Source organism: Cryobacterium zongtaii (assembly GCF_002909375.1).
GTDB classification, from domain to species: Bacteria; Actinomycetota; Actinomycetes; order Actinomycetales; family Microbacteriaceae; genus Cryobacterium; species Cryobacterium zongtaii.
In genome coordinates this window covers 1-453,060 of record NZ_PPXD01000026.1, presented here as the reverse complement: position 1 = coordinate 453,060, position 453,060 = coordinate 1, and the positions used below count along the sequence as shown (strand labels likewise).

430 protein-coding genes, 4 tRNA genes, 1 other RNA gene and 8 pseudogenes (1 of these 443 only partly in view) are annotated in these 453,060 nt (G+C 67.2%); 242 read left to right on the top strand and 201 right to left on the bottom strand.

What is annotated here, in order from left to right:
* Positions 1-32, bottom strand: partial view of a hypothetical protein gene (locus C3B61_RS17530; protein WP_133160356.1) — the 5' portion only. 490 nt of this gene lie to the left of the window's left edge; 32 of the gene's 522 nt are visible here — the first part of the coding sequence; it begins with the start codon at positions 30-32; its stop codon lies off the left edge, out of view.
* Between the two features lie 78 nt (positions 33-110).
* Between C3B61_RS17530 and C3B61_RS17525 the strand changes: the two genes are divergently transcribed.
* Together C3B61_RS17525 and C3B61_RS17520 are read left to right on the top strand one after the other, a co-directional pair.
* Positions 111-701, top strand: coding sequence for a MarR family winged helix-turn-helix transcriptional regulator (locus tag C3B61_RS17525; RefSeq protein ID WP_103461764.1), 591 nt, complete (start codon positions 111-113; stop codon positions 699-701).
* The gene (locus C3B61_RS17520; protein WP_103461763.1) at positions 698-1,627 is read left to right on the top strand and encodes an NmrA family NAD(P)-binding protein; all 930 of its coding nucleotides are present in this window, start codon (positions 698-700) and stop codon (positions 1,625-1,627) included. The genes C3B61_RS17525 and C3B61_RS17520 overlap by 4 nt, the downstream gene beginning before the upstream one ends.
* A 68-nt stretch (positions 1,628-1,695) precedes the next feature.
* Here C3B61_RS17520 and C3B61_RS17515 read toward each other — a convergent pair whose 3' ends face one another.
* The 3 genes from C3B61_RS17515 to C3B61_RS17505 all read right to left on the bottom strand — a co-directional run bounded on the left by C3B61_RS17515 (position 1,696) and on the right by C3B61_RS17505 (position 4,030).
* Entirely contained in the window at positions 1,696-2,313 is a 618-nt protein-coding gene (locus tag C3B61_RS17515) for a hypothetical protein (protein WP_103461762.1), read from the bottom strand.
* An 89-nt stretch (positions 2,314-2,402) separates the two neighbouring features.
* The gene (locus C3B61_RS17510) at positions 2,403-3,185 is read right to left on the bottom strand and encodes a DUF4386 family protein (RefSeq protein WP_103461761.1); all 783 of its coding nucleotides are present in this window, start codon (positions 3,183-3,185) and stop codon (positions 2,403-2,405) included.
* A 104-nt stretch (positions 3,186-3,289) separates the two neighbouring features.
* Complete coding sequence (locus C3B61_RS17505) at positions 3,290-4,030, bottom strand: alpha/beta fold hydrolase (protein WP_103461760.1); 741 nt, start codon at positions 4,028-4,030, stop codon at positions 3,290-3,292.
* A 73-nt stretch (positions 4,031-4,103) separates the two neighbouring features.
* On the opposite strand from C3B61_RS17505, the pseudogene C3B61_RS17500 reads away from it, so the two are divergent.
* Positions 4,104-4,796: pseudogene (locus C3B61_RS17500) on the top strand (helix-turn-helix transcriptional regulator); the annotation flags it as partial.
* Positions 4,797-4,888: 92 nt separating this feature from the next.
* Here the strand turns inward: C3B61_RS17500 and C3B61_RS17495 are convergent.
* From C3B61_RS17495 to C3B61_RS17470, 6 genes are all read right to left on the bottom strand, one after another.
* Positions 4,889-5,677, bottom strand: coding sequence for a class I SAM-dependent methyltransferase (locus tag C3B61_RS17495; protein WP_103461758.1), 789 nt, complete (start codon positions 5,675-5,677; stop codon positions 4,889-4,891).
* Positions 5,678-5,686: 9 nt separating this feature from the next.
* Complete coding sequence (locus C3B61_RS17490; RefSeq protein WP_103461757.1) at positions 5,687-7,225, bottom strand: putative bifunctional diguanylate cyclase/phosphodiesterase; 1,539 nt, start codon at positions 7,223-7,225, stop codon at positions 5,687-5,689.
* Positions 7,226-7,264: 39 nt separating this feature from the next.
* A complete protein-coding gene (locus C3B61_RS17485; RefSeq protein WP_103461756.1) occupies positions 7,265-7,636 on the bottom strand; it encodes a DUF7793 family protein in 372 nt (123 codons plus the stop codon).
* Between the two features lie 398 nt (positions 7,637-8,034).
* Entirely contained in the window at positions 8,035-8,403 is a 369-nt protein-coding gene (locus tag C3B61_RS17480) for an HNH endonuclease (RefSeq protein ID WP_103430116.1), read from the bottom strand.
* Positions 8,404-8,517: 114 nt separating this feature from the next.
* Positions 8,518-9,576: a magnesium and cobalt transport protein CorA gene (locus C3B61_RS17475; RefSeq protein ID WP_088456908.1), complete on the bottom strand. Its 1,059-nt coding sequence runs from the start codon at positions 9,574-9,576 to the stop codon at positions 8,518-8,520.
* Between the two features lie 335 nt (positions 9,577-9,911).
* The gene (locus tag C3B61_RS17470) at positions 9,912-10,592 is read right to left on the bottom strand and encodes a TetR/AcrR family transcriptional regulator (protein WP_103461755.1); all 681 of its coding nucleotides are present in this window, start codon (positions 10,590-10,592) and stop codon (positions 9,912-9,914) included.
* A 135-nt stretch (positions 10,593-10,727) separates the two neighbouring features.
* Between C3B61_RS17470 and C3B61_RS17465 the strand changes: the two genes are divergently transcribed.
* Entirely contained in the window at positions 10,728-11,225 is a 498-nt protein-coding gene (locus tag C3B61_RS17465) for a DUF6326 family protein (protein ID WP_103461871.1), read from the top strand.
* A gap of 112 nt (positions 11,226-11,337) precedes the next feature.
* On the opposite strand, the gene C3B61_RS17460 is transcribed toward C3B61_RS17465, so the two are convergent.
* The 3 genes from C3B61_RS17460 to C3B61_RS17445 form a co-directional block, all read right to left on the bottom strand.
* Positions 11,338-11,991: a class I SAM-dependent methyltransferase gene (locus C3B61_RS17460; RefSeq protein WP_103461754.1), complete on the bottom strand. Its 654-nt coding sequence runs from the start codon at positions 11,989-11,991 to the stop codon at positions 11,338-11,340.
* A gap of 95 nt (positions 11,992-12,086) precedes the next feature.
* A complete protein-coding gene (locus tag C3B61_RS17455) occupies positions 12,087-12,887 on the bottom strand; it encodes a hypothetical protein (RefSeq protein WP_103461753.1) in 801 nt (266 codons plus the stop codon).
* A 236-nt stretch (positions 12,888-13,123) separates the two neighbouring features.
* Complete coding sequence (locus tag C3B61_RS17445; RefSeq protein WP_103461751.1) at positions 13,124-13,417, bottom strand: DUF4287 domain-containing protein; 294 nt, start codon at positions 13,415-13,417, stop codon at positions 13,124-13,126.
* A gap of 390 nt (positions 13,418-13,807) precedes the next feature.
* On the opposite strand from C3B61_RS17445, the gene C3B61_RS19580 reads away from it, so the two are divergent.
* Positions 13,808-14,020, top strand: a complete 213-nt coding sequence (locus C3B61_RS19580; protein WP_103478653.1) for a hypothetical protein — start codon at positions 13,808-13,810, stop codon at positions 14,018-14,020.
* A gap of 60 nt (positions 14,021-14,080) precedes the next feature.
* Here the strand turns inward: C3B61_RS19580 and C3B61_RS20120 are convergent, their stop codons facing one another.
* From C3B61_RS20120 to C3B61_RS17400, 8 genes and pseudogenes are all read right to left on the bottom strand, one after another.
* Entirely contained in the window at positions 14,081-14,305 is a 225-nt protein-coding gene (locus tag C3B61_RS20120) for a hypothetical protein (protein WP_244285986.1), read from the bottom strand.
* 165 nt (positions 14,306-14,470) lie between these two features.
* Positions 14,471-14,569, bottom strand: a pseudogene (locus C3B61_RS20355) (DUF2510 domain-containing protein); the annotation flags it as partial.
* Between the two features lie 128 nt (positions 14,570-14,697).
* Positions 14,698-15,990, bottom strand: a complete 1,293-nt coding sequence (locus C3B61_RS17430) for a family 1 glycosylhydrolase (RefSeq protein ID WP_103461748.1) — start codon at positions 15,988-15,990, stop codon at positions 14,698-14,700.
* 44 nt (positions 15,991-16,034) lie between these two features.
* Positions 16,035-16,925, bottom strand: a complete 891-nt coding sequence (locus tag C3B61_RS17425; protein ID WP_103461747.1) for a carbohydrate ABC transporter permease — start codon at positions 16,923-16,925, stop codon at positions 16,035-16,037.
* Entirely contained in the window at positions 16,922-17,875 is a 954-nt protein-coding gene (locus C3B61_RS17420; RefSeq protein WP_103461746.1) for a carbohydrate ABC transporter permease, read from the bottom strand. Before C3B61_RS17420 ends, C3B61_RS17425 begins: the two co-directional genes overlap by 4 nt.
* A gap of 11 nt (positions 17,876-17,886) precedes the next feature.
* Positions 17,887-19,152 carry an ABC transporter substrate-binding protein gene (locus C3B61_RS17415; protein ID WP_103461745.1) on the bottom strand — a complete coding sequence of 422 codons (1,266 nt, stop codon included), beginning with the start codon at positions 19,150-19,152 and terminating at the stop codon, positions 17,887-17,889.
* A 145-nt stretch (positions 19,153-19,297) separates the two neighbouring features.
* Positions 19,298-20,341 (bottom strand): LacI family DNA-binding transcriptional regulator, encoded by a 1,044-nt coding sequence (locus tag C3B61_RS17410; RefSeq protein ID WP_244285985.1) that lies wholly within the window; start codon positions 20,339-20,341, stop codon positions 19,298-19,300.
* Between the two features lie 453 nt (positions 20,342-20,794).
* Entirely contained in the window at positions 20,795-21,505 is a 711-nt protein-coding gene (locus C3B61_RS17400; protein WP_165791212.1) for a GntR family transcriptional regulator, read from the bottom strand.
* A gap of 177 nt (positions 21,506-21,682) precedes the next feature.
* On the opposite strand from C3B61_RS17400, the gene C3B61_RS17395 reads away from it, so the two are divergent.
* The 6 genes from C3B61_RS17395 to C3B61_RS17370 are packed head-to-tail and all read left to right on the top strand — an operon-like array spanning position 21,683 to position 28,885.
* Complete coding sequence (locus tag C3B61_RS17395; RefSeq protein ID WP_165791211.1) at positions 21,683-22,600, top strand: ABC transporter permease; 918 nt, start codon at positions 21,683-21,685, stop codon at positions 22,598-22,600.
* Positions 22,597-23,472, top strand: coding sequence for an ABC transporter permease (locus tag C3B61_RS17390; protein WP_088456896.1), 876 nt, complete (start codon positions 22,597-22,599; stop codon positions 23,470-23,472). The genes C3B61_RS17395 and C3B61_RS17390 overlap by 4 nt, the downstream gene beginning before the upstream one ends.
* Entirely contained in the window at positions 23,469-25,100 is a 1,632-nt protein-coding gene (locus C3B61_RS17385) for a dipeptide ABC transporter ATP-binding protein (RefSeq protein WP_103461740.1), read from the top strand. Before C3B61_RS17390 ends, C3B61_RS17385 begins: the two co-directional genes overlap by 4 nt.
* 52 nt (positions 25,101-25,152) lie before the next feature.
* A complete protein-coding gene (locus tag C3B61_RS17380) occupies positions 25,153-26,697 on the top strand; it encodes an ABC transporter substrate-binding protein (protein ID WP_165791210.1) in 1,545 nt (514 codons plus the stop codon).
* A complete protein-coding gene (locus tag C3B61_RS17375) occupies positions 26,694-27,908 on the top strand; it encodes an amidohydrolase family protein (RefSeq protein ID WP_244285984.1) in 1,215 nt (404 codons plus the stop codon). The genes C3B61_RS17380 and C3B61_RS17375 overlap by 4 nt, the downstream gene beginning before the upstream one ends.
* A complete protein-coding gene (locus C3B61_RS17370) occupies positions 27,905-28,885 on the top strand; it encodes an ornithine cyclodeaminase family protein (RefSeq protein ID WP_103461738.1) in 981 nt (326 codons plus the stop codon). Before C3B61_RS17375 ends, C3B61_RS17370 begins: the two co-directional genes overlap by 4 nt.
* Positions 28,886-28,908: 23 nt before the next feature.
* On the opposite strand, the gene C3B61_RS17365 is transcribed toward C3B61_RS17370, so the two are convergent.
* Together C3B61_RS17365 and C3B61_RS17360 are read right to left on the bottom strand one after the other, a co-directional pair.
* A complete protein-coding gene (locus C3B61_RS17365) occupies positions 28,909-29,340 on the bottom strand; it encodes an anthrone oxygenase family protein (RefSeq protein WP_103461737.1) in 432 nt (143 codons plus the stop codon).
* Positions 29,337-30,143: an SDR family oxidoreductase gene (locus tag C3B61_RS17360; protein WP_103461736.1), complete on the bottom strand. Its 807-nt coding sequence runs from the start codon at positions 30,141-30,143 to the stop codon at positions 29,337-29,339. The genes C3B61_RS17365 and C3B61_RS17360 overlap by 4 nt, the downstream gene beginning before the upstream one ends.
* A gap of 80 nt (positions 30,144-30,223) precedes the next feature.
* On the opposite strand from C3B61_RS17360, the gene C3B61_RS17355 reads away from it, so the two are divergent.
* Positions 30,224-31,150 carry an AraC family transcriptional regulator gene (locus tag C3B61_RS17355; RefSeq protein WP_103461735.1) on the top strand — a complete coding sequence of 309 codons (927 nt, stop codon included), beginning with the start codon at positions 30,224-30,226 and terminating at the stop codon, positions 31,148-31,150.
* Here C3B61_RS17355 and C3B61_RS20255 read toward each other — a convergent pair.
* Positions 31,092-31,667 (bottom strand): hypothetical protein, encoded by a 576-nt coding sequence (locus C3B61_RS20255; RefSeq protein ID WP_133160354.1) that lies wholly within the window; start codon positions 31,665-31,667, stop codon positions 31,092-31,094. The two genes, C3B61_RS17355 and C3B61_RS20255, sit on opposite strands and share 59 nt — an antisense overlap.
* On the opposite strand from C3B61_RS20255, the gene C3B61_RS17345 reads away from it, so the two are divergent.
* From C3B61_RS17345 to C3B61_RS17335, 3 genes are all read left to right on the top strand, one after another.
* Positions 31,661-32,362: a DUF998 domain-containing protein gene (locus C3B61_RS17345; RefSeq protein WP_103461733.1), complete on the top strand. Its 702-nt coding sequence runs from the start codon at positions 31,661-31,663 to the stop codon at positions 32,360-32,362. The two genes, C3B61_RS20255 and C3B61_RS17345, sit on opposite strands and share 7 nt — an antisense overlap.
* A 69-nt stretch (positions 32,363-32,431) precedes the next feature.
* Positions 32,432-32,875, top strand: a complete 444-nt coding sequence (locus C3B61_RS19970) for a hypothetical protein (protein WP_208858848.1) — start codon at positions 32,432-32,434, stop codon at positions 32,873-32,875.
* Positions 32,876-33,052: 177 nt separating this feature from the next.
* Positions 33,053-33,790 carry an HNH endonuclease gene (locus C3B61_RS17335; protein ID WP_133160353.1) on the top strand — a complete coding sequence of 246 codons (738 nt, stop codon included), beginning with the start codon at positions 33,053-33,055 and terminating at the stop codon, positions 33,788-33,790.
* Between the two features lie 210 nt (positions 33,791-34,000).
* On the opposite strand, the gene C3B61_RS17330 is transcribed toward C3B61_RS17335, so the two are convergent.
* Entirely contained in the window at positions 34,001-35,041 is a 1,041-nt protein-coding gene (locus C3B61_RS17330) for a PDDEXK family nuclease (RefSeq protein WP_133160352.1), read from the bottom strand.
* Positions 35,042-35,223: 182 nt separating this feature from the next.
* On the opposite strand from C3B61_RS17330, the gene C3B61_RS17325 reads away from it, so the two are divergent.
* The 6 genes from C3B61_RS17325 (at position 35,224) to C3B61_RS19570 (ending at position 42,406) form a co-directional block, all read left to right on the top strand.
* Entirely contained in the window at positions 35,224-35,544 is a 321-nt protein-coding gene (locus tag C3B61_RS17325; protein WP_103461730.1) for a nucleotide pyrophosphohydrolase, read from the top strand.
* Between the two features lie 76 nt (positions 35,545-35,620).
* Positions 35,621-37,306 carry a DNA/RNA helicase domain-containing protein gene (locus C3B61_RS17320; RefSeq protein ID WP_341866784.1) on the top strand — a complete coding sequence of 562 codons (1,686 nt, stop codon included), beginning with the start codon at positions 35,621-35,623 and terminating at the stop codon, positions 37,304-37,306.
* A 124-nt stretch (positions 37,307-37,430) separates the two neighbouring features.
* Positions 37,431-37,829, top strand: coding sequence for a (deoxy)nucleoside triphosphate pyrophosphohydrolase (locus C3B61_RS17315; RefSeq protein WP_103461728.1), 399 nt, complete (start codon positions 37,431-37,433; stop codon positions 37,827-37,829).
* Positions 37,826-40,783: a DEAD/DEAH box helicase gene (locus C3B61_RS17310; RefSeq protein ID WP_103461727.1), complete on the top strand. Its 2,958-nt coding sequence runs from the start codon at positions 37,826-37,828 to the stop codon at positions 40,781-40,783. Before C3B61_RS17315 ends, C3B61_RS17310 begins: the two co-directional genes overlap by 4 nt.
* Positions 40,784-40,944: 161 nt before the next feature.
* Positions 40,945-41,499 (top strand): hypothetical protein, encoded by a 555-nt coding sequence (locus C3B61_RS19575; protein WP_133160351.1) that lies wholly within the window; start codon positions 40,945-40,947, stop codon positions 41,497-41,499.
* Between the two features lie 454 nt (positions 41,500-41,953).
* A complete protein-coding gene (locus C3B61_RS19570; protein ID WP_133160350.1) occupies positions 41,954-42,406 on the top strand; it encodes a hypothetical protein in 453 nt (150 codons plus the stop codon).
* Here C3B61_RS19570 and C3B61_RS20250 read toward each other — a convergent pair.
* Together C3B61_RS20250 and C3B61_RS20245 are read right to left on the bottom strand one after the other, a co-directional pair.
* Positions 42,346-43,275 (bottom strand): NYN domain-containing protein, encoded by a 930-nt coding sequence (locus tag C3B61_RS20250; protein ID WP_341866783.1) that lies wholly within the window; start codon positions 43,273-43,275, stop codon positions 42,346-42,348. The two genes, C3B61_RS19570 and C3B61_RS20250, sit on opposite strands and share 61 nt — an antisense overlap.
* Entirely contained in the window at positions 43,275-43,613 is a 339-nt protein-coding gene (locus tag C3B61_RS20245; RefSeq protein WP_341866782.1) for a PIN domain-containing protein, read from the bottom strand. Before C3B61_RS20245 ends, C3B61_RS20250 begins: the two co-directional genes overlap by 1 nt.
* A gap of 602 nt (positions 43,614-44,215) precedes the next feature.
* Between C3B61_RS20245 and C3B61_RS17300 the strand changes: the two genes are divergently transcribed.
* Together C3B61_RS17300 and C3B61_RS17295 are read left to right on the top strand one after the other, a co-directional pair.
* The gene (locus tag C3B61_RS17300) at positions 44,216-45,064 is read left to right on the top strand and encodes a HamA C-terminal domain-containing protein (protein WP_103461726.1); all 849 of its coding nucleotides are present in this window, start codon (positions 44,216-44,218) and stop codon (positions 45,062-45,064) included.
* 15 nt (positions 45,065-45,079) lie between these two features.
* Positions 45,080-47,182, top strand: coding sequence for a DEAD/DEAH box helicase (locus C3B61_RS17295; protein WP_133160349.1), 2,103 nt, complete (start codon positions 45,080-45,082; stop codon positions 47,180-47,182).
* Positions 47,183-47,294: 112 nt separating this feature from the next.
* Here C3B61_RS17295 and deoC read toward each other — a convergent pair whose 3' ends face one another.
* Positions 47,295-47,981, bottom strand: coding sequence for a deoxyribose-phosphate aldolase (gene deoC / locus C3B61_RS17290; RefSeq protein WP_103461724.1), 687 nt, complete (start codon positions 47,979-47,981; stop codon positions 47,295-47,297).
* Positions 47,978-50,065, bottom strand: a complete 2,088-nt coding sequence (tkt, locus tag C3B61_RS17285; RefSeq protein ID WP_103461723.1) for a transketolase — start codon at positions 50,063-50,065, stop codon at positions 47,978-47,980. Before tkt ends, deoC begins: the two co-directional genes overlap by 4 nt.
* Before the next feature lie 96 nt (positions 50,066-50,161).
* Here tkt and C3B61_RS17280 point away from each other — a divergent pair, with 96 nt between their 5' ends.
* From C3B61_RS17280 to C3B61_RS17260, 5 genes are all read left to right on the top strand, one after another.
* On the top strand, positions 50,162-51,337 hold the full coding sequence (locus tag C3B61_RS17280; protein ID WP_103461722.1) for an ROK family protein: 1,176 nt from the start codon (positions 50,162-50,164) through the stop codon (positions 51,335-51,337).
* Positions 51,338-51,476: 139 nt separating this feature from the next.
* Positions 51,477-51,938, top strand: coding sequence for a PTS sugar transporter subunit IIA (locus C3B61_RS17275; protein WP_103461721.1), 462 nt, complete (start codon positions 51,477-51,479; stop codon positions 51,936-51,938).
* A 58-nt stretch (positions 51,939-51,996) separates the two neighbouring features.
* Positions 51,997-52,269, top strand: a complete 273-nt coding sequence (locus tag C3B61_RS17270) for a PTS sugar transporter subunit IIB (protein WP_088456877.1) — start codon at positions 51,997-51,999, stop codon at positions 52,267-52,269.
* Positions 52,270-52,311: 42 nt separating this feature from the next.
* On the top strand, positions 52,312-53,838 hold the full coding sequence (locus C3B61_RS17265) for a PTS ascorbate transporter subunit IIC (RefSeq protein ID WP_103461720.1): 1,527 nt from the start codon (positions 52,312-52,314) through the stop codon (positions 53,836-53,838).
* Between the two features lie 211 nt (positions 53,839-54,049).
* Positions 54,050-54,571 (top strand): hypothetical protein, encoded by a 522-nt coding sequence (locus C3B61_RS17260; protein ID WP_103461719.1) that lies wholly within the window; start codon positions 54,050-54,052, stop codon positions 54,569-54,571.
* Between the two features lie 247 nt (positions 54,572-54,818).
* Here the strand turns inward: C3B61_RS17260 and C3B61_RS17255 are convergent, their stop codons facing one another.
* The gene (locus C3B61_RS17255; RefSeq protein WP_103461718.1) at positions 54,819-55,232 is read right to left on the bottom strand and encodes a RidA family protein; all 414 of its coding nucleotides are present in this window, start codon (positions 55,230-55,232) and stop codon (positions 54,819-54,821) included.
* Positions 55,233-55,313: 81 nt separating this feature from the next.
* Here C3B61_RS17255 and C3B61_RS17250 point away from each other — a divergent pair, with 81 nt between their 5' ends.
* The 3 genes from C3B61_RS17250 to C3B61_RS17240 all read left to right on the top strand — a co-directional run bounded on the left by C3B61_RS17250 (position 55,314) and on the right by C3B61_RS17240 (position 57,581).
* Positions 55,314-55,691: a winged helix-turn-helix transcriptional regulator gene (locus C3B61_RS17250; protein WP_103461717.1), complete on the top strand. Its 378-nt coding sequence runs from the start codon at positions 55,314-55,316 to the stop codon at positions 55,689-55,691.
* Between the two features lie 427 nt (positions 55,692-56,118).
* On the top strand, positions 56,119-56,958 hold the full coding sequence (locus C3B61_RS17245) for a hypothetical protein (RefSeq protein ID WP_103461716.1): 840 nt from the start codon (positions 56,119-56,121) through the stop codon (positions 56,956-56,958).
* Between the two features lie 5 nt (positions 56,959-56,963).
* Positions 56,964-57,581, top strand: coding sequence for a hypothetical protein (locus tag C3B61_RS17240; protein ID WP_103461715.1), 618 nt, complete (start codon positions 56,964-56,966; stop codon positions 57,579-57,581).
* 69 nt (positions 57,582-57,650) lie between these two features.
* Here the strand turns inward: C3B61_RS17240 and C3B61_RS17235 are convergent, their stop codons facing one another.
* A complete protein-coding gene (locus tag C3B61_RS17235; RefSeq protein ID WP_244285983.1) occupies positions 57,651-58,124 on the bottom strand; it encodes a winged helix-turn-helix transcriptional regulator in 474 nt (157 codons plus the stop codon).
* Between the two features lie 54 nt (positions 58,125-58,178).
* On the opposite strand from C3B61_RS17235, the gene C3B61_RS17230 reads away from it, so the two are divergent.
* From C3B61_RS17230 to C3B61_RS17195, 8 genes and pseudogenes are all read left to right on the top strand, one after another.
* Positions 58,179-59,396: an MFS transporter gene (locus C3B61_RS17230; protein ID WP_244285982.1), complete on the top strand. Its 1,218-nt coding sequence runs from the start codon at positions 58,179-58,181 to the stop codon at positions 59,394-59,396.
* A 214-nt stretch (positions 59,397-59,610) separates the two neighbouring features.
* Entirely contained in the window at positions 59,611-60,645 is a 1,035-nt protein-coding gene (locus C3B61_RS17225) for a TM2 domain-containing protein (RefSeq protein ID WP_244285981.1), read from the top strand.
* A 97-nt stretch (positions 60,646-60,742) separates the two neighbouring features.
* The gene (locus tag C3B61_RS17220; protein ID WP_103461713.1) at positions 60,743-61,777 is read left to right on the top strand and encodes an NADPH:quinone reductase; all 1,035 of its coding nucleotides are present in this window, start codon (positions 60,743-60,745) and stop codon (positions 61,775-61,777) included.
* Between the two features lie 38 nt (positions 61,778-61,815).
* Positions 61,816-62,217, top strand: a complete 402-nt coding sequence (locus C3B61_RS17215; RefSeq protein WP_103461712.1) for a DUF2256 and DUF3253 domain-containing protein — start codon at positions 61,816-61,818, stop codon at positions 62,215-62,217.
* Positions 62,218-62,334: 117 nt separating this feature from the next.
* Positions 62,335-62,718: pseudogene (locus C3B61_RS17210) on the top strand (PH domain-containing protein).
* Positions 62,719-62,768: 50 nt separating this feature from the next.
* Complete coding sequence (locus C3B61_RS17205) at positions 62,769-64,070, top strand: glycosyltransferase (protein WP_103461711.1); 1,302 nt, start codon at positions 62,769-62,771, stop codon at positions 64,068-64,070.
* Positions 64,071-64,217: 147 nt separating this feature from the next.
* Positions 64,218-65,729 carry a sodium/proline symporter PutP gene (gene putP, locus C3B61_RS17200; RefSeq protein WP_103461710.1) on the top strand — a complete coding sequence of 504 codons (1,512 nt, stop codon included), beginning with the start codon at positions 64,218-64,220 and terminating at the stop codon, positions 65,727-65,729.
* 76 nt (positions 65,730-65,805) lie between these two features.
* Entirely contained in the window at positions 65,806-66,381 is a 576-nt protein-coding gene (locus C3B61_RS17195) for an SOUL family heme-binding protein (RefSeq protein ID WP_103461709.1), read from the top strand.
* 119 nt (positions 66,382-66,500) lie between these two features.
* On the opposite strand, the gene C3B61_RS17190 is transcribed toward C3B61_RS17195, so the two are convergent.
* The 4 genes from C3B61_RS17190 to C3B61_RS17175 form a co-directional block, all read right to left on the bottom strand.
* Positions 66,501-66,860, bottom strand: a complete 360-nt coding sequence (locus tag C3B61_RS17190; RefSeq protein WP_103461708.1) for a hypothetical protein — start codon at positions 66,858-66,860, stop codon at positions 66,501-66,503.
* A gap of 313 nt (positions 66,861-67,173) precedes the next feature.
* Positions 67,174-68,463 (bottom strand): MFS transporter, encoded by a 1,290-nt coding sequence (locus C3B61_RS17185; RefSeq protein ID WP_103461707.1) that lies wholly within the window; start codon positions 68,461-68,463, stop codon positions 67,174-67,176.
* Positions 68,464-68,474: 11 nt separating this feature from the next.
* Entirely contained in the window at positions 68,475-69,062 is a 588-nt protein-coding gene (locus C3B61_RS17180; protein ID WP_103461706.1) for a helix-turn-helix domain-containing protein, read from the bottom strand.
* Between the two features lie 86 nt (positions 69,063-69,148).
* Positions 69,149-69,355, bottom strand: coding sequence for a hypothetical protein (locus C3B61_RS17175; RefSeq protein ID WP_103461705.1), 207 nt, complete (start codon positions 69,353-69,355; stop codon positions 69,149-69,151).
* A gap of 162 nt (positions 69,356-69,517) precedes the next feature.
* Here C3B61_RS17175 and C3B61_RS17170 point away from each other — a divergent pair, with 162 nt between their 5' ends.
* Together C3B61_RS17170 and C3B61_RS17165 are read left to right on the top strand one after the other, a co-directional pair.
* Complete coding sequence (locus tag C3B61_RS17170) at positions 69,518-71,680, top strand: hypothetical protein (RefSeq protein WP_103461704.1); 2,163 nt, start codon at positions 69,518-69,520, stop codon at positions 71,678-71,680.
* A gap of 106 nt (positions 71,681-71,786) precedes the next feature.
* A complete protein-coding gene (locus tag C3B61_RS17165) occupies positions 71,787-73,259 on the top strand; it encodes a peptide MFS transporter (protein WP_088456864.1) in 1,473 nt (490 codons plus the stop codon).
* A gap of 28 nt (positions 73,260-73,287) precedes the next feature.
* Here the strand turns inward: C3B61_RS17165 and C3B61_RS17160 are convergent, their stop codons facing one another.
* Together C3B61_RS17160 and C3B61_RS17155 are read right to left on the bottom strand one after the other, a co-directional pair.
* Positions 73,288-73,761 (bottom strand): DUF1294 domain-containing protein, encoded by a 474-nt coding sequence (locus C3B61_RS17160; RefSeq protein ID WP_103461703.1) that lies wholly within the window; start codon positions 73,759-73,761, stop codon positions 73,288-73,290.
* A gap of 47 nt (positions 73,762-73,808) precedes the next feature.
* Complete coding sequence (locus tag C3B61_RS17155; RefSeq protein WP_103461702.1) at positions 73,809-74,141, bottom strand: DUF7882 family protein; 333 nt, start codon at positions 74,139-74,141, stop codon at positions 73,809-73,811.
* A 176-nt stretch (positions 74,142-74,317) separates the two neighbouring features.
* Between C3B61_RS17155 and C3B61_RS17150 the strand changes: the two genes are divergently transcribed.
* Positions 74,318-76,489 (top strand): elongation factor G-like protein EF-G2, encoded by a 2,172-nt coding sequence (locus C3B61_RS17150; RefSeq protein ID WP_103461701.1) that lies wholly within the window; start codon positions 74,318-74,320, stop codon positions 76,487-76,489.
* 23 nt (positions 76,490-76,512) lie between these two features.
* Positions 76,513-77,106: a dihydrofolate reductase family protein gene (locus tag C3B61_RS17145; RefSeq protein WP_088456859.1), complete on the top strand. Its 594-nt coding sequence runs from the start codon at positions 76,513-76,515 to the stop codon at positions 77,104-77,106.
* Between the two features lie 85 nt (positions 77,107-77,191).
* On the opposite strand, the gene C3B61_RS17140 is transcribed toward C3B61_RS17145, so the two are convergent.
* From C3B61_RS17140 to C3B61_RS17125, 4 genes are all read right to left on the bottom strand, one after another.
* The gene (locus C3B61_RS17140; RefSeq protein ID WP_088456858.1) at positions 77,192-77,476 is read right to left on the bottom strand and encodes a hypothetical protein; all 285 of its coding nucleotides are present in this window, start codon (positions 77,474-77,476) and stop codon (positions 77,192-77,194) included.
* Positions 77,477-77,622: 146 nt separating this feature from the next.
* The gene (locus tag C3B61_RS17135; RefSeq protein ID WP_103461700.1) at positions 77,623-78,033 is read right to left on the bottom strand and encodes a GntR family transcriptional regulator; all 411 of its coding nucleotides are present in this window, start codon (positions 78,031-78,033) and stop codon (positions 77,623-77,625) included.
* On the bottom strand, positions 78,030-79,079 hold the full coding sequence (locus C3B61_RS17130; protein WP_103461699.1) for a hypothetical protein: 1,050 nt from the start codon (positions 79,077-79,079) through the stop codon (positions 78,030-78,032). The genes C3B61_RS17135 and C3B61_RS17130 overlap by 4 nt, the downstream gene beginning before the upstream one ends.
* A gap of 168 nt (positions 79,080-79,247) precedes the next feature.
* Entirely contained in the window at positions 79,248-79,706 is a 459-nt protein-coding gene (locus C3B61_RS17125; protein WP_103461698.1) for a VOC family protein, read from the bottom strand.
* Positions 79,707-80,011: 305 nt separating this feature from the next.
* On the opposite strand from C3B61_RS17125, the gene C3B61_RS17120 reads away from it, so the two are divergent.
* Complete coding sequence (locus tag C3B61_RS17120) at positions 80,012-80,533, top strand: HD domain-containing protein (RefSeq protein ID WP_103461697.1); 522 nt, start codon at positions 80,012-80,014, stop codon at positions 80,531-80,533.
* 41 nt (positions 80,534-80,574) lie between these two features.
* Here the strand turns inward: C3B61_RS17120 and C3B61_RS19565 are convergent, their stop codons facing one another.
* Positions 80,575-80,871: a hypothetical protein gene (locus C3B61_RS19565; RefSeq protein ID WP_103478691.1), complete on the bottom strand. Its 297-nt coding sequence runs from the start codon at positions 80,869-80,871 to the stop codon at positions 80,575-80,577.
* Positions 80,872-80,898: 27 nt separating this feature from the next.
* The gene (locus C3B61_RS17115; protein WP_103430071.1) at positions 80,899-81,105 is read right to left on the bottom strand and encodes a hypothetical protein; all 207 of its coding nucleotides are present in this window, start codon (positions 81,103-81,105) and stop codon (positions 80,899-80,901) included.
* A 196-nt stretch (positions 81,106-81,301) separates the two neighbouring features.
* On the opposite strand from C3B61_RS17115, the gene C3B61_RS17110 reads away from it, so the two are divergent.
* Positions 81,302-82,162 (top strand): PPK2 family polyphosphate kinase, encoded by an 861-nt coding sequence (locus tag C3B61_RS17110; RefSeq protein WP_244285980.1) that lies wholly within the window; start codon positions 81,302-81,304, stop codon positions 82,160-82,162.
* Positions 82,163-82,173: 11 nt separating this feature from the next.
* Positions 82,174-82,659, top strand: coding sequence for an NUDIX hydrolase (locus tag C3B61_RS17105; protein ID WP_103461695.1), 486 nt, complete (start codon positions 82,174-82,176; stop codon positions 82,657-82,659).
* Between the two features lie 189 nt (positions 82,660-82,848).
* Here C3B61_RS17105 and C3B61_RS17100 read toward each other — a convergent pair whose 3' ends face one another.
* The 3 genes from C3B61_RS17100 to C3B61_RS17090 all read right to left on the bottom strand — a co-directional run bounded on the left by C3B61_RS17100 (position 82,849) and on the right by C3B61_RS17090 (position 85,527).
* Positions 82,849-84,267, bottom strand: a complete 1,419-nt coding sequence (locus C3B61_RS17100; RefSeq protein ID WP_103461694.1) for an MFS transporter — start codon at positions 84,265-84,267, stop codon at positions 82,849-82,851.
* 192 nt (positions 84,268-84,459) lie between these two features.
* Complete coding sequence (locus C3B61_RS17095) at positions 84,460-84,924, bottom strand: cytidine deaminase family protein (protein ID WP_208858847.1); 465 nt, start codon at positions 84,922-84,924, stop codon at positions 84,460-84,462.
* A 171-nt stretch (positions 84,925-85,095) separates the two neighbouring features.
* Positions 85,096-85,527 (bottom strand): DUF1801 domain-containing protein, encoded by a 432-nt coding sequence (locus C3B61_RS17090; protein ID WP_103461693.1) that lies wholly within the window; start codon positions 85,525-85,527, stop codon positions 85,096-85,098.
* A gap of 275 nt (positions 85,528-85,802) precedes the next feature.
* Between C3B61_RS17090 and C3B61_RS17085 the strand changes: the two genes are divergently transcribed.
* Entirely contained in the window at positions 85,803-86,501 is a 699-nt protein-coding gene (locus C3B61_RS17085; protein WP_103461692.1) for a hemerythrin domain-containing protein, read from the top strand.
* A 54-nt stretch (positions 86,502-86,555) separates the two neighbouring features.
* Here the strand turns inward: C3B61_RS17085 and C3B61_RS17080 are convergent, their stop codons facing one another.
* On the bottom strand, positions 86,556-86,807 hold the full coding sequence (locus tag C3B61_RS17080) for a hypothetical protein (RefSeq protein WP_103461691.1): 252 nt from the start codon (positions 86,805-86,807) through the stop codon (positions 86,556-86,558).
* 595 nt (positions 86,808-87,402) lie between these two features.
* On the opposite strand from C3B61_RS17080, the gene C3B61_RS17075 reads away from it, so the two are divergent.
* Positions 87,403-87,885, top strand: coding sequence for a hypothetical protein (locus C3B61_RS17075; RefSeq protein WP_103461690.1), 483 nt, complete (start codon positions 87,403-87,405; stop codon positions 87,883-87,885).
* A gap of 66 nt (positions 87,886-87,951) precedes the next feature.
* Here C3B61_RS17075 and C3B61_RS17070 read toward each other — a convergent pair whose 3' ends face one another.
* Positions 87,952-88,221 (bottom strand): glutaredoxin family protein, encoded by a 270-nt coding sequence (locus tag C3B61_RS17070; protein ID WP_103461689.1) that lies wholly within the window; start codon positions 88,219-88,221, stop codon positions 87,952-87,954.
* Positions 88,222-88,367: 146 nt separating this feature from the next.
* Between C3B61_RS17070 and C3B61_RS17065 the strand changes: the two genes are divergently transcribed.
* A complete protein-coding gene (locus C3B61_RS17065; protein WP_103461688.1) occupies positions 88,368-88,625 on the top strand; it encodes a hypothetical protein in 258 nt (85 codons plus the stop codon).
* A 79-nt stretch (positions 88,626-88,704) separates the two neighbouring features.
* Here C3B61_RS17065 and C3B61_RS17060 read toward each other — a convergent pair whose 3' ends face one another.
* Both C3B61_RS17060 and C3B61_RS17055 read right to left on the bottom strand, forming a co-directional pair.
* Complete coding sequence (locus C3B61_RS17060) at positions 88,705-89,997, bottom strand: MFS transporter (RefSeq protein WP_103461687.1); 1,293 nt, start codon at positions 89,995-89,997, stop codon at positions 88,705-88,707.
* A 288-nt stretch (positions 89,998-90,285) separates the two neighbouring features.
* Positions 90,286-90,840, bottom strand: coding sequence for a GNAT family N-acetyltransferase (locus C3B61_RS17055; protein ID WP_103461686.1), 555 nt, complete (start codon positions 90,838-90,840; stop codon positions 90,286-90,288).
* Positions 90,841-91,231: 391 nt separating this feature from the next.
* Here C3B61_RS17055 and C3B61_RS17050 point away from each other — a divergent pair, with 391 nt between their 5' ends.
* Both C3B61_RS17050 and C3B61_RS17045 read left to right on the top strand, forming a co-directional pair.
* On the top strand, positions 91,232-91,831 hold the full coding sequence (locus C3B61_RS17050) for a hypothetical protein (protein ID WP_103461685.1): 600 nt from the start codon (positions 91,232-91,234) through the stop codon (positions 91,829-91,831).
* On the top strand, positions 91,828-93,504 hold the full coding sequence (locus C3B61_RS17045; RefSeq protein ID WP_103461684.1) for an FAD-dependent monooxygenase: 1,677 nt from the start codon (positions 91,828-91,830) through the stop codon (positions 93,502-93,504). The genes C3B61_RS17050 and C3B61_RS17045 overlap by 4 nt, the downstream gene beginning before the upstream one ends.
* 9 nt (positions 93,505-93,513) lie before the next feature.
* On the opposite strand, the gene C3B61_RS19795 is transcribed toward C3B61_RS17045, so the two are convergent.
* Positions 93,514-93,942, bottom strand: coding sequence for a nitroreductase/quinone reductase family protein (locus C3B61_RS19795; protein ID WP_103430060.1), 429 nt, complete (start codon positions 93,940-93,942; stop codon positions 93,514-93,516).
* 280 nt (positions 93,943-94,222) lie between these two features.
* On the opposite strand from C3B61_RS19795, the gene C3B61_RS17035 reads away from it, so the two are divergent.
* On the top strand, positions 94,223-95,173 hold the full coding sequence (locus tag C3B61_RS17035; protein ID WP_165791209.1) for a hypothetical protein: 951 nt from the start codon (positions 94,223-94,225) through the stop codon (positions 95,171-95,173).
* A 40-nt stretch (positions 95,174-95,213) separates the two neighbouring features.
* On the opposite strand, the gene C3B61_RS17030 is transcribed toward C3B61_RS17035, so the two are convergent.
* On the bottom strand, positions 95,214-95,753 hold the full coding sequence (locus C3B61_RS17030) for a winged helix-turn-helix transcriptional regulator (RefSeq protein WP_103461681.1): 540 nt from the start codon (positions 95,751-95,753) through the stop codon (positions 95,214-95,216).
* Between the two features lie 62 nt (positions 95,754-95,815).
* The gene (locus C3B61_RS17025) at positions 95,816-96,220 is read right to left on the bottom strand and encodes a DUF1801 domain-containing protein (protein WP_103461867.1); all 405 of its coding nucleotides are present in this window, start codon (positions 96,218-96,220) and stop codon (positions 95,816-95,818) included.
* Between the two features lie 138 nt (positions 96,221-96,358).
* Between C3B61_RS17025 and C3B61_RS17020 the strand changes: the two genes are divergently transcribed.
* From C3B61_RS17020 to C3B61_RS19965, 4 genes are read left to right on the top strand one after another with little or no spacing between them, the layout of a single operon-like run.
* On the top strand, positions 96,359-96,562 hold the full coding sequence (locus C3B61_RS17020) for a hypothetical protein (RefSeq protein WP_103461680.1): 204 nt from the start codon (positions 96,359-96,361) through the stop codon (positions 96,560-96,562).
* A gap of 30 nt (positions 96,563-96,592) precedes the next feature.
* Complete coding sequence (locus C3B61_RS17015) at positions 96,593-97,570, top strand: aldo/keto reductase (protein ID WP_103461679.1); 978 nt, start codon at positions 96,593-96,595, stop codon at positions 97,568-97,570.
* A gap of 8 nt (positions 97,571-97,578) precedes the next feature.
* Entirely contained in the window at positions 97,579-97,926 is a 348-nt protein-coding gene (locus tag C3B61_RS20350; RefSeq protein ID WP_423739433.1) for a DUF7715 family protein, read from the top strand.
* Positions 97,923-99,896, top strand: a complete 1,974-nt coding sequence (locus tag C3B61_RS19965) for a DUF2207 family protein (RefSeq protein WP_208858846.1) — start codon at positions 97,923-97,925, stop codon at positions 99,894-99,896. The genes C3B61_RS20350 and C3B61_RS19965 overlap by 4 nt, the downstream gene beginning before the upstream one ends.
* Here C3B61_RS19965 and C3B61_RS17005 read toward each other — a convergent pair.
* Positions 99,893-100,402, bottom strand: coding sequence for a GNAT family N-acetyltransferase (locus C3B61_RS17005; protein WP_103430054.1), 510 nt, complete (start codon positions 100,400-100,402; stop codon positions 99,893-99,895). The genes C3B61_RS19965 and C3B61_RS17005 overlap by 4 nt on opposite strands.
* 109 nt (positions 100,403-100,511) lie before the next feature.
* Here C3B61_RS17005 and C3B61_RS17000 point away from each other — a divergent pair, with 109 nt between their 5' ends.
* The 3 genes from C3B61_RS17000 to C3B61_RS16990 are packed head-to-tail and all read left to right on the top strand — an operon-like array spanning position 100,512 to position 102,572.
* Positions 100,512-100,880 (top strand): GntR family transcriptional regulator, encoded by a 369-nt coding sequence (locus C3B61_RS17000; protein WP_103461678.1) that lies wholly within the window; start codon positions 100,512-100,514, stop codon positions 100,878-100,880.
* Positions 100,877-101,791 (top strand): ABC transporter ATP-binding protein, encoded by a 915-nt coding sequence (locus tag C3B61_RS16995; protein ID WP_103461677.1) that lies wholly within the window; start codon positions 100,877-100,879, stop codon positions 101,789-101,791. Before C3B61_RS17000 ends, C3B61_RS16995 begins: the two co-directional genes overlap by 4 nt.
* 10 nt (positions 101,792-101,801) lie before the next feature.
* Entirely contained in the window at positions 101,802-102,572 is a 771-nt protein-coding gene (locus C3B61_RS16990; RefSeq protein ID WP_103461676.1) for a hypothetical protein, read from the top strand.
* Positions 102,573-102,596: 24 nt separating this feature from the next.
* On the opposite strand, the gene C3B61_RS16985 is transcribed toward C3B61_RS16990, so the two are convergent.
* Positions 102,597-103,331, bottom strand: a complete 735-nt coding sequence (locus C3B61_RS16985) for an HAD family hydrolase (RefSeq protein ID WP_103461675.1) — start codon at positions 103,329-103,331, stop codon at positions 102,597-102,599.
* Between the two features lie 189 nt (positions 103,332-103,520).
* On the opposite strand from C3B61_RS16985, the gene C3B61_RS16980 reads away from it, so the two are divergent.
* Positions 103,521-104,540 carry an LLM class flavin-dependent oxidoreductase gene (locus tag C3B61_RS16980; protein ID WP_103461674.1) on the top strand — a complete coding sequence of 340 codons (1,020 nt, stop codon included), beginning with the start codon at positions 103,521-103,523 and terminating at the stop codon, positions 104,538-104,540.
* Positions 104,541-104,808: 268 nt separating this feature from the next.
* Positions 104,809-106,680, top strand: a complete 1,872-nt coding sequence (locus tag C3B61_RS16975; RefSeq protein WP_103461673.1) for a GGDEF domain-containing protein — start codon at positions 104,809-104,811, stop codon at positions 106,678-106,680.
* 30 nt (positions 106,681-106,710) lie between these two features.
* On the opposite strand, the gene C3B61_RS16970 is transcribed toward C3B61_RS16975, so the two are convergent.
* The 3 genes from C3B61_RS16970 to C3B61_RS16960 are packed head-to-tail and all read right to left on the bottom strand — an operon-like array spanning position 106,711 to position 108,956.
* Positions 106,711-107,688 carry an NAD(P)H-quinone oxidoreductase gene (locus C3B61_RS16970; protein WP_103461672.1) on the bottom strand — a complete coding sequence of 326 codons (978 nt, stop codon included), beginning with the start codon at positions 107,686-107,688 and terminating at the stop codon, positions 106,711-106,713.
* 34 nt (positions 107,689-107,722) lie between these two features.
* The gene (locus tag C3B61_RS16965; RefSeq protein ID WP_244285979.1) at positions 107,723-108,724 is read right to left on the bottom strand and encodes a DUF2332 domain-containing protein; all 1,002 of its coding nucleotides are present in this window, start codon (positions 108,722-108,724) and stop codon (positions 107,723-107,725) included.
* On the bottom strand, positions 108,717-108,956 hold the full coding sequence (locus C3B61_RS16960; RefSeq protein ID WP_103461670.1) for a hypothetical protein: 240 nt from the start codon (positions 108,954-108,956) through the stop codon (positions 108,717-108,719). Before C3B61_RS16960 ends, C3B61_RS16965 begins: the two co-directional genes overlap by 8 nt.
* A gap of 264 nt (positions 108,957-109,220) precedes the next feature.
* Between C3B61_RS16960 and C3B61_RS16955 the strand changes: the two genes are divergently transcribed.
* Entirely contained in the window at positions 109,221-110,072 is an 852-nt protein-coding gene (locus C3B61_RS16955) for an aggregation-promoting factor C-terminal-like domain-containing protein (protein ID WP_103461669.1), read from the top strand.
* A gap of 22 nt (positions 110,073-110,094) precedes the next feature.
* Here the strand turns inward: C3B61_RS16955 and C3B61_RS16950 are convergent, their stop codons facing one another.
* The 3 genes from C3B61_RS16950 to C3B61_RS16940 all read right to left on the bottom strand — a co-directional run bounded on the left by C3B61_RS16950 (position 110,095) and on the right by C3B61_RS16940 (position 112,261).
* The gene (locus C3B61_RS16950; protein WP_088456827.1) at positions 110,095-110,427 is read right to left on the bottom strand and encodes a DUF4190 domain-containing protein; all 333 of its coding nucleotides are present in this window, start codon (positions 110,425-110,427) and stop codon (positions 110,095-110,097) included.
* Between the two features lie 14 nt (positions 110,428-110,441).
* Complete coding sequence (locus C3B61_RS16945; protein WP_165791208.1) at positions 110,442-111,167, bottom strand: META domain-containing protein; 726 nt, start codon at positions 111,165-111,167, stop codon at positions 110,442-110,444.
* Positions 111,168-111,280: 113 nt separating this feature from the next.
* Positions 111,281-112,261 carry a helix-turn-helix transcriptional regulator gene (locus tag C3B61_RS16940; RefSeq protein WP_103461667.1) on the bottom strand — a complete coding sequence of 327 codons (981 nt, stop codon included), beginning with the start codon at positions 112,259-112,261 and terminating at the stop codon, positions 111,281-111,283.
* A 238-nt stretch (positions 112,262-112,499) separates the two neighbouring features.
* On the opposite strand from C3B61_RS16940, the gene C3B61_RS16935 reads away from it, so the two are divergent.
* The 6 genes from C3B61_RS16935 (at position 112,500) to C3B61_RS16910 (ending at position 120,249) form a co-directional block, all read left to right on the top strand.
* Positions 112,500-114,191, top strand: a complete 1,692-nt coding sequence (locus C3B61_RS16935; RefSeq protein WP_103461666.1) for an MFS transporter — start codon at positions 112,500-112,502, stop codon at positions 114,189-114,191.
* Positions 114,192-114,200: 9 nt separating this feature from the next.
* Entirely contained in the window at positions 114,201-115,790 is a 1,590-nt protein-coding gene (locus C3B61_RS16930; RefSeq protein ID WP_103461665.1) for an SLC13 family permease, read from the top strand.
* Positions 115,791-115,819: 29 nt separating this feature from the next.
* The gene (locus C3B61_RS16925; protein WP_103461664.1) at positions 115,820-117,373 is read left to right on the top strand and encodes a leucyl aminopeptidase; all 1,554 of its coding nucleotides are present in this window, start codon (positions 115,820-115,822) and stop codon (positions 117,371-117,373) included.
* A gap of 82 nt (positions 117,374-117,455) precedes the next feature.
* A complete protein-coding gene (gene cls, locus C3B61_RS16920) occupies positions 117,456-118,910 on the top strand; it encodes a cardiolipin synthase (RefSeq protein ID WP_103461663.1) in 1,455 nt (484 codons plus the stop codon).
* 22 nt (positions 118,911-118,932) lie between these two features.
* Positions 118,933-119,619 (top strand): GAP family protein, encoded by a 687-nt coding sequence (locus tag C3B61_RS16915; RefSeq protein ID WP_103461662.1) that lies wholly within the window; start codon positions 118,933-118,935, stop codon positions 119,617-119,619.
* Positions 119,620-119,745: 126 nt separating this feature from the next.
* Complete coding sequence (locus C3B61_RS16910; RefSeq protein ID WP_103461661.1) at positions 119,746-120,249, top strand: cupin domain-containing protein; 504 nt, start codon at positions 119,746-119,748, stop codon at positions 120,247-120,249.
* On the opposite strand, the gene C3B61_RS16905 is transcribed toward C3B61_RS16910, so the two are convergent.
* Positions 120,211-120,912 carry a DedA family protein gene (locus C3B61_RS16905; RefSeq protein ID WP_103461660.1) on the bottom strand — a complete coding sequence of 234 codons (702 nt, stop codon included), beginning with the start codon at positions 120,910-120,912 and terminating at the stop codon, positions 120,211-120,213. The genes C3B61_RS16910 and C3B61_RS16905 overlap by 39 nt on opposite strands.
* 265 nt (positions 120,913-121,177) lie before the next feature.
* Between C3B61_RS16905 and C3B61_RS16900 the strand changes: the two genes are divergently transcribed.
* A complete protein-coding gene (locus C3B61_RS16900; RefSeq protein ID WP_103461659.1) occupies positions 121,178-122,044 on the top strand; it encodes a DUF4433 domain-containing protein in 867 nt (288 codons plus the stop codon).
* 92 nt (positions 122,045-122,136) lie between these two features.
* Here C3B61_RS16900 and C3B61_RS16895 read toward each other — a convergent pair whose 3' ends face one another.
* The 3 genes from C3B61_RS16895 to C3B61_RS16885 form a co-directional block, all read right to left on the bottom strand.
* Complete coding sequence (locus C3B61_RS16895; RefSeq protein ID WP_103461658.1) at positions 122,137-122,730, bottom strand: MOSC domain-containing protein; 594 nt, start codon at positions 122,728-122,730, stop codon at positions 122,137-122,139.
* Positions 122,731-122,765: 35 nt separating this feature from the next.
* On the bottom strand, positions 122,766-123,596 hold the full coding sequence (locus C3B61_RS16890; protein WP_103461657.1) for a DUF4097 family beta strand repeat-containing protein: 831 nt from the start codon (positions 123,594-123,596) through the stop codon (positions 122,766-122,768).
* A 105-nt stretch (positions 123,597-123,701) separates the two neighbouring features.
* Entirely contained in the window at positions 123,702-123,911 is a 210-nt protein-coding gene (locus tag C3B61_RS16885; RefSeq protein WP_088456819.1) for a hypothetical protein, read from the bottom strand.
* 148 nt (positions 123,912-124,059) lie between these two features.
* Between C3B61_RS16885 and C3B61_RS16880 the strand changes: the two genes are divergently transcribed.
* Positions 124,060-124,791, top strand: coding sequence for an endonuclease/exonuclease/phosphatase family protein (locus C3B61_RS16880; RefSeq protein WP_088456818.1), 732 nt, complete (start codon positions 124,060-124,062; stop codon positions 124,789-124,791).
* 113 nt (positions 124,792-124,904) lie between these two features.
* Positions 124,905-126,155, top strand: coding sequence for an exonuclease domain-containing protein (locus C3B61_RS16875; protein WP_103461656.1), 1,251 nt, complete (start codon positions 124,905-124,907; stop codon positions 126,153-126,155).
* A gap of 289 nt (positions 126,156-126,444) precedes the next feature.
* Here C3B61_RS16875 and C3B61_RS16870 read toward each other — a convergent pair whose 3' ends face one another.
* A complete protein-coding gene (locus C3B61_RS16870; protein ID WP_103430032.1) occupies positions 126,445-126,735 on the bottom strand; it encodes a GNAT family N-acetyltransferase in 291 nt (96 codons plus the stop codon).
* A gap of 96 nt (positions 126,736-126,831) precedes the next feature.
* On the opposite strand from C3B61_RS16870, the gene C3B61_RS16865 reads away from it, so the two are divergent.
* Entirely contained in the window at positions 126,832-130,344 is a 3,513-nt protein-coding gene (locus tag C3B61_RS16865) for a TM0106 family RecB-like putative nuclease (protein WP_244285978.1), read from the top strand.
* On the opposite strand, the gene C3B61_RS16860 is transcribed toward C3B61_RS16865, so the two are convergent.
* Both C3B61_RS16860 and C3B61_RS16855 read right to left on the bottom strand, forming a co-directional pair.
* Entirely contained in the window at positions 130,341-130,700 is a 360-nt protein-coding gene (locus C3B61_RS16860) for an A1S_2505 family phage non-structural protein (protein ID WP_088456815.1), read from the bottom strand. The genes C3B61_RS16865 and C3B61_RS16860 overlap by 4 nt on opposite strands.
* A 3-nt stretch (positions 130,701-130,703) precedes the next feature.
* A complete protein-coding gene (locus C3B61_RS16855) occupies positions 130,704-131,210 on the bottom strand; it encodes a MarR family winged helix-turn-helix transcriptional regulator (RefSeq protein WP_103461655.1) in 507 nt (168 codons plus the stop codon).
* Between the two features lie 110 nt (positions 131,211-131,320).
* Here C3B61_RS16855 and C3B61_RS16850 point away from each other — a divergent pair, with 110 nt between their 5' ends.
* Positions 131,321-131,953 (top strand): NADPH-dependent F420 reductase, encoded by a 633-nt coding sequence (locus tag C3B61_RS16850; RefSeq protein ID WP_103461654.1) that lies wholly within the window; start codon positions 131,321-131,323, stop codon positions 131,951-131,953.
* Positions 131,954-131,964: 11 nt separating this feature from the next.
* Here C3B61_RS16850 and C3B61_RS16845 read toward each other — a convergent pair whose 3' ends face one another.
* From C3B61_RS16845 to C3B61_RS16830, 4 genes are all read right to left on the bottom strand, one after another.
* Complete coding sequence (locus C3B61_RS16845; protein ID WP_103461653.1) at positions 131,965-134,985, bottom strand: SNF2-related protein; 3,021 nt, start codon at positions 134,983-134,985, stop codon at positions 131,965-131,967.
* Between the two features lie 48 nt (positions 134,986-135,033).
* Entirely contained in the window at positions 135,034-135,489 is a 456-nt protein-coding gene (locus tag C3B61_RS16840; RefSeq protein ID WP_103461652.1) for a GyrI-like domain-containing protein, read from the bottom strand.
* A gap of 66 nt (positions 135,490-135,555) precedes the next feature.
* Positions 135,556-137,850: a putative bifunctional diguanylate cyclase/phosphodiesterase gene (locus C3B61_RS16835; protein ID WP_133160346.1), complete on the bottom strand. Its 2,295-nt coding sequence runs from the start codon at positions 137,848-137,850 to the stop codon at positions 135,556-135,558.
* Positions 137,851-137,965: 115 nt separating this feature from the next.
* On the bottom strand, positions 137,966-140,164 hold the full coding sequence (locus tag C3B61_RS16830) for a S9 family peptidase (RefSeq protein ID WP_103461865.1): 2,199 nt from the start codon (positions 140,162-140,164) through the stop codon (positions 137,966-137,968).
* A 394-nt stretch (positions 140,165-140,558) separates the two neighbouring features.
* Here C3B61_RS16830 and C3B61_RS16825 point away from each other — a divergent pair, with 394 nt between their 5' ends.
* The 3 genes from C3B61_RS16825 to C3B61_RS16815 all read left to right on the top strand — a co-directional run bounded on the left by C3B61_RS16825 (position 140,559) and on the right by C3B61_RS16815 (position 144,967).
* A complete protein-coding gene (locus tag C3B61_RS16825; protein ID WP_103461650.1) occupies positions 140,559-142,346 on the top strand; it encodes an HNH endonuclease signature motif containing protein in 1,788 nt (595 codons plus the stop codon).
* A gap of 134 nt (positions 142,347-142,480) precedes the next feature.
* Complete coding sequence (locus tag C3B61_RS16820) at positions 142,481-143,263, top strand: HAD-IA family hydrolase (RefSeq protein WP_205748675.1); 783 nt, start codon at positions 142,481-142,483, stop codon at positions 143,261-143,263.
* 9 nt (positions 143,264-143,272) lie between these two features.
* Complete coding sequence (locus C3B61_RS16815; RefSeq protein WP_103461649.1) at positions 143,273-144,967, top strand: CYTH and CHAD domain-containing protein; 1,695 nt, start codon at positions 143,273-143,275, stop codon at positions 144,965-144,967.
* Positions 144,968-144,992: 25 nt separating this feature from the next.
* On the opposite strand, the gene C3B61_RS16810 is transcribed toward C3B61_RS16815, so the two are convergent.
* Complete coding sequence (locus C3B61_RS16810) at positions 144,993-145,418, bottom strand: MarR family winged helix-turn-helix transcriptional regulator (RefSeq protein ID WP_240632234.1); 426 nt, start codon at positions 145,416-145,418, stop codon at positions 144,993-144,995.
* A 69-nt stretch (positions 145,419-145,487) separates the two neighbouring features.
* Here C3B61_RS16810 and C3B61_RS16805 point away from each other — a divergent pair, with 69 nt between their 5' ends.
* Positions 145,488-146,297 (top strand): tryptophan-rich sensory protein, encoded by an 810-nt coding sequence (locus C3B61_RS16805; RefSeq protein ID WP_103461648.1) that lies wholly within the window; start codon positions 145,488-145,490, stop codon positions 146,295-146,297.
* On the top strand, positions 146,294-147,895 hold the full coding sequence (locus C3B61_RS16800; protein WP_103461647.1) for an MFS transporter: 1,602 nt from the start codon (positions 146,294-146,296) through the stop codon (positions 147,893-147,895). Before C3B61_RS16805 ends, C3B61_RS16800 begins: the two co-directional genes overlap by 4 nt.
* Here C3B61_RS16800 and C3B61_RS16795 read toward each other — a convergent pair.
* The 7 genes from C3B61_RS16795 to C3B61_RS16765 all read right to left on the bottom strand — a co-directional run bounded on the left by C3B61_RS16795 (position 147,873) and on the right by C3B61_RS16765 (position 155,063).
* The gene (locus C3B61_RS16795) at positions 147,873-148,754 is read right to left on the bottom strand and encodes an FHA domain-containing protein (RefSeq protein ID WP_103461646.1); all 882 of its coding nucleotides are present in this window, start codon (positions 148,752-148,754) and stop codon (positions 147,873-147,875) included. The two genes, C3B61_RS16800 and C3B61_RS16795, sit on opposite strands and share 23 nt — an antisense overlap.
* Positions 148,755-148,758: 4 nt before the next feature.
* Entirely contained in the window at positions 148,759-149,001 is a 243-nt protein-coding gene (locus C3B61_RS16790; RefSeq protein ID WP_088456804.1) for a hypothetical protein, read from the bottom strand.
* Positions 149,002-149,161: 160 nt separating this feature from the next.
* On the bottom strand, positions 149,162-149,440 hold the full coding sequence (locus C3B61_RS16785; protein ID WP_088456803.1) for an HPr family phosphocarrier protein: 279 nt from the start codon (positions 149,438-149,440) through the stop codon (positions 149,162-149,164).
* A gap of 96 nt (positions 149,441-149,536) precedes the next feature.
* A complete protein-coding gene (gene ptsP, locus C3B61_RS16780; protein WP_103461645.1) occupies positions 149,537-151,222 on the bottom strand; it encodes a phosphoenolpyruvate--protein phosphotransferase in 1,686 nt (561 codons plus the stop codon).
* Positions 151,223-151,264: 42 nt separating this feature from the next.
* Positions 151,265-153,310 (bottom strand): PTS fructose transporter subunit IIABC, encoded by a 2,046-nt coding sequence (locus tag C3B61_RS16775; RefSeq protein ID WP_103461644.1) that lies wholly within the window; start codon positions 153,308-153,310, stop codon positions 151,265-151,267.
* Positions 153,307-154,278, bottom strand: coding sequence for a 1-phosphofructokinase family hexose kinase (locus C3B61_RS16770; protein ID WP_103461643.1), 972 nt, complete (start codon positions 154,276-154,278; stop codon positions 153,307-153,309). Before C3B61_RS16770 ends, C3B61_RS16775 begins: the two co-directional genes overlap by 4 nt.
* Positions 154,275-155,063 carry a DeoR/GlpR family DNA-binding transcription regulator gene (locus tag C3B61_RS16765; RefSeq protein ID WP_088456799.1) on the bottom strand — a complete coding sequence of 263 codons (789 nt, stop codon included), beginning with the start codon at positions 155,061-155,063 and terminating at the stop codon, positions 154,275-154,277. The genes C3B61_RS16770 and C3B61_RS16765 overlap by 4 nt, the downstream gene beginning before the upstream one ends.
* A gap of 371 nt (positions 155,064-155,434) precedes the next feature.
* On the opposite strand from C3B61_RS16765, the gene C3B61_RS16760 reads away from it, so the two are divergent.
* A complete protein-coding gene (locus tag C3B61_RS16760; protein WP_103461642.1) occupies positions 155,435-155,638 on the top strand; it encodes a hypothetical protein in 204 nt (67 codons plus the stop codon).
* A gap of 3 nt (positions 155,639-155,641) precedes the next feature.
* On the opposite strand, the gene C3B61_RS16755 is transcribed toward C3B61_RS16760, so the two are convergent.
* Complete coding sequence (locus C3B61_RS16755; protein ID WP_088456797.1) at positions 155,642-156,379, bottom strand: glucose 1-dehydrogenase; 738 nt, start codon at positions 156,377-156,379, stop codon at positions 155,642-155,644.
* 107 nt (positions 156,380-156,486) lie between these two features.
* Between C3B61_RS16755 and C3B61_RS16750 the strand changes: the two genes are divergently transcribed.
* From C3B61_RS16750 to C3B61_RS16740, 3 genes are read left to right on the top strand one after another with little or no spacing between them, the layout of a single operon-like run.
* Positions 156,487-157,632, top strand: coding sequence for an exonuclease SbcCD subunit D (locus tag C3B61_RS16750; RefSeq protein WP_103461641.1), 1,146 nt, complete (start codon positions 156,487-156,489; stop codon positions 157,630-157,632).
* Positions 157,629-160,622, top strand: coding sequence for an AAA family ATPase (locus C3B61_RS16745; RefSeq protein WP_103461640.1), 2,994 nt, complete (start codon positions 157,629-157,631; stop codon positions 160,620-160,622). The genes C3B61_RS16750 and C3B61_RS16745 overlap by 4 nt, the downstream gene beginning before the upstream one ends.
* A gap of 38 nt (positions 160,623-160,660) precedes the next feature.
* The gene (locus C3B61_RS16740; RefSeq protein ID WP_103461864.1) at positions 160,661-161,038 is read left to right on the top strand and encodes a DUF2834 domain-containing protein; all 378 of its coding nucleotides are present in this window, start codon (positions 160,661-160,663) and stop codon (positions 161,036-161,038) included.
* 3 nt (positions 161,039-161,041) lie between these two features.
* Here C3B61_RS16740 and C3B61_RS16735 read toward each other — a convergent pair whose 3' ends face one another.
* From C3B61_RS16735 to C3B61_RS16715, 5 genes are read right to left on the bottom strand one after another with little or no spacing between them, the layout of a single operon-like run.
* On the bottom strand, positions 161,042-161,425 hold the full coding sequence (locus tag C3B61_RS16735; protein ID WP_103461639.1) for a hypothetical protein: 384 nt from the start codon (positions 161,423-161,425) through the stop codon (positions 161,042-161,044).
* Positions 161,426-161,464: 39 nt separating this feature from the next.
* Complete coding sequence (locus C3B61_RS16730) at positions 161,465-162,160, bottom strand: Pr6Pr family membrane protein (RefSeq protein WP_133159786.1); 696 nt, start codon at positions 162,158-162,160, stop codon at positions 161,465-161,467.
* 40 nt (positions 162,161-162,200) lie between these two features.
* Positions 162,201-163,007, bottom strand: coding sequence for an amino acid ABC transporter ATP-binding protein (locus tag C3B61_RS16725; protein ID WP_088456792.1), 807 nt, complete (start codon positions 163,005-163,007; stop codon positions 162,201-162,203).
* Positions 162,994-163,662, bottom strand: coding sequence for an amino acid ABC transporter permease (locus C3B61_RS16720; RefSeq protein ID WP_088456791.1), 669 nt, complete (start codon positions 163,660-163,662; stop codon positions 162,994-162,996). Before C3B61_RS16720 ends, C3B61_RS16725 begins: the two co-directional genes overlap by 14 nt.
* On the bottom strand, positions 163,659-164,492 hold the full coding sequence (locus C3B61_RS16715; protein WP_370289880.1) for an amino acid ABC transporter substrate-binding protein: 834 nt from the start codon (positions 164,490-164,492) through the stop codon (positions 163,659-163,661). The genes C3B61_RS16720 and C3B61_RS16715 overlap by 4 nt, the downstream gene beginning before the upstream one ends.
* Before the next feature lie 185 nt (positions 164,493-164,677).
* Between C3B61_RS16715 and C3B61_RS16710 the strand changes: the two genes are divergently transcribed.
* Positions 164,678-165,688: an ADP-ribosylglycohydrolase family protein gene (locus C3B61_RS16710; protein WP_103461638.1), complete on the top strand. Its 1,011-nt coding sequence runs from the start codon at positions 164,678-164,680 to the stop codon at positions 165,686-165,688.
* Between the two features lie 5 nt (positions 165,689-165,693).
* Here the strand turns inward: C3B61_RS16710 and C3B61_RS16705 are convergent, their stop codons facing one another.
* Genes C3B61_RS16705 through C3B61_RS16695 form a run of 3 tightly spaced genes read right to left on the bottom strand, consistent with a single transcriptional unit; the run spans position 165,694 to position 170,926 of the window.
* Positions 165,694-167,814 carry a RecQ family ATP-dependent DNA helicase gene (locus tag C3B61_RS16705; RefSeq protein ID WP_103461863.1) on the bottom strand — a complete coding sequence of 707 codons (2,121 nt, stop codon included), beginning with the start codon at positions 167,812-167,814 and terminating at the stop codon, positions 165,694-165,696.
* Positions 167,815-167,831: 17 nt separating this feature from the next.
* Positions 167,832-168,311 carry a PPOX class F420-dependent oxidoreductase gene (locus C3B61_RS16700; RefSeq protein WP_103461637.1) on the bottom strand — a complete coding sequence of 160 codons (480 nt, stop codon included), beginning with the start codon at positions 168,309-168,311 and terminating at the stop codon, positions 167,832-167,834.
* Between the two features lie 32 nt (positions 168,312-168,343).
* The gene (locus tag C3B61_RS16695; protein ID WP_244285977.1) at positions 168,344-170,926 is read right to left on the bottom strand and encodes a glycoside hydrolase family 65 protein; all 2,583 of its coding nucleotides are present in this window, start codon (positions 170,924-170,926) and stop codon (positions 168,344-168,346) included.
* Between the two features lie 75 nt (positions 170,927-171,001).
* Between C3B61_RS16695 and C3B61_RS16690 the strand changes: the two genes are divergently transcribed.
* Positions 171,002-172,279, top strand: coding sequence for a M18 family aminopeptidase (locus tag C3B61_RS16690; RefSeq protein ID WP_103461635.1), 1,278 nt, complete (start codon positions 171,002-171,004; stop codon positions 172,277-172,279).
* A 156-nt stretch (positions 172,280-172,435) separates the two neighbouring features.
* On the opposite strand, the gene C3B61_RS16685 is transcribed toward C3B61_RS16690, so the two are convergent.
* Positions 172,436-173,920, bottom strand: coding sequence for a SulP family inorganic anion transporter (locus C3B61_RS16685; protein ID WP_088456784.1), 1,485 nt, complete (start codon positions 173,918-173,920; stop codon positions 172,436-172,438).
* A gap of 87 nt (positions 173,921-174,007) precedes the next feature.
* On the opposite strand from C3B61_RS16685, the gene C3B61_RS16680 reads away from it, so the two are divergent.
* Together C3B61_RS16680 and C3B61_RS16675 are read left to right on the top strand one after the other, a co-directional pair.
* Positions 174,008-174,631: a MerR family transcriptional regulator gene (locus C3B61_RS16680; RefSeq protein WP_088456783.1), complete on the top strand. Its 624-nt coding sequence runs from the start codon at positions 174,008-174,010 to the stop codon at positions 174,629-174,631.
* Between the two features lie 30 nt (positions 174,632-174,661).
* Positions 174,662-175,666, top strand: coding sequence for a hypothetical protein (locus tag C3B61_RS16675; RefSeq protein WP_208858845.1), 1,005 nt, complete (start codon positions 174,662-174,664; stop codon positions 175,664-175,666).
* On the opposite strand, the gene C3B61_RS16670 is transcribed toward C3B61_RS16675, so the two are convergent.
* Positions 175,663-176,568: an oxygenase MpaB family protein gene (locus C3B61_RS16670; RefSeq protein WP_103461634.1), complete on the bottom strand. Its 906-nt coding sequence runs from the start codon at positions 176,566-176,568 to the stop codon at positions 175,663-175,665. The two genes, C3B61_RS16675 and C3B61_RS16670, sit on opposite strands and share 4 nt — an antisense overlap.
* A gap of 94 nt (positions 176,569-176,662) precedes the next feature.
* On the opposite strand from C3B61_RS16670, the gene menC reads away from it, so the two are divergent.
* The 3 genes from menC (at position 176,663) to C3B61_RS16655 (ending at position 178,523) form a co-directional block, all read left to right on the top strand.
* Complete coding sequence (gene menC / locus C3B61_RS16665; RefSeq protein WP_103461633.1) at positions 176,663-177,772, top strand: o-succinylbenzoate synthase; 1,110 nt, start codon at positions 176,663-176,665, stop codon at positions 177,770-177,772.
* A 69-nt stretch (positions 177,773-177,841) separates the two neighbouring features.
* Entirely contained in the window at positions 177,842-178,213 is a 372-nt protein-coding gene (locus C3B61_RS16660; RefSeq protein WP_103461632.1) for a glyoxalase superfamily protein, read from the top strand.
* 19 nt (positions 178,214-178,232) lie between these two features.
* Positions 178,233-178,523, top strand: coding sequence for a hypothetical protein (locus tag C3B61_RS16655; RefSeq protein WP_103461631.1), 291 nt, complete (start codon positions 178,233-178,235; stop codon positions 178,521-178,523).
* Here C3B61_RS16655 and C3B61_RS16650 read toward each other — a convergent pair.
* Positions 178,483-179,379 (bottom strand): DUF429 domain-containing protein, encoded by an 897-nt coding sequence (locus tag C3B61_RS16650; RefSeq protein WP_088456777.1) that lies wholly within the window; start codon positions 179,377-179,379, stop codon positions 178,483-178,485. The genes C3B61_RS16655 and C3B61_RS16650 overlap by 41 nt on opposite strands.
* Before the next feature lie 168 nt (positions 179,380-179,547).
* Here C3B61_RS16650 and C3B61_RS16645 point away from each other — a divergent pair, with 168 nt between their 5' ends.
* Positions 179,548-181,044 (top strand): sugar porter family MFS transporter, encoded by a 1,497-nt coding sequence (locus C3B61_RS16645; RefSeq protein ID WP_103461630.1) that lies wholly within the window; start codon positions 179,548-179,550, stop codon positions 181,042-181,044.
* Positions 181,045-181,162: 118 nt separating this feature from the next.
* Positions 181,163-182,674 (top strand): sugar porter family MFS transporter, encoded by a 1,512-nt coding sequence (locus tag C3B61_RS16640; RefSeq protein ID WP_103461629.1) that lies wholly within the window; start codon positions 181,163-181,165, stop codon positions 182,672-182,674.
* Here the strand turns inward: C3B61_RS16640 and C3B61_RS16635 are convergent, their stop codons facing one another.
* The 10 genes from C3B61_RS16635 to C3B61_RS16595 form a co-directional block, all read right to left on the bottom strand.
* Entirely contained in the window at positions 182,675-183,379 is a 705-nt protein-coding gene (locus C3B61_RS16635; protein ID WP_103461628.1) for an RNase H family protein, read from the bottom strand. It abuts the gene before it with no gap.
* Positions 183,380-183,409: 30 nt separating this feature from the next.
* Positions 183,410-184,810, bottom strand: a complete 1,401-nt coding sequence (locus tag C3B61_RS16630) for a pyridoxal phosphate-dependent decarboxylase family protein (RefSeq protein WP_103461627.1) — start codon at positions 184,808-184,810, stop codon at positions 183,410-183,412.
* Positions 184,811-184,840: 30 nt separating this feature from the next.
* On the bottom strand, positions 184,841-186,019 hold the full coding sequence (locus C3B61_RS16625; RefSeq protein WP_088456772.1) for a MarP family serine protease: 1,179 nt from the start codon (positions 186,017-186,019) through the stop codon (positions 184,841-184,843).
* Positions 186,020-186,098: 79 nt separating this feature from the next.
* Positions 186,099-186,377 carry a DUF6510 family protein gene (locus C3B61_RS16620; protein WP_088456771.1) on the bottom strand — a complete coding sequence of 93 codons (279 nt, stop codon included), beginning with the start codon at positions 186,375-186,377 and terminating at the stop codon, positions 186,099-186,101.
* Positions 186,374-187,087, bottom strand: coding sequence for a ferredoxin reductase (locus tag C3B61_RS16615; RefSeq protein WP_244285976.1), 714 nt, complete (start codon positions 187,085-187,087; stop codon positions 186,374-186,376). Before C3B61_RS16615 ends, C3B61_RS16620 begins: the two co-directional genes overlap by 4 nt.
* A 32-nt stretch (positions 187,088-187,119) precedes the next feature.
* Positions 187,120-187,713, bottom strand: coding sequence for a sulfite oxidase-like oxidoreductase (locus C3B61_RS16610; RefSeq protein WP_103461625.1), 594 nt, complete (start codon positions 187,711-187,713; stop codon positions 187,120-187,122).
* A 96-nt stretch (positions 187,714-187,809) separates the two neighbouring features.
* Complete coding sequence (locus C3B61_RS16605; protein ID WP_088456768.1) at positions 187,810-188,196, bottom strand: nuclear transport factor 2 family protein; 387 nt, start codon at positions 188,194-188,196, stop codon at positions 187,810-187,812.
* A gap of 236 nt (positions 188,197-188,432) precedes the next feature.
* The gene (locus C3B61_RS19790) at positions 188,433-188,597 is read right to left on the bottom strand and encodes a hypothetical protein (protein WP_165787948.1); all 165 of its coding nucleotides are present in this window, start codon (positions 188,595-188,597) and stop codon (positions 188,433-188,435) included.
* 115 nt (positions 188,598-188,712) lie between these two features.
* A complete protein-coding gene (locus tag C3B61_RS16600; protein ID WP_208858844.1) occupies positions 188,713-189,096 on the bottom strand; it encodes a TraR/DksA family transcriptional regulator in 384 nt (127 codons plus the stop codon).
* Entirely contained in the window at positions 189,093-190,637 is a 1,545-nt protein-coding gene (locus tag C3B61_RS16595; protein ID WP_103461624.1) for a molybdopterin-dependent oxidoreductase, read from the bottom strand. Before C3B61_RS16595 ends, C3B61_RS16600 begins: the two co-directional genes overlap by 4 nt.
* A gap of 561 nt (positions 190,638-191,198) precedes the next feature.
* Here C3B61_RS16595 and C3B61_RS16590 point away from each other — a divergent pair.
* The 5 genes from C3B61_RS16590 to C3B61_RS16570 all read left to right on the top strand — a co-directional run bounded on the left by C3B61_RS16590 (position 191,199) and on the right by C3B61_RS16570 (position 199,471).
* On the top strand, positions 191,199-192,848 hold the full coding sequence (locus C3B61_RS16590; protein WP_244285975.1) for a glycosyltransferase: 1,650 nt from the start codon (positions 191,199-191,201) through the stop codon (positions 192,846-192,848).
* Positions 192,848-193,579 (top strand): efflux RND transporter periplasmic adaptor subunit, encoded by a 732-nt coding sequence (locus C3B61_RS16585; RefSeq protein WP_088456764.1) that lies wholly within the window; start codon positions 192,848-192,850, stop codon positions 193,577-193,579. Before C3B61_RS16590 ends, C3B61_RS16585 begins: the two co-directional genes overlap by 1 nt.
* Complete coding sequence (locus tag C3B61_RS16580; RefSeq protein WP_103461622.1) at positions 193,576-195,642, top strand: glycosyl hydrolase; 2,067 nt, start codon at positions 193,576-193,578, stop codon at positions 195,640-195,642. Before C3B61_RS16585 ends, C3B61_RS16580 begins: the two co-directional genes overlap by 4 nt.
* Before the next feature lie 17 nt (positions 195,643-195,659).
* Positions 195,660-198,158, top strand: a complete 2,499-nt coding sequence (locus C3B61_RS16575) for a DEAD/DEAH box helicase (protein WP_103461621.1) — start codon at positions 195,660-195,662, stop codon at positions 198,156-198,158.
* A 143-nt stretch (positions 198,159-198,301) separates the two neighbouring features.
* Positions 198,302-199,471, top strand: a complete 1,170-nt coding sequence (locus tag C3B61_RS16570; protein WP_240632231.1) for a Gfo/Idh/MocA family protein — start codon at positions 198,302-198,304, stop codon at positions 199,469-199,471.
* Between the two features lie 29 nt (positions 199,472-199,500).
* Here the strand turns inward: C3B61_RS16570 and C3B61_RS16565 are convergent, their stop codons facing one another.
* Positions 199,501-199,947 carry a LysM peptidoglycan-binding domain-containing protein gene (locus C3B61_RS16565; protein ID WP_165787947.1) on the bottom strand — a complete coding sequence of 149 codons (447 nt, stop codon included), beginning with the start codon at positions 199,945-199,947 and terminating at the stop codon, positions 199,501-199,503.
* Positions 199,948-200,181: 234 nt separating this feature from the next.
* Between C3B61_RS16565 and C3B61_RS19960 the strand changes: the two genes are divergently transcribed.
* Positions 200,182-202,071, top strand: a complete 1,890-nt coding sequence (locus C3B61_RS19960; protein ID WP_103461618.1) for a DUF2207 domain-containing protein — start codon at positions 200,182-200,184, stop codon at positions 202,069-202,071.
* Positions 202,072-202,091: 20 nt separating this feature from the next.
* Here the strand turns inward: C3B61_RS19960 and C3B61_RS16550 are convergent, their stop codons facing one another.
* The 6 genes from C3B61_RS16550 to C3B61_RS16525 all read right to left on the bottom strand — a co-directional run bounded on the left by C3B61_RS16550 (position 202,092) and on the right by C3B61_RS16525 (position 209,368).
* On the bottom strand, positions 202,092-203,471 hold the full coding sequence (locus C3B61_RS16550) for an L-serine ammonia-lyase (protein ID WP_103461617.1): 1,380 nt from the start codon (positions 203,469-203,471) through the stop codon (positions 202,092-202,094).
* 22 nt (positions 203,472-203,493) lie between these two features.
* Positions 203,494-204,057, bottom strand: coding sequence for a CoA-binding protein (locus tag C3B61_RS16545; protein ID WP_103461616.1), 564 nt, complete (start codon positions 204,055-204,057; stop codon positions 203,494-203,496).
* Entirely contained in the window at positions 204,054-205,352 is a 1,299-nt protein-coding gene (locus C3B61_RS16540; protein ID WP_088456756.1) for an O-acetylhomoserine aminocarboxypropyltransferase/cysteine synthase family protein, read from the bottom strand. The genes C3B61_RS16545 and C3B61_RS16540 overlap by 4 nt, the downstream gene beginning before the upstream one ends.
* A gap of 92 nt (positions 205,353-205,444) precedes the next feature.
* Complete coding sequence (locus C3B61_RS16535; RefSeq protein ID WP_244285974.1) at positions 205,445-206,425, bottom strand: YeiH family protein; 981 nt, start codon at positions 206,423-206,425, stop codon at positions 205,445-205,447.
* 89 nt (positions 206,426-206,514) lie between these two features.
* A complete protein-coding gene (locus tag C3B61_RS16530) occupies positions 206,515-207,615 on the bottom strand; it encodes a fatty acid desaturase family protein (protein ID WP_088456754.1) in 1,101 nt (366 codons plus the stop codon).
* Positions 207,616-207,805: 190 nt separating this feature from the next.
* Positions 207,806-209,368: a dolichyl-phosphate-mannose--protein mannosyltransferase gene (locus C3B61_RS16525; RefSeq protein WP_244285973.1), complete on the bottom strand. Its 1,563-nt coding sequence runs from the start codon at positions 209,366-209,368 to the stop codon at positions 207,806-207,808.
* Positions 209,369-209,412: 44 nt separating this feature from the next.
* Between C3B61_RS16525 and rsmI the strand changes: the two genes are divergently transcribed.
* From rsmI to C3B61_RS16415, 22 genes are all read left to right on the top strand, one after another.
* On the top strand, positions 209,413-210,288 hold the full coding sequence (rsmI, locus tag C3B61_RS16520; protein ID WP_103461613.1) for a 16S rRNA (cytidine(1402)-2'-O)-methyltransferase: 876 nt from the start codon (positions 209,413-209,415) through the stop codon (positions 210,286-210,288).
* A gap of 79 nt (positions 210,289-210,367) precedes the next feature.
* Positions 210,368-211,930: a methionine--tRNA ligase gene (gene metG, locus C3B61_RS16515; RefSeq protein ID WP_103461612.1), complete on the top strand. Its 1,563-nt coding sequence runs from the start codon at positions 210,368-210,370 to the stop codon at positions 211,928-211,930.
* Positions 211,923-212,879, top strand: coding sequence for a TatD family hydrolase (locus C3B61_RS16510; RefSeq protein ID WP_103461611.1), 957 nt, complete (start codon positions 211,923-211,925; stop codon positions 212,877-212,879). Before metG ends, C3B61_RS16510 begins: the two co-directional genes overlap by 8 nt.
* Entirely contained in the window at positions 212,876-213,754 is an 879-nt protein-coding gene (gene rsmA / locus C3B61_RS16505; protein WP_103461610.1) for a 16S rRNA (adenine(1518)-N(6)/adenine(1519)-N(6))-dimethyltransferase RsmA, read from the top strand. Before C3B61_RS16510 ends, rsmA begins: the two co-directional genes overlap by 4 nt.
* A gap of 9 nt (positions 213,755-213,763) precedes the next feature.
* Positions 213,764-214,699 carry a 4-(cytidine 5'-diphospho)-2-C-methyl-D-erythritol kinase gene (locus tag C3B61_RS16500; protein ID WP_103461609.1) on the top strand — a complete coding sequence of 312 codons (936 nt, stop codon included), beginning with the start codon at positions 213,764-213,766 and terminating at the stop codon, positions 214,697-214,699.
* Positions 214,700-214,749: 50 nt separating this feature from the next.
* Positions 214,750-216,555: an ABC-F family ATP-binding cassette domain-containing protein gene (locus C3B61_RS16495; protein WP_103461608.1), complete on the top strand. Its 1,806-nt coding sequence runs from the start codon at positions 214,750-214,752 to the stop codon at positions 216,553-216,555.
* Positions 216,556-216,823: 268 nt separating this feature from the next.
* Positions 216,824-217,714, top strand: coding sequence for a MetQ/NlpA family ABC transporter substrate-binding protein (locus tag C3B61_RS16490; protein WP_425266426.1), 891 nt, complete (start codon positions 216,824-216,826; stop codon positions 217,712-217,714).
* Between the two features lie 70 nt (positions 217,715-217,784).
* Positions 217,785-218,825, top strand: a complete 1,041-nt coding sequence (locus C3B61_RS16485) for a methionine ABC transporter ATP-binding protein (RefSeq protein WP_103461606.1) — start codon at positions 217,785-217,787, stop codon at positions 218,823-218,825.
* A 2-nt stretch (positions 218,826-218,827) separates the two neighbouring features.
* Positions 218,828-219,487 (top strand): methionine ABC transporter permease, encoded by a 660-nt coding sequence (locus C3B61_RS16480; RefSeq protein WP_103461605.1) that lies wholly within the window; start codon positions 218,828-218,830, stop codon positions 219,485-219,487.
* A 168-nt stretch (positions 219,488-219,655) separates the two neighbouring features.
* A complete protein-coding gene (locus tag C3B61_RS19560; RefSeq protein WP_133160345.1) occupies positions 219,656-220,210 on the top strand; it encodes a hypothetical protein in 555 nt (184 codons plus the stop codon).
* Positions 220,207-221,025 carry a lysozyme family protein gene (locus tag C3B61_RS19780; RefSeq protein WP_165791205.1) on the top strand — a complete coding sequence of 273 codons (819 nt, stop codon included), beginning with the start codon at positions 220,207-220,209 and terminating at the stop codon, positions 221,023-221,025. The genes C3B61_RS19560 and C3B61_RS19780 overlap by 4 nt, the downstream gene beginning before the upstream one ends.
* Complete coding sequence (locus tag C3B61_RS16465) at positions 221,022-222,824, top strand: protein kinase domain-containing protein (protein WP_165791204.1); 1,803 nt, start codon at positions 221,022-221,024, stop codon at positions 222,822-222,824. Before C3B61_RS19780 ends, C3B61_RS16465 begins: the two co-directional genes overlap by 4 nt.
* Positions 222,825-222,987: 163 nt before the next feature.
* A complete protein-coding gene (gene pstC / locus C3B61_RS16460; RefSeq protein WP_103461601.1) occupies positions 222,988-224,028 on the top strand; it encodes a phosphate ABC transporter permease subunit PstC in 1,041 nt (346 codons plus the stop codon).
* A 2-nt stretch (positions 224,029-224,030) separates the two neighbouring features.
* Positions 224,031-225,281 carry a phosphate ABC transporter permease PstA gene (gene pstA, locus C3B61_RS16455; protein WP_103461600.1) on the top strand — a complete coding sequence of 417 codons (1,251 nt, stop codon included), beginning with the start codon at positions 224,031-224,033 and terminating at the stop codon, positions 225,279-225,281.
* A complete protein-coding gene (pstS, locus tag C3B61_RS16450) occupies positions 225,278-226,918 on the top strand; it encodes a phosphate ABC transporter substrate-binding protein PstS (protein WP_244285972.1) in 1,641 nt (546 codons plus the stop codon). Before pstA ends, pstS begins: the two co-directional genes overlap by 4 nt.
* The gene (locus tag C3B61_RS16445) at positions 226,915-229,518 is read left to right on the top strand and encodes a hypothetical protein (protein ID WP_133160344.1); all 2,604 of its coding nucleotides are present in this window, start codon (positions 226,915-226,917) and stop codon (positions 229,516-229,518) included. The genes pstS and C3B61_RS16445 overlap by 4 nt, the downstream gene beginning before the upstream one ends.
* A gap of 110 nt (positions 229,519-229,628) precedes the next feature.
* Positions 229,629-230,732, top strand: a complete 1,104-nt coding sequence (locus tag C3B61_RS16440) for a substrate-binding domain-containing protein (RefSeq protein WP_103461598.1) — start codon at positions 229,629-229,631, stop codon at positions 230,730-230,732.
* 34 nt (positions 230,733-230,766) lie between these two features.
* Positions 230,767-231,837 (top strand): hypothetical protein, encoded by a 1,071-nt coding sequence (locus C3B61_RS16435; RefSeq protein ID WP_103479415.1) that lies wholly within the window; start codon positions 230,767-230,769, stop codon positions 231,835-231,837.
* Positions 231,838-231,955: 118 nt separating this feature from the next.
* Positions 231,956-233,029: a WxL protein peptidoglycan domain-containing protein gene (locus C3B61_RS16430; protein ID WP_103461596.1), complete on the top strand. Its 1,074-nt coding sequence runs from the start codon at positions 231,956-231,958 to the stop codon at positions 233,027-233,029.
* A gap of 159 nt (positions 233,030-233,188) precedes the next feature.
* The gene (locus tag C3B61_RS16425; RefSeq protein WP_133160343.1) at positions 233,189-233,935 is read left to right on the top strand and encodes a hypothetical protein; all 747 of its coding nucleotides are present in this window, start codon (positions 233,189-233,191) and stop codon (positions 233,933-233,935) included.
* A gap of 140 nt (positions 233,936-234,075) precedes the next feature.
* Positions 234,076-234,951: a sortase gene (locus C3B61_RS16420; RefSeq protein WP_103461594.1), complete on the top strand. Its 876-nt coding sequence runs from the start codon at positions 234,076-234,078 to the stop codon at positions 234,949-234,951.
* 18 nt (positions 234,952-234,969) lie between these two features.
* Positions 234,970-235,938 (top strand): phosphate ABC transporter ATP-binding protein, encoded by a 969-nt coding sequence (locus C3B61_RS16415; protein ID WP_244285971.1) that lies wholly within the window; start codon positions 234,970-234,972, stop codon positions 235,936-235,938.
* A 12-nt stretch (positions 235,939-235,950) separates the two neighbouring features.
* Here C3B61_RS16415 and C3B61_RS16410 read toward each other — a convergent pair whose 3' ends face one another.
* Positions 235,951-236,442, bottom strand: a complete 492-nt coding sequence (locus C3B61_RS16410) for a MarR family winged helix-turn-helix transcriptional regulator (protein ID WP_103461593.1) — start codon at positions 236,440-236,442, stop codon at positions 235,951-235,953.
* A gap of 104 nt (positions 236,443-236,546) precedes the next feature.
* Here C3B61_RS16410 and C3B61_RS16405 point away from each other — a divergent pair.
* The 3 genes from C3B61_RS16405 (at position 236,547) to C3B61_RS19950 (ending at position 239,057) form a co-directional block, all read left to right on the top strand.
* Positions 236,547-236,618: transfer RNA gene (locus tag C3B61_RS16405), tRNA-Gln, on the top strand.
* Between the two features lie 3 nt (positions 236,619-236,621).
* The gene (gene glmU / locus C3B61_RS19955) at positions 236,622-238,079 is read left to right on the top strand and encodes a bifunctional UDP-N-acetylglucosamine diphosphorylase/glucosamine-1-phosphate N-acetyltransferase GlmU (protein WP_208858843.1); all 1,458 of its coding nucleotides are present in this window, start codon (positions 236,622-236,624) and stop codon (positions 238,077-238,079) included.
* The gene (locus C3B61_RS19950) at positions 238,080-239,057 is read left to right on the top strand and encodes a ribose-phosphate diphosphokinase (protein WP_134479672.1); all 978 of its coding nucleotides are present in this window, start codon (positions 238,080-238,082) and stop codon (positions 239,055-239,057) included. It begins immediately after the preceding gene.
* Positions 239,058-239,118: 61 nt separating this feature from the next.
* Here the strand turns inward: C3B61_RS19950 and C3B61_RS16395 are convergent, their stop codons facing one another.
* Both C3B61_RS16395 and C3B61_RS16390 read right to left on the bottom strand, forming a co-directional pair.
* A complete protein-coding gene (locus tag C3B61_RS16395; protein ID WP_103461592.1) occupies positions 239,119-239,418 on the bottom strand; it encodes a DUF1905 domain-containing protein in 300 nt (99 codons plus the stop codon).
* A gap of 18 nt (positions 239,419-239,436) precedes the next feature.
* Positions 239,437-239,802 (bottom strand): hypothetical protein, encoded by a 366-nt coding sequence (locus C3B61_RS16390; RefSeq protein WP_103461591.1) that lies wholly within the window; start codon positions 239,800-239,802, stop codon positions 239,437-239,439.
* Positions 239,803-239,891: 89 nt separating this feature from the next.
* Here C3B61_RS16390 and C3B61_RS16385 point away from each other — a divergent pair, with 89 nt between their 5' ends.
* Both C3B61_RS16385 and C3B61_RS16380 read left to right on the top strand, forming a co-directional pair.
* Complete coding sequence (locus tag C3B61_RS16385; RefSeq protein ID WP_103461590.1) at positions 239,892-241,175, top strand: APC family permease; 1,284 nt, start codon at positions 239,892-239,894, stop codon at positions 241,173-241,175.
* A 188-nt stretch (positions 241,176-241,363) separates the two neighbouring features.
* Positions 241,364-242,320, top strand: coding sequence for a type IV toxin-antitoxin system AbiEi family antitoxin domain-containing protein (locus C3B61_RS16380; protein ID WP_103461589.1), 957 nt, complete (start codon positions 241,364-241,366; stop codon positions 242,318-242,320).
* 143 nt (positions 242,321-242,463) lie between these two features.
* Here C3B61_RS16380 and gndA read toward each other — a convergent pair whose 3' ends face one another.
* On the bottom strand, positions 242,464-243,867 hold the full coding sequence (gndA, locus tag C3B61_RS16375) for an NADP-dependent phosphogluconate dehydrogenase (protein ID WP_425266428.1): 1,404 nt from the start codon (positions 243,865-243,867) through the stop codon (positions 242,464-242,466).
* Positions 243,868-243,987: 120 nt separating this feature from the next.
* Positions 243,988-244,701: a FadR/GntR family transcriptional regulator gene (locus C3B61_RS16370; protein ID WP_103461858.1), complete on the bottom strand. Its 714-nt coding sequence runs from the start codon at positions 244,699-244,701 to the stop codon at positions 243,988-243,990.
* A gap of 219 nt (positions 244,702-244,920) precedes the next feature.
* On the opposite strand from C3B61_RS16370, the gene C3B61_RS16365 reads away from it, so the two are divergent.
* The 3 genes from C3B61_RS16365 to mfd are packed head-to-tail and all read left to right on the top strand — an operon-like array spanning position 244,921 to position 249,831.
* The gene (locus tag C3B61_RS16365) at positions 244,921-245,538 is read left to right on the top strand and encodes a 50S ribosomal protein L25/general stress protein Ctc (protein WP_103429773.1); all 618 of its coding nucleotides are present in this window, start codon (positions 244,921-244,923) and stop codon (positions 245,536-245,538) included.
* 46 nt (positions 245,539-245,584) lie between these two features.
* On the top strand, positions 245,585-246,172 hold the full coding sequence (pth, locus tag C3B61_RS16360) for an aminoacyl-tRNA hydrolase (RefSeq protein WP_103461587.1): 588 nt from the start codon (positions 245,585-245,587) through the stop codon (positions 246,170-246,172).
* 23 nt (positions 246,173-246,195) lie between these two features.
* A complete protein-coding gene (mfd, locus tag C3B61_RS16355; protein WP_103461586.1) occupies positions 246,196-249,831 on the top strand; it encodes a transcription-repair coupling factor in 3,636 nt (1,211 codons plus the stop codon).
* On the opposite strand, the gene C3B61_RS16350 is transcribed toward mfd, so the two are convergent.
* On the bottom strand, positions 249,758-250,966 hold the full coding sequence (locus C3B61_RS16350) for a Na+/H+ antiporter NhaA (protein ID WP_088456725.1): 1,209 nt from the start codon (positions 250,964-250,966) through the stop codon (positions 249,758-249,760). The two genes, mfd and C3B61_RS16350, sit on opposite strands and share 74 nt — an antisense overlap.
* Before the next feature lie 123 nt (positions 250,967-251,089).
* Here C3B61_RS16350 and C3B61_RS16345 point away from each other — a divergent pair, with 123 nt between their 5' ends.
* The 9 genes from C3B61_RS16345 to C3B61_RS16305 all read left to right on the top strand — a co-directional run bounded on the left by C3B61_RS16345 (position 251,090) and on the right by C3B61_RS16305 (position 259,403).
* Positions 251,090-251,827, top strand: coding sequence for a nucleoside triphosphate pyrophosphohydrolase (locus C3B61_RS16345; RefSeq protein ID WP_103461585.1), 738 nt, complete (start codon positions 251,090-251,092; stop codon positions 251,825-251,827).
* A 32-nt stretch (positions 251,828-251,859) separates the two neighbouring features.
* Positions 251,860-252,393 (top strand): ferritin, encoded by a 534-nt coding sequence (locus C3B61_RS16340; RefSeq protein WP_103461584.1) that lies wholly within the window; start codon positions 251,860-251,862, stop codon positions 252,391-252,393.
* Between the two features lie 43 nt (positions 252,394-252,436).
* On the top strand, positions 252,437-253,690 hold the full coding sequence (gene hisS, locus C3B61_RS16335; RefSeq protein ID WP_103461583.1) for a histidine--tRNA ligase: 1,254 nt from the start codon (positions 252,437-252,439) through the stop codon (positions 253,688-253,690).
* Between the two features lie 176 nt (positions 253,691-253,866).
* Positions 253,867-255,147: a phosphopyruvate hydratase gene (eno, locus tag C3B61_RS16330; RefSeq protein ID WP_088456721.1), complete on the top strand. Its 1,281-nt coding sequence runs from the start codon at positions 253,867-253,869 to the stop codon at positions 255,145-255,147.
* 391 nt (positions 255,148-255,538) lie between these two features.
* Entirely contained in the window at positions 255,539-255,961 is a 423-nt protein-coding gene (locus C3B61_RS16325; protein WP_165787944.1) for a septum formation initiator family protein, read from the top strand.
* On the top strand, positions 255,958-256,494 hold the full coding sequence (locus tag C3B61_RS16320; protein ID WP_103461581.1) for a DUF501 domain-containing protein: 537 nt from the start codon (positions 255,958-255,960) through the stop codon (positions 256,492-256,494). Before C3B61_RS16325 ends, C3B61_RS16320 begins: the two co-directional genes overlap by 4 nt.
* Complete coding sequence (locus C3B61_RS16315; protein WP_370289869.1) at positions 256,443-257,768, top strand: S8 family peptidase; 1,326 nt, start codon at positions 256,443-256,445, stop codon at positions 257,766-257,768. Before C3B61_RS16320 ends, C3B61_RS16315 begins: the two co-directional genes overlap by 52 nt.
* A 39-nt stretch (positions 257,769-257,807) precedes the next feature.
* Positions 257,808-259,262 (top strand): NAD(P)/FAD-dependent oxidoreductase, encoded by a 1,455-nt coding sequence (locus C3B61_RS16310; RefSeq protein ID WP_103461580.1) that lies wholly within the window; start codon positions 257,808-257,810, stop codon positions 259,260-259,262.
* Between the two features lie 64 nt (positions 259,263-259,326).
* Positions 259,327-259,403: transfer RNA gene (locus tag C3B61_RS16305), tRNA-Leu, on the top strand.
* A gap of 23 nt (positions 259,404-259,426) precedes the next feature.
* Here the strand turns inward: C3B61_RS16305 and C3B61_RS16300 are convergent.
* On the bottom strand, positions 259,427-261,574 hold the full coding sequence (locus C3B61_RS16300) for an Ig-like domain-containing protein (protein WP_133160341.1): 2,148 nt from the start codon (positions 261,572-261,574) through the stop codon (positions 259,427-259,429).
* A 263-nt stretch (positions 261,575-261,837) separates the two neighbouring features.
* Here C3B61_RS16300 and C3B61_RS16295 point away from each other — a divergent pair, with 263 nt between their 5' ends.
* The 6 genes from C3B61_RS16295 to C3B61_RS16270 all read left to right on the top strand — a co-directional run bounded on the left by C3B61_RS16295 (position 261,838) and on the right by C3B61_RS16270 (position 268,127).
* On the top strand, positions 261,838-262,458 hold the full coding sequence (locus C3B61_RS16295; protein WP_165787943.1) for a TetR/AcrR family transcriptional regulator: 621 nt from the start codon (positions 261,838-261,840) through the stop codon (positions 262,456-262,458).
* A complete protein-coding gene (locus C3B61_RS16290; protein WP_103461577.1) occupies positions 262,455-263,699 on the top strand; it encodes an alanine racemase in 1,245 nt (414 codons plus the stop codon). The genes C3B61_RS16295 and C3B61_RS16290 overlap by 4 nt, the downstream gene beginning before the upstream one ends.
* Positions 263,696-265,006, top strand: coding sequence for a D-arabinono-1,4-lactone oxidase (locus C3B61_RS16285; protein WP_103461576.1), 1,311 nt, complete (start codon positions 263,696-263,698; stop codon positions 265,004-265,006). Before C3B61_RS16290 ends, C3B61_RS16285 begins: the two co-directional genes overlap by 4 nt.
* Positions 265,003-266,457 (top strand): glycoside hydrolase family 1 protein, encoded by a 1,455-nt coding sequence (locus C3B61_RS16280; RefSeq protein ID WP_103461575.1) that lies wholly within the window; start codon positions 265,003-265,005, stop codon positions 266,455-266,457. Before C3B61_RS16285 ends, C3B61_RS16280 begins: the two co-directional genes overlap by 4 nt.
* A 182-nt stretch (positions 266,458-266,639) precedes the next feature.
* Positions 266,640-267,206: a LemA family protein gene (locus C3B61_RS16275; protein ID WP_103429759.1), complete on the top strand. Its 567-nt coding sequence runs from the start codon at positions 266,640-266,642 to the stop codon at positions 267,204-267,206.
* A gap of 36 nt (positions 267,207-267,242) precedes the next feature.
* A complete protein-coding gene (locus C3B61_RS16270) occupies positions 267,243-268,127 on the top strand; it encodes a M48 family metalloprotease (protein WP_103429758.1) in 885 nt (294 codons plus the stop codon).
* A 31-nt stretch (positions 268,128-268,158) separates the two neighbouring features.
* On the opposite strand, the gene C3B61_RS16265 is transcribed toward C3B61_RS16270, so the two are convergent.
* Positions 268,159-269,361 carry a winged helix-turn-helix domain-containing protein gene (locus C3B61_RS16265; protein WP_103461574.1) on the bottom strand — a complete coding sequence of 401 codons (1,203 nt, stop codon included), beginning with the start codon at positions 269,359-269,361 and terminating at the stop codon, positions 268,159-268,161.
* 141 nt (positions 269,362-269,502) lie between these two features.
* Between C3B61_RS16265 and C3B61_RS16260 the strand changes: the two genes are divergently transcribed.
* The 6 genes from C3B61_RS16260 to ilvA are packed head-to-tail and all read left to right on the top strand — an operon-like array spanning position 269,503 to position 276,045.
* Complete coding sequence (locus C3B61_RS16260; protein ID WP_088456709.1) at positions 269,503-270,642, top strand: ABC transporter substrate-binding protein; 1,140 nt, start codon at positions 269,503-269,505, stop codon at positions 270,640-270,642.
* A gap of 7 nt (positions 270,643-270,649) precedes the next feature.
* Positions 270,650-271,492 (top strand): ABC transporter permease, encoded by an 843-nt coding sequence (locus tag C3B61_RS16255; RefSeq protein ID WP_103461573.1) that lies wholly within the window; start codon positions 270,650-270,652, stop codon positions 271,490-271,492.
* The gene (locus C3B61_RS16250) at positions 271,489-272,364 is read left to right on the top strand and encodes an ABC transporter permease (protein ID WP_103461572.1); all 876 of its coding nucleotides are present in this window, start codon (positions 271,489-271,491) and stop codon (positions 272,362-272,364) included. The genes C3B61_RS16255 and C3B61_RS16250 overlap by 4 nt, the downstream gene beginning before the upstream one ends.
* Positions 272,361-273,491, top strand: a complete 1,131-nt coding sequence (locus C3B61_RS16245) for an ABC transporter ATP-binding protein (protein ID WP_103461571.1) — start codon at positions 272,361-272,363, stop codon at positions 273,489-273,491. The genes C3B61_RS16250 and C3B61_RS16245 overlap by 4 nt, the downstream gene beginning before the upstream one ends.
* Positions 273,488-274,777, top strand: coding sequence for an AI-2E family transporter (locus tag C3B61_RS16240; RefSeq protein WP_240632225.1), 1,290 nt, complete (start codon positions 273,488-273,490; stop codon positions 274,775-274,777). Before C3B61_RS16245 ends, C3B61_RS16240 begins: the two co-directional genes overlap by 4 nt.
* Positions 274,774-276,045 (top strand): threonine ammonia-lyase, encoded by a 1,272-nt coding sequence (gene ilvA / locus C3B61_RS16235; protein WP_088456705.1) that lies wholly within the window; start codon positions 274,774-274,776, stop codon positions 276,043-276,045. The genes C3B61_RS16240 and ilvA overlap by 4 nt, the downstream gene beginning before the upstream one ends.
* A 61-nt stretch (positions 276,046-276,106) precedes the next feature.
* On the opposite strand, the gene greA is transcribed toward ilvA, so the two are convergent.
* Both greA and C3B61_RS16225 read right to left on the bottom strand, forming a co-directional pair.
* Positions 276,107-276,595 (bottom strand): transcription elongation factor GreA, encoded by a 489-nt coding sequence (gene greA / locus C3B61_RS16230; protein ID WP_088456704.1) that lies wholly within the window; start codon positions 276,593-276,595, stop codon positions 276,107-276,109.
* Positions 276,596-276,779: 184 nt separating this feature from the next.
* Entirely contained in the window at positions 276,780-277,175 is a 396-nt protein-coding gene (locus C3B61_RS16225; protein WP_165791203.1) for a DUF4307 domain-containing protein, read from the bottom strand.
* Between the two features lie 76 nt (positions 277,176-277,251).
* On the opposite strand from C3B61_RS16225, the gene mca reads away from it, so the two are divergent.
* On the top strand, positions 277,252-278,115 hold the full coding sequence (mca, locus tag C3B61_RS16220; RefSeq protein WP_174776312.1) for a mycothiol conjugate amidase Mca: 864 nt from the start codon (positions 277,252-277,254) through the stop codon (positions 278,113-278,115).
* 5 nt (positions 278,116-278,120) lie between these two features.
* Positions 278,121-278,375, top strand: a complete 255-nt coding sequence (locus C3B61_RS16215; RefSeq protein WP_088456702.1) for a hypothetical protein — start codon at positions 278,121-278,123, stop codon at positions 278,373-278,375.
* A 16-nt stretch (positions 278,376-278,391) separates the two neighbouring features.
* Here the strand turns inward: C3B61_RS16215 and trhA are convergent, their stop codons facing one another.
* Positions 278,392-279,093: a PAQR family membrane homeostasis protein TrhA gene (gene trhA / locus C3B61_RS16210; RefSeq protein ID WP_088456701.1), complete on the bottom strand. Its 702-nt coding sequence runs from the start codon at positions 279,091-279,093 to the stop codon at positions 278,392-278,394.
* Positions 279,094-279,169: 76 nt separating this feature from the next.
* On the opposite strand from trhA, the gene C3B61_RS16205 reads away from it, so the two are divergent.
* The 3 genes from C3B61_RS16205 to phoH2 all read left to right on the top strand — a co-directional run bounded on the left by C3B61_RS16205 (position 279,170) and on the right by phoH2 (position 282,643).
* A complete protein-coding gene (locus C3B61_RS16205; protein ID WP_103429803.1) occupies positions 279,170-279,949 on the top strand; it encodes an isoprenyl transferase in 780 nt (259 codons plus the stop codon).
* Positions 279,946-281,094: an aminotransferase class V-fold PLP-dependent enzyme gene (locus C3B61_RS16200; protein ID WP_241990328.1), complete on the top strand. Its 1,149-nt coding sequence runs from the start codon at positions 279,946-279,948 to the stop codon at positions 281,092-281,094. The genes C3B61_RS16205 and C3B61_RS16200 overlap by 4 nt, the downstream gene beginning before the upstream one ends.
* Positions 281,095-281,293: 199 nt before the next feature.
* Positions 281,294-282,643, top strand: a complete 1,350-nt coding sequence (gene phoH2, locus C3B61_RS16195) for an RNA 5'-3' helicase PhoH2 (protein WP_370289865.1) — start codon at positions 281,294-281,296, stop codon at positions 282,641-282,643.
* A gap of 71 nt (positions 282,644-282,714) precedes the next feature.
* Here the strand turns inward: phoH2 and C3B61_RS16190 are convergent, their stop codons facing one another.
* From C3B61_RS16190 to xseA, 5 genes are read right to left on the bottom strand one after another with little or no spacing between them, the layout of a single operon-like run.
* On the bottom strand, positions 282,715-284,130 hold the full coding sequence (locus tag C3B61_RS16190) for a class II fumarate hydratase (RefSeq protein WP_174776212.1): 1,416 nt from the start codon (positions 284,128-284,130) through the stop codon (positions 282,715-282,717).
* Between the two features lie 52 nt (positions 284,131-284,182).
* Positions 284,183-284,833, bottom strand: a complete 651-nt coding sequence (locus tag C3B61_RS16185) for a carbonic anhydrase (protein ID WP_103461569.1) — start codon at positions 284,831-284,833, stop codon at positions 284,183-284,185.
* Complete coding sequence (locus tag C3B61_RS16180; protein WP_103461568.1) at positions 284,830-285,492, bottom strand: DUF4245 domain-containing protein; 663 nt, start codon at positions 285,490-285,492, stop codon at positions 284,830-284,832. The genes C3B61_RS16185 and C3B61_RS16180 overlap by 4 nt, the downstream gene beginning before the upstream one ends.
* The gene (locus C3B61_RS16175; protein WP_088458066.1) at positions 285,489-285,737 is read right to left on the bottom strand and encodes an exodeoxyribonuclease VII small subunit; all 249 of its coding nucleotides are present in this window, start codon (positions 285,735-285,737) and stop codon (positions 285,489-285,491) included. The genes C3B61_RS16180 and C3B61_RS16175 overlap by 4 nt, the downstream gene beginning before the upstream one ends.
* Positions 285,738-285,761: 24 nt before the next feature.
* Positions 285,762-286,988, bottom strand: a complete 1,227-nt coding sequence (xseA, locus tag C3B61_RS16170) for an exodeoxyribonuclease VII large subunit (protein ID WP_244285970.1) — start codon at positions 286,986-286,988, stop codon at positions 285,762-285,764.
* A 102-nt stretch (positions 286,989-287,090) separates the two neighbouring features.
* On the opposite strand from xseA, the gene C3B61_RS16165 reads away from it, so the two are divergent.
* Positions 287,091-288,131, top strand: a complete 1,041-nt coding sequence (locus C3B61_RS16165) for a 4-hydroxy-3-methylbut-2-enyl diphosphate reductase (RefSeq protein ID WP_088458064.1) — start codon at positions 287,091-287,093, stop codon at positions 288,129-288,131.
* An 18-nt stretch (positions 288,132-288,149) separates the two neighbouring features.
* Here the strand turns inward: C3B61_RS16165 and C3B61_RS16160 are convergent, their stop codons facing one another.
* Positions 288,150-288,749, bottom strand: a complete 600-nt coding sequence (locus C3B61_RS16160; RefSeq protein ID WP_103461567.1) for a DUF6264 family protein — start codon at positions 288,747-288,749, stop codon at positions 288,150-288,152.
* 18 nt (positions 288,750-288,767) lie between these two features.
* Positions 288,768-289,793, bottom strand: coding sequence for a class II fructose-bisphosphate aldolase (gene fbaA / locus C3B61_RS16155; RefSeq protein ID WP_088456697.1), 1,026 nt, complete (start codon positions 289,791-289,793; stop codon positions 288,768-288,770).
* Between the two features lie 226 nt (positions 289,794-290,019).
* On the opposite strand from fbaA, the gene glpX reads away from it, so the two are divergent.
* Positions 290,020-290,952 carry a class II fructose-bisphosphatase gene (glpX, locus tag C3B61_RS16150; RefSeq protein ID WP_174776216.1) on the top strand — a complete coding sequence of 311 codons (933 nt, stop codon included), beginning with the start codon at positions 290,020-290,022 and terminating at the stop codon, positions 290,950-290,952.
* Positions 290,953-290,964: 12 nt separating this feature from the next.
* On the opposite strand, the gene C3B61_RS16145 is transcribed toward glpX, so the two are convergent.
* The 3 genes from C3B61_RS16145 to C3B61_RS16135 are packed head-to-tail and all read right to left on the bottom strand — an operon-like array spanning position 290,965 to position 293,320.
* The gene (locus C3B61_RS16145) at positions 290,965-291,633 is read right to left on the bottom strand and encodes a pentapeptide repeat-containing protein (protein ID WP_103461566.1); all 669 of its coding nucleotides are present in this window, start codon (positions 291,631-291,633) and stop codon (positions 290,965-290,967) included.
* Positions 291,633-292,082 carry a nitroreductase family deazaflavin-dependent oxidoreductase gene (locus C3B61_RS16140; RefSeq protein WP_103461565.1) on the bottom strand — a complete coding sequence of 150 codons (450 nt, stop codon included), beginning with the start codon at positions 292,080-292,082 and terminating at the stop codon, positions 291,633-291,635. The genes C3B61_RS16145 and C3B61_RS16140 overlap by 1 nt, the downstream gene beginning before the upstream one ends.
* 5 nt (positions 292,083-292,087) lie before the next feature.
* Positions 292,088-293,320 (bottom strand): MFS transporter, encoded by a 1,233-nt coding sequence (locus tag C3B61_RS16135; protein WP_103461564.1) that lies wholly within the window; start codon positions 293,318-293,320, stop codon positions 292,088-292,090.
* A gap of 41 nt (positions 293,321-293,361) precedes the next feature.
* Here C3B61_RS16135 and prfB point away from each other — a divergent pair, with 41 nt between their 5' ends.
* The 4 genes from prfB to smpB all read left to right on the top strand — a co-directional run bounded on the left by prfB (position 293,362) and on the right by smpB (position 297,217).
* Complete coding sequence (gene prfB, locus C3B61_RS16130) at positions 293,362-294,468, top strand: peptide chain release factor 2 (protein WP_088456692.1); 1,107 nt, start codon at positions 293,362-293,364, stop codon at positions 294,466-294,468.
* Between the two features lie 80 nt (positions 294,469-294,548).
* Positions 294,549-295,757 (top strand): cell division ATP-binding protein FtsE, encoded by a 1,209-nt coding sequence (gene ftsE / locus C3B61_RS16125; RefSeq protein ID WP_103461563.1) that lies wholly within the window; start codon positions 294,549-294,551, stop codon positions 295,755-295,757.
* Positions 295,754-296,668, top strand: a complete 915-nt coding sequence (ftsX, locus tag C3B61_RS16120; protein WP_103429741.1) for a permease-like cell division protein FtsX — start codon at positions 295,754-295,756, stop codon at positions 296,666-296,668. Before ftsE ends, ftsX begins: the two co-directional genes overlap by 4 nt.
* Positions 296,669-296,740: 72 nt before the next feature.
* Entirely contained in the window at positions 296,741-297,217 is a 477-nt protein-coding gene (smpB, locus tag C3B61_RS16115) for an SsrA-binding protein SmpB (protein WP_088458063.1), read from the top strand.
* 47 nt (positions 297,218-297,264) lie between these two features.
* Here the strand turns inward: smpB and C3B61_RS20240 are convergent, their stop codons facing one another.
* Positions 297,265-297,558, bottom strand: a complete 294-nt coding sequence (locus tag C3B61_RS20240; RefSeq protein WP_341866786.1) for an HNH endonuclease signature motif containing protein — start codon at positions 297,556-297,558, stop codon at positions 297,265-297,267.
* Positions 297,553-297,846: pseudogene (locus tag C3B61_RS20235) on the bottom strand (DUF222 domain-containing protein); the annotation flags it as partial. The pseudogene C3B61_RS20235 and the gene C3B61_RS20240, both read right to left, overlap by 6 nt.
* 573 nt (positions 297,847-298,419) lie before the next feature.
* On the opposite strand from C3B61_RS20235, the gene ssrA reads away from it, so the two are divergent.
* Positions 298,420-298,805, top strand: a transfer-messenger RNA (tmRNA) gene (gene ssrA, locus C3B61_RS16105).
* A gap of 95 nt (positions 298,806-298,900) precedes the next feature.
* On the opposite strand, the gene C3B61_RS16100 is transcribed toward ssrA, so the two are convergent.
* Positions 298,901-299,692 carry a class II glutamine amidotransferase gene (locus C3B61_RS16100; protein WP_244285969.1) on the bottom strand — a complete coding sequence of 264 codons (792 nt, stop codon included), beginning with the start codon at positions 299,690-299,692 and terminating at the stop codon, positions 298,901-298,903.
* Between the two features lie 230 nt (positions 299,693-299,922).
* On the opposite strand from C3B61_RS16100, the gene C3B61_RS16095 reads away from it, so the two are divergent.
* Positions 299,923-301,071, top strand: a complete 1,149-nt coding sequence (locus C3B61_RS16095; protein WP_165787940.1) for a carboxylate-amine ligase — start codon at positions 299,923-299,925, stop codon at positions 301,069-301,071.
* 15 nt (positions 301,072-301,086) lie between these two features.
* Here C3B61_RS16095 and C3B61_RS16090 read toward each other — a convergent pair whose 3' ends face one another.
* Both C3B61_RS16090 and C3B61_RS16085 read right to left on the bottom strand, forming a co-directional pair.
* Positions 301,087-301,833, bottom strand: coding sequence for a PIG-L family deacetylase (locus tag C3B61_RS16090; RefSeq protein WP_244285968.1), 747 nt, complete (start codon positions 301,831-301,833; stop codon positions 301,087-301,089).
* Positions 301,830-303,059, bottom strand: coding sequence for a glycosyltransferase (locus C3B61_RS16085; RefSeq protein ID WP_103461558.1), 1,230 nt, complete (start codon positions 303,057-303,059; stop codon positions 301,830-301,832). Before C3B61_RS16085 ends, C3B61_RS16090 begins: the two co-directional genes overlap by 4 nt.
* A 103-nt stretch (positions 303,060-303,162) precedes the next feature.
* Here C3B61_RS16085 and C3B61_RS16080 point away from each other — a divergent pair, with 103 nt between their 5' ends.
* Positions 303,163-304,416, top strand: a complete 1,254-nt coding sequence (locus C3B61_RS16080; RefSeq protein WP_103461557.1) for a GAF domain-containing protein — start codon at positions 303,163-303,165, stop codon at positions 304,414-304,416.
* Positions 304,417-304,454: 38 nt separating this feature from the next.
* Here the strand turns inward: C3B61_RS16080 and C3B61_RS16075 are convergent, their stop codons facing one another.
* Entirely contained in the window at positions 304,455-305,270 is an 816-nt protein-coding gene (locus C3B61_RS16075; RefSeq protein ID WP_241990325.1) for an inositol monophosphatase family protein, read from the bottom strand.
* Between the two features lie 127 nt (positions 305,271-305,397).
* Here C3B61_RS16075 and C3B61_RS16070 point away from each other — a divergent pair.
* The 11 genes from C3B61_RS16070 to C3B61_RS16020 all read left to right on the top strand — a co-directional run bounded on the left by C3B61_RS16070 (position 305,398) and on the right by C3B61_RS16020 (position 317,622).
* A tRNA-Lys gene (locus C3B61_RS16070) sits at positions 305,398-305,473 on the top strand.
* A 161-nt stretch (positions 305,474-305,634) separates the two neighbouring features.
* Entirely contained in the window at positions 305,635-306,153 is a 519-nt protein-coding gene (gene msrA, locus C3B61_RS16065; RefSeq protein WP_103429733.1) for a peptide-methionine (S)-S-oxide reductase MsrA, read from the top strand.
* A gap of 25 nt (positions 306,154-306,178) precedes the next feature.
* Positions 306,179-306,844 (top strand): M23 family metallopeptidase, encoded by a 666-nt coding sequence (locus tag C3B61_RS16060; protein WP_244285967.1) that lies wholly within the window; start codon positions 306,179-306,181, stop codon positions 306,842-306,844.
* A gap of 213 nt (positions 306,845-307,057) precedes the next feature.
* Complete coding sequence (locus C3B61_RS16055) at positions 307,058-308,722, top strand: DUF2252 domain-containing protein (protein ID WP_103461555.1); 1,665 nt, start codon at positions 307,058-307,060, stop codon at positions 308,720-308,722.
* Positions 308,723-308,879: 157 nt separating this feature from the next.
* The gene (locus C3B61_RS16050) at positions 308,880-309,965 is read left to right on the top strand and encodes a LacI family DNA-binding transcriptional regulator (protein WP_103461554.1); all 1,086 of its coding nucleotides are present in this window, start codon (positions 308,880-308,882) and stop codon (positions 309,963-309,965) included.
* A 219-nt stretch (positions 309,966-310,184) separates the two neighbouring features.
* Positions 310,185-311,804 (top strand): ABC transporter substrate-binding protein, encoded by a 1,620-nt coding sequence (locus C3B61_RS16045; protein ID WP_241990323.1) that lies wholly within the window; start codon positions 310,185-310,187, stop codon positions 311,802-311,804.
* 94 nt (positions 311,805-311,898) lie between these two features.
* Positions 311,899-312,879 carry an ABC transporter permease gene (locus C3B61_RS16040; protein ID WP_103461851.1) on the top strand — a complete coding sequence of 327 codons (981 nt, stop codon included), beginning with the start codon at positions 311,899-311,901 and terminating at the stop codon, positions 312,877-312,879.
* On the top strand, positions 312,876-313,808 hold the full coding sequence (locus tag C3B61_RS16035; protein ID WP_103461553.1) for an ABC transporter permease: 933 nt from the start codon (positions 312,876-312,878) through the stop codon (positions 313,806-313,808). Before C3B61_RS16040 ends, C3B61_RS16035 begins: the two co-directional genes overlap by 4 nt.
* The gene (locus tag C3B61_RS16030) at positions 313,805-315,535 is read left to right on the top strand and encodes an ABC transporter ATP-binding protein (RefSeq protein WP_103461552.1); all 1,731 of its coding nucleotides are present in this window, start codon (positions 313,805-313,807) and stop codon (positions 315,533-315,535) included. The genes C3B61_RS16035 and C3B61_RS16030 overlap by 4 nt, the downstream gene beginning before the upstream one ends.
* On the top strand, positions 315,532-316,380 hold the full coding sequence (locus C3B61_RS16025; RefSeq protein WP_103461551.1) for an alpha/beta fold hydrolase: 849 nt from the start codon (positions 315,532-315,534) through the stop codon (positions 316,378-316,380). Before C3B61_RS16030 ends, C3B61_RS16025 begins: the two co-directional genes overlap by 4 nt.
* A gap of 45 nt (positions 316,381-316,425) precedes the next feature.
* Complete coding sequence (locus tag C3B61_RS16020) at positions 316,426-317,622, top strand: glycoside hydrolase family 1 protein (protein ID WP_103461550.1); 1,197 nt, start codon at positions 316,426-316,428, stop codon at positions 317,620-317,622.
* 94 nt (positions 317,623-317,716) lie between these two features.
* Here C3B61_RS16020 and C3B61_RS16015 read toward each other — a convergent pair whose 3' ends face one another.
* Positions 317,717-318,379, bottom strand: coding sequence for a DUF7002 family protein (locus C3B61_RS16015; protein WP_103461549.1), 663 nt, complete (start codon positions 318,377-318,379; stop codon positions 317,717-317,719).
* Positions 318,380-318,416: 37 nt separating this feature from the next.
* On the bottom strand, positions 318,417-319,046 hold the full coding sequence (locus tag C3B61_RS16010) for a LysE/ArgO family amino acid transporter (RefSeq protein WP_103461548.1): 630 nt from the start codon (positions 319,044-319,046) through the stop codon (positions 318,417-318,419).
* A 69-nt stretch (positions 319,047-319,115) separates the two neighbouring features.
* Between C3B61_RS16010 and C3B61_RS16005 the strand changes: the two genes are divergently transcribed.
* Complete coding sequence (locus C3B61_RS16005; RefSeq protein WP_103461547.1) at positions 319,116-320,015, top strand: LysR family transcriptional regulator ArgP; 900 nt, start codon at positions 319,116-319,118, stop codon at positions 320,013-320,015.
* A 14-nt stretch (positions 320,016-320,029) separates the two neighbouring features.
* Here the strand turns inward: C3B61_RS16005 and C3B61_RS16000 are convergent, their stop codons facing one another.
* From C3B61_RS16000 to C3B61_RS15985, 4 genes are all read right to left on the bottom strand, one after another.
* Positions 320,030-320,821 (bottom strand): anti-sigma factor family protein, encoded by a 792-nt coding sequence (locus C3B61_RS16000; protein WP_103461546.1) that lies wholly within the window; start codon positions 320,819-320,821, stop codon positions 320,030-320,032.
* Positions 320,818-321,324, bottom strand: coding sequence for a sigma-70 family RNA polymerase sigma factor (locus C3B61_RS15995; RefSeq protein WP_103461849.1), 507 nt, complete (start codon positions 321,322-321,324; stop codon positions 320,818-320,820). Before C3B61_RS15995 ends, C3B61_RS16000 begins: the two co-directional genes overlap by 4 nt.
* Positions 321,325-321,374: 50 nt before the next feature.
* Positions 321,375-322,082, bottom strand: coding sequence for a YceI family protein (locus tag C3B61_RS15990; RefSeq protein WP_103461850.1), 708 nt, complete (start codon positions 322,080-322,082; stop codon positions 321,375-321,377).
* A gap of 112 nt (positions 322,083-322,194) precedes the next feature.
* Positions 322,195-323,007, bottom strand: a complete 813-nt coding sequence (locus C3B61_RS15985; protein WP_241990322.1) for an IclR family transcriptional regulator — start codon at positions 323,005-323,007, stop codon at positions 322,195-322,197.
* A gap of 128 nt (positions 323,008-323,135) precedes the next feature.
* On the opposite strand from C3B61_RS15985, the gene C3B61_RS15980 reads away from it, so the two are divergent.
* Positions 323,136-323,795 carry a class I SAM-dependent methyltransferase gene (locus tag C3B61_RS15980; protein ID WP_103461544.1) on the top strand — a complete coding sequence of 220 codons (660 nt, stop codon included), beginning with the start codon at positions 323,136-323,138 and terminating at the stop codon, positions 323,793-323,795.
* Positions 323,796-323,801: 6 nt separating this feature from the next.
* On the opposite strand, the gene C3B61_RS15975 is transcribed toward C3B61_RS15980, so the two are convergent.
* Entirely contained in the window at positions 323,802-324,704 is a 903-nt protein-coding gene (locus C3B61_RS15975) for a PAS domain-containing protein (protein WP_165791201.1), read from the bottom strand.
* Positions 324,705-325,300: 596 nt separating this feature from the next.
* Here C3B61_RS15975 and C3B61_RS15970 point away from each other — a divergent pair.
* From C3B61_RS15970 to C3B61_RS15960, 3 genes are all read left to right on the top strand, one after another.
* Positions 325,301-326,572: a quaternary amine ABC transporter ATP-binding protein gene (locus tag C3B61_RS15970; RefSeq protein WP_088458059.1), complete on the top strand. Its 1,272-nt coding sequence runs from the start codon at positions 325,301-325,303 to the stop codon at positions 326,570-326,572.
* Positions 326,569-327,537, top strand: a complete 969-nt coding sequence (locus C3B61_RS15965) for an ABC transporter permease (protein ID WP_088456672.1) — start codon at positions 326,569-326,571, stop codon at positions 327,535-327,537. Before C3B61_RS15970 ends, C3B61_RS15965 begins: the two co-directional genes overlap by 4 nt.
* A 72-nt stretch (positions 327,538-327,609) precedes the next feature.
* On the top strand, positions 327,610-328,503 hold the full coding sequence (locus C3B61_RS15960) for a glycine betaine ABC transporter substrate-binding protein (RefSeq protein WP_088456671.1): 894 nt from the start codon (positions 327,610-327,612) through the stop codon (positions 328,501-328,503).
* 57 nt (positions 328,504-328,560) lie between these two features.
* Here C3B61_RS15960 and C3B61_RS15955 read toward each other — a convergent pair whose 3' ends face one another.
* From C3B61_RS15955 to C3B61_RS15935, 5 genes are all read right to left on the bottom strand, one after another.
* Positions 328,561-329,010: a flavodoxin family protein gene (locus C3B61_RS15955; protein WP_103461542.1), complete on the bottom strand. Its 450-nt coding sequence runs from the start codon at positions 329,008-329,010 to the stop codon at positions 328,561-328,563.
* Between the two features lie 105 nt (positions 329,011-329,115).
* Entirely contained in the window at positions 329,116-329,889 is a 774-nt protein-coding gene (locus tag C3B61_RS15950) for an alpha/beta hydrolase (RefSeq protein ID WP_241990321.1), read from the bottom strand.
* Between the two features lie 5 nt (positions 329,890-329,894).
* Positions 329,895-330,503 (bottom strand): energy-coupling factor transporter transmembrane component T family protein, encoded by a 609-nt coding sequence (locus C3B61_RS15945; protein WP_103461541.1) that lies wholly within the window; start codon positions 330,501-330,503, stop codon positions 329,895-329,897.
* Positions 330,504-330,513: 10 nt separating this feature from the next.
* Positions 330,514-331,206, bottom strand: coding sequence for an energy-coupling factor ABC transporter ATP-binding protein (locus tag C3B61_RS15940; protein WP_244285966.1), 693 nt, complete (start codon positions 331,204-331,206; stop codon positions 330,514-330,516).
* On the bottom strand, positions 331,203-331,835 hold the full coding sequence (locus C3B61_RS15935; RefSeq protein WP_103461540.1) for a biotin transporter BioY: 633 nt from the start codon (positions 331,833-331,835) through the stop codon (positions 331,203-331,205). Before C3B61_RS15935 ends, C3B61_RS15940 begins: the two co-directional genes overlap by 4 nt.
* Positions 331,836-332,042: 207 nt before the next feature.
* Here C3B61_RS15935 and C3B61_RS15930 point away from each other — a divergent pair, with 207 nt between their 5' ends.
* Complete coding sequence (locus C3B61_RS15930) at positions 332,043-332,318, top strand: GlsB/YeaQ/YmgE family stress response membrane protein (protein ID WP_088456667.1); 276 nt, start codon at positions 332,043-332,045, stop codon at positions 332,316-332,318.
* A 19-nt stretch (positions 332,319-332,337) separates the two neighbouring features.
* Here the strand turns inward: C3B61_RS15930 and C3B61_RS15925 are convergent, their stop codons facing one another.
* The 3 genes from C3B61_RS15925 to C3B61_RS15915 form a co-directional block, all read right to left on the bottom strand.
* Positions 332,338-332,802: a hypothetical protein gene (locus C3B61_RS15925; RefSeq protein WP_103461539.1), complete on the bottom strand. Its 465-nt coding sequence runs from the start codon at positions 332,800-332,802 to the stop codon at positions 332,338-332,340.
* A gap of 105 nt (positions 332,803-332,907) precedes the next feature.
* A complete protein-coding gene (locus C3B61_RS15920) occupies positions 332,908-333,117 on the bottom strand; it encodes a hypothetical protein (protein ID WP_103429712.1) in 210 nt (69 codons plus the stop codon).
* 71 nt (positions 333,118-333,188) lie between these two features.
* Positions 333,189-333,983, bottom strand: a complete 795-nt coding sequence (locus C3B61_RS15915; RefSeq protein ID WP_103461846.1) for a sugar phosphate isomerase/epimerase family protein — start codon at positions 333,981-333,983, stop codon at positions 333,189-333,191.
* Positions 333,984-334,173: 190 nt separating this feature from the next.
* Between C3B61_RS15915 and C3B61_RS15910 the strand changes: the two genes are divergently transcribed.
* The 5 genes from C3B61_RS15910 to ilvC all read left to right on the top strand — a co-directional run bounded on the left by C3B61_RS15910 (position 334,174) and on the right by ilvC (position 341,604).
* Entirely contained in the window at positions 334,174-336,348 is a 2,175-nt protein-coding gene (locus C3B61_RS15910; protein ID WP_240632216.1) for a bifunctional alpha,alpha-trehalose-phosphate synthase (UDP-forming)/trehalose-phosphatase, read from the top strand.
* 70 nt (positions 336,349-336,418) lie between these two features.
* Positions 336,419-338,113, top strand: a complete 1,695-nt coding sequence (ilvD, locus tag C3B61_RS15905; protein ID WP_103461537.1) for a dihydroxy-acid dehydratase — start codon at positions 336,419-336,421, stop codon at positions 338,111-338,113.
* Between the two features lie 38 nt (positions 338,114-338,151).
* Positions 338,152-339,972 carry an acetolactate synthase large subunit gene (locus tag C3B61_RS15900; RefSeq protein WP_103461536.1) on the top strand — a complete coding sequence of 607 codons (1,821 nt, stop codon included), beginning with the start codon at positions 338,152-338,154 and terminating at the stop codon, positions 339,970-339,972.
* 3 nt (positions 339,973-339,975) lie between these two features.
* Positions 339,976-340,485, top strand: coding sequence for an acetolactate synthase small subunit (gene ilvN / locus C3B61_RS15895; RefSeq protein ID WP_088456661.1), 510 nt, complete (start codon positions 339,976-339,978; stop codon positions 340,483-340,485).
* A gap of 90 nt (positions 340,486-340,575) precedes the next feature.
* On the top strand, positions 340,576-341,604 hold the full coding sequence (gene ilvC / locus C3B61_RS15890) for a ketol-acid reductoisomerase (protein WP_088456660.1): 1,029 nt from the start codon (positions 340,576-340,578) through the stop codon (positions 341,602-341,604).
* 282 nt (positions 341,605-341,886) lie between these two features.
* On the opposite strand, the gene C3B61_RS15885 is transcribed toward ilvC, so the two are convergent.
* Positions 341,887-342,831, bottom strand: a complete 945-nt coding sequence (locus tag C3B61_RS15885; protein ID WP_103461535.1) for an alpha/beta fold hydrolase — start codon at positions 342,829-342,831, stop codon at positions 341,887-341,889.
* Between the two features lie 55 nt (positions 342,832-342,886).
* Here C3B61_RS15885 and C3B61_RS15880 point away from each other — a divergent pair, with 55 nt between their 5' ends.
* Complete coding sequence (locus tag C3B61_RS15880) at positions 342,887-343,561, top strand: DUF998 domain-containing protein (protein WP_241990333.1); 675 nt, start codon at positions 342,887-342,889, stop codon at positions 343,559-343,561.
* 16 nt (positions 343,562-343,577) lie between these two features.
* Here C3B61_RS15880 and C3B61_RS15875 read toward each other — a convergent pair whose 3' ends face one another.
* Positions 343,578-344,411 carry a class I SAM-dependent methyltransferase gene (locus C3B61_RS15875; protein ID WP_103461844.1) on the bottom strand — a complete coding sequence of 278 codons (834 nt, stop codon included), beginning with the start codon at positions 344,409-344,411 and terminating at the stop codon, positions 343,578-343,580.
* Positions 344,412-344,519: 108 nt separating this feature from the next.
* Here C3B61_RS15875 and C3B61_RS15870 point away from each other — a divergent pair, with 108 nt between their 5' ends.
* Genes C3B61_RS15870 through C3B61_RS15860 form a run of 3 tightly spaced genes read left to right on the top strand, consistent with a single transcriptional unit; the run spans position 344,520 to position 346,413 of the window.
* On the top strand, positions 344,520-345,575 hold the full coding sequence (locus C3B61_RS15870) for a zinc-dependent alcohol dehydrogenase family protein (RefSeq protein ID WP_103461534.1): 1,056 nt from the start codon (positions 344,520-344,522) through the stop codon (positions 345,573-345,575).
* 17 nt (positions 345,576-345,592) lie between these two features.
* Positions 345,593-346,060 carry a DNA polymerase III subunit gamma/tau gene (locus C3B61_RS15865; protein WP_103461533.1) on the top strand — a complete coding sequence of 156 codons (468 nt, stop codon included), beginning with the start codon at positions 345,593-345,595 and terminating at the stop codon, positions 346,058-346,060.
* Positions 346,060-346,413 (top strand): bacitracin resistance protein, encoded by a 354-nt coding sequence (locus C3B61_RS15860; RefSeq protein ID WP_088456655.1) that lies wholly within the window; start codon positions 346,060-346,062, stop codon positions 346,411-346,413. Before C3B61_RS15865 ends, C3B61_RS15860 begins: the two co-directional genes overlap by 1 nt.
* 16 nt (positions 346,414-346,429) lie before the next feature.
* Here C3B61_RS15860 and C3B61_RS15855 read toward each other — a convergent pair whose 3' ends face one another.
* Entirely contained in the window at positions 346,430-346,831 is a 402-nt protein-coding gene (locus C3B61_RS15855; protein WP_103461532.1) for a DoxX family protein, read from the bottom strand.
* Positions 346,832-346,928: 97 nt separating this feature from the next.
* Between C3B61_RS15855 and serA the strand changes: the two genes are divergently transcribed.
* Positions 346,929-348,521: a phosphoglycerate dehydrogenase gene (gene serA, locus C3B61_RS15850; RefSeq protein ID WP_088456653.1), complete on the top strand. Its 1,593-nt coding sequence runs from the start codon at positions 346,929-346,931 to the stop codon at positions 348,519-348,521.
* Between the two features lie 90 nt (positions 348,522-348,611).
* Here the strand turns inward: serA and C3B61_RS15845 are convergent, their stop codons facing one another.
* On the bottom strand, positions 348,612-348,863 hold the full coding sequence (locus tag C3B61_RS15845; protein ID WP_103429701.1) for a DUF6458 family protein: 252 nt from the start codon (positions 348,861-348,863) through the stop codon (positions 348,612-348,614).
* A 172-nt stretch (positions 348,864-349,035) separates the two neighbouring features.
* Between C3B61_RS15845 and C3B61_RS15840 the strand changes: the two genes are divergently transcribed.
* Genes C3B61_RS15840 through C3B61_RS15825 form a run of 4 tightly spaced genes read left to right on the top strand, consistent with a single transcriptional unit; the run spans position 349,036 to position 352,367 of the window.
* On the top strand, positions 349,036-350,106 hold the full coding sequence (locus C3B61_RS15840) for a 3-isopropylmalate dehydrogenase (protein ID WP_088456651.1): 1,071 nt from the start codon (positions 349,036-349,038) through the stop codon (positions 350,104-350,106).
* Positions 350,107-350,137: 31 nt separating this feature from the next.
* A complete protein-coding gene (locus tag C3B61_RS15835; RefSeq protein WP_103461531.1) occupies positions 350,138-351,259 on the top strand; it encodes a branched-chain amino acid aminotransferase in 1,122 nt (373 codons plus the stop codon).
* On the top strand, positions 351,256-352,038 hold the full coding sequence (locus tag C3B61_RS15830) for a fumarylacetoacetate hydrolase family protein (protein WP_103461530.1): 783 nt from the start codon (positions 351,256-351,258) through the stop codon (positions 352,036-352,038). The genes C3B61_RS15835 and C3B61_RS15830 overlap by 4 nt, the downstream gene beginning before the upstream one ends.
* Positions 352,039-352,061: 23 nt before the next feature.
* A complete protein-coding gene (locus tag C3B61_RS15825; RefSeq protein ID WP_103461529.1) occupies positions 352,062-352,367 on the top strand; it encodes a hypothetical protein in 306 nt (101 codons plus the stop codon).
* Between the two features lie 69 nt (positions 352,368-352,436).
* On the opposite strand, the gene C3B61_RS15820 is transcribed toward C3B61_RS15825, so the two are convergent.
* Complete coding sequence (locus C3B61_RS15820; protein WP_088456647.1) at positions 352,437-353,015, bottom strand: TetR/AcrR family transcriptional regulator; 579 nt, start codon at positions 353,013-353,015, stop codon at positions 352,437-352,439.
* A gap of 189 nt (positions 353,016-353,204) precedes the next feature.
* Here C3B61_RS15820 and C3B61_RS15815 point away from each other — a divergent pair, with 189 nt between their 5' ends.
* Together C3B61_RS15815 and C3B61_RS15810 are read left to right on the top strand one after the other, a co-directional pair.
* Positions 353,205-354,239 (top strand): NADP-dependent oxidoreductase, encoded by a 1,035-nt coding sequence (locus tag C3B61_RS15815; RefSeq protein ID WP_103461528.1) that lies wholly within the window; start codon positions 353,205-353,207, stop codon positions 354,237-354,239.
* Between the two features lie 46 nt (positions 354,240-354,285).
* Positions 354,286-354,990, top strand: coding sequence for a type 1 glutamine amidotransferase domain-containing protein (locus C3B61_RS15810; protein WP_103461527.1), 705 nt, complete (start codon positions 354,286-354,288; stop codon positions 354,988-354,990).
* Between the two features lie 91 nt (positions 354,991-355,081).
* Here the strand turns inward: C3B61_RS15810 and C3B61_RS15805 are convergent, their stop codons facing one another.
* Complete coding sequence (locus C3B61_RS15805) at positions 355,082-356,167, bottom strand: aminotransferase class V-fold PLP-dependent enzyme (RefSeq protein ID WP_244285965.1); 1,086 nt, start codon at positions 356,165-356,167, stop codon at positions 355,082-355,084.
* Positions 356,168-356,248: 81 nt separating this feature from the next.
* Here C3B61_RS15805 and C3B61_RS15800 point away from each other — a divergent pair, with 81 nt between their 5' ends.
* From C3B61_RS15800 to C3B61_RS15765, 8 genes are all read left to right on the top strand, one after another.
* Positions 356,249-357,241: a LysR family transcriptional regulator gene (locus tag C3B61_RS15800; RefSeq protein WP_103461526.1), complete on the top strand. Its 993-nt coding sequence runs from the start codon at positions 356,249-356,251 to the stop codon at positions 357,239-357,241.
* 12 nt (positions 357,242-357,253) lie between these two features.
* Positions 357,254-358,774 carry a glutamate--tRNA ligase gene (gene gltX, locus C3B61_RS15795; RefSeq protein ID WP_103461525.1) on the top strand — a complete coding sequence of 507 codons (1,521 nt, stop codon included), beginning with the start codon at positions 357,254-357,256 and terminating at the stop codon, positions 358,772-358,774.
* Positions 358,771-359,802: an NAD(P)/FAD-dependent oxidoreductase gene (locus C3B61_RS15790; protein ID WP_103461524.1), complete on the top strand. Its 1,032-nt coding sequence runs from the start codon at positions 358,771-358,773 to the stop codon at positions 359,800-359,802. Before gltX ends, C3B61_RS15790 begins: the two co-directional genes overlap by 4 nt.
* A gap of 35 nt (positions 359,803-359,837) precedes the next feature.
* Positions 359,838-359,909, top strand: a tRNA-Gln gene (locus tag C3B61_RS15785).
* A 196-nt stretch (positions 359,910-360,105) separates the two neighbouring features.
* Entirely contained in the window at positions 360,106-360,300 is a 195-nt protein-coding gene (locus tag C3B61_RS15780) for a helix-turn-helix transcriptional regulator (RefSeq protein WP_103461523.1), read from the top strand.
* Positions 360,293-361,498 (top strand): tyrosine-type recombinase/integrase, encoded by a 1,206-nt coding sequence (locus C3B61_RS15775; RefSeq protein ID WP_103461522.1) that lies wholly within the window; start codon positions 360,293-360,295, stop codon positions 361,496-361,498. Before C3B61_RS15780 ends, C3B61_RS15775 begins: the two co-directional genes overlap by 8 nt.
* Positions 361,499-362,547: 1,049 nt before the next feature.
* Entirely contained in the window at positions 362,548-363,048 is a 501-nt protein-coding gene (locus C3B61_RS19555) for a HEPN domain-containing protein (protein ID WP_133160339.1), read from the top strand.
* A gap of 314 nt (positions 363,049-363,362) precedes the next feature.
* Entirely contained in the window at positions 363,363-364,910 is a 1,548-nt protein-coding gene (locus C3B61_RS15765; protein ID WP_103461520.1) for a DUF4145 domain-containing protein, read from the top strand.
* An 89-nt stretch (positions 364,911-364,999) separates the two neighbouring features.
* On the opposite strand, the gene C3B61_RS15760 is transcribed toward C3B61_RS15765, so the two are convergent.
* The 17 genes and pseudogenes from C3B61_RS15760 to C3B61_RS20225 all read right to left on the bottom strand — a co-directional run.
* The gene (locus tag C3B61_RS15760) at positions 365,000-365,902 is read right to left on the bottom strand and encodes a DNA adenine methylase (RefSeq protein WP_103461519.1); all 903 of its coding nucleotides are present in this window, start codon (positions 365,900-365,902) and stop codon (positions 365,000-365,002) included.
* Positions 365,903-366,123: 221 nt separating this feature from the next.
* Positions 366,124-366,702 carry a hypothetical protein gene (locus C3B61_RS15755; protein ID WP_103461518.1) on the bottom strand — a complete coding sequence of 193 codons (579 nt, stop codon included), beginning with the start codon at positions 366,700-366,702 and terminating at the stop codon, positions 366,124-366,126.
* An 8-nt stretch (positions 366,703-366,710) separates the two neighbouring features.
* Complete coding sequence (locus C3B61_RS15750) at positions 366,711-367,166, bottom strand: single-stranded DNA-binding protein (protein ID WP_103461517.1); 456 nt, start codon at positions 367,164-367,166, stop codon at positions 366,711-366,713.
* A 141-nt stretch (positions 367,167-367,307) separates the two neighbouring features.
* Positions 367,308-369,119, bottom strand: coding sequence for a TraM recognition domain-containing protein (locus C3B61_RS15745; RefSeq protein WP_103461516.1), 1,812 nt, complete (start codon positions 369,117-369,119; stop codon positions 367,308-367,310).
* 28 nt (positions 369,120-369,147) lie between these two features.
* Positions 369,148-370,143, bottom strand: a complete 996-nt coding sequence (gene dprA / locus C3B61_RS15740) for a DNA-processing protein DprA (RefSeq protein ID WP_103461515.1) — start codon at positions 370,141-370,143, stop codon at positions 369,148-369,150.
* A gap of 48 nt (positions 370,144-370,191) precedes the next feature.
* Entirely contained in the window at positions 370,192-371,679 is a 1,488-nt protein-coding gene (locus C3B61_RS15735) for an ATP-binding protein (RefSeq protein WP_103461514.1), read from the bottom strand.
* A complete protein-coding gene (locus C3B61_RS15730) occupies positions 371,676-372,113 on the bottom strand; it encodes a hypothetical protein (protein ID WP_103461513.1) in 438 nt (145 codons plus the stop codon). Before C3B61_RS15730 ends, C3B61_RS15735 begins: the two co-directional genes overlap by 4 nt.
* A gap of 42 nt (positions 372,114-372,155) precedes the next feature.
* Positions 372,156-373,619, bottom strand: a complete 1,464-nt coding sequence (locus C3B61_RS15725) for an SCO6880 family protein (RefSeq protein ID WP_103461512.1) — start codon at positions 373,617-373,619, stop codon at positions 372,156-372,158.
* A 2-nt stretch (positions 373,620-373,621) separates the two neighbouring features.
* Entirely contained in the window at positions 373,622-375,010 is a 1,389-nt protein-coding gene (locus C3B61_RS15720) for a conjugal transfer protein TrbL (RefSeq protein WP_103461511.1), read from the bottom strand.
* A gap of 30 nt (positions 375,011-375,040) precedes the next feature.
* The gene (locus C3B61_RS15715) at positions 375,041-375,310 is read right to left on the bottom strand and encodes a DUF6112 family protein (RefSeq protein ID WP_103432436.1); all 270 of its coding nucleotides are present in this window, start codon (positions 375,308-375,310) and stop codon (positions 375,041-375,043) included.
* Positions 375,311-375,379: 69 nt separating this feature from the next.
* Positions 375,380-375,646: a DUF6112 family protein gene (locus tag C3B61_RS15710; protein ID WP_103461510.1), complete on the bottom strand. Its 267-nt coding sequence runs from the start codon at positions 375,644-375,646 to the stop codon at positions 375,380-375,382.
* Between the two features lies 1 nt (position 375,647).
* Positions 375,648-376,814, bottom strand: a complete 1,167-nt coding sequence (locus C3B61_RS15705; protein WP_103461509.1) for a M23 family metallopeptidase — start codon at positions 376,812-376,814, stop codon at positions 375,648-375,650.
* Positions 376,815-376,821: 7 nt separating this feature from the next.
* Positions 376,822-377,475, bottom strand: a complete 654-nt coding sequence (locus C3B61_RS15700) for a hypothetical protein (protein ID WP_103461508.1) — start codon at positions 377,473-377,475, stop codon at positions 376,822-376,824.
* A gap of 44 nt (positions 377,476-377,519) precedes the next feature.
* A complete protein-coding gene (locus tag C3B61_RS15695; RefSeq protein ID WP_103461507.1) occupies positions 377,520-378,593 on the bottom strand; it encodes a ParB N-terminal domain-containing protein in 1,074 nt (357 codons plus the stop codon).
* A 1,390-nt stretch (positions 378,594-379,983) separates the two neighbouring features.
* A complete protein-coding gene (locus C3B61_RS20345) occupies positions 379,984-380,883 on the bottom strand; it encodes a bifunctional DNA primase/polymerase (protein ID WP_103461506.1) in 900 nt (299 codons plus the stop codon).
* Complete coding sequence (locus tag C3B61_RS20230) at positions 380,883-381,509, bottom strand: hypothetical protein (protein WP_133160338.1); 627 nt, start codon at positions 381,507-381,509, stop codon at positions 380,883-380,885. Before C3B61_RS20230 ends, C3B61_RS20345 begins: the two co-directional genes overlap by 1 nt.
* Before the next feature lie 132 nt (positions 381,510-381,641).
* Positions 381,642-382,007 (bottom strand): annotated as a pseudogene (locus tag C3B61_RS20225) (ArdC-like ssDNA-binding domain-containing protein); the annotation flags it as partial.
* A 185-nt stretch (positions 382,008-382,192) separates the two neighbouring features.
* On the opposite strand from C3B61_RS20225, the gene C3B61_RS15675 reads away from it, so the two are divergent.
* From C3B61_RS15675 to C3B61_RS15620, 11 genes are all read left to right on the top strand, one after another.
* Positions 382,193-382,654: a hypothetical protein gene (locus C3B61_RS15675; protein WP_103461504.1), complete on the top strand. Its 462-nt coding sequence runs from the start codon at positions 382,193-382,195 to the stop codon at positions 382,652-382,654.
* A 28-nt stretch (positions 382,655-382,682) separates the two neighbouring features.
* Positions 382,683-383,147, top strand: coding sequence for an ImmA/IrrE family metallo-endopeptidase (locus C3B61_RS15670; protein ID WP_103461503.1), 465 nt, complete (start codon positions 382,683-382,685; stop codon positions 383,145-383,147).
* A complete protein-coding gene (locus tag C3B61_RS15665; RefSeq protein WP_103461502.1) occupies positions 383,144-384,163 on the top strand; it encodes an MAB_1171c family putative transporter in 1,020 nt (339 codons plus the stop codon). The genes C3B61_RS15670 and C3B61_RS15665 overlap by 4 nt, the downstream gene beginning before the upstream one ends.
* Positions 384,160-385,308 (top strand): alpha/beta hydrolase family protein, encoded by a 1,149-nt coding sequence (locus tag C3B61_RS15660; protein WP_244285963.1) that lies wholly within the window; start codon positions 384,160-384,162, stop codon positions 385,306-385,308. Before C3B61_RS15665 ends, C3B61_RS15660 begins: the two co-directional genes overlap by 4 nt.
* Before the next feature lie 868 nt (positions 385,309-386,176).
* A complete protein-coding gene (gene mobF, locus C3B61_RS15650) occupies positions 386,177-389,665 on the top strand; it encodes a MobF family relaxase (RefSeq protein WP_244285962.1) in 3,489 nt (1,162 codons plus the stop codon).
* Positions 389,666-389,776: 111 nt separating this feature from the next.
* Positions 389,777-390,271 carry a hypothetical protein gene (locus C3B61_RS19945; protein ID WP_208858841.1) on the top strand — a complete coding sequence of 165 codons (495 nt, stop codon included), beginning with the start codon at positions 389,777-389,779 and terminating at the stop codon, positions 390,269-390,271.
* 46 nt (positions 390,272-390,317) lie between these two features.
* A complete protein-coding gene (locus tag C3B61_RS15640) occupies positions 390,318-390,680 on the top strand; it encodes a hypothetical protein (protein WP_103461499.1) in 363 nt (120 codons plus the stop codon).
* 369 nt (positions 390,681-391,049) lie between these two features.
* Positions 391,050-391,691: a GntR family transcriptional regulator gene (locus C3B61_RS15635; protein ID WP_165789134.1), complete on the top strand. Its 642-nt coding sequence runs from the start codon at positions 391,050-391,052 to the stop codon at positions 391,689-391,691.
* On the top strand, positions 391,688-392,158 hold the full coding sequence (locus tag C3B61_RS15630) for an OsmC family protein (protein WP_103461498.1): 471 nt from the start codon (positions 391,688-391,690) through the stop codon (positions 392,156-392,158). The genes C3B61_RS15635 and C3B61_RS15630 overlap by 4 nt, the downstream gene beginning before the upstream one ends.
* Positions 392,159-392,761, top strand: a complete 603-nt coding sequence (locus C3B61_RS15625; RefSeq protein WP_103432392.1) for an HD domain-containing protein — start codon at positions 392,159-392,161, stop codon at positions 392,759-392,761. It abuts the gene before it with no gap.
* Between the two features lie 456 nt (positions 392,762-393,217).
* A complete protein-coding gene (locus C3B61_RS15620) occupies positions 393,218-393,577 on the top strand; it encodes a zinc-binding dehydrogenase (RefSeq protein ID WP_103461497.1) in 360 nt (119 codons plus the stop codon).
* A 161-nt stretch (positions 393,578-393,738) separates the two neighbouring features.
* Here C3B61_RS15620 and C3B61_RS15615 read toward each other — a convergent pair whose 3' ends face one another.
* Positions 393,739-394,356 (bottom strand): CGNR zinc finger domain-containing protein, encoded by a 618-nt coding sequence (locus C3B61_RS15615; RefSeq protein ID WP_103461496.1) that lies wholly within the window; start codon positions 394,354-394,356, stop codon positions 393,739-393,741.
* Positions 394,357-394,465: 109 nt separating this feature from the next.
* Between C3B61_RS15615 and C3B61_RS15610 the strand changes: the two genes are divergently transcribed.
* From C3B61_RS15610 to C3B61_RS15600, 3 genes and pseudogenes are all read left to right on the top strand, one after another.
* On the top strand, positions 394,466-395,014 hold the full coding sequence (locus C3B61_RS15610) for a carboxymuconolactone decarboxylase family protein (protein ID WP_103461495.1): 549 nt from the start codon (positions 394,466-394,468) through the stop codon (positions 395,012-395,014).
* 59 nt (positions 395,015-395,073) lie between these two features.
* Positions 395,074-395,973 (top strand): pyridoxamine 5'-phosphate oxidase family protein, encoded by a 900-nt coding sequence (locus C3B61_RS15605; RefSeq protein ID WP_244285961.1) that lies wholly within the window; start codon positions 395,074-395,076, stop codon positions 395,971-395,973.
* Positions 395,974-396,127: 154 nt separating this feature from the next.
* Positions 396,128-396,448, top strand: a pseudogene (locus tag C3B61_RS15600) (DUF1348 family protein); the annotation flags it as partial.
* 457 nt (positions 396,449-396,905) lie between these two features.
* On the opposite strand, the gene C3B61_RS15595 reads toward C3B61_RS15600, so the two are convergent.
* Entirely contained in the window at positions 396,906-397,424 is a 519-nt protein-coding gene (locus C3B61_RS15595; RefSeq protein WP_133160337.1) for a hypothetical protein, read from the bottom strand.
* 646 nt (positions 397,425-398,070) lie between these two features.
* Positions 398,071-398,316, bottom strand: coding sequence for a hypothetical protein (locus tag C3B61_RS15590; RefSeq protein WP_103461492.1), 246 nt, complete (start codon positions 398,314-398,316; stop codon positions 398,071-398,073).
* A 308-nt stretch (positions 398,317-398,624) separates the two neighbouring features.
* Here C3B61_RS15590 and C3B61_RS15585 point away from each other — a divergent pair, with 308 nt between their 5' ends.
* Positions 398,625-399,338: a GAF and ANTAR domain-containing protein gene (locus tag C3B61_RS15585; RefSeq protein WP_103461491.1), complete on the top strand. Its 714-nt coding sequence runs from the start codon at positions 398,625-398,627 to the stop codon at positions 399,336-399,338.
* A 263-nt stretch (positions 399,339-399,601) separates the two neighbouring features.
* Here the strand turns inward: C3B61_RS15585 and C3B61_RS15580 are convergent, their stop codons facing one another.
* The 6 genes from C3B61_RS15580 to C3B61_RS15555 form a co-directional block, all read right to left on the bottom strand.
* Positions 399,602-401,863, bottom strand: a complete 2,262-nt coding sequence (locus C3B61_RS15580; RefSeq protein ID WP_103461490.1) for an exo-beta-d-1,3/1,6-glucosidase — start codon at positions 401,861-401,863, stop codon at positions 399,602-399,604.
* On the bottom strand, positions 401,860-402,921 hold the full coding sequence (locus C3B61_RS15575) for an ABC transporter permease (RefSeq protein WP_103461489.1): 1,062 nt from the start codon (positions 402,919-402,921) through the stop codon (positions 401,860-401,862). Before C3B61_RS15575 ends, C3B61_RS15580 begins: the two co-directional genes overlap by 4 nt.
* Before the next feature lies 1 nt (position 402,922).
* The gene (locus C3B61_RS15570) at positions 402,923-403,918 is read right to left on the bottom strand and encodes an ABC transporter permease (protein WP_103461488.1); all 996 of its coding nucleotides are present in this window, start codon (positions 403,916-403,918) and stop codon (positions 402,923-402,925) included.
* Positions 403,915-404,727, bottom strand: coding sequence for an ABC transporter ATP-binding protein (locus tag C3B61_RS15565; RefSeq protein WP_103461487.1), 813 nt, complete (start codon positions 404,725-404,727; stop codon positions 403,915-403,917). The genes C3B61_RS15570 and C3B61_RS15565 overlap by 4 nt, the downstream gene beginning before the upstream one ends.
* Positions 404,724-405,548 carry an ABC transporter ATP-binding protein gene (locus tag C3B61_RS15560; protein ID WP_103461486.1) on the bottom strand — a complete coding sequence of 275 codons (825 nt, stop codon included), beginning with the start codon at positions 405,546-405,548 and terminating at the stop codon, positions 404,724-404,726. The genes C3B61_RS15565 and C3B61_RS15560 overlap by 4 nt, the downstream gene beginning before the upstream one ends.
* Before the next feature lie 74 nt (positions 405,549-405,622).
* On the bottom strand, positions 405,623-407,278 hold the full coding sequence (locus C3B61_RS15555) for an ABC transporter substrate-binding protein (protein ID WP_103461485.1): 1,656 nt from the start codon (positions 407,276-407,278) through the stop codon (positions 405,623-405,625).
* A gap of 102 nt (positions 407,279-407,380) precedes the next feature.
* Here C3B61_RS15555 and C3B61_RS15550 point away from each other — a divergent pair, with 102 nt between their 5' ends.
* Positions 407,381-408,079 (top strand): TetR/AcrR family transcriptional regulator, encoded by a 699-nt coding sequence (locus C3B61_RS15550; RefSeq protein ID WP_103461484.1) that lies wholly within the window; start codon positions 407,381-407,383, stop codon positions 408,077-408,079.
* A 74-nt stretch (positions 408,080-408,153) separates the two neighbouring features.
* Here C3B61_RS15550 and C3B61_RS20340 read toward each other — a convergent pair whose 3' ends face one another.
* A complete protein-coding gene (locus C3B61_RS20340; RefSeq protein WP_165791198.1) occupies positions 408,154-408,402 on the bottom strand; it encodes an ANTAR domain-containing protein in 249 nt (82 codons plus the stop codon).
* A gap of 1,113 nt (positions 408,403-409,515) precedes the next feature.
* Between C3B61_RS20340 and C3B61_RS15540 the strand changes: the two genes are divergently transcribed.
* From C3B61_RS15540 to C3B61_RS15515, 7 genes are all read left to right on the top strand, one after another.
* A complete protein-coding gene (locus C3B61_RS15540; RefSeq protein ID WP_103461482.1) occupies positions 409,516-410,694 on the top strand; it encodes an ROK family transcriptional regulator in 1,179 nt (392 codons plus the stop codon).
* A 141-nt stretch (positions 410,695-410,835) separates the two neighbouring features.
* Positions 410,836-412,356, top strand: coding sequence for a multiple monosaccharide ABC transporter ATP-binding protein (mmsA, locus tag C3B61_RS15535; protein ID WP_103461840.1), 1,521 nt, complete (start codon positions 410,836-410,838; stop codon positions 412,354-412,356).
* A gap of 38 nt (positions 412,357-412,394) precedes the next feature.
* A complete protein-coding gene (gene mmsB, locus C3B61_RS15530; protein WP_103461839.1) occupies positions 412,395-413,705 on the top strand; it encodes a multiple monosaccharide ABC transporter permease in 1,311 nt (436 codons plus the stop codon).
* Positions 413,706-413,820: 115 nt separating this feature from the next.
* On the top strand, positions 413,821-414,930 hold the full coding sequence (locus tag C3B61_RS15525) for a substrate-binding domain-containing protein (RefSeq protein ID WP_103461481.1): 1,110 nt from the start codon (positions 413,821-413,823) through the stop codon (positions 414,928-414,930).
* Positions 414,931-415,064: 134 nt separating this feature from the next.
* Positions 415,065-415,985, top strand: coding sequence for a BadF/BadG/BcrA/BcrD ATPase family protein (locus C3B61_RS15520; protein ID WP_165791197.1), 921 nt, complete (start codon positions 415,065-415,067; stop codon positions 415,983-415,985).
* Positions 415,982-416,116: a hypothetical protein gene (locus C3B61_RS20185; RefSeq protein ID WP_279628318.1), complete on the top strand. Its 135-nt coding sequence runs from the start codon at positions 415,982-415,984 to the stop codon at positions 416,114-416,116. Before C3B61_RS15520 ends, C3B61_RS20185 begins: the two co-directional genes overlap by 4 nt.
* A 780-nt stretch (positions 416,117-416,896) precedes the next feature.
* Complete coding sequence (locus tag C3B61_RS15515) at positions 416,897-417,529, top strand: GAF and ANTAR domain-containing protein (protein ID WP_165791196.1); 633 nt, start codon at positions 416,897-416,899, stop codon at positions 417,527-417,529.
* A gap of 667 nt (positions 417,530-418,196) precedes the next feature.
* On the opposite strand, the gene C3B61_RS15505 is transcribed toward C3B61_RS15515, so the two are convergent.
* Positions 418,197-419,183 (bottom strand): sugar-binding transcriptional regulator, encoded by a 987-nt coding sequence (locus C3B61_RS15505; protein WP_103461477.1) that lies wholly within the window; start codon positions 419,181-419,183, stop codon positions 418,197-418,199.
* Between the two features lie 195 nt (positions 419,184-419,378).
* Positions 419,379-420,866 (bottom strand): PTS mannitol transporter subunit IIBC, encoded by a 1,488-nt coding sequence (locus C3B61_RS15500; RefSeq protein ID WP_103461476.1) that lies wholly within the window; start codon positions 420,864-420,866, stop codon positions 419,379-419,381.
* 210 nt (positions 420,867-421,076) lie between these two features.
* Between C3B61_RS15500 and C3B61_RS15495 the strand changes: the two genes are divergently transcribed.
* From C3B61_RS15495 to C3B61_RS15485, 3 genes are read left to right on the top strand one after another with little or no spacing between them, the layout of a single operon-like run.
* Complete coding sequence (locus tag C3B61_RS15495; RefSeq protein ID WP_198416805.1) at positions 421,077-421,781, top strand: ribulose-phosphate 3-epimerase; 705 nt, start codon at positions 421,077-421,079, stop codon at positions 421,779-421,781.
* On the top strand, positions 421,778-422,338 hold the full coding sequence (gene hxlB / locus C3B61_RS15490) for a 6-phospho-3-hexuloisomerase (protein WP_103461475.1): 561 nt from the start codon (positions 421,778-421,780) through the stop codon (positions 422,336-422,338). Before C3B61_RS15495 ends, hxlB begins: the two co-directional genes overlap by 4 nt.
* Positions 422,338-423,483, top strand: coding sequence for a mannitol-1-phosphate 5-dehydrogenase (locus C3B61_RS15485; RefSeq protein ID WP_103461474.1), 1,146 nt, complete (start codon positions 422,338-422,340; stop codon positions 423,481-423,483). The genes hxlB and C3B61_RS15485 overlap by 1 nt, the downstream gene beginning before the upstream one ends.
* Positions 423,484-424,234: 751 nt before the next feature.
* Here C3B61_RS15485 and C3B61_RS15480 read toward each other — a convergent pair.
* Both C3B61_RS15480 and C3B61_RS15475 read right to left on the bottom strand, forming a co-directional pair.
* Entirely contained in the window at positions 424,235-424,537 is a 303-nt protein-coding gene (locus C3B61_RS15480) for a hypothetical protein (protein WP_133160336.1), read from the bottom strand.
* Between the two features lie 8 nt (positions 424,538-424,545).
* Positions 424,546-427,059 (bottom strand): MMPL family transporter, encoded by a 2,514-nt coding sequence (locus tag C3B61_RS15475; RefSeq protein ID WP_103461472.1) that lies wholly within the window; start codon positions 427,057-427,059, stop codon positions 424,546-424,548.
* Between the two features lie 151 nt (positions 427,060-427,210).
* Here C3B61_RS15475 and C3B61_RS15470 point away from each other — a divergent pair, with 151 nt between their 5' ends.
* A complete protein-coding gene (locus C3B61_RS15470; protein ID WP_103461471.1) occupies positions 427,211-427,777 on the top strand; it encodes a TetR/AcrR family transcriptional regulator in 567 nt (188 codons plus the stop codon).
* Positions 427,778-428,277: 500 nt separating this feature from the next.
* Here C3B61_RS15470 and C3B61_RS15465 read toward each other — a convergent pair whose 3' ends face one another.
* The gene (locus tag C3B61_RS15465; RefSeq protein ID WP_103461470.1) at positions 428,278-429,048 is read right to left on the bottom strand and encodes a DeoR/GlpR family DNA-binding transcription regulator; all 771 of its coding nucleotides are present in this window, start codon (positions 429,046-429,048) and stop codon (positions 428,278-428,280) included.
* Positions 429,049-429,078: 30 nt separating this feature from the next.
* Between C3B61_RS15465 and C3B61_RS15460 the strand changes: the two genes are divergently transcribed.
* On the top strand, positions 429,079-430,263 hold the full coding sequence (locus C3B61_RS15460) for an MFS transporter (protein WP_208858840.1): 1,185 nt from the start codon (positions 429,079-429,081) through the stop codon (positions 430,261-430,263).
* 507 nt (positions 430,264-430,770) lie between these two features.
* On the opposite strand, the gene C3B61_RS20335 is transcribed toward C3B61_RS15460, so the two are convergent.
* The 5 genes from C3B61_RS20335 to C3B61_RS15435 all read right to left on the bottom strand — a co-directional run bounded on the left by C3B61_RS20335 (position 430,771) and on the right by C3B61_RS15435 (position 435,421).
* Positions 430,771-431,400: an HAD family hydrolase gene (locus C3B61_RS20335; protein ID WP_425266427.1), complete on the bottom strand. Its 630-nt coding sequence runs from the start codon at positions 431,398-431,400 to the stop codon at positions 430,771-430,773.
* Between the two features lie 248 nt (positions 431,401-431,648).
* On the bottom strand, positions 431,649-432,335 hold the full coding sequence (locus C3B61_RS15450) for an HAD family hydrolase (protein ID WP_103461468.1): 687 nt from the start codon (positions 432,333-432,335) through the stop codon (positions 431,649-431,651).
* Between the two features lie 652 nt (positions 432,336-432,987).
* On the bottom strand, positions 432,988-433,350 hold the full coding sequence (locus tag C3B61_RS15445; RefSeq protein ID WP_103461467.1) for a hypothetical protein: 363 nt from the start codon (positions 433,348-433,350) through the stop codon (positions 432,988-432,990).
* 260 nt (positions 433,351-433,610) lie between these two features.
* On the bottom strand, positions 433,611-434,237 hold the full coding sequence (locus C3B61_RS15440; protein WP_103461466.1) for a response regulator: 627 nt from the start codon (positions 434,235-434,237) through the stop codon (positions 433,611-433,613).
* Positions 434,234-435,421, bottom strand: coding sequence for a sensor histidine kinase (locus tag C3B61_RS15435; RefSeq protein WP_103461465.1), 1,188 nt, complete (start codon positions 435,419-435,421; stop codon positions 434,234-434,236). The genes C3B61_RS15440 and C3B61_RS15435 overlap by 4 nt, the downstream gene beginning before the upstream one ends.
* Before the next feature lie 164 nt (positions 435,422-435,585).
* Here C3B61_RS15435 and C3B61_RS15430 point away from each other — a divergent pair, with 164 nt between their 5' ends.
* The gene (locus C3B61_RS15430) at positions 435,586-436,656 is read left to right on the top strand and encodes an ABC transporter permease (RefSeq protein ID WP_103461464.1); all 1,071 of its coding nucleotides are present in this window, start codon (positions 435,586-435,588) and stop codon (positions 436,654-436,656) included.
* Positions 436,653-437,345, top strand: coding sequence for an ABC transporter ATP-binding protein (locus C3B61_RS15425; protein WP_103461463.1), 693 nt, complete (start codon positions 436,653-436,655; stop codon positions 437,343-437,345). Before C3B61_RS15430 ends, C3B61_RS15425 begins: the two co-directional genes overlap by 4 nt.
* A 502-nt stretch (positions 437,346-437,847) precedes the next feature.
* Here the strand turns inward: C3B61_RS15425 and C3B61_RS15420 are convergent.
* Positions 437,848-438,189 carry a hypothetical protein gene (locus C3B61_RS15420; RefSeq protein WP_133160335.1) on the bottom strand — a complete coding sequence of 114 codons (342 nt, stop codon included), beginning with the start codon at positions 438,187-438,189 and terminating at the stop codon, positions 437,848-437,850.
* A gap of 249 nt (positions 438,190-438,438) precedes the next feature.
* On the opposite strand from C3B61_RS15420, the gene C3B61_RS15415 reads away from it, so the two are divergent.
* Positions 438,439-438,624 (top strand): P-loop NTPase family protein, encoded by a 186-nt coding sequence (locus C3B61_RS15415; RefSeq protein ID WP_103461461.1) that lies wholly within the window; start codon positions 438,439-438,441, stop codon positions 438,622-438,624.
* Between the two features lie 335 nt (positions 438,625-438,959).
* Here the strand turns inward: C3B61_RS15415 and C3B61_RS15405 are convergent, their stop codons facing one another.
* Together C3B61_RS15405 and C3B61_RS15400 are read right to left on the bottom strand one after the other, a co-directional pair.
* A complete protein-coding gene (locus C3B61_RS15405; protein ID WP_103461460.1) occupies positions 438,960-441,284 on the bottom strand; it encodes a putative bifunctional diguanylate cyclase/phosphodiesterase in 2,325 nt (774 codons plus the stop codon).
* Positions 441,285-441,606: 322 nt separating this feature from the next.
* Positions 441,607-442,617, bottom strand: coding sequence for a LacI family DNA-binding transcriptional regulator (locus C3B61_RS15400; protein WP_103461459.1), 1,011 nt, complete (start codon positions 442,615-442,617; stop codon positions 441,607-441,609).
* Between the two features lie 184 nt (positions 442,618-442,801).
* On the opposite strand from C3B61_RS15400, the gene C3B61_RS15395 reads away from it, so the two are divergent.
* The 7 genes from C3B61_RS15395 (at position 442,802) to C3B61_RS15365 (ending at position 449,605) form a co-directional block, all read left to right on the top strand.
* Positions 442,802-443,356 (top strand): hypothetical protein, encoded by a 555-nt coding sequence (locus tag C3B61_RS15395; protein WP_103461458.1) that lies wholly within the window; start codon positions 442,802-442,804, stop codon positions 443,354-443,356.
* Positions 443,353-444,657 (top strand): adenosylhomocysteinase, encoded by a 1,305-nt coding sequence (locus tag C3B61_RS15390; RefSeq protein ID WP_165791195.1) that lies wholly within the window; start codon positions 443,353-443,355, stop codon positions 444,655-444,657. The genes C3B61_RS15395 and C3B61_RS15390 overlap by 4 nt, the downstream gene beginning before the upstream one ends.
* Positions 444,654-446,309, top strand: a complete 1,656-nt coding sequence (locus C3B61_RS15385) for an ABC transporter ATP-binding protein (RefSeq protein WP_103461456.1) — start codon at positions 444,654-444,656, stop codon at positions 446,307-446,309. Before C3B61_RS15390 ends, C3B61_RS15385 begins: the two co-directional genes overlap by 4 nt.
* A gap of 92 nt (positions 446,310-446,401) precedes the next feature.
* Positions 446,402-446,971, top strand: a complete 570-nt coding sequence (locus C3B61_RS15380) for an ECF transporter S component (protein ID WP_103461455.1) — start codon at positions 446,402-446,404, stop codon at positions 446,969-446,971.
* Positions 446,971-447,795 (top strand): energy-coupling factor transporter transmembrane component T family protein, encoded by an 825-nt coding sequence (locus tag C3B61_RS15375; RefSeq protein ID WP_103461454.1) that lies wholly within the window; start codon positions 446,971-446,973, stop codon positions 447,793-447,795. The genes C3B61_RS15380 and C3B61_RS15375 overlap by 1 nt, the downstream gene beginning before the upstream one ends.
* The gene (locus C3B61_RS15370) at positions 447,783-449,120 is read left to right on the top strand and encodes an amidohydrolase family protein (protein WP_103461453.1); all 1,338 of its coding nucleotides are present in this window, start codon (positions 447,783-447,785) and stop codon (positions 449,118-449,120) included. The genes C3B61_RS15375 and C3B61_RS15370 overlap by 13 nt, the downstream gene beginning before the upstream one ends.
* Positions 449,102-449,605, top strand: a complete 504-nt coding sequence (locus tag C3B61_RS15365; protein WP_103461452.1) for a cupin domain-containing protein — start codon at positions 449,102-449,104, stop codon at positions 449,603-449,605. Before C3B61_RS15370 ends, C3B61_RS15365 begins: the two co-directional genes overlap by 19 nt.
* Before the next feature lie 512 nt (positions 449,606-450,117).
* Here C3B61_RS15365 and C3B61_RS20385 read toward each other — a convergent pair.
* Positions 450,118-450,513: a four-helix bundle copper-binding protein gene (locus C3B61_RS20385; protein ID WP_482764186.1), complete on the bottom strand. Its 396-nt coding sequence runs from the start codon at positions 450,511-450,513 to the stop codon at positions 450,118-450,120.
* Positions 450,514-451,049: 536 nt separating this feature from the next.
* Here C3B61_RS20385 and C3B61_RS15360 point away from each other — a divergent pair.
* Positions 451,050-451,544, top strand: a pseudogene (locus tag C3B61_RS15360) (DUF6611 family protein); the annotation flags it as partial.
* Between the two features lie 62 nt (positions 451,545-451,606).
* On the opposite strand, the gene C3B61_RS19940 reads toward C3B61_RS15360, so the two are convergent.
* The 3 genes and pseudogenes from C3B61_RS19940 to C3B61_RS19935 form a co-directional block, all read right to left on the bottom strand.
* The gene (locus tag C3B61_RS19940) at positions 451,607-452,170 is read right to left on the bottom strand and encodes a hypothetical protein (protein ID WP_103461450.1); all 564 of its coding nucleotides are present in this window, start codon (positions 452,168-452,170) and stop codon (positions 451,607-451,609) included.
* A complete protein-coding gene (locus C3B61_RS15350) occupies positions 452,167-452,733 on the bottom strand; it encodes a hypothetical protein (protein WP_103461449.1) in 567 nt (188 codons plus the stop codon). The genes C3B61_RS19940 and C3B61_RS15350 overlap by 4 nt, the downstream gene beginning before the upstream one ends.
* A gap of 49 nt (positions 452,734-452,782) precedes the next feature.
* A pseudogene (locus C3B61_RS19935) lies at positions 452,783-453,060 on the bottom strand (hypothetical protein); the annotation flags it as partial.

The following is a 453,060-nucleotide window of genomic DNA, read 5'->3' as shown; positions in this document are numbered from 1 at the left end:
CCAACCCATCGAAGTCCCCATGTTCGCCCCATGCTGTTCACTCTAGAGGCCCGGTGCCTCCACAGGTACCTTCTGGCTCTGAGATGATCTGAAACTGATACGATCTCTGCATGCACGCATCACTCCCCACCTCGCCCACGGATGCCGCGGCGCAGATCGACTGGACCGCCAACGGCATCGAGACCGAGCTGGGCTGGTCGCTCGCGTTGATGTTTCATGGCTACTCCCGGGCCGGCAGCGTCGCCGTGGCCGATGTGCCCGGCGGTCCCCGCGGCTACCAGGTGCTCGTGGCGATCACCACCGAAGAGCCCACGTCGCAGCTCGCGCTGGCGCACCGGCTCGGCATCGACAAGACCGCGATGACCTACATCATCGATGCGCTCGAGACGGATGCGCTCGTCGAGCGTCGCCCCGATCTGCGCGACCGGCGCATCCGTCAGGTGCACCCCACCGAGGCGGGCCACGCGCTGCTCCGCACGGCCCGCGTGGCTCTCCGCACGGTCGAAGACGCCCTGATGGGCGGCCTGTCCGCCGACGAACAAACCCAACTGCGGCAGCTGCTGGCCAAGGCCGCTCTCGGCACCGGCGCCACCGCGGCTTCCCTCCCCGACACCAACTCCGACCTCAACCTTCCGGTGCCGGCCCCGGAGCGATCCCGCCGCCGCCCCCAGCCCACTACAGAAACCGAGACCCGCCCATGACCACATCCGTTCTCGTCGCCGGCGCCACCGGCGACCTCGGTCAGCGCATCGTGCGCGAACTGCTCACCCACGACACCCGCATCCGCGTGCTCACCCGACCGGGTAGCGCCTCGGCCGCCGGCCTCTACGCCGCCAACGACCGCGTCGACATCGTCACGGCCGAGTACCTCGACCACGCGGCGCTCACCCAAGCCGTCTCCGCCTCCGACGTTGTCGTGTCGGCCGTGAGCGGCACCCGACCGGTGATCGTGGATGCGCAGCGCGCGCTGCTGGCCGCGGCCGTGGCCGCCGACGTGCCCCGGTTCATCCCCTCGGACTACTCGTCGGATTACCGCCAGATCGCGCTGGGCACCAACCGCAACTTCGAGCTGCGCCGCGAGTTCGCCGCCGACCTCGACGCGGCCCCGATCAAGGTCACCTCCGTTCTCAATGGCGCGTTTGCCGACATGCTCACCGGCACCGCGCCGATGATCGCGTTCGGTCGCCGCAAAGTCATGTACTGGTCCTCGGCCGACCAGATCCTTGACTTCACCACCAAAGACGACGTCGCCCGGGTCGTGGCTCTCGTCGCACTCGACCCCGACGCGCCCCGGGTCGTGGAGATCGCCGGCGACCGGGTCACCGCGCGGAGCGTGGCCCAAACGATGTCGGAGCTGACCGGCACCAAATTCACGCTGCAGTGGGCCGGCACCACCGGCACCCTCTCGGCGATGGCCAAGGGCGTGCGGCGCCTGTCGAAGAGCGAGGATGCGACCTTCCCCGCCTGGCAGGGCATGCAGTACTTCGTGAGCATGTTCAGCGGCCAGGCCCAGCTGCACCACGTCGACAACGACCGCTACGGCGTCCATGCCTGGACAACAGTGCGGGACGTGCTCGCCGCGCACCTGGCAAGCCAGCCTGACGTCGCTGCGGCAGCCGGCAAGTAGGTCCGTCCCTTGCACGCAATGCTTCTGTGAACGAGAGCGGGGGAGCGCGCGAGAACACCCCTAACGGATCAGCCCAAGCTTGAACCGCGGGGAGGCGCCGGGCGGCGCGTACGCAGGTTGATGCGGAACTCGGCGTCTGGCGGAATTCCCTCCAGGTCGACCGGAACGACATCGACGTGCCGATCGGACCGTGCCGTCGCGCGTTCCAGCACGCGCTCCTGCACGTCGTCAAGGTCGATTCGCCCGCCGCCTTCCAGTTGCACCACTCGATGAGTGCCCACCACCCGGCCCTCGTCATCAAAGATGGCGAGATCCCGACTGTAGGTCACCTTGGCTTCGCTGCCTGCTCCCGCACTCAGGTCGTGGATCAGGCCGAACGCCGAAGCGGTCACCACGCCGTCGACCTGCAGCTGGAACGTGAGATGGTCCGTCGTGAGCCAGACGTTGTTGTCCGTCTCTTTGTTAGGGTTCGGGATCCCCCAGATTCCGCTGGGAGTATTCACCGTCTCGATATAGGCCAGCGCATATTGCTGACGAAACATTTGGAACCTGTCACCGTCCTGCAGGTGAAGAGAGCTCAATTGGATGTGAGCCAGAATCGGGAGGGTGGGGAACTTCGCCTCGTGCGTGGCCCAACCCAGACCTCCCCGCCGAACCAACCAGACACCGTAGAACACATGGGACATCCGAGGACTCCTTCCGAGGCGTGCCACACCGACACGGCGGAACATAGCGCCGTGGTTTTGTGCGGTCAAGCCCCCCGCTTCGACGTAGCTCACGGCACCGAATCGACAGGTTTCTGCTTGCGGATGGGGCGAGACATGACCAACAGCACCACCCCGAGCGCCAGCCACCACAGCATTGCCAGTGGAATCAGCGCCACCGAGCCAAACCAGAAGATCTCAGGCAAGTCGATACTTGCTGCCGTCAGGATCGGACCAGCGACCACCACCACAAGCCGAAGGCCGGTGACGATTCCCAGGACGCACAGCCAGATCGGCAGGGCACGGGAGCGCGCCCCGGCGACACTGATGCCCACGGTCCAGACACAGAGCGTGAGGAGGCTCGCTTGGGCGAAACCGTGGATTCCCAACGTCTGAATGGTGAGGTAGGCGGACTCACCCCAGCTGCTGTTCATTCCGTCGATGTAAAGCAACGGCCCCACCGACAAACGCAACACCCCGTGCATGAAGAGAAACGCCGCCGACAGGACTCCGACCGCGCTCAGGCTTCGGCGCGTGATGCTGCTGGCGCGGGGTGCGAGCGCATCCGAGACGGCGAAACTCGCCACCACGAATGCGAGAGCCATGGTGACAAGTACGACCCCGGCCAGAGGGTAAAACTGGGGGTACTGGCGCAGGTAGTCGAGGCTCACCGCGGGGTTGTCGGTGTCATCGAAGCCGAGCACCGGTGGCAGCAGCTCGAGGGTGAACCAGACGATTCCGCCGAGCCCGGCAATGACCACCGTGATTCCACCGGCACGCAACGCTGCCCGATTGGTGTTCGCGGCGATCCCTGCAGCCGCGGTCCCGCTGTTGTCTTCGTTGGATGCGCGCACGGTGCGTTTCTCTGGGTGGCTCCGCGCTGGCAGTGCTGGCGAACCGGTCACGGATTAGTGATGCCCGGAATGGTACTCGCGAGGTCGGCCGCGCGCATGCGGGCTCAGTCGATTCGGGATGCCGCCGACTGAATGGCCTTGGCGAGGTCGCAGGGGCGGCTCCACATCGGCCAGTGGCCTGTCGGGAGGTCGACGACGTCGAGGTGCTCGAGGTTCGCGACCTCGGCAAACATCGCATGGCCTGCACGGGCCAGCTCCAGCACCTGCGCGCTCGGGAGCGAGCAGCACACCAGGGTGGTCCGCACCGTGCGACGGGCGTCGTTCGTGAGCTCGACGGGCTGACGAAGCACGGGGCCGGGCTCAGGCACCGCCCGGGCCCGAAAACGCTCGAGGACCTCTGCGCTGAGACCTTCGAGGCTCGCCTGCTGGGCGAGAACGTCGAACGGCGGCAGCGGAAGCTCCTCCATTCCCTCCGGGAGGTCGGGGGCGTAGACGCTTCCCGGCGCCACTGGGCCGGAATCGACCCACACCACCCGATGGACAAGTTCAGGGTGCCGGTCCAGGACGAGGCTGACGGGGGCGTTTGCGCCACTGTGAGCGACGATGACCGCGGGCCAATGGTCAGAGTCATTGAGTCGAGTGATGGCGTCCAGGATCGCGGCGGCCTGATCGTCGAGGGTCTTCGCCGCACGCTCAGGATCGTCCCCGTCGAGACCGGGCAGAGTGAGCGCGATTGCCCGAGAGAGGTCGGTCTTCAGGTGTTCAAGGACTTCATCCCAAGCCCAAGCGCCGAGCCAGTGACCGGCGATGAGAATGATGGTGGGACTGCTCGATGTAGTTGTCATGTCACTACTCTCGTAGGCACTACCGGCAGGTGTGTGTCACTATTTGTGTCATGAATTTGATGCGGGCTGAACGGTGAAGCGAACAGAACGACTTCATGCGTTGACCGAGATGCTACGCCGCAACGGATCGCGGGGTTGCTCCGCCGAGCGGCTGGCGAGAGAGTTCGAAGTGTCCGTGCGCACCGTCAAGAGAGACCTCGCTGCGCTAGAGAACAGCGGCGCGCCTCTCTGGTCGCGCCCAGGTCCGGGCGGCGGCTACGGATTGGCCATAGGCGCGTCCCTCCCGCCGGTCAGCCTGTCCCCAGCGCAGGCCGTGGCGCTCATGGCAGCCGTGTCCGCTGCGTCCGATGCCCCCTACGCCGATCTGGCCGCAGCCGGTATCAAGAAGATCCTGGACGTCCTCGATCCCCGAACCCGAGCACGAGCCGACGAGCTGGCCGGCCGAGTGTGGGTCAACGCGCCGCCCGCCGCTTCACGAGCAATCAGATCGGCACTGGAGGAGGCGATGGCCGAGCAGCGAGTAATCCGTCTTCGTTACACATCGGGAGACGGGACCACGACCACACGCGACGTCGAACCCGTGCTCTTCGCCTGCACGAACGGCCAGTGGTACCTGGTCGGGTGGTGCCGACTGCGTGACGCAATGCGATGGTTCACCGTGTCTCGCATCGAACGGGCCAGCGTAACCAAGACGGCCTGCGGCGGCCATTCGATCCAAGAGGTCGGAGAGCCCCCGGCGAGTGCCAGAGCGGTGCACGAGCGGGGCCGAGCAGAGAAGGAGCCACAGGGCGAAAACGACACCCGCGGAAGGAGTGGAGCGGGGACCATCACCAGCCATAGCCGCTCACGGCGAGGTGTTTAGGCGCCGGCTAATAGAGCGAAATATCCCGGAACATGCTGCGAATGGCCGTTGGCGTTCATAGGAGTCACTTCGATGTGTGCCGGCCCGTCGGCGATCAAGTGCCAGTCCGAGTCCGGGAAGGTGTTGTGCCGTTCCTGCGTGCCAAAATGTCCGGGGCGGGGCAGGTTTTCCAGGGCCCTTTGCAACTGCCGTGGCATGCTTCGCCGGGTGGCGCCCAGCTCTTGCAGGTAGGCGAGACTGCTTCCGGGAAAGTTGGTTTCGGCTAGGAATACCCGGCCGTTGTTCCCGACAACGGTGCGTAGGTTGGTAGCCAGGCTGGCTTGCTGGTCTGGTTTTAGCACATGAAAAACTCCGCGAACAAAAACGTTGGCAGGCCCCACCGACTCCAGCAGGTGCTCTCCAGCACCGGGTTCCGTTGCATCCATAGCCAGGAACTCAACGTTGTGGAGGCCTGCGGCTTCCCGCCTCGCTAGCGCGATGGCGCCGACGGATACATCAATGCCGATAGCCCTCGGGAAAAGACCAGCAAGCCAGCGGGTATTGGTTCCGTTGCCACATCCAATGTCGATGACGGGAAGAGCCGGATTGAAATGGCCCAGGACGGCGTCGGTGTACTGCTCGAGCTCGGTCTGGGATCCGGAGTCCCACAGCACGTCTCCCGAACGGCCGGTGGTGCGGATTCCTCGCCAGTACCCGTCCCACGCCGCTGACGGGTCCTTCGGTGCCCGGGAGGTGAGGCGCACTACCGATGGGACAAGTAGCATTTGCTCCCAAAGCTTTGACATGCTCTCACTCTACTGACGGTGCGCGAGACTCCTGAGCCTCCCCAGAACCATCTCGGGCGGTAGCGGGCGGTCATAGAAATAGCCTTGTCCGTATAGGCAACCCATCGTCTGCAGCAGAATCGCCTGTTCGGCGGTCTCAATGCCTTCGACGATCGCCTTCAGGCCCGCCGAGTAAATCAGTTGGAGAATGGCAGCAACGAATTTTTGCTGCTGTGGGTCCGATGCCATGTCCTGAATCAGGGAACGGTCGACTTTGACCGTGTCTGCTGGAAGGGTTCGGAGATAGCTGATGGACGAATAGCCGGTGCCGAAGTCATCAATTTGCAGCCCCACACCGAGATCTCGCAGCTCGCCCAAGACCTGTTCTTCCGCCGTTCCCTTCGACATCAAGACGGTCTCGGTGATCTCCAGAACCAATCGCGGCGGAGCCACATGATTCCTAGCGAGCGTCTCCCTGACATCTTCCAGCAGGTCACGGCGCAGCAGTTCGGCGGCGGAAAGATTGATGTGTAGGCAGAAGTCTGTGAGCTCAGGCTCGGTTTCGCTCCAGCGTCGCAACTGGGCGACTCCTTCGTGAAGCACCCAACGTCCTAATTCCAGGATCAGGCCGGTTTCTTCCGCGATGGGAATGAAGCTATCCGGCATGATGAGTCCGCGCAACGGATGGTGCCACCGAAGGAGGGCTTCGAAACCTATGACTGTTCCTGAGGCCAATTCAACCACCGGCTGGTAACGCAGCGCCAGCTCGCCGCCGGCGACGGCGTTGCGAAGCTCGGCTGTGATGCGTGAGCGTTCACGGACAGAGTCGAGCATGTCGGGGTGGAACAGCTGGATGTTGTTGCGGCCATGCGCCTTCGCCTGGTACATGGCGATGTCAGCATCCCGAATCAGCGACTCAGCTGGATGGCCCGGCGTGCCGATACGCACCCCGATGCTGGCCATCGCCCAGACGGTTTCGGTTCCAACCTGCACGCTGTCCTGAAGCTGCGCCGACGCCCGGTGCGCAATATTCAGGACTTCCTCTTCCGTCGCTTCGATGATGAGGATGGCGAACTCATCCCCACCCAGACGTGCCACGGTATCGACGGCCCGTACGGCGCGCTTGAGGCGCCGGGCAACCTCGATCAGTACTGCGTCACCGGCCCCATGGCCCAGAGCGTCATTGACGGCTTTGAAGGAATCCACGTCCAGCACCAGCACAGCCGGGGGTTTTCCACTGTCCGTGCTGGCCAGGATTGCCTCGTTGATTTGCTCGTTGAGCAGGGTCCTATTCGCAAGGCCCGTCAAGTCGTCAGTCTTTGCCATCTGTTCCAGCTCGGCCTGAGTTTGCCGCAGCATGGCGGTACGGTCAGAAACCTGCTGTTCCAGATTCGAGTAGATGTAGCTGAGTTCCTCGGCGAGGAGGTTGACGCCGGTGATCACAGCGTCGATGTCATCCCTCAAGTCAGACGGCTCTATCCGCGCGTCCAGGTCGCCGGCAGCCAACCGGACAACCCCCTCCACCAACTGCTGCAAACGAGGGTCATCGGCGTCGTCTCCCGAGCTCATATCACCCAAAGACGCACTCTGCGCAGCGCTTCTGCACGCTTAGACACCGGCAGTAAGCCATTTCATGGCTTCGCTGCGCGAGGTAAAGAATTTGGTCGGACACGGCGGAATGTGCACACCGAGAAAGAAATTCGCCAAGACTCGGTCAACAGGTGATTTGCCCAGAAGAGCAATGCGCGAGGCGCTGCAGGGAATAGACCACACGGACCTGGCCTCTCGGCTCACCGACCCGACCGCTGCCATATCGACGAGCATGCCCCGACGTTCGTTCCCGCATGCGTCGTTAACTTTCGCCATCGCGAGGTGGGCATCTTCGATCTGAATGTGAGCCCCGGGCTGCCAGCGCAGATGGAGAATTCCATCGACCGTTTCGAGAGTCTCTTTTGCGCCGTCTGCAGCGACCGGACCCATTACAACGTCCTCCCCCGGGCACGCAGCCGAACCGTTCAGCCACTCCTCAAAGCTACTCGTGTTCAGGTGCTTATCAAGTCAATCCCCGACCAATATTCACGGCAGTGTCATCGACGGCGAAGACAGCTTCGCATCGGGCACCAGCCGAGCCTGGGTCGCGTGCCGCTGAAAGGTATCAGCCACGGGGTTGCGTCGCCGGGCCAGGCTCCCCGACGGCGGCTTCGGTACCTGCCCGGCCGCAGCGGGCCGGCCCCCGCCCAGCTCCATTCAGCAGGTCTAAGGTGCAAGCCATAGCCGGCAGAGAGCGTCCGCCGATCGTGGCCCCACGAACCCCCGAAGAGGCAACCTATGGCAGAGAGCGCCCGCCCGGGGCCATGCGCCCAAGAGCGTTGGCAGCCCTAACCTGCAGGGAGGAGCGTCGGCAGTATCGTCGCGTAACGGAGCAGGAACGCGCGCTCGTCGAGATGCTTGCGCCGGAGCCACCCGGTGACTTCGTTGTTGTGTTTGCTCGCGTTGCAGGACGGGCAGGCGGGAACCACGTTCTCGAGGGTGTACCGGCCGCCCCGAGAAATCGGCATGATGCAGTCACGCTGCAGGGCCGGGCTCTCTGCTTGGCAATATGCACACCCTCCCCAAGCGGCGAGGAGGTCAGCCCACTGTGACGCGGTGAGGTCGTTGTCGACGCGGGCGAGCCGTCGTTGCCGGCGTTTCGCGTAACGCGCACGCGCTGCGGGTGATACGGCTGAGAACTTGCGGCGAGGGGGCACGACTAAACGGTACTCCGGCCGCGCGCGGTCATCCGTTCGCTAGTTCGCTTCGGAAGGTTGCGCGACGAACCAGCCAAGCCTTCTTCGGCGCCCTGCACGGTTTCGGAGCCAGCCTTACAACCACTTCCGCCGCTTGAAGATCCCCCACAGCCCCAGCCCCATCACTCCCATCGCCGCCACGGCCACCGGGTACCCGAACTGCCAGTGCAACTCTGGCATGTTGTCGAAGTTCATCCCGTAGATCGTGCCTACCAGCGTCGGCGCGAACAGGATCGCCGCCCACGAGGAGATCTTCTTCACTTCCTCGTTCTGTGCCAGGCCCACCTCCGACAACCGCCGGGTCTCCTCATTCTGGGCCAGCCCGGCCTCCGAGAGGCGGCGCATTTCGTCGTTCTGCTGCTGCGTCACCAGGGTGGCGTGCACGGTAAGCGCGTTCTCCAACAGTGCCCGGAATGAGGCGGCGTGCTCGGTGACCCGCAGCACGTGGTCGAGCACGTCCCGGAACGAGCGCTGCAGCTCCACGTCCACCTGGTACTTCTCCGAGCCGCGAAGGAGCGCCTCGAGCATGCCGCGCAGCGGCCCGGTGGCGCGCTGGAAGTCGATGACCTCGCTGAGCAGTTCGTAGATGCGCCGGGACACCGAGGGGTCGCCGCCGAAGAGTTGGTTCTCGATTTCGTCGATGTCGTTCTCCAGGCCGGCGACGACGGGGGAGTAGGCGTCGACGACCTCGTCGAGCACGGCGTGCAGCACTGCTTCGGGTCCGAGCGCGAGCAGCGCCGGGTTCTGCTCCATCCGCCGGCGCACGTTGGCCAGGTCGGGGTTCTCGGCGTGCCGCACCGTCACCACGAAGCCCGGCCCGATGAACACGTTCACCTCGCCGAACTCCACTCGCTCTTCGGCGTCGAGGTACCAGGCGGGCCGCAGCACCACGAAGAGGGTGTCGCCGAACCGCTCCAGCTTGGCCCGCTGGTGGCCCTTGAGCGCGTCTTCCACGGCCAGCGGATGCAGCGAGAACTCGTCGGCAACGCTGCGGATCTCGTCCGCATCGGGCCGGTACAAGCCGATCCACGCCATTCCCTCGCACTCGCGCAACTGGCGGTACGTCTCGTCGAGGCTGTGGGGGCTGGAGGTGCGCTGCCCGGTCACGTAAATGCCGTTGTCGATGAGTGCCATGGTCCTACTCCGTCGTTCGGTCGACGAGAGCACGTGAGCAAGCCGGAGGTGACTAGGCAGACGTCGGGATTCGACCGTGTACCAGAGGTCACCTCGCAATGGAGGTTCAGTTGCGCGCCACTCCCAGCGCGACGCCCGGCCTAGAAGGTCAGAGCGAAAACGACATTCGCCGAGGGAGTGGAGCGCGGACTATCACCAGCCATGGCCGCTCACCTGCCTTCGATCGAAGATTGTCGTGGCCCTGCGTGGGCCTCGGATACCGTAGCACCCCAGGGCATCGAGATTGGAAATCTGACTTGTGACGAGCGCTTATGGGTAGCGCTGACTCAGCCCCATCAGGGATGCGTTACCCGCCCCGGTAGCGCGGGGCTCGCGTCGCCGACCCGACGCCCCAGGCCCTCCAGCAGCAGCTCCAACCCATAGTCGAACTCGTCCGCAAACGCATAACCGCCCCCGCCGAACAGCTCGGCGCGCGAGCGCGCAATGTGCGGATACAGCTCCGCCGGCGCCGCGACCTTGACGGCGAACGCCTCCTCGGCGCCGTCCCCCGGTTCGAAGGGCAGGCTCGTCTCGGTCAGCGCGAACCCATACACGTAGGCGTCGATCGCGGAGAACGCGTGTGTCGCGAGCGCGGCGCTGAAACCCTCGGTCATGAGCACGCCGAGTAGCCGGTCGTGGTGCTGCAGCAGCGCCGGGCCGGGATTGGGGCGCGATTCCATCATCCCCAGCGCCCACGGATGAGCGGTGAGCACCGACCGTGCCGATCGTGCCCGGGCGGTGATCGCCTCCCGCCAGCTATCGCCGATCTCGGTCAATTCGATCCTCGCGAACACCCAGTCGGCCAGGTCGTCGAGCAGCGCCTCCTTGCTCGGCACGTGATGGTAAAGCGACATCGCCTCAACGCCGAGTACCTTCGCGACACTGCGCATACTCACGGCGGCGACCCCCGCGCCATCAGCGACGGTGGCGGCGGCGTTGATGATCCGATCCCTGCTGAGCGGTGTGCGCGATGCCATAGATCCATTCTTGTGCACTTACGGCCGTAAGGCTAGCATGGCTCTCATCCTTACAACCGTAAGGACAGAAAGTGTCCGCGGTCGTCGTCAGCGATCGTGGACCAACCCATCCTCACCACACCAACGGAGGACCTGATGAAAACACGTCAACAAACCACCACCGCTCTGGAAGACCAGCGGATCTCAGTGCAGGCCAAGCTCGCGGCAGCCTGGACCAGCTTCATGTTCCTCGTCATATACATCGACTACTTCCACCTCTACCAGCCCGGCGAAATCGACGAAATCCGGGGCGGCGACATCTTTGCGTTCGAGATCAGCGGGACATTGATTTCAATCTTCTTCGCGCTCATAGCGATCCCGACCCTGATGGTGCTGCTCTCCATGACGCTGCCCGCCCGGGTGAACCGTGCCACGAACCTCGTCGTTGCCGTGCTTTTCATCCCCATCTGCGTGTTCAACGCGGCCGGGGCGTCCTGGGACTGGGCCTTCTACTACGGCTTCACCATCGGAGTCGAGGTGCTGATCCTGGCCTTCATCCTGCGCTCCGCCTGGACCTGGCCCCGCACGGCACCGCCGGCAGAGATGGCGATGAGCCCCGAGATTGGGGTCATTCGCATCAAGCAGCACGGTTGAACGGGGTAGGTAGTGCCCGTGCCGCTTGGAACCATCTGCCGCGGTGCCGCGGTAGGGGCTCCGTGGGTGTGGCACACCGACTACTACTGGGCGGTAGGGGCCTCCACGGCCCCTACCGCCTACTCTCCAACTGACTGGTGTCTGGCAACGATCTCGCGGCATCCGCTCTGGCGGAGAGGCAGGCGCGGAGTGCGCCGTGAGGCCGGTGCCCGGGACCGGTGCGGGCGTGGGTCTCGATGATGTCGTAGCGAGCGGCGCGGAGTTCGTCGCTCAGGGCGGCTACGGGCCATCGATACGCCGTCGTGATGGCGTGTTCGAACGGTTCGACCACCGGGCCCTCGAAGAAGCCGAGCAGAAGCTCGCCGCCCGGGCGCAGCACACGCGCGAACTCGGAGAGCGCACCACGGAGTGAGGTCGGCTCGTGGTGAATGAGCGAGTACCAGGCGAGCACGCCCGCAACCGTGCCGGGTGGTTCCGGCAGCGCACCGATGTCGCCGATCGCGAAAGACACTTCCGGATAGGCCTGTCGGGCGTGGTCGATGAAGCCCGGCACCAGGTCAACACCCCGAATGTTCACCCCACGCGCGGCGAGGTGCCCGGTCCATTGCCCGGGGCCGCAGCCGGCGTCGATTAGTGGCCCGTCGAGCCGCTCGGCCCACCCGGTGACAAGCTGCAGGTCCGCTGGATGCACCGACGTGATCGAGCCCAGGTGCTCCGCATACTCCGCCGCACGGCGGGCATACGCGGCTCTGATCTCGGGTGCCATACCTCTGAGCCTAGGATGCTCCGCGCCCTCTTCACTCAGCACCGGGCGTGCGCCCGGGGGCTCGACCAAGCCGCCGCATCCCGGCTCTTACAGGATTAGAAGCCGATCCAGTCGCCGTTCGAGTCCAGCTCGTAGTCGGCAACGCTCGCCTCAATGATGGTGAGGGTGCCGTTCTTCATGACGGTCATCTCCACAGTTGCGAATGCGTCGATTGTGCCGTCGGTCTCGATGGGGAAGTCGAACTGATCCGAGCTGCCGTCGTCGAGCGGATCGGAGGCGCAAGACTGCACGAATGTCAGGGTCTTGGAATCGTCGGAGACGTACTTGCCCGGCTCGGGGTCGGAGGCGTCGAGATCGTCGATGGGAGTCGCGTCCAGCGCCGACCACGCCGGCTTAGCGGAATACGGCGCCTGCTCCAGGTTGGCAACGATCTCTTCCACCTCCGCGGCGCCGCCCGGGGCGCTCGCCTCGGCTTCCTCCACGGTCTCGACGCCGAACTGCCGCATCAACACACTTTCGAGTTCGGCTTCGCCCTCGGCGGCGTATTCCTCTTTCGTCATCGACGGTCGGCTCAGCGCGTCGAGGCCGTCTCCGCGATAGTCGATTGCCAGGTCGACAGCGCACGACTTGGACGAGTCCAGTTCGCGTGCTTTCGCCGTCACCTCGCCCACTAGCAGCCCGTCGGCATCGGATCCCGCGGCCTCGACGAGGGACTCAGGAATGCGGATGACCAGCTCTCCCTCGGAGCCGTAGGCGGGGGTCTGAAATTCGAAGACCCCGGCCTTGGGGGCTCCATCCGAACTTGCATTACTGTTCACGCCATCGCCGGTCGACGCGGTGGAACAGCCCGCAAGGAGCAGAGCTGTCGCTGCCGCCAACGTGATGGCGGCCAGCATGGATGTCTTGTTCAAAGTCTGCATGTATACCCGCGCCCGGATGCCGGACGCGTTCCCCCTTGTATCCCCCGTGGCGATCCGCCGCTCCACCCGGAACGGCCGCCAGGGTCGATCCTATCGAGAGAGAGTGCCCAGCTTGTGGCTGGGCGAACGGCCTCGACTGACCGCCCAACAGGCCGAGATCAGCGAGACGTCGGTCAGTGTCGGCCGCCGGCAGTGCGTCGGCTCGGCGTGATTCAGCTCTCGCGCTTGGCGAGGCCGTCGAGTCGCAGCGTCGAGGACTCGTCCCGGTGGCTGCCGTCCGAACCCACATGCTTGTCGGGGACCGCGCCGTCTGCGCCGTTCTTCAGGACGCCGTAAAGCGCCATGGCGTGCCCGCGTCCAACGCCGTAGTCATCACGGAGCCAGGCGACCACCTCGCCGGCCTTCGTTGTCGAATCGAAGCCGCGGGCGCTGGCTTCGTCGAGCAACTCTTGGGGCGTCTTGCCCGTCTTCGTTTCGATCGCATCGAGGTAGGCCCGGTATGACATTGCTCTTCCCTTCCGAGCCGTCGGTGCCGTTTTGCTAGAACTCTAGCCGCCGATCCGCCGCCGCTCGAGGAGCCGAGCGGCGGTCGAGTCAGCTGTGACCGGGATGCATCAAGTGGAGCGACTGCACCTACCAATCGTTGCCACCAGCACTGGGGAGTGGACAGTGCACGTGGGTAGGGTGTGTCGCCGCAAGCCAGTCTCATCTCGGACGCGTCCAATGTGGCTCCGGCGACCGCGAACCCGACACCGAAGCCCAAACGCACCGCAACTCCGACCCCCACCCCGACGGCTATCGCCACTGAGGCTGAGGTCCAGGAAGCGACTCGATCAATCGCACGCGAGGAGACCACCGTTCGGCCGGTCGACGAAGTTACCTCAGTCGGCACCCGAGTGCCCGAGCCGGTGGTCGCAGCGGAGCCGGTGCCGGAAAGTAACGGCTGCGACTCCAACTACGCCGACGTCTGCGTGCCGATCGCGTCAGATGTGGACTGCGCCGGTGGCAGCGGCAACGGTCCGGCGTACGTCGACGGTCCTCTCCGCATCGTTGGATCGGACGTCTACGACCTCGACCGTGACGGCGACGGAATCGCCTGCGACGCATAAACGGCGCGAGCGGGGCTCGACTGATCGAGCACGAGTGTGGAGGGTGAGATCGAGCCTCGCCTAGACCAGCGTCGAGATCCGCCACAGAAACCACGCCGTGGACGCGATGCTAACCACGAGTCCGGCGATAGCCGTTCCTCGGCCGGTCAGCTGCCGCCCGGCGCCTTCGAGTTCAGCGGACTTCGCGATGCCAATCGCCGAAAAGACGATTCCCAGCACGCTCGGGATCGCCACCGGATTGATGAGGCATGAGACGAGGGCCAAGACCAGCCCGGTGTACGCCATCGAGTTGTTCCGACGAATCTCTCGGTCCTTCTCCTTGCGCGTTGGCTTCCGTGCAAACGACGTCGCCGCGCTGTGACTCGCCATTGGTACGTATGCCGGCTTTGCGGTTGCGGGCCCGACTGTGTTTCCGTAGACGTAGGCAGGCGGCGGTACCGGCATGGGTTCGGCGGTGCGCCGCTGATCTGACCACTCTGCGCCTGTCCACCAGCGCAGCAGCGCGCCATCTTCAGGGTCTCGGTACCAACCGGCTAAAGGCAGAGTCAAAGGGATTCCCGTCGTGTGGGCGCGCCAACACGACGCAGATTGAAGCGTATGAGCGCACGGGGCGCATCCGCCAACCCCCAGTGTGGGTGCCCACGGCCCTGGTCGAGGTGAGGTATCTGCTGCCGGTGTCAGGCGACGACGTCAGCCGAATCCTCAACCATCGCATCGGGCGCCAGCCGAGCCTGGGTCGCGTGCCGCTGAAAGGTATCAGCCACGGGATTGCGCCGCCGGGCCAGGCTCCCCGACGGTGTTTCCACCAAGTCATGCAGACCCATCGTCAGCAAGTGGTCTGCCCGGGGTGCCTCGGTGTGGCGCCAGGTCCATTCGTACATATCGAACAGCGGCCACCAGGTGTACCCCACAACGTTGACGCCGTCGGCCTTGAGCTCGTGGAGCGCGCCGACCGAGGCATCGAGCCATCGACGCCGTTCATCGACCGTGCCGGTCACGCTCGTCTCTGTGAGCATCACGGGTGCGCCATACCGGTTGGCCCAGGTGGTGAGTACGTCTCTCAGGCCCTCCGTGCCGGTGTCTTCATAGGGGCGAGGATCGGCGAATCCGCCGCCGTGATGGATGCCCGCCTCGAACACCTCGGTGGAGTGCAGCGGGTAGTAATTGACGCCCATGACATCGGGCCGAACCGGATGCGCCCGGAACCAGTCGAGGAGAGAGTCGTCGGCGCCGCCCCGTTCAAGCTGGCCCAGCAGCGGGTGGTCCGGACCGACGGCGCCGGTGACAAGATCCTCGACGAGGAATCCCTGGTGCCGAAGCCGCGTGACGGTGTCCGCGTGCTCGGGGGCATCCAGGGCGCCCGAGTACCGGATGCCCGCATCAACGTGCACAAAGGTGGCCCGGTCACCGAGCACCGACGCAATCGCGTGCTGAGTCTTCACGAACCCCTCAGCGAGGGCGGTGGCGATGCTCACCATGCCGGTCGGGCCCGAGAGATATGGCGGCCAATAGGCGTACTCGCCGGAGAACAGGGCGTGGATGACGGGCTCGTTGACCGGCGTGTAATCGGTGGCGACGTCGCCGTACCGTTCGGCGAACCGCTGGGCGTATTCGGTGACGTGGTCGGGATAGTCCGGGTTGGAGAACTGGCCCTCGAGCCAGAGGGGAGTGCCGTAGTGCAGCAGATCAATCACCGGGCGCAGCCCCAGCTCGGCATACCGCGCCATCACGCCGTCCACCCACGACCAGTCCCATCGGCCCTTTTCGGCGGCCACCCGATGCCACGGCACCCCCCAGCGCACCAGCTCGGCGCCCACATCGCTGGCCAGCTGCAGGTCGCCGGCGTATTGCGCGTAGTGCTCGGTGAGCTCGTATTCATCGATGGCGCGCTCGCCCGGGCGGGCCTGCGGCACGAAGGTGTCCTCGATGCCGACCGCGAAGTGCAGTCGGCCGTCGTCAAACCAGGTCATGTTGCTCGATTCAGTGGTGATGGTGGTCAGTGGATGGCGGCGGGCTATTTCAGGCCGCTGCTCGCGACGCTCTCAATGAAGCGCCGCTGAACCAGCAGGAAGAGGATTGCGAGGGGCAGCACGGCGATGAGGGCGCCGGCCATCATCACGCCCTGGGGGATGATGCCGCCGGGGCCGGTCAATAGGGTCAGGCCCGAGGTGATGGTGCCGTGGTCCGATTCGGTGGTGAACACCAACGGCCAGAGCAGGTCGTTCCAGTTGTTGACGAAGGTGAAGATGCCTAGCGTGAGCAGCGCCGGGATGGCGTTGGGGAGCACCACGCTCCAGAACACCCGAAACTCAGAGGCGCCGTCGATCCGGGCGGCATTGTCGAGGTCCCGCGGAAGGGACAGGAAGAACTGCCGGAGGAAGAAGATACCAAACGCGTCGGCCGCCCGCGGCAGGATCAGCCCAGCAAAGGTGTTCACCCAGCCCAGGTCGGAGACCAGCTGGTAGATCGGGATCAGCGTCGCCTGAAACGGGATCATCAGGCTGGCGATGATGACGATCAACAGCACCTTGCTGCCCCGGAAATCCAGCCGGGCCAACGCGTAGGCGGCGAGCGAGTCGAACACCAGGGCGAACAGGGTGACCCCGCCGGCGAAGACGAAGCTGTTGCCGATCAGCCGCGCGAATGGCAGCTCGGAGAAGATCGCCCGAAAGTTGTCGAGCGTCCACTGGGTCGGGGTGAGCGTGGGTGGGAAGGCGTTAACTTCGGAGGCCGGCTTGAACGCGGTCAACACAATGATGATGACGGGCAGCATGATCGCCGTAGTCACGACTAGGAAGCCGACGAAGTAGAGCGCCCGGGTCAGGCTGATCCGTGGTGGGCGTCGGCGAACGGTGCGGGTGGGTGCCGGGGTCGGGAGCGCCGCCCGGCTGAGGGTGCTGGTCATGAGCTGGTGTCCTCTCCACGCCGACCGAAGAATAGGAACTGCACGAGGCTGAGGAGCAGAGTGGCCACCAGCAGGACGTAGGACAGTGCGGAGGCGAAGCCGAGTTCGAGGTCCTTGAACCCGGACTGGTAGATCTCCATCACGATGGTCTGCGTGCTTCGGTAGGGTCCGCCTCCGGTGAGCACGTAGATCTGGTCGAATGCCTGCAGCGCCGCGATCAGCGCGATCACCACCACGAACGCCATGGTGTTGCTGAGCATCGGGAAGGTCACGTTCGTGAACCGGCGCCATCCGTTCGCGCCGTCGAGCGATGCCGCTTCGTACAGGCTCTTAGGGATGTCTTGCAGGCCGGCCAGGAAGATCACCATGTAGAAGCCGAAACTCTTCCACACGGCCACGAGCACCACGGTCGGCATGGCCAGCGCCGGGTCCTCCAGCACGTTGCCGATCCGAATACCGACGGCCTGCAACCAATAGTTCAACAGCCCGATCTGCGGGTCGAGCAGGTACGACCAGGCGAACGCCGCGACGGCCAGCGACACGATGAACGGAAGGAACAGGGTGGTGCGGAAGAATCCGCGGAACGGCAGCTGCGGACTGTTTACCGCGAGGGCGAGCACCAGCGCCACGATCAGGGCGACGGGCGTGAACAACACGGCGTACAACGCGGTGTTCCCGATCGACTGCAGGATGCTCGGATCGGTGAAGACCCGCGCGTAGTTCTCCAGGCCCACCCAGGTTTCCTGCCCGAAGCCGCTGGCGTCGGTGAAGGAGAGTCGGAGGGCCGAGAACATCGGCCAGCCCACGAAGGCCGTGAGGATGATCAGGGCCGGCGCCAGGAACCCGACGACGACGGCCCGCCGGCGGAAGCCGTCGTTCAGCGGTCGTCTGCCGCCGAGCTGACCGGGCGGGCGCCACGGTCGGCGTCGTTGGAGAGATGAGGTCGTCATCGGATTCCGGCTCAGTTGTCCAGCGCCTGCTGCACGGATGCCTGTGCGGCGGCGAGCAGCTCGGCAGGGTCACCGCCGGCAAGTGCCTTCTGGGTGGCCTCGTCTACGGCGGTCAGCACGTCGGTGCTGTTCACGACGCCGGGCAGAAGCGCCCGGCTGGTGTCGGAGATTTCGGTGAGGGCGGCGACGGTGGCGTTCGCGCTGACGTCTTCCGCGGTCACGTCGGTGCGCAGCGCCGGCCAGCCGGAACCGAGCGACCATGCTGTGGCCACATCCTTCTTGTTGAAGTAAGCCAGGAAGTCCTGCGCGGCGGCTTGTTCGGCGTCCGTCGCCTGAGCGGTGACGGCCATCGAGACGCCAATCGCCGACGCGGCCTGAGCGTCGGGGCCGGCCGGAATGGCCGCGATGCCGTAGTTGATGCCGGCGTCGGTGGCGAGACCCGTCATCCAGGGGCCGCCGATGTGCATGACAGCCTTGCCCGAGGTGAAGAGGGCGTCGGCGTCGATGCCGTCCAGACCGGTGGGGGAGATCAAATCCTGCTGCACGGCGTCGGCCCAGTAGGTGAGGGTGTCGATGTTGGCGGCCGAGTCCACGGTGGCCTCGGTGCCGTCTTCGTTCGTGATCGAGCCGCCGCCGCCCTCGAAGAGGCTCGCCCAGACGCCGTTGCCGACGGTGCCGTGGTCGGGCAGCGCCATGCCGTACTGTTCGGGCGTGCCGTCGCCATCCGCGTCGATGGTGGTGGCCTTCGCGGCGGCGACCCAGTCGTCCCAGGTGGCCGGGAAGGTCGTGACCCCGGCGGCGGCCAGCTTGTCTTTGTCGTAGAAGACCGACAGCGGCACGAAACCGGTCGGCACGCCGTACTTGGATCCCTCGACGGTCTCCATCGCCACGGCCTCCTCGTTCAGCTCCGCCGTGTTGCTCGTGTCATCCGCGTAGAAGTCATCGAGGTTGACCAGGGCCTTCTTGGATGCGTAGACCGGGAGGCGCTCGGCGGGCATTGCGACGATCTGCGGGCCTTCGCCCGACGACAGGGCCGTCAGGAGTGTGTCGTCGATGACCGCCCAGGTCTTGGTCTGGGGGGTGACCACCACGTCGTCCTGCGACGCGTTGAAGTCCTCCACGATGCCGTTGAGCACATCGCCGTCGGCCTCGGTGTAGCCGTGCCAGAAGGTCAGGGCGACGGGCCCCTCACTAGCGGCGGGGGTGGCGGCGGCGCAGCCGGACAGACCGGAAACGACGACGGCGGAAGCCGCAAAGGCGGCCAACAGCTTCTTCACTGGGTACCTGCAATCTGCTTCCCACAACGCTGTCGGGAAGTCACTAGAAACGGGTTTCGACGTAATTTACATCGATGTAAATTTGAAGGTACGGCATGATTTGAGCGCTGTCAACACCGCGGTGCAAACGGGCGCATCGGCCGGCTTAGTCGTGGAGCAGGGGCTCCATGGCGGCGGGGACGGGCTTCGCGGAGAGGCTAACCGTAGACGCGCGAACCTCGAGCGAGTAGCCGACCTCCACGTGCACCGATTCCGCGGCGTCGCCGCCGGCTTCGATGCGCGCGAGCACCCGGTCAACGGCCAGGCGGGCCAGTTCCTCGCGGCCGGGGGAGATGGTGGTGAGTGCCGGGCTGGAAAAACGCGCGTCTTCGATGTCGTCGAAGCCCACCACGGCGACGTCCTCGGGAACGCGCAGGCCGGCAAGCTGCAAGGCGCTCATGGCACCGAGGGCGAGGGCGTCGTTGAAACAGACGACGCCGTCGAACTCCGTGCCGGCGGCCAACAGCTGCGTGACGGCGGCCGCGCCATCGGCGCGGTGCCAGAGCGGCACATCGGCGACCAGCTCGGGCGAGATCACGATGCCCCGAGCGGTGAGTGCGTCCGCATAGCCATTGAACCGGAGGGCGCTGGTGCCGACCGGCCCTTCCGGATGCGCGCCGACGACGGCGATGCGGCAGCGCCCCAGATCGAGCAGGTGTTCGGTGGCGGTGCGGATCGCGGCCGTGTTCGGCAGGGTGATGTGGTCAGCAGGGCTGCCCTCGACCCAGTCGCCCAAAACGACCACGGGGAAGTCCACGGACAGGCCGCTGACGTCGCCGGGGCCCAGCGCGATAGGGCTAAAGATAAGGCCGTCGATGGCGTGGCGGCGCATGGCCGCGACCGTGGCGATCTCGTCATTGTCGGAGCTGGTCTGCTCGATCAGCACGGTGTAGTCGTGAGCCTTCGCGGCCCGGATGACGGCATCCGCAAGTTCGGCGAAGTAAGCCTGGCTGAGTTCTGGGACGGCGAGCCCGATCACCTTGGTGCGCCCCGACCGAAGGTTGCGGGCCGAGATGTTGATCTCGTAGTCCAGCTCGGTCACGGCGCTCATGACCCTGTCGTGCATCCGCGTGCTGACGTGCTCGTAGCCCGAGAGAACGTTGGAGACGGTCTTGACCGAGACCCCGGCGAGGCGGGCGACGTCTTGCATGGTCGCGGGAGAACCGTTGCCTCTCACCGTTGCCCCATTCCCCACGCGCCGTTGTCCGGATCTCACCATGACGGTACCGCACCGGGGCTGCCTCGTTGGGGAGCGATGGCACCCTCGGGTAGTCGTAGATGCCCAGCGTGATCGGCTCCAGAGCTCTTCATCGTTGGCTCTGAATGCGAGGGGTGGGATCCGCTCCCGCGGAAACGCGAGCCAGGATCGCCCCATGGGGCCCCGTCCAATGCCCCGGACCGCAGCCAGCATCGATCACTGGGCCGTCGAGCCGATCGGCCCACCCGGTGACCAGCTGCAGATCCAAGGGATGCACCGACGTCATAGAGCCCAGTTGCTCGGCGTACTCCGTCGCCCGCAGAGCGTACGCTGTCGTGATCTGGAGTGCCATACGTCCGAGCCTAGGATGCCCCGCGCCCGGGAACCGTCGGGCGACGCTGAGTGCTAGCTCGCCTTCCGCCGTCTCCGGAGCGAGGCGGGCGCCGCGGAGGGCAGTAGTTCGGCAAGCAGCGGCATCGACTCGAAGCGTCCCCGCTCCACGTGTGCCGCGGTGAGGAGCTCGGCGACGTCGGCCTGCCCGGCGACGATGGCGTCGACGATTTCGCGGTGTTCAGCCCACATCGCCGTGGTGTCGCGCTGAGGAGTGAGCCGGAAAAGCCAGCGAACGCGCCCACTCATGAGTTTGGTCACGCGCTGCAGCAGGGCGTGATCGGCGAGGGCGATGATCTCCTCGTGCAGGTCGGAATTTCGTGTCGACGGTGGGGCGCCCTCGTCGAGGGTGTCCAGCGCCTTGACCGGAGCGAAAGCGCCACGGGCGGTGCGGAGCGCGGCAAGCATCGGCTCGACGTCGGCGCCCGCGGCGGCCCGTCGTGCGGCGAACGCCGACGCCATCGGTTCGAGTTGACGGCGAAGATCGAAGAGCTCGGCGGCGTCGGTGAGAGTGAGCGCGTGCACGACCGCTCCGCGCCGCGGTTGTGAGCTGATGAAACCCTCGGATTCGAGGATCGGCAGTGCTTCTCGTACGGGAATGCGCGACACCTGCAGTCGCTCGGCGATCTCGCGCTCATTGAGCTTCGACCCCATCTTCAGCTCGCCCGTGATGATCTGCTCGCGCAGAACGTTGGCGATGCGCGCTGGGGTTTGTTCGAGGCTCATGGACACCATTCTGACACGTCCACCACGTCGCCTTTGGAATACCAAAAACGGCATTCCGAGCGAGAAACACCGATTTAGGCGCGTTTTGGTATGCGAGAGTGACGCTGACGTAAGAAGTATGTGACGAGCTTGTTACACCGGCCCGAGCCGGGCAGACGGTCACATAGCGTCAGTGACGTGCTCCTATTCATCGCCCGCCGATTGGCCCTCGCCGTCGCCACAGTGCTCGCCGTGGTGACCATCGCCTTCGTGCTCGGCCGTGCTACCGGTGAACCCGGTGCGCTGCTCCTGCCCGACAACGCGACCCAGGCCGATGTCGAAGCGCTCAATTCCGCGCTCGGCTTCGACCGCCCCCTCCTCCTGCAGTACCTCGACACCCTCGCCGGCCTTGTCACCGGCGATTTCGGCGATTCCTACCGCCTGCGCGAATCCGCACTGGGACTCGTTCTCGAACGAGTACCCGCCACCATCGAGCTCGCGTTCTGGGCTTTCGTGATCGGCCTCGCACTCGCGGTCGTCGCGGCCCTGGCCATCCAGCTCACGGGCAGCCGGGTGTTGCGGGCCATCGTGGGCTGGGCCGGTGCCCTGCGCCAGTCGGTGCCCGACTTCTTCTTCGCCCTGCTGCTGGTGCTGGCGTTCTCGGTTCTGCTCGGCGCCCTCCCGTCGCTGGGTCGCACAAGCTACGCGAGCCTCGTGCTGCCTGTCGTCACCCTGGTCACCGGCCAGTTCGTCATGTACCTGCGACTGCTGGATGCCGCGCTGAGCGAGCAAGCCGGGCAGGACTTCGTTCGCACCGCCATCGCCCAGGGCCAACGCCGCTCGACAGTGCTGTTCACCCGGATGCTGCCGAACGCGATCGTGCCGGTGCTCGGCATGGCCGGCCTCAACCTCGGCGGCCTGCTCGGCGGCACCGTCGTCGTGGAGGTCGTCTTCGCGTGGCCCGGTCTCGGCAAACTCCTCACGGACGCGGTCAGCCAACGCGACTTCCCGATCGTGCAGGCCGGCCTGGTCTTCGTGGCCCTCGCCTTCGTGATCGTCAATACCGCGGTAGACGTACTCGTGCGCCGCATCGACACCAGGACGGCGGCCGCATGACCACCTCACTCACCCTGGCCACGGCCCCCGTCGTGCAACGCTGGCGGCCACGGCCCGGTGCCATCGTCGGCGCTCTGATGCTCGGCACGGTGCTCCTGCTCACCGCCCTCGTGCCGCTGCTGCCCGGCTACGACCCGATGGGCCAAGACCTGCGCGCGGCGCTGCTGCCGCCCTTCACCGACCCGGCGCATCCGCTCGGCACCGATGCGCTCGGCCGTGACCTGCTCAGCCGTCTCGCGCTCGCCTCGGCGGTGACCCTGGGCATGACCGTGCTAATCGTGATCATGAATGCCGTTCTGGGCAGCCTGGTCGGCATTCTCGCCGGGTACTACGGTGGCCGCCTCGAGGCGCTCATCACCCTGGTGAGCAACGTGACCCTGGCAATGCCCGTCGTACTGCTGCTAATCGCCATCTGCGCGGTGCTGCGACCCAGCGCCGGCCTGACCATCCTGGTGCTCGGCTGCACCTGGTGGGTGGGCTACGCCCGGGTCACCCGAAACATCGCCGCGGCGCTCCGCCGACAGGACTTCGTGGTCTCCCCGCTCACCCAGGGCGCCGACTCCGTGTGGGTGCTCACCCGGCACATCGTGCCCAATGTGTGGCCGCACACCCTCATCATCGCGGCGACCGACGTCGCCACGATCGTGCTGATCACGTCGTCGCTCGAGTATCTCGGCCTCGGCGTGCAGCCGCCCGTACCCAGCTGGGGCTCGATGATCTTCGACGGCCAGCGTCACCTGGCCGGTGACCCGTGGCTGGCTCTGCTGCCCGGCCTGATGCTGCTCCTCGCCGTCGGCGGCGTGCAGTTTCTGAGCCAACAATTCACGGCGGAGACCCGCGGCGGCCTGCTGCGAAAGGGAGGAATGCGATGAGCGCCGTTCTGCGTATCGACGATCTGCGCATCGAGACCGACGGTGAGACACCACGCGTTCTCGTCGACGGCGTCTCTCTGCGGGTCGACCGTGGTGAGTCCCTCGGCGTCGTGGGGGAGTCCGGTTCGGGCAAGAGCCTCACCGTGCTCGCCGCACTCGGCCTGCTGCCCGTCGGCACCCGCGTCACCGGGGGCCGCATCGTTCTCGACGACCGCGTGCTCGTCGATGTCGAGGCGGGCGTCTGGGCCGGCGAGCGCGAACTCCGCGCTCTCCGAGGACGCACCGCCGCCATGGTCTTCCAAGACCCGATGTCCTCCCTCGACCCGCTGCGAGCCGTCGGCGCCCAAGTGGCCTCGGCCGTGCGGGTACACGCGCCACGGCTCGGCCGGCGCGCCGCCCGTGAGCGCGCCATCGAACTGCTTTCGTCGGTGGGCGTGCGTCACGCCGCCGAGCGCGCCGCCACCCGCCCGCACCAGTGGTCGGGAGGGATGCGTCAACGCGCGATGATCGCCATGGCCATCGCACACGACCCGCTGCTCCTGATCGCCGACGAGCCCACCACCGCGCTCGACGTGACCGTGCAGGCGCAGGTGATGGACCTCCTCGCCGAGGTGCGGGAGCGCACCGGCTCGGCCCTGGTGCTGATCACCCACGATCTCGGCCTCGTCGCCGAGAACAGCGACCGACTCGCCGTGATGCACCACGGCCGGGTCGTCGAAACCGGCGCCACCCGCGCGGTGCTCGCGGCACCGGCCGAGGACTACACCCGACGCCTCATGGCAGCGATGCCCGCCGAGCAGGAACGGGCGACCCCCGCGGTACGCACCGGCGAAGCGGATGCGCTGGACGCCGAGAACATCGTCGTCGACTACAGGGTGTCCGGCCGCAAAACCCCGGTCCGCGCCGTCGACGGCGTCTCGGTGCGCATCATGGCCGGTGAGACCGTGGCGGTAGTCGGGGAGTCCGGCTGCGGCAAGTCGTCGCTCGCGAAAGCCGTGCTCGGCATCCAGCCCGCCGCAGCGGGAACGGTCGTGGTCGGTGGAGTCCCGCTGCGCTCGGAGCTCGCGGGCCGCACGGCCGCGGAGCGCGAGCTCGCCCAGATCGTCTTCCAAGACCCGTACTCGGCCCTCGACCCGCGGCTGACCGTGCACGAACTCGTGGCCGAACCGTTGCGCATTCGCCGCGTCTACGACCGCGCCACGGTTGGGGCGCTGCTGGCCGATGTCGGCCTCGACGAGTCGTACGCCAAGCGGCTCCCCGGTCAGCTCTCCGGCGGCCAACGGCAGCGGGTCGGCATCGCCCGCGCTCTCGCCCTGCGGCCCAAGCTACTGGTGCTCGACGAACCCGTCTCAGCGCTCGACGTCTCCATCCAAGCCCAGGTGCTCACCCTGCTCGACACCCTGCAACGCGAGCACGGCCTCGGCTACCTCTTCATCTCACACGACCTCGGCGTCGTGCGCAGCATCGCCGACCGGGTGATCGTCATGCAGCACGGCCGTGTCGTGGAAGAGGCGCCGACGGCGCAGATCTTCAGCGACCCGCAGCATCCGTTCACCCGCCAACTGCTCGCCGCGGTACCGCGCCTCGACGGACCGCGCCGCACCGCGCGCACAGCCGCTGCCTCCTAATCTCCCAAGTCACCCTTCACCTCCTGCGTCACCCATCGAAATGAGGATCCCCATGCCCACGTCCACCTTCCGCCGCCAGATGCTCAGCATCGGCGCGCTCGCCGCAACCGGAACCCTGATGCTCTCGGGGTGCGCCGGGGGTTTCGACGACGGCGGTGACGCCGCCTCGGGCGACACCCCAACCCGAATCGTCGCCGCGATCCCGACCGACCCCACGTCGATGGACCCGATCAAGTCGGGCGCCCTCGTGGTGCTGTCGGTGTTCTTCCACACCTTCGACCAGCTCGTTACCATCACCGCGGACGGCGAGCTCGCGCCCAAACTCGCCACCGAGTGGACCGCCAACGACGACCTCACCCAGTGGGACTTCACCCTGCAGGAGGGTGTTACCGCCAGCAACGGCGAGGCCATCACCGCCGAGGATGTGGCCTTCTCCTACCAGACCATCCTCGCCGACCCCACCGGCGAGAACTTCGCCTACCTCAGCTCGGTCGCCTCGGTCGAAGCCGTCGACGATCTCACCGTGCGCTTCACCCTCAAGTCGCCGTTCTCGGCGTTCCCCCGCAACACCTCCCTGATCTCGATCGTGCCCGCCGACACCTACCAGGAGATGGGAGCCGACGCGTTCGCGCAGGCCCCGATCGGCTCGGGCCCCTACCTCTTCGACAAGATCCAGACCGGTGTCTCCTACGACCTCGTGCGCAACGACGGCTACTGGGGCGACGCACCGGCGATCGAGTCGATCTCACTGCAGCCGGTCTCCTCCGATGAGTCCCGGGTCAACGGCGTGCTCTCGGGCAGCCTCGACGTGGCACCCATCGGCCCGACCCAGGTGGAGTCGGTCGAGGGCCAGGATTCCGCCCAGGTGTTCTCCGCGCTCTCCAACGGTGTCGTCTTCCTCGGCGTCAACTCCACCAGCGGGGTGCTGACGGATGCGCGCATCCGCGAAGCCATCGGTCTCGCGATCGACAAGGAGGCCATCACCGAGGGCCTGCTCTCCGGGCTTGCCGAGCCTGCCGCCACGACCCTCGCTCCGGCCGTGGAGGGTTACAGCGAGGACGTGACCGACCCGGCCTACGACCCCGAGCGGGCCCGCGAGCTGCTCGCCGAAGCCGGTTATGCCGGTGAGCCGATCCCGTTCGACTACGCGACCGATGGTCGTATCCCGCTCTCCGCCGATGTGGCCCAGACCATCCAGGCCTCCCTAGAGGAGGTCGGCATCACGATCGACCTGCGCGGCGCCGACCAGCAGGCGCACACCCTCAAGGTGCGCGGCCGGGAGATGGAGGGGATCTACCTGAACACCTGGGCGCCCTCCACCGTCGACGGCGACCTGCCCCTCACCGACCTGTACGAGCCGGCCGGCAACAACAACTACGCGCAGGACCCCCGCACCGCCGAGTTGGCTGCCGAGCAGCGCGGCGTCGAGGGCGCCAGCCGACTCGACGTGTTCGCAGAGCTGCTCAGCTACAGCAACGAGCAGGGCTACTACGTGCCGCTCTACGTGCCGATGAACAACTACGCCGCCGACGCCGACCTCGACTGGACGCCCCGCGCCGACGGCCTGTTCGACTTCACCCAGACGAGCTTCAAGTGAACCGCGCTCTGATCACCGACGCGCGCCCCTGGGGCGGCGCCGCGGCCGATGTTCGAGTTGTCGACGGCGTCATCGCCGAGGTCCTCCCACCCGGCACGGTGCCGCAGGCCGGCGAGACGCTGATCGAGGGCCGGGGCCGCATCCTGCTCCCGTCGTTCGCCGACGTGCACGTGCACCTCGACTCCACCCGCCTCGGGCTGCCGTTCCGGGAGCACACGGGTGCGCCGGGGGTGTGGGGCATGATGCTCAACGACCGGGCCAACTGGCGTGAGGCGGAGGCCTCGATCGCCGAGCGCACCACGGAGACCCTGGGCCGGATGGTCGCCCACGGCACCACCAGCGTGCGCAGCTACGCGCAGGTCGACGTGGATGCCGGCCTCGAACGCTTACACGGCGTGCTCGCGGCCAAGGAGGCACACCAGGATCGCGCCACCGTCGAGGTGATCGCGTTCCCGCAAGCCGGTCTGCTGCGCGAGGAGGGCTCCTTCGACCTGCTCGAAGAGGCCATGCGCCAGGGCGCGGACGTTGTCGGCGGCATCGACCCGTGTTTGCTCGATCGCGACCCCACGAAGCACCTGGACCTGGTCTTCGGGCTGGCCGAACGCTTCGACGCTCCCATCGACATCCACCTGCACGAGCCGGATCAACTGGCGAAGTTCTCGGCCGAGCTGATCGTGGAGCGCACCCGCGCCCACGGCATGACCGGCCGGGTCACCATCTCGCACGGCTACGGCCTCGGCCAGCTGCCCCAGGCGCAACTGGTGCCTCTGCTCGAGCAATTCGCCGAACTCGACATCGCCTGGGCGACCATCGCCCCCGCGACGCCGTTGCCGACGCTGCTGCTCGCCGAACACGGCATCCGGCTGGGCCTCGGTGAGGACGGCCAGCGGGACTACTGGTCGCCGTACGGCAACGCTGACATGCTCGACCGCACCTGGCAGATGGCCTTCACGAACAACTTTCGTCGCGACGAAGACATCGAGCACTGCGTCGCGGTGGCCACCGTCGGCGGGCGCTCGGTGCTCGGCACCGCACCGGCGCTGCGGGGGCACCTCGACCGCCCCGGTGTCGCCGTCGGCGACCCCGCCGACCTGCAACTTGTCACCGGCGAGACCGTCACCAGCGCAGTGATGGACCGGCTGCCCGACCGCACCGTCCTGTTCCGCGGCGCGGTCGTGGCACACAGCCTCGAGCTCACGGCTGCCGCATGATCGTGCTCACAGCGTCCCAACTCGAAGACCTGGTCGACCGGCCGGCCACCGAGCGGGCCGTCGCACAGGTCTTCACCGACATCGCGAGAGGGGCGGCCGACCAGCCGCGGCCCACCTCGATGGGCACGAACGCGGGAACCGGTCGCTACGTGCTCATGGCGGCGCTGTCGGACACCACCGGCACCGCGGCGGTGAAACTGCTCGCCGACGTGCCTGACAACTCCGCTCGTGGCCTGCCCACCCAGCGCTCGATGATCGTGGTGCTCGACCGCGAGGACGGCGCCCCGGTGGCCCTGCTACACGGCGGGGTGCCCACCCGGGTGCGCACCGCCGCGGCCAGCGCGGTCGCGACCCGCGCCCTGGCCCGTGAAGACAGCCGCGTGCTGGGCCTGGTGGGAGCGGGCGGGCTCGCCCGCGAGCACGTTGAGGCGCTGCGGGGGGTGCGGGACTGGAACCGGCTGGTGATCTGGTCGCGCACCCCGGTGCGCGCGCAGGCCCTCGCCGACTCTCTCGAATGGGACGGTGCCATCGAGGTGGTCGAGGAGTGCGCGGCGGTCTTCGCCGAAGCGGATGCGATCTGCACGCTCACCCCCTCCGTCACCCCGATCATCCAGGGCGAGTGGCTGCGACCCGGCCAGCACCTCAACGTCGTCGGCGCCCGCCCGCGGCCGGACGAACGCGAGGTCGACTCCAGGGCGATGGCCCGTTCCTCGGTCTGGGTCGACGATATGGCCACGGCCGAGACCAAATCAGGTGACCTCATGCTGGCAGTGGCGGAGGGCGCACTCACCCTGCACGACGTGGTCGGAACCATCGGCCAGGTCCTCGCGGGCCTGCGCCCGGGCCGCACAAGCGCCGAACAGATCACCCTCTTCGACTCGGTGGGCATCGGCGCGCAAGACCTCGCGATCGCCGATCTGCTCGTGCGCGAGGCGCGTGCACGGGGCGTGGGGGTGGATCTCGATCTGAATGGCTGAATGCGTGCTCGACGGAGTCGGGCTCAGCTGTCGACCCAGTGCGCGCCGGCGGCGATCACCGCAATGGCGGCACAGCCGGCGCGCACCGTGTTCGCCGCCGTCCATCGGCGGCTGTACTCCGGCCAGAACCGAGCACCGTCTCGCTCCAGCCGCCGGTTGAGCGGAACGTTCACGGCCACGGTCACGACGGTGCTCGCCAGCGACGCCCCGGCTATGGCGAGTTCAACGCCCGCTCCCCGCGGCGCCGCCGCCACCGCCAGAGCGGTGGCGGCCACCGCTGCGGATGCGAAGATCACGATGAAGGGTCCACGTTCGGCCTTCCTGTTGATCTGTACCATCGCGGCGGTGGCCTCGTGATGTCCGAGCCGATTCAGTGCGGGCATGACCATCGTCGAAAACGAGGCGTAGACGCCGCTGAGCAGACCTGCGCCCACGACGGCAATGACCTGGATCACGACCAGACTCCAGACGCGGCGGTGCGCCCCGCGTAGGCCTTCAGCGAGGACGGTTGGCGCCCCAGCAGGGCCTGGATGCCGTGCGCGAGCGAGGCGTTACGACCATCCAGAATGTCGGTGAAGAGGTGCGCGAGGGGTGTGGCGTCCTCGGCGGGCACTCCGTCTGCGGCGAGGTCGTCAACGAATGTCGGAACGGCGACCGATTCGAACACGATCCGCCGCGCACAGGCGTCGGTAAGAACCTCGGCCACCTGCGCGAAGGTCAGCAGCTCTGGCCCGGACAACTCGTACGTGGCGTCGAGCGGGTCCGGTCGGGTGAGGGCCAGAACAGCGGCATCCGCGACGTCGCCGAGATCGACGAAGGCTTCGGGCACGTCGGGTGCCGGAAGGCGCAGTCGACCGCGACGAACCGGACCGGCGAGAAAGTGCTCGGAGAAATTCTGTTGAAACCAGGAACAGCGCAAGACCGTGGTCGGAACCCCACCGCTGCGCAGGGCCGCCTCGCTCAATCTTGCGCCCTCCTCGCCGCGACCCGAGAGCAGCACGAGCCGCTCGAGCCCGTGTTGAGCGGCCAGTACGCCCAGTGCGGCCATCTTGTCGGGCGTGCCCGGGAAGGCGAGGTCGGGGGTGAAGCAGACGTACGCCGCCGAGGCGCCGCGGAGAGCGGAAGCCCAGGTCTCGCGGTCTTCCCAGTCGAAGCCGGTGCGGCGGGATGCGGGCCGCGCCGGCAACCCGGAGGCGGCGAAACGGTCGAGGATGCGCGTGCCGGATCGTCCGGCACCACCGAGGATGAGAGTAGTCATGGCTTCAGTACACTGGCATCGGCTTGGACGCGGAATGGGTCACACTGCACAAACCCTTTGTCAGCGTCTAGTCTAGTGGGATGGATCCGTTGACACATTTCCTGGACGGGCCTCGTGCAACCGGCGCTTTTGCTCTCGCCATGCACATGAGCGCCCCGTGGGGCATCTGCGTTCGAGACAACGCCGCCCTCACTGTGCTCGCCGTGACCCGAGGGCAGGCCCGCGTGGACGGAGTGCTGCTCCTGGCCGGTGACGTTGCTCTGATTCGTGGCCCCGAGCCCTATACCGTGACGGATGCCTCCGCCAGCCCGCCGTCGATCGAGATCGGTCCCGGCCAGGTCTGCACCACCCTGGATGGCCGCGATCTGCGGGATGAGCTGCGACACGGCATCCGGCGCTGGGGCAATGCGTTCCCTGGCGAGACCTCGGTTCTGGTCGGCACATACGAACGAACCACTGAGGCCGGCGGCCTCGTCTCCCGCGCCCTGCCTCGACTCGCCATCGTGCCGAACGACCGTGCCGACGGCTCGCTCGTGGGTCTGCTCGAACGCGAGATCGCGAACGATGATCCGGCAGCCCAGGTCGTCGTGGACCGGCTCCTGGACGTGCTGGTGATCAGTACGATCCGGAGTTGGGTCAACGATCCCGACCGCGCGAGAGAGGCAACCTGGCTTACCTGCTCCGACCCTGTGGTGGGGCAGGCTCTCGAGTGTTTGCATGCCGAACCCGCAGCTCCGTGGACAGTGGAGACCCTTGCCCGTCGGGTCAACACCTCACGGGCCTCGCTTGCCGCCCGGTTCAGGACCGGTGTTGGCGAACCGCCGATGAGCTATCTCACCCGCTGGCGCCTCACCCTCGCGGGCGACTTGCTGCATTCCCCCGAACACACCGTCTCAGAAGTCGCTCGCAAGGTCGGCTACACCAACGCCTATGCCTTCAGCACCGCCTTCAAGCGCCAGGTCGGAGCGACACCGTCGGAGTTCCGCCAGCACCGCCCGGCGCTCTGAGGTTCATAGCCGGCGCCCACCGCCACCCCCGGTCGATACCGGCGTGCAGCAGCGGGCCCGAGCGGAACATCGAGATCTCACCGCCGACCATCAGCAGCGCGAAGGCGAGCAGCCCGATTCGCTCGCCCACGCCCAGGCGCATCAGTAGCCGTCGGCCGCGCTTAGCCACCCGACCGGATCTCGGGGCAGGCGTCAGCCCGACCGCGGCCGTGCCGGCACCCGTGCCCGTTGTGACCGGCGGCACCGTCGGCAGCCGGTCGTCGCGCCAGCGCTCCCACCGGTCGATCTTGTCGCTCAGGGCGCCGACTGCATCGAAAAGTTTCTGCCAAGATTCTGGGTCGAGGGTCACCACGTCGCGGCTGCTGACCAACAACAGCCAATCGTCGATGATCTCCACATCGAATCCGCGCACTCGATCGATCAGGCGCGCCATCACATCCGGGGTGAAGAGGTACAGCGCATCCCGCTCGTACTCCTCGGGGCAATACAGGGTGAATGTAGGGTCGTGGGATGACACGACTTCGATGGGGCGCACTGCTCTGGATCGCTGGCCTCGTGACGGTGCCGGCCCAGCTGATCGCGGCCGCGCAGTGGCCGCAGCGGTACTCGTGGACGTCGAACCTGATCAGCGATCTCGGCGTCACCACCTGCGACACCTTCGATGTCGGTACCCGCGTGGAGCGTTACATCTGCTCTCCGGCGCACCTGCTGGTGAACGGATCGTTCATCGTCGTGGGAGCGACGCTCCTGATCGGCTCACTCCTGCTCTGGTCGGCCTGGCCACGGCTGCGCACGGGGCGAGTGGCCATGGCGTTCCTCGCGGCGGGCGGTGTGTTCGTGATGCTGGTTGGTGTGTTCCCCTGGGACACCCATCCCGAAGCGCATAATGTGGTGGCCCTCGCTCAGGCCGTCACTCAGTGGGGCGGCATGATCCTGCTCGCTGTCGCCTCCCGAGGCAACTCTGCTGCGCACTGGATCTCCGCCCTGACGATCGGGAGCCTCCTCGTGTCCGTTCTGGGCTTCGTTCTCTTCGTCGATGTCCTCGGTGGCGGGTCTGTCCAGGCGTTGGGCCGGGGACTTATTGAACGTGTCGCCTTCGATACCCTCACGCTGTGGAGCGCTGTCGTCGGCTTCGTGCTGCTCAAGACGTCTACCCGCACCTCGACCGGCGTTGGCGCGTCGCGCCTGGGGAGGTTACTGCGGTCGAGGTGACGGGTAGCTCGCGGCGCTCGACTACAACCATCCGATCGCAAGATGATCTCACTCTGATGCGATCCGACTATGCCCGCACCAGACCCCACCCCGGCCCCGGATGCCGCCCCCGAGATCGACTGGACCTCCAACGGCATCGAAACAAAGCTGGGCTGGTCCCTCACCGCCATGTACCAGGGCTACTCCCGGGCCGGCAGCGTCGCCGTGGCCGATGTGCCCGGCGGCCCCCGCAGCTACCAGGTGCTCGTGGCGATCACCACCGAGCAGCCCACCTCGCAGCTGGCCCTGGCGCACAGGCTCGGCAAGTGGAGAATATGCCAGAGCCCCTCCTTCATGGCCGGCCTCGGTCTTTGGAGGCACACACAGTCGAAGCGCGAGGCCCCGAACTGGGGCACCAGCTACTGGGGGATGATCGTTTTCCGACAGCCGTGCGCTGCTAACTTGTGGGTGCTGCGCCCTTCCGACCTGTCAGAGACCCATGAACTCGCGGCCCGTGCGCGGGACCATTCATAATCTCGACCGCAAAGGTATCGCTTGCGCACTCTAGGCCATTTGCCCCCGTACGAATCAGAACCCGCGGTTCCTGCGGATAGCCTGACGGCTGGACTAACGTTCGTATTCGTCGCAGTCATTATCGTTCTCGCAGTTGCCCTGGTCTGGGCGCTGGTGACACTTAGACGGCGGCATCTCGTGCGCGGTTCGAGCGACGCCTTGAAGCGGCTCGAGGAGCTGAACTTGCGATCTCAATCACTCGTGCCGAGCACCGCGCCGATTCACCACTCGTACTCTGTGTCCGTTAACACCAAGGCGAAATTTGATCGCTTCGATCTGTCTTCACGGATGAGTGTAAATGTCCTCGAGAGTGAGCTGTGGTACCTGCAAGAGATCGAGACGCGGTTGGTGCCGACGAGGCATTTCAGAACGTACAACCACGACGTCGAAGCCATCGAATTTGGCTCGCTCGGCAGAAGCAGCCATCCCCGCCTCAGCGACGCGAGATTCGCTGCAATCGAAAAGAAGGACTTCAATCGCCGCAAGCTGGCGTATCCAACTCCGACAGCCAAGGTCACCACAACGGTGAAGTACACGAGCCCAAAGGGCCAGAACTCGTATTCACGGCACGTGGACTGGAACTTCGAACAGCTCCAGCAGGGCCTTGACGCCGCGCAGGCGTCTCGTGCACGACAGTCCACGACAGCTGCCCTGCGTCAGCGGGAGCGAAGCCTGATGACCTCAGGTCTCCGTGTGACGATCTTGCGAAGAGATGACTACCGATGCCGGATGTGCGGCGCCTCGGCAGCAGACGGGGCAGTCTTGCACATCGACCACATCACGCCGGTAAGCCGCGATGGCCTGACCGTGCCGGAGAACCTGCAAACGCTCTGTGAGTCGTGCAACCTCGGGAAGAGCAACAGGTTTATCGGCTGACGGTAGGGTGCTTCTTAGGGCCGGGGTAGTTCCATTTTTCATGGTCCTGCGCGGGCGCCGGGTCAAGTCTCGCGGGAGGGCTCCCGCGGCAATCGAACAGGCAGCGGCCCGGCTCAGGGTCAGTGGGCTGACGCGTCTCTCACACGGAGGGTAATAACGCGGCTCCCCACCTGCCGCCCACATGAGCGGACGCGTGTCAGAGCGGTTCACTCAGTTCGGAACCGTCACGTCGGACTCGAACCGGCTCCAAGTTAGTGATGCATGTGCTCCAGCCACCTTCGCGAGGCCGTCCAACATCCCTTCGGTACTGGTGCCGCCGAATCGGGGGGTGACCCAGGTGATTCCATCTTCGATGATGTCGAGGTCGAACCAGAGATGAGCGGGTGTGCGGGCTGGGTGTTCGCGAATGAATGCAGCTTCGACTGATTCATCAGGGGCCGGCTGGACAGCAAGCCACCGCCCAGGCTGCGTGACCGACTGAAGTTCTTGAAGGTGTACGCCGGCGCCATGAAGCTTTTGCAGGGCGAGCTTGACTGCGGCTTGCTTGCTCAGGTTGGGGAAGATCGTGCCTGCTAGCTGGAGGTTGTATCGCGTGAAATCTCGCCCTGCAGAGATCCCGGCAGTGACCGCGGCCCCCTTCTGACGTTGCTGAATCTGGAAGTCTTTTGCTTCGGGGAGGGGGATGATCTGCTGCACATCGAGCAGCACGTCTTTATCCAGTCGGTAAGCGACGAGGCGGAAGCAGGAGATGTCTGTGCTGTAGTTTTCGTTTAGCCATAGGACGGTGCTAGTAATCTCGGTGCTGAAGTCCGCAGCAACGAGGACAATTCGAACGTGATTAGGCAGCTCTTCGATGGGTTCATCTAGCCAGTTGAGGATGGTATCCCTGGCCTCAGCTACTGGGATGTTGCGAGAATCAGCAAGTGTTTGTACCAGGTGGTCCAGGGTCACAGTGGAGACCATTGCTGCATAGCGCAGCGCCTGGAGCTCCATATGCCCACCATCTTCCGTTCGCTTCAACTCCATGACGACCAAGGTGCCAGTGCGATCGATGGCGAGAATGTCAATCCGCCGGCGGGAGTCCTTGAACAAGTTGTACTCCTCGGCGATGACGAGAAGGTCATCGCTGATGATGCTCATCCGCTCAATCAGAAGGCGCTGCAGGTCGTCGCGCTCTCGTATGTGCTCAGCCGCCAGAGTCGTACGCACTAGAGGTTCGATCTTGGAAGTTGAATAGCGGTACAGAGGCATGGGCTCAGTCTGGCGGACTCGAGCAATAAGCGGGTGCATCGTTTTGTTAGTCGTAGTGTGGATCGCGTCCACCGTGAGCAGATCTCGTCACTTCCTCGTTCAGAGCCAGGCACGCAGCGGAGGTCGGTGGTCTCTCAGCCGTCGACGGAATCCGTTGACGCACCAACTGCTAGGTTGGCCGAATGGTCGATCAGACAATCCGGCAGGAGATCGCAGCTTTCGTAGCGGAGCGCGATTGGGCGCAGTTCCACACTCCAGAGAACCTGGCAAAGAGTATCTCCATTGAGGCAAGCGAGCTTCTCGAGTGCTTCCAATGGAACGCTGACGCCGACATGGATCGAGTGCGCGAAGAACTCGCCGATGTCCTCACCTACTGCATCATGCTCGCCGACCGCATCGGGGCAGACCCTGATCAGATCGTTCGCGACAAGCTCGTGACCACGAGAGCGAAATACCCTGCCGACAAGGCTCGGGGGCGCAGTACCAAATATGACGCCCTTTAAGATCGAGCATCTGAAGTTCACTAGCGATTCAATCTCGACTTGGGCCCCCGGCGACCACCGCAATACAAACTGGCCTGTGGTGTACGTCCTGGACGATGTCACTGCCAGTCGCCCGACCATGCGAGGCGGCCGACTCAACGACGTGTACGTGGGTGAGTCCCGAAATGCCGTGGCGCGGATGCGCCAGCATCTGGTTGCCCCGGACAAGAGACACCTCAGTACCGTCAGGGTCATCGTCGACGAGTCCTTCAACAAGTCTGTCTGCCTCGACCTCGAGTCGTACCTTATTAGGATGCTCGCCGGCGATGGTTCGTACCGGGTCCTGAATCGCAACGATGGAATCACCGAATCGGATTACTTCGATCGAGACCGCTATCAAGCCTCGTTTCTGGAGGTGTTTGATCAGCTCAGGCGCGATGGGGTCTTCACGCGGAGTATCCCGGAGATTGAGAACAGCGATCTCTTCAAGCTGTCGCCCTTCAAAGCACTGACCTTGGACCAGGCAGTCGCGGTTGAGGGCATCCTCGAGGGCCTATTCGAGGACCTGGGTTCTGGTGCCACGAGCACTACAGTCGTGCAGGGCGAACCCGGCACTGGTAAGACCGTTGTCGCCATTTACATGTTGAAGCTGCTCGTGGACATTGCCAATTCTGTTCCGACTGAAGATCTTGATAGCGATTCCCTCTTCTCCGAGTTCTTCGGCGGTGAATACAAGAAACGCCTTTCCGGAATCCGAATCGGTCTTGTGGTTCCCCAACAGTCGTTGCGGAACTCGATCAAGAAGGTGTTCAAGAAGACGCCTGGATTGAAGCCCGACATGGTGATGACGGCGTTCGAGGCGGGGGAGTCGGACGAGCACTTTGATCTCCTGATTGTCGACGAATCGCATCGTCTCAACCAGAGAGCCAATCAGCCATCAGGCGTGCAAAACAAGAAGTTCCAGGTGATCACGGAGAAGCTGTTCGGAACCGATGACACAACGAAGACCCAGCTCGATTGGATCCGGGCCAAGAGCACACACCAGATTCTCCTGCTTGACGCCGCACAGAGCGTTCGGCCCGCGGACCTTCCTCCCGAAGTCCTCTCGCAGCTTGTAGAACGTGCGCGCGCGGCCAATCGCAACTACCCCCTCGCCACCCAAATGCGGGTGCGCGCCGGCGCGGACTACGTGGGGTACGTCCGGCGGATACTCAGCCCCGACGTCGGGGCTGACTCGGTACCAATGCGTCCTGAGACGTTTGAAGGATATGACCTTCGCATGTTCGACAGCGTCGCTGACATGCACGCAGAAATCCGTCGCTTGGATGCCGAGGTCGGACTATCGCGGCTGTTGGCCGGATTCGCCTGGGCATGGACGACCAAGACCGACAAAAGCGCCTACGACATCGAGCTTCCGGGCGTTCAGCTTCGTTGGAATGGCACGCAGACTGACTGGGTTGCTTCTGCGACATCGCTTGAAGAGGTCGGGTCTATCCACACCGTGCAGGGGTACGACCTCAACTACGCCGGGGTCATCATCGGCCCCGACCTGAGCTACGACGCTGGCGCTGGGCGGCTTGTCGTCGATCGGTCACAGTACTTCGACAAAAAGGGCAAGGAAAACAACGCGGTCCTTGGCAAGGTCTATACCGACGAAGACCTTTTGCGTTTCATCACCAATATCTACGCGGTCCTGCTGACGCGCGGCATCCGGGGCACCTTCATCTACGTGTGCGATCCAGCTCTTCGTGTGCACTTGCAGCAGTTCATGCCGCACAACTAAGAGACAGCTCCGATACGGGCGGCTGATAGGGGAGGGGACCATCGGGCGCAATGGTGAGCATCCTCCAGCACGTCGCTAGCTAAGCTGACAATACGCATCGACGGCCAAGCAACGGAGTGCACTTGTGAAGAAGAGAATCAATGTCGTCGGTGCTGTTCTCACCCGGGGCCAGACAATTCTTGCGGCACGTCGCAGCTCCACAATGTCGCTGCCTGGCATGTGGGAATTCCCTGGGGGAAAGATCGAGCCGAACGAGTCGCCGGAGCAAGCTTTGCTCCGCGAGCTAGACGAAGAGTTGCTTTGCTCGGCAGAGATCGGCGAGCACGTCGAAACCACGGAGCACGAGTATGACTTCGGGATCGTAATTCTCACCACGTACTACTGCTCGCTAGTTGGGGCTGAACCTCGCCTCACCGAGCATTCAGAGATTCGCTGGGTACAGGCGACCGAGCTGGACCAGCTTGAATGGGCTCCCGCTGACGTACCTGCTGTGGAACGGGTCATGAAAGACTTTCGAGTTTGAGTTCGACCAGCAGGCAGCTAACCCGCGACAACACGTTTGGATTTCTCGATTCACAGGTTGAGGCCGATCAGGTATTTAATCCGACCCTGGTCTCGAACACCGACGGCAATACGATGCTTCGGGCCATTCGCAATGAGCTGAAGCGCTCAGAGCGGTTCGTCTTCTCCGTCGCATTCATCACGCCGAGCGCGATCGCCATGCTCAAACAGGCCCTCCTCGATTTTCGGGGTACCGGAACGATCATCACGTCTACCTACCTCGGATTCAACTCACCCGCCGCGTTCTATGAGCTGCTTAACCTAGAGGGCGTCGACGTCTACGTGCACCCAGATTCGGCTGCAGGCTTCCATGCCAAGGGGTACATCTTCGAGCAAGAATCGAGCACCACAGCCATCGTTGGAAGTTCCAACTTGACAGAACGCGCGCTGCTTCAGAACCACGAGTGGAACCTGCGCTTCTCAGCACTTCCCGACGGTGACATCGTGCAGCAGCTGAAGCGAGCCGCTCAAGCACATGTTGACGCTTCAGCTGCTCTTACCCGGGCCTGGATCGACATGTATGCGTTGACCTGGTCGGCACCGCCTCGCGCTTCTCTGGCCATGCCCGGCGGGACGGAACCGTCTGGTGGTTTTCCGCTGGGCGGAATGATCTTCCCGAACGCAATGCAGGTCGAAGCACTTGCTGAGATTGCTGCGCTGCGGGATGCGGGTGAGCACAAGGCAGTCGTTATTTCTGCAACAGGGACAGGAAAGACAATCCTCTCCGCCCTGGATGTGCGTGCCTATTCACCGGAGCGGATGTTGTTCGTTGTGCACCGCGAACAGATCCTCGACCGTGCCATCGATGAGTTCAAGCGAGTACTGGGTGCCCCGGATAGCGACTTTGGCAAGTTTGTGGGGTCTAAGAAGGAACTCGACCGCCGCTACGTCTTTGCTTCGATCCAATCGCTGTCACGGCCAGAGAATCTCGAAGCGATCCCGCCCGAAGCCTTTGACTATGTCCTGATCGACGAAGTCCACCGTGCCGGTGCCGTCAGCTACCGACGGCTGATCGACTACCTCGAGCCGGACTTCCTCCTCGGAATGACAGCGACTCCGGAGCGTACCGACGATTTCAACGTCTTTGAGCTATTCGACTACAACGTGCCGTACGAGATTCGCCTCCAGAAGGCCCTTGAGGCAGACATGTTGGCGCCGTTTCATTACTACGGCGTGACCGACTTTGTTCAAGCGGACGGCGAGGTCATCGATGAGGTGGCAGACCTCAGTCGGCTTGTGGCCTCTGAGCGGGTGGATCATCTCGTGTCGACGATCGAACGCTACGGCCACGCTGGCGTTCCGGTTCGAGGGCTGATTTTCTGCAGCAAGAACGCTGAGGCGGCCGAGCTCGCCACTCTTCTGAATCGACGGGATGTCCATGGCCACCGGCTGCGCACCCGCGCACTGAGCGGCACAGACTCGGTCGAAGAACGCGAGCTGGTTGTGCAGATGTTGGAGTGCGGCGAGCTTGACTACATCGCGACTGTAGACATCTTCAACGAGGGAATCGACATCCCATCGGTCAATCAAGTGATCATGCTCCGGCAGACGCTCTCCAGCATCGTGTTCACACAGCAATTGGGGCGCGGACTTCGAAAGGCTGCAGGCAAGGACCACCTCGTAGTCATCGACTTCATCGGCAATTACGACAACAACTACCTGATCCCCATTGCGCTGTTCGGCGACAGCACCCTGAACAAGGACTCGATCCGCAAGAAGATCATCGATGCTCAAGAAGCGGGCGCCATCGCGGGGCTATCGAGCGTCAACTTCGACGAGATATCGAGGGAGAGGATTTTCGCGTCCCTCGCGACCACAACCCTCGACAGCATGACCAATCTGAAGAAGTCCTTCCTCGAGCTCATGAACCGGTTGGGGCGTCCGCCGGCGCTACTCGACTTCGCTCGCTTCGATCTGGTTGACCCTGTGGTGATAGCGACGAAGCAGAAGAACTACTGGCGTTTCCTGTGCAAAGTTCGGGCGGCCAACGTCGAGGCCAGCCCTTACGAGAACGCTATTCTGACTTATCTCTCGGGGGAGCTCTTGAACGGCAAGCGCCCCCATGAGCTCCTGCTCCTCGCTGAACTTCTGTCCGCCCGGGACGGAGTGACGGTTGAAGAATTCAAAGCATTGCTGGAGGAGAGCGATCTGTCCAGCGAGCCGGCAACTGTCGATTCAGTGCTCGCTCTGCTGAGCCTGTCATTCTTCACGGAGGCGGATGTCGCAAAGTACGGTTCCTCCCCGATCGTCTCCCTCCGGGACGGGATCTATCGCCTGGGCGACGACTTTTCCGAGGCATGGGACAGAGAATCGATGTTCCGCGATCAGGTGCAGGATGTCCTGGACACCGGGCTATATCTGGCCCGGCACCGCTACAAATGGACGGGACGGCTCGAAGTAGGCCAACGATATTCCCGCAAGGACGTCTGCCGACTCCTCAACTGGAAATCGAATCAGCAAAGCACAATCTACGGCTACAAGGTCGATACCTTCTCGAACAGCTGCCCCATTTTCGTCACGTACCACAAGGGCGCTGAGGTGTCAGAGAGCACGAAGTACGAAGATGCCTTTATCAACCCGTCAACCTTGACTTGGTTCACCCGCAGTCGGCGCACCCTTGTTAGCGGAGAGGTGAAGGCCATTGTGGAGAATCGACTTCCGCTTCACGTGTTCGCGAAGAAGGACGACGCGGAAGGTACCGACTTCTACTACCTCGGCCAAGCAACATCTCAGGACGCCAGACAGACAAAGATGTCCGGGGAGGGAGGAAGCAACCTCGATGTGGTCTCGATGACCCTTGGTCTCGCAAGCCCTATTGAATCAAGTCTCTACGAGTACTTTGCATCAGGTGCCGGTGCCTCGGCTGCGCCTTTAACTCGATACCGCAAGGAGATGAGAGAGCCCGCAAGGCGGTGAAGATAGCCACCCAAATGCAACAACCGGGCTAACCGCCGGGGATAGCCCTATGGGCGCATGCAGAAGCGTGCGCGCTCGTTGCTGCTCTGCCGTCTTCGCCGCCTAGGACCGGAATCGGCCACCTTCGCCAAGGCGCAGGCCGCCGCAGAAGGGTGGTGGCCATGTCGTCAGCGTGGAACACGGGGTTCGATACAGGAAAATCGACCGACGTAGTGCTCGTGGGAGGCCAACTCCGCCGAGGCGGCTGGATCGACGGGGTTCTTCACTCTCACGATAATTCCGGCGACGCCGACCCCAACCGCACCACCACCTTGTCGGGCGAGATACACCATCGCCTTGTTGCCGCGGGTGAGTATCAGACCATCCGTGGATTCGGCACGGCCATCATCGAAGCCGGGGACATAGAAACTCTCTTTGTCGGTAAGGCGACCATAGACGACTACTACGCTCTTAACCCGGCCTTCAATCCAAACAGTAAAGTCGTCGATCTAGCCGCAGACGGACCTATAGGAATCGCCGGCGACGGTGGCGGAGATGGTGCTGAAGTGCAGGATCATCTCAACTTGAGACACCGAATCGACTGGCGCGTGCGCCGATCATGCCTACGGCGTCATCGAAGCTGCTCACGCCACCGGATGCATTCACCTGGGCCGGTTCCCCACGGCCTGCATCATCAGGCGCACGGCGAGCACGGTTGCCCCGCTGGCGGGGTGTAAACCGATGGACGTCTTGACGAAGTCGGCGCTCGCAGCGAGGGCGGCCTAGCAGACGGCGACCATCTCGGCATCCGTTGTCGTGACGCCAGGTCCCGCCTCCAACCGCTGAGTTCCTTCAATAAGGTGGACTTCGATTTGCAGCGTTGTGAAAGTGGAGGGCAGGAGGCGATACGTTCTTCTAGGGGGCACTTCCTGTGGCCAGGTAGCGAGGCATGTGATGCGGATTCAGCCCTTCGAGGTACGAAACTGCAAGGGCGTAGCTCGGGCTGCTGTAGACGGATTGTCTGCTGCTCCGACTGTTGTCATAAGCGGCAGGAATGGCACTGGGACAACGCTGTAGGTAAAAGTGAACGGCCGCCACGGGCTCTGCTGGGCGATGCCGCTATGAAGGGCGACCGAAGCGTCATCCGAATTTCGGTCTCAACAGGAGTTATTGTTCGATAGTGTCATGAACATGTTGGAAAATTTCGGTGTAGTCCTGTCAAGCGTAGCTACTGTCTTCATCGTCTTTCTTGGGCCGAGACTGTTGCCAGTCTCTCGCTGGACGCGCCAGCTCGCGGTCGATGTGGCGATCCTAGGCCAATTGCCCGAAGGCGCAGAAAAAGATCAGTTCGCAGTGCACGTTCGAAGGCAGATTGCGCGGCTGAGCATGTACCGGGCGAAGATGACGGGAACGAACAGGGGCGTTACTTACGCCACCTGGAGCTTGATTGCGGTCTTCACCTTGCTGATCGCGGTTATCAGTCTGATCTCAGTCGCTGGAGGCCTCAACTTCTGGTCAGCGATTGCGGGGACGGAAGGGTTCATAATCCTCGGGGTGACGGCCGCCCTCGGATATGGCGTCTTTCAAGCGCTGGGAGGGATGCTCGTACCAAGTCTGGAAAAGATTGATACTTCCGGGAGGTAGCCTTCGATGAGATGCAGCCGGTTTCCCGCATTGCCAACCGCCTCTTCCGAGTCGCCTGCTTCGATTTTCGCGGAGGTCCATCTGCGCGCCGAGACGGATGCGTGTGTGCGCGTAGCGGCTGAACACCAGGCAGGCGGAGGCGAACGGGCGCCCCGGGCCCGCAGGGCACTGCCGATGAGGATGGCGGCCATGGAGGCCGAATCGGATGAACTCGCTACCGCGAAAGGCATGCCGGCCGCCACGAAGACACAGTGCCGATCGAGCGCACCTGGCGGTGGCGTGCGGCGATTAGACCGAAGGCAGAGTAGAACAGGACCGGTTGGGCTCTTCCTTTCGAGCTCGACGACCGCGTGGCGCGACTTCAGAAACTCCGAGAACTGACGGAATCCCAGAGTCCGTTCCTGAAATGACGGATCCATGCGCCGCACCTGCCTTTTGAGCGCCGACGCGTGTTGCCACTCCTCGTCGTTGTTCGCCAGCAGGTCCATTGCCCGAACCAGCAGGGCTGTCGCGGCCTTGCGCGCGGCCGGGCTGACGGCCGGGTTTGCGGGCGCGCTTGCTTCGGCACCGTCCGGTTCTCCACAGGCCGGCAACACAAAGTCTGACACCGCAGATGCTGCTGCCGGCGCATCCGCTGACTCGACCACGTGTGCGGTGAGTTGTGCCGCGCTCACCACACCGGGGAGGGAATCGTAGTCGGCAAACTCGTGGCAGGCCGCGGCCAGGGAGGTGCTGGTGGCCCCTGACACGCCGATGCCGATGATGTAACGGCCGATCCGCTTGCAGTGTTGGGCGAGCGGGATGTAGTCCGAGTCAGCGGCAACCATGACGATGTGAGTGAGGTCAGCGGAACGGAACGAATCCTCCATCACATCGATGGCCAGTCGGATGTCCGCCCATTCTTGAGCGACGCCACTGTCGGGAACAGCTGGATGAGGTCTACGGCACGGTCGGTGAGCTGCCGTTGGTACCGGGCGTTGACCGCGGCCGACCAGTCGGCGTAGGCACGGCTGATGACGATGGAGCCGAACGATGATGCGTAGTCCAGCATTGCACCGATGTCGATGACTGCGAGTTGGATGCGGGCGGTGACGGCCGGGTCGGACTTGGCATGGCTGTTGGTGTGGTGGCGTGCTTTGTCCTTGGCGAACTGATTGGTGCCGTGCAGCTGGTTGTAGCGAGAGGTGACGATGTTGTCGAAGTCCAAGTAGAGCCCAACCCGATCTTCGGACTGCTCGGCGTTTGTCGGTCGGTACCGGTTACGCGCACCTGTCCCCACCCGTCAGTCTCTCGGTCGTTGTTCGATGGCGCAACTCAGCGTCTTGCGGGCAGGTGGATGTGCGGAGTTGGTGCCGTGGGCTCATCTGGCCGAGCGCCGAAATGCGCCACCGCCGTGGGCAGGGTAGACGCCGACAGCGCCCGGACTGGGGGTGGGCGGTGGACATTAGTCTTCTCCAAGCCTGCCACTCTGAGGGGAGCGCATTTAGCGCAGCTGAGGCGCAGGCAGCCCATCCCGTACCGACTCAAAGTTGAAGACGATAACTAGCCCGGGGAGTGTGCAGCTGAGCTCGTCGACGGCAAGTGGGAATTCGCTCTGATTGGTGGCGTACGTAAAGTCACTCGGATGGGTGCCGCCCAAGTGGCCACTCGGGAGCGCCAATAGGATGTGCCTCAGTGGGGTTCAGCAGGATTAGTACTCGACCTAATCGCAACTCGCGAGGGCGATAGCTTGAAACGAGATGCAAGGGGAATCGTCCATGGCCGACGATATCGAACTAGTGAAGATTGAGGCCTTAACGAGAGGTTCGGATGCCTAGTTCGGTATTGCAAGTTCGTTTTCAAGACGCGGCATTGAGCCCTGCACTTAGCGTGCTTTGCGCGGGCTTCGAACTCGGCGACTGGCGCGCGCAGTCATTGACGGACGACCTGTTTCAGCGACATCTCACTTCCTTCGCATTGAGCTATTCGGAGCACGACGCAATCACAGGTGCAACTGCCGCGCGATCTTTAAAGCGTGCGGCTGAAGTCGTGTACGCAACTAACAAATATCGTCGGCGTGGTGAGTTCGGAGAACTAATCTTGCATGCCGCTCTTGTAGATTTTTTCGGCGCGACGCCCGCTGTTAGCAAGATCTACTACAAGGACAGCGATAACGACACAGTCAAGGGCTTCGACTCTGTTCATTTGGTCGCCGCATCTGACTCAGTGGAGATCTGGCTTGGGGAAGCGAAGTTCTACAAGGATTTGAACAGCGCGATTGACGAAGCTGCGAAATCGATCTCAGATCATCTCACTCGGGACTTTCTCCGGAGGGAATTCGTGGCTATCACCAACAAGCTCGATTCGAATTGGCCCCACGCCGTTGAATTCGCCGACGCTCTAGATGAGGCAACGAGCCTCGATGACATCGCCAAGACAATTGTTATTCCAGTACTCATCACATACGAAAGTGAAGCGTCTGCCGCAGCTGTCGCACACGATAGTGACTACATTGCGGCGATCGAACTGGAGGCTAGGGAAGCGTGGTCAAGGTTCGCCAGGAAAGATCTTGGGACTAAGTTGACCGTCACCCTTCAACTTATCTTGCTTCCTATGCAGAGCAAGGAGCGTTTGCTCAATCTCATGCACCAAAAACTCAATCTTTACAAGCACCTCTAATTGGACGGCGATCTGATGACTGACACGTTTACGGAGCTTCGCGAAATAGCACGACTAAGTAGAAGAGCCGAACATCGGAATTTGGGTCGAGACCGCTTAATTAGGTTTCTCGACACATATTCCACGGCCGGGCCGGAGCTGCCAATCGTTGACTCGCTGTGCGCCAGCTTCGGGCTGTTTCCTTACATGTCGACGTCCGTTGGCGAGGGATCGATTGAGGCGCTCGCAGTCGAATATCACACTCCCCAAGATCTTGCGAAAGAAGGTTTCACCTTTCACGCCAAACAGCAGGAGGTCTACCAGCGACTCATGGATGGAGAGAACGTCATTCTGTCCGCCCCCACCTCCTTTGGAAAATCGGCGATTCTTGACGCACTTGTAGCGAGCAACAAATGGTCCAACATAGTGGTGATTGTTCCGACGATCGCGCTTATTGACGAGACACGCCGTCGCATATCTCGGTTCCGAGACGACTACACCATCATCACCTCAACATCCCAAACCCCTTCCGAACGGTCGATATTCGTACTCACACAGGAGCGATTCCTGGAGCTTCCTAAATTCCCGTCTGTGGACCTGTTCCTGATAGACGAGTTCTACAAGCTTGGTTCCGTGGAGTCATTTGATCAGCGACGATCCCTGCTAAATCTCACTTGGAAGAAACTGAAGGACACCGGAGCTCAGTATTACTTGATCGGCCCCAACATTGACTCGCTTGTGGCCGGCGTCGATCCGGAAGTGCGTGCCAATTTAGTGCGAACTGAATTTACGACGGTAGTCGTTGACGTAATTGATCGTTCGGGAGTCGAAGACCAACTCGCGGACTTGAAGGGTCTGCTGGCTTTGGAGGCAAACGATTCCACCCTGGTCTTCTCTGGATCCCCCGATAAGGCGGAGACGTTGGCAACTGAGCTTCTTGGGTCCGTACCGGTGCCGGATACCGACAGCCGATCAAACTCGGTTGCGGATTGGCTCAGCGAGAATTATGACCCGGCCTGGCGAACTGTAGTCGCGCTAAAGGGTGGGATTTCAGTGCACACCGGCGTGGTGCCGCGTCCTGTTCAACGGATGATGGTTCGGCTGTTCAACGCTGGCAATGTGCCAGCCATGGTTTGCACCTCTACGCTTATTGAGGGTGTAAACACTTCGGCAAAGAACGTCGTTATTTACGACCACAAGATCGATAACGAACTCCTCAGCTTCTTCACCTTTAGCAACATCCGAGGTCGCGCGGGGCGGATGTTCAGGCATTTCGTAGGCAAGGTCTACACCTATTCGGCGCCGCCCGTTGATGAGGCGACCGAGGTCGATATCCCGATTGAATCCCAATCGGAACTAGCTTCGCTAGCGACATTGGCACAACTCGAATACGCGGATCTTCAAGGGCCGGCACGGGAACGTGCGAAACACATTTTTGAGCAAGACGTCCTCGGCTTGTCGACCATTCGCTCGAACCGGGGTTTAGATCCCGATCTGCAGATTCAGTTAGCCACGCGCTTTCTCTCAAACCCTAGCGAAGTGATGTCATTGGGCTGGTCTGGATCCCCAAACTCCAGTCAACTTAGATCTGCACTCAAAATTGCGTTCGACGAGCTGCTGATTCCGAGGCAACGCCGAGGCATAAACTTCGACATGCTTTGGGGCAAACTTCAAAACGCTCGAATAAATGCCGGCAATTTCTCAGCGATGGTCAGTCAGCAGGAAAAGTACCTTCGCCCGGGTCAGGACCGCGGCGACGCCGTCATGGATGTTCTTAGATTCCAACGTAGTTGGATGGGTTTTACGATCCCCTCCATGTTGCGTGGATTGCAATCAATTCAGTCAGAACTCGGTGAGCGACTTGGCGCGCCGCGAAGCAACTATGAGTTCGTCCTGAGGGAGGTTGAGTCTCTTTACTTGGCTCCTGGACTAGTCGAATTGGAAGAGTATGGGATCCCTATTCCGCTGGGGATCAAGCTGAAGGAGCTCGGCCTACAAGGGGACAACGCGGTCGAACTAATCCTTTCTATCGAACAGGCCTATCGCGCCCCAAGAGTCATACGGCACCTGTCCAGCGTGGAGCAATGGATCCTAGATGACGTAGTTGAGGGCATGGGCGGAGGCCGCGATTCCTCATAGAATGCTCGTAGCGCCTCAGGGCAGCTGCCGGAGTCGACTAACTCCTGGCGGTGACCACTTGGCCGTCCCACCGAACTTGTCAGGCAGGCCCTTGCCAGGTGATCGACGTCGCCTAATAGGTGCCGCCCGGGGCTTTGCCGGCGAGGAGCGCGGCGCTGCCCGAGATGCCTAGGCGTGTCGCACCGGCTTCAATCATTGAGCGCGCGTCATCGAAGGTACGAACGCCGCCCGACGCCTTTACCTGAGCCCGGCGGCCAACGGTCTGCTTCATCAGGCGCACGGCATGCGCGGTTGCACCACCGCTCGGGTGGAAGCCGGTGGAGGTTTTGACGAAGTCGGCACCGGCGGCCACGGCGGCTTCGCAGATGGCGACGATCTCGGCATCCGTCAGCGCCGCGAATTCGATGATCACCTTGAGCACCTTCGGGGCCGGGATGCTGACGCGCACCGCGGCGATGTCGGACTGCACGTCGGCGAAGCGGCCGGCCTTGGCCGCGCCGATGTCGATGACCATGTCGATCTCGTCGGCGCCCTGGGCGATGGCGAGGGCGGCCTCGGTGGCCTTGATGCTGCTGTGGTGCTTGCCGCTGGGGAAGCCGCAGACGACGGCGACCTTGAGGTCGGCGCCGGCGGGGATGGTGAGCGGCAGCATCGAGGGGGAGACGCAGACCGAGTAGGTGCCGAGTTCGATGGCCTCGGCGATGAGGGCGGTCACATCGGCGGCGGTGGCCTCGGGCTTGAGCAGGGTGTGGTCGATCATACGGGCGACGCTGGCGGCGTCGGGGGAGAGGTTGGTCATGACATCAGTCCTGAGTTGGTGATGAGTTCGGGGGTGCCGTGCGGGCCAGCAGGGGTGCCTGCGAGGGTGGCGTGGGCGGCGGCGATGACGGCGTCGAGGTGGATGCCGCGCAGGCGGAGCACCTCGGGGCCTCTGCCCGATTCGCCGAACTCTTCGACCGAGACCACTTGGCCGTCGAGGCCCACCCAGCGGTACCAGGCGTCGCCGCGGCCGGCCTCCACGGCCACCCGGGCGCGCACGGCGGCGGGCAGCACCTGCTCGCGGTAGTCGGCGCTCTGCTCGGCGAACCACTCGACGCAGGGCATCGAGACCACGCGGGCGCTGATGCCGACCGAGGCGAGGTGGGTGGCGGCCTCGATGGCCAGGTGCACCTCGCTGCCGGTAGCCAGGATCGCCAGGTCGGCTCCATCGCTGTGCTGCCATCGCACGTAGCCGCCGGCGGTCACCCCGGCGACGGTGGTGTCGGTGCTGGCCAGCACGGGCAGGTCTTGCCGACTGAGGATGAGCGCGACCGGGCGGTCGGGGGAGGCGAGGATGCGCTGCCAGGCGGCGACGACCTCCACGGAGTCGGCGGGGCGCACCACGTCGAGCCCGGGCACGGTGCGGAGTGACGCGATCTGCTCGACCGGCTGGTGGGTGGGGCCGTCTTCGCCGACGGCCACGGAGTCGTGGGTGTACACGTAGACGGTGCCGAGTCCCATCAGGGCGGCCAGGCGGATGCTCGGGCGCATGTAGTCGCTGAACACCAGGTAGGTGGAGGCGAACGGGCGCCACGGGCCCTGCAGGGCGATGCCGCTGAGGATGGCGGCCATGGCGTGCTCGCGGATGCCGAACCGGATGAACTCGCCGGCCGGGTTGGCGGCGGAGAACCGGTCGCCGTCGACCTCCACGGTGGTGGAGCCGGCCAGGTCGGCGGAGCCGCCCCAGAGCGGGGCCTGGCCCTGCAGGGCGCGCAGCACGGCGCCGTTGGTCTTGCGGGTGGCGATCTGGTCGCCGGGCTCGCCGAGCTTCACGGTGTCGAGGGCGGCGGTGCTGAATTCGCCACCACGGAAGGCCCGCCAGCGCGCTGCAGCCTCGGGCTCGCGGGTGGCCCAGGCGGCGAGGTCGGCCTCCCAGGCGGTATGCATCCTCTCGCCGCGGGCCAGCGCCTCGCGGGTGTGCTCGAGGGTGTCGGGGGCCACGAGGTCGTTCAGCGGGGCGTCGGGCGCGAAGCCCAGGGTGGTCTTCACGAGCGCGAGTTCGTCGGCGCCGAAGCCGCCGGAGTGCGCGGCGGAGGTGCCGCCGAACTTGGCGGAGGGGGCGCCGATGACGGTGCGGAGGGCCACCAGGGTGGGCTTGCCGGTGCGCTCGGCGGCCTCGCGCAGGGTGGCCTCGAGGGCGTCGAGGTCGTTGGGGGTGTCGATCTCGAGCACCCGCCATCCGTAGGCTCGGTACCGGGCGCGCACGTCTTCGGCGAAGGTCGCGTCGGTGTTGGAGTCGATGGTGATGCCGTTGTCGTCCCAGATCAGCACCAGGTTGTCGAGGCCGAGGGTGCCGGCCAGGCTCGACGCCTCACCGGAGACGCCCTCCTGCAAGCAGCCGTCGCCGGCGAGCACCCATGTGGTGTGGTCGAGCAGGGCGGAGCCGGGGGTGAACACGGCGCTCTCGTGCCGGGCGGCCATGGCCATGCCCACGGCGGATGCGACGCCCTGGCCGAGCGGGCCGGTGCTCATCTCCACGCCCACGGTGTGGTGCACCTCGGGGTGGCCGGGGGTCCTGGAGCCCAGGGTGCGGCTCTTGGCGAGGTCGTCGAGGGTGAGCCCGTAGCCGGTGAGGAACAGCTGGGTGTAGAGCAAAAGACTGGCGTGACCGGCGGAAAGAACGAACCGGTCTCGGGCGGGCCAGTCGGGCTGGGCGGGGGAGTGGCGCAGGACCCGGGAGAACAACACGTGGGACACTGGTGCCAATGCCATGGCGGTGCCGCCGTGTCCGTGACCTTTAGCCTGTACCACGTGGGCGGCCAAGGCTTGGGCGCTCGCCACGGCTCGGGCGTCGAGCTCGGTGTGCGTCGTCGTTGACGGGGATTTCTTCGTTTCGGTAGCCATGCGAGACACTTTGGTATACAAATGTACTTAAGTCAACAAGGGGTTTGGCTGCCGTGTCAGCGCGCAGTCCGGTTCTTCGGAAGGAACGGGAATTCGATGGCGCACACTCTCTCCACCGGTTCGGGTGTGGTGCTGGGCTTGATCCGCTCCGGCCGAGCCACCACCCGCAGCGACCTGATCGACCAGCTCGGCTGGTCGCGCATCACCCTGGCCCGGCGGCTCGACGAGTTGTTGCTCGCCGAGATCGTGGTGAGCGTGGGGCAGCTCGATTCCCGCGGCGGCCGCCCGCCGGAGGAGTTCGCGGTGAACCCGAATGCCGGGCTGCTGCTGGCCGTGGACATCGGCGGCTCGCACACCCGCCTGGCCATCACCGACCTGGTCTCCACCATCCTCAGCGAGGACGAGGCCGACATCGGGCTGAGCGAGGGCCCGGCAGAGATCTTCGAGTGGGCCGGCCAGGTCTTCGACCACATGCTCGACAGGCTCGGCAAGACCCGCGCCGACGTGGTGGGTATCGGCGTGGGCGTGCCCGGCCCGGTCGACTTCGTCACCGGCAGGCTCGCCACCCCGCAGGTCTACGCCCAGTGGGAGGGCGTGCTGGTGAAGGACTACTTCGCCGGCCGCTACGAACACGCCGTGTTCGCGGTAGACCGCGACGTGAACATCATGGCGCTCGCCGAGGTGCGGCGCGCGTGGAGCTCCTACCGTGACGTGGCGGTGCTCAAGGCCGGCATCGGCGTGGGGCTCGCGTTTGTGCTCGACGGCTCGATTTACCACGGCTCGCGCGGGGGGGCCGGCGACCTGAGCGCGGTGGGCGCCGGCGGCGCACGGATGCAGCGCCTCGAGACGATCGCCAGCGGCGCGGTGATGCGCCAGGAGCTGCTGGCCCAGGGCCGGAGCGTGCGCACCAGCAACGACATCGTGGGACTCGCGCTGGCCGGCGACGCCGAGGTGCTGCGGCTGCTCGGCGAGACCGGCACCGCCATCGGGCGGAGCCTGGCCCACGTGGTGGGGCTGCTCAACCCGCAGGCCGTGGTGATCGGCGGCAACCTGGCTCAGGCCGGCGAGCCGTTCCTCGGGCCCATCCGGGAGGCCATCTTCGCCGGCGCCCGGGACTTCGCTCTGCAGGGCCTGGTCGTGGAGAAAACCCGGCTCGGACACATTGCCGGGGTCACCGGGGCCTCTCTCATCGCGCAGGACGCCCTGTTCGAGGCCGACCGCATCAGCCGGCTCACCCGCGCCGGCGGCAGCGGCGTGTCGCTCCGCGCGTAGGTACTGATTCCCGAGGGTCGATGACGGCATCTCAATAAACTTTGGTGCACTTGTAGACAAAAGGTCGCCTAGGCTTATACAGTCATCCCAGTCGCTCTCGCAGGTTGAGACGGCTCGCACCCAACAAAGGAGTTCACCCGTGGCATTCAACCTCGCCGAAGCGCTGTCGTCGATTCAGACCCAGGCGGATGCCTCCGACTGGCGCGACGCGATTCGTCTGGCGGGCGCGGGTCTGGTCTCCGGTGGTGCCACCACGGCTGCCTACACCGACGAGATGATCGACGCCGTCGAGAAGCACGGCCCCTACATCGTCATCGCCCCGGGCATTGCCCTGGCGCACTCCCGGCCGTCGCCCGCGGTGCTCACCGGCGGACTCAGCTGGGTGAGCCTGGCCACCCCGGTGGAATTCGGCAACAAGGCCAACGACCCGGTCACCGTCGTGATCGGCCTGGCCGCCGTTGACCACGACGCTCACCTCCAGGTGATGCGAGCCCTGGCCGGGGTGCTCTCTGACGGGCCGGCCATGGAACGGCTGCGCACCGCCACCTCCTCCGACGAGGTGCGCGCCGTGCTCGGCGAACTCGCCGCCGCTGCTGCGTAACGCGGCCCCCACGCATCCCCTTTTCACTCTCTCGTCTCACCCAATCGAAAGGCACCCCATGAAGATCGTCGCCGTCTGTGGAATGGGCATTGGAACGTCAGTGCTCCTGAAAATGAACGCCGAGAAGGTTCTCGCCAAGCTCGGCATCGATGCGGATGTTGAGGCCGCCGACATGGGTGTGGCTCGCGGCGCCGCGCAGACCGCCGAGATCGTGCTCACCTCGGAGGAGCTGGCCGAGGAGCTCGGCGATGTGCCCGCCGAGGTCATCATCATCAAGAACTTCTTCGATCTCGAAGAGATCACCGAGAAGCTCACCGCCGCCGTCGAGTAGTCCCCTTCACCTTCCCTTCTCACAGAATATGGAGCTCCCACAATGGAGTGGCTCGTCGTCGTACTGAACTTCATCGGACAGCAGATCCTCAACGTGCCTGCGTACCTGATCGGCATCATCACCGCCATCGGGCTCATGGCGCTCAAGCGCAACTCCGGGCAGGTGATCGGTGGCGCACTCAAGGCGGCCCTCGGCTTCCTGATCCTCGGTGCCGGCGCCAACGTCGTAGTGGGCTCCCTCGACCCGCTGGGCACCCTGATCCTCGCGGTGACCGGCGCACAGGGCGTCATCCCCACCAACGAGGTCATCACCGCGATCGCGCAGGACGAGTTCGGTGCGCAGAGCGCCTACGTGCTCACCCTCGGGTTCCTGGTGATGCTGGTCCTGGCCAGGTTCACTCCTCTTAAGTACGTGTTCCTCACCGGGCACCACATGGTCTTCATGGCCACCATGCTCACCGTGGTGCTCTCCGTCGGCTTCGGCAATGGGGCCAGCTGGCTCGTCGTTCTCATCGGTGCGCTGCTGCTCGGCGTGATCATGGTGGTCATGCCCGCGTTCGTGCACCCGTGGACCAAGAAGATCACCGGCAACGACACCATCGCCATCGGCCACTTCGGCACCCTCGGCTACATCGCCGCCGGTGCCGCCGGTCAGGCCGTGGGCCGTCGCAGCAAGTCCACCGAAGACATCAAGTTCCCGCAGGGCCTCAAGTTCCTGCGCGACTCGATGGTCGCCACCTCACTGTCGATGGTGCTCATCTACATGGTCTTCGCCATCTGGGGCCTCATCGCCCTGCCGCTGCAGGAAGCCCTGGACATCTTCGGCTCCGCTGACGCGGGTGCGTTCATCATGGCCGCCTTCGCGCAGGCCCTGCAGTTCGGTGTCGGCGTCGCGATCATCCTCTATGGTGTGCGCACCGTCTTGGGTGAACTGGTTCCCGCGTTCCAGGGCATCGCTGAGAAGGTCGTCCCCGGCGCACGTCCGGCGCTCGACATCCCGATCGTGTTCCCGTTCGGCGCCAACGCCGTGCTGATCGGCTTCCTGAGCTCCTTCGCCGGTGGCCTCCTCGCACTCGGCGTGCTGGCGGTCTGGCTGAACCCGGTCTTCGGCCTCGCGCTGATCCTGCCCGGCATGGTGCCGCACTTCTTCACCGGTGGTGGAGCCGGTGTCTACGGCAACGCGACCGGCGGACGCCTCGGCGCGATGATCGGTGGTTTCGTCAACGGCGTGATCATCACCATCCTGCCCGCCATTCTGCTGCTGGTGCTCGGCGACTTCGGCTTTGCCAACAGCACCTTCGGTGACGCCGACTTCGGTTGGTTCGGCACCCTCGTGGGCGTCAGCGTCGGCGTGGGCGGCGGCCTCGCAGTGATTCTCGCGATCCTTATCGCCGTGGTGCTTGTCAGCGTCGCGATCGTCTACCAGATCCGCGTTGTGGACAAGGGCTGGGTGCCCGGGGCCAAGCGTGACGTCTGGATTGCGGAGGAGAAGGCGGCCGAGAAGGCCGTGCTCGACGCCGAGAAGGCTCGTCGCAAGGCGGAGAAGGAGGCGGCGGCCGAGGCCGTTTAACTTCTTTCTGCATCGCCAGAGGGCGGCTCCGCGGTGCGGGGTCGCCCTTCGGCCGTTGTACGTGGGGCGCGCTGCGGCTGGTGTACCTCGCATCCGCGGCCCGGCTCGCGAAGTGTAGCGCCGGTGCGGGGTGCGGGGTCTCCACAATCACGACCGCCGCGGTGTGGCGTGGGCGGGCGCTGCTGCGGACTGGGTGTGTGAGCATCGACTTATGCCTGCAACCACAGACCATCCCGTCGCCGTGCGCGCCACCGGATTCATCGGTGAATCCCGGTGGCGTCGCCGGCCGGTGCGCCGCGTGCGGTATGACGCCTGCTGGGCGGATGGCCGCGTCGAGTCCGACGTGAGCCTCACGGCCGCGATGTACCGGGGGTCGCCGGCCGACTTCGGGCCCATCAGGGACAGCGTGCACGCGAACTGCCCCGAGGTGGGAACCGGCCGGTGGGTCAACGAGTTCGCCGCGGTCGTCGACGGCCCGGAGGTGGAGAACCCGAACCCACCCGGCCCCCGCAGCGGCTGGCCGAGCAGGAGTGGCGTCGCCCGACGAGAGCCCAGTCCCCGGGTGCGCCTGGCGTGGCGGCTGACCCTCGGGGTGGTGGCGCTCGGCGTCGGTATCCTGCTGCTCACCGGGCCAGCCGGCGATGGAGTTCTCGCCGGCGTCAGTGCGCTCTGCGCCCTCGGCGGGCTGGCGACACTGGCCGGCGCGGTGCCGCGCCGGTTCCGCTGGTGGTGAGTAAAGCGGTCCCAGCTGTCACCTCGCGAGAGTGCTTCCGCCGAGGTGACAGTTGCGGCCCGTTGGGGGGCGCTCCGAGGGCTCAAAAGCGACTTCTCGGGAGTTCAGTAGGTGCATCGCACGCCAGTTCCCGCCGACTGGGTGGGTGCCGCGCGGCCGGCCTTCCGAGTTGCGCGGGCAAAGCGCCGCTTCGCGGGTGGCGCGCCTGGTGCGCAACGGCGCCTGACCCGCGAAACGTCGCACTCGCTCAGTCGAGAACGGCGTACGCCTCGAGCTCGACGAGCACGTCGGGTTCGAAGAGGAAGTCCACGCCGATGACGGACACCGGCGGCAGCGGCTGCGGCAGCCCCAGCTCGTCGGCCACCAGTTCGATGCCGGCCATGAAGTCCTCGACCCGGCCTGGTGCGGATGCGTCGGTGAGGAAGAAGCGCAGCCGCACGACATCCGCGAAGGTCGCACCGGCACCGGCCAGGCCGAGCGCGGTGTTGCGCAGCACCTGGGCGACCTGCCCGGTGAGGTCGCCGGTGGCGATGCGGTTGGCGTCGCCGTCGCGGGAGATCTGACCGGCGACGTGTACGTGTCGGGTGCCAGTGCCGATGGCGACGTGATGGTACGGGACGGGCTGGAACATGTTGGCGGGGGACAGGGTCTGGACGCTCATAGGGCTGCTTTCGTCGAGGTTTTCAAGTGGTATCTCCTGTCTACCTAGTGCACGAAGGGAACTTCAACGAGACTAGGTGTCGTGAATGACACCTCTCCGGCCGCATCCGAACTTCTCCAGGTGGATGCGCCGCACCGCGAGCTGCTCGACCAGGTGCTCGATAAGTGGTCGCTGCAGGTGCTCGACGTGCTGTGTGGGAAGGACCTGCGGTTCAACGAGTTGCGCCGAGCCATCCCGGCGATCGGACAGAAGTCACTGACCGCGTCGCTGCGCCGGCTCGAGCGCAACGGCATGATTGAGCGAGTTGTTCTGCAGTCCCGTCCGGTAGCGGTGGAGTACCGGATCGCGCCGGTGGGCAACACGCTCAACGAGCTCGTTGACGCGCTGCTGCGCTGGACCACCGAGAACATGCCCGAGGTGGAGCGGGCGCGGGAGCGGTTCGACGCCGAGGAGGCGTAGCCGCCGCAGCCATTCACGAGGTAACGCGCGTTGATCGCCCTTGGTGGAGATTCCGTCGGAGATTGACGCCGACCAGGGCTGGTGTCGCCCGGTTGGTCCGGCCATTACACTCCGATGAGGTGGAGGTCGGCAGAGGAGGGCACGGGCAACTGTGCCACGTCACCGGCGCCGGCTCAGACAACGGGGGAACACAGCTATGGCCAAAGACATCCGCGACATCCGCAACTCTCTGCACAACAGCTAACGTCACCTACAGGACACCGCGCGCTCGACGGCGCAGTCGGCTCAGAGCAACGCCGCAACGAGCCAGGCCGCACGGAGCGCCGCGTCCGGCGCGTGGGTCGGCGCAGGTTTCCAGGCCGCAACTGCATTCCAGGCAGCTCGCGCGGCCCGGGCAGCGGAGGAGCAGCTTGCGCTGCAGCACGTCATGGCCGAGCGCCAGAATGAGCTGGCCGAGCAGATCACGTGGAATGAGTTCGCGCGCTGGCGGCAGACACCCGAAGGGGTCGCGTTTCTGGCCTGGCGGGAGCCGGCCTTCGCGCTTGCGCAGACACTGCGCGATCGTGATTCTCACTGGCTGCAGGGTTGGGCGCGGGCTATCGGGCAGGCCCAGGCCGAGATCCCCAATGACGAGAAGCAGCGTCTCATGCGGCGCCCGGCAAGTCTGCGTCAATCCGGTCTGAAAGTTGCTTCCATAGTGAGCTTCGCTGTGGCCGGCTTGTTCATGCTCGGCCTGCTGGGTCAGCTTTTCGCGCTGAGCGTCACGGATTCCGCGCCTGCCACGGGCGGGTTCACCTACGAAGAATGTCTGGCGACCCTCGATGACCCATCCAATGCCCTCCTCAGCGAAGCCGATTGCGAGGCCATCAATCCTGGGCCTGCGGGATCGAATATCCCGCAGGCCATACCCCTGACCCTGTTCCTCGGGCTGGGCATCGCGCTCATCGTCGTTCGCCGGAAGAAGCAGCGGGCAGCGCGGCAAGACCAGACCGCTGAGAACGAGTCGAGGGCACGGGTCGAGCGCTGGCGCTTCGATCCCCTTGCAGTGGAGCCTGGCTACACAGGGTTCACCTGGTACGAGTCACCACGCACCGAAGGCTACGCTGATCGGCTCATGCAGCTTGCGCTCTTTGACGGCCACGGGCGGCCCCCGGCGCAGTCGGACCTCATCGCCGTTGAGATGCCAATCGCACGGGCACCGCACTCGACTAACCCTGCGGAATTGAATCAACTACTCGGGGAATTCGGGCAGAAAGCTCAGGCCTGAGCGCGATGCATATGACCATCCACTACGACCCGGCCATGGTGAACCCCGGAATTTGTTACGTGGGACTGGGCTATTTGACGCCTTTCGAGAGCGGCCACACGCTTACGGTGGGTGACCGCAACGGTGGCGACAAGCGCGGGGTGAAGCTGACTCCGGCGTATTACACCTTCATCAGTTCGCTCGACCCCACCGTCGGTGAACGGGAGTTCACGGCGGAAGAGTTGGGTTTGCTCGGATGGTTGGCAGGTCAAGGTTTCATTGCGCTGGTGACAGGCGATGCCGGCCCTGAGAACCTCAAAGTGGTGCCGGTACCGCGGCGGGACATAGCCGTTGTCGAGGACCTGGACGAGGGATATCTCCTCCGTGCCGGCGACGACGCACCCTTCGCTGTCTCGGAGCTTGGTGCGCGCTTTCTGCCGTTCGTCGACGGTGAGCGCACTCTGGGAGAGATCGCCCAAGCTGTAAAGACAGAGGTTCTCGCAGGCCACGAGGGGCGGCTCAGCGTCGAGAAGAACGAAAAAGACCAGGGACGAACGTTCGACTCGGTCCTGGTCGAAGAGGCTCTCGTGCTGATCCGGGATTTCGCCAGGGCGGGCGCGATCACGTTCGAGCCGACGGCATAGCGGCCTGCGCGCCGGTTCCGGTAGCTGCCGGTTGAGTTGCTGGAAGTCGAGATAGCTGGATTCGTGCCGTTACGCCGTCCGCCGGACGTGGGTGTTCTCGCTTGTCAGAACCGTTCCGTCCGTCGCTCTCGGCACGAGTTGCGGGACGCGGGTGTCATCCGCACCGAGCAGCACCGATCGATCTTCGCCGTCGGCGAACGCGTGACGCTCGCCCCACTGCCTTAGAGCGACGATCACCGCAAAGAAGTCTTTGCCCGCGTCGGTGAGTTGATAGAGCTTGCGGGTGCCGGACGGCGCATCTACCTGCGTGAGGAGGCCGTGTGCGGTGAGCTTGCGCAGTCGGTCGGTGAGGATGTTGCGCGCGATGCCTGTGCGCTGAACGAAATCGGTGAAGGTTCGGGCGCCGTCCATCGCGTCCCGGATGACCAGCAGGCTCCAGCGGTCACCGACCAGGTCGGCCGTTCGGGCCACCGGGCAGTTCGGGTCTGTCCACACGACGCGTGCGGGTGGGGCGTCCGGCATCACACCTCCGTTGAGTTGCATTGTGCAACCAGTTTGCCCTAACTTTCGTTGAGTAGCAAATTGCAACTGAATGGGGTGGTTGATATCAACGGATGGACAAGGGTGCTGCTTGCGGTGGTCTGCGGGGTCGCGGTGGCGAGTGTGTATGCGGGGCAGCCGGTCGTGGGCCAGATGGGGCGTGATCTGGGTGTGCCGGTCGACGCGGTGGGATGGTTCGTGGCCGTGGGCCAACTCGGTTACCTGGTCGGGCTGATTCTCCTGGTGCCGCTGGGGGATCTCCTCGACCGCAGGCGCCTGATCCTGGTGCACCTGGTTGTGGTCGCGGCGGGCCTGATGGTGGTGGCGGTCGCCTCGGAAGCGTGGCTGGCGTTTGTCGGACTCGCGATGGCGGGCCTGTTCGCCGTGGTGGTGCAGACCGCGGTCGCCTACGCGACGGCCCTCTCGGCACCGTCCGAGCGCGGCCGCAACATCGGCATCGTCACGTCGGGCGTGTTGATCGGCATCCTCGGTGTGCGCCTGCTTGCTGGGCTCCTGACGGAGGTGTGGGGGTGGCGCAGCATTTACGTGGTGCTCGCCGTGCTCGCGGCGACGCTGGCCGGGTTGGTCCTGCTGCTGCTGCCTGCGGATGACCGGGGGCGCGTCTCCCGGTATGGGTCGCTGCTGAGTTCCTTCGCCGGCATGTTCACGCATCCCGCGTTTCTGGGCCGTGGACTGATCGCGTTCTTCCTGTTCGCGTCCTTCGGTGCACTGTGGAGCGGACTGGCGTTGCCCTTGAGTGCTTCGCCGTGGTACCTCAGCGAGGCGCAGATTGGCCTGTTCGGCCTGGCCGGCCTCGCTGGCGCGGCGGGTGCCGGTCGCGCCGGTCGTTGGGCGGACACGGGGCAGGCCAACCGTGTCGTGGGCATCGCGCTCGTTGCCCTGGTCGTGTCCTGGCTGGCCATCGGACAGCTCGGTTGGTCGCTGATCCTTCTGGTGGCCGGCGTGGTCCTGCTCGACTTCGCGGTGCAGGTCGTGCACGTGAGCAACCAGCACATCCTCACCGCCGCCTATTCCGACCGCATCAGCACCACGATTGGCGCCTACATGGTGTTCTACTCTCTCGGTTCCGCTCTGGGCGCCACGACCACCACCGCCCTCTACGACTCCGCGGGGTGGACCGGCTCGGCCCTGCTCGGCGCGTTCTTCGCGACCGGCGCCCTGCTCACCTGGGCGCTCATCGCGCGAGCTCGGCGAGAGCGTCACGCACGCCGGGCTTGGTCTTTCCGTAGGCGTCCACGGGGTAGTGCGCGTTGATTGCCCGGCCGGCCGGCCGCGTCGACGAGTCGGGGCGGGCGCTTTGCCACATCCGCCGGGGTGCCTTGAGCGCAGCTTGGAAATATGAGCCTGTTTTGTCCGTTGATCAGGGCCAAGGGCCCTATCCTTTAGACACGTGTTCTGGGGGGACACACGCGACGTCGGTCCATGCGGCTGTCGGCTCCCAGAGTTGTCACGCTCACCAAGGAGTCACATGTCCACCCCCACCGTCACCAAAGATCCGATCGTGATGACCACGCCGGTCCACCCGCAGCGGAGCTTCGTCGCCACCTGGCTGTTCGCCTGGCTCCTGGGCGGCTTCGGCGCCGACCGGTTCTACCTCGGCAAGATCGGCACCGGCGTGCTCAAGCTCGTGACCGCCGGCGGCCTCGGTATCTGGTCGCTGATCGACCTGATCATCGTGCTCATCGGTAAGACGAAGGACAAGCAGGGCCAGCCGCTCACCGGCTATGACCAGAAAAAGGTCCTGGCCTGGATTATCACGGGCATCTTCGTTGTGGTTGGTGGCATCGGCGGCGCCGTGGCTGGCGCAACCGCCGCGGCGACTGTGGCAGCGATCTCGCAGTCCGCTCAGGAGCTGGACGACACCGCCGCCGCGCCGGTCGAGGCCGAGACCGAGGCCGAGGCCGTGGCCAAGCCGACCGACCTGGCCGCCTGGGCCGACGAGAAGTACGGCACGTTCGAGGCCATCAGCCAGTCCGGCACCGGTGACTCGGTCGTCACGCTGCCGGCTGATACCGCGGCCGGACTGGTGCGGGCAACCCACGCGGGAACAAGTAACTTCTTCGTAGAGGTGCTGGACGCGCAGAACCAGCCCACTATGTCGGCAATGAGCGTGAATGCCTTCGGTGCCTACACCGGCATCCTTGCCTACGGTCTGTACGGGCTCGATTCCGAGGAGCCTGCTGTCTCGCTCAAGATCACGGCAGATGGCCCCTGGACGATCGACGTTGCGCCTATCTCCTACGCGACCGAGCTCCCGACCGCCGGAACCGGCGAGAACGTGTTCTTCTACAACGGTGACGCGACCAACCTGGTGCTCAGCTCCGAGACTGAAGGCGTCTTCGCCGTGTTCGAGTACACCGACGTCGAATACTCCAACGGCAACTTCAGCGGGGCCAGCCTGGTCAACGGCGCCAGCCCCTACTCGGGCACCGTTCCGATCAGCGCCGGCCCGTCGGTCATCGCCGTCTTCGCCACCGGGACCTGGACCATCGCGCAGGGCTAACCAGCACACGCACGTGAACGGCCCCGCAGCGACCATTGCTGCGGGGCCGTTGTGCTGCCACGGGAACCATTCCGGCGGCGGCTGCGTTACCCCTGATATGAAGACCATTGTGTACAGCCAGACCGGTGACCCGTCCGTGCTTCAGCTCGTGGATCGGCCGGTGACCGAACCCGGCGCGGGCGAGGTGCGGGTGCGCATTGTGGTCAGCGGGGTGAACCCCACCGACTGGAAGTCCCGCGCCGGCTCGGTACCGGGCGAGAAGCTGGCATTCGACGATGTCGTGCCCGGCCAGGACGGTGCCGGCATCGTGGAAGAGGTCGGCGCCGGCGTGCAGCATGTCGCGGTGGGCGACCGGGTCTGGCTGGCGCTCGCCGCGTACCAGCGGGCGAACAGCGGCTCGGCCCAGGAATACGCCGTGCTCCCCGCGGAGCGCGTCTTCGGGCTGCCGGCGAACGCGAGCTTCGACCAGGGCGCAAGCCTTGGGGTGCCGGCGATCACGGCGCATCGCGCGTTGACGGTGGCCGAAGACGGTCCGCGCCGGCTGCAGCCGGGGGCGCTGGCCGGCACAGTCGTACTCGTGGCCGGCGGGGCCGGGGCGGTCGGGCATGCCGCGATCCAGCTGGCCCGGTGGGCCGGGGCATCCGTCATCACGACCGTGAGTTCACCGGCAAAGGCGGCACTGGCCACCGCCGCCGGCGCTCAGCACGTGCTCACCTACACCGACCCGGACATCGTCGGCCAGATCCGGGCGATCGCACCGGAGGGGGTGGACCTGATCGTTGAGGTCGCACCTGCCCAGAATGCGCGGCTAGACCTGGCGGTCATCCGTAACCGTGGGTCGATCGCGGTCTACGCCAACAACGGCGGCGACCAGATGACCCTCGACGTGCGCCAGCACTTCAGCCTCAACGTGCGCTACCAGTTCGTGCTGCTCTACACGGTGGGGATGGACGCGATTCGGGCGGCGGCCGAGGACATCACCGCGGCACTCATCGACGGCGCGCTCGCCGTGGGGGAGGAGGCTGGGCTGCCGTTGCACCGCACCGATCTCGCGCACACCGCGGATGCCCATGCGCTGGTGGAGAGCGGCGTGGTGGGAAAGGTGCTGATCGACGTGGCGGCCGGCCAGTAGGAGAGCGCTCAGGGCAGGAATCCCGCAGGATAGAAGGCATGGCCCACCGTCAACGCACCCCCGCCTCTCCCGATGAACGGGCAGACAAGACCTGCGCCTCGTGTGGACGGCGCATCGAGTGGCGCGCCAAGTGGGCTGACAACTGGGATGCGGTGAAATACTGCTCCGCCGCGTGCCGCTCACACGGCGTCAACTCGACCGACCTCCGGCTGGAGGAGACCATCGTGACGTTGCTGGATGCGCGGGCGCAGGATGCCACGATCTGTCCGTCCGACGCGGCGCGGGCCATCGGCGGCGAGGAGTGGCGCGACCTCATGGAGCCGGCCCGGCGGGCCGCCCGGCGGATGGTCGCCCGCGGAGCACTGCAGATCACGCAGGGTGGTTCCGTGGTGGATCCGTCGACAGCGAAGGGGCCGATCCGGTTGCGGCGACCGCGGTAGGGCGCTTCGGAAGCCCCGCTGTGGGGGTCTGCCGCTGCCCGAGCGCGTGGCCGACGAGCAATAGATTGGCCGTTCCGCATCCGTTCAGACGCGGTGAACCTGACCCAAAGGACTCCCATGGATACCGCTGCAATCACCGCCTGGACATTCGTCTCCGAGGTTCCGATCCCGGCCGACGTTGAACCCATGCTTGTTCCGGGGGAGAAGGCGGTCGCGGCGTACAAGACGTTCCGGGACAGCGCGGTGTTCACGACCAAGCGTCTTATCGTGCGGGATGCTCAGGGGATCACCGGTAAGAAGGTCGAGATGTACTCGCTGCCGTACTCCAGCGTGAACATGTGATCGTCGGAGAACGCCGGCTCGCTCGACATGAACGGGGAAATCGAGTTGTGGACGCGCGCCGGTCACATCAAGATCAAGGTGGGCAAGGCCGTCGACGTGCGAGCGCTGGACCGCCTCATCACCCACGCCGTGCTCGGCGCCGAGCTGGCGGTCGTCTAGAAACCGGCGCGGTCGTCGCCGGAACCGGCAATCGGCGTACTATCAGCGGCATGACCGGCGTCGCGTCGACCTCCGAGACCACCGTCACACCGCGCACCTACCTGTTCGCCCTCACCGACGGCGGTGGCACCGTTCCTCCCGAGCTCGGTGTCGCACGCCGGCTGGTCGACCGGGGGCACCGGGTCACCGTGCTCGCGGACGAGTCGCTGGCGGACCAGGTGCGCAACACCGGCGCGATGTTCGTGCCCTGCCTGTGGAGCCCGGCCGAGGCGTTTCGCGACTATGAGTTGCGCACCCCGACGAGCCTCGCCCGGGGGATCGCCGACTACATGTTCACCGGTCCGGCGCCGGCCCAGGCCCGGGACACGACGGCGGCTCTGGACGCCGTGCGGCCGGACCTGCTGGTCACCTCCTCCTTTGCGCTCGGTGCCATGATCGCCGCCGAGGCCTACGGATGCCCGTTTGATGTGCTGCTCCCCAACTCCTACCCGTTGCCGGCCACGGGCATGCCGCCGTTCGGGTCCGGCCTGTCACCCGTGCACGGACCGCTCGGGCGACTGCGGGATGAGACCATGACCGCCCTGGGCGCCCGGATGATCGACCGGTACGCGCTGGAGAAGATCAACGCGGTGCGGGCCGACTACGGTCTCGGCCCGGTCGCGCACATGTGGGACCAGATCCATCACGCCCGACGTCAGCTCGTGCTCACCTCCCGGGCGTTCGACTTCCCGGCGACGCTGCCGCACAACGCCCGCTATGTGGGGCCGATTCTGGACGATCCGGCCTGGGCGGCCGAGGAGGAATGGGCCGCGCCGGCCGGTGACAATCCGCTGGTCCTGGTCGCGATGTCCTCCACGTTCCAGAACCAGGCGGACTGCCTGCAACGGGTCGTCGACGCGCTCGGCAGCCTGCCCGTGCGGGGGCTGGTGACCACGGGGCCCACGGTTCCCGCCGACGCGCTACGGGCGCCGGCGAATGTCACGGTGGTGGATTCGGCGCCGCACCGCGAGGTGATGCGCCACGCCAGCCTCGTTGTCACCCACGGTGGCCACGGCACCGTCATCAAGGCGCTCGCGGCGGGACTGCCCCTGGTGATCCTGCACCACGGCCGCGACCAGGCCGACAACGCCGCCCGGGTCACGGCTCGCGGCGCCGGAGTGGCGGTGTCGCGGCGCGCACCGGCACAGCGCATCGCCCGGGGTGTGACCACGGTGCTCGGCACCGACGACTACCGAAAGGCCGCCGAGGCGCTGGGCCAGGCGATCCGACACGACGCCGCCGGCACCACCCTGATGGACGAGCTCGAGACCCTGATACCGGCGCCCGGACGGACCACTCCCTCCGGGTCCTAACCGAGCCGGTGAACGACCCCGTGGCGACGCCGTTCGGGCTGTGCGACTTCACAGAAACCCGTTTGTGTGTGAAACTTGACGACTTCTCGTGCCCGCTTGCGGCATCCGAGTGCCCGCAGGCCGGGCATCCGAACAAAAGGAACTCCAATGACGGATCAAACTTTTCAGTTGGCGGCGATTGTGCTGTACTTCGCCGGGATGCTCGCAATCGGCTGGTTTGCCTTTCGGCAAACGAAGGATCTGGACGACTACATGCTCGCCGGCCGCGGCCTGAAGCCCGGCACCGCGGCGCTCAGCGCCGGCGCATCCGACATGTCGGGTTGGCTGCTGCTCGGCCTGCCCGGCGCCATCTACGTGTCCGGTCTGGTGGAGGCGTGGATCGCGATCGGCCTCACCATCGGCGCCTGGCTGAACTGGAAGTTTGTGGCCCCGCGGCTGCGCTCGTACACCCACGTGTCCAACAACTCCATCACCATCCCGAGCTTCTTCGAGAACCGGCTCAAGGACACCTCGCGTCTGCTGCGCGTGGTCTCCGGTGTGATCATCCTGGTGTTCTTCACGTTCTACGTGTCCTCCGGCATGGTCGCCGGCGGGGTGTTCTTCGAGAACTCGTTCGGCTCCACCTTCCTGGCCGGGATGCTCATCGTCGCCGGCGTCACCCTGCTCTACACCCTCTTCGGCGGCTTCCTCGGCGCCACCCTCACCGACGTCGCGCAGGGCCTGCTGATGCTCGCCGCACTGATCGTGGTGCCCGTGGTGGCCCTCTCCGCCACCGGCGGCATCGGCGCCACCATCGACTCCATCCGCGAGGTCAACCCCGACCTGCTCTCGCTCACCGCCGGCGGATCCGTGCTCGGCGTCATCTCCGCCGCCGCGTGGGGCCTGGGCTACGTCGGCCAACCGCACATCCTCGTGCGGTTCATGGCGCTGCGCAGCCCGCAGGACGCCAAGGCCGGCCGCCGGATCGGCATCGGCTGGATGATTCTCACCGCCCTCGGCGCCCTGGCCACGGCGCTGATCGGCATCGCCTACTTCCAGCAGAACCCCGACGTGACCCTGGACAACCCGGAAACCGTGTTCCTGCTGCTCTCGCAGATCCTGTTCCACCCGTTCGTCGCCGGTCTGGTGCTGGCGGCGGTGCTGGCCGCGATCATGAGCACCATCTCGTCGCAGCTGATCGTCTGCTCCTCGGCGCTGGTCGAGGACCTGTACAAGATCGTGGGCAAAAAGGATGCGACGCCCAAGCAGCTGGTCATGCTCGGCCGTCTGGGCGTGCTGCTGGTGGCCCTCGTCGCCGGGCTGATCGCACTGAACCGGGATTCGACCATCCTGGAACTGGTCGGCTTTGCCTGGGCCGGCTTCGGTGCGGCGTTCGGCCCCGTGGTGCTGCTCTCGCTGTATTGGAAGAAGCTCTCCACCTGGGGTGCCCTGGCGGGCATGGTCACCGGTGCTGTGGTCGTGTTCGTCTGGGGCAACTCCGAGCTGAGCGCCACGATGTATGAGATCGTGCCGGGCTTCCTCGCGAGCCTGCTGGTGACAGTGGTGGTCTCGCTGGCCACCTACAAGCCGTCGATGGAGATTGAGGCGGAGTTCGACGAAGCCGTGGCGCAGGCCCACCACAATTACACGAAGCCGGAAGTTGCTCCGGCCGCCGTCTAGTTCTCGGCACTACTTTCGTTCGCACCCCGCCCCGACCGATCATGGTCGCGGGCGGGGTGCGTTGTAGCGTGGGCGTGTGACCGAAAAGCAGCCGTACGACAGTGTGCAGAGCTACGACGACTTCGAGGTGCGCCGCTATCCCGGCCATGTGCTGGCCGAAATCGTGGTCGGTGGGCCGTTCGACGAGGCCGGCAACCGGGCCTTCCGTTCTCTGTTCGCCTACATCAGCGGAGAGAACGTCTCCCGCACCAAGGTGGCGATGACGGCGCCGGTGGTGCAGGATGCCGCCGGATCACGGATTGCTATGACCGCCCCGGTGGTGCAGCAGCCTGTCGCAGCCGAGGATGCCGCGGACGGCGGCTACCGGGTGGCGTTCGTTCTGCCAGCCAGCCTCACCATCGACAGCGCCCCGCGCCCGACCAACCCCGAGGTGCACCTGCGTGCCGTGCCTGAGGCACTCGTGGCCGTCATCCGTTACCGCGGACGCTGGACCCAGGACAGCTACACGCGGCACCTCGACGAACTGCGGCAGGCCATCTCGGCTGCCGGGCTCACCCCGGTTGGTCAGCCGCGATTCGCCCGCTACGATCCACCGTTCAAGCCCGCGTTCCTGCGGCGCAACGAGGTGCTGATCAACGTCAACGCATCCTGAGCCAGCCGGCACCTCCAAAAAAGGAAACAGTGACTTTATTAGGATGCAATCGGGCGCAGCATCCTATTTTGCGACCTATCTCCTCTTAATCGTTCGTCCCTCAGTCTCAGCGGCCCCCGTCAGAAGATGACGAGCAGGATGCCGACCACGAGGCAGACGCCCAGAAGGTAGAGCGTGTTGCGCGCGGTTGAGCGGAACACCGGTTGCCGCTGCCGCCGCGCGAGAAGTGCCACTGGAACCGCCGCCGCCACCAGCACGATCAGCAGACCGACCGCTCCGACGATGGTGGCGAAGACCTCTTCGCCATCGTTCGAATTGGGATCGCCCAGCCACCAGCCGTTGGCGTCGCCGATCGCTTGGAGCCCCAAGCCGAGAACAAGCACCGGCCAGAAGGCGATGGCGACTGCGATCAGGTCGATCAGGACGACCCCGGTGACGAATAGTCGACGGCTGCGTGTCGCCTGGCTGTCGGCGATCACCAGCTCTGGTCCCGGGGCGCGAAGACGGCGTTACTCTGCATGGGCTCAGCCTAGGATGGCCCACCTGGGGGACTGTCGAGGACGTCCGGTCGGCACGAACCCCAGCGCGGCGGCGATCGTGCCGGGGGTCAGGTGGGCTGGGCCGATGCAGATCAACGACGCGGTTGGGCCAACGCGCTAGCTCGGGGACGGCCTGGGCTGGCTCGATGTCGTTGTGCGGGCAAGGCGCCGGTATGCGGGTGGCGCGCCACCCGCATAGCGGCGCTGCACCCGCATAGCGGCGCTGGCGCGACCTCAGGGCGGCCGCGGTGGATCAGGTGACGGTCGTCGGCGCCGGCTGCCGCTCCATCTGGCGCCAGGCGCCACCGGTGAGCGGGCTCAGCGTGACGAGAGTGTAGGCGACGGCGATGATGCCGAAGGATGCCGCGAGGCCGATGGTGTCGGCGGCGATACCGCCGACCAGGGCGCCGAACGGCACGCCCGCCCAGGCGCCGGCGTTGATCATGCCGAACACCCTGCCGCGCATGTGCGGGGGAACACGTTCGAGCTCCACCGTGCCCAGGATCGGGTTGATCGCCCCGGCGGCCAGGCCGGACAGCGCGGTCATGGCGACGAGCACGGGCAGTGGAGCGCCGAGGGCGAAGGCTGCGCTCGAGGGCCCGCCGGCCAGGGCGAAGCACGCCGCAAACGTCAGCCGGCGAGGAACGCGGTGGGCGACGAAACCGAAGACGACGTTGCCGACCAGGGCGCATCCGCCCATGACCGCCACCAGCAGACCCAGCACGGCTGCGCCGCCCAGGCGATCGTTCGCGTAGAGGGGCAGCAGGGTCGCACCGCGGGCCGCGTCGAACAGGTTCGTGATGAGAACCAGGCCCACAATCAGCCGCATCAGCGGGTCGTGGATGACAAACCGGAATCCCTCGGCGAGGTCGGCCCAGTAGCTGGTTCGGGGAGCGTCGGAGCGGTCGACGGCCGTGGGCTTGAGGGAGTCGGCGGGCAGAACGGCCACGAACGCCCAGGTGAGCAGCGCCGAGACCGCGAAGGTGGCGGCGTTGACGAACAGGGCCGCCATCGGCCCCACCAGCGCGACGAGCAGTCCGGCGATGGAGGCACCGATCAGCCTCGCGAAGCGTTCCGAGCCGTCGAGCAGGCCGACGCTCTGCTCGAGGCGTACTCCTGCCCGGGCGGTGAGGCTCGGCAGCATCACCCGCCGGGCGGTCTGCCCGGGGGTGTCCAGCAGGCCGCCGGCGAACACCAATAAGAGGAGTGCCCAGAACGGCAGGCCGACGGTGAGGGCGAGCACCGGGATGGTCAGCACGGTCGCTCCGCTGACCAGGTCGGCGACGATGGCCGCGCGGCGGTGGCCGACCCTGTCGACGGCGACCCCTCCGAGCGCTCCGCCGATCACGACCGGGGCGGTGGCGAAGAACGCGGCGACGCCCACCTCGACCCCGGAGCCGCCGAGGCCGAGCACGTAAAAGGGGATGGCGAACGCGGTCACGACGTTGCCCGTTTGGGAGATGGCGTGTGCGGTGAGCAGCGCGGTGAGGGAACCGGTGGCGCGGCGGTCGCGGGGGCGCGCCTCCGTGGTGGGTGTGGTCATCGGTGGGCCGGTCAGGGGCGGCGGTAGGCCTGGTAAACCAGCACCACGGGTTCGGCGCCGTCGCTGCCGGCGGGGTCGTGGGCGGCCCCGGTCTCGACCCAGCGGTCCACGAGCGCCTCGAGTTCGGCGCGCATGGCGGTGAGCTCCTCGACGGTCAGGCGCAGGCTGCGGTCACCGCTGGCGGCGGCGCCGACCCAGTCGCGGGGGAGGTTCGGTGTTGCGTCGATGTAGTCGGTGTACCGGGCGGCGTAGGCCTGGGCGATCGACTTCTGCAGGCTCGCCGAGGCGGCGAGCTGGTCGGGATCGTCGAGCAGATCGGCGGGCTCCCAGCTGGTGAGCGCGGTGGTGGCCTGCCACCAGTGTTCGCGCTGGTCGCTGCTCTGCGCCTCGGCGGGCTCGATCAACGCGATGGAGGCCAGCTTGCCGAGGTGGTAACTGATGGTGCCGGGGGCTTCGTCCACGATGTCGCCGAGCTGCGCCGCGGTCTGCGGTCCGAGTTCGCGCAGCAGTCCCAGCAGACGCAGGCGGGTCGGATGCGCGAGCACCCGCATCGAGGCGGCCGACGTGAGCGTGGTTCGGCGGGTATCGCGGGGAGTCATGCCCCCGACGATATAAGAACAACGATCATTGCGCAACACTCGTTGTGCATTCCGGCTGGGGACCGCAGCTGCCCCCTGGGGAGCGTCTAGTGGTGCAGCGCCTTGTCGATCTTCTTCGCGTTGTGTTTGGCCAGCTTCTGCAGGTGGGCGCGACCCTTCTTGGCCTCCGGCCCGTTCCAGACTTTCCGGGCGCCACGCTCAACCTTCTCGTATCGACTCCGGCCGGCCTTGGTGCCGAAGGCGTAACCGACGAGGGCGATCAGTGCGGCGATGATGACGAGAACGGCAGTCATGGCGGCCTTCTTTCCGGGTCGATGCCAGTGATACGCGCCAGTCTCGTCCGCCGCGCGCGGGGGCACAACGCCGCGGTTTTCGCAGGTGAAGGCTGGACGGACCTGTGGAGAGAACTGAGGATAACTCTTGACGCGGCGGAACTTAACCGGTTTAGTTGACGAATGACGTACAACGATGTTCGATCAAGCTCCTGTTCATCCGCTCACTCACGGCCGGGCCGTTTCGCCCTGGCCGCCACCCTGTCGGTCGCCCTGGTCGGCACCGGCGCCCTGGCCGCCGTGCCAGCGTCGGCGGCCACCGCCACCACCACAAAAAGCACCCCGGCGGCTCTCCCGGCCGCCGAAGCATCCGCCCCGCTCACCAACCTCAGCCACCTCAACTTCCTGCTCGCCGAGGTGCCCCTGCCGGTGATCGCCGGGCACACCACCTACCAGGCCGCGGAGGACCCGGTGGTGGAGGCACCCTGGACCTATGCCGGTAAGAACGACGACGGCAGTTACAGCCCGATCGGCGGCGGTGTCCTCGACCCGGCCACCGGCTACTACAGCCAGGGCGCGTTCAACGCCGACGACACGTCCCGTGCTGCCGTGGTGTACCTGCGGCATTGGCAACAGACCGGCGACACGACGAGCCGGGACCACGCCTTCCAGACCCTGCGCTCGCTCACCTACTTGCAGACCACCGAGGGACCCAACGCCGGCAACGTGGTGCTCTGGCAGCAGGTGGACGGCACCCTGAACCCCAGCGCCAAGCCCGTCGAGCTGCCCGACCCGAGCGACTCGGACGAGTCCTACTGGCTGGCCCGCACGGTGTGGGCGCTCGGCGAGGGCTACGCCGCGTTCGCCGACGATGACCCGGAGTTCGCCGCGTTCCTCGAGGAGCGGCTCAACCTCAGCCTGGCCGCGCTCAACGCCGGGTCGCTCGGCGACTACCCCAGCTACGACGTCGCCGACGGCGACCCGGTGCCGGCCTGGCTGATCGCCGACGGCGCGGATGCGTCGGCCGAGGCCGTGCTCGGCCTCGCCGCCTACCTGCAGGCCGAGCCCGCCGGCCCCACCGTGGCCGTGGCCGAAACCGCGCTCAGCCAGCTGAGCGAGGGCATCGCGGCGATGTCGACGGATGAGGGCGCCAGCGGCGACTGGCCGTTCGGCGCGATCATGCCGTGGACGAAGTCGCCCAGCCTGTGGCACGCCTGGGGCGGGCTGGCCCCGGTGGCCGTGGCGACGGCATCCGGGGTGCTCGACAACCCGACCCTGCTCGCGGCCGCGGTTCAGGACACCGCACAGTTCACCCCGCAGCTGCTCGCCGCGGGCGGACCTGACAACGCCTGGTCGCCGACCCCCGGCGAGGCGCAGATCGCCTACGGCGTCGATTCCCGGCTGCAGAGCCTGGTGGCCACCGCTGAGGCCGCCGATGCCCCCGGGCTGCTGAACCTCGCCGCGATCACCGCCGGCTGGTACTTCGGCGCGAACCCCAGTGGCCTGCCGGCGTACGACCCGGCCACGGGCACCGCCATCGACGGCATCGAGCCGGACGGCGGGGTGAACCCCAACTCCGGCGCCGAGTCGACCATCCACGCGCTGTTCTCGATGCTCACCCTGGACGCCAACCCCGACCTCAAGGCCGCGGCCCTGGGAATCACCGCCACGGTGGCCACCGACGGGCTCAGTGTGGTGGAGGCCGAGTCCGGGACGATCACCGGCGGCACCGTGACCACCCCGGCCTCGGCCTGGACCGGTGAGGCCAACTGGTCCGGCGGCGCCTACGTGGACCTGGCGGCGGGCGGCACCCTGCGCATCACCGTCCCGACCGACGACCAGGCGCGCCGGGTGCACCCGATCGTGAACCAGGTCGTCGAGCCCGCTGGCACGACGACGTGGACCGTCGGCAGCAAGCGGCCGGGCAAGGGCAAGGCCCCGCTGTTGGGCAGCACAGCCAACGGCGGCGCCGGCGAGCAAGGCGTCACCGAGGCGCCCGGCCAGCTACTGCCGCTGCCACTGGCCAACACCCTGCCGGGCAAGGCCAGCGAGGTCGTCGGCACGACGGATGCTGCGGCGCAGCTGGACGCGCTGCTGATCCAGCCGCTGATCTCCACGGTCGCGGTGACCGGGCCGGACGGCGACTCGACGCTGTTCGTGAGCGCCGACGTCGCTGACACGAAGCGCCGCATCGACGTACCGCGCGGGCAGCAGCTGGTGCAGCAGGCCTTCGACGCCGCCGGCCAGCCGATCCCCGACGCGCACAACGGCAAGGGCGACAAGCGCGGCGGCACGGTGTTTATCGCCGCCGGCGGGTTCACCCAGGTGTGGTTCGAGGCCCGATGACTCGCGAATTCGACCCCACGGATGCCGCGGAGCGCCATAGCCGATGCCGCCCGCGTCAGCCGACCCACGGTATTCGGAGTTCCGCCTCCGTAGTATCGTCGGAACAATGACAAACATTGCGGAGTCAGCTGCAGGCACCCCACAGGACGACCATCGGTTCTTTGGTCAGCCTCGGGCGCTGGCCAGCATTTTCGGTGTCGAGATGTGGGAACGCTTCTCGTTCTACGGGATGCAGGGCATCCTGCTGCTCTATTTGTACTACTCGGCGGCGGAGGGCGGCCTCGATATCCCGCAGGCCACGGCCGCGGGCATCGTCGGGGCGTACGGCGGAGCGGTTTACCTCTCCACCATCCTGGGCGCCTGGATCGCCGACCGGCTGGCCGGCTCCGAACGGGTGCTCTACGTCAGTGCGGTCGTCATCATGGTCGGGCACATCGCTCTGGCCCTGATCCCGGGCGTCGCCGGAGTCATCGTCGGCCTGATCCTGATCGCGCTTGGCAGCGGTGGTCTCAAGGCCAACGCGACCTCCGTGGTCGGCACGCTGTACCGCAAGGACGATCCCCGCCGCGACGCTGGTTTCTCCCTGTTCTACCTCGGCATCAACCTGGGCGCGTTCTTCGGCCCGATCCTCACCGGACTGCTGCAGTCAACCATCGGCTTCCACTACGGATTCGGTCTGGCCGCCGTGGGAATGGCGATCGGTCTGACCCAGTACTCGTTCGGGCGCAAGCGCCTGCCCGACTCCTCCCGCGAGGTGCCCGACCCGCTGCCGCGCAGCAAGTACCTGCCGTACGCGATGATCGCGGCCGCGTTCATCGTGCTCATCGTGGTGCTGGTGCTCATGGGGATCATCACCGCCTCGAACCTGGTGACCATCGTCATCGGCGTGACGATCGTCGCATCCGTGTCGTACTTCGTCGTGATTCTCACCAACCGGAACATCACCACGGTGGAACGGAAGCGCGTGTACGCATTCATCCCGCTGTTCGTGGCGAGTGTGGCGTTCTGGTCGCTCTACCAGCAGCAGTTCACCGTCGTGACGCTCTACTCGGACCTGCGGCTAGACCGCGTGTTCTTCGGCTGGGAGATGCCGGTGTCGTGGGTGCAGTCGATCAACCCGGTCTTCATCATCGTGCTGTCGGGTGTGTTCGCTGCGCTGTGGACCAAGTGGGGCTCGAAGCAGCCGTCCACGCCGGTCAAATTCGCCTTCGGTACAGCGATCATGGGCGTGGGGTTCCTCTTCTTCCTGCCGTTCGCCGGGGGCGCGGCCAACTCGACCCCGTTGCTGGCAATGGTCGGCATCCTGCTGGTCTTCACCGTCGCGGAACTGCTGCTCTCACCCGTCGGGCTGTCCGTCTCCACGAAGCTCGCGCCCGAACTGTTCAAGACCCAGATGGTCGCGCTGTTCTTCCTGTCGGTCGCCCTCGGCACCGCCATTTCCGGTCTGCTGGCCGAGTGGTACGCGGTGGCCCCCGAACACCTGTACTTCGGGGTGCTCGGTGGCATCGCCATTGTGCTCGGGATTATCCTGGCGCTGTTCGCCCGGCCGATCCTGCGGCTGATGGGCGGGGTGCGCTAACCTCGCGCATTCCGGCTGAGACTCGACGCTAGAGGGACAGGGTTCGCTGGGTCCACTCGGCCAGGAGGTCGAACACGGGCGTCGCGAACACCGCGAAGGCAAGCAGGTTCAGAAATACTGTTGCCCAGAAGGCGGACCGGAAGCTGGCCTTCTGGGTCTTGTGCCGCAGCGTCTGCTGGGCGACGATGGCGCCCGGCCAGCCGCCGACGACGCCGAGCAGGAGCAGCGTCTTCTCCGACACCCGCCAGCGCCCCTTAGTGGCCGCAGACTTGTCGGCCGCGTAGACGGCGAAGCAGACGATGCTGGCGACGAGGTAGAGGCCGGCCACCCATACGGGGATCGGCCAGAGCAGGTGCACGACGAGGTAGCCGGCCACCAAGACCAGGATCGGGAGGTACCGTGCGGCGCGGGATGTGCGCCGGGCGGGGGTGCGACGCGACGAGGACGGCATCCGTTGCCCGGTCGGGCGCACCCGCGTGGACTGCTCAGTTCGGGAACCCATGGCTCGAGCGTAACGGGCGCCGAGCCACCATGGCCCCGCTCAGCGTGTCATGGTGCGGCGGGCGGATCCGCAGCCGTGCTGAGCGCGCTCGGTTCGGGCAGGGCGGACATGCCCTCTGGCGTGTCGGCGGAGCGAACGAGCGCTTCGATCCAGCGGGGATTGAGTGTTGGCTTCAGTCGATCGGTGAACCTGTAGAGGATCGAAATGTGGGGGTGGATCCAGATCGAACCTCGACCGCCGTCGCCATCTCTGTCCTGTCGCCAGGAGAACTGGAAACTCTCGTTCGAGTGCAGCTTCACCGCGAAGGCAACCTGAAGATGGGCAAGCATCCGATCGTTGAAGTCGATTCTGAGGCTCGAGTCGTAGACCAGATGTCCCATCAGATGACCTCCCTCACGGTGTGCTTAGCGAGACCCTATGCCTGGCGGGCCGGGATCGCTGGGGGGTTGCGCACAGGGGGTAGCGTGCCGGTCGGCCCTTGCCGTTTGGTGAGGTCTGGGTGTCAATTGGATGCAGCGGTGAGGAAAAGTTGGGACGACGACGTCGGGAGTTGCTCATGTCGGGAAAACAGGATGCGTCGAAGGGGACGGGCCGGGGCGGCGCGGAACAACGCAAGGCCGCGACGTCGTCGGGCCCGCCGGCAGATCGGCCGGAGAAAATCCGCAACGTCGCCCTGGTCGGTCGGTCCGGCGCCGGTAAGACCCTGCTCGCCGAAGCGCTGCTCGCGGCCACCGGTGCCCTCACCCGGATGGGCACGATCGAGGGCGGCAGCACGGTGAGCGACTCGGACCCGTCCGAGATCCACCAGCAACGATCCGTGGCGCTGTCGGTGCTGCCGCTGACGGTCGGCGAGGTGAAGGTGAACCTGCTCGACACCCCGGGCTACGCCGATTTTGTCGGCGACCTGCGTGCCGGGCTGCGGGCCGCGGATGCGGCGCTGTTCGTGGTCTCGGCCGTTGACGGTGTCGACGCAGCCACCACCGCTCTCTGGGCGGAGTGCGAGCGCATCGGGATGCCCCGGGCGGTGGTGATCAACCGGATCGATCACCCGCGGGCGGCGTACGAGGCGGTGCTCGCGGCGTGCCAGGAGAACTTCGGCGCCGTGTTGCCGCTGGCCGTGCCGATCCGCACCGACGGGAGCATCACCGGGCTGCTGGGGTTGCTCTCCGGCACGGTCAAGGACTCCGGCGCGGGCACCGCCGGGCCCACCCAACGGCCGGCCACCGAGGCCGAACGCGTTGACGCGGAGCCGGCCCGGGCCACCCTGATCGAGGGGATCATCGCCGAGAGCGAAGACGAAACCCTGATGGACCGCTATCTCGGCGGCGCCCAGATCGACCTGCACACCCTCACCGCCGACCTGGAGATCGCCGTGGTGCGCGGCAGCTTCTATCCGGTGCTGGCGACCTCCGCCGAGACCGGGGTAGGCATGACGGAACTGCTGGAGCTGCTGACCGGCGCGTTCCCCTCGCCGATGGAGCGTGCCCTGCCGTCGGTGACGGACCTGGACGGCCGACCGGTGGGGCCGCTGACCTGCGATCCGGACGGGCCGTTGGTGGGCGAGGTCGTGCGCACCACCATCGATTCGTTTCTGGGCCGGGTCTGCCTGGTCCGCATCTTCTCCGGCACGCTGCGGGAGGACACCATCGTGCACATCGGCGGCCATGGCCTCACCGACCGGGGCCATCAGGACCACGACAGTGACGAACGGGTCACCCACCTGCAGTCCCCGCTGGGCGCCATCCTGCGACCGGTGCCATATTGCGTGGCGGGAGACATCTGCGCGCTGACCCGGCTGACCGACGCGGAGACCGGGGACACCGTGTCCGACCGGGAGGCGCCGTTGCTGGTCGAGGCGTGGGAGATGCCGGAGCCGCTGATGCCGGTGGCGGTGCACGGCGCGGCGCGCAGCGATGACGACGCGCTGGCCAAGAACCTCGGCAAGATCGTGGCCGTCGACCCGACCCTGCGGGTGGAGCGCAACGCTGAGACCCACCAGCTGGTGCTGTGGTGCATGGGCGAGGCGCACGCCGAGGTCGTGCTGGACCGGCTGCGCAGCCAGGGCGTGAAGCTGGAGACCGTCGACGTGATCACGCCGCTGCGGGAGACCTTCGCCACGCCGGCCGGCGCCCGGGGGAGGTACGTGAAACAGTCCGGCGGCCACGGCCAATACGCCATCTGCGAGATCGAGGTCGAACCACGGGAGCGCGGGGCGGGGTTCGAGTTCGTGAACAAGATCGTCGGCGGCGTGGTCCCCGGGCACTACATCGGGTCGGTGGAGAAGGGCGTTCGCGCGCAGATGGAGAAGGGCGTCTCGGCCGGATTCCCCGTTGTGGACATCCGGGTGACGCTGGTGGGCGGCAAGACGCACAGCGTCGATTCGTCGGATGCGGCGTTCCAGGCAGCCGGGGCGCTGGCGCTGCGGGAGGCCGCCGCGGAGGCCCGGATCCAGCTGCTCGAACCGGTCTCGGCGGTCACGATCAGGGTGCCCGACGCCTCCGTCGGTGCGGTGATGACCGACCTGTCCACCCGCCGCGGCCACATGACCGGCACCACCTCGGTGGGTGATGAGCGCACCGAGATCAGCGCCGAGATCCCGGATGCCGAGCTACTACGGTATGCCATCGAGCTCCGGGCCTTGACGGCGGGGAGCGGTCTCTTCCGCCGCAGCTACCTGCGGCACGACCCGGTGCCGCACAATGTGGTGCCGGCGACCGTGAGCGCGTGACCGAACGAACGGAGCGATCGACCATGACGCCAGTGACCTGCGATATCACCGTCTCCACCGACGGCTACGCGGCCGGCCCCAACCAGAGCCTGGAGAATCCGCTCGGTGAAGGGGGAATGCGGCTGCACCGCTGGGCGCTCGAGCAGCCTGCCGAGAATGCCGCCCAAATGGCGGCCATCCTGGAGGCGGGTGCATACATCATGGGCCGCAACATGTTCGGTCCCGGCCGAGGGGAGTGGGACGACGAATGGACGGGCTGGTGGGGCGACGAGCCGCCGTACCACGCGCCGGTGTTCGTGCTGACGCACTATCCGCGGGCACCGCTGGTCATGGCGGGAGGCACGACGTTCACGTTTGTCACCGACGGCATCGAATCGGCCTTGGAACAGGCGCGTGCCGCGGCGGGGGAACTGAGCGTGGCCATCGCCGGCGGTGCGTCCACTGTGCGGCAGTACCTCGCGGCCGGGCTGATCGACGAATTGCGGCTGCATATCGCGCAGGTGGTGCAGGGCACCGGCGAGCCCTTGCTGGAGGGACTGGACGACGTGAGGTTGGAACAGGTGAGCTCGGTGGAGAACGAGCTGGTCACCCACGTCGTCTACAGGGTGGTGCACTGAGCCGTGCAACGCCGTGGCGCGCTCGACCCATCCGTTGGTTGAGCCTGTCGAACCCGGCGACCAGTCCCGCTCGAACCGCACTCTCTCAGCGAGGCACCGGCGCCGAGCTGTGCGGGCTGTCGTACTCGCCCAGGGCGTAGCGCAGCTGTTGGTTGAGGTCGTTGAGCGCCTGGCGCACGTTGTAACGAGGGTCGGCGCCCTCGCTCAGTGGCGCGGCGATGCCGTCGCTTGCGAGACGGTGCAGAAGGGTCTGCACCGAATGATCGTCGAGGCCGGCCATCCAGACCAGCCCTTCGAGGTTGGCCAGCACGCCGACGAGAGCGGCAGCATCGCGCTTACTGAGGGGGTGAGGGCAGTTGGTGTCATCCACACGGGCAGTTTCATCCGCAATCGTGATGAGGGCAATCCCCGCAGCGAACTTCTGCGCAGCCCACGATGACGACCTCGATCCGCATGATTCCGGACTCGGGAGCACGGCGAACGGAGGTGGTGTTTGTCGGATGTTGTCTGTGCGGATTACCCAGTGACCGAGCGGCCATCCTCCGGCCGAGGGGATGCGGCGGATGCGGCCTGCCAGATGACGCGCAGCACATCGATGACGTCCTCGGCGTCGGCGCCGACCGATCCGGCCTCGGTGACGAGGTCACGGATGCGTGTGACGACGGATCCGGGCAGCACCGCCGCCGACTCGGCCACCCGGGTGCCGGCCGCGGTGCGGGTCACCACGAGTCCGTCTCGCTCGAGCAGCTTGTAGGCCCGCGCCGCAGTGCCGGGAGCCACGCCCAGGTCGCTTGCGGTCTGACGCACGGTGGGCAGGCGCTCGCCGGCGCCGAGCTGGCCCGAGACAATCAAGCCCCGAAACTGGCGGTAGATGTCGAGGGCGGGGCTGGACTCATCCGTCAGCGGCAGGATCGGCCCAGCGCTCATCGCACGCTCTCCGGCTGGGTGCTGGGCTGCGGGCGTGGGTGCTGGCGCTCCGGAGCCGGTCGGCGTAGCAGCCGGATCGCGACGAGCAACAGAAGTGCGAAACCGGTCACCTCCAGCGCCGGAGCCAGCCCGCCGCCCAATGCTGCGAACTCCGCGTACCGCCAGGTCATGTCATAGGTGATGCCGTGGTCGTCGTTCCCGACCGTCAGTTGAGACATCGAGCCGTATCTGCCGATGAAGCGGAACGCGCCGCCGAGGGCGAGCAGCGTGGCGGCCGTCGCGATAGCAACGGCGCCGGAGGCGACCTGGGTGCGCGCGTTGCGCTCGGCGGCGACGGGCTCGGGGCGGAGGTAAGGCCGCAGAGCGTTTCGGTGCAGTGTCGCCCAGGTCACGAGTACTAGTGCGGCGAGTCCGAGGAGCACCGGCACGCCGAAGTCCCAGCCGTAGAACCAGGGGCGGAGCGGTTCGAGCTGCGTATTCGGCACCGGGATCTCAAGGTAGATGAAGCGCCCACGCTCGTCGGACGACGAGGCCAGGCCGGCCGCGATGGTCGTGGCGAGGAGGGTGACCAGCGCGATGGTGCCGCCGACGAAGCCGGCGCGCGGGCCGAAGCTCAGCCAGGTGCGGCGAGCGGTCGGCACCACCGGCTCGTCGGGTTGGGGGGTGCCCCGGACCACGATCAGCCCCAGGCCGACCGTGAGGCAGAAGACCGCCGCGAAGACCGGCGTTGCATACTGCCACCACTCCACGATGTCGACGAGGTCGAGCAGGTAGCCGCGGATGACATTCTCGACCGCGTAGGCGACGATGACCGCGATCGCGCCGATGCCGAGGGCCCGGTGCTCGGACCGGTAGCGGGCCGGGACCGTCGGCAGCGGGGCACCGCCGCCGGGCGCCGCGCCGCTACCGCGCCGGCGGCGCACCCGCGGTACGACGAGGATGCCGACGACAATGAACCCGGCGAGGACCAGAGAGAACAGCGGCAGCGTGAAGACCGCCGCGGCAAGGTCCATCGGGCCCATAAAGGTGAGGATGCTCTGTGACATGTCCGCTTCTTTCAGATGTTGTGTCACATGTCTAACACAAGTTGTAGCATCCTGCGAGTACAAGTTTCGCTTCTGCTGTCGAACCCGGGCCCTGCTGTCAGCGCGGGTCCGTCTGTGATCAGCCTCACTGCCAATGGCGAGGGGGTCGTGCTCCAGGGCTAGCCGTGACTAGGCCGGGATGTCGCCGTCGCCGGAGGGGTGCTCCCCGGCGTCGAGCTCTTGGAAGAGGGTGATCTGGAGGCCGGCGGGCGCATCCATTCGCGAGTTGATCGAGCGCCACGGGGTTTCGCGGGGCGTGGCGGTGAGAATCGCGCCGGCGTCAACGAGCCGGTCGGTGGTCGCCGCGGTGTCGTCCACCTCGAACGCGACGCGGAGTCGATGGCTGGGCTGGCCGTCGGCCTCGACCCGATCGATCAGCCGCACCTGGGCGGGATTGGACAGCTCGAGGGTGGCGATCCCTGCGCTGAGGATCACGACCCGGGCGTCGCCCTCGCCCTCGTAGGACTCCGACACTGGAAGCCCGAGCACGTCGCGGTAGAAGGCGAGGGCGGCATCGAAGTCCTCGGTCTCGACGACGAGGCGCAGCTGCCGGACCGGGGCCGGGTTGGGGTTCGTGGGTTCGCTCATGCTGTGGATAGTAGCCGCGCTGGGTGGCGGCCGTGCGTAGGTCGACGGGCGTAGGGCCTTGGTGCACGGGTGACGCGTGGCCGCGAAGGCGGCGCGCTGTGCGGGGTGGGCGCCGCTATGCGGGCGGCGCGCCACCCGCATAACGGCGCCTGACCCGCCCCTCCACGAGCACAGCGACGGCACGCCGACGGCGCCTCGACGGCATGCGTACGGTACGTCGAGGAGCACCTCGACGGCACCGCGGGCCGGCACGGGGTGCGCTAGCGTCGAGGTGATTCAGTTTTGATCGCCCCCGAGGAGTTGCCATGACAGACACCACCGCACCGTCCGGCGCCGGTCCCGAGCAGGACGACACCGCCGGGCAGGGCAGCCCGGCGGCCGGTAGCCTGGCGGCCGCCATCGCGCTGGCACAGGCGGCGCACGCCGGGCAGGTCGACAAACTCGGGGTGGCCTACATCGAGCATCCACTGGGCGTGATGAGCCTGGTCAACACCGTGCCCGAGAAGACCGTGGCCGTGCTGCACGACGTGGTGGAGGACACCCCCATCACGCTCGACGACCTGCGCGCGCAGGGCTTTGACGAGCCCGTCGTGCGGGCGGTGGATGCGCTGACCAAGCGGGCCGGCGAACCGCTCGCCGAGTCGATGGCCCGGGTGGCCGCCGACCCGCTGGCGCTGGTCGTGAAGCACGCCGACCTCGCTCACAACGCGAACCCGGTCCGTCAGGCCGCGTTGCCGCCGGAGATGAGCCGGCGGCTCACGGCCAAGTACACGGAATCGGCCCGACTGCTCGGCACCACGCTCGCGGCGGTGCTCGACAGGGGATGACGGCTGCGCTCAGGTAGCGCCCGCGCGGGTCGGCTCCGCGACTACCGGCGCTTGGCGAGCAGGGCGCCGAGACCGGTCACCGCGGCGACGGCGACGGAGCCGAGCGTGAGGACCAGGGTGGGGTTGCGCTTGTAGGCGTCGGAGAGCTTCCCGAACGTGTCGGTCGCGAACTCCCGTGCCGAGGCGATGGCTGCGGTGGTGTCGATGTCGCGCAGGGCCGCGGTGGCGGTGGCGACGGTGTCGTCGACGGCGTGGCGGGCCTGGTCGGCGAGCTCGCCGGCCTTTGCGACGGTGTCCTCGACGAGGTCGTGGGCCTGCTGTGCGGTGTTGTCGGTCATGAGATTCCTTTCGAAGGGGGTGCTGGCTTAGCGGTGAACGGCCTTGGTGATCTTCTTCGTGTTGCGGCGGGCGAGCTTCTTCGTGCCGGCGCGGGCCTTCTTCACGGTCGGGTCGTTCCACGCCTTCTTGGCGTTGCGGCGGATCTGCTTGTACCGGCCTCGGCCGGCCTTGGCGCCGATGAGGTAGAACGCGAAGGCCACGGCGGCGGCGAGGAGAAGACGAAGTGCGGTCATGGTGGCCTGCTTTCTGGTTGGGGACTGAGGTGAGGCGTCCGAGCCCGGGCCGGGTACGGCCGAGCTGACCGGCCACGGTGCCGAGCGGATGTCTCGCCCTACCTATGAGTGGCGTGAAACCGGCAATTCGTCACGGAATCCACCGTTTTCGGCAGCCGTCGGAGCAGAATGGCAGCATCCGACGAAGGGAGCCACTGTGGCCTCGACATCCGCTTCCGCCTGGACGGACGCATCCAGCAACCTGCTCAAGGTCACCCGCGGGTTCGTCCTCGGCACCGTCGATCCCGGCTCAACGCCCGGCTTCAGCGGCAGCAAAACGGATGCCCAGACCGCCGGGGTCGCCGCCGCTGAGGCACTCTCGCACCAGCAGGAGATGCTCTTCGCCAACAGCCGGGAGGGCGACCCGCGCAAGATCCTGCTCATCCTGCAGGGGATGGACACCTCCGGTAAGGGTGGCATCGTGCGCCACGTGGTGGGCGCCGTCGACCCCCAGGGCGTCAGCCACGTGGCGTTCAAGGCGCCCACCCCGGCTGAGCTGCGGCACGACTTTCTCTGGCGCATCCGTCGAGAGCTGCCCACCGCCGGCATGATCGGTGTCTTCGACCGGTCGCACTACGAAGACGTGTTGATCGGCCGGGTCAGGCAGCTCGCGTCGCCAGAGGAGATCGAGGAACGCTACGACCTGATCAATGCCTTCGAGCAGGAGCTCGTCGACGATGACACCACCGTGATCAAGGTGATGTTGCACATCAGCGCCGGCGAGCAGAAGAAGCGCCTGCTCGAGCGGCTCGACCGGCCCGACAAATACTGGAAATTCAACCCGGGTGACATCGACGAGCGTATGCTCTGGCCCGGCTACCAAGCGGCGTACCAGACCGCGCTCGAGCGCACCTCCACGGCGTTCGCGCCCTGGTACGTCGTGCCCGCCGATCGCAAATGGTTCGCCCGCCTCGCGGTGCGGGAGCTGCTGCTCAAGGCGTTGAACGACATGGTGCTCACCTGGCCGCCCGCCGACTTCGACGTGGCTGCCGAGCGGGCCAGGCTGGCCGCGTCCTGAGGGGTGGGTCCATGGTGGTGTTGAGCGCGGGCATCCTGCTCTATCGGTTGACGGATGCGGCGGAGCCCGAGGTGTGGATCGCGCACATGGGTGGCCCGTTCTGGGCGCGCAAGGATGCCGCGGCCTGGTCGATCCCCAAGGGCGAGTACGGGCTCGGGGAAGACCCGTTCGCGGCGGCACGGCGGGAGTTCGAGGAGGAGATCGGGGTGCCGGCACCGGCGGTGGAGTATGTCGAGCTGGGTGAGTTCCGGCAGCCGTCGGGCAAGGTGGTGACAGTGTTCGCGGCGGAGGCCAACCTCGCGGTCGACACTGTGGTGAGCAACACGTTCGAGCTGGAGTGGCCGAAGGGGTCCGGCCGGTTGCAGTCGTTCCCCGAGGTGGACGATGCCCGGTGGGTGGGTCTGGAGCAGGCCCGGGTGCTGCTGGTGCGCGGGCAGGTGCCGGTTCTCGATGCCCTGGTGGAGCTGCTGAGGGGTCGGGGACGGCTGGCTCGGTAGCGGTCCGGCCCCTGGGGCTGGTGTCGGCTCGGCCGCGGGAGGGGTGGTTCGGGTGCCGGATGCCTGCTCCGGGGTGCTGCGCGGGCACGGCGCCGTTATGCGGGTGGCGTGCCACCCGCATAACGGCGCCTACCCCGCATAACGCGAATTCCAGTCGGTGGGGCGCGGAGCATCAGGGACCGTGGGGTTTCAGCGGGCCACCAGCCGGGGCCGCCGGGCGGCGACCTCCGCGCCGGCGTGGGCCGGCATCCGCCAGGCTTCGATCGCGGGCAGCAGGAGCAGCACCGCCAGCACCGCGAACGCCCAGCGGTAGCCGAGCTCGTCCGCGCCGGGGTCCACCAACACCGCGCCGGCCGTGGTGGCCCGCACGATGAGCGCGGCCACGGCGATGCCGAGCCCCACGGCCACCTGCTGCAGGGTGGACGCGAGGGTGTTCGCGCCGGAGGTGAGCGGCGCCGGCACATCCGCGAACTGCACCGAGTTGTAGCCGCTGAAGCCGATCGAGCGGAATACCCCGCTCGCGAAGAGCAGCACCGCGATCACGGCGATGGGGGTGGCCGGGTCGATGAACGCGCACAGCACGAACACCACGGCGCCGCAAAGGTTGCTGCCCACGATCACGATGCGGAAGCCGAACCGGCGAATCAGCGGGCTCGTCGCCGGCTTGATGGCGACGTTGCCCAGGAACACCGCCATCACGAGCAGCCCGGCTTGGGAGGCGCTCCAGCCGAATCCGGTCTGGAACAGCAACACGAACAGGAACGGTGCGGCGCCGATCAGCAGCCGGTAGACCAGCCCGCCGACATTGCCCACCCGGAACGTGGGAATGCTCAGCGCGGTCAGGTCGAGCAGCGGATGCGCCGCCCGCCGCAACCGCAACACCGCACCCGCGCCCACCCCGGCCGCCAGCGCGAGCAGCCCGCCGGCCAGCCACCAGTTCGTCGGGGCCGCCCCGACCTGTTCCATGCCGAGGACCAGCGCCGCCAGGGCCACCCCCACCAGGGTGAAACCGGCCCAGTCCAGCCGGTGCCGGTGCACAGGGTCGTTCGCCGGCACCAGCCGGAGCGCCGCCCCGAACGCGACGACACCGATCGGGATGTTGACGAGGAAGATCCACTGCCAGCCCACGGTGTCGGCGAGCACCCCGCCGAGCACCGGCGCCAGCACCGGCGCTAGCAGGGCCGGCCAGGTGAGGTACGCCATCGCATCCAGCAGGTCACGTTTCTCGATCGCGCGCAGCACCGCGAGGCGCCCGACCGGCACCATCATCGCGCCGCCCACACCCTGCAGCACCCGCATGGCGACGAGCATCGGCAGCGAGGTGCTCAGCGCGCAGAGGGCGGAGGCCACGGTGAAGATCACGATGGCCAGCGCAAAGATGCGCCGGGTGCCGAACCGGTCGGCCAGCCATCCGCTGACCGGAACCCCGACCGCCAGGGTGAGCAGGTACGCGGTCATGGCGATGTTGATGTCGACGGCGTTCACCCCGAGGTCGACGGCCATGGCCGGAGCGGCGGTCTGGATGATGGTGCCGTCGAGGATCTCCATGAAGAGGGTGCCGGCCACGAGAAGGGCGAGGGGCCGGTTGAGGGTCGCCGATCGGGTCATACCGCAATTCTCTCCCGCCGGTCGGGCCATCCGCGGCCACCCTCGGGAGCACCGGCGGGGGCGGATCGGGTGCCGGTGGCCCGCAACCGGACCAACTGTTGCCCGTGCGGACAATTGTGCCCGGCGCACCGGGCGCAATTGTCCGGATCGGCAACAGTTGCCGACGACTCGGGCAGCGGGGACTGCCCGGCGTCAGCGGAAGCGGTCGTCGTCGAACGGCTGCACGCCATCCGCGAGGCTCCACGCCGCGGCGAACGGCATCAGGGTCTCGATCCGGGCCACCCGCACCCCCTCGGCGGTGGGCAGCAACACCCGGATGCCGGGGTGGTAGTCGAAGAGCACCTGGCGGTCCCGCCCGCACGGGCCGACCACGCCGCGACCGTGATTGCCCACGGCAACTATCGTCGTGATTTCCCGCGCACCACCGGCGCGGGCGGTGCCCAGGGCGACGAGCTCGGCGCACGGACCGCCGGTGAAGTGGAACAGGTCCACGCCGGCGAACATACGGCCGTCGGCGGCCCGGACGGCCGCGCCCATGGTGTGGGCGCCGTCCTCGTCGGGGCCTGCATCCGTGTTGGCGTCGATGGTCGCACGAGCGAGCTCGATGAGTTCGCGGTCATCCGCTGACGGGGTTTCGAGTTCGGGGGTTGCAGGCATGGGCTCATCCTACGGAGGGACGGGTCCGGCGGAGGAGCGGCCGGCGTGGCCTTCGGGGCGTTAGGCGGGTCAGGCGCCGTTATGCGGGTGGCGCGCCACCCGCATAACGGCGCCTCGCCCGCATACCTCGGCGGCCACGCCCGGGCCGAGGCGTTGCGGCTACGCGCTGGCTCAGGTGGCGTCGGGCGTGAGCCGCGCGGCATCCTGGAGCAGGGCCCGGAACGCGTCCAGCTCGAGGGCGTCGATCGACGCGAACGTGATCGCGGCGGAGCTGACCTTGACCTTGCCGAGCCGGCCCTTGTACTGCTGCACGAGGGAACCGTTCTCGTCGGCCGCATTCACGTACACGCTGAGGTGGTTCTTCTGCCTGGCCAGTCCCACCACGAACCACTCCACGGTGGGCTTGCCCGGCCGGGCGATCACGGTGTGGCCGTAGCCGATGATCTGCTGCTCGGTGCCGCCCCAGAAGACGCCCTCCCACAGCTCGCGGGTTACCCCGGCGAAGACCTCGGAGATGATGGCGTCGAGGGCCCGCATCGAGTCGACAAAGGGGCCGTCCAGGGTCGCGAGGAACTCGTCGACGTCTCGACCGGTTAGCTCCATGGTGATCTCCTTCGGTGTGGGGTGGGTGCTGTCTCGATCGTAGGGGGCGGCGCTGTCGCCGCGTCAGCGTGCACCACGGCGACTGTCGCGAGTGTGGCACCGATCCGCGGATGCGGGGCCGGGCAGATTCGGCGGATGCGCTAACCCCGCGTAGCTCCCACAAACCCGCGCGGCTCTCCCACATCCACTTGGCGAGTCCGACCGTGGCAACCCCCTTGAAGGGGCACAGCCACGCGGATACGGTTCCAGCGTGCACATCTCACGAAGGAGGCCCCATGCCAGCCACCGCCTTGCCCTCCAGCGGCGACAACCCTGACGACGGCGCCGGTGCCGTCAAGATTTGCGACGGGCGCGGCATGGTCGAGATCCATCGGATGTTTCGGGCCGGGTTCGGTGAGGCCCCGGCGTTGGTCGGTGGGGTGCCCGACAGCGATGCCGAGCAGGCCGACCTCGTCGGCGACTACCTAGCGATGCTCTCCACCGGGCTGCACGCACACCACGAAGGCGAAGACACCATGCTGTGGGGCCGGCTCGAGAGCCGGGCCCCCTCCTGCGCGGCCCACGTGACGCGCATGAAGGAGCAGCACGCGCTGATGCTCGTGCACCTCAACGAACTCGATGCGGCCCTGCCGGCCTGGCGGGCGAGCGGCCGGGCAACGGATGCGGCATCCGTTGCCACAGCCCTGGCCGGCATCAATGCGGCGCTCGCCGTGCACCTGCCCGACGAGGAGACCCACATCGTGCCCGTGATGGAGACCGTCATCACGCCGAGGGAGATCGACGCGCTCTCCGAACACGGTCGGAAGGCCACCCCCAAGGGCAAGATGTTCGTTCAGCTCGGCACGATCCTCGCTGCGCAACCGGACGGCGGCGACGACTGGCAACACGAGCACCTGCCCGCTCCGGTGCGGCTGCTCTGGCGGCTCGTGGGCAGGTCACGGTACGAGCGGTACCGGGCGGCGCTGGTCAAATAGGCGGATGCGCCTGGATGCCGACCGGGTGGGCCCGGGGTCCGGAGTCAGGGGTGGCTACAGGCCCGCCAGCTCCGGGAACAGCATTCCAGGCAGGTACGGCCAGAACAGGGTGAGGGCCAGCACGACCGGGACCAGGATGATCACCAGGACGCCCAGCGCGAAGGAGTAGCTGAGGACCACGGCCATCAGCTGCAATCCCACAAAAGCGACGGGCTCGTCACGCACCTCGTGCACGTCGTCGAAGATCGTCAGCCCGTCGGCCTCCGGCGCGTTCCGCTCTGCGGTGTTGTGCTGTGTCGTGTCCATCTGTACCCCCGGGGGGAAGACTACCGGTGCGTGGAGTGGTGCGGACGTCGTTACGAGTGACCCGGGGCCGGGGGATGCGCGGCGGGTTGGCTTTCAGGTTGCGCTGTCGGCTACCGCTCCATGCGGCAACGGAGGTCAGCCGGCCACGGTCGCGGCCGGGTGCGATGTTGCGTTTACGGTACCCCCGGCAGGGGTGGGGTGCAACGGGGCTGGTGCGCCGGGCAGGTGAGGCGGCGCGCCGGCGCGTGGGGGGCGGATGGGCCGGGTGGTGACGCGGGGCGGGTGCGGGTGTGCGGCGGGGAGATGCGTTACGCGGGTCAGGCGCCGTTATGCGGGTGGCGCGCCACCCGCACAGCGGCGCGCCGCCCGCGCACCTCGGTCGACGGCATCCTGCCCGGCAGGCGTAGCGGGCGCCAGCGGCGCAGGCGTAGCGTGGACCGGGAGGCCTGGCGCAGCGCTAGCCGGGCCGAAGCGCGGGCAAGGCGCGGCGTGGGCGCAGCGGGACGGTGGGATGAAACAGAGCCTCCTCGGGCCGGGCGCGGTTGGTGCCGCTCGGGCACCTCTCGCGGGGGTCGGCGCTCGAGGAGGAACTGAGATGGCCGTCAGGGAGGCCTTCACCGCCGAGGAATGGCAGGCCGTGGGGGCCGCACCGTTTCTCGTGGGACTGTACATGGTGGGGGCGTCGCCCAGGGGGCCGATGGTGGTCGTAACGGAGATGCTGGCCGCGGAGAAGGCCGTGACGCTCGAGGCTCATCACCCGGATGCGCTGCCCATCGTCAAGGAAATCGACGCGGACCTGGTGGCCGAGGTACTCACCCGCGACCTCGGCGTGATCGACGGCGCTGCCGATGACCAGGCCCGGGTGCTGGGCGAGCTGGCCCGGGCGTTGGCCTTGGTCGAGGCGCAGGCGCCGACGATGGACTCGGCCTTCCGGGCCTGGCTGTTCCGGGTGGCCGAGCACGTGGCGCGCACCGCCACGGAGGGTGCGCCGCCGGGTGCCAGAGGCAGGCGGGGAAGCGGCGAGGTGGCCGCGGCACTGAAGACGCTGGCGGGGATGCTCGGGGTGCCTCGACGGTGAGACCACCGGCGTGCTGCCCCGGCGTGCTACCGCCGCGTGCTGCCCGAACGCCCTCCGGCCCGGAGGCTAGACGGTGCCGAGCTCGGTGAGCTTGGCGCGCACGTCGGCGTCGCTGGGCTCGACCATGTGGGTGTCGTCGGAGAACACGATCACGGGGATCTGGGTGCGGCCGCTGATGGCCTTGGCCCGGTCGGCGCCGTCGGCCACGGCCTCCAGGTCGACGTAGTCGTAGACCACACCGAGGCCGTCGAGCAGCTTCTTCGAGCGACGGCAGTCGCGGCACCACTCGGCGCCGAACATGGTGATGGTGGCGGCGGATGCGGTAGGTGCGGTCATCCGTCGAGTTTAGGCGGGTGTCGGCTGAGTGGATGCCGGGTGCCGGGGGTCGCGGAGACCCCGCACGAGTCCCCGTGCGAAATAATACGCTGATCAGAGCGAAACTGTGGTTGACTCAGCTTAGGATCCACCCGAAGGAGTACCCCATGAAGCGCCCGAGCGCCGCCGTGATCGGTCTGGTCGTCAGTGCCGGATTTTGTGTCGGGTTCACCGGGTACCTGATCTACGTGGGCCTCCGACCGGATGCGCCGAGCGGTTTCGCCACGCCGGCCGAGATCTACCTGGGCGGCGGCGGACTGCTCGCCGGGGTGCTGGGCCTGGCGGTGTTCCTCGGTTTGGTGCTGCGGCCCGCTGAGCCGATGCGCGACCAGATGCCGGCCGACGACGAGACACCGCGCGTCTAGCCCGGCCGCGCGCCGCGCTCACCCGCGCGCCGAGCGACCGGCCCCGGCCCCGGCGCCCCGGCGACCGTTCAGAGTGTGCTCAGGGCGCCGTCGTTGCGGGCGCTGCGGTGAGGTCCGGTTCATCCGCTGCGGCGGCATCCGCGCTCCGAGTGCGTACCCGGGTGGCCAGCACCGGTGCGAAGAACACCACGAGCAGGCCCGCCAGCGGCACGAGGAGCAGCCCGTAGCGCAACTGGGAGAGGTCGGCGATGGCGCCGATGATGGGCGGCGAGAACAGGAAACCCAGGCGCAGCAGCCAGGCGACGATCGTGAGTCCGGTGCCGGCGCGGAAGCCGGGCAGCTCGTCTGCGGCGTGCATCGCGGCCGGGATCAGCGTGGCGACGCCGAAGCCGGCCAGGCCGAAGCCCACGACGGTGCCCGGGATCGACGGAAACGCGAGCGCCGTGCCCATACCCAGGAACACGATCGCGCCGCCGGTGCGGGCCACAGCCCGCTGGCCGAACCTGTCGACGAGGCCGTCGCCGAGCAGCCGGCCGATGAACTGCATGCCCTGCAGGGCGATGAAGCCGAGCCCGGCCACCAGGGCGGATGCGCCGAGAGCGTCGGAGAGATAGATGGCCGACCAGGACGCGCCGGCGTCCTCGACGACGGCGCCGGAGGCGGCGATCACCACGAGCGCGCCGAGCACCAGCCACTTGCCCCAGCGGCCGGCCGAGCGGGTGGGTGCGTCGGCGTGCGGTTCCGGGGCGGTGGCTTCGGGTTCGAGGGGCTCGGGGCCGGCAAGGAGGAACCTGTAGCTGTACAGCGCGAACAGGCTGAAGGTGACGGCGGACACGATGAGGTGCTGGCCGCGCGGAATGTCGAGCTGGGCGGCGCCGGCGCCGAGGAGGCCACCGGTGACCGCGCCGATGCTCCACACTGCGTGGAAGGAGTTGAGGATGGAGCGTTTGTAGAGCCGCTGAACGCGCAGGCCGTGCGAGTTCTGGGCCACGTCGGTGATGGAGTCCATTGCTCCGGCCAGGAAGATACCGGCGGCCAAGGCAGCCCAGCTGGGGGCGATTCCGGCCAGGATCAGGCCCACCGCGGTGAGCATCGTCGAGACCACGGCGACCCGCGACGACCGGAACCGGCGGATCAGCATGCCCGCGGCGAGCCCGGCGATGAGGGCGCCGAGCGGGAACGCCGCGACCGCGAAACCGAATTCGGCGTTGCTGAGCCCGAGCTCGGACTTGATCGCGGGATACCGGGGGATCAGGTTGGCGAACAGGGCGCCGTTCGTGAAGAACAGCATGGCAACGGCGAAGCGAGCGCGGCGCACGGCCACGTCGGGGCGGGCAGCGGTGCGTTCTGCGGAGCGGGCGGGAGGCGTCATTGCGTCAGCGGACTTTCTGGTGGCGGTGAGTGGTCGTGCGGGTCCCGTTGGTGAGCGCGAGGCACGGGTTTCAAGCTTGGCACGGATGCCGGTGGCGCCGCACCCGGGTGGCTACGGCGGGCATCCGGCGCGGCGGCAGGTGTTGTGCTTCGTGGCAGGTATTGTTCACGGCGGCACAGGTTAGAGCACGTGCCGCGACAACAAAGGTGTGCCGCGAGAATCAAAGTGTGCCGCGAGAACGAAGGTGTGCCGCGAGAGTGCCTCGAGGCGGTGCCTGGGTGGCCCGGCTCAGCCGAGGGGCAGCTCGAAGATGGTTTCGAGGCCGTCCTCGTCGTCCCATTGCTCGCCCACCTCGACGAAGCCGAACTGGGCGATAAGGGCCCGAGACGGCAGGTTGTCGGGACTGATGGTGGCCCGGACCACCGTGACGGCCGGCTCGATGCGGGCGCGTTCCAGCAGCGCGGTGAGTGCGGCGCGGGCATAGCCCTGCCGCCGGTATGCGGCATCCACGGCGTAGCCCACCTCGACCATGCCGGTGTCGTCCGGCGGGCCGTGGTAGCCGGACTGACCGACGGCGAGCCGCCGGGTGGGGTCGTAGATGACCCTGGTGATCCAGCTGGCGTCGCCCGGCGAGGCGGCGAGCTGCCGGCTGCGGTACCGCCAGGTGTTGGCGCTGGCCGCCTGCACGAAGAAGGGACTCAGCTCCACCGCTGCCTGCTCGTTGGCCAGGTCGAGGTCCTCCTCGGCGAGGGCATCGATGGTGACCTGGCTCAACTGCACGAGGTGCACGTTGGGCGCCACGGTGGATGGCCACGGGTCGTCGAGCGAGGAGGTAGAGATCATGGGTCCTTCGGGGCCGTGCCGGGTGGGACTGATGGTGGACGGGCCACCTGGTGGTTCGGGCGGCGAACGCGGTATCGACGGCGGCCGTGGCCACTCCGAGCACGCGCACCTGAGGCTACCGCTCAGCGCCGGGGTTTCTCGAGGACTTTTCCGGAGTTCGCTCAAGCGTGCACCGACGTCGGCCCCTTGGACGCCTCCGGCCACCCGGACCCACGAAGAGGCGCAACTGTGCAGGCGCATCTGCTTACCCGGCGATTCCAGCGCCACAACCGGTACCCATCCAGGTGCCCCGGCCGGGCCTTCCCCGAAACGGACCGGCTGCCTATGCTGGCACCGTCGGGGGACCGGCCGCCGGCGACGGTGGCCGCCGCTGGTATCGGGAGGAGCGACCATGATGAGCGAGAAACCGCCTCTTCCGCTGGGCCCGGCGGTGCGGGGCCTGGCCGCCTGCGTGGCGCGCACCGGTCTGCTGATCGTGCAGCGGCGCATCCACTTGCCGCGGGGCAACGCCGGCAAGCGACTGTCGTTCGCCGACGGCAGCCGCGCGGTGGTCTACCGCGAAACAGTGGTGGACCGTGCGGCGGCCCGCACCCCCACGGTGTTGGTGGTGGGGTTTCGCCTGCGGCTGCTGCGCGGCCGGGCGCACCGCTGGTTTCGGGTGCAGAGCATCATGAACACCCCGCTGTTCGTCGGCTTTCCCGGCTACGTGTCGAAGCTGTGGCTGACCCACGACATCAACGGGTTGTACCGGGGCATCTACGAGTGGGACGGCCCGGAGCTCGCGGAAACCTACGCCCGCACCCTGTGGCGGGTGCTCGCGCTGGGCAGCGAACCCGGATCGATCCACTACGCGGTACTGCCCGGGGTGCACCGGGACGAGTTCCTGCGCGATCCGTACCGGTTTTCGGCCGGGGCTGTCGGCGTTGCGGGGGACTGGTGGCGTCCGGCCGAGCCGATGTCCGCCAAGCGCCGGGTGCGCGAACCCGCATGACCGATTTCGACACCGATCTTCTGATTGTGGGTGCCGGCACGACCGGCCTCACCCTTGCGCTGCAGGCCGTCGACCACGGCGCCCGGGTGCGTGTCGTCGAACGCCGGCCGGAGGCGTTCCGGCCGTCGCGGGCGATGGTGATGCATCCGCGCACCCTCGAACTCTTACGTCCGCTGGGGGTGACGGATGCCCTGCTCGCGCTCGGCGACTCCGCACCGTCGGTGCGGCTGCACCTGCCCTCGCGGGTGGTGTCGGTGTCGATCGAGAAGCTTGATCTGCCCGGCACCGCGTTCCCGCACCCGCTGCTGGTGCGGCAGTCCGACGTGGAGGCCGTGCTGGCCGCCGCGCTCGCCGAACGCGGCGTGCTGGTGCAGCGCGGTGCGGAGGTGGTGCGGCTGGCGCGGCTGGGTCAGGGCGGCGCCCGGGCCGTGCTGCGCACCGCGGACGATGAGCCGGACGAGGACGTGCTGTGCCGCTACCTGGCCGGCTGTGACGGGCCGGCGAGCCTGGTGCGCCGGTCGGTCGGCGGATTCCTCGGTGGCGACTACGACCAGGAGGTGGTGCTCGCGGACGTGGAGCTGGGCCCCGCCGGCGCCGGATCGCGGGCGGTGGCGCCGGTGATGCTCGAGACCGGGGTCGCGCATGTGGTCGTCGGGCGGCAGGGGCTGGTATTCCTGTTCAACATCGGTGAACGGGCCACCTGGCGGATGCTCGCCACCCGACGGGCCGGCGACGACCGGCAGCCGTTCGGCCAGCCGGGTCCGCCCGTACCGCAGGAGCAACTGCAGCGGCTGGTCGACGAGGCCGGGCTGCCGGCGCAGATCATCGAGGTGGCCTGGTCGGCCCAGGTGCGGCTGCAACACCGGATCGCCAGCCGGTTCAGCCGGGGTCCGCTGTTCGTGGCCGGCGATGCCGCCCACGTGCATTCGCCGGCGGGCGCGCAGGGCATGAACGCCGGCATCCACGACGCCGTGAACCTCGGCTGGAAGCTGGCGTTCGCAGCCGCGGCCGTCCGGCGGCTGCCCGAGACGGCGGACACCCCGGGTGACACGCGGCCGGGCGGCTCCCTGGCCGCCCGGCCCGGTTCGGCGCTGCTGGACTCGTACGCGCTGGAGCGTCGCCCCGCCGACCGGGCCGTGCTGCGGCTGACGCACACCATATATTGGGCCGAGGCGAGTCTGCATCCGCTGGCCCAGCTCGGCCGGGCGGTGCTGGTGCCTGTGGCCGGGCCGGTGCTGCCCTGGCTCGCCCGGCAACGCCGGCTGACCGCGGTGGGCATCCGCACCCTCTCGCAGTTCCGGCTGCGGTACCCGCACAGTCCGCTGTCGATGGACGTGCGCGCGTCACTCACCCCGGTGCGCGGCGGGCTGGCCCGGCGGGTGCTGCGGCCGGGCTCGCGGGTGCCCGACACCCTGGTGCGCTGCGAGGGCCGTCGGGTGCGCCTGCACGCGTTGCTCGCGCGGCCGGGGGTGCACATCCTGTTGCAGGCGAACGCGCGACCGGTGCCCGACCGGATGCTGAGCCCGCTGGTGCACAGTTACCGGCTCGACGACAGGCCCGGCACCGGCATGCTCGTCGTGCGACCGGACGGCTACGTCGGGCTGCGGGCTCCGGTGCTCGACGAACCGCACCTCGCCGCGTGGCTGCGCCTGGTGGGGCTGCCCGTGCGGTGAGCGGCGGGTTTAGCTGCGCACCGGTGCCTCGCAGAGTTCCAGCCTGAAGATCGGATGGTCGACCAGATCCGGCAGCTCGGCCAGGAACGGCCTGGCCCGACGGCCCAGTTTCTCGAGGTAGTCGGCGGCGACCTGGTCGTGTTCGAGGCCCCGCAGCTCGGTGGCCCGGTACGGGTGTCGGCGCCACCGGATGCGTAGCTCGCAGCGACCGGCGACCCGGAGGTTGCGCACCCACTGGGTCTCGCCGCGGCCGGCGATGACATACCGGTCGCCCTCGAACCGGAACGGTGCCACCGGGGTGCTGATCTCCCGGCCGCTGATGCGACCACGCACGATGAGGGTGGGGGTGCCGCAGGCCCGGGCGACCGGGTTGACGACGTGCCGCATGAAGCGGCTGGGCGGCAGGTAACCGCGGCGGCGGGTGGGCGTGCTGCTCAAGGTAGGCCTCCATTCAGTGTCATCGGCGAGGGGCACATCCGCCTCATGCCCGACACGGTACTGCCGCGGCCGGGACCCGGGAAGGGTGCCCGGGAGTTGCGCCCACACCCCCAGCGAAACCACCCGATCGGGGGTATAACTCCTCCAGAGCCATGGGACGGCGGCGAGTCGTCCGCTGAATCCGGGGCGCCACCGGCCGGCCGGAAGAAATAGCAGGAGTTGTGCATCCCGCGGCTGATCGGGGGAGTGTGTTCTGGCCGCGCAGGTCCTACGGTGAGGTATGGACTGGGTGGGCGACGTGGGGCGCGGTGAGTGGCTGCGCGAGCGGCTGGACGTGCGGTGGCGAAACATGCACTCCGCGGTGCCGCATGGTTTCGAAGCGTACGCGCGGGTGTTCCACCCCGTCACGATTGACCGGCCAGCCGGCACCGGCACCTGGTCGGGCCCAAACCGGGGGTTTGCGTCCGGCATCGACTACCGGAGCGTGCCGTGGGCGCGGGTGGCCGAGGTCGGGGGTGCCACCATGCATCCGCTCGCGCAGTTCGGCCGGCTGAACCGCGGGGTGCCCAACGAGTACAACGAACTGGTGGATGCCGACGGCTGGCGGTACTCCGAACCCGCCGTGGGCACCCTCGACGTGGCCGTACTCGCCGCCGTGGCCCTGCACCTGGCCGCCCACACCGGCACCCCGGATGCCGGAATCGCGGCCGTGTGGGAGGGCTGGGGTGGACTCGTCAGCGGTACCGGGGTCTCCGTGATCATGGTGAGCGACGAAGAGGCGGCCGACCGCGCATCCGATCGTGCGACCGATCGTGAGACTGAGGCCGCCGAGGCGAGGCTCCGGCAGGCGGCGCTCGCCGCGATGGTCGAGCCCGATGATTCGAGGGGCCCCGGCCTGCTGCCCGCCGATGTGTCGTCCGGTGCTCGGCTGCGACTGCCCGGGCGGGACTATGTCTTGTTCGACGCGGGCATCCGCCGGTTCGTCGACCCGGCCTGGCTGACGGATGCGCCATGGACCGATTCGACGTGGCCGCAGTCGCCGAACCTGATCTGGCCGGACGACCACGCCTGGGTGCTGGTGAGCGAGATCGACTTCGACTCTACGGTGATCGCCGGCACCCGGGCACTCGTGGACGCGCTGGTCGCCGATCCCACGATCGAGGTCCTGGAGCTGCGCGAAGGCGCCGACCTCACCTCCGAGGGTGACACGGTCAACCTTCCGCCGAACTGACTGCAGCGCCGGCTGCCGGCGGCCCAGCCGAGCCCGGCGATCAGGGGTGCGCGGCGGCGAGGGGGCGGGTGGGGCCGATGTCAGGGTCGTTCTCGCCCGGCCCCGGCACGATGGCGATGTCGGCCAACGGCACCACGACGCCGGCGGCGGTGACGAACGCGACCGAGGTGGGTTCGCTGGTGTCGGCGTACTGGTAGAGCCGGCTGGGGCCGTGACCGGACGGCCGGTAGTCGTCACCCCACTGGGCAAGCGCGCCGAGCACCGGGAGCAGCGCGTCGCCGGCGGCGGTGAGGTGGTAATCGAAACGTTCACGGGCGCCCGGCTCGCGGTAGCCGCGGCGTTCGAACACCCCGGCGGCCACCAGCGAGCACAGCCGGGAGGTGAGGATGTCGGTGGGGATGCCGAGCACCCGTCGGAAGTCGCTGAACCGGGTGTGTCCGCGGAAACCCTCCCGCACGATCAGGATCGTCCACCGGTCGCCGAGCACCTGCATAGTGCGCGCGATGGAGCAACGCAGGTCGTCGCCGGAGCGTTTCGACGAGACGGGGTGCGCACGAGCATCGGAGGGTCCCGTTGACATGTGCGTAGTCTACCTTTGGTTGGATTATCCAACCCAGCCCGTGACGGCACCGGGACCTCCGGTCACGGGGAGTCGGTGCCCTCGGCGAGCCAAGCGCGCACGACTTCGACGGCCGCTGCACGTTTGTGCTCCAGATCGGCGAGATCGGTGACGAGCAGGCTCGCCCGGATATCAGAGTGCCAGGTGAGCAGGCCGTTCGGGTCACCGATGAAAGCGGATGCGGCATCCGGGTTCTCGGCGGTGGTCGCGCCCCGGTGCAGCACCAGCCGCACCCCGTTTTTGCCCTGAGCGCTGATCGTGGCTTGGTCGACCCCGGCGAGTACAAAACTGGGGGAGTTCCACTTGATGTGTTCCTCTGCGGCCGGGTTGGCCTCCAGAACGAGCTGCCGCAGCGCCTGGATCACGGGCAGTCGTTCTGCGGGCTGCGCGGCGAGGTACTCCTCCACTGAGCGATAACGATCGACCATGAACGGAGCGTACCGCGGGAGTGCCGGCACCGGGGGGTCATCCGCGACGGCACAATTGACGCCGGCGCGCTCAGACGGTAGACCTTTGTGAAGGCCCAACCGGCCCGAGTGACCCATCCGCAACGCTTGGAGGACCTAGTGTCCGAAACGTTCAGCCTGATCCTGGGGATCCTCATCCTGGCGGTGGCGATCGCCGTCTCCGTGTTCCTCTACGTGATCTCCCGCCGCCCTCGCTCAGCTCCGCTCTCCGCTCATCAGCGCGCCGAGCACGACTCCCGCAGCGAGACCGAAGCGGCCCAGAGCCCGAAGATTCGGAACACCGGCAGGGGCGCCGGCCTCTAAGCGGCTCGGCTTCGCAACGAAGGGAACGCCATGAAATACGTGCGACTGGGCAGCACCGGACTCGAGGTGTCGGCGATCACGCTGGGCTGTATGAGCTTCGGCAATCCGATGCGCGGCAATCATTCCTGGACGCTGCCGGAGGAGACCAGTCGCCCGCTGATCTGGCAGGCACTGGAAGCCGGCATCACCACCTTCGACACCGCCAACGTGTACTCCGACGGCAGCAGCGAGGAGATCCTCGGCCGGGCGCTGCGGGACTTCAGCTCGCGGGACCGGAACGTGCTCGCCACGAAGGTGCACGGGCGGATGCGGCCGGGCCCCAACGGTGCCGGACTCTCGCGCCGCGCCATCCTGGCCGAGATCGACCACAGTCTCACCAGGCTGGGCACCGACCACGTCGACCTCTATCAGATCCATCGCTGGGACCCGCTGACGCCGATCGAAGAGACCATGGAGGCGCTGCATGACGTGGTCAGGGCCGGAAAGGCCCGGTACATCGGCGCTTCGTCGATGTACGCGTGGCAGTTCGCGAAAGCTCAGTACACCGCCGATCTCCATGGTTTCACCCGCTTCGTGTCGATGCAGGACCAGTACAACCTGCTCAACCGCGAGGAGGAACGCGAGATGCTGCCGTTCTGTCTCGATCAGGGCGTTGGCGTGCTGCCGTGGAGCCCGCTGGCCCGCGGCAAGCTCACCCGCGATTGGCATGAGACCACCGACCGCTCCGAAACCGACACCTTCGGCCAGACCCTGTACAAACAGCAGGAGGAGGGCGACCGCGAGATCGCGCGCGCCGTGGCCCAGGTGGCCGCAGAGCGCGGGGTGCCCCGCGCCCAAGTGGCGCTGGCCTGGGTGCGCCAGCAGCCGGCCGTGTCCTCGCCCATCGTGGGCGTCACCCAGGCGCACCACCTCCTGGATGCCGTCGCGTCCGTGGACCTCACCCTCACCGCCGACGAGCTGGCCCGGTTGGCCGCCCCGTACCGGCCGCACACGCCCGAGGGCTTCTAGGCCCGCGGATGTCGGTGGCTCCGTCTAGCCTGACGTCACCTACTCACTCACCCTCGAGCGAGCGCAACCCGTTCGGAGCGTGCGGGTGCGGACGCTCGTTCTCCGGCCTGAGCTCTACCAGGCACACGACCACAGCGTTGGTGCGGGACATCCCCGGGCTCACTCGGCAGGAGTACCTCGCCGCGTCGATGGCGGGACTCGAGCTCATGGGACGGTGCCCGGACTGCAGCGACTTTCCGGTGGCTGACTTCGTCGATTGGCTGCTAGCCGTGGCCGGGGACCTGCCCGAGGGGACAGTCGTGGAGCGGCATGCCTTCGACCTCAATGTGAGGTGGTCACTAGGCTCGGGGGCGTGACGCGTCTTCTGAAGGTCCTGTCCGCTGTTGTCGTTGCTGCTGTGCTGGCGGTCGGCGCCCCGCTGGCGACGAACGCCACTGCGCTGAGCCCGGTAACGGCGGCATCGGCAGCTCCGGCTGCGCATTCGAACGTGGTCGGGAGCGTGCGCGCGGCTGTGCCCGCCGACACCTCGGACTTCACCTTCGCGCTGTACGCGGGGGAGTACTACCTGGGCCGCGACGATGCCGGGCTCTCCACCCTGCGCACTGTCGAGACCTTCGTGGCCGAGTTCCCCGACTTCGACCAGAACCGCGGCATCATCCGCGCCATCCCCAACGACTATGACGGTGTGCCGCTGAACACGACGGTAGAGTCCGTCACCGATGCTCAGGGCGAGCCGGTGTACTTCGAGACCGAGATCAACGGTGGTTTTACCGAGCTTGCGCTCGGAACCGACGAGTTCGTGCGCGGCACCCAGACGTACGTCATCAGCTACACCCAGCAGAACGTGGTGCGCGCGTTCGCTGACACCAACGACGACGAATTCTACTGGGACACCAACGGCACCGGTTTCGACCAGCAGTTCGGTACCGTCGCCGCCCGGGTGCACGTCGATCCGGTGATCGCCCCCTTCCTGACCGGCAACAACGCCTGCTACACCGGGGCTCAGGGGGAGAGCGGCGATTGCCAGATCGTGCAGGAAGCTGACCCGGATGCCGCCGCCCCGGCCGGCCAGATGTTCACCGCCGAGGCCGCCGATCTGGGCCCGGGCGAGAATCTCACCATTGCCATCGGTTTCACGCTCGGCACCTTCGTGCAGGTGCCCGCCGAGGCGAGGTCCGACGCCGACAACTCGCCCGGCTTCGGTCCCTCGTCCGGCTTCGGCGGGTTCCCGTTCGGGCTGCTGGGCATGGCCATGCTCGGTGGGGTGTTCGTTCTCGCCCGGACCTTCGCGCGCCCCCGCGACCCGAAGGGCGGCACCATCATCGCCCAGTACAGCGTTCCGGACGGCTACAACCTCCTCGAGGCCGCCGACCTCATCGGTCGGCCGAAGTCGGCCATGGCTGCGCAAATCGTGAGCTTTGCGGTGCGCGGTAACGTGCGCATCCTGGACTACCCGGTCAGCGCCGACGGCGGCGACTACACGCTGCAGCTTCTCCGCACCGACGGCGTCGACGACCAGGAGCTCGCCGTGCTCGCCACCTTCTTCCCCGGGCTGCCGGCTGGTGCGGTGTGCGAACTCGGGGTCACCAACGACCCGCTCGCCCGCGGGCTCAAGGCCGCCACAGCAGATGCGACGGTTCGCAACACCGCCCGCGGCTGGCGCGCTCGACCGGCCCTGACCCGGGCAAGGATCCGTCTGCTCGTCGGTCTCGGCGCGCTGGTCGCCCTGGTCGTGGCAGTTCTCGTGATCGGCGACCCGCCCGCGATCTGGTGGTCTCCGTTGTTGCTCCTCGCCGCGTCCGCCGTGATAGTGGGCATCGTCGCGGGGAGTCGGTCGCTGCTGCTCACCGCGGCCGGCCTGGAACGGCGCGACTACCTCGCCGGCATGAAGATGTATCTCGACCTGGCCGAGGCGGACAGGTTCCGCATGCTGCAGAGCCCGGATGGCGCCCTGCGAGTGACCGTGCCCCGTACCGTGCCCGGGATGGAACCCGCCGCATCCACCCTCGACACCGTGGAACTGGTGAAACTCTACGAAAAGCTCCTGCCGTTCGCGGTGCTCTGGGGTGTGGAGAAAGAGTGGGCCGCTGAGCTCGAGGTGCACTACGAGCAGGCCACGACCGCGCCGGACTGGTTCCTCTCGCAGAACGCCTTCAGTGGCATCCACCTGTCCACGGCCCTCGGCGGCATGGTCAACTCGATGAACACCACTCAGACGCCCACGTCCTCGTGGTCGAGCAGCGGTGGCGGCAGCTTCTCCGGCGGATCCGGTGGCGGCGGCTTCTCCGGCGGTGGTGGTGGGGGCGGTGGCGGCGGTGGCCGCTAGAGCGGCTTGACCATCTCGATCTCCATGGCGCTGGAGTCCAGGACGTACTGCACCCGGTGCCCGGTCTCGGTGAATCCCCGGCGCAGGTAGGCGGCGCGGGCGCGGGCATTGTCCTCGTGCACGTGCAGGGTCAGCCGGTCGCCCTCGCCTCGGGCCCATTCCTGGATCGCGACGAGCAGGGCGTCGAAGACCCCGGCATCGCGGCCGCGGTGCTCCGGCGACACATACACGCCCACGAGCAATGCGCCGGTGGTCGCGTCGGGCACGTACCCGCCCATGGTGCCCACCCAGCGACCGGCGGGGTCGATCGCGACCAAAACCGTGCCGTGTTCGGCGGTGCCGCGGGCGGCGCGCATCCGCCATTCACTGTCGGTGTGACCGAGGGCGTCCTGCAGGGTCTCGCCGAACGCGATCGGGGTGTCCTGCAACATCTCCAGGCGCAGCGCGCGCACCTCACGCCAGTCGTCCACCCGTGTGGCGCGGATGCTGAACCCCTCGGTAATCATTCGCCGAGCTTACCCAGTCACGCGCGCTGGTCGCCGCGCCGGGGCCTTGCGCGCGCCGCGGTCCTGTGGTTCATTAGTTAGGTAACTAACCACGGAGGTAATCGTCGTGATGGATGAGGCTCGACCGATCTTCCAGCAGATCGCTGAGCGGGTCGAGAACGACATCCTGTCCGGCGCGCTCAGCGAAGAGGGCCAGGTGCCCTCGACCAATGAATTCGCGATGTTCTACCGCATCAATCCGGCCACCGCCGGCAAGGGAGTGAACCTGCTCGTCGAGCAGGGCATCCTCTACAAACGCCGGGGGATCGGCATGTTCGTGGCCGCCGGTGCCCGGGAGCGCATCACGGCGCGCCGGCGCGAACTTTTCGTGCTGGAGTACATCGCCCCGATGCTCGCCGAAGCCGCCAGCCTGGGCATCAAGCCCGACCAGATCACCCAGCTCATCGAGAACCAGCTCAGCGAAAGGGAGACACGATGAACAGCCAGAACCCGGTCATCCAGGTGGATGGCCTCAGCCGCAGCTACCGGGACGTCGCGGCGCTGTGGGACGTGACGTTCAGCCTCCAACCCAACATGATCTGCGGGCTGCTCGGCCGCAACGGTGCCGGCAAGACCACCCTGATGCGGATGCTGACCGGCCAGGACTTCCCCAGCGCCGGCAGCGTGCGCCTTTTCGGCGAGAATCCGGTGGAAAACAGCACCGTCCTGCAGCAGATCTGCTTCGTGTCGGAGGCGCAGCGCTACCCCGACGGTTTCCAGGCCCGGCACGTTCTAGCCGGGGCCCCGTGGTTCTTCGCCGACTGGGATGCCGCGTTCGCCGATGACCTGGTCGGCAAGTTCCGGCTGCCGCTCAAGCGAGACGTGAAGAAACTCTCCCGCGGCCAACAGTCCGCTCTCGGCGTCATCGTGGGCCTAGCCAGTCGGGCCAGCATCACGATCTTCGACGAGCCCTACCTCGGCCTGGACGCCGTGGCCCGGCACACCTTTTACGACACCCTGCTCGCCGACTACGCCGAGCGGCCCCGCACGATCCTGCTGTCGACCCACCTGATCGATGAGGTGAGCAACCTCCTCGAGCACGTGCTGGTCCTCGACGAGGGCCGCTTGCTGCTCGACCAGAGCGCCGAGAGCCTGCGCGGCAGCGCCGCCGCGGTAGCGGGACGGGCCGGCGACGTCGACAGCTTCGTCGAGGGCCGTCAGATTCTGCATCGCGATACCCTCGGCGGCCTGGCCACCGTGACCATCGCGGGCCGGCTGACCGCCGCCGACCACCGCGCCGCCACCGCTGCGAACCTCGAGATTGCACCGGTGTCCTTCCAACAACTGATCGTCGACCTGAGCACCCGATCGGCGCCGGCGCCCGCCGTCGCGTCGGTCGTCCACGAGTGAGGAGCACATCATGACCGCCATCAGTACCGCACCTCCGGTGCCCCGCCTGGCAAGCCGGCACCGCCTCGTCAAGGTGATGCGGCTGCACCTGGTCAATCGCCTCACCTATGTGGGCATCCCCTGGATCATCACCGGAGTCGCCCTGTTCATCTCGATCGTGGTGGCGCTGTTGATCTCCGCGGCGGTGCCCGAGGCCGGCCGACAAGACGCCCTGCAGGGCATGAGCTACAGCTGGGCGGTGCTCTCGCCGCTCTGGTACCTCGCCGTGGTGGGCGTTCAGGCCGTGAGCGCGGTCTTCCCCTTCGCGCTGGGCTTCAGCATCACCCGCCGGGAATACGCCCTGGGCACGCTGCTCACCTATGTCGTGATCGCGGCCTTCAACGCCACCGGCTGGGCCATCCTCACCGAGATCGAGCGGGCGATCAACGAGTCCGGCGTCGTGTTCCACCACTTCACGGCGCTCTGGCTCGGCGAGGTCGGTGCCGGCGCGGTGTGGCTCTCCCTCTTCGCCCTGCAGATCCTGATCTTCGCCGTCACGTCGGCGTTCGCCGCCGTCTACGCCCGCTGGCGCTCACTGGGAATGCTGGTCCTCTGGGCGGCTGTGGCTCTGCTGGTGCTGGGACTCATCGCCTTCGCGGTCCTCACCGGCACGGCCCCGTCGATCATCGACTGGCTGATGGGGATCAGCACCGTCAGCTTCTTCGCCGCGCTGCTGATTCCCGCCGCGCTGGCCTTCGGCCTCGGCTGGGGCGCCCTCCGTCGCGCCCCGCTGCGCGGGTAGACGCGGCGCCGGGAACCGCTGGAGTTATGCCACCCCGCGGGTGCTGATCGGGCGGGTGCTCGGGTAGCGGAACGAGAGCAGGTCGGGCAGGTCGAGCACCGAGGTGACCCGACGGGTCTCCGGCACCCCGTCGCGCGGGGCGGGCGCCACGAGCACGGCCTCCATGCCGTGCGCCCGCGGGCCGTCGAAGTCTGCATCCCAGGTGTCGCCGACGAAGATCACCCGGGCCGGATCGGCCTCCGCCGTGTCGAGGGCCGCCTGGTAGATCGCCGAATGGGGCTTCCGAAAACCCACCTCGAGCGACGTCACAATGTTGGCGATGAGGTCGGTGGCCCCCATGGCCGCCAGCTGGCGGGGCACGACGGATGCGCTGTGCGTGTTCGAGACGATGGTCAGCGTGAAGCTCTGGCCCAGTTCCCGGAGCGTCTGGGCCATACCGGGGATCAGCACCACCCCGCGCTCCCAGTCCGCCATGTTGCTCGCCGCTCCCGCGGCGATCTCGGTTGCGTCGGGTTCCCGGCCGAGCAGCCGCACGAACGCGCGCCGCGACAGCTCTTCCATGGTGAACTCGCGGTGGTCGACGTCGGACTCGGTGTTGAGCTGGTGGAAGGCATCCAGCCAGGCATCGGCGGTCTCCTGCTCGGTGCCGCGCGCGCCGAAGGCCCGCATGCTCGCGTGCGTGTCGGCGTAGCCCTGGCCCGCGCGGGAGTCCGCGTAGTTGACCAGGGTGCCGAAGAAGTCGAGGAACAGATGCCGCATGTCCTCAGCTTGGCAGGGTGCGGGGCCTCGTCCGGCTAACGACCCGGCGCCGTTCTGCGGGTCACGCGCCGGTATGCGGGTGGCGCGCCACCCGCACACCGGCGCCTACCCCGCACAGCACCGTCCCCGCGGCACAGAACCGCGGATGAGATCGGGAATACGTCACAGCCGGGGAACGCTGCACGAACCATGAAGAAGATCGGGTTCTTGTCCTTCGGCCACTACCAGGCGGTGCCGGGATCGCTCGTGCGGACCGCACGCGATGCCCTCCTGCAGACCGTGGAGCTCGCGGTGGCGGCCGAGGAGCTCGGTGTGGACGGCGCGTCGGTGCGGGTGCACCACTTCGCACGGCAGCTCGCCTCGCCGTTCCCGTTGCTGGCCGCAATGGCCGCCCGCACCAGCCGGATCGAGCTGGGCACCGGCGTGATCGACATGCGCTACGAGAACCCGCTCTACATGGCCGAAGAGGCCGCGATCACCGACCTGATCAGCAACGGACGGCTGCAGCTCGGCCTCAGCCGCGGCTCACCCGAGACCGCCCTGCGCGGCGCCGAGGCGTTCGGGCATGTGCCCGACCCCGGCCACAGCGATGCGGATGACGCCCGCGAGCGCACCGCACAATTCCGCCGCGCCATCCGCGGGGCCGGCATCGCTGCCGCGAACCCGCAGTTCACCGGGCACAGCAACCTGCTTGCCATCGAACCGCAGTCGCCCGGACTGTCCGAGCGCATCTGGTGGGGCTCGGGCAGCCGCGCCACCGCGAAGTGGACGGGCGAACAGGGCATGAACCTAATGAGCTCCACCCTGCTCACCGAGGACACCGGCGCCGACTTCGGCGACCTGCAGGCCGAACAGATCGGAATCTTGCGACGGGCCTGGGCGGACGCCGGGCACCCCGGTACCCCGCGGGTGTCGGTGAGTCGCAGCATCATGCCGCTGGTCACCGAGCAGGACCGCCGCTTCTTCGGTCTGCGCGCGCAGGCCGACAACCGCGACCAGGTCGGCCACCTCGACGGTGGCCTCGCCCGGTTCGGCAAGAGCTACATCGGCGAACCCGACCTGCTCGTCGAGCAGCTGGCGCAGGATGCCGCGGTGGCGGCGGCCGACACCGTGTTGCTGACCGTGCCCAACCAGTTGGGTGTGGACTACAACGCGCAGCTGCTCGATTCTGTGCTGCGCTTCGTGGCCCCCGGCCTGGGCTGGCGGTGACCGGAGCGCGGGACCGGTCCAGGCACCGCCTCGTGTGCCGACATTCGTGAGAGCGCGATCATTTGCGGTGAAATCACCCGCGAACGGGGGCTCAGGACAGCGCGACACAGCCCCGGCGGCCGGTGCGGCGCTGCTAGGTTCGGAGATACGAGCAGTTTGGGGACTGAGCCGTGCAGGCACCTGGCGTACCAACACAGCACTTCCCGCTGAAACGAGCGGGCAGGACGCTCGGCCTGTCTCCAGGTAATGTCCGGGCCTGTGAGTCGTCATGACGACCTTCGATGATCTGGTGGCCCCGCTTCCGGCCGGCGCCACGGTGCCGTCCGAACAGCCGGCATCCGACGCCCTTCTGGCCGCCGTCGATTCGGTGGCCGATGGCATCGCCGACCTGAGTCTGGCCGACGGTGGGCGTGACACGACCCTGCCCGGCGGTTTTGTGGAGCTTGTCGACCTGCCGAACCCGGCATCCGACGATGAGCTGCACCAGACGCTGCGGACGGCCGGTCTGCCGGCCTCGCTCGCCCGTCGGTCCACGATCGAGAGGCTGCTCGCCGAGAGCGCCCAGGCCAATCAGGACGGCCAACACCATGCCGGCGCCGCGCAGGCCGAACAGGTGCTCGCCGACCCGTTCATCACCCCCGGCCAGGAGGCCCGCGCCCGACAGCTGCTCTCTGGCCACCGGCTGCGGTTGGGCGAGTTCGAGGCATCCGTGCGGCACGGTCTGCTCGCCCTGGAGTACCTCACCGCCAGCGGTGACCTGCTCGGCCAGTCGATGGTGCACTGCACCCTCGCGCTCGCGTTCCACGAGACAGCGCTGGAGGAACCAGCGCTCGGCCACGTGCTCGGCGCCCTCGAAGCCGCGCGGCTCTGCGGTAGCCACACGGCGGAGTTCTGGGCGCTGTCGCGTTCGTCGATGGTGCACCAGGCCCTCGGCGACGCCGATCGCAGCATCGAGCTGGGCCGGCAGGCGCTCGCCCTGGCCGACACCCTCGGTGACTCTCAGGCCGAGTTCGCGGCGCGCAACAATCTGGGCGACAGCTATCTGGAAATCGCCCGGGCGCGGCGGGCCAGGGGCGAAGACGCCCAGGTGGCCCTGACCGACGGGATCGCCATCATCCGTGCCGCCGTGGCGCGGGCGGTCGAGCAGGGACACGCGTTCGACGAGACCATCGCGCGCACCAACCTTGTCGGGTTCCTCATGGAGCGCGGCGAATACGCCGAAGCGCGCCGGCAGGCCGGCCGGTCCAAGACCATCGCCGTCACCAATGGCTACCGCAACCTGGCCGTGAACAACGACTCCCAGCTGGCCGAGGTGGCCCAGGCCGAGGGTCGCGTCGACCTGGCCTGCGCCATGATGGACGCCCAGCTCGCCGACCCGTCGGTGGCTGAGGACGCGGCCCTGAACGTGAAGCTGCACAGGTCGCTCTACGAGATGCACCGGGGCGCCGGCCGGTTCGAGCAGGCCCTGCACCATCACGAACGGCTGCACGTGCTGATTCTCGGACTCACTAGGCAGACCGCCGGGTTGCAGTCGCGGATGCTGATCAACTCGCTGGAAATCGAACAGGCCCGCCACGAGGCGCAGCGTTCGCAGCTGGAAGCGGAGATGCAGCGCATCCGTGCCGAGGAGCTTGACCAGCAGGCACACACCGACCCGCTCACCCGGCTGCCCAACCGCCGGGCCCTCGACCGGCAGCTGCCCGAGATGATGCGCCTCGCCGGGGAACGTGCGGAACCACTGTGCGCGGTGATGGTCGACATGGATCACTTCAAGCGGGTCAACGACGATCACGGCCACGCGGCCGGCGACCGGGTGCTCACCACCATGGCCGAGATCCTCGGCGAGTCCACCCGCGACAGTGATCTCGCGGTGCGGGTCGGCGGCGAAGAGTTCCTGCTGGTGCTCGGCGACACCACCCTCGACCAGGCCGCGCAGATTTGTGAGCGCCTGCTCGGCGAGGTGCGCAACCATCCGTGGGGCGCGGTCACCGAGGGGCTTCGCTGCACCGCCAGCGTGGGGGTGGCTCTGCTCAAACAGGGGGAGAGCGTCTCCCGCTGGCTCGGCCGTGCCGATGCCGCCCTGTACGAGGCCAAGGCCGCCGGCCGCAACCGGGTCGAGCTCGCCGCGGCCCGGACCTGACGATGAGCCCCACCCGAACCGGGCGTCGGGTCAGGGCACCAGCACGATCTTGCCCACGTGCGCGGATGCTTCCAGCCGGCGATGCGCCTCCGCCGCGTCGGCGAACGAGAACCTGCTGTCGATCACCGGTTTCAGTGCGCCGGAGTCCAGCCACGGCCACACCCGGCTGAGCAGGTCGGCCATGATGGCCGCCTTCTCCACGGCGGGCCGGGCGCGCAGCGTGGTGCCCCAGTAGCGGCCCCGCTTCTGCATGAGGTGGAACGGGTTGAAGACGGCGTCCTCACCGCTCTGGTTGGCGATCACCATGATGGTGCCGCCCAGGGCGAGCGCCGCCACATTGCGGGCCGCGTACGAGCCGCCCATGATGTCCAGGATCACGTCGGCGCCGTGCCCTCCGGTCGCGGCGAGCACCTCGGCCACGAAGTCCTGCTCGCGGTAGTTGATCAGCACGTCTGCGCCGAGTTGCCCGCACACCGCCAACTTCTCGGCGGAGCCGGCCGTGACCAGGACGCGGACCCCGGCCAGCCGGGCCAGCTGGATCGCGGTGGTGCCGATGCCGCTGGCGCCGCCGTGCACGAGCAGGGTCTGGCCGGCCGTGAGTCGCGCGCTCATGAAGACGTTCGACCACACTGTGGCCAGCGCCTCCGGCAGCGCGGCGGCGTCGATCAGGTCCACGGCGTCGGGAACCGGCAGGGCCAGGTCTTGATGAACCACGGCCTCGGTGGCGTAGCCGCCGCCGGCCAGCAGGGCGCAGACCCTGTCACCCACGGCGAAGCGGGTGACGGCGACTCCGATCTCGGTGACGGTGCCGGAGACCTCCAGACCCGGCCACTGGGGCGCGTCGGCCGGCGACGGGTACAGGCCCATCCGCTGCTGCACATCGGCCCGGTTCACGCCGGCCGCGGCTACCGCGATACGGATGTCGCCGGCGCCGACGACCAGGTCGGGGACGGTATCGAGGGTGAGGGCGTCCGGGCCGCCTGCGGTGTGGACCACGAGTGCACGCATCCAGCCATCTTAGAAGCGCCCCCTGCGGGGAGACCTAGCCGACGAACCAGTCGAGGCTCTGTCCGTGCGCACCGCACCGGGCGAGTGGCCGGCCGTCGAGGGAAACTGTGAAGTCGCCCGGCATCGGCGTCTCGGGCAGCAACGCGTCCACCCGGGGCAGCACCCCGACGCCGTCCAGCGAGATCCAGCGGCCGAAGCCGGTTACGGCATCCGCGAAGGCCGCCCGCTGCTCGGGGGCCAGGTAGACCAGGACCGCGGGACTGACGATGACCAGCGGCACCCCCGCCGGCGCGCGGGCGACCAGCGCCTCGAGGTCGTGGGCGGCGTCCCCGCGCACGAGCAGCGGTGGGTCCCGTCGCACGATCGAGATCGCCGCATCCAGTCGCCGGCGGCGCGCGGCCTGCTCGGGCCAGACGAGTGTGTCGAGCCAGCGCACGTCCTCAGGGTCGTGAACGTCCAGCGGGTTCAGATCGAGGCCGGCGCGCCAGAGTACCTCGGGCGGATGCTCCGGCAACGGCACCGGCCCGGTGGTCTCGGCTGAGAGCAGCACCGGGCTGGGTCCGTCGGCGGGATCCACTCGCCGACCCGAGTAGTCGTAGCTGTACCGGTCCGGATAGAGACAGAGTCCCGCGCTGGCGCCGACCTCGATCAGGGCCACCCGCGGGCCGATCGAGGCGAGGATCGGCATGACCGCGGTGAGGCGGCGGGGCTCGTTGGTCTGGGTGGCGCGCACCAGCGCCTCGGCGGCGACCGCCGGCCACTGCTCGAGAAGCCAGCGGCGGAAGACCGGATAGCCCGCCAGCGGTGCGCCGAGCAGACGTGCGCAGGCGAAGACCAGGTTCGGCTGGCGCTTGGGCCGGGGCAGAGTGATGATCAGCGCCAGAACCTCGGCATCGTCCTCGACCCCGCCGGCCCAGTCGGCGTAGAGCCCGGACTGGCCCGGAGTCTCGAACAGCCGGAAGCGGCGGTACCAGTCGGCGGTCTTCTCCAGGTCGAGGGCGCGCTGCTCGACGGGCGTCCGGGAGAGGTCAGGCACCGGTGCGGATGCGCTCCAGGAGCAGGGCGAACAGCAAGCTGGAGCGCTGCTCATCGTTGATGATGTCGATGAGCTCGAGCACGGCCGCCCGGTCGGGTTCGGGGGAGTTGGCGACGTCGACGTCGTTGATGCTCTCGATTGCCGCGATGAGACGGTCGGCGCTGGTGGGAGGCCCGGTTGGAGCTGCGGAGTGATCGGCGGCGGCCTGCGAAGTGTGGTCTGTGGTGGGCATCTTTTTACGCTACCCCACAGGACAACCTGCGCTCGCCGCAATGCGCGGTGCGAATAACCGTCTGGCCGGGCATTCTGGTCGCCACATGGGCACCTTCACATGGCGGTGTGGCGCCCGTTCACATGGCTTTGGCAGGAAAAACTGAGGTTCCGTTCAGGGAGTTTAGGCAGGCTAGGCCGCTTGCCCGCGCCGATTCTGCGCGCGTGGGCCCACCCATCAGTGAGCGTGCCCGATGGAGCGCACCCCGACACGACCTGGAAGTCTATGCGCCCCGAAAACACCCAGAACGCCACGCCCGAAATTCCCAGCACCACCAGCACCCGCGCTGAGCGCAAGAACCGCCGCTCGCGCAGCAAGCGCCTCACCCTCCTCGCCGGAGGCCTCGTGCTCGCCGGGGTGGTGACCGGCACCGGTTTCACCGTGCAGTCCGCCGTCGCCGACCAGCAGCAGCAGGCCCAGCAGGAGCGCGACGACCGTGCCGCCGCCAAGGCCGCGGCCATCAGCAAGACGCACCTCGCCGCATCCGTGGCCCTCGTCGACGCCGACACCGCGCTCGAAGCCGCCGCGAACAAGGTGGATGCGTCGGCCCTATCGGCCACGTCCAGCACCCTGGCCGGCTACTACTCGATGCCGCTGTCCGAGGTCAGCGAGCTCACCACCCAGGCCAAGGAGCAGACCGCGACAGTGCAGGCCGCCGCCGTGGAAGCCGACCGGGTGGCCGTGGAGGCCGCAGCCGCTCAGGCCGCCGCCGACGCTCAGGCCGCCGCCGAAGCACAGGCCGCCGCCGACGCCGTGGCCGCCGGCAACACCCCCGCCGGTGCGAAGGCCACCGCCGCGAGCCTGGCCTCGTCGCGGTACGGCTGGGGCGAATCCCAGTTCTCCTGCCTGGCTCAGCTGTGGCAGAAGGAATCCGAGTGGAAGTACACGGCCTACAACGACAACGGCGGGGCCACCGGCATCCCGCAGGCGCTGCCCGGCAGCAAGATGGCCTCGGCCGGCTCGGACTGGGCCACGAACGCGAGCACCCAGATCGCCTGGGGACTCGAGTACATCAACGGCTCCTACGGCACCCCGTGCGCAGCCTGGTCGCACTCGCAGGCGATGAACTGGTACTGATCAGCCCGCGCCCCGGCGCCGGTCAAGCCCAGTAGTTGTTCTGGTACAGGAAGATGATCACACCCAGTTCCAGGGCCAGCAACAGGTAGCCCACCCACAGCGCCGCATAGGCGAAGGTGCGCCCGCTGGCCTGGCCGCGCGCGATGCGGGACAGCGTGACATGGCCAAGCACCACCCCGATCACCGGCAGGATCAGCGCCAGGATGAAACTGAGCACGGCCAGGGCGCCCGTCGCATCCGGGTCCGGGTCGACGGCGGCCGCGGCGGCGTTCTGGCGGATGCCGAACCGCAGCAGGAAGACCAGCGCGATCGCGACTCCCACGATGAGCACGATGGTGAGCGGATAGGTGCCCATACGCTGCCTCTTCCCTAGCGGGCCGTCAGTTGGCCGAGCACGGTGCCGTCGGCGGCTTGCAGGGTCATCACGCCGGCCTGCACCCGGCCCTGGGCGGCTTGGTTCAGCCACTGATCCACGCCCTCGCAGGCCATCAGCGTGGTAACGCCGCCGGTGAAGAGGATCGCCTCGTCATCGGCCTGCTCCCACGATCCGGTGAGCACGTTGCAACCGTCGTTGCCGGAGTAAGTGCCGTCGGCCTCGATCGACAGGAACGGCGCTGTCGGAGTGTTCGACTCCACCCAATAGCCGATCGGGAGACCCTGCGGGCCGACGGTGCTGTCGGTGGACCGCACCAGGGTTGTCGCCGTCGAGTCGAACGAACTGTGGATGACCAGGGTGTCACCGTCGACCTCCACCCGGGTGCCGCGGGTGACCGCCAGCGGCAGCTGCGCGCCGGGGCAGGCCATCATGGTCTGCGGGCCGGAGGTCGTCGTGAGGGTGCCGTCGGAGTCGACCTCCCAGGTGCCCTGCACCCGGTTGCAGCCGTCGGAGGCGCTCCAGGTGTTGTCCTGCACGAAGGAGATGTACGGCTGTTCGGGGCTGTCGAAGGTCTCCTCGAGAACCCAGGTGCCCACGAGGGCGCCGGCCTGAACGGTGCCCGAGCTGGAGGCCGAGTTCGGCGTTTGGATGCTGCAGCCGGCGAGGACGAGGAGCAGGGTCGCGGCCGCCAGAATCCGGGCGGAAGGATGGGGTGCCATGTCGTGACCTCTCGGCTGGGGAGCTTGCACGCTGCGTGCGTGCCGGTGGAGCATGTTGCTGTGCTGCTCACTATGGAGGCAGCGGGACCTCGGCAGGGGATGCTGACGCGGAATCACGCACCCCGAGGCGCGGAATTGCGCTCGACGCCAGGAACCAGTCGGTGGCTCCGATACTCCGAGGGAAGCATGGCATACCGGGCCCTAAATCCGGCCCGTAGCTCGAAAGTCGAGCTGTACCCGGCCCTAGCCGCCACATCCGCAATCGTCAGGCCGGTGGAATGCGGCATGGTCAGCAACATTGCGGCCGATTCGGCGCGTGCCCTAGCGATCTCATGCGCCACGGTTTCGCCGCTGCCTTCGAAGGCCCGCTGCAGGTGCCGCAACGAGACGCCGAGCTGCGCGGCCAGGGTCGCCGGTGTGAGGTCGGGGTCCCGGTGCCGCGCATCGATCTGGGTGCGAGCCCGTAGCCGCAGGCCCGTCCGCAGGTCCTCGCTGTCCATCGCATACCCGTCACCCTCCAGCAGCAGGCCCACCACGAGGTCCTCGAGGGTGCGCTCCACCATCAGAGTGCCCACGCCGCTGGGCGACCAGGCGCTGTCGACGATCGACAGAGCGAACAACCGCAACGGCAGGCCGAGCGAGCCGGAATCATCGATCGGCTGGTGGTCGCTGCGCACGCGCACTCCGCGTTCGGCGAGCCGAGACTGCGGCAACTGGATGGCGAGACCGCGGGTCATTTCGGTGCTCTCCAGAGTCACGTCGTCCCAACCCGGCACCGTGTAACCACTTATTGGTCTCAGGTTGCGTACCGGGCCGCCGCCGATCCGGATGCCCATCCGCCCGTTGAGCAGGAACACCACGTGCAGGAGCCCCGGGGTCAGGTCGGTGCTGCCGTCGAACCTGAATGGCGACTGCGTGGTGAGGGTCACCGAGGTCTGCCCGACCAGGCGCCTCTTCGCGGAGAAGTGGAACACCGTGGACTCCGGCACGAAGAACCGCCGGGCCAGCGCGGTCACCACCCGGTCGGGCAACGGCACCGGACCGGCCTGGGCAATGATGTGCTGCATGGCGCCGACGGGAATCGGTACCCACATGGTGCCCCCCCGGTTGGTCTGAGCGGCGCCGCGAGCAGCGGCCCCGGGCCTGGCGTGAATTCACGCAGCACGGTACTGCGAGACACCGGTCCCGGCAACGTCGGTTGCCGAGATAGAGCAATTTTGCGCCAGCGTCTGGGCAGACTCGCGACAGATCCCCTGCGGGCCGGATTCCCGGTCTTAGGGTGACTTCCATACAGACCGGGTGAGTGACCGGCGAGCGAGGGGATCATCAGCCATGGCCGCACACACCCTGCCGGAGAGCCCACCGGCACCCCCAACGACGACCTCCTGGCTGCCACTGGTCGTAGTGGTGCTCACTCAGATCCAGGCGTCGTTCGCCGTGAACGCCCTCACCGTGTCGATGCAGGGCATCACCACCGAACTGGACACGCCCGCCACGAGCGTGGGCACGGCCATCACTGCCGGCACCTTCGCGATGGCGGCGTTCATCCTGCTCGGCGCCAAGGTCGGGGCGAAGTTCGGCTCCCGACGGGTGTTCCAGATCGCCGTGGTCATCCACGGCCTGGCGATGGCCGCCGTGGCACTGAGCGTGTCCCCGGCCATGCTCTTCGTGGCCCAGGCCGCCTCCGGAGCGGTGATCGCCCTGATCGCCCCGGCGCTGGTGGTGTTCATCGCCGCGAACTTCCACGGCGAACAGCAGGCCAAGGCGATCGGGTACCTGGCCGCCGCCATCCCGGCTGCCGGAGTGCTCGCCCTGCTCATCGCCGGCACCTTCGCCTCGACCATCGGCTGGCGGTACTCCTTCGCCCTCATAGTGGTGCTCGCCGGGGTGAACCTGCTGCTCAGCTTCCGGCTCAAGGTGGTGCCACCGCAGCCGGGGGTCACCATCGACTGGGTGGGGGCACTGCTGGCGGCCGGGTCGATCATCCTGCTCAGCTTCGGCTTCAGCGGGCTCAACACCTGGGGCGTCGTTCTGGCCAGCGACGCGGCCCCGTTCAACATCCTCGGCGTCTCGCCGGCGCCCGTGCTGATCATCTTCGGGGCCATCATCGGTCAGGCCTTCTTCGTCTGGCTGCGCCGGCAGAAGGCCGCGCACCGGGCGCAGATCTTCGACCTCGAGGTTCTCAAATCGGGGTCCGAGAAGGCGACGACATTCGCGATGGCGGCGATGCTTTTCGTCGGCACGGCCGCGAACTTCTTGATCCCGCTCTACATCCAGATCGTGCAGGGTAGGTCAAGCTTCCAAACGTCGATCGCGATCATCCCGTACACCCTGTCGATCTTCGTCGCCAGCACCCTCGTCGCCACCCTGTACCGCCGGTACCCGCCGCACACCATCGCCCGGGTCGGCTTCGTGGTGGTGGCCTTCGGCCTGACGCTGCTCGCCTTCACCATCCGCAACGAGTGGGAACAGCTCGTTGTCGTCCTCGGCCTCATCATCCTGGGCCTGGGCCAGGGCGCGATCGTGGCCCTGGTCTTCAATACCCTGCTCTCGGCCGCGCCCAAACGGCTCGCGGGCGACGTCGGTGCCTGGCGGGGCCTGGTGCACAACATCTCCGGCAGCGTCGGCATCGCCGTGGCCAGCGTCTTCGCGGTGGGCCTGCTCAGTGCCCTGATCACTACGAGTGTGGCCGAGAGCCCCACCCTGCCGGCGGAACTCACGGCGCAGGTGCCGCTGGACAGTGTTAACTTCGTCACCAACGATCGGCTGGAGGAGGTGCTAAGCGACACCACCGCCACCCAGGAGCAGGTCGACGAGGCCGTGCTCATCAATGCGGATGCCCGACTGCGGGCGCTGCAGATCTCCCTGCTCGGCCTGGCCGGCATCGCACTGCTCGCCATCATCCCCGCCGGTCGGATGCCCGACTACCGGCCGGGCGACATCCCGCCGGTGCTCTCCAGCGGTGCGGAACCCGACCCGGCAGAGTCCGCCGGTACCGGGCCCTACCGCGCCGCAGGGGAGTAGGCCGGCCCCGTGGACCCGATCGCGGTGACCCTGGTGGTGCTGGCCGCCGCCGTGGTGCTCTTCGTCTGGAACCGGCTACCGGTGGAGATCGTGGCGGTCGGGGTGGCGCTGGCCCTCTTCGCCACAGGAGTGCTGACCTTCGAGCAGACCCTGGCTGGTTTCGGCGACCCGGTGATCGTCTTCATCGCCGCACTGTTCGTGGTCAGCGAGGCGCTCGACGCCACCGGCGTAACTACCTGGGCCGGCCAGCGGCTGGTCTCCAGCGCCGGCACCAGCCGGCGACGGCTGCTGGTGCTGGTGATGCTGCTTGTGGCTGTGGTTACCGCACTGATCAGCGTGAACGGTGCCGTCGCCGCCCTGCTGCCGATGGTGGTGGTGCTGGCCATGCGCATCCGCGAGCCACCGTCACGGATGCTGATGCCCCTCGCGTTCGGCGCCCACGCGGGCTCCCTGCTGGCGCTGACCGGGACTCCGGTCAACGTGCTCGTCTCCGAGTTGGCGGTGGACAGCGGCGAGCGGGCGTTCGGCTTCTTCGAGTTCGGCCTGGTGGGCCTGCCGCTGGTGACCGGCACGATCCTGATCACGGTGCTGTTCGGCGGCCGATTGCTGCCCGCTCGCACCGCTGCCTCGGCCCCGCGTGACCTCAGCTCGCACGCTCAGACCCTCGCGGACCAGTATCGGCTCGCCGCCGACGGCCCGCCGGGCGGGCTGCTCAACCGGGAAGTCGGCCTCACCGAGGTGCTGGTGCCGCCGCGGTCGCCTTTCGTGGGTGAACACGTGTTCACCGGTATGGTCACCGACAGCGGCCAGCTCGTGGTGGTGGCCATCCAGCGCAGCGGTGACGACCTCACCGACACGGTGCTGGCGCCGGGCGACCTGCTGCTGCTGCGCGGCACCTGGGACGCGTTGGAGACCACCTCCGGCGACCCCAACGTCGTCGTGGTCGACGAGCCAGCCAGTATCCGCCGCCAGGCCGTGCCGATGGGGCCGCGGGCCCGGCCGGCTCTGGTCGTGCTAGCCGGCATGGTGATCTTGCTGGCCACCGGGCTGGTGCCGCCTGCGGTTGCGGCGCTGCTCGCCGCGTGCGCGATGGTGCTGCTGCGGGTGCTCACGGTGCCGCAGGCGCACCGGTCGATGGCCTGGACCACCCTGATCCTGGTGGGCGGCATGATCCCGTTGTCCACCGCGATCCAGGTCAGCGGCGCGGCCGATCTCCTGGCCGCCGGCCTTGTCGACGTGGTGGGCCGGATCGGCCCGGCGGGGGAGCCGAGCCCGGTGCTGCTGCTGTTCGGCATCGCCGTGGTCACCGTGATCCTCGGCCAGCTGATCAGCAACATGGCCACCGCCCTGATCGTGGCGCCCATTGCGATCGCCATCGCGGCCGAAACGGGTATCTCGGCGCTGCCGCTGCTGATGGGCGTCGCCGTCGCCGCGGCCGCGTCGTTCCTCACCCCGGTGGCCACCCCCGCCAACACCATGGTGCTCGGTCCCGGCGCGTACCACTTCGGCGATTACTGGAAGCTCGGCCTGCCCCTGGTGGCGCTCTTCCTCGCGGTCGCGACCCTGCTGGTGCCCGTCTTCTGGCCCTTCCACCCATGACCATCCGGCCCAACCCCTAGGAGCCCCGCATGTCCCTCGGATCGCACAAGCTCATTCCAGAGTCGTTCAGCGCGACACCCTCCCTCGACCCGGCCAACGCGGTGGGCGTCCTGGTCGTCAGCGACGTGTCGGTGGGTCTGGACGCCGTCGGCTTCCTCGTCGGGCCCACCGGGGACCTGCCCGACGCTGTCACGGTGCCCCGCGAGGCGCTCGCCGGTCTTGGCTTCGACGCCGAACCCGGGCAGTCGCTGCTGGTGCCGCAGCAGTCCGGCCCGCAGCTCTACCTGGTGGGCACAGGCCCCGCCGACGAGATCACCGACGCAATCCTGCGGGATGCCGCTGCCACCTTCGCCCGGGCCGCGCACCGGCACCCCCGGGTCGGTTTGCACCCGGGCGTGGTGCCCCTGCCTGCCGAACGCGTCGGGCAACTGATCACCGAGGGCGTGTTGCTCGCGCGCTACCGGTACACCGCGGTGAAGCCGTCCAGCCGCCATGTGCCCCTGATCTCGCTCGACATCGTGGTCGAGCCGGAGCAGGCCGGCGCGGTGGCCGCCGGCGCCCACCGAGGTGAGATCCTGGCCCGCGCCACCAACCTGGCCCGCGACCTGGCGAACACCCCGCCGAGCCATCTCACCGCCACCGACCTCGCCGACCTCGCGGTGCGGCTCGGCGCCAACCGAGACCTGGAGTCGACGATCTTCGACAAAGCACAGATCATCGAGCTGGGTTGCGGCGGCCTGCTCGGCGTCAACGCGGGCAGCGTCGAGGAGCCGCGCATCATCAAGCTGGTCTACCGGCCCGACCCTGCCCTGGCGGCGTCGCAGGCCCGGCCGGCCCGGCTGGCTTTCGTGGGCAAAGGCATCATGTATGACTCCGGCGGCATCTCCCTCAAACCCTCCGACCCCATGCACCTGGCGATGAAGATGGACATGGCCGGTGCCGCGGCGGTGCTCGGTGCCCTGGCGGCACTGAAGGACCTGGGCTGCACCAGCCAGGTCACCGCGTTCCTCATGTGCACTGACAACATGCCATCTGGCTCGGCGATGAAACTCGGCGACGTGTTGCATATCCGAGGCGGCACCACCGTCGAGGTCAAGAACACCGATGCAGAGGGCCGGCTGGTGATGTCGGATGCGCTGGTTTTGGCCGGGGAGGAAGCGCCTGACGCGATCGTGGACATTGCCACCCTCACCGGGGCGGCGCTGATGGCGCTGGGCCAGCACACCGCCGCCGTGTTCGGCACCAGCCAGCCGCTCGTTGACCAGGCCGTGGCCGCCGGGCGGGAGTCCGACGAATCGCTCTGGCAGCTGCCGCTCGAGAAGCGCTATCGGGTGCAACTGGACTCCGAGGTGGCCGACCTGTCGAACATGGGCGGCAAGTACGCCGGGGCCACGACGGCCGCGCTGTTCCTCGCCGAGTTCGTGGGCGACATCCCGTGGGCGCACCTCGACATCGCCGGGACCATGCAGGCGGACAAGGACGAGTCCTGGCGGAGCCAGGGGGCGACAGGGTTCGGCACCCGGCTGTTGCTCGAGCTCGCCCTGCGGTTCACGCCGGCGGACCCCGGGCCCCCGACGGCGTGATGCTGGTGTACGTTCACGTCGAGTCCACCCTGGTGACCTCGCGCATCACACAGCACCGCACCACATGGCACTAGGAGGAACGATGGTGGATTTTCAGCTCGGTGCCTGGCTACTGGTGGCGCTGCACGCCCTTCTCGTGCTCATCGCCACGGTGTACGTCTCCGCCAACCGGCGGCCATCCGCGGCCATCGCCTGGGTGCTGGCGATCATCTTCATCCCCTACCTCGGCGTGCTGATCTTCCTGTTGGTGGGTGTGGGGCGGCTGCCGCGGCGGAGGCGGGAGAAGCAACGCGAGGTGAACGAGCTGATCCTGGCCCGCACCGAGGGCCTGCACCTGGTGAGCCACCGCGACGAGTGGCCGCCCTGGCTCGGCTCGGCCGTGCAGCTGAACCGCAACCTCGGGGCGCTGCCCATGGTGGGCGGCAACCGGGTGGAGCTGCTGCCGGACTATGAGGGCTCGATCGAGCGGATGGTGGAGGCCGTCGACGAGGCCACCGAGTTCGTGCACGTGCAGTTCTACATCCTGGTGCTAGATACCGTCACGCAGCCGTTCTTCGACGCCCTGGCCCGGGCCATCCAGCGCGGCGTGCAGGTCAGGGTGCTCTCGGACTACCTCGCCTGCCTGATGCTGCCGCGCCGCAAGGAGACCATCGCGGCGTTTGCGTCGATGGGCGCCGAGTGGCATGCGCTGCTGCCGCTGCGGTTCTGGAAGGGCCAGTGGCGCCGGCCCGACATGCGCAACCACCGCAAACTCCTCGTCGTCGACGGGCGGCTGGGCTTCAGCGGCTCGCAGAACATGATCGACGCCACCTACCTCAAGCCCGGCAACCTCAAGCGCGGACTGCGCTGGCACGAGCTGATGATGCGCATCGAGGGGCCAGCGGTGCGCGAGCTGAACGCCGTATTCCTCGCCGACTGGTTCAGCGAGACCGACGAGATGCTGCCCTTCGACACGTCGCCCATCGTGCTCGACCCCGCCCCGGATCTGCTCGACGCCCAGGTGCTGCCGAGCGGTCCGAGCTTCGAGAATGACAACAACCTCAAGCTCTACGCGATGCTCATTCAGAAGGCCGAGCGCCGGGTGAGCATCACCAGCCCCTATTTTGTGCCGGAGGAATCGACGATGCTGGCCATCGTCACGGCGGCATCGCGCGGGGTGGAGGTGGAGCTGTTCGCCTCGCACATCGGCGATCAGGCGCTGGTCTACCACGCGCAGCGGTCCTACTACGAGGAGCTGCTGAGGGCGGGAGTGTCGATCTACCTCTACGCGGAGCCCACGGTGCTGCACGCGAAGCACTTCACCATCGACGACGACGTGTCGGTGGTGGGGTCGAGCAATATGGACATCCGCTCGTTCAGCCTGAACATGGAGGTCTCGGTTCTGGTGCACGGCGCCGAATTCGTGAAGCGGATGCGGGTGGTGCAGGACGGCTACCGGGCCAACAGCAGCAAGGTCGAGCTGGCCGACTGGCTCCACCGGCCGGCCGGCGCCAAGGTGCTCGACAACCTGGCCCGGCTGACCTCGTCACTGCAATAGCTGGAGTAGGGGAGGAGCGCGGGTGAACGAGTGGGGACAGCTCTTGCCGCTGGCGTTGACCATCGCGCTCAGCCCGCTGCCGCTGGCGGGGCTGCTGCTGATCCTGCTCGCCCCCGACGGGTTCAAGGCGGCTGCGGGGTTCAGCATCGGCTGGTTTCTCGGGGTGCTGTTCTCGGCCACCCTGCTGGCGCTGCTGTCATCGCTGCTGCCGCACGACAGGTCGGCCGGCACCCGCACCCTGCAGGTGGCGGTGCCGCTGCTGCTCGGTATCGCCCTGATCGTGCTGGGCCTGGTGCAGTGGCACGACCGCCCGCGGCCCGACGCGGAGGTACCGCTGCCGCGCTGGCTGAGCGCGCTGGACCGGCTGACCCCGGCACGGGCGACCATCATCGGGGTCGGTTACGCCGCGTTCCGGCCGAAGAACCTGGTCATGGCGGCCGCCGCCGGGGTGGTGATCCTGGGCGCCCACAGCGACCCCACCGGCATCGTGGTCTCGGTGGCCCTGTTCACCGCGCTGGCGTCCATCACCATGCTCGGCCCGGTGCTGGCGTACGCGTTCGGTGGCCCTGCGGTGCGGGAGAAGCTGGTGCGCCTGCGCGGCTGGTTGGTGCGCAACATGCCGGTGATCACGGTGATCACGGTGTTGCTGCTGGGCGTGTTCCTGGTGCTGGCCGGACTCAGCGAGTATGCCGGCCAGCTGCTGCGCTGAGCATAACTCCTGCTGGATTCCAGGCGCCGACCCGGCATCAGTGGACTGACGCGGCGGACGTCGGCGGGCGGGGAGAATTGCAGGAGTTATGCATCCTCCGCACCCTCGACACCAGGGAGACTTCTGATGGCCGCACAGGACCGAAATAGCCGACTTGCCACCCGCCGCACGGCCGCCGGGGAGTTCATCGAACGTCTGGAGCGTCCGGCGCTGGCGATCGAACTTGGTCTGGAACCACATCCGGAGGGCGGCTGGTACCGGCGTACCTGGACGTCGCCGGTGCCGGTGACGCTCACGGATGCCGACGGCTCCGAACGGGTGCGGCCGGCGGCCACGCTCATCCACTTTCTCCTGCCGGCCGGGGAGTTCTCCGCTTGGCACCGCCTGTCCTCCAGCGAAATCTGGATCTGGAACGGTCAGGGCGCCGTGCAGCTGGAACTCGGCGGCGACGGCGATGAGCCGGATACCGAGTCGAGCCCGGTCCTGGGCGGCCGGCTGCTGCGCGGCGAACACAGCCAGGTGATCATCCCGGCGGATGTCTGGCAGCGCACAGTGCCGAGCGAGGAGGACGCCCTGGTGAGTTGCCTGGTGTCACCCGGCTTCGACTTCGCCGACTTCTCGATGGAGTAGCTCTCGATGTGGTGTCGGCGCCGGCGTTCCCCCGCTGCGGATGCCGGCCCGCCGGTCGGTGCGCCGACGCACGATCCGCAGCACGATGGCGTCGATGACAACGCCCAGAAGCAGGGCGGCGGCCACGGCCAGCAGTGCTCCCAACAGCGGGTTGTGCCGCAGCCAGGCTCCGGCGATCATTCCGACCAGCACCGAGTATGTGGCCCAGCAGAGCCCGCCGAGAGCCGCGAACGAGACGAACCGGCGCGGCGGAAAGCCCGTGGCGCCCGCGGTCATGTTCACGGCGACCCGGCCGACCGGGATGTACCGGGCCGTGAGCAGCAGCGATGCCGGTCGGCTCAGCAGGGCCGCGCGCGCCCTGTCGGCGATCCGCGCCGCGCCGGGACGGCGCTGCCAGCCGAAGCGGGTCAGGCCGATCCGGCGGCCGATCAGGTAGGCAATGCTGTCACCGAGCACCGCGCCCACCATGGCCACGCCGATGAGCCCGACGGGGTGCGGTGTGCCGGTGGAGACGGCCAGGGCGCCGAGCGCCACGACCACCGTCTCGCTGGGAAGCGGGGGGAAGAAGCCGTCGATGACCACAAAGACGAACACGACAGGGTAGACCCAAGCCGACCCGGCGAGGGTGAGGACCAGGTCGTTGAGGGCATCAAAAACAGGCATGTCCTCACGGTAGGGAGAGCCCGATCCCGCTCGCGTCGGTCGGAGGGACGATTCCCTGCACCGGTGGGATGATCCGGGCCGGCACAGCCGTTCTGCGGCCTCGTCAGGGCGTCAGTGACCCGATTGGTTCCGGATCGACACCGGATCACCCCCGGATAGCCCTTGATGTGTCACCGAGACCGCCGAAATGACCGTAACTTAGATAGGTAGGCACATGTCCGTCGAACCCGACGTGGTCGAGCCTGCGCACACGAAAGGTTGAGTTGTGAACGAGGAATGCATCCACGGACTGGACGGGGAGCTGTGCGCCCTGTGTTTCCCACCCGCCGCCCCCGTCGCACCGACCGTGCCCGCTGCCCGCGCCCCGCGTGCCAGCCGAGCCCGCACCCCCGAAGCGCCGACGGCGTTGCGTACCATCGTCGCCCCGATCACCACGGGCACCGCTCGCACCAAGCGCCACGACGACAAGGTCGGTGAGCAGCGGATCTACCACCTCACCCACATCCGCAACCTGCCCGGTATTCTCGCCACCGGCCGGCTGCTGGCCGACACCAGTGCCGACTGGACCGACCGTCCCGTCGTCGACATCTCGTCGCCGGAAAACCGCAGTGCCCGACGCGACGTCCGCGTCTCCGGCGCCGACAGCCTCGCCGTTGCCGACCACGTGCCCTTCTTCCTGTCGCCCAACGCCCTGGTCTGGGAGAACATCCGCGCGCAGTCGCTCGACCCGCGCCTGTCCGACGACGCCCACGACGCCGCCGCGTACGACTTCGTGATCCTGGTCTCGACGGTCAAGAAGGTGCTCGACGCGCAGATCGACGCCGCGGCCGACCCGACCGCCAGCCACTTCGCCGTGACGGATGGCGACGCCGCGTTCACCGCCACCCGCTTCGGTGCCACGGCCGAGTCGGCCGACCGGATGCTGCAGATGCTCCGCGCCGACCTCGACTCCGACGCGATCCTCAAGGCCGAGCTGCTCGTGCCCGGCGAGGTCCCGTTCGGCCTGATCACGCTGATCGGCGTGGCCAACGACCGCGTGCGCGATGCGGTCAAGCCGATCCTGGCCACCCTGAGTCACAAGCCCAAGGTTGCCGTGTACCCGCCGTGGTTCCACCCCACCGAAGAGCTCTAGCCGCCCGGGGTTCCCTCGTGAGTTGCCGCACATCGCCCTTTCGGGAGCGGTGAACGGCACTCTCCGGCAACTCAGCGCGCGGGGAACCGGCGCTAGACGACGCCCAGGGGAAGCGGCTCGCCGGCCGGCAGCTCCACGCGCAGCTCGTCACCGGCAGCCACGGTGCCGTCGGCGACAACGACGGCCATGATTCCGGCTCTGCGCAGGATCCGGCCCGCTTCATCCGTGTGCTTGAGCGTCTTCTTGAGGCCCGACTGGAACTTGTCGATCATCGAGCAGGGGTCGCGCATGCCGGTGACCTCGACCGCGGCGTCGGAGCCGAGGTACAGGCGGGTGCCCAACGGCAGCGCCAGCAGATCGATGCCGGCGGTGGTGACGTTCTCGCCGAGCTGGCCGGGGGAGACGTCGAACCCCTCGGCGGCGAGCTCGGCGAACAGCTCTGAGCGCACCAGGTGCACCTGGGTGAGATTGGGCCGCGTCGGGTCGGTGCGGATCAGGTACCGGTGCTGGGTGGTGGCCCCGGCGTGCGAGTCTCCCTCGATGCCGTAGCCGGCCACCAGACGGATGCTGGGCACCACCGGCTTGCTGAACCGGTGCCTGTCATCCCGGCTCACCGCGACAATCGTGCCGGTCTGCTGCTCGCTCGTGCCGCCATCCCGCTGGGCCGTGCCCGCCTGCTCGCTCATGCCGCCATCCTGCCAGATCCGGCCCGGCGACCGCACTAGCGGGTGCCCTCGACGGTGATGCTGCCGTTGGTGGTCCGCGCGGTGATGGAGCGCCGCGAGGTGCTGTCGGTGGGAACGGTGTCGTCGGTCACGGTGCCGTTGGTGGTCTGCGCGGTGACTCGGTAGGTGACTCCGCCGACGGGAACCAACACGGTGATCTCCCCGTTTGTGCTGCCGGCCTCGACCGACTCCGGGGCATCGACGAACTGCAGCGAGACCGATCCGTTGGTGGTGGCGGCGGCCACGGACTTGGAGACGGCATCCGTCACCCGGATGTCGCCGTTGGTGCTCTGCAGATCGACCGGCCCCACGGTGCCGTCGGTCTCGATGTCACCGTTGGTCGTGGTCAGCGTGACCCGGCCGGTGAGCCCGGATGCCGCGATGCGGCCGTTCTCACCCGCTACGGTGACCGGCAGCGCCGTGGGCAGTTGCACGGTCACGGTCACGGAGCATCTGGAGAAGAACTGGGCGCGGCAGCCGCCGCGCACCTCGGTCACGCCGCCGTCGGTGCGAGCGGAGAGGGTGGGCTCGTTGCCGAAGTAGGACCCCGTCATGCGCACGTGCACCTCGTCGTCGGTGCTCGGTTCGAGGACGATCACGGCGTTGGGCAACTCCACGCTCAGGCTGGTGCCCGCTTCGAGGTCGGCGCTCTGGTCGACCGGACCGCTGCGGCCCCACAGGGCTGCCACGAACGCCGCGATAAGCAGCAGCGCCCCCACGATCGGGATCAGGATGTACAGCAGGGTGCGCCACCGGGGAGTCGGGCTCTTCCCGGCCGGTGGCGGTGGCGTCGGCGGTGGCGTCGGCGCTGCTGAGGTATCGGTCATGGCAGGCTCCCCGGGTCAACGGCGCCGGGCGCGCCGAACGGCCGCGCGAGGCATCCGTGCTCGGGACGGTAGCAGGGTTGCGGGCGCCTCGATATGGCCGCAGAGTCAGCGCTTGGTGATGTCCCTGCCGCGGTAGCGGAGCACGCGGGCCCGAACCGAGAGGATGCCGCCGAGCACGAGCGCACCGATCGCCACGGGAAGCAGCGTCGTCAGCATGGTGTTGCCGGTGGCGGCGTTGACGATCATGAGGGCTACGGCGAAACCGCTGCACGCGAACGCGGCGACCGTATAGGTGGTGAACGACCAGGATTTCATGGGTAAGTCCATTCTGTGGCGGTCGGAGTTTCGGGCGCCGGCCTGACTACACGGTAGCAGCGTGCCCCAGCACGGTCGCTCGATGCGGTAATCGCCGCCGAGCGAAAGTAGGCTGGATGTCTACCACCGATTCAGAGATAGGTCTGACGTGAAGGTCATCAGCTACAACCTGCGCAAGAACAGTGCCAGCGGGGAACTCATCGCCCTGGCCGAAGAGTACGACCCCGACCTGCTGTGTCTGCAGGAGTGCGACACCTTGGCCCTGCCGGCAGAGGTCGGGCTGCTGCACCTGGCGGATTCCACCACCCGCAACCGGCTGGGACTGGCCGTGTATTACCGGCGGGACCGGTTCACCGCCCAGAAGACGCAGACCTTTGCGCTCAAGAAGTCGCTGCACGACCTGGTGCTCACGCCGGCGCACGAACGCCTGATCGGCACGCGCCTGTTCGACATGGCCGCGCAGCGGGAGCTCGTCGTGGCGTCATTCCACGCCGCACCGCTGACGGCGCTGAACTCGCTGCGGCGCAACCAGATCCGCTCGGCACACGAGGAACTGGCGGTGCTCGGCCCCAACCTGCCGACCCTGATGGTGGGCGACTACAACTACCCGATCTTCAAGAAGCACCTCAGCAGAGAGGTCAAGGAGTCCGGCTACGACCTCACCCTGAGCGACAGCCGTACCTACACGCGGTACAAGTTCTTCCGCGGCCACTTCGACCTGGCCACCTCGGTGGGACTCACCATCGACAACGTGGAGACCCTGCCCCGCGGCACCTCCGACCACATGCCGATCCTGGTCACCTCGTCGTACTCCAACGAACCGACCGAGCGTTCACAGGAGGCCACCGTGGCCCCCGTCGACGGCGAGTTCTCGATCTAACCGGCACCCGCCACACCCCGTCCGGTCACCGGTCGGTCCACTGCCGCGCATCCGCGGCGCACTCGACCCTGCCCGCGGGCTAGAGTCAGGCATACAGATTGCGAAGGAGCCCCATGGCCGGTCCTGGTTTCGCCGTGATCGATTTCGAAACCACCGGCCTCTTTCCCGCTCACCACGACAGGGTCATCGAGCTCGCCGTGGTGCACGTCAGCGACCGGGGCCGCATCGAGGGCCGCTGGGAGACGCTGGTCAATCCGGGCCGGGACCTCGGCCGGCAGGACATCCACGGCATCCGCGCGGCCGACGTGCTCGACGCCCCCTCCTTCGCCGAGATCGCCCCGCGGCTCATCGAGCTGCTGCGCGGCCGCGTGCTCGTGGCGCACAACGCGAGCTTCGACATCCGGTTTCTGCTGGCCGAGCTGAGCCGCGCCGGCCATGGCGCGCCCGCCGAGATCGTCAGCCTGTGCACCATGCAGTTGGCCCGTGACTTCCTTCCCGGCGCGGGGCGCTCCCTCGCCGATTGCTGTGCGGCCCTCGACATTGATCTTTTTGGCGCCCACCGGGCCTCCGTCGACGCTCTCGCCACCGCCCGGCTGCTCGCCGCGTACATCGAGGCGGCGGATGCGCCGGAGTTCTGGTTCGCGCACCTCGCCGCTGCCGCCGCTGCGGCCTGGCCGGCCGGCGTGGTGTCGTCCACGGCGTGGTGCGCCCGCACTGTCTCGTCGCACCCGATGACCGCGGACTCCTTCCTCGAGCGCATCACCACCCGGTTGCCGGATGTGGCCGGCCCGGCCGAATACGTCGACTATCTGGCCCTGCTCGATCGGTGCCTGCTCGACCGGGCGCTGTCGGTGCACGAGGCCCAGTCGCTGGTGCGGCTGGCCGGCGAGCTCGGCCTGAACCGGGCCACCTGCGAGGGGCTGCACCGGCAGTACTTCGCCGCGCTGACCGCGCTCGCCTGGTCGGACGGCATCCTCACCGGCGCCGAGCTCGCCGACCTGGTGAGCGTGGGAATGCTCCTCGCGATTCCCACCGCGACCATCGCCGCGGCGCTCGACGAGACCCGACAGCAGACCCCGGCTCCGGCCGTCGCGGTGCCGGCCGGCGCCGAGTTCGTGCTGGTGGCCGGCGATCTGGTCGTGTTGACGGGCGAGATGAGCCGCACTCGCAGCGAACTGGAGCGGGAGCTGCGCGAGCTCGGCCTGGTGCCGTGGCGGGCGGTGACCAAGAAGGTCAAGCTGCTCGTGGCGGCCGACGCCGATTCACTCTCCGGCAAGGCCCGCAAGGCCCGCGACTACGGCATTCCCATCGTCGACGAGGCCACCCTCGCCCGGCTGTCCAGTGCCCGCTTCGCCGGGGCCTGATCCGCTCGACTGCGCGCCGGCCGCGCCGGTTTCGGCGGTGCGGGCCGGGTCTCGCGGCACGGTTTGGTGCCGGCGGCACAGGCTAGTTCCGGCGGCACACGTTGTTCCCGGCGGCACAGATTAGTCCCGGCGGCACAGGTTGTTTCCTGTGCCGCGAGGCACAAGGCGTGCCGCGACGCATAAGGTGTGCCGCGAGACGCACGGATGCGCCTGAAGCGCGGCAGCGCGACGGCGGCAGCGCGGTGACGACGCCGACCAGTCCGCTAGCTGTACGGCCCAGGCAGGTCAGTTAGCCGCGCACTCGCAGCAAGTTCGCCCGCTCCGGATGCTTCGCGAACCACTTGCCCACGTACCAGCAGTCCGGGGACACAGCCCGGGTGCTCGTCGCCTCCACGTCGTCCATCGCGAACGCCACAACCTGCCCGGCCAGCCCCTGCCCGCGGCGGCGAGGATCGGTGAAAGTGTGGTTGAACGACACGGTGTCGCCCCGCACGAGGTAGTCGGCCAGGGCGGCGAGCTCGCCGTCGATGTAGAGAGCGTAGCGGGAGGCATCCGGTTCGTGCACGAGAACTGTGGTCACCAGATAAGCGTAGACCGGCGGGCGCGCTGCGGGGTGCGGGCCGGTGTCGGTGGCCTCCGGTAACCTGACCAGATCCCAGCAGGTGGAGGCGCACCAGTGTTCTTGCTCGATTCGACGCTCGACAAAACAGTCATCTTCAGTGCGAGCGACCTCGGCGCCGCCGCGGGCTGCGAGTGGGCGCTGATGCGCAAGCTCGACGGCAAACTCGGCCGCATCGACACCGTGCCCGACGAGGGTGACGCCATGCTGCGCCGTGCCGGCGCGCTCGGCGACGCACACGAGCTGCGCTACCTGGAACGGCTGCGGCAAAGCCGCGACGTGGTCGAGTTCGCCCGCCCGTCGATGAGGGAACTGCCGAAGGCGGCCGCCGTCACGGCCGACGCGTTCCGGGCCGGGTCCGACGTGCTCTTTCAGGCCACCTTCTTCGACGGCCGCTTCGTCGGGTTCGCCGACTTCATCATGCGCACAGACGACGGCGCCTACGAGGTCTACGACACCAAGCTGGCGCGCTCCGCGAAGATCACCGCGCTGCTGCAGGTGGCCGCGTACAGCGACCAGCTGGACAGGCTCGGCATCCGCACCGGCGAGCAGGTGCACCTGCTGCTCGGCGACGGACGCACGAGCTCGCACCGGCTGCGCGACATCCTGCCGGTGTACCGCAAGCGCCGTGCGCGGCTCGAACGCCTCATCGACGAACGGATCGCCGACCCGGAGCCCACCCCGTGGGGTGACCCGCGCTACACGGCCTGCGGGCGCTGCGCGGCCTGCTCCGTGGAGGTGGAGGCGCACCGGGACGTGCTGCTCGTAGCCGGCATGCGGCTCACCCAGCGCCGGCACCTGCAGGAGGCCGGCCTGACCACGATCGAGGCCCTGGCGGCGAGCACCGGGCCGGTCGACGGACTGGTCGACGCCACCGTGGCGGCTCTGCGCGCCCAGGCCCGGCTGCAGCTGCAGTCCCGCCAGCTCGCCACCGGGCAGCCCGGCCACGCCGACGCCCCCGCGGTCGAGGTCTACAACCCGGTGGCGCTCGGCGCCCTGCCGGAGCCCGACCCCGGCGACATCTTTTTCGACTTCGAGGGTGACCCGCTCTACAGCGAGACCGCCGCGGGCACCGACAGCCCGGATTGGGGCCTGGACTACCTCTTCGGCCTAATCGAGACCGACGGCACCTTCCGTGCGTTCTGGGCGCACGACTATGCCGAGGAACGCCAGGCCCTGATGGACTTCCTGGCCTACGTGACCGAGCGCCGCGTCCAGCACCCGGCCCTGCACATCTACCACTACGCCGCCTACGAACGTACCCACCTGCTCGCCCTGGCCGCCCGGCACGGGGTCGGCGAAGACGCCGTCGACGATCTGCTCCAGAGCAATGTGCTCGTGGACCTCTACCCCGTGGTCAAGAAGAGCCTGCGGGTGGGCTCCCGCAGCTATTCGATCAAGAAGCTCGAACCGCTCTACATGGGTGACGACCACCGCGAGGGCGTCGACAACGCCGCCGACTCGATCACCGAATACGCCGACTCCCGCGACCTGTTCCGGGCCGGACAGACGGATGCCGCCCAGACCAAGCTCGACGCCATCGCCGACTACAACGAATACGACTGCCTCTCCACGCTGCGCCTGCGCGACTGGCTGCTCGCCCGCGCCGACGAGGCCGGCATCCCTCGCGCCGCCGCCCGCGACCTGGAGCTGGCCATCCCGGTGCGGGAGCCCAGCCCGGTTTACCTGGCGCTGGCGGCCGAGGTGGCGGATGCTCGGCCCGGCGACCGCACGGCCGACCAGACCGCGATCGCCCTGGCCTCCGCCGCCATCGACTACCACCGCCGGGAGGGCAAGAAGTTCTGGCAGGAGCACTTCGACAGGCTGCGCAACCCCGTCGACGAGTGGTCGGCCACCCGCGACGTGTTGATCGTGGCGCAGGTCACGGTCGAGCGTGACTGGGCGCTGGTGGGCCGTGACCGCAACCTGTCCAGGGTGCTGCGCATCGAGGGCGAGCCGGCGCCGGGCAGTTCGCTCAAGCTCGGCCAGAAACCGTTCCTGCTCTACGACGCGCCCTACCCGCCGCTCGCGCAGACCGGCGAGCCCGGCTCCCGGCTGGCGCACGAGCGCACCGAGATCACCGGCCTGGTCGACGAGGCCACCGGTGAAGAGGTGCTCTACGTCACCGAGAAGCTCGGCCGCGGCGTCGACGCCTACGACCAGCTGCCGATGGCGCTGTCCCCGGCCACGCCGCCACCGCCCGGCACGCAGGTGCCGGCGATCGCCGAGTGGGGGCAGCGGGTGCTCGACGCCCTGCCGGCCATGCTGCCGGATGCGGCGCTGGACGTTCTGCGGAGGGTGCCGCCGCGGCGCTCGGTCTACTTCGACAGGCTCAGCACGGCGTCGACAAGCTCGACCAACGAATCGCTTCCACCGGTGAACGGCGACATCACCACCGCCATCCGCGACAGCCTGCTCAGCATCGACAGGTCCTACCTGGCGGTGCAGGGCCCGCCCGGCACCGGCAAGACCTACACAGGCTCTCGGGTGATCGCCGAGCTCGTGCGCGATCACGGCTGGAAGATCGGCGTGGTCGCCCAGTCGCACGCGACAGTGGAGAACATGCTCAGCGCCGTCCTCAAGGCCGGGCTCGCATCCGGGCACGTGGGAAAGAAGGCCAAGGCGGGGGAGGAACCGCGGGAGAATGGCTGGACCGCGCTCGCACCCACCGGCTTCGCCGAGTTCACCGGTCAGGCCGGCGGCTTCGTGCTCGGCGGCACCGCCTGGGACTTCAGCAACGCCGCCCGCATCGAACCGGGCTCGCTCGACCTGCTCGTGATCGACGAGGCAGGCCAGTTCTCGCTGGCCAGCACCATCGCCTCCGCGGTGTCTGCGCGGCGCCTGCTGCTGCTCGGCGACCCTCAGCAGCTGCCGCAGGTGAGCCAGGGTTCGCATCCGGAGCCCGTCGACGTATCCGCGCTCGGCTGGCTCACCGACGGGCACGATGTGCTGCCGGCCGAGTTCGGCTACTTCCTGGCCAAGAGCTGGCGCATGCACCCCGCGGTGTGTGCGCCCGTTTCCAGGCTTTCCTACGAGGGCAAGCTCGAGTCCCGGGCCGCCGCCCGGCACCTCGACGGCGTCGAGCCCGGCCTGCATCCGCTGCCCGTGCCGCACACCCTCAATTCCACCTCGTCACCCGAAGAGGCCGACGCCGTGGCCGAGCTGATCGGCTCGCTGCTGGGCCGCCCCTGGACCGTGAACGGTGAGAGCACCCCGCTCGGCCAGCACGACCTCATCGTCGTCGCCCCGTACAACGCGCAGGTCGAGGTGATCCGGCAGCGGCTGGCCAGGGACGGCTGGCACGAGGTCAGCGTGGGCACCGTCGACAAGTTCCAGGGCCGGGAGGCGGCCGTGGCCATCGTGTCGCTCGCCGCATCCAGCGCCGAGGAGGTGCCGCGCGGGCTCGAGTTCCTGCTCCTGGCCAACCGGCTCAACGTGGCCATCTCCCGCGCGCAGTGGGCGGCGTACCTGCTCTATTCGCCCGCGCTCACGGATGCCCTGCCCCACAACGCGGGCACTCTCGCGCAGCTGAGCGCCTTCATCGACCTCGTCGAGGGGCCCGCCGTCTAGCGCTCGAGCTCAGCCGCGAACCGCTCCGGCAGCACGACATTGGCGCCGACCCCCGCGAAAAACGGGGCGACCTCGGTGGGCGTGTAGCCGGCGATGCCGCAGCCGATCTCGGTCACCAGAAACCTGAGCTCCGGATGCTCGGCCGCGAACCGAACGAACCCGGTCACCTCGTGCTGCAGTACCGCCAACCCGCTCATGCTGTCGATCGCATACGACTGACCGTGCAGCCCGTGGCCCTGGCCCCAAACCGCGCCGAACCTCTCGTGCGCAAGGGCGGCGGCACCGGCCGCGTGCAGCCCGGTCGCGTTGGACCCGAAGACGAAGACCTCGCCGGGTTCGAGTCGGGTGATCCGCATGGCTCAGACTCCCTTCGGGGCCCCGGGGTTGAGACGGTTGGTGGGGTCGAGCTTCATCAGCAGCTGGTTCGAGATCGCGTCCAGCTGCGCCACCTGCTCGTCGGTGAGCGGGTCGATCACGTTCTCCCGCACCGTGCGCACGTGCCCGGGCGCCGCGGCCTGCACGACGGCCCAGCCCTCCTCGGTGAGACTGGCGTTCGTCGCGCGCCGGTCGCTCGGACACGGTGTGCGCTTGACCAGGCCACGGTCTTCGAGCCGGCGCACCACGTGCGAGAGCCGGGGCAGGCTGGAATTGGTCATCGAGGAAAGCCCGGTCATCCGCAGGGTGTGGTCGGGCGCTTCGGAGAGCATCGCGAGCACGTAGTACTCGAAGTGGCTCAGGTCGGAGTCGCGCTGCAACTGGGAGTCGAGCAGCCCGGGCACCAGCTCCACCACCGCAACGAAGCGCAGCCAGGCGTGCAGCTGGGCCTGGTTGAGTCCCTGCACGGCGGGCGTTTCGTTCGTGTCCATGGGGATAGCTTATCAAGCAGGTCCCGCTTTGGTTGACGCGACAACTAAAAGCCGATACGTTACTTGTACCAACAACTAATTATCCGCCGCAAGGCGAGAGGGAGTATGTCATGACGAGCATCAGCATCATCGGAGCCGGCAACATGGGAACCGCCATCGCGACGATCGCGGCGAAGGGCGGCGCTTCGGTGCAGCTACTGGCACAGGACGCCGAGAAGACCGCGGCGGCGGCGGCTCTGGCCGGCGAATCCGTCACGTCGGGAGTCGCCGGTGATGCCCTCACCGGTGAGATCATCGTTCTGGCCCTGCCGTACCCGGCGGTCGCCGGGGTGCTGGCACAGTACGCCGGCCAGCTGGACGGCAAGATCCTGGTCGACATCAGCAACCCGCTGGACTTCGCCACCTTCGACTCGCTCGTCGTGCCGGCGGATGGCTCGGCCGCGCAGGTGATCGCCGAGACCGTTCCCGGCGCCCGGGTGCTCAAGGCCTTCAACACCACCTTCGCCGCCACCCTGGCCACAAATGGTGTCAACGGCGTCGCCCCCACCACGGTGCTCGTCGCCGGCGACGACGCATCCGCCAAGGACGCCCTGATCGCCCTGCTGATCGCCGGTGGTGTACTCGCCCTCGACGCCGGCGCCCTCAAGCGCGCCCGTGAGCTCGAAGCCCTTGGCTTCCTGCAGCTGACCCTCGCGGCCGGCTCCTCCATCGGCTGGACCGGCGGCTTCGCCCTCGTCAAGTAACCCCGAGGACCCTATTCGAGTAAGCCCCGGATGTCTTCGGGGGTGAGGGACTGTGCGAAGACCGCGTCGTCGTCGAGGACCGCCTCGACCAGCTTGGCCTTGAACTCCTTGAGCGCCATCACCTTCTCCTCGATGGTGTCGGCGGCCACCAGCCGGTAGACCATCACGTTGCGGGTCTGGCCGATGCGGTGGGTGCGGTCGATGGCCTGGTTCTCGCTGGCCGGGTTCCACCAGGGGTCGAGCAGGAACACGTAGTCGGCCTCGGTGAGGTTCAGACCGAAGCCGCCGGCCTTGAGGCTGATCAGGAACACCGGTGCGTCCCCGGCCTTGAACTGGTCGATGACGCCGGGCCGGTCGGCGGTCGATCCGTCGAGGTAGCTGTACCGCACCCCGCGGGCGTCCAGACGGGCGGCCGCCAGGGCGAGGTAAGAGGTGAACTGGCTGAAGATCAGGGCCCGGTGCCCCTCGGCGATCACCTCGTCGAGCTGCTCGAACAGCGCGTCGAGCTTGCTTGAGGGCACTCCGGCGTACTGGTCGTCGACCAGCGAGGCATCCAGGCTCAGCATCCGGAGCAGGGTGATCGAGCGGAACACGATGAACCGGTTGGCCTCGAGGTCGTCCATCAGTCCCAGCAGCTTCTGCCGCTCCCGCTGCAGGAAGGTGTCGTAGATCTCGCGGTGTTCGGGGTCGAGGTCGATGCGCAGCACCTGTTCCTGCTTGGCCGGCAGGTCCCTGGCCACGACATCCTTGGTGCGCCGCAGCATCAGCGGGCGGATGCGCCGCCGCAGCCGGTCGATCAGCTCGCGCTGGGAGCGCACTTTGCGTTCGGCCGGGCGCAGGTACTCCTCGGTGAAGCGGCGGGCCGAGGGGAACAGGCCCGGCGCCACGATGGCGAACTGCGCCCAGAGTTCGAGCAGGTTGTTCTCCAGGGGTGTGCCGGTGACGGCCAGCTTGAAGGGCACGTTCAGATCGCGGGCCGCGCGGTGCAGCTGAGAGGTGCGGTTCTTCACGAACTGGGCCTCGTCGAGGATCAGCCCCGACCAACCGTGCGCCTGGTAGGCGTCGAAGTCGAGGCGGAGCAGCGCGTAGGAGGTGACGAGAACGTCGACGCCCTCGGCCTGGTCGGCCAGGCTGCGGCCGCTGGTGGCCTGGGTGCTGGTCACCGAGCGCACGCGGAGGCCCGGCGTGAACCGGGCCGCTTCGGCGAGCCAGTTGGAGACCACGGAGGTGGGCGCCACGACCAGGAACGGCCGGCGGGGCTCCGCAGTCTCCGCAGGCTCGTCGGCCGGGGTCTGCACGGCGTGGCTGAGCAGCGCCAGCACCTGCAGGGTCTTGCCCAGCCCCATGTCGTCGGCAAGGATGCCGCCCAGGCCGTGCTCCCAGAGGAAGACCAGCCACTCGAATCCGGCCAGCTGGTACGGGCGCAAGGTGGCGGTCAGCCCGGCCGGCAGCGGCGTGGCCCTGGGCAGGGCCGCGGCATCCGCGGCACCGCGGTCGAGGGCAAGCAGCCCGCCCACAGCGGCCCGCCATGACACGGCTTGCTCGGTCTCGTCGGCGAGGTCCTCGAAGTCCGACCACAGGCTGGCCTGGTGCCGATTGATGCGCAGCCCGGTTTCCCATTCCGACAGCGCCCTGGCCTCCTCGATGAGCTCCCGCAGCCTGTCGAACACCGGCTGGGTGAGCGAGAGGTAACTGTTGTCCACCAGGAGCAGTTTTTTGCGCCCCTTCGCGAGCGCCGTGAAGATCGGGTTGAACGGGATGCTGCGGCCGTCGATCCGCACGATCACGCCGAGGTCGAACCAGTCGCGCTTCTCGGTCTCCACCGTCGTCACGATCAGCTGCGGGGCTCCGGTGAGCTCGCGGTAGTCCGGCTTGTCGCCCACCAGCTGCACTCGCACCCCCGCGATCGTCTCGAGCCTGGGCAGGGTTCGGTCGGTGTACTCAGCGGCGGGGAGGCCCTTGAGGGTCACGGTTGGTGCGTCAGGATCGGCCGGCGCCGACAGTTCGGGCACGGCGGTCGTCACCCGGTCCAGCACCTCGGTCTCGGCCTGCTCGTCGCGGTCGCCCTGCCACTGCCAATCCAGCCGCACCGCCTGCTTCGGCTCGAAGCTCACGGTGTGCACGAGCACCGGCGGGGGCGGCGGCGGGAACTCGATGGAGGCATCCGTGCTGACGATCGGCAGGCTGCGGCGCAGGGTGGGGTAATACTCGCGCAAGAACTCGTCGACCTCGCCGGCCGGCACCACCAGGCCGGGCCGGACCGGGGCCCGGTCGCCGGTGCCGCCGAGGAGCCGGCGCTGTTCGGCGCTGAGCGGCTCGAGGCTCGGGGCCAGCACGATGGCGGGGTCGGCGCCGAGCCTGTACGCGTAGACGCCGTGGTCGCCGAGCGCGCCGGCGTCGCCGACCGGATGCCGGTGCCCGTCGATGCTGAGCACGGGGGAGAGGGTGAGGGCCTCAGTAGTCTGCACCGCATCGAGCAGCACACTCGCCGTGGCGGCCACCGTCACGGCGGCGTCCTTGTGGCTGCCGGTCAGGCCGATGCCGAGCCGCTGGGCCTCGGCGAGCAGGTGCCAGAGCAGGGGGCTCTCGAACTCGTCGAGGTAGAGCCACTCGGTGTCCTGGCCGTTGTAGACCGGCCGGTCGACCCTGTGCAGCGGCACGAACTGGCAGAACCAGCGGTGCTGCGCCACGTTGAGGTTCTGCCGATTGAGCTGGTAGCCCACGTTGCTCCAGGTGATCGTGGACTTCACCCACTTGCCGGAGTCGCTGCGGAGGACCGGACGCACGCCGAGCCGGATGGCGCCGGTCCTGGCCCGGCCGGCCGAGGCACGCACGGCGGTGGCCCCGCGCCAGCGGTCGTTGCTGCGCGGGGTCTGCTCGCGCAACTCGAAGAGCAGGCCCATGGCCGTGCGGGCGCCGTCGCCGGGCTCGGTGACGGGCGGCAGGGTCGGCTCCGCCGCGGCCGGGCCGGTCAGGGCCTCAACGGCCGACTTCCAGTCGGCGGCGCCTGGCGACGGCGGGGTGGGCGGCATGGCTCAATGGTCTCACGCACCCGCCGACAGCCGGGCCGGGGCATCCGCTCAGGTCAGCGGAAAAACGATCCGGGTCTGCCAGGTCGCGGGGTCGGGATTCGTCTCGGGATCGCTGAGGTATTCCTCCCACATGTCCATGCCGGGGGTGAGGTTCTGCTCCCGCAGCCAGGCGGCGATCTCGTCGTAGGTGCGGGTCATCCCGTCGTACGGCCCCGTGTAGACGCTCGCGATGGCTGATCCGGCCGGCAGCTCGGTCACGACGACATCGGCCGTGCCGTGGGCGGGCCCGGCGATGGGGAAGCCCGCCGTGACGTCGACGGTGTCGGTGGGCATGCCGTGATACAGCGCCAGCGGCGGCCCGGCGGGCGTCAGCCCCTGGGCGGCCATGGCCGCGGCGGACACCTCGAAGGCCCGCCCGAAGTACTCGGTGAGGTCAGCCATCTTCACGTTCTCGTGTACCCCCAGCAGGGTGCGCGGTTCCAGTTCGACCCTGTCGATCTGCATGGTGTGCTCCTTCGCTCGGGGTCACTCTATTCCCACTCGCGCGCCGGGCACACCCGCAGCGGCCGGCTACCGGATGGCCCGCATCCCGGCAGGCAGCGCCGTGCGAGCGTCGAGCCAGCGTTCCAGCTCCGCCGCGGGAATCGGGCGGGACAGCTGATAGCCCTGGGCCACGTCACAGCCGAAGCGTTCCAGTTGCTGGAGCACCTCCGCGGTCTCCACGCCCTCGGCCACGATGCGCATGCCCAGGCTGTGGCCGAGGTGGATCGAGGATGCGACCAACGCCGACGCCCTGTCGTCGTCGAGCATCGGGATGACGAAGGACTGGTCGAGCTTGAGTTCGTCGATCGGCAAGTCCCGCAGGTAGGCGAGCGAGCTGTAGCCGGTGCCGAAGTCGTCGACGGCGATCAGTACGCCGGCGTTCCGCAGGCGCAGCAGGATGTTGCGGGCGCGGTCGCGGTCCACCAGCAGGAATTCCTCGGTGACCTCGAGCATGAGGGCGGAGCCGGGCAGCCCCCGGTCGGTGAGCATCGAGGTGACCACCCCGGCGAGCTGGTAGTCGGCCAGCGACCGCGACGACAGGTTCACGGCCACTGTCACCGTGCGCCCCTGGGCCTGCCAGAGCATGGCCTGGTCGAGGGCGAGTTCGAGGACCACCCGGGTGAGGGTGCGCATCAGGCCACCGTTTTCGGCCACATCCAGGAACGCGGCGGGGTACAACAGTCCCCGCGTGGGGTGGTTCCAGCGCACCAGTGCCTCGACGCCCGGCACGGTGTCGGTGGCCAGGTGCACCTTGGGTTGGTAGTGCAGCACGAGCTGGTTCTCGGCCAGCGCGATGCGCAGTTCGTGCAGGGTGCGCAGGCGGGCCTCGTCGTTGCTGTCGTCGCCGGGGGAGTAGACGTGCTGGCCTACCCGGCTGGACTTCGCCGTGTACATGGCCATGTCGGCCTTGCGCATCAGCCCGCTCAGGTCTGAACCGTGCTCAGGTGCCAGAGCGATGCCGATGCTCAGCCCGACCTCGAGGCTGAGGCCGCCGATGACGATGGGCCGTGCGGTCACCAGGCGTAACCGGCGAGCCATGGCCGTGGCGCGTTTGCGGTCGGCGTGGTGCAGGTGAACAGCGAATTCGTCGCCGCCGAGCCTGGCGAGCAGATCACCGGCCTGGAGGGCGTCGGACAGCCGGGCGCCGATCCGGCCGAGCAGCTGGTCGCCCGCTTCGTGGCCGAGGCTGTCGTTCACCTCCTTGAACCTGTCCAGGTCCAGCACCAGCAGGGCGCTCGGCCGGGCGTCGATGTCGCGCAGCCGGGCGGCGACATCCACCGCCAGGGCGCGGCGGTTGGGCAGGCCGGTCAGGTCGTCGGTACGCGAGAGCGAGTGCAGCTGGCGCTGCCTGAAGGCCAGCGGGATCGCAGCCAGTGCCAGAGTGCCGCCGGCGAGGCCGACGGCCAGCACCGAGACGTGGGTCTGGCTGGCCAGCAGCAGCACGGTCAGGGCGGCGGCCGTGGCCGACATCGGGGCCGCCACCGAGGTGGCGGTGTAGACGGTGCCGTCGGCGACGGCGGTGATCGACGAGTGCTCCGGCACGGTACGGCGGCGCACCGCGGCGAGCACCCACGCTGTGATGAGAGCGAAGCCGATCGCCCATACGCCGGTAAGGGCCGATCCGATGAGCACCGACTCGACCTGCGCCTGCCCGGCGTAGACGGTGTCGGCCCCCGCGAAGAGCAGCAGACCGGCGGTCAGCAGTAGCCCGGAGCGACCTAACACCCGGCCCGGGATCGCAGCGACGCCGGCGAGGGCCGCGATGAGCAGCAGGTCCAGCACCGGGAACGCCATGCTGAGGAAGACGGTCACCGAAAACGGGCCGCCGGTTTCCAGGGCGGGGGAGAGCAGCACGGCGAGCACCGAGGCGGCGCCCAACGCGCCGACGGCGCTGTCAAGGAGCACCGGCCAGCCCTGCGCACGCAACCCACGGTGGGCGATCACGGCGAGCACGCCCACCATGAAGACGTAGAACATCAGATAGCAGGTGTCCGCGAGCGAGGGTATGAGTTCGGCGCCGGCATCGTCGGGCAGCAGCCTGTACGCGGTGTCACCCACGGCCAGTGCGGTCACCGCTGCCGCGGCGAGGAGGATGTCGGGCCGGGTGAGGCGTACCCGGTTGACGGCCAGCCAGACCAGAACCACGGCTGCCCAGTTGCTGAGCACGGCCAACCAGCCGTCAACGAGCGGGTTGAACCCGACGCCGTGGAAAACCAAGCCGATGAGGTTGACGAGCAGCACCACGCCGATGCCACCGAACACGACGTAATCGGCACGCGACAGCCGCGGTCGAGGACGCGGGATGGCCGACACAGACGTCACTGTCGAGTCCCCCCTCCGAGACCAAGTACCTTGCGGACACACTGCCGCGACCTGCTCACTTTACTGGGTCACACACCGTCGCCGACCAGGTTCCCCCCATTCGGCCATCGGCAGGCTATGCAGTACCGCCGTCTGCGCCGCTGAGGGAGGCGAATTCGCCCTCACCAGACGGATGCGCCCCGGCCGCGTCAATCAGCCAGGCGTAGTCGAAGGCCCGCTCGCGCCAGCCGGCGTAGCGACCCGAGACGCCGCCGTGGCCGGCCGACATCTCGGTCTTCAGCAGCGCATCCGCCCCCACCTCGCGGAGTCTCGCCACCCACTTGGCCGGCTCCACGTAGAGCACCCGGGTGTCGTTGAGGCTGGTGACGGCGAGGATCCGCGGGTAGTGCGTCTGGTGCACGTTCTCCAGCGGTGAGTAGGTCTTCATGTAGGCGTACACCTCGGCGTCGTGCAGCGGGTCGCCCCACTCGTCCCACTCGATCACGGTGAGCGGCAGGCTCGGGTCGAGGATCGAGGTGAGCGGATCGACGAACGGCACCCCGGCGAGGATGCCGGAGAACAGTGACGGCGCCATGTTCGCCACGGCGCCCATCAGTAGTCCGCCGGCGCTGCGGCCCTCGGCGACGAGCTTGTCCGGCGAGGTGTAGCCGCAGTCGATGAGGTGCTCGGCGCAGGCGACGAAGTCGGTGAACGAGTTGCGCTTCTGGTGGGTCTTGCCGTTTTCGTACCAGAGCCGGCCGAGCTCGCCGCCGCCGCGCACGTGGGCGACCGCGAAGATCATGCCGCGGTCAAGCAGGCTGAGCCTGGAGATGCTGAAGGACGGGTCGATGCTGATCTCGTAGGAGCCGTAGCCGTAGAGCAGGGTGGGGGCCGGGACGCCGGGCTCGACGAGGTCGGAACGGTAGACGATGGAGATGGGTACCCGGGTGCCGTCGGCGGCAACGGCCCATTCGCGGCGCTGTTCGAACAGGGTCGGGTCGTAGTGGCCGAGCACCGGCTGCTGCTTGAGCAGGCGCAGCTCGCCGGTGGCGACCACGTAGTCGTAGACCGTCGAAGGGGTCACAAAGCTTGTGTAGCCCAGACGGATAGTCGGCTGGTTCCATTCGGGGTTGCCGCCGGTGCCCACCGAGAAGAGTTCCTCGTCAAAGGTGATCTCGGTGAGGCCGCCGCCGCGTTTGGTGGCGTAGGCCACCCGGGTGAGGCCGTCTTTGCGGTATTCGACCACCACGAAGTCGCGGAACGCGTCGACGCTTTCCAGGCGGATGCGCTCGCTGTGCGGCAGCACCACCCGGCCCGGGTCCTTCGGATCGGCGGCCGGCACGCTGACGAGCTCGAAGTTCACGGCGTTGTGGTTGTGCACGATCAGCAGGCGGTCTTCGCCGTCGATGACGGCGTGCTCCACGTCGTACTCCACGTTGTCGCGCCGCGGCCAGACCACCGTGAACTCGCCGGTGGGGTCGGCGGCGTCAAGAAGGAAGGTCTCGCTGGTGACGCTGGAGCCGGCCTCGATCATGAGGTATCGGTTGCTGCGCGAACGGCCGACGCCCACCCAGAAACGCTCGTCGGGCTCGGTGAACACCGTCACGTCAGCCTCGACGGAGGTGCCGACCTCGTGGCGCCAGACCGTATCGGGGCGCCAGGCGTCATCGACGGTCGTGTAGAACACGTATCGGCCGCTCGGGTCGAAGAGCGCGCCGGCGCTGGTGTTCGGGATTTCGTCGGCCAGGTTCTCGCCCGTGGCGATGGTGCGTATCCGCACCGTATAGCGCTCGTCGCCCTCGATATCGACGGCGTAGAGCAGGGTGCTGCCGTCGTCGCTCACGTCGAAGCTGCCGAGGGAGTAGAAGTCGTGGCCCGCGGCCTCGGCGTTGTCGTCAAGCAGCACCTGCTCGCCGGGCAGGCCGGGGGCGGTGTCGCCCGCGTGTGCGCCGGTCGAGTCGGTGCCGGTCGAGTCGGTGCCGGTCGCCGGTTCGATGACCGGGGGAGTCCAGTCATCCGGACCCGAGATGGGCGCGCGGCAGTGGATGCCGTATTCCTGTCCCTCCACCGAGCGGGTGTAGTGCCACCACTGCCCACGGCGCACCGGAACGCTGAGGTCGGTCTCCTGGGTGCGGTCCTTGATCTCTTCGAAGATCTGCTCCTGCAGCAGCTCAAGATGGCTGGTGCGGGCATCCGTGTATGCGTTCTCGGCAGTGAGGTGCGCGATGACCTCCGGGGCGTCCTTGTCGCGCATCCACTCGTAATTGTCGACGAACACATCGTTGTGGTGGATACGCCGCGTGGGCTTCCGGGCGGCGACGGGAGGAAGGTTCATGAACTCAGCGTAGCCATCTCGTCCGACCATGTCCCGTGGAACTCCGCAGCAGCCGCCGCGCGCGCGGGATTGCTGTTCGGGGGGTGCCCTGAACCGCCTTCGACGCCGTGCTGGCCTCGTCGGACCAGCCCCGCACCCCGTCCCCGACAACGCGCCTATCCCGTCGGTCGAGCTTGTCGAGACCCTCGCAACCCGTCCTCGACAGGGCGCCCATCCCGTCGGGCGACCCCGTCGAGACCCCGCAACCCGTTCTCGGCAACGCGCCCGTCCCGTCGGTCGAGCCTGTCGGGACCCCGCGAGTCATCCTCTGCAGTGCGGAAATGTTTTCGATATCCGTTCCGGAATTTGCTGACGTTTCCTCGCATATAGGTGCGATTCGTGAGAGAATGGGGGTATGGACGACGAGCTGGATAGTGGCTCCACCGCACCGACGGGAACGACTCCCACCGGGTCGAACCTGCACGACTGGAACACCGGCCTGTCCGGTCCAGATCCCCTCACGGCACCGGATGCCCACAGCTTGAGCGGCACCTCCGACACGAAGGCCGCCGCTGCAGGCGACACTGCGGCCGGCCCCGCGACGGGCTCGAGCCGGGCCGGCCGGGCCAGTCGGGGCCGCTCTAAGCCACGGCCTGAGTGGAGAGACCCGGCCGAGCTGCCCGGGGTGCAGGGCGCGCATACCGGCGCTTTCGGTCAGAAGCTCCAGGCGTTGGATGACGCGGCGCGGACGGTGATGGCGGTGATGGACTCCATCGACGTGAACGCGTTGAGTGACCCGGAGGTGGTCGCGTTGACGCAGATGGTCGAGCGGACCGGTCGGCCGGTGGATGCGGCCCGGGTGGCCACGGCGACCGTGGTGGGTTACCGGTCTCGTACGGGGTTGGGTTCCGAGTCGTTGGCGTGGCGGTTGGGCGCCTCGCACCCCACGGATTTGCTGATTCGGTTGACGGGCATGTCGGGTCCGGAGATGAAACGGCGGGTGGCCCTGGGTGAGAAGGTCGCACCGCGGATGTTGGGCGGCCTGGTGCTGGAGCCCGAGTTCCCGTTCGTGGCCGCAGCCTTGGCGGCCGGGGAGATCGGTCTTGATGCGGCGGAGAACATCGTGAAGGGTTTGGCCGACTACAAGGTGCACGGCCGCTTCGACGCAGACCAGGCCAACGTTGACGGTGGTGAGGCCGCGCTGGTGGAGTCCGCGACCGGGTCCGTGTTCGCCCGCACCCCCGGACCCGGCGACACAGCCGACGACGCCGTCTGCGCGGGGCCGGTCCGGCGTCTGGGTGCGTCGGCGGGGTTCACCTTCCCGGCGGACCGGATTCGGGAGATGGCGGCGACGTGGCAGGCGGTGTTGAACCCGGACGGTGCCGCGCCCACCGCGGAGATCCTCGAAGCCAAATCCACGTTCTCGTTCGGCAAACTCAGCCAAGGCCTGCACCCGCTGCGCGGTGGGGTGACCCCGGAGCTCAAGGGCATCATGCAGAACCTGTTCAACACGTTCCAGTCCGCGCGCAGCGCACCCGCGTTCCCGTCCGCGGACGAACAAAAGCGCATCGAGGCCGGCGAACTCGTTCCCGGCGAGATCCTCGATGAACGCGACGGCGGTCAGAAACGCGCCGATATTCTCCGCGGCATCCTCGTCCAGGTCGCCCAAGACCCCCGCACCCCGACCATGGGCGGGATGCCGCCGACGGTGATGGTGCACGTGAACGCAACCGACCTGATCAACGGGGTCGGGGTCGGTTGGATCGACGGCGTCGAGGGCCCCGTCTCGATGAAAACGATCAACCAGATGGTCGACAACGGCGGCTTCCGGCCGATCTTCTTCGGCGGCACCGGCGCCGTCCTCGCCCTCGGCGACAAAGTCCGCTGCTTCACCCCGCTGCAACGCAAAGCGATCACCGCCCGAGACGGCGGCTGCATCATCCCGGGCTGCACCTGCCCACCGCAATGGACCGAAGTCCACCACGTGACACCGTGGCAAAACGGCGGCCCCACCAACGTCTCGAACGGGGTTTTGCTGTGTTGGTATCACCACCACAACATCGACACCTCCGGATGGCACATCCGCATGGTCCTGGGCATGCCCGAAGTCAAAGCCCCACGCTGGATCGACCCCACCGCCACCTGGCGAAAACCACCCCAACACCGCGCCCACGACCCGAAGACCCGACGACAGGACGAGTAGCCACCGCCCGAGGGTCCGCCGGTCGCGTGAGCCTGTCGGCACGCGTGCAATTACCGCCCGCCAACCGGCCTTCGTTAGGGTCGAAGGAGAAGCATGACTGTGACCACGAAGGTGCTTCGGAAAATGGAATCACCATGACGACCTCCGAAAACTCGGCCGGCACCATCGGCGAAAGGATGGCCGGCGCTGATATCGAGGCCGATCTCCAGAGCATTTTGCAGGCGGTTCCGGAGCCTGCTGCCGAGAGTGAGGCGCACGCCGTGCTCGGACGGGTCTTTCAGGGCGTACTTTTCGACATGGACGGCACCCTGGTCGACTCGACCAAGGCCGTGAACCGGTCCTGGCAGCAGTGGGCCGACGAAATGGGTCTTGGTGCGCTCTTCGCCGGCGTGCAGCATGGCCGTCCGGGCCGCGAAATGATCGCCGATCTGGTCCCGGCTCACCAGGTCGAGACGTCGTTCGCCCGGGTCAATGAGCTCGAACTCAGCGACACCGACGACATCACCATCCTGCCCGGAGCTGCTGAGCTGATGGCCGTCATCCCCGAAGAACGCCGAGCGATCGTGACGTCCTGTCCTCGGGAGCTGTGCCACACCCGTCTCGCATCCGCCGGATTCACGGCCCCGGCCACGGTGGTGACCGTCGAAGACACCGTCAAGGGAAAGCCGGCGCCCGACCCGTTCCTCGAGGCCGCCGACAGGCTCGGCCTCGACGCCCGCCAGTGCGTGGTCGTCGAAGACGCTCCCGCCGGACTCGCCGCGGGTCGCGCAGCCGGCTGCGCAACGATCGGCGTTGTCGGCACTCATTCGGCCGACGAGCTGGACGCCGACCTCGTTGTGTCCAGCCTCGACCGCCTGAGCATCGAACTGCACGATCACGGCGTGGTCTTTGTTCTCCAGACCCAGCCGAGGGAGTAGACAGGACACATGACAGGGCGAGAGCAGACCGAGATCGAGCGTAAGTACGACGTCGAGGGGCTGCGGCCCGTTCCGTCGCTGCAGGGGCTCGACGGCATCACCGCCGACCCGGCCGAGGTGCCTTGTGTGCTCACGGCCGTGTACTACGACACTGCCGATCATGACCTGGCCCGCCACCGCATCGTTCTGCGCCGCCGTGAGGGTGGCGGCGATGCCGGCTGGCACCTCAAGATGCCGGCTGTCGAGGGGCGCACGGAGGTGCACTGGCCACTGGACATCGGCGACGCTGACGGTTCTGAACACATCCCCGCCGAGGTGCTTGAGCCGGTGCGCGCGATTGTGCGCGACCGGCCGCTCACCCCGCTGGCCCGGGTCAGCACTGTGCGCACCACGGTGCGACTCACCGACACCGATGGCCACGCCCTCGCCGAGATCGCCGACGACCTCGTCTCCGCCTCCGATGTGCGCGGTGGAACGTACCGCAAGTGGCGCGAATGGGAGCTCGAGCTTCTGGATGGCGCCCCCGACACCCGCAAGAAGCGCACCAGACTGCTCGATTCCGTCGAACAGGTGTTGCTCACCGCCGGAGCCACCCCGTCCACGAGTGCGGCCAAGATCGCTCGTGCCGTGGGCGTGGAGTCCCTGACCGAGCTCGACGGCGCCGAGGTGCTGCCGGGACTGCTCCCCGCCCCCGCCCTGCAGCAGCCGGACTCCGCTGGTGCCGTCGTTGTCGGAGCGCTCCGCGACCTGACCGCGACCCTCGTCGACGCCGATCCCCGGGCGCGAGCGGATGCCCCGGACGCGATCCATCACATGCGCACCACGGTGCGCCGCCTGCGCAGCGTCCTCGCGGTCTACGCGAGATTGTTTGAAAAGGCCCCGGTGAAGGAGCTGCGCTTCGAGCTCAAGCACCTCGGAGTCGAGCTGGGCCGAGCCCGCGACGCCGAAGTGCGCGCCGCCCGGTTGGTCGAAGAACTCGCCGGCGTCGCCGAATACCCCACCGAGGATGCGCGAACCCGGCTCGTCGGTGGAGCCCGCCGGGACTACGCGGAGGGCCTCGCAGCGGTGCGCGAGTATCTCCTGAGTACGCGTTACTACCGGCTTCTTGATGCCCTCGAGAGCTTCACGGCCTGGCCGCCGATCACCCCGAAGGCGGACCGTCCCGCCGCCGCCGAGATCAAGCGGGACCTCGGCAGGGCCGTCGCCGCGCTGGAGCAGCTCACCGCCACGGTGTCCGACGCGGATGAGCCGGAGCCGGCGTTGCACGAGGTGCGCAAGGCCGCCCGACGGCTGCGCTACGCCGCTGCCGCCGTGGCGTCAGCCGACCCCGTGGCCGAGGCGACGGCGACGAAGCCACCCACAAAGAAGTCGGCCGCCAAGAAGTCGGCCAGGACGGCAGCGAAGAAAACGGCCGCGAAGCGCGCCCACACTGCCGCCCGATTCGCGAAGCTCCGTCGGCGCTACGCGCACGTCGCCCGGGCGGCCAAACCGCTGGTGAAGCGGCTCGGCGACCGGCACGACAGGCTGCTCTACATCGAGGAGCTCGGCCAGGCCGCGGAGGCGGCCCACGAAAGCGGTGAGAATACCCTGGTCTACGGCATGCTCGTCGCCCGGGCCGAGCGCAGCGACGCCACGGTCCCCGTTGTCCTCGACGACACCGCCCGATCGGTGCAGCAGCTCAAGCGACTCGTCGGCGGGCTCTGAGCCAGCAGGGACAGAGCGAGCCGGATTACCAGCGCTCCGCCGAGGACGCTGTGATGATCTGCAGCAGGGCTGCGCGCAGCTCGTCGGCGTTCTCGAGCGGGGGAAACACGTCGGCCTCGAGGGTGCGGGCCTGTTGCCACGCGGCGGTGCCCGCGTCGGTGCGGGTCACCAGGTGGCGCCGGGCGTCGCGCTCGTCCCGGATGCGTGCCACCAGACCCTCCCGCTCCAGCCTGTCCAGGGTGCGCGACATGGTCTGAGTCTGCACCCGTGCCTGCCGGGCCAGTTCGGTCTGACTGCGGGCTCCGTCGCCGAGCAGGTGCAACACAATCAGGCCGGCATGGGTGAGGCCGAGGGAAGCGAGGGCTTCGACCCAGGCATGCTCCACCAGCCGGGCAGCCGTGGAAAGCAGTCGACCGTTCGGCCACTGGGCCATGGCATCGGGAGTGGTCACCCCCTCAATGTACTGCTACCGTGGGTTAGTCAGCTAGCTGACCAATTCGCCGCGACGGAGGAGAACCCCATGTCCACATCTCGCGATCTGCTCCGCCAGAGCACCGTCCTGATCAGTGCGATCCTCGCCCTCGTCGGATCGTTCATCGGCTCGGGCGCCGCGGGCGGCACGCCCATCCAGAACGCCTCCGGGGGAGCGCTGGCCGCCGATGCCACTCCGATCGCCCCGGGCGGACCGGCCTTCGCCATCTGGACGCCGATCTACGCCGGGCTGGTGCTCTACGCCATCTGGCAGTTCCTGCCGAGGCAGAAGACCGACCCCCGCCAGCGCCGCCTCGGCTACCCAGTGGCCGCCTCGCTGCTGCTGAACGCGGCCTGGATCCTCAGCGTGCAGTTCGACCTGCTCTGGCTGAGCGTTCCGGTGATAGTCCTGCTTCTGGCCGTGCTGGTCTGGGCGTTCCTCATCATCCTTGACACCCGCCCGCGGTCCCTGCTGGAGACCGTTCTGGTCGACGGCACCATGGGCCTCTACCTCGGTTGGGTCTGCGTGGCCACCGCCGCCAACATCACGGCAGCCCTCGTCGCCGCCGGCTTCGACGGGTTCGGCCTGGCCGCCGATGCCTGGGGTGTCCTGATCATCGCGGTGGCCGGGCTCGTCGGCGTGCTCCTGGCCGTGGTCGGCCGCGGCAGGCTCACCCCCACCCTCGCCCTCTGTTGGGGCCTTGGCTGGGTGGCGTTCGCGAGGCTCACCGGCGACCTGCTCTCCACTCCCACCGCGATCACCGCGATCGTGGCGGTCGTCGTGGTGCTCGTCGTCACGCTGTTCCTCCGCATCCGCGCGCCGCGCCGGCTGAACACCACCGCATCGGCCACCGCATGACCGGGGCACGCCGCCGCTGGTTGGGCCTGGTCTTCATCAGCATCGCCGTCGCGCTGATCATCGTCGATTCCACCATCGTCAACGTCGCGATCCCCTCGATCATCGACGACCTCGACATCACCTCCACCCAGGTGCAGTGGGTGCAGGAGAGCTACACCCTCGTATTCGCCGCCCTCCTGCTGGTCTTCGGCACCCTCGCCGACCGCTACGGGCGCCGGCGCATCCTTCTCACCGGAGTAGTGATCTTCGCCCTGGCGTCGGTGCTGGCCGCGATGGCCCAGACCGGCGACCTGCTCATCGCCGCCAGGCTGGTGCAGGGCATCGGCGGCGCCATGGTGCTGCCCACCACCCTGTCGCTGATCAACGCCACCTTCCGCGGTCGGGACCGCGGCATCGCCTTCGCCATCTGGGGCTCCACGATCGGCGGTATGGTCGCCGTCGGCCCGCTGCTGGGCGGTTGGCTCACCACCTACTTCTCCTGGCGCTGGGCGTTCGGCATCAACGTGCCGCTGGGCATCCTCATCGTTGCCGGGATCCTGGTCTTCGTATCCGAATCGCGCGACGCCGGCGAACCACGCCGGATCGACGGTGTCGGCGCGGTTCTCTCGGTGATCACCAGCGCCACCCTGGTGTTCGGCCTCATCGAGGGCCGCACGTACGGCTGGTGGCTCACCGAGACGGCACCGACCCTGGGCGATTGGACCTGGCCGTTCAACCTGTCGATCATCCCGGTTGCCTTCCTCGTCACCCTGGTGTCAGGCACCGCCTTCATCCGGTGGGGCCTCCGACGGCAACGGCAGGGCAAATCCACCCTGCTGGCGTTCTCGCTCTTCCGCATCCCGTCGTTCCGCAACGGCAACATCGCCGCGCTGATCGTGTCGCTCGGCGAATTCGGCATCATCCTCTCACTGCCGCTCTGGCTGCAGAACGTGCTCGGCTACGACGCCCTGCAGACCGGGTTCGTACTGCTGGCCCTGGCCATCGGATCGTTCGTGGCCAGCGGCGTCGCTGGGGCCTTGGGCAACCGGGTCTCGCCGCTCACCATCGTGCGGGTGGGCATCGTCGCCGAGATCCTCGGGGTGGCGGGCCTCGGCACCGTCATCACGGTGGATGCGACGTGGCTGTCGATCGTGCCGTTCCTGTTCGTCTACGGCATGGGCGTCGGCCTGGCCACGGCCCAACTCACCGGCGTCGTGCTCGGCGACGTGCCGGTCGACCAGAGCGGCCAAGGCTCCGGAACCTCGAGCACGGCCAGGCAGATCGGCTCGGCGCTGGGCATCGCCGTGCTCGGCACCGTGCTGTTCACCTCGGTCGGGCTGTCCCTGGACGCCAGGCTCGCCGAACTCGAGGTGCCGGCGGCGACGAGCGCGCAGATCGTCGATGTCGTCGTCGACAGCGCGGGAGCAGCCATCCCGTCGCTGGATGCCCAGAGCCCGGCAGTGGCCGACGCGGCCCGCGAGGCATTCAGCGAAGGCACCCGCTACTCGGCGTACGCGGCCGCCGGGTTCCTGGTTGTGGGGCTTCTCGCCAGCCTGCGGCTGACGGGCAGGCCCCTCGAACGCGAAGAACTGCCGGTCACGGCGGAGGTCGCCGGGTAGTCCGGTCCCGGGGCGGCTGCGGTTTCTGTACCGAGAGCTCCCCGCCGAGTCGGCCACCGAACGGCCGGCCGTGGTCGGCGTATTCCTCCCGGAAGAACCCCATGCGCCAGCTACCCATCTCGAGGCGGGCGCCGGTGCGCAGAATCTGGCCCGACGACGGGTCATCCGTCCGGGCACCGCCGCCCACTGGGCCGAGTGCCACGAGGAGATACTCGTCGTTCTCGTCGTGCCGGATCTCGGCGTGCAACGCGTCCAGCCCCTCCAGACGCAGGTCTGCGTCTTCAGCGCTGCCGATCCGGGTCACGCCGGGCAAAAGGTCGAATTCCCGCGGCGGCTGGCCATTCCAGTACTCCGACCCCACCACGAAGATCAGGCGCGGCCGGCCGGCTCCGGGGGCGTAGTGCGTGGTTGTGACACGCCGCCGGATGCGCCGGGCCAGGGTGGGCACCAGCGGGAACGGGGTCGGGGGAGGCAGCGGCAGTGTCCGCTCCGGTGCGGCGGGCTGCCGCCAGCGCCGCAGCAACGGGCTTACCGCGGCGGTGCTGCCCACTACGAGGTGCGGAGACTTCGTGACCAGACGCTGGGCAAGCGGCGCCTGCACGGCGCCCATCCGCGCGATCACCCCGTCGGGCCCGCTCACCGAGACCACGAGTCCGCGTTCGGCCAGATCGGCGGCGAGGGTGCGGAGGGCCGGCAGCGACGACATCCGAGCACGCACGAATCGTTCGGGATCGCTGAGGAACACCTCGATCTCCAGGCCGTTCGCACGGATGGTGCCGTGGGCCTGGTCCTCGGCCGGTTCACCGTCGGCCGGGTCGATCGAGAAGACCAGATCGATATCGAGCCGGGTGCTGCCCATGGGTCTAGTCGGCCGGATTCTCGCTCGTGGTCACCCTCAGGGTGCCATTGAGCTTCCAGATTGCCCGTGGCGCGTCTGGCCCGATATCGCGGGGAACCTCGACCGTCATGTCGATGAAGCTGTAGTCGATGACGGCACTCTTACCGGTCAGGTACGACCACATTTCCTTGCCCAGGTCGGTCCAGTCCTGGATGCTGTGTGCGTCTGGTCCAGAGGCCGGCGCGGGGTCATTCTGCAGATCGGTCATGAGGCAGGTCCTATTCGCTCGTCGTTGAGGATAGGGGAAACGATAGCCGGGGCCGGCGGCGCGTAACTGGGTATCTGCCTAAATCACGGCGCACCTGGCAGCACATGTGAAAACAGCCCGCCCGCCGGAGGCGAGCGAGCTGTTTTCGGTGACGCGGGTTCTACTCGGCGTCGAGGTCAGTCTCGAGGATCTTGACGAGGCCTTCGAGGGCCTCATCCGCTCCGTCGCCCTCTGCGCGCAGCACGACGACCTGGCCGTTTGCGGCACCCAGGCTCATGAGCGACAGGATGCTCGACGCGTCCATGGCGTCGTCGGCCGGGTCGCCCTCGAGCGCGATGGTGACCTCGATCGGCAGTGCGCCGACGGCCTCAGCGAAGATCGCTGCGGGACGGGCGTGCAGGCCGACGCGGCTGGCGATGGTGGCGGTACGTTCTGACATGGTTCCTCCTGAAACTGTACGGATTACAACTGTATTGCCCGCGCGATGTGCACACGCCATGAGGCGGCAGCACATCGCGCGGTTGACGCGTGGGGCTTAGAGCCCCAGTTCGTCGAGAATGGGCAGCTCGGCGCGAACCCGGGCACGCGCCTCGAGGGCGCTCGGGGCAGCCAGGGCGATGCCGGCGAGGCGCTGGGCCTCTTCGACGGTGACCTTCGCCAGCACTGCAGCGACAGCGGCGAGGGCGCGAGCGGTCATCGACAGGGTGTTCACGCCCAGGCCGACGAGCACCACGGCCAGAGCAGGGTCGGCCGCGGCCTCGCCGCAGACACCGACGGGCTTGTTGTTGCCCTCGGCGACGGAGCCGGCCACGGTGAGCTGGATCAGGCGCAGCACGGCGGGCTGCCACGGCGTGTTCAGCGCGGCGAGCGGGCCGAGCTGGCGGTCGGCGGCCATGGCGTACTGGGTGAGGTCGTTGGTGCCGAGGCTCGCGAAGTTCACCTCGCCGAGGATGGTCTCGGCCGTCAACGCGGCGGAGGGAACCTCGACCATGACACCCGGGTTCTTGAGCCCGGCCTCGCCGCACATGCGGGCGAAGTCTGCGGCCTCTTCGGCGGTGGAGATCATCGGGGCCATGACCCAGACATCCGCTTCGGTGCCCTCTGCGGCGGTCGCCACGGCGGCCAGCTGGCGCTTGAGCACGCCGGGCGAGGTGAAGTCGGTGCGGTAGCCGCGCACGCCGAGAGCCGGGTTCGGCTCGGATGCGTCGGTGAGGAAGGGGAGCGGCTTGTCGGCGCCGGCGTCGAGCGTGCGTACGACGACCTTCTTGCCGGGGAACGCGTCGAAGACGCCGCGGTACGCGGTGACCTGCTCGTCGAGGGTGGGTTCTTCGTCGCGGTCGAGGAAGCAGAACTCGGTGCGCAGCAGGCCAACGCCCTGGGCGCCGGCGGCGGCGGCCTTGACGGCATCCGCTGCCCCGCCAACGTTGGCAAGCAGCGGCACGAGGTGACCGTCGGCCATGACGCCCTCGCCGGAGAACACCGCGAGGGTGGCGGCGTTGGCGGCCCAAGCCGTGGCGGCCTCGAGCTGGTCGGCGTCGGGGTCGACGCTGATGCTGCCGGCGGCGCCGTCGACGTAGACCTGGGTGCCGTCAGCGATGGCTTCCACACCGACCGCGGCGACGACGGCCGGCAGGCCGAGGGCGCGGGCGATGATCGCGGTGTGCGACTGCGGTCCGCCGCCGGAGGTGACCAAGGCCAGCACGACGGCCGGGTTCAGCGTGGCCGTGTCGGCCGGCGCCAGGTCGTCGGCGACGAGGATGAATGGTTCGTCGGAGGCGGGGATGCCCGGTGCGGGCACCCCACGCAGTTCCGCGACGATCCGGGAGCGCACGTCGAGGACGTCCGTGGCCCGCTCGGCCATGTAGCCGCCGAGGTTGTGCAGCATTTCGGCCACGGATGCCGCGGACTCCCAGATCGCCCGCTCAGCGGAGGTGCCGGTGTTGATCAACTTCACGGCGCCCTTGATGAGCATGGGGTCCGCGGCCATCAGTGCCGTGGCCTCGAGAACCGACTTACCCGCTCCGGTGGCGCTGACCGAGCGCTGCTTGAGCTCGGCCTGCACCGCCTTCGCGGCTGCGCGCAGTGTGACGGCGGCATCCTCTGCCGTCGTCGACGAGGCCAGCTGTTCTCCTGCTGGCGGCTCGCTCACGGCTTTGGGCATCTGCCGGACGGATCCTACGATTCGTCCGGGGCTGACCCCTACTCCTGTGAAACTCTGCACGGAACTTCCTCTATTCTTCGGCGTTAATGGTGCCCACTAATGTTAGGCGGTCACCAGGGTGTTGTTCTGCTGGATGGACCCCGAAGTCGGGGTCTTTCGGACGTAGCGCTTGAGCACGATTACCGCTATGGCCGAGATGACGGTGCCGATCAGGATCGCCAGGATGAAGCCCAAAACGTTCTCGATGGCGAAGAACACGAAGATTCCACCGTGCGGCGCCTTCGACGTGACACCCCAGGCCATGGTCAGCGCACCGGTGGTGGCCGCGCCGAGCATGCTCGCCGGGATCACACGCAGCGGGTCGGCCGCGGCGAACGGGATCGCGCCCTCGGAGATGAACGACGCACCCAGCAGCCAGGCTGCCTTGCCGTTGTCGCGTTCGACCGGGCTGAACAGTTTGCGGTCGAGCACGGTGGCCAGGGCCATCGCGAGCGGCGGCACCATGCCGGCGGCCATGACCGCGGCCATGATCTGCCACGGCGCCTGGTTGGCCAGCGTTGCGGCACCCAGGCCGGCGACGGCGAAGGAGTAGGCCACCTTGTTGACCGGGCCACCGAGGTCGAACGCCATCATCAGGCCGAGGATCATGCCGAGGATGACAACCGACGCGCCGGTCATGCCGCTGAGCCAGTCGTTCAGGGCGACGGTCAGCCAGGCGATCGGTCCACCGAGCACCAGGAACATCAGTCCGGAGGCGAAGATCGAGGCCAGCAGCGGGATGATCACGACGGGCATCAGGCTACGGAGCCAGCGCGGCACGTCGAACGAGCCGATCCAGGCCGCAGCGATACCGGCGAGCAGGCCACCGACGATGCCGCCGAGGAAGCCGGCACCCATGAAGCCCGAGACCGCACCGGCGACGAAGCCGGGAGCGATGCCGGGGCGGTCGGCGATGCCGTAGGCGATGTATCCGGCCAGGGCCGGAACCAGGAAGCCCATTGACAGGGCACCGATCTTGAAGAAGACCGCGCCCAGGTAGATGGCCAGGCCTCCCTCGGGCAGGTTCCACAGGCTGTTCTGCAGCACCACGTCGTCGGCGACGTCGGTGACGTCGTAGCCGCCGAGCAGGAAGCCCAGGGCGATGAGCAGGCCTCCACCGGCGACGAACGGGATCATGTAGCTGACACCGGTGAGCAGGGCACGCTTGATCTTCTGGCCCATGTGCTCGTTCTCGGACACCGAGTCGGATGCCGCGGCGCCGCCACCGCTGACGCGGCGGGCGTTCGGGTTGTCCACGGCGGCGAGAGCCTCCTGGATCATCTTCTTCGGGTCGTCGATGGCGCGCTTGACGGGGGACTGCACGAGGGGCTTGCCGGCGAACCGGCCCTTGTCGCGCACATCGACGTCAACGGCGAAGATGACGGCGTCGGCGGAGTCGATGACCGAGGCGGCCAGCGGGGTCGCTCCGGCGGAACCCTGGGTCTCGACCTGCAGGTCGATGCCCATCTCCTTGGCGGCCGCGACGAGCGCGTCCGCTGCCATGTAGGTGTGGGCGATGCCGGTGGGGCAGGCGGTGACGGCGACGAGACGGCGGGCCCCGTTGGCCGGGGTGCCCTCGGTGCCGGCTCCGGTGGGCGCCGCGGTGACGCGCGGGGCGGCGGAGGTGGAGTGCGCTCCGGCTGTGGTCGCCGCGGTGACCGGTGCGACGATGTCGGTGACCAGGGTCACGATCTCCTCGGGGGTCTTCGCGGCGCGGAGGGCTGCGGTGAAGTCGGCCTTCATCAGCGACCGGGCCAGCTTCGACAGGATCTTCAGGTGGTCCTGGTCGGCGCCTTCGGGGGCGGCGATCATGAAGATCAGGTCGGCGGGTCCGTCGGCCGACCCGAAGTCGACCGGCTGGGACAGACGGGCAACGGCCAGCGTCGGCTCGGTGACCGCGCTCGAACGGCAGTGCGGGATGGCGAGTCCGCCGGGGATGCCGGTGGAGGTCTTGGCTTCGCGGGCGAGGGCGTCGGCGTACAGCCCGTCGATCTCGGTGGCTCGGCCGGCTCCGACGACGAGCTCGGCGAGGTGCCGAATCACGGTCGCCGGCGCGGCACCGAGGTTCTGGTCCAAAGCAACGAGCTCTGGGGTAATCAGTGCACTCACTGGTCATCCTCCTTTGGATGTGTAGCAAATGCCGTCACTGTGACGGCGCTGGGGTCGGTTTGGGTCACGGCCGGCACGGTTGAGCCGGGCAGGGATGCGGCAGCGGCGCCGTGGGCGACGGCCTGACGCAGGCAGTCCGGGGCGGATGCTCCGGCCAAGTCGCTGAGCAGGAAACCTGCCAGCGAAGAATCTCCGGCGCCGACGGTCGAAACCGCGACGATCGGGGGACGAGTGGCAAGCCAGTAGCCCTCCGCGGTGACCAGCAGGGCGCCCTGGGAACCGAGGGTGGCCAGCACGGCGCCGACTCCCGCGGTGATCAGGGTCTGCGCGGCGCGTGCGGCCAGGTGCGGGTCGGCCTCGAGGCTGTCCGGGTCTGAGATGCCGGTGAGCTCGGCGAGTTCGTCGGCGTTGGGCTTGAGCAGGTCGGGGCCGGCGCTGATGGCCGCGGCCAGGGGGGCACCTGAGGAGTCGATGGCGACTTTGGGAGCCGCGGCGCCGAAGCGGGTCTTGAGCTCCCGGGTGAGGTCGGCGTAGAAGGTGTCCGGCACCCCGGGTGGCAGCGAACCGGCCAGCACCAGCCAGCTGGCGCCCTCGGCCTTCTCGAGGACGAGCTCCACCAGGGCGGACTGCTGCTCGTTGGTCAACACCGGACCGGGTTCGTTCACCTTGGTGGTGGTGCCGTCCGGTTCGGTGATCGCGATGTTGCTTCGCAGGGTCGCGCCGATCGGCAGGCCGAGGTGCGGGATGCCCTGAGCGGTCAGCGCGAGCAGCACCGGGTCATCCGCGTCGCCGGGCAGGATCGCGAGGCTCTCGATGCCCGAGGCTGCCAGGGCGCGGCAGATGTTGACACCCTTGCCGCCGGGTTCCTGATGGGCGTCCAGGGCGCGCTGTACGTCGCCGCGCGCGAGCGGGCCGGCGAGTTCGATGGTGCGGTCCAGGCTGGGGTTGGGGGTGAGTGTGACGATCATGCGATTACGACCTCGACATCCGCCGCGGCCAGGGCTGCGGCAAGTTCAGCGGAAGGGGGAGCATCGGTGATGAGCGCGTCGATGTCGCTCAGAGCAGCGAACCTGACCAGGGTTTCCTGGTCGAGCTTTGAGGAGTCGGCCAGCGCGACAACGCGGCGGGCGGAACGCACGATCGCGGTCTTCACGGCGGCCTCGACCGAGTCGGGGGTGCTGAAGCCGAAGTCGGCGGCCACGCCGTTGGCGCCGACGAAGGCGATGTCGGGGCGCATGGCGTCGAGCATCTGGGTGGTGCGGGTGCCCACGATGGCCCGGGTGAGGCCGCGCACCCGGCCGCCGAGGATCTGCAGCGAGATGGCCTCGTTGCCCGCCAGCTTGTAGGCGATGGGGAGGGCGTTGGTGATCACCAGGAGCTGGTCGCCGGGGTTGGCCGGCGTCCACTCGAGAAGCCGGTCGGCCAGCAGTTCGGTGGTGGTGCCGGAGTCCAGGATGATCGACCCCGTTGTGCTCGCGGGGATCATGGCCAGGGCGGCATCGGCGATGCGGGCCTTCTCGTCGTGGCGCTGGGTCTGGCGCTCTTCGAGGCTGGCCTCGGACATGCTCAGCCGGTCGATGGCCACGGCGCCACCGTGCACGCGGCGCAGGTGCCGGCTCAGTTCGAGGGCGGAGAGGTCGCGGCGTACGGTCTCCGGGGTGATGTCGAAGCGCACGGCCAGTTCGTTCACGGTGACCCGGCTGCGGTCGGACACCATCTCGGCGATCATCGACTGACGCTCTTCGGCGAACATCGGGCCTCCTCGACGGTGAGAACGCGGCCCGGGGGGAGTCGCGCAAAAGTTTGTATTCCTGACTTTAGACCCGTTTGTTTTTGCTTGTCAACACAAACACAGATAAACAAAGATCCCTGAATGCAAGCCGACAGTTCCCGGGGTGAGTTGCGGACTTCCCGCCTTCGCAGACGAAATGAAGGCGGGATGTCCGTGCCGTCCTCGACCGGCCGTTCTGGGGCATCGGCTCAGGCTCGCGCCGGACGACCTCGTCGAGCGCGGTGTACTGGTTCTCGGCTGCGTTGGAGTGCTATTCGGGTCGCAGGGGGTTGCAGCGCGCCAGAGCCGCACTCCCGCTCCTTCGCACGCGTTCGGAATCGCCGCGGGAATCGATGCTCCGGGTGATCATCGTGCTCGCCGGGCTTCCGGAACCCGAATGCAATGACAACGTGTTCGACGAGAACGGCCGGTTCCTGGCCAGGGGTGACCTGGTCTACCCCGAGTACACGCTGTTGCAGTTCACCGACGACGACCTGCTGGACCCGGCCGCCCTGGCGGCGCGGATCACGCGGCGGTTGCGGGCCCGGGGATGGTGAGACTTATTGGTAGTGCGACAGGCCGCTCAGCTCGCCGCCGTCGGTGAGGAACTCGGCTCCGGTGGAGAAGCTCGACTCGTCACTGGCCAGGAACAGCACCAGGTTCGCCACCTCGGTGGCCTGGCCGATGCGGTGCAGCGCCACGTGGTTCTGCGGCACATCGAGCCCGGCGGTCATCGGGGTGGCGATGGCGCCCGGATGCACCGAGTTGACCCGCACGTTGTACTTGCCGAGGTCCAGCGCGACGGACTTGGTGAGCCCGCGCACCCCGAACTTCGCCGCCACGTAGCCGGGGAGCGCCTCGTAGCCCTGCAGGCCGGCGGTCGAGGACACGTTGATGATCGAGCCCGCCTTCGACCGGATGATCATCGGCACCGCCGCCTTGATGCCGAGGAACACTCCGGTGAGGTTGACCGCGATGATGGTGTTCCAGGACTCCAGGGTGTACTCCTCGATGGGACCGAAGTTCACGATCCCGGCGTTGTTCACGAGCACGTCGAGCCCGCCGAAGTCGTCCACCGCGACGGCGACGGCGGCGTCCCAGTGCTGGGCGCGGGTCACGTCGAGGTGCACGTACCGGCAGGCCTCGCCCAGTTCGGCGACGAGGGCCTTGCCGTCCTCATCGAGCAGATCCCCGATAACCACTTGCGCGCCCTCCTCGACGAGGCGACGGGCCATCGCGGCACCGAGTCCCCGCGCTCCACCACTGATGAGTGCGACCTTGCCGCTGACACGTGCCATGGTGTTTCCTCCATTCGAGTCGACCCTCGACAAACGAGTTCGACGGGGAATGTACACGCGCGGGGCTCTGGCCAGTACTGTCGGTGGCCGACGGTAGCGTGAGTGATATGAAGATCCTGCACACGAGTGACTGGCACATCGGGCGCACCTTCCACACCCACTCGACCCTTGACCACTTGGCGCTCGTGCTCGACGCCCTCGTGGACATCGTGTGCGAACGCGGGGTCGACGTGGTCGCCGTGGCCGGTGACATCTTCGATTCGGCCACACCGTCCGCCGACAGTTACACCCTGCTCAGCGGCACCCTGGCGCGCCTGCACGCCACCGGCGCCCGGGTGGTGATGACCAGCGGCAACCACGACTCGGCCACCCGGCTCGGCTTCCAGTCGGAGTGGGCGGGGCTCGCCGGCATCCACGTGGTCACCGGGTTCGACCAGTACCGCACCCCGATCTCGATCGACGACGAACACGGCCCCGTGCACTTCTACGGCATCCCCTTCCTCGAACCCGCCCTGGTGCGCCACCACTACCCCGACGAGCTCCTCAAGACCCACGAACAGGTGCTGGGCCTGGCCATGCGGCAGGTGCGCGCCGACCTCGCCGACCGCGGCGGCCGCTCGGTGGTGCTCGCGCACTGCTTCGCAGCGGGAGTCGCCGCCAGCGATGTGGAGCGCGACATCAGCGCCGGCGGCCTGGACCTCGTTCCGGTGAACGTCTTCGACGGCCCCGACTACGTCGCGCTGGGCCACATCCACGGTCGCGCGCAGATCACCGACAGGGTGCGCTACTCGGGAGCCCCGCTGCACTACTCCTTCGCCGAGGCCGACAAGCCCCGCGGCGGCTGGCTCGTCGATCTCGATGCGAACGGACTGGCCGAGACCGAGTGGGTCGACCTGCCGATTCCCCGGCGCCTGCGGGTGGTCACGGGGGAGCTCGAGTCCCTTGCTCACGACGACGCCTTCACCTCGTTCGAGAACGACTGGATCGCCGCGGTGCTGACGGACCGGGTGCGGCCGCTGGACGGCATGCGCACCCTGCAAAAGCGCTTTCCGCACTGTGTGGCCCTCGAGCACCGCCCGACCATCACGCAGGCGACCGAGGAATCCACCTATTCCGACCGGGTCAAGCACAAGAGCGACCCCGAAATCGTGGCCGGCTTCCTGGAGTTCGTGCGCAACGGTGTGGGCCTGAGCGCCTTCGAGCGTGAGCTGGTCGCCGAGGTCCTGGGCGATACCACCGAGGCCACCGTATGAAGATCACCCGGCTGCGCATCGCCGGCTTCGGCCCGTACAAGACCGAGCAGGAGGTGGACTTCACCCGCTTCGACGCCGACGGAATCTTCCTGATCACCGGCAAGACCGGCGCGGGCAAGTCCAGCATCCTGGACGCCATCTGCTTCGCCCTGTACGGCTCGGTGCCCCGGTTCGACGGCAGCGAACTGCGGCTGCGCAGCGACCACTGCGACCCGGCCGACCCGAGCTTCGTCGAGCTCGAGTTCACCCTCAAGGGCGACACCTACAGGGTCTACCGCACCCCGCGCTTTGAGAAGGCCAAGAAGCGTGGCGTGGGCACCACCACGGCGCAGCCGGATGCGCGCCTCGAGCGGCTCAGCGCCGGCACCGACGGCACCGGCGACTGGGTGGGCATCGCCGCCCGCCCGGTGGATGTGGGCACCGAGCTCAGCCGGATCCTGCCGTTGAAGCAAGACCAGTTCCTGCAGGTGATCCTGCTGGCCCAGAACCGGTTCCAGCGCTTCCTGCTGGCCAAGACCGACGACAGACTCACCGTGCTCCGCACCCTGTTCGGCACCCTTCGGTTCCAGCAGCTGGAGACCGAGCTGCTCACCCGGCGCAAGGTGCTCGACGACGAGCTGACGCTGGTGCGGCATGAGATCGACGGGATCGTGGCCGCGACCCTGCGCCAGCTGTGGCGCGACGACGACGAAGACACCCGACCCGAGTCCCCGGCCGACCCTGACCTCGGCTGGTTCGACGCGGCGCTCGACACCCTCGATTGCCGGCTGGCGGCCGCGACCCGGCACGCCGAAACCGCCTCCGCGGCCCTGACAGCGGCCACCGCCGAGTACCAGGCCGCCGAGGACCGGCGCCGACGCCAGGACCGCCGGGATGCGGCGGCCCGCACGCTGACCGCTCTCGAGGAGCGCGGGGACGAGATGCTCGGCAGCCGGGAAGCCCTGCGCCTGGCCGAGCACGCCGCCAGGGTCTGGCCGCAGGTGCGCGCCCGCATCGATGCCGACGCCTCGGTCGGCACGGCCGAGGCCACAGCGACCGCCGCCCGGGCCGCCTGGAAGCGGCTTGTCGCCGACGACGACGACGCAGACTCAGCAGATGCCGCCGGCCTCAGCACCCTGATCGACGACAGGCTGCGCCAGCTCGGCAGCCTCGACGACCTGCTCGTCGAGGAACGCAGGCTGCCCGCCCTCGACGAGCAGATCACCGAACTCGAGCGCCGCACGGCCGCCCAGATCGAGGCGCTCGACGCCGCCAGGCTGCTGCTGCTCGCGCTGCCCGAGCGCATCGACGCGGCAACGGATGCCCTCGCCGCGGCGACCCTCGGCGCCGCCCGCGCCCCGGAGGCCGAAGCGACACTGGCCCGGGCCGAGGCTGCACTGGCCGCGGCCGACGACGTGCGCCGGCTGGAAACCGAACTGGTGGGGGTACACCGCGCCGAACGGGAGGCCGTGGCGGAGAACACCGCGGCCGCCCTGCACTATCAGCAGCTCGTGGACGCCCGGCTCGGCGGTTTTGCCGTTGAGCTCGCCGCCGGTCTCGTCGACGGCGAGCCCTGCGCGGTCTGCGGGGCCACCGAACACCCGGCGCCCATGACCGGCGACGCCGCACCCGTCACCGACGACGACCTCGACGACGCCCGCGACCTGATGAGTCGCCGTCAGGGGGCCGTCGACGCCGCCCGCACTCAGTCCCTGCACGTCGATACCCTGCTCACCACCGCCCGCACCCGCTCCGGCGACGATGATTCCGACACGCTCGATGCGGCACTCCGGCAGGCAGAGGATGCCCTCGCCGTGGCTGCCGACCACCGCGCCAGGCTGCCCGCCCTCGAGGCCGAGCTGGCCCGCCTGCGCGCCGACCAGGCCGAGGCCCAGGCCGCCCTGGCCCCGCTGCAGCTGGCGCGCGACGAAGCCACCGTGCACCTGGCGGAACGCCGGACCGAGCGCGACGGCATCGCCGGCCGCGTCCAGGCCCAGCGGGCCGGGTTCGACAGCGTCACCGAGCGGGCCGGCCGGCTGCACAGCGAGCTCGACGCCGCCCGCGCACTGGCCGACGCGCTGGCCACCTCCGCGTCGGCCCGGCGGGCGGTCGAGGCACGCACCGAGGCGCTGGCGGCGCAGCTGCACGAGGAGGGCTTCGCCGACGAGGCCGCCGCCGGACTCGCCCGGCTCAGCCCGGCCGAGATGCAGGCTGGTCAGGCCGCCATCCGCGCCTACGACGACGACCTCGCCGGCGCCCGCGGGGTGCTGGCCGAGGCCGACCTGGCCGGGCTGCCCGAGAACCCCATCGACCTCGACCCGACCCGGCTCGCCCTTCAGGCCGCCGGCGCCGCCCGCGACGACGCCCTGGCCCGCCGGGAATCGCTGCGTGAACGTGCCACCGCGCTCACCGCCCTGGTGGGGGATGCCCGGGCCCGGTTCGCCCTCGCCGCGGACCTGCTCACCACCCAGGCCCAGGTGCGTCAGCTCGCCGCCGTGGTGCACGGCGACGACCCGAACACCAAGCGCATGAAGCTGGAGACCTACGTGCTGGCCGCGCAGCTCGAGGAGATCATCGCCGCGGCGAACAACCGGCTGCGCACCATGACCGGCGGCCGGTACGCGCTCGAACACGACGACGCCCTGCAATACCGTGGCAGCCAGGCCGGACTCGGGCTGGCGATCCGGGACGAGCACACCGGCCGGGCGCGGGCGACTCACTCGCTGTCCGGCGGCGAGACCTTCCTCGCGTCGCTCGCCCTGGCACTCGGGCTCGCCGAGGTGGTCTCCAACCAGGCCGGCGGCATCGCGCTGGACACCCTCTTCGTGGACGAGGGATTCGGGTCGCTGGATGCCGAGACCCTCGAGACGGCCATGAGTACCCTCGACAGCCTGCGGGCCGGCGGCCGCACCATCGGCCTGATCAGCCACGTCGAGTCGATGAAGGAGCAGATCCCGGCGAAGCTCGCGATCAGGGTGACCGCGCAGGGCTACAGCGAAATAATCCCGTAGGCACGCCGCGATCGAGCGGATCGCGGCACACTGTGTTCATGAGCCGCACACCTTCCGAGCCCGCCGCGCAACCCGCCTCCTCGTCCGCCGCCGCGGGCTGGACGACCCTGACGTTCGTCTACCTGGCCCTGGCCATCGTGGGACTGATCGGCACCTGGACCTGGAACATCCAGGCGATCATGCAGGCCAGCGACTTCATCGGCGACTGGACCATGAGCGGACCGGCGGTGTCGTCGCTGACCACCGACCTGCTCGTGGCGGCGATCGCCGGCAGCGTCTTCATCATCGTGGAGGCCCGCCGGCTCGGCATGCGCGCAGGCTGGGCCTACGTCGTATTCGGGTTGGTCACGGCGTTCGCGTTCACGTTCCCGTTGTTCCTGGCCATGCGGCAGCGCCGGCTGGTGATGACGACCTGAGCTTCAGCTCACATCGCCGGCCGCGAGGCCGGCGTCGTCACCCGCGAACCGTTCCCGCAGGGCGTGGAAGTGCGACACGGTCAGTCCGTGCCGGAGTAGGTACGGTTCGGCACCGCCGAGAGCGTCGATGGTGGCCAGGGCAGCCCGCAGGGCGTCCGGCTGCGGCTCGGCGAGCAGCGCGGCGGCCACGGCCTCGTCGTGCGGCAGTCCCGCGGCGAGCAGGGTCAACGCGAGAACCAGGCCGGCCGGATGTTCACCGCCGGGGCCGTGCGCCACGAGCGGCCCGTCGCCCGCAGCGAGAACGGCCACGGCATCCGTCAGCTCACGGCCGCCATGGGCGACCAGGTCGGTGTAGTCCTGTACTCGCTGCGTGACGGGATTAGTCATGCTGCAGTCTCCGTCGCCGAGGTGAACGGCAGGTGACGCTCAGGCCAATCCCGGCTCCAGATCCGGCGAGGTGCGCCGACCCAGCCGGCTCAGCCCGATCGCGATGGCCGAGATGCCCGCGATGACGACGGCGATCACCAGGACGTAGAGGAACACCGACGGCCAGCCACCCGGCTCGTCGGGGTTGAGGAACGGGTAGGTCCACCAGTCGGTGAACGTGCCGCGCAACAACGCATAGGCCAGCCACACCAGCGGGTAGATCAGCGCGAACCAGATCCGCTTCCAGGCCAGCGCCGGGCGGCCCGGTGCCAGCAGCCAGTCGAGCAGGATCAGGGCCGGCGCCCACACGTGCAGGACCTCGTTGGGCCAGGTCAGCCCCTCGAAGGTGCCGTCGGCGGGCTGGTTGCGCAGCAAAAGGTTGTAGACCACCCCGGTGATCACGGCGTACGCGAGCGTCGACATCCGCACCCGCGCCAGCAGCTCGGGTTCGGCAGCCAGGCGCAGCGCGAGGACACCGCCGACGAAGAGCACCACCACGTTCATCAGGCTGGACTGAATCGTGAAGAAACCGAAGTACGCGGCAGGGTCGAACGCGTCGTTCAGGAGTTGGTCGGTGATCTGGGTCACGATAGCGGCCAGCACGAGCGCGGCCAGCAAGATGCGCAGCACCCCCACGGCGCGTCGGAAAGGGGTCGGGGAGTCGTCGAGCCCGGCGGGCACAGCAGCGGAATTCACCTGATCAGGTTAGTGCAGGGCCCAAAAATGCACGTGCAGATCAGAACGGGAACAGCAGCCGATGCAGGAACTGGCGGGTGCGCTCGTGCTGGGGGTTCCGCAGCATCTCCTTCGGATCGCCGTGCTCCACGATGGTGCCGCCGTCGACGAAAGCCACCTCGGTGGCCACCTCCCGGGCGAATTCGAGCTCGTGGGTGACGATCACCATCGTCCAGCCCTCTGCGGCGAGCTCCTTGATCAGGCGCAGCACGTCGCCGACAAGCTCGGGGTCCAGGGCGCTGGTCGGCTCGTCAAAGAGCAGCAGGGTAGGTCGGAGGGCCAGGGCCCGGACGATGCCCACCCGCTGCTGTTGCCCACCGGACAGTTCGAACGGGTAGCTGTCGCGCTTCTCACCGAGGCCGACCCTCTCCAGCAGCGCCAGGGCCTCGGTCTCTACCTCGGCTCGGGGGCGCCGCTGCACGACGACGGGTCCTTCCATCACATTTTCGAGCACGGTCTTGTGCGGAAAGAGGTTGTAGTGCTGAAAGACCATCGCCGAGCGGTCCCGCAATGTGCCGAGGGTCTTCTTCGGAACGCCGGCGCGGGATCCGTGGGCAGCGGCGAAGTCGATGGTCACGGGTGCGTGAGTCGCGTCATCCGCTCCGATGATCTCGATGGTGCCGCCGTCGGCGATCTCCAGGCCGTTCAGGCAGCGGAGCACGGTGGTCTTGCCCGAGCCTGACGGCCCGATCAGCGCGAGCACCTCGCCGCGCGCGACGGTGAGGTCGATGGATTTCAGGACCTGGTTGTCCCCGAAGCTCTTCTGCAGGCCTCGAACCGTGAGCAGCTTCTGGTCAGTGGGCGACATAGCGGTCCAATCGCTTTTCGAGCACGCCCTGGCCGCTGGAGAGCACCAGGCAGATGACCCAGTAGAGCAGGGCGGCCTCGAGGTACAGGGCCATGAACTGCTGGCTGAAGGCTGCCACCTGCTGGGCCTCGCGGAACAGCTCGGTGACCAGGATCAGCGAGGCCAGGGAGGTGTCCTTGACCAGGCTGATGAAGGTGTTGGAGAGCGGCGGCACCGACACCCGGGCCGCCTGCGGCAGGATGATGCGGGTGAGGGCACGCCGGTGCGACATGCCGATCATGTACGCGGCCTCCCACTGGCCCTTGGGCACCGAGAGGATGGCGGCGCGGATCACCTCGGCCGCGTAGCCGCCGACGTTGATCGAGAACGCGACGATGGCGCTGGGCCACGGGTCGATGACGATGCCCAGCGAGGGCAGGCCGTAGAAAATCACGAACAACTGCACCAGCAGCGGGGTGCCACGCACGATGGAGATGTAGACCTGTGCGATCGAGGACAGCCACCGGCGCTTCGACAGGCGCATCAACGCCAGGCCCAGGGCCAGCACGAGTCCGATCGCGAATGACGCCAGGGCCAACGGGATCGTTCCGGTGATGGCACCGTGGATCAGGGGCCACAGCGAATCAAGCAGGAGTTGCCAGGTGGACTCGCTCACTGCGAGACGTCAGCTCCGAAGTAGGTGTCGGAAATGGCGGCCAGGGTACCGTCCTCGCTGAGCGTGGCGAGGGCATCCGACACGGCCTCGGCCAGAGCGGTGCCCTCGGGGGCGAAGGCGAAGGCACTCTCGGAGCGCTCCTCGGTTTCCGCGGCGATCTTCAGGCCCGCGGCGCCGGTCTGCTTCTTGTAGTCGAGGTAGGTCAGCTTGTCGTTGACGGTGGCGTCGACGCGGCCCTGCTCGACGAGGGCGACGGACTGGGCCCAGCCCTCAACGGACTGCACGGTGGCGCCGCTCTCGGTGGCCAGCGTGTACCAGTTGCTGGTGAGCGACTGGGCGGTGGTCTTGCCGGCCAGGTCGGCGAACGACGCGATGGAGGTGTTGTCCTCCGGTACCACGATGACGCCGGTGGAGTAGGTGTACGGGGTGGAGAACGTGTAAGCCTCCACGCGCTCCGGGGTGATCGACACCTGGTTGGCGATGGTGTCGAAACGGCCGGCTTCGAGGCCGGCGAAGATCGCGTCCCACTGGGTCTCTTCGAATTCGGCCTCAACGCCCAGCTGGTCGGCGACGGCGCGGGCCACCTCGACGTCATAGCCGGTGAGCTCGCCGGAACCGTCGGCGTGGTACGAGAACGGCCGGTAGGTGCCCTCGGTGCCGATGGTCAGGGTGCCGGATTCGAGGACCGAACTCAGCGACTCGTCGGTGCCGGCCGCGGCGCCGTCGCTGCCGGAATCACCGGCGGAGGCGCTGCACCCGGTCAGGGCCACCGCGGCGGCAATGGTGAGGACGGTGGCGGAGACGAGGTGGCGCTTCATGTATGTGTTCATCCAATGTGCTGATCAAGATGCGGGCGTTACGTACCAGGTTAACAAGCCCGGCCCGGTTCTGAATATTCCGATGACGCCGGATGACGATGTGACGACTCCCGTGCCCCCCCCCCGTTCGAGAACCTGTCGGCTCCGGGGCTTTCGGCATATGCTGCCGCCGTCGCACTCAACCCGAAGGAGTACGCATGAAATTGTCGTCGGCTCAGCACGATCGTTCGGCCGCTGTTTTACTCGGCATGGCCTGTGGGGATGCCCTGGGTGCCGGATACGCCTACGCGGGTCCGCTGCCGCCCACCGCGGTGGTGGGGATGCGCGGCGGAGCCGGCACGACCTGGGCCCGAGGGGAGTGGACCGACTACACGGCCCTGGCCGTCCCGGTGGCGCGCGCCGTGGCCGACGGACTCGATCTGCGCCAGGAGTCCACTCTCGACCTCATCACCGCGGAGTGGGTGGACTGGGCCGACACCGCGCCGTACGCCGGCAACCAGCTCGACGCCGCGTTGTCCGGACCGGACCGGACGGCCGCCGCCGTCCGGGCCGCCGCCCGCGCTCGGCACGACAGAGTGGGCCGAAGCGCCGGCAACGGTTGCCTGCTCCGCACCGCCCCGGTGGCCTTGGCGTTCCTGCACGATCCCGACGGCCTGGCCGACGCCGCACGCCGGCTGAGCGAGCTCACCCACTGCGAGACCGACGCCGGGGACGCCTGCGTGCTCTGGGGGCTGGCCATCCGCCACACCGTCCTGACCGGAGAACTCGACCTGCGGGTGGGTCTGGGCACCCTGTCGCCGGGCCGGCGTGAACTCTGGTCGGCGCGCATCAACCACGCCGAACGCCGCCAGCCCCGCGATTTCACGCGCAACGGCTGGGTCGTGCAGGCGGTGCAGGGTGCCTGGTCGGCCATCGTGCACACCCGTGACGAGCCCGGCGCGACAGCGGATGCCGGCCAGTACCGTCTGGGCATCGAGGCGGCCGTGCGCGGCGGCGGCAACACCGACGCTGTGGCCGGCATAGCCGGTGCGCTGCTCGCCGCCCAGTGGGGCCTGGCCGCGGTGCCCAGCGAATGGCGCCGACTGGTGCAGGGCTGGCCCGGCCTGCGCGGAGCCGACCTGGTGCGTCTGTCGGTGCTCGCCGCGCACAGCCAGGACACCAACGAGGCCGGCGAGCGGGAGAGTTTTCGGCTCCACGCCGTGAAGTAGCTCGGCTACGACCGCAGCGCCAGCGTGAACGGCAGCACGCCCGGCGCGCCCGCGCGGCGGAGCAGCCGGCCGGCGACGGTGAGGGTCCACCGGCTGTCGCCGAGGTCGTCGACCAGCAGCACCGGCCCGTCGGCTCCGGCCAGGTTCGCGGCCAGCTCCGGGCCGACCTCGAAGGCGCCCCAGACGCTGGAGAGCCGATAGGCGCTGTTGCCGCCGGATTCGCCGGTGGGCCCCGCGCCCACCAGGCTCAGCGTGCCCAGTTGCGGCAGCCGCCCCACCCGGCTGAGTTCGGCGGCCACCGAGGCCACCAGCAGCGGATGCCGGCGGGACGGCATGGCCACCACGCCCACGGGCCGTTCGGCCCAGCCCCACTCGGCGAGCACCCGCACGCAGGCGGCCAGCAGCGCCGGCGAGGCGGGCGCATCCGGGGTGTTGGGCGCGAAAGTATCGCGCAGGGTGTTGCCCCAGCCCAGGTCGGTGAGTCGGGCCAGAGCGCGACCGGGCAGCACCCTGTCGCCGGCGTCGATGCGGCCCTTGGCGCTCACGCCGAGCCTGTCGGCGCCGGTGGGCCACTGGGCGCGGGGTTCCAGGGCCACGCCCACCCGGTCCAGGGCCGAGGCCGCGGTGCCCGCCGCATCGGCCTGAACGTCGGTGGGGTACCAGGGGGCCGTGCAGTTGTCGCAGCGGCCGCAGGGCACGGCGGTGTCGTCGTCGAGAGCGCGCTGGAGGAACTCCATCCGGCAGCCGGAGATGCGTTCGTAGTCGAGCATGGCGTTCTGCTCGGCCACCCTTGCCGCGCCGATGCGCTCGTAGCGATCGCTGTCGTAGACCCAGGGCTGTCCGGTGGCCAGCCAGCCGCCGGTCACCCGGTGCACGGCGCCGTCGACGTCGAGCACCTTGAGCAGCAGTTCCAGCGGGGAACGCCGGAGGTCGACCCGGGACTCCAGGGCGGGCGTGGACAGCGGGGCGCCACCGTTGGCGTGTAGCGCCTGCAGCACGGCCTCGGCCTTGTGCTGGCTGGGCATCGACGAGGTGGCGAAGTACTGCCAGATGGCCTCGTCTTCAACACCCGGCAGCAGCAACACGTCGGCATTCTCGGTGGCGCGGCCGGCACGGCCGACCTGCTGATAGTAGGCGACCGGGCTGCTGGGGGCGCCGAGATGCAGCACAAAGCCCAGGTCGGGCTTGTCGAAGCCCATGCCCAGGGCGCTGGTGGCCACGAGGGCCTTCACCTGGTTGGCCTTGAGTAGCCCCTCGGACTCCTCGCGTTCGGTGGTGTCGGTCTGGCCGGTGTACGCGCGGACGGCGTGGCCGGCATCCCGCAGCAGCCGGGCGGTGTCCTCGGCGGCCGAGACCGTGAGGGTGTAGATGATGCCGCTGCCGGGCAAGTCGGCGAGGTGGCTGAGCAGCCAGGCCAACCGCGCGCGGGAGTCCGGCAGGCGCAACACGCCCAGGCGCAGTGACGCGCGGGCGAGCGGACCGCGGACGGTGACGACGTCACTGCCCCCGACCGATACCTGCTCCGCCACATCCGTCACCACCCGGCTGTTGGCCGTGGCCGTGGTGGCCAGCACCGGCACTCCGGCCGGCATCGCCGCGATCAGGTCCCGCAGGCGCCGGTAGTCCGGCCGGAAGTCGTGGCCCCAGTCCGAGATGCAGTGCGCCTCGTCGACCACGAGCAGCCCCACCCGCTCGAGCAGCGCGGGCAGCTGCTCGTCGCGGAAGGACGGGTTATTCAGGCGTTCCGGGGAGACCAGCAGAACGTCGACCTCGTCCGCGCGGAGCGCAGCGAGCACGTCGGTCCACTCGTGGGCGTTGGCAGAGTTGATCGACACGGCCCGCACGCCGGCGCGGGCAGCGGCGGCCACCTGGTCACGCATCAGGGCCAGCAGCGGGGACACCAGGATGGTGGGGCCGGCACCCTGGCGGCGCAGCAGCAGGGTCGCGACGAAGTAGACCGCCGACTTGCCCCAGCCGGTGCGCTGCACCACGAGGGCCCGGCGGCGCTGGTCGACGAGGGTTTCGATGGCCTCATACTGGCCCTCGTGGAAGTCGGCGTCGGGCCGGCCCACGAGGGTGCGCAGGATCTCGAGGGCGGCCTCGCGGGTGTCGGTCACGTCGTCCATGGTCACGGCGTCTGACGTCACTGCGCGTCGAGCCTGGCGGCCACATCGGCGGGGAACCCGCCGGTCGCGATCGGGCTCCACCGGGTGGGCGTGATCCGGATCAAGGACTTGTCCTGCAGGGCCATGGCCCGGCGGTACTCCGCCCAGTTCGGGTGTTCGCCGGCGATGCAGCGGTAGTAATCGACCAGCCCGTCGCCGGCGGCCGGCATGTGCAGAATCTCGGCGGTGCCGTCGACCTGCACCCAGGCGCCGTCCCACTCGTCCGAGAGCACGAGCACCGACGTCTGCGGGTCGCGTTCGGCGTTTCGGGTCTTCGCCCGCGACGGGTAGGAGGAGACCACCAGGCGGCCCGCATCGTCGACGCCGCCGGAGACCGGCGACATCTGCGGCCGGCCGTCGCTGCGGGTGGTGGCGAGCAGCATCCGGTGCCGCGGCCGCACAAAATCGAGCAGGTCGGGCAGGGAGACGGTGGTGCTGGTTGCGACGTTTCTGGCCATTCCCTCAGGCTAACGGGACCCCCTGACACGGTTCACGCCGTGCCGAGCACAAAATCGTGGGTCTGCCCCGGATACAGCTGCGCCTCCCGCCCCTCGACGCGCACCCGGATGGGCGTGGCCCCGCCGCTGGGCAGCTGAAGCCTGAGGGTGGTCGGCGTGACCTCGACGTGCACCGATTGGTCTCGGTAGTTGATGCTGAAGGCGATCTTCTCGAGCCGGGCCGGCAGCACGGGGTGCAGCCAGAGCATGTCGTCGCGGATCTCCAGGCCGGTGTAGCAGCGCACGACCATGTCGACGGACCCCGCCATCGCGCCCAGGTGGATGCCCTCGTGGGTGGTGCCGCCCCGGCCGTTGTCGAGGTCGCTGGTCAGCGCCCGGCAGAGCGAGTCCCAGGAGCGTTCGCGGTCGGCGCGGGCATCCACCCAGGAATGCACCACATTGCTCAGCGTCGAGCCGTGCGTCGACCTGGTGCGATAGAACTCGACCGTGCGCCGGATCTGGTCGGGGGAGAGCGAGTAGCCCAGCTCCTCGACCAGGTCGCGCAGCTCCTCGGCCGAGAACAGGTAGAGCAGCATCAGTACGTCGGCCTGCTTGGCGACCCTGTAGTTGTTGCTGCTGTCACCCTCGGCATTGAGGATCAGGTCCAGGCGGCCCAACGAACGGTCAGTGCTGCCGTAGGTGTCCCGGTAGTGCGCCCAGTCCAGCTCGGGCAGGGCCTCGTACCCGTCGAATTGGCTGATCACCCCGTCGGCATGGAAGGCCAGCCGCAGGCGCCGGCCGATCCTTTCCCAGGTGTCCACCTCGTCGGGCCCGAGCCGCAGCCGGTTCCACAACGGCCGGCAGGCCCGGCCCTCGAGCACGGCGACGGTGTCGACGGCGCGGCGCATCAGCCAGGCGACCATCACATTGGTGTACGCGTTGGTGCGCACACCCCCGCCGGGGTGGCCGGGGAGCCCGTCGTGGAACTCGTCGGGCCCCATCGTCCCGCCGATGTCGAACCTGTCGAACACGTCGTCGTAGTCGGTGAGGGACGCGAAGAACCTGGCGATCTCCAGCAGCAGCTCGGCGCCCTGCTCGATCAGGTACTCGACATCTCCGGTGGCCTGGTAGTAGCCCCACACGCTGTAGGCGATCGCCAGGCCCACGTGGTGCTGCAGGCCCGAGTGGTCCGGCATCCACCGGTTGGTGCGCGGGTTGAAGAGCTCGGTGGGGGTGACCTCGCGGCCATCGATGCCGCTCTGCCAGGGAAACCTGGCGCCCTCGTGGCCGGCCGCAGTCGCGGCGGCCCTGGCTTCGCCCAACCGACGGTACCGGTAGCCCAGCAGGATGCGGCTGAGGTCGGGCCGGCGCAGGGTGAGCACCGGGTAGACGAACATCTCATCCCAGAAGACGTGGCCGCGGTACCCCTCACCGTGCAGTCCGCGGGCGGGCACACCGGCGTCGAGGTCGGCATCCACAGCGGCCACGGTTTGCAGAACGTGGAAGGTGTTGACGTTGAGCGCGAGCGACTGCCGCGAACCATCGTGCAGGTGCACCGCGAATTCGTCCCAGAGAATCTCCCATTCCCGCTCGTGCGCGGCGAGGAGCTCGGCGGTCTCCGGAAGCCGGCCGAGCCAGGTGGCCACCGCCATCGAGGGGGAGAGGATCGCACGGTCCCTGGAGGTGCTCACGACGACGACCTTCTCAACCCGGAGGGGGACACCGCTCTCGAGGGTGAGGTCGAACTCGTGGGCGACCCAGCGGCTGGAGTCGGTGAGAAATCGTCTCTCGGGTTCGAGCAGGGTGTCGCCGGAATAGGCGCGGGTGCGGGCGGCCATGGCGATGTGGATGCCCGACCGGGTGGTCTCCACCTCGAGCAGCACCGCGTCCCCCCTCAGCTCCCGCGTGGTGCGAGGCATCAGGTGCAGGTGGGCGAGCAGCCTGTCGGTGGCCACGTTGCGGTTGGCCACCCGGCCATCGATGGCCGAACGCACGGTCAGAGGCCCCGACCAGTCTTCGGCGACGAAGGTGGTCTCGAGCACCGCAACGTGAGGCGACGCCTGGGACACGAACCGCCGGCTCTGCACCCGGGTGACACGGCCGCGCGCGTCACGGAACCGCATCAGCCGGGTGAGCAGACCACGGCGCAGGTCGAGTTCCTGGTTGTAGTCGAGCAGGTCCGCGGTCTCCGGATGGAACCAGCCGGTGTCGGGGGCGGTGAAGTCGCCCACTCTGCTGCTGCCGCTGCCGGTGCGGAACCAGAGGGAGAGCCAGTTGGGGGCATTCACCAGGTGTTCGTCGTCGCGCACGTGCTCACCGGGAACCCCCGCCGTCGGCGCGCCGGGCGCGGGCTCGAACGGGGTGCGGATACCGGGCTCGCCGGCGGCCACGGTCTCACCGATGGCTTCGCCCACGTGTACCTCGGTGCTCAACGGGTTGTAGACCCCGGCGAGGTAGGTGCCCGGGTAGTGCACGGCATCCGTGCGCGCCTCCGGAGCGGCGCCGCGGGTGCCCCAGTAGCCGTTTCCGAGGGTGCACAGCGCTTCGCGGTAGCCCTCCGCCTCCGGGTCGAACCCGTCGAAGCGCAGCAGCCACGGGTCGACCGGGTTGTCGTTCTCGTTCTCGGTCTCGGTCACGGTGGCCTCCTCGTCTGGTCCCGAGAGTCGCACCGCTGGCCGCGCTTGTCGAGGTGCGGGTGGTTGGATGGAGTCATGACTTCACTCTCGGCATACATCGACGACTTCGCCAGCTTCATCACCGCGTCGCCGTCGTCGTACCACGCGGCAGCCGAGGCCGCCCGGCGGCTCGACGACGCCGGATTCGAGCGCCGCGACGAGGCGGATGACTGGACGGCCGGCACGAGCGCCGGCCGCTTCTACGTCGTGCGGGACGGCGCCATCGTCGCGTGGGTGCAACCGGCCGGGGCCACGCCGACCACTCCGTTCCGGATCCTCGGGTCGCACACCGACTCACCGGGCTTCAAGCTCAAGCCCAAGCCCACCACCGGGTCCTACGGCTGGCTGCAGGCCGGCGTCGAGGTGTACGGCGGTCCGCTGGCCAACTCCTGGCTCGACCGTGAGCTCGAGCTCGCCGGCCGGCTGGTCAGCACCGACGGGGTGGCCCACCTGGTGCGCACCGGCCCGTTCCTGCGCATCCCGCAGCTGGCCGTGCACCTGGACCGCACCGCCAACGAGGCGCTCAGCCTCGACCGGCAGCGGCACCTCAACCCGGTGTTCGGGGTGGGCGACCTCCGCCAGGCCGACCTGGTCGGGCATCTGGCCGCGCTCGCCGGGGTGGCGCCTGAGGACGTCGCCGGCTACGACATCCTCACCGCCGACACCAACCCGCCGGCCCGGTTCGGCCTGCACAACGAGCTCTTCGCCGCGGGCCGGATGGACAACCTTTCCTCGGTGCACGCCGGCCTGGTGGCGCTGATCCGGTCCTCGGGCAGCGAGGAGACCATCAACGTGCTCGCCGCGTTCGACCACGAGGAGCTGGGGTCGCAGTCCAGGTCGGGGGCGAGCGGGCCGATGCTCGACGACATCCTCAGCCGCATCGGCGATGACCTCGGTGCCACGATGTCGGAGCGGAAGCGCGCCTACGCCGACTCCTGGTGCGTCTCGGCCGACGCCGGCCATTCCGTGCACCCGAACTACCCGGAGCGGCACGACCCGGCCAACGTGCCGTTGGCCGGCCGGGGCCCGCTGCTCAAGATCAACGGTAACCAGCGCTACGCGACGGATGCGGCCGGTGCGGCCCTGTGGGCGCGCTGCAGTGCCGCCGCCGGCGTGCCGTTTCAGGAGTTCGTGTCGAACAACACGGTGCCCTGCGGCTCTACGATCGGGCCGCTCACGGCCACCCGGCTGGGCATCCGCACCGTGGATGTGGGCATCCCGCTGCTGTCGATGCACTCCGCGCGGGAGCTTGCCCATGTGAACGACCCGTTCTCGCTGTCCGCCGCGATCGGCGCGTTCTTCGCCGGGGCGTAGGGGCGGCTCGCGGCACGCGTTGGCTCCCGCGGCACACCTTAGTTCCGGCGGCACGCGCTAGAACATGTGCCGCCGCGCACAACGTGTGCCGCGACGCACAACACGTGCCGCCGCGCACGTCACATGCCACGAGCGGGTGGCGGCACCCTGGCCGGGCTACAACTGCCCGGTGAGTCGCCCGTGCATGGCCCGGCTACGCTCGTCCAGGCCGTGGAAGGTGACCGTGGCGCCGTGCTGGCGGTACTTCGTTTCGACGGAGTCGAGCACCGCGACGGTGGACGCATCCCAGATCTGCGCTTGGGACAGGTCCACGTCGATGACGGCGGGGTCGACCCCGTAGGAGAACTGCTCGACGAGGTCGTTGCTGCTGCCGAAGAACAGCGGTCCGCTCACCGCGTAGCGCACCGACTGGCCGTCGTCGGCGAGTACCCGGTCCACACGCACCACGTGCGCCACCCGCCGCGCGAACAGCACCATGGCCAGCACGACGCCGGCGCCGATGCCAATGGCCAGGTTGTGGGTGGCCACGACCACGGCGACCGTGGTGAGCATCACGACGGTCTCGGGCACGGGCATCCGGCGCAGCGTGCCCGGACGCACACTGTGCCAGTTGACGGTGGTGATGGCCACGACCATCATCACGGCGGCCAGGGCCACCATGGGGATCTGCTCCATCAGGCCGCTGAGCGCGGTGACCAGCAACAGCAGGAAGGCCCCGGCCACGAAGGTGGAGATGCGGGTGCGGGCCCGGCCGAGCTTCACGTTCACGACGGTCTGGCCGATCATCGCGCAGCCGGCGATGCCGCCGTAGAGGCCCGCGAGCATGTTCGCGATCCCCAGCGCCCACGCCTCGCGGCCCTTGGGGGAGCGGGTGTCGGTGATGTCGTCGACGAGCTTGGCGGTGAGCAGGGTCTCCACGAGCCCCACGAAGGCCACGCTCAGCGCGGTGGGCCAGATGATCTGCAGGGTCTCCAGGTTCAGCGGTACGAGCAGCGGGGTGATGCCGGGCAGGCCGCCGGACACGTCGCCCTGGTCGCCGACGGTGGGCACGGCCAGGTGCCAGGTCATGGCGATCGCGGTGACCACCACGATGGCCACCAGCGGGGCGGGCACCACCCTGGTGAATCGGGGCAGCCCGAGCACGATGAGGATAGTTAGGGCGAAAAGCGGGTAGACCAGCCACGGAACATCCAGAAGGTGCGGCACCTGGGCGACGAAGATCAGGATGCCCAGCGCGTTGACGAAGCCGATCATCACCGACCGCGGGATGAACCGCATCAGCCGGGCCAGGCCCGTGACACCGAAGAGGATCTGCACGATCCCGGCCAACAACACCGCGGGCAGCAGGTATTCCACCCCGTGGTCCTTCACGAGCGGCGCCACCACCAGGGCCACGGCGCCCGCGGCTGCGGTGATCATGGCGGAGCGGCCGCCGAGGAACGACATCGAGATGGCCAGAACCACGGAGGCGATCAGGCTCACCTTCGGGTCGACACCGGCGATGATCGAGAACGAGATCACCTCGGGGATCAGCGCCAGGGTGGTGACCACACCGGCGAGCACCTCGACGCTGAGGGCCTTCGGCCGACGTAGGGTGGCGCGCACGGTCGGCGGGATGGGGATGGCGGGGCGTTGGGACACTGTGCAACTGTAATCGCGGTGTAACTGTGATCGCGCCGCAGCTCCCGGGTATAGACAGTGTCACTATCCGATAGCTAAACTATCTGCATGAGGATGGCGCAGCTGAGCACGACCAGTGGGATCCCGGTGGCGACGATCAAGTACTACCTGCGGGAGGGCCTGCTGCCGGCGGGGGAGCGGCAGGGTCCGAACCAGTCGTTGTACGGGCCGGAGCACCTGCGCCGGCTGCGCGTCATCCGTGGCCTGCTGGAGGTGGGCGGACTCAGCATCGCCGCCGCCCACCAGGTGATCGATGCCATCGACTCGGACCTGGGCCTGTCCCACACATTCGACATCGCCCAGCGCACGGTCTCGCCCCAGATCGACGGTGCGGCCCTGTCGCCCGAGGCCGTGGCCCAGGTCGATGCGGTGCTGAGCGGATGGCACGTATCGCCGGACAATCCCGGCCGCCTGGCCGCGGCCCGGGTACTGCAGACCTTCGCCGAGCTCGGCCAACCCGACCTCAGCGGTTGGGTGCCCGGCTACGCGGCCGCGGCGCTCGCCGTGGCCGAGGCCGACCTCGACGAGATCGACGCCCGCACCGACCGCGAATCCAAGACGGAGATGGTGGTCGTGGGCACAGTGCTCGGCGATGCCCTCTTTGCCGCCCTCCGCCGAGCGGCGCAGGAGCACGTCTCCGCCCGCCGGTATCCAGCACCGCCCAACCCGTAAGTCCCCCCATCCCGTCAGGAGTCCGTCATCATGGCCAGTACTCGCACCGGAACCAGAACCGCGTTTCGCAGCACCCTGCTCACCGGCCCCGCGTCCGGCGCCCCGCCCACCATCAGGTGGCACCGACCGCTGCTCTGGCTCGCTCTCGCGATGGCCGTGGTCACCGCCGGCGCTCTGGTGGGCCTCGCTGTCGATCCCCGCACCGTCACCGGGGCGCCCCTCTGGGCCAAGCCGCTCAAGTTCGCCATCTCGGTGGGCGTCTACGCCGTGACCCTGTCCTGGCTGATCGGGCTGTTGCCAGCGGCTAAGGCTCGGTCTCGTCGGCTGGCCTGGTGGGCCGGCACCGTCGCGGCCGTGTTCCTGGTCGTGGAGATGGTGATCATCGTGGGAGCGGCCGCGGCCGGCCTGACCAGTCACTTCAACGTGTCGACGGGGTTCCACGCTGCCCTCTGGTCGGTCATGGCGGCATCCATCGTCACGGTCTGGGTCGCTGCCGTGCCCATCGCCATCCTGTTGCTCCGCGCCGACCTCGGCGACCCGGGCCGGGCCCTCGCGATCCGCTCCGGGTTGCTCATCGCCCTGGTTGGCATGGGCCTGGCGTTCCTGATGACCGGACCCACCGCGGCCCAGCTCGACGACTATCAGGGCATCGTGGGCGCGCACACCGTCGGAGTCGCCGACGGCGGTCCGAGCCTGCCGTTGCTGGGCTGGAGCACCGTGGCCGGCGACCTGCGCATCCCGCACTTCGTGGGTATGCACGCCCTGCAGGTGCTACCGCTGGCGGCCCTGCTGCTCGAAGCCCTCGCCCGACGGATGCCCGCCCTCGCCCGTCCGCTCGCGCGCCGCGGCATTCTGCGCGCCCTGGTCGGCCTCTACCTGGGCGTGCTGGCCCTGGTGACCGGCCAGGCCCTCGCCGGCCAGTCGATCGTGCAGCCGAGTGCGCTGGTCCTGGCCATCGCGGCGGCGCTGGTCGCCGTCACCTTCGGAGCCATCACCCGCACCCTCCTCAGAGAGTCCCGCCGGGCGCGCGGCTAGGACACGGCGAGGCGGGCGATACGGGCCCGGGCCGCGTCCTCCGAGGTGGAGGAGGCGCCGAGCAGCAGCCGCACCAGGCCGAGCACAGCGCCGGTGGCCCAGACCACGGGTAGGGGGCTGCGGCGAAGGCCCAGCATCCGTCGGTATTCGACCGGGATCGATGCCACGGCGCCGGCGAACATGATGCGGTAGAACGGCAGCATGCCGCGCCGGAGCGGCGGGTGCCTGATGAACCGCACGGCCTCCGCGACCCGGTCGCCGCCCATCAGCACACCCGCGTCGGAAAACGCCCGCAGTTGCGAAGCGAGCTCGGCGTCCGACCGGGGCGGGTCCTGCACGCCGACGAGTTCGCCGGCCTTGGCCCACTCCCGCACGTACCTGTCGGCGCCGCCGGGGATCGGGCCGCCCCAGAGCCTGTGGCTGGCCAGGAAGGCATCCGTGAACACCACGTGCACCCAGGACAGCAGCTCGGGGTCGCCGGCAGAGTAGGGCCGCTGAACACCCTGCGCGTCGACGTAGCTACCCACGACCCGCTCGTGGAACCGGCCCACCCGGCCCGACTCACGCTCGGCCTGTTCCGTGGCGGCGAACGTCACCGTGACCAGCCACTGGATGGTGCCGCTGAGCCGGCCGAGCGGATCCTCCCGGTACCTGGACCAGTCGTGCACGCCGGCCATCGCGCCAGGGTGCAGGGTCTGCATGAGCAGCGCCCGGATGCCCGCGACCATGGTGGCCATGCCGCCGTGCACCGCCCAGGACGCCGAACCCGGCCCGAAGAAGCCGGCGTCGTCGCCCAGCTCCATGGTGCCGACCCAGGCCGGCCGACCCTCGTCGTTGCCCGAGAGGGTGACAAGCAGGTGCGAACGCCAACTGCTCACGAATCCATCCACGAGGCTGCTCATTCTTCGAACCCTAATCGACGATCCCGTGCGGATGGCTGGGCATGCGCCCCGAAATCCGGTGTGGCTAGACTCCGTTCATGAAGAGCGCCGGCGCATGAGAATCGAGAATATCGAGCTGCGCCGGGTGAGCCTGCCGCTGGTGCGGCCGTTCCGCACCTCGTTCGGCACCATCACCGAACGGGAAATCACCCTGGTGCACGTGTCGACCGCCCACGCCGAGGGCTGGGCGGAGTGCGCCGCCGAGGTGCGGCCGCTGTACAGCTCGGAGTTCATCGATGCCAGCGACCTGGTGATCCGCGACCACCTCATCCCGCGGCTGCAGGCCCTCGGCGACGACCTCACCGCCGAGCGAGTGGGCTCCGCCCTCGCCCCGGTCAAGGGCCACCAGATGTCTAAGGCCGTGTTGGAGGCGGCAATCCTCGACGCCCAGCTGCGCCAGAGCGGCCAATCCTTCGGCGGCTACCTCGGCGCCGTGCACGACACAGTGCCGGCCGGCGTCTCGGTGGGCATCATGGACACCGTCGACGAGCTGCTCGAGGCCGTGGCCGGCTACCTCGCCCAGGGCTACCTGCGTATCAAGCTCAAGATCGAACCGGGCTGGGACCTCGCCCCGGTGCGTGCCGTTCGCGAGAGGTTCGGCCCCGACCTGCTGCTGCAGGTCGATGCGAACACCGCATACACGCTGGCGGATGCCCGGCACCTCGCCCGGCTCGACCCGTTCGACCTGCTCCTGATCGAGCAGCCGCTGGGCGAGCGGGACCTGCTCGGGCACGCGGCGCTGGCCCGGCTGATTGGCACCGCGGTGTGCTTGGACGAGTCGATCGAGTCGGCGCAGGACGCCGCCGCGGCGATCAGCCTTGGCGCGTGCAGCATCATCAACGTCAAACCGTCGCGGGTGGGCGGCTACCTCGAGGCCCGCCGCATCCACGACGTCGCCGCCGCGCACGGGGTGCCGGTCTGGTGCGGCGGGATGCTCGAGACGGGCATCGGCCGGGCCGCCAATGTGGCCCTCGCCGGCCTGCCCAACTTCGTGCTGCCGGGGGACACCTCGGCCTCTGACCGCTACTACGCCCAGGACCTCACCGCCCCGTTCGTACTCGAGGACGGGCACCTGCGGGTGCCGACCGGCCCGGGCACCGGGGTGCAGGTGCTGCCCGACGTGCTGGCCGAGGTCACCCGGTCGCGCCGCGACATCCGCTTCTAGCGGCAGCACCCGCTCCGTCGTAGGCTGGCGCCGTTCGAGTGACACTCAGCCCATAACCGGAGGTTCGCCATGGACATGAAGATCGAACTCGTCAGTATCCCGGTCACCGACGTCGACAGGGCCAAGGCGTTCTACGTCGACCAGGTCGGCTTCAACGCCGACTACGACCAGAGGGTCAACGAGGCCATGCGGTTCGTGCAACTGACCCCGCCGGGATCCGCGTGCTCGATCGTGCTCGGCGAGGGCATGACCGATATGCCGCCCGGCTCGCAGCGGGGCGTGCAGATGGTCGTCGCCGACGCGGATGCCGCGAGGGCCCAGCTGGTGGCCGCGGGCGTGGAGGCCAGCGAGGTGGACGAGCAGGACTGGGGTCGATTCGTGTACTTTTCCGACCCCGACGGCAACACCTGGTCGTTGCAGCAGCTGCCGCCGCCTGAGTGAGGCCCCGTACTCTGGGGCAATGCCGTCCTACCGCGTGATCATGTCTATCGGCGCCCTGCAGCCTGGGGTGCGACCGGAGGCCGTACTGCCCGCCGCCGCCGGCGCCGCCGCGGAGCTCACCACCGTGGAGGCCTCCGACCTGGCCGTGGTGGCCGGGTCGGCCCGCGCCACGGTGCGTTTCACCGCCGACGACGGCACCGCCGCATTGGCCATCGGCGACCACGTCGTTGCGAAGACCGGGCAGGTCGCCGCCCCGGTGAGCTGGCTGGTCACCGAACGAGTGAAGGGGCGCTGGCTGCCGGTGCGCTGAACGCGGCGGCAGCGAGTGCGGCGGCCCGGACACGGTCGTCGCCGCGGCGCTGCTCAAGACGGGCCGGCGCGATGATGGTGCCCCGGCGACCGTCCACGACCAGCGGGTCAGCGGCACCGAGGACCTGGCTGCGTGCGGTGCCGTAGCGGTGCCAGAGCGACGCCGTCCAGGCACAGAGCAGCGCGTCGATGAGATCCTCGCGGTGCTTGTAGGCGGCGTCGGCCAACGGTGTCGGCTCGGTGACCAGGCTGTCGGAGGCCGCGTGGGTGGCCAGGTCCAGTGGCGGCGAGGCCGCGTGCAGTCGCCACATCCGCTCGATGAGGTCGTCGCAGACCAGAGCACGCTCGGCGCGACGTTCGAGGATCGGGAGGGCAGACCCCATCCGCTTGTATCGGGGCCGTTTGTCGTCGTAGCCGAACTCCGGCGCGCCAACCAGGGTGGTGTAGGGGTAGCACTCCAGGAAACTGCACATCTGTGCACCGACGGGGGCAAGGCCATCGGTGTAGGCCCAGCCGAGCTGCTCCAGCCGGCCGCGCAGGGTGACCCCGCCGAGACGCGGCAGGGCCTGATTCGAGGCGTTGGCCGCCACGTGCCAGCGACCGTAGCGAGACCCGGTTTCCCGTTCGCACTCCCGCATTCCGGTGGGGTTGTTCACCACGAGCGGTGCGTCGATGGCGAGTACCGCGCCCGGCTCGCCTAGCCGCTGGATCCAGTCGACGACCTCGTCGATGCCGCGGGCCCACCCTGCCTCGATCACCCGGCCGGTCTCGTCGATGCAGGCGAGCCCGCTCTCATTGGCCGGTTTCGCGGCCGTGCCTTCTGCCCAAGCCAGATCCACCCCGAGGAATCGCGTCATGGGCCATACCTACCACGCTCGGTGCGCCCGCGAAAGATGACCGAATATAGCGGCTCGCGCAACATTTAGGACGTTGGACTCCATCTCTTGGTCCCCCCGAGTGCGGGCCAGGCGTAGTCTTCACGGATTGCCCAGACGGCGATGACCAGCGAAAACGAGGAAGTTTCTATGCAAGCCACGACGGAATTGACGAGAGAAGCGACACCGACGGTCACGCCGGCGACAAATCGTAAGGTCATCGCGCTGGCCATCGCCGGGGCGTTCGGAGGGTTCCTTTTCGGGTTCGACTCCTCCGTGATCAACGGGGCGGTCGAGGCCATTCAGGGTCAATTCGGCCTCTCCGAAGCCATCACGGGGTTCGCTGTCGCCAGCGCCCTGCTCGGAGCTGCGACGGGCGCCTACCTCGGCGGCGGTTTCGCGGACAAGTTCGGCCGCATCCCGGTCATGCTCGTCGGCGCGATCATCTTCTTCGCCAGCTCTATCGGATCCGGGCTCGCCTTCGGCGTCGTCGACCTCATCCTCTGGCGGGTCGTCGGCGGTATCGGCATCGGGCTCGCTTCGGTCGTGGCGCCCGCGTACATCGCCGAGATCTCGCCACGGCAGATGCGTGGCCGGTTGGGCTCGCTGCAGCAGCTCTCCATCACCATCGGTATCTTCGCCGCATTGCTCTCGGACGCCATCTTCGCCGCTACCGCCGGCGGCGCCGGCCAGATGTTCTGGTGGGGCCTGGAGGCCTGGCGCTGGATGTTCCTGGTCAGCGCGGTACCGGCCCTCATCTACGGAGTCGTCGCTCTGCTGCTACCCGAGTCGCCGCGCTATCTGGTGCTGCACGACAAGGAGCGCAAGGCCCGCGAGGTGCTCGAACGGGTGCTGCCGCACGGAGATGTCGACCGCGAGATGCGCGAGATGAAGGCCTCGATCCAGGACGATGTGCGGGCCAGGCGCACCGGCTCGCTCCGTGGCCCGGTCTTCGGCCTCAAGCCCATCGTGTGGGTGGGCATTCTGCTGTCGGTGTTCCAGCAGTTCGTGGGCATCAACGTGATCTTCTACTACTCGACCACGCTGTGGAGCGCGGTGGGCTTCGAGGAGTCCAGCTCGCTGACCATCTCGGTGGTCACGTCGGTGACGAACATCCTGGTCACCCTGGTGGCGATCGCCCTGGTCGACCGGATCGGCCGCCGCCCCATCCTGCTGGCCGGATCCATCGGCATGACGGTGTCGCTGGCCACCATGGCGATGGCGTTCAGCCGGTCGGTCATGATCGACGGCGAACTCGCCCTGCAGGGCGCCTGGGGACCGATCGCCCTCGTCGCGGCGAACGTCTTCGTCATGTCGTTCGGTGCCTCCTGGGGACCGGTGGTCTGGGTTCTGCTCGGGGAGATCTTCCCGAACACCATCCGTGCCAAGGCCCTCGGCCTGGCTGCCGCCGCCCAGTGGGTCGCGAACTTCCTCGTCACCGTGACCTTCCCGCCGATGGCAGGGCTGTCACTGCCGCTCACCTACGGTGTGTACGCCCTGTTCGCAGGGCTGTCGTTCGTGTTCGTGCTCACGAAGGTGCCCGAGACCAACGGGATGTCTCTGGACGAGGCAAACACTCTGCTGCCGAACAAGAACTCCGCAAAGCCGAAGGCAGCGACGAAGGCGGAGCCGGTGCTGCGGCGTTAGTCGGGTGATCGTCGGAACGGCGGCATCCCGCTGTGTGTCATCCGCTGGTGCGAGGCAGGCGTAGGATTTTCGGGTTGCCCAGACGGCGAAGACACCAGCGAATGCGGGGGAAGTGGCGATGACTAACAGGACAGAACCGAAGAAGGACCGGACGCCGGCCGGCACATCGGCTGGCACATCGGCTGGCCGGGATGGCAAACCAGCGACAAATCGTAAGGTCATCGCGCTGGCCATCGCCGGCGCGTTCGGAGGGTTCCTCTTCGGGTTCGACTCTTCGGTGATCAACGGGGCGGTCGAGGCCATCCAGGGGCAGTTCGGCCTCACCGAGGCCATCACCGGGTTCGCCGTGGCCAGTGCCCTGCTCGGCGCGGCCACCGGCGCCTTCCTCGGCGGACGGTTCGCGGACAAGTTCGGGCGCATCCCGGTGATGCTCGTGGGCGCGATCGTGTTCTTCGCCAGCTCGATCGGCTCCGGACTCGCGTTCGGGGTGGTCGATCTGATCGTCTGGCGCGTCGTCGGGGGTATCGGTATCGGGCTCGCCTCGGTGGTCGCCCCCGCCTACATCGCCGAGATCTCGCCACGGCAGATGCGTGGCCGGTTGGGCTCCCTGCAGCAGCTCTCGATCACCATCGGTATTTTCGCCGCCCTGCTCTCCGACGCCGTGTTCGCGTCGACGGCCGGCGGCGCCAGCGAGATGTTCTGGTGGGGGCTGGAGGCCTGGCGCTGGATGTTCCTGGTCGCGGCCATCCCCGCGGTCGTGTACGGCGTGATCGCGCTGCTGCTGCCCGAATCGCCGCGCTTTCTGGTGCTGCACGACAAGGAGGAGAAGGCGCGCGAGGTGCTGCACAAGGTGTGGCCGCACGGCGACGTGGACCGTGAGCTGCGCGACATGAAGGCCTCGATCGAGGACGACACCCGCGCCAAGCGCACCGGGTCGCTGCGCGGCCCGATGCTCGGTCTCAAGCCCATCGTCTGGGTGGGCATCATCCTGTCGGTGTTCCAGCAGTTCGTGGGCATCAACGTGATCTTCTACTACTCGACGACGCTCTGGAGCGCGGTGGGCTTCGAAGAGTCCAGTTCGCTGGCCATCTCGGTCGCGACGTCCGTGACGAACATTTTGGTCACTCTGGTGGCGATAGCGCTGGTCGACCGGGTCGGCCGCCGGCCCATCCTGCTGACCGGTTCCATCGGCATGACGGTGTCGCTGGCGACTATGGCCGTGGCGTTCAGCCAGTCGGTCATGGTCGATGGCGAGCTCGCGCTGCAGGGTGCGTGGGGACCGATCGCTCTCGTGGCTGCGAACGTCTTCGTGATCTCCTTCGGTGCCTCCTGGGGACCGGTGGTCTGGGTGCTGCTCGGGGAGATCTTCCCGAACACCATCCGCGCCAAGGCTCTCGGCCTGGCCGCGGCCGCGCAGTGGATCGCGAACTTCCTCATCACCGTGACGTTCCCGCCGATGTCGGCCTGGTCGCTGCCGCTCACCTACGGCATGTACGCCCTGTTCGCCGGCCTGTCCTTCCTATTCGTGCTCACCAAGGTGCCGGAGACCAACGGGATGTCGCTGGACGAGGCCAATACGCTGCTGCCGAACAAGAACGCCGCGAAGCCGAAGGTCAAGCCGCGGCGCTAGTCAGATCAGGTCGCGGAGCAGCTCTTCCGGGCTGACTCCGCGCCCGCTCGCCCGGCGCTTGAGCCGGCCGAGTTCCTCGGCGCTGAGCGAGACCTGCACGGTGTGCGGGCGCTCGACCTCGAAGTCGAACAGGCCGAGGTCGGCGGATGCGCGTGGTGCGGCGATTTTCGCCGGCGCGGTCTTCGCAGCCGGGGTCGTTGCTGCCGCCGTCTTCACAACCGCGGCAGCCGGCACCGGCCCGCCGGCCACGAAGCCCGGCCCGGTGGGGATCGTGGCGTTCCGTTGGTACGCCTCGGAGACGGCGCGGGCGCGGGAGTCGGCGGCCTCGTTGAGCGGGTGGTTCGCGTGGCCCTTGACCCACTCGAACCGGTATTTGCGGCCCACCAGGGCCTCGTCGAGCTCCTGCAACAGGTCGAGGTTCATCACGGGTTTGCCGTCGGCCTTTCGCCAGCCCTTGGCCTTCCAGCCGCGCATCCACTTGGTGATGGCGTTGATGACGTACTGGCTGTCGCAGAGCACGAGCAGGTCGTCGTCCACGTGCGCGGTGGCGCGGAACAGTTCGAGGACGGCCTTGAGCTCGCCTTGATTGTTGGTGGCGTGCTTCCAGCCGCCGGCGGCCCAGTTGTTGTCGTCGATGTACCAGGCCCAGCCGGCCGGTCCGGGGTTGCCAAGGGCCGAGCCGTCTGCGGCGGCGGTGATAGTCATGGATTCAGTCTGCCAGCTGCGCGAGTGGGGTCACCCCCGGTCGGCGGTGGTGACCGTGGCCAGGGCGCGCGCGACGGCGTCGACGGCCACAGCCACATCGGCGGCATCCGTGGACCAGTTGCTGACCGAGATGCGCAACACCGCCCGCCCCGACCAGACCGACCCGGACATCCAGACCGCCCCGTCCGCGATGAGGGCCTGCGTCACCCGGACCGTGCGGTCATCGGTGCCGAACGAGACCGACACCTGGGTGAAGACCACGTCGTTGAGCACCTCGACACCGGGCAGCGCCGCCAACCCTGTGGCGAGGGCGCTGGCGTTGTCGGCGAGTCCCTCGACGAGGGCCACCGTGCCGCTGCGACCGAGGGAGCGCATCGCCGCCCACACCGGAACGCCGCGCGCGCGTCGGGACAGCTCCGGCACCAGATCCATCGGGTCGGCGGTGCCGGCGTCGTCCCGCACGAAGTAGCTGGTGTGTGCCGCGAACGCGGACCGCGCGGCGGTCGGGTCGGCGACGATGGCGATGCCGCAATCGTAGGGAACGTTGAGGGTCTTATGGGCATCCGTCGCCCACGAATCGGCGGTGTCCAGTCCGGCCAGGGCGGGAGCCCAGCGGGGGCTCACTGCCGCCCACAGCCCGAAGGCGCCGTCGACGTGCACCCAGGCCCCGGCATCGTGGGCCAACCGAATCGACTCGCGCATCGGGTCGAAGCTGCCCGAGTGCAGATTGCCGGCCTGAAGGACGACCAGGCTGGGACCGGTGACCGTCGCCAGTGCGTCCGCCAGGGCGTCGGGACGGATGCACCCCTGCGGGTCGGCGGCGACGAGGGTCGGTTCGCCCAAGCCCAGGTAGCGCAGGGCGAGGATCACCGAGCTGTGCACCTCGGCGCCGGCCAGTACGCTCACCCGTGGTGCGCCGGTCAGGCCATCACGGTTGACGTCCCAGCCGACCGCGCGGAGCACCGCGCCTCGGCCGGCGGCCAAGCCGACGAAGTTAGCCATCGTGCCGCCGGTGGTGAAGCCCACTGCGCTCGAGGCTGGCAGATGCAGCAGGTCGAGAATCCAGGCACCGGCTCGTTCCTCGATCGCCGCGGTCGCCGGTGTCGCATAGCGCAGTCCGCCGTTCTGGTCCCACGCGCTCACCAGCCAGTCCGCCGACAGGGCCGCGGGCAGGGTGCCGCCCATCACCCAGCCGAAGAAGCGGCCGGAGCCGATGGCCATCAGTCCGGGTTCGGCCAGCGTGGCCAGCTCGGCCACCACCGCGGCGGGATCGGCAGGTTCCTCTGGAAGGGCGCGGGCGAAGGCCGCCGCCAGCTGGTCGACCGGCGCCGCCGGTTTCACGGGCCGGGACGGCAGCGAATCCAACCACTCGGCGGCGGACCGAACCGCCTGCTCGAGTGGGGCCCGGTAGTCCTCTGGCCGAAAAGTCATGCGGTCACCATACCCCCGCTTCCGGCGGACCTAGCCCTGGATGCAGGTACCGGAACTGACCATAGCGGAGAGGCCGTCGGCCTGGTCGACGACCGGGGCGACCTCGGACATCGCCAGGGCGTAGCCCACGTTGGCGGTGTTGGCCGCCTTGGCGAAGATCACGCCGGCCACCCGGCCGTCGGCGCTGAGCAGCGGCCCGCCCGACTCGCCCTGCTGCACGTCCGCGGCGAGCGTGTACACGGCCCGGGCGGTGGGGGACTGGCCGTAGATGTCGGCGACGAGCACCGAACCCACCGACATGACCCTCGCCGGATCGGAGTCGAACGGCCCGCCGAACGGGTAGCCCAGGCTGACGCCCTCGCTGTCGACGGCCAGGTCACCCTGCAGGGTCAGCGGTGCGGCGGCCAGACCGGGTACGGCAATGATCGCGAGGTCGTCGACGGGGTCGAAGTAGACGATCTCGCCGGTCAAGGCGCCGGCTCCCGGCACCTCCACGACGGCTTCGGTGACCCCGGCCACAACGTGGGCGTTGGTCATCACGCGTTCGGGGGCGATCACGAAGCCCGACCCGGACTGACTCTGGCCGCAGGCGACGGCGTTGCCGGTGATACGCAGCACGGATGCCGCGGCAGTGTCGAGCGCGGCGCTGTCGAGCTGGGCCTCTGGCAGGGTCGGGCTCTGGCCGCCGAAGGCATCCGCGATCAGGGGCAGGCCGTCGTCGACGACGGTGGAACGCAGCTGTGCGAGGAAGCTCTTCACTGGATCGGGGGTGACCGAGTCGATGGTGCGCACGACCCCCGACGAGGCGATGGCGGAGGTGAGCGGGGGAATGCCCAGGGCGCCGACGCTGAACGCGACCATCGACATCACGGCAGCGGCGGCGGCCACGCCGATCACGGCGCCGAAGAGCCTGTCGACGCCGCGCAGCTTGCGCGGGGTGCGGCGGCGGAGGGCCAGACCGATCGACTCACCGATGGTGAGCCCGGCAATCACCAGCAGCAGCGCCGCGGCGATGGAGGCCGGCGTGCGCCACTCGGCGGCGGACACCCAGGTGGGCACCAGCGGCACCACGAAGTACGCCGCGACGGCGCCGGCGACGAGGCCCAGCACGCCGCTCAGGCTGCCGATCAGGCCGCTGCGGTAGCCGGCGCCCAGACTGGCGACGAGCAGCACGACCAGAATGACGTCGAGAATGACCGATCCCTGCATGCACACTCCAGCTCGAAGGGCGGAGGAACCGCCGACCTCAGCCTAAGCGGGTGGAAGCGGGTATTAGCTGGGAAGCGCGTCAGCCGCGGCGCAGCTCGATGAAGCTCAGGCCGTGCAGGTCGAGGCAGACGCTGTCGCCGGTGTCGACGAGCCGCATCAGGATCTCGGCGCAGCCTGGGCAGCGCAACAGCAGTCCGTGGGAGTTGGGGTACAACCGGGCGGTGGCCAGGGCATCGATGCGGCCGCAGGAGGCGCAGCGGCCGCGGGCGCTGACGACGTCGATGGCGAAGAACTCGCTGAGCGGACCGGCGGCGGCGTTGCCGTCCAGGTAGTCGAGGTCGTCGAGGTTGTCGGTCACGGTCTGGTCCCGGTGCCGCCGTAGCGTTCGGTTTTGATCCGATCGGGGGAATGGCCGGCCTGCACGAGCCAGTCGGCGACGCTTTCGACGAAGGCGGTGGCGCCGCAGACGAACACGGCGGGGTTGTCGGCGGCCGGTAGCACGCTCTCCACCAGGGTCGCCGCATCCAGGCGCCGGGGTGGCCGGCCACTGCCGGCCGGTGCCTGGCGGGTGTACACGACGGAGACATCCGCGAGCGGAGAGCGGGCCAGGTCATCGAGTTCGCCACCGTAGTAGACGGCGTCGGGTGCGCGCACCGAGTAGAGCAGGCGGAACGGGGCGGCGGCGCCGGGGGAGGCGGGGTCGGCGGCCGCGTGGGCGCGGAGCATGGCCATCAGCGGCACCACTCCGGAGCCGCCGGCGATGAGTTGCACGGGCGAGGGATCGGCTGGGTCCCAGACGAACCAGCCGCCGACCGGGCCGCGCACCTCCAGCTGGTCGCCCACGGCAACCTGGTGCACAAGATAGGGCGACACCTCACCGTCGGCCAGCTCCTCCACCGTGAGGTCGAATTCGTCCCCGGGCAACGCCGACGCGACCGAGTAGGAGCGCACGGCGGTGTACCCGTCTGGGGCGGTGAGGCGCACGTCGACATGCTGGCCGGCGCGGTGCCCGGTCAGGCCGGGCAAGCGCAGGCGCAGGGTGCGGGCGGTCCGGGTCTCCGGGGTCACGCCGATCACCTCCGCCACTCTCCAGCCGGTTCTCACCAGTAGCGCTCTTCGCGCCAGGGGTCGCCGTACATGTGGTAGCCGTTGCTCTCCCAGAAACCGGGTTCGTCCTGCCGGAGCATCTCGAGTCCGCGCACCCACTTGGCGCTTTTCCAGAAGTACAGGTGCGGAACCAGCAGGCGGGCCGGGCCGCCGTGGGCCGGTTCGAGTGCCTCACCGTCGAACTCGTGCGCGATCCAGGCCTTGCCGTCGAGCAGGTCGTCGAGCGGAACGTTGGTCGTGTAACCGCCGTAGGAGTGCGCCATGGTGAATTCGCAGTCGGACTCGACCGATTCGAAGAGGGTGTCGAGCGAGACGCCGCGCCAGCTGGTGCCGAGCTTCGACCAACTGGTGACGCAGTGGATGTCGCGGCTCACGTCATCCTGCTGGAGCGCGAGGAACTCCGTCCAACTCCAGCGGTGCACCTGGCCGGTCTCGGTGGTGATGGTGAACTCCCACTCCTCCGGAGTGATCCGCGGGGTGGGGCCGGCCGAAAGCACCGGGAACCCGTCGGTGAGGTGCTGGCCGGGTGGGAGAGCCGGGTCGTCGCGGCGGCCGCGGCCGAAAAAGCCTGAGGAGACGATTCCCATGATGGTGTCCTTTCTGCGGCGGGTTCCTGTGTCACCCCTGTTGTAGCGTGTGCCGGGACGATTCACCAGTGTCACGACTCCAGTCGGGCGTGGCCCTCAGCTGTCTTCGGTCGGCCGGGCCTGGTCCATCCACCACTCGATGAACTCCCGGGCCCGGCCGTCTGGAGCGAAGCGGATCACCCAGAGGTTGCTGTAGACCGGACCGGCCGCGTAGCGCGTGACGCCGTCGATGATGGACATCTCGGGGGTGATCATCAGCGGCGACCACTCGAAGGTGAAACTGTCGGGCTCGTCGGCGTGATCCAGCCACCCGGCGACAATCGCGGGGCGTCCGCGCCGTGGTTCCCCGAACGGGTCGGTGTAGTACTCGGCATCTTCGGTGAAGAGTGCGTTGATGTGATCGGGATCATTCGAGGACCAGGCCTTGAGGTACCCCTGCATCCATCGGGTGGTGGCGTCCGGGGTATCAACGGGCTCGTTCATGCCCTAGTTGTAGCGCGTGCACCGGAATCCGGCCAGAGGCGGCGGTCAAAACGGGGGAGGGTCATCGATTCCGAGTCGCGGTGTGCGGCTGTCGTAGTTGGCGGTGACGTAGCCGGCGGGGTCGTAGGTGGTGGGGTCGGTGTTGGCTGGTGCTGAGGTGTAAGTTTTGCCGCTTGGGGTGGTCCAGGTGAGGGCGCCGCCGGGGCCTTGGCGGGTGGTGAAGCTGGATTGGTGTTTCAGGCGTAGCCGGCCGCGATCACTTTCTCGTTCAAGATCAGCGGGTCGATGACCGCGCTGATCGCCGCCGCGACAGGATCCACCGCAGCACTGACCGCGGGGTCCGAAGCGGCATCGCGGGTGTTTTCGGGGGTGTGATCGGGAGTGGCAGCTGAGGTGGCCATAGGGTCAGTGAAGCACCCACCACCGACACTCCCCGGCCCAGAAACCAAGCTGTGGAGAGGGTCGAAAAGGACCGCCCTGTGGAGGAGGGGTGAGCCATCCATGCCAGCGAATCGGTCACGCCTCCCGAGCACAGTCGATACACAGCTCCGCAGCCGGGCGGGCCTCGAGCCGCTCGCGGCCGATCGGCTCACCCCCGCGCAGGCACCGGCCGTAGCTGCCGTCCTCGACGCGCACCAGGGCCGCGTCAATGGCAGCCAGGGAGGCGGCCAGTTCGGCGTGCACCCCCGCCCGAAGCGACCACTCGTCGGAGAGGGTCGGGCCTTCGGGATCGTGCTCGTCGTCGGCGTCCCCGCCGCTGCGCGCCGCGCGCACGGCGTTCAGGGTGTCGCCCTGCCGGCCCAGCTCCCGCTCGAGATCGAACCGTTGACCGCGCAGTAGACCCTCGAAATGGGCGATGTTGCTCGGGCTCAACCCGGGCACCTGCTTCGACGTGGTCACGAAATCGACACGCGGATTTCGTGCAGGCCGGTGGCGCCGTCCGGCGCGACATCGGCGAGCTTGCTGGTCTGCACCAAGCCGTCGGCATCTGTGGCGCGCACCCGCAGGGTGTGCGAGCCGCTCGGGGCGTCCCAATCCCAGCGCCACTGCCGCCAGGTGTCGACGGAGATCGCGTCGGCCAGGGTGGCGGGGTTCCAGTCGCCGTCGTCCACCTGCACGTCGACGGCCGAGATGCCCACGTGTTGGCTCCACGCGACGCCGGCGACCGTCACCGTTCCGGCGTCAACGCTCGCATTCTCGCGGGGCACGTCCACGCGCGAGGACAGCTTCACCGGACCCTTCTGGGACCAGCCGCGGGTGGACCAATACGCCGTCTCCTGGTCGAACCGGGTGACCACCAGCTCGGTGACCCACTTCGTGGCCGACACGTACCCGTAGAGGCCTGGCACCACCATCCGCACCGGGTAGCCGTGTTCGAGAGGCAGCGGCTCGCCGTTCATGCCCACGGCGAGGATCGAGTCGCGGTCGTCGGTGAGGGCCTCGAGCGGGGTGCTGGCGGTCCAGCCGTCCTGGCTGCGCGACAGCACCATGTCGGCGTCGGCGAGCGGCTTCGCCCTGGCGAGCAGGTCACGGATCGGGTAGCCGAGCCAGACGGCGTTGCCGATCAGGTCGCCGCCCACGTAGTTCGACACGCAGGCCAACGTGGTGGTGCTTTCCGCCAGTGGCAGGGCCAGCAGCTCGGCGAAATCGATCTCCACCTCGTTCTCGACCAGCCCGGTGATCCTCAAGGTCCAGGTCGACGGGTCGATGCGCGGCACCGAGAGGGCGGTGTCGATGCGGTAGAACTCCGCGTTGGGGGTGATGATCGGCGTGAGACCATCGATGTCGAACGATGCTCCGGCGGGAAGCGGGGTGCCCGGCGTGGAAGGTGCCGGCAGGGGGAACAGTGCCCTGGCCGCATCCGCTGCCCGGCTGCCGGCCGTGAGCAGCTGGCCGCCGATGGCCGCGAGCACGCCGGCACCGGCGCTGATGCCGGTGTAAACGAGAAACCGGCGACGGTCCAGCTCGGCCGTCGCCGCCGTGGGGGCCCGGCGGACGCGCAGCCTGTTGATCAGCATCGTGAGCACCAGGGCGGCCACCACCATTGCCAGCACCGGAGGCACGGCGTCGAACGGGGATGCCCCGGCGCGGGTGAGCGCCGCGGCGAGCGCGACCAGGCCGGCGGCCACGATCACGAACCGGCCGAACGGGGCACGCCGGTATTCGAGGATGCCGGCCAGTGCGGCCAGGACCGCCGCGACCAGGGCGATGAAGACGACCAGCGCCACCTTATCGGCAGTGCCGAAGAGCGAGATCACCAGTTCCTTGGCCCAGACCGGCGCCAGATCGATCAGCAGAGCACCGACCACCAGCACCGGGCTGGCACCGGGCGCGATGAGCCCGGCGACAAGTTCGGCGAGACCGAATCCGGCCAGGACCGCGGCCAGGCCGGCCAAGGCGGGCAGCGCGCGAGCCGGTGTCGGGGAGGCGGGGCTGGACATGGGATCAGCTTAGATTTACCGCCTGTGAGACGGGCGCACCCGCCCTTACGAATCCCTTACGAGACTGGGGGTGAGAGCGGGGCCGAGCACCGGGTTACAGCCGTGTTACGAACACGAGAACGTTGAGGGAACCGATAGTCAGAACTCTCGCCACGGACCTATGGTGAACCTACCCGCCACGACGAACGGTCGCACCCGACCTCCCCTGTTCCGTCGTCTTCGCCGCACCCTACGGCACCTCGTCGCTCCATCCGCATCCCGATCCCTCACGGATCCCGATCCCTCACGGATCCCGATCCCGATAGATCCCGCGAACCCGGACGACGATGCCCACACTCTCCGGTCGGCCGACACCCAGGCCAGACCCGGTCGGTGTTGCCGCGTGTTTCAGGGCCCTGTCGAACCCGCTCATGCTCGCGCTCAGAACCAGCACGCGAACCTCGCCCGAGATCCCGTTCGCGAACCCCGGACCCGAATCCGGTACCGAAAGAGAGACGGATGACCTCCCTTCATCCCAGCCTTGGCATACCCGCTACACCCGAATCCTCGGTGGATTCAGTAGTGCCGCCCGAGGCTATGCACCGGATCCCCACCCACCAACTGGCGATCGACGATCACCCGGTTCGACCCAAGTCGACGGGGCACGCGCACTCGCCGTCCCTCGTCATGCTGGTTCTGATCGCAACGGTAGGAATCCTGGCCTACGCTCACTTCCTGCTCAATCCGGCCAGCCGCGGCGACTGGCTGCCATACTCGCTCGTGATCATGGCCGAGTCGATCCTGATCTTCCAGGCGCTGCTGTCGATGTGGACGATCCTGTCCGGGTCTACAGATACTCGGGATTTCGACTTTCACCGTACCCAGGCAACTCTGGTACGCGGCAGATCAATAGCGCGGGACGGCTTGAAGGACCAGCCCGAGCGGTGGCCCCTGCACCTGGGGGACCACCCGGCCACCATCGACGTGTTCATCACCACGTATGGTGAGGACATCGACGTGATCCGGGAGACCGTCACCGCGGTGCGGGCGATGCACGGTGAGCACCTCACCTGGGTGTTGGACGACGGCCGTTCCGACGAGGTGCGTGATCTGGCCGCCGAGCTGGGCGTGCGCTACCTGCGCCGGCTGAGCTCGAACGGCGCCAAGGCGGGCAACGTCAATCACGCGCTCACGGCGAGCACTGCGGAGTACTTCGTGATCTTCGACGCCGACTTCGTGCCCAAGCGGGAGTTCCTCATCGAGACCCTGCCGTTTTTCATCGACGACAAGGTCGCCTTCGTGCAGACCCCCCAGGCCTACCGCAACCTGCACAACGTCATCTCCCGCGGCGCCGGATACATGCAGGCGGTCTTCTACAGGTTCATCCAACCCGGTCGCAACCGATTCAACGCCGCTTTCTGCGTGGGCACCAACGTGATCTTCCGGCGAGATGCGATCAACGACATCGGCGGCATGTACACCGACTCCAAGTCCGAAGACGTCTGGACGTCGCTGAAGCTGCACGAGGCGGGCTGGAAAACCATCTACATCCCCACCGTGCTGGCAACCGGACACGCGCCGGACACCGTGGAGGCGTACACGAAACAGCAACTGCGCTGGGCCACGGGCGGCTTCGAGATCCTGCTGCACAGCAACCCGCTCAGCCCTCGGCGCCGTCTCACCTTCGATCAGCGTCTGCAGTACCTGGTGACGGCATCCTTCTACCTCACCGGGATCGCGCCGCTGCTGCTGTTGTTGGTGCCACCGCTGGAAATCTACCTCGACCTGCGCCCGATGAACCTCTCCACCACGGTGGTGACCTGGCTGCTGTACTACGCGGGTTTCTACCTGATGCAGGTGCTTCTGGCGTTCTACACGATGGGTTCGTTCCGCTGGGAGACCCTGATGCTCGCCACGGCGTCGTTCCCCATCTACGTGGCCGCGCTGATGAACGTCCTGGTCGGCAAGGAACAGCACTGGAGCGCCACGGGCAACCGCTCCCGGGTGAGATCGCCGTTCAACTTCATGATCCCGCAGGTGCTCTTCTTCGTATTCCTCCTGCTCACCTCGGTGGTGGCGGTGTGGCGTGACCTCTCGATCGGCACCCTCACCCTGGCCACGGCCTGGAATGTGACCAACACTCTCATCCTGGGCACTTTTGTCGGCACGGCAATGCACGAGGCGCACCTGGCACGACGCACCCGCGCCCTGACCCGAAGGATGGTGTCCTGATGACCTGGGCCAACCGGTTCAAGCTCTTCTTCGGACTCGTCGTCGTCGTCGGCGTCGTCGCGGTCCTCACGCTCGTCTTCAACCAGCGGCAGGCCCAGGTGATGAGCGCCTCCGCCTCAATTCAGGCGGCGGAGTATCCAGTGGGCTCCGACTATGGCGGAACCGTCATGGAGCGACTCGTCGAGGACGGCGACCAGGTGCGGGCGGGTCAGGCGCTGTTCACCCTGCAGAGCCCCACCCTGCAGGCCGACCTTGCCGAAGGCCTGGTCACCGTCGACAGCGTGGCCTACTCGGTGGCCGAGGACGGCGTGCTCACCCTGACCGCCGCCGTCGACGGCACCCTCACCGACGTCAGCACCGAGCGCGGCTCCTTCGTGCAGGCCGGGCAGGTGCTCGCCGTCATCGACCAGGCCGGGTCCCTGTTCGTGTCGGCCGATTTCGTCCTCACCAGCGGCGACTACGCGCGGATCGAACCCGGCGCCGCCGTCGACATCGTGCTGCCGAACCAGACCCGGGTGGCCGGGACCATGGACACCCTGGACGTGCAGACGGCGAACGGCCATGCCGAGACCACGGCCAGGGTCCTGAGCCCGGACCTGGTCGACGGCGCCGCGAACGGGCTCATCGCCCCCGGCACCCCGGTCACGGCGACGATAGAACTGCGCGACGACGGCCTCCTCGCCGGCGCCAGCGACGGCCTGTTCGGGTTCCTCCGGACGATCGGGCTGTGATCGTGCAGAGAACACCGCGCACCCTCGCCGTCGCCACCTGCCTGGTGATCGCCGCCGCGCTCACCGCGTGCACCACGACGGATGCCGTTGAACCGGTCGACACCGAGGCCTCGACCCCTGGCGCGGCCATCTTCCCCGGCAACGAGGTCGCGCCGCTGGTCGACGCCCTTCCGCAGCAGAGTCTGAAAGCCCTGCCGACAGCGCGCCTATCCGACGGGCTCATCCCGCCGACCAACCGGTGGTTCTCCGGTCTGGTGTTCGGCGAGGAATCGATGCCGGTGTTCCCTCTGCCCCTCTCATTCCAACTGAGCGACTCCGGCTTCGCCTTCGGGCTGCCGGAGGTGGCGGCGGACACCAACGTGATCAGGGGCGGCTTCGCCGGGCAGATCGGCGTGCAGGTCGGCGACGGCGACGGGCTGGAGCAGGCGGTGACCGCCTACGACGAAGCATCCGTCACGATCGGCCAGTCCATCGACGGCGCCACGGTCGGCAGCACGGTGATCGCCGAGGGGTCGCCGTTCGTGTCCTTCACTGCCGCTGCGGACGTCGCCCTCACCATGCCGACAGCCTTCAACGAAGCCGAAAAGGGCGTGTGGAGTGTCGACGTGGCCGGCAGCACCTACGGCCTGGTCAGTGCGGCAACTCTTTCGTCCGGCACCGACCTGTCCCTCGCGGCCGGCCAATCCGTGACCTGGTTCGCACTGCCGGACGGCGGCACGCTCACGGCCTTCGCCGAAGCGGCCCGGCACCCGGTCATCGGCACCAGCGTCGAGTACGGCGCCGGCACGGATACGGCCACCACGACCATCCACTACGACACCAGCGACGGCGGCGACACCCTGATCGCCGCGCTGCCGCACCAGGCACAGGGTCTCGCCGACGGTGCGTCGTGCACCGCGGGGGAGTACCCGAGCATCTACGGTGCGCTCACGGTGTGCGAGGGCCGGCAGCTGAGCTGGTCGGTGCCCGCGGTCACTCCCAGCGGCGCCCTGGACCTCTCGGCTCTCGGTGACGAGGACCGCGCCGCGCTGGCCGACCAGGTGCGAGCTGATGTGGCGGCCACCACGACCTTCGCCGCCGACACCTACTTCGGCGGCAAGTCCCTCTACCGGGCCGCGAACCTGCTCGAGGTGGCCCGGCAGGTGGGTGCCGATGATGCGGTGGCCACGCTCACCGACCGGCTCAGCACCGCCCTCGACGACTGGATGGACCCCGACGCCTGTGCCCAGCGCACCGAACGGTGCTTCGTCTACGACCCGGACGCGAAGGGGATCGTGGGCCTGGCCACGTCGTTCGGCTCCGAGGAGTTCAACGACCACCATTTCCACTACGGCTACTTCTTCTATGCCGCGGCGGTGGTCGCGGCCGACGATCCCGACGCCGCACAGCGCTGGGCGCCGGTGCTGAATCTGCTCGCCGCCGACCTCGCCACCAGCGGCGGCAGCGAATACTTCCCGGACCGAAGGGTGTTCGACGCTTACGCGGGCCACTCCTGGGCCAGCGGCACCTCGCCGTTCGGCGACGGGAACAACCAGGAATCCAGTTCAGAGGCCGTGACCGCGTGGAACGGATTGGCGCTCTGGGCCGCCGCCAGCGACCAGGCCGACCTCGCGGCCGAGGCCGAGTGGATGCTCTCCAGTGAGGCGGCCTCGTCCCGTGCCTATTGGACCGACTTCGACCTCGACGATCCGGTCTATGCGGGCTTCGACCACACCGTCACGTCGCTGGTCTGGGGCGGTAAGCGCGACTACGCCACCTGGTTCAGCGCCGAGCCCAGCGCCATGCTGGGCATCCTGGTGCTGCCGATGAGCCCGGTTGCCGGCTACCTCGGCGGCGACCCCGACAGGGTGAGCGCCAACCTCGCCGACGCCCTGCCGGGAGGCAACTATGACGTGATGTTCGGCGACTACCTATTGATGTACGCCGGCCTGCGCGGCCCGGAGGCCGCATCCGACGCCCTGACCGCGGCGGCGAGCCTGCCGGAGGAGCGGATCGACGACGGCAACAGCCGCGCCTACCTGATGGCCTGGCTGATGCGGTGGAGGACTCCTCCGGCCGGATAGGGGAGGATTGGGGGATCATGGCAACCCTCACCGCCCTCCCGCACAACACCGATCCCGACCAGCTTTTCGAGGCCTTCGAAGCGTGGGCAGCGGATGCGGGCCTCCGGCTCTACCCGGCGCAGGAGGAAGCTGTCATCGAGATCGTGTCGGGCGCGAACCTGATCCTGTCCACCCCCACCGGCACCGGCAAGTCCCTGGTGGCGATCGGGGCGCACTTCGCCGCCCTCTCGGCCGGCAAGCGCACCTTCTACACCGCCCCGATCAAGGCGCTGGTGAGCGAGAAGTTCTTCGCCCTGGTGGAGATCTTCGGCGCCGAGAACGTGGGCATGATGACCGGCGACTCGTCGGTCAACTCCGACGCCCCGATCATCTGCTGCACCGCCGAGATCCTGGCCAACCTGGCGCTCCGGAACGGCGAGGACACCCCGGTCGACCAGGTCGTGATGGACGAGTTCCACTTCTACTCCGACCCCGACCGCGGCTGGGCCTGGCAGGTGCCATTGCTGCTCTTGCCGCGGGTGCAGTTCATCCTGATGTCGGCCACCCTCGGCGACGTCACCGACATCGCCGCCGACCTGTCCCGCCGCACCAACCGGGACACCGCCGTGGTCACCGGTGTGGAGCGCCCGGTGCCGCTGCACTACTTCTACGAGACCACGCCCGTGCACGAGACCGTGGAGGACCTGATCAAGACCGGCCAGGCGCCGGTGTACATCGTGCACTTCGCCCAGGCGGCCGCCCTGGAACGCGCCCAGGCGCTCTCCAGCGTGAAGGTGGTCACCAAGGAGCAGAAGGAGGCCATCGCCGAACTCATCGGCGAGTTCAGGTTCACCACCAGCTTCGGCAAGACCCTCTCCAGGCTGATCAGGATGGGCATCGGCGTGCACCACGCCGGCATGCTGCCCAAGTACCGCCGGCTGGTGGAGCAGCTCGCCCAGCGCGGCCTGCTGCGGGTGATCTGCGGCACCGACACCCTCGGCGTGGGCATCAACGTGCCGATCCGCAGCGTGCTGTTCACCGCCCTGACCAAGTACGACGGCGTCAAAATGCGCCAGCTCAACGCCCGCGAGTTCCACCAGATCGCCGGGCGGGCCGGCCGGGCCGGCTTCGACACCGCCGGCACCGTGATGATCCAGGCGCCCGACCACGAGACCGAGAACCTCAAGGCCATCCAGAAGGCCGGTGACGACCCGAAGAAGAAGCGCAAGATCATCCGCAAGCGCGCCCCGGAGGGGTTCGTATCCTGGGGCGAGCCGTCGTTCAGGCGCCTCGTCGACGCCGAGCCGGAGACCCTCACCTCGAGCATGCAGATGACCAGCGCCATGCTGATCAACGTGATCGCCCGCGGCGGCGACGCTTTCGCGAACGTGTACTCGCTGGTGTTCGACAACCACGAGCCGTGGAAACGTCAGCTCGCCCACGCCCGCCGGGCCCTCGGGATCTACAAGACCCTGCGTGCGGCCGGGATCGTGGAGCAGGGTGCGGACGGCAGCATCCGTTTGACCGTCGATTTGCAGGCGAACTTCGCGCTCAACCAGCCGCTGTCGCCGTTCGCGCTTGCCGCGTTCGACCTGCTCGACATCGAGGCGCCCACCTACGCCCTCGACATGATCTCGGTGCTGGAGTCCACCCTCGACGACCCGCGGCCGGTGCTGATGGGTCAGCAGTTCGCCGCCCGCGGTGAGGCCGTGAACGCGATGAAGCAGGAGGGCATCGAGTACGACCAGCGGATGGAGCTGCTCGAGGAGATCACCTGGCCCAAGCCCCTGGACGAGCTGCTCAGCTACGCGTTCGAGACCTACAAGCAGTCCCAGCCCTGGATCGCCGACTTCCCGCTGCGGCCCAAGACCGTGGTGCGTGACATGTACGAGCGGGCCATGTCGTTCGGCGAGTTCGTGGCCTACTACAAGCTCGCACGCAGCGAGGGTGTGGTGCTGCGTTACCTCTCGGATGCCTACCGGGCCGCCCGGCAGACCATCCCCGACGAGGCCAAGACCGAAGACCTTCTCGACCTGATCGAGTGGCTCGGCGAGCTCGTGCGGCAGGTGGACTCCAGTCTGCTCGACGAGTGGGAGGAACTCATCCACCCCGACCTGGCCGCGCACGAGTCGACGGCGCACGCCGTGGTGCCGCCCGCGCCGCACCGGCTCACCACCAACACCCGGGCATTCCGGATCCTGGTGCGGAACGAACTTTTCCGCCGGGTGCAGCTGGCCGCGCTGGAGAATTACGACGCCCTCGGCGACCTCGACCGCGACAGCGGTTTCGGGGCAGATGCCTGGGCCGACGCCATGGACGGCTACTACGCCGATCATGACGAACTGCTGGCCGGGGCGAATGCCCGCGGCGCCGGACTGCTCATCCTCGACGAGGGTGCCACCGTGTGGACCGCCCGGCAGATCTTCGACGACCCGGCCGGCGACCACGACTGGGGCATCAGCGCCATGATCGACCTCGCCGAGTCCGACGAACTGGGAGTGCCGGCGTTGACGGTGACCGGGATCAACCGGCTCTAGCCGCCGGTCCCGCTCCTCGCCCGCTCCTCACCGCGCCCAACTGTTCCCGAAGCGGACAAGTGCGCCCGGTGTGCCGGGTGCAATTGCCCGGAACGGGAACAGTTGTGGGCGGGAGGGCGCCCGAACCGGCGTAACCTCGGGCCATGGCCACTTCAGACAACCAGCCGGAAACCCCGATCATGACGCCGAAGCCGGCACCCAAGCCGGGCCCGCGGCCCGGTCCGGGACCGCAGCACGGCGCCCAGCCGAATTCGGCGGCCACCGGGGGAACGCCTACCCCGCGGACCGGCCCGATCCGCGCGGCCGTGATCGGCTTCGGGCTCTCCGGCCGGGTCTTCCACGCACCGTTCCTCGCGGCCAACCCCGACTTCTCGCTCGAGGCCATCGTGACCGGCGACCCCGATCGGGGCGCCAAGGCCATCGAGAGCTACCCGGGGGTGCGGATCGTACCCACCGCCGAGGCGCTGTTCGCTCAGGCGGCCGACCTCGACCTCGTGATCATCGGCACCCCGCCGGACACCCATGTGGCGCTGGCCAACGCCGCCCTCGATGCGGGCCTCGCCGTGGTCATCGACAAGCCGTTCGCAGTGGATTCCGAGCAGGGCTGGGCGCTGCTGAACCGGGCCGAGAGCCTGGGGCTTCCGCTCACGGTGTTCCAGAACCGGCGCTGGGACGGTGACTTCCTCACCCTGCAAGCGCTCCTGGCCGATGGCGCCCTCGGCGACGTCTACAGATTCGAGTCCAGGTTCGAGTTCTTCAAGCCCGGCACCCCGCGCAGCTGGAAGGCCGGGGCGACCCCGGCCGCGGGCGGCGGCGTGCTCTATGACCTCGGCGCGCACCTGATCGACCAGGCCGTGCTGCTCTTCGGCCCGGTCGATGACTTCACCGCCGAACTGTCCACCCGCCGGCCGGGCGGCGCCGCCGACGACGATTCGTTCGTGTCGCTGCACCACGGCTCCGGGGTGCGTTCGCACCTCTGGGTGAGCTCGTTCGCGGCCCAGACCGGCCCACGGTTCAGGGTGCTCGGCTCGGCCGCGGGGTACACCAAATGGGGAGTGGACGGCCAGGAGGCCGCCATCCAGGCCGGCAACCTGCCCAGCGACGCCGACTTCGGCCTCGAACCGGAAGCCACCTGGGGCCGGCTCGGCGCCGACGGCGCCAGCCAGGTCGTGCCGACCCAGCGCGGCCAGTACACGGCCTTCTACGAGGGCCTGGCGAATGCGCTGTTGCGCGGAGCGCCATTGCCGGTGAACGCTGTCGACTCGGCACACACCATCGAGCTGATCGAACGCATTCACGCGTCCGTGCGCTGACCCGCGCTTGTCGCCGCCGGCCCGCGGGCTCAGCCGGTCTTGGTCCAGTCGAGGTTGATGACCTGGCGGAGGTAGATGTCCTCGCCGAGCCCGGCGACCTTCGGGTTCATGCGGAGGAGCTGCTGCATCGGCAGGTCGAAGCGCTGGGCGATATCGAAGAACGAATCACCCTCGATGACCGTGTAGCTGATCGGGTTGCCGGCGCCGTCGTATTCCGGCGCGGCCTGGGCGCCGGGAATCGCGCCGAGGTCAACGGCGGGGCCCTCCGGAATGGGCTCGGCCGGCACCTCGGGGTTTCCGGTGAGCTCCGGCGCGGGCGCCTCGGCCACCGGCGTCGGCGTGGGGGTCGGTGTGGGCGTGGGCGTCGGCGTGGGGGTCGGTGTTTGGGTGACCACGACAGTCGCCGTCACCACCGGTGCGGGCGCGGCGGCGCAGCCGGCCAAGGCCAGGCCACCGACCAGCATCACCGAAAGCACGACGGCCCGTCGGGTCGGCCGGGTCTGGGCAGTGCGACGCGGTGCAGCTGGGCGCGGAACAGAGAGGCGCGGCGCGGCCGACTGCGGTGAACTGGTGAGATCGTTGATGGTGTACCCCCGAGAAGACAGTTTAGGTCAGGATTCTCCCGGCGCAGCCGGCGTGCTGTGCCTAATACGGGGGACACCGGGCCGTGTCGCCAGGCACCCGCTGGATATCATTGAGCCGGGGGAACCATGACACACCGACAGATTCTGCCGCGCCGGCGTGCACTGGCCGCGGCCCTGGCCACGGCATTGACCCTGGCCGCGAGCCTGGCCCTGGCCGGGGCATCCGCCGCCTCGGCAGCCGCACCGGCGGCATCCGTACCCGCCGGTGCGAACGACTTCACCTTCGACTCGTTCACGGTCGACTACGATCTGGGCCGGGATGCCGACGGCCGCGCCACCCTGCGCACGGTCGAGACCATCGTGGCCGACTTCCCGGCAGCCGACCAGAACCGCGGCATCGTCCGGGCCATCCCGGATTCCTACCGGTACGTCGACATGGATGTGCAGGTCATCAGCGTCACCGACGAGACCGGCGCCCCGGTGCCCTACGAGACAAGCAGCAGGGACGACTTCACCGAACTCGCCCTCGGCACCGACGACTTCGTGCACGGACGCACCACCTACGTCCTCGAATACACCCAGCGCGACGTGATCGGTGATTTCGCCGATACCGCCGCCGAGGAGTTCTACTGGGACGTGAACGGCACCGGCTGGGCGCAGCCGTTTGGGTCGGTGACAGCACGCCTGCACCTCGACGAAGACCTCACCGCGGCCCTCACCGGCGAGGCAGCCTGCTACGTCGGATACTACGGCGGTGACGCCACCTGCGCCGTTGAGACCAGCACGGATGCTGCCGGCAGCGTGCTGACCTCGACGAGCCAGAACCTGGTCTCCGGACAGAACATGTCGGTGGCGATCGGCTTCGCCCCCGGCACCTTCACCCAGCCGCCCGGCCCGGAGGAATCGTGGATCGTCACCGTGGCTCCCTGGCTCATTCTGGGTTTCGCGGCCTTCTTCGTGCTCATGCTGCTGGGCCTGCGCACCTTCGTCTGGCGCGACGCCAGGGGTCGCGGAACCATCGTGGTGCAGTACACCCCGCCGGAGGAGCTATCGGTCATGCTGGCCGCCGCGATGCTGGGAAAAGAGAAGGTGGGCCTGCCCGCGCAGGTGATCAGTTTCGCCGTCACCCGGGCCGCCCGCCTGGTGGAGTCGCCCAGCGAACCGGCCAGCCGACGATACGCGCTCGAGGTGGTGGACACGCACCGGTTGAGCAGCGCCGATCGGCAGATCCTCGCTGCGCTGATGCCCAAACTGAAGGGCGGAGCCAGGCTGCGGCTGGATACCGCTGACCCCAAGCTCGGTGACCGGCTTGTGCGGTTGCGCGGCAGCATCTCCGACGAGGTGACCTCGTCCGGATACCGCGCCAGGGGCAAGAGTCGCATTCCCAGCTATCTGGCGCTCGCTGGTGCGCTGCTGCTCGCTCCCGCCTGGCTGGTGACCCGGTGGGCCGGCCAGAACGAGGTCAGCAGCACCCTGGTCGGCTGGCTCATGCCTGGCACCATCCTGGCCCTGGTGCTGCTGGGTGTGATGTATCAGATGCCACATCGCTTGACCGAGAAGGGCGCTGCGAACCGCGACTACCTCCTGGGCCTGCGCGACTATCTGGCGTTGGCCGAAGCCGACCGCATCCGGGTGCTGCAGAGTCCGGAGGGCGCGGAGCGGGTCGCCGCCACGATTGACACCGACCTGATCGTGAAGCTTCACGAGAAGCTGCTGCCGTGGGCGATGCTGTGGGGCGTCGAGCGGGAGTGGGCGCGCGAGCTCGGCAACTACTACGACACGACGGATGCGTCGCCGGACTGGTTCTCCGGTGCCGGCGGCGCCGCAGTGTTCAGCCAGAACTTCACCGGCTTCGCTCGGTCGATCGGCACGGGCTCCTTCGCCACCACCCCCTCGGAGAGTTCGAGTTCGGGGTCGTCCTGGTCGGGCTCCGGCGGCAGCAGTTCCTCCGGAGGATCCTCAGGTGGCGGCTTCTCCGGCGGTGGTGGCGGCGGCGGTGGCGGCGGCGGTCGCTGACCCGCCGAACGGCCGGGCGCTCAGCACTCGATGACGTTGACCGCGAGGCCGCCCTCGCTGGTTTCCTTGTACTTGGTCATCATGTCCAGGCCGGTCTGCCGCATGGTCTCGATGACGGTGTCGAGCGAGACCAGATGGGTGCCGTCGCCGTGTAGGGCCAGCCGGGCCGCCGACACCGCCGTCGACGCGGCGATGGCGTTGCGTTCGATGCAGGGCACCTGAACGAGTCCGCCGACAGGGTCGCAGGTCAGGCCGAGGTGGTGCTCCATCGCGATCTCCGCCGCGTTCTCCACCTGGCGGGGCGTGCCGCCGAGCACCGCGCAGAGCGCCCCCGCGGCCATGGCGCAGGCCGAGCCGACCTCGGCCTGGCAGCCGCCCTCGGCGCCGGAGATGGAGGCATTCGCCTTGACCAGCGAGCCGATCGCCACCGCGGTGAGCAGAAACCGACGGATGCCGGCCGCGCTCGCGCCGGGCACAAAACGCAGGTAGTAGTGGGCGACGGCGGGGATGATGCCCGCGGCGCCGTTGGTGGGCGCCGTCACGACGCGGCCGCCGGACGCGTTCTCCTCGTTGACCGCGAGGGCGAAGGCGTGCAGCCACTCGGTCGAGGTGTCCCGCTCGCGTTGCTGCAGACCGTCGTATTCCTCCAGCTGCATACGGATGGCGGAGGCGCGGCGTTTGACGCCGAGGCCGCCGGGCAGCGTGCCGTCCACGCGCAGGCCCGCCTCGACGCAGGCGTGCATGGCGGCCCAGATCGCGTCCAACCCGGCATCCAACCCGTCGGCGCCGTGGATGGCTTCCTCGTTGGCGCGCGCGACATCGCAGATGCCGATGCCGTGGCTGTCGCAGAGCGCGAGCAGGGCGGCACTCGAGGCGTACGGCATCGGCTGGACCACCGTGGCTGCGGGCCGGACCGGGTCGCCGTCGCGGCGGATGAAGCCGCCGCCGATGGAGTAGTAGGTCTCCTCGAGCAGCGCGGTGCCGCTCGAGTCGTCCCCCCAGGCCGACAGCGTCATCGCGTTGGGGTGTCCGGGCAGTCGGGTGCGCGGTTCGAAGACGACGTCGCTCTTCTGCACAGCAACCGGGTGGCTGCCGTTCAGGCGCAGGGTGGACCCGTCGGTGAGATTGACCCAGCTGTTGCGCACCTCGGCGGGGTCGCAGGTCTCCGGGGTGAGGCCCGCCAGGCCCGCCAGAATCGCGTCGGGCGTGCCGTGGCCCAGACCGGTCGAGCCGAGCGAGCCGAACAGCGAGCAGCGGATGCGGCGCACCTCGGGCAGCCGCCCACTCTCGGCGAGGTGCTGGGCGAAGGCCAGGGCGGCCCGCATCGGGCCGACAGTGTGGGAACTGGATGGACCGATTCCGATGGAGAAGAGGTCGAGAGCCGATACGTACGCAGTCACCCGCTCTATCGTACGCGGGCGGCTACCTGATGGTCTTGCGCGCCGTGATCTGCCCGGTGTCGAAACCGAGCAGGTGCAGGCCGCCGTGGAAGCGGGCGTGCTCGATCTTGATGCAGCGGTCCATCACAATGGTGAGCCCCTTCGCCTCGCCGTACTCCGCGGCCTCCTGGTTCCAGATGCCCAGCTGCACCCACACCGTCGTGGCGCCCACGGCGAGGGCGTCGTCGATCACGGCGGGGATGTCGGAGGCCTTGCGGAAGACATCGACGATGTCGGGTACCTCGGGCAGCGACGCCAGGTCGGGGTAGGCCTTCTGGCCCAGGATGGTGTCGGCACGCGGATTGACGAAGTAGACCCTGTAGTCGCTCGACTGTTGCAGGTAGGTGCCCACGAAGTAGCTGGACCGGGCCGGGTTGGGGGAGGCACCCACGATGGCGATCGACTGTGCCCGCCGCAGGATGCCCAGGCGCGCCTTGGCGTCCGGGCCCTCCCAGGTGCGCTGGGTGCGCAGCAGCTTGGCCAGCGGCGAATTTGTGGGAACGCTGCAGCTCAAACCGTTGGTGAGCTGGACTGTCTCGGTGCTCATGAGCGTCCCCCCGCTGCGGCCTGGCTGAGCGCCTGGTCGAGGTCGTAGATGATGTCGTCGACATCCTCGATGCCCACGCTGATGCGCACCAGGCCGGCCAGAACCCCGGCATCGGCGAGCTGCTGCTCGCTGAGCTGGGCGTGGGTGGTGGAGGCCGGGTGGATGACGAGGGTCTTGGCGTCGCCGATGTTGGCCAGGTGGCTGGCCAGGTCGACGGACTCGATGAAGGTGCGACCGGCGTCGCGGCCGCCTTTGACGCCGAAGCTGAATACCGAGCCGGGGCCCTTGGGCAGGTATTTGAGGCCGCGCTCGTAGTGCGGGTGGCTGGGCAACCCGGCCCAGTTGACGAAGTCCACGCGCGGGTCGGCGTCCAGCCACTCGGCCACGATGCGGGCGTTGTTCACGTGAGCCTGCAGCCGGTAGGGCAGCGTCTCGACACCCTGGGCGAGCAGGAACGCGGAGTGCGGCGCGAGAACCGGCCCGATGTCGCGCAGCTGTTCGGCGCGGAGGCGCGTGAGGAAGGCGTACTCACCGAAGTTACCCGACCACTCCAGGCCGCCGTAGCTGGACACCGGCTCGGTGAAGAGCGGGAACTTGTCGCTGTGCCAGTTGAACCGGCCGCTCTCCACGACCACGCCGCCGAGTGTGGTGCCGTGGCCGCCGAGGAACTTGGTGGCGGAGTGGATGACGATGTCGGCGCCCCACTCGATGGGCCGGCAGAGGTACGGCGTGGCGATGGTGGAGTCGATGATCAGCGGGATTCCGGCGGCGTGCGCCACCGCGGCGAGGCCCTCGATGTCGGCGACCTCACCGGACGGGTTGGCGACGGTCTCGGCGAAGATCAGCTTGGTCTTGTCGGTGATCGCGGCGGCGTAGTCGGCCGGGTCGGCGGATTGCACGAAGGTGGTCTCCACGCCGAAGCGGCGCAGGGTCACGTCGAGCTGGGTGATCGAACCGCCGTAGAGGTTGGCGCTGGAGACGATGTGGTCGCCGGCCCCGGCCAGGCTGGCGAAGGTGATGTACTGCGCGGCCAGGCCGGATGCCGTGGCGACGGCGCCCAGGCCCCCCTCGAGGCTCGCGATGCGCTCCTCGAACGCCGCCACGGTGGGGTTCGACAGCCGGGAGTAGACGTTGCCGTACTTCTGCAGCGCGAACCGGGCCGCGGCATCCGCGGTGTCGTCGAACACGAACGCGCTGGTCTGGTAGATGGGCAGGGCCCGGGCCCCGGTCACTGCGTCGGGGATGTTCCCGGCGTGGATTGCCCTGGTGGTGAAGCCGTACTCGCGATCTGCCATGCGGTTACGCTACCGGCCCGGCGCGGGACCGCGGGCGGAGTGGCGTAACAGTGCGCCACATGACCTCCGCCCGGCCTGCACAGCAGCGACCGTCAGCTGATGAGGACGGCGGCCAGAGCGAGCAGGGCGATCAGCAGCCAGGAGGCCAGGCCCACGCCGAGGGCCTTGCCGCCGGTGCGCAGGAGCTCGGACAGGCGCACCGCGGTGCCCAGGCCGAACAGCGCCATGGCCAGCAGCACCGTCTGTACCAGATCGATGGACTCGAGCACGGTGGCGGGCAGCGGAACGAAGGTGCGCACCAGCACCATGGCCAGGAACCCCGCGACGAACAGGGGAACCACCGGCGGCCGCCGGACCGTGCGATCGACGGTGCCCGCCCGCCGCCGCTCGTACACCGCCACGCCGGCCACGAGTGGCGCCAGCATCAGCACCCGGGTGAGCTTGACGACCACGGCCACGGCGAGGGCCGCCGACCCGGCGATCTGCGCCGTGGCGACCACCTGGCCCACATCGTGCACACCGGCGCCGACCCAGTGGCCGAACTGGAGGTCGGTCAGGCCCAGCGGATGCCAGAGCAACGGCAGCACGCCGATCGCGAGGGTGCCGCACAGGGTCACCAACGCCACCGGGGTGGCGGTCTCCCGGTCCTTGGCCTTGACCACGCCGCTCATCGCTCCGATCGCAGACGCGCCGCAGACGGCGAAGCCCGTGGCGATGAGCAACGGCTGGTGTCCGGGTAGGCCGACGCGGCGGCCGAGCCACAGGGTGCCGAAGAAGGTGAGCACCACGATGAGGACCGTGCTGGTGATGGTGACCCAGCCCAGACCGAGGATGTCGACCAGGCTGAGCTTGAGGCCCAGCAACACCACGCCCAGGCGCATCAGCCGGTGGGACGCCAGGGTCAGGCCGGGCGCGAGCATCCCGGTGACCGCCGGACGCAGCACGGGCAGCTGCCCCACCACGATGCCGAGCAGCACGGCCGCGGTCAGCAGCGGTACCGCGGGAAGCGCGGAGTGCACGCCCCACGCGACCAGCGCGGCCACCCCGGCCGCACCCACTCCCCAGATCCACATTGGGTCAACTTTACCCATCGCCCGTGAAGCGTGAGAAAAGCCCCAAGAATCGAGGATTCTCGGGGCTTCTCTCTCAGTCGAGAGGAGGGTCAGCGGTGGTGGAAGCGCTGCACCATCGGGCAGTCGAACGGGTCACGGGCGGCCAGGCCCACCTTGTTGAGATAGGCGACCACGATGCCGTAGGACTCGAACAGTCCGGTCTCGGTGTAGAGGATCTTGTTGGACTGGCAATATTCCTTGGTGATCTCCTGCGCCTTCTTCAGGTGCGGGCGGGCCATGTTCGGGAACAGGTGGTGCTCGACCTGGTAGTTCAGGCCGCCCATGAAGGTGTCCATGAGGGTGCCGCCTCGGATGTTGCGCGACGTGAGCACCTGGCGGCGCAGGAAGTCGACCTTGCTCTCGTGTGGCAGCTGCGGCATGCCCTTGTGGTTGGGGGCGAAGGAGGCGCCCATGTAGACGCCGAACACGGCCATCTGCACGCCGACGAAGGCGAACGCCATGCCCAGCGGCAGGAAGTAGAAGATGACGGCGAGGTAGATCACGATGCGGCTGGTGAGCATGCTGATCTCGAGCCAACGCTTGTCGACCTTGCCCTTGCCGAAGACCGTCTTGAAGCCCTGGATGTGCAGGTTGATGCCCTCGAGGGTGAGCATCGGGAAGAACAGGTACCCCTGCTTGCGGGTCATGAACGAGGTGATCCAGTTGACCTTCGCGGCGTCTTCCTCGCGGAACACAATGAAGTCGGGGTCGATGTCGGGGTCCTTGCCGACCACGTTCGGGTTGGCGTGGTGGCGGCTGTGCTTGGTCATCCACCAGGCGTAGCTGATGCCGACGAAGAGGTTGGCGAGGACACGGCCGGCCCTGTCGTTGGCGGGGCCGGACTGGAAGACCTGGCGGTGCGACGCCTCGTGGGCGAGGAACGCGAACTGGGTGAGGATGATGCCGAGCACGCCGGCGATGATCAGCTGGTACCAGGAGTCGCCGAGCAGCACGAAGCCGACGCCGAGGCCGACGGTGATCAGGACCAGGGCGGCGAAGACGCCCCAGTAGAAGCCGGTGCGGCGGCCGAGCAGACCGAGATTCCGCACGGTGTGCAGCAGGGAGGAGTACTCGGTGGTGGGGTTCTGGGAGTCGCCACCCTTGCGGGTGCGGACAATACGCACCGTGGGTGCGGCAGATGCTTCCGACATGAGGCCTTTGGTTTGTATCTGGACTTCTCAGTCGGTTGTAGAGCAATCACTCGTCAAGCAGATAACGGCCATCCTACGGGTTCGAGACCCGAAAATAGCGTGAATTCACACGCCTTTAACAGGGGATGTATTCCAATTTTGGCATATGTTCGAGGCTGGGAATGTGTTGCAATCACAGCGTTAATGCTGGTCAGCGCCAGCTCGGCAGCCAGATGTGCGCCTGCCAGAAAGCGAACGGAACCTGGGCACCGGTCCAGAGCGGGAAGTAGTAGGCGCTCACTATCGTGGCCAGGGCCAGGAACACCGCCACGATCGCCCGACCGGATCCATTCTTGATCAGCAGAGATATCACCAGGGTCAGCCCGAGGATCAAGTACGGCTCGAACGCGATCGTATAGAACTGGAACACCGTGCGGTTCAGGTACATCAGCCAGGGCAGGTAACCGGCGACCATGCCCATCAGGATCAGGCCGACGCGCCACTCCCGGTACCGCACCAACCTGTAGACCAAATAGAGGATCGCGGCCGTCGCCGCCCACCAGATCAGCGGGTTGGCGATGCCGGTGATGGCCTCGGAGCAGGTGGCATAACCACAGCCGTTCTCGCCCAGGGACGAGCCCTGGTAGTACATGCTCGTCGGCCGGCTCATCAGCAGCCAGGTAAGCGGGTTCGCCTGGTACGGATGCGGGGTCACCAGGCCAACGTGGTAGCCGTAGGCGGCCGATTGGTAGTGCCAGAAGCTCTGCAGGCTGTGCGGAACCCAGGCCAGAGACCCGGTCCAGGCTTGTCCGGCCTGATCGGCCCAGTCCCGGTAGTAGCCGCCGCGGGTGACGAACCAGCCGGTCCAGGAGGCCAGGAAGGTCAGCACCGCCACGGGAACCAGGAGCAGGAAGGTCACCGGCCCCTGCTTGAGGATCGCTCCGCTGGCCCAGAACGGCAGCCCGGCCCGGCGGCGGGCGAGCGCGTCGACCACCACCAGGTAGATGCCGAAGGCGGCCAGGAAATAGGCCCCAGACCACTTCACCGAACAGGCCAGCCCGAAGGCCAGGCCCGCGGCCAGCACCCACGGCCGCCACCAGAGCGCGGGGCCCCAGGTGGGGTCGACCTCGTTGTCCCGTTTCTCGTTCAGCCACGCCCCGAGCCTGGCCCGGTGGTGGTCCCGGTCCATCAGTACCGCGCCGAAGCCGAGGAGGGCGAAGAACATCACGTAGTTGTCGAGCAGGGCGACCCGGCTCATCACGATCGCGTTGCCGTCGATGGCGAAGAGGAAACCGGCGATCGTACTCAGCAACACCGAGCCGAACAGCTTCTGGGCGATGAGCATGAGCAGCACGACGGCGAGCACCCCGACCAGCGCCGTGACGACCCGCCAACCGAACGGGTTATCGGTGCCGAAGACCGCCATCCCCAGGGCGATGAGCCATTTGCCGAGCGGCGGATGCACCACGAACGACGGGGCGGTACCGAAGATATTGCTCTGCCCCGCCGCGAACAGGGCGTCGGCGCCATCCGGCCAGGTGGACTCGTAACCGTTGTTGAACAGGCTCCAGGCGTCCTTCACATAGAAGGTCTCGTCGAACACCAGGGTGCCGGGGTGGCCGAGGTTCCAGAACCGTAAGCCCGCGGCCAGCAGAACCACCAGTGCCGGCCCGGCCAGGCGAACCCACCGATTGCCCCACAGGGCACTCCAACGCTCGGTCACACGGGCGGTCGCAACGGGGGTGAGGAGCACCTGACCATCGTAGTGAGCCACTGCTGCGTGACTGTGCTGCAAGACTGTGCTGCGAGACTGGGACCATGATCATTCTGGCTGCCACGCCCATCGGAAACCTCGGGGACGCCTCGACCCGCCTGATCGAGGCGCTGCGTACCAGCACCGTCATCGCCGCCGAGGACACCCGGGTGACGGTGCACCTGCTCAAGGCCCTCGGCGTGGAGAACCGGCCCCGTCTGATCGCCCTGCACGACCACAACGAACGGGGCAAGGCCGCCGAACTCGTCGAACTCGCCCGCGACACCGACCTGCTCGTGCTCAGCGACGCGGGCATGCCCACGGTCTCCGACCCCGGCTTCCACCTGGTGGATGCCGCGATCGCCGCCGGTGTGACCGTCACCGCGCTGCCCGGACCGTCGGCCGTGCTCACCGCGCTGGCCGTCTCCGGCCTGCCCACCGACAGGTTCACCTTCGAGGGCTTCCTGCCCCGCAAACACGGTGAGCGGATGCAGGCGCTGCGCGAGGTGGCCACCGAACGCCGCACCATGGTCTTCTTCGAATCACCCAACCGGCTTGCCGCGTCGCTCACCGACCTCGCCGTCGCGCTCGGCGGCGACCGCCGCGTGGTGGTATGCCGGGAGCTGACCAAGTTCTACGAAGAGGTCAAGCGGGGCACCGCCGCCGAGCTGGCCGAGTGGGCCGCGGCGGGCGTCCGAGGCGAAATCTGCATCGTCGTCGCCGGGGCGACGCCGCGGGTGCTCGACCTGGCCACCGGCGTCGAGGAGGTTCTGGCGCTGGTCGCGGCCGGGGCTCGCCTGAAGGACGCAGCTGCCGACGTGTCAGCCGCATCCGGGCTCGGCAAGCGCGACCTGTACGAGGCCGCGCTCACCGGCAAGGCCGCCGGGACCGCCGCGCCGCGCCAGAAAGCCGCCCCGCAGCCCGAATTGCCGCTGGACTGAGCAATGGGCTGAGCCGGGCCGAGCTGCCGCGCGGCGTAACAGGGTCTGACGCCTACGCAGGCCCCCATAAGATATGAGCATGTCCGACGGCTCATCTTTTTACATCACCACGCCTATTTTCTATGTGAATGATGTCCCGCACATCGGGCACGCCTACACGGAGGTGGCCGCGGATGTGCTTGCCCGCTGGCACCGCCAGCGGGGGGAGGACACCTGGCTGCTCACCGGCACTGACGAGCACGGCCAGAAGATCCTGCGCACCGCCACCGCCAACGGCGTCACCCCCAAGGAGTGGGCCGACCGGCTGGTCGAGACCGCGTGGAAGCCGCTGCTGAAGACCGTCGATATCCGAAACGACGATTTCATCCGCACCACCGACGTCCGCCACGAGGAGAACGCGCAGAAGTTCCTGCAGCACCTCTTCGACGCCGGCCACATCTACACTGGCGAGTACGAGGGCTTCTACTGTGTGGGCTGTGAGGAGTACAAGCAGCCCGGCGACCTCGTGGCCGGCGCCGGCGAATACACCGGCCAGCAGGTCTGCGCCATCCACTCCATCCCCGTCGAGCTGCTCCACGAGAAGAACTACTTCTTCCGGATGAGCACCTTCACCGACCAGCTGTTGGCCATGTACGAGGCCAACCCCACCTTCATCCAGCCCGAATCGGCCCGCAACGAGGTCATCTCCTTCGTCAAGCAGGGCCTGAGCGACCTGTCGATCTCGCGGTCCAGCTTCGACTGGGGCATCAAGGTGCCGTGGGACGACAGCCACGTCGTCTACGTCTGGTTCGACGCCCTGCTCAACTACATCACCGCCGCCGGCTACGGCCAGGACGATGAGAAGTTCAGCCGGCTCTGGCCCGCCACGCACATCGTCGGCAAGGACATCCTGCGCTTCCACGCCGTCATCTGGCCCGCCATGCTGCTGGCCGCCGGGCTGCCGGTGCCCACCCAGGTCTTCGGTCACGGCTGGTTGCTCGTCGGCGGCGAGAAGATGAGCAAGTCCAAGCTCACCGGCATCGCCCCGAACCAGATCACCGACGTCTTCGGCTCCGACACGTTCCGGTACTACTTCATGCGCGCCATCAGCTTCGGCCAGGACGGCTCGTTCTCGTGGGAGGACCTGTCCGCGCGTTACCAGTCCGAGCTCGCCAATGGCTTCGGCAACCTGGCATCCCGCGTCATCGCCATGGTCGTGCGCTACTGCGACGGCGAGATCCCGGCCGGCGGTACGCCGCGTGACGCGGATACCGCCATCCGCGACACCGAAATTCGGGTTACCAAGACCGCCGACGCGGCCATCGACAGGCTCGCCCTGCACGAGGCCCTCGCCGCGGTGTGGGAGCTCGTCGACGAGCTCAACGGGTACATCACCACCCAGGAACCGTGGGCGCTGGCCAAGAACCCTGACGACCGCGAACGCCTCGAAACCGTGCTGCACACCGTGGTCCGCGGCCTCGGCACCCTCGCCGTGCTGCTCTCCCCGGTGACCCCGCAGGCCACCGCGACGCTGTGGGCCGCCCTCGGCGGCACCGGCGACGTGCAGGACGCGCAGATCGACCGGGCCTGGGAATGGACCGGCGGCAGCCACGTCTCGCCGCTGGCCGCCCTGTTCCCGCGCATCGAGGCCGCTGTTGGCTAACGGTTCGGCCGACAGCACCCACATCCGCTCGCGCGAGGCCACCGCCGGCCGCGACCTGGTCTACCCGCCGGCGCCGGTGCCGCTGGTCGTTGGCGTCTACGACAACCACACCCACCTCGAAATCTCGGACGGCATCACGCCGCTCTCGGTGGCCGAACACCTCGACCTGGCCTCCAGCGTGGGCGTCCGCGGCGTCATCCAGGTGGGCACCGACGTGGCCACCTCCCGCTGGTCCGCCGAGATGGCGGCCCGTGAACCACGGATGCTCGCCGCCGTCGCCATCCACCCCAACGACACACCGGAGTTGGAGACGGCCGGAACCCTCGACGAAGCCCTCGCGGTGATCGACGAGCTCGCCGCCCGCCCCCGGGTGGTCGCCATCGGCGAAACCGGGCTGGACTTCTACCGCACCGGCCCCGACGGCCGGGCGGCCCAGTTCCGGTCTTTCGAGGCGCACATCGAGATCGCCAAACGACACGGTCTCGCCCTGCAGATCCATGACCGGGACGCCCACGACGAGGTCGTCGAGACCCTGCTGCGGGTGGGAGCCCCCGAGCGCACGGTCTTCCATTGCTTCTCCGGCGACGCCGAACTGGCCAGGCTGTGCGCCGACCATGGCTGGTACATGTCTTTCGCCGGACCGGTGAGCTTCAAAAACGCCGCCACGCTGCGGGAGGCACTCGACGTCGCCCCTCGCGCCCTGCTGCTGGTGGAAACCGACGCGCCCTACCTCACGCCCACCCCGCACCGCGGTCGTCCCAACGCGCCGTACCTGCTGCCGCACACCCTTCGCGCCATGGCAGAGCACCTGCAGACGGATGTCGCGGTGCTCGCCGCCCAGATCACCTCGAACACCGAACTCGTCTACGGCCGCTGGGACGCGGAACCCGTGGTGTTGACCGACACCCCCCGAGACCCCCGCATCAGCCCGGCCGGAGGCCTCGCATGACCGACTCTGCCCACAACTCAGCCAAAGAACCGACCGCGCCCACCCTGCTCGGGCCGGCCGAGATCCGCGACCTCGCCGAGATGCTCGGGGTGAACCCGACCAAGAAGCTCGGCCAGAACTTCGTCATCGACGGCAACACCGTGCGGCGGATCGTCAAGGTCGCCGCCGTGAAGCCCGGCGAAACCGTGGTGGAGGTGGGTCCGGGCCTGGGCTCGCTCACCCTGGGTATCCTCGAGGTGGGAGCCGCCGTCGTGGCCGTGGAGATCGACGACCGCCTCGCCGAGCAGCTGCCGCTGACCGTGCAGCTGATGCAGCCGGGCGCCGCGCTCACCGTCATCCGTGCCGACGCTCTGAAGATCGCCGAGCTGCCCGGCGACCCCACCCGCCTGGTGGCGAACCTGCCCTACAACGTGTCGGTGCCGGTGCTGCTGCACCTGCTCGAGCACTTCGCCTCCATCCGCGCCGGCGTGGTGATGGTGCAGGCCGAGGTGGGCGAGCGCCTCGCCGCCGCGCCGGGCTCGAAGATCTACGGCAGTCCCAGCGTCAAGGCCGCCTGGTACGGCCAGTTCCGCACCGCCGGCAAGGTGAGCCGGCAGGTCTTCTGGCCGGTCCCCAACGTCGATTCGATCCTCATCGCCTTCGAACGAAGTGCAGAGGAACTCGCATCCGAGGAACTGCGCCTGGCAACGTTTGCGCTGGTCGACGGCGCATTCCAGCAGCGCCGCAAGATGCTGCGCCAGTCGCTGTCCGGCGTGCTCGGCGACTCGGCCCAGGCGACGGAGGTGCTCAGCAAGGCGGGCATCGACCCCACCGAGCGCGGCGAGCAGCTCACCGTCCACGACTTCCTGGCGATCGCCCGGGCCTGGCTGGCCTAGGTTAGGAACATGACCAACACGGCGACCTCACCGGTTGTGCATGCGCGGGCACCGGGCAAAATCAATGTATTCCTCAAAGTGGGAGCCGTGATGGACGACGGCTACCACGATCTCGCCACGGCGTTCCAGGCCGTCTCCCTCTACGAAGACGTGCGTGCCTCGGCCTCCGACGACTTCAGCGTCGAGTTCACCGGCTCCATCGACACGTCGAATCTGAGCGTGGACGGCAGCAACCTGGCGATCAAGGCCGCCCGTGCGTTGGCCAGGGCCACCGGCTACACCGGCGGGGTGCACCTCGAAATCGACAAGAACGTGCCCATCGCCGGCGGCATGGGCGGCGGTTCTGCGGATGCCGCGGCCACGCTGCTCGCCTGCGACACGCTCTGGGGCACCGAGCTGAGCCGCGACGAGCTGCTGAAGATCGCGGCCACCCTCGGCGCGGATGTGCCGTTCGCGTTCACCGGCGGCACCGCCATCGGCACCGGCCGTGGTGACCAGCTCAGCCCCGCCCTGGCCAAGGGCACCTTCCACTGGGTGCTCGCCCTGGCCGAGTTCGGCATGTCGACACCCTCGGTCTACAACGAGCTCGACCGGCACCGCACCCGGCACGCCCAGGACATCTTCCCCGCCTCACAGCAGCCCACCGTGGATGCCGACGTGCTGCAGGCCCTGCGCGCGGGGGACCCGGCCATGCTCGCCGACACCATGCACAACGACCTGCAGGCCCCGGCGCTGCAGCTGGCGCCGGGTCTGGGCCGGGTGCTCGAGCTCGGCGAGGCCAACGGCGCGCTGGCCGGCATCCTCTCTGGGTCAGGTCCCACCGTGGCGTTCCTCGTGCCGGACCTGGACGCCGGCCTCGAACTGACGGTGGCGCTGAGCGCCGCCCGCCTGAACGTGGTGCGCGCCACCGGCCCCGTGCACGGCGCCCGAATCCTCACCTCCTAGCCCGCCCGCGCGGTACTGGCGCTCAGCTGCGGGGGATAGGCTCGAACCCTATGGCACATTTGCTCGGGGCCGAGTCCCTGCACCTTGAATTTCCCACCCGCGTCATCTTCGACAGCGTCACCGCCGGACTGAACGAGGGTGACCGCATTGGCATCGTCGGCCGTAACGGCGACGGCAAGTCCACCCTCCTGCGCCTGCTCGCCGGTCGTATGGAGCCCGATTCCGGCCGGGTGACCCGCCGACGCGGCGTCACCATCGGCGTCCTCGACCAGTCCGACGACCTCGTCAACGGCCAGACCGTGGGGCACACCATCGTCGGCGGCATCGACGAGCACGTCTGGGCGGGCGACTCGAAGGTGCGCGACGTGATCGCGGGCCTCGTGCGCGACATCCCCTGGGACACCCTCGTCGACGACCTCTCCGGTGGCCAGCGCCGCCGGGTGGCCCTCGCCCAGGTCCTCATCGGCGACCACGACGTGGTCTTCCTCGATGAGCCCACCAACCACCTCGACGTCGAAGGCATCGCCTGGCTGGCCGGCCACCTTAAAAACCGATGGGCCCAGAACTCCGGCGGCCTCGTGGTCGTCACCCACGACAGGTGGTTCCTCGACGAGGTCTGCAACATGACCTGGGAGGTGCACGACCGCCTGATCGAACCGTTCGAGGGTGGTTACGCCGCCTACATCCTGCAGCGCGTCGAACGCGACCGGATGAGCGCCGTGATGGAGGGCAAGCGCCAGAACCTGATGAAGAAGGAACTGGCCTGGCTCCGCCGCGGCGCTCCCGCCCGCACCGCCAAGCCCAAGTTCCGCATCGACGCCGCCAACGAACTGATCGAGAACGAGCCGCCGCCCCGCGACACCGTGTCGATGCAGTCGATGGCCATGCAGCGCCTCGGCAAGGACGTCGTCGACCTCGTCGATGTCTCCGTCACCTTCGGTGAGAAGACCGTGCTCAACAACATCACCTGGCTGATCGCGCCGGGTGAGCGCACCGGCATCCTCGGTGTCAACGGCGCCGGCAAGTCGACCCTGCTCAACCTCGTGGCCGGCACCCTCACGCCCGACAGCGGCAAGGTCAAGCGCGGCAAGACCATCAAGGTCGCCGTGCTCACCCAGCAGCTGTTCGAACTTGATGACATCCGCAATGACCGGGTCAGCGACGTCATCGCCCGCCAGCGCACCTCGTACATGGCCGGTGGCAAAGAGATCACGCCCGGCCAGATGCTCGAGCGGATGGGCTTCATGAGTGCGCAGCTCTCCACCCAGGTCAAGGACCTCTCCGGTGGCCAGAAGCGTCGCCTGCAGCTGCTGCTGATCGTGTTGGACGAGCCGAACGTGCTGATCCTCGACGAGCCCACCAACGACCTGGACACCGACATGCTCGCGGCCATGGAAGACCTGCTCGACTCCTTCCCCGGCACCCTGCTGGTGGTCTCGCACGACAGGTACCTGATCGAGCGCGTCACCGACAACCAGTACGCGGTCTCCGACGGCGGCTTCCACCACCTGCCCGGCGGTGTGGACCAGTACCTCGAGCTGCGCAAGCGCCAGGTCGCCGGCGGCTCCTTCACGGCAGATGCGGCGTCTCCGACGTCCGCCACCGCCAAGGGTTCCGGTAAGCCGGCGCTCGGCGGCGCCGAGCTGCGCAACGCCCAGAAGGAACTCGCGTCCATCGACCGCAAGGTCGCCAAGCAGCAGGCCAAGATCAAGGAACTCCACAACGCCCTCGCCGCGCACGACCAGAGCGACTACACGGGCCTGGGCACACTGCAGGCCGAGGTTGCCGCGGCCGAAGACGCCGTCGCCGGCTTCGAAACCCGGTGGGTCGAACTCTCGGTGCTGCTCGAAAAATAGGTCACCGCCCTCACCACCGGCACCCCCGGTTGCTCGACCCGCCGCCCAGCTCGCAGATTCTGTGACTGGGCGGCTTTCGTCGAAGTTCCTGTGACGTTTCGTGTCCGAGCGGCCCACGGCTCGACCGAGCTGCGGCTACCGTAGAAGAGTGCCACCCGACGCTGCGGCACAGAACCCCCACGCGATGACTCCGTGGTTGCGCTGTGCCTGTGAACGCATCGTCGTGCGCGGGCGCACACACAGCGAACGAAACGTGGAGAACATCAGAGTGAAGAACATCACAACGAAGAAGAGCATCCTGGCAGCCCTGGCGCTCGGCGCCAGCGTGACCCTGCTCGCCGGCTGCGCCGGTGGCGCCGGCGGCAACGACAAGACCGTGAAAATCGGTGTTGTCGGGGCCAGCGACCCATACTGGGCCGACTACACCGAGGCCGCCGCCGAAGAGGGCATCACCGTAGAGGTCGTCGACTTCGCCGACTACAACCAGCCCAACCCGGCGCTGACCAACGGGGACATCGATATGAACCAGTTCCAGCACCTGGTCTACCTGGCCGATTACAACGTCTCCAGCGGCGAAGACCTCACGCCCATCGGCGCGACGGCCATTTACCCGCTCGGCCTGTACTCCACCAAGGTCACCGACGTGGCCGACCTGGGCAAGGGCGACACCGTCGCCGTGCCCAACGACGCCAGCAACCTGGCCCGCGCGCTGCTCGTGCTGCAGAGCGCCGACCTGCTGACCCTCAAGGACGGCGGCACGATCTTCTCCACTCTCGACGACGTCGACACCGAGAAGTCCCTCGTCACCGTCACCGCGCTCGAGCCGTCCCTCACCGCGACGTCGCTGCCCGACGTGGATGCCGCGATCATCAACAACGACTTCGTGGAGAAGGCCGGCCTCAAGTTCGAGGACGCCCTCGTCAAGGACGATCCCTCCGACGAGTCCGCACTGCCCTACGTGAACGTGTTCGCCGTGCGCGCCGACGACAAGGACAACGAGACCTACGCCAAGCTCGTCGAGCTGTTCCAGACCACGACGACCGTCACCGACGGCCTGCTCGAGGTCTCCGGCAACTCCGCGGTCCTGGCCACCACGTCGCCCGCCGACCTGCAGGCCGCCCTGGCCACGGTCGAGAAGGACACCGCAGCACAGAAGTAGGCAGTCCCGGCCGGTCGCCCCTCCCCGTGAGGCGCGGCCGGCCTTTCCCCGTTCCAACCGAAGGATCTGCATGACCGTTTCAACCCCACTCGTCGAATTGCGCAACGTCAGCAAGGTGTACCCGGCCACCGTCAAGGGAGCCCCGGATGTGACGGCGATCGACGACGTGAGCATCAGCATCGACGCCGGCGACGTCTACGGCATCATCGGCTACTCGGGCGCCGGCAAGAGCACCTTGGTGCGCTTGGTGAATGTGCTCGAGCGGTCAACCGCGGGCCAGATCCTCATCGACGGTCGGGACGTCGCCCAGCTGCCCGAACGCGAACTGCGGCCGGTCCGGTTGGGTATCGGCATGATCTTCCAGCAGTTCAACCTGCTGAACTCCCGCACCGTGGCCCGCAATGTGGCGTATCCGCTCGAAGTGGCCGGTCGAGAGAAGGCCGAGCGCACCAAACGGGTCGCCGAGATGCTCGACTTCGTGGGACTGGCCGACAAGGCCGGCGCCTATCCCGACCAGCTCTCCGGCGGACAGAAGCAGCGGGTGGGCATCGCCCGTGCCCTCGCCTCGTCGCCCGCGCTGCTGCTGGCCGATGAGGCCACCAGCGCCCTCGACCCCGAGACCACCCACGAGGTCCTCGAACTGCTCAAGCGGGTCAACCGCGAGTTCGGCGTCACCATCATCGTCATCACCCACGAGATGGATGTCATCCAGACGCTGGCCACCAAGGTTGCCGTCATGGACCAGGGTCGCATCATCGAACGCGGCGACGTGTTCGACGTGTTCTCGAACCCGCAGCAGGCCGCATCCGCTCGTTTCGTCTCAACGGTGGTGAAGGGGCTGCCGTCCAAGCCCGAGCTGGAGGTGCTCCGCGCCAGGCACACCGGCCGCATCGTGACCCTCGCGTTCCGCAGCGACACCGTCGACCAGACCCAGGTGTTCGGCGAACTGTCCCGCGACGGTATCGCCTTCCAGGTCGTGTACGGCGGCATCAACGAAATCCAGGGGCGCCCGTTCGGGCACCTCACCCTCGCGCTGACCGGCGACGACACGACCATCGACGCCGCACTCGACAGGGTGCGCGCGCTCACGACAGTCACCGAGGTGCGCTGACCATGGACGGACTCATCGATCTTCTGCCCCAGCTGTGGGTAGCCGCGTGGGAGACCCTGTACATCGTGGGCCTCACCCTGCTCCTGGGCGGGTTCGGCGGCCTGCTAGTGGGCCTCGGCCTCTACCTCACCCGGGCGGGCAGCATCCTGTCCAATCGGGCGGTGTTCGGCGTCCTCAACGTTCTGGTCAACACCATCAGGCCCATCCCGTTCATCATCTTCCTTGCCGCCGTGCAACCGCTCACCCGCGCCGTTGTGGGCACCGGGATCGGCAACAACGCGATGATCTTCACGATCGCCCTCGCGGCCATGTTCGCGATGGCCCGCATCGTGGAGCAGAACCTGCTCACCGTGACGCCCGGCGTGATCGAAGCGGCCCGCAGCGTGGGCGCGGGCCCCGTGCGGATCATCTTCACGGTGCTGCTGCCTGAGGCTCTGGGCCCGCTGATCTTGGGCTACACGTTCATCTTCGTCGCGCTCGTGGACATGTCAGCGGTAGCCGGCTACGTCGGCGGCGGCGGACTGGGTGCGTTCGCGTTGCTCTACGGCTGGCGCCAGTTCGACCCCGTCGTCACCTGGGCCGCGGTGCTATTGATCGTCATCTTCGTGCAGGTTGTGCAGTTCCTCGGCAACCGACTGGCCCGCAAGGCGCTGCGCCGATAGCACAGCGTTCGGTCAGGGAGCGTACACCGCTCGTTCAGTCAACTGACCGGCTACGGTCACCTCGCCCCACGAATGTTCTCGCTGAGGCCGGCCACGTCAGCGTTGTCATCACCGACACCCGTTGGGTTTGTCCTCGTACCGAGTCAATCCAGGGTTTCGAGGAGCAGCGTGTCAACGAGCGCCAGCGTGATCTTTTGCGCCTTCAGCTCGGCCGCTGACCCCCGATTGCAGGGTTGGCTGTCGTTTAGGGAACACTTGCAATCGGGCGAGGTCGGGCTTGCCCGCATCGTGCCGGTTCCACGCCGCGGCGGCGCGCGCGGCACGTCAGCCACCGACGGGTCCTGGTCGGCACACTCCGGGATCTGGCGTCTCCTCGCGTCGAACAGCCGGGAGTTGGGGCGCAGTTCCTCGGTGTATTCGTCCTTCGCCACGGCTCGGGCGCACGTGCTCGCGTTGCAGCTTGGGGTCGACCGGATGGCCATGCGCGCCGTGACCGGGCCGGTATCCGGAACCCACGGCTGGGTTGTCACCGTCGACAACGTCGCCGTGATGACGAGTGGACGGTGGTACGGAACGACGTCGGCCAGCCGGGATGCCTGCGCGGGCGCCCTGGCCGCCTTGCGCAGCGCGGTGGTGACGGCCGATCCTCGGCGCATGGTCGAGCCCGGAGCCCGCCGTTCCCGCCGGCCCCGTGGCGACGCCGAACTGGCCGGCGTCTGGTGAGCGCCCGCGAGCGTTGGGCCGACTGGGTACCCCTCGGCCTGTTCCTGGTCCTGACGGCCTGGCTGGTCGGGGGAGCCCTGCTGCAATCGGTGGGAGGGCCAGGGGAGTACAGGACGGCCTGGTCGAGCAGTGCGGGCGAGTCGAGCAGTGCCGCTGCGCCGGCAGTGTTGCTGCCTGCCCCGGCGCCAACGGCATCCGTCAGCCAGTCAGGGAACGTGGCCGTCGGCACTTCCGTCCTGGTCGGAGTCCCCGCTGCCGGCCTGGTGTCGGCGGACTGGGCCAGGGCGGCGGCATCGGCCACCGGCATCCCGCACAGAGCTCTGCTCGGGTACGCGGGCGCAGCACTGCGGCTGGCTAGCGAACAGCCCGGCTGTCGCCTGGGCTGGACTACCCTCGCGGCGCTGGGATCGATCGAATCCGACCACGGCAGCCACGACGGCTCAGCGATCGGCGCCGACGGCGTCGCGGCGCCGGGGATCTACGGGCCGCTGCTGGATGGGTCCGAATACGACGTCTTCGTCGACACCGACGCCGGCCGCTGGGACGGCAATACCGAGTTCGACCGTGCCGTCGGCCCGCTCCAATTCATCCCGGCCACCTGGGACCGGTGGGGTGCGGACGGCAATGGCGACGGAACCGCCGACCCCCAACAGATCGACGACGCCGCGCTGGCGACCGGCCGGTACCTCTGCGACACGGGCGACCTCTCGGCCGCGACGGCCTGGCGGGCGGCCGTCTACTCGTACAACCACGTCGAGAGCTACGTCGATTCCGTCGCCGTGGCGGCGAACGGCTACGCAGCGCGGATGCCGTGAACCGGCTGTCCGGCCCGGTCGCCGGCCTGATCTCCGAGCGCTACCGGCTGGGTGCGCTGCTCGGCACGGGTGGATCCGCGTCGGTTTTCGCCGCCGTCGACACCCGTTCCGGCGAAACCATCGCGCTCAAGATCCTGCATCCGGTGTTGTCCAGCTCCCCGAGGCTCCGGGAGGCGTTTTTCCGGGAGGCCCGTGCGGCGGCCGGGGTCCGGCACCCGAACATCGTGGCCGTCCTCGACGTGGGTGTGCACGACGATGCCGCCGAGCCGCTCGCCTGGATCGCCCTGGATCTCGCCCCGGGCGAGAGCCTCGCCGAGCACGTCGGCCGCACCGGCCCGCTTCCGGTCCCGGATGCCCTCACGGTCGCTCTCGCAGTGCTGCAGGCGCTGGCCGCCGCCCACGCCGCCGGGCTGATCCACCGCGACGTGTCACCGGCGAACATCATGATCGCCCCCGGCGGCGACGGCCGACTCGATATAGCTGGCGTCCGACTGCTCGACTTCGGCCTGGCGGATGCGGCCGGCCGGGCGGCGGTCGGGTCGGACGTGCTGGGCAGCGAACCGGCAGACGGCCACGATCCGGATGCCGATGAGGACCGGCCCGTCGGCGTGCTGGGCAGTGTCAACTACCTCTCACCCGAGCAGGCCGCCGGTGTTCCCGTCGACGAGCGCGGTGACCTCTACCAGCTGGGCGGGGTGTTGTACTTCGCGCTGACCGGGGAGGCGCCCTATGTCCGCGACACCGTGGCCGCAGTGATGCGCGCCCACGCGCTCGCACCGCCACCGGTTCCGTCGGTGGCACGGGCCGGCATCCCTCGGGGCGTCGACCGGATCGTGGTGCGGGCGCTGCTCAAGCACCGGGAGGACAGGTTCACCTCCGCGGCTGAGATGCGGAACGCCATTCTGGCCCTGACGCCGCCCGCGCCGGCCGATACCGGTATCGGCGACGACCGCACTCGCCGGTTCGACCGCCTGGTTGACGGGCTGCCACACGCCGTCACCGACCCCGGCCCCACCACCGTGCTGCCGCGCACCGCGCAACGTCCGCCGGGTGGGGCGACGGCCGGGTCGGCCACAGGTTCGGCGGCCGGATCGCCCTCCGTGCCTCGGCCCGGACGCCAGCGGCCGGGCGGAGGGCGGGCGGCCGGCTGGGTCGCCTTGGTGCTCGTTGCGGGGGTGATCGCGGCCGGCTGGGTGGCGGCCGCCGGTGGCTCTGCCCGGTCGTTCGTGGCCGTGAGCAGCACGCCATCGGCGACCGCTGCGGAGGTCAGCACCGACATGTCGACGGCACCCCCAGCACCGGTCGAGGCCCCATCCCCATCGGTCCAGGTGCCCGAGCTCACCATCATGCCGCTCGGCGAGGCCCGCGCTGCCCTCGAGGCCGCAGGTCTCCGTCTGGGCAGCCTGACACCGGCGGATTCGGTGCGGACCGGCGACACCGTTCTCGCCCTTGAGCCGGGGCCAGGATCGTGGCTGAACGCGGGGGACACCGTCGACCTGGTGGTGGCGTCCGGCTCGAACAGCGTTCCCGCCACCGTCGGGCTTGCCTCGGCTGAGGCTGTGGCCGCCCTGCAGAACGCGGGATTCGTCGCTGTCGTCGAGACCCGCATCGACGGGGCTACGGTGCCTGGCACGGTGCTCGCGAGCCATCCGGACCCGGCAGCGGTGCTGCGCCTCGGAACGAGCGTGACGATCACCGTGGCCGCCGCGGCCCCGGTCCATCCGACGGCCACGCCGTCGTCGTCGCCGGGCCCGAGCACCACGCCCACGAACAGCGCACCGCCGGCTCCGTCGCCCTGAGCGTCGACCGGCGCCAAGTCAACACACCGTGTCCATGGCTCGGTAGCGAAACCGACTCCGCGAATTCACCCGGCAACCCAAACATATGTTTCGGACGTGCGGCCGCTTACCCGGCCCGCACGGCCCTGCCCCGTTCCCCCCCCTGTCGCTCCCGAGGACACCCATGCCACGCACGATCAATGCTTCTCTGTCTACGCGCCCCGCGCCGGACACCGAAGCGTTCCCCTTCGAGAAGGAACGTCGGCGCACGCTGGTGTCCCGGCCGTCGGTGTCGGACTCCGTGTTCCGTTCGGTGGCGTTCGCCGCCGGTGGTATCACCGTCGCGATCATGCTCGCCGTGGGGGTCTTCCTCTCGATCCGGGCCTCTGACGCCCTCGGCGTCGCGGGCTTCTCGTTCCTCACCGAACAGGAATGGTCACCGGAGTCCCAGTCCTTCGGCATCGCCTCTGTGCTCTTCGGCACCATCACGATCGCCCTCATCGCCATGTGTGTCGCGGTGCCGCTCGCGCTGGGCACCGCGCTGCTCATCTCCGAGGTCGCCCAGGGCCGCTTGCGGTCCACCCTGGTCACCCTCGTCGACCTGATGGCCGCCGTGCCGAGCGTGGTCTTCGGGCTCTGGGGAGTGTTCTTCCTGCAAGCCAACGTCATCCCGGTGGCCAGCTGGATCTCGACCTACTTCGGCTGGATCCCGTTCTTCAGGGTCTCGGATGCGTCCGGCGATGCCCTCACCGACGCCAGCGCTTTCACCTCCTCGGCGTTCATCGCCGGCATCGTTGTCGGGCTGATGGTGGTGCCCACCCAGACTTCGGTCATGCGCGAGGCCTTCTCCCAGGCCCCGATCGGGGAACGCGAGGCGGCGTTCGCCCTCGGGTCGACCCGCTGGGGCATGATCCAGGCCGTCGTCCTTCCCTTTGGACGCGGCGGAATTATCGGCGGCACCATGCTCGGCCTCGGCCGGGCCCTGGGCGAGACCATCGCCGTCTACATGATCATCTCGCCGATCTTCACCATCAACTGGCAGCTGCTCAAGACCGGTAGCAATTCGGTGTCGGCGCTTATCGCCCTGCGCTACGGCGAATCGAGCGCCTTCGGCCTCTCCGCGCTGATGGCGGCCGGTCTGGTGCTGTTCCTGCTGACCCTGGTCATCAACTTCACGGCCTCCTCCATTGTGGCCAGGTCCCGCTCAGGGGCAGAGAGCGACTGACCATGACACTGACAGAGACCACCCTCACGCCGGCTGCGCGCAGCACCCACATCCCGTCACCCGACGGAATCGCGATCGGTCCACGCCGCCGGGTGCGCTCGGCGCGGGTGGGCGACCGCTTCAACGTGTTGGGCGCCGCCGCCGCGGCCATGGCCCTGGCCACCCTGATCTTTGGTTGGGTCACGCCGCTGTCCGGCGGCATCGGATGGACGATTGTCGCCTTCCTCTCCTTCATCGGCTTCTACGCGCTGCTGGTGAGCTTCACGGCTGACTTCCAGGAGGTGAAGGACCGGGTGATGGCCGTGTTGCTCTCCAGCGCCGGTGTAGTGCTCTTCGGCGCCCTGGTCTTCGTCGTGGCCTTCACCCTGGTGCGCGGGCAGGAGGCGCTGCCCCACCTCAACTTCTTCACCGAGAGCATGGAGATGGCTGGGCCCCTCGACGGACTCGACGTCGGTGGCATCCTGCACGCCATCGTCGGCACCCTGATGCAGATCGGCATGGCGCTGATCATCACGGTTCCGCTGGGCATCCTCACCGCGCTCTTCCTCAACGAGGTCGGCGGCCGGTTCGCCCGGTTCGTGCGCACGATTTCGGATGCCATGACCGCGCTGCCCTCGATCGTGGCCGGCCTCTTCGTCTACTCGGCGATCATCGTACTGATCACCCACCAGCGGTCGGGTTTCGCCGCAGCGATGGCGATCACGGTGATGATGCTGCCCATCGTCATCCGGGCCTCCGACATCGTGCTGCGCCTGGTGGCCGGCAACCTGCGCGAGGCCGCATATGCCCTGGGCTCAACCCGGTGGCGCACCATCTGGCACGTAGTGCTGCCCACTGCCCGGCCAGGGCTGGCCACGGCCGTGATCCTGGGCACCGCACGGGGGATCGGTGAGACCAGCCCGGTCCTGCTCACCAGCGGCGTGACTGCGGTCGTCAACCTCAATCCGTTCGAGGGCCCGATGATCTCGCTGTCGCTTCAGGTGTTCGACTTCGTCAAGTCACCTGAGCCCAACATGATCGCCCGCGGCTTCGGGGCGGCGGCGGTGCTGATCCTGCTGGTGCTCGCCCTGTTCGCCATCGCCAGGCTGATCGGTGGGCGCGGCCCGGGCGACCTGTCGCGCCGCCAGCAGCAGCGGGTGGTGGCGGCCTCGTTGCGTGACCTGCAGCGCATCACGATCCGGGGCGACCTCCGCCATCCGCACCAGCCTGCCCCGCTCCCGCCTGCCCCAAAGAAGAAGGAGTCGTCCTCGTGACGCCGAAAACCCGGTGGATTCGTGCAATCCACGCCCTGTTCGCACTCAGCGCCGTCGTGATCGTTAGCCTGACCGGCGCCCTGCCGGCGCAGGCTGTCAGCTACGACCCGATCTCGGGCAGCGGCTCGACCTGGTCGCAGAACGCCCTCGACCAGTGGCGCACCAACGTGGCGTCGAACTACGGGATGACCGTGAACTACAACGGCGGCGGTTCTTCGACCGGTCGCAGTGACTTCATCGCCGGCGTCGTCCACTTCGCCGTGAGCGAGGTCCCCTTCCAGCTCGCCCCGGAAAACGGTACGGCACCAGAAGTACCTACCAGGGGATACGCGTACATGCCCATCGTGGCTGGAGGCACCTCCTTCATGTACAACCTCAAGATCAACGGGGTGCGAGTATCCAACCTGCGGCTGAGCGGCGAGGTCGTCACCAAGATCTTCACCGGCGTCATCACCAACTGGAACGACCCGGCCATCCAGGCTGACAACCCCGGCCTGGCCATGCCAGACAAGGGCATCGTGCCGGTTGTCCGCTCCGACGGCTCCGGCTCCACCGCCCAGTTCACCCTCTGGATGTCCAAGCAGCACCCCGACCTTTGGAACGCATTCTGTACCTCGGTCAACCGTCCAACACCCTGCGGGCTGACCTCCCAGTACCCCACCTTCGGCAATGCCAAGGCCCAGAGCCTGTCCTCAGGGGTGGCCGGCTACGTTAGCCAGGACTACGGCGAAGGCGCCATCACCTACGTCGAGTACTCGTACGCCCTCGAGTCCGGCTTTCCCGTGGCCAAGGTGCTCAACCAGGCCGGCTACTACGTCGAGCCCACGGCCTCTTCGGTGGCCGTTGCCCTGACGACAGCCCAAATCGACCAGACCCCCGGTCCGAACTACCTCACCCAGATCCTGGACGGGGTGTACAACAGCGCCGACGCAAGAACCTACCCGCTGTCGAGCTACTCGTACATGATCGTTCCCACTGAGGTCGGCGGGGTCTTCACGGCCGGCAAGGGTTTCACCCTCGGCGCATTCGCGAATTACATGCTCTGCGAGGGCCAGCAGCAGGCCGCCGATTTGGGCTACTCGCCGCTTCCCATGAACCTGGTGCTGGCCGGATTCGACCAGATCAAGCGCATCCCGGGGGCGGACACGACGGGTGTGGACATCAATAAGTGCAACAACCCCACATTTAAACCCGGGGATTCACCGTCGAGCAACCAGCTCGCCCTCACGGCTGCTCAACCGCAGGACTGCGACAAGGTGGGTCCCAATCAGTGCACCACCGGGACCGCCGGCGCCCCGGCGGAGACCCCGGTCTCCGGCTCGGGAACCGGGGGTAGCGCCACCGGTGGAACCACGGAGACCGCCGCCGCGGCGGCCGCGGCGACCGGCGGCGCTGCCGCCTCGACGGGTACCGCGGCAGTGTACGACGCAAACGGGGCCCTGATCTCCGGCGGGGCAGCCGGGTCGACCCTGGCCGGTGCTGCCGTGGCGACGCCCTTCGCGCTGGCCGACGAAGGCTGGGGGATACAGCAATCCTTGATGCTCCTGGCCGCGACCTTCCTGGTGGCGGCGGCAGTGCTGCCGCCGGTCTTCTGGCGACGCCTGGCTCCGCGCGGTGGCAGGGACGGCCTCAAATGAGCCGCCATGCAACGGTGAAAACCTCGCTCTGGACCCGGGCGGGTGCCGGCGGCATCGTCGTGGGCCTTCTGGTCGGCGTCGGCGTTGCCGCGCTCACCTCACTGGCCCCTATCCCCGCCGTGGCCGACAACTCAAGTGCCGTCACCGTGACCGCCGCTGACTACGAGCTCGACCCGGCCGGGGCACCGTTTCCCGATCTCTCGGTGACGGTCTCCAAAACCACCGACCTCGTGTCCGAGGGCATCCTGGTGAGCTGGACCGGCGGCAAGAAGTCTGTGCGGCCACAGGGCAACGTCGGCGGCGAGAACTTCCTGCAGATCGCGCAGTGCTGGGGCGATGATCCGGATCATCCAGGGCACCCTGACCGCACGACCTGCCAGTACGGTGCTTTCCCGAATGCCGGCCGCGACTCCAACGTCGAGGCGAACGTCGAGGTCGATCCCAACGAACCCGACACCGGCCTGGCGCCGAACATCGCTCCAGAGGACGAGCAGTACACGTCCGCGGGCTCCGGATTCGCGAACCCGCCATACACCTCCATACCGTTCACCTCCCTCAACGGCGGCACCGTTGCCTCCGTGGTGCCCAATGCGGAGGGCGTCCTCGTGCACGACACGGGCGTCGACGTCAACAGCAATGAGTTCTTCACCCAGTACACCTCTAACGAGGTGAAGTGGGCCGGTTCCGACGACACCGGCGCCGGCTCGATCAAGTTCGAGGTACAGACAACCATGCAGTCTCCCGGTCTCGGCTGTGGCCAGCCCGTCGTAGTTGCCGGCCAGGACACCACCGGCAGGTCCTGCTGGCTGGTCGTCATCCCCCGGGGAACGGGTGACTCCGGCGTGAGCCAGATCATCCGGCCCGGCCTGTTCTGGGATGCCTGGCAACACCATGTCGCCGTGAAGCTTCATTTCAAGCCCGTCGGCGTGCGCTGCGAGATCGGCAGCGCCGAATCCCAGCTCGGCGGCAGTGAACTCATCGCCGGAGCTATCTCCTCCTGGCAGCCGAATCTCTGCGCGGGCACGACAGGGTCGGCGTTCGTGCTGAGCACCGGCAACGAATCCGACGTCCTGGCCAAAGCCGCCGGTACAGTCCCCAGTCCGCTCGCTTTCACCTCGTTTCCCGCCAGCACCACCACAGCGGACCCCCTGCAATACGCCCCGGTCGGGATGTCCGGCGTCACCGTCTCCTTCGCGATCGACCGGCGGGTGAAGCCCATCGGCGGCATCGACCAGGACTACATCGACCGGGAAACGCAGGCATTCACATCTGTCAATCTCACCCCGCGCCTGATCGCGAAGCTGCTCACCGCGTCCTACGTATCGGCACTGCCTCCGGGAGCCGACCTCACCCACATCAACTACGTCGATTTCGAACACCCCGGAGACAACGCGCGCAACATCACCACCGATCCCGACTTCCTCGAGATCAACGACCCTGAATGGGCCGCCCAGGACCTCAACAGCGTCTCGCTGTCTGATGCCCTGAGCCCGTCGGGCCGCTCCGACCTCGCCACCCAGCTGTGGCGCTATGTGATGGCGGATGCCGACGCCGTGGCCTTCCTGGACGGCACCCCCGACGAGTGGGGCATGATCGTGAACCCCTGGTACTCCACCAATGCCGCGATCAACCCCACTGGAGCGGCGTTCGCACTGCCCCGTGACAACTTCCCCAAGGCCGACCCCGTCGAGACGGAAGCGACGGAGGGTTCGAACTACGTGGGGCCGGTGAACCTGGTCACCTGGCGGCCGTACACCTCCGACTTCGAGAACGGCGCCTATCTCACCCTGCGCGGCGACGGGCTGCAGCTCGGCGGCTGGGACTCCACGAGCACCCCGCCGAAGTACCTCAAGAGTACCCGAGCCCTGGTCGGCGAGCAGGGCGTCATCGGACTCAGCACGGCCGCGGCCGCGTCGCGCTACCAGAACGTCACGGCCTCCCTGCTCAATCCGGCCGGCGCATACGTGTCGCCCGATTCCGACTCGATGCTCGCCGCAGCCGCGGCAATGACGCCAACGGCGCAACAGCCCAAGGTGCTGGAATTCGACCCGGCCTCCAGCGCGACCCGGGCCGCCCTCACGGCGTATCCGCTGACGATGCCGGTCTATGCCGCGCTCAATCCCCTGCAGACCGACGCCACGCAGCGCGCCAAGTTCGCAAACCTGATCCGCTACGCGGCCACGACGGGCCAGGAGCCCGGCACCGAACTCGGCCAGCTGCCGGCCGGGTACGCCCCCATGCCGCAGAGCTGGATCGACCAGGCGCTGGTCGCGGCCACGGCCATCGAGCAGGGCATCAGCCCCACTGCGAAACCGCCTGCCACCTCCGCACCCGTTGCGGCGACAGTTCCGGTGACCCCCACCCGCGCGGCGGTGACGGCAAGCGGATCCGGCGCCGTCGCCACGGCAGCAGTAACTGTCGCTGCAGCCACCGCACCCACGGCGACCGGCGCTGCGGCCGGTCCACTCCTCGGAGCGGCGACACCTGACGACCCCATGGTTGGACCGGTGGCCCTCGCCGTACCGGCCGGGCTGCTCTCGGGCCTCGCGGCCGCCGGGGCGGTCCCGATGATCTCGCGCATCAGAAGAAAACAGCTCTGATGCGCCATAGCTTGACGGTTCCGCCCAAGGCATTGACCACGGGAGAGCACGTCGGGACAAGCGGGTCCGTCCGGATTCCGTTCCTTGCACCACACCCGAAAGGCATCACAGTGATTTCGAAGAAGGCTATTGCGTTCTGCGCGACTGTCGGCGTCACCCTCTCTGGCATTGCCCTCGCTGCTCCGGCTCACGCCGATCCCGTCTCGAACAGCTACTCCATCGTGGGCTCTGACACCCTCGAAGATGTCGTCAGCGCCCTCGCCAACGGCACGAGCATCACGAGCTCCGCCATCCGTTCCACGGTCAACGGTGCTTCCATCGGGTCGTTCGACGCGACCGGATCCCCCTACATCACCACCAAGTCCAGCGGCGTGCGCTTTGGCCGTCCCAACGGCTCGGGCGACGGCGTCAAGGCGCTCAGCCGTTCCATCGACGGCGCAGCGTACACTTCCGGTACCGCAGGCAGCCCGGTCAACGTCGTCATCACAGGCCAGGTCGACATCGCGCGTTCGTCCAGCGCAGGCACCGCCAACGCCAACGGCGAACTCATGTACGTTCCGTTCGGCCGTGACGCCATCGCCTACGCCTACAACGGCACGGCGACGGACATCTCCTCACTCTCCGGCTCGGAGATGAAGAGCCTCTACGAGTGCTCGGTCACCACCGTGAATGGGGTCACGGTCACCCCGATTATTCCCCAGAACGGTTCGGGCACCCGCAAGGACTGGCTCGGAAAGATCGGCTCCTCTGAGACCGCAATGCGCACGGTCGCTGAAGGCGGCTGCGTCGTTGAGGGCCAGGAGCACGACGCCACGACCCTCACGACCAACTCGGTCATGCCCATGGCCGTGTCCCGCTGGATCGCAATGAACACCGGTGCCAGCTACGACAAGCGTGGTACCGGCACCCTCGGCTCGATGGTCGCCGGCACCTCCCCGGTCACCGGCACCGGAACCGCGATGGTTCCCAACGCCACCTATTACTCGGACACCACCTGGGGCCGCGACACCTACCTCGTGGTCGAATACGCCCGCGTCAACTCGGCCTCCGCCAAGTACGACGTCAACCTCGCCAAGCTCCTTGACGCCGCGCAGGGTAACAGCCTGACGAACTCGCAGACGCTGATCACGAAGGCCGGCGCGGTCAAGAAGAAGTTCGGCTTCCTTGCGCCCACGACCGGCGTCGTCGCGTACCGCGTCGCCAAGACCGCCTAGCCCACCCGTACCTTCAACTCGAAAAGGATATGAAGTGAAACTCAACAGTAAATTACGCATCGCTGCCGTAGGCGTGGTGTCCCTGGCCCTGATGGCCGGTGCCACGAGCGCGTCCGCCGCAGTCCAACCGCAGAAGAACGGCTCCGATGGCGGGCTGTACATCTACGACACCAACGGTGAGTTCGTGACCGACGGCTCCACGGTCTTCGGCTGGGAGACAGACGCCTACGGCGCCTCAGACGAGCTCGGCTACACGAACCCGACGTATTGCCCGGCAGAGTCCACCGAGGGCTGGACGTTCATGTCTGCTCCCGGCGACGAGCGCACCGCCGCCGCCTGGCAGGCATTCAGGGTCAACGGATTCAACCCCGGCACCGTCGAGATCGTCGCTGCCACCCTGAACCCGATTCAGTTGATCCTGGGCCTGCCCGGCCAGTCCGGCATCAAGGCTGCAGGCGGAACCTACAGCCTCGGGGTGGCCTGCACGATCAACAACGGTGTGACCGTCGTTGGCGCCTTCTACCGCACGGTCACCGTGACCGCCGGTACCGGCGACTACGTCTTCAGTCCCATCGAGGCCGCGGGTGTGCCCGAGGTCCCGGCCGAGGAATCCGAGACGGTTCAGAACATCGCGCTGGCCCCGACCATCCTCGCCCCGGAAAACGGTGTACTCAGCCTCGAGGTTCCGACGGGCGCCGCGGCGACCTTCGCCACTCCGACGCTGGTGAACAACGTCTCCACCACCACCGGCACCCTGGGTGCCGTCACGGTGAACGACGGTCGTTTCCTCACCAAGGAAGGCTGGGACCTGACGGCGAACGTTGTTGACTTCACCAACAGCGCCGACCCGACCAGCACCATCGGCAAGTCCCAGCTGGGCATCGCACCGTCCGTCACGGCGGCCGGAACCGTGGCGACGGGCGTCACCGCTGCCGCACCCCAGGTTGCCGGTTCCGCCACCTACCCGGCGGCGTTCGCCTCGGGTGCCGCGGCCAACACCACGGGCCTGAGCGTACTGAACGCCGACCTGACCTTCGTCGCCCCGCAGGCGAAGGCTGCCGGCACCTACAACTCGACGCTGACCCTCACGGTCGTCTCGAAGTAGCAGTCGCCCAAACCGGGGAAGGGGCGGCGTTCAGCGTCGTCCCTTCCCTCCCGCCCCGACCCACCCTTGCGTGATTCCCGCCGCGTCTCGGTACTACCCGCCCCTCACCACCTGAGAAATGAGATCGCCGATCGTGATCATCCGTCGCACCACCTCCCGCCGCTCCGCCCTCGCTATTACAGGTGTGCTCGTCACCCTGGGCATGACCCTGGGCCTGGGTGCCGCTGGCGCCTGGGCGGATGATTCGGACGGTATCGCCGCCGCGCCCGCAGCCAACGGCAGTGTTGACCAGTCCCGGTCCCGGTTCAGCTACCAGGTGGAGCCCGGCCAGCAGATCTCGGACGAATACCTGGTGCGCAACTCCGGGACGACGGCGCAGTCCGTCACCGTATACGCCACCGATGCCTTCAACGCAGAAGACGGCAGCTATTCGCTGCTGGAAGGCGACGCGGAACCCGTCGACGCCGGCAACTGGGTGGCATTCGACGGCGGGGTTGACACCGTACAGGTTGACCTGGCGCCCGGTGCCTCCCAAATCATCCCTTTCACCGTCACCGTTCCCGCCGACGCCGTTCCCGGCGACCACGCGGGCGGCATCATCGTCTCCGCGCTCTCGCCGGCCGGCCAGGTATCGGTGGACCGCCGGGTGGCCATCCGGCTTTACGCGCGGGTGAAGGGAGAGCTGCAACCCGGCCTCACCATCAGCAGCATCGTCTCGTCCTACCGCGGCGAGCTCAATCCACTCGCCGGCGAAACCTCCCTCACCATCAGCCTGCAGAACACCGGCAACGTGTCCTTGGGCGCCAATACCGTCGCCCAGGTGCGCGGCATCTTCGGCATCCCCCTCTCCGGCCTGACGAAGATCAAGATCCCCGAGATGCTTCCCGGCAGCTCCCGCACCGTGACGCTCGTTGTACCCGGGGTGGGGCCTTGGGTGTACCTCAACCCGCAGGTCTCCCTCGCCGCCACGGTCGACCCGGATGCCCTGGAGGCGGGGGTCCTGCCCACCGCGGAGCGCAGCAGTGACATGTTCGTGGTGCCCTGGGCATTCGTGATCCTTCTTGTCCTCATCGGCTTCACCCTGCTTGTTGTGCGGCTCGGCCGGTCCAGGGACTCGGCGCGAGCCACGGCCTGGATCGCTTACACCGAGGCGGAAGCCCGGCGCCAAGCCCGCGACGAAGCGACCGCCTGAGCGCGGACGCTCCGCCCCACTGGATACCACTCCCCGTCCATTCATCCCGATAAAGTCCTCCCGAGGTCGGTCATCCGCGCGGGCAACGCCAGTTCTTTCCGGCGCGTTCGCCTGTCGTTTGCCTGTGCTTTGGCCCAGAGAAAACCGGAACAGACTAACTTGACTGTGCTCACCTCCCGCCCCACGCGGCGCCTCCTGATCGTCGTGTTCTGCGCACTGGTTCCCGCGCTCGGCTTGATGGGGCTCTCCGGGAGCGCCTCGGCGAACGAAGATCCGGACGGAGTGGGCCTCACTGTCAGCGTCCTCGGCTCCACGGCATCGCCCAGCCCGGCAGCGACCAACCGGGCGAGCAGCGCTTCCACCACACCGGTCATCCCGGCAACAACCCAGGTGACCACGGTGGGCGCTGCGGCCACGGCAGCCCTCGGAGCGGATCCCGTCGTGCTGGCCGGCGTCCTCGCCGTGAGCGGGCTCACCGCGACCGCACACCCGACCGCGGGTCCCGACGGCGGGGACATCGTGCTCACGTTCACGGTGAAAAACCTCACCGACAATCCGATCAGCTCGTCCCTCCGGTTCTGGGTGGACAACGCCGTCGGCCTAGAAATCCGTGCCGCGGATGACGCCTCGCTCACCGACCTGCCCGGTGGTGAAACCCGCACCGTCACCACGACCTTCACCGATGTGAGCCAGTGGAGCGTCTTCAACAGCCACGTGACCCTGACCCCGCCGGACAGTGTCGACGGCACCGCGCTGACTCCGGTCACCCGGGACGCACTGCTTCTGGTTCCGCCGTACTTCGTACTGCTGGTAGCCGCTCTGGTCGTCGGCCTGTCCGTTGCCGCTCGCTATGCGCTCCTCACCAAGAGGCTCTTTCCCGTCAGCGTCGCGGAAACCGCATCGTGACCCTGACCAGGCCGCCGCGCGGCTGGAAGCCAGGCCGGGCTCCTGAGCCGTCATACGAACAGCCTGACGCTCCAACGCCCGTCGGATCACAGCCGCCCAGGGGATGGCGCCCGCGCCAGCCGCCGAAACCGCCGCGCCGCATGCCGGCACCGCCGACCGTGCTTGTCCTCACCCCGGCCGACCTGCTGCTGCGCACCATCCTGGCGATCGTCGCCGCGTTGATCTTCGGCTTCCTCGCCAACCTCACGGTGTTGGGAAACCTGCAGCACCTCGTCTCCCAGCAGCAGCTCACCGACACGCTGCGGGTGGAACTGGCCCAGGGAACGGCGCCGGTGAGTGAGGGAACCGTTGACAAGGTGCTCCTGGCGGACGGCGCCCCGCTCGCGATCATCGACATCCCCTCGCTCGGTGTGCACGAGGTTATTGTCGAGGGCTCCGATTCCGGGACCACCCGCCTGGGTCCCGGGCACCGCCGCGACACTGTGCTGCCCGGCCAGGCCGGCATCAGCGTGGTCATGGGCCGGGCCGCCGCGTACGGCGGGCCGTTCGCGCGAATCCAGGAACTGGCGCCCGGCCAGGTGTTCACCGTGCTCACCGGCCAGGGCGAGCAGACTTTCGAAGTGATCGGGGTGCGCTACGCCGGAGATCCGGCACCGACCCCGCTGGCCGCGGGGGAGAGCCGTCTGATCCTCGAGACCGCGCGAGGGGCGGCCTTCGTGCCGGGCGGCGTGGCCAGGGTGGATGCCGTTCTGACGAGCGAGACACAGCCGGCGGGCATCCGCCAGACCAGCTATGTCACCCTGCCGGCATCGCACAAGGAACTGGCAACCGACACCACGACGGTGTGGGCGCTGGCCTTCGCTCTCCAATTCTTCCTCCTGATTGAACTGGCGATGATCTGGTCCTTCCGCCGCGTCGGCCTGCAGAAGGCCTGGACGGTTTTTATCCCGGTCGTGGCAGTCGGTGGGCTTTTCGTCGCCGACCAGGCTGTTCGGCTCCTCCCCAACCTGCTCTAGCGAACGAAACGAGTCCTCATGACCCAGTCCACCCAGGATGCCGAGCTGACGCAGGTGCTGCCGGCCGTGACGACGGCCCCTCGCCCCGCTCACCCGGCCGACCGGGCTCAGCCAGACCGTCGGGCGCGGCGGTCCCGCGGTTTCGCCTTTCCGGCCCGCATGGGCACACGAACCCCGACCGTCGGGCTGCCCATCGCGGTGGAGCCGCGACCGCTGGCCACCCTGGAGGGGCGCAACGTGTCGGCCTGGTTCGGCGAGCGGCAGGTGCTCGACAGGGTGAACCTGACCATGCCGGCGGGCGTCATCACCTCCCTGATCGGCCCATCCGGCTGCGGAAAGTCGACATTCCTGCGCATCCTGAACCGGATGCACGAGCTCGTGCCGGCAGCCAGCCTGGCCGGCGAGGTACTGCTCGACGGAGAGGACATTTACGATCCGGAACGCAAACTCGTCGACGCCCGCAAGCACATCGGCATGGTTTTCCAGAAGCCCAACCCGTTCCCGGCCATGTCGATCTACGACAACGTCATTGCCGGGCTCACCCTCACCGGCGTCCGTGCCTCGAACGACGAGAAGGACTATCTGGTCGAGAGCTGCTTGACCAAGGCCGGGCTGTGGACCGAGGTTCGGGACCGGTTGCGTGCCCCCGGCGGCGGGCTGTCCGGCGGGCAGCAGCAGCGCCTGTGTATTGCCAGGTCCCTCGCGGTGACGCCTCGGATCCTGCTGATGGACGAACCGTGCTCGGCCCTGGACCCCACGTCGACCCGGGTGATCGAGGAGACCATGCTCGAGCTGGCCCACGAGGTCACGATCGTCATCGTCACCCACAACATGCAGCAGGCCCAGCGGGTCTCCCAGAACTGCGCGTTCTTCCTCGCCGCCCAGGGCACCCCCGGCGGGATCGTCGAGCACGGGCCGACCGACCTGATGTTCGGCGACCCGATCGACAGCCGCACGGCGGACTACGTCAACGGCCGGTTCGGATAGCCGGCGCGACGCTCAGTCGAAGTCGAGGCTGAGCTTGCGCAGGAGGGCGGCGAGGCGCTCCTGGTCGGCTGAGGGCAGGCTGGCCAGAAGGGCGGCCTCGGCGTCTACCAGACGGGTGATCGCGGCATCCACCCGGGTCAATCCGCCGGCGGTCATGCTTACAAAGATGCCGCGGCCATCGTTGGGGTCGGTGCGGCGGGTGACCAGGCCCCGTTCGACCAGCCTGTCGATACGGTTGGTCATGGTTCCGCTGGACACCAGGGTCTGCTGCAGCAGCAGCTTCGGGCTCAGCTCGAACGGGGCGCCGGCCCGGCGGAGCGCCGACAGCACGTCGAATTCCCAGGAGTCCAGCTCCGACCGCGAGAACGCAGTGCGGCGGGCACGGTCCAGATGCTTGCTCAGCCGGGCGACGCGGGAGAACACCTGAAGGGGCGCGAAATCCAGGTCGGGGCGCTCCCGCAACCAGGCATCAACGATCCGGTCGACTTCGTCATGAGCAGGCATCCGTCCATTATCCGGTTTTCATCGACCCCGGAAACCGCGGATGACGCGGGGCGTCCGCGCATCTGGCAGACTTGACTCCGTTGCCCGGCCCCGAGCCGATGCAATCCGCCGTGGTGTAATGGCAGCACGACAGCCTTTGGAGCTGTTAGGTCTAGGTTCGAGTCCTGGCGGCGGAGCTCATGTGTGAGAGCACAGTTGAGAGGACCACAGTGACCGATTCCCGCCTCGCTATCATCGTGCTGGCCGCCGGCCAGGGCACCCGCATGAAGTCCAGCCTGCCCAAGCTCATGCATCCGCTCGCCGGACTGCCGATCATCAGCCATGTGCTGGCCACGGCCCGTGCCCTCGATGCCGCGCACGTGATCACGGTGCTCCGGCACGAGCGTGAGCGCCTGGCCGAGCTCGTCGCCCTCGACCTACCGGAGAGCCTGCTCGTCGACCAGGACGAGATCCCCGGAACCGGTCGCGCCGTGGAGCAGGCCGTCGCAGCGCTGCCCGCCGACTTCGACGGTGACGTGCTCGTGATCAGCGGTGACGTGCCGCTGCTGAACGCCGCGACCCTGGCGAACTTCATCGAGGCGCACCGCGAACGCGCGGAGGTGTCCGCCACCGTGCTGTCGGCGTTCCCGACCGACGTCACCGGCTACGGCCGCATCATCCGCAGCGACGACGGCGGCTTCGACCGGATCGTGGAACACAAGGACGCCAACGACGACGAACGCGTCGTCGACGAGATCAACGCCGGCGTGTACATCTTCGGCCTGTCCGAACTGCGCGACCAGCTGGCCAGACTCACCACCGACAACGTGCAGGGCGAGAAGTACCTCACCGACGTGATCGGTCTGCTGCGCGCCGCCGGGTCAGAGGTGCGCGCCGTGCCGGTGGCGGATGCCTGGCTCGTTGCAGGTATCAACGACAGGGCCCAGCTCAGCGACACCGCCGCCAAGCTCAACGCCGTCATCGTGCGGGGATGGCAGCTGGCCGGTGTGACCGTGCAGGACCCGGCCACCACCTGGATCGACCTCAAGGCCACGCTCGCGAACGACGTGACCCTGCTGCCGGGCACCCAGATCCTCGGTTCCACCACGGTGGCCACCGGAGCGATCGTCGGCCCGGACACCACCCTGCTCGACTGCGAGATCGGCGAAGGGGCCACGGTCAAGCGCACCGACGGCACTCTCGCGGTGATCGGCGCCGGCGCCACCGTCGGCCCGTTCGCCTACCTGCGGCCGGGCACCTGGCTCGGCGCCGACGGCAAGATCGGCACCTTCGTGGAGACCAAGAACGCCGTCATCGGCGAGGGCAGCAAAGTGCCGCACCTCAGCTACGTGGGCGACGCCACGGTCGGGGTGCACTCCAACATCGGTGCCGGCACGATCTTTGCGAACTACGACGGCGTGACCAAGAACCCGTCGGTGATCGGGTCCCATGTGCGCACCGGGTCGCACAACGTGTTCGTCGCGCCGATTAGAATCGGTGACGGAGCCTACACGGGCGCCGGAACTGTGGTCCGTAAGGACGTGCAGGCCGGGGCGCTCGCGATCAACGTGGCTCCGCAACGCAATATGGTCGGTTGGGTAGAGACCAACCGGCCGGGAACAGATGCGGCGACAGCCGCGTCACAGAGCGGAGACTAGGTGCCTGGAATCAAGAGCAGCGGCGAGAAGAAATTGGTGCTCATCTCGGGGCGAGCACACCCACAACTCGCGATCGACATCGCCGCAGAACTTGGTTCGGAGCTGATCCCCACCGACGCGCGTACCTTCGCCAACGGCGAGATCTACGCCAGGTTCGACGAGAGTGTGCGCGGTGCGGACGCGTTCGTCATCCAGTCGCACACCAACCCCATCAACGAGTGGTTGATGGAACAGCTGATCATGGTGGATGCGCTCAAGCGTGCGTCGGCCAAGCGGATCACCGTGGTCGCGCCGTTCTACCCGTACGCCCGTCAGGACAAGAAGGGTCGCGGCCGCGAGCCGATCTCAGCCCGCCTCGTCGCCGACCTGTTCAAGGTGGCCGGCGCCGACCGCATCATGTCGGTCGACCTGCACGCCGCCCAGATCCAGGGCTTCTTCGACGGCCCCGTCGACCACCTCTTCGCCATGCCGGTGCTGCTCGAGCACTTCCGGGCCAAGCTGGACCCGTCCACCCTCACGATCGTGTCGCCGGACATGGGCCGTGTGCGCGTCGCCGACATCTGGAGCGACAAGCTCGGCGCCCCGCTGGCCATCATCCACAAGCGCCGCGACCCCCTGGTGCCCAACCAGATCACCGTTCACGAGATCGTCGGAGAGGTCAAGGGTCGGGTCTGCCTGATCGTCGACGACCTGATCGACACCGGCCGCACCATCGTGCAGGCCGCGGAGGCGCTCATGGCCGCCGGCGCCATCGGTGTCGTCGTCGCCGCCACGCACGCCGTCTTCAGCCCGCCCGCGCTCGAGCTGCTGCAGAACGACGCCATCCAGGAAGTCGTCGTCACCGACACCCTGCCGATCCCCGAGGACAAGCGTTTCCCGACGCTGACCGTGCTGCCGATCGCGCCCCTGCTGGCGCGCGCCATCCACGAGGTCTTCGACGAGGGATCCGTCACATCGATGTTCGAGGGCGCCGCGTAAGGCTCGCACTCAGCACTTTCGCGGTTGGCCGGTCCCGTTTCGGGGCCGGCCTTTTCGCGTTTCAGAGCACGAGTTCGACGGTGACCGTCGCTGTGTCGCCCACGCCGATCTTCTCGGCCTCGCGGATGGCCTTCTTCACCGGCAGAACAAACCGGCCCGTGGCGCTCTCGGGGAAGATCGAGGTGGCCCACCTGGAGCCGTTGATAGCCACCCGCACTCGCTGTGAGCCGAAGCCGACCCGCAGTCCGTCGGTGAGCTCCCTAATCTCGTCGGACTGGTCGGCGGGCAGCGAGACGAACACCCACGCGTTCATGCTCTCGGCGTTCCACAGTGCCGTCGTGAAGGTGAAGGTGGGTCCCATCGGGCGCCTTTCGTCGGACTAGGTCGTGACGCCGGCGGCCGGCGGGCGGAACGGGCCCGGGATGATGCCCAGCGGCATGACGAAGGTCTGGCGTTCGTTCTGGTCGATTGCGTAACACTGCCAGCCGAAGCCGCCCGCCCCGACCAGCTCGAACCTGGCGTCGATGCCCTCGGAGAGCGGGTAGTAGCGCGTCACGGCCGCGGCGCAGGCCCTGGCGGCGGTGGCCGAGGCGATGCTCATGGTGGTGAGCACGCCGGGCACGAGCAGGGCCACGAGGCCGAGGATCACGGTGATGCGCATGAGCAGCACCATCCGCCGGCCGCGGAGGGGCCGGGAGGAGTCCGTCGGTTCGTAACCGGAGAGTTCGGGGTGAAAATCGCTCATGAGTGCCCTCCAGTAAATCAGATCGCGCCGGCTTGAGGGCGCCCGATCGCGGATGCCTGCGGTTCACCTTGCGGCCGTATCCTTGCCGCATGCACGCTACGGATCGGCGGGAGGGCCAGGGTGCCCTCCAGCGGCACCTCGGTACCGTCGGGGCGATGGTGCTGGGCCTGGCCGCGATGATCGGCGCCGGGGTGTTCTACGTGTGGGTGCCCGCGGCCGCCGCCGCCGGCTCCGGTCTGCTGATCGGGCTGGTTCTGGCGGGGCTGGTCGCCTCGCTCAATGCCCTGAGCTCGGCGCAGCTGTCGATGAGCCATCCGGTGTCCGGGGGAGTCTATGTGTTCGGGCGGGCGACCCTCGGCCCGTGGTGGGGGTTCTCCGCCGGCTGGTTGTTCCTGGCCGGCAAGACCGCTTCGGCCGCGGCCATCGCCTCGATCCTGGGCGGCTACCTGTGGCCGGAGCAGGCCCGGCCGGTGGCCGTGTTGGCGATCCTGGTGCTCGGAGCCGTCAACCTGGCGGGTGTGCGCAGCACCGCCAGGCTCAGCGCCGCGGTGGTGTTCCTGGTGCTCGGCGGGCTGCTCGTGCTGGTGGTCGTGGTGGCTGCCGGGCTTGCCGGCGGGTCGCTCACGGCCTCGTTCGACACCGGGTCGCTGCTGGCCGGCGGCGGGGCGGGCATCCTGCAGTCGGCCGGCCTGCTCTTCTTCGCGTTCGCCGGCTACGCCCGCATGGCCACGCTGGGGGAGGAGGTGCGGGACCCCCGCCGCACCCTGCCCCGCGCGATCGTGGCCGCCCTCGGCGTCACCCTGGTGGTCTACGCGGTGATCGGAGTGCTCTGCGTGCTCGTGCTCGGACCGGCGGGCCTGGCGGACTCAGTCTCGCCGCTGGCCGACCTCGTCGGCGGTGCGGAGCCGTGGACCGTCATCGTCCGGGTGCTGGCGGCCATCGCCTGCCTGGGCTCGTTGGCGGGCATCCTGGCCGGACTCAGCCGCACCGGGCTGGCGATGGCGAGGGAAGGCGACCTGCCGGGCGCACTCAGCCGCGTGTCGCCGACCCTGAACACCCCGGTGTCGGCGGAGGTGGCCATGGGCCTGGTCGCGGTGCTTGGCGTGCTGCTGCTGGATGCCGCCCGGCTGGTGGGCTTCTCGGCCTCCGCGGTGCTGGTCTACTACGCAATCGCGCATCTGGCCGCGCTGCGGCAGCCGGGCGAGCAGCGCTGGCTGCCGCGCTGGGTGCAGTACCTGGGCGTGGCCGGCTGCCTGCTCCTGGCCCTGACCCTGCCCTGGCCGGGGGTCGTCGCCGCGTTCGGCTGGCTGGCGCTGGGCCTCGTCGGCCGCGCCCTGCGCCTGTCCCGCTCCGCCCGCCGCCCCCGCCCCTGACCCGCCCCGCCCCGCCCCAAATGGTCCCGGTGCGGACATATGGCCCCGGCACGCGGGGTGCACATGTCCGCAGGGGTAACAGAAGCGAGTTGGCGGCACCGTCCCTCCCCAGTCGGGGCACCGGGTCAGGAGTGCACAGGTGGGTGGGTGCCGGGTATCGCTGACACGGTGGTTGAGAGTCTCGCCACATGACTGATGACCGGCTGGACCCACGAACGGGCCTGTTCCTTGTCAAGAACATCGGTGTGACCGACACGGATGCCCGGCAGTTTCGACGATCTGTCGATCGGGGGCAGGGCACCCGCTTGCGCCGCGGGGTCTTCACGACGATGGACCGCTGGGGCGGCTTGGCGTCACGGGACCGATACGTCGACCACATCCGTGCCGTTGTGGCGACCAGGCGGCACGACCCCGTCGTCAGCCACCAGTCCGCCGCGGCGCTGTGGGGTATCCCGCTGGGTGGCGCTTGGCCAGAAGCCGTGCATGTCCTGGCGGTGCCGGCGGCACGGGTGCGCAGCAAGAACGGCGTATTCGTGCATCGCACCGCGTTCGACTGGGCCGAGGTCGTCGAACTCGACGGCGTGCTCGTGACCAGCCCGGCTCGCACCCTGCTCGACTTGGCCAGAACGGCAAGCTTCGAAGATGCCGTTGTCGCACTCGACCACGGCATCAATCCTCGGCGGGCCACCCCGGAGGTGCTCGTCTATTCGGACGACCTGTCCGAAATGCTCGCCCGGTGTGGGTCATTGCGTGGCAGTACCAAAGCGCAGCGGGCCATAGCCTTCGCGCGTCCAAACGCTGACAATCCGGGGGAGTCGATAAGCCGCGTCGCGATTTTCTCGCTGGGCTTCCCCGATCCCGAGTTGCAGTGCCGGCACCCGAATCCGCGAGGCGGGTGGTACTACACCGACTTCGAGTGGCCGCGTTTTCGGCTGATCGGGGAGTTCGACGGACGGGGCAAGTACCTCAAGGACGAGTACCTACGTGGGCGCGCACCGGGTGATGTCGTCTACGCCGAGAAGGTGCGCGAGGACCACCTGCGCGCCGACGGATTCCGGGTGGTGCGGTGGGGCCCTGGCGAGCTCGCCGACCGGGGTTCGCTGAGTCGCCTTCTGGTCGCTGCCGGGTTGTCCGGGACCCGATGAGTGCCGCTCGCCAGGCAGCCCAACGACCAAACAACTGTTGCCCGTACGGACAACTGGACCCGGCGTGCCGGGCGCAAATGTCCGCACGGGCAACAGTTGCCGGGCGGGTGCTGCGGGAGCGAGGAACTCCGGGGGAGGAGCCTCTAGTGCGAGGAGCCCTCGGTGACGATCTCGGTACGGTCGCCGGACCACAGGGTGTGGAAGGTGCCTTCCTTGTCGACGCGCTTGTAGGTGTGCGCCCCGAAGAAGTCGCGCTGGCCCTGGGTGAGGGCAGCGGGAAGGCGGTCAGCACGCAGGCTGTCGTAGTACGCCAGCGACGACGCGAAAACCGGCGCGGGGATGCCGGCGTGGGCGGCGTCGGCGACGACGTTGCGCCAGGAGTCCTGGGCCGTGGCAACGACATCGGTGAAGAACGGGGCGGTCACGAGCGAGACGAGTCCCGGGTTCTCGGTGTACGCCTCGGTGATGCGGTTGAGGAAGCGGGCGCGGATGATGCAGCCACCGCGCCAGATCTTCGCGATATCGCCCTTCTTGATGTCCCAGTTGTACTGCTCTGCACCGGCGACGATGGCGTCGAAGCCCTGCGAGTAGGCGATGACCTTGGACGCGTAGAGCGCCTGACGGACACCCTCGATGAAGCCATCCACGTCTTCGACGGGGTTGATGCTCGGACCGGGGAGAGCTGCGGCAGCGGCACGCTGCGCGGGCTTGGAGGAGACGGAGCGGGCGAATACGGCCTCGGCGATACCGGACACGGGGATGCCCAGGTCGAGCGCGGTCTGCACGGTCCACACGCCGGTGCCCTTGCTGCCGGCCTGGTCGAGGATGACGTCGACGAGCGGCTTGCCGGTCTCCGCGTCGACCTGCTTGAGGACCTCCGCGGTGATCTCGATGAGGTAGCTCTCGAGGTCGCCCTTGTTCCACTTGGTGAAGATCTCGGAGATCTCGGCCGGGGTCTTGCCGGTTCCGCGACGGATGAGGTCGTACGCCTCGCCGATGAGCTGCATGTCGGCGTACTCGATGCCGTTGTGGATCATCTTGACGAAGTGGCCGGCGCCGTCGGTGCCGACGTGGGTGACGCAGGGCTCACCGTCGACGACAGCGGCGATGGACTCGAGGATCGGGCCGAGGGTGACGTACGCCTCAGCGGAGCCGCCGGGCATGATGCTGGGACCCTTGAGGGCGCCTTCCTCACCACCGGAGATGCCGGCGCCGACGAAGTTGATACCGGTCTCGCGCACGGCCTTCTCGCGGCGGAGGGTGTCGGTGAACAGGGCGTTGCCGCCGTCGACGATGATGTCGCCGGGCTCGAACAGCTCGGTCAGCTGGCTGATGACGGCGTCGGTGCCCTTACCGGCCTGCACCATGATGATCGCGGTGCGGGGGGTCTTGAGCGAGGCGACGAATGCCTCGATGGTCTCGGAGGCGACAAAACCGGCCTCGGGGTGCTCATCCATGAGCAGCCGGGTGCGTTCGGGCGAACGGTTGTACACGGCCACGGTGTTGCCTTCGCGGCTGGCGAGGTTACGGGCGAGGTTGGAGCCCATCACCGCCAGTCCGACAACGCCGATATTTGCTGAACCGGTTTCTGACACGTGTTCTCCCTTAGATCTGTGAGTTGTGATCATGTTCAAGATTAGTGGCTTACATAGCCCATGTAATCATATTTATAGCGCGGAGGTCGGATCGGCGGCCCAGGTGGGCTGCACCTCGGCGTAGGTGCGGCGCATGATCCGCTCCATCGCCTCCCGAGCCTTCTGCGGTCGTGCGCCCGAAATCGCCTCGGCGACCTCGGCATGCAACTGCAGGGTGTTCTCGTGCGGGCGGTCCGGCTGCAGGCCCAGGTCGGTGCGGCCGGACAGGACCGCGGCGACGGCTCCGTCGAGTTTGGCGAACATCTCATTGCCCGAGCCCCGCAGCACCAGCCGGTGAAACCGGATGTCGAGCTCCAGGAACGAGGACAGGTCACCCGAGTCACCCGCGGCCCGCATCAGGTCGGCCACGTCCATCAGCTCGGCCGCGACCGAGGCCGCCGCGTGCCGAGCGGCCAGTTCCGCAGCCATCGGTTCCACCGCGGAGCGCAATTCGGTGAGTGAGCGCAGCTGTTCGCCCTTGCCGGGGCCGAGCAGGCGCCAACGGATGATGGTCGGGTCGTAGGCGTTCCAGCTGGACGGTGGCAGAACCCTGATGCCGACCCGTTTGACGGACTCGACGAGGCCCATCGACCCCAGCACCCGGATGGCCTCCCGGATGACCGACCGGCTCACCCCCTGCCGGCGCTCGATCTCGTCGGAGAGCAGGACGGTTCCCGCTGGAACCGTCCCATCGACGATGGACCGTCCGACGTCTTCGGTCACTCGGGTGTGCAAGCTGGGCGGCATGGTCGTCACTTTATCGCCTAGACTGTTGAGTTGAACTTCGGCGAGGGATTCGCGCCAGCCGGGAAACCGGTGCCTGCGAAATCCGTAATCGACGCGGCGAAAAGTCCTCTCAGGCCTTTCCTCACGCTGACATGCGTTCGAGTTGAACCAGCATCCGTACTGCGGGCCCCGTGCCCGCAACACCAATACGGGCACACGAGGCCCGCAAGGAGACACATCATGGCCGAGGCCAAGAACAGCAACAACAAGATTTCCGCAGACGCACGCAACAGCTTCGGCAAGGGCGCGGCCCGCAAGCTGCGCGTGCTGGGCAAGATCCCCGCCGTCATCTACGGCCACGGCACCGAGCCCGTGCACGTGGCCCTGCCGGCTCACGAGATCGGCCTGCTGCTGCGTCGCGCGAACGCCGTGCTCGAGCTCGACGTCGAAGGAACCACCCACCTGACCCTGGTCAAGGACGTGCAGAAGGACCCGGTTCGCCAGATCATCGAGCACCTCGACCTCATCGTCATCCGCAAGGGTGAGAAGGTCCAGGTTGAGGTCGCCGTGCACGTCATCGGTGAGACCGCCCCCGGCACCACGGCCGACCTCGACGCCAAGACCCTGCTGCTCGAGGTCGAAGCCACCAACATCCCGCAGAGCGTGAGCGTCGACGTCGAGGGCCTCGAAGACGGCACCCTCATCCACGCCAGCGAGATCACCCTGCCCGACGGCGCGTCGCTCATCTCCGACCCCGAGATGGTCGTCGTCGGCGTGCACCTGCCGGCCGAGGAAGAAGAGGAAGAGGAGACCGTCGAGGGCGAAGAAGCTCCCGCCGAGGAAGCTGCCGCCGAGTAGTCTTCCCCCTCCAACGCCGGACAGAAACTTTTTGTAAAGGAACCCCCTGGACGAGAATCTCTGGCTCGTAGTCGGGCTCGGTAACCCCGGGCCCGGCTACGCCGGTAACCGCCACAACGTCGGCCACATGGTCACGGCCGTGCTCGCCGACCGGATGCGCGCGAATTTCAAGAACCACAAGGCGAATTCCGCCGTCGCCGAGGGGCGCAGTTTCCCCGGCGGTCCCAAGCTGATCCTGGCCAAGCCGAACAGCTTCATGAATCTTTCCGGCGGACCCGTCGCGGCCTTGCTCCGGTTCTACTCCCTGGACGTCTCCCGCCTCATCGTCGTGCACGACGAGCTGGACCTGCCCTTCGACACCCTCAAGATCAAGGTGGGCGGCGGCCACGGCGGTCACAACGGGGTGCGCGACATCATCGCGGCCACCGGCAGCAACGAGTTCACCCGCATCCGGATGGGCATCGGCCGCCCGCCCGGCCGGCAGAACGCCGCCGACTTCGTGCTGCACGACTTCTCCAGTACCGAACGCACCACCCTGGGGATCATGCTCGAGGACGCTGCGGATGCGATCGAGATGATCGCCGCAGAGGGTGTCACCGCCGCCCAGCAGAAGTTCCACGCCCCACCCGCGTAGAAAACTACCCGTAGACTTGTGCGGTGATTCTTCAGGGCTTGATTCCGGCGCTTTCGCGTGCCTCCACGTTCGATGCCGCCCTCGCCTTTGCGGCCCGTGACGCCGACTTCTCGCTTACCGAGGGCCTCCGCGCCCCGCTGCTGGCCGCGCTGCTCGAGCAGCGCGACAGGTTGGACAAGGGCCGGGCGCTGTTGATCATCACCGCCACCGGCCGTGAGTCCGAGGCGCTGCGGGAGAACTTGGGCTGCTTCTCCGACGACGCCGAGATCGTCGAGTTCCCCGCCTGGGAGACCCTGCCGCACGAGAGGCTCAGCCCCAGCGCCGAGATCGTGGGCCGCCGCCTCTACGCCCTGAGGCGGATGCGCGACTGGGAGGCCACGGACGCCGCCACCCGGCGTCCCCTCATCGTGGTGGCCTCGGTGCGCGCCGCCCTGCAGCCTGTGGCCGACAACCTCACCGACTACGACCCGCTCGAGCTCACCGCCGGCGGCCGCGGCCACGACCTCGCCGCCATCGCCGTCGACCTCGTCAACGTGGCGTACGCCCGAGTGGACATGGTCACCCGGCGCGGCGAGTTCGCCGTGCGCGGCGGCATCCTCGACGTGTTCCCGCCGATGGCCGCGCACCCGTACCGCATCGAGTTCTTCGGTGACGAGGTCGAGCAGATCCGCGCCTTCGCGGTCGCCGACCAGCGCTCGATGCCCGAACCCATCGAGTCGGTGACCCTGCCGCCCAGCCGCGAACTGCTGCTCAGCCCCGCCGTGCGCCAGCGCGCCCGGGAGATGCAACACGAGTTCCCCAGCCTGGCGGGTCTGCTCGCCAAGGTGGCCGAGGGCATCCCCGTCGAGGGCATGGAGAGCCTCGCGCCCGCCCTCGTCGACAGGCTGGTGCCCGTCACGCACTACCTGCCCCGCCAGGCCGCGGTCGCCGTGATCTCGCCGGAACGGGTCGCCTCCCGCGCCATCAGCCTCGCCGAGACCAACCGGGAGTTCCTCTCCGCCGCCTGGAACGCCGCCACCGCCGGCGCCGAGGCCCCCATCGACCTCGCCAGCGGTGACTTCCTCACCCTGGGCACCCTGCGCGACGCCGTGCGGTACTCGGCCCCCGGCGCCGGGGCCAGCGAACGGGTCTGGTGGACGTTGAGCTCCTTCCAGGCCGCGCCCACCGACATCCCGGTGCTGCCCGAACACCGCGAGATCGACGAACTGCTCACCATCCGCATCGAGGGCGACGCCGTGCCGAGCTTCGCCGGCAGCGTCGAGGGCGCCGTCGGGCACCTCTCCACGCGCCTCAAGGACGGTTGGACCGTCGCCGTGGTCGCGCAGGGCGCCGGCCTCGTCGACCGCGCCGCCGACGTCCTCTCCGGCGCCGAACTGCCCGCCCGCATCGTGGAGGAGTTCCCGGCGAACCCGGAACCGGGCATCGCCTACCTGATCAAGGCCTCTATCACTCACGGGTTCGAGATCCCGGAGACCAAGCTCACCCTGGTCAGCGAGAGCGAGTTCTACGGCCGCACCGTCGGTTACGACGCCCGCCAGATCAAGAAGCTCGCCAGTCGGCGCAAGAACGTCGTCGATCCGTTGCAGCTCAAGACCGGCGACCACGTCGTGCACCAAACCCACGGCATCGGCAAGTTCCTCGAACTCACCCAGCGTGAGGTCTCCAGCGGCGGCCGCAACCCGGTCAAGACCACCCGCGAATACCTGGTGCTCGAGTACGCGCCGTCCAAGCGCGGTCACGGCGGCGACAAGCTCTACGTGCCCACCGACCAGCTCGACCTGGTCTCCCGCTACGTCGGCGGCGAGGCACCCGCGCTGTCCAAGATGGGCGGCAGCGACTGGTCGGCCGCCAAGACAAAGGCCCGGCGGGCGGTGCGCGACATCGCCGTCGAACTCGTCAAGCTCTACTCGGCACGGATGGCCAGCAAGGGTCACGCCTTCGGCCCTGACACCCCCTGGCAGCGTGAGCTCGAGGAGGCGTTCCCGTTCGCGGAGACGCCCGACCAGCTCACCACCATCGAGGAGGTCAAGGCCGACATGGAGCGGCCCATCCCGATGGACCGGTTGCTGTCCGGTGACGTGGGCTTCGGCAAGACCGAGGTCGCCGTGCGCGCAGCGTTCAAGGCCATCCAGGACGGCAAGCAGGTGGCCATGCTCGTGCCGACCACCCTGCTCGTGCGCCAGCACATGGAGACCTTCCAGGAGCGCTTCGCCGGGTTCCCCATCCACCTGCGGGCGCTCAGCCGGTTCCAGACCGACAAGGAATCCCGCGAGACCGTGGCCGGCATGCTCGACGGCACCGTCGACATGGTCATCGGCACCCACCGGCTGTTGTCGGAGAACACGATCTTCAAGGACCTCGGCCTGGTCATCATCGACGAGGAACAGCGTTTCGGTGTCGAGCACAAGGACGCTCTCAAGAAGCTCAAGACCAACGTCGACATCCTCGCCATGAGCGCCACGCCCATCCCGCGCACCCTGGAGATGGCCGTCACGGGCATCCGGGAGATGTCCACCCTGGCCACCCCGCCGGAGGACCGGCACCCGATCCTCACCTTCGTCGGGCCGTACTCCGACCGCCAGGTGGCCGCCGCCATCCGCCGCGAACTGCTTCGCGAGGGCCAGATCTTCTTCGTGCATAACCGCGTCTCCAGCATCAACCGGGTGGCCGCGCAGCTGGCCGAACTGGTGCCGGAAGCCCGCGTCGCCGTGGCGCACGGGCAGCTGCCGGAGGCGCAGCTGGAGCAGGTGGTGGTGGACTTCTGGGAGAACAAGTTCGACATCCTGGTCTCCACGACCATCATCGAGACCGGCCTGGACATCGCCAACGCGAACACCATCATCATCGACAGGGCCGACAAGTACGGGCTCAGCCAGCTGCACCAGCTGCGCGGCCGGGTCGGCCGTGCCCGGGAGCGTGCATACGCCTACTTCCTCTACGACGAGAACAAGCCGCTCTCCGAGATCGCGCACGACAGGCTGGCCACCATCGCGGCCAACAACGAACTCGGCGCCGGCATGCAGGTGGCGCTGAAGGACCTCGAGATCCGCGGTGCGGGCAACCTGCTCGGCGGCGAGCAGGCCGGTCACATCGCCGGGGTCGGCTTCGACCTCTACCTGCGCATGATCGGCGAGGCCGTGTCGACCTTCCGCGGTGACGTGGCCGAGGGCCAGACGGAGCTGCGGCTGGAGCTGCCCGTGGACGCGCACATCCCCGAGGAGTACGTGGACAGCGAGCGGCTGCGCCTGGAGGCGTATCAGAAGCTCTCCGGCGCCAGCGGGCTCGCGGCCGCCGACGACCAGATCGGGCTCGTGCTCGAGGAGCTCACCGACCGCTACGGCGAACCGCCCGAAGCCGTCACCAACCTCATCGCCGTGTCCAGGCTGCGCAGGCACGCGCAACAGGCCGGCCTCGGTGAGGTCGTCGCGATGGGCTCCAACCTGCGGGTGGCGCCGGTCGACCTGGCCGACTCCATGCAGGTTCGGGTGCAGCGGATGTACCCGGGTGCCAAGTATTCGGCCGCGGCCGGGTCGATGATCGTGCCGCTGCCGCGCCTGAACGGCGAGCCGCTGGCCGACGCCGCCCTTATAGCGTGGACGGGCTCGCTGCTGGACGCGGTGTTTCCGCGGCCCGTCGATACTGCCGTGCCCGCGCACTGACCACGACGGCCGAGACCAGGATCGCGAAGCCCGAGCCCAGCAGCACGGCGAGGGTGGCCTCGTCGACCACCTCGACGCTGCCGGCGAAGGCGAGCGCGCCCATCAGCAGTGACACCGTGAAGCCGATGCCGCCCAGGCACGCGACCATCACGATGTCGATGAACTTGAGCCCGGACCTGGACCCGTTGGGGCGCCGGGAGATCAGGCTACCCAGGCTCCCGGCCAGGGTGATGCCGATCAGCTTGCCCACCGGCAAGGCCACCAGAATGCCCCAAAACGCCGGGCTGAGCTCGGCCAGGCTCACCTGCGGGATGGCCACGAGGGCCGCCGAGAACGCGAACAGCGGCAGGATCACCGCGTTGGAGTACGGCTCGAGCACGTGGTGGGTGCGGCCACCGGGCACCCGGGCCATCACCAGGCCGAGGATCACGCCGGCGATGGTGGCGTGCACGCCGGAGAGATAGGTGAAGTACCAGGTGGCCACGCCGAGGACGATCAGCAGGACGATGATCGGCCAGACCGGCTTCCGGCCCAGCACCCACGGCGAACGCGGCTTGAGCAGCCGGCTGGTGACCCCGAAGAGGGTGGCCGTGATCGCCGCGAAGCCGATGTACTGCAGCTCGGGGTCCTGGGTGAAGAAAAACGCAATGATCAGGATCGCCACGAGGTCGTCGAGCACCGCCAGGGCCAGCAGGAACACCCGCACCCGGGTCGGGATCCCGCGGCCGAACACCGCCAGCACCCCCAGCGCGAACGCGATGTCAGTGGCCGTGGGCACCGGCCAGCCCGCGGCCAGCCCCGAGCCCTGGGTGAGCAGCAGGTAGATGCCGGCGGGAACCGCGACCCCACCGAGCGCGGCGAGGGCGGGCAGCGCCGCCTTGCCGAAGCTGTTCAGGTCGCCGATCACCAGTTCGCGTTTGAGCTCGATGGCGATGAGGAAGAAGAAGATCGACAGCAGTCCGTCGCTGATCCAGTGCTTGGCCGACAGGTCCAGCCCGAACAGGCCGGTGTGAAGATGTTCGTTGGCCGCGTCGATCAGCGCCGGACCGAAGGCGAGGTTGGCCATGATCAGGCCGAGCACACCGGCGAGAAGCAGGAACCCGGCGGCGTAGCGTTCGGAACGGATGAAAGTCATGGAGATCCTGTCCACCCACGGTCAAAGCGGGTCGGTCGTACGTCGTGAGCGAAACACTTCGCCCGCCGACCAGACTTCCCGGCACACCAGCGTTCAGTTTAGTCCCGCCGCCTACGATGGAGTGTGACCGAATACGCCCAGCCCACGCCATCCGCTTTCGACGAGCTCGTCGCCACGGTCGCCCGCCTGCGTGCGCCGGGCGGTTGCCCGTGGGACGCCGAGCAGACCCACGCGTCGCTCGTGCAGTACCTCACCGAGGAGACTCACGAGCTGATCGAGGCGATCGAGAGCGGCAGCCGCGACGACCTGCTGGAAGAGCTCGGTGACGTGCTCTACCAGGTGGTCTTCCACGCGAGCATCGCCGCCGAGACACCGGGGGAGGACTTCGACATCCAGGAGGTGGCCGCCCGGATGACTCGCAAGATGGTCGGCCGGCACCCGCACGTCTTCGCCGAGAGCGGCGCTCAGAAGACCACCGACGAGGTCATCGCCGGCTGGGACGACGTGAAGGCCGCCGAGAAGCCGCACCGCACCAGCGTGCTCGACGGCATACCGCAGGGCATGCCGGCGCTGGCGCTGGCCGACAAGGTGCTCGGCCGGGCCCAGAAGATCGGCCTGCTCGAGACGGATGCGCCCGCCCTGCTGCCCATCGACAGCGAGGCCGAGCTGGGCCCGATCCTGCTTGCCATCGTGTCCGCGGCCAAGGCCCAGGGGCTGGACTCCGAGCGGGCGCTGCGCACCGCGCTCCGCGACCTGCAGGACGAGATCCGCGCGGCGGAGCAGGAGATAGGCGACGGGTCCTTCGGCTTGGCCGACGGCGACCCGGCCGACGCCGGCGTTATCGCGTTCCCCACCGCATAGCGCCAGGCGGTGCGGCCCGCTAACGTCGCAGCATGACCGAAACGACCTTCAACGCGCTTCTCACCCAGCAAATCGGCAACGAGTTCGCCGCGTCCCAGCAGTACATCGCCATCGCCACCTGGTTCGACAGCCAGGACCTGCCCCAGCTGGCCGCGCACTTCTACCGGCAGTCCGTAGAAGAGCGCAACCACGCGATGATGCTCGTGCAGTACCGGCTCGACCGGGGCCTGGAGGTCGTGATCCCCGGGATCCCCGCCGTGATCAACGGTTTCGCTGACATCGTCGAACCGATCGCGCTGGCCCTCGCGCAGGAACAGCAGGTCACCGCTCAGATCGAGGCGCTCTTCAAGGCCGCCCGCACCGACGGCGACGCCCTCGGCGAGCAGGCCATGCTCTGGTTCCTCAAGGAGCAGGTCGAGGAGGTCGCCTCCATGTCGACCCTGTTGACCATCGCCAAGCGCGCCAAGGACAACCTGTTCGACATCGAGAACTTCATCGCCCGCGAGCAGGTCGGTGACGCCGGCGGCGACGCCGGCGCGCCCGGAGCCGCCGGCGGCGCGATCTAGCGCCGCGGCGGGGTCGGGCCGGGCGACCTGACAGAATTGGGGCATGGCAACAGCAGTGACCCCTCCCCGCGGCATGCGCGACTTCCTCCCGGCCGACAAGGCCACCCGCGAACGGGCTCTGGGCATCATCCGCTCCAGCTTCGCCGCGCACGGTTTCGACGAGATCGAAACGCCCGTGATGGAGGACACCATCAGGCTTCACTCCGGCCTCGGCGGCGACAACGAGAAGCTCGGCTTCGCAGTCCTCAAGCGCGGAATCGGCCCGGCCGACCTTGTGACGGCCGCCGAGGCCGACGACCTGCTCTCCCTGGCCGACCTGGGCCTGCGCTTCGACCTCACGGTGCCGCTGGCCCGGTTCTACGCCAGCCACCGCGCCGAGCTTCCCACGGTGTTCCGCTCCATCCAGATCGCCCCGGTCTGGCGCGCCGAACGCCCGCAGAAGGGCCGCTACCGCCAGTTCGTGCAGTGCGACATCGACATCATCGGCGAGGCCGGCCCGCTTGCCGAGATCGAACTGATCACCGCCACCGTCGCAGCCCTGGACAACCTGGGCCTGACCGGCTGCTCGATCCGCATCAACGATCGCCGCATCCTCACCGCCATGCTCAGCACCTGGGGCGTGGCCGGCAACCTCACCGAACGCGCCCTGATCACCCTCGACAAGCTCGACAAGATCGGTGTGGACGGCGTCGTCACCGAGCTCGGCGGCCTCGGAATCGACACCACCGGCCTGGCCGACACCCTCGCCGGGTTCAGCGACGCCGGCTGGCCCGACCCGCAGGATGCGCCGGCCTGGCTGGACGCCGCCGCGTACGCCGACCTTTCCGCGCTGCGGGCCGCGCTGCCCGGAGTTGCGCTCGAGTTCGACCCCACCCTGGTGCGCGGGATGGGCTACTACACCGGAACCATCTTCGAGATCAAGCACCCCGACCTGGGCTACTCGCTGGGCGGCGGCGGCCGTTACGACGGCATGATCGGCCGGTTCCTCGGCACCGATGTGCCCGCCTGCGGCTTCTCGATCGGGTTCGAACGCATCGTCGACCTGCTCGCCGGCTCCGACGACGACACCGAGTCCGCCGTCCTGCTCGTTCACGAGAAGGATGCCGACCCGGCCGCCCTCGTCGCGCTCAAGACCGCCCTCGTGGCAGAGGGCCTCCGGGTGCGGCTGGACAAGCGCACCAAGAACCTCAAGGCTCTACTCGAACGGGCCGGTGCCGCGGGTTACGGCCGGTTCGCGTTCGTGACCGATGACTCCGTCGAGCCCGACGACCTGGTCTTCAAGCCGCTGGCCGGCTGAACCGAGCACCCGCTGAACGGTTGATGTTCCGGCGGTGAACGGGACTTCAGTCCTGAGCGGGCCGGCGAACCGGTCACTAGACTGTTCTACGGACTGGAACACAGCGGCGTCTTCCTCAAAATCCACACGGACTTAGAATCCAAAAATCGATACACAGACAGACACAGGAGATAGTTGTGGCTCTTATTGACGCAGTTGTTGCACGCGAAATCCTCGACTCTCGGGGCAACCCGACCGTCGAGGTCGAGGTTCTGCTCGAGGACGGCACGCTGAGCCGTGCCGCCGTACCCTCAGGCGCCTCGACCGGCGCCTTCGAGGCCTACGAGCTGCACGACGGTGACAAGAAGCGTTACCTGGGCAAGGGCGTGCTCAAGGCCGTCGGCTCCGTCACCGACGAGCTCGGCCCGGCCGTCGAGGACCTCGACGCCGCCGACCAGCGCATCATCGACATGGTCCTCAACGAGACCGATGGCACCGTCAACAAGGAGCGCGTCGGCGCCAACGCCATCCTCGGCGTGAGCCTGGCCGTCGCCAAGGCCGCCGCCAGCTCGGCCGACCTGCCCCTCTTCCGCTACCTCGGCGGCCCGAACGCGCACACCCTGCCCGTTCCCATGATGAACATCATCAACGGTGGCTCGCACGCCGACAACGACGTCGACATCCAGGAATTCATGGTTGTCCCGCTCGGCGCCCCCACCTTCAGCGAGGGCCTGCGCTGGGGCGTTGAGGTCTACCACGCCCTCAAGGGCCTGCTGAAGAGCAAGGGCCTCGCGACCGGCCTCGGCGACGAGGGTGGCTTCGCCCCCAACCTGCCCAGCAACCGTGCGGCGCTCGACCTCATCGTCGAAGCCATCACGCTGGCCGGCTACACGCCCGGGACCGACATCGGCCTGGCGCTCGACTGCGCAGCCACCGAGTTCTTCAAGGACGGCGTCTACCACTTCGAGGGCAAGGAACTGACCTCCACCGAGATCGTCGCTTACTACGCCGAACTCCTCGAGGCGTACCCGCTCGTCTCCATCGAAGACCCGCTCGAGGAAGAGGACTGGGAAGGCTACGTCCACCTCACCGCTCAGCTCGGCGACAAGGTTCAGATCGTCGGAGACGACCTGTTCGTCACCAACCCGATCCGCCTGGCCAAGGGCCTCGAGATCAAGGCAGCGAACTCCATCCTCATCAAGGTCAACCAGATCGGCACCCTGACCGAGACGATGGACGCCGTCGCCCTCGCCCAGCGCGCCGGCTACACGACCGTCATCTCGCACCGCTCCGGTGAGACCGAAGACACCTTCATCGCCGACCTCGCGGTCGCCACGGATGCCGGCCAGATCAAGACCGGCGCCCCGGCCCGCAGCGAGCGCGTTGCCAAGTACAACCAGCTCCTGCGCATCGAAGAAGAACTCGGCGAGGCCGCGGTCTACGCCGGCCGTTCCGCGTTCCCGCGTTTCAAGGGCTAATCCCCTCTGAACCACCAGGGCTCCCCGCTCATCGGACATCGTCCGGGGCGGGGAGCCTTTTTTTTGGGGCGTGCGCCACCGCCAGGCTGCGGGTTTGCACAGGATCCGGGTTCGCGGGCCGTGGCGAACGGTGCGGGCCGAAAGATCTGGCACTCTAGAACCGGGGCATTTCTGTGTGCCCCGGCGAGCATCACCCACCGAGCACCCGACGGGAGTCACCGTGACCTTCACCGGTTCTGGCATGACCCCACCGCGCCTGCCCAAACCGCGCCGGGCGAAGCCGCACAGTACCGAGTCCCGCGGAACCGAGCCTCGCGGAACCGAGCCCCGCCGGACCGAGCCCCGCAGGACGGAGCAGAGGGCGGTCAAACTCGCCACAGACGAGACAGCGGTGCGCAGCTGGCTCCGTGGCCTGCGGCTGAGCGGATTCTCCTTCGTGATGATGGGTCTTCTGGTGCTCGCTGTCGTCGTGCTCGCGCCCAGTGTGCGCACCTATGCCGAACAGCGCAAACAGATCGACCAGCTGAGCGACACCGTCGCAGCGCAACAGGATTCGGTCGACGACCTCAAGGCGGAGCGGGAACGGTGGAACGACCGCACCTTCGTGACCACCCAGGCGCGGGACCGGCTCTCCTACGTGCTGCCCGGTGACATCAGTTTTCTCGTGATCAACGACAGCGGAGCCAGCGTCGACGACGCCGCCGACACCGCACCCATCAGTACCGCCATCCAGGACACCGAAGTCGACTGGGTCGACTCCGTCTTCCGATCGGTGATGACATCCGCACTGGCCCCCCAGGAGGCAGCACAATGACCCGACCGCCCTTCGACCCCGCCTCCGAGGCCGACATTGCCACGGTCTCCGCGCAGCTCGGTCGCCCCGCCCGCAACGTGATCGGCATCGCCGCCCGCTGCGCCTGCGGCGCGCCCACCGTCGTGGCCACGGCGCCGCGGCTGGAGGACGGCACCCCGTTCCCCACCCTGTACTACCTATCGCACCCTGCCGCCACGGCCGCGCTGTCGTTCCTGGAAGCCACCCAGGTGATGAACGAGTACAACCAGATGCTCGCCGACGACGAGGACCTGCGCGCCCACTACCGGGCCGCGCACGAAAGCTTCCTGGCCGATCGCGAGATGATCGGCGTGGTCCCCGAGCTCGCCGGCGTCTCCTCCGGCGGGATGCCGGTGCGGGTCAAGTGCCTGCACGCCCTGGCCGCGCACGCCCTGGCGGCCGGTCCCGGCGTCAACCCGATCGGCGACCTGGCCCTGCTGCGGGCCGCCTGGTCGCCCCAGGTGTGCGAGTGCCTGGACTACGCTCCGCCGGCGGTCCCGCCGGCCGACGCGTGACCGGCGCCGCGCGCCGCATCCTCACCGGCGTCGCGATCACCCTCGCGGCAGCCGTCGCGGTCGTGGGCGTCGTCGGCGACACCTCCGTCGCCCGCGCCGACCAGGTACGCGACCTCGAATACTGGCTGAATGACTACGGCTTCAGCCAAGCCTGGACCACCACCAAGGGAGCCGGCGTCACCGTCGCCGTCATCGACACCGGTGTCGACGGCAGCATCACCGAGCTCAACGGCGCCGTCGTCGGAGGCACCGACGTCTCCGGCGTCGGCTCGTCGAACGGCCAGACCCCGGTCGGCGCCGAGAACGAACACGGCACACTGGTGGCATCCCTCCTCGCCGGCCGTGGCACGCCAACCGGCGGCGGCCTGATCGGCGTGGCGCCAGAGGCGTCCATCCTCGCCGTCTCGGTGGCGTTCGGCACCAGTGACGCCGTGCTCAGCAATGACGACCAGATCGCCGCGGGCATCCGGTGGGCCGTCGACAACGGCGCCGACGTGATCAACATGTCACTCACCCGCAACACTCTCGACTGGCCGACCAGTTGGGATGACGCGTTCATGTACGCGTTCGAAAACGACGTCGTGGTTGTCGCTGCGGCCGGCAACAGGGGCAGCGGAACGACCGAGGTCGGCGCCCCCGCCACCATTCCCGGCGTACTCACCGTCGCCGGTGTCGACCAGTCCAAGGAGGCCAGCTTCGACGCCTCCTCGCAGGGCATCACCATCGCCGTTGCCGCGCCCAGCGAGAAGCTCGTCGGTGTCGCGCCCGGCGGCGGCTACATGGAGTGGAACGGCACCAGCGCGGCCGCGCCGATAGTCTCCGGGCTGGTGGCCCTGGTGCGCTCGGCCTACCCGAAGCTGGATGCCACCGAGGTGATGAACCGGATCATCGAGACCGCGAACCCGAACGGGCACACGGTACCGAGCCCGATCTACGGCAACGGCCTGATCGACGCCGCCGCCGCGGTCTCCGCGTACGTGCCGAAGTCCACCTCCGCCACGCCCGCCGAGCTCCTGCAGGAGTGGATCACCCTGCACCGCCGCGCCGACGCCGCGCCGATGACGCCCGCCACACCGGGAACTCCGGTGCCCGTTGTCCCGGATGCCGACCCGCCCCTGCCGGAGCAGAACAGCGCCGCCGGCTGGCTGCCCAGCCCACTCACCCTCACCTATGTCAGCGTGCCGCTCGCCGTCCTGGTGGGTTTTGCTATCCTAGTAACGCTGTTCGGCATTGGGGCCACGCGGCATTTCAAGCGAATTCGTTCTCATCTCTAAACTTTCGCGTATCCAATCCCTGTAGGAGGCCTTCTAATCGTGCCCAAAATTCTCATCGTCGGTGGCGGCTACGCGGGTTTTTATACCGCCTGGAAGCTTGAGAAGTGGTTGCGTCCCGGCGAGGCCGAGGTCACCATGGTCGATCCGCTGCCGTACATGACCTACCAGCCGTTCCTCCCCGAGGTGGCCGCCGGATCCATCGATCCGCGTCACTCGGTCGTGGCCCACCGTCGCCACCTCAAGAAGACCAATGTGCTCACCGCCAAGGTCACCAACGTGAACCACGCGGAAAAGAAGGCCACGATCACGCCGCCGGTCGGCGAACCGTGGGTCTTCGACTACGACATCATCGTGGTCACCGCCGGCGCCGTGTCGCGCACCTTCCCGATTCCCGGGGTCGCGGACCAGGCCATCGGCCTGAAGACCATCGAGGAAGCCGTCGCGATCCGCGACACCGTCCTCACCAACTTCGACAAGGCAGCCCAGCTGCCCGCCGGCCCCGAGCGCGACCGCTTGCTGACCTTCGTGGTCATCGGTGGCGGCTTTGCCGGCATCGAGGTGTTCGCCGAGCTGCGCTCCTTCGCCAGCTCGCTGCTCACCAAGTACCCGCAGATCGCCTTCGAGGACACGCACTTCCACCTCATCGAGGCAATGGGTCGCATCATGCCGGAGGTGAGCGAAACCACCGCGCTGTGGGTCATCAAGAACCTCGCCGAGCGTGGTGCAGAGGTGCACCTGAACACCCAGCTCACCTCTGCCGTCGACGGCAAGATCGAGCTCTCCACCGGGGAGTCCTTCGAGACCGACCTGATCGTCTGGACCGCCGGCGTCATGGCGAACCCCGGCATCGTGCGCAACACCGACCTCCCGGTCGAAGAGCGCGGCCGGTTGCGCGTGCGCGCCGACCTGCGTGTCGGCACCGAGGACGAGATCGTCGTCGACGCCTGGGCCGCCGGTGACATCACCGCGGTTCCCGACCTCTCCGGCGGCGGCGTCGGCGGCTTCTGCGTGCCGAACGCCCAGCACGCCGTGCGCCAGGGCAAGCTCATGGCCAAGAACATCGTCGCGGTCCTCCGCGGTGAGGGCCCCGCGGACTACAACCACAAGAACCTCGGAGCCGTGGCCGGCCTCGGCGTCGGCGTCGGCGCATTCCAGTCCGGCAAATTCGCCCTCAAGGGTTTCCCGGCCTGGATCGCCCACCGCGGCTACCACGGCCTGGCCATGCCGAGCTGGGAGCGCAAGATCCGCGTCGTCGGAGGTTGGGTCCTGAACTTCTTCCTGGGCCGCGACATCGTGTCGCTCGAGGCCGTGCAGACGCCTCGCGCCGTGTTCCAGGAGTTCGCGTCCCGTCCGAAGCCGCCGGCAGCCGCACCCGCGGTCGTCGCCCCGGCCGCGGTGAAGGCCCCGCGAGCACCGCGCAAGGCCCCGGTGAAGAAGCCCGTCGTCGAGGTCGCCGCTGCCGAATCAGGCACGGAGACCATCGCAGCACCGTAAAGTCACCGGTGGATGCCGCACCCCGGTGCGGCATCCGCTCGTGCTGCCCGGCTAGACCGGGCGTGCCCCCGTAGCCCAACCGGCAGAGGCAGGCGACTTAAAATCGTCACAGTCTGGGTTCGAATCCCAGCGGGGGCACCAGGAATCACCCGGCGCGGCGCGTCTCAGCGTCGGCCTGGCAGTACGAAGCGCTGCCACGCCCAGGCGGCCACGCTGACCACGGCGAAGCCCGTCGCCACCACCCAGAGCAGCATCGCGGCGCCGGTGCCCGTCCAACGCGGAAGCATGGGCGAGAGCAGCGTGAACAGAGTGAGGAAGGCCGGCACCGTCAGGGCGGCCCAGATCGGCGGCGACCAGGCCAGGATGCTGCGTCCACTCGTATTCCCGATCGGAATGAGCACGAGCACGGCCGAGCCGATCGAGGCCAGCACGACGGTGTTCGCGACCTCAGCGGCCAGGGTGCTGAGGAAACCGTCGGCCGCCGGTAGGGTGCCGACGACCAGCAGCGAGGCCAGTCCCAGGGCGAACAAACTGCCGGCCCGGATGGCGGCCAGCTGGCCCCGTTGGGCCAGGCCGGGCCCCGCGCCAACGACGACGCTGCCCAGCAGGCCGAAGAGCAGGGCGGGCTGTAGCTCGAACAGCCTGGAGGCGAGCGCGGTGACGGCGACGACCGCGAGGTACCGCGGCAGGATCGTCGTGGTCACCTCGATGTGCAGCGCCCTGGACCCCCACCACCGCGGCACCAGGGCGGCTACGGCGTTCACCACCACGAGGGCGAGAACCACGGCCAGCAGCAGCCGGAGATAGGCCGGCGTGGCGGACACCGGGCCAGACAACAGGACGAACACGGCGGCGGCGACGACGGTGCCGCCGTAGGCCACCCAGCGGTTGACCTGCAGGGTCGGGGCGACCTCGAATTCCTCACCGGCGCGGTTGCGGCCGGCGAGCTGGTGGCCGCGAAAGAGCGGCCGGCCGTCTCGCGCCCGGGTGATGGTGCCGGCCAGCAGCCGGGCCGGAATCACGAGCAGCAGCAGGGCTCCCAGCGTGAGCATCGCCGCCTGCAGCCAAGGGAATTGCGCCACGGTCCAGGGCGGGATCACCGCGGTGCTGAACTGGGTGGGGTCGTTCCAGCCGCCTCCTGGCACGGTCAGCTCGGGCGGTGCGGCGGCGTCGCCGTCGTCGGGGGCGGCGGGTAGCGGGCTGGGCGAACCGCTGCCCGGTGTGGCCGTGGGGGTCGCCAGTGCGGTCGCCGTCGGGGCAGGCACGACGGGCGGGGCGGCGGTCGGTGTCGGGGCCGGTGCGGGCGCCGCGGTCGCGGCACCGAAGGTCACCCGGATCGCCGAGCTGCCGGGGCTCACATTGCCGGCGGCATCTTGCTGCACTGCGCGCAGGTCGTACGAGCCGTTCGCTATGCCGGACCCTGTGCACGACCAGGTGCCACCGGACACGACGGCGCTGCAGACCGAGTAGGCGCCGGCGAAGACCGTGACGGTGGCCCCGTTCTCGCCCCGCCCGGTGAACGGCCCGGCGGCGGAGGTCAGCGTGGCGTCGGCGGCGGGACTCGTCACGACGGGCGCGGCCGGGGCGTCGACGTCGAAGGTCAGGCTGATCGGATCGCTTGCCGGCGACGACTCCGGGGCGCTGAACGAGGTCTGCTGTGAGGCAGTGATCTGCTGCGCCCCGCTCGACACCGCGCCCTCCAGCAGGCAGGCCCACACCCCGGAGGTGTCGACGGTGAACGAGCAGCTCGCTCCCGCGGCGAGAGTGGCGGTGACGGTGGCGCCGGGATAGCCGGTGCCGCGCACCATCCCGCTCGAGGAGGAATGGCCGGTCGAGCCGCCCGTGACCGTCGGGGCCTGCAGCACCCGTACGGTGTGGACCGCCGCGAGGGCGGAGTCCCCGGGCACCTCCGCCCGCAGGTCGACGGCGGGTCCGCTGGGCAGGACCACTCCGGGGCACTGCCAGGTGGACGACCCGTCGGTGGCGACGGTGCACAGCGGAGCGCCGCCGGTGGGGGAGAGCAGCTGAATGTCGTGTGTGGGGTCACGGGTACCGGAGACGGTGACGCTCCCGGCCACGAAGGCGTTGGCGCCGGGGCTGTCGATGGTGGGCGCGGCGGGGGCGGGCGGAGCCGGCGACTCGGACGGCGTCTCCGCTGGTGGCTCTGACGGCGAGTCTGACTCCGACGGCGCCAGCGAGGCGTCGGGAGTCGTGGTTTCGGCGGGTGCCGGTTCGGTCGCGGTGGCAGGCGCCGTCTCGATCGTGACGGCCATGGCCGGTGGGACCGCACCGGCGAGCGGGCCGATCAGCACGGTGCCGACCAGAGCCGCGAGCAGGATCCCGAACGAGGCCGCCCGCGTGCGTGTGGGTCGCCGAAGACCCCGACCGGTTCGTGTGTTCGACCCGTGCGCGCTGAAACGGCGTGACCTCTGCAATGGACTCCCTCAGACCATTCCATGGGCCATGGCCAGGAATGTCAATGTGGCGCGCCCGACCGAGGAGATCCTGCGCCATAATGTGCACTGGGTCAACTGCCCCACTATTCGACGTTAACGACGCAGGACAAGGTGATCAGGTGACACGCATCCCCGCCGCGGACCGGCGCAGCGCCCTGGTGCGTGCCGCGTTACGGGTCGTCGCCGACCGGGGCGTGGCCCAGGCCACCACTCGAGCCATCGTCGCCGAGGCCGGTATGTCGCTGGCAAGCTTCCACTACGCCTTCCAGAGCCGCGACGAGCTGATGGTCGAACTCATCAGGTACGTCGTGGCTGAGGAAGCCACCGCCGTGCTACCTGAGCCGTCCAGCACGGAATCGCAGGGTCAGGACGACATCCAGTCGCTGCGGCAGATCCTGCGCGACGGACTGCAACGCTACGCCGATCACATGAGCCGCGACCCCCTGAGAGAGAAGGCCATGCTCGAACTCACCCAGTACGCCCTCAGGTCCCCGGAGTTGCGCCACCTCGCCGTGGCCCAGTACGAGCGCTACCACGCCCTCGCGGCCGAGGCGCTGGACACCGCGGCCCGGCGGAGCGGCTCGGTCTGGCTGCATCCCGTCGGCGAGGTGGCCCGCCTTCTCGTCTCCCTCACCGACGGCCTCACCATCGCCTGGCTGGTGGATCGGAATGACACCGCCACCGCCACCCTGCTCGATTTCGCCGCGGACTCCGTCGCCGCGCTGGGCCGGCCCGCATGAGCCTCGACCTCTCACCGCGGCCGACCGGTCCGGCTGCCACGCCCTGGCTCGACCCGCAGCAGTACTGGCCGGACCTGACCGAGGCCACCCGGGGCCTGGACACCCCCGTGGGGGCGCTGCACCTCGGGGCCCTGCGGCACAACACCCACGACATGCTCGGCCGCGCCCAGGGCACCCCGATCCGGGTGGCCAGCAAGTCGCTGCGGGTACGCGGCGTGCTCGACGCCGTGCTCGCCCTGCCCGGCTACCGCGGCATTCTCGCCTTCACCCTGGCCGAGGCCCTCTGGCTCGCCCAGACCCACGACGACATCGTGGTCGGCTACCCCAGCGTCGACAGGGCGGCGCTTCACACGCTGGCCCGCTCGGCCGACCTGGCCGCCCGAGTGACCCTGATGGTGGACTCGATCGACCACCTCGACATCGTCGACGCCGTGCTCGCGCCGTCGCAGCGTGAACGCATCCGGGTCTGCCTCGAACTGGACGCGTCCTGGAACGCGCCGGTGCTCGGCCACCTGGGGGTGTGGCGCTCGCCCGTGCACACGCCGGAGGACGCCAGGGCCCTGGCCCTGGCCATCGTCTCCAGGCCCGGCTTCGAGCTGGTCGGGCTGATGGCGTATGAGGCGCAGATCGCCGGTCTCGGCGACAGGCCCCCTGGCCACCCCGTGCAGGGCGGGCTGAACCGGTGGGTGCGCAACAGGTCGATCGTCGACATCACGGCCCGGCGCGCCGCGGCGGTCGCCGCGGTGCGGCAGGTCGCCGACCTGGAATTCGTCAACGGCGGCGGCACCGGCTCGCTGGAGAGCACCCACGCCGACACTTCGGTGACCGACATCGCGGCCGGGAGCGGCTTTTTCGGCGGCCACCTGTTCGACAGCTACTCGGGCTTCCGGCCGGCACCGGCCGCCGCCTTCGCCCTGTCGGTTGTGCGGAAGCCCACCGCGCAGACGGCGGCCTTGCTCGGCGGCGGCTGGATCGCCTCCGGTCCGCCGGGGGCGGATCGCTCACCGCGCCTGGTCTGGCCGGAGGGTCTGAGCCTGGTGCCGCGCGAGATGGCGGGGGAGGTGCAGTCACCGGTCACCGGTTCTGCCGCCGCCGCCCTGCGGGTCGGCGAGCGTGTCTGGCTGCGGCACACCAAGTCCGGCGAACTCAGCGAACATCTCAACGAATTCGCGCTGGTCGAGGACGGTATCGTGGTCGACATGCTGCCGACCTACCGAGGCGAAGGCAAGGCCTTCCTGTGACGGCCAGCGGCGCCCGCTGGCAGAACTGGGCGCGCAGCGAGTCCGTCGTGCCGGTCAGGGTGGAGCGGCCGACCAGCGCGGCCGCCACGCAGCGCGCCGTGCTCGCCGCCGTGAAATCGGGCGTCAGGATCAAGGCCGTCGGTTCCGGACACAGTTTCTCGGGCATCGCGGTCTCGCCCGGCGTGCAACTGGACCTGGCCTGGGGCGGGTTGATCGACGTCGACGAGGCCACGGCCAGGGTGACCATCGCCGCCGGCACCCGCCTGCACCAACTGCCCGCGCTGCTGGCCCCCTACGGGCTCGCCCTGGAGAATATGGGCGACATCGACAGGCAGACCATCGCCGGAGCCACCTCGACCGGCACGCACGGCACCGGCGGCGCCTTCGCCGGCCTCGCCGCCCAGATCGTCGCCGTGACGCTGGTCACCGGCGACGGTTCGGTGCTGCGCGTCACCGAGACCGAGAATCCCGAGCTGCTACCCGCGGTGCGACTGGGGCTCGGCGCCCTGGGCATCCTCGTGGACCTCACCATCCAGTGCGTGCCGGCCTTTCTCCTGCACGCCGTCGACGCACCGGAGCCGTTCGAGGCCGTTCTGGACGGCTACCTCGAGCGCAGCACCTCGGCCGACCACTTCGAGTTCTACTGGTTCCCGCACACCGAGACCGCCCTCACCAAGACCAACACCCGGCTGCCGCCGCGCACCGGCCGGGACCCGCTGGGCCGGCTGAACCGCTGGGTCGACGACGAACTGCTCGGCAACGCGGTGTTCCGCGCCACCTGCGCGGCGGGAGTGGTCCTGCCGCCGCTGGTGCCCAGGGTCAACCGCCTCGTGGAACGGCTCACCGGCCGCCGCGACGTCACCGACCACTCGCATCGGGTTTACGTCACGAACCGCACCGTGCGATTCCACGAGATGGAGTACGCGCTGCCGCGCCAGGCGGTGCCGGACGCGCTCCGCGAGGTGCGCGCCCTCATCCAGAAGCGCGGCTGGCGCATCTCCTTCCCCCTCGAAGTGCGCTCGAGCGCGGCCGACGATATCTGGCTCTCCACCGGCTACGGACGAGACACCGGCTACATCGCCGTGCACAGGTACTTCCGCGAGAACCCGCAGAAGTACTTCGCCGACGTCGAGGCGATTATGCGCGCGCACGACGGTCGCCCACACTGGGGGAAGATGCACAACCTGGACGCGGACACGCTCCGCCAGGTCTACCCGCGCTTCGACGACTTCCTCGCCGTGCGGGACCGGCTCGACCCGGAGCGTCGATTCACCAACCGTTACCTGGAAAGAGTTCTTGGGCCATGAGCAGCAACACCCCGGCGTCCCGCGCCTGGCAGCACCGGGCCGCCGAACTGGGCGATCGGCTCCCCACCGGTTTTCAGATAGGCACGGCCACCTCGGCCTTCCAGATCGAAGGCGGCGCGCGTGACGGCGGCCGCGGCGAATCCCATTGGGATGCCTTCACCCGCGAGCCCGGCCGCATCCTGGACGGCCAGAACGCGTCGGTCGCCGCCGACCACATCGGCAAGCTGACCGAGGACGTCACCCTGCTGCGGGAGTTGGGCGCAGACAGCTATCGGTTCTCCTTCGCCTGGCCGCGCCTGCAACCCGACGGTCGTGGGACGCTGAACCGGTCGGGTCTGGCGTTCTACGACAGGCTGCTCGATCAGCTGCTCGGCAACGGCATCAGCCCGATGGCAACCCTGTCGCACTGGGACACCCCCGCTGCGCTCCGTGGCGGCTGGCTGAACCGTGACACCGCGATGAGATTCGGCGATTACGCCCACGAGATGGGTGCGGTCTTCGGCGACCGCATCGACCGGTGGGTCACCATCGCCGACCCGGCGACGGTGATGTTCAACGGCTACATGATCGGCGTGCACGCCCCGGGCCAGGCCCTCTTGTTCGACGCGTTACCGGCCGGCCACCACCAGCTGCTCGGTCACGGCCTCGCCGTGCAGGGGCTGCGCGCCGCCGACGTGCGCGGCGGGATCGGCCTCGCCAATGTGCACTCGCCGGTGCAGAGCGCCACCGACCGGGAGGCCGACCGCGACGCCGCGGCCCTCTACGACCTGCTGCGCAACCGGCTCTTCGCCGATCCGGTGCTGCTCGGCCGCTACCCAGACCCCGTCGGGGTGTTCGAGAACGAGCTGCGCTACCTGCACGAGATCGAACCCGACGACCTGCGCACGATCCACCAGCCGCTGGACTTCTACGGCGTGGAGTACTTCCAGCCCAGCCGGGTGGCGGCCGGAGCGGCCAAACCGGTACGCGCGCCCGAGGACCGTCCCGCTGAGGAACGCCCGATGAGCAGCCGGTTGCCGTTCCACCTGACCGAGTTCCGCGAGCATCCGGTCACCGGGTTCGGCTGGCCGAACGCACCCGAGTACCTGCCGGTGCTGCTGGCCGAATTGCAGGACCGCTACGGCGAGGCCCTGCCGCCGGTCTACCTCACCGCGGGTGGCGCGAGCTATCCCGACACAGCGGATGTCCGTGGCGCGGTGACCGACCTGGCCCGCATCGACTACCTGGCCGAGCACCTCGTGGCGGCCGTGGACGCCGTCGCGCCCGGCGGACCGGCCGAGGGGGTTGACCTTCGCGGCTACCTGATCTGGTCGCTGCTGGACGGCTTCGAATGGGCGGCCGGCTACACCCAACGCTTCGGCCTGGTCCACGTGGACTTCACCGACCCCGCCCGGAAGCGCACCCCCAAACTCTCCTACCGCTGGCTCCAGGAAGTCCTCAGCGCAAGATAGGTTCGCGAGGTGTGAGACAAGCCCCGAAAACCGGCCCGGATGGGTGCTTTTCTCACACTTCGCGGACCCGGGCGGGATGATTCCTTGGAGTGTGATGGGAAGCACATGGGAGCCCCAGCGGGCTTCGTTATGATGGGGCTCGAACACGTATCGCCCAGGTCAAATCGCAAGGAGACGCTGCCATGGAATGGCTCATCCCGGTCCTCATCGTCGTCGCACTCGTTGCGATCGCGGGTATCTACCTGTGGGCGACCTACAACTCGCTCATCACCCTCAAGGTGCGGGTGGATGAAGCGTGGAGCGACATCACTGTGCAGCTCAAGCGCCGTGCCGACCTCATCCCCAATCTGATCGAAACCGTCAAGGGCTACGCGGCTCACGAGAAGTCGGTTTTCGAGAACGTGACCAAGGCGCGCGCCGAGACTCTCTCCGCGCAGGGCCCGGTGGACGCCGCCGCGGCCGAGAACCACATGCAGACGGCCCTGAAGAGCATCTTCGCGGTCGCCGAGGCGTACCCGCAGCTGCAGGCCAGCCAGAACTACCTGCAGTTGCAGGGCGAGCTGGTCGACACCGAAGACAAGATCCAGGCCTCCCGCCGGTTCTACAACGGTGGCGTGCGCGAGCTGAACACCAAGATCCAGGTCTTCCCGAACCACCTGTTCGCGAAAAACCTCGGCTTCAGCCAGCGCGAGTTCTTCGAGGTCAGCGACTCCGCGGCCATCGCCGAACCGCCTCGCGTGCAGTTCTAGCCGCCACACCTGTAACCGCAGCCCCGAAGAGGACCCATGTACAGCGCGATCGCGCGTAACAAGCGCAACACCGTCTTCATCATTGTGCTGTTCGTGGTGATCATCTCCGGGCTCGGCTGGCTTGCCGGTCTTGCCTACGGCGTACAGGGTCCCGGCGTGCTCATCCTCACCCTGGTGATCGCCGGCGGTTACGCGCTGATCCAGTACTTCGCGGCCGGTCGGCAGTCGATCGCCATGAGCGGGGGCATCCGGGTGAACAGCGTCACCGATCACCCCCGGCTCTGGCGCATCGTGGAGAACCTGTCGATCACCACGGGCACGCCGATGCCCGAGGTGTACATCATCAACGACCCGGCGCCCAACGCCTTCGCCACCGGCCGGGACCCCAAACACGCCATCGTGGCCGCCACCACCGGTCTGCTCGACATCATGGACGACGCCGAACTGGAGGGCGTCATGGCCCACGAGATCGGGCACGTGCGCAACTACGACATCCGCGTCTCGATGATCGTGTTCGGCCTGGTCGTGGCCGTCGGTTTCATCTCCGACATCTTCCTGCGAATGGCGTTCTTCGGCCGCGGTAACAACAACAACGGCAACCCGATCGTGCTGGTGTTCGGCCTGGTCGCCATGATCGTGGCCCCGCTGATTGCCTCGGTCGTGCAACTGGCCGTGTCGCGGCAGCGCGAGTACCTGGCGGATGCCACCGGCGCCCTGACCACCCGTCAGCCGGATGCCCTGGCCAGCGCCCTGGCCAAGCTGGGCGAGTACGGCCGCCCGATGCGCAAGCAGAACACCTCGATGGCGCACCTGTGGATCGCCGACCCGCTCAAACCCGGCGTGATGGACAAGCTCTTCGCCACCCACCCGCCACTGACCGAGCGCATCGAGCGACTGCACGCGATGGGCAGCACCTTCTAAGGCCTAGATCTCAGGCGCTAGATCCCAGGCGCTAGATCTCCGCGGCGAGAGCGGCCGCGAGGTTGCCGCGGGGGACCACCTCGATGTCGGACAGACCCTGCCAGGCCGCGGTGCTCCGCAGCACCTCGGCCAGGCGTGCGGCGGTGTCGGCGGGCGCGGTGGGCTCGGCCCAGCTGGCCTGCACCCGCAGCACCCCGGCCTGCCTGTCGTTCTTGAGGTCGACACGGCCCACGATGGTGTCGCCGAGCAGCACCGGCAGCACGTAGTAGCCGAATTGCCGTTTCTCCTGGGGGGTGTAGATCTCGATGCGGTAGTGGAAGCCGAACAGTCGTAGCGCCCGCGCCCGTTCCCAGACCACAGGGTCGAACGGGCTGAGTACCGCCGCGGCGTCCAGCCGGCGGGGCAGCCGGGCGTCCCGGTGCAACCAGGCGGTGCCGGCGGCCCCGCCCCGGCCCCAACCGGGAACCTCGACCGGAATCAGCTCACCCGCATCCTCGAGCTCGGCGATGGCGGCGCGGGCGGGTTCGGTGCGCAACCGGAAGTAGTCGGCCAGGTCTTTCACAGTGCCGATGCCGTGGGCCCGGGCCGCCTGCGCGATGAGCGCACGGTGCGCGTCGGCGGCCGGCACCTCGCGGTCGAGCAGCGCGGTCGGGAAGACCTGCTCGGGCAACGCGTAGACCCTCTCGAACCGTTGGCGGCCGCCGCTGACCACGTCGCCCCAGCGGAACAGCGTCTCCAGGCCGATCTTCACATCCGACCAGCCCCACCAGGGGCCGCTGCGTTTGTTGGCGTCGTGCTCGATCGCGCTGGCGCGCATGGGGCCGTTGGCGGCCAGCTCGGCCCGCAGCCAGGCCAGCATGGGGGCGTTCTCCTGCGACCAGTGGGTGTCGTCGGCGGCGGCCTTGTCCCTGTACGCCTGCATCCGCCAGCGGAACAGCGGCCAGTCATCCACCGGGATCAGCGACGCCTCGTGCACCCAGTACTCGGTGAGCCGCGGCTTGGCGCCGGTGCTCAACCTGTCGAGCTGGGCCTTGTCGTAGGGGCCGAGACGGCTGAACGCCGGCACGTAGTGGCTGCGTTCGAAGACGTTCACCGAGTCGATCTGCAGCAATCCGAGCCGCTCCACGAGGGCGCCGAGCTGGCGGATGCCTGGAGTGGGCGCGGCCGGGCGGCCGAAGCCCTGCGCGGCGAGGGCGACACGGCGGGCGAGGGCGGGCGAGATCGTCTGGAGCACGCCTCGACCCTACCGGCGGCCGGCGACATCCGACGTTCACGCCGCGTTCAACCCTGCGGTGTGCCTGCGCAACCCGCCGCTTCTAGTCTCGCAGCGACCGGTACAGCCGGTCATCACCCTGCTCTCTCATACGGAGGACCCTTGCTTACCACCCGCACCCTGGCCGCTTCCCTCGCCGCGACAGCCATCGTCGCTCTCACCCTCACGGGCTGCGCGAGCGGCACCGCCGAGGCGACCGGCACCGACGGTTCCGTCGACGCGGCCACCGCCACCAGCATCTCCGCCTTCGGCGACCTGGCCGGCCTCGAGGCCGCCGCCATCGAGGAGGGCGCCCTGAACGTCATCGCCCTCCCGCGGGACTGGGCCAACTACGGCGCTGTTCTGGACCTCTTCGCCGAGAAGTACCCCGAGATCACCATCACCGAGGCCGCCCCTGACGGCTCCAGCGCCGAGGAAATCCAGGCCGCCGAGAACCTGGCCGGCCAGGACACCGCCCCCGACGTCTTCGACCTGGGCCTGGCCGTTGCCCTGGCCAACACCGACCAGTTCGCCCCCTACCAGGTGGCCACCTGGTCCGACATCCCCGACGCGCTGAAGGAAGAGAGCGGCCTGTACGTGGGTGACTACGGCGGATACATGGCTGTGGGCTACGACCCCGACGCCGTTCCCGCACCCGAGTCGTTGGCCGACCTGCTCGGCGCCGACTACAAGGGCAAGGTCGCCATCAACGGCGACCCGACCCAGGCCGGAGCGGCTTTCGCCGCCGTCGGCATGGCCGCCGTCCAGAACGACGGCTCGGTGGACGACTTCCAGGCCGGCATCGACTTCTTCAGTGACCTCAACGCCGCCGGCAACTTCGTGAAGGTCGACCCGACCCCCGCCACCATCGCCTCGGGCGAGACCCCCGTCGTCTTCGACTGGGACTACCTCAACGTCGGCTACGGCGCCCAGCTGGAGGGTGAGCGCAACTGGGAGGTCGTGGTCTTCCCCGGCACCGGCTACGCCGGCTACTACAACCAGGCGATCAACGTGGATGCGCCGCACCCGGCCGCCGCGCGCCTCTGGCAGGAATTCCTCTACAGCGACGAAGCGCAGAACCTCTGGCTCGAAGGAGGCGCCCGCCCGGCGCGCGCCGACGCCATGGCCGCGGAAGGCACCATCGACGCCGACCTGTTCGACGCCCTGCCCGCCGTGCCGGACACCACAGTGGTCCCGACCGCCGCGCAGAGCGAAGCCGCGGCAACGCTGCTCGGCGAAAAGTGGGCCGCGGCTGTCCAGTAGGTTCCGTGTGCCGGCAGCAGCCTTCGGGCTGCTGCCGTTCGCGGTTTATGTGCTGCTCTTCCTGGCCCTGCCGACCCTGATCGCCGTCGGCACCGGCTTCATCGGCAACGACGGCGGTTTCACCCTCGACACCGTTGCCGCGCTCGGCGACCCCGTGGTGCTGGCCGCCTTCGGCAGCTCGATCTGGTTGTCGGCGCTGACCGCGATCATCGGCGCCGTCGTGGGCGCCCTGGTCTGTTACGCCCTGCTCGGCGCCCGCCCGGACGGGGCGTTGCGCTCCACCGTCGATTCCCTCAGCAGCGTCATCGCCCAGTTCGGCGGCGCCATGCTCGCCTTCGCGTTCACCGCGACCATCGGCATCCAGGGCATGGTCACCCTGCTGCTGCAGGAGCGTCTGGGCATCGACATCTTCGCCGACGGGGTCTGGCTCTACGAACTGCCCGGCCTGGTGCTGCCGTACATCTACTTTCAAGTGCCCCTGATGATCATCACCTTCATGCCGGCGCTCGCGTCGCTCAAGTCGACCTGGGCGGAAGCCAACGCCACCCTCGGCGGCAGCACGCGCACCTACTGGCTGCGCATCGGGCTGCCGGTGCTGGCGCCGTCATTCCTGGGCGGCCTGCTGCTCCTGTTCGCCAACGCGTTCTCCTCGTACGCCACCGCCGCTACCCTCACCAGCCAGGGCGCGCAGATCGTGCCGCTGCAGATCCGGTCGGCGCTGACCAGCGAGACCATGCTCGGCCGGGAGAACCTCGCCGGCGCGCTGGCGCTGGGCATGATCCTGGTGATGACCGTCGTGATGTTCGGCTACTCCAAGCTGGCGTCCCGCGCCGCGAGGTGGCAGCGATGACGGCGGGTCTCCGGTCGGTGCGCGGCGTCGCGCACGCGCCCGGTCGGCTCACCCGGCTGCTGATCCTCGGCGGGGTCGGCCTGGTCTTCGCGGTGCCGATCCTCGCGATGATCGAGTTCACCCTGCGGCGCGGCCTGGTCGGCGGCTACGACTTCCAGCGATGGATCGAGCTGTTCCAGAACGGGCTGACCGGCGAGTACGCCCCGGTTCTGGTCGCCCTCGGCAACTCGGTGGGTCTGGCCGTCGGCACCGTCGTGATCGTGCTGGTGCTGCTGGTGCCGACGATGTTGCTCGTGCACATCCGGTTTCCCCGGCTGCGCCGCACGCTGGAGATCGTGTGCATCCTGCCCATCTCCATCCCCGCGATCGTGCTCGTGGTGGGCCTGGCCCCGGTGTTCAGCGTGCTGGCCCGGTTCGCGGGCAGCGGCGTCTGGACGCTGGCATTCGCGTACGGTATCACCGTGCTGCCGTTCGCCTACCGGGCGATCCACGCCAACCTCGATGGTGTGGACGTGCGCACGCTCAGCGAGGCGGCGCGCACCCTCGGTGCCGGCTGGGCCAGTGTGCTGGTGCGGGTGCTCGTGCCGAACCTCCGCCGCGGCATCCTGGCCGGCGCGTTCATCGCCGTGGCCGTGGTGCTGGGCGAGTTCACCATCGCGTCGCTACTGAGCCGGGTCAACCTGCAGACCGCGCTCGTCGTGGTCAGCAAGAACGACCCGTACAGCGCCGTGATCCTCTCGCTGCTTGCACTGTTCGCGGCGTTCCTGCTGTTGCTGGCCATCGGCCGGCTCGGCACCGAACGTCGCCGGCCGGCCCGCACCCCGACCACCCTCACCCCGACCACCCCGACCTCCGGCGGAGACCAGTCATGAGTCACATCCAAACGCCCCCAGTTCAGCAGAAGACCGTCGTCGAGTTCGCCGGCGTGGCCAAGCGCTACGGCAGCCACCTGGCGCTGACCGAGTTCGACCTCACCCTGCAGCCCGGCGAACTCGTGGCCCTGCTCGGCCCCAGCGGCAGCGGCAAGACCACGGCGCTGCGGGTGCTGGCTGGCCTGGAGAGCTGCGACGACGGACGCATCCTGATCAACGGCGACGACGTCTCCGGGCTGCCGACCAGCCGCCGCGACATGGGCATGGTGTTCCAGTCCTACTCGCTGTTCCCGCACCTGAGCGCCGGCGAGAACGTCGAATTCGGACTGCGAATGCGCCGGGTGCCGGCCGCGGAGCGCCGCGAACGGGCGGCGGCGGCCCTGGCCCTGGTCGGCCTGGACGCCCACTACGGCCGGTTCGCGCACGAACTCTCCGGCGGCCAGCAGCAGCGGGTGGCCCTGGCCAGGGCGCTGGTCACCCGGCCCCGGGTGCTGCTGCTCGACGAACCGCTCTCGGCGCTGGACGCCAAGGTGCGGGTGCAGCTGCGCGATGAGATCCGGCGCATCCAGACCGAACTGGGCATCACCACCCTCTTCGTGACGCACGACCAGGACGAGGCCCTCGCCGTCGCCGACAGGGTCGCGGTGATGCGGGACGGCCGGATCGAGCAGGTGGGCACGCCGGAGGAGCTCTACACCAGGCCGGCGACGCCGTTCATCGCGGATTTCGTGGGGCTGAGCAACCGGCTGCCCGGAGCGGTGCGGCACGGCTTCGCCGAGGTGCACGGGGTGGTCCTGCCGCTGCTGGACCCGTCCCACGCGGATGGGCCGGTGCGGGTTTTCGTGCGTCCAGAGGACCTGACGCTGGTCACGGCCGGGACGCCAGGCGATGCTCCGGCAGGCATGAGCCTGGCCGGCATCGTGCTGGTCTCCAGCTTCCTCGGCTCGTTGCGCCGCACCAGCGTGCAACTCGAGCAGGGCGGCACCGTCGTGGTGCAACACGACGTCCGCGACCGCCATCAGGTGGGCGAGAGCGTGCTGGTGCGCTTTGCCGGCGCACCCGTCCCGGTGGAAGCTGTGCAGGACCTCGCCGCCGCGCTCCCACGCCGTCCTAGACTGGTTCGGTGAGCACACCCACGGGAAGTCCCGGCTGGTTCGGCCGCCGGCGTAAACTCCGAACGACCCCCTCGACCGCGCCTATCACGGCGGTCCTCACGCCGGTGCAGCCGGAGACCAACGGCGTGGACGAGAACATCCCGGCGGGCATCCGCCTGGCCGGCGCGTGGGCGTGGCGTCTTCTCGTGATCGCCGCCGTGATCGCCGTGCTGCTGTACCTCATCGTGCAGCTGCGCTTCATCGTGATCCCGCTGCTCGTGGCGGTGCTGGTGTCCGCCCTGCTCGTACCGCTGGTCGGCTTCCTCACCCGGCATCACTGGCCCAAGGGGCTCGCCGTCGCGGCGGCTCTGGTCGGCACCCTCGCGGTGATCGCCGGTCTCGTGACGCTGGCCGTCACGCAGATCGCCGCCGGCTCGGTGGGGCTGAGCGCCCGGTTCGCGGCGTCGTACGCGAACCTCAAGGAGGTCCTGGCGGCGTCGCCGTTGCAGCTGAGCAACGCCGAGATCAATGGCTATCTCAGCCAGGCCGTCGACGCCCTCCAGGCCGACAGCCAGATCTTCATCAGCGGCGCCCTGTCGCTGGGGTCGTCGCTGGGGCACCTGGCCACGGGTGCGCTCCTCACCCTGTTCAGTCTGCTGTTCATCCTCATCGACGGTAAGGGCATCTGGAACTGGATCGTCCGGATCTTCCCCCGCCGGGCGCGACCTGCCGTCGCCGGAGCCGGCGCGGCCGGCTGGACGACCCTGGGCAACTTCGCCAGGGTGCAGATCCTGGTCGCCACGATCGACGCGATCGGCATCGGCGCCGGAGCCGCGATCCTGGGAGTGCCGATGGCCATCCCGATCGGCGTGCTGGTGTTCCTGGGCTCGTTCGTCCCGATCGTCGGCGCCGTGGCCACGGGCGCCGTGGCCGTGCTGATTGCGCTGATCTTCAACGACTGGTTCGTGGCCCTGCTGATGCTCGGGGTGGTGCTGCTCGTGCAGCAGATCGAAGGCCATGTGCTGCAGCCGTTGATCATGGGCACCGCCGTCAAGGTGCATCCGCTCGGCGTGGTGCTGGTCGTGGCGGCCGGTGCGCTGCTGGCCGGCATCCCCGGCGCCCTGTTCGCGGTTCCCGTCGCTGCCGTGCTGAACGTTATGATCAGCTACATCCATAGCGGTGCCTGGCGCGGGGGAGTGCCGCCGGCCGGCGCTGCACCCGGCTCCATTCTGTGGCAGACGATTCCGCAGCGGCCGGGCTTCCGGCCGCAGCGCACAGTCGCCGTCACCGAGAGCAGAGTAAGAGAGACCCGTCCATGACAGACACCCCCGCAGTTCTCGCCGGCGCAGCCCGTGCCGACACAACCTTGGCCGGCCCCACCCTCGACGACTTCGAGACCGCCCGCACCGTGGTGTCGCGGGTGGCCGATGTCACGCCGATGGAAAGCTCCCGCTACCTCTCGGCGATCCTCGGTGCACCGGTCTTCCTCAAGTGCGAGAACCTGCAGCGCACCGGATCGTACAAGATCCGCGGCGCGTACCACCGGCTGTCCAAGCTCACCGACGAGGAGAAGGCTCGCGGCGTCGTCGCCGCCTCCGCCGGCAACCACGCCCAGGGGGTGGCGTTCGCCGCCAGAGAGCTCGGCATCGAGGCGACCATCTTCATGCCCGTCGGCGTCGCGCTGCCCAAGCTGCAGGCCACTCGCGACTACGGCGCCCAGGTGATCCTGCGCGGGCACACGGTCGCGGAGCCGCTCCTGGCCGCTGCCGAGTACGCCCGCGAGACCGGCGCGGTCCTGATTCCCCCGTTCGACCACCCGGATGTGGTGGCCGGCGCCGGCACCCTCGGCCTCGAGGTCCTCGACCAGATGCCCGACCTCGAGACCGTGATCGTGCCGATCGGCGGCGGCGGGCTCACCTCCGGCATGGCCAGTGTGCTCAAGCAGTACTCGGCACGGCACAACCGTCGGATCCGGGTCATCGGGGTGCAGTCAGAGAACGCGGCGGCGTATCCGCCGTCCATCGCCGCGGGGGAGGCCCTCGCCATCGACATCACCCCGACCATGGCCGACGGCATCGCCGTGGCCAAGCCGGGCCTGCTGAACTTCGCCATCATCCGCGACGCCGTCGACGAGATCGTCACCGTCAGCGAGGACGACATGGCCAGGGCGATCCTGGTGCTCCTCGAGCGGGCCAAGCTCGTCGTCGAGCCGGCCGGAGCCGTCTCGGTCGCCGCCATCCTGGCCGGCAAGATCACGAACACCGGCCGCACCGTTGCGGTGCTCTCGGGCGGCAACATCGACCCGTTGCTCATGCAGCGCGTGATCAGCCACGGCCTGGCTGCATCCGGCCGGTACCTCAAGCTGCGGATCATGCTGCCCGACCGTCCCGGCCAGCTCGCCCGGATCTCCGAGCTGCTCGCGGAGGCGCACGCCAACGTCATCGAGGTCCTGCACACCCGCCACGGCGCCGGCCTGCAGATCAGCGAGGTCGAGCTGGACATCAGCGTCGAGACCCGCGGCCCCGAACACCGCCAGCACGTCGTCGACACCCTGCGCGCCGCCGGGTACGATCCCCGCACCGACTAGACCGGGCACACAAAAACGGCCGGCTGGGTGAGCAGCCGGCCGTTCGTGTCAACAGGGGCAGTTAGCCGGTGAAAGTCTCCACGAGGTGGATCTCCACGGCGATCTGCTTGCCGTTGGGGGTCTCATAGCTCGTCTTCGCGCCGACCTTGAGCCCGATGATGGCTTCGCCCAGGGGGCTCTTCTCGCTGTACACGTCCAGGTCGCTGTCGCCGGCGATCTCCCGGCTGCCGATGAGGAACCGGCTCTCGTCACCGGCGATGGTGGCGGTGATGACGGTTCCGGGCTCGACGACGCCCTTGCTCTCGGGGGCGTGGCCCACCTCTGCGGTGCGCAGCAGCAGGGTGAGGGTGCGGATGCGCGCCTCCATCTTGCCCTGCTCCTCCTTGGCCGCGTGGTAGCCGGCGTTCTCCTTGAGGTCGCCCTCCGACCGCGCGGACTCGATCTTGTTGGCGATGTCCACCCGAGCAACAGTGCTGAGAGTGTCCAGCTCCGCAGCGAGGCGGTCATAGGCCTCCTGGGTTAGCCAGGTGACCGAGGTTTCGGTAGTCATGGTTCTCTCCTTCTCGTGCTGATCGGTGGTGCGCCGGCAGATAGTGCGCCGATGGTGCCGCAGGAAGCGGCCGTTCGTCGCTGGGCAGGTCACGGCCTGACACGTCACGTCCTAGAACATCGCGGCCTAGTACGTCACGACATACAGCGGACGCCCCGACTTCTGTCAGGGCGAATACATCATTCTAGGTCAACCAGCAGCGGTAAATCAATCCGGTGTTGCTCAACTCGGTCGTCTTCACGATCTCGGTGAACGAGCGGGTGTAGTCGGCGGACGGCGCCAGATCGATGACCTTCCAGCCCACCACGGTGAACGACTCGTTGAGCGCTTGCACAGCGCAGCTGGCGGCGTTCTCCGGGGGCAGCGACACCTCGAAGGTCACGCTGATGCTGTTGTCGTCGATGATCTGGTGCCTGGTGTCCCTGGCTTCGATCTCCGGGCCCGCGCCGTCCAGGCCGGCCCAGACGACCCATCCGGTGAGGATCAGGGCGAAGAGGCCGGCAACGACCCACAGCACCCGGCGGTCGCGGCGGGTGCTTCCGGGGGTTCGCCCATAGCGTTCGTCGAGGTTGCTGCTCACGGCCACTCAGACTCCACACTCACGGTTCAACGATTAGGCTTGTACCTTAGGTTAGCTGGCATTTCTGAGGAGTTTCATGACCCTGCGGCTCTTGGCAGTGCACGCCCATCCCGACGACGAGTCGAGCAAGGGCGCCGCGACGTACGCGTACTACCGAAGCCTCGGCGCCGAGGTTCTCATCGTGAGCTGCACGGGCGGTGAACGCGGCAGCATCCTCAACGAGGACCTGGCCGACGTGGCCATGGCCGAGCGCGACCTCGCCGGCCTCCGCCGCCTGGAGATGGCGGCGGCCCAGCAGACGATGGGCATCCAACACCTGTGGCTGGGCTACCAGGACTCCGGCATGGCCGACGACGGCGGGGTGCCCAAGAACTCCTTCGCCGACGTGCCGCTGGAGTACTCGGCCGAACCACTGGTGCGCATCATCCGCGATTTCCGTCCCCAGGTGCTCATCACCTACGACGAGAACGGCGGCTACCCGCACCCCGATCACATTCGCTGCCACCAGGTCTCTGTCGAGGCGTTCCGCGCCGCGGCCGACGCCGACCGGTATCCCGATGCCGGCGCGCCGTGGCAGATCGACAAGCTGTACTACGACCGCATCTTCAACCTCGAGCGCATGGACGCCATGTACCTCGAGCTCAGCATCACCGAACCGGACTCCGATCTGCTCGAACCGCTGGCCAGCGCCAGGGAACGGATGAGCGAGTACCCGAACCTGGCCACGACGCACGTGCCGATCGGGGACTTCCTGGAGGTGCGCGATGATGCCTTGCGGTCACACGCCAGCCAGGTGTCGCCGACGAGCAGTTTCTTTTTCTGGCCCAACGACATGGTGCGCAAGGCCTGGCCCTACGAGGACTTCCAACTCGTCGAATCGAAAGTTGACACGAACATGCCCGAATCCGATCTTTTCAGTGGTGTGAGGGACGACGCGTGAGCGGGATGTACTCTCCCGTGGTCAGCTTCATCCTGTCCAACACCCCGGCGCCCGAGTTCAACCCCGACACCGTCACGCCGGGCCCGTGGGGCTTCTTCGCGATCTTCTTCGTCGCGGCCGTGACCCTGCTGCTGGGCATGGACCTGGCCCGCCGCATCCGCCGCACCACGTACCGTGCGGAGATGCAGGAACGGCTGCAGGCCGAGGTCGCCGAACGCGACGCGCTGGCCGCCCAGAAGAAGGACACGCCGGAAGCCTGAGTTCGTGGGTACCCGCCTACGGGTACAGCGGATGCGTGGCGATGATCAGGATCGCGAACCAGTGGCAGAGGAACGCCACCACGGTCAGCGAGTGGAAGATCTCGTGGAAGCCGAACACCCCGGGAATCGGGTTGGGCTTCTTGAGACCGTAGACGACGGCGCCGACCGAGTAGCAGAGTCCGCCGACCATGATCAGGGTCATCATCAGGGCATCGGCCTGGAAGAAGTCGACGATGAACATCAGCGCGCCCCAGCCCAGCGCGAGGTAGAGCGGCACGTACAGCCAGCGCGGGGCGTTGATCCAGAACACCCTGAACGCGATGCCGAGGATCGCGCCGCCCCAGACCAGGGTCAGCAGCAGCACTGCCTTGTCCGGCGGCAGCGCCAGCACCGTGATGGGCGTGTACGATCCGGCGATCAGCAGGAAGATGTTGGCGTGGTCGATGCGCTTGAGCACCATGCGGGTGCGCGGTTGCCAGTTGAAGCGGTGGTAGAGCGCCGAGTTGCCGAACAGGAGCATCGAACTGGCCACGAAGACCGCCGAACTCCATTTAGCAGCCGGGCCGTCCGCCGCGAGCAGCAGGATGATGCCGGCGACGATGGTGACCGGGAACGTGCCGGCGTGGATCCAGCCCCGCCAGGTGGGCTTTTCGGGAACCGGATGCTCGATCTCGTCTTCGAGGAGGGGGAGATTCGGGATGTCATCCGTAGCGGCCATGCTGTCAGGATACGGCAGCCTCGGCGGCGCCGCGGCGCGAACGCGGGCCGGATTGAGCTAGCGTAACTGTGTGCAGATGCGGCAATTCTCCCTCGGACGCGGACTCCTCTACAGGGTCTACCAGCGTCGGCTGCGTCGCGGGCTGACCGCGGCGGTCCTGCCGCGGCACGTGGCCATGATCATCGACGGCAACCGCCGGTGGGCCAAACAGCTCGGCTACGACTCCGCCGCCCACGGCCACCGGGCCGGGGCCGCGAAGATGCGCGAATTCCTGGAGTGGTGCGACGATCTCGGCATCTCCGTCGTCACGCTGTACCTGCTCTCGGCCGACAATCTCACCCAGCGTCCGACCGAGGAACTCGACGCCCTTTTCGAGATCATCGCCGACCTCGCCGAGGACCTGTCGCACTACCGCGACTGGAAGGTGCAGCAGGTCGGGTCGAAGAAGTGCCTGCCCGGGCCCCTGGAGGGCGCCCTGTCCGCCGCGGAGGCCCGCACGCACGCCAACACGGGCCTGCACGTGAACCTCGCCGTCGGCTACGGCGGCCGCACCGAGATCACCGACGCGATGCGCAGCATTGTCGCCACCCACCATGCCCACGGCGGCACTCTCGAGGACCTCGCCGAGACCCTCACCCCCGAACTCATCGGCCAGCACCTGTACACGGGCGGCCAGCCCGACCCCGACCTCGTCATCCGCACCTCGGGCGAGCAGCGACTCAGCGACTTCATGCTCTGGCAGAGCGCGCACAGCGAGTTCTATTTCGTCGAGGCCCTCGGCCCCGACCTCCGCCAGGTCGACTTCCTGCGGGCCCTGCGCGACTTCGCCAAACGGCACCGCAGGTTCGGCGGGTGAGCGCGGTCGAGACGCCCCTCGCCGCCTACCTGAACGGCTTCACCGAAGACCCCGGCTACCTGGACTACGGCCGTATCGGCCCCATGTCCAGCGCCGTCGTCGCCGAAACGCGCGGCCAGACCGAGATCCTGGCCAGGGCCCGACACGGCAGCCTCGGCCACTTCGGCGAGCAAGATCAACGGATGCGCACCGCCGTGGCCGCGGGCCTGGGGTTCAGGGCCGACCAGATCGTGTCCCAACCCAACACCAGCATGGGCCTCATGCACGCCATGTTCGGCCTGACCGGTGACGTGCTGCTGTCACCGGCGGACTTTCCGAGCCTGCCGTTCGCGGCCAGCCGTGCCGCGGAGGCCCTGCACGTGGCGACGCCGCAGTGGCTCACGACCGACGGCGGCGAGAACAGCGCCGGAGCGGTCACTCCCGGGCAGGTGCGGGACCAGCTGACACCGACCACCGTCGCGGTCGCCGTCAGCCTCGTCGATTCCCGCACGGGCTTCAGGGCCGACCTGGAAGGCATCCGGCAGGTCATCGGTGACAGGCTGCTCATCGTCGACGCCATCCAGGGCTTCGGGGTCGTGGATGCCGCCTACGAGGCGGCCGATGTCGTCGCCTCCGGCGGCCAGAAGTGGGTCAGGGCCGGCTGGGGCACCGGCTTCCTCGCCCTGAGCGACCGCGCCGTGGAACGGCTCACCCCGGTTGTCTCCGGATTCACCGGCACCGAGGTCACCGAGCCGTGGGACCAGGTGCCGCCGCCGGCACACGCGGCGTCGGCGTTCGGGGTGACTAACGGGGACGGCATCGCCCAGGCCCGGTTCGCGACGGCGCTGGAGGAGATCCAGGCCGCGGGCCTGCCCGCCATCGAGGCCCTGGTGTGCGCCAACGTCGAGCGACTGATCGACCTGGCCGACCAGTTCGGCATTCCGGTGCTCTCCGCCAGGGACGCCAGGGAACGGGCCGGCCTGGTGGTACTCGTACCGCCCGCGGAACGTCTCACCGCGCTCGGTGCCGCGCTGCACAACCATGGCGTGACGGTCACGACCCGGGGCGGCACGGTGCGGCTCAGCGTGCACGCGCACCTCGCCGACGAGACCGTCGACATGCTGCGCGGCGCCTTCACGGCGTACGCCGCCGCCGCCGGATACTGACCTAGCCGGCACCCGTCCGACGAACGTTAACGTCTCGTGACGTTGGGCGTGTCGCTTTTCCAATTCCCAGCCACTCGACGTACGTTCATCTCATCAGGTATGGCACCTGATCGAGACGGCCACATAAGTACGGCTCGAGAAAAAGCTTGTGGCCGCTCGCCAACAAATCCGCACCCCCGGGTGCGGGGTGGGAGTGGTTGTGACCGCTAATCGAACCGACTACCTGAACGCAGAACACACATCGTCAGGGGTCGACCAAACCGAGCGCACCTTCGTGCTGGACACCTCGGTTCTCCTGTCCGATCCGAAGGCGATCTTCCGGTTCGCCGAACACTCCGTCGTACTGCCGGTGGTGGTGATCACCGAACTGGAGTCCAAGCGCAACGACCCGGAGATCGGTTACTTCGCCCGGCAGGCGCTGCGTTACCTCGACGAACTGCGGGTCAAGCACGAACGACTCGACTTCGCCATCCCGGTGGGGGAGGGCGGCAGCCTGCGGGTCGAGCTGAACCACTCGAACATGTCGGTGCTGCCCTCCGGGTTGCAGCTGGGCGACAACGACTCGCGCATCCTCGCGGTGGCCATGAACCTGGCCAACGACGGACTCGCCGTCACCGTGGTGTCCAAGGACCTGCCGTTGCGGGTGAAGGCCGCCTCGATCGGACTGACCGCAGACGAGTACCGGCACGAGCTGGCTGTGGACTCCGGCTGGACGGGCATGGACGAGATCACCCTGAGCGCCGAGCAGGTCAACGACCTCTACGACAAGGAGTCCCTGCAGACCCGCCTGGTGCAGGACATGCCGGTCAACACGGGCCTGGTGATCCACTCCGACCGCGGCTCGGCCCTCGGCCGGGTCACCGGGCGGGGCGAGCTGCGCCTGGTGCGCGGGGACCGCGACCTGTTCGGCCTGCACGGCCGTTCGGCCGAGCAACGCCTGGCGATCGACCTGTTGCTGGACCCGGAGATCGGCATCCTGTCGTTGGGAGGTCGAGCGGGGACGGGGAAGTCGGCGCTCGCCCTCTGCGCCGGCCTGGAAGCCGTGCTGGAACGGCAGCAGCACCGCAAGATCATGGTGTTCCGGCCGCTGTACGCGGTGGGCGGCCAGGAGCTCGGCTACCTGCCCGGTGACGCGCAGGAGAAGATGGGTCCCTGGGGCCAGGCGGTGTTCGACACCCTCGGGGCACTGGTGAGCGAGAACGTACTGGAGGAGGTCGTCGAGCGCGGCATCCTTGAGGTGCTGCCGCTGACCCACATCCGTGGTCGGAGCCTGCACGACGCCTTCGTGATCGTCGACGAGGCGCAGTCGCTGGAGCGGAACGTGCTCCTGACGGTGCTCAGCCGGATCGGACAGAACTCCAGGGTGGTGCTCACCCACGATGTGGCCCAGCGCGACAACCTGCGCGTGGGTCGCTTCGACGGTGTCGCGAGTGTGATCGAAACGCTGAAGGGCCACCCCTTGTTCGCCCACATGACCCTCACCCGGTCCGAGCGCAGCGCCATCGCCGCCCTGGTCACCGAGATGCTGGAGGGAAACGAGCTGGCATAGGGCCACGAAAGCGGCGAACCGGTTGCCTCAGCGAAGCTGAAGCAACCGGTTCGCCGCTTTCGCGGTACGGGTTAGCGCGCCTGGGGCGGCCGGGTCATGCTCAGGACGTCCAGGGCCGTGTCGAGCTGCTCGAGGGTGACCTCGCCGCGTTCCACGAAGCCCAGGTCGATGACCGACTCGCGCACCGTGAGGCCCTGCGCCACGGAGTGCTTGGCCACCTTGGCGGCGGCTTCGTAGCCGATCACCCGGTTGAGCGGGGTGACGATCGACGGCGATGATTCGGCCAGAGCGCGGGCACGGTCGAGGTTGGCCTCGAGGCCGTCGACGGTCTTGTCGGCGAGCACCCGGGCGCCGTTGGTGAGCAGCCGAATCGACTCGAGCAGCGCGGTGCCCATCACCGGGATGGCCACGTTGAGTTCGAACGCGCCGGAGGCGCCGGACCAGGCGATGGTGGCGTCGTTGCCGATCACGCGGGAGCAGACCATGAGCACGGCCTCCGGGATGACCGGGTTGACCTTGCCGGGCATGATCGACGAGCCCGGCTGCAGGTCGGGGATGCTCAGCTCACCGATGCCGGTGTTGGGGCCGGAGCCCATCCAGCGCAGGTCGTTGCAGATCTTGGTGAGGCCAACCGCGATGGTGCGCAGAGCACCGGAGGCGTCGACCAGGCCGTCACGGTTGGCCTGGGCCTCGAAGTGGTCGATGGCCTCGGTGATCGGCAGCTCGGTCTCGTCGCAGAGCAGCTCGATGACGAGCTGCGGGAAACCGGCCGGCGTGTTGATGCCGGTGCCGACGGCGGTGCCGCCCAGCGGCACCTCGGCGACGCGGGGGAGCGCGGTGCGCACCCGTTCGATGCCCAGGCGCATCTGGCGGGCGTAGCCGCCGAATTCCTGGCCGAGGGTGACCGGGGTGGCGTCCATCAGGTGGGTGCGGCCGGCCTTGACCGCGGTCGCCCACAGTTCGGCCTTGGCCTCGAACGCGACCGCGAGGTGATCCAGGGCCGGGATGAGGTCGTCGATGAGGGCGCTGGTCACGGCGATGTGCACCGAGGTGGGGAAGACGTCGTTGGAGGACTGCGACGCGTTCACGTGGTCGTTGGGGTGCACCGGGCTGCCCAGGCGGCGGGTGGCGAGGGTGGCGAGCACCTCGTTCATGTTCATGTTCGACGAGGTTCCGCTGCCGGTCTGGTACACGTCGATGGGGAACTGGGCGTCGTATCGACCGGTGATGACCTCGTCGGCGGCTGCCGCGATGGCGTCGGCGATGTTCGAGTCGAGCACGCCGAGACGGGCATTGGCGAGGGCCGCCGACTTCTTGATGCGGGCCAGGGCCGCGATCTGGGCGGACTCGAGCACGGATCCGGAGATCGGGAAGTTCTCGACCGCCCGCTGCGTCTGCGCACCGTAGAGCGCGTCGGCGGGAACCCGGACCTCGCCCATCGTGTCGTGTTCGATCCGGAATTCTGTTTCAGCTGAAATGTCCACCACGGTGTGTCATACCTTTCGATTCATGCGGGTTGCCGGTCGGTGTCGAGAGTTCCTAGACGACGCCGACGACGAGGTCAGGATCTGCGCGGCCCTCGAGGAGCCTGTAGTTCGCACCGACGATAGCCAATGTACCTTCTGCGATCGCGGCGCTGATCATCTCGGAGCGCTGCACGAGCTCCGCCACGGTGTCGCGCAGGTGTTCCCGGCCCACGGCGGATGCGTCCACATCGTCGGGGTCGAGCGGACCGGTTTCGGGTCCATTGACGCGGCGCACCGCCGGCACGATCTTCTCGATGATGCTGTTGATGTGCGGCGGCAGGGCCTCGGCGTCTTCGGCTTGCGAGTCGATGGCGGCTCGTACCGCGCCGCACCTGTCGTGGCCGAGCACCAGGATCAAAGGCACCTTGAGCACCGCAACGGCGTACTCGAGTGAGCCGAGCACCGAATCGGAGATGACCTGGCCGGCGTTCCGCACGACGAACAGGTCTCCCAGGCCCTTGTCGAAGATGATCTCGGCGGCGAGCCTGGAGTCGCTGCAGCCGAACAGGGCGGCCATGGGGTTCTGCACGAACGCGGTCTCGGCGCGACGGTCGACGTCCTGCCGGGGATGTTGCGGTGTGCCCGCCACGAAGCGTTCGTTGCCCGCGGCGAGGTCGTTCCAGACCTGGGCCGGTGTCGGAGTCGGAGTCGGTGTGTCGGTCATTCGCTGGAGCCGTTCTGTTCGGTGCTGATCTGCTCGGCCACGGCGGCGGCGAGCACGGTCAGCTCTTCGTCGGTGGCGGTGCCGATCAGGAGATAGCTGCTGTCGCCGGCCTCGGTGACGAGGGCGGATTCGAAGTTGCCCCGGTCGGCGGCCGGCGCGGGATTGCGGTAGACAGCCCAGTCCAGACCGGCGATGGTGATGGTGTCGGTCGGCTCGACGTCTTCGAGCTGGTCGGCGAGCCAGGTGGGGTTGGCGTCGACGGCCTGGGTGAGCCCGATGAACTCATTCTCGGGGGTGAGCAGGCCGAGGTACCAGCTCGAGACACCGTCGTTGCCGCCCTGGCGCCACTGGGCGGCGTTGGCACTCCAGCCGGGTGGGAGCACGGGCACGACGAGCGGTTCCTCGACGCCGGACTGCGCCTGTTCGGCGACGCTCGTGTAGTCGACCTCGCGATTGATCGGGGTGTCGCTGCGGGGCACGATCAGCACCAGCACGATGACCGCGCCGAGGGTCGCCAACAGCGAGTAGACGAGGTTGTTGATGGTCTTGCGGGACCGGTAGTTCTTGGAGTTGGTTGCCAGCCGCCTAGCGCGTTCCTCGGCGGTCTCCGGGCGGCCGAGCTCCGCGACGACGCGCGGTGGGCGGGGACTGCGGCTCATTCCGCGGTGGCCGCGCCGCGGGCGGCATCCAGGCGTGCTTTGGCGCCGATCAGCCATTCCTCACAGCGGGTGGCGAGGGCCTCGCCCCGCTCCCAGAGCGCCAGGGATTCCTCGAGCGTGGACGCACCCTGCTCGAGCACTGAGACGACACGGATCAGTTCGTCCCTGGCCTGCTCGTAGCTGAGCGAGTCGACCGCCGGGACGGTGCCGGCGGTGGTCGGAGTCGGGGCTGCGGACGAAGTCATGTCATCCATCCTATTTCTTTCCATCTATTTCGAGACCGCGGGCACGGTGCCAACGCCCACGGTGATGCGCAGCTCGGTGCCGGCCGGGGCCTGGTCGCTGGAGCGCAGCACGTGGCCGTCCGGCAGCTGCACGATGGCGTAGCCGCGGTCGAGGGTGCCCTGGGGGGAGAGGGCGCGCAGCTGGGAGCGCAACTCGACCACGCTGGAACCGGCGCGTTCGAGAGTACGGTGCATCAGCTCGGTGCCGCGCGCCACGTACCGGGTGAGGTCCTGCGAACGACTGTCGATGATCCAGTCCGCGCCGGCGAGCACCGGTCGGCTGCGCAACTGGCCGAGCCTGTCGACTTCGGTGGCGAGGATACCGGTGAGCCGGCTGCTCAGCCGCGCCCGTGCCTGCTGCACCCTGTTGAGTTCGTCGGAGACGTCGGGCACCACCCGCTTCGCCGCGTCGGTGGGAGTCGAGGCGCGGAGGTCGGCGACATCGTCGAGCAGCGGCCGGTCGGCCTCGTGGCCGATGGCGCTGACCACCGGGGTGGTGCAGGCCGCGACGGCGCGCACGAGTGACTCGTCGCTGAAGCCGAGCAGGTTCTGGAAGTCGCCGCCGCCGCGGGCGACGATGATGACGTCCACCTCGGGGTCGGCATCCAGCGCCCTGATGGCCGCGGTGACCTCACCGACCATCCGGTCGCCCTGCACGGCGGCGTGCACCACCCTGAAGTCGACGGCCGGCCAGCGCAGCTGGGCGTTGCGGAGCACGTCTTTCTCGGCGTCGGAGTCCTTGCCGGTGACCAGCCCGATGCGGTGCGGCAGGAACGGCAGCGATCGTTTGCGGGACGCGTCGAAGATGCCCTCGGCCTTGAGCTGCGCGCGCAGGCGTTCGAGCCGTTCCAGCAGGTCGCCGAGCCCCACGTGGCGCAGCTCGAAGACCTGCATCGTGAGGGAGCCGCCCTTGACCCAGTAGTTGGGCTTGACGAGGGCGATGACCCTGTCGCCCTGCTTGAAGTCACCGGTCAGGCGGGCCTTCACCGACGACCAGACCGTGAAGCTCACCGTCGCATCCACGGAGAGGTCCTTGAGCTTGCCGTAGACGTTGCCGCCGCTGGTGCCCCACTGCACGATCTCGCCCTCCACCCAGGCGGTGCCGAGCCGTTCGATGTAGCCGCGGATCTTGTTGGAGAGCACGGCGACGGGCCAGGGGGCGTCGACAGTGGGCGGCTCGTCGCCCGCGGCGGGCATCGTGACTGCGTTCATGGGTCTCCTGGTCTGCTGAGGGCTCGCACGGTCCGTTCAGACATGCCCGCTTAGACTGTTCGGGTGAGTACCAGTACTAATGCGCCCGTGATCGGCCTTGGCATGCCCAGAATTCCCAGCCTGCGCAACAGGCTCAAGGATACCCCGGTGGTCGGGCCGAAAAAGGTGCTGCTCGCGGCCCCGCGCGGCTACTGCGCCGGCGTGGACCGGGCCGTCATCGCGGTGGAGAAGGCCCTCGAACTGTACGGGGCGCCCGTCTACGTGCGCAAGCAGATCGTGCACAACACCCACGTGGTGAGCGAACTCGAGAAGAAGGGCGCCATCTTCGTCGAAGAAGTGGATGAGGTCCCCACCGGTTCGCATATCGTCTTCAGCGCGCATGGCGTGTCGCCGGCGGTGGTCAACGCCGCTGCCGCCCGCGGCCTGTCGGCCATCGACGCCACCTGCCCGCTCGTCACCAAGGTGCACCGCGAGGCTGTGCGCTTCGCCCGCGACGACTTCGAGATCTTGCTGATCGGCCACGAAGGCCACGAAGAGGTCGAGGGCACCGCCGGCGAGGCGCCGGAGCACACGACGCTCGTCGGCAGCCCGGACGAGGCCGACACTATCGTCGTGCGCGACCCGGACAAGGTGGTCTGGCTGTCGCAGACCACGCTGAGCGTTGACGAGACCATGGAGACGGTGCGCCGGCTGCGGGCCCGGTTCCCGAACCTGCAGGACCCGCCCAGCGACGACATCTGCTACGCCACCCAGAACCGTCAGGTGGCCATCAAGAAGGTCGCCCGCGACTCCGATTTGGTGATCGTGGTGGGGTCGGCGAACTCGTCCAACTCGGTACGCCTGGTGGAGGTGGCGCTGGAGTACGGCGCGAAGGCCGCCTACCGGGTGGACTACGCCAACGAAGTGAAGCAGGAGTGGCTCGACGGCGTGAACACCGTGGGCGTCACGAGCGGAGCATCCGTGCCCGAGGAACTCGTCGAGGAACTGCTGCGCGACCTGGCCGGCGCCGGCTACGGCGACGTGGAGCAGATCAAGACCGCCGAGGAAGACCTGCTCTTCTCGCTGCCCAAGGAGCTGCGCAAAGACCTGCAGGGCAAGACCGACGCGCGTGCGCTCGGGGGCAGGGTCAGTCGACCGGAGTAGTCGGCGGCTGGCCGGGCCTTATGGCTGGCTGAGGTACTCGAGCAACGCCGGGTCGCCGGCCAGCACGACGGCCACGGCCGCGACCAGCAGGACAAACGCGACGACGCCGCCGATGATCGGAACGTAGAACGCGCGTCGTCCGCGCAGCAGCAGCAGGATCGACGAGACGGCCGCGGCCACCCAGACGACGGCCTGGCCGATGCTGCCGCCGGTGATGATCGCGTTGACGGAGTCCGTCACGGTGTACTCACCCAGCTCGGCCTGCGAATAGAGCATCGCCAGGGCCTGCGGCAGGCTGCCGAGAATCGAGATGGTGAAGTAGGCGCCGAGCAGCCCGAAGACCAGCAGGCTGATGGTGAGGGGTCGGTCCCAGGCAGGCGCCGTTCCCGGCACCGCACCTGGCGCCGCGGAGGCCGGCCGTTCGGCCGATCCCCGCGTCGCCCGGGCCGGCGTCACCGTGGTGGATGCGGCGGCAGAGGCCGCAGGAACGGGTTCGTCCTGCGGCGGCGTCCAGGTCCAGCCCTCCGGAGCCAGCTCGCCGTAGCGGGGCTGGGGGCGGTAGTCCACCGGCGGGGTGACCGCCGGGGTCTGGTCTGAAGCGTTCTCTGCCATCGTCATCCGGTGTTTTCTGTTGAACTAGCTGTTGGAGTGCCCGGCGGAACCGAGCTGGCGGGTGGCCTGGGCAACGCGAGCGGCCATGGCCGTCTCGGCAACCTTGCCCCAGGCGCGCGGGTCGTACAGCTTCTTGTTTCCGACTTCACCGTCGACCTTGAGCACGCCGTCGTAGTTCTTCAGCATGTAGTCGGCGATGGCGCGGGTGAACGCGTACTGGGTGTCGGTGTCGACGTTCATCTTCACGACACCGTTGGCGACGGCTTCGGCGATCTCGGCATCGGTCGATCCCGAGCCACCGTGGAAGACGAGGTCGAGGGGCAGTGCGCTGGTGCCGTACTTGGCGGCGACGCTGGCCTGGATCTCCGCAAGGAGCTCCGGACGCAGCTTGACGTTGCCGGGCTTGTAGACGCCGTGCACGTTGCCGAAGGTGAGGGCGGCCATGTAGCGGCCCTGTTCGCCGAGGCCGAGGGCCTCGATCATCTTGACGGTGTCGTCGAAGGTCGTGTACAGGTTGTCGTTGATGTCGCCCTCAACGCCGTCTTCTTCGCCGCCGACGGCGCCGATCTCGACCTCGAGGATGGCGTTGATCGCCTTGGTGCGGGTGATGATGCCCTTGGCGATCTCGAGGTTCTCGTCGAGCGCGATGGCCGAGCCGTCCCACATGTGCGACTGGAAGATCGGGTTGAAGCCGTCGGCGACGGCGGTCTCGGAGGCCGAGATGAGGGGCAGTACGAAGTCGTCCAGCGCACCCTTGGGGCAGTGGTCGGTGTGCAGGGCCACGGTGACGGGGTAGTTGTCAGCAACGGCGTGCGCGAACTTGGCGAACGCGAGGGCGCCGGCGGCACGGTTCTTGACCGTGTGACCGGCGAAGTAGTCGGCGCCACCGGTGGTGACCTGGATGATGCCGTCAGAGCCGGCTTCGGTCAGGCCCTGGAGAACGGCGTTGATGGACTGCGAGGAGGAGACGTTGAATGCGGGGTACGCGAACCCCTTCGACTTGGCCTTGTTCAGCATTTCGGCGTATTGGTCTGGGGTTGCGATGGGCATTGCTTCTCCTCGAAATCGAGCGGGGGTGTCCGTCAAGTCTAGCGAGGGCTTCTGTGTGAGCGCTCGGGGTACAAGGTCCCGCTCTAGGCACGCTGGGTATGCTGGCCCCGTACCGGCGTAGTTCCGGCGCGTCCCTCAGCAACCCACATACGACCTCGAAGGACACCAATACACAGTGACTACTGAACACGATTCTCTCTACCTCCACCCCGACCGCAGCCTCGGCATGGAGCTGGTGCGGGCCACCGAAGCCGCCGCCATCCGCGCTGTGCCGTTCATCGGCCGCGGCGACAAGAACGCCGCAGACGGTGCCGCCGTCGACGCGATGCGCAAATTCCTCGGCACTGTCGATTTCGACGGCGTCGTCGTCATCGGCGAGGGCGAGAAGGATGACGCGCCGATGCTCTACAACGGCGAGCACGTCGGCAGCGGGCGCGGGCCCTCCTGCGACATCGCGGTGGACCCCATCGACGGCACCTCACTCACCGCCAACGGGCGCCAGAACGCACTGAGCATGATCGCGGTCGCCGACCGGGGCAGCATGTACGACCCCAGTGCCGTGTTCTACATGGACAAGATCGTCACCGGATGGGAGGGCCACAACGTCGTGGACCTGCGCCAGCCGATCGGCGAGAACATTCGCGCCTTGGCCAAGGCCAAGGGCAAGGATGTGTCCGACATGACCATCGCCATCCTCGACCGGCCGCGGCACGCCGGCCTGATCGAAGAGGTGCGCGCGGCGGGCGCCGGCACCCGGTTGATGCTCGACGGCGACGTGGCCGGCGGCATCAACGCGGCCATCACCGAGACCCGGATCGACATGTGCGTCGGCATCGGCGGCACCCCGGAGGGCATCATCACCGCCTGCGCGTTGAAGGCGTTGGGCGGTTTCATCCAGGCGAAGCTGCACCCCAAGGACGACGACGAGGCACAGCGGGCCATCGACGCCGGCCACGACCTTGACCGCATCCTGGGCGTGAACGACCTCGTCACCAGCGACAACACCTATTTCGTCGCCACCGGCGTCACCGACGGCCAGCTGGTCGGCGGGGTGCGCAAGATGGGGCCGAAGATCCGCACCGAGAGCATCGTGTTGCGCGGCAGTACCGGCACCATCCGCCGGGTCGTGGCGGAGCACCTTGCCGAGAAGTGGCTCTAGAGAGCCCTACTTTTATTCAACGAGGATGCCCAGCTGCGCCGCGAGCAACGGAGCGAGCAGCGCGAGCTGGGCGTCGTCGATGGTGGCGCCCCTGAGCCCTTCCAGGCTGTGGATGGCCGAGAAGTCGCTGGAGCGCAGGTCCACGTCGGTCAGCCGTGCGCCGGCCACGTCGAGGGTGCCGATCCGGCAGTCGCGGAGTTCCAGCCGTTGCACGGTGGCCCCGGAGAGGTCGAGCTCGTCGATGATGCAGTTGGAGATGAGCACGTCGGTGAGGGTGGCGTTGCGCAGGTTGATGAAGTCCAGCTTCGACCCGTCCAGCTGAACGCTGCGCAGGCCGGAGTCGTAGAGCTCGACCGAGCCGAGCCTGGAGTGCTCGATGCGCACGTCCCGCCAGCTCGATCGTGGCGCGCTGAACACGGCCGCGTGCAGTTCGGTGGCGACGCACTCGTTCCAGGTGCTGCCGCGCAGCACCGTGGTATTCAGGTCGACGCCGTGGAACTCACACTCCGCGAACCGGGTGCCGGTGAAGTCCCGGCCGGAGAAGTCCACCCGGCTGTAGCGTTCGGCCTCACGGTCGTCACCGCGGCCCACCAGCGCGCCGTCGTTGTCGAGCAGGTTCTCGAGCAGGATCCGGTCCAGCTGGGGTCCGCGCCGCTTCGACCGGGCCGGTGGCTTGGCCACTAGGAGGCCGGCTCGGCGACGGGTTCGAGCAGGAACACCGGAATGACCCGGTCGGTCTTGACCTGGTAATCGGCGTAGTCGGGGTACGCCAGAACGGCCCGCTCCCACCAAAGGGCCTTCTCGTCGCCGGTGATCTCCCGGGCGAGCATGTCGCGTCGCACCGGACCGTCCTGCACCTCGACGAGCGGATGCGCGAGCACGTTGGCGTACCAGACCGGGTTCTTCGGGCTGCCGCCGAGCGACGCCACGGCGGCGTAACGGCCGTCGTGTTCGACGCGCATGAGCGGAGCCTTGCGGATCTTGCCGGATTTGGCGCCGAGGGTGCTCAGGACGATCACGGGCATCCCGCGCATGGTGGTGCCCTTGGTGCCGGCGGAGGTCTCGTACAGTTCGACCTGGTCGCGGACCCACTTCTCGGGGCTGGGCTCGTACTCTCCGAGCAGGGGCATGCTGGCTATCTTTCTCTCGGGGGAAAACGGGGGTGGCGCGGGGCGTACCGCGGAATGTAGCGCCAGAGCACGCCGGCTCCCACCAGGCCCACCACTCCCATCACAGCACTGGCCACCGACAGCGACAACAGTGCGATCATGGCGGCGACGGCCAGGGGAGCGGCGGCGCTGCCGAAGTCGGCGGTGAACCGCCAGGCGCCCAGGAACGGGGCCGGGCCGCCGGCCGGCGCCAGGTCGGCGCCGAGGGTCATCAGCAATCCGCTGCCGATACCGTTGGCCACGGACAGGAACATCGCCACGGCGATGAACCACGCCACGTTCTCGGGCAGATCGTGGGTGAACGCGAGGGCGAGCATGCCGACCCCCAGTCCGATCATCGACGGGATCGCGGTCCACATGCGCCCGAAGCGGTCCATGATCTGGCCGCTGGCATAGAAGAGCGCGAAGTCGATGCCGCCGGCGATGCCGATGATGAGGGCGGTGTCGGGTTCGTTGATGCCGATGCTGACCGCCCAGAGCGGCAGCAGCACCGTGCGGGTGGCCCGCATCGCACCGACCAGTCCCGCGCCGGTGCCCAGCCGCAGCAGCACACCCCGGTAGCGCCAGATGGTGCTGAACAGTCCCGCGGTCTCCACGGCGGCGACGGGAGCAGGCTTCGCGAAGGTAATCGTCGGATCCGGCAGCAGCATCAGCACGACGGCGGCGGCCACGCAACAGACGATGAACACCCAGAAGACGGCGGTGGTGCTGCCGGTGAGGTGGATGACCCCGGCGGCCAGGAACGGTCCGACGAACCAGCCGGCGCGGAAGACGCCGCCGAGGGTCGACAGCGCCCTGGCCCGGTAGGCCACGGGCACGTAGCTGGTCATGAAGGCGTGCCGGGCCAGAGCGAACACGGCCGTGGCCAGGCCGATCAGGAAGATGCCCACCAGCAGCACGACCGGGTTGGGGGCGACGATGCAGACCAGCACGGCGATGATCGCCAGCAGCGACGCCCCGATCATCGAGTTGCGTTCGCCGATGCGGGACACTATCGCGCCGCTGGGGATGTCGCCGACGAGTTCACCGACCATGACCATGGCCGCGATGAAGCCGGCGAAGGCCAGCGACGCGCCGAGGCCGTCCGCCACCAAGGGGATGAGCGGGATCATCGCACCCTCGCCGATGGAGAAGAGCAGCGTGGGTAGAAACGCGGCCAGAGCCACTCCCCGGAGGCTGAAGGGGCGCTCGGTGCTCATCCGTTCGATGTTACCTCTCGCCCGGTAGGCTGGATTCCACAATGATTGAGCTGGATTTCTCTGAGCAGATCGCCGCGCTGCGGGCCACGTTTGACGACATCCGGTCGGTGATCGACATCGACAGGCTGAAGCTGGACATTGCCGAGTTGAGCGACCAGGCGGGTGCCCCCGACCTGTGGAACGACTCCGAGCACGCCCAAAAGGTGACCAGCGAGCTCAGCCACCGCCAGAGCGAGCTCAAACGCATCGACAGCATCGAGTCCCGCCTCGACGACCTCGAGGTGCTCGTGGAGCTGGCCAACGCCGAGGGCGACCAGGAATCGGCCGATGAGGCCACGGCCGAACTGCGCAGCGTGCAGAAGGTCCTCGGCGACCTCGAGGTGCACACCCTGCTCAACGGTGAGTTCGACCCGAACCCTGCCGTGATCACTATCCGGGCCGGGGCCGGTGGCGTGGACGCCGCCGACTTCGCCGAGATGCTGTTGCGCATGTACCTGAGGTGGGCCGAGCAGCACGATTACACCACCAACGTTCTCGACGTGAGCTACGCCGAAGAGGCCGGCATCAAGTCCGCCACGTTCGAGGTGAACGCGCCGTACGCGTTCGGCACCCTCAGCGTCGAAGCCGGCACGCACCGCCTGGTCCGGATGAGCCCGTTCAACTCCGCGGGCAAGCGCCAGACCTCCTTCGCCGCCGTCGAGGTGGTCCCGCTGATCGCCCAGGCCGAGGCCGTGGAGATTCCCGACAACGACATCCGCGTCGATGTGTTCCGCTCCAGCGGCCCCGGCGGGCAGTCGGTGAACACCACAGACTCCGCCGTGCGCATCACTCACCTGCCCACCGGACTGGTGGTGAGCTGCCAGAACGAAAAGAGCCAGATCCAGAACCGCGCGGCGGCGATGCGGGTGCTGGCGTCCAGGCTGCTGTTGCTGCAGCGTGAGCAGGAGGCGGCCACCAAGAAGGAGTTCGCCGGAATCATCACGGCGAGCTGGGGCGACCAGATGCGCAGCTACGTGCTCGCGCCGTATCAAATGGTCAAGGACCTGCGCACCGAGTACGAGGTCAACAACCCGTCCAACGTGTTCGACGGTGACCTGGACGGATTCATCGCCGCCGGCATCCGCTGGCGCAAGACCCCCACCGACTAGGCGTGTCAACCTTTGGACTTGCTGCTTGAGGCATGTCGCAAGTAGGTAAATCCCGGATGGCTGCCTAGGCTCGAAACGCCATGATCCGATTTGATCACATCACCAAGAAATATCCCGGTACGAACCGACCGGCCCTGAACTCAATCGACGTCGAAATTCTTCGCGGCGAGTTTGTCTTCCTGGTCGGGGCTTCGGGCTCGGGAAAGTCGAGCTGCCTTCGCCTGATGTTGAAGGAGGAGAAGCCGTCCAGCGGTAGCATTCACGTGCTCGGCCAGGACCTGCGCTCCATCTCCAACCGCAAGGTGCCCTACTTCCGTCGCAACCTCGGGGTGGTCTTCCAGGACTTCCGTCTGCTGCCGAACAAGACCGTCTACGACAACGTCGCGTTCAGCCTGCAGGTCATCGGTAAGTCCCGTGGGTACATCCAGGAAGCCGTGCCCGACACCCTGCAGATGGTGGGCCTGGCTGAAAAGGCGCAGCGTCTGCCACACGAACTCTCCGGTGGTGAGCAGCAGCGCGTGGCCATCGCCCGAGCGATCGTGAACAAACCGCAGATCGTTCTCGCCGACGAACCGACCGGAAACCTCGACCCCACCACCAGTGCGGAGATCATGTCGCTGCTGGCCCGGATCAACGCCGGCGGCACCACTGTGATCATGGCCACGCACGAGGCCGGCATCGTCGACAAGATGAAGCGCCGCGTGATCGAACTCTCCGCGGGCCAGATCGTGCGCGACGAGCGTCAGGGCGGCTACGCCACGGCGGCCATCCCGATGGTGCTGCCCCCCGGCGAGCGGGCCGCGTCGAGGTCCTCGCGGATGCCGGCCACGGGCGCCGCCCCGGCCACGCCGCTGACTCACCCCGCGCCGGAGGTGCTGCCCCAGGAGGTGGCATCGGCCGAGGTCGAGGCCGCCGCCGTTGCGGTGAGCACCGCGCTGCCGGTGGAGCCGACGCCCGAACCGGCACCGGTGATCGAACGGGCCGAGCCCCTGTCGGTCGTGGCTTCCACCCCGCCGGTCCCTGTCGTGGCGCCCATCCCGCCGGTTCCGGTCATGGCCGAGCAGCCCGCAGCGGTTGACCGTCAGCCGGAAACCCCTCAGCCGGAACCCGACCAGCAGGCCGCTGCGCCGCCGGTCGAGCAGCCGACCTCCACGATGTCCAGGCCGGTGCTCCCGGTCACCCAGCATGACGAACCAGAACAGCTCACCCTGGCCGAGAAGCTCGGCCTGCGGGCTCCGGGCGAAAAAGCCGATCCCACCAGTGAGCAGAACGTAGGACCCACCCGATGAGACTCGGACTTGTGCTTTCCGAAGCATCCAACGGCCTGCGCCGCAACGCCTCCATGGTCGTCTCGGTCGTGCTGGTCACCTTCATCTCGCTCACCTTCGTGGGCGCGGCGATCCTGATGCAGATGCAGATCGGCCAGATGAAGAACTTCTGGTACGACCGCGCTCAGGTGGGCATTTACATGTGCACCGCCATCTCGCCGGGGGAGACCTGCACCGCAGGCGAAGCCTCCCAGGAGCAGATCGACTCGGTGGAGGCGCAGCTGGAGTCCCCGACCCTGGCAACCTTCATCGACAAGTACTACTTCGAGACGCACGAGCAGGCGTTCGAGAACTTCAAGACGCAGTTCGCGGGCAACCCCGTGGCCGACTACGTGACAGCCGAACAGCTCAACCAGACCTTCTGGGTCAACCTCAACAACCCCGAGGACTCCGAGGTGCTGGTCGAGAGCCTGTCCGGCGTCGCCGGGGTCGAGAATGTCGCCGATCAACGCAAGTACCTCGATCAGATTTTCTCGGTGCTGAACGTGGCCAGCTATACAGCCATCGGCATCGCATCGTTGATGCTCGTGGCGGCGGCCCTGCTGATTGCCACGACGATCCGGCTGTCGGCGTTCTCCAGGCGCAAGGAGTTGGGCATCATGCGACTGGTGGGTGCGTCGAACCGGTTCATCCAAACGCCGTTCATCCTTGAGGGTGTCTTCGCGGCGCTGCTGGGTTCACTGCTGGCCGGTGGGGCGATCGTGGCGATCGTGCACTACTTCGTGCAGGGCTACCTGGGTGCCAGTCTCACCGGCTTCGCCCTGGTCGGCCTCGATGACGCGTTCACCGTGGTGCCGATCCTGCTGGTGCTCGGTGCGGCGCTGGCCGCGGCGTCGGCCAACTTCGCGATCACCCGCTATCTGAAGGTCTGATCAGAACCACTAGACTAATGGGCTGCCCGGCGGATGCCTGGCCGCTTCACTGAACCGATCGAGGAGAATGCCGTGCCCAGGGAAAAAGGCGAGAAGGTCGTCGCGACCAATCGCAAGGCGCGCCACGACTACCTCATCGAGGATACGTACGAGGCCGGAATGGTGCTCAGCGGCACCGAGGTGAAGTCCCTCCGCGCCGGACGGGCGTCCCTCGTCGACGGCTACGCGTTCATCGAGTCCGGGGAGGCCTGGCTGGATGCCGTGCACATTCCGGAGTACACCGCCGGCACCTGGACGAACCACCCGCCCCGTCGCAAGCGCAAGCTGCTGCTGCACAAGGCGGAGATCGTCAAGATCAGCCACAAGACCAAAGAGGGTGGCTACACCCTGATTCCGCTGAAGATCTACTTCAGCGACGGCAAGGCCAAGGTCGAGATCGCGGTGGCCAAGGGTAAGAAGGAATACGACAAGCGGCAGACCCTGCGCGAACGCCAGGACAAGCGCGAGTCCGACCGAGCCATCTCCGCCCGCCGCAACCTCGGCGACTAGCCCCGACCCGACCCGACCCGCCCCGAGTCGCCCGCTCAATCTGGCCGCTACTCGTCTTGTGGTCGGGTCTTCGGGTCGTGCGCCCGGTGCTGCTCGGGTGTGCGCCATGTCCCGGGCGGGTCGATCCAGTGCGGGGCCTTCACTTGTGGCTTCCCGCCGACCATCCGGATTCTCCACCCGCCGCTGTCGATGGTGTGGTGGTGGTACCAGCACAGCAGTACCCCGTTGGAAGCATGGGTTTTCCCACCGACCTGCCACGGCACCACATGGTGTACCTCGGTCCACTGGGGTGGGCAGTCGCAGCCCGGGATGATGCAGCCGCCGTCTCGGGCGGTGATCATTTTGCGTTGCATCGGGGAGAAACAACGGGCCTTGGAGCCCAGGCCGAGGACGGCACCGGCGCTGCCGAAGAAGACGGGCTGGAAGGCGCCGTTCTCGATCATCTGCGTAATGGTCTTCATCGAGACCGGCCCGTCGACGCCGTCGATCCAACCGACGCCGGCGTCCTTGAGGAGGTCGGCCGCGTTCGCATGCACCATCACCGTCGGTGGCATGCCGCCCATGGTCGGGGTGCGGGGGTCTTGGGCGACCTGCACCAGGATGCCGCGGAGAATATCGGCGCGCTTCTCCCCGCCGGTGCGTTAGCACCCTCTGGGCCACCTTCTCACCCAGCGCCAGGCGCCGTTTCATCTCCTGCCGAGACGCCAAGGTGAGGCGGGTGAGCAGGTCGCTTTGATGCGACGCCCCCAACCGCCACGCCATCGAATCCCGGCCCAACCCGGGGCGGGACCGGTATCCGACAACGGTCGCCGCGCCAATCCGGGCCGCGTCCACGGGCCGGCCGGCATTCTCGACCGTCTGGGTGAACGCCACCACCTCCGCGTCACTGAGCGCGTCGAGGTCGGTCGACTCCAGAACGGCCTGCACCATCCCCGCGGCATCCGCGAGGACCCGGAGCTTTTCACCGAAGGCGCCGGTGAACGCGCGCTGCACCCCCGGGATCTCCGACGGATCGCGTTGTCGAGGACGGCCTGCGGCATCCGTCGCTACCGGGGTGGCGCGAAAGTGTTGTATCCTGAAAGGCCGTGGTGGTGAGCTGCAATGTTCGCCACTGCGGTTCTGGAAACAGGATTGGTAACTCAACAGCGTGTGACAACAACCGCGTTCTGCGCAACTCATTCGAGTCGGCAGCACGTGAACATGGGGATGATCGGTTTCGACATTGCCTGCGTAACTGTGAGAAGCGGGTCGAGGATGCAGGGTTATCTCGTAAACGATCTCTGCAAAACAATAAGTGCCAATTCAAACCGCACTGTCTCGCGTTCCGCTTTCGCCCTCGCGGCCTAAGTAGAACCACATTGAGACCGTCAGACCGGGAATGCTCTCTACTCGGATCCTGACGTCATTTAGAGAGATTGCTCCTATCCTGAGCCTCGGGGTATAGGGGGACTTAAACGAGGGCTGGGCTCGTCGGATCAGCTGCCAGTGGCAAGTTCCGGAGCCGAGTAGAACGCCTTCACTGGATACACCCGTAGAAGAAACATGACCACAGCAATGGACCGGGGTTCAATTCCCCGCATCTCCACCATTGGGTTGTTGCCACACGCTGTTGACCACCAACATGCAAAACGCCACCTCTCGAGGTGGCGTTTTGTGTATTCAGGAGCGGCCGGCCCGACGTGGTCAGTCGACCAGGAAGGGCTGATGCCGATACCCGTCCATTTCGAGAATGAGTGCGGACGATTCCGGTACCTCGACGAAGGCGCCGGGCAGGTCGTTGAGCGGCTCGGAGACCACGACCTTCGCATGATCACCGAAGGCGGCCAGCCGCTCCTGGTCGGGGTACATCTGGCGGAGCGTGCGGATGTCCGCCGAATGAAACAACGTGCGCGTGCGTCCCTGGGTCGAGTAACGGAAGGCCCACAAGGTGGAGCCGTCGGAGACGGCGACGGTGCCCTGCCAGGGAAAACGCACATCGTGATCGTGGCCGACAGACTCGACGGTGCGAATGGCGCGCCCGATGGCATCGATCGGGTCATCACGGAGCCCGTAGGTCAGCGCGAGGTGAAAGAGCACCTCTGAGTCCGTCGTGCCGAGCACGTTCGGGTACAGCGACGGGTCGATCGCCAACGTCAGGTCGCGTCTGAGCTCGCGCCACCCAGCAATGGCGCCGTTGTGCATGAACATCCAGTTCTGATAGCGATACGGATGGCAGTTCGTCTGCTGGATCGGCGGTGCGGTTGCCGCGCGAACATGGGTGAAGAAGAGGGGACTGGTGAGAGCCCTGGTGAGCTCGCTCAGGTTCGCGTCGTTCCACGCGGGTTCGATGCTGTGGAAAAGCGCCGGTGCGGTGCCCATCGGGGCTCCCGTGGGGTACCAGCCGAAGCCGAAGCCATCCCCGTTCACCGTCTCGGCTCCCAGCGGGGAGTTCAGCGATTGCGCGACTATCGAGTGCTTAGCGTCGAGCACGATCATTGAGGGTTGCAGGGGTTCCCCGAGGTACGCCAGCCATCTGCACATCCGTCCATCTCCCATCCGGCACCGCCGCGGTGGCGCGCACGCGACCATTGTGCACCCGTCCACCGAGGGCGGTCCGGTTCCCCCAGCAGGGTGATGCAAGACCCTTGACCGCTATCCGGCTACAGGTCACACTCATCGCAGACGGTTCACACTGTCGTGATCCGACGGCGACGGAAGAGGTCAACGTGGCTACGTTTGGCATCGAAGAGGAGTTCCAATTCCTCGATCCTGACACCCTGTTCCCCGTGGATGTGGGCGCCCAGGCCTTCGAGCACCTGTCGACGATGCCCGAGTGGCAGGGCGTGACGCACCGGGAGTTCCTGGCCTCCCAGATCGAGCACGCTTCGGCGGTGTTCGAAAAGATGGAGGACGCTCACGCGGCCATGACGGGCTTTCGACGCGCGGTCGCCGACCAGGCGGCCGAACTCGGTGTGATCGTGGCGAGTATCGGCACCCCGCCCGACACGACGGCGTTCCCCACGATCACCGACACCGAGCGCTACCAACGCATCGTACGCACCATGGACGCCGTGATCGCCGACCATCAGGTGAGTGGTCTGCACGTGCACGTCGGCATCCCGAGCCGGGAGGCCGGGGTGATCGTCCTGAATGCGGTGCGGCCCTGGTTGCCGCTCTTCACGGCCATCGCCGCGAACTCTCCGCTGTGGCGGGGGCAGGACACCGGGCACGACAGCTGGCGCACGGTATTGCTGCGCCGGTGGACGACCTCGGGCTGCCCGCCGGCCTTCCTCGACGCCGCGGACTACGACCGACGCATCGCACGACTGCTGGGCATCGGCGGCACCGTCGACCTGGGCGTGATCATGTGGGACGTGCGGCTCTCGGAGCACCTGCCCACGATCGAGTTCCGGGTGGCAGACGCACAGCTCGACGCGCAGACCACGCTGTTCATCACCGCGCTGTGCCGGGCGTTCGTGGCGCATTCACTCGGGGTGCCGGCCGCGCAGGCCGCCGCCGCGAGCGCATCCGCCCAGATGCCCTCCGAACTCCTCTCCGCTGCCCTGCTGCACTCGGCCCATCACGGAATGGACCGGCAGGTCTTCGATCCGCTGCGCGGCGGGCTGGCCCCGGCTCACGGCTGCCTCCGCCGATTCGTGCGGATGCTCGAGCCCGAGCTCGTAGAACTGGGCGACGTCGAACTGGTGCGAGAGGCGGTGGCCCGGCTCAGAGTCGACGGCACCGGTGCGGCACAGCAGCGTGCCGCCTTCAGCCGGGGCGGCCGGCCCGAGCTGCGCCGGCTGCTCACCAGGACGATGACCCCGGCTCGGCGCGCCGAGAGGGTGACGGTGGCCGCTGGAGCGATCCTCGGCTGAGAGCGCCCGTCACGGTCAGACGGCGGGGTGTGGGTGTAGCCGCAGGCCGGCCGAGGTGCCGATCGCCTCACGCTGACCGCCGGAGTGCACGATCTCGGTGCCGTGCACGGTGAGCTGGCTTGCGTGCGCGCGCAACGCATCCGTCACCACCGCGAGGTGCTGGGGCAGATCGAACCATTCTTCGTCACCCGCGGGTGCCTCGAGCACCTCTGCGAAGGCGGTGCCGGTAGCCGTGGTCGCGGCGCGGGCGGCATCGTGGGCGCGCACGTGGTCGGGATGCCCGTAACCGCCGCCGTCGTCGTAACTGATCACCAGGGACGGTCGCAGCCGCACAATCAGGGCCGCGATGTCGGCCGTGACCTCGGCCAGCGGCGCCACCGAGAGGGCGTCGTCGGCGGCGTCGTCCGCCGGCCCGGCCAGGCCGGGGCGAATCCAGACCATGCCGGAGTCGCGGTAGCGGCGGGGCTCGAGGCCGTCGACCCTGGCGGGCGGCTCACCGAGCCAGAACCGTTCGGTGATGCCCAGGATGCCGGTGGCCCGTTCGAGCTCCAGTTCCCGTTCGCGCGCCAGCTCCTCGGTGCCGGCCAGGGCCGTGAGCGGACCGTCGACGACCTCGCCGCGTTCGCCCCGTGAGCAGGTGAGCAGGAACACCCGGCTGTCCCTGGCGACGAACTCGGCGATAAGTGCGCCGGTGGAGATGGTCTCATCGTCGGGATGGGCGTGCACGAACAGCACCGACCGCTGGCCGTCGAGCAGGCTCACGCGCAGACCGATACCGGCAGCAGGGCGCAGTAAACGTCGAGCAGGGACGCGGCGGAGCGCGACCAGTCGAAGGTCTCGGCGCGCGCGCGGGCCGCCAGCGACAGGCGCCGCGCCAGGGCGGGGTCGGCGAGCACGTCGGTGAGCGCATCCGCCCAGACCTGCGGGTCGCGCGACTCGATGAGCAGACCGGTGTCGCCGTCGAGCACAGCTTCGCGCAGTCCGCCCGTGCCCTGGGCGACGACGGGAACACCGCTGGCCGCGGCCTCCAGCGCCACCAGGCCGAAGGTCTCGGAGTGTGAGGGAACCAGCACCACCCGGGCGCCGCGGAGCAGGGCCGCCAGGTCGACGCGGGACCGCGGACCGACGAAGCGCACCCCGTTCTCAATGCCGTGCCGGGCCGCGAGCCGGTTGAGCTCATCGATGTAGCCGTCGTAGTCGGCCGAGGCGTCACCCGCGATCACGAGCTCCGGCCTCAGGTGAGCCGGCACGGCGGCGATGGCCTCGATGGCCAGGTCGAGGCCCTTGAGTGGCTGGAGGCGCCCGGCGACCACCGCGTAACCGCGGTCCGTTGGCGTGGCCCGGTCCGCTCCGGCTGCAGCGGGCGCGACGGGATGGAAGAGGGACCCGTCCACGCCGGGCGGGACTATCGCGATGCGGTCCATCGACCCGCCGAGCCGACGCACGACGGTGTCGGCCTCGGCGGCGCTCACGGCCACGATCAGGTCCGACTCCCGGGCCAGCCAGGCTTCGCCGGCCATCCGCCCGCCGGATTCGGGCCGCTCGCCCGCCGACAGCGGGGTGGCCTCGTCGGCCGCGATGGAGTGGAAGCTCTGTACGTGCGGCACGCCCAGCTCGCGGGCCAGTGGCAGCATCGCCATGCCGGAGAACCAGTGATGCGAGTGGATGACGTCCCACGGACCCAGCGCGGCGGCCTGCGCGCGGAATTCGTCGATGAACCCCTCGTGGTCGCCCTTGGGCACCGAGCGGAGCGGTCCGGCGTCGAGGTAACGCAGGGTGACGCCGGCGCCCAGGCTCCGGGCGGCGGGCATCTCGGGGGAGGACCGTCGGGTCAGGATCTCCACTTGGTGGCCCAGCGCGGCCATGGCCTCGGCCTGGTGCCGCACCACGACATTCATGCCGCCGGCGTCCCCCGAACCGGGCTCGGCACCGGGGGAGGTGTGCAGGGAAACCAGGGCGATACGCAGGGGATCTGTAACAGGGGACACTACAGAATCTTATGACACCGGCGGATGCGTATGATGAGACCCAGTTGTATGCAATGTACGCCTACGACCGTCCAGTACCAACAACTTCGAGTTGGAGGGTCACGTGCGCGAAGCCCTGCGGTGCGCGATGGTCCCCGTGATGCTCGCCTGGCTGGCTACTCTCGAGCGCAAGTTCCGCGGCATCCCGGTGCCGGACGATGCTCCCCAGGCGCACTCGCCGGGAATCGACAGTGACCGCATCCTCATCGTCGGCGGCGGACCGGCCATCGGCTGGGGTGTGCTCAGCCACACCCTCGCACTGCCGGGCGCTCTGGCCAGGGCGCTAACGGCCCGCACCGGTCGCGGCGTGGATGTCGACGTGATCGCCCGGTCGAACATGACGCCGCGCAACGCGCCAGAGCACATCGACTTCGCCAACCTGTGGCGATACGACGCCGTGGTGCTCACCCTCGGCCTGTTCGACGCGGGCCGGCTCACGTCCACACGGGCCTGGCGCCGGGACCTCGCCAGCCTGGTTGAGCAGATCCAGCACTCGAGCTCCCTCGGCACCGAGGTCTTCGTCGCCGGGATCGCCCCGGTGGCGCTGATTCCGGCCTTCAGCGGCCCCTTCGGCGCACTGGCCGGCCGGCAGGCGCTGGAGCTCAACGCTGTGAGCGAAGACGTCTGTGCCGCTGTCGACCGGCTGACCTTCGTGAGGCTGCCCGGCACGCCGGTCGCCAGGTCCGGCCGGTTCCGGTCCGCGAGCGACTACGACCTCTGGGCAGAGGTGCTGGCCGAGCCGATGGCCGGCCCGCTGGAGCCCCTGCGACGCACCGATGGGGTGCCGGCACCCGAGGTGCAGGGCCGCACACCCGAGGAGATCGAACAGGCCAGGCACCGGGCGCTGATGGCGTTGAACCTGCTCGACACCGCACCGGAGGCGCGGTTTGACCGGATTGTTGCGCTGGCCCGCTCGTCGCTGGGCACCAGCGCGGCCGCGTTCACGGTGATCGACGGTGACAGGCAGTGGCACAAGGCGACGGTGGGCCTCGCGGTGTTCGACATTCCCCGCAGCGAGTCGTTCTGCACCGTCACGGTGCTCGAGTCGGCGGCTCTGGTTGTTCCCGATGCGCGGCTTGACCCGAGATTCCGGGACAATCCCCTGGTCGTCTCCGGTCCCCGGTTGCGCTTTTACGCCGGTTTTCCGATCGAATCGCCCTCGGGCGAACGCATCGGCGCGCTCTGCGTATACGACCAGAACCCCCGATCCCAGGAGGACGTTGACCTGGTGTTGTTGCGCGAGTTGGCGCTGTTGCTGCAGTACGAGCTCTGGCAGTCGGCCGGCGCCGTCGACCGAGCCGACACCCTGGGGCCGTAGGTCCGGGCTCTTGGCGCCGTCTGCCCAGTGGGGTCGGCTCAGCGAATCGGTGGGGCGATGGCGTCCAGCGCCGGCTGGTGCAGCAGGCCGTTGGTGGCCAGGGCGCTGCCGTGCCACGGGCCGGCCGCGCCATCGGCCGAGGTGAACACGCCACCGGCCTCCTGCACAATAGGCACCAGGGCCGCCATGTCGTACGGCTGCAGGTCGAATTCGCCGGCGATGTCAAGGTGTCCCTCGGCGAGCAGCATGTACGACCACATGTCGCCGTAGGCCCGGGTGCGCCAGACCTGCCGGGTCAGCGACACGAGCCCGTCGAGCCGGCCGGCCGCATCCCACTGCTGGATACTGCCGTAGCTGAGGGACGCGTCCGCGAGGGTTTCGACGCCGGAGACGTGCAGACGGGTGGGCGCGGCCGCGGGACGGCGGGCATCGGTCGACCAGGCGCCGCCGCCGGTCGCGGCCCACCACCGCTTACCCAAGGCGGGGGAGCTGACCACACCGAGCACCGGAACCCCGTCGATCGCGAGGGCGATCAGGGTTCCCCAGATGCTGATGCCCCGCAAAAAGCCGGCGGTGCCGTCGATCGGGTCGATGATCCACTGCCGGGTCGTCGACCCCGCCGTGCCGAATTCCTCACCGAGGATTCCGTCGCCGGGGCGCCGTTCGGCCAGGAGAGCCCGGATGGCGCGCTCGACCGCCTGGTCGGCATCCGTCACCGGGGTGCGGTCCGGCTTGGTGGTGACAACAAGGTCGAGGGCTTCGAATCGGGCCATCGAGATCGCGTCGGCCGCATCGGCCAGCTCGAGGGCCAGCGTGAGATCATCGGCGAGGGTGGGCGGCAGGGTCTCGGTCACGCTCCCCAGAATAGTGACTGGGGCGCGACACGCCGATGTCAGCTCTCGATTGGCGCGAGCGCAGAAACTGATGGTAATGTCTCATGTCGGCGGGGATGCCCCGCCTGAACGATATGCACAAAAATACGCACCTCTAGCTCAATTGGCAGAGCAGCTGACTCTTAATCAGCGGGTTCCCGGTTCAAGTCCGGGGGGGTGCACCACACGAAAGACAAGCCCGGCCGCGAGTGTGCGGCCGGGCTTTTCTGTACCCTCAAACGACCGCTTAAGCTGTGAGCGGGCTGTGTGTGACGGGAGCGCCGGAACAGGCCGGTACGCCGACACGTTGTGCCCAGAGAATGTCCACGACACGAGGAGAGACACTATGAGCACAACCACTGAGAAGGCGACACTGGCCGGCGGCTGTTTCTGGGGCGTCGAGGAACTGGTGCGGAAGCGCGAGGGCGTTCTCTCCACCCGGGTGGGCTACACCGGTGGCGACACTCCCAACGCCACCTACCGCAACCACGGCGACCACGCCGAGGCGATCGAGATCACCTTCGACCCCGAGCGCACCAGCTTCCGGGAACTGCTGGAGTTCTTCTTCCAGATCCACGACCCGTCGACGAAGGACCGCCAGGGCAACGACCGTGGCCGCAGCTACCGTTCGGCGATCTTCTTCGCGGATGCCGAGCAGGAGCGCGTCGCCCGCGACACCATCGCGGATGTCGACGCATCCGGTATCTGGCCGGGCCCCGTCGTAACCGAGGTGGAACCTGTCGGCGACTTCTGGTTGGCCGAGCCCGAGCACCAGGACTACCTGCAGAACTACCCCAACGGCTACACCTGCCACTTCGTGCGGCCGGGCTGGGTCCTGCCGCGCCGTGAGCAGGCCGCCAGCTAACCAGCCCCCGGCGCGCGGCCCGGTCGTGCTCGCACTGCCGTTCGCGGGCCGGTGGCTGGCGGGCAACAGCCCGGCCCGACGCGTGCCGAGCCATGGCACCGACCTGCTCGGCGAGCGCTACGCGATCGACTTCACCGGGGTGGACGATCGCGGGCGCACGGCCGCCCACCGCGACTGGGTCACCTACGTCGGCACCGAACCACCGGAGCGGTTCTTCGCCTACGGGCGGGCGATCCTGGCACCGGCCGCCGGCGTCGTCGTCGAGGCGTTCGATGGCGAGGTCGACCACCCCGCTCGGCGATCTCAGCTGGCGCTCGTGCCATACGCCCTGGGCCAGGCGGCGCGGCTCCGGGCCGGAGTGGGAGCCATCGCGGGCAATCACATCGTCATCGAACTCGTCGGGGGTGCCGGGTTTCTGGCTCTCGTGCATCTGCGGGCCGGTTCCATTCGCGTTCGTCAGGGAGACACCGTAAACCCGGGGCAACCTCTGGCCGAATGCGGGAATTCCGGCAACTCGACCCAGCCGCACCTGCATCTGCAGGTGATGGACAGCCCGGACCTGTCTATCGCGCGAGGTCTGCCACTGGCCTTTCGGCGCTACCGGGAGTGGCCGGCCGGCGCGAAGCATCCAGTACTGCGGGACGTCGGTATCCCTAGCGAGGGCGCCACCGTCGAGCCCCTGCCGTCATAGTGGCGAGGCCTCGAGTTGGGCATCGACGGACTCGACGTCCAGGCTCAACGCGTGGTGTCCTGGCACCCCACCGGCTGAACACCTTTCGCCTCGGCGGGCATTGACAGCCGCCGACCCCCGGGCAATCGTGGACCCTTCACAGGGTCTTTCCGCCCGCCGGTGGGTTTCGCCGCTCGCGAGGGCTCCAGCGTCGTCCACAGAGGAGCCGCCATCATGGCAAATAATGCGACCGCGAAGAAAGCGCCTGCGAAGAAAGCGCCCGCGAAGAAAGCGCCCGTCAAGGCAGCGCTCGCGAAGAAACCGACCGCGAAGAAAGCGCCCGTCAGGAAAGCGACCGCGAAGACAGCGCCCGTCAAGAAAGCACCCGTTAAGAAAACGCCCGCGAAGAAGGCCCCCGCCAAGAAGCCGTCCACCACGCGGTCGAGCACCGAGCGTCGGACCAGCGCGCCCCACATCGTCGAGCACCCGAACGTGGTCGCGCGCGCCGCTCGAGGCAAGGCGGCGCGAGCAGAGACCCCCCGCGCCAGCCACAACGGGTGGGAGCCGGCCGCAGACCGCCCCGACCCCGTCGCTCTGATCGAGGAGCAGAATCGCACCCGGGTGCCCGATCTGGTGCCGGTGCGGCACGGGCGGATGATGGTCTCGCCGTTCACCTTCTACCGCGGCGCCGCCAAGATCATGGCGACCGACCTCAAAGACACCCCGCGCGCCGGACTCATCGTCCAGCTCTGCGGTGACGCCCATCTTTCCAACTTCGGCGTGTTCGCGTCGCCGGAGCGCAACCTGCTCTTCGACCTCAACGACTTCGATGAGACCCTGCCCGGTCCCTTCGAATACGACGTGCTGCGCATGACGGCGAGCTTCACGATCGCGGCCCGCAACAACGGGTTCAATGCCGCGGACATCCGGAGTGTGACGCTTGAAGCCGTGCGCTCGTATCGGGAGGGGATGGCTCAGTTCGCCGCGATGCGCACCATGGACATCTGGTATGCCCGGATGACCGAGCAGGAGATGCTCAAGGCCATGGACATGGCCAGGGCCACCCAGAAGGACAAGGCGGCGCGGAAGGCGGCCAAGGGGCTGGAGAAGACCGCGCTGAAGAACGCCGCGAAGGCACGCTCCCGCGACAGCATGCAGGCACTGTCCAAGCTCGCCGAACTCGTCGACGGCCAGTACCGGATCATCAGCCAACCGCCGATCGTCATACCGGTCCGCGACCTCGCGGAGTCCCTCGGCCTGTCGTCCGACGATGTGCAGGCGGCGGTCCTGGAACAGCTGAGGTCCTACCGCGAGAGCCTGCAGGACGACAGGCGCCGGCTGCTCGAACGCTTCGAGGTAGTGGATGTGGCCCACAAGGTGGTGGGTGTCGGCAGCGTCGGCAACCGGGCGTTTATCGCCCTGCTGCAGGGCCGCGACGAGCAGGACCCGTTGTTCCTGCAAGTGAAGGAGGCCACGGCATCCGTGCTCGAGGACCACCTGCCCAAGAGCGTCTACGAGCAGCCGGGGGAGCGGGTGGTGCAGGGGCAGCGGATGATGCAGGCCGCCAGCGACATCTTCCTGGGCTGGACCAAGGGAGTGCAGGCCGACCGGTACCTGTACTGGCGTCAGCTGCGTGACATGAAGGGCTCGGCGATCGTGGAGGCGATGGTGCCGATGGGGATGACTTTCTACGCGCACGCCTGCGGCTGGACCCTGGCCCGGGCCCACGCCAGGTCGGGCGACCCCGTCGCGATCGCGGCGTACCTCGGAAAGAGCGACACGTTCGACCGCGCGGTCACCGACTTCTCCAACCGGTATGCCGACCAGAACGAGAAGGACTACGAGGCCTTCCTCGAGGCCGTGCACACCGGCTGGCTGGAGGCCCGGGAGGGCGTCTGAGCCGCCTCCGCGGCTGCAACTGTTGCCCAAGCGGACAATTGTGCCCGGTGCGCCGGGCGCAATTGTTGCGCAACGGGAACAATAGCCGCCGTACGATGGCAGGACGCCCCGCAGCAGCGGCGGCACCGCAGCGGTACGGACGCGAGGAGACGACGACGTGGCGAAAGCACCCACCGTCTACGACGTCGCCGAACGCTCCGGCGTCTCCATCGCGACGGTGTCCCGCGTGCTGCGCTCGCCGGCTGCGGTGCGCGAGCACACCAGGGAGCGCGTGCTCGCCGCCGTGACGGAACTCGGCTACGTGCCCAGCGCCGCGGCCAGGGGCCTCGCCGCCCGGCGTACCAACGTGATCGGACTGTTCTTCCCCGGACATGACGAGACCGTGCCGGACCAGCCCGTCGACTCGGCGCGCGGAGACACCGTGCCGATCGTCGACGACGACTCCGACACCGCCTCCGACACCGAGAACCTCTACTTCGACGAGGTGCTCCGCGGCGCCGAGATCGAGGCCTGGCGCCGCGGCTTCGCCCTGATGGTGGCCGCAGGGCGCGGCTCGAGCCGTGAAGCCCTGGTCACCGACATCGCCGGCCGGGTGGACGGCCTCGCCGTGCTCGCCCGTACCGTGCCCGACGAGCTGCTCGCCTACGTGGCCCGCCGCATCCCCGTGGTGATCCTGGCCGGAGCCCAGCGCGCCGATGACTTCGACCACGTGAGCGCCAGCAACGGCCCCGGTATGCGAACCCTGGCCAATTACGTGCTGCAGGACCATGGCGTGCACGACGTGGTCTACATCGCCGGACCCACCGATTCCCCCGACGACGCGGAACGGCTGACCGGGTTCCGCAACGCCCTCGCCGACTCCGGGGTCGCCGAACGCAACGTTCGTATCCTGCGCAGCGACTTCACCCGGGATGGCGGCCGGGCCACGGCCGCGCGGATCCTCGCTGCGGAACGGCCCCGCGCGATCCTCTGCTCCAATGACGAAACCGCCCTGGGCGTGCTCGACGTGCTCGAACAGCGCGGCATCAGGGTGCCGGAGGATGTGCTGGTCACGGGCTTTGACGGCATCACGGCCGGCCGGCATTCCCGGCCGAAGCTGACCACGGTGCACCAGCCGATGGTGGAGCTGGGCCGTGCCGCCGTGCATGCCATCACGGCCAGGCTCGACGACCCGAATCTGGAACCGCAGGCGTTCACCCTGCCGGTCGAGGTCGTGCTGCGGGAGAGTTGCCCTCGCGTCTGACCGGGCCGTGGCGCCCCCGCGACAAAAAAAGGTGCTTGCTTTCCCACAATGTATGCGCATACACTCGAGTCAGATCTCGCGCCTCCCCGACGCGATCAGCTCAACGATGACTGAGGAAACCCGGTAGTAATGATGCAACCCACTCGATCTCGGCCCCGATCAGGGCCTCTCCGTCACTCCCCGGCGCGGCGGACGCTGGCACGGCGCACAGTGGCCGCCGTGGCCCTGGCCGTCGTCGCCTCCACCCTCGCCGCCTGCAGTATCCAGATCCAGAGTGCGCCGGACCCGTCCATCCCCGACGACACCATGCTCGTCGCGGCCGACAACGGTTCACCGCTTTTCGAGAAGAACTTCAACCCGTTCATGATCAACAAGCGGGTCGCGGCGTTCTACATGTACGAGCCGCTGATCGTGCTCGACAACCTCAACGCCGAAGAGCACCCGTGGCTCTCCACCGGTTACACCCAGCCGGACCCGTCCACGATCGTCTTCGACATCCGCCAGGGCGTGACCTGGTCCGACGGGAAGGCTTTCACCGCCGCCGACGTGGGCTTCACCTTCCAGCTGCTCAAGGACAACCCGTCCCTGGACCTGCAGGGTATCTGGAGCTACATCGACACCTTCGAGGTCGGCGCCGACACCGTGACCGTGCACCTCACCGCACCGGATGTGCCCGCCGCCCAGCTGATCGCCTCGACCACCCTGATCGTGCCCGAGCACATCTGGGCGAAGGTGGAGGACCCCACCACCTGGCGGAACCCCGACCCCGTCGGCACCGGCCCGTACACGCTGGGCAACTTCGCGCCGCAGCAGTACACCGTGGACAAGAACCAGGAGTACTGGCAGGCCGACACCGTCGCGGCCGAGCACCTGATCCTGCCGGCCACGAACACCCAGCTCGATGTGGCCACGAAGGGCTATGACTGGGCCTACTCCTTCATCAGCGATGTCGAGGGCGCCTGGGTGGATGCCGGCAACCAGAACACCTACTGGTTCCCGCCGGGCGGCACCATCGCCCTGTTCCCCAACCTCACCAAGGCGCCGTTCAACGACGTCAACGTGCGCCAGGGGTTGTCCACGGCGCTGGACCGCGGCATGGTCGGTGACGCCGCCGCCGAGGGCTACATGGACCCGGCCGGCCAGACCAACATCCTGCTGCCCAACCAGGAAGATGTTCTCAACCCCGACATCCCCGACTCCGGCTTGATCACCCAGGACACCGCCAAGGCACTGGAGTATTTCGCCGCCGCCGGTTACACCCAGCAGGGCGGCAAGCTGCTCGATGGATCCGGCGTCCAGCTCAGCCTGACCATCACCACCGCGGCCGGCTACAACGACTGGCTCAAGGGTGTGCAGGAGGTGCAGAAGCAGTGGGGCGCGATCGGCGTCGACGTCAAGGTCGAATCCCCGCAGCCCGCCGCCTACACCCTGGCTCTCCGAAACGGCGAGTACGACTTCGCCATGGGCGCCACCGGCGGCACCGGCAACACCTTCCGCGACTTCAACAACCTGCTCTCCAGCGAGTGGGTCAAGCCCGTCGGCGAGGAGGCCAGCAACAACTTCGAGCGCTTCAGCGACCCGGCAGTCGACGAGATCCTCGCCGACTACAAGGTTGCGCTGGACCCCGTGGTGCAGGCCGACCTGGCCAACCAGCTGCAGCAGGTCGTCTACGACCAGATCCCCTCCATCAGCCTCTACTACGGCGGCTCCTGGGGCCTGTTCAGCGACGCGAAATTCACCGGTTGGCCCAGTGCCGCGGAACCGTACGCCTCGCCCAAGACCTACGAGTCCACTCCGCTTCTCGTTCTCACAAATCTGAAGAAGGTCAATGATGACTAGCACCACGGCGGCGCCCCGCGGCGCCGAGAGCCGCCCTCCAACGAGGCCAGGCCCCACGGATGCGGCGCACGCGCCGAGCCCGATCGCCACGTCCCTGGGCTACGTCGCCCGCAAGCTCGGCCTGTTCGCTCTCACCCTGTGGGCGGCCGTCACGGTCAACTTCCTGTTGCCGCGGCTGATGCCCGGCACGCCGGCGGATGCCGCGCTGGCCAAGCTCGCCCAGAACGGCCCCGTCTCTGAGGCCACCAAGGCCGCCATCGAGGCCCAGCTCGGTGTGCCCACCGGCAACATCTTCGAGCAGTACCTGGCCTACCTGCACCAGGTGGTCACGCTGGACTTCGGTATCTCGTACACCTTCTACCCGCAGAGCGTCGGGGAGCTGGTCTCGGCCGCGCTGCCGTACACCCTCGTGCTGGTGGGCCTGGTGACCGTGGTCGCGTTCGTCCTCGGCACCCTTCTCGGCGTGCTGGCGGCGTGGAAGCGCGGCACCTGGCTCGACAGCGTGCCCACCCTGGTGGGGTCGTTCATGAGCGCCTTCCCGTACTTCTGGACGGCGCTGCTGCTGCTCTTCTTTGCCGGCTACGTGCTGAGGCTCTTCCCCACATCCGGCGCTTACGGGCCCACGGCCGAGCCGAACCTTTCGTTCGAGTTCTTCGGCGACGCGCTCTACCACGGGGTGCTGCCGGCGCTGACGATCCTGATCACCTCACTCGGCGGCTGGATCCTGGGAATGCGCAACACCATGATCTCCACCCTCGGCGACGACTACGTGACCTTCGCGGAGGCGAACGGGCTCAAGCCCCGCACCATCGCCCTCCGCTACGCAGCGCGAAACGCCATCCTGCCCAACCTCACCTCCTTCGGCCTGGCCCTCGGCGGTGTCGTTGGCGGCTCGATCCTGGTGGAACAGGTCTTCGGCTACCCCGGTATCGGCTACCTGCTCTTCAACGCCGTCACCAACCAGGACTACCCGCTCATGCAGGCACTCTTCCTGATGATCACCGTGAGCGTGCTCATCGCCAACTTCCTCGTCGACATTTTGTACGGCGTGCTGGACCCGAGGACCCGACGATGACAACCTCATTGCCCCCCACAACCGCTGCCATTCGCGCACCCATCACGGCGATCGGCGAGGCACCCTCAGCCTGGAAGGTCGTCGTCCGTGTCGCCTCCACGGTGTGGAGCAACGGCAAGGCCCGCATCGGCCTCGTCATGCTCGCCCTGTTCGTGCTGCTCGCGATCTTCGCCCCGCTGATCGCGCCGTACGGCGCCAGCGAGACGGGCTTCGAGCGCAGCGCAGACGGCAGCGCCGCACACTGGCTGGGCACCACCGCCGCCGGTGAAGACGTGCTGAGCCAGCTGCTCTACGGCGCCCAGGTGAGTATCTTCGTCGGCCTCGTCGCCGGGCTGCTTTCCACCATCATCGCCGTGCTGATCGGGCTCAGCTGGGGCTACGTGCGCGGGTTCGGCGCCGACGTGATCAACTTCATCGTCAATCTGTTTCTCGTCATCCCCGGCCTGCCGCTGATGATCGTCATCGCCGCCTACCTCTCCGGCGGCGGCATCGGCATGATCATCGTGGTCGTCGTGATCACCGGCTGGGCGTGGGGCGCCCGGGTGCTGCGCAGCCAGACCCAGTCGCTGCGTTCCCGCGACTTCGTCACGGCGGCCGTGTTCAGCGGCGAACGGCCGTTCCGCATCGTGTTCCGGGAGATCCTGCCGAACATGACCTCACTCATCGTGGGCAACTTCTTCGGCGCCGCCACCGCGGCGATCCTCGCCGAAGCCGGCCTCGAATTCCTCGGCCTGGGCGACTCCACGGTGGTGAGCTGGGGCACGATGCTCTTCTGGGCCCAGAACTCCAACGCCCTGCTCACCGGCCAGTGGGCACTGCTGTTCGCCCCCGGCCTCTGCATCGCGCTGCTGGCCACCTCCCTCACCCTCATCAACTTCGGCGTCGACGGCATCAGCAATCCGCGCCTCCGGGAAGGAACCAAGCGATGACCCCCGCACCGTACGCACAGACCCCGCCCGCCGCCAACACGACCCTGCTCGAGGTGCACGACCTGTCGGTGCACTACGGCTACGGTGCCGGCGCCACCAAGGCCGTGCAGAACGTGTCCTTCCGCCTGGCCCACGGCGAGTTCGTCGGCCTGGTGGGGGAGTCCGGCTCGGGCAAGTCCACCCTCGGCTTCGCGCTCACCGGGCTGAGCAAGCCCCCGGCGCACATTGAGAAGGGCCGTATCCTCTTCGGCGGCAAGGACATCGCCAGCCTCGACGCCGAACAGCTGCGCGAGCAGCGCCACGGCGGCATCGCGATGGTGCTGCAGTCCGGCATGAACGCGTTGAACCCGGTGCGCAGCATCCGCAACCACTTCGTCGACATCTTCCGCGCCCACGGGCACGTCGACCGCTCCCGCTGGACCGCCCGGGCCACCGAGCTGATCGGCAAGGTCGAACTGACCCCGCAGGTGCTCGACAGGTTCCCTGGCGAGCTCTCCGGCGGCATGCGTCAGCGGGTCTCCATCGCCCTGGCGCTCTCGCTCGAACCCGAGCTGATGGTCTTCGACGAGCCCACCACGGCGCTGGACGTCCTGGTGCAGCACGCCGTGATGAACACCATCATCGAGCTGCAGAAGTCCGAGAACTTCACTGCCATCCTGATCAGCCACGACTTGGGCATCGTCCTCGAATCCGCCCAGCGGGTGATGGTGATGCACGAGGGCCGCATCGTCGAGGATGCCCCGGCCCGACAGATCCTGGAGAACCCGCAAGCCGACTACACCCGGATGCTGCTCTCGCACTACGCCGACCCGCGGGCCGAGGTGGTGGAGCTGCCCGGTTTCGCCGACCGGCAGCAGCGCAAGGCCGAGGGGGCTTCGCGCACAGAGGCGGCCACCCACACGCCCACGGTCTCGCCGCGCACCCTTCGCGCCGACCAGCACGCCATGATCGTCGAGAACGTCTCGAAGATCTACCCGGCCCCTCGCCGCGGCGAGGCGCCGGTGCGCGCCGTGGACAACGTGTCGTTCACCCTCGAACCCGGTGCCGCGCTGGCGCTGGTGGGGGCCTCCGGCTCGGGCAAGTCCACCATCGCCAAGCTCATCACGGCGGTGGAGAAGCCCACCAGCGGTCGCATCCGTTTCGGTGACCTCGACGTGGGTTCGCTGAACCGGCGGCACTTCCGCCGGTTGCACCGCGACGTGCAGATGGTGTTCCAGGACCCGTACTCCGCGCTGAACCCGCTGCACACCGTGGAGTATGCGCTCACCCGGCCGGTGATCAACTTCACCGGGCTGCACGGCACCGACGCCCGCCGCCGGGTGCTGGAACTGCTCGACATCGTGGGCCTGAACCCGGTGGAGGAGTTCGCGGCCAAGCTGCCGCACCAGCTCTCCGGCGGGCAGCGCCAGCGTGTGGTCATCGCCAGGGCGCTGGCCAGCGACCCGCAGGTGATCATCGCCGACGAGCCCGTCTCGATGCTCGACGTGTCGCTGCGCGCCGGCGTGCTCGCCCTGCTCGAGGACCTGCGCGAACAGTGGGGGGTGAGTCTGCTCTACATCACCCACGACCTGCTCTCGGCCCGGGTGGTCACCGACAACATCATGGTGCTCAACGGGGGAGCGGTGGTCGAGACCGGCAACACAGCCGACGTGCTGCGCAACCCCCAGGATGACTACACGATCCGGCTGCTGGACGCGATCCCCAACCCCCGTAAGGTCGTCGCGTGACCGCGCCGTTCGGCGGCCTCGCCCTGGCCCCAGAGCTCGAGCACTTCACCGTCGACACCGCGGCCGGGCCGCTCACCGCGTTCCGGGTGCTGCCCGCGGGCCCGCGCCGCGGTGTGGCCCTGCTGGTGCCCGGCTTCACCGGCTCCAAGGAAGACTTCAGGCTGCTGCTGCCGCTGATCGCGGCGCACGGCTGGGAGGCCGTGAGCTACAGCCAGCGCGGCCAGGCCGACTCGGCCGCCCCGGTGGGCATCGAGAACTACCGGCTCGAGGACTTCGCGGCGGATGCCATCACCGTCGCCCGGTTCGTCGGCGACGGCGGCCCCGTACACCTGGTCGGCCACAGCCTGGGCGGCCTCGTCGCCCGGGCCGCGCTTCTGCACAGCATCTCCCAGGCGCAGAGCCTGGCCCTGTTCACCGACCTGACCATGCTCTGCTCCGGTCCCGGCGGCCGGGCCGGAGTACATGCGGCGAATGCCGCCCTGGTGGCCGAGCAGGGCACCCTGGCGGTCTGGGCGCTCGACCACCCGGAGGGCAGCCCGCTCACCGCGGACGACGTCTTCGTGCGCGACCGCCTGATCGCCTCCTCGGTCGACAACATCCTCGGCGGTGCCCGCATCCTGGACAGCACCCCCGACACCACCGACGCCGTGCGGGCCAGCACGGTGCCCACCCTGGTCGCGCACGGCGACGCCGACGACGCCTGGCCGATTCCGTCGCAGCGGCTGATGGCCGAGCAACTCGGCGCCCAGTACCGGGTGATCCCGCAGGCCGGGCACCTGCCCAACCTCGACAATCCCGGCTTCACCGCCGCGATGCTCGACGATTTCTGGGCATCCACCAGCTGATTCTTCATCTTTACACCGCACCACCGCTACCCAAGGAGATCCTCCATGCTCACTTTCCCCCAAGGCTTCCTCTGGGGCGCCGCGACCGCCGCCCACCAGATCGAGGGCAACAACGTCAACAGCAACTGGTGGCCCAAGGAACACGCCGAGGGCACCACCATGGTCGAACCGTCCGGTGACGCCGCCGACAGCTTCCACCGCTACCGCGAGGACATCAAGCTGCTCGCCGACCTGGGCCTGGATTCCTACCGGTTCAGCATCGAGTGGTCCCGCATCGAGCCGGAGCGCGGTTTCGCGTCCCGATCGGCCGTGGACCACTACCGCCGGATGGTCGATACCTGCCACGAGTTCGGCATCGAGCCGGTCGTGACCCTGATGCACTTCACGGTGCCGCGCTGGTTCGAGAACGACGGCTTCTGGCGGGCTCCCGATGCCGCCGACCTGTTCGCCCGGTACACCGAGCTCGCCCTGCCCGTCGTGGCCGAGGGCGTCAACTACGTCTGCACCATCAACGAGCCCAATATCGCCGCGATGCTCGCCGGCGGAGAGGACGCCGCCAACCTGGTGGCGCACGGCCTCGCCAACCCTGACCTGCAGGTGGCGGATGCCCTGCTGCTCTCGCACCAGCGCTCCCGCGAGGTGCTCAGCCAGGTACCGCACCTCAAGACGGGCTGGACCGTCGCCACCCAGGCCTTCGTGGCCGTGGACGAGGAGGGCGCAGCGGAGAAGCTCGTGGAGTACGGCCACCCGCGCGAGGACTGGTACCTGGAGAACGTGAAGGGTGACGACTTCGTGGGCGTGCAGGCGTACACCCGCACCTTCATCGGACCCGAGGGTCCCCGGCCCGTCGCCCAGGGCGTGGAAACCACCCTCACCGGCTGGGAGTTCTTCCCGCCGGCCGCCGGTATCGGGGTGCGCGCCGCCTGGGAGCTGACCGACCACGTTCCCGTGATGGTCACCGAGAACGGCATCGCCACCCAGGACGACAGCCGCCGCATTGCCTACACGCAGGGCGCCCTCGAGGGGCTGCACTCCTGCATCGAGGACGGCATCGACCTGCTCGGCTACCTGCACTGGTCAGCGCTGGACAACTACGAGTGGGCCTCCGGCTTCGCACCGACCTTCGGCCTGATCGGCTGGGACAAGCAGACCTTCGCGCGTACCCCCAAGCCCAGCGCCAGCTGGCTCGGCGAGGTCGCCCGCCGCAACGGCCTGGAGCCGTCGGTCGCCCCCGCCGCCTGACCTGCCCTGCAACTGTTGCCGATGCGGACAATTGTGCCCGGTGCGCCGGGTGCAATTGTCCGGAACGGGAACAGCTAGGCGGGATGCCGCGCGGCTAGACGAAGCGCTCGAGCACCGTGCCCTCGCGCATGCGCTCGACGCGCTTCACGTGCTTGGTGATGTCGCGCACCCCGCGATACACCGCGAGTTCGGCAACATCCACCACCTTGGTCGAAGCGTGCGACCGGGTCGGATGCGCGAACTCCTCGATCGACTGGAAGCTGTCCCGTCCGCGCGGCTCGGCGCTGAATCGCTGCGCGAAGCCGGTGTTCACGCTGGTGAGCTCGATGTCGGCCTCGTGCGCGGTGACCAGGCTGCGGGTGTCCACCGTGATCACGGTGTGGGCGTCGTCCCGGTAGGAGCGCGCGGCGAGCAGCTCGTTCAGCCGCGGCTTCTGCAGGAAGAAGAACACCCGGTCGTTGAGCATCGTGTACCACCCGCTGGGGGAGAGGTCCTCCAGCGCGGCCGCCAGCGATGACTCGTGAATCGCCTTCTGGTGCCGGATGACGGCGGTGCCGTAGTCCGGATGTTCCAACTCCAGCGACTCACCACGCCGCTTGGTGAGGATCGCGGCCTGCGGTGCCCCCTGCCGCACGCCCCATCGGGTGACCAGTGCGGCCGTGCTGAGCAGTCCGTGCCGCTCGATCGACGGCCACGACCCATCCGCTGCCACGTGGTACAGCTCGGGGTAGAGGCGGATCAGGTCCTTGGAAAGCACGGGGCAAGCGTACCGCGGCTCCGCCGGCCGACCGGGGTCAGAGGTCGAACGCGAGCCGGGCGCCGAGGGCGAGCATGAGCACAGCGATAGCGCCGTCGAGCACCCGCCAGGCACCGGGGCGCGCGAAGATCGGGCGCAGCAGACGAGCCCCGAAGCCGAGGCCGGTGAACCACAGGATGCTAGCCGTGATGGCGCCGCCGGCCCACCACCAGCGCTCGGCGGGGTCCTGTTGGCTGGCCACGGCGCCGAGGAACACCACGGTGTCCAGGTAAACGTGCGGGTTGAGCCAGGTGAGGGCGAGAACCGTGCCCACGGCGACCCGCATCCCGGTGCTGCCCGAGGACCCGGTCACCAGAAGCGCGCCCGGACGGATGGCCCGCCGCGCCGCCCACAGGCCGTAACCGACCAGGAAAGCGGCCCCGACCAGTCGCACGACCACCATGACCGCCGGTGCCGCCGCCACCAGGGCACCCATTCCCAGCACGCCAGCGAGGATGAGAGCCGCATCGGACAGAGCGGCAATGGCCACCACCGGCGCGATCACCCGGGTGCGGCCTTCGATGCCCAGCCGCAACACGAACGCGTTCTGGGCGCCGATGGCGATGATGAGGGACAGACCCGTGACCAGGCCCAACAGCGCGGGGAGGAGGGTTGTCGCAGGTGTCATGCCTCCAACGCTAGGGAGTCGCGGTGATTCAGTCCAGCTACGTTTTCTTAGGATGAGTAAGCTGGTCTTATGCAACGCTTCACCCTCGACCAGCTGGAGACCCTGCGCGCCCTGGTACAGGACGGCACCTTCGAGAAGGCCGCCCGCCGGCTGCACGTCACGGCGTCGGCGGTCTCGCAGCGGGTCAAGGCCATGGAGCAGTCCTGCGGCCGGGTCCTCGTGCAGCGCACCACCCCGGTCTGCCTCACGGCCGCCGGTGCGGTGGTGCTGCGCTACGCGCGCCAGGTCGAACTCCTGGAGGCCGACACCGAGCGAGCGCTGCGCGAGGACGGGTCCGCCGAACGGTCCGTGCAGATCTCCCTCGCCGTGAACGCGGACAGCCTGGCCACCTGGTTCCTCGGCGCGCTCGCCGGGGTGGCCGACGAACTCGACATCACCTTCGACCTGCACCGCGAGGACCAGGAGCACACGATCTCGCTGCTGCGCTCCGGCGCCGTGATGGCAGCGGTCACCTCCGACCGCGAATCGATCCAGGGCTGTGTCACCGAGCCGCTGGGCCGGATGCGCTACCGAGCAGTCGCCACGCCGGCCTTCGTGACCCGCTGGCTCGCCCACGGACTCGCCGCGTTGCCGGAGGCGCCCGTGGTCACCTTCGACCGCAACGACGACCTGCAGGACGCCTTCCTGCGGGCGCACGCCGGCGGGCCCGGTGCCCCACCCCGTCACGTCATCCCCACCTCCCACGATTTCGCCCGCGCAGTGCTGCTGGGCATGGGCTGGGGAGTGCTGCCCGAGCAGCAGTGTCTGGACGAGATCGCCGACGGCCGTCTGGTGGAGCTGGCGGCGGCGCATCCGGTGGACGTGCCGCTCTACTGGCAGCGCTGGAACCTGTCGTCGCCGCTGCTCGACGCGGTTTCGACCGCGGTGCGCGTTCAGGCTGAGCGGACGTTGCGGCCGCTCACGGTCTGACCCTCCGAACGGCCCTACAGGTCCGTGTGCGCCAGCGGCAGGCCGCTGAGGCTGGCCCGGATCTCGACGCTCCGAATCTGGTCGAGGGTCACATCGGTCGACGCGGCGAGGTTCTCGGTGCTCGGGCTCGTCGCCGTCCAGGTCGCGAGCACCGTCGCGGTGCCGTCCTGATCGGTCATCACCATGTCGTAGTCCTGGGGCCCGTTGTCCTTCCAGAGCTGATTGAGGTACACGCACGACCAGTCGAACCGGGTGCCCCAGTCGGTGTCGGTGATGGTGAGGGCCGCGGTGAGGGCGTCGGCCTCCACTGGCTCCATGGCAACGACCATCGTCGGGGCCGGGTCGGCGGGTGTGGGCGGTGCGGTGGCGGACGGTGCGGATGAGGGCGGTGCGGCCTCGAGAGTCGCCGGCGTGCCCAGGGTGGCGCCGAGGAACCCGCCGCCCAGGGCGAGGCCGGCAGCGACGGCCGTGCCGGCCACGGCCAGACGCAGCCGGTTGCGCCGCGTGCGGGCGACGGCCGCCCCCGCGAGCCGCTGCACAGCTCCGGGCTGGTGCGGTGCGGCGCGCAGATGCGCGTCACTCAGGGGTGCAGAGGCGGCGATCTCGGTGGGCGTGGTTTCGGTGAGCGCCACGGCCTCCGCCGCGGGCAGGGCCGCCAGGATGCCGGGCAGCCCGGCGAGTTCGGCGACGGCGCCGGCGCAGGCGGGGCAGGTCGGCAGGTGGCGTTCGAAGGCGTGCCGGTCTTCGGGGCTGAGCGCGCCGAGCAGGTAGGCGGCGTCCCACTCGCGGAAGCGGTCGGAGGTCATTCGGTGACCCCTCTTTCCTGTAGGGCGAGCCGCATTGCTCGCAGGGCGTAGTGCAGGCGGGACTTCACGGTGCCCTCCGGCACCTGTTGGTGGAGGGCTATTTCCGCGATCGACTGCCCGAGGTAGTAGGCGCTCACCAGCACGGTGCGGTGCTCGGGAGTGAGCGCGGTGAGGGCATCCGTGAGCAGCCAGCGATCCAGGATGGCCTCGGTGGCGTCGGTCGACGACCTCTCCGGCAGGTCATCGGTCGCGATCTCACGGGCGTACCGAGCGCTCCGCCTGTCGTCGATGACGAGGTTGCGGGCCACCGTGAACAGCCAGGCGCGAGCGGCGTCGTCATCCCGGTTCAGCAACGCCGGCCGCGTCCAGGCGCGCAACAGGGTCTCCTGCACCACGTCCTGCGCGAACCCGTAATCCCCGGTCAAACGCACCACGTACCGAAACAGTGCCGGCCCGTGGGCGTCGTGCAGCGCCCGCAGGAGCTCCGCGTGTGGCTCTGCCACGGTCACCTCCCGGTCTGCCCGATGCCCACAATGAACACGGCTCTGCTGGACTAATTCTGCGCGACGAAGAGCTCGAACTCGACGGAGCCGGCATCTTCGACCGAGACGAAGCCGAGGTCGGGGGCGTCGACGCCGTAGTCACTGAAGGTGATCGGGATGCTGCCGACAACCTGGCCGCCGGCCTCGGTGAGCGCGGCCTGCAGCTCCACCGTGACCGGCTGGGTGACGCCGTGCAGGGTGAGTTCGCCGGTGGCGCTCAGGGTCTGCGCGACACCGGCCACGGGGGCCTCGAGGGTGACCGGTGCGGTAAGCGTGAAGGTGGCGGTCGGGAAGTCGTCGGCTTCCATCGCGGAGTCCCGGAAGTAGGCATCCCTGGCGCCTTCGTCGGTGGCGATGCTCGCCACGTCCACCGTGATCGTGGCGGCGGTGAGCGAGAGGTTGTCGACGGTGAGCTCACCGGAAACGTCGGTCGTGCGACCGGTCACGGTCACGTCGTTGCCCTGCAGCACCTCGTCGACCCGGTAGCCCGCGAAGGAGTCCGCGGCCACGCTCCAGGTGCCGGAGAGGTCGTCCGCGTTGACCTCGGTGGCCGCGCCGGCATCCGTCGGGCCGGGGGTGCCCGCGGCGATGGTGGGGGCCGCCTCGACGGTGCTGTTGGCGTAGTCGGCATAGACCGCAGGCCCGAAGGCCAGGGCGGCACCGCCGATGACGACAACTCCGCCCGCAATCCACAGCCCGATCTTCGTCTTTTTCTGCATGTCACCCTCGTTCATGGTCTTCGCGTGTAATTGGCGAGCGGATGGTGGTCATCCACTCTGTACAACGAGACGGCAGGCCAAAAGGTTCAGACCGGTTCACTTTTTCGAAAAACTAGCCGGTTCGACCGCTGATGCGGCGGCCCAACTCGGCCGCGGCGTGCTCCACGGCGGCGGCGAGCTCCGGCCAGCGTTCCGGCGGCACGCTGGACCGGGCGAAGGTCACGGCGATGCCGGCGGCGGGCCAGCCGCTGTGGTCGCGAACGGCCACCGCGACGGATGCGAGACCCAGGGTGACGTCGCCGTCCTCCGCCGCGTAGCCCTGCGCGCGCACCTCGGACAGGAGCCGGCTCAGCTCGCGATAGCTACTCACGCCGCCCGGCGCCGGGGTGTCGCCGCCGTCGCGCTGCACGAAGGCGGACGGGTCGGGGAACAGGGCCCGCACCTGCGCGACCGGCAGCGTCGCGAGCAGCGCCCGGCCGCTGGCCGTGAGGTGGCTGGGCAGGCGCACACCGACATCCGTCACCAGGGCGGGGCGGCGGGGAGCGCGCTCCTCCACGAGGTAGATCACATCGCGACCGTGCAGCACGGCCAAATGCGCGCTCTCGCCGATGGTGTCGACGAGCGCGGCCAGGATCGGCCGGCCCAGCCGGGCCAGGGGCTCCTGCCGGGCAAAGCCGCTGCTCAGCTCGAAGGCGGCCAGGCCGATGCCGTACCGACGGGCCTCGGGAAAGTGCAGCACGAAGCCGAGCTCGGTGAGCACGCCGAGCAGCCTGTAGACGGTGGACCGGGGGAGCCCGAGCGTCTGCGCGACGGTCGACGCCGGTACCGGCCCGCGTTGGGCGGCCAGGTGGGTGAGTATCTGCAGGGTGTGGCGGGCGGCGGGCACATCGGCCTTCGTGGGCGCCGCCCGGCTCTCAGCAGGCACGTCCACGGCGCCCCGGCTCAGCTGTCATGCGACGAGGCTATCGTTTCGACGAGCCCCCGGGGCGCAGGCCGGTTGCCGGTTCGGCAAGCCAGTTTGTCGCCGTGCCGCCGACGAGGGAGGATGCAGTCATGCACACCAACGACACCGCCCGTGAACCCCAGGAGCCCGACGCAATAGGAGACTTCTGGGATCAGCGCTACGCCGGAAATGAGACCCTGTGGAGCGGCCGGCCCAACGCCGCGCTGGTCAGCGAGACGCACCACCTGCGGCCGGGGCGGGCCCTCGACGTCGGCTGCGGCGAGGGCGCCGATGCCCTCTGGCTGGCGGCACAGGGCTGGGACGTGACGGCGCTGGATGTCTCCCGAGTGGCACTCGAGCGCGCCGCCCGCCAGGCCGACCTCGTGCGAGCCGACCTGGTCGGCGGCACGGTGCGCTGGCTGCACGCCGGACTCGTCGAGGCGGCCCTGCCGGCGGCGAGCTTCGACCTGGTCTCCGCGCAGTACCCCGCCCTGTTGCGCACGGACGAGAATATCGCGGAGCGCGCCCTGCTGGATGCCGTCGCGCCCGGGGGTGTGCTGCTCATAGTGCACCACCCCACGCCCACCGCCGCTGAGGCCGCCGCGCACGGTTTTGATCCCGACCTGTACGTGAGCCCGGCCCAGGTCGCGGCCCTGCTGGACGACACCTGGCGGATCGAGGTCGACGAAACCCGGCCCCGCCACGTGGCCACCGGTGCCGGTGCCCACCACACCGAAGACGTCGTGGTGCGGGCGCGGCGCCTGCACTGACCGGGCTCAGCGTTCCCTGAGCGTCGCCACGGTTCCCACCGGCGCCGCCCGCGTACCCAGCCGGCTGGGGGTGGGCTCTGCCGGGTTCTGGCTCACCACCAGCACCCGGGACCCGCACAGGTGGATCTCGTCTACCACGGTGCGGCCGCTCCGCAACAGGTCGGCGAGGCTGGGCGGCAGGTCCAGGTCGTCGATGCCCGGCGAGAAGGCGCCCGCGGCGCGGGAAGCGGGCCGCGGCGGCAGCCCGAGCAGCTCTGCGGCTCGATCGTTGTAGAGCACCAGATCGCCGGCGCCGTCCACGAGAATCAGCCCCTCTGGCACCGAGTTGACCACGGAGTCGTTATGGACGAACAGTCGGGCGAGTTCTTCCGGCCCCCAGCCCAGGGTGACCCGGCGCAGGTAACGTCGCAGAACCCAGGTGGCCAGCGAACCCGCCAGGAGCAGGGTGAGCGTTATCGCCAGGATGGCGGGCAGCCGGGCGTCGAGGGCGATCTGCAGGTTGCTGGTTCTCACGCCGGCGGCCACCATGCCCACCACTTCGCCATCGGAGTCGAGGATCGGCACCACGGCGCGCACCGACGGGCCGGGGGTGCCCGGCGTGACGTCGGTGAACGACATTCCGGCCGTGGCGGGGCCCGTGCGGCCGACATACTGCCGGCCGATTTCGGCGGGGTCCGGGTGCGTCCAACTGACCCCCGCCGGGCTCATGATCGTGATGAAGTCCAGCGCGGCGTCCCGGTTGACCTCGAGCGTGTACGGCTGCAGCGCCGCCGTCGGATCCGGCGATGTCGCCGCCGTCACCACGAACGGGCTGTCGGCGATCGCGGCCGCTACCGCGAGCAGCCGGTCGGCCCTTTCGGAGTAGCCGCGGTCCCGGGCGTCGACGAAGGCGGCAGTGCTCACGAACACGGCCAAAGACACTATGAACACAGAGTGAGCGACGAACAGCCGGCGTGTAATGCTCCACCCGTGCATCGTTCGCACCCATCCTTCCCGGCCGCACCACTGGGCCACGTCGTCGTGACCATCCTGACCTCTAGGGAGAACGTACGCCCAGACCGCCGCGCCGGGGCCGGTGCCCCTGGCGTGCTGATCTGAGTCGGGGCGCTTTATCCCTGCTGACCAGCACTTGAGAGTGCACGTTGTGGTCGGCGAGTCGGGGGTCCAGGGGTCTGGAGCGCCCCACCGTGGTAGGCTCGGTGACGGTCTTCCGACCCTTCACCAGGACGCGAACGCGTAGCCCCCAGCTCGACTGGGACGGCCGCGTACGTACGGTGAGGCCCAGACGGACGCGATCCCATGGTCGCTCCAGCCCACGCCGTTTCTCGGTGTCGAGGCCGGTCTCGGCCTACCCGTCCGACACAGCGAGCCCCGTGTTGTCGACCGCTCAGGCGGTCTATTCGGCGTGCTCCGGAGAATCCGTGACCGAAATCATCGCCGTCAAGGCAGAAGTACCCGCCAGCGAGGCGGAGCAGACAGAAACTGCAGCAGCAGTAGCACCGGGAATCGCCGTGAAGGCGGACAGGCTCTACAAGGCCTTCGGCCGCAAACCGCACGACATCGTCAAGAAACTCCAGAGCGGCGCGAGCCGTGACGAGCTCGCGCACCTGGGAACGGCCGCCGTCATCGACGCTTCCTTCGAGGTACAGCGTGGTGAGATCTTCGTGGTGATGGGCCTCTCCGGCTCGGGCAAGTCCACCCTCATCCGCATGCTCAACGGCCTGCTCGAGGCCACCAGCGGCACTGTCACCGTCGGAGACACCCCGATCACCGGCATCCCGGCGGCCAAGCTGCGGGACGTGCGCCGTCAAAGCATCTCGATGGTCTTCCAGCACTTCGCCCTGCTGCCCCACCGCACGGTGATCGATAACGTCGCCTACGGCCTCGAGGTGCAGGGCATGCCCCGTGAGGAGCGCCTCGCCAAGGCGCGCACCATCATCCGCCTGGTGGGACTGGACGGATGGGCCGACAATCTGCCCTCCGAACTCTCCGGTGGCATGCAGCAGCGCGTCGGCCTCGGCCGGGCCCTGGCCGCCGACACCGACGTTCTCCTGATGGATGAGGCGTTCTCCGCCCTGGACCCTCTGATCCGCCGCGAAATGCAGGAACAGCTGATCGAGCTGCAGGCCGAACTCGGCAAGACCATCATCTTCATCACCCACGACCTCAACGAGGCCATGTTCCTCGGCGACCGCATCGCCGTGATGCGCGACGGCCGGATCGTGCAGATCGGCACGCCCGAAGAGATCCTCACCGACCCGGCCAACGATTACGTCGCCCAGTTCGTGCAGGATGTCGACAGGGCGCGGGTGCTCACCGCCGGCAGCGTCATGGAGCCGGCGCGTTCGGTGGTCACCGTCACCGCCGGCCCGCGTGCGGCTCTCCGCACCATGCGCGACCTGCAGACCTCGGCCACTTTCGTTTTGCGCCGTGACCGCAGCTTCGCGGGGGTCGTGCGCGACCGGGACGTGCTCAAACAGGTCAAGGCCGGCGACGGCGACCTGCGGGCCATCATCCTGGACGCCACCGCGGTGGCCGCCGACACCGCCTTGGTCGACCTCGTCGAACTGGCCGTGGAGAGCGACCTGCCCATCGCCGTGGTCGACGATCGCAACCGTTTGCTCGGCGTGATCCCCCGGGTGACCCTGCTCGCGGCTCTCGGCAATGTCAGTCCGACGACCGGTGAGCTGCCGGTGATGGAACCGCCGGCCACCATCTCGATGAGCATCATCACCGAAACCCTGCGCGAAACCGCGTCGGAAGGAGTACAGCCGTGAACGACTTCCGGATTCCCCTCGGCTCCTGGGCCGATACCTTCATCGACTTCATCACCGACACCTTCGGGTTCTTCTTCGACTTCGTGCGCGCCATCTTCAGCGGCGCCTACGACCTCGTCGACCTCATTCTGGCCACACCGCCGTTCTGGGTGATCATCCTCGTGGCCGCGGCGCTGGCACTGATGATCCGCGGCTGGAAGTTCGCCGTGGGCACCGTCGTCGGCCTCGTTGTCATCGTGGGTGTCGACCAGTGGGAGAACGCGATGGACTCGCTCGCCCTGGTGCTCGTCGCGAGCGTTCTGGCGATCCTGTTCAGCGTGCCGCTTGGCATCCTCTCGGCCAAGTCCGGCGTGGCGTCCAGCATCATCCGCCCGATCCTCGACTTCATGCAGACCATGCCGGCCTTCGTGTACCTGATCCCCGCGCTGATCCTGTTCCGCGTCGGTGTTGTTCCCGGCATCGTGGCGACGATCATCTTCGCCATGGCTCCCGGGGTTCGGCTCACCGAACTCGGCATCCGCAGCGTCGACAGTGAGGTGGTCGAAGCCGGCCAGGCCTTCGGTGCGTCACCGTGGCGCATCCTGCGTCAGATTCAGCTGCCCCTGGCGATGCCCACCATCATGGCCGGAATCAACCAGGTGATCATGCTCTCGCTCTCGATGGTCGTCATCGCCGGCATGGTCGGCGCCGGCGGTCTCGGCCAGCAGGTCGTGGCCAGCCTGAACCGCATCGACGTGTCGCTCGGCTTCGAGGCCGGCCTCTCCGTGGTGATCCTCGCGATCTTCCTGGACCGGCTCACCGCGGCTCTCGGCAACGGGAACACCCCGATCAGCAGGGTGCTCGCCGCTCGCAAGCGCCGCGCCCACCCGGTCCACGCTCCGGCCGCGGCCGTCGCCGTGGAACCGACCGTGGCCCCGGCCGTGACACCGACGCAGGCCGCCGAGCGCGAGCCGTCCCGCGTCTAGCTCCACCCGTAGCTTCAACCCCCGCAGCTTCAACCCCGGTCACCACCAGCAGGTGACACGAAAGGCAGACACATGAAGAACCGTTCACTCAAGATCCTCGCCACCGGTGCCATCGGCATGCTCGCCCTGGCCGGCTGCACCGCGGCCGAAGCCGAGACCGTCGGCGACGGCAACTCGGACAACAAGGACCTCACCATCGCCGTGTTCAACGGCTGGGACGAGGGCATCGCGGCATCAGAGCTGTGGAAGGCCATCCTCGACGAGAAGGGCTACAACGTCGAACTCGAGTACGCCGACGTTGCACCGGTCTACGCCGGGCTCTCCACCGGTGACTACGACCTCAACCTCGACGTCTGGCTGCCGAACACCCACAAGTCCTACCTCGAGGAGTACGGCGACGACATCACCGAACTCGGGGCCTGGAACGACGAGGCCAAGAACACCATCGCCGTGAACGCCGATGCACCGATCGACACCCTCGCCGAGCTGGCCGATAACGCCGACCTGTTCGACAACCGTCTCGTGGGCATCGAGCCCGGCGCCGGTCTCACCGAGGCCGTGACCGACAACACCATCCCCACCTACGGCCTCGAGGACATGGACTACCAGACCTCCTCGACCGCAGCGATGCTCACCGAGTTGACCGCTGCGGAGAAGTCCGGCGAGAACATCGCCGTCACCCTGTGGGCGCCGCACTGGGCCTACGACACCTTCGACCTGAAGAACCTCGAAGACCCCGAAGGCACCCTCGGCGCTTCGGAGACCATCCACGCCTACGGCAAGAAGGACTTCTCCACCGACTTCCCGCAGGCCACCAAGTGGATCGCTGACTACACCATGGACCTCGACAAGCTCCAGTCGCTCGAAGCCGCCATGTTCGTTGACTACGACGGCCAGGACTACGGCCCCATCGTCGCGAAGTGGATCGAAGACAACCAGGAGTACGTGGACTCGCTCACCGCGTAGTCGACTGCCCCGTCTATGAACGGCCCGTGCCTCGGCACGGGCCGTTTCTGTGTCGTCTCAGGCGCTGGCGCGCAGTTCGGCGCCGATGTACGCCGCCCAGGCACCGGCCTTGCCGGTCTCTCCGGCGGCCAGCGGCCCCTCGGTGCCGTCGACAACGAAGCCGTGTGGTTTGGCCACGATAGTGGCGCCGGCGGCGTGCAGGGCGTGCGAGATCTTGGCCGCCGCATCCCCGTGGATGAATAACTTGATGCGGGTGTCGAACGCGGCGGCCCGCACACCGGCGAGGGAGCCCGGTGCGAGGGTGCGCAGGAACCGGCGCATCCGATCGGTCGGCTTCCAGCCGTTGATCGGGCATCCCACCACCAGGACGTCGACGCCGTCGAGGCTTGCCTCGGTGATGTCGGACACGCTGAGGGTGGTGGTTCCCCGGCCCAACTCGGTGGCGATCACCTCGGCGATGGTGCGGGTGCTGCCATAGTTCGTGTCATAGACGACGAGTGCGTGCATGAGTCCTCCCGGGTCGTGGCGACGTTGGCCGACACGAGTCATAGTGGCCCCGGCCCCGACGACCGACAAGAGCAGCAGGTCCCGCGGGTCACCGCGACTGCCGGGTCACTCCGACTGCGGAGCTCGCAGCGCGATGAAGCTCGACAGCGCCTCGGTGATGGCCCGCTCCGATGCCGCCCGGGTCAGCGTGGCCTCGCCGTCGCCGGGCTGAGCCCCGTACGCTCCGAAGGAGGCGTGGTTGGCGCCCTCGATCCGCACAAAGGTCGTATCGGCGGGCAGCAAGGCGGCGGTGTCCTCGATCTTGGCCGGGGTGCTCAAGCCGTCCTCGCTCCCGCTGAGGCTCAGCACCGGCAGCTCGTCGTCGACGGCCGAGGCGCAGTAGCTGCCGAACAGCACGAGGCCGGCGACCTCGTTGTCCTCGGCGTACATGCAGGCCCGCACGCCGCCGAGCGAGTGGCCGCCCACGAACCACGCCGCCACATCGGGCGCGGTGGCCGTGAAGGTGTCCAGCGGACGCTGGTCGAAGAAGGCGAGGTTCAGAACCGGTTTGGTGATGACCACGGTCATCCCCGTCTCCGCCACGGTGGGAGCCAGGGTGGCGAGGTACGCGTACGGGTCGACCTTGGCGCCGGGAATGAAGACCAGGCCGGCGACCGAGCGTTCCTCGGCCGGGGCGATCACGACGGAGACGTCGGTGTCGGTCACCGTGACGGCGGGGTCGTCGAACACGGCCTGGGCGGCCGTGCGGTCGGCGGGCATCACGAGCTGCGTCCAGAACAGGACGGCCACGATCCCGAGGGCCAGCGCGGTGAGCGCGGTCCAGCCGGCGAATCTGACGCGGGTGCGCAGAACGGTTCGAGGGGTGCTGTCAGTCGTCAATTCGATCAGTCGTCCAATCCGCGTGCGGCGAGGGCCTCTCCGATCGCATCGGCGGCGTACAACGAGCGTACGACGACGGGGACGGCCAGGGCGATGATCGACCCTTGTGCGCCGCGCGCCCTCCGGGCGTCGAGCACCTCCCGCACGATCTCCGCCACCAATGGGATGCACCGGATGGTCAGGGCCACGAGCAGCCCCACCCTGTCGGCATCCACCCAGCGCCGGAACGGCCGCAACAGCAGCTGGAACGCCTCGAGCACCGCGGTGACCGTGGTGGTGAGGGTGAAAAGGGCGGCGAGGGCCACGGCCACCAGCAGCCGGCCGGCCATCAGACCGGCCGTGGTCCAGCCCTCCGCCGAACCATTGGCGACCAGCACCTGCACCGGCACGGCGAAGAGCAGGATCCACAGGATCGGACCGATCTGCGGCCAGGCCGCCGTGGGCGGGATGCCGGCCAGCGCGTACAGGGCGACCACGGCCACGAATTCCCCCGCGAGCACCAGCGGATCGGCCGCCAGGCCGACCAGCACCATGGCGACGGCGAGCACGGCCAGCTTGAGCACCGACGGCGCGCGGTGTAGCAGCGAGGTCCCCGGCCGGTACAGCCCGATCATGCCGGCCCGGTCATGACAGCATGCTCAGGTACGCGGTGAGAGCGGTGGAGGGCACGTCGTCGGCGACGACCCGGCCCTCGTCGATCACGATCACCCTGTCGAACCCGTCCAGCACCTCCAGGTCGTGGGTCACCACGATCACCTGCTGGGTCAGCGACACCAGCAGCCCGGTGATCAGACGGGTGTTGCGGGCATCCAGCAGCGTGGTCGGTTCGTCGGCCACCACGATGCTGGGCCCGGCCACCAGCACCGCCGCGAGGGCCAGCAGCTGCTTCTGACCGCCGGACAGACGGTGCGCGGGGCGCTCGGCGAGAGCGGTGAGACCGAACCTATCGAGCGCCTCTGCCGTGCGCGCCGTGATTTCGTCGGCGGCCAGGCCCCGGCGCCGCAGGGTGAAGGCCACATCCTCCTGCACGGTCGGCATCACGATCTGGTTGTCGGGATTGGTGAAGATGAAGCCCACCTCGCGCCGCACGAGCTTGGCTTGCCGGCGCACGTCCAGGCCGTTCACCGTGACGGTGCCGCTAGTGGGGGTGACCAGGCCGTTGATCATGCGCGCCAGCGTCGACTTGCCGCTGCCGTTGGCGCCGACGATGCCGATCCGGCGTTCGGTGAGGTGCAGGTCGATGCCGCGCAGCACGGGCTGGTCGTCGAAGCCGTGCGAGACGTCCTCGAAACGGATGCCGGCGGCGCTCACGCTCACGCCCGGGCGTCGACGGGCGCGGAGACCGGAACCGTGCGGCGCGGGGTGATCAGGCCCGGGTATGCCCGGTGCACCTGCTTGGCGACGAGGACCGTCACGACCACCTTCACCAGGTCGCCGGGCAGGAACTTCGCACTGTCGACGGCGGCGGCCCACAGCGGCAGGCCCAGGTTGACGGCGGTGACGGGCACCCCGATCAGGTAGACGACCACGATGCCGCCGAGAACGGTGGCGCCCAGTGCCGGCCAGAACGGGTAGCGCGGCAGCAGCCACGCGGTGAGGGCGCCGATCACGACGACGCCCAGCAGCCATCCGTATGGGTAGCCGGCGGAGGGGGAGGTGGTGAACCAGACCAGGCCGCCGCGCCCACCCGAGAGCAGGGGCAGCCCGGCCGCGGCGAGGACCAGCAACAGCAGCACGGCCAAGAAACCCTTGCGCGCTCCGAGGATCGCGCCGGCCAGCATCACGCCGAGGGTCTGGAACGTGATCGGCACGGTGCTGGCGCCCAGGGAAAGCGCGCCGGGGAACCCGAGGGCGGCGATGAGGGCGGCGAAAATGGCGATCTGGGCCAGGTCGCGCACGCTGAGGCGGGCCGTGACTCTACGGGCGGGAACGGTGGGGGCTGTCATGGTTTTCAATCTAGATTTCCCCGGCAGGGCGCCGCAGTGGAATACCTACAAAGAATCCGGCGGAACGCTGGTCACGGGTCCCGGTCGAGGCCTCCGGTCCGGTTTCCCGCTGCCATCGGCACGCCTATCCGTCGGACCTGTGCGGTTTTATGATCGTCGCAGCCGGACGGAGAGTTCACCGATGCCGGGACACGGAAGGCAGTTCTCATGGGTTTCTTCGGATTTCTCCTGCTCGGCCTCTTGGCCGGCGCCCTGGCCAAGCTGATCCTCCCCGGAACGCAGGGTGGCGGCTGGTTCGTGACCCTGCTGCTCGGTGTGGTCGGCGCGTTGCTGGGCGGCTGGCTGGCCGGCCTGATCTTCGGGGTCGACATGGGATCGTTCTTCGACCTGCGCACCTGGGTGATCGCCATTCTCGGGTCGATCATCGTGCTGCTCATCTACGGCGCGGCCACCCGCAACCGCGGGAGTAGCAGCTCGACCTGATCTGCAGCGCGGGTGGTGCTTAGGCGACGAGGCGACTGATCGTGGCCGATCCGGCGCGGGCGCCGGACGTCGGTTCTGCCCACACCGAGATCGGAGCCGGGTTCCACGGCAGAGCGGTCGGTTCCGCACCAGAGGACACCAGGAGGGCGCCGGTGTTGACGGCTGTGATTCCGTCAACCGGGGTGTCGGTGCGGGGTTCGGCGATGTTGCGGGGCGCTGCCGGGGTGTCGGTGCGCAGGCGCATGGTCTCGGCAGCCAGGAGCTCGGTGAGGGTCTCGGCGATCTGGTGGGCCTTGAGCCCGTGGAAGATCACGTCGGTGTCATCGGAGCGGCGGGGGACCAGGGTCCAGGCTCCCTCGGCGCCGACGAGATCGGCCAGCGCGGCGTGGAGATGTTCAAAGACCTCGGCGCGGCTGAGTTCTGCCGGAGCGGGAGCAACCGGGGCCTGGATGACGGGTGCGGTGCGACGTCGACGACCGAACATCGTGAGCCCCTTCCTACTAACAACGCGAGAAGACCAGTTTCGCCTTCTCCACCCCGAAATCACGGGGGACACGCCGCAGAACGGGGACTGGCGGGGGGATGCCCGCTAATTAACCTTCACGGCAGTGGCGCCCGGCACGGATTTCTCGTCGGCGTCCTTCACCACGTTGCCGACGGCGACCGCGACGCTGAGTCCCCAGCCGATCCAGGTGAGCACCAGGCGCCAGTCCCTCGGACCGTTCTTGGTGGCCTGCAGGATGTGCCAGCCGCCGACGACGACGCTGATCATTGCGGTGTTGAACAAGAACTTTCGCATGGCTACACGCTAGCCGACAACCCGCGAACTGAGAGAAAAGCCCCAAAAAACTCGGGTTTTAGGTGCTTGAGTCACAGCTCGCGGGTGTGGTCGCGGGCGAAGGTGAGGGTTTCGGTGAGCAGGGCCAGGCGCTCCGGCTCGGTGCGGGCGGTCCGGGTGTTCACCTCGGCAACGATGGTGCCGTCCCAGTTCACCGCGGCGAGGTTCCGCAGTACCTCGGCCACCGGCTCGGTGCCGCGGCCGGGCAACAGGTGTTCGTCGAAGACCCGGCCCTCGTCGAGGGAGCCCGTGCCGTCGCAGAGGTGCACGTGGCGCAGACGCTCGCCCAGGGCCGTGGCCATCGCGAGGCTGTCCTGGCCGCTGAGCGCACAGTGCGAGAAATCGAGGGTCACCGCGGCGCAGTCCATCACCGTGGGGTCCCAACCGGGGGAGTACGCCTTGACCCCTCGCCCGCCGATCTTCCACGGGAACATGTTCTCGACGGCGATCTGAAGGCCGGTGCCCGCGCCGAGCTCGCGCACGATGTCGAGAAAGTCCTCCGCATAACCGGCCTGCCAGCGAAACGGCGGATGCACCACCACCGTCGATGCGCCGACCAGCCCGGCGAGCTCGGCGGACCGCTCCAACTTCACCCGGGGGTCCCGGCCCCAGACGAAGTGGGTGAGCAACAGAACCGGTGCGTGGATCGAGAAGATCGGCAGGCTGTACCGCTCGGATAGCGCGGTCAGCGCCGCCGCATCCTGGGTGGCTTCGTCACGGGTGACCATGATCTCAACGCCGTCGAACCCGGCCTGCTTCGCCAACCTGAAAGAGTCTTCCAACCCCAGCGGGTACACGCAGGTGGAGCTCATGCCGATGCGAATCACGGCGTCAGCATAGCCTTCGCTGGTAACCTCGAGGTGCAGCCAGGTGCGCCGCACAGGCGGGCACCGGAATGGATGAGTCATCGAAATCGCAGCAGACACCACCGCATCAGTCAGCGCACCCGACACAACCGGAGAGGCCGGCGCAGAGCCCGGCCCCGATTCGGTCGCGCCCGGTCACTTCGACCTGGTCGTGGTCTCCAACCGGCTTCCGGTCGACTACGAAGTAGCCGAGGACGGCACCGAAAGCTGGCGCACCTCGCCCGGCGGCCTGGTCACCGCCCTCGAACCGATGATGCGCGCCTCCGACGGCGCCTGGGTGGGCTGGCCCGGCGTGGCCGACCGCGAATTCGAGCCCTTCGAAAACGACGGCATCTCGATCGTGCCCGTACGCCTGAGCACCGAAGATCTCGAGCTCTACTACGAGGGCTTCTCCAACGACACCCTCTGGCCGCTCTACCACGACGTGATCGCCTCACCCAGCTACCACCGCGAATGGTGGGACGCCTACGTGCAGGTCAACCGCCGGTTCGCCACCGCGGCCGCGGCATCCGCAGCGCCCGGCGCCACGGTCTGGGTGCACGACTACCAGCTGCAGCTGGTGCCGCGGATGCTCCGCGACGCCCGCCCCGACCTGGTGATCGGCTTTTTCAACCACATCCCGTTTCCGCCGTACGGCATCTTCGCCCAGCTGCCCTGGCGCAAGCAGATCCTTGACGGCCTGCTCGGCGCCGACCTGATCGGCTTCCAGCGGCTGGCGGATGCCGGCAACTTCTCCCGCGCCGTGCGCCGCCTGTTCGGCTACGCCACCCGCGGTGTCGCCGTGGACGTGCCCAGCCAGAACGGCCAGCACCGCCGGGTCATCGCCAAGCACTTCCCGATCTCGATCGACGCCGAAGCCTACGAGGAAATGGCCAAGCGACCGGAGATTCAGGAACGCGCCCGCCAGATCCGCGAGGACCTCGGCAATCCCAAGACGATCATGCTCGGCGTCGACCGCCTGGACTACACCAAGGGCATCGGTCACCGTATCAAGGCCTTCGGTGAGCTGCTCGCCGACGGCACGCTGAGCGTCGAGGACGTCACGCTCGTGCAGGTGGCCAGCCCGTCCCGCGAGCGCGTGGCCACCTACATGCAGTTGCGCGACGAGATCGAACTCGCCGTCGGCCGCGTCAACGGCGACTACTCCACCATCAGCCACACCGCCATCAGCTACCACCACCATGGCTACCCGCGGGAAGAGATGGTGGCGCTCTACCTGGCCGCCGACGTGATGCTCGTCACGGCCCTCCGCGACGGCATGAACCTCGTCGCCAAGGAATACGTCGCGGTGCGCTACGACGGCGACGGCGTGCTCGTGCTCAGCGAATTCGCCGGTGCTGCCGACGAGCTCAAGCAGGCCGTGCTGATCAACCCGCACGACATCGACGGCATGAAGGCGTCGATCATGAAGGCCGTCACCATGCCCAAGCGCGAACGCACCCGGCGGATGCGGGCCCTCCGCCGCAAGGTCTTCGACAACGACGTGGCCACCTGGTCCGCCTCGTTCCTGCAGACCCTCACCGGCGGGGCCGCCGTGCCCAGCGGCGTGCCGGAGAACCTCGTGTCGGCGCTGAAGGACATCAGCTCGGCCGAGACCATCCTGGTGGCCCTCGACTTCGACGGCACCCTGGCGCCGCACGTGGACGAACCCGAGGACGCCCGCGCGGTCGACGGCACCCACGACGTGGTGCAGCGGCTGCTCGACCTGCCCGGCGTGCGTGTCGCGTTCGTCTCCGGCCGCGCCCTGGTGAGCCTCAAGCATGTGGCCGAACCGCAGAGCGAGGTTTTGCTCACCGGATCGCACGGTATCGAGGTGCAGCTGGACGCAAACGGCATCGAGCTGGGTCTGGTACCCGAAGAGGTCGAGAAGCTCGACACCCTCACCCGGGTGCTTGAGCGCATCTCCGGCCCGGTGTTCGGCACCTGGATCGAGCAGAAGCCGGCCGGCCTGGCGCTGCACACCCGCCTGGCCACCGCGCAGGACGGCCAGGCCGTGCAGCGCGAGGCCCGCGACCAGCTGGCCGAGCTGCTGCCGGCCCTCACCGTGCGCGAGGGCAAGAACGTGCTCGAGTTCTCGGTGCGCTCCAGCACCAAGGGCGACGCCCTCGAACGCCTGCGCGCGCACACCGGTGCCGACAGGGTGCTCTATGCCGGTGACGATGTCACCGACGAAGACGCCTTCACGGTGCTGGGCGAGGGCGACCTGGGCCTCAAGATCGGCCCGGGCGCTACCCAGGCCGGCTATCGGGTGCGGGGCCCGAAGGAGGTCACCCAGGTGCTGGCGCTCCTGGCCGACTTCCGCGCCGCCGCCACGCAGCAGCAGTAGGTCCCGCGTCGCGGGCGTGCCACCGGTCGTCATGACGGGTGTGCCGCCCGCGACGTTCTAGACTCGGTGCATGTCTGAGTTCGATATGAAGCCCCGTAGCCGCGACGTTACCGATGGCATCGAGGCCACCACCTCCCGCGGCATGCTCCGAGCGGTTGGAATGGGCGACGCGGACTGGGAGAAGCCCCAGATCGGCATCGCCAGCTCCTGGAACGAGATCACCCCGTGCAATCTGTCCCTGGACCGCCTCGCGCAGGCGTCCAAGGAGGGTGTGCACTCCGGCGGCGGCTACCCGCTGCAGTTCGGAACCATCTCGGTCTCCGACGGCATCTCGATGGGCCACGAGGGCATGCACTTCTCCCTGGTCTCCCGTGAGGTCATCGCCGACTCCGTCGAGGTCGTCATGCAGGCCGAACGCCTCGACGGTTCGGTGCTGCTGGCCGGCTGCGACAAGTCGCTGCCCGGGATGCTCATGGCCGCCGCGCGACTGGACCTCGCCAGCGTCTTCCTCTACGCCGGGTCGATCGCACCCGGCTGGGTGAAGCTGAGCGACGGCACCGAGAAGGACATCACCATCATCGACTCGTTCGAAGCCGTCGGCGCCGTCAAGGCCGGCCGCATGAGCGTGGAAGACGCCAAGCGCATCGAGTGCGCCTTCGCCCCCGGCGAGGGTGCCTGCGGCGGCATGTACACCGCCAACACCATGGCCAGCGTCGCCGAGGCCCTGGGCATGAGCCTTCCCGGCTCCGCGTCGCCCGCCTCCGCCGACCGCCGCCGCGACTACTACGCGCACCGCTCCGGCGAGGCCGTGGTCAACCTGCTGCGCTTAGGCATCACGGCCCGCGACATCCTCACCAAGAAGGCGTTCGAGAACGCCATCGCCGTGGCCATGGCCTTCGGCGGTTCCACCAACGTGGTGCTGCACCTGCTCGCCATCGCGCAGGAGGCCGAGGTCGAGCTCACCCTCGACGACTTCAACCGCATCGGCGATACCGTGCCGCACATCGGTGACCTCAAGCCCTTCGGCAAGTACGTCATGAACGACGTCGACCGTCACGGCGGCGTGCCCGCCGTGATGCGCGCCCTGCTCGAGGCCGGTCTCATCCACGGCGACGCGCTCACCGTCACGGGCAAGACCGTGGCGGAGAACCTCGCCGAGATCGACCCGCCCGAGCTCGACGGCAAGGTCCTGCGCACCCTGGACAACCCGATCCACGCCTCCGGCGGCATCACCATCCTCAAGGGCTCCATCGCCCCCGAGGGCGCCGTCGTCAAGACCGCCGGCTTCGACAGCGACATCTTCGAGGGCCCCGCCCGGGTCTTCGAGCGTGAGCGCGCGGCCATGGACGCCCTCACCGCGGGGGAGATCCTCAAGGGCGACGTCGTCGTCATCCGCTACGAAGGCCCCAAGGGCGGCCCGGGCATGCGCGAGATGCTCTCGATCACCGCGGCCATCAAGGGCGCTGGGCTCGGAGCCGATGTACTACTATTGACTGATGGTCGATTCTCAGGCGGCACAACCGGACTGTGTATCGGCCATATAGCACCCGAAGCGGTGGACGCAGGTCCGATCGCCTTCGTGCGCGATGGTGATCTGATACGGGTCGATATCGCAGCTCGCTCGCTTGACCTACTGGTCGACCCCGCAGAGCTGGCCGCCCGCCGAGAAGGCTGGGCTCCACTTCCTCCCCGTTACACCCGTGGCGTTCTCGCCAAGTACTCCAAGCTCGTGCAGTCCGCGGCCCTGGGTGCGACCACGGGATAATCGACACCATCCGTCATTCGAATTAGGGATTTGCTCTCATGACCACGGAACCTTTGCCCGTGCCATCCGCCCCGACCCCCAGCGCGCCGTCCGCCGACGCCGTGTCCGGAACGCCTGAAATTCTCACCGGTTCCGGCGCAATTCTGCGCAGCCTCAAGATGCTCGGCGTCACCGACGTCTTCGGGCTGCCCGGCGGCGCCGTCATCCCGCTCTACGACGAGCTGATGAACCAGGACGACATCCGCCACATCCTGGTTCGCCACGAACAGGGCGCCGGCCATGCCGCCGAGGGCTACGCGTCCTCGAGCAACCGGGTCGGGGTGGCCATCGCCACCTCCGGCCCCGGCGCGACCAACCTGGTCACGGCCATCGCCGACGCCTACATGGACTCGGTGCCGCTGCTGGCGATCACCGGCCAGGTCTTCTCCACGCTGATGGGCACGGATGCGTTCCAGGAGGCCGACATCGTCGGCATCACCATGCCTATCACCAAGCACTCGTTCCTGGTGAAGCGGCCCGAAGACATCCCCGCCGCCATCGCCTCGGCGTTCCTGATCTGCAACACCGGCCGTCCCGGCCCGGTGCTGGTGGACATCACCAAGGACGCCCAGCAGATGAAGGCACCGTTCATCTGGCCGCCCAAGCTCGACCTGCCCGGCTACCGGCCGATCACCAAGGCGCACGGCAAGCAGGTTCAGGCCGCGGCGGCGCTGCTGGCCGGCGCCGCGAAGCCCGTCTTCTACGTCGGCGGCGGCGTCATCCGCGCCCAGGCGTCACCCGAACTGCTCGAGCTGGCCGAACTGACCGGTACCCCCGTCGTCACCACCCTGATGGCCCGCGGAGCGTTTCCCGACTCGCACGACCAGCACCTGGGCATGCCCGGCATGCACGGAACCGTCGCTGCCGTGCTGGCACTGCAGGAATCCGACCTCATCATCGCTCTCGGCGCCCGTTTCGACGACAGGGTCACCGGCAAGGCCTCCGAATTCGCGCCCAATGCCACCATCGTGCACGTGGACGTGGACCCGGCCGAGATCGGCAAGATCCGCGCCGCCGACGTGCCCATCGTGGGTGACGCCAAGGACGTCATCGCCGACCTCACCGTGGCCTACCGCGAGGCGATCAGCACGACGACCCCCGACATCTCCGAGTGGTGGACCTACCTCAAGGGCCTCCGGGAGAAGTTCCCGTTGGGCTACAGCGAACCGGCCGACGGCCTGCTCGCCCCGCAGTACGTGATCAAGCGCATCGGCGAGCTCACCGGACCCGAGGGCGTCTACGCCGCCGGCGTCGGCCAGCACCAGATGTGGGCCGCACAGTTCATCAAGTACGAGCGGCCGAACTCCTGGCTCAACTCCGGCGGGGCCGGCACCATGGGTTACTCGGTGCCCGCGGCCATGGGCGCCAAGGTCGCCGAACCCGACCGCACGGTCTGGTCCATCGACGGCGACGGCTGCTTCCAGATGACCAACCAGGAACTCGCCACCTGCACGATCAACAACATCCCGATCAAGGTGGCGATCATCAACAATTCGTCGCTCGGCATGGTGCGTCAGTGGCAGTCGCTGTTCTATGACGGCCGGCACTCCTTCACCGACCTCAACACCGGTCACGGCACCGCGATGGTGCCCGACTTCGTGAAGATGGCCGATGCGTACGGTGCCCTGGGAATCCGGGTCACCCGCGCCGACCAGGTCGACGACGCGATCAAGCTCGCGTTGGCCACCAACGACCGGCCCGTGGTGATCGACTTCATCGTCAGCCGCGACGCCATGGTGTGGCCGATGGTGCCGCAGGGCGTCAGCAACAGCTTCGTGCAGTACGCCAAGGACCACGCCCCCACCTGGGAAGAGGAGTAACCGATGAGTACCCACGTTCTCAGCCTCCTCGTCGAGGACAAGCCCGGACTGCTGACCCGCGTCGCGGGCCTGTTCGCCCGGCGCGGCTTCAACATCGAGAGCCTCGCCGTCGGCCACAGCGAAATCCCCGGCCTGTCGCGCATCACGATCCTCGTCGACGTCGAGGACGCCCCGCTGGAACAGGTGACCAAGCAGCTCAACAAGCTGATCAACGTCATCAAGATCGTCGAGCTCGACCCGAGCCAGTCGGTCCAGCGTGAGCACCTGCTCGTCAAGGTGCGGGCGGACAACACCACCCGGTCCCAGGTCCTCGAAGCGGTCACCCTGTTCCGTGCCCGGGTCGTCGACGTGTCCACGGATGCCGTCGTGATCGAGGTGACCGGCGACTCCGGCAAGACCCAGGCGTTCCTGCGGGTGCTCGAGCCATACGGCATCAAGGAAATCGCCCAGTCGGGCCTCCTCGCCATCGGTCGGGGATCCAAGTCGATCACCGAACGCGTCTTCAAAAACTAGGTTCTCGACAAGCTCGACCAGCGCACCTTCTCGACAAGAACGCCAAACAAAATTTTCCCGACAAATACACAAACCAAGGAGAACACCACATTGTCTGAAATCTTCTACGACAAAGACGCCGACCTGTCCCTGATCCAGGGCAAGAAGGTCGCCGTCATCGGCTATGGCTCGCAGGGCCACGCCCACGCGCAGAACCTGCGCGACTCCGGCGTCGAGGTTGTCATCGGACTCAAGGAGGGCTCGAAGTCACGTGCCAAGGCCGAAGAGGTCGGCTTCACCGTCCTCAGCGCCGCCGAGGCATCCGCCTGGGCCGACGTGATCGTGGTCCTCGCTCCCGACCAGGTGCAGCGTCACCTGTACAAGGACGACATCCTCCCCAACCTCGCCGACGGTAAGGCCCTGGTCTTCGGCCACGGCTTCAACATCCGCTTCGGTTACATCGAGGCGCCCGCGGGCGTCGACGTGGTCATGGTCGCCCCCAAGGGCCCGGGCCACACCGTGCGCCGCGAATTCGAAGCCGGCCGTGGCGTTCCCGTCATCGTCGCCGTCGAGAAGGACGCGTCCGGCAACGCCTGGCCGCTGACCCTCAGCTACGCCAAGGCGATCGGTGGCCTGCGTGCCGCCGGCATCAAGACCACCTTCACCGAAGAGACCGAGACCGACCTGTTCGGTGAGCAGGCCGTTCTCTGCGGTGGCGCGTCGCAGCTGATCCAGTACGGCTTCGAGGTTCTCACCGAGGCCGGCTACCAGCCGCAGGTTGCCTACTTCGAGGTGCTGCACGAGCTCAAGCTCATCGTCGACCTGATGTGGGAGGGCGGCATCGCCAAGCAGCGTTGGAGCGTCTCCGACACCGCCGAGTACGGCGACTACGTCTCCGGCCCGCGCGTCATCGACCCGAGCGTCAAGGAGAACATGAAGGCCGTTCTCGCCGACATCCAGAACGGCGCATTCGCCGAGCGCTTCATCAACGACCAGGATGCCGGAGCGCCCGAGTTCCTGGCCCTGCGCAAGAAGGGCGAAGAGCACCCGATCGAGGCCACCGGCCGCGAGCTGCGGAAGCTCTTCGCCTGGAACGCCTCGAACGACGACGACTACGTCGACGGCGAAGCTGCCCGCTAACTCCGTACCCGTTTCACCCGAAGGGGCCAGTCGAATCGACTGGCCCCTTCGGCGTGTGCCGGCGCCGCTAACAAGGTGAATGCGCCGTCAGTTGCCAGTTGAAGCCCCTTCGGACGCCATGACGGGGCGCCAACTGGCAAGTCACCGACCGGCCTCTTGACGCCACTTCGCGCGCTCTCAGGGGGCACGAACTGGCAACTCACGGAAACGGCCTCGCGTCGAGTTGCGGCATCCTTCCCCCCGCAGAGCCCCCGAAGGGGGTGTTTGCGGCGACTCGGCGAGCTAGTCGACCTCTTCCTCGGGCAGGCACCGTGCGCGGATGTAGCGTGCGATCGGGTCCGGGGTGAGATAAACGAGGTGGGCGGCTGCATTGATCGCGTCCGGCAGGTGCGGATCTGCGCCGGTGCGTTGGCGGGCGCGGGTGAGCGTCTCGGCGATCTCCCGGAACACCGGGGCGGAGTCGGTGCCGAACGCGAAACGGATGTCGCTGCCGGTTGCGCGCAGGAGGGCGGGGTCGACGGTCTCCCCGGTGCGCGGCAGGTCGTCCCGAATGAAGTTCTCGGCCAGGGCCGCCCCGCGCTCGGTGTACCACTCGAGCCCGGGCGGGGCGTCGAGCGGACCCCGGCCTGCGGTGTCGTCGGGGCTGTTCGGCCGGGCGGCCGGGTCCCGCCCCGCCATGCGCGCCACCACGGCGAGGGCGCCGGCCCAGTCGTCGGTGCGCTCCCGCAGGTGCTTTCGCACGGCGTCGGTGGTGCGGGCCAGCAGCGCGGTGCCCGAATCCGTGCTGCGGAAGAAGCCCGGTTCGTAAACGAGAACCTGTCGCACCAGGTCCGGATGCCGCACGGCGAGCCGCATCGCCACGATCCCACCGGCGCTGGCGCCGAAGATCGCGGCGGGAACGAGCCCGAGGTCCTGGAGCAGCGCGGCGGCATCGTCGGCGTGGGTATACGAATCGCATGGCCAGCCCGCCCTAGTGCTCCGTCGGGTGCCGCGGGGATCCCAGGTCACAACGGTGAACCCGGCGACGCCGGTGAGCCCGGCCAGCCGCTCGGCGATCGGCCGGAACATCTCGGCGTCGTCGCTGGCGGCGCCGATGATCAGCAGCGGCGGGCCGGCGCCGCGCACCTCGGCGTACAGGCGGCATCCGTTCACGTGGTGCCGGCCCACGGTCGGGGCCGGAGCACCAGGGATGGCGAAGGGGACGCCGGGGGACTCGTCTCGAGCCATGGCGGAAGTCTACGAGCGTCCCAGGCAAACCGATAGGCTTCCGCAGGTGAACGCTATGAATGCCGGAGGCGAGAGCTCGGTCACGGCTCGGTTCGCCGGCCGGCCCGGGACCCGGCTGCTGGCGACCGTCGCCCTCGTTGGCGCGGTGCTCTACGTTCTGGTAGACGTGGTGTTGCAGCTGCTACCGCCGCACTACAGCGTGATCTCGGAGGCCGAGAGCAACCTCGCGGTGGGGCCGTACGGGTGGATCATGAACCTGAACTTCCTGGCCAGGGGAGTGGTGACGCTCTGCGCCGTCGCCGCGCTCTCCTCGTTCGGCCCGCGGTCACTGCTGCGGCAGGCCGGCCTGGTCCTGATGCTGTTCGCCGGGGTGTGCTCCGCCGCGCTGGCATTTCTGCCCACCGACATCCCACCCGCCGATGCGCCGGGGCTCGCCCCGACCACCGCGCCGGGCGCCGCGCACCTGATCGTCGCGGCCGCGGGCTTCGTCGCCGCGCTGGTGGCGTTCGCCCTGCTGACGAGGTGGCTCCGCGGCAGCGAGCTGGCCGGCGCCTACCCGGCCGCCGCGTGGCTCACCGGGGTCGCCGCCGTCGGCCTGGTGTCGCTGGGCATCACCGCCGCGATCGCCCCCGGCCTGCTGGGCCTGGCCGAGCGGGTCTGCCTGGCCGGGGTGCTGGGTTGGGTCATCGCGGTGAGCATCGCAGTGGTCAAGGCCGTGCGGCACCGCTGAGTCGCCGCGGTGCCCGTCAGCCGAGCGGCTTCAGGGCCTGGATCGTGTAGCTGAGCGGTGCGACCCCGGCTCGCTCACCGAGCGCGAACTCGCCGTCGGGTCGCTCGATCATCTGGCCGGGCAGGGCCTCCCACGGCACACTGTCGTGTTCGACGAGCATCGTCAGGGTGAGGCCGGCGTTCAAGAGCGCCGTGACGATCTCGCCGATCCCGTGGTTCCACTCGTAGGTCTTCGTGTTGGTGATCGGCCGATCCGTCACGACGTAGCTGGAATCGTCGTCCCACTCCAACGGTTCCTGCTGCTCGAAGTAGGGGAATCGCAGGTGCAGGTCATCGGCGAGTCGCTCGTCCATGGTCCACAGGATCGGGTGACCCTCACGAATGAACAGGCGACCGCCCGGTACGAGCAGGCCGGCGACGACGGCCGCCCATCGGTCGATGCTCGGCAGCCAGCACAGGGCACCGATGCCCGTGTAGACCAAGTCGAAGCCGGCCTGCGGAAGAACGGCGAGGGCCGCGTACACATCGGACTCGACGAACTCGACGGCGTCCCCGGTTTCGGCGACCAGGGCGCGGGCCTCGGCAAGAGCCACCGACGAGAAGTCCAGCCCGGTGACCCGGGCGCCCAACCGGGCCAGCGAGAGCGTGTCGGTTCCGATGTGGCATTGCAGGTGCACCGTCGTCAGCCCGGCGATATCTCCTAGCCGCTCGCGGTCGAAGCGGACGACATCCGACAGAAGCGCGGGATCGTCGACGTACCGCTGCACTCCGTAACCGAACCCGGTGCGCACCGCGTGGGCCGCGGCCCGATCGTCCCAGTTCGCGCGGTTGGTATCGAGATGGTGTTGCATGATCAACCTGTTTTCGCCCGGGGTCGAACGAGCCCACCAGACTACCCCGCGAGTACTATGGCGCGCATCACCGGGGGCAGCGCACAACTGACTCGAAGGAGCGTCATCGTGAAAGCACTCGTTTATGGCGGCCCTGGCGTGAAATCCTGGACCGACGTGCCGGACCCGCAGATCGTGCGGTCGACCGACGCGATCGTGCGCATCGACACCACCACGATCTGCGGCACCGACCTGCACATCCTCAAGGGCGACGTGCCCGCCGTGACGCCCGGGCGCATCCTGGGGCACGAAGGTGTCGGCACCGTCGTCGCGGTGGGGGAGTCGGTGGAATCCATCATCGTGGGCCAGCGGGTGCTGATCTCCTGCATCAAGTCCTGCGGGCACTGCGCGAACTGCAAGACGGGCCTCTACTCGCACTGTCTCGGCGACGAGGGCCGCTCGGGCATCGGCTGGGTTTTCGGCCATCTCATCGACGGCACCCAGGCCGAACTGGTGCGGGTGCCCTACGCCGACAACTCGCTTTACCCGCTGCCCGACTCCGTCACCGACGCCGAGGCCGTGATGCTTTCGGACATCCTGCCCACCGGGTTCGAGATCGGTGTGCAGTACGGCCAGGTGGCACCCGGCGACGTCGTCGCCGTGATCGGCGCCGGTCCGGTCGGCCTGGCCGCCATCGCCACCGCGGGACTCTACGGCGCCGGGTCGATCGTGGCCGTCGACATCGACGAGAACCGGCTCGAACAGGCCAAGACCTTCGGGGCCACCCACACCGTGCGCTCCGGACGACCGGAGTGGCGAGACGAGGTGCTCGCCGCCACCGACGGCGCCGGCGTCGACGTGGCGATCGAGGCCGTCGGCATCCCGGAGACCTTCACCATGGCCACCGAGATCGTGCGGCCCGGCGGACACCTGGCCAATGTGGGTGTGCACGGCAAGCCCGTGCCGCTGCACGTTGAAAACCTGTGGATCCAGAACATCAGCATCAGCATGGGCCTGGTGAACACCAACACCACGCCGATGTTGCTGAAGCTGGTGGTCCAGCACAAGATCCCCGCAGACCGGTTGGCCACCCACACCTTCGACTTCGGCCACGTGGAAGACGCCTACGACACGTTCTCCCGCGCCGCCGAAACCCATGCGCTCAAGGTGCTGATCAGCCACTGAACTAATAGGCTGAGCGCATGACTTCTTCCCGGGATGACGACGCGCTCGGCTGGGCCGGCGACGACGATCCCACCCTCGTGTCCGGCAGCACCAACCCACCCGAGCCCGCGGATGGGCCTGCTGCCGACCTCCCCGAGGGCTGGGCCGTCACCGGATCACCGGGTGGCTACGTCGATGCTCCCGCGGGCAAGGCGGCTCTGTCATCGCCGGCCCTCGTTGGCCTGGGCATCCTCGCGGGCGTCTACCTGCTCTACACGATCGGTTGGTTCATCGGAGTGGGGCGCATCGAGAACCCGCTGACCGACCCGCTGTCGCAGTTCATGTTCTCGCTGGGCACCTGGCTGGCCGTGGCCGCACCGCTCGTCTGGTTCGCCGCTTCGTACTGGCTCACCCGCGGCATGCCGCGTCTGCGCTGGACCTGGCTCATCCTGGGCGTCGTGCTGCTGGCCCCACTGCCCTTCATTGCCGGAACCGGGGGACTCTGATGAGCACTGCACCCACCGCACCCCAGCGCACCCGTCGCACGCCGGCGTGGCTCTCCGCGACCATCGCCATCCTGTTCGGGCTGTTCTACGCGTACAGCGCGTGGTCGGGCCTGGGCAACCTGCTGGGCCTCAACAGCGCCGCCCAGTCGCTCGACACCACCCTGAGCGGCTTCGGCTGGGGCCTGCTGTTGGCGGGTGTGCTCGTCCCGATCGTGGTCTTCGGGATCGCGTTCTGGCTCGGTCGCCGCCGGGAAGCCGGTCCGCAGGCGCTTCTGCTGCTGGCCGGGCTGGCCCTGGTCTCGGCGATCTCCCTCGACATCTTCGTGTTCGGCCTCGGCAGCCTGATCGTCTAGGGCCTAGGCGGCTGGCTCAGCCGGCCAGACCAGCCACGAGCACCAGACCGATCAGCACCAGCTGGCCGAGCAGCCGCGGAACCAACGGCATCGCGACAGCGCCGAACCGGTCCTTGTGCCGCGCCGCGTAAGCGTTGGCGGGAAAGACGGCCACGAGGAACACGGCCAAAGCGACACCGGACGTAACACGGGTGGATTCGAGAAGCAGCCCGATGCCGCCGGCAATCTCGCACAGACCGGTGAAAATCACGAGGTTCCGCGGGGCCAACAGGCCCCGCACGCGCAGTCGTGGCGGGATCATGGCCGACATCGTGCGCTGAACCGCGGGCACGAAATGACTGATCCCGGCGACGACGAACACCACCGCCAGGACGATTCTCAGCACGGTTAGGACGTAGGTCACTGACTCGGGGCTCATGGCTCCATTGTGGTGCCAGTAAGGTGTTGTGGTATCTGGCGCCCCACCGTCGAGGCGCGAGCTTCCCTCGCCCGACGCTTTCTAAGGATCTGTTTTCGTGTCGAAGCCCGTCGTATTAATCGCCGAAGAACTCTCGCCTGCCACTGTCGATGCCCTCGGGCCCGACTTCGACGTTGTCAACGTCGACGGCACTGACCGTGCCGCACTGCTCTCCGCCCTGGCTTCCGCCAACGCCATCCTGGTCCGCTCCGCGACCAAGGTCGACGCCGAGGCCCTCGCCGCCGCACCGAACTTGAAGGTCATCGCCCGTGCCGGTGTCGGCCTCGACAACGTCGACATCAAGGCCGCGACCGCGGCCGGTGTCATGGTCGTCAACGCCCCTACCTCCAACATCATCTCCGCCGCCGAACTCACCGTCGGCCACATCCTCAGCCTGGCCCGCCACATCCCGCCGGCCCACGGCGCCCTCGCGCAGGGTCAGTGGAAGCGCTCCAAGTACACCGGCATCGAGCTGTACGAAAAGACCGTCGGCATCATCGGCCTCGGCCGCATCGGCGCCCTGGTGGCCGCTCGCCTGCAGGCCTTCGGCGTGAACATCATCGCGTTCGACCCGTACATCACCTCGGCACGCGCGCAGCAGCTGGGCGTGCACCCGGTGAGCCTGGACGAACTGCTCGCGCAGTCCGACTTCGTCACCATCCACATGCCGAAGACCCCCGAGACCACGGGCATGATCAGCGCCCCGCAGCTCAAGCTGATGAAGCCCACCGCGTACGTCGTCAACGTCGCCCGCGGCGGACTCATCGACGAAGCCGACCTGTACACGGCCCTCGTCGACGGGACCATCGCCGGTGCCGGTCTCGACGTCTTCGTCAACGAGCCGCCGACCGGATCACCGCTGCTCGGCCTCGACAACCTGATCAGCACCCCGCACCTGGGCGCGTCCACCGACGAAGCTCAGGAAAAGGCCGGCGTCTCGGTCGCCAAGTCGGTGCGGCTCGCGCTGTCGGGCGAACTCGTGCCCGACGCCGTCAACGTCGCCGGTGGCATCATCGACCCGACGGTCCGCCCCGGCATCCCGCTGGTCGAGAAGCTCGGCCAGGTGTTCTCCGGACTCGCCGCGCACAGCCCGCTCACCAGCGTCGACATCGAGGTGCGTGGTGAGATCGTCGAGTTCGACGTCTCGGTGCTCAAGCTCGCCGCGCTCAAGGGCATCTTCACCAATGTGGTCAGCGAAACCGTCTCCTACGTGAACGCGCCCCTGCTCGCCGAGCAGCGCGGTGTCGCGGTGCGCCTGATCACCGAGGCCGAGTCACCCGAGTACCGCAACCTGATCACCCTCCGTGGCGCCCTCGCCGACGGTTCGCAGGTCTCGGTGTCCGGCACCTTGGTGGGCCCCAAGCAGATCGAGAAGATCGTCGAGGTGAACGGCTACGACGTGGAGGTGCCGTTCGCCGAGCACCTCATCGTCATGCTGTACACCGACCGTCCCGGCATCGTCGCGGTCTACGGCCGTGAGTTCGGCGACGCCGAGATCAACATCGCCGGCATGCAGATCGCGCGGCACGAGGCCGGCGGCCCCGCGCTGAGCGTGCTGACCGTCGACTCGCCGGTGCCGGCCAGTCTGCTCGCCTCGGTGCGTGAAGCCATCACTGCCGACGTGATGGTCGCCATCGACATCACCGAATAGGACATCGCTGCCTCACAGGCCGCACACACAAGAAAGCCCCGGATGCGAATCCGGGGCTTTCTTGTGGATGGAGCGTTGGTGAAGCGAGGGTTACACGTCGTCGATCGAGCGCTCCCGCTGCACGACGCGCTCTCCGCTGACCGGGTCGACGGCGCTGCGAGTGGTACTGATGCTGCTGCGGCGGCGGGTGAGCAACACCAGACCGAGCACGAAGATGAGGGCGCCGGCCCCCATCAGGATGTAGCCGACCAGGTCGAGGTCGACCCAGTCGACCTGGATGTTCAGGGCCCACACGAGGATGGCGCCGACGACGAAGAGGAAGATTCCCAATCCGATACTCATAGGTAGCTGCTTTCTTCTTCAGTGGCACATGCACGTCGGCGACGCGCACGGTCAGGGTTCTCAAGCATAGACAGCCAAATGAGCACAGTAGGGTTGATTTGCAGGGTATCTCCAAGCCAATATCGCGCCAATATCGCCAGCCCACCGGCTGCCTCACCGTAATCGGAGCCGCATGTCCCGCTCAGTCAAGCTCGCAGTAATCGCCGGAGACGGCATCGGCCCGGAGGTCGTCGCCGAAGCGCTGAAGGTGCTCGACGCCGTGACCCACGCCGACCCCGTCGAGTTCGAGCTCACCCACTTCTCACTCGGTGCCACCCGGTTCCTCGCGACCGGCGACGTGCTCACCGACGATGACCTGGCCGCGATCAGCGCCCACGACGCCATCCTGCTCGGCGCCGTCGGCGGTCTGCCTGGCGACCCGCGGCTGAAGAACGCCAACATCGAGCGCGGGCTGCTGCTCAAACTGCGTTTCTCCCTCGACCACTACGTGAACCTGCGCCCCAGCGTCCTCTTCCCCGGTGTGCCCAGCCCGCTCGGCGACCCCGGCGACGTCGACTTCGTCGTCGTGCGCGAAGGCACCGAGGGTCCCTACGTCGGCAACGGCGGCGCCATCCGTCAGGGCACACCGAACGAGGTCGCCAACGAGGTCTCGGTCAACACGGCGTTCGGCGTGGAACGGGTCGTGCGCTACGCCTTCGAAGCGGCCCAGAACCGCCCGCGAAAGAAGCTCACCCTGGTGCACAAGACCAACGTTCTCGTCTTCGCGGGCAGCCTGTGGCAGCGCATCGTCACCGAGGTCGCCGCCGAATACCCTGACGTGACCGTGGATTACCTGCACGTGGACGCGGCAACGATTTTCCTGGTCACGAATCCGAGTAGATTTGACGTCATCGTCACGGACAACCTCTTCGGCGATATTCTCACTGACCTGGCAGCGGCAATCAGCGGCGGCATCGGCCTGGCGGCATCCGGAAATATCAATCCGGAAGGTCGCTTCCCCAGCATGTTCGAACCCGTGCACGGTTCGGCACCCGACATCGCGGGCCGGCAGTTGGCCGATCCCACGGCGGCGATCCTCTCTGTCGCGCTCCTCCTGAACCACCTCGGTCTGGCGGATGCGTCGGCCAGGGTGAGCGCGGCCGTCACGGCCGACATCATCGCCCGCAGCGTCGCAGCGGAGCCACGATCCACCAGCGCCGTCGGCGATGCGATCGTGTCCCGCCTGACCGGCACTCCCGCCTAACCGCACTCCCGTCTAAACACAAGGGACTCCCATGAGCCAGCAGACCACATCTTTCCCGCTCGAGTTCGAGCGCACGCCGTCACAGACCGCCCGCAGCATCGCTGAGCGCGAAACGATCCTCGCCGACCCCGGCTTCGGCAAGTACTTCACCGACCACATGGTCACCATCGACTGGACCATCGAGAAGGGCTGGCACGATGCCAGGGTCACGCCATACGGGCCGTTGCTGCTCGACCCCGCCTCCTCGGTGCTGCACTACGGCCAGGAGATCTTCGAGGGCATGAAGGCGTACCGCCATGCCGATGGCTCCATCTGGACGTTCCGGCCGGAGAAGAACGCCGAACGCCTGCAGAGCTCCGCCCGCCGACTGGCGCTGCCCGAACTCGCAGTGGCCGATTTCCTCGAATCCGTCAAGCAGATGATCGCCGTCGACGGCTCCTGGGTGCCCGACGCCCCGGAGACCAGCCTGTACCTGCGCCCGTTCATGATCGCCAACGAGAGCTTCCTCGGCGTGCGGGCCGCGCACAAGGTGGGCTACTACGTGATCGCCAGCCCCGCCGGCGCCTACTTCACCGACGGCGTCGCCCCGGTGAAGATCTGGCTGTCCACCGAGTACTCCCGCGCCGGTCGCGGCGGCACCGGAGCCGCCAAGTGCGGTGGCAACTACGCGGCCTCCCTGCTGCCCCAGCAGGAGGCCTACGACAACGGCTGCGCCCAGGTGCTCTTCCTCGACGGGGAGACCGGCACCCACATCGACGAACTCGGCGGCATGAACGTGTTCTTCGTGCACGGCACCGACACCCTCGTCACCCCCCGCCTCACCGGCACCATCCTCGAGGGCGTCACCCGCGACAGCATCATCCAGCTCGCCCGTGACCGCGGCATGACCGTGATCGAGCGCGACGTGACGGTGGACGAGTGGCGCGACGGCGTGGCATCCGGTGAGATCACCGAGGTGTTCGCCTGCGGCACCGCCGCCGTGGTCACCCCGATCGCCCAGCTCAAGGCCGTCGGTTTCACCATCGGCGACGCCGACGCTGCCGCGGGGGAGATCACCCTGGCGCTCCGTCAGGAGCTCACCGACATCCAGTACGGCCGTCTGCCCGACCGGCACGGCTGGTTGATGCGTCTGGACGCGGAGGTGACAGCGTGAAGATCGCCAGGTTCAGCCACGCCGGAACCATCGCGTTCGGCATCATCGACGACGATGAACTGGTCGTCCTGACCGGCGACCCGATGTTCGCCGGCTACAACCCCACCGGCGCGCGCCTGCCGCTGGTGGATGTGGCGCTGCTCGCGCCGGTGATTCCGCGCTCCAAGGTCGTCGGCCTGGCCGGCGCCTATTTCGCGGATGCCGCGGAGAAGGCCGCGGCGCTTGCCGCGCCGGGGCAGCCCGTCGAGCCACGCTTCTTCCTCAAGCCCAACACCACCGTCGTAGGCCCCAACGACCCTATCGTGCTGCCCGCGGCCTCCGACGATGTGCGCGTCGAGGGTGAGCTGGCCATCGTGATCGGCCGGGTCGCCAAGAATCTCAGCGTCGCCGACGCTCCCGGGGCCATCTTCGGCTACACGATTGCCAACGACGTCACCGCCGTCGACCTGGCCGAGGGCAGTGGCCACGGCGCCAGGGCCAAGAGTTTCGACTCGTTCTGCCCGCTCGGCCCGGTCATCGACACCGAGTTCGACCCCACGGACGGCCGCGTGCTCGGCCGGGTCAACGACGTGGAGTTCCAGAGCGGAGAGGTGTCGCTGCTGGCCTTCTCGATGGCGGAAATCGTCTCGTTCCTCTCGCACTCGTTCACCCTGTTGCCCGGCGATGTGATCCTCACCGGCTCGTCCAGCGCCGCACGGCGAGTGTCGCACGGCGATACCGCGAGCATCGAGATCCCGGGCCTCGGCGTGCTCACCAACCCGGTTCGCCGCCCGGCCTGACCGACCGGACCGACGGGGGACCGATGAACGCTGCCGAGCTGTACACGGCCGACCTGGAACCGCGGGAGGTCACCATGGCCCGGCGGGCAGGGATGCTCGCCGGCACCGTGGCATCGCTGGCGGTCAGCCTGCTCGGCATGGGAGACACCCCGATAGGACCGGCGGTCGCCGACCTCGTCATCCGGGTCAGGGCCGATGGGCGCGAGGTCTACCGCTCCGGGCAGAACGACTCGCAGCTGGCCGACTCCATGCTGGAGACGGTGCGCCGCGAGCTGAACGAATTCACGCCAGAGGTCTTCGCGGCGGAGTGGGGAATCGCCCGCTCCTAGGCAGCGGCTGTTGCCCAAGCGGACAATTGTGCCCGGCGCACCGGGACTAATTGTCCGGACGGGAAACAGTTAGAGCGGGAACCAGGCGCGGACCTGGTCGGCGGCCGTGGAGAGAAGCGCGGCCGACTCGGCGGCATTGACCCTCGCGAGCAGCATCGCGCTCATCGAGAGCGACGCGAGGGTTCGCACCCGCTCGTCGGTGTTTTCGGCTGGTCCGCCGGCGAGGGCATTGCGAAGTGCGGCGGCCAACTCGGTTCGGTACGCCTCGACCACTTCCCGGGCGGGTTCGTCGTGCGTGGCCAGACCCGTGGCGCAGTTGACCAGGAGGCAGCCCCGTCGGGGGGAGTCCAGTGGCAGCGTCGCCACGGCCTCCCGCAGTTCGTCGAAGTAGGCCAGCAGCTCCTGGCGGCCGGCGCCATCCGCTTGCAGGCCGCGCAGGCGCGGCCGGATGACGGTGTCGCGGTAATCGGCGACGGCGGCGTCGAAGAGCCCGCGTTTGCTGCCGAACGCGTGGTACAGGCTCGACCGGTTTACACCCGTCGCTGTCTCGAGGTCGGCCAGGGATGCGCCGTCGTAGCCGCGGTCCCAGAAGACGTCGCGGGCGGATTGCACGACCGTGGTGCTGTCGAACGTCTGGAGCCGTCCCATGAGCTGTCTGCCTTCCGTCCGCGGACGTCTGGTCCGTGGGTGTTACGAGCGGTGTTGCTGTGAATGTTCTGTACCGCTCGTTTCAATATAAACGATAGCCCAGCTATAGTAAAACGATCGGTGCAGAAAACCATCCGTTGAGAACAGGGACGCCCCCGGCACCGATCGCGAACAGTAAGGACTCTTTTCATGACGACAGCCACCAGCACCCAGATTCAGCTCGCCGCCCGGCCCACCGGTTGGCCCACCGCAACGGACTTCATCACCGCGGTCATCGACCTGCCCGACCTGGCGGCGGGCCAGGTGCGCGTCGTTAATGACTTCATCTCCGTCGACCCCTACATGCGTGGCCGCATGAACGACGTGAAGTCCTACATTCCGCCGTTCGTGCTCGGGGAGACCATGGGCGGCGGCGCCGTCGGCCACGTGGTCGAGTCGGCCGCGGAGTCCGTGCCCGTCGGCAGCCTCGTTGTGCACCAGTACGGCTGGCGCGATGTCGTACAGGAGGATGCCGCGGGCTTCCGCGTCGTTCCCGAGATTCCCAATGTGCCGTCGTCGGCGTACCTGGGCGTGCTGGGCATGACCGCTCTCACCGCCTACGTGGGCCTGCTCGAGGTGGCCAAGTTCAAGGCAGGCGACACCGTCTTCGTCTCCGGCGCAGCCGGTGCCGTGGGCAGCATGGTCGGCCAGATTGCTCGCCTCAAGGGTGCCGCTCGCGTGATCGGCTCCGCCGGCACCGACGAGAAGGTGGCCCTGCTCACCGAGAAGTACGGCTTCGACGCGGCCTTCAACTACAAGACCGGCGACCTCGCCACCCAGCTGGCCGAAGCCGCCCCCGAGGGCATCGACGTGTACTTCGACAACGTCGGCGGCGACCACCTGAGCGCCGCACTCGGTGCCTTCAAGGATGGCGGCCGGGCCGCACTCTGCGGCGCCATCTCGCAGATGAACCGCACCGATGGCCCCACCGGCGTGCAGAACATGGTCAACATCGTCACCCGCGGGCTCACCCTCACGGGATTCACCGTGGGCAACTTCCTGCAGCACTTCCCGGCCTTCACCGAGCAGATGGGCGCCTGGTTCACGGCCGGCGACATCGTCTTCGACGAGACCGTCGTTGTGGGCATCGAGAACTCGGTCGATGCGTTCCTGGGCATGCTTCGTGGAGAGAACACCGGCAAGATGGTGGTCAAGACCTCTGACTCCGCCGCGGCCGGGCACTAATCCGCAACCGCCGCAACCGATTCACTGAATTCGATCTAGGAGAAACATGACTTCCGTACTTTTTGTCGTCAGCGCCGCTGACCACTGGACCCTCAACGACGGCACCCTGCACCCCACCGGGTACTGGGCCGAGGAACTCGCCGAGCCGCACCGGCTCTTCACCGAGGCCGGCTGGTCGATCACCATCGCCACCCCGAAGGGCGTCGCGCCCACCGTCGACGAGGGCAGCCTGGCCGCCGGGGCCACCGGAGGCGAAGAACGCTCCACCGAACTCCGCAGCTATCTCGACTCGATCCCCGCGCTGAAGAGCCCGGCCTCGATCGACGACGTCACTGCCGCCGACTACGACGTGGTCTTCTACCCCGGTGGACACGGCCCCATGGAGGACCTCGCGGTCGATACGACCAGCGGCCAGATCATGGCGGACACCATCGCATCCGGCCGGATTCTCGGTGTGCTCTGCCACGCCCCTGCCGCACTTCTGGCCGCCACGGCCGCTGACGGCACCTGGCCGTTCCTGGCCTACCGCATGACCGGCTTCACGGACGCCGAGGAGGCCCTGGGCGGACTTGCCCCGAAGGCCAAGTGGCTCGTGCAGGCGCGCCTGGTCGAGCTCGGCGCCGACTTCGTCGAGGGTGCCTCGTTCGCCGAGCACATCGAGATCGACCGCAACCTCTACACCGGCCAGAACCCGGCCTCCTCGGTGAAGCTCGCCAGTGCAATCATCGACGCGGTGGCCGCGCAGAAGTAGCAGCGCTTAGCCGTACCAGGCAGTTTCGCGAAAGCGGTCCTATGGTCGCCTCACCATCCCGAGGCGACCACAGGGCCGCTTTCGTGCGAGGCTAGCGCCCCAGGGCGGCCAGAACGGCAGCCACGTCGGTGGGGTCGTTCCAGAGGTGGAAGGCCACGCGGGCACGGCCGGCCCGGCCGGACGCGGTAATGCCGGCGGCGGTGAGTCGGGCCAGGTCGGTTCCGGCGGGATCGGCCCAGGTGACGATGGCCTGATTGTTCTCTGGCAGCCCCAGCCCGGCGCAGAGGGCATTGCCCAGACCGGTGTCGTGGGCGTACACGGCGGCCGAGTCGAGTGAGCTGAAGAACTCGAGAGCCACCCGCGTGCCCACCCAGGCCGGCCAGGCCGGTGACACGTCGAAGCGTCGGGCGTCCGTCGCCAGGGTCATGGTCGGGCCGTAGCAGGATGCCCACGGGTCGTCGCCCGCGAACCAACCTGCCTGCACCGGGCGCAGCACCTCGGCCAGCGCGGGCAGCACGGTGAGGAAGGCCGCGCCCCGCGGTGCACCCAACCACTTGTAGGCGTGGCAGATGGTGGCATCGAAGTCGCCGGCGTTTACGGGCAGCCAGCCGGTGGCCTGTGTTGTGTCGCAGAGGGTGAATGCACCCACCGCGGCTGCGGCCGCGCGGATGGCCGGCGCATCCGCGATCACACCGGTGCCGGACTGCACCAGCGAGAAGGCGACCAGCCAGGTGCGCTCGGTGAGCGAGGCGGCGAGCTGGGCCACCGGAACGTGGCGTACCGTGATCCCGCGGTGCTCCTGCTGCAGGAACGGGAAGACCATCGACGTGAAGTCCCCGTCGACGCAGACGACCTCGCGCCCCTCTGGCACGGATGCGGCCAGCACGGCTGCCATCACCGACGCCTGCGACCCGATCGCCACCCGGTCGGTACCCACCCCGACCAGCCCGGCGTAGAGAGCCCGGGCCCGGTCGATTTCGGCCTGGTAGTGCGCGGGGGAGGCCAGGCCGCTGCCCCACATGTCGGCGTCCTCGCGGAGCGCCCGCACCGTGTCCAGGGTGGGCAGTCCCGAGGTGCACGCGGCCAGGTAGCGCGTGCTCGTGGGGGCGTAGGCGGCCCGCACCTGGGGCATGGTCGGGGCGGGAGCGGGGGCTACGGACGAAACAGTGGATCGCATCCATCCAGCGTTGCCCCGTTCGATCCATTCGGCAACGCCCAGTCCTCGATCAATCCGATAACCAGTGGTTATGATTTGGGCATGCCCGAAAATCTTCACCGTGCACTCGACGTAGATTCCCACGCGCTGCGCATCGTGCACCGCATCAACGAGCTGGGCTCGATCACCGCGGCGGCCCGGTCGCTCGGCTACAGCCAGCCGGCCGTGAGCCAGCACCTCAAACGGCTCGAGGCCCGCCTGGGCATGCCGTTGGTGGCCAAGGCCGGCCGCGGCGTGCGGCTCACCGAGGCCGGCCGCATCCTGGCCCGGCACGCCGCCACCGTGACCCAGGCGCTGGATGCCGCGGCGGGCGAACTCAGCGACCTGGCCGGCCTGCGGAGCGGCCGGGTGACCCTCGCCGCCTTCCCCTCCGCCTCGGCCACGGTCATCCCCACGGTGCTGCGCGGCCTCTCCCAGCGGCACCCCGGTGTGCAGCTGAACTACCTCGAGGCCGAACCGCCGGAGGCCGTGCGGGCCGTGCGCGACCAGGCCGCCGACCTCGCGATCACCTTCAGCTACACGGGCGACCAGGCCGACCCGCACCGGCAGAGCGCCCAGGGCCTCACCGTCGTGCCGCTCTGGCGCGACGAGATGCTCGTGGTTGTGCCCCGCGAGCACCCCCTGGCCGGCCGCGACCGGATCGACCTGGCCCTGCTGGCCGATGACCAGTGGATCGGCGGCTGCCCGCGCTGCCGGGCGCACCTGCTCGACCTCGCCACCCGCAGCGGCTTCAGCCCCAGCATCTCCTACGAGACCGACAACGTCGTGGCGGTGTTCGGCATGGTCGCGGCGGGCCTGGGGGTGGCGCTGGTGCCCGCCCTGGCCATCGCCGCGTCGCCGTTGCCGGCCGGGATCGTCGCCCGGCCGACCGCGGGCGGCGACTTCCGCACGATTCACCTGGTGGGAACGGAGGGCGCGGAGTCGATTCCGGCCGTGGCTGCCACCATCCGGGCCATCGGCGAGATCGACGCGGCGCCCTGGTCACTCGTGGGGGCAGACCGTGAACACCCCCCGGGCGCGGCGCTCGCTCGGTAGGATGAATGTCGTATGTCTACTACAACAGCGCACCCGTTCTCGACCGCAACCGGCACTGATGTGCGCGTGCGGTTCTGCCCCTCGCCCACCGGAACGCCGCACGTCGGCCTGATCCGTACGGCCCTGTTCAACTGGGCCTACGCCCGGCACAACGGGGGCAAGTTCATCTTCCGCGTTGAGGACACCGACGCCGCCCGCGACAGCGAGGAGAGCTTCACCCAGCTCCTGGACGCCATGCGCTGGCTGCGCCTGGACTGGGACGAGGGCGTGGAGGCCGGCGGGCCCCACGAGCCGTACCGCCAGTCTCAGCGCTACGACATCTACCGTGACGTGATCGCCAAGCTCATCGAATCCGGCCACATTTACGAGAGCTTCGCCACCGGCGAGGAGATCGCCGAGCGCAACATCAAGCTCGGCCGGGACGCCAAGCTCGGCTATGACAACTACGAGCGCGACCTCACCGACGAGCAGAAGGCCGCCTTCCGCGCCGAGGGTCGCGAGCCCGCGCTCCGCCTCAAGGTGCCGGACACCGAGCTCTCCTTCGACGACCTGGTCCGCGGTGAGATCACCTTCCCGGCCGGCTCGTTCAGCGACTTCGTCGTGGTGCGCCCCAACGGCCATCCGCTCTACCCGTTCGTGAACCCCGTCGACGACGCCCTGATGGGTGTCACCCACGTGCTGCGCGGCGAAGACCTGCTCTCGTCCACGCCCCGCCAGATCGCGCTGTATCACGCGCTGATCGACATCGGCCTGACCACCTTCGTGCCGCGTTTCGGCCACCTGCCCTACGTGATGGGTGACAAGAACAAGAAGCTCTCCAAGCGCGACCCGGAGTCGAACCTGTTCCTGCACCGCGAACGGGGCTTCATCCCCGAGGGCCTGGTGAACTATCTGTCCCTGCTGGGCTGGTCGCTCACCCACGACCGCGACGTGTTCTCCATCGAAGAGATGATCGCCGCATTCGACGTGGTCGACGTGAACCCGAACCCGGCCCGCTTCGACCTCAAGAAGGCCGAATCGCTCAACGGCGACCACATCCGTCTGCTCGAGCCGGCCGACTTCGCCGCCCGCGTGGTTCCCTACCTGGTGAACGCAGGCGTGCTCACTGAGCCGCTCAGCGACACCGAGCAGTCCATCCTCGCCGCCGCCGCCCCGCTGGTTCAGGAGCGCATCGCCCTGCTCGGTGAGACGCCGGACATGCTCGGATTCCTCTTCGAGAGCGCCGACAAGCTCGAGCACCAGCCGGATGCGCTCGCCTCGCTCCCGCAGAACGCCGCCGAGATCCTCACGGCCGCCACAGCTGCGCTGCGCGACATTCCCGAAGCGGAGTGGACCCACGAACTCGTGCACAGCACCCTCACCGACACCCTGATCGGTGGCCTCGGCCTCAAGCCGCGGGTCGCGTTCGGCCCGCTGCGTGTCGCCGTCTCCGGTCGCAAGATCTCGCCGCCGCTGTTCGAGTCGATGGAGATCCTCGGCCGTGCCGACTCGCTGGCTCGCCTGGATCGGCTCTCGGCGACCCTGGTGTCATGAGCTCGGACGGTCTGCTGAGCGCCGGTGCCGGCAGCGATTCCGCTGCCGGTACCGCTGAGGCGCCGTATGACGTCGTCATCATCGGAGCCGGCCCGGCGGGCCTGGCCGCGGGGCTCAACCTCGTGCGCGCCCGCCGCCGCACCCTGATGATCGACAGCAACCGGCCCCGGCACTCCGCCACCCTGCGTTCGCACGGCTTCATCACCCGCGACGGCGTGCCGCCGCTGGAGCTGCGCCGCATCGGCCGCGAGGAGTACGAGGCCTACCCGGCCGCCGAGTTCCACATGGGTCTGGTGCGTTCCGTCGAGCAGTTGCCCGACGCCGCCGCCGCCCGCTTCACCGTGTCCACCAAGGGCATGCGGGGCGAGAAGAACCGCGTGGTCACCGCGCGCACCGTGCTCATCGCCACGGGCCTGGCCGAGACGCTGCCGGCGCTGCCGAGCATTCGCGCCTGGTACGGCACCAACCTGCACAGTTGTATTGCCTGCGACGGTTACGAAGAGGCCGACCGGGCCCTGGCCTTGATCGGCGAGACCGACGACCTCGCCGAACACGCTCTGCTCATCTCGCAGTGGACCGACGACCTGATCGTCTTCACCAACGGTGTCGGCCAGGTCACCGACCCCGACGAGGCCGCACTGGCCGCGCGCGGCATCCGCGTCGACCGCCGCCCGCTCACCGACGTGGTGGGGGAGCGGGGAGCCATGACCGGCATCCAGGTCGCCGACGGCGAGTTCGTGGCCAGAGAGGGTGGGTTCGTGCGCCCCAAGTACGAGGCCGCCGCCACGTTCGCTGCGTCGCTGACCCCGACAACGGATGCCGCCGGCCTGCTCGTCGTCGATGCCCAGGGCCGTACCTCGGTGCCCGGACTCTACGCCGCGGGGGACACCACCCCGCCCGGCCCGGAGCAACTGCTGGTCTCGGCCGGAGAGGGAGCTCGCGCCGCGGTGGCGATAAACCGGGAACTTCTCGGCCCGCTCGCGACACACCCACCGCTCAATTTGGCTGGTCGCCCCGGAGTGGGATAGAGTTACTTTTCGGCGCGGTCCTCGGACATCGCCATTGGGGTATGGTGTAATTGGCAACACGGATGATTCTGGTTCATTTGTTCTTGGTTCGAGTCCAGGTACCCCAGCAATAACAGGCGCAGGATTCCGCGGCGAAACAGCCCATCGCCCCTCCTCCCGACCAGGCCCAAATTGGCCGCTGTGACCAGAAATGGACCAGAAACCCCTTTGCAGGGTTACTGTGACCACTTATCGCCCGGACTGATACGGACCCGTCCCGGCATAGTCGGAACTGTCACGACAAGGCGCGCACACCTTCTGGGTATGGACGCGACGACACAAATCACCCCGACGTTCCTCACCCAGCGTGAACTCGCCGAGCTACTCCGGCTACCCGAGCGCACCCTGGAAGACTGGCGACTGACCCACACGGGGCCGCCCTACCTCAAGCTAGGCCGTCACGTCCGTTACGACGTTCAGGACGTGCTCGCCTGGGCTCAGGAGCACCGGCATGGCTAGGCCACAGATCGCTGCCGGCGAGCTGGGCGCCATAACTGTGGGAGTCCTGCCGAACGGCCGGTACCGAGCCCGCGCTTCCCTCCGAGACGACGGCGGAGTCCTGCATCGTCTGTCCGCGGTTGCTCACACTGACGAGAACGCGCGCGCAGACGTTCGACGGCAGGCAGCGGTGCTCGGTACCGGCGGCACCGGCGCTCTCTCGTCCAAGAACACCGTTAACCAAGTGGTGGAACTCTGGCTCTCTCAAATAGCCGCCCGCGCGAAGACGGGCAGCCTGACGTACTCCACCTACGAATCGTATGAGACAACTGCGCGCCTCATCATTTTGCCCCGCTGCGGAGGGATCAAGCTCGACCGACTCACTGTCGGTCGGTGTGACCGCATCCTCCAAAAAATACTCGAGGAAGAATCCATCTCCAAAGCACGCCACGCCCGCGCCGTGTTGAGCCTTATCTGCGGCTACGCCGTGCGCGACGACGCGCTGCCTAGCAACCCAGTGCGTGACGTGCAACGGCTACCGACAACCCCTAAGAAGGAGTCCACGCTCACCACGGAGCAAATCAACACAATTCGTGAGCTCATGCAAGGCTGGCGAATCACCCGAGCTGATGGGCCTAGACCCAACTACCGCATTCTAATCGACGGCATGGAAATCATGCTGGGCACATCAATTCGCGTCGGCGAATGTCTCGGCCTGCGCCGCTGTGACGTGGACATGACCACCAGGCCACCAACCCTCGTCGTCAATGGCACCATCGTCAGCACAAAGGCGGAAGGCATTCATCGGAAGGACACACCCAAGCGCTCCCGACAGCGACGCAGCATCGCTCTGCCATCGATGGCAGCAGCGGCGGTGCGCCGACGGCTGGCGCTCGCTGAACCCGACCCTGAGGCGTCACTATTCCCAACTAAGACCGGCCGCGCACTGAGTGTCAGTAACTACGAGCGCCTGTTGCGATCATTCATCGCCGACGAGCGCGCGAACCTGATCAAGCTAGGAGTCGACGTTGACGAGTACACCACGCACATCTACCGGCGCACGGCCGCGACACTCGTCGAGCGGGCGGCGGGTATAACGCTGGCGTCGCGACTCCTCGGACATGCGAATGAGCAGACCACTCGAAACAGCTACGTTGTGACAGCTGACCAAGTCGACCCGGTGACGGCCGAGATCCTCGACGAGGTACTTGGGTTTTAGGTCAATTCAGCGGGAACAGAGATCGGCGGGGTTCTCAGCCTTGTGCACCTTGCTCGTGGCCTCCTACATGTCGGGCGGTACGCACGCTTGTAGGCTCCACTTATGATCGCCCCCCCCTGGAACATATGCGGCTAGCTGGACGCGGAAGAACAAAACTGGAATCGTCGAGACAGTTGGCGGGTGGCTCGAAGTTCGAGATGAAAGCCCCACTCACCTCATTCACCTCAGCGGCGTCTTCGCGGAGGATTTTGACGAGCTCTCGTTCCTAACTGGGGCGGCCGATGCCGAGGTCTACCCGATCATTCACGGCACAACTGCGAATGGCGGATACACGGCCATCGATAGCCGTGAATATCGGAGCAAAAGGCGATGGGGAGGGGGAGCCCTGTCCGACATAGTGCTGAGGCCTTATCTCACGGTGAAGGGACCTCCATGAACACGAGCTTGAGGTCACGGAGGTGAAGCTCCGATTTTGGGACCAGAATGAGTGGGCAGAATGGCATTCGTGGGATATTCAGGGCGGCACCACGCAGGAGCCCTCCGTGACTAAAGGCAATACCTGGATTGAGCGTGCGAGTCGGCAACGCGAGCATCTCGATAGAGGACAATTCTCAGCGCCGCTACTCTTCGACCGAAGGGACGCTGACTCTTTAGCAGAATTCTGTCTTCAACTTCACCTTCGATGAGCCAGTGTCCCTCAAAGAGTTCATGACTCGGTGGATGCGGCCTATGAGTGCTTGGGTCTCGTCGGGAACTCGGCGAACGTCCGGAATTGAATGGATGTCGATTACCAATTCGCACTGGGAATCTGACGTCGATGGCTCGCCCCTTGACACCTGGTTGAGCGTGATTCCCAGGAACCCAGTGCGCAAGGTAGAGGATTCCCGAGGGATCATGTTCCTACATAAACTCCGCCACTTCGATTTCGCGAAGCAAGTACCCTTGTCATGGCAAGCATCAACGACCACGAGACTGCCATCTAACAGTTCTTGGACTATGTGCACGCGGCGCCAGCGACGCCGATGGTGAGGCTAATCACCTTGGCGCAGATGGTGGAGACCTTCGACCGGTCACTAAACCCGGACGCTGCGCCGCCTTCTGATCAGAAGGAAGCAGTTCTGCAAGTTAAAGCGCTCATGGCAGACCACCCGGCACTGAAAAAGTTCTCCTCAAAGGCTGTTGCAGGAGTGTCGGAAGCGCACCGCCCTACACTTGCTAGTCGACTTTCACGCCTCGACAAGCAGACCGGCGCATTTTTGCGAACGGAGCTCACTCTTCACGCGGATTGGAAAACGGACATCGCTTCGGTCCGAAACTCAGTTGTGCATGGGTTGCCCTCGTCTGCATTCTTCTTGAAAAACGTCATTCCCCTGCAGATAAGTTTTGACATCTTGATGATTTTGTTCGAGGCACGCTTGCTTGTGGCGTTTGGTTTTGACCAGCCAACCGTTAGAGAAATCATGACTAAGAACCCCCACTGGTGGGGTCAGTCGAATCACATCTCCAAGCATGTCAAGACGTTTGAGGACTTCAGCGAGTTCGTTCCTTGAATCCGGATGTTCCTGCCGAGACCCGGAAGAGCCATTCTCTTTGAGGATCAAAACTGCCGCCATTGCTGGCAAGAGTGCTTGAGTGGGTCCGGCCAAAACAGGTGAGTACGTAGACCTTCTTCCAAGGATCGCCTCGCCATCGGGCCCCAACATCACCGAACATCAATTCAGGGTCCGCCATTGACCGATCGGGATTCGTGAATCTGGCAGCCACGGCAGGGCCTATTCTGAAGGAGAATGATCCGGTCGCGACTGGTTTTGTTCGGCACAGCGTTGTTTCAGCACAGTCGCCCCGAGTCCCAAGGAATCAGCAAATGGCGTATGCCGAGTACCCGATCGAGCACATGGACATTCGCTCACTGCATCTTGACGTCAGCAACTATCGGTTTGCTGCGGATCAGCCGTCCGAAATGGCCGCACTGAACTACCTTTGGGCTGAACAGCAGGTCTCGGAAGTTGCGGAGCTCATCCTTCGCGACGGATACGTAGACATCGAGCAGCCCTTGATCGTTAACGAAAACGGTCGCTACATTGTGCTCGAAGGCAACAGGCGAGTGTCGGCGTTGATGGCACTCAATGATCCGTCACTGGCGCCGGCGCATCAGGCCGACATTGAGCGATTGCTTCGGAGGTTCGCTCTTGAGGCAGAAGATATTCCACAGTCGATCAGGGTGATGGTGCTGCCCAGCCGCGCGGCTGCTGCTTCTATTCTTGCCCGCCTTCACATTGGCGTGTCCAAGAAGCGATGGGACCTAGACGAACAGGCCAAATTCGTCATCGCGCAGCTTGGCGAGGATATGACAGTTGAGCAGCTCAGTGCGATGCTGCCCGGAATCGAGAGTGTCCCGCGCGTGGTGCGGATGGGACGTATTCGTGAAGCGCTACGAGCGACCAAGTACACGGACGAGTCACTCGCACGATACGCACGCGGCTCACGCCTGAAGATGTCATCGTTCGAGTATGCATACCGGCAGACCGCGATTCAGGATCTGATTGGTCTAAAGTTCGATGGTCAAGCCCAGGTGATTTCTTGGGCCCACACGCCAACACAGTTGTTTGCTCTGGAACGGTTGCTCAATGGATTCAAGTCTGGAGAGTTGAACACCCGCCGTGGACTTAAGCCGGACACGACAGCGTACAAGCTATTGCTCGCAGAAATGCTCAAAACTGACCAAGAGGTCGCGATTCCGGTAAATGGACACAAACCCGCCGTCGCGTCGAACGTCGCCGGTGTCGACCAATCCGACTCTCCCGCGGTTGGGGCATCGAGTTTGGGCATCACGCCCGGTACTGTGACACCACCCTCGTCCGCGCCGGACAGCGAGACCGTGCCGGGCACGGGGTCAGATGCCCACCAAAGTTCTACAAAGTCCGATGCCGAGGACGCTACCGGTTCGAAACTGCGGGGACCGAACGACCCCCTTCTGAGAGCAAACCTGACGCTAACTGGGATTGATGAACCGGCCCACCCACTCACCATGCAACGAAGACTTCGCGAACTGCGTCGTATCAACGTCGTTGAGTTCCCGTCTGCGGCGGCCATGCTCATGCGTTCAGTCCTCGAGGCCTCGGTTAAAGAGCATTACGGCCAGTCAAACGGCATTGATGCGGTCGGAGAGCTGGGGGCTGTCATGAGACAGGTCAAGACTGACTACGGCCGGAACGGTCAGCTCTCCAACGCAATCAACAACATCACTCGATTCGGCAACGACGCAACCCACGTGCCGGGTACAGGTCGATGGTTCAACATGATCACTCACAGCGTGAACGTAGATGTCAACGGCCAGCATGTGCAGCAAGCTTGGCTAGTCGTTTTGCCGCTCGTGCGATTCTTGTTGAACGAACCGCCCAGATCGGCATAACGCGCGGCGCTGCTCAGCCGCCACTCAGGATTTGTTACGGACTCGTTTGTGGCGAGTCCCCGCCGGGCCAGTGCCTGCGGCTATGCGGCTTAGGAGGCGCTCTCGACAGGGCGGACTGCGCTGGACCGCGCCAAGGCAGCTTCGACGCTCCGGGACGTGATCATCAGTTCGGAGGCTCGACCAGGATGGCGTGCCGAGTAATTGAGTTCGTACTGCTGCATGTAGAAGCCGCGGTACAGGTGTTCGATGAGTGGGTCGACATCGTAAGTCATTAGCCAATGCGCGCTAATAACATTCCTGACGACCACTGAAAGGTTGGTGTGGTCACGCGCGTCAAAGGCATTGAGGTAGAGCTGAGATCCTGCTTGGACGTAGGGCGGGTCGATATACATGAATACGTTCGGGTCGCCCGCGTAATCACGGATAGCGGTCCGACCATCGTCTCCTCGGACAGTAATCTGTGCGCCGAGAGTGCCGAGAGCCGCCACTCGACTCCGGAGAGTCTCCTTGTTATATCTGGCGTCGATCTTGTACGTCCCTGTCTGCTGTAGCCCACCGATGACGCCGCCGGTCAGCACGCCGGAACGGTTCGTACGGTTCAGATAGAAAAACGCGAACCCGAGAGCCAGTAAGTCGCTGGTGTTCCGTTCTCGATAGATTTCTCGCTGCCGTCTCCACTCTGGGACGGTCACAGGTGTCATTTCGATTAGGCGCAGCAGCTCTGCGTTCTGCTCTACGACACTGTGCCAGAATGCGTGCACAGCTGGGTCGAAGTCATTAATGACGAGTTCATCGACAATTCCTTCACGCAGTAGAGCAACACCTGCGCCTGCACCGCCAGCATATGGCTCAACGTAGGTGGCGCCCTCGAGTCCAAGTTCGAGAATTACGTCAGCAAATAGCCCAGCGAGCGCCGCCTTGCCGCCCGGGTAACGAAGCGGGGAGAGGGTTCCATACCGACGGGTGGCGAGGATTGCCAGGGGTGTCTCCACGGTTCTTGAATCCCTTCATGGGGCGCATGCCAATGCGATGCATGCTAACTCTACGGGTCCAGCAAGCGCCCATCCTCCTCAGCGCCGGGCTGGTGCCCGTCGTCCACGCGGTGTGGGATGCGAGTCGCGACGGTACCCGTGTTCGAAGTTGCAAGTCAAAAGTCAATTGTTCCAGCGGTAGTGCGCAGATCCGCATGAAAGTGCTGGCCCGTCCTAGGCTTTCAGTTGTGAGGCGGAGAAGGCTCCGACCGAAGAATGAACTCGGCCTCGGCTGACCGGCGCTTGACGATGTCAGTAGAGACGAATATTGCAAAGTCTTCGTCGCGGTCATTGATCAGAATGTCATCGACTTGATGTGCGGGTGGCTCGCCCGGCCAGGCAGTCTGTCGCGTCGGTCGATCGCGATCGAGGCGAGTCCCCGAGGTCGCAACCCAATCGTGGAGACGCTGACGGGCGTCGGCGAAGTCACGATGCCAGCCGAAGGGTGCCGAGCCGTGTTGATCGGGGTCGTAGGCACAGAGCCAATGTAAGTGCAGCGCGGAGAGCTCCCAGACAAGTTCCGGGTGGCGGTGCCAGAGAGGCGGTACGACGGAGGCTGGGAGTCCGTACGTACGACGTAGCCAATTCACCCACCGGTTGAGCTCGATCCATTCGACCTCGGCCTCGTCGGCGGTGAGTAGATTCCAGTTGATGGGATGTGGAGGCTCTGCCGTGAGCGGGCCATCAAGATCTTCGAATGAGTCCTCGGCGAACGCGGCGTGTTGATCCTCGGGGACCCACTCGTCCAGTGAAGCTGACATGGTCGCCTTCACGTCCCGAGCGCGGCCGAGTGAGCCTGGGGGAGCAGTGGCGCTCGCCGCATGACCATGTGTGCAGCGGGTGCGTTCAACTCCTCTGAGGGCGCCGAGCGGCGGGCACGGTCGACCTCGTAGTTCGTGCGGGCGAGGTCGTGGCCGATCTTCTTCGCGACGAACTCCTCCCGCTCAACGACTTTGCCTTCGCGCTCCACTTGGAAGGTGCGAACGTAGCCTTCGGCGACGAAGCTGTCGCCCTTCGCGAACCGAGTGAGTGCCCGTTCGGCGGTGGCCCGGTAGGCGACGAGGTCATGGAAGCTTGGCTCGAGTGGGGTGAAGCCTCCTCCTTCGCGACGGAAGTGGGGTTGGCCGACGCGCACGTAGAAACGTGTGTCGCCGTTCTCTGTGACCGACTGTTGCGGGTCCGAGGCGATGAAACCTGACAGCGACTGCTGCGTGTGAAATGTCATGGGACTTGACCTCCTGTAACAGGGCGGACCATATTGATCCGCGCTCACAACTAGGTATGCCGTCGCCTACACAACGAGGGCGATTGAGAAAGAACTTCTACCGCGGCACCCTCGTCAATGAAGCTGTGTGGGACGGCGCTGTCACTCCGGTTGGCTGTCCGACGGTTGCGTGGGTTCCGCGAGGGGAGGCCTGCGCATCAACGCTTCGATGTCTGCCCGGTTCGCGAGCAGAGTTTTCGCCTCGGGACGCCCGGTCCACATCTGCAAGCTTGCGATGACGGGTGGGGCCGCGCGGAGCATGATGAGACCGGTTCCGAATGGGAGAGTGCGGATGGTGTCGGGCGGCATGATCGGGACGCGGCGGATGGACCGCTGCGCTGATCGTGAACCCCGATCGCCGACGGTGGTCGAGTCAGTCGGCTCGTCGCGCTCTCCGATTAGTGTCGAGAGATCGTGCAGGTCTCGGGAGTTAGATGCTCCGCCGAGAACGACCTTGACGATCGACGAGTCCCAGATGGTGCCGGCTGCGTTCTCGCTCCACTTCGTTCGTGCCTGCGCGAGTGACTGCAGCACAGGCATGGTGGTGATGCCCGTGCCGCCGCCCTCCGCCATCAGGTTGGGGAGCGAGGGGAGGGGCGCCAGGTTGCCGATCTCGTCGAGCGCGAGTAGCAGGGGCGGGTCGAGTCGCGCGCCCGCGCTGCGCGCGGCTAAGCGACGGGCGGTCTCGACGAGGTCCTCAACGAAAGCAGAGACAAGCGCGGCGGAGTTGTTGGAGCCCGCACCTGTTGCGAGCAAGTACAGGGTGCTGTTGCTGCGCAGAAAACCCTCCGGGTCGAAGCTCTCTCCCTCTCCCGGTGAGACGGCATCCAGCACGCGTGGGTCGGCGAGGGCTCCTAACGAGAGGGAAACGCCCTGCCAGATTGAGTCGCGTGTTCGTGGGTCGGCTTCCAGCATTGCTTGCAGGGAGTCACCCCATCCTGTGGCGGCTGCGGGAGTGCTGAGCAGGATGGCGACCGCGTCGTGGGCCGCGGCTGGGTCGAGGGTCCAGCGGAAGAGCTCGGACGGCATCCGGTGGTCGAGTGCCGCCGCGTGCAGCAACGCCTGTAGGGCCGTGCGTGTCTTTGCCTCCCAGAACCCGCCCCCGTCGACGCCGCCGGCCGCGAGTCCGGTGCCGGCTGCCAATCCCGTTGCGCGGATCATCGCTGTGAGCGGGTCTTCGCAGCCGCGGATCGGCGACCAGCGCAGGCCCGCGGGCACGCCGAGGGCGAGCTGCTGAGGATCGAACACCGCGACCTGACCGTTCCGTTGGCGTGCTCGGAGTGTGGCCGTGAGGTTGTCAGGACGGGTGGACGTGGTCACGACTGGCCCGGGGGAGTCGAGGATGGCGTTGATGACGATGTGTGCGCCCTTCCCGGAGCGCGGTGGTCCGATGACGAGAATGGAGTCCTCGACGCTGGCCCAGACATCGGTACCTCGTGATCGTCCGATGCGGTAGCCAACGTCCGTAGGTTTCGCTTTCGATAGGGCTGGACGGAGATGCGCAGCACGACGCATGAGCGCTTTGCTGGATGCCGCTCGCAGTACATCGTTCCGTGTCGCGATTCCGGGGATGCGGTATGGATCGATCTGTGCTGCTCGTTGCGGATCGTGAAGCATCCGCCACAGCCAGGTCCCGGCTGCGCCAACGACAACGACCATGATGCTGGCCGTCAGCCAGTAGGCAAGCGGGTGGAGCCCGGGAGCCTGCATGGCGGCTGATGGGTTGCCCGGGTCAAGAAGGACGGAGAGGCCGGTTTCGGGCCCGCCAGCCGGTTGCGCGATACCTGTCGCCCAGGCTGCGATGGTTCCCGACAGGCGGAGGAGTAGCGCAAGTACTGCTGAGCACATCAGGAGTCCGATGCCGAGGTTTGCGAGCTCGTCGCCGAGCGAGCCCTGAGTTCGGGGTGTGCTCACCGGCGCTCTCCGTTCATCTAGAGATCGCCTAGAGGCGGAGACCAATATCAGTTCGACTGAATCGTCGCGTGGGGGAGTAGGTGAACGTTCGATCTCCTGAGAAGCCGGCTGAGGCATCCAGCAGGTCCGTCACGTCTTGTGCGTCGACCACGAGGCTTGCGACCCCTTCCTGAATCAGCCGGTGGCAGCCTGCGCTCGCCGGGCTAGTGACGGGTCCAGGGACGGCGCCGACCGGTCGACCCAGGGAATGGGCTTGCGCAGCCACGTTCAACGAACCAGATCGATGCCCAGCCTCAACGACGACAGTCGCGCCCGAGAGGGCTGCGAGGATCCGATTCCGTTGGAGGAAGCGCCACCGAGTCGGGGCGGAGCCAGGTGGAAGTTCGCTCAGGAGCAGACCGCCGCTTTGCTCGATGCGCTCAAAGAGTTGCTCGTGGCCCGCTGGGTAGAGTCGGTCGAGCCCGCCGGCCAGTACGGCGACCGTGGACCCGGGATAGGACACCGTGGCTGCTCGATGGGCTGATCCATCGATGCCGTACGCACCGCCAGAAAGGATCACTCTGCCCTGCGAAGCGAGCTCCGAAGCGAGCTCGGTTGCCACTTGGCTGCCGTACGCCGTTGCGGCACGAGAGCCTACGATGGTGACGCGGCCGGGCAGGGGAGCCGAGAGCTGACTCGGGTCGCCTTTGAGCCACAGAGCGATGGGCGCGGTAGCGCCGAGCTGCTGCAGCTCGCCGGGCCAGTCGACATCCTCCGGAGTCAGAAGCCGAATGTCGTGGTGCTCCATGTCGACGCTAATGCGGTCGATCTGACCGGGGTCGATACGGGGAGCCAGCCGCCGTCGCCAAAGTTCGCCTTCGGCGGGTTCGACGCCATTCGGAAGCCGATCGCCGGAAGTGATGAGCTGGAGCGTTGCAGCGGCGCCCAGACGGGCGACCAGGGCCCCCGTGATGACATCACTCGGCTCGGAAAGCGCCGCAAGTAACATCCTCGCTTCTCGCTCTTCACTCACATTCTTAACCATCGGAATGACTCCTTGTTCTGGGCGGAAGGTCCGCTGAGGGATGCACGGTTACCGCCCCGCGGACATCCGAGCGGTTGTGTCGAATGCCTCAAGCTCGTTGGGGTGCAGCTGGTGCTGCACCACGAAGCTGCGGTCTTTGACGCGCCAGAGTCCTTGGCCCGTCCCGAGCGCGGGGAGCAGCTGCTGTTCTGTTCCGCTGAGCCCGAGTGCGCTCGCCGTGGACCCGAGCTGGTCCGGTTCCTGGCGGTAGACAATGCGAGTCTCGGCGTTCGCCAGCAGCGACGAAGCGAGCGCGCGCATCGCGGACCCGGAGTCGCCGACGTTGTCGAGATCGCTGAGTTTGTGGAAGACGAGCATGTTCGCGATCCCGAAGTGCCGGGCCAGGCGCCACTGGGCGTCCATGCGACGCAGGAGGGATGGGTAGGCCATGAGGCGCCAGGCCTCGTCGTAAATGACCCATCGTTGGCCGCCGGCCGGATCGGCAAGTGCGGCTTCCATCCATGCGGATGAGCAGGTCATGAGCACCGAGATGAGTGTCGAGTTCTCGGCCACCCGTGAAAGGTCGAGCGAGACCATCGGCAGTGAAGGGTCGAAGCGCACGGTGGAGGGTCCGTCGAAAAGCCCGGCGAGGTCGCCCGCGACGAGCCGACGCAGTGCATGGCCGACGAGGCGTCCATCTTCTGCGAGACGGCCCTCGTCGTCTTCCGGGTTTGGGGCGAGGATGCGATCCACGACCATCGGAAGGATCGGTACCTCGGCGCTTCGAACGGCATCGGCCAGGGCGAGGTCGATGGCGGTGTGCTCAAGTGGACTCAGCACTCGATCGAGTACCGTCTCCGCGAGCGCACCGATGAGCTCGCGGCGCCGGGACGCAAGCTGTGCCGCCCACTCGGCGTCCGTAGCGGATGCCGCCCGGTGACCTTCGTCGAGCGGGTTCAGCCGGTTGCGCAGCCCGTGGCCGAGAATGATCGCTTTGCCGCCGACGGCCTCGGCCACGACGGTGTGCTCACCCTTCGGGTCACCTGGCACGTAGACCCGGCGTCCGAATGGGAGGGAGCGAGTGTAGAGCGACTTCGCCAGTGATGACTTGCCCGACCCGACGATGCCGGCGAGGACGATGTTCGGGGCGGTGATCATTCCACGCTGGTAGAGCACCCATGGGTCGTAGACGAAGGAGCCACCCGAATAGAGGTCCTGCCCAACGAAGACACCTGCCGAGCCCAGTCCGGCCTCGGCGAGGAAAGGGTAGTGGCCCGACAGAGTGGCGGAGGTGTCCTGGTGCTTGGGGAGCCGGAGTCGTCCGGGCATTCGTAATTGGGCTCGGCCTGGTTCGCCGCCGGCGGCAAGGTATTCGGCTGATCGTGCCTCGTCCCGTTCTGCCTGCCATTGCGTGCGCGCTTCGAGGTGCTTCACCCGCCGTGCAGTAGCCACGATCTGTGCTGTTGAGCGCTTGCGCGCCTGGCGCTCGCGCCGGATTTCGCCGTGCGGCTCAAGCAGGTGACTTGCGTGCAGGTGTTCGTCCGTTGAGTTCTTCACAGCGAGACCGCCTGCCCCGCATTGGCGCTCGATTGGACTCGAGTACTGGCCCAGGTTGCGGCGGGCTGGCGGGATTGGGCCGGCTGAGGGGATGTCACCCTTGACGTCCGGACGAGGTTCGGTTCAGGTTCTTCGGGATATCGGCGCAAGAGCGACACATAGCTGAACGGTTTGCTGTAGGTCAGTGCGTAGGGTGATCCGTCGTCTTCGATAATCCGATCCGTCCGCCCGGCCGGGATGCGGTCGTAGACATATCCGTTGGTGAGTGCAGCGTCAATCGTCTCGTCTCCGTAGTCCCACTGTTGTAGGTGCTCGATCGCCGCGATGGCGCCCTTGAGGTCGATCATGCCGAGCACTGCGTGGGCCTCATCTCCCTGTAAGAAGACGACACTGATCCAACGAGGTTCGGCTGTCCTCAGTCCTTCGTCAAACATCTCAACTCCAATCGAATGCTTTACAGGACAGGTGCGCACCGCTCACACGCTTCGGCAGAGGGGCAGCCCTGCGGCGGTGAACGCCTGTGCCTGTTGACCGACGAGAAGGCGCGTCTCGCACGAGCTCTGGATGGCTGCCTGTTCGATTGACGCCACCGCGGCGTCGAGCTCGTCGGCAGTGGATGCGGTCACGCACACGAGCCCGGTTGCGCGAACAATGCCGTGGCCGGCGGTGAGCTCTGCCTCCTGCTGAAGCACGTCTTCGTACTCCGCGGTTGAACTGGCATCCTCGATCTGGCCGATGCGCCTGCGTTGGTGGGCGTCGCTGATGAGCTCGGTCTTCTTCTTGCGGAGGTCGCGGGCGGCCTGATCCGCACGAACGGGGAGATAGTGCAGCGAAAGCGTGCGGAGAACACCGTTGGTGAAGACGAGGGGCGACAGGAAGCCGGGGAATACTTGTGATCGGGGCCATTCGCTGATCCACAACACCGCGTGGAAGGCACTGTCTGTGCGCAGACGATCCCAGCTTTCGGTGACGGCGACCGGACCGGCAGTGGCGAGCGATCGCCCCACATCAGGATGCCGTTCCAGGTCGACGGCCACGGCGGGGTCGTAAGCGGTTCGCAGTATCCTGGCGAGTTCGTCGGCGGTGAGCCAGCTTCCGACGGAGAGGTCCGCGGACCGCAGGGCTCCCGTCAAGGCCGTCATCTCTTGGCGGAGTACAGCTGCTGCACCGCGCATGCCGCCGCCCTGAGTTCGGACTTGGCGCGTCGCGGAAGCAAGGTCGACAGAGAGGCTAATCGTGGTCGCGTGACGTTCGCCGGCCGGACCGGCCCTTCCGATGAGATCCCGGTACGTGACCGCAGCCCACCCACCGTCATCGATGCCATGTTGTTCCCACCACTCGGCGAGTCCGGTGCCTGAATCAGGCAGTGTGCGTTCCGACACTTGCAGACGAGCGATGCGTCCTGATCTGCACGCACCCGCGAGTACACGCCCCCACCCGGTCACCCTCCGGTGCTGCTCACCGGGGTCGAGCAGGGCGAATGCCGGGTGCGACACGGCCACCACCGCGGTGAGGGTTTTGGCGTGTGGATCGTGGATCATGACCGCCCCGGTCTCGGGATCGTTCCATTCGCGAAGGGCGGCCGCGTCGCCGGGAAGGGACAGCGTTCCAACGGGGCGCGGCCGGATGATGCGACGCCGGTACGTCAGCTGGCGGTAAGCGACGCGCCACATCCACCGTGTGCCGACCGGCACCCACTCGACGAGCTTGCGACCGCGGATCGAGACACCCGCGATCACCGCGGTGGTCACCCAGACGGGACTTGTCCACGCGAGGCCGGAGGCGCCAGCTGTGTACAGCGCTGTCACGAGAGTGAGCATCCCGATCGACAGTGCAATTAACTGCGGCAGCGACAGGCTCAGGACGATGCCGCGTTTGGTGAGCCGGGAGAACTGAACGGGGGATAGCTGGTATTTGGCGCGGTTCTCGTCGGCGTCCATAACTAAACGTCCTTACGGCCGAGTCCGGATGCCGGGGCGGGTGCCTCGGCTAGGGGCGTGGGAGTTCTTGGCTGAATGGGTTCTGGTTTCGGCGTAGGTGCGATCGGTCCGGCGACGTCACCGACTGCCTGTGTGTGAGTGTCAGCAGTCTGTCCGAGCGCGTTGCCGAGTCCTGGTCCGGCCTCGGCGGCGGCGCCGGCGACTGCTGCTCCAACCAGGATTCCTGCGCTGCCCACCCCGGCTGCTGCTCCCGCACCGCCAGCTCCGGCTCCAGCACTGGTGCCTGATAATGCAGGGCTGGACGCTCCGGGAGTGGAGCCCGGGCTCCCGGTCGGCGCGGCGGTGGTGGGTCCTGGCCCAGATGGAGAAGTGCTCGCTGTCTGACCGGTTGGAGCCGTCGCCCCCTTCTCGTCGCCTCCGCTCGGCCCAAGAATCTTCTTGGCGCTGTCTGCCATTGGTGCGGCAGGCACGGGCACTGGACGGTTCAGGGCCGACTTCGCTTCCTGCTCACTCGACATGGCGTGGTACATGTCGAACCCGACGAAGCTGATGAACTTGTAGGTGATGTATGGCGCGAACGCGGCGACGAACATCAACACGATCCCCGCGATCGGATCGCTGATGGAGGCCAGATCGGCGTTGATCGGCGCCGAGACCTGCGCGACCGCAACGAGGAAGATCACGACGAGCACGAGCTTCGACAGGATAAGCGCGATCACAAAGGCGACCCATCTCGCGAACCATCCCTTGGCGGCGTCCCAGGTCGCGCCGGCGAGGGCAATCGGCCCGAAGACGATCGCAACCAGCAGTAGCGCCTTGCGGATAAGGAGTGAGAACCAGACGATCGCCGCGGCGCTGATCGCAAGGGCAGACAGGAAAATCGTCAAGATCGCGCCGACGCCCGGAGCAGCGATATTGACCGCTGTGAGGCCGGCCGGGAGCAGCGCAATGCGGTCGCCCATCCCTTCCATGGTGTTCCCGCTCGCCTGAACGATCCCGATCGTCAGTTGATCAGTGATCTCGAGCAGCAACGCTGTGATGGTGATGAGAACGAAAGCACCGAGCACTGACTTCGCGAGGCCGGTGGCGGCGCGGGCAAGCGCGGTCGGGTCGCGATGGATAAGCCCAGTGATGAGTTGCAGGCAAAAGAGCACGAGGGTGACGAAGATCGCGACGCCGAAGAGCACGTTATAGACGTCGATGTAGCCAGGGTCGGTGACGTCGACGAGTGTGGTCGTGTCGAAGGCCGCCCACACTGACTCGAACAGCCAGGCGGCGGCAGAGCCCATCGCGTTTGCGAGCCAATCGAACGGTGCCGCGACCAGAGAGGCGGTTCCTTCGCCGACAGCGTCGCACACGCTCGCGATCACCGGTACATCGCACACGCTCATTGGCTCGCCCCGATCATGTCGGAATCACGGTCAGACGGCTTGGCCGACGCCCCAGAAGAAGTTGACCAGCGTCACAGCGGCGCCGCAGATGATGGCCGCACCACAGGACACGAGCACACCGGTCTTTCCGCGCGAAGCGAGGTGGGGGTTGGACGAGTTTGCTCCGAAGCCCCAGACAATTGCTGCGACGATCAAGGCGAGCACGCTCAGGACCAGGCCGATGGTCATGACCGCGCCCACAATGGTGCGCAGCTGGTCGATGCCGGGTAGGCCCGTCCCATTTGGATCAATGTCGATCACGATCAGCTCCCTCGGTCGATGGACGTACGACAGACAGGAGCGCACTGCGTCCCGTGAGAGCTGCGGTCGCTACAAAGTTGAACCGACGCCGATCAAGAAGTTGACCCAAGCGACACCGGCGCCAGCTAGGGCAGTTGCACCGCACGCGACCCAGAGCCCGGTGCGGGCGCGGACAGCTGTTTGGAAGTTGCCGCTCGCGGAGGCGAGCGCCCAGGTGACGCCAGTGATGATCATCATGAGCACCGAGATGATGAGCACAAAGGTGAGCAGAGCTCCGACGATGTTCTGCAATTCTTCGGCGCCACCGACGGCTCCGAAGTCGGGGAAGACATCCATTTCATACCGCCCTTTCTGGTGTGCATCCTGCTGTGGTGACCGCCGCACCGGCGACACCTGCGGCGCGGTGTTCGGCGAGCCACTGCTCCGCATTGACAGCAGGTTGGTCTACTCCGCCCGGGTGGATTTCGAGGTGTAAGTGGGGACCGGTCGATTTGCCCGCTGAGCCGACATCACCGATGTGCTGGCCGGCTGCAACGCTGTCACCCTCAGCCACCAGGATGCCCGCATCGTACATGTGGGCGTAGTACGAGGCGACGCGCTCGCCGCCGACAGTGTGGTCGACGACGATCAGCCCTCCGTAGGTACCGCGTTGCCCGGCGAAGCTGACGATGCCGTCGGCGACCGCGAGGATGGGCGTGCCTGCGGGCGCAGCGAGGTCACTTCCGGCGTGGAACTTAGATTCACCGCTGTAGGGGTCCGTCCGCATTCCGAAGGTGTCTGTCTTTGTATACGTGCCGTCGGGGAGCGGGAACGCCACCTGTGATGTCTCGGGAACTATCTGGTCGAAACTTGCGGCGCTCGCCGACTGCGGTCGAGTCAACGCGGCGAGGATCGACTCTGCGACGGGCTGGAAGTTTTGGTAGCGGTCCGGATAGGCGCTGACTTCGACGGCCTGCGCGGCCTGTCCCGGATCGAGCAATTGCCAACCCGGGATGTCAAGCAGTCCGCGAGGTGACCCGGCATTTGGCCCTGAGAGCCCACCAAAGAATGCCCGCGCCTGGTAGTCCGGATCCATAAGCTCGGCCACGGTTCCCCAACCTGACACAGATCGCATCTGAAACAGGCCGAGGGAATCATGATCGGAGCCGAGTCCGTCATTTTGATAATTCCCTGACTCCGGATAGGCGCTGGTGTTCGCGAGCATCCGGAGCGTTGACTCCGTGAGCGCGGCCATCAACGCGACGAGGGCGCCCTCTCGGCCGACGCCGGGTGTTTGTGCCCCTACCGTGGCGATTGTCGCGGCATGGGTGAGCTGGTTCTTGTTCAGAGTGATCGATCGGCCATCGCGTGTCTGGGCTGTCAGCGAGTCGGGCACGCTGCCGACGGCGAGGGATCCCGAACCGCATGAAATCGCCGCCGGGTTCATCAGGGTGGCCACGCTCAACAGCCCGATGGAGGGGCCAACGAGCATGAGTACCACGATGAGGACTATGAGCTTTTTCATCGCTCAATCACTTCAAAGGACGGTCGAGCTGCGAAAGCCGAAGGAGTACACACGGTTGTCCTTCCTTGCACGCAACGAAAATCGTGAACGCTAACGGACGCTCTGTACGGATGACCTCGGTATTCCACGTACCCACTCGGTGACTGGTTCCCGTGATCGTTAGTGCCGCTGCACCGGGTGGAAGCTGTCCCGCTGTGGCTTGGTCCCGTGCTGTGGACCACAACTTGGGAATAGCGATTGACTCCACGTCAAGCCGTTGTCGGGTCCCGTAAGCGCTCAGGCGCACCCACATCTCAGGGCTGGGCAGATAGCCGCGAACGTCGGATGCCAGGGCTGGCGCCTCTTCAGCGTCGGCGACGTCGAGTAGAACCTGCGCCCATTCGGCAGGGCCACCCTCGTGCCGGGTGTCCCAGTTGAACAGAGCACGAGCCACGCTGCGGGCGAAGTGCTCGGCGTTTGACGTCACGAGTACCGGCCGAGGTTCACCGGCGCGTTCAGGCGAGACCGTCGGGGCGGATGTCTCGACCGCGGGCCGGTCCGGGTCACTCGCCTTCTCGGGGCCTCGGATCAGGCCGTACACGCCGATCGCCATGAGCAGAATCAGCGTGAGGCCGCCGCAGATGACCGCAATGATGAAGCGGCGCTGGTGAACGAGGGGCATTCCAGGCCCTCAGGTCCGGGTGACGGAGTGCGTCTTGTGCCGGATCATCGGCTTGCCGATAGCTGACTTGAGCCGAGGGAAACGTCGCGCATCCGGCGTAGCTGCTCAGCGAAAGCGATGGTGCCTGCAAGCGTCTCTTCGATGTGGTCCCATTGCTCATCCGTGAGCTGGGCCGCAATCTCCGCGACGTCGTAGCGCAGCCACCATCCGCCCAGGTCGTGCCAAAGGAAGACGAACGAACGAACGGGCAGTTTCGCGTCGGCGGTGGCAGTCGATCGGATCTTCTTAGACTTGGTTGCGATTTTGGCGCGTGCGAGCGCTTCTTGAGCCAGGCGTTCGAGGTCGGCATCCGTCGCTGTGGGGGCAGCGGCGTGAACCCGTGTCGCACCCATTGACGAGGCTTCTCGGATGCCCGCGGGCTCTGTTGGGTCGGCGGCCATCCGCTCAAGTTCGGAGACTGCAACCTGAGTGTTCATTCGTCGGAGTGCAGAAGTAACCGATCCTCCGTTGTGAATCAAGTCAAGTTCAACAGCCGCGCGATTACGCAGCGACTCGTCGACACTCTCGTCAGCCGCGATCCGTTGCAGCTCTCCGATACGTTCAAGCGTTGTATACGAGCGTCGACCGGTTACGAGAAGAGCCGCTTGTTCACGGGTGCGGCCATCTGTGGCGGACACCGGTGGGGCCACGGTGGCCCAACCGTCCGACCGGGGTTTTTCTTGCTCCGAGCCGAATCGTGAAGCTTCGCGGCGGCGCTTCGCGTCCTCGGCCAAAAGCACCTTGACCTCGCGATACAGGGTGGCCGCCTCAGCTGGGCTCAGCGACTTGTGTAGAGCGTTGTCGTCCTGCTCCGCAAGCAGTTGCGTGAGCCGCTCTGAGATTCCGGAGCGAACCCAGACGTTGAGCTTGCGCACCCCCAACTGCCGAAGTGCGGCGAGCCGGCGCGCTCCGCACACGAGCGTGCCGTCAGGTGTGACCGTGATGGGCTGTAGGAGACCATGCCGCTCGATAGAGGCCGCGAGCAGGTCGATGTCGCCGAGGTCGGTGCGATGCCGCGATCCAATCCGGATCGAGTCGATCGACCGTTCCAGCTCGATGTGGCCTGGGGTGTTGGTCATACCCGCACTCCGGGTGCGTTCGCCGCGATGTCGGAAACGAGGTCGTCGTCGCGAAGGAGAGTACGAAGAGGCTCACCGATAAGTAACCGAAGCAGGATGCCGCGGCTGGCCGCCGTGTGTGCTTGCAGCGGATCGCAGTTCCCTAAAAGGGCTCGAAGCATGGACATCCACGCCCGTTGTGGAACGTCCAGGTGCGCTCGGGCGGAGTAGTCGCGGCGCAGAGACTCGAAGGCAGAGGGTCGGGATTGGGAGTCGGCAAGCCGGCTACAGATGTACTCAACGCAGCTTCGTGCTCGGTCAGACTCCCAGCCCAGCAATGTGAAGAGCATGATTGCATCCTCGACAGCCGGTTCTACTTCGGGTCGCGGCGATGCATCAGTATGCGGGTCGGCCGACTCCGTGCGGAATGCCGGGTGATACTCCGGTAGAGGGTGCTCCCGATCACTGAAGCGCTCGGCATCGTGGTACCCCGAGATCTTGCGTCGGCGTGCCTGGTGCACCGAGCACAGCAGACCCTGAGCGCGTTCCTCCGCAATACAGGTCACCTGCACTGCTCTCGTCACGATTGCCCAGGGATCGTCGGCGCGCAACGCCGACGGTGCTCGCATGGCGTCGTACGCCGCGGCGGCTGCCTCCCAGGGATCCAGTCCGTGTCGGTGCGCCAGGGCTGCGTAACGTTTGGCGGCGTATCGCATGAGCTCGGATGCCTCGGGGTCAGTTCGCCAGCCCAGACCACCGTCAGCCTGCAGCCGGGTGAGCACCGTTCGCAGTCCCTCGGAGTCGTGGAACGCCCTCGAATCTGCTCCTCGGTGTGTGGTCCATTCCATCACGGCACCTCCCTTCGGATCGGTGTGCGTCGTCGCACTGGCTGCCGTTCAGATCAGGGTCGACCGAGCCCGGGGCGTGAGACCTGGGGCTGGTCGTTCCGCTGCCCAAATTCGGAGAGCGGGGGAAGCTTGCTCGCGCGGTCGCGTATTGCGCGGCGGGCAGTGGCCGGGGTCCTGCGCATCCGGCGTGCGAGCTCCGCCTCGAAGTCGATACCGCGACCGGCCATACGCCCAGTTTTGCTGCTGAGTAGCTCCGAAGCGCGAACCCAGTTGACGTCGCCACCTGGGGAGCGCCTTCCCTTGCCGGTGAAGAGTGATCGTCTGTCCGCTCCTTCGTGTGAAGCCGCTACATCAGAGCGACCGGGATCCTCCGCGGGCAATGGAAGCTGCGCCTGTTTTGCGTCGAGGGTCTCGAGAGTTGATGGTTCGCCCACCTCGTCGAACTCATTCCTAGCCATGGCTTTGGTACTCCCTCATTTCGATGGTTTGAACTACAGGAGTGACGGCACTTACCTGGAAGTCAACGCGCCGAGGAATGCCAGACGGCGCCGCGAACGCGCATGTCAACCAAGGCATGGCGCGTCACCTCGCCCGCGTATCGGAGTCGTCGGGTCATACCATTGCTCACTCCGAGCGCCGGACGCATGTGGGGCGGCCTGCCGGCTCGCTGACCGAATAGTCGCTGTAATTTCCGCAGTCGGCAGCCCCGCGGACTCTGCGGCCGGAGCCAGCGCTGCGTCAATGTCCGCGGGCACTAACCCAGCCTCCACAAGTCGGCAGGCCGCCCAGAACAATCCTCTGTTTCGTTCGCCCTCGGCGAGGTTGCTGACCCACTCCGCCAGTCGCTGAGGCTCAGCCGAAGCGAGCACCTCCGGCCTCGATACCGCCCGAGGCGGTCTGGGTGCCAAGAACTCCCGGAGGGCGATGGCGTCGACCGGCTTCGAGCCTGCCGCTGATAGCGAGTCGAGGCGGTAGCTGAATTGGCCGTTGGGTGTCGCCAGTCTCGAGGGAGGCACAATGACGTAGCCGCCGTCGCCACGAAAGTCGATGTGCGCAGCTGCAGCTTGCCAGCAGCGTTGAGGGCGGCTCATCAGCGCGGGGAAGTAGACGTGCATTCCGCGGGAGGGGGTACGCACCCGGGCCAGTTCACTGTCGACGAGCCCGGCGGTACTCGCACGCGCGTAAGGGACGAAACCCGAACTCGTGACCGTGACGTCGATATCGACCACATCGAAACCGGACGGGCTGCCCGTCGGCATCCCGATATTTGCAGAGGGCCAGCGGACCCACCAAGCCCGCACTTGGTCTAAGTCAGAGCTTGCGTCGTGAAAACCGGCATGAGTGAGCGGACGTTTGCCCCCACTGGCGCACGGGAAGATCGGGATGGCTGCCCGGGCGAACGAGAGAGCCGCGTTTCCCAGCGAAGATTGTCTCGTGTCGAGCAGCACGTCGACGATATCCATCAGAGTGTCCTGACTCCGAGCCGCTCCGACCGGTGATTCAGGGTATTCGGCACTGTGACTTTTGAATGCCCGACCGGTTGAGACAGGCCTGACGCAGAAGGATCGCCGGCCCCAATATGGTCGGTCGAAAGCTGGTCAAGGATCGCCACGGCCGCCCGACGCACGCGCTCGCCCGTCTCCTGAATAACCTCAATCTCCGTCTTGCCGGGCACGGAGCTGGCCCAGGCGGACACGTACGGAACTGTGTAGTCGCGGGTATCCATCCCGTGTGCCGCGCCGATCATTAGCGCGACCGACTCCGCTTCTACTTCACCCACCCCGCGGTGCGACAGCAGGCCAGCGTCGAGATTGTGCATTCTGATATGCGCCAGCTCGTGGCCTAGGGTCTTCGCCCCAGCCGCAGGATCCATGTCCGCTCGCACCGAGACGATTCGGTGCTCGAAGTCGGTCAGGCCGTTTGCGTCATTGATCGCGGCGGCATCCGGTACCACCACGACAGCGAAGTCCGACTCTTGAATGAGCGCACGGAGGCCATCCCAGAGCCCCTTGGGCGCCTCGCCGCGGAGCAGCATTGGCGTGGGTCGTTCAGGAATCGGCGTCCCTTCGGTCTGGGAGATATCCCACACGTATGCGGGTCGAGCTCCGACCATTCGCTGGCGTACGACTTCACCGGCTCGAGGTCGCTCGTTTCGGCTAAGCCGTCGCCACGAACTCATGTCGACGGGGGAGGGGCTTGCGAAACGCGCGGTGAGGGGCGCGAAGATCATGTAGCCCTTTTGCCCGGAGACCACGTGTCGCCCCAACGTTTGCCAGTGTCTGAACCCGGCCACGTAGCTCGGGAGTGCAGTCGGGACTAATCCACGTTCGTGCGCAGCGGAATGTTGCGCCCAGATCAACAGTGAGTTGTTGAAAGACCGGGATCGAAAGCGAACGGAGAACTCAAGGGCGCGGCGCCACTCATTTCCATTGACGAGCTCCTCAACCGAGGTAACCAGGCGTTCGTGAAGGCTCGCGAGCTTCGCATCCCAGTCTTGTCGCGCTTGCGGTTCCGTTGACACGTCAATCACCTTCCCGAGTGGCTGCCAACACTGGTGTGTGGCTGACACAGAGGTGCGCCTCGCCATGCCAGCGCCCTTAGCGAGTCGTCTCCGTTGAGCATGCTCAATTGGTTTCAGGTTCGTTTTAGCACCACATTTGAGCATGCGCAACCATTGCGTTGGCCATGCTCAAAGACTAAATTGAGCACTCCAAGGCCTCGAGTGACCGCCGACAACGACCGGGCCAGGCCGCAGGGCGAGAGGGTCTGTCTATGACCGATGAAGATGACCAAACAGCCGCCGAGAATCTCGCAAAACGCCTCCGGCTGCTGCTCGACGTTGCGACCGCGGAGACGGGGAGCGAGCCGACCTTCGCCCAGATCGCCGCGTACCTCGAAGAGCGCGGCACGAACCTCTCGCGGTCGCGATGGACGTACATGGTAAACGGTCACCGGTATGTACAAGACCTTCCACTATTCGACGGCCTGGCCGCATTCTTCGCCGTCGATCCCGCGTTCATCACGGGTGCCGCCGACGCTGACATTCCCGCAAAGGTGAGCGCTCAACTCGACCTCGTTCGCGCAATGCGAGCCGCCAGGATCAAGACCTACGCGGCACGCACCCTAGGAGACATTTCTCCTGGAGCGCTGCAAGCGATCAGCAGGTTCTTGGATGCGGAGATCTCTCCGAAATCTCCAGAAGCGTACGAGCATCGTGCCGGAGATGAGCCCTAGATAGCCCATGAATTGAGGTGAAGACGCAGTGAACAAGGACGTGAGCGTGTCGACGGCTGTTGACGAACTCGATCTTGGGGACAACTTCACATTCGATCAACTCGTCGGCGCCGTGCAGAGGAGCCGGCGCCGTCGACTGCGAATCGTTGAACTCGCGGACCTTGGCGATCAGGACGGCTTGTGTGCGGTTTGGCTCGTGGCGGACGGGGAAGACTTGATCCTTCACGCCAGCAGTGACTCGGCGCTGCATCGGCAGCAGTTCGTGCTTCACGAATTGGCGCACATGATTCTCGGTCACGATGCCAACCATGATCCCGAAGCCCCGGACTTCCTATTGCCTGACATCCCGCCTCAGATTCGGGCCCGGCTACTCAGGCGCCAGGATCTAGACACCGCCGAGGAGGTCATTGCGGAGACGCTTGCCGACCGCCTCGCCGCGGCAATCCGTGGGTCGGCGATGCACAACTCTCGGTATTTGGAGACCTTCGGATGACTGTCGTCCTCGTTGCCGCAGCCATGTGGTTACTCGCTGCGAGTCTACTTATCCTGCGGCGTGGTCGTGCCGAACGGAACATTACCTACGCTGCGCTGACGATTGCAGTCGCAATGACGCTAAACACCGACCCTGTCTATCGGCTTCTCGACAAACTGGCCGGCGGCGATAACCTTGTGACCCTGGTGGCAGACGTTGCGTTGATGATCGGTGTCTTCTTCTTAGGTCGCGGAGTGATGAAAGCATCCGAGCGCCAACCGAAGGCGGTCAGGCTCGCGCTCGGGCGGGTCGCCCTGGTAACCGCAATTCTGGGTGCGGTCGTCGCCTTCACTCTCATCGACCTTGGCGGGACCACCACGAACTTCATGCTCGAACTCGGTGAGCAACCCGCGGCTGCTGTCTACTCAATGATCCAATTCGTTTACTACGGGATCGTCCTCGCCGCGATGGCAGTTCTCGCTGCCCGGCAGTTCCGCAACATCGAGGGTGTCCAGAAGTTGCCTCCAGCTTCTCTATTCATCGGAAGCATCCTTGGGGTGATTCTGAGCGTCGTCGTCATCGCCATGGACCTCGCCCACGTTTCCGGCGAGCTGGACCTGATGGCGGAGATCGCCGTCACATACGAACCGCTACGACTTCTGGCATTTCTATTTCTCTGTCTCGGCTTCGCTGGCCAACCGGCTGCTCGCACTTTGCAGGCCCGTTCTCGCGAACGACGGACCCGGGAGCTGGTCGACGATCTCAGGCCGATCTGGGCAGAGGCGACTAAGGCGCGCCCAGGAATCAGCCAAAACCAGCAGGTCGCGGTCCCTGTGGACGAACCCGACACTGTGCTCCACCGTCAGGTCGTCGAGATCCGTGACGCGATGATCGATACCCGGGTGAACTTTGCAGTCAGCGAGCCCGAGAGAGAGCTGATCGAGCGCGCCGAGCTCCACCTTGTTGGGGCGGGGCCGGCCATCTCATCAGCCGCCACTTCACCCACGACAACCGGAGATGAAAAGTTGGGGCGATGAAAGCCGGCTGGGCGATGGCCAGCGCGGCGGCCGCTGTTGGTGGAACGCTCGCCTGGCTTGGACTCGTAATCGCGAGGAACCTGACCGCGCCCGCGGGCGATCGAACGTTTGACCTCACCGTCCGCGGGGTCGAGAAAACGGGGGAGCGGACCATCGTCGTTCTCGATCGGACGACTCACACCGGCGCATCCGGCATCTATTGCCTCATTCTCGAGAACGGCGGCTGGGTTCGGCTGTCGAAGGGCATAGTGGACCGTGGGACAGGGCGCGTCGGCCGCGTGGTGGAAGACCTGAGCGGAGAGCTAAGAGCAGGCGACAAAGCCTCCTGGAGCGGAATCTTCTTCTCGAGCCCCGCGGATGCCGGTTTGACGGCGATGGACGTCTGGGTGCCGACCGATGTTGGGCCCGCGCCAGCGTGGCTCATCCGCCCGCCAGCCGGCCCATCGACGACGTGGGCCATCCATATCCACGGTCTCGGGAGCCCGCGCGCTGGAACGCTTCGTGGGGTGCAAGTCGCCGCGGAAGCGGGTTTGACCTCGCTTGTCGTGACGTACCGCAATGACGGCGGAGGCCCCACTGTAGGAGCTGGACGATCCGAGCTCGGTGCTGCCGAAACGGATGACGTCCGCGCTGCTGTGCGGTTCGCCCGCGAGAACGGCGCACGCAGCGTCATCCTGTTCGGATGGTCTATGGGCGCTGGCATCGCACTCCAGCTTGCTAAGGACCCAGAGCTTGGGGTGGTAGTGAATGGCCTCGTGCTTGAGTCACCTGTCCTCGATTGGGTGTCGACGATCAGAGCGAACTGCTCACGGGCCAGCCTGCCTGAATGGGCCGGAGCCTTCGCTCTGCCTTGGCTCAACTCCTGGCCATTGGCTCGCTTGATTGGTCTCCCTAATCCCGTCCCGCTGCGAAGATTTGACTGGATTGCGCGAGCTGACGAGCTGACCGTGCTGACACTCATCCTGCACGGCACCCACGACAGCTCATCGCCGTTCGAAGTCTCGAGTCGACTCAGAGAACTGCGCCCTGACATCGTTCGTCTCGAGGAATTCGAGGCTGACCACACGATGAGCTGGAACTCAGATCGCGAGCGTTGGAGGACAGCAGTCCGCGGCTGGCTGACGTCGCTGGGTGCACTCGGCTGAGCCATCTCAAGTAAGACCCGCTCATGTGGACGGCGCGTAGCGCGGCCGCACCCCTTCGCGTGCGAGGCAGCATTACGGCCCCCGCACGTCAACTCGGGTGGCAGCGAGGGTGTCGAGAACCTCAAGGCTCCCGGTGAGGCTCTTGCCACAGGCGTTCGTGGGCCATTGGACTCGGATGGCCTGGTCGAGTTCATCCACGAGCCAAAGAACAGGAACTATCTCCATGTTTGCCGCACACAATTCCTCACCGTTCTCGCTGACTCCATCCGCATCCTGTGAGTTCGGAGTGACAAGGACCTGCAACAACGCGGACAAGTCCCCGACCAAGTGCTCTGCGACGATGCCTCCCTTAGGCAGTGATTCAGTAGGTGTCAGCTCAATGGTGCACCGGTACACCCCGACGGGCTTGAACTCCGCAGGAAGGCGAATGGGTGCAGGCGCGTTTGGGGAACCGCTGACCGCGTCAGAGGACAAGCCCAACTCCTCCCCGATATTGGGAGCGGTGCAGTCATAGCTCTGGGCCGTCGGCGATACAGGTGTTCGCGGCCCGCTAGAGGAATCGTTCTTAACAGCGGCTCCGCTGCAGCCCGACAGTACGACAGAGCATGCCATGGCAGCGACAACTGCGATGCGGGCGGACGTTGCTGATGTGTGCATACGTTAGATCGTCTCTTGTCAGCTCGTCAAAGCCAACCGCGAGCCCTGCTGACATGCATCACAAGATGGAATCCACGAGCAACCGCGCGTGCGGACGACCACCGATACAAAGTTCTACGCCCTCGCGAACCGATCCCGAATTGCCACGCCTCTTGCAGATCGAGGCGGCGCACCTCTCTCCCGGAGGCGGTGTGTTTCAATGACGGTGTCTATGCGGGTGATGAGCGCTGGTGAGGGTTACAAGTACCTGCTCCGCACCATCGCTGCTGGCGACGGCGATCGGTCGTTGTCAACGCCATTGACCCGGTACTACAGCGCGAAGGGCACCCCGCCAGGACGATGGATGGGCAGCGGCATCCCAAGCCTCGGGATGGGGCGCATTGTCGAAGGCGCCGAAGTCACAGAGGCGGAATTACAGCTGTTGGTTGGTAGGGGGAGGGACCCGGTCACTGGCGCACCATTGGGACGCGCGTATCCCGTCTATCAAACCTCGGTCGCGTCGGACGTGACCCCGGCGGGAAGCGACCAGGTAGCACGTCGGCGGCGCGCAGTCGCCGGGTACGACTTCACATTTTCAATCCCCAAGTCGGCGAGCATCCTCTGGGGTGTCGCAGACGCAGCGACCCAAGCGCAGATCGTGGATGCGCATCATGCGGCGGTCGCCGAGGTTGTCGCGTACATGGAGCGCGAGGTTGCCGTCACGAGGACCGGCGTAGCGGTCCACGACGGCGCCGTTGCCCAGGTAGGCGTGAGCGGCTTAATCGCGACCGCCTTCGATCATTTCGACAGTAGGGCGGGTGATCCGCACCTGCACACGCACGTTGTAATCAGCAACAAGGTGCAAGCCGTGCTGGATGGAAAGTGGCGTTCCCTCGACGGCCGACCGATGCATGCGGCTGTCGTGGCCCTATCCGAATTGCACGAGACCTTGTTTGCGGACGCCCTTACGCGCTCGATTGGCGTGAGGTGGGAAACGCGCGAGCGAGGCAGAGACCGTCACCCAGCCTGGGCAATTAGCTCAGTTCCCGAGGTGCTCGTTTCGGAGTTCTCCACGAGGTCCCGACACATAGATCTCGAGACGGACCGGTTGATCGAGGCGTATGTGGGTAATCACGGTCAGCGTCCCAACCCGGTCACAATCACCAGGCTTCGCGCGCAGGCCACGCTGTCCACTCGGCCTGCTAAAACGGTGCGGTCTCTGGCTGAACTCACCGCAGAGTGGCGTGAACGCGCCCAGCGTGTATTGGGGCATAAGGCCGTGCCCCAGGCGAGTGCAGCGGAGGTGGGGTCGTCACCGGTGGTCCTTCACGCGACCGACGTGCCCCTTGACACCATCGGCGCACTCGGGTTGAAGGTGGTGCGTGCGGTCGGCGAAAGGCGTGCGACCTGGCGCCACTGGAATCTCCTGGCCGAAGCCGCCCGCCAGACCATGCAGTACCGTTTCGCATCGGCATCCGATCGAGAAACTGTTGTCGGCCTGGTGGTGGATGCCGCCGAGTTCGCGTCATTGCAGATCACGCCTCCGGAAATGGCGTCGAGCCCAGCACCATTCCAACGGGGTGACGGCACGACTGTCTTCCGTCCCAAACACTCCGCGGTCTTCACTTCCACGGAGTTGCTGGACGCCGAGAGTCGGTTGCTCAACCGGGCTCGTGATACGACTGGCCCACGGATACCAGCGACCACACTCCGATCTTCTGAGCGACGGGTTCTGCCCACTGGCGGGGTACTTGCCGCCGATCAGATGGAGGCGCTGACCGCGATTGTTGAATCCGGGCGGGTACTCGACGTCCTGGTGGGGCCGGCTGGCGCGGGTAAGACGACAGCGATGAACACGCTCCGGCGGGCATGGGAATCGGCGCACGGTGCGGGTTGCGTGGTCGGGCTGGCACCCTCTGCTTCCGCCGCTCAGGTGCTCGCGGATGACTTGGGCATTACGACCGAAAATCTGGCGAAGTGGTGGAAGAACCATCTCGAGCACGGAGCGACATTCCGCGCTGGCCAGCTGGTGATCATTGACGAGGCATCGTTGGCGGGGACCTTGCCGTTGGACCGGGTTACCGCGCTCGCCGCGGGCGCTGGCGCGAAAGTTCTCCTCGTGGGCGACTACGCCCAGCTCCAGTCGGTCGATGCGGGAGGGGCGTTGTCCCTGCTGGTTCACGATCGAGCGGATGCGCCTGAACTTCTTGACGTTCACCGCTTCGTCCATGAATGGGAGAAGTCGGCATCACTCGGCCTGCGTCACGGTGACCCGGAGTCGATCGACCTCTACGTCGGGCACGATCGCGTGCGTGAGGGCAACACCGAGTCAATGGCAGATGCTGCGTTTGAGGCCTGGCGCACCGATGCTCGAGCCGGCAAGACCACGGTGCTCATTAGTGACTCGCTCGAGGCAGTTGCCACGTTGAATGTCCGCGCCCGGACTGAACTAATCCTGGAGGGGCGCGTGGATGCGCTTCGGGAAATAACCCTGCATAACGGAACCCGCGCGGCGGTCGGTGACACGGTAATCACGCGCCGGAATGAACGGCGTCTTTGCGCGGCAAGATCTTGGGTGCGCAACGGCGACAGGTGGACCGTGATCAGTGTGCACCGAAATGGCTCCGCTGAGGTCCGACGGCACGGCCGACGGTGGGGGAGCACGGTTCTCCTCCCTGCCGAGTACACCATGCGACACCTGGAACTCGGCTACGCGGTCACCTCTCATCGGGCCCAAGGCATGACGACGGACACCGCTCATACTGTTGTTGCGTCGGGCATGACGAGGGAGAACTTCTATGTGGCGATGACGCGTGGCCGGAAGGCGAATACCGCGTATGTGGCCGTGGATCGACCCGATGATGCTCACGTCGGACCTCGACCTGGCGATAACCCCGAAGCCACGGCGCAAAGCATCCTCTATGGTGTTCTGCAGCACGTGGGTGCTGAACTGTCTGCACATGAGACGATCGCGGGGGAGCAGGATTCGTGGGGATCGATCGCCCAGCTTGCTGCAGAGTACGAGACCATCGCGGCGGCCGCTCAGCACGACAGGTGGGTGTCTATGGTGCGCGAGAGTGGGCTACCGCAGGTGCACGCCGATAGCGTTGTCGCCTCGGATGCGTTCGGCCCGCTGACCGCCGAACTCCGTCGCGCCGAGGCACACCACTTCGACATCGAGCGCCTAATCAAGCACGTCGTCGCGGTTCGCGGTGTCGAGGATGCTCAAGACATTGCTGCCGTTCTTCGGGCCCGAGTGTCGTCGGTGACCGCCCGTGAAACCGGGGCGGGTCGCTCGAGCAAAACGCCGCGACTAATCGCCGGGCTCATTCCGCGAGCCTCCGGGCCGATGCGCGCTGACCTTCACCGAGCACTCACCGAGCGCAGCGACCTGATGGAGGCCCGAGCAGCGGCATGCCTGGCAGCCTCGCTGGTCGCGACGGAGGCGTGGACGAAACACCTTGGGGCGGCACCACGGGAATCCGAGGATGGCGCTTGGCGCCAGTTCGGACGCACCGTCGCGGCCTACCGGGACCGATACGAGATCGTCAGCGCGAGTGCTCTTGGCCCGCCACCGCAATCGACTGCCCAACAGCTCGACAGGGATCGCGCTCACGCAGCGCTCAGACGAGCTCAGCGCCTCGCGGATCGGCTCCCGGCCTCCGATGCACCTCATCAGCGCGTCAGCTTGGGGCTTCCGACATCAGGCATCCAGTTCTAAACTCGAATCAAGCGACCTCATGTGCGCCGCCACTTGCAGTGACGGCACGACGATCCCTCCAATAGGCAGTCCTTCCAGGTTCTCGTCGCCGAACATCACGAAGGCTCAAGCATGTTCGGACTTATCCTGGGCGTAACGGCCCGCGCCTACTACGTCGTGCGGCGGTTCATGCCGACCAACATCGCGCTCGCTGCCATCCACACTCGCCGCGGTCTGAAGTGGGGCCTGCCTGCGACACTTCTTGCGGTCCCATACACATTCGCGATGGTGTTGTGTGCTGGTCTGGCTGACAATAGCGGCGCGGGCTGGCTGAACCTCTTTGCGTTGCTGTTTGCGTGGAACTCGCTGAAGTTCCTCGTTGCAGGCCCCGCAACCTTGATCACACTGGTTCGCGTGCGCGGTCGGGAAGAGCGATGTCGGGCGACTACTGCCGGACACTTCAATGGCGGCGAGCAGGAGCGACTCGAGGAGCCTGTGTTTTTCTCAGAGTCGCGGCTGAGCTTTCGCAGTTCCTCGGTGTCGACACCGCGCGAACAATACACCGAACCTCGGCACGCATCCATAACTCACGAACCACGACCGACAGGCCAGGAGATGCCACCGTAGTCAATGAAGAGGCCCACAAACCGAGCTCGCAGACGAGCTACTCGCTATGACGCAAAAGCTTGCACACTCCATTCGTACCGTTCTGCGCCCATCCGACTCCTACGACCTGTTGTGCTACCTCCAAGCCGCCCAAGACGCGCTCGCGCAGGTGTTCGAGCAGTTGGCCGCCTGGCACGTGGAAGCGATTGACGGCACGCCTTACAAAGGCAAAGACGGCACGGGTGCGCCTGGTCTTCACGCCGTGGGCCCGGCAGGACAGGTAGCCGGACTGCTCGAAATGGCGGCGGAGTCCACCGCCCTCGTCCCACGAGCTCAAACCGCTAACGGCGTCGTGCGTTGGTTCGATGGCGTCAAGGGCGCTGAGTCCGCGCTCACCATCGACAAGGCTTTGGCTGCTGTAGAGCGATGAGTCCGCTGCGCGCCAAGTGCCATGTCTTCGTACCGCGCAAGGAGAGGATGTCGCCGCCTCCATGCCGATAGCTGAGCAGTCGTAGCCGCATTGGGCCTCGCAAGATGGTGTCTCATAACCAAAGACGAGTACCGAAATTTCTGCCGGAGGATATGCGATGTAGTTACGAGACTCGCCGGGTCTCGAGATTACCCAAGAAATGCGAAAGACCAGGTCTAGGCCGTGAGACGTCCTATATCCCTAGGGTTGCGAGACAGTTGAGCATGTTGGCTTCCATTGGCCGGTGCGGGTTAGCAGTTCAAGATCGCGGCGCGGAGGGATGCAAGGGCGGATTGCATGCACTATGTGTTACTGCATACAATAATCGGTATGACAATCTATTCGGAGTTACATCGGTTAGTGGTGTCGGGACAACTAGATCCAAAAGTTCGCATTGCCGAAGCAGACCTGGCCACACGTCTGGGTGTGAGTCGCACGCCGATACGAGAGGCGCTGCACCGGCTTGAGGGCGACGGCTTAGTGATCGCCCAGGGTCGAGGGGTAAGAGTCAAGGTCATGGCGATCCCGGAACTTGCCGACTTGCTATCCGCACGTGCAGGGCTTGAGGGGTGGGCTGTCTTCCAAGCAGCTCAACGAGTGAGCGCGGGAGAACTTCCGCCCGCAGCTCTTGCCGAGCTGGCGCAGCTTGCCGACAGCGCCGCCTCGCACACTCGGGCCGGAGACCTCGAGCAGGGCGTTGACTTCAATCGACTGTTCCACGAGCGATCAGCCGCTCTCGCGAGCAACGCAGCGATAAGTGCGACGTTGGCGCTTTGGTGGGATCGCATCACCGTCAGCACGAAACACACTCTCCACACACCTGAGCGGGTGGAGCAGGTCGATCGCGAGCATCGGGTGATTATCGACGCCGTGCTCGGAGGCGACGCCGCGGCCGCGCGCGATGCTGTCGAAAAGCACATCCTCAATACCCGCGAAACACTTCTTGCACTGAATGAGGGACCCCAACAATGACCGACCACAACTACGCGCTGTCCATCACTTGGACTGGCAATACCGGAGAGGGGACGAAGACCCTTCGCTCCTACTCCCGAAATCACGAGGTAACGGGTGAGGGCTTGGCCACGATTGCTGGTTCTTCCGACCCATCGTTTCGAGGCGACCCCACACGCTGGAATCCTGAGCAGCTCTACCTAGCGTCCATCGCCCAATGTCACATGCTCTGGTACCTCGCTCTAGCCGCAAAGGAGGGTGTCACCGTCCTCAACTATGAGGATCGTGCCACCGGCCACATGATCGAAGAAGACAATGGCGCTGGACAGTTCGAGAGCGTCACGTTGCACCCGGAAGTCACCATCAGTTCAGACAGCGACGCTCTACTCGCCGAGGAGCTGCATACGCGCGTTGGCGACTACTGCTTCATCGCCAGGTCGATCCAAACGCCGATCTACCACCGTGCAACCATCGAGCGGGCATCCTAAATGGGAATCACACCCACAATCGATCCCCCGAGCCGGGTAAGTGCATTGGCTCTGGAAGTTGCGCGACAGTACCTCACCCCCGCACTCCTCAACCACAGCATCCGCTCGTATGCCTGGGCGGTGGATCATGCGGACCGCAACCGCATCGCATTTGACGCTGAGCTGCTCTACGTGTCTGCTCTGCTTCACGACCTGGGACTGGTACCGGAATTCGACAGCGAAAACGTCGCCTTTGAAAAAGCGGGCGGGCATGTCGCTTGGGCCTTCGCGGCAGGCGCTGACTGGACGATCGAACGACGCAACGAGCTGTATAAGATCATCGTTTCTCACATGACCGACGACGAGGTTGAGCCAGGTTCGGAGAGCGAGTTGCTCAGGGTTGCGACCTCACTCGACATATCAGGACGAAATGCACACCACTGGAACCCTGAGACCGTGAATGACGTGCTCGGCAAAGTGCCCCGCCTGGATTTAGGCGCGCAATTCATCCGATGCTTCGAGGCGCAAAGTCGGCGAAAACCAACTAGCGCCGCAGCTTCAGCGATGAGGAGTGGCATCGTCGATCTGATTCGTGCCAACCCATTGGACGATCAGCACTCATGAGAACTCCGCAAATGACTGAGCCCGGCGGTCCCGAAGTGCTTCGGTACACAAACATTTCGGTGCCGGAGTTGGAGCCCGGCCAGGTCCTGATCCAGGTCGAGTATGCGGGGCTGAACTTTACCGATGCGCTTGCTCGACGGGGCGCCCCTGGCTACGCCTCTGGGTGACCCTTCGTCCGCGGTATGGAGCAACCGCATCAAGCATCCCCTTGACGTGGGCAACGGCTAGTGGCCTCGTGCGCCGCTCCACACCCGGGCTGGGAAGCAACGTCCTCACCACAAGTGCCGCCGGCGGAGTGGGGTATGCGTTAGCAGCGCTCCTTCGCCGGTATCGGGTCGATCACATCGTTGGGGGACTCGGTTCAGCTTCCAAAGCGGGAGGTCTCGCGGACGGGGTCATTGGGGTCGAGCGCGGCACTAATTTCTTCGCTCGAGCGAAGGACGCCGCGGGCGGTCAATGTTTGACATCATCCTGGAATCGATCGGGGGCGATGTGCTGGCTAACTCCCTTACAGAAGTCGCGTCCGGCGGCACTGTCATCAGCTATGGAGCTGCGGCCGCCCAAAAGGACGCCGTCACGCCGACTCCGGGCGAACTGCGAACCCGGAACGTTTCGCTCGCCGGGTCTAGCATCATCAACCTCAGCCGCACAGTTCCGACCGCAACCCGCAATCTCATCGAGAGCGTACTCGCACTCACCGAGGAGGACCTCGTTACCCCCGTTCCCAGGATCGTCCCTTGGGAAGACGCAATCACGGCACACGTCGAACAGGCGAATGGTCACGGGACCCGAAAGACAGTGGTCCGGATCAACTGAGTCCACAGAGCCAGGCGTAGCCCAAGCGACACGTTGGCTTCGTTTCAGCCCATCGAAGCCCGAGGTTACGAGACGTAGGAGACGGACCCGAGAAACTCAGGCATCCGACTCTGCAGGACTGTTGAGCGATGCAGGCGAACTGTAACAAGCGTCTGAGTGCTTTAGCGCTCAGTGTGCTCTCGAGCGCCGCGCGCGGACCTCACTAATTGGTAGTGCCGTGCGGCACGGGCGCGGTTGCCGCAGGTGACCGAGCACCATTCCCGCCGCGGGTGCGTCTTGGTGAAGTAGAGCACGCACCCTGGTGCGTGACACGCCCGCAACTGGGAGGGGTCCCCGCTCAGCAACTGCTGGGCTTCACAAGCGACGTCGGCCAGGCCTGCAACTACTGAAGACGCCGCAGCATCGGCGCCGAGCACGAGGCGGGCGTCATCCAGACGGAGCTGGGCAATCGGACGCCAGCTGGCAGCGGCATTGACGGTTCGGGCGGCGTCGTCCACGGTGGTCACGGGTGAGGCGGCACCCGGGCGTTTGTCGCCCGTGACGTGGGCGGCCAGCTTGCGCACCGAATCCCGTAGCGCCCGTGCGCGCAGGGACTCCTCCTGCGTCGCACCCACGCCGTTCAGCTGAACGCCCACGGAACCCAGCCAGGCGTCTAGGTCCGCCGGGGCGGCTAAGTCATCGTGCAGACCATCCGCGTCCGCCCAGATCGTCGCCATGAGTCGAACGGGGATCGGTTCCTCCGGGAGTACCCACGTGCGGTCCGAACTCTCATTTCCCATACGGACAAACTATCACGGAAGATCTGCCTTGCATCCGTTAGAACAACCGTGCTAATACTTATCACGGATGAACGAGTGTTCATGCATTAGAAATCGAGGAGACAAAACCATGATCGTCACCACCGCCACCATCGTCCCCATTCAGCCTGAAACAGCCACGGGCGTTGCTAAGGATCTGCTCGACCAGGTCCAGAAGGGACTGGGTCTCGTGCCGAACATGACCAAGGTGATGGCAAACAGCCCCGCCTTGCTGAAGGGATACCTCGCGCTTTCCGCCGCGGTCGGGTCGGGCAGTCTTCCCGCTGCAGTGCGTGAGCGCCTCGCGATCTCGACCGCACAGCTGAACGGCTGCGAGTACTGCCTTTCCGCCCACACCTACATCGGCAGCAATATCGCCAAGGTGGATGCCGTCGAACTCGACGCCGCGCGCCGCGCGGAGTCGAGCGACCCGCATGTTGCCGCGCTGCTGAGGCTCTCCAACGCGATCGCCGAAAACGCCGGTGACGTTGGCGACGACGCGATCGGCGCAGCCCGCGCCGCTGGCGTGACCGACACAGAGATCGGTGAGGTCGTCGCCAACCTCGCGCTGAACATCCTGACCAACTACTTCAACGTGCTCGCCAACGTGGAGAACGACTGGCCCGTCGTCGGGCTGTAATCCTCTTTCAGTCTCTCAAGGAGATCGTGACGATGAACGGAACACACCAGCTCGCCGACGTGGGCTTCCACGCCGGCGAGCTCGCTGTGCAGCGCAGGGCCGGGGTCGAGCAGAACGCGGCCCGTTTGTCTTGCATGCTCGACCCCGCGGCCCTGACCGGCGGTATCGCCGGATTCCTCAGCGACCGAACATTTCTCGTCATCTCCGGAAGGGATCGTGCAAGCCGCCTCTGGACGTCCGCGCTGACCGGTCCTCCCGGGTTCCTCAAGGCGCAGTCCGACACTACCGTTGCGGTTCGTGCCGTGTTCCCCGCAGGGGACCCGCTCCACAGGCTTCCCACCGGTCAGAAGATCGGAATAGTAACTATCGAATTCGCCACACGGCGTCGGGTGCGCATTAACGGCACCCTCAGTGTCAGCGACGTTCTTCTCATAGAGGTTGAGCAGGCCTACGCCAACTGCCCGCAGTATATTCAGCAACGCCTTCTCGCACGCGACAGATCCGGCGCGCTCGGCAGCGTTCGCGTCCGACACGGCAGCACACTCTCCGCGGATGACCGTGGGCTGATCCGTGCTGCCGACACGTTCTTCCTCGGGACCGCAAACCCCGAGCGGGGAGTGGACGCGTCCCATCGCGGCGGTCCTTCTGGGTTCGTCCGCGTCGATGAGCGAGGGCTGTGGTGGCCTGACTACAAGGGCAACAACCTGTTCAACAGTTTCGGCAACATCGCCGTCAACCCCGAAGCCTCCCTATTGTTCCTTGATTTCGCGACCGGCCAGACACTGCATCTGTCCGGCACGACCGAGATCGAATGGGGGGAACGTGGCCGATTCGGAGACGACGGACACACTGGTCGCATCGCCCGGTTCACCCTGCAGCGGTCGGTAGCCGGTCGTCTCCTCCCGGCCCGGGAGACCGCTCACAACCCCTATCCGCGCAACCCCGCGCTGACCGATTGACAAGGACATTCCCGATGACAGAATTTCGACCCCCCTTCCCTCCATTCGACCAATCGTTGGCCCTGCAGAAAGTGCAGGCGGCTGAGGACGGGGGAACAGCCGCGACCCTGAGAAGGTCGCCCTCGCCTACACACCGGACTCGGTCTGGCGGAACCGGGACCTGCACGTCATCGGCCGTCCCGCCATCATCGACCTCCTTACCGCGAAATGGCAGCGTGAGCAGGACTACGCACTTCGAAAGGAACTGTGGGGCTTCCGCGGCAACCGCATCGCCGTCCGATTCCAATACGAGTGGCACGACGACCACGGCCAGTGGTGGCGCAGCTACGGCAACGAACTGTGGGAGTTCGAATCCAACGGTCTCATGGGCCGCCGCGAGGCATCCATCAACGACCACCGCATCATCGAGGCTGAGCGGCGCATTTTCGGACCACGCGCGAAATCCGAACACGGCGTCGACTTCCCGGTCTGGTGACTCACATGAACCTGCAACAGCCCAAGTGCACCCCCTGCGCAAGTGGCCTGAAGGCACGACGGTTATCCGAGAATCGCACTCCCTCGGCCGCGACCCACCCTTCCGCGAACTGGGCAACATCTGGACCTAATTGGCGGACACTGTCCCAGCAAGCCAAGTAAGAGAGAGAGGGTCCGCCGAACGATCGGCTATCGGGCGCCAGTGCGGTAGTGCGGTAGTCCCTGTTCGTTCCGGTGTCTCGTAACCCAGTTGTCTTGAAACCCATGAGATACGAGACGCTGAGCTGTCGCGCCGTCCGGTTTAGCTGCCTAGACCATTGGTGCTCACCCCATACGGCCACGGCCACTTGCGAGGTTCGGCGCACCCAGTCGAAACTGGGCAACCGCCAGTACCGCTGCGCCCACCGCCGGGATGTTGACGCTCGCTATCCGTTACCAGGTCGGCCTATGAATTCGACTTAGCTCGCGATCTGAAAAGCCAGTCCCACGATATACAAGGCGACGTGCACTATCAGGGTTACGGTCAGCAGAATCTGCAGCCAGGCGTACTGCTCGACGATGATCGAAAAACCGCTGAGTAAGGCTGTGACGGGAACCCCCCAGAAGAGATAGACCATAATTCCAAAGACTCCTGCTCCTGAGCTGTCGAGGGGAAGGACAATTGTGGCCACTACCCCGACGGCGAGCAGCAGGACGCAGAGGTCGCCGAGCACGACTCCGGAAGTCGAATCGCGCGTACGAAGGACCGAGCTGCTCAGGATTCTGCAGACCGCGCCAAGGGCGAGAAACGCAAGCACGTGCGCAGAGCCGAGGTAGAAGTAATTGTCGGGGACACGGCTCCCGCCCCCGACTGCGGGAATCCTGATGAGAAAGATCACGAACGCGCCAAAATTGTACGCCAGCGCCGCACACACGACGCTGAAATACCACGATGAAGTGGCGCCGCCGATTAGTTCGCTGTGCAGTCTTCCGCTCACACCGCAAGCCTCCCACAGCGACGCACGCGCCGCACTGTGCCAAGCCGGGGCAGCCGCGGTGACCCGTGGATCAGAATTACACCCTGCCCGGCTGACGAGGAAAAGTATGTGGTTGGCCGTCGCATTGGCCACGGCAGGGCGTCTCGAAACCTAAGTGCCTCATATCCCATGGGTTACGAGACGTGCAAGTTCGCCTGCTCACGCGACGAGCGGCAGGTGTCTTGTCTCATATCTGGACCTGTCCCGCATCCGTAGGGATACGAGACAACAGGATGCCGTGCCCGACGTCGTATGTCTGATTCCCACAATGCCGCCGTGGCTGGCGGCATTTTTTGAGAAGGTTGCCAGCGGAACCAGAGGCAACACGACGAAACACTGCCGAGCCGGCCCAGTCAGATGGCTACAGCATCCCTGTTGGCTGCTCCAAAGGCGCAGTCGTTCCCCGACGAATTGGGGTTACCAGAGTTCGAGGAAGCCTATACGGTGCTCCCGAATGCGTCGATGAGCTGCTTCGTCTGGGCGCTCCTGGGTGCCTCATAACCAATAATGCGTAATCACCGTTCACCCAGGAGGTCTGCGACGTAGAGGCATCTCGACCTCAGAAGCGCACGGCATCACTACGGTGAATCTGGCTAGCCTCAATGGATCAGACGCGGCGTCGCGGGTCACCGGGACCACCCCTCGTGCCCTTGTGTGCCTCCTCGATAATCCGGACGTTATCCACAACGGCAGTTTCGGTCATGAGCAGATCGAGCGACGTGACGAACAGTCGGGCGATTTCTTCTTGGCTCACATCAGGGCCGGGCACGTCGTCACGAAACCCCTGGGCCTGAAGACCGCCCTCGTTCGAGAAGATGATCTCTGCGTCGAAAACGGCACGATATTCGGTCATCTGGCAACTAACGAGATGCCGTCGATGAACACGCTGCACCGTGGTACCAACGCGGCGATCACGCGACGCAACAGATCACCATCGCGCATCAAGCCATCATTTGATCAGCCTTCGACCGGGTGGGCGAGACGCCTCGCAACCCACGGGTTACAAGACGCTGACTACCCGTACCGGAAGCGTAGCGGCCCCCTCATTCCGGGTGTGTTGCCGGGCTGGGGGAGTGGCCAGTAGACGAGCCCCTATCGGACACGCATGACGGTGTGCAACCCCTTTGCGGCCGGTGTGATCGCGCTCTATTCTCTGGGTGCATGGTGTCCTCTCAACGTGAAGTTGATCTTGCAGACGTTTTTGTGCTCCTCGCCGACTCACTTAGTGCGGGCCGCGACGTCGTCGACACCATGGACATCCTCGTCCAGGCCAGCACCGAATTTACAGCGGCGACAGACGCCGGAATTCTTCTGGCCGATAGCGGTGGTGTTCTTCACATTGTGGCGTCTTCCAACGAGCGTACGAGCGAGGTCGAAGAGGCCCAGCTTGGTCACGATCAAGGCCCGTGTCTGGACTGCTTCGCTTCCGGGGAACCTGTAGAGATTTCTAATCTCTCCGAAGTATCCGGACGGTGGCCTCAGTTTGTTGCGATTGCCCTCTCGCGAGGATTCGATGCCGTGCATTCTTTCCCATTGTGCCTGCGTGGTCACACTTTTGGGAGTATGAACCTTTTTAGTTCCGTCCGCGAACCGTTCAGCGACCAGGACGCAGCTCTGGCGCTGGCCTTTGCTCAAGTGGCAACGATCAGCCTCGTCCAGTACCAAATCATCCACAATCAAGGCACAGCGAACGGACAATTACAGCAAGCGCTGAAGAGCAGGATACTCATCGAGCAAGCTAAGGGTGTTTTGGCGCAGCGCCACGGGGCGCCCATTGATGCCGCCTTCTCCTTGCTCCGCACCTACGCCCGCACAAGTAGTTCAAAGCTGCACGACATCGCTGATGATGTCGTGCATCACGGGCTCTCGTTTTAGGTGGAACGATTGAGACGTCCGCTTGAACGCCCTCGCCTGGAATAGAAGTCCAGGGCTGCTTACCTTGCGGCCGGCACGTCAGTCGGACGGGGGATCGCTCAGCGGCCACCCCCCCGGTTGAGCAAAACGCGTGGGGTGACGTGGGCGCGGGCTGACCGATAGAGCCGTCCGTATGGCCTGGACCCGTGTTCACTCTCCGGGGTCAAGGCCACCGGTGGTAGTCGGTGCACTCGAGCGGGCGACTTTATTGGCTGCCCCGCCCGCTACTCTTCTGTCACCGTAAACCCCGCCCCGAGCAACGCGGTGTCTCGTGACGACGGACCGACCAAAAGCTCGAACTCGCCCGGTTCCACGACTCGTCGTTCTTTGGCATCCACGATGGTGCACTCGGCGACGGGCAATTCCAACCGCACGCGAACGGTCTCGCCGGGTACCAACTCGATCTGACGGAAGGCCTTGAGTTCCTTGTCGGTCCAGCTCACCGAGGTGACGACATCCCGCACGTACACCTGCACTGTCTCCAGTGCCGGGCGGGCGCCGGTGTTGCGCACCGTGATGTGCGCCACGATCGTCTCGGATGCTGTCAGCGCCGTCGCCTCCAGTACGAGGTCCTCGTACTGGACGGTGGTGTAGCTCTGCCCTTCACCGAAGGCCCAGGCGGGTGACTGGGTGAGGTCGGCGTAGCGGTCGCCGTGCTGGCCGCGGATCTGGTTGTAGTACGCCGGCTGCTGCCCGACGTGCCGCACAAAGGAGATCGGCAGGCGCCCGGACGGTTGTACCTCACCGAGGAGAATCTCGGCGAGTGCGCGCCCGCCCTGCATGCCCGGATTCGCCGTCCAAAGAACAGCTGCGGCCCGCTGAACGGAGATCGGCAGCACGAGCGGTTTGGAGGCGAGCAGCACGACGACCACCCGCTTCCCCGTCGCGATTAGCGCGTCTAGAAGGGCGTTCTGTCCACCCATGAGCTCGAGCGTCGCCGTCGACCGCCCCTCACCGACGAGTTCGATCCTGTCGCCGACGACGACCACCACGACATCCGCCTTGTTCGCCGCGGAGACGGCCTCGGCGATAAGTTTCGGGTCGGGGTCGCACGCCAGGACGTGCGGCGGGCGGGGCTGTCCATCCGGGAATGTCGCGCCGATGGGATCCGGCTGCAGAGTAAGGATGTCGGCGCCGCGCGCATAGGTGACTGCCCAGTCATCGGGCGCGATCCGCCGGATGCCGTCGAGCACGGTGGTGATCATTTCGCGCGGCTGCCCGGCGAGCCAACCGACCTGACCCGATCCGCCGGCCCAGTCGCCCAGCTGAGTCTGAGCATCGTCGGCCAGCGGCCCCACAACGGCGACCCGGGTCGGGCGCGCAGCCGACAACGGCAGCACTCCGTCGTTCTCCAGCAACACAATCGATCGTCGAGCCACCTCCAGGTTTAGCTGAGCGTGTGCGGCGTTACCGACGATCTCGTCCAGGTCAGCGCGCGGCAACCGGGGGTTCTCGAACAATCCGAGCTCGAACTTGAGGGTGAGGATCCGGGCGACGGCCGGGTCGAACGCGTTCGGGTCGAGGAGACCCTGGTCGACGGCATCCAGCGCGCCTTGGAAGAACTGGGGGGTCGTCATGATCATGTCGTTGCCGGCCCGCACGGCAGCGGCGGCCGCGTGCGCATAGTCGGGCTGCACACGCTGTTCCCAGACCATCCGGCCGACATTGTCCCAGTCGGTGATGAGGGTGCCGGTATAGCCCCATTCGCCCCGGAGGACCTTGCTCAGAAGCCAGTCGTTAATGGTGATGGGCACGCCGTCCATGCTTTGGTAGCCGAGCATGAAGGACCGGCAGCCCGCCTTGGCCACCCGCTCGAACGGCGGCAGGAACCACGAGCGGAGCTTGCGACGAGAGATGTCTGCCTCGCTGGCATCACGCCCTCCCTGCGTCTCTGAGTACCCGGCGAAGTGCTTGGCGGTTGCGAGGATCGCCGTCGGGTCGGCCAGACCGTGTCCCTGATAGCCCCGCACCATCGCCGAGGCCAGCTCGCCGATGAGAAACGGATCCTCGCCGAAAGTCTCGTTCACCCGCCCCCAGCGCAGGTCGCGAGCGATGCACAGCACGGGTGAGAAGGTCCAGTGCACGCCCGTGGCAGCCACCTCGATCGCTGTCGCCCGGGCGACCCGCTCCAGGAGGTCGGCGTTCCAGGACGCCGCCATACCCAGCTGCGTCGGGTAGATCGTCGCGCCCTCCCAGAACGAGTGACCGTGGATGCAGTCCTCAGCGACAAGCAGCGGTATGCGCAGCCGCGTGTCGGCGGCGAGTTCGTTCGCACGCACGATCAGCTCCGGCGAGGTGTGCAGTACCGATCCGACATACTTCGTAAGCACGTGGTCGTCGAGGCCCTGACGGGCGTCGAGTTGGAGCATCTGCCCCACTTTCTCCTCCAGCGACATGCGTGCGAGGAGGTCGGCGACGCGTTCGGGGATCGCGCGTGCGGGATCCTGGTACACGCGGGAAGCGGTGAATGTTTCGGAGATGGTCATTTCGGGCCCTCTTGCTTACTCGGTGTCGAAGTCTTGGTCATGGTGCGCACGATGGTCATCGTCTCGTTGATGTCGAGACCCTTCTTTTTCATCGCCCGGGCACGCTCGCCTGCCGAACGCAGGCGTGGGTTGACGTACTCATCGATGCCGAAGTTGATCAGTGACAGTGCGACGCCGAGGATGGCGATGCAGAGTCCAGCCGGGATGTACCACCACCAGAAGTCCGGGAAGGCGCCGTTCTGCTGAGCCCAGAACAGGATCGTTCCCCAGTTCAGGTTGGTGATGGGGATCACGCCGATGAAGGCGAGAGTGGTGAGGCCCAGCACCGCTGCAGTGACGGTGCCGACGAAGCTCGAGGCGATGATCGCCATGAGGTTCGGCAGCATTTCCACGAGGATGATGCGATGCAGCGGCTCACCGTTCGCGCGAGCGGCCTGGATGAAGTCGCGGTTGCGCAGCGACATCGTCTGCGCCCGAAGGACGCGGGCGCCCCAGGCCCAGCCGGTTGCCGCCAGCACGGCGGCGATGAGGATGAGCGGTGGGTTCTCGAACTGGGACGCGACAATAATGATCAGCGGCAGCCCTGGTATGACGAGGAACACGTTCGTGATCGCGGACAGCGACTCGCTGCGCCAGCCCCGGGTGTACCCGGCGACGACGCCCATGACCACGGCGATCGCCGTGCCGATGATACCGGCCAGGAACCCAACGATGAGCACACCGCGGGTGCCGTAGATAATTTGGCTAAGGATGTCCTCTCCCATGTGCGTCGTGCCGAGCAGGTGGGCCCAGGACGGTGCCTGACGTAGCGCCGTGAAGTCCTTCTCCAGCGCGCCGTACGGAGCTAGGACGTCGCCGAGGAGCGCAACCGCGACGAAGACGCCCAGGATGACGAGTCCAGTCAGCGACTTTGGGTTGCGGAACATTGCGAACGACGACGCGAGCTGCGACAGGAACGTCTTTTCCTTGGGCGGAATGCTCGCTGCCGGCGAACGCAATGTCGCCGTTTCGGGGCTGCCGGCGCTTGCCGGTCTGGTGAGGTTTAGCGGGGTTGTCATCTCAGGCCTCCGTCTGGCGTGTGCGGGGATCGAGGATGGCGTAGGCGACGTCTGCGAGGATGTTCGCGCACAGCACCGCCATCGTGATGATGAGGAACACGCCTTGCATTAGCGGGTAGTCCTTCGCGGTGGTCGCGTCCAGCAGCAGCTTGCCGATGCCGGGATAAGAGAACACCATCTCCATCACAATCGTGCCGCCGACGATAAATCCGATGGATAACGCGAAGCTGGACAGCTGCGGCAGCATCGCATTGCGGGCTGCATAGTTCCAGAGCACGCGACGGTTCGGCATGCCCTTAGCCTGTGCCACGGTGATGTAGTCCTCGTCGAGCACGGTAAGCATCATGTTGCGCATGCCGAGGATCCATCCTCCGAGCGACGCGATGACGATCGTGATCGCCGGCAATGCGCCGTGGGCGATAACTTGGCCAATGAAGTCGGCCGTGAACTCGGGCGACGAGCCTTTGTCGTAAGCGTGCGAGGCGGGAAACCAACCGAGGGTGGACGAGAAGACCGCGATCGCGATCAGTCCGAGCCAGAAGTACGGCACCGTGCTAAAAAAGGTCGAAATCGGGACGATCACGTCTGCCTTGCTTCCCCGACGCCAGCCGATCAGGGCGCCAGTTGCGGTGCCGAGCACGAATGACACGATCGTGGCGATCCCGACAAGCCCGAGCGTCCATGGCAGAGCTGAGGAGATGACGTCACCGACGGGGGCGAGGCCGTTGGAGAAGGAGCGTCCGAGGTCGCCGCTGAACAACAGTTGCCAGTAGTCCGAGTACTGCTCCCAGACGCTGCTGTCCTGGTCGAGGCCAAAGAGGATGCGCAGCGACCGCTCGGCTTCCGGGGTGATCTGCCCGGCGTTCCGCTGCATGTACGCGGTGACGGGGTCACCCGCCATCATGCGCGGCAGGAAGAAATTGATGGTGATCGCCGCGAACGCCGTGAACAGGTAGAACGCGGAACGGCTGGCGATGAAGCGGACTGGGATCTTCATGCGACACCGCCCTGGGGGTGGGCCGATGTCGTCGCGAAGTGCTTCTCCGGGTCGGGCGACGCCGATCGGAGCTCCCGGGTGTATTCGTGCTGGGGGTTCAGGATAACGTCGTCGGCTGAACCGTGCTCGACCACGCGACCGTGGTGCAGCACCATAATCTGGTCGCTGAAGTGCCGCGCGGTGGCGAGGTCGTGGGTGATGTAGAGCACACCCAGGCCCTCTTCTCTCTGCAGGTCGGCGAGAAGGTTCAGCACACCGAGGCGGATCGACACGTCCAGCATCGACACCGGTTCATCGGCCACGAGCAGCGACGGCCGGGACGCAAGCGCTCGGGCGATCGCGACTCGTTGGCGTTGTCCGCCGGAAAGCTCGTGCGGGCGGCGGTCGATGACCGAATCCGCGTCCAGGCGTACCCGCTCCAGGAGACGTCTGACCTCTCTCTCGGTTTCGGCTTTGGGGACGACGTTGTCCAGCCGCAGTGGGCGTTCGATGTGGTAGCGGATTGAGTGGTACGGGTTGAGCGAAGCGAAGGGATCCTGGAAGATCATCCGCAACGTCTGGCGGTAGCTGCGGAGGCCTCGTCCGTGGCGCGGGATCGGCTTGCCGTTCAACAGAACCTCGCCGCTGGTCGGTGTCTCCAGCTGGGTCAGGATCTTCGCGATGGTCGACTTGCCGCTGCCGGACTGGCCGACCAGGGCAATGGTCTCGCGGTCGTGCAGGGTGAAACTGACGTCGTCGAGGGCGAGCATCGACGGTGCTCCGCGCACCCGGTAGCGTTTGGAAACGTTCACAAACTCGAGTGTGGTCATCGGACCAACACTCCCCTCTCGCCGGTTAGGCGGGGAAACGACGCCAGCAGCGTCTTGGTGTACTCATGTTGCGGTTGCTCCCAGAGCTCGCGCGCGGGTGCGAGTTCGATGATCTCTCCGTTGCGCATTACCGCGATGCGGTCGCTGATCTCCAGCAGCAGAGGGAGGTCGTGGGTGATGAAGATCACCGAGAAGCCGAACTCGTGGCGCAGCTGCGAGATCTGGCGCAGGATTTCGCGTTGCACGAGTACATCCAGTGCCGTGGTCGGCTCGTCCATGACCATGAGCTGAGGGCGCAGAGCGAGCGCCATCGCGATCATCACGCGTTGGCGCATGCCGCCGGAGAGCTCGTGCGGATAGGAACGGATGCGCTCGCGCCCCACGGCGACGAGCTCGAGCAGCTCCTCGCACGCGGCGCGGCGTTCGCGCCGGTTGAGGTCGGGACGGTGAACCTGGAACACGTCGTCGAGTTGTGCGCCGATCGTGGTGACAGGGTTGAGCGCGTTCATCGCCCCCTGGAACACCATAGAGATTTTGTCCCAACGGAAGCGTCGCATCTCTTCGATGTCGAGCGCGTTGACGTCGATGTCAACACCGGAGGCGTCGTGGAAGGTAACGCTTCCGCTGGTGATAACCGCGGGTGCACGCAGCAGGCGCTGCAGGCCGTAGGCAAGGGTGGTCTTGCCGCATCCGCTCTCGCCGGCGAGTCCGAGGATCTCGCCGCGCTGCAGTTCGAGGGTGACGTTCTTCACTGCCTCGACGGGCGGATCGACGTCGTACACGATGGAGAAGTCGTGCACGCTGAGCAGGGGGTCTGGCATGGGTTTCGTCGCTTTCGTGAGGGTCGGCGCAGGAGGGTCGGATGCTGTCGCATCCGCCCCTCCTTCGATTCGAACTACTCGGCCGGTGTCAGCTTCGTGAGGATCAGCGGGACGGTGACCTGCACAGGGTCAGCTGTCGCGTACTGATCCTCCTCACTTGGCCAGCCCACGTAATTGCGGGTGTTGTACTCACCCAGCACCGGGTGAGTGCCGACCGGGATTACCGGCACGTCCTCGACGAACACCTTCTGGATCTCTTCAAGCGCTGCGGTGCGCTCCTCGTCGGTTGCCGCGGTCGCGTACGTGTTCAGCAGCTCGGTGGCACGAGGGTTGTCGTAGCGACCGAAGTTGTAGTCCACGTTCTCGCCCGTCAGCAACCAGCGTCCGTCCATTGTGTCGGAGTAGAGGTCGTACGGCGTCGTGCCGCTGTCGGTCCAGTGCATGATGGCGTCGAAGTTTCCCGAGCGCTTGTTCGCCCACCATGTGTCGGCGTCCGGCGTGTTCACCTTCGCGTCGGCGCCGAGGGTCTTCGTGACCTGGTCGGCGATGAGGCTAATGCCGGTGACGTAGTCGTTCCAGCCCTGCGGGACCTCGAGGGTGAACGAAACAGGCTCGCCATCGGGGTCGATCAGGGCGTCCTTGGCCCAGGTGTATCCCGCGTCGGTGAGAATCTCGCGAGCGGCCTCGACATCCATGGCGAGTTCTTCGCCCTGGTACTCGGGAGCGATGTACTGCTCGCCGACGGGAGTCGGCAGGCCGGTAACCGACGATAGTTCGGGGCCGGCCTTCTCTCGGGCGATCTCGGTGTGCGCAGCACGGTCGATGACGATGTTGACCGCCTGGCGGAAGGCGAGATCGTTGAACGGCTTCTGCTGGTGGTTGAGGAAGAGGACGTCGGGCGCCATGACGTTCGCGGCCCAGAATTTGTTGTGCTCAGGGTCCTTGTCTACAAACGCGCTCTGCACGTTGGGGATGAACGCCTGCGCCCAGTCGGCATCGCCCTTCGCGAGTGCTGTGGTCAGCGCCGTGTTGTCGTTGTACGAGACGTAGTACAGAGTCGGCACGGCGAGCTCGCCGCCCCAGTAGTCGTCACGGGCCTGCAACGTGACTGACTGGCTGCTGAAGCTGTCCAGCGTGTACGGACCGGTACCGACGGGTTCGGGGTTGGTCTCCGTAGTGGGGTCGGCGATGTCGGCCCAAACGTGCTCAGGGACCATCGGGATGTGCAACACCTGCGCCTGCTTGACGAACTTCGACTCAGCGAAGGTGAGGACCACGTTCTCGCCGTCCTTCACAACGTCAGTCAGCTGCAAGTTGCCCGTGTCCAGCGCGGGAGTGTTTCGGATTAGGTTGAAGGAGAAGACGATGTCATCGGCGGTGAACTCCTCACCGTCGCTCCAGGTCACCCCGGTGCGCGGGGTAACGGTGAGCTGGGTGTAGTCGTCATTCCATTCGACTTTTTCTGCCAGCCAGGGGGTGGTCTCGTTCTCGCCGACGAGGTTCACCATGGCGAGGGGTTCAAAGATGACGTTTTTATAGCCAAGCTTGTTCGCGGACGAATCACCGACCCAGGGGTTATTCGACTCCGTGGCGATGGCGCCGTCTGGCTTCGCGATGGTCAGTGCTGCCCCGGCCTCAGGCTGTGGGCTGGGGGCGGCGCCTCCGGTGCAGCCGGTGAGGGCGAGAGCCGCCACCAGTCCAGCGCCGATAAAGGTTGTTCTAAGCCTCATTGCTTCTCCTTTGTGATGCAGCACCGTCATCGGTGCGCTCTTCGCAATTACTTACTTGCTGGTAAGTGATCTTCTGCGTAGGCTACCAACAGGTAGGTAATAATGACAAGTAACAATTCAGACTTCATCGTCGCCGCTGAAGGGGGCACCGTGACACACGACGTCCAGAGCATCTCGCCGCGCACTCGCCCAGCGACGCTGCGTAAGCGCAAGAGGATCCTCGACGCTGCCATCGACATCTTCGGCAATAAGGGCTACGCGAACGGCACCCTTGCCGACATAGCCGACCAGGTGGATCTAACCCACGCCGGAGTGCTTCATCACTTCGGGTCCAAGCAAAATTTGCTGCTTGAGATGCTCACCTACCGCGACCACACAGACGTCGCCGATCTCGACGAGCAGCACATCCCAGGAGGGCCGGACCTGTTCTTGCACCTGGTGCGCACGGCCCTCGTGAACTCGCGCCGCGCTGGTGTGGTGCAGGTCTACACAGTACTTTCGGCCGAGTCCGTCACCGATGATCACCCGGCACGCCCCTACTTCGAGAGTCGGTATTCGACGCTACGAGGCCAAGTCGCCGACGCCTTTCAAGTGTTGTGCTTGCAGGAGGGCGTCACGGAGACTGCGATGATTGGTCCTGCCTCAGCCAGTATTCTGGCCGTAATGGACGGGTTACAACTGCAATGGCTCCTGCACCCGCAGGAGATCGAGCTCGCCGAGGCCAGTGAGTTCGCTATCCGTGCTGTCGTCAACGCGGTGCTTCATCCGGGACCGGAGCTCTCCCAATATTCTCGAGGCTAATTGCCCGGCGAGCGAGATGGCCGATGCAAGCCGTGCGAGGTCCGTTAGACCCTACGGCGGAGAATGCCCATGAGTCAGTTCTTGTCGTCATCAGGGACACAACCATTTCGCCGTGCAGGATTCTGACGTGTGAGCCGGCTTCGCCTTTCGGCCCGATGCTGCGGTCGATAACCGCGGTGGCCACGGTGATGAGGGTGAGCCTGTGGTGGCGCGCATGTTTTCCGCAAAGCCACGAATGCTTCGTCCATGGCTGGCTCAGCGCTTTCTACTACAACGCCCTTCGCGTGCTCGATCAGAATTCGGGAGTTAAGGGCGTGTTGCAACTGTGCCGCGATGAGTCCCTTCTCTCTGCTCCTCGCTCCTGCAGTAGCCCAATGGTGCCAACGTCGGCCAAGGTCTGTGCATCAGCGACATCGGTGGGGGCCAGGTCACCCACGTGGATGCTGAACATGTTCAAGGCCCCAAGTTGAGCAGATGCCTACTCGCTGTAGAACTCCCGGAGCACCGCGGCGATCTCTTCGCCCTAAGCGGCCATCGCCCATATTTCCACGTACAGGCGCACGACGGTGGGATCGGTTTGCTGTTGCATGATGGCGGCGTCGAGCCTGTTACTGGCAGTGTGTGACACGGGCCATTGCTGCCGGCGTCCAGGTCAATCCCGGTGGTTTCCCGCATTCACGCCAAGGATCGGTGAAGCACGCGCTTTAGCACGGCCTGCAGGAGGTCCGAGCGGGCGGGAAAATAGTGCTGGAGATGGTCGAATGCTTACATGCGCCGCTGCGGCGAGAATTCGCGTCGTTGCTCCAATATTGCAGGATGAACGCAAATCAGGTTCCGCAAGAATGCGTTGATTGATCCCCAAGGCAAGATTCTCCTGGCGCTGAATGGCCGCAAGCAGCACTTTTCAGGGAAGGAGTAGCCGTCCGCGAGGGGATCCCTACCGGACTTATCTATCGTCGGGTGCGGCCTGCCCCATGGCACCCCAGGCGAACGGGGTGCGTTTGGGCTCGTACATAGTCCAGTCGGACTCATTCAGTGCACGAGTCTCGCCACTCGAATCGAGGTGCCAGACCCCGTCCGCGTGTTTGACAACGACGCCCGCCACCATCTCCGGCACGCAAGCCTCGCCGATTTGGGTCCAGCGAATCAGACCGATCCGCCTGCCAATATCCCCTAACCTTCTCCGCCCCATGGGCTTGTATCAGCGAGGCGAGATTGGTGAACTTCCGGGCCGAGGCCGTAGAAGCGCCGGATGTTCATGATCAGAGGTCGCCACAGGTTGGGGTCGATCCGGTTTCCCGTACCGGCAGGCGGATCCGGTCGGCGAATGGGTGCCGCTCAGCTCGCGCCAGTGGCTTCGTGGACACGGCTTCGTTGGACCGCTTGTTTGTATTCAATTGTTGACGGCGTGATTGCTTTGCGCCACTCTTGAATACATGCCGGTGCGCGAACGAAGCAAGCCAGGGTCGCAGAGCGCCCTGAGGCTCTCCAACCAGCGACGAATTCTCTCCACGGTGTCCGGAGGGCCAACGACGCAGGCCGATATTGCGCGCACCACCGGTCTTTCTACCGCGACAGTCTCAAACATTGTCAAGGTGCTCGTTGAGCTCGGTCTGGTCGCGACCTCGCCGACAACCAGCTCAGGACGGCGCGCACAACTGGTGAGCCTGTCATCGACCGACGGCGCGGTCTCGGTGGGCATCGATTTCGGGCGCCGCCACGTACGCATCATCGTGGCCACGCTCGACTACCGGGTGATCGCCGAAAAAGAGGTCGAGATCCCGGCCGGGTATACGGCCGCCGAAGCGCTCGACATTGCGGCCAACCTGCTCACCTCGACCCTGAACCACGCGAGGGTGCCGCGTTCGTCGGTGCTCGGCGTCGGCGTCGGCGTGCCCGGTCCCATCGACCGGCGCACCGGGACCGTGGTCGACGGCGCTATCCTGCCCGAATGGGTGGGCGTGACGGTGGGCATGGTCGAGGAGATCTTCGAACTGCCGGTGTACCTGGAGAACGATGCGAACCTTGGCGTGCTCGCCGAGGTCACCTGGGGCTCGCACGCCGGAACCCCCACCGTCGTCTTCGTCAAGGTGGGCACCGGAATCGGTGCCGGGCTCATCCTCAATGGCGTGCCCTACTCCGGAAATATCGGGCTGACCGGGGAAATCGGTCACACTCCCATTTACGAACATGGACTGCTGTGCCGCTGCGGAAACCGTGGTTGCCTTGAGACCGTGGCGTCCACCACGATCATGATCGAACTGCTCTCACGCACCCTCGACCGTCCGGTTCGCACCCGGGATATCGTGCGGATGGCCCTCGAGGGCGACGAGCGGGCTATCCGCGTGGTCGAAGAGGCCGGCCTGGCCGTCGGTCGATCGATAGCGGCGATCACCAACCTCATCAACCCGCACACCATCATCGTGGGCGGGCCGCTGACGGGGTTGGGTGAAATGCTGCTCGGTCCGATCCGCAGCGCGCTCAAGCGCTACGCCGTGCCGATGATCATGGAGACCACCGATCTGGTGATGTCATCCTTGGGGGAGCGGGCCGAAGCCCTCGGCGGGGCGGCTCTCGTGCTGCAGCAAGCGGGGATCAAAACCGCCGTTAGCTGATCGTTGCCAAATTCTTGCGTTAACAAGTTGACGATAAGGGATTGGAGGTCTACCGTCAGACCAGGGTCGCCAAGCCGGCCCAGTTAGACGAGGAGGTCAGACGTGGAGACGGCTCACAGCGCGCACCCCACCATCCTGGAGATGCAGTCCATCACCAAGGAGTTCCCGGGCGTCAAAGCGCTCGACAAGGTGTCACTCACCGTACGAGCCGAGGAGATCCACGCGATCTGCGGCGAGAACGGTGCCGGCAAGTCCACCCTGATGAAAGTGCTCTCGGGCGTCTACCCCTTCGGCACATATGACGGCGACATCGTCTACGAGGGCTCCGTGGTGCGCTTCCGCGACATCAAGCAGAGCGAGGCCGCCGGCATCGTCATCATCCACCAGGAACTCGCACTCATCCCCGAGCTCTCGATCACCGAGAACATCTTCCTCGGCAACGAGCCAGGCCGCCGCGGGATCATCAACTGGGTGGACGCGCAGCGCCGGGCGATCGAATTGCTCGCTCGGGTCGGGCTTGACGACGACCCGGACACCCAGGTGAAGAACATCGGTGTGGGCAAGCAGCAGCTGGTGGAGATCGCCAAGGCGCTGAACAAGAACGTGAAGCTGCTCATCTTGGACGAACCCACCGCCGCCCTCAACGAGAGCGACTCGCAGCACCTGCTCGACCTGATCCGCGGCCTCAAGGGCAAGGGCATCTCGTCGATCATGATCTCGCACAAGCTCAACGAGATCGAGCAGATCGCCGACCAGATCACCATCATCCGCGATGGCAAGTCGATCGAAACCCTCGACGTGGTAGCTGACGGGGTCGACGAAGACCGCATCATCCGCGGCATGGTCGGCCGAACGCTCGGTAACCGCTTTCCGGAGCACACCGCCACGATCGGCGAGGTCTTCTTCGAGGTGCGCGACTGGACCGTGCAGCACCCGCTCACGGCCGAGCGCCAGGTGGTGAAGAACTCAAGCTTCACCGTGCGCCGCGGTGAGGTGGTCGGATTCGCCGGCCTGATGGGCGCCGGCCGCACCGAACTGGCGATGAGCCTCTTCGGTCGGTCCTACGGCAAGTTCATCTCCGGCCAGGTCTTCAAGGACGGCGAAGAGATCAAGCTCCGCACTGTCGCCGAAGCGATCGGCCACGGCATCGCCTACGTCAGTGAAGACCGCAAGTCGCTGGGCCTCAACCTGCTCGACACCATCAAACGGTCCATCGTGTCGGCCAAGCTCGGCAAGATCTCCCGCGGCATTGTCGTGAACGAACTCGAAGAGGCACAGATCTCCGAGCAGTACCGCACCAGCCTCCGCATCAAGACCCCCACCGTGGAGGAGGGCGTGACCAAGCTGTCCGGGGGAAACCAGCAAAAAGTCGTGCTGGCCAAGTGGATGTTCACCGATCCCGACCTGCTGATCCTGGACGAACCGACCCGCGGCATCGACGTGGGCGCCAAGGCCGAGGTCTACCAGATCATCCGCGACCTCGCCGCGCGGGGCACCGGAATCATCATGATCTCATCGGAGCTGCCTGAGCTGCTCGGTGTCTCCGATCGCATCTACACGATCTTCGAAGGCAAGATCACCAACGAGCTCCCTGTCGCCCAGGCCGATCCTGAAACCCTCATGCGGAGCATGACCTCCTCCTCACAGAAAGTAGTCGCGTAATGAGCGCACCCGGTATAGACAAGCGCGGCGGATTCGACATCCGTGACCTGAAGAGCCTGTTCGGCGGCGGCGGTTCGCTCAAGCAGTTCGGCATCCTCGGCGCCCTCGTCGCGATCATCATTATCTTCCAGATCTGGACCGGCGGTAAGACCCTCCAGCCCGGCAACATCATCAACATCGTGCAGCAGTACTCCTACATCCTGATCCTGGCGATCGGCATGGTGATGGTGATCATCGCCGGCCACATCGACCTCTCGGTCGGCTCGGTCGCAGCCTTCACCGGCATCATCGTGGCCCTCGCCATGAAGGACTGGAACTTCCCGTGGTGGGCCGCCATAATCCTCGGCCTCATCGTCGGCGGGCTCATCGGCGCCTGGCAGGGCTTCTGGGTCGCCTATATCGGGGTCCCCGCCTTCATCGTGACGTTGGCCGGAATGCTCATCTGGCGCGGTGGCAACCAATTCATCGGCGACTCGGCCACCGTGCCGGTCGGAGCCGGTTTCCAGGTGATCGGCAAGGGCTACCTGCCCGAGTTCGGCCCGAACCTGGGCGTGAACAACCTCACCATGCTCCTCGGCATCGTCGTCGTGCTGATCCTCATCGGTCTCGAGGTGCGTGGACGCCGCACCCGCGCGGTGATGGGTGCGGCATCCGCACCGGCCTGGACCAGTATCCTGCGGGTCATCGTGCTCGGCGGAGTGGTCCTGGTGGCCGCCTACCTGTTCGCAACCGGCCGCGTCGGCACCAGCTTCCCGGTCTCGGGCATCATCCTCGCCTTGCTCGTCGTGGCGTACTCGTTCCTCACGAACCGCACCACCGTCGGCCGCCATATCTACGCGGTCGGCGGCAACAAGCACGCCGCGGAGCTCTCCGGCGTCAACTCGAAGCGGGTCAACTTCTTCGTGATGATGAACATGTCGGTGCTGGCCGCGCTGGCCGGCATGATCTTCGTCGCCCGATCGCAGGCGTCCGGCCCGTTCGACGGCACCGGCTGGGAGCTCGACGCGATCGCCGCCGTATTCATCGGCGGAGCGGCGGTCTCGGGCGGTATCGGCACCGTCGCCGGCTCCATCATCGGCGGACTCGTGATGGCCGTGCTCTCCAACGGCCTGGCGCTTAAGGGCATTTCGTCCGACCTCGTGCAGATCATCAAGGGCCTCGTGCTCCTGATTGCCGTGGGCGTCGACGTCTTCAACAAGTCGCAGGGACGCCCGTCGATCATCGGACTGATGACCCGCAACAAGGGCGGTGGCGGCGGCCAGATTCTGGCCGAAGAGCGCACAACGTCCCAGGTCACCCCGGGCGGCGGAACCCCGGACACCGCGGTTCCGGCCGATCTCAAGAACTAGCGTCCGCGCTGAATCATTTCCACGCTGAACTGCCGCGCCGAGTCACTCGGCGGGCACTCAGCACCACCCCGCAGCACCACTCACAGCACCACACACAGAAAAGAAAGAGATCCCAATGAAGAAGATCCTTTTTGCCACGACCGCCATCATGGCAGTCGCGGCACTCGGCCTCACCGGCTGTTCCTCCGACACCGGGCGCGGTGCCGCGGCCGGCACGGAGGAAGCCGCCAGCGGCTTCGACGCCGGTTCGCTCATCGGTGTCGCCCTGCCCGACAAGACCAGTGAGAACTGGGTTCTGGCCGGCAGCCTGTTCGAAGAGGGGCTCGCCGACGCTGGATTCGAGGGCGACGTGCAGTACGCCGGGGCCAGCAACGCTGTCGCCGACCAGCAGCAGCAGATCTCGACCATGGTCACCAACGGCGCCAAGGTCATCATCGTGGGCGCGAAGGACGGCGCGCAGCTCGGCACCCAGGTGGCAGAGGCCAAGGCCGCCGGTGCGATCGTCATCGCCTACGACCGTCTCATCCTGAACACCGACGACGTTGACTACTACGTCGCCTTCGACAACTTCAAGGTCGGCCAGCTTCAGGGCCAGGCCCTCCTCGACGGCATGGCGGCGAAGTTCCCGGACAAGACCGCCTACAACGTGGAACTCTTCTCCGGCTCCGCCGACGACTCCAACTCCGCGGTCTTCTTCGACGGAGCAATGGACATCCTGCAGCCGAAGATCGACGATGGCACCCTGAAGATCGTCTCCGGCCAGACCGACATCGCCCAGACGGCCACTGACGGCTGGAAGCCGGAGAACGCTCAGCGCCGCATGGACACCCTGATGCAGGGCACCTACCAGGCCGAAGCGGTCGATGGCGTCCTGTCGCCGAACGACACCCTCGCCCGCGCCATCATCACCTCGGTGAAGGATGCCGGACAGGCCGTCCTCCCCGTCGTGACCGGTCAGGACTCCGAAGCCGCATCGATCCCGCTGATCATGTCCGGCGAGCAGTACTCGACCATTTACAAGGACACCCGTGCCCTGGTCAAGGAAGCCATCGCCATGGCCACCGCTCTCCAGGCCGGTGACGAGCCCACCGTCAACGACACCGAGTCCTACGACAACGGCAACAAGATCGTGCCGGCCGACCTGCTGACCCCGGTGATTGTGACCAAGGACAACGCTGCAGAGGCGTACGCCGAGAACCCCGACCTGTCCGCGCTCACTAAGTAGCGAACCGAAGGTCCCCCTGAAAACCGGCCGGCCCTGCGGGGTCGGCCGGTTTTCGCGTCAGTACACCTAACCGTGACTCCCGCACGGTTTCTGCTTCAACGAACGATCCACGAGACGATAGGTGTATGCCCCTCATGAGCAGTATTCTCGCCATCGATGCCGGCCAGTCGGGCATCAAGGTTCGCCACGTCGCGGGCGGCACCATGCGCCACTGGGCGGAACCCGGCATCCGCACCGACCTGCCGCTGATGCCGCAGCTTTCGGCGGTGCTCGCCGAGGCGGCGCGGCGCGGCGGCGCGGCCACCACGATCGGCATCGGTGTCTCCGGACTCACCGACGGGGCTTCGGATGCGCAATCGCTCCTCGCCGACGCGGCTCCGCTCGGCGCCCACTCGGTGACTCTGGCGCACGATTCCATCACGGCCTATCTCGGCGCCCTCAACGACGGGTGCGGCGTGGTCGTCGCATCCGGTACCGGGGTCGTCTCGCTCGCCGTGGGCGAGCACGACGTTGCGCGCATCGACGGCTGGGGCCATCTCATGGGCGATGCCGGCAGCGGATACTGGATCGGACGAGCCGCCCTCGAGGCGGTGATGCGCGCCTATGACGGACGCGGGCCGGACACCGAACTCGTGCAGGTGGTGCTCGCCGACTTCCCGGCGCTCGAAGACGCCTACATCGAACTGCAAGCCGACGACGAACGGGTGCGGCGGATAGCCCGATACGCGGCCGGCGTGGCAGAGCTCGCCGCGACCGACGCCGTGGCGGCGGGGATCATCGCCGCGGCCGCCGAAGAACTCGCCCACGCTGCCCTGACCGGGCTGCGCAGAGTAGGTCAGGACACCGTCGAGGCGCCGCAAGTGCGGGGAATAGGCGGGGTGTTCCGGTCCACCGCGCTGGCGCGCGCCTTCGAGCAGCGTGTGCACGCCGAGCTGCCCGCTGCCCAGGTGGGGATCGGCAGCTCCGATCCGCTCGACGGCGCGGCCCGGCTCCCCGCGGTCGGCGAGCACAGTGCCCTGCGCCGGCGGATCACCAGGGCGGAGCTCGAGCCGTGACGAAGACAGCCACGGTCAACGCCTCCGACACCTGCCAGACCCGGCGCGCCTCGTCTTCGCTGCGCAGCCGCGAGTGCAGCTTCTGCTCCGCCGGTGCACCGCTGGTACGGCCGTACCCCTTCGGCCCCTAGAAGCGGCTGGCCTGGGTATTGCCCGAGGTAGCGGCGAAGAGCGTTGACAGCGCCGCGGTGTCGGGGTGTCGACTAGGATCCCGAGGTCGGACAGCCACCGGATCAGTCGCACGCTCTGGGTGTCACCGACGTGGACGGTGCCATCCGACGATCCGGTTTGCGTCAATCAAGCAGGTGATATAGCACCGCTTCCGAACTGAGCCTCGACGCCTTCCGCCCGATCCAAGCACCGCGCCGAGCTCACTACCATGAAGCGCAGGTCGCCGTAGCGCTCCAGCTTCGGCCGCTGGCCGGACTGCTACAGATGCAAACCCAGGTAGAGCGAGATTAGTCCTTCGGGCTCCGGCCCTCAGACGATGGAGACCTCGGACCGGCTCGTCAACCCAGGGCAGACAGTGGTCATAGTCGAATGACGACCGGGGTGCGACGACTTTCCGAGACGTTCGGCCGTCCCGGAATTGTGGGGGAGTGAGCGGCGAGTTTCAGACGAGCCTGGTGTCTTGGAAAGCTGTAGATTTCCGAGACATGACACTTACGGAATTTTTCGCACGAATCAACTTCGTGGCGTCGAGGTTGCCGGCGCCGCACAACGATGGGGGTGTGGCGACGAGCTGCGTCCACTGCCTGGGAGGCGGGCGCACGACGAGCAAGGTTGGGTGAACTGGGAGGTGCGCGAATGGGGAAGCGCGTTGTAGCTTGTAGAGATGTTCGCAAATGAGGGGGGAGAGCTTCGTTGAAGTGCTCGTAGCTATTGCGGACACCATGCAAACGAGCCATGACGTGATCGACACGATGGACGTGTTGGTTCGGGGGTGCACAACGTTCACGGCTGCTATTGCCGCGGGTATCCTCCTGTCCGATAGCAGTGAAGTCCTTCATGTTGCTGCGTCCAGCAGTGAGCGGGCCGCCGATGCGGAAGAGGAACAGCTCGGCGCCCACGAGGGTCCTTGCCTGGACGCATACCGGCCGGGAACCACGATCGAAGTTCCTGACATCGCCGACGCTCGAGGCACCTGGCCGGCCTTCAGCGCTATCGCGGAGGCCCGCGGTTATCGGGCTGTTCACTCTGTTCCCATCCGATTTGGCTCGCAGAGGTTGGGCGCGTTGAATCTGTTCTTGGCAGAGCCCGGCGGGTTGAGTGGCCGAGATGCGGACCTGGCAGAGGCGATGGCCCTGTATGCCGCTAACAGTGTTGAGCGGCACAGGAAGCTCCAAAGGCACGCCACCGTTCGCGACCAGATGCAAGTGATGCTTGAGGATCGAGTGCTTATCGAGCAAGCCAAAGGCGTCCTCGCCCAGCGCTACGGTGTGCCCATGGATCAGGCGTTTGGTCCTGCTGCGGGCCGAGGCTCGCAAGATGCATACGAGCCTGCGCGTTACCGCAGCAAAAATCGCCGTCCGGCCATTCGGTGATGGCCAGCAAAAGATGATCAGTTAGCCCTGGTCCTCAGGATGCGCTTGGGCGGGCTCGGCGTGGTTTGGGGTCTTTTCGGCGTCTATTCGTCTTCGTTGGGCGGATTGTTAAATCGCACCGGAAGGCGGGATGCGTAGAACGCTTCCCAGGGTAAATAGGGTGTCAGCAAGCTGAACCCCGACATGGTCAGCAATTACCTAGTCGAATGTCCCATACGAATCGCTAAGAAGTATTTCATTGTGAGTCCTGGGTGTCTGTGTTGAATCGTAGCCGTCGTCCAGCGAGCCGAGGACGTCACTCTCTTCCTCTGCGGACATGACCGGGTGACGTTTCTGAGCGTTCCGCGTGTACTCGATAGCTTCGGCGTTGTCTGGTTCAGGCAACGTCGCGTTTGTGGTCTCCGCCATCATCGGCGCCCCTGGACCCAGCAGAAAGGTGGCAAGAACTTCATCGCCATGGGAGCCAATCGCGTCGCGTGGCGCTGAGCCCCGGACCACTCAGGGTGCAGCACGCAACCGCGCTCTTCGCCGGCCACGGCTTCACCGTCCTACGAGTGATTACCGACAACGGTTCCTGTAACCGCTTGAAAGCAGTTCAAAGCCCAGGGCTCAAGCACAAAATCACCCGCCTTTCAACCGTGGATCGCCGCCGATTCATGCCGCTACCTTACGCGGAGTGCTCGAGGGGAGAGTTGTTAGCGGGCCGGGTGTGTGCGGTTATCTTCGGAAGCAGGAGGAGCTCACGCGCGGCTGCTTCATCCGTGACGAGCATGGTGAGTATCCCCGACGAGGCGACAGCGTGTATCGCGGGTACTTTCGCGACCGAACCAGCGGCAGCGATGACCCGGGGTGTGGAACGTAACTGTTCGACCTCGATGGCAATTCGTCGTTGATTGAACGGTAGATCAATGATTCGCCCGTCCGCGTCGAGAAAACTCGCGACGACTTCCGCGACAGCGTGTTCAGCGTCGAGGGCGACGAGCTCCTCGGGATCGAGAAGCGGCTTGATCTGAGTGATCGGAGGATTCCAGGAGCCGATCGCGAGGACGGCCGTGGTCAGCCGGTCGTAGGTCGCGAGTGCGTCGGCAATGCTCTTTTCTGAGCGCAGAACCTGGGCGGCGATGGGGGTCGTGGTGAAAAGGGGCGCGAAAATTCCGATTGTCGACAGCGGGTGCCTGGCAGCGATGCGGTGGAGAACCACCATGGGCGACTGGGAGACGTCGTTGCCGACCGTTCCCGTCAACTGGACGACAGTGCAGGGGGGGAGGTCCTGAAGGTACTCGGTGAGCGCATATACGGTGCGTCCCCACGAGACACCGATCGTGTCGTTAGGCCGGGTGATTCGGGAGAGGTATCGGGCGGACTCGAAAGCGATGCGTTGGCGGTCTGCGTCGTCCGAGTCGCCATTCGGGACGACAAGGACCTCATCGAGTCCGAGATGGGTCGCGAGCCGTTCCCCGAGGGAGCGCCGCTGGTCGTCACGGTTGTGAATTTCGATCGTAACAACGCCGGACTCGCGCGCGATCTGAAGAATCCGTGCGATCTTAAAGCGGGACATCCCGTATTCGGCAGCGAGCTCCACCTTTGAGACGTCTTCGAGATAGAAACGACGAGCGACGGTAGCCAACGTGTCGCGGCTGAATTCTTCGACCATCTCTCGTCCTTGCTTCGCGGAGTTCGTGGGCTTTATGGTTTCGGCCCGGAAACCGAGCGGCACAAGCAGCCTAGCTGTGATCCTATGCGCGTTCCGAGCGCGAAGACCCGGCGGCGTCGGCGCATATGCGTAGGTAACGAAAGCCGGACAGGACGTGAGTGCGTGCTTCACGTCCTGCCCGGGGTCACCGCTAGGTCAGCCGTTCAGAGTATCCTGCGAAGCCTCAGGCGCGGGGGTGCCCGCGAGCTTCTCCTGCAGTTCGTCGAGGGCAGGGTCGCCGAGATAGTTGGCGATCGGGATGATCGTGAGGTGCGGGTGCACTCGCCGTGCTCTCTCGACGAGGTTTTGCTGGATGACCGCTAGACCTGTGTCGATAGGAATGTTTTCGATTGCTGCGTGAGTTACCGCGATACCGGTGATGCCCGCTTTGGTGAGTCGCTTACGGAATACCGAGGCACCCATCGCGCTGCTTCCCATGCCGGCGTCGCACGCGAACACGATGGAGGTGGGGCGTGCGTCGGTCTGAGTGAGGGCGCCGGCGAGAAGGCTCCGACCCTCCGCCTTCATCGAAGAACTCTTGTTCTGGGCTGCTTCGAGGCCTTCGTCCTCCTCGTCCAGTGTCGAGCCACTACGAAACCGATCGAACTTCAGAATCGCGGCCGTCACGACGAACGTCACGATCGCAGCGACGAGTACGCCCGTCAAAACGCCGAGGTAGTTGCCACGGGGGGTCAACAGCAGATAGGAAACGATCGACCCCGGGCTCGGCCCAGCAACGAGTCCGACGTCAAAGAGCGAGAACGTTGCGATCCCGGACGCGGCACCTGCGATCATCCCGACGATCGTAAGCGGCTTCATCAAGACGTACGGGAAGTAGATCTCGTGGATACCGCCGATGAAGTGGATCAGGATCGCGCTGGGTGTGCTGCGGCGGATCAACTTCGATTTGCTGAAGAAGAGGAAGGCCGTGAGGAGCCCTAGTCCGGGACCAGGGTTGGAGGCGACCATGAAGAAGATGGACTTGCCCTGGGTTGCGGCTTGCTGAAGGCCGAGTGGGTAGTAGACGCCCTGGTCGATGACGTTGTTGAGGAAGAGAACTTTCGCCGGCTCGTTGAGGAGTGCGAGCAACGGCAAGACGCCTGTTGCAACAAGCGCGTTGATTCCTGCCAACAGCAACTTGTTGAGCTCTTCGATTCCGGGTCCGATCGCGGCGAAGGAGAGCAGGCACAGCCCGAAGCCCAGGATGCCGAGGCTGAAGTTGTTCACAAGCATCTCAAGGCCGGCGCGCATGCGGGGCTCCAAGAACCTGTCGACCCGCTTAAGCAGGTAGGCGCTCAGCGGGCCCATGATCATCGCGCCAAGGAACATCGGAATGCCGGCGCCGACGATGAGGCCGATGGTACCGACTGCGCCGATCACGCCGCCGCGGGCGCCGTGGACGAGACGCCCTCCCGTGAACGCAATGAGCAGCGGCAACATGTAGCTGATCATCGGGCCGACGAGCTGCGCGAATTCTTCATTCGGCATCCAGCCCGTCGGGATGAACAAGGCGGTAACAAAGCCCCAGGCGATGAAGGCGCCGACGTTAGGGATCACCATGGCGGTGAGGAAGCCGCCGAAGGCCTGGATGCGTGCGCGGACCCCGCCTCCCAAGGGCTTCGTGGTAGTCGGGGTGGCGCTCATCGGCGAGCGCCTTGCCGCACATCGGCAGCGCGTTCTGCTACCGGATCACTGGCCGTATTCATCGAGACTCCTTCGTCTGTGCTGCTTCATCTTCTCAGTTTTCTCATATGAGCGACTGCGCTCATGTGATAGTCTCCCGATCAATAGTCGTTCTGTCAACCCGACGAATTGAATCGAAGTGGCGGACGACCCCTATTGAAGGGAGCGCTCATGAGCGTTCAATATTCGGCATCCGTCATGACTGGCGATCTGGCAAATCTCGAATCAACCATTCAAGGCGTAGAAGCAGCCGGGGTTACCACGCTGCACGTCGACATCCTCGACGGACGGTTCAGCCCGAGCATGCCCATTGGCTTGGAGACGGCCAAACGCATCCGCGAGGTCACGAGCATGACCCTGGACGCCCACGTTATGTCGACCGACAACGACTACTTCGTGCAAGAGATGCTCAGCATCGGGATGGATTCGGTGACGTTTCATTTTGAGAGCACCCGGCATGTAGACCGCCTCTTGCGCGTGATCCGGCGCTCCGGCGCCAAGGCGGGCATCGCGCTGAACCCGGCGACGCCGCTCAACGTCCTCGACTGGGTCCTGCCGGAAGTCGACAAGGTGTGCCTGATGCTCATCAATCCTGGTTATGCGACGGATGCGAGCGAGGCGCAGGTGCCATACGCCTTGAAGAAGATCACCGCGCTCCGCGCGCTCCTTGATACGACAGGTTCCGAGGCCGTCCTGCAGGTCGACGGCCGGGTCTCGCTGGAGTCCGTGCCGGGCCTGGTGGCCGCGGGCGCGAGAGACCTCGTGCTGGGGAGCACGAGCCTGTTCCGAAAGGGTGCGACGCTCGCGGAAAACAAGCGGTTGCTCGACCTTGCCGTCCGTGAGGGCCTCGACCGCGCTGTGCGGGTGGCGGCATGAGCGCGTTCGGACAGGCCCAGCAGGGCATCACGGTCGAAATTTCCGCGACGATGGCTGCTATCGATGCCGCCGACGTCGACACGTTGCTGAAAGAAGTTCGCATGGCCGACCGAGTGTACTTCGTCGGGGTAGGGCGTGTTCTCCTTTCGCTGCAGGCGATCGCAAAGCGACTTGCGCACTTCGGCGTCGACACGGTCGTTGTCGGGCAAATCACGGAGCCGGCGATCACTGATCGCGACGTGCTGATCGTGGGTTCTGGGAGCGGCGAAAGCGCGATCCCGATCGCGATCGCTGCGCGGGCCAAGCAGCACGGAGCGAGGGTCGTACACATTGGCTCCAACTCGCAGAGCTCGATGCGCGATTACGCCGATCACTTCGTCCGCATCCCCGTGCAGACCAAGCTCAACCTCGCCCACGAGATCCCCTCGATCCAACCCATGACGAGCCTGTTCGAGCAATGCCTCCTGCTGCTCGGCGACACCGTGGCGCTCATGATCGTCCGCGAAGACAAACTCGACATGCCCTCGCTGTGGCGCAACCACGCGAACCTCGAATAATGCGTGCCGTCCATTTCGGAGCCGGCAACATCGGCCGCGGCTTCATCGCACTCGCCCTGCAGCGTGCTGGCTACGACGTCACCTTTGTCGACGTGTCAGCCGAACTTATTGACGCGATCAACGCGGCGTCGAAATACGTGGTCCGCGAGATCGGTCCGAACGGCGTTGTTCACCTCGTCGAGGGCATTTCCGGGATCAATTCACAGACCGATCCGGACGCGGCAGCACGAGCCGTCGCTAAAGCCGACATCGTCACCTGTGCGGTAGGCGCAACCGTGTTGCCCTTTATCGCGCCGATCCTTCATGCGGGAATCTTGGCGCGAGCATCGGATGCTCCGAAACTCGCGGTCCTCGCTTGCGAAAACGCGATGGGTGCTTCCGATACGCTGCGCGAGCACCTCACCGACGGGGGGATCGACACATCGCTTCTCTTCGACAGGGCGGTGTTCGCGAACACCGCAGTCGACCGCATCGTCCCTGGCCAGGCATCGGACGGGATTGACGTCGTCGTCGGCGAATACTTCGAGTGGATCATCGACCGCACACCCTTCGCGGGTGCAGAGCCGAGGATTCCCGATGCTCATTACGTCGACAACCTCACGCCTTTCATCGAGCGCAAGCTTTTCGCGGTGAACACCACCCACGCCACGACGGCCTACCACGGCTTCCTCGCCGGGGCCGAGAGCATCGCGGACGCACTCGCACTTCCCTCAGTGCGCGCCGAGGTCGACGCGGTAGTCGCAGCGAACTCCGGGCTGCTCGTGGACAGCCACGGCTTCGATCGGGAGGAACTGGCGGCGTACATCGCACGAGTGATCAAGCGATTCGAGGATCCGGATCTTCCAGACACCTGTATACGCATCGGCCGGCAACCGTTACGCAAGATCTCACGCACCGAGCGTTTCATCGCTCCCGCCGCGCGAATCGCCGAGTCCGGGGGTGATCCCGCTGCCCTCGTCCGGGCTTACGGTGCAGCACTTCGATTCGACGTGCTCGATGACGCGCAGTCGGTTGAGCTCCAGTCGCTTCTCGCAAGCGAAGCGCCGGCTACCTTTGTGACCCGGGTGACTGGGATCGAGGCCAGTCACCCGCTCTTCGTTGCCCTGCTGGCCGAGACCGCGTCGGTGGAGCCGTCGTTGGTGTAGCCGCTGCTGCAATTCCCCAGGACACCTGAACGGCGTGGCGAGAGTTAGGAGGGCGGAGCTCCGGTACCGAAGTGGGTCCGTCAGCAGATGAAACTCTCGACGTGACGGGGTGCCCACCAAGTTCAAACACCGTCGCGATTGCGGGGAGTCGAACTCGACTCCCCGGTTGCGGCACCCGTAAACGCCACCGGTCGCGTTGCAACACACTCCTCGGCCTCATCGCAGGCACAAGTAAAATCCCAGACGGTCAATGCGACTACTCGTTGGTAGTTCGAGGAAGCTCCCGCCAATTAGCGACGCCTTAACACAGAACGCGACAGCAGCACCATCCTCGCGTGCAAGCGCGGACCTTCACCGTGCCAACAAGCAAGAGTCGACCAGGTTGGTTAAAGAGGCAAACCTACGTGCCTCGTATCTCTTGGAATTGGTCAGCGTGTGTACTGTGCCTGGCGATGTCCTGTTCGCATCCTTTCGACGGGCGCCGGGGCCCGACGAGCTCAGCGCTATGCAGGGACGTTGCGAAGAACCAAGAAGAGGCCAACCAGCCTAGAAAAGATGCCGCGCACAGCGCTAACTGTCACAAGACAGGCTCACCTGCTCACAATATTCTGGTGTGGTGATCGGGCGCCGTTATGAAGAAAGCAGCCACACCAGCGCGACGGTGTCGGCCAGGGCAGTGAAAGCAGGTCCATAAGTCTTGATTTGGTCGGACTCAGACCCGAAATCACTGCATCGAACGATTGAACCGCGATCATGGCCATAGCAGCAGCGGCGGGAAATCCAGGGGAGCCGCTGAATATGGCACCCGCAGCCACGACCACGAGAGCGGCGCTACCGCGAGCGCGTACTGCGACGGAATACGGGATGCGGCGGTAGAGGACTGCAATCCTGTCAGGGCGTAGCCAAGGCTCGCCAGGGAGCTGACTTGAGTGAGGTTAGCGTGGTTCCACGCCTGCGCCCGCGCGGTCATGACGATGACGATGACTTGGCCGATGTTTGCCGTCTGGTGGAACACCATCATTCCTAGGGCGAGACCAATTGCAGCCGTCGACATCGGGATCTTTAGAGTCGGGAGGCTGGGTGGGGTGGTTTTGGGCCTGTGATCACAAGGCGCTGGAGCGACACGCCCTCCACATCGATGTTCGGCAAGAGTCGGTCGAGCCGTTTTGGGATCCACCAGGCGGCGTCGCCGAGGAGGTGCATGGCGGCGGGGATTAGGAGCATCCGCACGATAAAGGCATCGAGGAGAACGCCGAATGCCAAACCGAACCCGATCGGTCGGATCGTCGCTGACTCCGAGAAGATGAACCCGGCAAAGACGGCGATCATGATGAGTGCTGCGGCGGTGACTACAGGCCGGCCCAGGCGGAGGCCGCGTTGCACCGCTTCCTGTGCTGAGGAGCCGTGCACGTATGCTTCTCTCATCCCGGATACCAGGAACAGCTGGTAGTCCATAGCTAGGCCGAAGAGCACGCCGATTTCGAGTATCGGTAGGAAGCTGAGGATCGGGGCGGGGTCGTGGACTCCAAAGAGCGCGCTGAGCCACCCGAACTGGTACACGGCCGTGAGGGCGCCGAGAGTGGCTACGAGCGAGAGCACGAAGCCGGCGGTCGCGATGATGGGAACGAGAATCGAGCGGAAGACGAAGATAAGGATGATCAGGGACAGCGCTAGGACCACGGCGAGGTAGATCGGGAGGACCTCGCTCAGTTTCTCGGAGATGTCGATCTGTGCGCTGGCGGTACCTGCAACGCCGAGGGTAACTGCGCCATCCTTCGTCTCAACGGGGGAGAGGTAGCGAAGGTCGTGAATGAGATCTTCAGTGGCGACGCTCGATGGGCCGCCGGTGGAGATGATTTGGAAGGCGATAGCGGTGCCGTTTGGCGATGTGGCGATGGGAGCGACGGCACTCACGTTGTTCTGGGCCGCGATCTTTGTGGCGATGGCAACCTGCTGCTGGAGCAAGGCAGAGCCCGTGGCTGCTTCCGGGAGATCAGCGACGACAACCAGTGGGCCGTTCTGGCCGACCCCGAACTTGTCGGCGATGGTGGCGAAGGACTTGTAAGGGCTGGAGGATGTCGCTTCTGATGATCCATCGGGGAGGCCAAGCCGCATCGTCAGCGCGGGGAGGGCGACGACTCCGAGAAGCGCGACTCCCGCGACGATGGTGAGCACCGCGCGCCGTGTCGACATGGGAGCGGCCTTGATGGTGGTGGCATCTCTTATTTGCTTTCGCTCCGTCTTGCGAAGGATGCGTATGCCGGCCAGTGACAGCATCGCGGGAGTGAGGCTGATAGCGACGAGGATAGCGACCGCGACGGAGACAGCGCCCACCGTGCCCATGAGGCCCAGAAACGGAATGCCGGTGATGTTCAGGGCCAGGAGCGCGACGATGACAGTTGTCCCGGCGAAGACGACGGCGTTGCCAGACGTACCGTTGGCCAATCCGATGGACTCGGCTAGCGGTATTCCCCGGTTGAGCTGGGACCTGTGTCTGTTGATGATGAAAAGGGAGTAGTCGATACCCACCGCAAGGCCCAGCATGACGGCGAGGAGTGGGGTGATCGAAGTGAACTCGACGAGCCCCGAGAACGATAGACCGGCAAGGAGTGCGACACCGAGTCCGACCATCGCGCTGATGAGCGGAAGCGCTGCCCCCAATACCGTTCCCAGCAGCACAAGCAGCACTATGGCCGCGATGACGATCCCAACGGCCTCACCCGGACCGACGAGGTTGGGTGTGCCTTGAACCAGCTCGTTGGATATCGTGACCTTAACACCTGGGATGCGGGCATCGGAGGCCGCGGCAACGACCTGGGCCTTCAGCTCAGGCGGTACGACGAAGGCATTCTCGGTGAATTGCACTGTCGCAAGTGCCGCCGTGCCGTCCTCTGAGACAAAACGAATGTTCTTTGACATTCCGAGAAGTGAGGATCCGAGATCGAGTTTTATACCAGGCTCTGTCAAGGACTCAACGGCAGAGTCGAGGTCAGCCTGCTGCGCAGTCAGGAGCGTCCTCCGGGCGTCGAGGAGTTGCTGTTGTTGCGCGAATTGCGCCTGAGCGTCGGCGGAATCGTCCGCTTGGGAGCGTGCCGCGTCGAGTTGCGCTTGCGCGCCGGCGAGCTGCTGCACGCCAACATCAAGCTGGCCCTGCGCCGCGTCGAGCTCGGCTCTTCCGGCAACGAGCTGTGCACGCCCGTCCATGATCTGCTGGCGATGATCGGCCAGTTCCGTCTCGATCGCGAAAGGATTCGTTGCGGCCTTGATGCCCGAGAATTTAGCAATATCGGTAAGCAGGGCGTGGGCTTGTGCCTTCTGCGTCTCGGTGAAGGGTTGACCACCGGTGGTGGAGAAGACGAGGCTTCCAGTCCCTCCACTTACCGCTGGGAACTGCTCCTCAAGCTGTTCGCTCACCTTCGCCGTCGGGGTATCCGGAATCGTGATCGAGGACGAGATCGCGCCCGCGAACAGCGCATAATTGGCACCGGACAGCGCGAAAATGACGATCCAGGCAGTGATGACGCTCCACCGCCGCCGTGCGGCGTATCGTCCGAGACGATAGAGAAGACCAGCCATGTGGAGAACCCGTTCTGTTGGGAGGAAGTCGTGAGATCACGAACCATTTTCGTTATACACACTGTATAGTCAATTACCATACAGGGTGTCGGTTTGTGCTGTACGAGCTGTAAAGTAACTAAGACCATCTAGGAATTAGGGAGCATTCACCGTGGCACGAGTCGCCCGCACCACTCGTTCCGAGCAAACCGCTCAGGCCAAACAGCGCATTCTCGAGGTTGCCGGCACGATGTTCGCCGAGCACGGCTATGACGGGACTTCCATGCAGGACGTGGCAACGGAACTCGGGCTGACTCGAGCCGCGCTGTACTATCACTATTCGTCGAAGGCCGACATCCTGAGCGAGATCATTGAGGCCGAGACGTCACAGTTCCTCGCGACGCTAGAAACCATTAGCGCTATCAAATCCCGAACCGCTCGAATGGATGCGACAATAACGGCACTGGTGGCCGCTGGGCTCAATCAGAGACTGCGGATCGTGTTTCTCGTCTCCGATCCCGCTGTAAGCGCCCTTCCGAGTCCCGCCAACGGTCGGCCAGACGTCTTCGATCGCGTCGCCAAGGTGATCTACAGCGAAACGCCAACCCCGGAACAGGTGTTCGCAGTAACTGCCGCATTCATGTCGTTTGCGGCAATATCGACCTTCCCGCACCTCACGGATGAGCAGCTCTCGCCCATCATGACGCGTGCACTGCACCGCCTACTCCGGGTTCGTTAGGTTCCCGGACCCACACCGCTCGCCGCACGCCGGCCAACGTTGCAACCGGAGGAGACATATTGAGTCACAACAACACATGCGTGAAGTCGACTTCGATGTGCTCGCCCCCTGGTCGACACAACACCAGGACAAAAAAGCTCGGATATAGGCAGGAACATCCGGCCAATCGCCTCGCCCACAGTGCGTCGTAAGAGCCACCTTCTGTGCATCCGGCGGAGGGGCAGTAGCCCAATGCCGGTATTTGGCGTGTGCGGCGCTGTGCCGCCCGCCGCTCTCGACGCCATCGATAACACCTCACTCTGACGATGTTGCTACGACCCCTCGAAGCCGCCCATGGGATACGAGACAGCGCGAAGCGAGTGCGGCTTGGGCAGTTATCCCGTGGTAGCCCCCCCTCGTGCACTGCCTCTGGGATCGCTTCGATCCGCCTCGCACCACTCGGGCGAGAAGTGATCCCGGCCTTAGCCGCCGCCGGGAGAACTACCAGTTACCTGCTCGCGCTACGCGAGCTCTTCGGATGCCACGATTACGGTGGCCCCTGCTTCCCTTGCGTCGAATATGACTTCAGCGGGCACGTCGCGGGTGGTGACAATCGTGTCGAGGTCTTTCAGGCTGCCAAATCGGTGAGCGGCTGTGCGTTCGAACTTGTCGGGGGTGGCGACCAGCACGACGCGCCGGGCGCATTCGATGGCGGCCCGCTTAACTTGAGCGTCTCCCCATCCGGCTACCGTTAGGCCGGTTTCCGGGTCGGCTGCGCACGCTCCGAGAATAGCGAAGTCAAACCTCATTGCCCGAACCGCTTCCGCTGCACCCGGTCCCGTGAAAGCCAGGTCGTCGGGTCCGACCACACCCCCCGGCACGATCACTTCATTTCCCGGCGTCCGGGCCAGCGCGGCGGCGGCATGTAGAGACAGCGCCATTACAGTGATGCCAAGGCCGGACAGTCCTTCCGCAACAGCCAGCGCCGTCGTGCCGTTGTCAATGAGCACGGAATCGCCGGGCGAAATGAGGCCGGCGACCGTTCGAGCCAGCATCATCTTCTCGGCTGCGTCAGCACTACGGCGAATCTCGAATGGATACCGCGCTCCACGGCTAAGCGAGGGTGCGGCACCACCCCGAATACGTCTCAGGGCGCCTTGCTCGGACAATTCCACGAGATCGCGCCGGATGCTTACGGCAGAGGCGCCCGTGAGGGTAACCAGATCGTCGACGGTACGAACACCGGAATCAACAGAGCGAATGATCAATCGGTGGCGTTCTGATCGTTGCACGTGATCATTCTAGATCGTACAGTGCTCGATATGACGAAGACAGGCAAAGTATCAAGAGCGGCTCCAGCGGGTGTGGGAATCATGTTCGCGAGCAACGGGGCCGTCTTCGCAGCGCTGCTCCCGTGGTACCCGCTGCTCTCTCAGCGGCTGGGCCTCGGCGCAGCAGAGTTCGGCTTGATCGTGGCAGCTTTCGCTGTCGGCGCGATTGCCTCATCGGCTCTGCCGACTCCGCTCATAGCTCGCTTCGGGGCGATACCCGTAGCCGTGCTCGGCACGGCACTCGTGGGCGCCTCGGTTGCCGCAGCGGCCTGGGCTACCTCTGGCTGGATGCTCGCGGGGACCATTTTTCTCATCGGCTTCTTCGACGCCATCGTGGACGTAGCTCAGAACATTGCGGGGATCAGAGTTCAGGATCTGGCCGGGCGATCAATTCTTTCGTCGATGCACGCGCTGTGGAGCCTCGGCGGAGTTGCCAGCGGCGCCGTCGCCACCCTGGCCGCAGCCGGAGGGGTAGACGTGCGAGTCTTCCTCGCGGTGGTTGCAGCACTTTGCTTCCTGCTCGTCATCGCGGGTGGTTGGTTGGTCGGGCCAGCCGCGCAGGCGCCCGTGGCGTCGGCCGCGGATGCCGCCCGGCCGCGTGGGGGCCTGCGGCTCGCATTCGTGGCCGCATTGCCGCTTATCGCAATTGCGATCTGCGGGACGATGCTGGAAGACGTCGCGAACAACTGGGCAGCTATGTCAGCGGTCCAGATCGGAGGAATGCCGGTAGCCCTCGCCGGCCTCGCGTTCACCGTCACCATCGGCAGCCAGTGCGTAGGTCGATTCTCAGGCGATCTGCTCATCAACCGTTTCGGGCGGACTGCAGTCGCACGCTTGGGCGGCCTCCTTATCGCGACGGGTGCGCTGCTTGTCGTCAGCACGCATGACCAGGTCGTAACCCTGCTGCTCGGCCTCGCGATGGCCGGCTATGGCTCCGCCACGCTCGTCCCCAGCGCACTGACGGCCGCCGCCGCACTTCCTGGAATCAGCGCGGGGGCCGGGGTCACTCTGGTCAGTTGGCTCATGCGGATCGGATTCCTCGTCACCAGCCCCCTCGTTGGCGGCCTAACGGAAGCCACAGATCTCAGATGGGGCCTCTGTGTGCTGATCGTGGTCGGTGTAGTGGTTATTCTTCTCGCGCCAAGTCTCTCGCGCTCGAGGAAAACGATGGCCTAGACGCTCATTGCCCTACCGCACACCGTCAACATGATTGATTCGCCCACGCATAAGGAGTACGAAAAAATGAAACTGGAACTTGCACCGAGCACCGGTCGACTGGCACGACGAACGCCGCTCTCTCAATTTTTCGCACGCACTGGCGTTGCAATCAGTAGCGCGACCGCCACCGTCACTTCTATCTGGTCGGGGGCAGCTGAGACGGCTTCTACTGCTTGGTTTGCAGCCCAGTCTGATGACTTCCGCCTCGAGGAGCGATCATGGCCTGGATCATCCTGATGATCATTGCTGCAGATCCAATCAAGGATCTTTGCCGCCTCACGTGAATGTATGTAGCGCCCCGTAAGCCGGACCGTCGGTGGGACGGCGAGCGGGACCTGGTTAGTACTCAGGGGCTCTTTGGCTTGCGCGGCTCATCGGTGCCGAGATCGGAGATGGGCGGAGAGCTTTTGCCCAGCTACAGAAGGACCCAAGTCACGCGTCGACGAACGTACGATAGACGATCCCTCAGCGGGACACGTGTGGGTGAGAGGCAGCGACCGTGTTGTGTCCGATCAGGGAGAGAGCATCTTCAGGTCGTCGGAGCGTGACGGTGGCCGGCGCCTTTGGGTCGTATAGGTGTCCCCAAGCGGCCGCAGCTCCCGCTGCTCCAGCCGATTGCGCTGCCTGAAGATCAGCGGGAGCGTCGCCGATATAGATCACGTTGGCCAGTGAGGCCCCTGCGTCCTGTGCTGCACGAATTACGCCGTCTGGTGCGGGCTTGGGGTGCTGAACGTGATCACCGCCGATAAGGAGGTCGACGTCAATTCCTGCGGCATCAAACAGGATGCGAGCAGCCCGGGAACTGGCTCCTGTGAAGACCACGACCTGTTGTCCTAGCCGCCGAACTTCAGCGAGAGTCTCAATGATTCCAGCGTAGGGCTCGATGTGCTGGCCTCGAAGACACTCATAGTAGAGGCTCATTTCCGGGTCGGTAACCGGTCGGCCGACAAGGTGTGGAAGTATCACCTCCGGTACGCCACGAGAGTATGCCGCGACGACCTGATCGCGATCGATATCGTGCGCTCCAAGCCGATGAGCGACAGTCACGAATGCCTCGGGCACTACGTGCGTAGAGTCCAGTAGCGTCCCATCCATATCCCAAATCAACTGAGCCATAAAAGCACCGTAGCCCGAATGCAAAGCTCGGCGACAATCACGGCATGGAGATGCACTCTTCAACAGCGCAGTGATAGCCCGTCGGTCGGTCTTTCACCTTGCCGAGGCGACGTCGATGGGCGGGCTGATGCTCAAGGTGCTGGCCACGTCCGTATAGAGTGCGAGCACGAGTTAATTGTCGAGCGGATCAGCCCAAACATCACAGTCGCCAAGCAAAGCGGACGCGGCTAGAACATTCCGGGTGCAGTGACGCCACGTCGGGAACTAAATAGGTGTAACACGTCTTTTACGGTTCTTCCGTGGAGTGTGTCCCAAAGCGCGTGATCTCTTCCTTCCTCGAGCGCGACGTCGTTGGGTACCCCTAACGCGACCGCGCCAGAAGCGATCGCAGCCCGAAGCCCCGTGATCGAATCTTCGATTGCCAGACAATCAGCGATATCGACGCTAAGGCGGGCCGCCGCAGTCAAATAGGGTTCTGGGTGAGGTTTCCCGTGCGCAACGTCGTCGCCGCTCACGACGGTGGAAAAGGTTAGGTCGGCTTCAAGCGCCCGCACGACGACATCGACGAGGCTCGTCGAAGACGTGGTCACAATCGCCTGGCGGATGCCCGCGTGGCCGAGGCTCCGGAGAAGTTCGCGGGCCCCGGGCCTCCAGACAATTTCCTCGCGGAGGGAGTTGATGACCGCGGTCTCCAATGCGTGAGCGATCGCGTCATCATCTAGGTCCACCCCCGCCGACCGCAGAGCCGTTACCGTCTGTTCCATTGTTGAACCTATTAGTGCAGTGACGTCGGCATCCGTCCAACGACCGCCGTATTGTGCCACCAATCGGTGTTGAGCTTCTCCCCAGACTGACTCCGAGTCGATGATCGTCCCGTCCATGTCCCAAAGCACCGCCGCCATCTCAGCGTTCATGAGTGACCGCCAACAAGGGAGCGGTGCCACGACGCATTCGAGGGCCTACAAGAGTGGTGTCCACAAGTCATACTTCCGTTCAGTCGATGAGTGGATCGGCCCACTCGCGGCTAGGTTATTCCAAATCGGCGTGGATCATCGCCAGCATGGCGGCTGCCGGAATCCGACAACCAACGCACCGTAGCGGTGGAAGAAGGGACTTTTCCTTCGGCCAAGCCTCACAAAGCGCTCGTGAGCCCTGAAAGTGTCCCGCAACCCAAGCGCCTCATATCCCATGGGATACAAGAAGCTGGCTACTCGCTTTGAGCCGACTCGAGTAACCAGCTCGATGCGCCAAATAGCGATCACAGAACGGCGCCGCAAAGGGCCGACAGGCACAACCGGACGCGCCGCGGCCGCGTCATTCCGGGCGTGTTGCCCAGGCGGGGGAGTGGCCGGTAGACGATCCCCAAACGGACACGATGGAAGACGGTGAGGGCCAGAGCCCGAAGAGAAAAGCGGCGGCTGCAGGCGCGTCCGAGGCGGCCGGCACAATTCGGCGTACACCGGGGCCATGAGGCCCGGATCGGCCCTCAGTTTTTGGTACCGAGACGGAGAATGCCCCGCCCGAGAGGGGCGGGGCATCGTCTACTGTTTACTCTTTGCCAGGACCTTATTCCAGCGTTTTGGCAAGCTCCGTGACGTCGGAATCGTTCGATCCAACAACCACCCAACGGTCTCCGTAGACGACAGAGCTTTGCGCCTCTGAGCCGCCTGAAGTGAAGGCCCCTTCGCTGGCTCTGAGCGCTGCGCCGTCATCAAAAGTGACGAGCAAAACGCGATCGTCAGTCGCCTGGCAGGTGACCATTTCTCTTACTGCTTCGTCGGAAGGAACGGTGTCAGTGCAGTTGAATCCGTGGTCTTCGGCGGCATCAGTGAACGTGTTGGCTAGCTCGAGCTGACCTGTACAGCCGGCAAGGCCAAAGACCAGAGCACCCGCTACAAGCGCCGCTAACGCAATTCGCTTGACCACCATTTTTGGAATCTATCCTTCCGGCGCGGGAAGCACGATGCGTGGGTGCTCCGGCTTTAGTTACTTGGTGATCGCGGGTGAGTTCGGCGTACCCGTATCAACAGTGAGCGGATCACTCGCACGATCTCGTCATACGCTCGCTCAAGAGATGGCGTACTGGGGCTAGCCAGTTAACGGCCAATCGGAACTGTCCGCTAATACTGGCCTTGAGCCCGGAGAGTGGACACGGGTTGGGCGAGGAGTTGGACAGATAGGGAGCACGGTCAGCGCAAGATTCCGCGGTCTCGGGCGGCGGATACTGCGGCGGTCCGGGAACCGACGTTCAGTTTCGAGAAGATATGCGCGAGGTGCGACTTGACAGTCGTTTCGGTGAGGAAGAGATCAGCTGCGACCCCGGTGTTGGACTTGCCGCGGGCGACGAGCTCAAGCACTTCCATTTCACGGGCGCTGAGGCTGACCTGGGGGGCGCGCATCCGACTCAATAGTCGAGAGGCGATCACGGGTGCGAGGGCGCTCTCCCCGGCGGCCGCGGCGCGGACGGCCGCAATCAGCTGGTGCGGTGGCGCGTCTTTGAGGAGATAGCCGCTCGCCCCCGCCTCGACGGCGCCGAGGATGTCAGCATCCGAGTCGTAGTTCGTCAGTACCAGCACATACGGGGCCGCATCAAGAACCCGGATGCGTCGGGTGGCGTCAGCGCCGGTGGAAGCCTCACCGGCACCGAATTGAAGGTCCATCAGCACGACATCCGGATTCTCGCGCTCGGCGGCCTGCACGGCCTCGTCCGGGGTGGCCGCTTCGGCGACGACGTCGAAGTCCTCCTCGAGGCTAAACAGTGCGTTAAGTCCGGCACGGACGATGGGGTGATCATCCGCGATCACGAGTCTGATCATGGGGTCTCCGTGCGGGATAGGTTGACGGCCAGGGTAGTTCCGCGGCCTGGTGCGGTGTCGATGGTGAGGGTTCCGCCGAGCTGTTGCACACGCTCTTGAGTGGCCTGCAGGCCGAATGAATCCGTCTTTTCGGGCGTATTCCTCGTGGGGAGAAGCGGGTCGAATCCGGTCCCGTCGTCAACGATGGTGAAGCACAGCTCGTCCCGGTCGATGGCGAGGGTGATGGTCGCGGTGGTGGCGTGGGCGTGTTGGATGACGTTCGCGATTGCGCCCTGTGCGATTCGGAGAAGCGCAGTCTGTAGATGCATCGGCAGCGCGACGCTGTCGGAAACCCGAACGTTCACGTCGAGACCCCGTGTCGACCACTGGGTATGAGCGAGCCTGCGGAGTGCACCGCCGAGACCTTGGTCGTCGAGTTGCGGTGGGGTGAGCTCGCGGATGAACCGGCGGGCGTCGGCGAGGTTCGCTGCGGCCGTTTCGCGTGCCAGCCGGATGTGCTCGACGCCGGGCCGGTCGGGGTCGGTGCGTTCGGCGGCGTGCAGCAGCATCTGGATGCTGGAGAGCCCCTGAGCCAGCGTGTCGTGGATCTCTCGGGCGAGGCGGGCGCGCTCTGCCAGAACGCCGGCTTCACGTTCGGTCGCCGCGAGTTGTCCCCGGGTATTGATCAGGTCCCTCATGAGGGCCTCGCGCTGTTCTGCCTCGCGGGCCAGCGCTTGGTAGGCGAGGCCGATCAGGAGTGCGACACCGGCGCCGATAAAGGGGCCCACCACCCCGCCGACGGTCCATCCGCCATGCACCCCGAGGGTGCAGATCGCCACGATCGTTGAAACCAAGATCGCGGCGGACCCCCGCCATCGGCCGAGGAGATGGAGGTAGAGAAAGAACAGGGGAAAGACCAGGTATGCGGCCTCCGGGATCAGCCACAGCAGGGCCACCCACTCGAAGGTGAGCACAGCCAACCAGCTCTGCCTCGGAAAGCGAGAGCGGAATCGACCAGGACGGCCGATGACCGCCCCGAGGCCGTATGTCACCAGGAGGGCCACCGATAGGACGAAGACAATGACGCTCGCGTCGGTTGGGGCGACCACCGCACGGACGATGACGAGAATTGTCAAGGCGACGAACAATGCGTGCAGGCCAGTTCGCAGTCCCACGAAGACCGGGGTCAGAGCAGTGTGGACCATGGCCTGAGTTTACGTGTCCACCGTCTGAGGATCATCGTTCGAAAGTACGACGGGCGAGTACACACTCCGGGTGCGAAACGGTGTTCGGGCGGCCGATGACGGAACCGGCGCGAAACGGGAAAGTGGGAACTGTCATCACATTCGGTGGCAGGAAAGGCACACACATGTTCGTCGCGTTACGCGATCTTCGCTTCGCCAAAGGCCGGTTCGTCCTCATCGGCTCCGTCGTCGGCCTCATCACCGTTCTCGTCGGTTTTCTCAGCGGGCTGACGGGAGGGCTCGCAACCCAGAACATCTCGGCCGTGCTCGCACTTCCAGGTGAACGCATCGTCTTCTCTGCCCCTGCTGCAGGGGAATCCAGTGCCACCTTCTCCGACTCCACCATCACTGAGCAGCAGGCGAGGGATTGGGCTTCAACCGATGCGGTCACCGCCGCGGAACCCATCGGGATCAGCCAGACCCGCGGCGAAGCCGGCACCACCCGCGCCGCGATCGCCGTCTTCGGTGTGCAACCTGGATTCAACCAGGCCGCACCCACCCGCGACGGCCGCCTGGGCCTGTCCGATCCCGCGGCGACAGACCTCGGCGTCACAACCGGCGATGACGTCACGATCGCCGGCACCACCTATACCGTCGAGACCATCGACGGAGACGGCTGGTACAGCCACACACCCGTCGTGCAGATGACCCTCCACGACTGGCAGGCCTACTCCGCCGCCACCGGGAACCCGGACGCCTATGCCACAGTCCTTGCCGTCGCCGGAAACCCTGACTGGGATGCCGCCGACTCGGCGAACGCGACAGTGTCCGAGAACACCCTGGGTTCCCTAATGGCGCTCAGCGCGTTCCGCTCCGAGATCGGATCGCTGCTGCTCATGGTCACCATGTTGTTCGGCATCTCCGGCCTGGTAATCGGCGCGTTCTTCACGGTCTGGACCATGCAGCGAAAGGGCGACATCGCCGTTCTCAAAGCCCTCGGAGCCAGCACCAGATCACTTGTTCGTGACGCTCTCGGCCAAGCACTCATCGTGTTGCTCGTCGGCATCGGATCCGGCTTAGGACTCGTCGCCGTCCTGGGAACTCTCGCCGGCACTGCACTGCCCTTCCTGCTCAGCCCGGTCACGACGATTCTGCCCGGCGTGATCATGATCACGCTCGGCCTCGCGGGCGCCGCCTTCGCGCTGCGCTCCGTCACCTCCGCCGACCCCCTCACCGCACTTGGGAGCAACCGATGATCCGCCTGAACAACATCACCCTCACCTTCCCCGATGGCGACAGCCGCGTCACCGCCGTCGACCACGTCACCCTCACCGCCCACCCCGGAACCGTCACCGGCATCACCGGACCCAGCGGTTCAGGAAAATCGAGCCTCCTCGCTGTCGCGGCAACCCTCATCCGGCCAGACGCAGGCCAGGTCCTCATCGACGACATCGATGCCACCGGACTGACCCCCGGCGAAGCGACCGAACTGCGCCGCAGCAAGATCGGAATCGTCTTCCAACAGTCCAACCTCATCCCCTCCCTTACCGTGCGGGAGCAATTGACCGTCATGAACGAGCTCGGTGCCCGGCGCAGCCGGCGGAACCGCCCAAAAGCCGCCACACGGGCCGATGCGCTCCTCGACGCGGTCGGCCTCGCCGACCAACGCGACAAACGTCCGCACCAGCTCTCCGGCGGTCAGCGCCAGCGCGTCAACATCGCGCGGGCACTCATGAACGACCCCAGCGTCCTTCTCGTCGATGAACCCACCAGCGCACTGGACCAAGAACGCGGCGCCAGCATCATCGACCTTATTCTGCGCCTCACCGATGAGTTGAGCACGTCAACCCTGCTCGTCACCCACGACCTCGTCCACCTCCCTCGCATGCATGGAGTTGTGCACCTCGTCGACGGCAAACTTGTCGACGCGCTTCCCGCCACCTAAGCCCACACTCGACCGCTACAGAACTCTTCTAAGGACCCACGTCATTGCCCTGGCCCTGACTCCAGCGAGTGGGCACAGCACAAGAGAGAATGTGCACCGCGCCCGGGAACTCGAAGTCAACGAGGCCCTACGGGGATGCTGGGCCCGTGGCGATCCCTACCGAAACGGGTGCGCTTCACAGAGTAGATCGCCTCGTTGCCAGCTTCGGACCTACCCGACCCGGAGGGAGGCGGGAACCCCGGCAATGACTGGCTGTTTGTGGGGCGGGTGAATTCACAGAAATTGATGGACAAGACTATGGCGATCGCTGCTCAATGCTGCGGCCGCTACCGAGGCCGTGTTGGCGGCGTTTATGGCGGCCGCACGACGGGCTTCGGCTCGTGCCCCGAGACGGTGGAGTCACGGTCCTAGCTAGGCCTTCCGTTCTGAAGGGCCCAACGAGGTGGAACTGAAGACGGATGCCCGCATCGGTTGAGACGCGCGGCCGAAACGCGGGTGCACATCAGCCGATGCTAGCAACCGTCACTTTGATGGTGTCGATTGGCACCGGCGAGTGGGCAGCTAGGACCGTGGCGATCGAGTCAAATACGAGCCGGCACACTTCAGTGGCGGGCTCCGAGCCGACGACACGAACGGCGGCAAACACGTTCAGCCCAGCTTCGCCCATTGTGATGGTGACCAGGTCAGATGCCGCTTCTCTCTGTGTAAACCCACTGACAATGGCACCGACAATTCTCGCCACGAGGGGAGCGGTCGGATACAGGGTGTTCACACCAGGTACTCCTCGCACTACCGATTCCAATTCTGTGGCGAGTTCGCATTCGAAATTAGCGGTAACGGTCATGGAGCTTCCTGTCTGCGATCAAGGGGGGCAGAAGGTATACGCATCGATTCATCGCCTTCCTGCGGCGGATGAGCCGCATCGACCGGTCTTTGGCCAGCACCGGACGGTGCAATATTGGCAGCATGCGCTAAACCGTGATGAACGTTTCTGGCCCGCGCCGTCGCCAATATTAGAGTCAACATGTGATTCTCGCAATCCAAGGTCACCGGGCTGACCCGATGGGTGGGGCTGCCTTCTCCGAACGCGGATTTGAGCCGCATCAATTCGCTCGACGAGCGCTGTCTGAACGGGCCGTTGCTGACTCAGCTCGGCACTGACTCGTTCGTGACCCGGCAACAGAACGTGGTCTTCCAGAGGTTCACCGGATTGGGAGAATCGAATTTGGGCGGCACGATCGCGAAACCCGCCTGCGAGCATGGCATCCGCGCCCACTAGGTCCGCATGCCCGCCGTCGAGAAAGCCTGGGTCGCCGCCCAAGGACCCCCCCCTCTCGGCGGCGGCAAGTTCCTCCAGATACGCCGCGTACACGCTGCTCGTCATTGACGAATGGTTGCTGGACTGGCCGTCGGCATCGATGCGCTGCATGCTGCTGGAGCTGAGGGGGTACTCACAGAAGGACTGGCACCAGCACCTCGGCTCCGGTGTTCACGCGAACGCGATCATGGACGGCATCATCCACAGCACGATCCGAGTCGAGACGGGCACCGACAACATGAGGGACCACACAGGTTTTTGGGTGGGGAACGGTGGATGGCTCGATTATTAGCGGCTTACGAAGCGCTCTGAGTTTCGAGCCACTCGAGGAATTGTTCCACTGGTAGGCCACGGCAGTAAAGGTAGCCTTGGGCTGCGTCGGCGCCCATCTGCGCGAGGAGCTGTTGCTGGTCGGGTGTTTCAACGCCTTCGGCGATGGTCTTGATGCCCAGCTTGGTACTCATGTGCACGGTCGATTCCACGACGATGTAATCCACGGGGTTGCGCAGTGCCCCGGCTACGAAACTCGCGTCAAGCTTCACCACGGAGATGGGTAGCGATCGCAGGGCCACCAGGGACGAGTATCCGGTGCCGAAGTCATCGAGGGCAATGCGGATGCCGTGCGCGGCGAGCGTCTCTAATCGATCCATTGCCGCGCCTGATTCCAGCACGACTGACTCGGTGAGTTCGAGTACCAGGCACGTCGGAGACAGACCGCTGTCTTTGAGGGACATGAGGACTGAGTCGACGAAGTGCTCGTTTTCCAGTTCTCGGGCGGAGACATTTACCTCCACCGTCAGCGGTACGCCGCGCCGAGCTTTTGGCCAGGTTGCCGCGTCGGCGCAGGCTTGGCGCAGCACGAACGCGCCCATAGTCAAGATGGTGTTAGAACTTTCTGCCAGGGCTACGAAATCGCCGGGGAACAGGAGTCCCCGCTCCGGGTGCTGCCACCGGACGAGTGCTTCGGCTCCCGTGCAGTGGAGGTCGGTCAGTGACACGATCGGCTGGTAGTGCACCACGAGTTCGCCCCGGCTCGCTGCCTGGCTCAATTGGTGTTCGAAAGAGTCCAGTGACGACTCGCTGTGCAGTAGGCCGGGCGAGAACACTTTCACTTGGCCTTTGCCGCTAACCTTCGCTGCATTCACCGCTACGTCGGCCTGGTGCACGAGGTCGTCGAGGTCGATGCCGGGGCTGGCCGAGACTACGCCCACGCTGGCACCGACCGCCACGGTTTGCCCGTCGACGGTGAATGGCGAAGCCAGGGAGGCGATCATTCGGTGTGCAATAGCCGCTGCGACGTCGTCTGTTGTTCCTGTCAGGACCACCGCGAATTCGTCCCCGTCGAGCCGGGCGAAGATGTCTTGCGGGCGGATGTGGTGCCGGAGCCGCTTTGCGACCTCGGTCAGCACACTGTCGCCAACTCGGTGGCCAAATTGATCGTTGACGTCCTTGAAATCGTCGAGGTCAAGAAACAAAAGATGCAAAGCGTTTGAGGTGCTCTGGTTGAGTTCGGTGGCCAGTTTGCGGGTGAAGGAAGGCCTGTTCTCGAGCCCGGTGAGCGCGTCGTGTTTGGCCTGCGCCAGTAGCTGCCGGTTAGTATCGCTGTTGCGCAATGCCAGATTAACCTGGTTCATTAGACCGCGCACCGACATAGTCATGCTTTCGGACAGGCGCACTGGAGCGCCCACGAGGAGCCAGGCCGCGTTATCTTCCTCGGCCAAGGCCGTGCATGACCACGCGAGGATGCCACCCACGGCCTCGTCGAGTGGACCAACGTCGCCCATGCGTGCCTGCTCTGCGGGGCCTGCGCAGTCGATGACAGCCCCGGGCAGTTCCGCCGGCAGTTCGGAAGAAAAGTGACCAATGCTCGGCCCGACCCGCAAACGTTGGCCGTCGCGAACGACTTTGACGACCCGTAGGCCGGGTGTGATGGAAAGCAGATTGCGCGCCGTATTCCAGCCGAGAACGCGGATGTCTTCCGGGTCGCTGAGGCTGAGCAGCTTCACGCCAGTCTGAGTGAGCACCTGATCGCGTTCGATGGCCCAGTCGTGTGCCCGCAATTCGTCGCGCAGCTTCCCAGCAACCAGGAGGGTGAGCAACGCGATCGACACAACACCGGCGTCCTGTAGTATGCTCGGTCCTGTCGCGTACTCACGCACCAGCGGCGATAGGACGCCGACGGCCAGCAATGTTGCGGTGTACAGAACGCCCCGGGCCGCTGAGCGCCATGGGCAGCCGTAGAGGGTGCGCAGCCAAATGGACGCGAACAGAAGTGGCATCACCGCAACCGGCGAACGGCTCGCAAACGCGAACGCGGCGATAGCGAAGGCGTCGAGCACCTCCAGGCCCAATGGCACCCGCTGGCGCAGGAAGCCATAGACCCAGGAACCCCAGAGGGTGACGGTGGCACCTGCCGCAAGCAGCAACGCCCCCCGATCTCCGCTAGCCAAAGCCACTACGCCGGGCAGGCTGAACAAGAGGGAGAGAAGAGCCAGCCAGGTGAACAGCCATCTGGTGCCTTGCAAAACGCCGGTCGGCCGCCGCACCAGCGTGGGAAAGGCCTCGCGCAATCCGATGTGAGCGACTTCCGGGGTCGTGGACCATGCTCTGACTGCGACCATCTGACTGCGTTCCCCCGTGTGTCGCGCGGCGCAGAAACGACACGGGTGTCGGTGCCGACACGTAGCTAGAGGGTACCAGTGAGCACGTCTCACCGAGTCCCAGTATTTGCCCGGAATCGCTTGCCTGTCCCGTGAGGCAGAAGACGTTAGCGATCCCGGCCTGACGGCTAAATAGATGGCGGCCGCTACCGGGCCTACGCCCGACACGCCTCGCTACTACGAGCGGACCCGGCTGATATTTTCGGTCGCTCGGAACTGGAGTGGCCAACGTGCTGGTCGCCGTTAGCAAGCAGCTTGGCCAGTGGCGGCGGAACCGGTTTGATCAGGCCGGAGGAGAAGGGACGTGACAGCCGCAGGTCTCCCCGTTCACGAGTGTCGGTGGCAGTACAGTGACCGGATGCGGGGCGTCGGGGTTCCAGCGGGCCAGATGGTCGAATGCTCGCTCGGCCATCGCGGCCAGCGACACGGCCACCGTTGTGAGGCGCACGCTGCCCTGCAGGGCCTCCCTGATGCCGTCGAATCCGACCAGCGCGCTCTGTTCCGGAATGCGGATGCCGGCCAGGACGGCGGCCCGCATCACGGCGATGGCGTGTTCGTCGGTGGTGGCGAAGATCGCCGGGGGAGCGCCGGCGGTCAGCAACCCCCGCAGCGCGGACTCGGCTTTGATCCGGTCCATCGGAACCCGGTGCAGCAGGCCGTGGGTGGCCAGGCCTGCTGCATCCATGGCCGCGGCCCAGCCGCGCGCCCGGCGTCCGGTGGGTCCGTAGTCGTCGAGGCTGGTGACGCAGTGGATCTCGGTATGGCCGTGGCCGAGCAGGTGTTCCACCGCGAGCCTGGCCCCCGCCTCGTCGTCGAAGTGCACGCTCGACGTGTTTCCGGTGGCGGGCGCGGAGTGCACGTAGATGCGGGGGGTGTTGTCGACCACCGGCGCATCCGGGTTGATTGTGACCACGAAAATCGCCGCGGCTTGCACGTCGGAGAAGGCACTCTCATAGCCGCGCTCGATCTCTCGGTCGTAGTTGGTGTTTCCGAGCAGGGTGAGATAGCCGCGCGTATGGGCCGCCACTTCCATGTGGCGGGCGAGTTCGCTGAAGAACGCGTTTGACGAGTCCGGCACGAGCAGGCCCACCAGGTTGGTGCGGCCCACACTGAGGGCCCCGGCGAGCGAGTTGCGCCGGTAGCCGAGCCTGGCGATGGCGGCTTCGACCTTGACTTGGGTGGCGGCGGCTACAGCGCGTGGACCGTTGTTGACGACATAGCTGACGACCGCGGTCGACGTGCCGGCCTCCCGCGCAACGTCGGCCAGAGTGGGCCGTTTCGGCGCGTCGCTCATGTCGCCAGCCTACCGGCGCGCCCTTCGCGGGATGGCGACCACCGGGCGCTTGGACCGGACCGCCCCGCCCTGTGACGTCGCACGACGTAACACAGTCGCAATCACAGCTCGAACGTTCGTAACATCACCTCAATAGTGTTTCCGTTCTAAGCGCTTAGATCTGCGCGGAACCGAGGTTCAGAGAATGCCGGACGCCCAGCCCGCCCGCACCGAATGGTCCCAGCGCGCAGTGCGCGTCTTCGCCAGCCAGACCAACCTGCTCGTGGCCAGCAGCCGGGTGCTCGTCGTGGGAGCCGGGCCGCTGGCCGCCGAGCTCGCCTTCTCCCTCGGCATCATGGGGGCCAGGGTCGCCGTCACAAGTACGGACGCCGCAGCGCTGCCAAGCTTCGCGTCCCACGGTCACGACACCTACCCGGCCCGCACCGATGGAGTGCGCATCCCCGCCGAGACCGACCTCGTTTTCGCCACCGGTGAGGAGCAGGCTCCGCTCAGGCCCGGAGCGATCGACGTCGGGGACCTAGACGAAGGCCCCCCGCCGCATCCCCTCGTCATCGTCGACGCCGCACCTGCCGGCGAGACGGCTGCCGTCGATTTGGCCGCGTTCGCCGCGCACCCGGCCGTGCCGGCCCGCGACCGGATCCGCGGCTTCGCCCTCACCAGGGACGTCTTCGTTCTCACCATCAGCGCGGTCGCCGTTGACCGCGTCGTGGATTCCGCCCTGTCGGCGGTGCGATCGTGAACGGCCGCATCCTGGACCCCGGCCTGTGGCAGCAAGGACAGGACAAGATCGACTGGGCCGCCCGGTTCATGCCGGTCACCCGCAGCCTATGCGGTCAACTCGCCGAGAGCGGACTGCTGCGCGGGAAGAAAATCGCCCTGGTACTCGTGCTCGAGCCCAAAACCGCCAACCTGGCCCTCGAGCTGGCAAAGGCGGGCGCCGACGTGTCGGTGATGTGCCACGCCTCGAGCACCCGCGACGACACCGCCGCCGCGCTCGACCGGGCCGGCGTCACGGTGTTCTCCCGCACCGACGCCACTACGGCCATGGACCATGCGTTCGCCCTCGATCTGCTCGACCAGCGCCCTGACATCCTCGTCGACGACGGCTCGAGCATCACCAGGCTCGCCCACACCGACCGTCCCGCCGCACTGGAGACCATGATCGGGGCCACGGAGGAAACCACCAGCGGCCTGCGCCCGCTCCGGGTAATGCAGGCCGCCGGTGAGCTGCGCATCCCCGTGCTCGCCGCCAACGATGCGCTCTGCAAAACCCTGTTCGACAACGGCTACGGCACCGGTCAGTCCACCGTGCTGACCATGCTCGACCTGCTCGGCAGCCCGCTGGCCGGCCGCAACGTGGTCATCGCCGGATACGGCTACGTCGGCCGCGGTGTCGCCAGAGAAGTCGCCGCGCTCGGCGGCCGCGTCACCATCGCCGAAGTCGACCCCGTCAAGGCCCTCGAGGCCGCATTCGCGGGTTTCCGGGTCGATGCCCTCGCGCGCGCAGCTCGCACCGCCGACCTGCTCATCTCGGCCACGGGCATCGCCCACACCATCGACGTCGAACACCTCCTCGCCCTGCCGGAGGGCGCCGCCGTGGCCGTGTCCGGCGGCGTCGACCAGGAGATCGCCCTCGATGCCGTGCTCGCAGCCGGCGCCACCCGGCATCCGGCGGCCGCCCTGGTGGAACGTTTCGCCCTGCCCAACGGGCGCAACATCCTGATTCTCGACGACGGCGGTTGCATCAACTGCACCGCCGGTGAGGGCAACCCGATCGAGATCATGGACCTCGCCTTCGGTGTGCAGACCGCCGCGATCGAGCACCTGCTCACCCACGGAGCCGGACTGGCCAACGCCGTGCATCTCCTGCCCGCCAGCGTCGACGACCGAGTGGCCCGCGCCAAGCTGGCCGCCATGGGCGCACGGCTCGACGTGCCCAGCCGTGCCCAGCAAGAATTCCTGGGCGGCTGGCGGAGCACCAATCCCCGGTTGTCGGCCGAGTCCTCCGTCGCCGCATCGATCACCGGAGCGCGATCATGACCGCCCTTGTGGAGCTGCAGGGGGTCACCGTCACCTACCGGTCTGCCGTCAGGCCCGCGCTGGTCGACGCCACCGTGAGCATTTCCGCCGGCGAGATCGTGCTGGTGGCGGGGCCCTCCGGCTGTGGCAAGAGCACCCTGCTGCGCGTGGTCAACGGACTTGTGCCCCGCTCGTACCGGGCGGAGGTCAGCGGCGACGTCCTGGTCAACGGACAGGACGCGACCGCGGTTTCCTTGCGCGGCATCGCCGACACCGTCGGCACCCTGCTTCAGAACCCGGCCAAGCAGGTGGTCGGCCACTCGGTCCTCGCCGAGCTGGCCTTCGGCCTGGAGAACCGCGGCGTTCGTCCGGCCGAGATCCTGAGCCGCGCCCAGGCCGTTGCTCGCCGACTGGGCATTGAAGATCTGCTCGAGAGCGCCCCGCACGAGCTCTCCGGCGGCCAGCTGCAACTGGTCGCGTTTGCCGGCATCCTCATTCTCGAGCCCGCGCTGATCATCGTCGACGAACCCCTCGCCAATCTCGACCCGGATGCCTCTCACCGGCTGCTCGACGCCGTGCGGGAATACGTGCGCGGCGGCGGCGCCGCCCTCATCGTGGAGCACAGGGTCGACGAGATCGTGGCCCTGGCGCCGGACCTAGTGCTCTACCTCGACCAGGGCGCCACCCGGTACAGCGGCGACCTGGCCGGCTTCCTTGCCGTGGCCTCACCGCAGGCCGTCAAACTGCCGTTCAGAACCCTCGTCGACCGGCACCGCAGCGAACCGGACGGGCTGCCTGTGGTGCCGGAACCCGACTGCGCCACCGCGGGCGCATCCCGGCTGGAATTCGTCGACGCTCACCTCGGCTACGGCCGCACCACAATCCTCTCCGACGTCACCACCCGGCTGCACGCGGGGGAGCGGGTCGCCATCCTCGGCCACAACGGCGCCGGAAAATCGACCCTGCTGCGCGCCGCCGTCGGCCTAGTCGAACCCCTCTCCGGTGAGGTGTTGCTCGACGACGTGCCCGTGGAGACCCTGGGTGCCAAGGACCTCGTCGCCATCTGCGGTTACCTGTTCCAGAATCCCGCCCAGGCGTTGTTCAGTGACACCGTCGCCGCCGAACTCACCTTCGGCCCGAAGAACCTCGGCCGCACCGAGGCAGAGACCTTGGAGATCTCCAGGGTGGCCCTCGAGGCGGTGCTGCTGCACGAGGAACCCGAGATCCTCTCTCGGCCGCCGCGCACCCTCTCCTTCGGCCAGCAGCGTCGGCTCGCCGTGGCACTCGCCCTCACTCTGCAGCCGCGCACCCTGATTCTGGACGAACCCACCGCGGGCCAGGATGAGCGCAGCGCCACCCACTTCCTGGACGCCATCTGGGACCTGCCTGGTATCGACAGCATCTACTTCATCACCCACGACATCGACATGGCGCTGTCCAGGGCCGACCGCGTACTCGTGGTCAGCGACGGATGCATCGTGGCCGACGACACTCCTGCCGCGATCGTGCACGACACGGGCCTGTGGCACACCGTCGTCGGCGGCACCGGTGTGCTGCGAGAGACCGACTATGTGCGGGCCGCCCGTGAACACGGCCCCCGCAGCGGCCGAATGCCCCGCGCCTGGGACCTGGCCCGCCAGGTTGCCGGCGCCCCACCCGTACCCGCTCCCTGACAGCAGCACCCGCACCCGTCTCGCCCGTAGCATCCGCACCGTTTCACCACCGATCGTTCCCTCTGCTTCGCCCCGACCGAAAGGACCCACCCATGAGCACCGCAACAGCCACAGAGCGCCGCAACCGCACCCCCTGGATCGTCAGTTCCCGCACCATCGTGTTCGGCGCCATCGGTGCCGCCCTGTACGGCGCCCTCGGCGTACTCAGCTTCATTATCCCCGGCACGGCCAACGTCGCCATCCGCCCGGCCATCGCGATCATCCCGTTCGTCGGCGCCCGGTTCGGCCCGATCGCGGGCTTCTTCACCGGCGCCGTCGGCAACGCGCTCGTCGACCAGATCCAGGGCTTCGGCTTTCTCACCTACTGGAACTGGAGCCTGGCTAACGGCTTCATCGGCCTCGTGACCGGCCTGATCGCCTTCTACACTCCCGAACCCAAGAAGACCGGCGCGCAGATCCTCCGCGTCGCCCTCATCGCGTTCGTCGCCGTGATCGTCGGCCTGCTGTTCACCGCCACCGACCTGCTGCTGGGCAACACCTTCGAGTACTGGTTCTTCGGCGCGTACATTCCGGCCGTCATCTCCACCTCGATCGCCGTTGTCATAATCGCGCCGGTGCTCGACCAGGCCTGGAAGCCCCTGCAGAACCTCGCCGGGCGCTAGTGGAGGTATCCCCGCGGTATCTCGCCGGCCGGTCGTTCCTCGGCCGGCGGGATCCCCGCGTGCTCATCGGTGTTCCCGCGCTGACCGTGGTCGTCGCCGCGCAGGTTGAAGACCTGCGGGTGATGGCGGCGCTCGTGGTGATCGCCTTCGCCTATTACGCCAGCGCCCGCATCCCCTTACGGGAAGTTCGCTCTAACTGGACCTTCGTGCTGGTCTTCGTGCTGATCATGGCCGGCATCAACGGCATCATCGTCGGCGCCCAGGCGTCGGCCACCTCGGATGACAACGCCACCCTAGCCACCATTCCGCTGATCGGCGTGCCCGTCACCATCGGCAGCATCTCCTACGCCACCAACCTCACCCTGCGGTTTCTGGCGATCGCGGCCACCGGCTTCCCGTTGGCGTTCTCGATCCGCCCCGGCGACCTCGCCGTGGCATTCGCCAGGCTCGGTCTGCCCAGCCGATTCGCCTACGGCATCGACCTCACCTTCAAATTCCTGCCGTCGACCGCCGCGAGCCTGGCGGAGACCATCGCCGCCCAGCGGCTGCGTGGCTACGAGCCGCCGCCCACCCACAATCCGATCAAGAAGGTGCTGCAGTTGCGCCCACTGATGGTGCCGGTCACCGTCAACTCTTTCATCGATGCCGAGGATGTCGTCGATGCCCTCGACCTGCGCGGCTTCGGCACCCAAAAACGCACCTGGCTGCGCCAACTCCGGTTCGGCGCCGTCGACTACCTCGTCGTCGGGTTCTTCCTCCTTCTCGCCCTGCTCGCCACGACCGCCAGTCTCACCGGACGGATGCCCGCACTATGGATTTTCTGAACAGCCTCGGCAGTTCGCCCACCACCACCGATCGGCCTCGCACCCGCCCGCAGCTGCATACGGCCCCCTGGGTGGTGCCCGTCACCCGGGAGCCCATCCGCGACGGCGCCGTGCTCGTGATCGACGGTCGCATCAGCGCCGTCGGACCGGCAACAGAACTCACCAGCGACCTGCGTCGCATCGGAACCGACTGGGGCGAACACGCCTGGGAGGGCGTACTCATGCCCGGCCACGTGAACGCGCACTCGCACCTGCAGTACACCTGCATGGCCGACGTCGGCCGAGGCGTCTACGCCGGCTTCGAAGACTGGTCACGCGCCTTCCAGGTGGTCTACGAAGAGCCGCACGACTGGGGCCAATCCGCCGCAGACGGCCTCGCCATCGCCCTCGCCGCGGGAACGACGGCCATCAGCGACATCGTCACAGACACCGAAGCCCTCGAAGTGCTCAAACACGGCCAGATGCACGGCATCGCCTACTGGGAACTGATGAGCTGGCTCACCGACGAGTGGATGACCAGGGGCCGCACCGAGACCATCACCCGGCTCGGCACCAGACCCCGTGACTTCCTCGGACTCTCCCCGCACGCGCCGTACTCCCTCGACACCGACGTCATCCGTGACCTGTCGACCCTGTCCGAAGAACTCGGCGTGCGCCGTCACATGCACCTAGCCGAGTCCGCCTGGGAAGCCGAATACACCCTCAGCGGCACCGGCCAGCTGGCCGACCAGTGGCGCACCTGGGGCTACGGCGAGTTCGCGCTACTGCGCGGCGGCGGCACCCAGCAACGACCCGTGTCCTACGCCGAATCGATCGGTGCACTCGGCCCCGACTGCCACATCGCGCACGGCATCTACGCCGACGCCGACGACCGCGCCATCCTGCGCCGCACCCACACCGCTGTCGCACTCTGCCCGCGCTCCAACGCCGTGATCGGCCTCGACGAGGCACCCGTCGCCGCGTACCTGCGGGAGGGCAATCTCATCGCCGTCGGCACCGATTCGCTCTCGTCAACGCCGTCGCTCGACCTGATGGGTGACGTCGCGGCGCTGTACACGCTGGCCCGCACCCAGGGTTACGCCGACGCCGACCTGCACAGCAAGCTGCTGCGCGCGGCCACCCTCGGCGGGGCCGTGGCGATGGGAATGGACTCAGGCGAGCATCGGATCGGTAGCCTCGCTTTGGGAGCACTCGCCGATTTCGCGGTGCTTGATACCCTTGCGCCCACTGCCCACGACGTGGTCGCCGCCATCGTCGAAGCGGGCGACGGACACAACCAGGCAACGATTATCTCGGGAGACATCCGATGGCAACGCACGAACTGAACAGCAGGCTCGCCATCCGCCGCACGGCCTCCGGCGATTTCATTGAACGTTTGGAGCGCCCGGCGCTGGCCGTGGAACTCGGTCTCGAACCGCACCCGGAGGGCGGGTGGTACCGGCGCACCTGGACCTCGCCGGTGCCGGTGACGCTCACGGATGCCGACGGGACGGAGCGCATCCGGCCTGCGGCCACCCTCATCCACTTCCTCCTGCCGGCGGGGGAGTTCTCCGCCTGGCACCGGGTGTCGTCGACCGAGATCTGGATCTGGAACGGCCAGGGCACCGTGGAACTCGAGCTCGGCGGCTCCGGCGACGAGCCCGACACCGAGGTGACCGCGATCCTCGGCGGCCGGCTGCTGCGCGGGGAACGCACCCAGGTGATCATCGGCGCCGACGTCTGGCAGCGCACAGTCCCGAGCGAGCACGACGCTCTGGTCAGCTGCCTGGTATCACCCGGCTTCGATTTCGCCGACTTCTCGATGGAGTAGCGGCGGGGCAGCGTCGGCCGTGCCGTGTGAATGCCGGCCGGACAATCGAACATCGCGGGTCACCTACCGCCAGGAGTGACCGGTGAGGATACGCAGCCAAATGGACGAGAACAGAGAAAACACCGCAACCGACGAACTGCCCGCAATCGACGGTGACACCTGCTGCAGGCGCCGGAGCGCGCGGATTTCCGATAGCCACAACCATCACCGGGCAGCAATAGGTCACCTGGTGTGCCGCTGTCAGGTCGGGCCTGTTGAGGCCGGGGATGGCCCGGATGATGCACGTGGTGCATCGAAACGGTCCTAGGCGTAGAGGAACTGCCCGTGCTGAGGATCACGCACGGGCACCTTTGATGGCGCCACCTGTGCCTCGCAACGAGGACCACCCGGTCAACTGCGTACTCTCCCAGAACGGTTCCGGGAACCCAAGTCGTGATATACAAGATCCGTGGGGAGCATCCGCCGTGAAGACGTCGATGGGTCTACCGCTACTGCGCTCGTTCATGGAGGCGTTATCCTTCACTCTCAGCCATGGAGAGGGCGACTTGTAGTTCTGCACAGGCGTTGCTCACGCGGTGACATACATCGGTGCAGAGTTTCCAGCCGCTAAAGAGCTGAGCCATCCGTTCACATGCTACGACTGACTCCATGCAAGCTTCCTCGCACGCTTCCAGAGCGGCGATAGCAGCTGCATGATTAGGGCGCGTCGTCCAAGACAACACTCTCGTTGTCACTATCCCGATTTCCACGCAGTTTAGGTCGGCCGTGAAACACGCGGTGATCTCTTCATCACCGGTCAAGGCTAAGCACTCGGCAGCACAGAGTTCACTCACCGCAATCAGCTCTGCGCACGCGTTCTCGCAGGTACGTATTCGTTCTTGAATTAGGGTGTCCGTGACATCAAGCATGAGATTGACGATATCGACGCAGCGGGACGCGCACCCCCGCCGAAAGTCCCATACCGCCCGTCATCCCAACGGCAGCTGGGAAGAGCCCGACTTCGCGCAGAACGGTGGCGCCAGTTGACAGTGCCATCGTTCGGACCGCCAAACCTGTTCCGCTGGAGAGGGGTCGAGCTGTCGTATTCACACTCAAATGCGAAGATATAGGCTACTTGTTGCCATAATCACGACTATCAGCGACATATCATTTGACATATCTCTTGAATCAGCGGGCGAGTGCTGCGCAGTCATCCGTAACGTAATTCGCTGGGATTGCGTCATGACGAAGGGCTAGGGATTGTCAGGCATTCCGCCGAAATGGAGAGGCCGTCCGTGGCCGTCCGCACGACCTGTAGGGAAGCCGTCAGGATTTCCGTATTCGGTGCGCGGGTTCCGTAGGAGTCGCTAAAGCCACGCGATTCTGGGTCGAGGGTTATGAGGTGAATAGTGCGCGAACGCTTCGTTCGAAAAGCCGGCTTTGCCAATGACTTTCCCCTGTCCTTAAAGGGCAGTGCAGATGGAGAGCCTACACGGTCTCGGTCAGCCGGTATGGCAGCGTGGGCCAACGTCTCGTGTTGTACCCGCCGGGAGTTTCGGCGCCGCAACGTCGCTGGGTTCGCCTGTGGCGTGGCTGGATGGTGTTGGGCGTGGCGGGTGTTCTTGGACTTCTAATTTCGCTCGGTGCGGCTCGTGCGTCGAGGCTGGTGATCATCATGGCCTGTGTCACGTCCTATGTTCTTGGAACTGTCGCCGTGGCCCGATGTGCCGGCCCGGTTCACGGGCAGGTGCTCGAGCTAACGGCGGCGAGATCTAACCTGGTGCCCGATGCCGGGCACGCTCTCGAGTGCCAGTACCTGGCGACGCTGGCCGCGACGATGACCAGTGCTGACGCGGCGCTTGTCAGCGGGGTTTCATCACCCGCGGAGCACGAGGTGGGGTGGTGGGACGTCCTCACGAACGCCCAGGTACATCTCGCTGCGGCCAGCAACGACCGGTAGCCACCAACTCTCTTTCCCCGGGAGCTGGAGGCTCTCGTGGAATCAAGACTGGTGGCTATGGTTTAGCAGTACGCGGCGATAGCCGACTGGTGAATCGGTTGTTCCGCCACGGAACGCCATGGTAGGGCCAGGTAGGGTTCGAGCGGGCTGCGTGAGGCGCGCTGGTCGATACGTTCTGCGAGCAACCCGGGTTGGTCACAATCGGTCACCAACAGTACCGTCACGGTTATATAGGCACCGCAGATACGCTCCAAGTGCGCGTGGGCGTACTCAGCAAACCCGTCTGCAGCTTTGAGCATGACGCTTTCCCGCAAGTGTTTCGGTTCGGCAACGACGAGGATGATGTGTTTGAGGTGGGGCAACCAATCACACAGCCGCTGGCTTGGGAGCAGCTCCCATCGAAGTCGGGACCTCAACCCTCGGACTGTTAGCTCGGGCGATGTCGCATTGATGCCTGTCGCAACGGCTTTAACTGCACGGCGACGGAACGTCCGGCCCGGGATCGGGGGTGTTGCAAGCACGTTCGGCATGTGTGCAAAGGCCCGCAGGGTGTCGATCTCGTCGCCCCGGAGGACGATCGAAGGCGCTGTGATCGGTGGCACCACCAGTTCGGCGTGGAGTCTCATTTCAAGCACGCGCGGGCCAAAGGGAGATCATCATCCGGATCGTCTGAACGCTCCTCTCCGAGCCGGCCCGGATTGCGGCTGTGTCGACGGGCGTCGCTGAGGGGTACGGTTCCCTCGCAGGGAACTGCGATGAGGTCGCCGACGGCCACGTCGGACGGTAGCCACACCCATTGCATGTCGTCCTTCGGTCGAGGACGAAGTTGCATGCGCTTCGTGTGAACCACGCTGCGCCGACCGACAACACGGGCCGCGGACAGAATCGGGCGGCAGCGGTCGAGCTCGGCGTCGACCCAAACGACTAGACGACGGTGCGAATCGGTGAAACCAGTCTCTTCCACCCGGGTGAGCAGCACCGTGATGAATCGTTGCGGTGATGGGGTCTGCTGCGCCCAGAGGCTACCGGCCGGGCCGATGCGAACGGCGGGCGTCTGGTCGCTGCTGGTGCGCACCAGCGAAGCACCGTTGATGATGAGGTCATCTTCGGTATGCACCGTGCCCGCCGGCCAGCACTCGGTCGTCGAGGCCCGATGCGCCAGGGTCCGCCGGGCCATGATGCTGGACATGAGAGTCACGATTCCTCCGTGCTGTGATTCTGTGGTTGCAGTGGTTGATTCATGCGAGTTGTGCCAGCCAGGTCAATTCAGCGGTGTCAAGCTCGGGGGGTGTCACCGTGTCGTCTTCTAATTGCGGCCTCGCGCGGACATCGCGGAGGGCGACAACACCCGTACAGGGGATGGCGAGCAGGTCACCTTCACGGAGATCGTCGGGCAGCTCCACCATGCCGCGACCGAGACTGGGGGTTTCGTGAGATTCGCCGGAGAGCAGAATCGCGGTGGTGCTCTTGACCGTCGAGGCTCGCCCGATGAGTCGGGTTTCCCGCCAAATCGCGT

Excerpts from the sequence above, each read along its gene's own strand:
- C3B61_RS17525 (WP_103461764.1), top strand. The coding sequence starts at position 111 with ATGCACGCATCACTCCCCACCTCGCCCACGGATGCCGCGGCGCAGATC.
- C3B61_RS17520 (WP_103461763.1), top strand. The coding sequence starts at position 698 with ATGACCACATCCGTTCTCGTCGCCGGCGCCACCGGCGACCTCGGTCAG.
- C3B61_RS17515 (WP_103461762.1), bottom strand. The coding sequence starts at position 2,313 with ATGTCCCATGTGTTCTACGGTGTCTGGTTGGTTCGGCGGGGAGGTCTG.
- C3B61_RS17505 (WP_103461760.1), bottom strand. The coding sequence starts at position 4,030 with ATGACAACTACATCGAGCAGTCCCACCATCATTCTCATCGCCGGTCAC.
- C3B61_RS17495 (WP_103461758.1), bottom strand. The coding sequence starts at position 5,677 with ATGTCAAAGCTTTGGGAGCAAATGCTACTTGTCCCATCGGTAGTGCGC.
- C3B61_RS17490 (WP_103461757.1), bottom strand. The coding sequence starts at position 7,225 with ATGAGCTCGGGAGACGACGCCGATGACCCTCGTTTGCAGCAGTTGGTG.
- C3B61_RS17485 (WP_103461756.1), bottom strand. The coding sequence starts at position 7,636 with ATGGGTCCGGTCGCTGCAGACGGCGCAAAAGAGACTCTCGAAACGGTC.
- C3B61_RS17475 (WP_088456908.1), bottom strand. The coding sequence starts at position 9,576 with ATGGCACTCATCGACAACGGCATTTACGTGACCGGGCAGCGCACCTCC.
- C3B61_RS17470 (WP_103461755.1), bottom strand. The coding sequence starts at position 10,592 with ATGGCATCGCGCACACCGCTCAGCAGGGATCGGATCATCAACGCCGCC.
- C3B61_RS17465 (WP_103461871.1), top strand. The coding sequence starts at position 10,728 with ATGAAAACACGTCAACAAACCACCACCGCTCTGGAAGACCAGCGGATC.
- C3B61_RS17460 (WP_103461754.1), bottom strand. The coding sequence starts at position 11,991 with ATGGCACCCGAGATCAGAGCCGCGTATGCCCGCCGTGCGGCGGAGTAT.
- C3B61_RS17455 (WP_103461753.1), bottom strand. The coding sequence starts at position 12,887 with ATGCTGGCCGCCATCACGTTGGCGGCAGCGACAGCTCTGCTCCTTGCG.
- C3B61_RS17445 (WP_103461751.1), bottom strand. The coding sequence starts at position 13,417 with ATGTCATACCGGGCCTACCTCGATGCGATCGAAACGAAGACGGGCAAG.
- C3B61_RS20120 (WP_244285986.1), bottom strand. The coding sequence starts at position 14,305 with ATGGCGTACACCGGGCTGGTCTTGGCCCTCGTCTCATGCCTCATCAAT.
- C3B61_RS17430 (WP_103461748.1), bottom strand. The coding sequence starts at position 15,990 with ATGACCTGGTTTGACGACGGCCGACTGCACTTCGCGGTCGGCATCGAG.
- C3B61_RS17425 (WP_103461747.1), bottom strand. The coding sequence starts at position 16,925 with ATGACCAGCACCCTCAGCCGGGCGGCGCTCCCGACCCCGGCACCCACC.
- C3B61_RS17420 (WP_103461746.1), bottom strand. The coding sequence starts at position 17,875 with ATGACGACCTCATCTCTCCAACGACGCCGACCGTGGCGCCCGCCCGGT.
- C3B61_RS17410 (WP_244285985.1), bottom strand. The coding sequence starts at position 20,341 with ATGCAAGACGTCGCCCGCCTCGCCGGGGTCTCGGTCAAGACCGTCTCC.
- C3B61_RS17400 (WP_165791212.1), bottom strand. The coding sequence starts at position 21,505 with ATGAGCCTCGAACAAACCCCAGCGCGCATCGCCAACGTTCTGCGCGAG.
- C3B61_RS17390 (WP_088456896.1), top strand. The coding sequence starts at position 22,597 with ATGACCACCTCACTCACCCTGGCCACGGCCCCCGTCGTGCAACGCTGG.
- C3B61_RS17385 (WP_103461740.1), top strand. The coding sequence starts at position 23,469 with ATGAGCGCCGTTCTGCGTATCGACGATCTGCGCATCGAGACCGACGGT.
- C3B61_RS17380 (WP_165791210.1), top strand. The coding sequence starts at position 25,153 with ATGCCCACGTCCACCTTCCGCCGCCAGATGCTCAGCATCGGCGCGCTC.
- C3B61_RS17370 (WP_103461738.1), top strand. The coding sequence starts at position 27,905 with ATGATCGTGCTCACAGCGTCCCAACTCGAAGACCTGGTCGACCGGCCG.
- C3B61_RS17360 (WP_103461736.1), bottom strand. The coding sequence starts at position 30,143 with ATGACTACTCTCATCCTCGGTGGTGCCGGACGATCCGGCACGCGCATC.
- C3B61_RS17355 (WP_103461735.1), top strand. The coding sequence starts at position 30,224 with ATGGATCCGTTGACACATTTCCTGGACGGGCCTCGTGCAACCGGCGCT.
- C3B61_RS17345 (WP_103461733.1), top strand. The coding sequence starts at position 31,661 with ATGACACGACTTCGATGGGGCGCACTGCTCTGGATCGCTGGCCTCGTG.
- C3B61_RS19970 (WP_208858848.1), top strand. The coding sequence starts at position 32,432 with ATGCCCGCACCAGACCCCACCCCGGCCCCGGATGCCGCCCCCGAGATC.
- C3B61_RS17330 (WP_133160352.1), bottom strand. The coding sequence starts at position 35,041 with ATGCCTCTGTACCGCTATTCAACTTCCAAGATCGAACCTCTAGTGCGT.
- C3B61_RS17325 (WP_103461730.1), top strand. The coding sequence starts at position 35,224 with ATGGTCGATCAGACAATCCGGCAGGAGATCGCAGCTTTCGTAGCGGAG.
- C3B61_RS19575 (WP_133160351.1), top strand. The coding sequence starts at position 40,945 with ATGTCGTCAGCGTGGAACACGGGGTTCGATACAGGAAAATCGACCGAC.
- C3B61_RS19570 (WP_133160350.1), top strand. The coding sequence starts at position 41,954 with ATGTTGGAAAATTTCGGTGTAGTCCTGTCAAGCGTAGCTACTGTCTTC.
- C3B61_RS20250 (WP_341866783.1), bottom strand. The coding sequence starts at position 43,275 with ATGGAGGATTCGTTCCGTTCCGCTGACCTCACTCACATCGTCATGGTT.
- C3B61_RS17300 (WP_103461726.1), top strand. The coding sequence starts at position 44,216 with ATGCCTAGTTCGGTATTGCAAGTTCGTTTTCAAGACGCGGCATTGAGC.
- C3B61_RS17295 (WP_133160349.1), top strand. The coding sequence starts at position 45,080 with ATGACTGACACGTTTACGGAGCTTCGCGAAATAGCACGACTAAGTAGA.
- deoC (WP_103461724.1), bottom strand. The coding sequence starts at position 47,981 with ATGACCAACCTCTCCCCCGACGCCGCCAGCGTCGCCCGTATGATCGAC.
- tkt (WP_103461723.1), bottom strand. The coding sequence starts at position 50,065 with ATGGCTACCGAAACGAAGAAATCCCCGTCAACGACGACGCACACCGAG.
- C3B61_RS17280 (WP_103461722.1), top strand. The coding sequence starts at position 50,162 with ATGGCGCACACTCTCTCCACCGGTTCGGGTGTGGTGCTGGGCTTGATC.
- C3B61_RS17270 (WP_088456877.1), top strand. The coding sequence starts at position 51,997 with ATGAAGATCGTCGCCGTCTGTGGAATGGGCATTGGAACGTCAGTGCTC.
- C3B61_RS17265 (WP_103461720.1), top strand. The coding sequence starts at position 52,312 with ATGGAGTGGCTCGTCGTCGTACTGAACTTCATCGGACAGCAGATCCTC.
- C3B61_RS17260 (WP_103461719.1), top strand. The coding sequence starts at position 54,050 with ATGCCTGCAACCACAGACCATCCCGTCGCCGTGCGCGCCACCGGATTC.
- C3B61_RS17255 (WP_103461718.1), bottom strand. The coding sequence starts at position 55,232 with ATGAGCGTCCAGACCCTGTCCCCCGCCAACATGTTCCAGCCCGTCCCG.
- C3B61_RS17245 (WP_103461716.1), top strand. The coding sequence starts at position 56,119 with ATGGCCGAGCGCCAGAATGAGCTGGCCGAGCAGATCACGTGGAATGAG.
- C3B61_RS17240 (WP_103461715.1), top strand. The coding sequence starts at position 56,964 with ATGCATATGACCATCCACTACGACCCGGCCATGGTGAACCCCGGAATT.
- C3B61_RS17235 (WP_244285983.1), bottom strand. The coding sequence starts at position 58,124 with ATGCAACTCAACGGAGGTGTGATGCCGGACGCCCCACCCGCACGCGTC.
- C3B61_RS17225 (WP_244285981.1), top strand. The coding sequence starts at position 59,611 with ATGTCCACCCCCACCGTCACCAAAGATCCGATCGTGATGACCACGCCG.
- C3B61_RS17220 (WP_103461713.1), top strand. The coding sequence starts at position 60,743 with ATGAAGACCATTGTGTACAGCCAGACCGGTGACCCGTCCGTGCTTCAG.
- C3B61_RS17215 (WP_103461712.1), top strand. The coding sequence starts at position 61,816 with ATGGCCCACCGTCAACGCACCCCCGCCTCTCCCGATGAACGGGCAGAC.
- C3B61_RS17205 (WP_103461711.1), top strand. The coding sequence starts at position 62,769 with ATGACCGGCGTCGCGTCGACCTCCGAGACCACCGTCACACCGCGCACC.
- putP (WP_103461710.1), top strand. The coding sequence starts at position 64,218 with ATGACGGATCAAACTTTTCAGTTGGCGGCGATTGTGCTGTACTTCGCC.
- C3B61_RS17185 (WP_103461707.1), bottom strand. The coding sequence starts at position 68,463 with ATGACCACACCCACCACGGAGGCGCGCCCCCGCGACCGCCGCGCCACC.
- C3B61_RS17180 (WP_103461706.1), bottom strand. The coding sequence starts at position 69,062 with ATGACTCCCCGCGATACCCGCCGAACCACGCTCACGTCGGCCGCCTCG.
- C3B61_RS17175 (WP_103461705.1), bottom strand. The coding sequence starts at position 69,355 with ATGACTGCCGTTCTCGTCATCATCGCCGCACTGATCGCCCTCGTCGGT.
- C3B61_RS17170 (WP_103461704.1), top strand. The coding sequence starts at position 69,518 with ATGACGTACAACGATGTTCGATCAAGCTCCTGTTCATCCGCTCACTCA.
- C3B61_RS17165 (WP_088456864.1), top strand. The coding sequence starts at position 71,787 with ATGACAAACATTGCGGAGTCAGCTGCAGGCACCCCACAGGACGACCAT.
- C3B61_RS17160 (WP_103461703.1), bottom strand. The coding sequence starts at position 73,761 with ATGGGTTCCCGAACTGAGCAGTCCACGCGGGTGCGCCCGACCGGGCAA.
- C3B61_RS17155 (WP_103461702.1), bottom strand. The coding sequence starts at position 74,141 with ATGGGACATCTGGTCTACGACTCGAGCCTCAGAATCGACTTCAACGAT.
- C3B61_RS17150 (WP_103461701.1), top strand. The coding sequence starts at position 74,318 with ATGTCGGGAAAACAGGATGCGTCGAAGGGGACGGGCCGGGGCGGCGCG.
- C3B61_RS17145 (WP_088456859.1), top strand. The coding sequence starts at position 76,513 with ATGACGCCAGTGACCTGCGATATCACCGTCTCCACCGACGGCTACGCG.
- C3B61_RS17135 (WP_103461700.1), bottom strand. The coding sequence starts at position 78,033 with ATGAGCGCTGGGCCGATCCTGCCGCTGACGGATGAGTCCAGCCCCGCC.
- C3B61_RS17130 (WP_103461699.1), bottom strand. The coding sequence starts at position 79,079 with ATGTCACAGAGCATCCTCACCTTTATGGGCCCGATGGACCTTGCCGCG.
- C3B61_RS17125 (WP_103461698.1), bottom strand. The coding sequence starts at position 79,706 with ATGAGCGAACCCACGAACCCCAACCCGGCCCCGGTCCGGCAGCTGCGC.
- C3B61_RS17120 (WP_103461697.1), top strand. The coding sequence starts at position 80,012 with ATGACAGACACCACCGCACCGTCCGGCGCCGGTCCCGAGCAGGACGAC.
- C3B61_RS19565 (WP_103478691.1), bottom strand. The coding sequence starts at position 80,871 with ATGACCGACAACACCGCACAGCAGGCCCACGACCTCGTCGAGGACACC.
- C3B61_RS17115 (WP_103430071.1), bottom strand. The coding sequence starts at position 81,105 with ATGACCGCACTTCGTCTTCTCCTCGCCGCCGCCGTGGCCTTCGCGTTC.
- C3B61_RS17105 (WP_103461695.1), top strand. The coding sequence starts at position 82,174 with ATGGTGGTGTTGAGCGCGGGCATCCTGCTCTATCGGTTGACGGATGCG.
- C3B61_RS17100 (WP_103461694.1), bottom strand. The coding sequence starts at position 84,267 with ATGACCCGATCGGCGACCCTCAACCGGCCCCTCGCCCTTCTCGTGGCC.
- C3B61_RS17095 (WP_208858847.1), bottom strand. The coding sequence starts at position 84,924 with ATGCCTGCAACCCCCGAACTCGAAACCCCGTCAGCGGATGACCGCGAA.
- C3B61_RS17090 (WP_103461693.1), bottom strand. The coding sequence starts at position 85,527 with ATGGAGCTAACCGGTCGAGACGTCGACGAGTTCCTCGCGACCCTGGAC.
- C3B61_RS17085 (WP_103461692.1), top strand. The coding sequence starts at position 85,803 with ATGCCAGCCACCGCCTTGCCCTCCAGCGGCGACAACCCTGACGACGGC.
- C3B61_RS17080 (WP_103461691.1), bottom strand. The coding sequence starts at position 86,807 with ATGGACACGACACAGCACAACACCGCAGAGCGGAACGCGCCGGAGGCC.
- C3B61_RS17075 (WP_103461690.1), top strand. The coding sequence starts at position 87,403 with ATGGCCGTCAGGGAGGCCTTCACCGCCGAGGAATGGCAGGCCGTGGGG.
- C3B61_RS17070 (WP_103461689.1), bottom strand. The coding sequence starts at position 88,221 with ATGACCGCACCTACCGCATCCGCCGCCACCATCACCATGTTCGGCGCC.
- C3B61_RS17065 (WP_103461688.1), top strand. The coding sequence starts at position 88,368 with ATGAAGCGCCCGAGCGCCGCCGTGATCGGTCTGGTCGTCAGTGCCGGA.
- C3B61_RS17060 (WP_103461687.1), bottom strand. The coding sequence starts at position 89,997 with ATGACGCCTCCCGCCCGCTCCGCAGAACGCACCGCTGCCCGCCCCGAC.
- C3B61_RS17055 (WP_103461686.1), bottom strand. The coding sequence starts at position 90,840 with ATGATCTCTACCTCCTCGCTCGACGACCCGTGGCCATCCACCGTGGCG.
- C3B61_RS17050 (WP_103461685.1), top strand. The coding sequence starts at position 91,232 with ATGATGAGCGAGAAACCGCCTCTTCCGCTGGGCCCGGCGGTGCGGGGC.
- C3B61_RS17045 (WP_103461684.1), top strand. The coding sequence starts at position 91,828 with ATGACCGATTTCGACACCGATCTTCTGATTGTGGGTGCCGGCACGACC.
- C3B61_RS17035 (WP_165791209.1), top strand. The coding sequence starts at position 94,223 with ATGGACTGGGTGGGCGACGTGGGGCGCGGTGAGTGGCTGCGCGAGCGG.
- C3B61_RS17030 (WP_103461681.1), bottom strand. The coding sequence starts at position 95,753 with ATGTCAACGGGACCCTCCGATGCTCGTGCGCACCCCGTCTCGTCGAAA.
- C3B61_RS17025 (WP_103461867.1), bottom strand. The coding sequence starts at position 96,220 with ATGGTCGATCGTTATCGCTCAGTGGAGGAGTACCTCGCCGCGCAGCCC.
- C3B61_RS17015 (WP_103461679.1), top strand. The coding sequence starts at position 96,593 with ATGAAATACGTGCGACTGGGCAGCACCGGACTCGAGGTGTCGGCGATC.
- C3B61_RS20350 (WP_423739433.1), top strand. The coding sequence starts at position 97,579 with ATGTCGGTGGCTCCGTCTAGCCTGACGTCACCTACTCACTCACCCTCG.
- C3B61_RS17005 (WP_103430054.1), bottom strand. The coding sequence starts at position 100,402 with ATGATTACCGAGGGGTTCAGCATCCGCGCCACACGGGTGGACGACTGG.
- C3B61_RS17000 (WP_103461678.1), top strand. The coding sequence starts at position 100,512 with ATGGATGAGGCTCGACCGATCTTCCAGCAGATCGCTGAGCGGGTCGAG.
- C3B61_RS16995 (WP_103461677.1), top strand. The coding sequence starts at position 100,877 with ATGAACAGCCAGAACCCGGTCATCCAGGTGGATGGCCTCAGCCGCAGC.
- C3B61_RS16990 (WP_103461676.1), top strand. The coding sequence starts at position 101,802 with ATGACCGCCATCAGTACCGCACCTCCGGTGCCCCGCCTGGCAAGCCGG.
- C3B61_RS16985 (WP_103461675.1), bottom strand. The coding sequence starts at position 103,331 with ATGCGGCATCTGTTCCTCGACTTCTTCGGCACCCTGGTCAACTACGCG.
- C3B61_RS16980 (WP_103461674.1), top strand. The coding sequence starts at position 103,521 with ATGAAGAAGATCGGGTTCTTGTCCTTCGGCCACTACCAGGCGGTGCCG.
- C3B61_RS16975 (WP_103461673.1), top strand. The coding sequence starts at position 104,809 with ATGACGACCTTCGATGATCTGGTGGCCCCGCTTCCGGCCGGCGCCACG.
- C3B61_RS16970 (WP_103461672.1), bottom strand. The coding sequence starts at position 107,688 with ATGCGTGCACTCGTGGTCCACACCGCAGGCGGCCCGGACGCCCTCACC.
- C3B61_RS16960 (WP_103461670.1), bottom strand. The coding sequence starts at position 108,956 with ATGCCCACCACAGACCACACTTCGCAGGCCGCCGCCGATCACTCCGCA.
- C3B61_RS16955 (WP_103461669.1), top strand. The coding sequence starts at position 109,221 with ATGCGCCCCGAAAACACCCAGAACGCCACGCCCGAAATTCCCAGCACC.
- C3B61_RS16950 (WP_088456827.1), bottom strand. The coding sequence starts at position 110,427 with ATGGGCACCTATCCGCTCACCATCGTGCTCATCGTGGGAGTCGCGATC.
- C3B61_RS16945 (WP_165791208.1), bottom strand. The coding sequence starts at position 111,167 with ATGGCACCCCATCCTTCCGCCCGGATTCTGGCGGCCGCGACCCTGCTC.
- C3B61_RS16940 (WP_103461667.1), bottom strand. The coding sequence starts at position 112,261 with ATGTGGGTACCGATTCCCGTCGGCGCCATGCAGCACATCATTGCCCAG.
- C3B61_RS16935 (WP_103461666.1), top strand. The coding sequence starts at position 112,500 with ATGGCCGCACACACCCTGCCGGAGAGCCCACCGGCACCCCCAACGACG.
- C3B61_RS16925 (WP_103461664.1), top strand. The coding sequence starts at position 115,820 with ATGTCCCTCGGATCGCACAAGCTCATTCCAGAGTCGTTCAGCGCGACA.
- cls (WP_103461663.1), top strand. The coding sequence starts at position 117,456 with ATGGTGGATTTTCAGCTCGGTGCCTGGCTACTGGTGGCGCTGCACGCC.
- C3B61_RS16910 (WP_103461661.1), top strand. The coding sequence starts at position 119,746 with ATGGCCGCACAGGACCGAAATAGCCGACTTGCCACCCGCCGCACGGCC.
- C3B61_RS16905 (WP_103461660.1), bottom strand. The coding sequence starts at position 120,912 with ATGCCTGTTTTTGATGCCCTCAACGACCTGGTCCTCACCCTCGCCGGG.
- C3B61_RS16895 (WP_103461658.1), bottom strand. The coding sequence starts at position 122,730 with ATGAGCGAGCAGGCGGGCACGGCCCAGCGGGATGGCGGCACGAGCGAG.
- C3B61_RS16890 (WP_103461657.1), bottom strand. The coding sequence starts at position 123,596 with ATGACCGATACCTCAGCAGCGCCGACGCCACCGCCGACGCCACCGCCA.
- C3B61_RS16885 (WP_088456819.1), bottom strand. The coding sequence starts at position 123,911 with ATGAAATCCTGGTCGTTCACCACCTATACGGTCGCCGCGTTCGCGTGC.
- C3B61_RS16875 (WP_103461656.1), top strand. The coding sequence starts at position 124,905 with ATGGCCGGTCCTGGTTTCGCCGTGATCGATTTCGAAACCACCGGCCTC.
- C3B61_RS16860 (WP_088456815.1), bottom strand. The coding sequence starts at position 130,700 with ATGCGGATCACCCGACTCGAACCCGGCGAGGTCTTCGTCTTCGGGTCC.
- C3B61_RS16855 (WP_103461655.1), bottom strand. The coding sequence starts at position 131,210 with ATGGACACGAACGAAACGCCCGCCGTGCAGGGACTCAACCAGGCCCAG.
- C3B61_RS16850 (WP_103461654.1), top strand. The coding sequence starts at position 131,321 with ATGACGAGCATCAGCATCATCGGAGCCGGCAACATGGGAACCGCCATC.
- C3B61_RS16845 (WP_103461653.1), bottom strand. The coding sequence starts at position 134,985 with ATGCCGCCCACCCCGCCGTCGCCAGGCGCCGCCGACTGGAAGTCGGCC.
- C3B61_RS16840 (WP_103461652.1), bottom strand. The coding sequence starts at position 135,489 with ATGCAGATCGACAGGGTCGAACTGGAACCGCGCACCCTGCTGGGGGTA.
- C3B61_RS16830 (WP_103461865.1), bottom strand. The coding sequence starts at position 140,164 with ATGAACCTTCCTCCCGTCGCCGCCCGGAAGCCCACGCGGCGTATCCAC.
- C3B61_RS16825 (WP_103461650.1), top strand. The coding sequence starts at position 140,559 with ATGGACGACGAGCTGGATAGTGGCTCCACCGCACCGACGGGAACGACT.
- C3B61_RS16820 (WP_205748675.1), top strand. The coding sequence starts at position 142,481 with ATGACGACCTCCGAAAACTCGGCCGGCACCATCGGCGAAAGGATGGCC.
- C3B61_RS16815 (WP_103461649.1), top strand. The coding sequence starts at position 143,273 with ATGACAGGGCGAGAGCAGACCGAGATCGAGCGTAAGTACGACGTCGAG.
- C3B61_RS16805 (WP_103461648.1), top strand. The coding sequence starts at position 145,488 with ATGTCCACATCTCGCGATCTGCTCCGCCAGAGCACCGTCCTGATCAGT.
- C3B61_RS16800 (WP_103461647.1), top strand. The coding sequence starts at position 146,294 with ATGACCGGGGCACGCCGCCGCTGGTTGGGCCTGGTCTTCATCAGCATC.
- C3B61_RS16795 (WP_103461646.1), bottom strand. The coding sequence starts at position 148,754 with ATGGGCAGCACCCGGCTCGATATCGATCTGGTCTTCTCGATCGACCCG.
- C3B61_RS16790 (WP_088456804.1), bottom strand. The coding sequence starts at position 149,001 with ATGACCGATCTGCAGAATGACCCCGCGCCGGCCTCTGGACCAGACGCA.
- C3B61_RS16785 (WP_088456803.1), bottom strand. The coding sequence starts at position 149,440 with ATGTCAGAACGTACCGCCACCATCGCCAGCCGCGTCGGCCTGCACGCC.
- C3B61_RS16770 (WP_103461643.1), bottom strand. The coding sequence starts at position 154,278 with ATGATCGTCACACTCACCCCCAACCCCAGCCTGGACCGCACCATCGAA.
- C3B61_RS16765 (WP_088456799.1), bottom strand. The coding sequence starts at position 155,063 with ATGTTCGCCGAAGAGCGTCAGTCGATGATCGCCGAGATGGTGTCCGAC.
- C3B61_RS16760 (WP_103461642.1), top strand. The coding sequence starts at position 155,435 with ATGCTCCGGGTGATCATCGTGCTCGCCGGGCTTCCGGAACCCGAATGC.
- C3B61_RS16755 (WP_088456797.1), bottom strand. The coding sequence starts at position 156,379 with ATGGCACGTGTCAGCGGCAAGGTCGCACTCATCAGTGGTGGAGCGCGG.
- C3B61_RS16750 (WP_103461641.1), top strand. The coding sequence starts at position 156,487 with ATGAAGATCCTGCACACGAGTGACTGGCACATCGGGCGCACCTTCCAC.
- C3B61_RS16745 (WP_103461640.1), top strand. The coding sequence starts at position 157,629 with ATGAAGATCACCCGGCTGCGCATCGCCGGCTTCGGCCCGTACAAGACC.
- C3B61_RS16740 (WP_103461864.1), top strand. The coding sequence starts at position 160,661 with ATGAGCCGCACACCTTCCGAGCCCGCCGCGCAACCCGCCTCCTCGTCC.
- C3B61_RS16735 (WP_103461639.1), bottom strand. The coding sequence starts at position 161,425 with ATGACTAATCCCGTCACGCAGCGAGTACAGGACTACACCGACCTGGTC.
- C3B61_RS16725 (WP_088456792.1), bottom strand. The coding sequence starts at position 163,007 with ATGTCGCCCACTGACCAGAAGCTGCTCACGGTTCGAGGCCTGCAGAAG.
- C3B61_RS16715 (WP_370289880.1), bottom strand. The coding sequence starts at position 164,492 with ATGAACACATACATGAAGCGCCACCTCGTCTCCGCCACCGTCCTCACC.
- C3B61_RS16710 (WP_103461638.1), top strand. The coding sequence starts at position 164,678 with ATGAAATTGTCGTCGGCTCAGCACGATCGTTCGGCCGCTGTTTTACTC.
- C3B61_RS16705 (WP_103461863.1), bottom strand. The coding sequence starts at position 167,814 with ATGGACGACGTGACCGACACCCGCGAGGCCGCCCTCGAGATCCTGCGC.
- C3B61_RS16700 (WP_103461637.1), bottom strand. The coding sequence starts at position 168,311 with ATGGCCAGAAACGTCGCAACCAGCACCACCGTCTCCCTGCCCGACCTG.
- C3B61_RS16690 (WP_103461635.1), top strand. The coding sequence starts at position 171,002 with ATGACTTCACTCTCGGCATACATCGACGACTTCGCCAGCTTCATCACC.
- C3B61_RS16680 (WP_088456783.1), top strand. The coding sequence starts at position 174,008 with ATGAGGATGGCGCAGCTGAGCACGACCAGTGGGATCCCGGTGGCGACG.
- C3B61_RS16675 (WP_208858845.1), top strand. The coding sequence starts at position 174,662 with ATGGCCAGTACTCGCACCGGAACCAGAACCGCGTTTCGCAGCACCCTG.
- C3B61_RS16670 (WP_103461634.1), bottom strand. The coding sequence starts at position 176,568 with ATGAGCAGCCTCGTGGATGGATTCGTGAGCAGTTGGCGTTCGCACCTG.
- menC (WP_103461633.1), top strand. The coding sequence starts at position 176,663 with ATGAGAATCGAGAATATCGAGCTGCGCCGGGTGAGCCTGCCGCTGGTG.
- C3B61_RS16660 (WP_103461632.1), top strand. The coding sequence starts at position 177,842 with ATGGACATGAAGATCGAACTCGTCAGTATCCCGGTCACCGACGTCGAC.
- C3B61_RS16655 (WP_103461631.1), top strand. The coding sequence starts at position 178,233 with ATGCCGTCCTACCGCGTGATCATGTCTATCGGCGCCCTGCAGCCTGGG.
- C3B61_RS16650 (WP_088456777.1), bottom strand. The coding sequence starts at position 179,379 with ATGACGCGATTCCTCGGGGTGGATCTGGCTTGGGCAGAAGGCACGGCC.
- C3B61_RS16645 (WP_103461630.1), top strand. The coding sequence starts at position 179,548 with ATGCAAGCCACGACGGAATTGACGAGAGAAGCGACACCGACGGTCACG.
- C3B61_RS16640 (WP_103461629.1), top strand. The coding sequence starts at position 181,163 with ATGACTAACAGGACAGAACCGAAGAAGGACCGGACGCCGGCCGGCACA.
- C3B61_RS16635 (WP_103461628.1), bottom strand. The coding sequence starts at position 183,379 with ATGACTATCACCGCCGCCGCAGACGGCTCGGCCCTTGGCAACCCCGGA.
- C3B61_RS16630 (WP_103461627.1), bottom strand. The coding sequence starts at position 184,810 with ATGACTTTTCGGCCAGAGGACTACCGGGCCCCACTCGAGCAGGCGGTT.
- C3B61_RS16625 (WP_088456772.1), bottom strand. The coding sequence starts at position 186,019 with ATGCAGGGATCGGTCATTCTCGACGTCATTCTGGTCGTGCTGCTCGTC.
- C3B61_RS16610 (WP_103461625.1), bottom strand. The coding sequence starts at position 187,713 with ATGGGAATCGTCTCCTCAGGCTTTTTCGGCCGCGGCCGCCGCGACGAC.
- C3B61_RS16605 (WP_088456768.1), bottom strand. The coding sequence starts at position 188,196 with ATGAACGAGCCCGTTGATACCCCGGACGCCACCACCCGATGGATGCAG.
- C3B61_RS19790 (WP_165787948.1), bottom strand. The coding sequence starts at position 188,597 with ATGGCCACCTCAGCTGCCACTCCCGATCACACCCCCGAAAACACCCGC.
- C3B61_RS16595 (WP_103461624.1), bottom strand. The coding sequence starts at position 190,637 with ATGTCCAGCCCCGCCTCCCCGACACCGGCTCGCGCGCTGCCCGCCTTG.
- C3B61_RS16585 (WP_088456764.1), top strand. The coding sequence starts at position 192,848 with ATGACCTGGGCCAACCGGTTCAAGCTCTTCTTCGGACTCGTCGTCGTC.
- C3B61_RS16575 (WP_103461621.1), top strand. The coding sequence starts at position 195,660 with ATGGCAACCCTCACCGCCCTCCCGCACAACACCGATCCCGACCAGCTT.
- C3B61_RS16570 (WP_240632231.1), top strand. The coding sequence starts at position 198,302 with ATGGCCACTTCAGACAACCAGCCGGAAACCCCGATCATGACGCCGAAG.
- C3B61_RS19960 (WP_103461618.1), top strand. The coding sequence starts at position 200,182 with ATGACACACCGACAGATTCTGCCGCGCCGGCGTGCACTGGCCGCGGCC.
- C3B61_RS16545 (WP_103461616.1), bottom strand. The coding sequence starts at position 204,057 with ATGAGCACCGAGACAGTCCAGCTCACCAACGGTTTGAGCTGCAGCGTT.
- C3B61_RS16540 (WP_088456756.1), bottom strand. The coding sequence starts at position 205,352 with ATGGCAGATCGCGAGTACGGCTTCACCACCAGGGCAATCCACGCCGGG.
- C3B61_RS16535 (WP_244285974.1), bottom strand. The coding sequence starts at position 206,425 with ATGTGGATCTGGGGAGTGGGTGCGGCCGGGGTGGCCGCGCTGGTCGCG.
- C3B61_RS16530 (WP_088456754.1), bottom strand. The coding sequence starts at position 207,615 with ATGTCGGAAGCATCTGCCGCACCCACGGTGCGTATTGTCCGCACCCGC.
- rsmI (WP_103461613.1), top strand. The coding sequence starts at position 209,413 with ATGATCATTCTGGCTGCCACGCCCATCGGAAACCTCGGGGACGCCTCG.
- metG (WP_103461612.1), top strand. The coding sequence starts at position 210,368 with ATGTCCGACGGCTCATCTTTTTACATCACCACGCCTATTTTCTATGTG.
- rsmA (WP_103461610.1), top strand. The coding sequence starts at position 212,876 with ATGACCGACTCTGCCCACAACTCAGCCAAAGAACCGACCGCGCCCACC.
- C3B61_RS16500 (WP_103461609.1), top strand. The coding sequence starts at position 213,764 with ATGACCAACACGGCGACCTCACCGGTTGTGCATGCGCGGGCACCGGGC.
- C3B61_RS16495 (WP_103461608.1), top strand. The coding sequence starts at position 214,750 with ATGGCACATTTGCTCGGGGCCGAGTCCCTGCACCTTGAATTTCCCACC.
- C3B61_RS16485 (WP_103461606.1), top strand. The coding sequence starts at position 217,785 with ATGACCGTTTCAACCCCACTCGTCGAATTGCGCAACGTCAGCAAGGTG.
- C3B61_RS16480 (WP_103461605.1), top strand. The coding sequence starts at position 218,828 with ATGGACGGACTCATCGATCTTCTGCCCCAGCTGTGGGTAGCCGCGTGG.
- pstC (WP_103461601.1), top strand. The coding sequence starts at position 222,988 with ATGCCACGCACGATCAATGCTTCTCTGTCTACGCGCCCCGCGCCGGAC.
- pstA (WP_103461600.1), top strand. The coding sequence starts at position 224,031 with ATGACACTGACAGAGACCACCCTCACGCCGGCTGCGCGCAGCACCCAC.
- C3B61_RS16445 (WP_133160344.1), top strand. The coding sequence starts at position 226,915 with ATGAGCCGCCATGCAACGGTGAAAACCTCGCTCTGGACCCGGGCGGGT.
- C3B61_RS16430 (WP_103461596.1), top strand. The coding sequence starts at position 231,956 with ATGAGATCGCCGATCGTGATCATCCGTCGCACCACCTCCCGCCGCTCC.
- C3B61_RS16420 (WP_103461594.1), top strand. The coding sequence starts at position 234,076 with ATGCCGGCACCGCCGACCGTGCTTGTCCTCACCCCGGCCGACCTGCTG.
- C3B61_RS16415 (WP_244285971.1), top strand. The coding sequence starts at position 234,970 with ATGACCCAGTCCACCCAGGATGCCGAGCTGACGCAGGTGCTGCCGGCC.
- C3B61_RS16410 (WP_103461593.1), bottom strand. The coding sequence starts at position 236,442 with ATGCCTGCTCATGACGAAGTCGACCGGATCGTTGATGCCTGGTTGCGG.
- glmU (WP_208858843.1), top strand. The coding sequence starts at position 236,622 with ATGTGTGAGAGCACAGTTGAGAGGACCACAGTGACCGATTCCCGCCTC.
- C3B61_RS16395 (WP_103461592.1), bottom strand. The coding sequence starts at position 239,418 with ATGGGACCCACCTTCACCTTCACGACGGCACTGTGGAACGCCGAGAGC.
- C3B61_RS16390 (WP_103461591.1), bottom strand. The coding sequence starts at position 239,802 with ATGAGCGATTTTCACCCCGAACTCTCCGGTTACGAACCGACGGACTCC.
- C3B61_RS16385 (WP_103461590.1), top strand. The coding sequence starts at position 239,892 with ATGCACGCTACGGATCGGCGGGAGGGCCAGGGTGCCCTCCAGCGGCAC.
- C3B61_RS16380 (WP_103461589.1), top strand. The coding sequence starts at position 241,364 with ATGACTGATGACCGGCTGGACCCACGAACGGGCCTGTTCCTTGTCAAG.
- gndA (WP_425266428.1), bottom strand. The coding sequence starts at position 243,867 with ATGGGCTCCAACCTCGCCCGTAACCTCGCCAGCCGCGAAGGCAACACC.
- C3B61_RS16370 (WP_103461858.1), bottom strand. The coding sequence starts at position 244,701 with ATGCCGCCCAGCTTGCACACCCGAGTGACCGAAGACGTCGGACGGTCC.
- C3B61_RS16365 (WP_103429773.1), top strand. The coding sequence starts at position 244,921 with ATGGCCGAGGCCAAGAACAGCAACAACAAGATTTCCGCAGACGCACGC.
- C3B61_RS16350 (WP_088456725.1), bottom strand. The coding sequence starts at position 250,966 with ATGACTTTCATCCGTTCCGAACGCTACGCCGCCGGGTTCCTGCTTCTC.
- C3B61_RS16340 (WP_103461584.1), top strand. The coding sequence starts at position 251,860 with ATGACCGAAACGACCTTCAACGCGCTTCTCACCCAGCAAATCGGCAAC.
- hisS (WP_103461583.1), top strand. The coding sequence starts at position 252,437 with ATGGCAACAGCAGTGACCCCTCCCCGCGGCATGCGCGACTTCCTCCCG.
- C3B61_RS16320 (WP_103461581.1), top strand. The coding sequence starts at position 255,958 with ATGACCCGACCGCCCTTCGACCCCGCCTCCGAGGCCGACATTGCCACG.
- C3B61_RS16290 (WP_103461577.1), top strand. The coding sequence starts at position 262,455 with ATGAGCCTCGACCTCTCACCGCGGCCGACCGGTCCGGCTGCCACGCCC.
- C3B61_RS16280 (WP_103461575.1), top strand. The coding sequence starts at position 265,003 with ATGAGCAGCAACACCCCGGCGTCCCGCGCCTGGCAGCACCGGGCCGCC.
- C3B61_RS16275 (WP_103429759.1), top strand. The coding sequence starts at position 266,640 with ATGGAATGGCTCATCCCGGTCCTCATCGTCGTCGCACTCGTTGCGATC.
- C3B61_RS16270 (WP_103429758.1), top strand. The coding sequence starts at position 267,243 with ATGTACAGCGCGATCGCGCGTAACAAGCGCAACACCGTCTTCATCATT.
- C3B61_RS16250 (WP_103461572.1), top strand. The coding sequence starts at position 271,489 with ATGACGGCGGGTCTCCGGTCGGTGCGCGGCGTCGCGCACGCGCCCGGT.
- C3B61_RS16245 (WP_103461571.1), top strand. The coding sequence starts at position 272,361 with ATGAGTCACATCCAAACGCCCCCAGTTCAGCAGAAGACCGTCGTCGAG.
- ilvA (WP_088456705.1), top strand. The coding sequence starts at position 274,774 with ATGACAGACACCCCCGCAGTTCTCGCCGGCGCAGCCCGTGCCGACACA.
- greA (WP_088456704.1), bottom strand. The coding sequence starts at position 276,595 with ATGACTACCGAAACCTCGGTCACCTGGCTAACCCAGGAGGCCTATGAC.
- mca (WP_174776312.1), top strand. The coding sequence starts at position 277,252 with ATGACCCTGCGGCTCTTGGCAGTGCACGCCCATCCCGACGACGAGTCG.
- C3B61_RS16215 (WP_088456702.1), top strand. The coding sequence starts at position 278,121 with ATGTACTCTCCCGTGGTCAGCTTCATCCTGTCCAACACCCCGGCGCCC.
- trhA (WP_088456701.1), bottom strand. The coding sequence starts at position 279,093 with ATGGCCGCTACGGATGACATCCCGAATCTCCCCCTCCTCGAAGACGAG.
- C3B61_RS16205 (WP_103429803.1), top strand. The coding sequence starts at position 279,170 with ATGCGGCAATTCTCCCTCGGACGCGGACTCCTCTACAGGGTCTACCAG.
- C3B61_RS16185 (WP_103461569.1), bottom strand. The coding sequence starts at position 284,833 with ATGACCGACACACCGACTCCGACTCCGACACCGGCCCAGGTCTGGAAC.
- C3B61_RS16180 (WP_103461568.1), bottom strand. The coding sequence starts at position 285,492 with ATGAGCCGCAGTCCCCGCCCACCGCGCGTCGTCGCGGAGCTCGGCCGC.
- C3B61_RS16175 (WP_088458066.1), bottom strand. The coding sequence starts at position 285,737 with ATGACTTCGTCCGCAGCCCCGACTCCGACCACCGCCGGCACCGTCCCG.
- xseA (WP_244285970.1), bottom strand. The coding sequence starts at position 286,988 with ATGAACGCAGTCACGATGCCCGCCGCGGGCGACGAGCCGCCCACTGTC.
- C3B61_RS16165 (WP_088458064.1), top strand. The coding sequence starts at position 287,091 with ATGCCCAGAATTCCCAGCCTGCGCAACAGGCTCAAGGATACCCCGGTG.
- C3B61_RS16160 (WP_103461567.1), bottom strand. The coding sequence starts at position 288,749 with ATGACGATGGCAGAGAACGCTTCAGACCAGACCCCGGCGGTCACCCCG.
- fbaA (WP_088456697.1), bottom strand. The coding sequence starts at position 289,793 with ATGCCCATCGCAACCCCAGACCAATACGCCGAAATGCTGAACAAGGCC.
- glpX (WP_174776216.1), top strand. The coding sequence starts at position 290,020 with ATGGAGCTGGTGCGGGCCACCGAAGCCGCCGCCATCCGCGCTGTGCCG.
- C3B61_RS16140 (WP_103461565.1), bottom strand. The coding sequence starts at position 292,082 with ATGCCCCTGCTCGGAGAGTACGAGCCCAGCCCCGAGAAGTGGGTCCGC.
- C3B61_RS16135 (WP_103461564.1), bottom strand. The coding sequence starts at position 293,320 with ATGAGCACCGAGCGCCCCTTCAGCCTCCGGGGAGTGGCTCTGGCCGCG.
- prfB (WP_088456692.1), top strand. The coding sequence starts at position 293,362 with ATGATTGAGCTGGATTTCTCTGAGCAGATCGCCGCGCTGCGGGCCACG.
- ftsE (WP_103461563.1), top strand. The coding sequence starts at position 294,549 with ATGATCCGATTTGATCACATCACCAAGAAATATCCCGGTACGAACCGA.
- ftsX (WP_103429741.1), top strand. The coding sequence starts at position 295,754 with ATGAGACTCGGACTTGTGCTTTCCGAAGCATCCAACGGCCTGCGCCGC.
- C3B61_RS20240 (WP_341866786.1), bottom strand. The coding sequence starts at position 297,558 with ATGATCACCGCCCGAGACGGCGGCTGCATCATCCCGGGCTGCGACTGC.
- C3B61_RS16100 (WP_244285969.1), bottom strand. The coding sequence starts at position 299,692 with ATGATCGTGCTCGACGCTAAGCACTCGATAGTCGCGCAATCGCTGAAC.
- msrA (WP_103429733.1), top strand. The coding sequence starts at position 305,635 with ATGAGCACAACCACTGAGAAGGCGACACTGGCCGGCGGCTGTTTCTGG.
- C3B61_RS16055 (WP_103461555.1), top strand. The coding sequence starts at position 307,058 with ATGGCAAATAATGCGACCGCGAAGAAAGCGCCTGCGAAGAAAGCGCCC.
- C3B61_RS16035 (WP_103461553.1), top strand. The coding sequence starts at position 312,876 with ATGACAACCTCATTGCCCCCCACAACCGCTGCCATTCGCGCACCCATC.
- C3B61_RS16030 (WP_103461552.1), top strand. The coding sequence starts at position 313,805 with ATGACCCCCGCACCGTACGCACAGACCCCGCCCGCCGCCAACACGACC.
- C3B61_RS16020 (WP_103461550.1), top strand. The coding sequence starts at position 316,426 with ATGCTCACTTTCCCCCAAGGCTTCCTCTGGGGCGCCGCGACCGCCGCC.
- C3B61_RS16010 (WP_103461548.1), bottom strand. The coding sequence starts at position 319,046 with ATGACACCTGCGACAACCCTCCTCCCCGCGCTGTTGGGCCTGGTCACG.
- C3B61_RS16005 (WP_103461547.1), top strand. The coding sequence starts at position 319,116 with ATGCAACGCTTCACCCTCGACCAGCTGGAGACCCTGCGCGCCCTGGTA.
- C3B61_RS16000 (WP_103461546.1), bottom strand. The coding sequence starts at position 320,821 with ATGACCTCCGACCGCTTCCGCGAGTGGGACGCCGCCTACCTGCTCGGC.
- C3B61_RS15990 (WP_103461850.1), bottom strand. The coding sequence starts at position 322,082 with ATGCAGAAAAAGACGAAGATCGGGCTGTGGATTGCGGGCGGAGTTGTC.
- C3B61_RS15980 (WP_103461544.1), top strand. The coding sequence starts at position 323,136 with ATGCACACCAACGACACCGCCCGTGAACCCCAGGAGCCCGACGCAATA.
- C3B61_RS15960 (WP_088456671.1), top strand. The coding sequence starts at position 327,610 with ATGAAGAACCGTTCACTCAAGATCCTCGCCACCGGTGCCATCGGCATG.
- C3B61_RS15955 (WP_103461542.1), bottom strand. The coding sequence starts at position 329,010 with ATGCACGCACTCGTCGTCTATGACACGAACTATGGCAGCACCCGCACC.
- C3B61_RS15945 (WP_103461541.1), bottom strand. The coding sequence starts at position 330,503 with ATGATCGGGCTGTACCGGCCGGGGACCTCGCTGCTACACCGCGCGCCG.
- C3B61_RS15935 (WP_103461540.1), bottom strand. The coding sequence starts at position 331,835 with ATGACAGCCCCCACCGTTCCCGCCCGTAGAGTCACGGCCCGCCTCAGC.
- C3B61_RS15930 (WP_088456667.1), top strand. The coding sequence starts at position 332,043 with ATGGGTTTCTTCGGATTTCTCCTGCTCGGCCTCTTGGCCGGCGCCCTG.
- C3B61_RS15925 (WP_103461539.1), bottom strand. The coding sequence starts at position 332,802 with ATGTTCGGTCGTCGACGTCGCACCGCACCCGTCATCCAGGCCCCGGTT.
- C3B61_RS15920 (WP_103429712.1), bottom strand. The coding sequence starts at position 333,117 with ATGCGAAAGTTCTTGTTCAACACCGCAATGATCAGCGTCGTCGTCGGC.
- ilvD (WP_103461537.1), top strand. The coding sequence starts at position 336,419 with ATGTCTGAGTTCGATATGAAGCCCCGTAGCCGCGACGTTACCGATGGC.
- C3B61_RS15900 (WP_103461536.1), top strand. The coding sequence starts at position 338,152 with ATGACCACGGAACCTTTGCCCGTGCCATCCGCCCCGACCCCCAGCGCG.
- ilvN (WP_088456661.1), top strand. The coding sequence starts at position 339,976 with ATGAGTACCCACGTTCTCAGCCTCCTCGTCGAGGACAAGCCCGGACTG.
- C3B61_RS15885 (WP_103461535.1), bottom strand. The coding sequence starts at position 342,831 with ATGGCTCGAGACGAGTCCCCCGGCGTCCCCTTCGCCATCCCTGGTGCT.
- C3B61_RS15880 (WP_241990333.1), top strand. The coding sequence starts at position 342,887 with ATGAATGCCGGAGGCGAGAGCTCGGTCACGGCTCGGTTCGCCGGCCGG.
- C3B61_RS15875 (WP_103461844.1), bottom strand. The coding sequence starts at position 344,411 with ATGCAACACCATCTCGATACCAACCGCGCGAACTGGGACGATCGGGCC.
- C3B61_RS15865 (WP_103461533.1), top strand. The coding sequence starts at position 345,593 with ATGACTTCTTCCCGGGATGACGACGCGCTCGGCTGGGCCGGCGACGAC.
- C3B61_RS15860 (WP_088456655.1), top strand. The coding sequence starts at position 346,060 with ATGAGCACTGCACCCACCGCACCCCAGCGCACCCGTCGCACGCCGGCG.
- C3B61_RS15855 (WP_103461532.1), bottom strand. The coding sequence starts at position 346,831 with ATGAGCCCCGAGTCAGTGACCTACGTCCTAACCGTGCTGAGAATCGTC.
- C3B61_RS15845 (WP_103429701.1), bottom strand. The coding sequence starts at position 348,863 with ATGAGTATCGGATTGGGAATCTTCCTCTTCGTCGTCGGCGCCATCCTC.
- C3B61_RS15840 (WP_088456651.1), top strand. The coding sequence starts at position 349,036 with ATGTCCCGCTCAGTCAAGCTCGCAGTAATCGCCGGAGACGGCATCGGC.
- C3B61_RS15835 (WP_103461531.1), top strand. The coding sequence starts at position 350,138 with ATGAGCCAGCAGACCACATCTTTCCCGCTCGAGTTCGAGCGCACGCCG.
- C3B61_RS15825 (WP_103461529.1), top strand. The coding sequence starts at position 352,062 with ATGAACGCTGCCGAGCTGTACACGGCCGACCTGGAACCGCGGGAGGTC.
- C3B61_RS15820 (WP_088456647.1), bottom strand. The coding sequence starts at position 353,015 with ATGGGACGGCTCCAGACGTTCGACAGCACCACGGTCGTGCAATCCGCC.
- C3B61_RS15815 (WP_103461528.1), top strand. The coding sequence starts at position 353,205 with ATGACGACAGCCACCAGCACCCAGATTCAGCTCGCCGCCCGGCCCACC.
- C3B61_RS15810 (WP_103461527.1), top strand. The coding sequence starts at position 354,286 with ATGACTTCCGTACTTTTTGTCGTCAGCGCCGCTGACCACTGGACCCTC.
- C3B61_RS15805 (WP_244285965.1), bottom strand. The coding sequence starts at position 356,167 with ATGCGATCCACTGTTTCGTCCGTAGCCCCCGCTCCCGCCCCGACCATG.
- C3B61_RS15800 (WP_103461526.1), top strand. The coding sequence starts at position 356,249 with ATGCCCGAAAATCTTCACCGTGCACTCGACGTAGATTCCCACGCGCTG.
- gltX (WP_103461525.1), top strand. The coding sequence starts at position 357,254 with ATGTCTACTACAACAGCGCACCCGTTCTCGACCGCAACCGGCACTGAT.
- C3B61_RS15790 (WP_103461524.1), top strand. The coding sequence starts at position 358,771 with ATGAGCTCGGACGGTCTGCTGAGCGCCGGTGCCGGCAGCGATTCCGCT.
- C3B61_RS15780 (WP_103461523.1), top strand. The coding sequence starts at position 360,106 with ATGGACGCGACGACACAAATCACCCCGACGTTCCTCACCCAGCGTGAA.
- C3B61_RS15775 (WP_103461522.1), top strand. The coding sequence starts at position 360,293 with ATGGCTAGGCCACAGATCGCTGCCGGCGAGCTGGGCGCCATAACTGTG.
- C3B61_RS19555 (WP_133160339.1), top strand. The coding sequence starts at position 362,548 with ATGGTGGAGACCTTCGACCGGTCACTAAACCCGGACGCTGCGCCGCCT.
- C3B61_RS15765 (WP_103461520.1), top strand. The coding sequence starts at position 363,363 with ATGGCGTATGCCGAGTACCCGATCGAGCACATGGACATTCGCTCACTG.
- C3B61_RS15755 (WP_103461518.1), bottom strand. The coding sequence starts at position 366,702 with ATGTCAGCTTCACTGGACGAGTGGGTCCCCGAGGATCAACACGCCGCG.
- C3B61_RS15750 (WP_103461517.1), bottom strand. The coding sequence starts at position 367,166 with ATGACATTTCACACGCAGCAGTCGCTGTCAGGTTTCATCGCCTCGGAC.
- dprA (WP_103461515.1), bottom strand. The coding sequence starts at position 370,143 with ATGGTTAAGAATGTGAGTGAAGAGCGAGAAGCGAGGATGTTACTTGCG.
- C3B61_RS15730 (WP_103461513.1), bottom strand. The coding sequence starts at position 372,113 with ATGTTTGACGAAGGACTGAGGACAGCCGAACCTCGTTGGATCAGTGTC.
- C3B61_RS15725 (WP_103461512.1), bottom strand. The coding sequence starts at position 373,619 with ATGGACGCCGACGAGAACCGCGCCAAATACCAGCTATCCCCCGTTCAG.
- C3B61_RS15720 (WP_103461511.1), bottom strand. The coding sequence starts at position 375,010 with ATGAGCGTGTGCGATGTACCGGTGATCGCGAGCGTGTGCGACGCTGTC.
- C3B61_RS15710 (WP_103461510.1), bottom strand. The coding sequence starts at position 375,646 with ATGGATGTCTTCCCCGACTTCGGAGCCGTCGGTGGCGCCGAAGAATTG.
- C3B61_RS15705 (WP_103461509.1), bottom strand. The coding sequence starts at position 376,814 with ATGAAAAAGCTCATAGTCCTCATCGTGGTACTCATGCTCGTTGGCCCC.
- C3B61_RS15700 (WP_103461508.1), bottom strand. The coding sequence starts at position 377,475 with ATGCCCCTCGTTCACCAGCGCCGCTTCATCATTGCGGTCATCTGCGGC.
- C3B61_RS15695 (WP_103461507.1), bottom strand. The coding sequence starts at position 378,593 with ATGACCAACACCCCAGGCCACATCGAGCTGGAACGGTCGATCGACTCG.
- C3B61_RS20345 (WP_103461506.1), bottom strand. The coding sequence starts at position 380,883 with ATGGATATCGTCGACGTGCTGCTCGACACGAGACAATCTTCGCTGGGA.
- C3B61_RS15675 (WP_103461504.1), top strand. The coding sequence starts at position 382,193 with ATGACCGATGAAGATGACCAAACAGCCGCCGAGAATCTCGCAAAACGC.
- C3B61_RS15665 (WP_103461502.1), top strand. The coding sequence starts at position 383,144 with ATGACTGTCGTCCTCGTTGCCGCAGCCATGTGGTTACTCGCTGCGAGT.
- C3B61_RS15660 (WP_244285963.1), top strand. The coding sequence starts at position 384,160 with ATGAAAGCCGGCTGGGCGATGGCCAGCGCGGCGGCCGCTGTTGGTGGA.
- mobF (WP_244285962.1), top strand. The coding sequence starts at position 386,177 with ATGCGGGTGATGAGCGCTGGTGAGGGTTACAAGTACCTGCTCCGCACC.
- C3B61_RS19945 (WP_208858841.1), top strand. The coding sequence starts at position 389,777 with ATGTTCGGACTTATCCTGGGCGTAACGGCCCGCGCCTACTACGTCGTG.
- C3B61_RS15640 (WP_103461499.1), top strand. The coding sequence starts at position 390,318 with ATGACGCAAAAGCTTGCACACTCCATTCGTACCGTTCTGCGCCCATCC.
- C3B61_RS15635 (WP_165789134.1), top strand. The coding sequence starts at position 391,050 with ATGACAATCTATTCGGAGTTACATCGGTTAGTGGTGTCGGGACAACTA.
- C3B61_RS15630 (WP_103461498.1), top strand. The coding sequence starts at position 391,688 with ATGACCGACCACAACTACGCGCTGTCCATCACTTGGACTGGCAATACC.
- C3B61_RS15625 (WP_103432392.1), top strand. The coding sequence starts at position 392,159 with ATGGGAATCACACCCACAATCGATCCCCCGAGCCGGGTAAGTGCATTG.
- C3B61_RS15620 (WP_103461497.1), top strand. The coding sequence starts at position 393,218 with ATGTTTGACATCATCCTGGAATCGATCGGGGGCGATGTGCTGGCTAAC.
- C3B61_RS15615 (WP_103461496.1), bottom strand. The coding sequence starts at position 394,356 with ATGGGAAATGAGAGTTCGGACCGCACGTGGGTACTCCCGGAGGAACCG.
- C3B61_RS15610 (WP_103461495.1), top strand. The coding sequence starts at position 394,466 with ATGATCGTCACCACCGCCACCATCGTCCCCATTCAGCCTGAAACAGCC.
- C3B61_RS15590 (WP_103461492.1), bottom strand. The coding sequence starts at position 398,316 with ATGACCGAATATCGTGCCGTTTTCGACGCAGAGATCATCTTCTCGAAC.
- C3B61_RS15585 (WP_103461491.1), top strand. The coding sequence starts at position 398,625 with ATGGTGTCCTCTCAACGTGAAGTTGATCTTGCAGACGTTTTTGTGCTC.
- C3B61_RS15580 (WP_103461490.1), bottom strand. The coding sequence starts at position 401,863 with ATGACCATCTCCGAAACATTCACCGCTTCCCGCGTGTACCAGGATCCC.
- C3B61_RS15575 (WP_103461489.1), bottom strand. The coding sequence starts at position 402,921 with ATGACAACCCCGCTAAACCTCACCAGACCGGCAAGCGCCGGCAGCCCC.
- C3B61_RS15570 (WP_103461488.1), bottom strand. The coding sequence starts at position 403,918 with ATGAAGATCCCAGTCCGCTTCATCGCCAGCCGTTCCGCGTTCTACCTG.
- C3B61_RS15565 (WP_103461487.1), bottom strand. The coding sequence starts at position 404,727 with ATGACCACACTCGAGTTTGTGAACGTTTCCAAACGCTACCGGGTGCGC.
- C3B61_RS15560 (WP_103461486.1), bottom strand. The coding sequence starts at position 405,548 with ATGCCAGACCCCCTGCTCAGCGTGCACGACTTCTCCATCGTGTACGAC.
- C3B61_RS15555 (WP_103461485.1), bottom strand. The coding sequence starts at position 407,278 with ATGAGGCTTAGAACAACCTTTATCGGCGCTGGACTGGTGGCGGCTCTC.
- C3B61_RS15550 (WP_103461484.1), top strand. The coding sequence starts at position 407,381 with ATGACAAGTAACAATTCAGACTTCATCGTCGCCGCTGAAGGGGGCACC.
- C3B61_RS15540 (WP_103461482.1), top strand. The coding sequence starts at position 409,516 with ATGCCGGTGCGCGAACGAAGCAAGCCAGGGTCGCAGAGCGCCCTGAGG.
- mmsA (WP_103461840.1), top strand. The coding sequence starts at position 410,836 with ATGCAGTCCATCACCAAGGAGTTCCCGGGCGTCAAAGCGCTCGACAAG.
- C3B61_RS15525 (WP_103461481.1), top strand. The coding sequence starts at position 413,821 with ATGAAGAAGATCCTTTTTGCCACGACCGCCATCATGGCAGTCGCGGCA.
- C3B61_RS15520 (WP_165791197.1), top strand. The coding sequence starts at position 415,065 with ATGAGCAGTATTCTCGCCATCGATGCCGGCCAGTCGGGCATCAAGGTT.
- C3B61_RS15505 (WP_103461477.1), bottom strand. The coding sequence starts at position 419,183 with ATGGTCGAAGAATTCAGCCGCGACACGTTGGCTACCGTCGCTCGTCGT.
- C3B61_RS15500 (WP_103461476.1), bottom strand. The coding sequence starts at position 420,866 with ATGAGCGCCACCCCGACTACCACGAAGCCCTTGGGAGGCGGGGTCCGC.
- C3B61_RS15495 (WP_198416805.1), top strand. The coding sequence starts at position 421,077 with ATGAGCGTTCAATATTCGGCATCCGTCATGACTGGCGATCTGGCAAAT.
- hxlB (WP_103461475.1), top strand. The coding sequence starts at position 421,778 with ATGAGCGCGTTCGGACAGGCCCAGCAGGGCATCACGGTCGAAATTTCC.
- C3B61_RS15485 (WP_103461474.1), top strand. The coding sequence starts at position 422,338 with ATGCGTGCCGTCCATTTCGGAGCCGGCAACATCGGCCGCGGCTTCATC.
- C3B61_RS15480 (WP_133160336.1), bottom strand. The coding sequence starts at position 424,537 with ATGTCGACGGCTGCAATTGGTCTCGCCCTAGGAATGATGGTGTTCCAC.
- C3B61_RS15475 (WP_103461472.1), bottom strand. The coding sequence starts at position 427,059 with ATGGCTGGTCTTCTCTATCGTCTCGGACGATACGCCGCACGGCGGCGG.
- C3B61_RS15460 (WP_208858840.1), top strand. The coding sequence starts at position 429,079 with ATGACGAAGACAGGCAAAGTATCAAGAGCGGCTCCAGCGGGTGTGGGA.
- C3B61_RS20335 (WP_425266427.1), bottom strand. The coding sequence starts at position 431,400 with ATGGATGGGACGCTACTGGACTCTACGCACGTAGTGCCCGAGGCATTC.
- C3B61_RS15450 (WP_103461468.1), bottom strand. The coding sequence starts at position 432,335 with ATGAACGCTGAGATGGCGGCGGTGCTTTGGGACATGGACGGGACGATC.
- C3B61_RS15445 (WP_103461467.1), bottom strand. The coding sequence starts at position 433,350 with ATGGTGGTCAAGCGAATTGCGTTAGCGGCGCTTGTAGCGGGTGCTCTG.
- C3B61_RS15440 (WP_103461466.1), bottom strand. The coding sequence starts at position 434,237 with ATGATCAGACTCGTGATCGCGGATGATCACCCCATCGTCCGTGCCGGA.
- C3B61_RS15435 (WP_103461465.1), bottom strand. The coding sequence starts at position 435,421 with ATGGTCCACACTGCTCTGACCCCGGTCTTCGTGGGACTGCGAACTGGC.
- C3B61_RS15430 (WP_103461464.1), top strand. The coding sequence starts at position 435,586 with ATGTTCGTCGCGTTACGCGATCTTCGCTTCGCCAAAGGCCGGTTCGTC.
- C3B61_RS15425 (WP_103461463.1), top strand. The coding sequence starts at position 436,653 with ATGATCCGCCTGAACAACATCACCCTCACCTTCCCCGATGGCGACAGC.
- C3B61_RS15420 (WP_133160335.1), bottom strand. The coding sequence starts at position 438,189 with ATGACCGTTACCGCTAATTTCGAATGCGAACTCGCCACAGAATTGGAA.
- C3B61_RS15405 (WP_103461460.1), bottom strand. The coding sequence starts at position 441,284 with ATGGTCGCAGTCAGAGCATGGTCCACGACCCCGGAAGTCGCTCACATC.
- C3B61_RS15400 (WP_103461459.1), bottom strand. The coding sequence starts at position 442,617 with ATGAGCGACGCGCCGAAACGGCCCACTCTGGCCGACGTTGCGCGGGAG.
- C3B61_RS15395 (WP_103461458.1), top strand. The coding sequence starts at position 442,802 with ATGCCGGACGCCCAGCCCGCCCGCACCGAATGGTCCCAGCGCGCAGTG.
- C3B61_RS15385 (WP_103461456.1), top strand. The coding sequence starts at position 444,654 with ATGACCGCCCTTGTGGAGCTGCAGGGGGTCACCGTCACCTACCGGTCT.
- C3B61_RS15380 (WP_103461455.1), top strand. The coding sequence starts at position 446,402 with ATGAGCACCGCAACAGCCACAGAGCGCCGCAACCGCACCCCCTGGATC.
- C3B61_RS15370 (WP_103461453.1), top strand. The coding sequence starts at position 447,783 with ATGGATTTTCTGAACAGCCTCGGCAGTTCGCCCACCACCACCGATCGG.
- C3B61_RS15365 (WP_103461452.1), top strand. The coding sequence starts at position 449,102 with ATGGCAACGCACGAACTGAACAGCAGGCTCGCCATCCGCCGCACGGCC.
- C3B61_RS20385 (WP_482764186.1), bottom strand. The coding sequence starts at position 450,513 with ATGCTTGATGTCACGGACACCCTAATTCAAGAACGAATACGTACCTGC.
- C3B61_RS19940 (WP_103461450.1), bottom strand. The coding sequence starts at position 452,170 with ATGAGACTCCACGCCGAACTGGTGGTGCCACCGATCACAGCGCCTTCG.
- C3B61_RS15350 (WP_103461449.1), bottom strand. The coding sequence starts at position 452,733 with ATGTCCAGCATCATGGCCCGGCGGACCCTGGCGCATCGGGCCTCGACG.